Here is a 461,373-nt window from a genome sequence, read left to right on the forward strand (position 1 = left end):
CTGGTCGCATCCACGCGTCGGGCGAATTCCAATTGCGAGCCTGTCATTGTGCCAGCGATTTCGGCCATGATCTTGAACCTTGCTGTGTGCCGCTGTGACAACTAACGCGCCGGCGCGCCGATGGTTGACTGTGTGCGGACTTTGTTCCCGTGCCGTCCGCTCTGTACACAAGCCTTGCGGTCATGCAAGGGCGTCGCGAGGCGCCCGGTTCGAGCCTCGTTATCGTGCGGAAAAACAAACGCAACTAATTGATTGGAATGATATATTTCAAATTGGTTAAAGATTGTCCAAGGCGAACGGGGACGCGCTACGATGCGCCCTCTGTGGCTTGGTTCACCCTCTCTTCCACAGACTTATCCACAGTTGCTGTGGATAAGCAAAAAAGCTCAACAGGGGCGGCGACTTGCCGCCTAAAGTTGAGGCTTGGATCACGTTCTTCGCGCAACTGATGATTGCACAGCAAAAGCCTCGTTCTTACCCGCACCGGAAGCCGGCGTGCCCACCATTCTGCAGGTAGCGATTCCAGTGCCGCTGGCCCAGGGCTTCGACTACCTGCCGCCGGCAGGAGTCGAGGCGAGTACGGTCGCGGTCGGCACGCGTCTGGCGGTGCCGTTCGCCGGCAAGACCCGGGTCGGCGTCGTCATCGGCCACGCACGAGATTCGACCGTCGACGCACACAAGCTCAAGCCCGCGTTGCGCGTGCTCGACGCCACGCCGCTGATGTCGACCGAGCTGTCGGCAACGCTGGCGTGGGCGGCGCGCTACTACCAGCACCCCCTCGGCGAGGTATTCGAGACGGCACTGCCGGTCGGCTTGCGTACACCGAAGCCGCTGCCGTCGATCGCGTCGGGCGAGCGCGCCCTCGCGCGCACTGATGCGCAGCCGGCAAGTGTTCCACGCGCCGGTTCGCGTGCGGCAGCGCTGTTCGAACTGCTCGGCGTCGGGCCGCGCAGCTATGCGCAGCTCGATGAGCAACTGCCCGGCTGGCGCAGTGCCGCGACCGCCCTGCGCAAGCGTGGCCTGGTCGCGACGACACAGCTCGTGCTGCGCACCTTGCCGCGCGCACAAATCGCGGGGCCGCGATTGACCGAGGAGCAAGATGTTGCCGTCGCCGCGGTTGCCGCGCGTTTCGGCAACTTCGCCCCGACCCTGCTCGAAGGCATCACCGGCAGCGGCAAGACCGAGGTCTATCTCGCGCTGATCGAGCAGGTCGTAGCTCGCGGCGGGCAGGTGCTGGTGCTCGTGCCCGAGATCGGCCTGACCCCGCAGACGTTGCGCCGTTTCCGCGAACGCACCCAGGCGCGCATCGAAGTAATGCATTCGGGCCTCGCCGACGGCGAGCGCACGCGCGCCTGGCTGGCATGCGCTCGCGGCGAGGCCGATGTCGTGATCGGCACGCGCTCGGCCGTGTTCGCGCCGTTAACTCGCGCGGGACTAATCATTGTTGATGAGGAACACGACGCCTCGTACAAGCAGCAGGAAGGCTGGCGCTACTCGGCGCGCGACCTGGCGCTGGTGCGCGCGCGCGCACTCGAGGTGCCCGTCGTGCTCGGCACGGCGACGCCGTCGCTGGAAACGCTGGCCAACGTCGAAGCCGGACGCTATGCGAAATTGCATCTGGCGGCACGCCCGGGAGTCGCGCGGCTGCCGCAGTTCCGCCTCGTCGATCTGCGCGGCAAGCCGCTGCGCCATGGCCTTGCGGATGAGACGATCGCCGCGCTGCGTGCCTGCCTGCAGCGCGGCGAGCAGGCGCTCGTGTTCCGCAACCGTCGCGGCTACGCGCCCGTGTTGACCTGTCGCCAATGCGGCTGGCACGCCGCCTGCGCACGCTGCGACAAGGCTTTGACTTGGCATCGCGGCGCGGCGCGGCTGCGCTGCCACCACTGCGGCGCCGAGCAGCGCGTGCCGTCCACTTGTCCACAATGCGGCAATTTACACTTGGCGCCGCAAGGGTTGGGCACCGAACGCCTCGAAGAAGCGCTCGCGGAAATTTTTCCCGGCACGCCGCTGGTCCGCGTCGACCGCGAGACGACACGGCGCAAGAACGCGCTCGACGAATTGCTGGCCACGCTTGCGCCCGACCGTGCTGCGCTGATCGTCGGCACGCAGATGCTGGCGAAAGGCCACGACCTGCCCAACCTCACGCTGGTCGTCATCGTCAGCGTCGACGAAGGACTGTTCAGCGTCGACTTCCGCGCCGAGGAGCGTCTGGCGCAGCTCGTTGTCCAGGTTGCCGGCCGCGCGGGACGCGCGCGCAAGCCGGGGCAGGTCTGGCTGCAGACGCATCATCCGGATCATCCGCTGCTGCGCACCCTGCTCGGTCACGGTTATGCCACGGCAGCGCAGAGCCTGCTGCGCGAGCGGCGCGAGGCCGATCTGCCGCCGTACGCGCACCTCGCGCTGCTGCGTGCCGATGCGCCGCAGCAGGCCCAGGTCGACGAGTTCCTGCATGCGGCGCTCGCGCTGGCGGCACACCCCGAGGGCGTCAGCCTGCTCGGTCCGATGCCCGCGCCGATGCCGCGTCGTGCGGGGTTGCAGCGCGGCCAGTTGCTGTTGAGCGCCGACGCGCGCGCGCGCCTGCATGCCTTTCTGCCCGAGTGGATCGCCGGCGTACGCGCGCTGCGCGAAGCGCGTCGCGTACGCTGGTCGCTCGACGTCGATCCACTCGATTTGTACTGATATCGCGACGCTTTCTCGCATCCCGGCAAGCGACTACGATGCACGCATGGCAACTCATCGCATCGTCATCGTCGGCGGCGGTTTCGCCGGACTCTGGGCCACGCGTGCGCTGCGCTCGGCACCGGTCAGCATCCTGCTGATCGACCGCGCCAACCACCATCTGTTCCAGCCGCTGCTCTACCAGGTCGCCACCGCGGGCCTGTCCTCGCCCGACATCGCCGCGCCGCTGCGCCATATCCTGCGCGAGCAGAAGAACGTCGAGGTGCGTCTGGCGACGGTCGAACGCGTCGAGCCGGACGCGCGACGCGTGTGCCTCGACGATGGCGGCGTGGTCGAGTACGACACGTTGCTGTTGGCCAGCGGGGCGGCGCATGCCTACTTCGGCCACGACGACTGGGCGCCGTTCGCACCGGGCCTGAAGACGCTCGACGACGCGCTGCTGCTGCGCCGGCGTCTGCTGCTTGCGTTCGAGCACGCCGAGACGGAAACCGATCCGGCCAGACGCGAGGCGTGGTTGAGCTTCGCCATCGTCGGCGGCGGCCCGACCGGCGTAGAACTCGCCGGCACGCTCGCCGAAATCGCCCGGCACACGTTGAAACACGAGTTCCGCCACATCGACCCGGCCTCGGCGCGCGTGCGTCTGATCGAAGCCGGGCCGCGCATCCTGTCGAGCTTTCCCGAATCGCTTTCGGCGAAGGCGCGGAAGCAGCTTGAACGCCTCGGCGTCGAAGTCCTCACCGGCGCGCCGGTCGAGGCGATCGATGCGCAAGGTTATCGCTCGGGCGGCACCTTCGTGCCCGCACGCACCGTGGTCTGGGCGGCGGGCGTCGCGGCCTCGCCGCTGGCGCGCTCGCTCGGCGTCGAACTCGATCGCGCCGGACGCGTGCCCGTGCTGCCCGATCTGACCGTGCCGGGGCATCCGGAGATTTTCGTCGCCGGCGATCTCGCCACCGTCATTCAGGACGGCAAGCCCGTACCCGGCGTCGCGCCAGGAGCGAAGCAGATGGGCAGTTACGTCGCGCGGGTGATACGCGACCGCGTGGCTGGGCGCTCGCCGCCGCCGCGGTTCCGCTATCGCGACTACGGCAACCTCGCCACGATCGGACGCATGGCCGCGATTGTCGATGTGCACGGCGTGAAACTGTCCGGCGTGCTCGCCTGGTGGTTCTGGCTCGCGGCGCACGTGTTCTTCCTGATCGGTTTTCGCAACCGCCTGTCGGTGTTGATCAACTGGGCGGTGGCGTATTGGAGCTACCAGCGTGCCGCACGCATCATCATCGGCCACAAAGCGCCGGCCGACGGCAGGGACGAGATTGAAGCGGGCTGAGCCGCCGAACACGCGGGAGCGGAAAAACAAACGGCCCGGTTGCCCGGGCCGTTGCTCGATCGGAATTGCGTAATTCTCACGCTGCGAATAGCGTCCGCATCTTCTTCATCGCATTGACCTCGATCTGGCGGATGCGCTCGGCCGAAACCTTGTACTCGTCGGCCAGTTCCTGCAGCGTCGCCTTGTTGCCGTCCTTGAGCCAGCGGCGCTGGATGATGTCACGCGAGCGCGCGTCGAGCTTGGCCATGCCGTTCTTGAGTATGCCGAGATCGGACTCTTCCTGGCTCTCGCTCTCGAGCGACTGGTATGGATCGGCGTTGTCGTCGATGAGATAGGCGACCGGTGCGGGCTTGGCGTCCTCGTCTGCATCGGTGGGTGCGTCGAAAGCCATGTCGTGGCCGGACAGGCGCGCTTCCATTTCGAGCACGTCGGCGGTCGTTACGCCCAGATCCTTGGCTACGGCCTGCACTTCGGCATTGTTCATCCAGCCCAGGCGCTTCTTCGACTTGCGCAGATTGAAGAACAGCTTGCGCTGCGCCTTGGTCGTGGCGACTTTGACGATGCGCCAGTTGCGCAAAATGAACTCGTGCATCTCGGCGCGGATCCAGTGCACGGCGAACGAGACGAGGCGTACGCCCATGTCGGGGTCGAAGCGCTTGACCGCCTTCATCAGGCCGATATTGCCTTCCTGGATCAGGTCGCCGATCTGCAGGCCATAACCGGAATAGCCACGGGCCACATGGACGACGAAGCGCAGGTGCGCCATGACGAGCTGCTTGGCGGCATCGAGATCGTCATTCGCGCGAAAATTCTTGGCGAGGGTTTGTTCTTCCTCGACCGTCAGCACCGGAAAGCGGTGCACGGCGGTGATATAGGAATCCAGACTGCCGAGCGCGTTCGGAATCGGCAGATTGTTCGCAACCAGGGCTGTAGCGGTGGACATGGGCTCTCCTCAGGCGGTGCAGTTTAGCACTCGGGTTAAGAGAGTGCTAAAGCGCGTAAAAAGTTCCGTGACCGAACAGTAACATCCTTTTGTTGGACCGCATAGTACACGAATGGGGCCGGTTCAGCGTTAAAGATCCTTCATTTGAGATAACCACTGATGGAACAATGCGTTGCATCGGATGCACGGCCACAGCTGCCCGCGCGCTGCGTGGGCAGCGAGGCAGCTGAGTCCCATCTGCGGCTTCGCCGCCGCCAATTTAGTGCTGGCCGAGCACGCCGTCGCGGCGGCGTGGAATGCGCGACGGATTGGCGTCCTGCAGTTCGGACGGCAGCAATGAATCGGGCCAGCTCTGGAACGCGATCGGCGCGAGCCAACGGCGAATCGAGGTCGCGCCGACCGATGTGTGCAGCGGATTAGTGGTTGAAGGCCAAGGGCCGCCGTGCTGCATGCCCCACGCGACCGCGACGCCCGTCGGCCAGGCGTTGTAGACCACGCGGCCGGCGATGCGGCGCAGTGCGTCGGCGGCGCGCGCCGCGATGGGCGCGTCGCTGGCGGCGGCTTGCACGCTCGCAGTCAGCGAACCGGGCAGGCGCGGCAGCAGGTCGAGCACGCGTTCTACGTCGTCATAGGCGACCACGAGCCCGGCCGGGCCGAAACATTCCTCGGTGTACTTTTCCACGTCGGCCGCGAACTTGGCGAAGTCGACGCGGAACAGCTGTGGCGTTGCGCCGAACGCCGTGTCCGCGGCGGCTGCACCCTCGGCGACGCGTTCGGCGGATGCGGCGAGGGTGCTCGTGCCGGCGACATATGCATCGCGCATGCGTGCCGTGAGCATCGCGCCGCCAGTGGATTGGTCGACCGCGGCGGCCAGCGCGGCGACGAGCGGCGCGGGCGCGAAGGTCAGCCCGGGGTTGGTGCAGAACTGGCCGACGCCGAGTGTCAGCGACTGCGCGTAGCCCTGTGCGATCTCGGCGCCGCGTTCGGCTGCAGCGCCCGGCAGGATCACGGTCGGATTGATGCTGCCGAGTTCGCCATAGAACGGAATCGGTTCGGGCCGCGCACTCGCCAGGTCGAAGAGCGCGCGCCCGCCGTGCGTCGAGCCGGTGAAGCCGCCGGCTTTGATCGCCGGATTCTGGATCAGCTGCACGCCCGCATCGGTGCCGAAGACGAGCGCGAAAATGCCGTCGGGAGCACCCGCGTCCGCCAGCGCCTGGGCAACGACACGCGCGGTCGCCAGCGAGGTCTGCGGATGCGCCTGGTGAGCCTTGACCACGACGCTGCAGCCTGCGGCGAGTGCCGATGCGGTGTCGCCGCCGGCGACCGAAAACGCGAAGGGAAAGTTGCTCGCCGCGAACACGGCGACAGGGCCAAGCGGCTGCAGCATGCGGCGCAATTCCGGCCGCGGCGGCACGATGCTCGCGTCGGCGCTGTCGAGCGTCGCTTCGACATAGCTGCCCTCACGCAGCACGCCGGCGAACAGGCGCAGCTGGTTCGACGTGCGCTTGATCTCGCCATTGAGTCGCGGCAGGCCAAGCGCGGTTTCGCTGTCGGCAATTGCGGCGAGTTCGCCGGTTGCGGCATCGAGCGCCGCGGCGACCTTGTCCAGCGCGAGCGCACGTGCTTCGCGCGAAGTCACGGACCAGACCGCGAACGCCGCCTGCGCGCGAGTGCAAAGCGCTGCAACTTCGGCAGCGGTCGTCTTGGGAATCGGCTCGCCGACAGCCGCGCCCGTACGCGGATTGAACCCTTGAATACTCATTTCGACTGCCCTTTGGATTGCTCTTTGACTGCGGTGTTCCAACCCTCGCTGCACCAAGCCCCGCCGACATAGCGCATGAGCGGGCTGGCGGGGTCGGGCTCGCCTTGCTCGGCCAGCAGCTCGGCGGCGAACCGTTCGGAATCATCCTGCGGCTCGTAGCCGAGCGCGCGCGCCTCGTCGAGCGAGACCCAATGCCGGGTGTTGTTCGACGCGCCCCAAACCACGCGGTAGCCAGGCGCCGGCGCGGCGAGGCAAGCCTCGATCAATCGCGCGCCGTCGCCGGGAGACAGCCAGGTGCGCAACATGCGCGCATCCTTGGGCTTCTCGAAACACGAGCCGATGCGGATCGCGATGACATCGAGCCCGTAGCGATCTGCGTACAGGCTGCCGAGCGCCTCCATCGCGACTTTGCTCACGCCGTAGTTCGTGTCCGGACGCGGGAAGGCCCCGGCGCTGACTTCGCCGTGCTGCGTGCTGGTATAGCCGATGGCGTGATTCGAACTCGCCAGAATGACGCGCTTCACGCCGGCGCGCCGCGCCGCTTCGAGGGTGACGTAGGTGCCGTGAATGTTGACGTCGAGAATCGGCGCCCATTCGTGTTCGATCGACAACCCGCCGAGATGCACGATCGCATCGACATTGGTGCACGCGGCCTGCATCGCCGCCATGTCAGTGATCGAAGCGCGGACGATCTCCGCGCCATCGTTGTTTGCGGGAACGTCCGCGATATCCAACAGGCGCAGAATGCGCCCTGCGCGCGCCAGGTGTGGTCGCAGCAGAGTGGCCATGCCGCCGGCCGCGCCGGTGATCAGAATACGTTGCATAGAGGTCGGTGGTCTCAGAATTCGATTTTGTGGTCCTGTGGCACGGGTATGCCGGCCCAGGCTTTCTTCGCGGTCCAGTCGGTTGCCGGGGCGGTCCAAAAGGCGTGCGTTGCCGGCAGTCCCAGCGCCAGGAACGACAGCGTCGCCATGTACAGGCTGCCGGTAGAGGTGTAGATGTTTGCGATGTCGGGCTGATGGTTGGCAAAGCCCAATTGCAACCAGCCGTTCGCATCGAACACGCCTGCGCTCGAGTACATCCTGTTGTGCACGGTGCCGAGGGCACTGCGCACCTGCGCGGGCGCGATGCCTTCGGGAAGATCGTCGGCCAGCGCCAACTGCGCCAGCGCCTGGAAGGCCGCCGTGCGGTAGGTGATCGAACGCCCGATCGGTGGGTAGGTGCCCTCGGGCGAAATCATCCGCTCGAGGATCGCGCCGAAGCGGCGCATGCGCTTGCGCGCGAGCTCGTAGCGTGCGCTCATGGCTTCGTCCTTGCCCTGCGCGCTGTGCACGCGCAGCAGGTCGACGAGCATCGGGTGGATCACGTACGAGTTGTAGTAGTCGAACGCGAACTCCGGCCCGTCCTTGTACCAGCCGTCGCCGGCGTACCAGTCCTCGATCTTGTGGAGGGCGTAGTCGACGCGCATCGGGTCCCACGCCTCGCCGATCGAGCGCAGGAACGTCTCGCTCATCGCCGCGAACAGCAGCCAGTTGTTGTACGCCGTCTTGCGGTCGCGCAGCGACTGGAACGCGGCAATCACACCGCGCTTGGTTTTCGCATCGAGTGGTTCCCACAACGCCTTTGGCGCGCGCAGGAATGCGTGTGCGAGATAGGCCGCATCGACGATGGGCTGCTGGCCTGCGCTGAAATTGAGGCGATCCGGGCTCTTCGGATCGACGGCATGCGTCAGCCCGCGCAAGGCATCTTCGCGAAGATCATGCCGCAGCCGCCCTTCGCTCGATGTGTCGTCGGGCAGGCTGAGCCATGGCGCGACGCCGGACAGGGTGCGACCCGCGGCCTCGACGTAGGTCGCGTCCGGGTGCAGGTCGTAGCCCGGGCCGCGCTCGAACGGCATGTTCCGGCGCAGCGTGCCGTTGGCCAGATTCGACAACACGGGTCGGGCGATGCGATGCAACCAGCTTACCCATTCGCCGCGCTCGTCCGTTGCGAGTGGCGACGCAGACTTTTCTGCGCTGGCGTCATTTGCCTGCAGCGCCAGAGCGCCGCCGGCAGCGGATAGGGTCACGAGAAAATCGCGTCGTTCCACGAGTCAGCCTAGGTTGGAGTGAGGCAGGGAATCGCTGATTGCGCGCGCGGCTTCGAAAAGACCCTGGATCACTTCCTTCTCGTGCTTCTTGTCCAGACGCGCCAGCGGTACGGAACAGCTGATCGCATCCACCGCCGGTGAGCGATAGGGCAGGGCGACAGCGAAACAGCACAGGCCAGGAGTGTTTTCCTCGCGCTCGAAGGCGTAGCCGAGCGCGCGGAATTCGTCGAGTTGTTTGTGCAGCGCGCGGCGGTCGTGCACGGTGTTGGGGGTCAGCTGCACGAGCTTCGCCGGCAGCAGCGCATCGACGTCGGCATCGGTACGCGTCGCCAGCAGCGACTTGCCTAGCGAGGTGGCGTGCGCGGGCACGCGCCGGCCGACACGCGAAATCACACGCAGATGATGCTGCGATTCGCGGCTGGCGAGGTAGACGACATCGCTGCCGTCGAGGCGCGCCAGGTGCACCGTCTCGTTGATTTGACCGCGCAACTCGGTGATCACCGGCGCCGCGGCCTGCACGACGCGGTCGTGATCCAGATACGAGGTGCCCACGAGAAGCGCGCGCACGCCAATGCCGTACGTGCCCAGGCGTGCGTCGCTGTGCAGCCAGCCACGCGCGACCAGCGTCTGCAGCAGCATGTACAGGCTCGACTTGGGCACGCCCATCGCCTGTTGAAGTTCGGTCAAGGTCATGGCGTGCGGACTGTTCGCCAATGCCTCGAGCAATACGATCGTGCGATCCGCGGATTTCACCGCGCTCGCGGACGCCTTCGCTGCGCTCTCTTTCGGTGCGGAGGTGCGGACTGGAGTGCTGGGTTTGTTCTTCATACGTGGCCCGTTTTTCGATTCGGATTCGCTGGCCGATTGAGCCCACCCGCCGTGCATTCTCGCGGGCGCGTGGCGCGCTTGCCGTTGTTCTCAAATTTCCACGGACAGGACTTTAATTCACATATATGATCGCCGCAACACTTGACAGAACAATTTCTCGTAGTGTTATATATCCATGAAGTTAGTTCGCATATATGAACCACGGGAGGAAATCATGACTTTGATCGCTACTACTGGCCGGGCTCCGTTGCGCCTGGCTTTGGCCGCCGCCGTAGTTGCCGCCCTTTACGGCGCACCCTCGGCTTTTGCCTCCACATCGGATTTCGTCGACAACGCCACCGCCGCGCCGAGCGCGGCAGCAGACAGCCCGACCGAGCAGCAACCGGCGAAGCTGGAAGCGATGGTGGTTACCGCGAACAAGCGCATCGAGAAGCTCGAAAACGTGCCGATGTCGATTTCGGTGATGACCGATGCGCAACTGCAGCGCAACAATGTGCGCGAGCTGGCCGACGTGATCAACCTGGTCCCGTCACTGACGATGTCTTACAGCACGACGCCGGACAACTTCGGTATCAACATGCGCGGCATCGGCACCGCGTCGATCGGCATCGCGGTGGAATCCGATGTCGCGGTAATCATCGACGACATTCCCTACGGCGCGCAGTACCAGGCATTCACCGACCTCGCCGACGTCAGCCGTATCGAAGTCCTGAAAGGCCCGCAGAGCACGCTGTTCGGCAAGAGCGCGGTCGCCGGCGCGATCAACATCACGACCAAGCCGACCGGCGGCCCGGCCGGAGGCAGCGCCAGCCTGCTCTACACGAGCGATCGCGAATGGCGCGTACGCGCCTCGGTCGACGCGTCCTCGGACAAATTTGCGTTCCGTATCGCAGCTAGCGATACGCGCTTCCCGGGCAATGTGGAGAATCTCACCAATGGCCAGCAGGTCAACGGCACCGGCGGCAAGACCCTGCTCGGCAAGTTCACCTGGCATGCGCTCGACAATCTCGATTTCGAATTCTCGCCGCACTACAACAAGGAAAACGACAGCTGCTGCGTTGCGGTGACCACGTCCATCAAGCCGTTGCAGGGCGCATTGTTGAACAACATTGCGCAGTTGCCGCTGAGCACGCTCTACGCGGGGATTCCAATCGGGACGGACAACCACAAGATTCGCAACGATTTCCCGACGAGCCTGGAGTCCACCGATAAGGGCGGCGGCTTGCGCGGCATCTACACGTTTGCGAACGGCGCCACGCTGACGGGCATTTCTTCGTTCGACAAATACTTCGCCCGCGACTATCGCGACCAGGATTTCGTCGACGCGCCAACGTTGCTCTATTACCCGCTGGCCAACGGCCAACCGGCGGGCGTCGACGACGGTTATATCCAATACGGCATCCATCGCGTCGTGACCCATACCGACGAATTGCGCCTGACCTCGCCGGACGACAGCACGGTCAAGTATGTCGCCGGCCTCTGGTACGGCAAGAACAGCATCGATCGCAACATCATTCGCGGCTACCCTGGCGTGGCGCTGACCGCGCCGGTGCAATATCTCGCCTCGACCTACAACCAGAACTATGCCGTGTTCGGCCAGGCGAGCTGGGAATTCCAGCCGAGCTGGACCGTGCTTGGCGGCCTGCGCCTCAACCGCGAGGTCATCGGCTACAGCTATCTGCGCGGCTTGCCGCCCGCGTCCACCAGTCGGCCGGACCCGGGCGTGGATTTTCATCCGACGATCGGTTTCTCGCGCGACGGCGATGCCGACAATGCCGTCACCGGCCGCGTGAGCTTGCAGCATCAGTTCAACGAAGACTTGATGGCGTATGCGACGTACTCGACCGGCTACAAAGGGCAGGCCTACGATCTGACCAGCGGTCTGTCAGCCGTCGTTGCTGCGCAGTTTCCGGTCAAGCCGGAAACTTCCAGGTCGTACGAGTTCGGCGTCAAGGACAATTTCTTCGATGGCCGCGCCACGCTCAATGTCGCGCTGTTCAACTCGCGCTTCAGCGATTACCAGCAGAGCTCCGGCGTGGTCATTCCGGGCACGGCGACGTTCGTCACGACGCTGTTCAGCGTACCGTACGTGCAGACGCGCGGCGTGGAAGCGGATCTGTCGATCCTTCCGGCCGAGCACCTGCTGCTCAACGCGGCGATCGCCTATACCGATGCCACCATCGGCCCGTTCGTCAACGGCCCGTGCTACGGCGTGCCGAACAAGACGACGAATTCGGGCTTCAACGATTCGTGCGTGGTGAAGAACCCGGCCTTCGGTGGCGCGAACACGCAGGACCTCACCGGCGCGACGATGCCGAACGCACCGAAGATCCGCCTCAACGTCGGTGGCCAATACGACATCCCGCTGCCGGATCGCCCGTTCGACGCCTTCGTCACCGCGAACACGCGCTATCAGTCGGCGCTGAACCTGAGCCTGTCCCAGGATCCGGGAGCGCACGTGCCGGGCTTCAGCATCACCAATCTCGGCTTCGGCGTGCGCGACCATTCCGGCAAGATCAAGCTGACTGCGTTCGTCGACAACGTGTTCAACAAGCACTATTCGCTCGCCAACGTAGGTGTCACCGGGACGTATTCATCGAAGGCGCCGAATCCGGTCGTCCCGGTGGTGGCGTCGACCTGGACGCCCGCGCGCGATGCGTTCCGCTACTACGGCCTGCGTCTCGACTGGGACTTCCATTGAGAAACCGTCGCGGATCATGGAGTCGCTTGCAGGCGGTCGAGGAATCGATCGATCCCACGACGACGATTCGATCAACTTTCCATTGCGGCATTACGACATGAAAAAAAATTCCCCTTCGAATCTCTCCGGCGTGCTGTTCTTCCCGATCACGCCCTTTGCAGCCAACGGTGATGTGAACGACGCCGCGCTGGCCGAGCATGTCCAGCGCGGCGTCGCCCAGGGACCGGGTGCGGTGTTCGCCGCCTGCGGCACCGGCGAGTTCAACGCACTCGAGGTCGGCGAGTTCGAGACGGTGGTGCGCGTCGCGGTTGAGGCGACTGCCGGTCGCGTGCCGGTGTTCGCCGGTTGCGGCGGTTCGCTGCCGCAGGCTAAGCAATTTGCGGCGGCGGCAAAGCGCGCCGGCGCGCAGGGGTTGCTGTTGCTGCCCCCGTATCTCGTCAGCTGCCCGCCCGAGGGCGTAGCAAACTACGTCGAGCAATTGGCCGCGTCGACCTCGCTGCCGCTGATCGTCTATCAGCGCAACAACGCCGTATTTACTCCCCCGACAGCGACGCGCGTGGCGCGACTGCCGAACGTGATCGGTTTCAAGGATGGCCTCGGCAACCTCGACGCAATGCAGCGCATCGTGCTCGCGGTGCGCAGCGGGATCGGCAACAAGCCGTTCCAATTCTTCAACGGTATGCCGACTGCCGAAATGGTGCAGCCGGCCTATCGCGCGATCGGCGTGCCGCTGTATTCCTCGGCCGTGTTCTGCTTCGCGCCGGAGATTGCACTGGGCTTCTATGGCGCGCTGGAACGCAACGACACGGCGCGCGTTGAGGCGTTGTTGCAGAATTTCTATGCGCCGCTCGTGGAGTTGCGCAACGAAGTACCCGGTTACGCCGTGTCGCTGGTCAAAGCCGCGGTGAGATTGAACGGTATCGCGGCGGGACCGGTGCGTGCACCGTTGGTCGAACCGACGCCGAAGCATCTCGAGCAGCTCGAGCGGATCATCGCCGCGGGGCGTGCGCTTGCCGGTCCGAAGTCGGCGGCGGCCTGAAGAAGTAGGCGGGTATTCATCGGCTCGAGGAATGTCGATGTTGCCCATCCGGTTCGATCGTCCGCACAACTTGCACCGTTAGCCAAACATGGCCCAGCTCGCGATCGCGCATATGTACGTGTGGGACCTGATCGGCGATCCCGATGCCGCGCCGCGCGTGCGCGATCTCGGCATCGGCGCGGTCGCGCTCGCGGTGGCATATCACTCGGTGCGTGCGGCGACACCATTGCATCCACAGCACCGCGTCGTCGATGCCGCGCATGCGGCGTTGTACTTGCCGGTGCGCAAGGAGACCTGGCGCAATCGCGCGTTGCAACCGACAGCCCCGGCCTGGCTTTCGACGCGAAACTCTTTTGGCCTTGCTGCGCGCGAATTGCAAAATGTCGGGTTGCCGGTTTACGCCTGGGCTGCACTGACGCACTCCAGCCGGCTCGGTCACATGGCGCCGCACCTCACGGTGCGCAACGCAATGGGTGACCGCTACGCCTACGCGCTCTGTCCGGCGCACGCCGAGGTCGTCAACTATTGCGTGACCCTGGTGCGCGAGATCGTACAGCTGGCGCAACCGCAGGGTTTGGTCCTCGAGGCGGTGGGTCCATTCGGCTTCGAGCACGGTGGTCATCACGAAAAAACCGCAGGCGCCGACTACAACGATGCGCAAAAGCAGCTTTTGTCGTTGTGCTTTTGCGTCGCTTGCGAGACGCGCTACGCCTGCGCCGGCATTGATGCCGAGAATCTGCGTTCGGCCGTGCGAGCGGGCGTCGACGCCGCTGCCGTGTCGATCGAAGCCGCGCTCGGCGAGAAGCTCGCCGATCAACTGGCGAAGGTGCGTGGTGCGATTGCGCGCGAACTGCGCCAGCGGGTGATCGATGCGGCGCGCGCGTTGTCACCGTCCCTGGATATCGCGCTGCACGCGAGTGCGGACCGCTGGTCGACCGGGCCTTTCGCCTCAGTTGCTGGAGGCGTGGATGCGGACGCCAGCACGCTGGTCGCGAATTGTTGGCCGGAATCGTACCTAGCGTTGGCGAACATCGCCGGCTTGAACCAATGGCGTCAGGAGCGCAGGCTAGCCGCGTACGTGCTCGCGTTGCCGCCGAAGGCGTGCGACGCGCAGGCATTGCGCGCCGAACTCGACGCCTACGCCGCGGCTGGCGTCGACGAGTTTCATTTCCATCACGCCGGGCTCGCCTCGCGCGCGCGGCTCGATGCGATCGGCGCCGCATTGCAGAGGGGAAGAACGTAATGTCGCTGGCCTCGTCGCAAACCGCCATTGTTGTCGCACGTGTCGGCCGCTATCGCTGGGCGATCTGTGCACTGCTGCTCGCGGCCACCACGATCAACTACATGGACCGGCAGCTGATCGGCATCCTCAAGCCGCTGTTGCAGGGCGAGCTCGGCTGGAGCGAAACCGATTACGGCCACATCGTATTGGCATTCCAGGCCGCCTATGCGATCGGGCTGCTGCTCACCGGAGGCATCGTCGACCGGATCGGCACGCATCGCGGGTTTTCGATCGCGATCGCGCTGTGGAGTCTCGCGGCGATGGCGCACGCGTTGACGCGCAGCCTGTCCGGGTTCATCACCGCGCGGTTTGCGCTCGGTCTGGGCGAGTCGGCCCATTTTCCGGTGGCGATCAAAACCGTGGCCGAGTGGTTTCCGAAAAGTGAGCGCGCGCTCGCCACCGGCATATTCAATGCCGGCGCCACGCTCGGCGCATTGGTGACGCCGCTGCTCGTGCCGCTGGTCGTCGCCGCGTTCGGCTGGCAAGCCGCGTTCGTCGTCGTCGGTGCGCTCGGATTTGTCTGGCTGGCGTTTTGGCTCGCCTTGCATGCGTCGCCGTGGCAGAGTCGACATGTCACGCGTGCGGAACTCGACTACATCGCCAACGAGCCCGAAACGGCGAGCCCGGGCGCACGCGTGCGCTGGCGCGACCTGCTGCGCTACCGCGAAACCTGGGCGTTCGCGATCGCCAAATTCCTGACCGATCCGATCTGGTGGCTGTATCTGTTCTGGCTGCCGGATTTCTTTGCGCGCAGTTTCAAGATCGACTTGAAAGGCCTCAGTGTGCCGACCGCAGCGGTGTATCTCGCCGCAGGCACGGGCAGCATCGTCGGCGGCGCGATTTCCTCCTGGCTGATACGGCGCGGCATGCCGGCGAACCGCGCGCGCAAGATCGCCATGCTGGCGTGCGCGCTGGCGGTGACGCCGGTCTGGTTCGCGCCGAGCGTCGCGAATATCTGGACCGCGGTGGCGATGATCGGCCTGGCCGCCGCCGCCCATCAGGGCTGGTCGGCCAACCTGTTCACCACGGTGTCCGACCGATTCCCGCAGCGCATGGTCAGTTCGGTGTGCGGCTTGGGCGGCATGTTCGGTGCGGTGGGCGGCATGCTCATCGCCTGGATCACGGCGAATCTTTTGCAGTGGAGCGGCAGCTATGTGCCGGTGTTCGCTTTGGCTGGCGGCGCTTATCTCGTTGCGTTGGCGCTGTTCCATGTGCTCGCGCCGACGCGGTCAGCAACGGTGGCAGCGGCGATCTGAAATGCACAACGAAGAAGCAAAGCGGGTTTCCAGCTGAATTCGTGAGTCGAGGAACACACATGAAATTGATTGTTTCGATCTGCTGGCTTTCATTCGCGCTGCTGTTGCCGTACCGCGTGGCGGACGCGCGCTTGAGTGCGAATGAAGTACGCGCGGTGATGCAGCGCTCCGCCGATTGGCAGCTCGCCAATCCGCTGCCGATCGAGACGACCGACTGGCAGATCGCGCCGTTGTACGACGGCTTGTTGCGCATGGGCTTCGCCACGGGCGATGCGCGCTATGTTGCTGCCGTGCTGCGCTTCGGCGGCCAGTCGGGTTGGTCGCCGGGCTGGGACACGTATCACGCTGACGACTGGGCGGTCGGGCATGCCTGGCTGGATCTCTACGCGCTCGATCATGTGCATGCCGAGCGCTTGGATACGCTGCGTTCGCGCCTCGACAAGGCAGTGAACCACCCTATCGATGAAGTGCTCGATCGGCGCGCGAAGCCGAAGACCGCCGGAGTCAATGTCACTGATCGCTGGACCTGGTGCGATGCGCTGTACATGGCACCGCCGACGCTGGTGCGCTTGTACCGCGCGACCGGCGATAAAAAGTATCTCGACTACCTCGATCGCGAATACCGCCAGACCTACGATCAGCTCTATGACCGCGAGGCGAAGCTGTTCTATCGCGATGGAAATTACATCGGCCGCAAGACACCGCATGGCAAGAAGACGTTCTGGAGTCGCGGCAACGGCTGGGTTTACGGCGGGCTTGCATTGCTGCTCGAGCAACTGCCGCAGGAGCATCCGACACGCGCGTTCTACGAGCAGTTGTTCCGCGAGATGACGACCGCGGTGATCGCCGCGCAGCAGGCCGACGGCCTCTGGCGTCCGAGCCTCGCCGATCCGGATCAGGTGACCGTCGGCGAAACCAGCGGCAGCGCGTTCTTCGTGTTCGGCCTCGCCTGGGGCGTCAATCACGGCCTGCTCGATCGCGCGCAGTACTGGCCGGCGGTCGAACGCGGCTGGCACGGGCTGACGACGCGGATCAAACCGGACGGCTACGTCGGCTACGTGCAGCGTGTCGGCGAGGCGCCGGAAAGTCTCGATGCGAATTCGCGCCAACTTTACGGCACCGGCGCGGTACTGCTCGCCGGCAGCGAGATTCTGCGCGCGCTCGGCGTCGCCAGCAAAACCGCACCCGAGAAAATTCTTGCCGTGGCGCAAGCGCAGATCGACGTCGACCGCACACCGCGCGCCTACGCACGTCTCGTGCCCGAGCGCGCGGACGATCTCGCCTGGGAAAACGATCGCGTTGCGTTCCGCATCTACGGTCCCGAATCACGCCCCGGTCCGGAGGACAGCGGCATCGACGTCTGGTTCAAGCGCGTCGCCTGGCCGGTGGTCGATCACTGGTACCGCGAGGATCACCTGCACCACGTGAGCTACCACGAGGATCACGGCGAGGGCTACGACGGCTACCACGTCGGCGACACGCGCGGCGACGGTGGCCTCGGTCTGTGGCGCGATGGCAAGCTCGTCACCTCGGACACCTACGTGCGCGCCGCGGTGCTCTGGACACGTCCGGAGGTGGCCGAGTTCACCGCCGACTACGAGTACCCACCGGTGGCCGGGCGCAAGAACATCCACGAAACGCGCACGATCCGGCTACGCCTCGGCGAACAACTGAACGAAATCAGCTCGCGCTTCACCATCGACGGCGTGCCGCTCGCCGGGCTGGATCTCGCGGTCGGACTCAACACACAGCATGCCGGCGCAGAGATGGCGTTTCAGCCCGACGCCGGCTGGATGAGCGTGTGGGAAACGGTCGACGGCAATGGCCTCGGCACGGCAGCGTTGTTCGCTGCCGGCACGGTGCGCGAGATGAAGCGCATGCCGCACGACAGCGGCCACGAGCACGCCATCGCGCTCGTGCGCACTGATCAAGACGGAACCATCCGCTATCGCGCCGGCTTCGGCTGGACCGGCGCGGGAAAGATCGCAAACAAGGAAGCCTGGGCGAAGTACATAGAGACGCATTCAAAGAATTCGCCGGAAAAGACCCACTGAGGCGTCCGGTGCCATCTGCTCATTTCATTCGGGAGGATGAACATGACGAGGTTGTTGCGTTGTTTGGCTTGTTTGGTGCTGTCGTTGCAGTGTGCGTGCGCGAGTGCGGACAACTACGATCAAATCCGTACGAATTGGAACGGCATCCTGGTCGGTGCTGCGAACGACATGAACGATCCCGACATCGCCGCGTCGGTGAATTACAACGCCGCGCAGGCGAGCGGCTATCTCTCTTCGATGAATCTGCAGGCGGGCCGCACCTATCTCTGGAGTGATCTTGCGGATTTCACGCATTCCGCGACCGTCACCGGCAACTACGCGCGATTGAAGATTCTCGCGTCGGCGTGGGCCCAGCCGGGTGGCTCGCTGCAAGGCGACGCATCGTTGCTGCAGGCGGTCGTCGGCGGGCTCGATTGGATGTACGCCAATCATTACAACGCAAGCACGGCCGAATTCGACAACTGGTGGGACTGGCAGATCGGCGCGCCGCAGGCGCTCGGCAAAGCCGCTCTGCTGATCTACCCGCAGCTGACGGCAACGCAGATCGCCAACTACACCGGTGCGATGAACCACTTCGTGCCCGATCCGACGCAGTCGCTCAAGCCTGGCTTGAGCATGACCGGCGCGAATCTCGCCGACCAGGACCAGGTCGTGCTGCTCAGCGGCGTCCTTGCCAAGGACGCCGCCAAGGTCGCGCTCGCGCGCGACGATCTCAGCGGCGTGTTCCCCTACGTCACCAGCAGCGACGGTTTTTACGTCGACGGATCGTTCATCCAGCACGGCAATGTCGCCTACACCGGCAGCTACGGCGCGGTCTTGCTTGGCGACGTCGCCTTGATGTTGAACTTGTTCAACAACTCAGCGTGGCCGGTGACCGATCCGAATCAAAACAACGTGTGGAGCTGGGTGTCGCAGTCGTACGCGCCGCTGCTCTACAACGGGGCGATGATGGACATGGTGATGGGGCGCGGGATCTCGCGTTGCACGAGCTGGGACCACGCCAACGGTCGCGGCGTGATCGTGTCGCTGTTGCGCCTTTCCTACGGTGCGCCGGCGGCGCAGCAGTCCTACATCCAAAGCCTGGTCAAGGGTCAGGTGACGCGCGATGCGAGCTTCGGCAATTACACCAATTCCTGCTCGGGAATCACCGTCAACTACAACAGCTACTATGCCGGCGGCCTGCCGCCCTACGACATCGCGAATTTGAAGTCGCTCGTCGCGAACAACACGGTCCCGGCTGCGGCGCCGCAGACCGCGAGCTACAACTTTGCCTCGATGCAGCGCGTCGTGCATCTGCGCCCGGGGTTCGCCGTCGGCTTGAGCCTGTTCTCGCCGAAGATCACCGCCTACGAGAGCGGCAACGGAGAAAACCTCAAACCTTGGTACACCGGTACCGGTATGACCTACCTCTACAACGCCGACCAGACCCAGTACGACGACGACTACTGGCCCACCGTCAATCCGTTGCGGCTAGCGGGCACGACGACGGATGGTGCGACGGCAACGCTCAAGACCTGGACGCTCCTGGCGAATCCGGACAACTGGGTCGGCGCATCGGTGTTGAACGGCATCTACACCAGTGCTGGCATGCAGTTCTCGATGTCGAACGACACCGGCAGTTCGCTTGCCGGAAAGAAATCGTGGTTCCTGTTCGACAACAAGATGGTTGCGCTCGGGACTGGCATCAGCAGCACCAGCACCGGCGCGGTCGAGACGATCGTCGACAACCGTCGCATCGACGCCGCTGGCGACAATGCGCTCATCGTCAACGGCACCGCACAACCGACCTCGCTCGGCACCGCGTCGACGCTGGCCAATGTGAGCTGGGCCTGGCTCGACGGCAACGCCGCGGGTTCCGGCGTCGGTTATTACTTTCCGACGCCGGTCAGTGTCAACGCCTTGCGCGAGAACCGCATCGGCACCTGGAACGCGATCAATACCGGCGGCCAGACGACACCGCAGTCGACGAACAACTTCCTCAGCTTGGCCCTTGCGCATGGCACGCAACCGAGCGGCGCCAGCTATGCCTATGTGGTATTGCCCAATCAGACGTCGAGCTCGATGGCCAGTTACGCGGCCAGTCCGGACATCGTGGTGCTCGCCAACACGACATCGGCGCAGGCCGTGATCGACAAGAGCATCAACGTGGTCGGCGCCAACTTCTGGGGCAACAGCTCGACCACCGTCAACGACGCGAACGGGTTTGCCTATCTCACCAGCGCACAGCAGGCCTCGGTCACAACGCAGCAGAACGGTACCGAGCTCGACGTGGCGGTGGCCGACCCGACCCAGGCCAATACCGGCTCGATCGCGATCACGATCAATCGCACGGCGAGCAGCGTGATGTCGTCCGATCCGCAGGTCAGCGTGACCCAGCTGAGTCCGACTATCCAGTTCAGCGTCAACGTCAACGGCTCGGTCGGCAAGAGTTATTCGGTCAAATTCAATCTGAATCCGACCAATTCGCTCACGCTTGACACAGTCGCTGATGCCTATGTCCGCGACGGCACCTACGCGAACACGAATTACGGCAGCACGATCGACATGCCGATCAAGAACGACGCGGTCGGGTATGCGCGCAAGGCATTTCTGCGCTTCAGTGTCGCCGGCGTCGGTCTGCCCATCACCGCAGCACGAGTGGTCCTGACACCCTCCAGCGAAGGCCAGTCCGGCTTCACCAATCAGGCCTTCCTTGTCGCCAACGACACCTGGGGCGAGAGCGCGATCACCTGGAATACCGCACCGGCGATCAGCACCACGCTGCTCGGCAGCTGGAGCGTGCCGGCAATCGGCACGCCGATTTCTTTCGATGTCACGGCTCAGGCGCAGAGCGCGCTCGCGAGCGACAAGTTTTTGTCGATCGCGATCAGTTCGCCGACCAATGTCGGCAGCAACGGCTGGGTGAACTACGCCTCGAAGGAAAATACCAACGCCACTTATCGACCTGTCCTGGTCGTGACCACGAGCAACTGATCCGCGTCCAGAAAAACCGAATCAATTTGCGCGAGTTTGTTCTGCGCCCTCCAACCCTTTCGCACCCCTGTCGAAAGGGTTTTTTTTTGCCCGACAACATTCCGACGGAACAATGAATTGCTTGGCGTGCGGCATCTTCCGCGGCCGCTGGTGAAGTCGACCTAGGGCGCCGCCGGCGAGCCCATGCCGCGCTCGACAAAGAGCAGGCTGGCCAACGACAAATGCGCATCGGGTAAAAAAATCGCCGATTTCGAGCCAGAAATTTGTTTTGCATATACAATCTACATTCATATATGACATAACCGCCGTTTCGGACCTCCGTTACCCGCCTACCGCAGTGCTGTGATGTCGCTTTTCGAAACCGCTGAAACCATGTCTCTAGGTTCGCTCGGATTCGGCGCCGCGCCGATCGGCAATCTGTACGCCGAGGTCAGCGACGACGACGCGCACGTGGCGCTGGCGCAGGCTTGGCGTCGCGGCATCCGCTACTTCGATACCGCGCCTTTCTACGGCCACGGCCTTTCCGAACGCCGCCTCGGCGATGCGTTCGCGGCGTGGCCTCGCGCCGAGTTTGCGGTCTCGACCAAGGTCGGCCGCTTGATCGAATCCGATACGGCGAGCGGCGCGCCAATCACCGACGGTTTCGCCGTGTCCGGAAGCCGCGCCGTGTTCGACTACAGCCGTGCCGGCGTGCGCCGTTCGTTCGAGGCGAGTCTGCGACGGTTGCGCGTCGACCGCGTCGACATTCTTCTGCTGCATGACATCGGCCGGCTGACCCACGGCGAGCGGCATGCGTCGATGCTCGCACAGGCGCTCGACGAGGCGTTGCCGGAGATGGCGCGGCTGCGCGATGAGAAACTGGTCGGCGCGATCGGCATCGGCGTCAACGAGCAGGAGGTTGGCCTCGAGATCCTGCCGCGCTTCGAACTCGACTGCATCATGCTCGCCGGCCGCTACACGTTGCTCGAGCAGCACGCCTCGCGCGAGTTGATGGGTGAGGCGCAGCGTCGCAGCGTCGACATCCTCGTCGCCGGCCCCTACAACTCCGGCCTGCTCGGCGACTCGCGCGGTCCCGGGGCGACCTACAACTACGCCTCGGTCGACGCGACGACCCTGGCACGCGCGCAGGAAATCTACGCGATCTGCGCCGAGCTCGGCGTGGACGTCGGTGCGGCGGCGCTGCAGTTCCCGCTCGCTCATCCGGCCGTGGCCACCGTGGTCGCGGGGCTGCGCTCGGTGGCGGAGATCGACAGCGCCGCGGCACGCCGCGACACGGCAATTCCGCCGACGCTCTGGCGTCGACTGCAGGAAGCCGGCCTGCTTGCACGCGACGCGGTGCTGCCGTCATGAAGCTCGTCGACGCGCACCAGCATTTCTGGCGCCTGTCGCGCGGCGATTACGCCTGGCTGACGCCCGAGCTGCGTGCGCTGTACCGCGACTTCGAGCCCGGCGATCTCGCACCGCTGCTTGCCGAGAACAATGTGGCCGCGACGGTGCTCGTACAAGCGGCAGCGACGGAGGAGGAGACACATTTTCTCGTCGAACTCGCGCGCAAGCATTCCTTCATCAAGGGCGTCGTCGGCTGGACCGACTTCGCCGCGCCGGATGCTACCCAGCGGATCGCTGCGCTCGCTGCGGCGAGTGGCGGCGTGCTCAAGGGCCTGCGTCCGATGATCCAGGACATTTCCGATCCGGACTGGGTGCAGCGCCCGGAGCTCGACGCCGCGTTCGCGGCCATGATCGCCCACGATCTCGCGTTCGACGCGCTGGTGAAGCCCGCGCACATTCCTGCGCTGCTCGCGCGCCTCGCACGCCATCCGCTATTGCGTACGGTGATCGATCACGCTGCCAAGCCCGACATCGCGCACGGCGGTTTCGATGCGTGGGCACCGTCGTTGGAACGTCTCGCGCGTGAAACCGGGGCGTATTGCAAGTTGTCGGGCCTGCTCACCGAAGCACGGTCCGGCGCGACGCTGGATGACCTCGCGCCTTACATCGAGCACGTCCTCGCCTGTTTCGGGCCGGAGCGCGTGCTCTGGGGCAGCGATTGGCCGGTGCTCGATCTTGCTTCGGATTATCCCGGCTGGCTCGACATGGCCCGCCGTTTGGTCAGCCGCTATGCGCCCGGCTTCGAAGCGAAGGTGTTCGGCGAGACGGCGGCGCAGCTCTATCGATTGGAATGAGGTGTGAGATGGGCGAAAGACTGAAAGGGAAGCATTGTCTGATCACCGCGGCCGGCGCGGGCATCGGCCGCGCGAGCGCGCTTGCCTGCGCGCGCGAGGGTGCGAGCGTAGTCGCGACCGACATCGACAAGGCAGCGCTCGATGCGCTTGCCAGTGAACACGCGGCGATCCGCCCAGCCGTGCTCGACGTGACCGATCCGGCGCAGATCACCGCGCTCGTCGCGGCGAACCCCGATATCGACGTGCTGTTCAACTGCGCGGGCTACGTGGCTGCGGGCAGTATTCTCGACTGCGACGATGCGGCGTGGAGACGTTCGTTCGCGATCAACGTCGATGCGATGTTTCACACCTGCAAGGCCGTGCTGCCGGGCATGCTCGAACGCGGCCGTGGCAGCATCATCAACATGGCGTCGGTCGCCTCCAGCATCAAAGGCGTGCCGAACCGCTTCGCCTACGGCGCGACCAAGGCGGCGGTGATCGGATTGACCAAGGCCATTGCCGCCGACTACGTCGCGCGCGGCGTGCGCTGCAACGCGATCTGTCCCGGCACGGTGAAGACGCCGTCGCTCGCGCAGCGCGTGAAGGCGATGGGCGGCGACGAGCAGCAGGTCTGGAAAAGCTTCACCGATCGACAGCCGATGGGCCGGCTCGGCGAGGCGGACGAGATCGCCGCGCTCGTCGTCTACCTCGCCTCGGAGGAATCCTCGTTCACCACGGGCGCCACGCACGTCATCGACGGCGGCTGGGCCACTTAAGTTGTAAGGAGAAACACGATGAAATTATTTCGATACGGCGAGCCCGGACGCGAGAAGCCCGGTGTGCTCGATGCGCAGGGAACGCTGCGCGATCTGTCCGGGGTCGTCGACGATATCGCCGGCGACGTGTTGACGAATGCCGGGCTCGCTAAGCTGCGCGCGCTCGATGCGACGACGTTGCCGGTCGTCGCCGGCAGTCCGCGCTACGGCGCCGCCGTCGGCCGCGTCGGCAAGATGATCTGCGTCGGCCTCAACTACTCCGACCACGCCGCCGAGACGAATGCGAAGGTGCCGGAGCTGCCGATCATCTTCATGAAGGCGACGACGGCGATCGTCGGCGCGAACGACGAAGTGATGATTCCGCGCGATTCGGTCAAGACCGATTGGGAAGTCGAACTTGGCGTCGTCATCGGCGATATCGCGCGCGACGTAACGCGCGAGCAGGCGCTCGATCATGTCGCCGGCTATCTCGTCGTCAACGACATCTCCGAGCGCGAGTTCCAGCTAGAACACAGCGGGCAGTGGGTGAAGGGCAAGAGCTGCGACACGTTCGGCCCGATCGGGCCGTACCTCGTCACGCGCGACGAAGTCCCCGACCCACAGAACCTCTCGATGTGGCTCGAGGTTAACGGCCACCGCTTCCAGAACGGCAGCACGCGCACGATGGTGTTCGACGTGGCGTACCTCGTCAGCCACATCAGCCGCTATATGACCCTGATGCCGGGCGATGTGATCTCGACCGGCACGCCGCCCGGCGTCGGCCTCGGCCAGAAGCCGCCGGTGTATCTCAAACCCGGCGACGTGATGGAGCTGGAGATCGAAGGCCTTGGCAAGCAACGTCAGCGCGTGATCGCGCATCGCCGATGAACCGCGAGACGACCGCGCCGTTGCAGCGCGACACCACACAAGGGAGTAAGCACGTGGCCAAAATCGTTGCCCTGGACGCGCTCGACGTGCGCTTTCCGACGTCGCGCCAGCTCGATGGATCGGACGCGATGAATCCCGATCCCGACTATTCCGCCGCGTACGTCGTGCTGCGCACGGACGCGGCCGACGGTCTCGCCGGCCACGGCCTCGTCTTCACGATCGGTCGTGGCAACGACGTGCAGACGGCGGCGATTCACGCGCTTTCGCATCTTGTTATCGGCCGCGACGTCGACGACATCATCAGCGATCTCGGTGCGTTTGCGCGCAGCCTCACGGCCGACTCGCAATTGCGCTGGCTCGGCCCGGAGAAGGGCGTGATCCACATGGCGATCGGCGGCGTGATCAACGCGGCGTGGGACCTGGCCGCGCGCCGCGCCGGCAAACCGCTGTGGCGTTTCATCGCCGACATGTCGCCGGAGCAGATCGTCGCGCAGATCGATTTCCGCTATCTCACCGATGCGCTGACGCCGGACGAGGCGCTCGATATTCTCAAGCGCGCCGAAAGCGACAAAGCGGCGCGCATCGCCGAGCTGATCGAGAAGGGCTATCCCGCGTACACGACCTCGCCGGGCTGGCTCGGATACAGCGACGACAAGCTGGTGCGTCTGGCGAAAGAGGCCGTCGCCGACGGCTTCCGCACGATCAAGCTCAAGGTCGGCGCAAACGTCGAGGACGACGTACGCCGCTGCCGCCTCGCGCGCGATGCAGTCGGTAACGAGGTCGGGATTGCGATCGACGCGAACCAGCGTTGGGACGTCGGTCCCGCGATCGATTGGCTGCGCCATCTCGTCGAGTTCGACATCGCCTGGATCGAGGAGCCGACGAGCCCGGATGACGTGCTCGGCCACGCCGCGATCCGCCGCGGCGTCGCGCCGATGCCGGTGTCGACCGGCGAGCACACGCACAACCGCGTGATGTTCAAGCAGTTGTTCCAGGCGCAGGCGGTGGATCTCGTGCAGATCGACGCGGCGCGCGTCGGCGGCGTCAACGAGAACCTGGCGATCCTGCTGCTCGCTGCGAAGTTTGGCGTGCGCGTATTCCCGCATGCGGGCGGCGTCGGCCTGTGCGAACTCGTGCAGCATCTGGCGATGGCCGACTTCGTCGCAATCACCGGCAAGATGGAGGATCGCGCGATTGAGTTCGTCGATCATCTGCACGAACACTTCCTCGATCCGGTGCGCATCCGCGCCGGGCGCTATCTCGCGCCGTCCGCGCCGGGCATGTCGGCCGAGATGAAAGAGGCATCGATCCAAGAGCACCTGTTTCCGAGCGGCGCCGTGTGGGCGCAGTAAATCCGCACTGCTGTCGTTTTTTCCGTCACGAGTGACGACCTGAGGGAGAGTCGAGGCATGAAGATAAAAACCAAACTCGTACATCGCGCCGTTCTGATGTCGCTGATCGCAGCGGCCGCCGCAGCGCAAGCGCAAACTGCAAAACCAACCGTACCGGCGGCGCCGGTTCAAGCCGCCGAAACGCCGGCGCAGCGCGACGCGCGCATGGCGTGGTGGCGCGAGGCGCGCTTCGGCATGTTCATCCACTGGGGCCTGTACGCGGTGCCAGGCGGTGAATGGAACGGCCGCAAGGATCTGGCAGAGTGGTTCATGGACGAGACCGGAATTGCGCGTGCGGACTACGAAAAATTCGCCGCGCAGTTCAATCCGACGAAATACGATCCCGACGAATGGGTGCGCATCGCCAAGGACGCGGGCATGAAGTACATCGTGATCACCTCCAAGCATCACGAAGGCTTCGCGATGTGGGACACGAAAGGCACCGACTACAACATCGCCAAGCGCACTCCGTACGGCAAGGGCGTGCTCAAACCGCTGGCCGAGGCCGCGCGCCGCGCAGGTCTGCATTTCGGCACGTACTACTCGATCATGGACTGGCACGATCCGTCGCAGTCGCCGTCGCAGCCCGGCAAGCATTACAACCCGACGAAGATGGACCCAGCAAAAAAGCGCGCCTACATCGAGGAGATGAAGACGGAGCTCGCTGAACTGGTCCGCGAGACGCACACCGAAGTGCTCTGGTTCGACGGCGAGTGGATGGACTGGTGGACGAACGAGGACGGCCGCGAGCTGTACACGTTCCTGCGCAAGCTCGATCCGAACTTGATTATCAACAACCGCGTGGGCAATTCGCGTGCGGGCAGTCTTGCGGGCATGGATAAGGGTGAGGGCGTTGGTGACTTCGGCACGCCCGAGCAGAACATTCCGGCGCGCGGCTTCGGTCCCGGCGTGTACTGGGAAACCTGCATGACCTTGAACGATCACTGGGGCTACAACAAGTACGACGATCATTGGAAATCGACCGAGGTCGTGGTGCGCAACCTGGTCGACATCGCCAGCAAGGGCGGCAACTACCTGCTCAATGTGGGGCCGGAAGCGAGCGGCGTGATTCCGGCGCCCGCAGTGGCACGCCTGCGCGACATCGGCGGCTGGCTCAAGGTCAACGGCGAGTCGATCTACGGCACCGGGCCGACGCCGTTCGCCGGCGACCACGGCGGTTATTCGACGAGCGAAAAGAATGACGACGGCAAGCCGAAGTGGATTCCAAAGTGGGATTGGCGTGCGACGAGCAAGAAAGGAAAAGTCTACGTGCACCTGTTCGAGTGGCCGGACAAGACGTTCCACGTCGATGCGGGCGACGTCCAGGCGAAATCGGCTTATCTGCTCGCCGATGCGAAGCATGCGCCGCTGAAGTTCACGCAGAACGGCAAGACGCTCGATGTGCAGTTGCCGGAAAAGGCGCTTGATCCGATCGATACGGTGCTGGTGATTGAGACGAAAGATTAGGCGATAACGGTTATTTTTAAGTCCGTTCGCCCTGAGCGTAGCGCCGAAGGCGCGGAGTCGAAGGGGTGGAAGCGTTTCGACTTCGCTCGCTACGCGAGCTACGCTCAACGCGAACGGTTGCCGTGAGCGCCTTCGCTGCGCGGGCTGGATCGGCTATTTACGATCCGGCCTCGCCGCCAGCGTCGCCCGCAGCGAAAAGATCGGCTGCATCGCCACCCACTTCTCACCGGGCTTCGCAAACGGCAGCGCCTGCTGGAACTTCCACATCAGCGTTTCCCACTCCTGCACGCGTGGGTTGGCAGCGTCGCTCGCCGCCTTGTGTTCCGCGGAGTAATCATCGCCAACGTCGAGCATGAGCACGAGTCGATTGCCCGCGCGGAAGATTTCCAAGTCGCGCACGCCGGCATCGCGCAGCGAATCGACGATCTCCGGCCAGATGTTCTCGGGCCGATGCCAATGCTCGTACTCGGCGATCAGGCTGGGATCGTCCTTGAGGTCGAGCGCATAGTAGAGTCGCATGCCATCACTCCGTCGCCGGTTTGCCCGCGCGCAGAGCGTAGCCGAGGATCACCGCGAAGCACACCGTGGGCACGATGATCGAACGATGGATGCCGAAGGCGTCGGACACCGCGCCCATCATCGCGGTCAGCACCGCGCCGCCGACGATCGCCATGACCAGGAATGAGGAGGCGAGCTTGCGATCGTCGTCGCCGAGGCCGCTCAAACCGAGGCTGAAGATCGTCGGGAACATCACCGACATGAAGAAGCTCGCGGCGACGAGCGCGTACACGCCGAGCTGGCCGGGGAAGACGATCGCGTAGAAGGTCAGGCCGATATTGATCGCGGCGAACAGCGCGAGCAGGCGCACTGGGGTCAGGAACAGCATCGCCAGCGTGCCGCCGAAGCGGCCGATCATGAACGCGAACAGCGAGGCCATCAGATACGTCGCCGCGCTTTTTTCCGGCGTGCCCGGAACCGTGCCCTGGATGTAGCGGATCAGATAACTCCAGATGCCGACCTGCGCGCCAACGTAGAAGAACTGCGCGACCACGGCGAGAACGAAATTGCCGTTGTGGAACAACTTGCCGATGTGCGAGACGCCGCCGACGTGGTCCGACTCCTGCACCGCGGTTGCCGGAAAGCGCGTCATCGCGATCAGCACCGCCCAGACGACGACGATGAGGCCGATCACCAGATACGGCGTCTGCACTGCGGCGGATTCCGCGACGTAATACGCCTGGCGCGCGCTGTCGCTCATCGCCGCAAGTTCGGCCGGCGTGTGCTCGATGCCGGAGAAAATGAACTGCTGGCCGACGAACACGCCGGTGATCGAGCCGAGCGGATTGAACGACTGGGCGAGATTGAGCCGACGCGTCGCGCTGTCGGCCGGGCCGAGCACGGTGACGAGCGGATTGGCCGAGGTTTCGAGAAAGGCGAGGCCGCTCGCGATCACGAACAGCGCGGCGAGGAACAGGCCGTAGGTGTGCAGCGCCGCGGCGGGGTAGAACAGGAAAGCACCGGCGGCATACAGCACCAGTCCGATCAGCAGCGCACCCTTGTAGCCGAAGCGGCGCATGCAGATGCCGGCCGGAATCGCGAGCAGGAAGTAGCCGAGATAAAACGCGCTCTGCACGAGGCCGGCCTGAAAATCGGACAGCTCGAACGCCTTCTTGAACTGCTTGATCAGGATGTCGTTGAGATTGTTCGCCATGCCCCAGAGGAAGAACAGGCTGACGATCAGCGCAAAGGCGACGAAAGCCGTGCGCGCGACGTGCCCCCTTGGCGTCACCGCGCCGTTGCTCGCGTAGTGCATCGATATCCTCCCGGTGTGCGTGGAATTGTGTTCTGCTGTCGCACAGATAGAATCATTTGAAGTCTAGCAGCGATTTTCCTGCGGTTGCAAATATAAAACATAGTTTCTAGAATTTAACAGAGCGTCGCGACATGTCGCGAGCCGGTGGCACAAGGAATTCGCAGTGACGAAAACGACCAAATACCGCGCCCCGGCGCTGGACAAGGGCCTCGATATCCTCGAACTGCTTGCGCGCACGCCCGGCTCGCTCAACCTGACCGAAATCGCGCTGGGCATCGGCTACTCCAAGAGCGAAATCTTCCGCATGCTGCAGGTGCTCGAAGCGCGCGGCTATCTCGTGCGCGAGGGCAACGACGGCGCCTATGCGCTGACCAATCGCCTGTTCCTGCTCGGCATGGAGCGGCCGCCGATCAAGGGGCTCACCGAGGCGTCGCTGCCGGTGATGCATCGCCTCGCCGAACAGATCAAGCAGCCTTGTCATCTGGTCGTTGCCTCGCAGGACCAGATCGTCGTCATCGCGCGCGTCGACGCGCCGAGCGATATCGGCTTCGTCGTGCGCGTGGGCCATCGCCGACCGCTTGCGCATGCGACTTCCGGCGCGGTGTTGTTTGCATTTCAAGGTGAGGAAACGCAGCAGCGTTGGCTGGCGCTGATGGAAGCCGGCGAAGAGCGCTTCAAGCGTAAGCCGTTTCTCGCCACGGTGGAACAAATCCGCGAGCAGGGCTACGCGGCTCTGCCTAGCGAGGCGGTCGATGCGGTGACCGACCTTTCCGCGCCGATCCTGCAGGACGGGCATGCGGTCGGCACGCTGACCATTCCGTTTGTCGAGCGCCATCCAGTGACGGTGTCGGTCAAGCAGGCAATCCAGCATCTGCGTGACGCGGCGAAAGACATTTCAGCCGCCTTGCTGCACTGACAACGCATTCTCGTTGCATATCCGCCGCCGCTCGTCGGCGGATGACGCGGCCCGAACCGCAAATCCCGCCGCTCATCGGTGCGGCCCTTCCGCTTGCGCGCCGATGCAGCGAGATTGCCTTCCGTCCAATTTGGAAGGCAAGCCATGAACGTATCCGTCGAAGACGCGGGCGCCCTCGGGCATTCTCACGCCGGGGCATTCTCGCCGGCGCATGCGCCGCGCACGAGCGCGGAACCTTACGCGCGGTTCGGCGCCACGGCGTTGCGCGCCGCCGCGGTATTCTGGTTTATCGTCACCGCCGCCGGTCAGCTGATCTTTGCGACCTACATCGCCGGCTTCTACGGTCGCGCGACGTTGGCGGGACGCCCCGCGCTTTGGAACAAAGTGATGCCACACGGCTACGTCGCCGGCGACACCTTCTTCAATCTCGTCCTCGGGGTGCACTTGGCCTTTGCCTTCGTGATCACCGTGGGCGGCTTGATGCAATTGACCCCGGCGATTCGGCGCCGCGTGCCGGCCCTGCATCGCTGGACCGGCCGCGCCTACCTCATCGCCGCGGCGCTCATGGCCACGGGTGGGCTCATGATGATCTGGGTGCGTGGCGGTGCGCCCGGCGACGTCACGGCAAACGTCATCATCAGCTTCAACGCACTGCTGATTCTCACCTGCGCCGCGCTCGCATGGCGGCGTGCGCGTGTGCGCAGGTTCGATCTGCACCGACGCTGGGCATTGCGTCTTTTTCTCGCCGTCAGCGGCGTCTGGTTCTTTCGCATCGGCCTGATGTTCTGGATCGTCGTCAATCGCGGGCCCGTGGGATTCGATCCCGATTCGTTCACGGGGCCGGCGCTGATCGTCCTCGGCTTGTTGGCATACTTTCTTCCACAGGGCGTGGCCGGGCTCTATTTCCGCGCGCAGCAAAGTCGCAGCAAGAGTGCGAAATTCGCTATGGCCAGTGGGTTGACCGTGCTCAGCTTGGTGATGGCTGTAGGCGTTGCCGCGGCGGCGGCGATCATGTGGCTGCCTCGCCTTTGAGACCAGATCATGAACGAACACAATTCCATTTTCTCACCGCAGATCTATGCCCGTATCGGCGGCGTGCTCTATCTCATCATCATCGTCGCCGGCGGGTTAGGCGAGATGTTCGTACGCAACGGACTGGTCGTTCCCGGCGACGCCGCGGCAACAGCGCATGGCCTTTTGGCTGCGTCCTCGCTTTGGCGCATTGGCATCGCGGGCGACCTGCTTCAGCATGCCTGCGACGTGGGGTTGGGGCTGGTGCTCTACGTCCTTCTGCGGCCGGTCAACCGGAATATCGCTCTGCTCGCCTTGCTGTTCGATGTCGTCGCCGTATCGGTGTTCGTTGCGAACAAGTTGAATCTGATGCTGCCGCTGTTTCTGCTCGACGACGCGAAGTACCTTGGCGCGTTCACGCCCGAACAGCTGCAAGCCCTGGCCTACGTCGCGATCCGCGCGCATGAACATGGCTTCGGCATCGGCCTGATCTTCTTCGGCTGCGAGTGCATCGTGCTCGGCTGGCTGATTTTCCATAGCGGGTATCTGCCGAAATTTCTCGGCGTGCTGATGCCGATCGCGGGTGTGTGCTACCTGATCAACAGCTTCGCCCTGATTCTCGCGCCGAATCTTGCGGGTGCGCTTTTCCCCGCGATCCTGCTTCCGTCGTTCATCGGCGAGCTGTCGTTGTGTTTGTGGCTGTTGCTCAAGGGCGTCGACGTGGCGAAGTGGAACGAGCGTTCGCGAGCGACGCAAGTCGGCAGCGGCTGAAAGCGGAACTGGACTATGCTAGTCCCATGTCCGCGACGATGACTCCCAAGCCGCACGGCCTCGCCCTGATGCTGGGCTGGCGGCGCCTGCTGCTCGCCTTTGGCGTTGCCGTCGTCCTCTGGCGTTTGCTGGTTGTTGGCTGTCCGCCGGCGTCCGCATTGGGCGTCCATGTTCTCGTGATCGGTCTGGGCGCGGTGTTTGCTTTTGGACTGTTCGAGCAATGGCCGCGGCGCCTACCGGCGTGGCTTGCGCGCTGGGTACTGCAGGTATTCGGCGTGGCCGTGGCGATACCGCTGACGGCCGTCGCCGCGTTTTCCTGGCTGCCGAACGTGGAAGGGCTGCCATTCTGGGAAGTCGAGCACTTGCGCGGCTGCTTCACGGCGATGAATGTTGCCGGCCTTCTCGTCGGCCCGTGGATCGCGCTCGGCGCCTTGGTCCGGCAGAAAGAAGCTTTCGCGCACGATCAGGCGCTCGCCTTCGACCTCGAACGCAGCGAACTCGAACGCCAGGCGCTCGATGCGCGGCTGCACTTGCTGCAGGCGCAGGTCGCGCCGCATTTCCTGTTCAACACCTTGGCGAACGTGCAAGCTCTCGTCGATGCGGGGTCGCCGCAGGCGCCGACCGTCCTGCGCGCGCTGATCGCCTACCTGCGCGCCGCGGTGCCGCGCCTGCATGAAGCTTCGACGACGCTGGGTCAAGAACTCGATCTCGTACGTGCCTATCTCGAACTGATGCACATGCGCATGCCCGATCGCTTGAATTACACGCTGCACATCGACGATGGCGCACGTGCGCTGACCTGTCCGCCGATCACTTTGCTGACTCTGGTGGAAAATGCCGTGCGCCACGGCATCGACCCGGCCGAAGAAGGCGGCCACATCGACATCGAAGTGCGCCGGCACGGCGAGCGCTGCCTCGTGCGCGTCAGCGACGGCGGTGTGGGCTTGCGTGCGACGACCGGCGGACTCGGCACAGGCCTGTCGACGCTGCGCGAAAGATTGCGTCTGGTCTTCGGCGATCGCGCCAGCCTGTGCGTGAGCGAACGGCAACCGCACGGCGTCTGCTCCGAACTCGATCTGCCCGCGCAGATGGCGGGCGCATGAGCGCAGGCGCATCCGCGCTGATCGCCGACGACGAGCCGTTGCTGCGCGCCGCGCTTGCTCATCAGCTCGCCCGGGTCTGGCCCGAGCTCGCGATCGTCGCGCAGGCGCGCAACGGGCGCGAAGCCGTCGATTTGTTCGAGGCGAAGCGTCCCGACATTTGTTTCCTCGACGTGCAGATGCCGGGTTTGTCCGGCGTCGAAGCCGCGAGCGTGATCGGTCGCCGCGCGCATCTGGTCTTCGTCACCGCCTACGATCAGTATGCGGTTCACGCATTCACCCACGGCGCGCTCGACTATCTGGTGAAGCCGGTCGAACCGGAGCGCCTTGCGGAAACGGTCGACCGGCTCAAACAGCGTCTCGCCACCGCGCGACCGGCGACGAACACCGAAGACTTGCTGCGTGAACTGGCCACGCAATTGCAGCGCAACGGTGCGCCCGCGCCGCTGCGCTGGCTGCGCGCGCAGACCGGCCAGACCTTGCGCCTGATCGCCGTCGACGATGTCGACTATCTGCGTTCCGACACCAAATACACGCGCGTTGCCTGGCGCAGCGAAGCAGGCCACGCGTCGGAGGCCTTGGTGGGCGCAACCTTGAAGGAGCTGATCGCGCAGCTCGATCCCGCGCAGTTCGTGCAAGTGCATCGTTCGGTCGTCGTCAATCTGCGGGCGATCAGCCACGTCGTGCGCAGCGACAACGACACGGCCGACATCCATATGAAGAACCGCGATGAAGTGCTGCCGGTCAGCCGCAGCTATCTGCATCTGTTCCGGCAGATGTGATATCGAACGTTCAGTCGAGCACGATCTCGCTCGCCGGTGGCAGGCGCCAATCGATTTCGGTCTGCCCGTGCTCGCGCAGGTACGCGTTCGTGCGCGAGAAGTGCTTGCAGCCGAAGAAGCCGCGGTAAGCCGACAACGGCGAAGGATGCGGCGCCTTGAGCACTAAGTGGCGGCGCGTGTCGATCAGCCTGCCCTTGGCCTGCGCCGGGCTGCCCCAGAGCAGGAAGACGAGGCCTTCGCGGTCGCGGTTGAGATGATCGACGACCGCATCGGTGAAACCTTCCCAGCCCTTGCCCTGATGTGCGCCGGCGCGCGCGCGTTCGACGGTCAGCACGGCATTGAGCAGCAGCACGCCCTGGCGCGCCCAGGGCAGCAGGCAGCCGTGATTGGGGCGCGGGATATTCAGGTCGGTTTCGATTTCGGCGAAGATGTTCTGCAGCGACGGCGGCACGTCCACACCGGGTAGCACCGAGAAGCACAGGCCATGCGCCTGGCTCGGCCCGTGGTACGGGTCTTGGCCAAGGATCACGACCTTCACCTGGTCGAACGGCGTCGTGTTCAACGCGGCGAAGATGCGTTTCGGCGGCGGGTAGATCACCTTGCCGCTGCGCAGTTCGCTGCGCAGGAATTCGCTCAGCGCTTGCATCTCGGGGCGCTGCAGATAGTCGCCGACGCGCGCTTTCCATGACGGCTCGAGTTGGATTCTGTCTTCGCTCATTGCGGATGTCCGAACGACAATTGCCGCGTGGTCGCGATCCATGCGCCGAGCCAGCCGAGCACGATGCTGGCACCGAGCAAGGCGAGGGCCTGCACGATCGACAGGCCGTGGATCGCGAAGCGTCCGCCATAACTCGACGTCAATTGGCCCAGCGGCGCCGACAATGCGATCTCGACAACGCCGATCAGGATCAGCGCGCAGAGCCCTGCGAGGGCGCCGTACCAAAGCCCGGTGTACAGGAACGGCCGGCGTACGAAGGCGCGGTCGGCACCGAGCAGCTGCATCACCGAAATTTCCTCGGCGCGTCCGGCGATATCGTTGCGCACGGTGTTGCCGACCACGAGCAATGCCGCGAGCCCGAGCAGGACCGCGAGCACGCCGGCGAGACGCGCGGTGAAGGCGAGAATCGCATCGAGACGCTGGCGCCAGAGCGCGTCGTACTGCACTTGGTCGACATGCTTGTCGCGCGCGAGTTCGTCGACGATCGGCGGCGCGCCGCGGGTGGGCGCCGTCGCGATCTTCGGTGTCACGATCAGCACGGTCGGCAACGGATTGCTCTGCAGCACCTTGAGCGCATCGGCGAATCCCGACTGGCTGCGGAATTCGGCGAGTCCTTCCTCGGGCGTCTTGATGACCACATCGGCGACGTCGGCGCGCTGGCGCAGCGTCTCGGCCAGCGACTTCGCGGCGGCGGAATCGACCTCGGGCTTCAAGAACACGCCGATTCCACGCGCATCGTCGAGATGGCCGCCGAGCGCGCGTGCGTTGTCGAGCAGAAGCCAAAGCAGGAACGGCAGGCACAGCGCGAGACTCATGACGAGCAAGGTCAAAGCGGTCGCGCCGGGGCGAGCGGTGAGACGCTGCAGGCTCGTCCGGAAACTGCGTGAATGATGTTCGCGCCACGCGCCCACGCGTGGCCGCTCGTGCGCGGTCGCGCGCGGTGCGGGCGGTGCCGTGACGGGCTTTTCCGCCTTGATCTGTGCAGGAGCCACGCGACGGTTCACGCCGGTACCTCGGCTTTCGCCGTTGCGGGACGGAAGTCGTCGATGAGTTTCCCGTGATCAAGCACGAGCACGCGCTTACCCATGCGCTTGATCAGATTCAGATCGTGGCTGGCGACGAGCACGGCCGTGCCGACCTGTTCGAATTCGGCGAACAGCTTCATGATCTCGGCCGACAGCATCGGATCGAGGTTGCCGGTCGGCTCGTCGGCGATCAGCACGGGCGGCTTACCGACGATCGCGCGCGCGATGCCGACGCGCTGTTGTTCGCCGGTCGACAGCGTCACCGGTGCCGAGGCCTCGCGCGCGAGCAGACCGACCTTGTCGAGCGCGGCGCGCACGCGCTTGCCGATTTCCTCGCGCGTGCAGCCTGCGATCTCGAGCGGCAGGGCGACGTTGTCGAACACGCTGCGGTCCATTAGCAGGCGATGATCCTGGAACACCATGCCGACGCCGCGGCGCACGCGCGGCACGTGGCGCGCCTTGGTCTTGGCGAAGTTCTGGCCGTTGACCGTGATCTGCCCGCGCGTCGGCCGGTCCATCAGTGCGACGAGGCGCAGAAGCGTGCTCTTGCCCGCGCCCGAGTGGCCGGCGACGAAGGCCATCTCGCCGGCGGCCAGCTCGAAGGAAAGATCGGTCAGCGCTTCCTGTCCGGAGGCATACTTTTTGCTGACTTGCTCGAAACGAATCACGCTGGACTACCGCGCGAGCTGGCTGTGGCGCATGCCGTAGCCAAAGTAGACGACAAGGCCGATGCTGACCCAGATCACGAATACGAGCCAGGTGATCGCGGCGAGCTCGGACAAGAGCCAGATCGAAAACAGGATGCCTACCACCGGCACCAACGGCACGAGCGGTGTGCGGAACGAACGCGGCAATTCCGGTTTGCGCACGCGCAGCACGATGACCGAGGCGCAGATCACGATGAAGGCCGAGAGCACGCCGATGTTGACGAGTTTGGCGACTTCGTCGAGCGGAAACAGGCCGGCGACGAGCGCGGTGAACACGCCGAGAGCTATGGTCGGGCGGTGCGGCGTGCCGTAGGTCGGATGCACGTGCGCAAACCAGCGCGGCAGCAGACCGTCGCGCGCCAGCGCATACCAGATGCGCGCGGCGCCGAGCATGAACGCGAACAGCACGCTGATCAGGCCGAACACGGCCGAGACCGAGATCGTCGCAGCGACCCAGTTCAGGCCGAGGCTCTTGAACGCATCGGCTACGGGTGCCTCGGTGTTGAGTTTCGGATACGCGACGATGCCAGTCAGCACGAGCGACACGGCGAGGTACATCGCCATCGACACGCCGAGCGAGAGCAGCACCGCGCGCGGCAGGTCGCGCTGCGGATTCTTCGATTCCTCGGCCGCCGTGGTCAGCGTGTCGTAGCCGAACACGGCGAAGAACACGACTGCGGCGGCGGTGGCGATGCCATGCCAGCCGAAGTGGCCGACGCCGTCGGCGCCGACCACGCGCTCGGGCACGAACGGATGCCAGTTTGCCGGATTGATGTAAAACACGCCGATGCCGATCACGAGCGCGACCGCGGCGACCTTGATCGCGACGATGACCGTGTTGAAGCGCGCGCCCCACTCGGTACGGAACACGAGCAGCGCGGCGACGCCGAGCGTGACCAGTGCAGCGATCACGTTGAACACGCGGCCCTCGCCGGTGCCGAGCGCGCCCTGTGCCCATAGCGGCAGCACGATGCCGACGCTGGCGAGTGCGGATTGCACGTAGCCCGACCAGCCGATCGCGACGACGGCGACGATCAATGCATATTCGAGCAACAGATCCCAGCCGATCAGCCACGCGGGCAATTCGCCGAGTACGGCATAGCCGTAGGTGTAGGCGCTGCCGGTCACCGGAATCATGCCGGCGAACTCGGCGTAGCACAGCGCGGCCGCGGCGCTGGCGATGCCGGCGATGACGAACGCGAGCGCGACAGCCGGCCCGGCGTTGAGCGCGGCCTGCTGTCCCGCGAGCACGAATACGCCGACGCCGATGATGCCGCCTATGCCGATTGCAGTGAGCTGCCATAGGCCGAGCACGCGACGGAAGTCGCCGCGCTTGCCGGCCTCGGCCTGCAGCGCTTCGACGGACTTGTGCCGCGTGATCGTATCGAACAGGCTCATTGATCCTCCCCGGAATGTTGGCGTGTGCCGATTGCGGTGCGATCACCGAATCGGCGGCATGAGGGCGAATGATAGCCGGCGCTGCGATCCGTTGCGTATCCCGATCAGTCGGCGAGATCGATCGCCGTGGGCGGTAGGCCCGAGGTGTGGCGTTCGTGCATGATGGTATAGGCACGTTCGAGTGCGCGCGCAGTGGATTTGCTGTCGAACAGCGCGGCGTGGTCGCGGCGGGCCAACAGCGTTGCCCGTAGCCGCGCGAGTTGATCCGGTGCACGGATCAGGGCGTCGAGTTTCGCTGCGTATGCGTCTTCGCTGCGCGTCACGAGCTCGGGCAAGTCCACCGCGTGCAGCAGGCTGGCGCCGACGCGGCCGGCAAAAGAGTCGGCGACAAGAGTGACCATCGGCACGCCCATCCACAGTGCGTCTGAACCGGTCGTGTGGGAATTGCAAGGCAGCGTGTCGAGCGCGATGTCGGCGAGCGCGAGGCGGGCGAGATGCTCTGCCTGCGGGACGCGCGGCGCGAATACGAGCCGGTCTGGATCGACGCCGGCTTCGGTCGCATGGCGACGCAGGTTCTGTGTGAACCACGGATTTTCATCGAGCAGCCAGAGCAGCAGGCGCGGATGCGAATGCATCAAGCGCATCCAGATCGCCCAGATCGCCGGCGTGATTTTCCACGACTGGTTGAATGAGCAGGCGACGATGGCCGATTCGGGAAGCCCGAGTTGTGCGCGATCGACGGCTGTACCGACGGCGCGCCGGCGGTCGTTGGCCTGATAACAGCCCGGCAGGCGCACGACGGCTTCGCTGAATTCGTCCTCACTGCCGGGCGGAATGGTGTGGCGATCGCCGACGATATAGTCCGCGTAGTCGCCCACCGTGCCAGGATAGCCGAGATAGTTGACGATGATGGGCGCGGGACGCAGCGCAGTGAGGCCGATGCAAGCCCCTTTGGTATGGCCGTTCAAATCGATCAGCACGTCGACCTGCGTTTCGAGCAGGCGCTTAGCGACTTCTTGTGGCGGAAGATCCGTGACCTCGATGAAATGCTCGCAGGCGGCGGCAACGCGACGTCCCAGCGCCGAGCCGTCGGGCGGATTCAGGGCGAAACCGAACATCTCGAAGCGTTCGCGGTCGTGGTGTTCGAGCGTTTCGACGAGCAGTCGGCTCGTGGCGTGATCGCGAAAATCAGACGACACGTAGGCGATGCGCAGTCGCCCCGGCTTGCGTGGCGGAAACGCACGCTGGCGCACCTCCGCCACATGCAGCGCCGATTGGGTGCGCACGAACTGCGCGGCCACCTGGCGCAGCGCCTTTGCGGACAGATCGAGGCTGCTCAGCGCTGTGGCATAGTCGCCGACATTGCCGCGAGTCAGGCGGTCGATCAATTCGGCATGCGGCGCTTCCCAGCGCGACCAGTCCGCCATGCACTGCAGCGAAAACACCAGGCTGCCGAGTGCCCAATTCGATTGCGGCTGCAGTGCCCAAGCCCGTGCATATGCTTGCGCCGCCGCGTCGAGATTCTTGTCGCGTTCGTGAATCAGTGCGCTGCCGAACCATGCGTCGTAATTGCGCGGATCGCGATCGAGCGCCTGTCGGTAAAGGGCGATGGCGGCGGCGTCATCGCCGTCCTGGGTCAGGGCGGTTGCACGCCAGGCAAGCATCTGTGCTGTGTCGGCGATCGCGCCAGATACCGTCTCGAAGACCTCGAGCGCTGCCTTGCCGTTTCCGGTGTGCAACAGGCATTGACCTAACCCGATCAGCGCAGCTTCGGATCGAGGCTGCAGACGCACGGCCGTTTCGAAGTGGGGCTGTGCATCGCGGAAAAGCCGATCCTGTAGCAGCAAGCTGCCAAGGTTGAGATGGGCTTCGGCGAAATCGGAATTGCAGGCCAGTGCGAATTCATAGCAACGGCGCGCGACGAGAGCCTGACCGAGGCGCGTGAAATCCAGGCCAAGGTGGTAGGCCTCGGCGGCCAATGCTGCATGTGCGGGCAGTTGCGAGAGCAGGTTCCACGCTTCCTGCGGCAGATTGCGCAAGCGCAGGCTCGAAACAAGTCGCGCGCTGGTCTCCGCTGTGGTTCTGCGTGCGGCCTCGCCGATCAGATGGAGCGTGTCGGCTTGCGCAGCGGTTTGGCCGGCGCTGCGCACGATATCCAGCCGCAGGAAAAGCAGCTTGTCCCGGTCCACCGGCAGATCACGCAGAGCTTGGTCGATGGCTGCGAGAGCCTGTGCCAATTGACCAGACTGCATTTGCCTGCGAACTTGGGCAAGTACGGAGGCGAACGAAGTGGCACTGTTCATGCCGTTACGTCGATGAGCTTGCCGGCAGCGCGCGTGCCTGCAGCGACACTTGCTTCTTGCCGCCGCCGAGCCATTGCGTGCCGACTTCGCGGAAGCCGTAACGCGCGTGGAATTTCGCCGACGCGGGATTGGGCGGGTCGAGATCGAATTCGCAAGTCAGCGTTTCCACGCCCGTAGTCTTCGCGAAGGCGAGCAGATCGTCATAGAGCATTGCCGCGAGTCCGTGGCCTTGTCGATCCGCGGCGACGACGATGCGATCGATGTAGAGGAATTGCGGATAGCGTTGCGCGAACCAGCGATAGTTCGGGCTGTCGTAATCGGCGCCTTCGCGCAGCACGAGCAGGAATGCAGCGGCCGCGCCATCGATCTCGACTACGCGATGATAGGCGGCCTGCGCATGCAGGCGGAGCAACTGCGCTTCATCGAGCGGGCTGAGAAAGTGCACCGACTCGGCGTTGAGGCCGAGGATCGCGCGGAAGTCGCGCGTGGCGGCGTCGCGGATCATGCTGCGGCCGTCGTCGCCCACTGCCGCAGAATCAGGAACGCTTGAACAACCGCACGACGCGATGGAAGAACCCGGGCTTCTTCGCCGGCTTGGCCTCGGTGACCACTGCGGCCGAAGCGGGGGTAGTGGCGATCGTTGCGGGCTTGCCCTTGTGCGCGACACTGGCCTCGGCGCCGGCGACGCTCGCAGCATCGACGCGCTCGCCGCGACCGCGGCCACGTCCGCCGCGCCGGCGCCGGCGGCCCGCTTCGGTGCCATCGACCCGGGTCGTGGCGGCTGCCGGATTCGTCGCTGCACCCGCCTGCGCGGCGGCGACGACGGGTTGAGCTTCGCGGCGCGGCTCACGACGCTGGCTGTCGCGACGCGGACCGCTGCCGCTGCCTCCGCTGCGCGACCGCGGTCCACGCGCGCGCGACGGCGGTGGGCCCTTCACCGGCACGCTGCCGTCGTCTTCGTCTTCCACGCTGCCGGCGGGCAGGTCGGGACGATGCCGCGGCGGCGGCAGCACGAGCAGGGCCGGATCGATCGCCGCAGTCGGGATCTTCTGGCCGATGTAGGTTTCGATGTCGGGCAGGCTTTGCGCGTACATGTCGCAGGCGAAGCTGATCGCATCGCCCTCCGCTCCAAGACGAGCCGTGCGACCGATGCGGTGCACGTAATCTTCGGCGTCCTGCGGCAGATCGTAGTTGTAGACGTGACTGACGCCCTCGATGTGCAGCCCGCGCGCGGCGACGTCGGTAGCAATAAGGATTTCGATCTCACCGCGCTGGAACTTGCCGAGCAGGCTCTGGCGCTTCTTCTGTGGCACGTCGCCCGAGAGCATGCCGACGACGAAACCCTGCCGCTCCAGCCGCCGCGCGACTTTTTCCGCGGCCACCTTCATGTTGACGAAGATCATGCTGCGCTTGGCTTCGGACTTCGACAGCAGGCCGATCAGCAGCGGAATCTTCTCCTCGCTGGCCGGGAAGTAGATGATCTGGCGCACGCGATCGGCGGTGACGTTCTCGGTCTCGACCGTGAGTTGCTCGGCCTCGTTCATGTTTTCGTAGGCGAGTTCGAGCACACGGTGGCTCAACGTCGCCGAGAACAGCAGGCACTGGCGCAGTTCGCGCTCGGGCAAACGGCGCATGAGGAAGCGCACGTCCTTGATGAAGCCGAGGTCGAACATGCGGTCGGCCTCGTCGAGCACGAACACCTCGACCGCCTTGAACGAGAACACGTGCTGCTTGAAGTAGTCGATCAGGCGGCCCGGCGTGGCAATGATGATGTCGACGCCGGCGCGCAGGATGTCGCGCTGCTTGTCGTAGTCGACGCCGCCGTAGATCAGCGCGGACTTGAGGCCCGTGGCGCGGCCGATGTGCTGGAAATCCTTCTCGATCTGGATCGCGAGTTCGCGCGTCGGCGCGACGATGACGGCGCGCGGATCGGTCGGCCCGCGCTCGGGCAGGGCCGGCTTGGTCAGCAGGCGCTGCATCGTGGCGACGAGGAAGGCCGCGGTCTTGCCGGTGCCGGTCTGCGCCTGACCGGCGATGTCGCGGCCTTGCAGCGCATGCGGCAGGGTCAGCGCCTGGATCGGCGTGCAGCGGGTGAAGCCCGCGGCGTGCAGGCCGGCAATCACGCTCGGATGCAGGTCGAAGGTGTCGAAGAAGGTATCGGTTAAGGTTTGGGCAGCCATGGGTTCGATTCGGAAGTCACGCGGAATATCGCGCGAGCGGCTGCGCCTGATGCTTGAAATCCCGCGGAATCGTCCCCAATTCCTGCGAACCTCGTGCTTTGCTTGGTGCCGCTTGAAATGCGCTCGCGCTTCGGCTGAAATGGGGGCGAGCCCTCGAGATTTCATCCGCCGCAGCGATCGCGTAGCGAGCAATTGTAGCGCAAGCCAGGCCCTCGCGCCGCATCAGCGCGTCTTTTCCAGTTTTCCGCCGGAGCCACACCGTGAGCAATCAAGCCATCTCCCATGTCAATGACGACCAGTTCGACGCCGAAGTGCTGAAGTCTTCCGAGCCCGTGCTCGTCGATTTCTGGGCCGAGTGGTGCGGCCCATGCAAGATGATCGCGCCGATTCTCGACGAACTCGCCGGCAGCTACGCCGGCAAGCTCAAGATCAAGAAGATCAACATCGATCACAACCAGAAGACCCCACGCAACTACAACGTGCGCGGCATCCCGACCTTGATGATCTTCAAGGACGGCAAGGTCCAGGCTACGCAGATCGGAGCGGTCGGCAAGAAGCAGCTCGAGCAGTTGATCGACAAAGCCATCGAGCAGCCGGTCGGCAAGGCCGTGTAAGCCGGCGGGACCGTCGATCGACAGCCGGGGAGGCGGCGATCATGGGCGCGGTATTGTTTTTGCTCGTTGCGGGTGGTGTGTTGGCGGCGATCGCGATCGCTCACGCCAGCACGCGACGAGGCGTTTCCAAGTCCGGCGGCGCCTCGCGCGATGCGGATTCCGACGGCGGATACGCGGGCGACAGCGGCTCGTCGACCTGGTTTTCGGGCGGTGACACAGGCAGCGACAGCGGCAGTTGCGATGCCGGCAGCGGTTCCGATTGCGGTGGCGGCGATTCCGGCGGTGGCGGTGACTGAACTCACACATCCGCTGGACGCCCGCATTGCCAAGTGCTAAGGTATATTTTAACGAAGGGCTCAAAAGCCCTGCTCAGGTTTGATCCATCCCACGACTGAATCGCCTGGCCGCCTGAAGCGGCAGCGACGTCGAGCCCTAGAGAAAACCCCCGAGCATCGAGTCGCGCCGTTCTCGACTTCGATCGCGCGTGCCGCAGGGCGGCATGCGCGGCGGAAATGGCGCCCATTTTCATCCATCCCAACGGCACCGAAGAAGGTTTGCCCGTGTCCGAAACCAACGATACCCCCGGCGAAAGCCGCAATCCCCCATCCGAAGGCAACGTCGCACCCGCCGCGAACGCCACACCTGCTGCGCAGGCAACTGGCAACGAAGGCGAGGCGTCGAAGCAGCAGCAAGGCGGCCGTGACGACCGCCGCGGCCGCGGCCGCAATCGTCACCGCAACCAGCAGCGCGGCAACGGCAACAATCCCAACCGCGGCGGTGGTGGCAATAACGACGCCGACGAGGAATTCGTCGAGATCCAGGGCCCGAAGACGGGCGTCACGATCGACCTCAACGAATTGAAGCGCAAGCCTGCGCACCTGCTGCTGAAGATGGCCGAGGAACTCGGCGTCCAGGAAGGCGCTGCGCGAGCGCGCAAGCAGGACATCGTCTTCCTGATTCTCAAGTCGCATGCGCGCGCCGGTGGCAGCATCTATTCCGAGGGCGTGCTCGAAATCCTCCAGGACGGCTTCGGTTTCCTGCGCACGCCGGACGAGAGCTACCTTGCCGGCCCCGACGACATCTACATTTCGCCCTCGCAGATCCGCCGCTTCAACCTGCGCACCGGCGACCACCTCGCCGGCACCGCGCGCCCGCCCAAGGAAGGCGAGCGTTACTTCGCCCTGCTCAAGGTCGACACGATCAACGGCGAGCCGCCCGAGGCGTCGAAGAACAAGGTATTGTTCGAGAACCTTACCCCGCTGTTCCCGCGCAAGATGTATCACCTCGAGCGCGGCAACGGTTCGAGTGAGGACATCACCGGGCGCATTCTCGATCTCGTTTCGCCGATCGGCCGCGGCCAGCGCGGCATGATCGTCAGCCAGCCCAAGGCCGGCAAGACGATGATGCTGCAGAACGTCGCCCAAGCGATCGTGCACAACTACCCCGACGTGCATCTGATCATCCTGCTGATCGACGAGCGTCCCGAGGAAGTCACCGAGATGCAGCGCGGCGTGCGCGCCGAGGTCGTCTCCTCGACGTTCGACGAGCCTGCGATGCGCCACGTGCAGGTTGCGGAAATGGTGATCGAGCGCGCCAAGCGCCTGGTCGAGCACAAGAAAGACGTGGTCATCCTGCTCGACTCGATCACGCGCCTCGCACGTGCCTACAACACCGTCGTGCCGTCGAGCGGCAAGGTGCTCACCGGCGGCGTCGATGCGAACGCATTGCAGCGCCCGAAGCGCTTCTTCGGTGCCGCGCGCAACGTGGAAGAGGGCGGCTCACTGACGATCGTCGCAACCGCGCTGGTCGAGACCGGCTCGAAGATGGACGAGGTGATCTACGAAGAGTTCAAGGGCACCGGCAACATGGAAGTGCACCTCGACCGCCGCATCAGCGAGAAGCGCGTCTATCCGTCGATCAACATCAATCGCTCCGGCACGCGCCGCGAGGACCTGCTGATCGAGCCCGACGTGCTGCAGAAGATCTGGATCCTGCGCAAGCTGCTGCATCCGATGGACGAGCTTGCCGCGATGGAGTTCATGCTCGACAAGATGAAGAACACCAAGTCGAACGACGAGTTCTTCAATTCGATGAAACGCTGAAAAGCGGTTTTCGTCTCAAAAAAAGCCGGCACCGCCGGCTTTTTTTGTGCCTGGGACCGGTACCGATACCATCGGCGCTTGGATAAATTTCGCAGATTTTAGAAAGTCTTAACAAAGATAGATGCATGTTTCGCCGGCGGCGCGGCGTCTGTTGCACCGCAAGTTGCATCAAATGGTTTCATTTGTTACCAGTTGCCGCGGGGACAATCTAATTCCTTCTGTCTGATGCGACAGGCTCTCTCCAGCCGGTTCGGCGCGGGCCTTCGTGCGTACACGTTCCCCGAGTTTGCAGTTCCCCTTTTTTCAATTTCCCATCTGGAGACAGCCGCATGCGTATCGCAAAATCCGCGTTACTCTCACTCTGCATCTCGGGCCTGTTCGCATTTACGGTCGCTCATGCGAACGGCCCGATCGACGCCAATGGCAACGGTGATCTGAAACCGTCGGGCAAGGGTTGGGGTGAAGGCCAGGCGTTCTCGAAACCGGACAACAATGCCAAACCCGGCGGCGGCGGTACGAGCAATGGCATCAACTACCACGGCGGCCCGGTGATTCTCGGCACGACCCACGTCTACTACATCTGGTACGGCAACTCGGGCTGGCCGACCAGCTCGGCCAACTCGATCCTGTCCAACCTGGCGCAGAACATCGGCGGTTCGCCGTACTTCAACATCAACACAACCTACTACGACAGCACCAACACGCACGTGACGAATGCGGTCAGCTACAACGGCTCGACGACGCATGCGGAGACGTACGGCACCTCGCTCAGCGATAACCAGATCGAGCAGATCGTCAGCGACACCAATCCGACCGACAGCAACGCCGTGTACTTCGTGCTTACCGGTCCCGACGTGACCGCATCCTCGGGTTTCTGCACGAGCTACTGCGGTTGGCACACGCACGCAACGATCGGCGGTCGCGACATCAAATACGCGTTCGTCGGCGATGCGGCCTCGCAATGCCCGTCGAGCTGCACGGCGCAGAGCACCAGCCCGAACGGCGACATCGGTGCGGACGGCATGGCCAGCGTGATCTCGCACGAACTCGAGGAGGCGGTGAGCGATCCGGACCTCAATGCCTGGTACGACCGCCGCGGTCAGGAAAATGCCGACAAGTGCGCATGGACCTTCGGCACCGAATACACCGTGTCGAATGGTTCCAAGGCCAACATGCGGCTCGGCTCGCTGGACTATCTGATCCAGCGCAACTGGGTCAACGCCGGCGGCGGGTATTGCGCGCTGAACTATTGATCCGCGCTCGGTTTCGAGTGTAAAAACAACGGTGCGGTCCAACTGGGCCGCACCGTTTTTCGTTGAGCAGGACCATGCGCATGAAAATTTTCCCGATCGCCGTCTGCACGTTGCTCGTGGCTGCGTCCTCTGCGACGAGCGCGCAGGCGCCGGGTCGGGTGATGACGATGACCCGCACCGCGAAGCAATTCGGCGATCTCGAAATCCGCATTGACGATGCTGCGCGCAAACACGATCAGGCAGCGTTGGAAAAACTCCTCGCGCCGCGATTCGAGCAGCGCGACGCGGCCGCGCCGGGCCAACCGCTGCCGCGCGCGGACTTCATCCGACACCTGCTCGCGCAATCGCGCGGTGACGGTTTCGCGATGGGCGATATCGCCGTGCATGAATTCGGCACGACCGCCGTCGTGAGCTATGCAGCGACGCAGTTCGTCGTCGACGTGTGGGTGAAAAGCGGCGACGACTACCAGCTCGCGGTGCGCTACATCGGCGGCCCGGCAGCGGCCACGAAAGGGGTGAATCCCAAATTGTGATGGTCCGCTCCGCCGCCGTATTGTTGTGGGTCCTGACCGGGCTGGCCAGCGCGCAAGCTCCGCCGCCCGCAGGCGCAACAGCGCCGACGCTCGCCACCGTGCTCGTCACCGGCGAGCAGCCCGGTCCGGGTTTGTGGAAAGTGACGCGGCGCGACAGTGATCATGTGTTGTGGATCCTCGGCACGCAGGCGCCGCTGCCGAAGACGATCAGCTGGCGAGCGAGCGAGGTGGAAAAGATCATCGCCTCCTCGCAGGAAGTGCTGACCGACGCGCAGGCGGACCTCAAGATCGGCCTCTTCCGCACCGTCTTCTTGCTCCCCGCTGCGCTCGGCGCGAAGAAGAATGCCGACGGCAAGACGCTCAAGGACATCCTGCCTGCCGATCTGTACGCGCGCTGGCTGCCGTTGAAACAGCGCTATCTCGGCAAGGACGACGGCGTTGAACGCCTGCGCCCGATCCTCGCCGCGAACGAGCTGTACGGCAAGGCGATCGGCAAGTCGGGCATGACCAACAAGAATGCGCTGTGGCCGGTTATCGAGAAGATCGCGAAGAAATACAGGGTGCCGATCAAGGAAATCGACGTTGCGATTCCCGTCGACAACGCGCGCCAGGCGATCGACGACTTCAAGAGCACGGCCGGTCAGCTCGATATCGACTGTCTGGCGACGACGATCGCGCGACTCGAAACGGACCTCGATGCGATGCGCGCACGTGCCAACGCCTGGGCGGTCGGTGATCTGGAAAAGCTGAAAAGTCTTCCGTACCCGGATCAGCGCGCGGTCTGCCTCAACGCCCTCACTGCGAATGCGAATCTGCGCGAGAGGCTCGACGCAGCGAGGCAACGCATCCGCGGCGAGTGGCTCGACGCCGCCGAAGCCGCGCTGTGGAGCAACGCGAGCACGTTCGCGGTGCTGCCGGTTGCCGAATTGGTCAGTCCCGACGGCCGCCTCGCGATGATGCGAGGAAAAGGTTACGTGATCGAAGAACCGCAGTGATTCGTGGTTCGGCCGCGGTCTAGGCGAGTTGCTGCCCCGGCACCGTCGCTTCCAGCAACCATGCGACGACGGCACGCAGCGCATCGCGATGGCTCAGGCCAGCGGCGAGTGCATCGTCGTAGGCCTGCAACTGCGCATGCGCGCTGGTGCCGCGCGCGAGGATCGTGCGCAGCGCGCGCAGCGATCCGTGTGGATCGAGCCTGCGCGCATCGGGCTCGACCAGCGTCAACGCTTCCTCGACAAGCTGAGCCACCGGCACGGTGCGTTCGCGCGCCTCGTCGATGAACTCCGCCTCGATGCCGTAGCGCTCGGCGCGCCAGCGGTTCTCCTCGATCAGGCGGCGCGTCGCCGAGCTGCGCTGCGCGCCGAGCTCGGGCAGGCGCAGGTGCGCGCTGACCAGGCAGCGGAACAGCGTCGCCAGCGCGATCGTGTCCGCCGCGCGCGTGCAGCTGTCGGCGATGCGCAACTCGAGCGTCGGATGCTTCGGCGACGGCCGGATCGTCCACCACAGCTCGCCGCCATCGCGGATGCTGCCGGCACGTTTCAGGATCGCGATGAAGCGCCGGTAGTCGGCTTCGTCGGCGAAAAAATCCGGCGTGCCGGTGCGCGGCCACTCGGTGTAGGCCGACTGGCGATAGGAAAACATGCCGGTGCGGCGCAGGCTCCAGAACGGCGATGCGGTCGACAAGGCGAGGAACAGCGGCAGCCATGGCAGCATGCGGTTCATCAGCTGCACGCGATCGATCTCATCATCCACGCCGACATGGACATGCAGGCCGCAGAAGAACCCGCGCAGGCCGACGATCTGGTACTCGTCGGCGAAACGCCGGTAGCGCGGCTTGTCGGTCTGCGCCTGCTGCTGCCAGCGCGCGATCGGATGCGAGCCCGAGGCGATGATGCCGAGGTGCATCGCCTGCGCGATTTCGGCGATCTGGCGGCGTAACGTGATGACCGTGTCGAGCGCGTGCGCGGCGTCCTCGAAGATCGGCGAGACGAGTTCGACCTGGGCCTGCTGCAGTTCGAACGCGACCGCTTCGCCGAGCCGGCGCTGGCAGGCCTTGACGAATGTCTTTGGCACGCGTCCCGGCGAGCGGCCGCTACGCAGGTCGACGAGGAAGAATTCCTCCTCCACGCCGAACGTCGGCGCGTCGACGCGCGCCGTCGTTTTCTTCACACTCACGTGCGCAACGCCCTCAATGCAAGATCGGGACGTGCGGCGCGCGCAACTGCGGCGAACGGGCCGGGCGGCTCGCACAGGCGCAGCAGCGCTTCGTCGAGTGCTTCGAGACGGGTAACGATTTCACCATGGCCTTCGGCGAGCGCATTGCGGACGGCTTCGAGCAAGATTGGATCGGCCTCGATGCGTTGGGCCTGATCTGCATGTCGATGCTGCCGAAGCCACGCGAGGAATGCGTAGAGGTCGATGCGCGTCTGACCTTCGCGCAGGAACAGAAAATCGGCGAGCAGGCCGAACAAGCTGACCAGGAAGCCGGCCGGTCGCGCCTCTGCCTCGGCAGGGCTGGACGTGGGTTGCTGTGGCATTTTCCGTCTCCTTTGATCCGCTTGCCGGCGGGGTTTTGAACGGCGTCGAAGTGTGGCTAGCCCGATTCTGGCAAGCGCGCCGTGAAGAAAACGAAAAAAGCGTGATGGAATTGTGTGCCTTGTGCTAACGCGCCTCGCTTCCCGCAACCTTGCGCCAGCGTTTTCCGTGCGCGGATTCGAATTCCGTCGGCGAAAGCGGAATCACCGATTCGCCATTGCGCAGGCGCCATTCCGAGCCGAGCGGCAGCGCGGTCGCGTTGCCGTGGTCGTCGACGCTGACCGGCTGCGTGTGGACGAGGATCGTGCGCAGGCCGTGCTCGTCCTCGACTTCGAAGGCTTGCGTCTCGATATGCGTCTTCGCACTCATCGCAAATCTCCCGCGGCAAAACCAAGCGCCGGCCCTAGCCCGGCGCGATACGAAATCCGAGTGTCGCGCCGACCGCGCGCTGCCAGTCGGCGTAGAGCCGCTCGCGTTCGGTCTCGCCAAGCTCGGCGTCGAAGCTGTGGCCGATTGCCCAATGTCGTGCGATTTCATCGCGACTCTGCCAGAAGCCCGTCGCAAGGCCGGCGAGATAGGCGGCGCCGAGCGCGGTCGTCTCGAGTTGGCGCGGCCGCTGTACCGGCACGCCGAGCATGTCCGCCTGGAATTGGGCGAGGAAGTCGTTCGCTATCGCGCCGCCGTCGACGCGCAGGGTGGACAGTTTCAGGCCTGCGTCGGCCTGCATCGCGGCGAGCACGTCGCGGGTCTGGTAAGCCATCGACTCAAGCGCGGCGCGCACGAGATGCTCCTTGCGCGTGCCGCGCGTGAGGCCGAACAGCGCGCCGCGCACGTCGCTGCGCCAGTACGGCGCGCCGAGGCCGACGAAGGCCGGCACGAGATAGACGCCCTCGTTCGATTTCGCGCGTCGCGCGTAGGCTTCGGAATCCGGTGCGGCATCGATCAGGCGCAGGCCGTCGCGCAGCCACTGGATCACCGAGCCGGCGACGAAGATCGAGCCTTCGAGCGCGTATTCGGTCTTGCCGGCGATGTTCCATGCGATCGTCGTCAACAGGCCGTTGTTCGACGCCACCGGCTTCGTGCCGGTGTTCATCAGCATGAAGCAGCCGGTGCCGTAGGTGTTCTTGGCCATGCCCGCCTCGAAGCAGGCCTGGCCGAACAGCGCGGCCTGCTGGTCGCCGGCGACGCCCGCGATCGGGATCGAGCGGCCGCGCGCGAAATGCGTGGTATGGCCGTAGATCTCGCTCGATGCGCGCACCTCGGGCAGCATCGCGCGCGGCACGCCGAACAGCGCGAGCAGGTCGTCGTCCCAGCGCTGCTCGTGAATGTTGTACAGAAGTGTGCGCGAGGCATTGCTCGCATCGGTGACGTGCGCCTTGCCGTCGGTCAGGTTCCAGATCAGCCAGGTGTCGATCGTGCCGAACAGCAACTCGCCGCGCTTGGCCCGTTCGCGCGCGGGATCCACGCGATCGAGAATCCACTTGACCTTGGTCGCGGAGAAATACGCGTCGATCAGGAGGCCGGTGCGCGCACGTACGACTGCGTCGTGACCGGCGGCGATCAGTTCGTCGCAGATCGCGCGCGTCTGCCGTGACTGCCAGACGATCGCGTCGTGCACCGGCTTGCCGCTCGCGCGCTCCCAGACCACGGTGGTCTCGCGCTGGTTGGTGATGCCGATCGCGGCGATGTCGATCGCCTCGCCGAGCTTGCTCGCGGTCGCAATCGCCTCGGCGACCGTCGCTTCGACGCTGGCGAGGATCTCGGCCGGATCGTGCTCGACCCAGCCCGGCTGCGGAAACTTCTGCGCGAACTCGCGTTGCGCGCTCGCGGCGATGTCGCCGGCGTGGTCGAACAGCAGCGCGCGCGAACTCGTTGTGCCCTGGTCGATCGCGAGTACGTACTGGCTCATGCCTTTCTCCATTTCTGCATTTTTATACTTTTCATGCGTAGAATGCGTGCCAGAATCCTGCCGCCAGCAGCATGCCGACAACCGGCGCGAGCACAGGCACCCAGGCATAGGCCCAGTCCGAATCGGCCTTGCCCGGGATCGGTAGCAGCGCGTGCGCGATGCGCGGGCCGAGATCGCGCGCGGGATTGATCGCGTAGCCGGTCGGACCACCGAGCGAGAGGCCGATCGCGACGACGAGGCCGGCGACCGCGAACGGTGCCAAGCCTTCGGTCATCTTGTTCGCGCCGATGATGAGCACGCCGAACATGAGCACGAAGCTGCCGATCACTTCGCACAGGATCGCGGCCGGGAAGTTGCGGATCGCCGGCGCCGTGCAGAACACTGCGCGCTTGGCGAGCGGATCGAGGTCGCCGTTCCAATGTGGGAGATAAGCGAGGTACGCCAGGGTCGAGCCGAGCGCCGCGCCCGAGACCTGCGCGGCGACGTAGCCCGGTACCTGCGCCCACGGGAACTTGCCGAGTGCGGCGAGTGCGATCGTCAGCGCGGAGTTCATGTGCGCGCCGCTGCCACTCGGCGCTGCTGCGTAGATGCCGAACAGAACGGCCAGGCCCCACGCGACCGCGATGACCAGCCAGCCGCCGTGCTGCGATTTCGATTGCGGCAACAGTACGCCGGCGACCACGCCGCTGCCGAGCAGCATCAGCGTCGCTGTGCCGAGAAACTCGCCGAGATATGGACTCATTGTGGACTTCCCTCAAGATATTTTTCCAATCGTTGCTGCTCTTTTACATCGAAACGCAGACCGAGCTTGCTGCGTCGCCACAAAACATCGTCGGCGCTGCAGGCCCATTCTTCGCGCACGAGATAGTCGGCTTCGGCCTGATGGAGGTCGGCGCCGAAACGTTCGCCGAGGTCCGCGAGCGTGTTCGCCGCACCGACCACGCGCTCGACGCGCGTGCCGTAGGCGCGCACATAGCGCTGCGCGAGGTCAGCGGGCAGCCACGGATAGCGGCGCATCGTTGCGAGCAGAAAACGATCGAACGCTTCTTCGCTCGAGTGCTGTGTGTCGGCGAACTCGCCGCCGGGCAGGTGCACGCGTTCGTCCGCGGTCCATGCACCATGCGTGTTGCCGAGCGCAGGCGCGAGGCGGTCGAGTGCATCTTCGGCAAGGCGACGATGCGTGGTTATCTTGCCGCCGAAGACGTTGAGCAACGGCGCGCCGGCGCCACCGTCAAAATCGAGCAAGTAGTCGCGCGTCACTTCCGATGCAGTAACGCCCTCTTCTTCGAGTAGTGGGCGCACGCCGCTATAACTCCAGACCACGTCGGCCGGTGCGATTGCATGAGCGAAATAGCGGTTCGCCGCGGCGCAGAGATAGGCGATCTCGTCCGCATCGATGCGCACCGCTTCGGGCGTGCCAGTGAATTCGATGTCGGTCGTGCCGATCAGCGTGTAGCCGCGCTCGAACGGGATTGCGAACACGATGCGCCGGTCGGCCTGCTGGAACGTATAGGCGTAGTGGTGCTCGTAAAGACGTGGTACGACGATATGGCTGCCCTTGACCAGGCGCAGTGAATGCGCGTGCGGCACGTGGGCGACCTTGTCGAGGAAGCTCGTGGCCCATGGCCCGGCGGCGTTGACCAGTGCGCGAGCCTCAATATGGCGCGAGGCGCTGTCGTTTTGGCGTAATTGTGCCCGCCATCCCTGTTCGCCGCGTTGCGCGCGCACGCAGCGCGTGCGTGTGAGAATTTCTGCGCCGCGCGCCTGTGCGTCGAGCGCGTTGAGCACGACCAGGCGCGCGTCGTCGCACCATGCATCCGAGTAGATGAAGCCGGTTTCGAACTGGGCCTTGAGTGGTTTGCCGGCGACGTGCTCGCGCAGGTCCGCGCGACGCGAGCGCAGCAGCGTGTGCGCACGGCGCCGACCGAGATGGTCGTAGAGCAAGAGGCCCGCGCGGATCATCCACTCGGGGCGCAGATGCGGCTCGTGCGGCAGCACGAAGCGCAGCGGGCGCACGATGTGCGGCGCTGAGTTCAACACCACGTCGCGCTCGGCCAGCGCTTTGGCGACAAGCGAAAATTCGTACTGCTCGAGATAGCGCAGGCCGCCGTGGATCAGCTTGCTGCTCGCGCTCGAGGTGTGCGCGGCGAGGTCGTCCTGCTCGACGAGCAACACCGACAGGCCGCGCCCGGCCGCATCGCGCGCGATCGCCGCGCCGTTGATGCCGCCGCCGACCACGAGCAGATCGAACCGGTTTTCAGCCTGTGCCTGCACGCCGGCATCTTCGCAGATTCGGATGAACGCGAGAACCGTGTGTATCGAGGAAACAGCGAGCAGGCCGCGCAGCCGCGCGGGAAAGAAATCAGCGCTTTGCGCGCGGATGGAATACCAGTGGATGGACGTCGTCTCTGACCGCCGTGGTCGCGGGCGCGCAGGTACCACAGCTCGAACAGCCGCCGCCACTGCCGCAGCCGGCGCCGCTGGCGACTTGGTGCGGGGTCAGTTTCGCGCCGAGCGTGCGCAACGCGCTAATCGACGATGCGGCGAGCCAGCGGGCGAGTTGCGCCTGCGCGGCGCGATAGCTGCGCGGGAACAGGCGTCGTGCGGCGAACCACAGGCTCCAGGCGAGGATCAACGCGATCGCGAAGGATTGGAAGATCGCGTAGCTCATGCGCCGAGGGCCTTCGCGATTTGATACGTCGCAAGCGAAGCAAGATAAGCAAGGCCGAACAGGTAGCCGGCGAGCACGAGGACATTGCGCATCGATCCGGTCTCGCGCTTGACCGTGGCGAGCGTGGAGATGCACATCGGCGCGAACACGTACCAGGCGAGCAGCGACAGCGCGGTCGCGAGCGACCATTGCGCGGCGACGACGGCTTGCAATCCATCTTCGTTGCCGGCGAGCGCGTAGACCGTCGCCAGCGAGGACACCGCGACTTCGCGCGCGGCGAGCCCGGGCACGAGCGCGATGCAGATCTGCCAGTTGAAACCAAGCGGCGCGAATACGGTATGCAGCCCGCGCCCGATCATGCCGGCAAGGCTGTAGTGGATCGCGGGCTCGCTCGCCCCTGCGGGCGGCGCGGGAAAGCTCGACAGGAACCAGAGCAGCACGGTCAGCGCGAGGATGATGCCGCCGACGCGCTTGACGAAAATCATGCCGCGCTCGTACAAGCCGATCGCGATGTCGCGCGGATGGGGCATGCGGTACGAGGGCAATTCCATCATCAGCGCGTGCTCGCTCTTGTCGCGGCGCAGGCGCTTGATCACCCAGGCGACGAGCAGTGCGCTGACGATGCCGCCGATGTAGAGCGTGAACAGCACGATACCTTGCAGGTTGAACACGCCGAGCACCGTGCGCTGCGGAATGAATGCGGCAATGAGCAGCGCGTACACCGGCAGGCGCGCGGAGCAGGTCATCAGCGGCGCGATCAGGATCGTGGTCAAACGATCGCGCGGATCGGGAATGCTGCGCGTGGCCATGATGCCCGGAATCGCGCAGGCGAAGCTCGACAGCAGCGGGATGAACGAGCGGCCGGTGAGGCCCGCCGACAGCATCATGCGGTCGAGCAGGAACGCCGCGCGCGGCAGATAGCCCGACTCTTCGAGGCAAAGGATGAAAAGAAACAGGATCAAAATCTGCGGCAGGAATGCGAGCACCGTGCCGAGGCCGGCGAACACGCCGTCGGTGAGCAGGCTGCGCAACGCGCCGTCGGGCAGTGCGTTGCCGATCCACGCGCCTGCGGCCTGCATGCCCTCGTCGATGCCGTCGTGCAGCGGCGTCGCCCACGAGAACACGGCCTGGAAGATCAGGAACATCACGATGGCGAGGATCGCGAGACCCAGCACCGGATGCAGCACGACGCGGTCGATCGCATCGTCGATCGCGGCGGTGCGTCGCGGCACGCTGACCGTGGCGGCGAGGATCGAGCGCACTTCGGCGTGCAGGTCGGCAGACGGCGTGGCCGGTTGCGGATACGGATGGGTCGGCGGCGCGTCGTCGATCTGCGCGATCAGTGCATTCGCGCCGCCATGCTTGACCGCGATCGTTTCGACGACCGGCATGCCGAGCTTCTGCGCCAGTGCCGCCGTGTCGATGCGGATACCGCGCCGCCGCGCCGCATCCATCATATTGAGCGCGAGCAGCATCGGCCGGCCGAGCCGCGCGATTTCGAGCACGAAGCGCAGGTGCAGACGCAGGTTGGTCGCATCGGCGACGCAGACGATCAGGTCGGGCGCGGCCTCTTGCGCGTGTTGGCCGGTGACGACGTCGCGTGTGATCGCCTCGTCCGGGCTGGTCGCGGCGAGCGAGTACGCGCCCGGCAGGTCGAGCACGCGCACGCTGCGTCCGCTCGGCGCGGTGTAGTGGCCTTCCTTGCGTTCGATCGTCACGCCGGCGTAGTTGGCGACTTTCTGCCGCGTGCCGGTGAGCAGGTTGAACAGCGCGGTCTTGCCGCAGTTCGGGTTGCCGACCAACGCAACGTGTAAATGAGTATGGTCGCGGGACGCGTCCATACGCAGCGGCGCGGCGACGGCGTTCATGGCGCTGCCTCGGTCGTGATCGTCACACGCGCGGCTTCCGCGCGGCGCAGCGCGAAGCGCGTGTAGCCGATCTGCACGAGCAGCGGATCGGCACCGAGCGGACCGCGCGCAACCAGGCGCACGGGCTCGCCGGCGACGAAGCCGAGATCGCGCAGACGCTGCGCGATGCGGTCATCCGTCACGCTGTCCTTCACCTCGATTACCGTGGCCGATGCGCCCATCGCCAGTTCCGAAAGCAGCACGCTAAGCCTGCATCTAAATAAGAATGGTTCGCATTATACTCAAGAGTGCGGGAAAGCGCATGGGCAGCCCCGTTGCCGGCGAATTCAGCTAAGCGTCGTTCCCGATCTGGTCAAGTGGCAAGCGCAGTGCGCGGATGCGGCGGCGCCGAGGGGCGAACCCAAGCATCTCGTCGGCCGAAACCGTATGCGCGCGCACGCCGGCTCGAAATCGAGCACCGGATCGATGATCGCAGCATGGCCGTCATCCTCGTCGAAGACGACATGCGTGAACGTAGGCGTCCCCTTGTCGTAAAAACTTTCGACAAGCGAGAGGTCGGGCTCATGCAGGCGGGTCACGCTGGGCGCGACCCGCCGGCCAGTCAGTTGACCGCGTCCCTACTGCCCACCGTGCCGTGCGGCAGCACCTGCGCGGCGAGCTTGGTATCGGCGCGCAGCAGCTCGACTTCGTCGGCGACGATGTGCGAGGCCTCGTTGAGGACCACGTCCTTGAGCGCCTTGCGCCGCTTTTCCTCGTCGAGATCGGACTTGAGGCTGCGCTCGTCGGCCTGCAGGCCGTCGTCCTGGTTCGGGTTGTCACCGGACTTGGCCACTTTCGCGGCGCTCGCCGTGCCGGCTTTCGCGGCAGGATTCTCCGCATCCGGGTCCGCCGCTTTGCGATCGGCGGCGACATCAACGTTCTTACGCGGAACGTTGTTCGCGCCAGTCTTGGCATCAGACGTCTTCGCCGAAGCGGTATCCTTGCCCGTGGTCGCCGACGCTGCATCGGCGAACTGCTCGGGATGACGTTCGCGACGCTTGGCTTCCTGCTCGTCGCGCTCCTTGCGCCGCACCGCTTCGTTGAGCGAGATGGTCTTGTCTTCGCGCAGCTTGCGCGCGTCGGTCACGTCGGCCTGGTAGGCGATCCATTCCTTCTCCGCCGCGGCGCGGCGGTCGTGGCGCGCGCTCAGCATGGGCGCGAGCGATTTCAGGTCTCCGGTCGGCTTGTAGTCGGCCGCGGAAATCGAAGTCCACGGCAGCGCATTGTCGTAGGACTGTTCGCCGTTCTGAGCGAAATCGCCGGTGACCGGGAACTGGATGTCGGGCGTCACGCCGCGCAGCTGCGTGGAGCCGCCGTTGACGCGGAAAAACTGCTGGATCGTCATTTTGAGCTCGCCGTAGGTCGGCTTCTCGTTGCCATACATCTGGTCGAGGTCGAGCAGGTTCTGCACCGTGCCCTTGCCGAACGTCGGCTCGCCGAGGATCAGGCCGCGCCCGTAGTCCTGGATCGCGGCGGCGAAGATTTCCGAAGCCGAGGCCGAGTTGCGGTTGACGAGCACGGCGAACGGGCCGCTCCAGGCCATGCCGCCGCTGCGATCCTCGTGCTCGTCGATGCGGCCGTTGGCGCTGCGCACCTGCACGACCGGCCCCTTGTCGATGAACAGACCGGTGAGCGTCGTCGCCTCGTCGAGCGAACCGCCGCCGTTGTTGCGCAGGTCGATCAGCACGCCTTCGACATTCTGTTTCTTCAGGTCGGCGAGCAGCTTGGCCACGTCGCGCGTGGCGCTCTTGTAGTTCGCGTCGCCGCGGCGATGTGCCTCGAAGTCCTGATAGAAGGTCGGCAACGTGATCACGCCGATCTTGTGGGTGACGTCGCCGTCCTTGGTCTCGATGATCGAACTCTTTGCCGCCTGCTCCTCGACCGCGACCTTCTTGCGCACGAGCGCGATGGTCACATGTTTGCCGTCGGGGCCTGAGTCGGCGGGCAGGATCTCCAGGCGCACGGTCGTGTCCTTGGTGCCGCGGATCTTTTCCACGACATCGTCGAGGCGCCAGCCGATCACGTCGGCAATAGCCCCATGTTCGCCCTGGCCTACGCCGACGATGCGATCGCCGACCTTGATCTTGCCCGACAACGAGGCCGGTCCGCCCGGCACGATTTCACGGATTGCGGTGTAGTCGTCCTCGCGCTGCAGCACCGCGCCGATGCCCTCGAGCGAGAGCCGCATCGCAATCTCGAAATTCTCCGCCTGGCGCGGGCTCAGATAGTTGGTGTGCGGCTCGATCGTCATCGCGTAGGCGTTGAGGAAAATCGAGAAGGCGTCCTCGCCGGTGAGCTGGCGGACGCGGTCGAGATAGTTCGCGTAGCGCTTGTCCAGCGTCTCGCGGATCTTCGCCTCGTCCTTGCCGGCGAGCTTCAAGCGCAGCCAGTCGTTCTTGACGCGCTTGCGCCAGAGGTCGTTGACCTCCGCGTCGGTCTTCGCCCATGGCGCCTTCTCGCGCTGGTACTGATAGCTTTCGTCCTTGCTGAAATCGAAACCTTTCTTCAGTTCAGCGCGCGCGTAAGCCGTGCGCTCGCTGATGCGCTCGATATAGAGATTGAAGATCGCGAACGGGACCGACAAATCCTTGTTGAGAATCGCGTCGCCGAGCGTGTCGCGCGCGGGGGTGAAGCGGTCGACGTCGGCCTGGGTGAAGAACAGGCGGTCAGCGTCGAGCGAATCGAGGTAGCGGTCGAAAACCTGCTGCGACATCTTGGTGTCGAACGCTTCCGGCTTGTAGTGCATGCGCGTGAGGATCTTCATCGCCATCTGCGCCGCGTCGGCCTGATCCACGCTCGGCTTGAGCGCGATCGCCGTGGCGGTATCGCCAGACGGTTTGGCGAAGACCAACGTCGTCGCCAGGGCCACTGCCAGCAGCGTCGGAACGATCCACAAGCGCTTGTCACGAACCATCATTTGCTTTCTCCGAATTCAGTAGTCACCTGCTCGACGAATCCAGCCGCATGCGCCATCTGGTCGGCGTGATACGACGAGCGCACCAGCGGGCCCGAGGCGACATGGGTGAAGCCGAGCTTGTGTCCGTACTCAGCCAGCGCGTCGAACTCGGCCGGCGTCCAGTAGCGCAGCACGGGATGATGATGCGGCGTCGGCTGCAGATACTGGCCGATCGTCACCATATCGACATCGTGCGCGCGCAGATCGTTCAACGCGCCATGCACCTGCGCCTCGGTTTCGCCGAGGCCGAGCATGATGCCCGACTTGGTCGGCACGTCCGCATGCTGCGCCTTGAAGCGTTGCAACAACGTTAACGACCAGTCGTAATCGGCACCCGGGCGCACGTTCGGATACAGCTCGCGCACCGTCTCAAGGTTGTGGTTGAACACGTCGGGCGGCGCCTCGGCGAATACTTCGAGCGCGCGCTCCATGCGGCCCTTGCCGCGGAAATCGGGGGTGAGGATTTCGAGCTTGGTCGAAGGATTGAGCGCACGGATTTCGCGGATGCAGTCGGCGAAGTGGCTCGCGCCGCCGTCGCGCAGGTCGTCGCGATCGACCGAGGTGACAACGACGTAGCGCAGGCCCATGTCGCGGATCGTTTCGGCGAGATGGCGCGGCTCCTCGGCGTCGGGCGGCTTCGGCCGGCCGTGGGCAACGTCGCAGAACGAGCAGCGTCGCGTGCAGACTTCGCCGAGGATCATGAACGTGGCCGTGCCCTTGCCAAAACATTCATGAATGTTCGGGCAGGACGCTTCCTCGCACACGGTGACGAGGCGGTTCGCGCGCAGCTTGGACTTGAGCTTGGCCACGGCGTTGCCGGGTGGAATACGCACGCGGATCCAGTCGGGTTTGCGCAGCATCGGCGCGCCGCGGTCGAAGCCGGCGCGATTGCGTGCGGTCTTGTCCTCGCCGAGCAGTTTCTCGCCGGTGCGAACCGGGGTTGGATTGGCCACAACCGCGCCGTCCACCAGGGCGATGGGAATGGTCTTGAGAATCGTATTTTCCGGGGAATTCATACGTGCACGCTAACATTCGCCAAGGGTTGCGCGCCAGTTCCGATCGTCACGGGCGGCGGTGCCATTTGAACGGTCAAACCCAGCTGCCGCGCCAGTTGCGCGACGAGTTCGGTCTCGACTTCGGCCAGACTCGAAGGGCCGCCGAGGTCCATCAGCTGGGTCACGGCCAGTCCCTGATAGCCGCAGGGGTTGATGCGGTGGAACGGCTCGAGGTCCATGTTCACGTTGAACGCGAGGCCGTGGAACGTGCAGCCGCGGCGCACGCGCAGGCCGAGCGCGGCGATCTTGGCGCCGGCGACGTAGACGCCCGGGGCGCCCTCCTTGCGCACGGCTTCGACATTCCAGTTCGCCAGCGTGTCGATGATCGCCTGCTCGATGCGGCAGACCAGCTCGCGGATGCCGAGCTTGAGCCGGCGCAGGTCGATCAGCGGATAGGCGACGATCTGGCCCGGGCCGTGGTAGGTGACCTGGCCGCCGCGGTCGACCGGTACGACCGGAATCTCGCCCGGCAGCAGCACGTGCTCCCACTTGCCGGCCTGGCCGAGCGTGAACACCGGCGGATGCTCGACCAGCCAGAGCTCGTCGGGCGTTTCCGCGTCGCGCGCGTCGGTGAAAGCCTGCATTGCGCGCCAGATCGGCTCGTAAGGCGAGAGACCCGGGAAACGGCGCGTGATCAGTGGCCGGGATTGCGCAACGGGAACGGGAGATTCGCAAACCACTGACACGATGACACCTTCAACTGGCAGGAACTGCGGAAATGGGGCCGCGCTGCGGACTATCAATCGACCGGACCGCGCGATTCGTCCGTTGCGGATGCGGACCGGACCGGAAATTTACAGCGTCCATTTCACCGCCGGATCCGCGCGCAGCGCCGCGTGCGCAGTTTCGTACATCTCGCGCGAAGGGCAGGTGAAGGTGACGCTGACCGAGACGAAGTTGCCGTTGCTCGACGGCCGCACACGCTCGGAGCCGGCGACCACGTTCAGGTCGAGGCCCGCGATGACCGCGGGCACGCGCTGCTCGAGGCCGGCATTGGCGTGGCCGACCGCAGTGATCTCGAACGCGCCCGGAAACTGAAAGCCCTGTCCGGGGTTTTCAGCGTGGATCTTGTCGAGCTCGTGCTGGTCGAACTTCTTCATCACTTCACCGGCTGGGGATTGCCCACGGCGGCCGTGCCGACCGGCGCGGTTTCGGTCGTCGGCGCGCTCTTGAAGAACAGCAGGATGCTATCGACGAAGCGGCGCCACCAGCCGCCCTCGGGCTGCTCGTCGAGCACGACTAGCGGGCGCTCGACCAGGACCTTGTCGTCGAGCTTCACGCGCAGCGTGCCGACCTGCTGGCCCTTGGTGTAAGGCGCAATCAGGCGGCTCGGCATGTCCATGCTCGCCTTCATGTCGGCGTAGCGGCCGCGCGGCAAGGTGATCAGCAGATCGTCGGCGAGGCCGAGGGCGGCGCTCGCATTCGCGCCGCGCCACAGCGCCGGCGTCGTCAACGCCTTGTTCGCGTCGAACAGCTTGTGCGTCTCGAAGAAGCGGAAGCCGTAGTTGAGCACACTCTGGTTCGCGTCCGCGCGTTCCTTCTCGCTGCCCGTGCCCATGACGACCGCGATCAGGCGCTGCTCGCCGCGCTTGGCCGAGGTGGCGAGGCAAAAGCCCGCTTCCTTGGTGTGGCCGGTCTTGATCCCGTCGACCGTCGAATCGCGCCACAGCAGCGAATTGCGGTTGTGCTGGGTGATCCCGTTCCACTCGAATTCCTTGATCGCGTAGATCTTGTATTCCTCGGGATAGTTGTGGATCAGCGCGCGCGACAGTAGCGCGATGTCGTGCGCGGTCGTGTACTCGTCCGGCGATGGCAGGCCGGTCGGATTGACGTAATGCGTGCCGCTCATGCCGAGCTGCTGCGCATACTGGTTCATCAGCGCGGCGAAGGTCTGCTCGGAACCGGCGACGTGCTCGGCCAGCGCGATCGCCGCGTCGTTGCCCGACTGGATGATCATGCCGTACATCAAATCCTTGAGCGCCACCTTCGAATTGAGCTTGAGGAAGCTGGTCGAACCGTCGGTGCTCGCGCCGCCGCCGCGCCAGGCGTTCTCGCTGATGTAGACCTCGTCCTCCAGCTTGATCTTGCCGGCGGCGAGCTGCGCCGCGACGACGTAGGACGTCATCACCTTGGTGATCGAGGCGGGTTCGACGCGAGTGTCGATGTTGTCGCCGGCCAGCACCTGGCCGCTGGTGTAATCCATCAGCACCCAGCTCTTTGCGTTGAGCTGCGGCTGCGGCGGCACCGGCACGTTGAGCGTGTTCGCGCCCGGCATCGGCGTCGCCGGCTGCACCGGCAGCGAGGCGCCCGCGGCATCGTCGCCGGACTTCTGCTGCTCGGCGTTTTTCTGCTCCTGCTGTTCTTGTTTCTTCTGCTGCGCCTGCTGATGGCGATGCTTGACCGCGCCGGCCTCCGGCGCGACCGCGATCAGCGACGCGGAAACAAAAATACACAATGCAGCTTTTTGTACGAATTGCAGATTCTTCATCTCTGGGAGCATTCCATTCTGGTTCGTCCTGCGCGCGCAGGCGCGAGCGGGGTGAGGAGCGATACCGGCTTACGATTCGCGAATTTTACACGTCCCGGCTGAATGCGACGACCTTCGCTGCTCAATCGTCGATCGCCACGCGCGGCTCGCCAAGGCCGAGCGCACGCACCTTCGGCGCCAGCGCATCGGCCTCGTCCGCGTCGCGCAGCGGGCCGATGCGCACGCGCCGCACCGAGCGGCCGTTCGAACTGCCCTCGACCACGCGCACCGCACCGAGCTGCGCGCTGCGCAGCGTCGATGCGGCGCGCTCGGCGTTGGCCTGATCCGAGTACGCGCCGACCTGCAGATATAGAGCAGGTTTATGGATTTTTTCGGGCGCCGGCGCGGCCGCAACCGTACGCTCTTCTAGGCGCGGCGGCGGCATGCTGGCTGCCGCCGCCGGGGAGGCGATGCCCGGCGTGGACCGCACCGGACTGCGCACCGCGGCGTCGCGCTCGGGATGCTCCGGATCGATCGCGCGCACCTCGACCAGGCCCGTGCCCTTCTGCCAGATGCCGAGCTTGATCGCGGCGACGTAGGACAGGTCGATGACGCGGTTCTCGGCGAACGGCCCGCGATCGTTGACGCGCACGATCACGCTCGCCCCGTTCTCGAGATTGGTCACGCGTGCGTAGCTCGGCAGCGGCAGCGTCTTGTGCGCGGCGCTGTAGGCGTACATGTCGTATTTCTCGAAGTTCGAGGTCGCGTAGCCGTGGAATTTGTTGCCGTACCACGAGGCAATGCCGCGCTCGACGTAGCCCGATGCATTCGGCAGCACGCTATAGGTCTTGCCGAGCACCTCGTACGGCGATTTGTTGCCGTAGGCCGAGCGCGGCTCGGACTTCGGCACCGGTTCGGGAATCCTGCTGACGTCGGGCAGCGTGCCGCCGGGACCGGAATCGCCGTCCTGGGCGTAGCGGCGCGATTGCGGGCGCGAGGTGTCGTCGACGCGCGATGTCGGCGACGATGACGAAGGTCGAACCGTCTTGTGTCCGCCGCACCCGGCGATCAGCAACAAGGCGGCCGCAGCTCCCGCGCGCAGCAGGCTGGCGGCCGCGCCCGCCTTCATTTCGGCGCGGACTGACCGCCAACTTGCGCCGCGATTTCCGCGCTGAGCTGGTACACGGCGAGGCTGTACAGCGGGCTGCGGTTGTAGCGTGAGATCGCGTAAAAGTTCTGCAGCGTGATCCAGACCTCGGGGCCGTCTTCGCCTTCGAGCTTGACCAGCGTGGCGAGGGTGTCGCCGCTCGCGTCGAGTTTCGTCGCCGGCAGGTAACCCCATTCGGCGAGCTGCTGCAGCGGGTACGCCGGCTTGAGGTTTTCCGGCGTCACCGCGCGCGCATTCGCGCTGACCTTGGCACGCACCGCGACTGGACCGCCCGCCTGCCAGCCATTGCCGACGAAATAGTTGGCGATGCTGGCGACGATGTCCGGCAGCGAATTCCACAAGTCGATCTTGCCGTCGCCGTCCTCGTCACGCGCGAACTTCGCGATCGACGACGGCATGAATTGGCCCATGCCCATCGCGCCGGCGTACGAGCCCATCAGGCTCTCGATCGGATACGGGAAATTCGCGCCGTGCAACAGGAACAGCTGGCGCAGTTCGCCGCGGAAGAAATCTGCGCGCGGCGGGTAGTAGAAGCCGAGCGTGCTCAGCGCGTCGAGCACGTGATAGCGCGTCGGCGTGCGCCCGTAGTTCGTCTCCACGCCGATGATCGCAACCAGGATAGGGGCGGGTACGCCGAACTCCTTCTCGACACGATCGAACAGCGCCTTGTTCGCGCGGTAGAACGCAACACCGCCGTCGATGCGGGCCTGGGTGAGGAAGATCGGCCGATATTCGCGCCAGGTCTTCGATTCGGCCGGGCGCGAGATCGCATCGATGATCGTTTGCTGGTAGCGCGCCTTCGCCAGCGTCGCGAGCACGTCGGCCGCAGAAAGATCGGTGTCACGCGCGAGGTCGTCGGCGAACTGCTTTTGTGCCGCGGCCACCTGCGCCGGCGTCGGCGGGTCGTAGGCGCGCGCCAGTGCGGCGAACGAAGCGAACAGCAGGCAGGCGCACCAACACAAAACGCGGAAAGTCATCGATCGAACAGGCGGCGGGAACGGGTGCGGCGAGGGTAGCATGCCGCGCCGACAACGTCGCCCCGAAAGCGAATCGTCGTTAAGCGAAAACGCGCTGACGCAGCCACTTCGTCGCGATCCATTTCTCGCCCGCCGTGACCGGTGCACCGGCGTGCAAGGTTTTGGTCAGCGGATCCGGCCGCGGATAGCTGAAGAACACCGCGTTGCCCTGCTGCGGCAGCACCGACAAGCCGACGTCGGGGAACGTCGTCGCGCCGCCGTGCTGCGGCGTGTTGAGATACATGATCAGGCTGGCGACGCGTTGGCCGCCGCGGCGCGTCAGCGCAGGCGTGCCGGGATCGGCCGGGTCGAAGTAGTCGTAGTGCGGCTCGTATTCGGCGCCGGGTTGGTAGTTGAGCACCTGCAGACCCTCGCCGTTTTCCGCGGGCCAGTTCAACAGCTTCGCGATGCGATCCTCGATGCGCATATGCAGCTCGCTCTCTGCGCGCTGGAAGAACATGCCGCGGCTCGTGCGCGCAATGTCGACCTGGTATTCACCGGTCTGCCGGTTGACCGTTTCCGAGCGCGCCAGGCGCGGCTTCGCCGCTTCGATCAGCGCGGCGCATTCTTCGGCGCTGAGCAGGCCGCCGAACACGACGACGCGTGGCGACTTCAGTTCGACCAGCACCTTCACTTCGCGGTCGCCCGCGTCGAGCGACAGCGGCATCTTCGTGATATCGGGTTCGGGCACGCCTTCAGCCGGGCGGTCGTTCGCCTCGATCGCGACGCGCGCACGCGCATTCTCGGCGACGACGACGGCGAGCGCATCGCTCGCCGCCTTGCGCTGCCAGCCGGCCGCCATCAGTTCCGCGATCACCTGCTCGCTGCCGGCGCCGGCGAGCGTGCGGTTGAGGATCCATTGCTTGGCTTCGGCGGTGACGATCGTTCTGCTCATGTCGTTAGCGTAGGTGCCGTGGCGTCTCAATTCAAATCAAGGGCGCCCTCAATGCGCCGGTCGGCGGTGGTTATGGATCGACATCAGCATGCCGAATCCGGCAAGGAGCGCTACGACCGAAGTGCCGCCGTAGCTGATCAGCGGCATCGGCACGCCGACCACGGGCAGGATGCCGGCGACCATGCCGCCGTTGACCATGACGTAAACGAAGAACGACATGCTGATCGAGCCGGCGAGCAGGCGCGAATACGTGTCGCGCGCGGTCGCCGCGATCATCAGGCCGCGACCGACGATGAAGATATAGATCAGAATGACCGCGACGACGCCGATCAGGCCCCATTCCTCGGAGAACACCGCGAAGGCGAAATCGGTCGTGTGCTCAGGCAGGAATTCGAGCGCCGACTGCGTGCCGTGCTGCCAGCCCTTGCCCCAGAGGCCGCCCGAGCCGACCGCGATCTCGCTCTGCATGATGTGCCAGCCGTCGCCGAGACGATCCGCGGCCGGATCGAGGAACGTGAACAGGCGCTTCTTCTGGTAGTCGTGCATGAAGTGCCAGGCGAAGGGCGATGCCGCCGCTGCTGTCGCGAGCACGAGGCCGATGCGCCACCAGGCCATGCCGGCGAGGAAGATCGCGAACATGCCGCCAGCGACGACGAGCAGCGCGGTGCCGAGGTCGGGCTGCTTGGCGATCAGCCAGGCCGGTACGGCGATCAGTGCGCCGACGATCGCGAGCGAGGAAAACTTCGGCGGCAGCTCGCCGCGGCTCAGCACCCATGCGGCCATCATCGGCATCGTCAGCTTCGACAGCTCGGACGGCTGGAAGCGGAAGACTTTCAGATCGAGCCAGCGGTGCGCGCCGCGGCCTTCGCCGAGCACGGCGACGACGAGCAGCAGGAACACACTGCCCGCGTACAGCCACGGCGTCCATTTGCGCAGGCTCTGCGGCGAGACACGCGCGAGCAGCACCATGAGCATCGCGCCGAGCACGAAGCGCGCACCCTGGTTGAGCGCGACCTTCGTATCCGGGCCGCCTGCGCTGTAGAGGTTAACCAGGCCGATGCCGGCGAGCAGCACCAATGCCAGCGCGAGCGGCCAGTCGAGCGCCGGGGCGCGCAGCCAGCGCCGCGCAAGCAGGCGCAGGCGTGGGCCGAGCTGCTCGAAGGCGAGCATCATTGTGTGGCCTCCGCGACACGCGGCGCGGGCGCATCGTCGTCGTACTTGAGCCAGGCATCGAGGATCTTGCGCGCGATCGGCGCGGCGTCGGAGGCACCGCTGTGGCCGGCCTCAAGCGCGACGACGACGGCGATGCGCGGATCCTCGGTCGGGGTGAAGCACTCGAACAGCACCTGATGGCGATCGGCCGAGGAGGTCGCGATCGAGGTCCAGGTCTCGTCGAAGCGCGAAAAACGCTCGGCGGTGCCGGTCTTGCCGGCGATCGCGTAGGGAAACTCCTTGCCGAGCCCGCTCACCGTGCTCGGCGGCGGCCCGTTCACCGCGAGCCACATGCCTTCCTCGATCGCCTTCCACGTGCCCGCGTGCGTGCCCACGTTCGGGCCCGGCATCGGCAGCGGCACCGGCTGCACCGGTGCGCCGATGCCGGCCTGGGTCGCGCGCAGCACATGTGGCGGTCGGTTCGCGCCCTTCGCGGCAACGACGGTGAGTGCATGCGCGAGCTGGATCGGCGTGACCACCCAGAAGCCCTGGCCGAAGCCGACGTTGACCGTGTAGCCCGCATACCAGGGCTGGTTGCGCGTCGCACGCAGCCATTCGGCAGAGGGCAGCACGCCCGCGGCTTCGCCGGCGACATCGATGCCGGTCTTCGCGCCGAAGCCGAACTTGCCGAGAAAACCGCTGAAGCGGTCGATGCCCATCTCGTAGGCGAGCGAGTAGAAATACGTGTTGACCGACCAGGCCAGCGCGAGCTTGAGATCGACGCGACCGGCAGGGAAGTCGTCGCGGTAACCGCGTGCCTGGCCCGGAATGTGATATTCGCCGGTCGAGACCACCGTATCGGAGGGCGTGCGCACGCCCAGTTCCAGCCCGGCCGCCGCGGCATAGGGCTTGATCGTCGAGCCGGGAATGAAGCCGCCGGCGATCGCGCGGTTGAGCAGCGGCTTGCGCGGGTCCTGCATCAGCTGCGCGTAGTCGGCCTGGGCGATGCCGTTGACGAACAGGTTGCCGTCGAAGTCGGGCTCGCTGACCAAGGCGAGCACTTCACCGTTGCGCGGATCGATCGCGACCGCTGCGCCGAGACGCGCACCGAGCGCTTCCTCGGTGGCGCGCTGCAGGCGCGCATCGATCGACAGATACAGGTTCTTGCCCGGCGTCGGCGATACGTAGTCGAGCTTCCTGCGCACGCGGCCGTCGGCGCCGACCTCGACCGTTTCGCTGCCCGGCGCGCCGTGCAACTCGTCCTCATACCAGCGCTCGACGCCGGTCTTGCCGATGTGCGTGGCACCGGCGTAGAGGTTCGGATCGAGCTTGACCAGCTCGTTCAGGTCGATGCGGCCGACGTAGCCGATCGCATGCGCAAACAGCGGCCCGAGCGGATAGGCGCGGGTCAGGTACGGCACCACTTCGACGCCGGGAAAGCGCCAGCGGTTGACCGAGAAGCGCGCGATCTCGTCTTCGCTGAGCTTGAGCCGCAGCGGCACGCTCTCGAACGCCTTCTTCTTTGCGCGTGCGTTGCGGAAGTGCTCGACGTCGTCGGTGCTGATCGCGACCACGTCGCCGAGTTCGGCGAGCAGATGCTCCATGCCCTTGCGTCCGCCCTCGACCGCCTCGGGCACGATCTCGAGCCGGAACGCGGCGACGTTGTCGGCGAGCAGCACGCCGTTGCGGTCATAGATGAGACCTCGGCTCGGCGCCACACTGCGTACCGAGATGCGCTGCTTGTCCGAGGTCTCGCTGAACTCGGTGCCGCGATAGACCTGCAGGAACACGTAGCGCGACACCAGCGTGCCGAGACAAATCACGATGAGCAGGAAGCCGATGACGGCCCGCGCACGAAACATGTCTGCCTCGACGCGGGCGTTGCGGACCTGCATGCGCGAGCCCGGCAAGTTCATCTCAAGCATCACCCGCGCGCAGGCGCGCACGCAAATCGTCGAACAGAAGAAACAGCCAAGGCCATGCGAGCATGCCGGCCACCGGTGCCAGCCAGAAGTCGGGCGGCGGCGGCGGATCGCCGGCGATCGCGTGCACCATCAGGTAAACGACGCGATCGTTGAGCAGTAACGCGAACACGGCGAGGGTCTGTTGCCACATCGGGAAGAAGCGCAGGCGCGAGCGGAAGCGCAGCACGATGAAGCACAGGATGCACAAGCGCAGCGCCTGTTCGCCGAGCACCTCGCCGCCGAGCACGTCGGCGACGAGGCCGAGCACGAAGCACAGGCCGAGCGGTACACGTTCTGGGACTTCGATCATCCAATAGATCAGGACGAGGGCGAGCCAGTACGGCTTGAACGCCAGCAGCACGGCCGGCAGCGGCGCGAGCTGGAACACGAAGGTCGCGGCGATGCCGCCCCAGAACAGCCAGTTGAGGCCGCGAATGCGCATTACGGCTCCCCCTGATTCGTCGGGTCTGGCTGTGTCGCCGGTGGCGACGTCGGTTGCGCCGGCGGCGCGGGCTCGTCGCTGCCCTTGAGCGACACCGGCGGGCCGACGTTCTCGGCGGGTGCGGGCGGACCCACCGGATTGGCGAGCTCGTGCAGCACGAGCACCTCGGCACTGCGGTCGAGCGCGGCATCGGGTGTGGCCTTGGCGGCGGCGAACATGCCCGTCGCGTCGTTGCCGACCGAGCGGATCACGCCGACCGGAAAATCCGCGGGGAAGCGTCCGCCCAACCCCGAGGTAAGCAGTTTGTCTCCGGGCTTCACGTCGGCGCTGGTCGGGATGTTCGGCAACTCCAGCGTGTCGAGCGTGCCGTTGCCGCGCGCGATCGTGCGCATGCCGGTGCGTTCGATGCGTACCGGCACCGCGTGCGACTTGTCCGAGATCAGCAGCACCGTGCAACTGTGCGGACGTACCTCAACGATCTGGCCGACGAGACCGCGCGCGTCGATCACGGGCTGGCCGACCTTTGCGCCGTTGTCGCTGCCGAGATCGAGCATGATCGTTTGCCGCTTGTACGGGCCGAAGTCGACGTCGATCACGCGCGCGAGCTGTACGGACAGGCCGAGCGTCTTCTGCACCGAGAGCAACTCCTGCAGGCGCTGGTTCTGCTCCTGCACGGCTTCGACGCGACGCAGGCGCGTCTGTGCGAGCAGCAACTGGCGGCTCAGCTCGGCGTTCTGTTCGCTCAATGCGTGCCGGTCGGCGAGGGCGACGCGCGCATCGCGCGCGAGTTCCGACGGCGCAGCGGCCAGGCGCCAGATCGGTTCGGCGACGATGCTGGCAGCGGCACGCAAGTGCTCGAGCCAGTCGCCGCGTCGGTCGGCGATCATCAGCGCAATTGCGATGACGAGATAGACGACCAGACGCAGCGTGCTCGATGCGCCTTCGCCGAACAGCGGTGCCGTGTTGTTGGCGGGGATGGCCATTTTTCGGAGCGGGATTCGAAGATCGGGAATCGGAAAAAGCGCGTTGCCCCTGTTCTCAACTACCCCCGATCGTCAACTTCGGCTTCCCGGCCCTTCACTCCGACGCGAAGAAATCGCCGCCGTGCTGGTCGACGAGTTCGAGCGCGCGCCCGCCGCCACGCGCAACGCAGGTCAGCGGATCGTCGGCGACGTGCACGTGCAGACCGGTTTCCTCGGAGATCAGGCGATCGAGGTCCTTGAGCAGGGCGCCGCCGCCGGTCAGCACGATGCCGCGTTCGGCGACATCGGAGCACAATTCGGGCGGGGTCTGTTCGAGCGCGACGCGCACCGCGGCGACGATGCCGTAGAGCGGCTCGTGCAGCGCCTCGAGCACTTCGTTCGAATTGATCCGGATCATGCGCGGCACGCCTTCGGCGAGGTTGCGGCCGGAAATTTCGATCTCGCGAGCCTCATCCTGCTTGTACGCGCAGCCGATCTCGACCTTGATGCGCTCGGCGGTCGATTCGCCGATCAGGGTGCCGTGATTGCGGCGCACATAGTTGATGATCGCCTCGTCGAAACGGTCGCCGCCGATGCGCACCGACTGCGAATAGACGATGCCGTTAAGCGAGATCACCGCGACTTCGGAAGTGCCGCCGCCGATGTCGAGCACCATCGATCCGCGCGCCTCGTGCACCGGGATGCCGGCACCGATCGCCGCGGCCATCGGTTCCTCGATGAGATACACGTCGCGCGCGCCAGCCGATTCGGCCGACTCCTTGATCGCGCGGCGTTCGACCTGGGTCGAGCCGCAAGGCACGCAGACGAGCACGCGCGGGCTCGGGCGGAACATGCGCGCGCGGTGCACCTTCTTGATGAACTGCTTGAGCATCTCCTCGGTCATCGTGAAGTCGGCGATGACGCCGTCCTTCATCGGCCGGATCGTGACGATGTTGCCCGGCGTGCGCCCGAGCATGCGCTTGGCGTCAGCGCCGACCGCAGCGACCGAGCGCGGGCCACCGGGACCGCGGTCCTGGCGGATCGCGACGACCGACGGCTCGTTCAGCACGATGCCCTGGCCGCGCACATAAATCAGTGTGTTCGCCGTGCCGAGATCGATCGACAGATCGTTGGAGAAAAGTCCGCGTAAACCCTTGAACATTCTTGTTTTCGCTCGTGCTGCTGTTGCGTCGCGTCTTGCGTGAAAAGAAAAGCGCGCCAGTGTAGTAAGCGCCTCCGGGCGAAGCAAGGAAAAATGCTGTTAAATTGCGGGCAATGTCGACGTAGTCGACGTCATCACTCCGGCTTAGCAGTCCGAGTCCGGCAGCTCGCCTTCGGGAACCTCTCGAAACCTACTGCACTTGATAATTTGCGCGCCGGCGGTGCTCGGAATCCTCATGTACTCGACTGTACACTCCGGTTCCTGCGCTCCGGCGACGCGGAAATTCTCTTCGCTCGCTACGGTTTCGAGAGGTTCCCTCCTATCTTTTTGCATCGATGATCACGAAAAGTATTTCCTTCCACCATCCCGTCGCATTCTGGCTCGGCTGCGCGCTGATCGCCGCCGGCGTGTTCTCGCACGGGCCGATGCTGGCGATGGGCGCGCATATGCACTACCACTTGGCCGGCATGCCGATGGACACGACGATGCTCGTCGGCATGGCGCTGATTCCGCTCGGCCTCGGCCTGTCGATCTATGGCCTGATGCCGCGCCTCGCGCAGATGCGCGAAACGCTGCAATCCGCACGCGATCATGTCGGCTTCCACATCGCCGACCGCGTGCCGCTCAATCGCGAGCACTGGACCCTCGTGGCCGTGCTCGTCGTCGCCCTCGTGATCGACGTGATGAAGCCAGCCACGCTCGGCTTCGTCATCCCGGGCATGACCGCCGAATACGAAATCAGCAAGCAGACCGCGGCGAAACTCGCCTTGTGGGCATTGATCGGCACCACGGTCGGCTCGGTCGTCTGGGGGCGCCTCGGCGACCTGTTCGGCCGCCGCGCCGCGATCCTGTTGTCGGCGATCATGTTCATGGCCACGGCGATCTGCGGCGCGATGCCCTCGTTCCAGTGGAACCTCGCGATGTGTTTCCTCATGGGCGCCTCGGCCGGCGGCTTGCTGCCGATCGCGTTCACGCTGATGGCCGAAGCGATCCCGGCCGCGCACCGCGGCTGGCTGCTCGTCGCGCTCGGCGGCGTCGGAACTTCGGCGGGCTATCTCGCCGCGGCCGGCGCGGCCACGCTACTCGAACCGGTGTTCAGCTGGCGCTCGCTGTGGTTGCTCAACTTGCCGACCGGCGCGATCATTCTGCTGCTCAATCGCTGGATTCCCGAATCGCCGCGCTTTCTCGCCAGCCAGGGGCTCGAGAACGAAGCGCGCGCCGTGCTGCTCAAGTTCTCCGGCGCGCACACGCCCGCCGAGGCGCGTGCCGCGATCGAGTTGGACGCCGACGCCACGCCCGGCGCACCGGAAATCGATGCGCCGATCGACAGCGGCGGCCTGCGCGCACTGCTGCGTGGCCGCTTGGCTGGCATCAGTTGGGGTTTGGTCGTCTGCGGCCTTGGCTGGGGCCTGGCCAATTTCGGCTTCATCCTCTGGCTGCCGACCAACCTGGTCAAGCTCGGCATCGAGGCAAAGGCGACGAGCGCGCTGCTCGCCGGCTCAGCCGTACTCGCACTGCCGGGCATCGGTCTCGTCGTCTGGCTCTACCACCGCTGGAGCGCGATCAAGACGCTGGTGTTGTTCATCTCGCTGTCGGCGCTCGCGCTGCTGATGTTTTGCCTGCTCGCCACGTTCGAAGTGCGCTCGGCGGCCGCGGTCACGGCGGCGACCGTGGCGCTGCTGATCAGCACGAGCGGCGTGATCGCGATGCTGATTCCCTACGCCGCGGAAATCTATCCCGTGCAGTATCGCGGCACCGGCGCGGGCCTGATCGCGGCGAGCTCGAAATTTGGCGGCATCCTCGGCGCCGGCCTCGGCGTCGCCGGATTCTTCGAGCATTTCATGCTCTCGGCCGTGTTGATCGCGGTACCGCTGGGATTTTCGGGTGCGATGCTGCTGCGGCGGGGCATCGAGACGCGCGGGCACCGGCTCGAGGACATCCAGGCCCGACTCGCGCGGCCGGCGGCCGGGGTATCACCGCCGGCCTGAAAATCCGCGGCGCCGAAGGCGCTAGCTGATATGTTATCGTCGCAGTTCTACCTCGGGTTTTCCGCATGTCCATCGACGCAGCCACCGTGCGCCATATCGCCCGCCTTGCCCGGCTCGCCGTCGGCGAGAACGAACTCGCGCCGATCGCCGGCGAGCTGAGTCGCGTGCTCGACCTCGCCGACCAGCTCGGCGCGGCGCAGATCGACGGCGTGGAGCCGCTCGCGCATCCGCACGAGCAGACCCTGGCCTGGCGGCCCGACGCGGTGACCGAACCCGACCGCGCCGACGCGTTTCTCGCGCTCGCGCCCGATGCGCGCGGCGGCCTCTATCTGGTCCCCAAAGTTCTCGAATAAGCGTGAGCCGTCTTAAAAACTACTGCGCTCGGCATTTGGCGCGCGGTCGGTGCTCGGACTGCGTAGGCAGGATGCCACAGCGAACATTCGCGCAGCGAATGGCCCGAAGGGCGAGCCGCAGATGCGGCGAGTCATGCTCATGTACTGCCATGTACACTCCGCTTCCTGCGCGCCGCCCACGCGCCAACTACCTTCGCTCGCTACGTTTTTAAGATGGCTCAAATTTTTGGAATCATGCAACTCGCGCAGGCACTGCGTGAGCGGAAAACGTCGGCAACCGAATTGACCCGGCAGGCGCTCGCCGCGGCGAAAAATCGCGTCGACCTGAATGCATTGATCACGCTCGACGAAACCGGCGCGCTCGCCGCCGCCGAACGCGCGGATACCGCGCTGACGAAGAATCCCGCGTCCGCGCTGGCCGGCATTCCGTTCGCGCACAAGGACATCTTCTGCACGAACGGCCTGCGCACGACCTGCGCCTCGCGCATGCTCGACAACTTCGTGCCGCCGTATAACGCCACCGTCGTCGACAAGCTTGCCGCTGCGCAGGCCGTGGCGATCGGCAAGGCGAACATGGACGAATTCGCGATGGGCTCGTCGAACGAGAATTCGTTCTACGGTCCGGTGAAGAACCCGTGGGACACCGCGCGCGTGCCGGGCGGCTCGTCGGGCGGCTCCGCTGCGCTCGTCGCCGCCGGCATCGTGCCGTTCGCGACCGGCACCGACACCGGCGGATCAATTCGCCAGCCGGCCGCGTTCTGCGGCATTACCGGTCTGAAACCGACTTACGGCCGCGTCTCGCGCTTCGGCATGATCGCATTCGCGTCCAGCCTAGACACCGCGAGCGTGCTCGCGCGCAGTGCCGAAGACTGCGCGCAGGTGCTCGCCGCGATGGCCGGTCACGACGGCCGTGACGCGACGAGTGCCGATCGCGCGGTGGACGATTACCTCGCTGCATTGGCGAAGCCGCTGCAAGGTCTACGCATCGGCGTCGCGCGCGAATACTTCGGCGCCGGCATCGATGCGGGCGTCGCCGCGGCCGTGCAGGCCGCGCTCAAGCAATACGAAAAGCTCGGCGCCACGCTCGTCGACGTGTCGCTGCCGAATGCCGCGCTCGCGATTCCTGCCTACTACGTGATCGCGCCGGCCGAAGCATCGAGCAATCTCGCGCGCTACGACGGCGTGCGCTACGGTTACGCGGCGAAAGAACCGAAGTCGCTCGAAGATCTGTACACGCGCACGCGCGCCGAAGGTTTCGGCGCGGAAGTGAAGCGCCGCATTCTCGTCGGCACTTATGCGCTGTCGGCCGGCTATTACGATGCCTACTACCTGCGCGCGCAGCGCGTGCGCCGTTTGATCGCGAATGATTTCGCCGAAGCGTTCAAGACAGTCGACCTGATCGCCGGGCCGACCACGCCGACCGTTGCGTTCAAGCTCGGCGAAAAGAATTCCGACCCGCTCGCGATGTATGCCGAAGACGTCAACACCGTCGCGGTCAACCTCGCCGGACTGCCGGCGATCTCGCTGCCCGCGGGTTTCAGCGAGAAGCTGCCCGTCGGCCTGCAGTTGATCGCGCCCGCGTTCGAGGAAGCGCGTCTGCTCAATGCCGCGCACCAGTTCCAGCTTGCCAGCGACTGGCATGCGCACAAGCCGGAGGGCGTGGCATGAGCGCCTACGGAAACTGGCAGCCGGTTATCGGCCTCGAAATCCACGCGCAGTTGTCGACGCAGTCGAAGCTGTTCTCGGGCGCGTCGACCGCGTACGGCGCGGAGCCGAACACGCATACCGGTCTCGTCGATATCGCGTTGCCCGGCACGCTGCCGGTGCCGAACCGCGCCGCGCTCGACAAGGCGATCCGCTTCGGCCTCGCGATCGACGCACGCATCGCGTCGCACAGCGTGTTCGCGCGCAAGAATTATTTCTATCCCGACCTGCCCAAGGGCTACCAGATCAGCCAGTACGAGCTACCGGTGGTCGCCGAGGGCAAGCTCGCCGTGCGTCTCGATGACGGCCGCACTATCGAGGTGGCGATCGAGCGCGCGCATCTCGAAGAAGACGCGGGCAAGTCGCTGCACGAGGAATTCCACGGCGCGACCGGCATCGATTTGAATCGCGCCGGCACGCCGCTGCTCGAAATCGTCTCCAAGCCCGTGCTGTACTCGGCCGCGGAAGCTGTCGCTTACATGCGCACCGTGCACACGCTTGTGCGCTGGCTCGGCGTCTGCGATGGCAATATGCAGGAAGGCTCGTTCCGCTGCGATGCGAATGTGTCGGTGCGCCCAGTCAGTTCGGAAAAACTCGGCACGCGCACCGAGATCAAGAACGTCAACAGCTTCCGCTTCGTCGAAAAGGCGATCGAATACGAAATCGAACGCCAGATCCGCGCGCTGGAAAACGGCGAGCGCATTGTGCAGGAAACGCGCCTCTACGATCCCGCACGCCACCAGACGCGGCCGATGCGCGGCAAGGAAGACGCGAACGACTATCGCTATTTTCCCGATCCCGACCTGCCGCCGCTCGCGGTGACGGCCGACGATATCGCCGCGGTGAAGGCGACGATGCCCGAGTTGCCCGAGGCGCGGCGCAAGCGCTATGTCGATGCGCTCGGCCTGCCCGAGATCGATGCGGCGCAGCTCTGCGCCGATCGCGCAACCGCGGATTATTTCGAAGCCGTGCTCGCCACGCTGCCCGGTGAGGCCAAGCTCGCCGCAGAAACCCTAAACACCCAAGGCGCGTTGCATCCAGATGCGAAATTGGCAGCGAATTGGACCCTCGGCGAAGTCTCCGCCGCGCTCAACGAAGCGGCTCTGTCGATCGAACAGTCGCGCGTCTCCGCGCCCGCGCTGGCGCAGTTGCTCGCACGACTGCGCGAGGGCGTCATCTCCGGCAAGATTGCCAAGGACGTGTTCGCGGCGATGTGGGGCGGCGAAGGTGATGCCGATGCGGTGATCGAGAAACGCGGTCTCAAGCAGATCTCCGACTCGGGCGCGCTCGCCGCCGCGATCAATGCGGTGCTCGCCGAATATCCGACCCAGCTCGCCGACTTCCGCGGCGGCAACGAGAAGCTGCTGCAGTTCTTCGTCGGCCAGGTGATGAAGCGCACGCGCGGTCAGGCCAATCCGCAGCAGCTCAACGCGCTGCTGCGGGAAAAACTAAAATAAACCGTTTCCCGCAGCCTGCGGGAAGACAACAGAAACGAATTCGATTTTTCGGGAGTTGCTACATGTCTGCATTGATCTGCGGTTCGCTCGCCTACGACACGATCATGGTGTTCCAGGACCAGTTCCGGAACCACATCCTGCCCGACAAGGTGCATATCCTGAACGTGTCGTTCCTCGTGCCGCGCATGCGCCGCGAGTTCGGCGGCTGTGCGGGCAACATCGCCTACAACCTGAAGCTGCTCGGCGACGATCCGATTCCATTCGGCGCGGTCGGCCAGGACTTCGGCCCGTACCGCGAGCATCTGCAGCGCTGCGGCATCCGCCTCGACCACGTGCTCGTCTACGACGAGCTGTTCACGCCGCAATGCTTCATCACCACGGACATGGACAACAATCAGATCACCGCCTTCCATCCGGGCGCGATGCTCAACTCGCACGAGCATCACGTGAAGGACGTCGAGGGTGTGAGCTTCGGCATCGTCGCTCCGGACAGCCGCGACGGCATGCTGCAGCATGCGCGCGAATTCGCCGAGAAGGGCACGCCCTTCATCTTCGATCCGGGCCAGGCCATGCCGCTGTTCAACGGCGAGGAATTCCGCACGATGATCGAGCAGGCCGACTACGCGATCGTCAACGATTACGAGTCGGAGCTGCTGCAAGCGCGTACCGGCTGGAGCGCCGACGACATCGCCGCGCGCGTGAAGGCCTACATCGTGACCCAGGGTCCGAAGGGCTCGATCGTGCACGAGGGCAAGAAACAGCACGTGATCCCGCCGGGCCACGAGCGCCGCATCGTCGATCCGACCGGCTGTGGCGATGCCTACCGCGCCGGCCTGATCTTCGGCCTCACGCGCGGCATGGATTGGCCGACCACGGGCCGCATCGCTTCCTTGATGGGCACGCTCAAGATCGAGCATCCCGGCACGCAGAACCAGCGCTTCACCTACGCCGAGTTCGCCGATCAGTTCAAGCAGCAGTTCGGCTATTCGCTGGACTGAATCGCTTCAGAGGTGCGAGTCGAAGTCAGCGGCATCTTTGGCGCTCTGTCGATGCGCGAAGCGCGTCGACAGAGGTGAAAAGTACGACTAGCGCTGCCTGCCAGGCTCCCGCAACGCCTTCTCCACCGCCGCGCGCGTCATCGGGTGATAGCCCGGCTTGGCTTCGGCGTAGATCTTCTCGGCCAGGTCTTTGCCCTTCGGCGTTTTTGCCAGTTCGCCGTAGAGCGGCACGACGAGGATGCGGCGGCCGATGCGCAGCATGTGTTCGCGCATCGCCGGATACGCGGCCTCATAGCCGCTGCCGATCGCCAGGCGGTACCAGCGGAACGCGATCTCGGCGTTGTGCGTGCCGGTCAGGTGATAAGCGTTGTCGAGCGCGTTTATTTGCTCGGCAGACAGCTTCGGCGGCAGCTGGTCGAGGAAGTACTGCCATTCCTGCGTCGACCAGGTCTGCGCATTCAGATCCTTCGCGCTGCGCTTGCCGACAACGAACTCGCTGCGCTCAATGTTTTGCACGGTAAAGCGGGCCGAGCTCGGCAGCGGCGCGTCGGCCGGAATGCCCGGCTGGTGCAGCCACGCGTTGACTTCGTCCATGTTCAACTTGCCCGGATGCTTGTCGAGCAGGTTCGCCTTCAGATAGGCGACGAACTGATCCGTCGTGATGCTCTGGAAGGCGAAGTGGTCGAAGTAGCCGCGCAGGAACGCATCGAACGTGTCGCGGCCGAACTTGCCTTCGAGGTATTGCAGGAACCACGAGCCCTTCGTGTACGGTACGTCGCTGAGCGAATCGTCCGCGTCCTTGCCGGTCAGATCGGGCACGAGCAACTGCTCGGCCGGCTTGGCTGTGGCGAATTCCTTTTTCAGCTCGTTCGCGGCGACGAGGAATTCCTCGTCGGCCTGCTGTTTCCCGTAGACTGCTTCGACGATGCGACCCTGCACGTAGGTCGTGAAACCCTCGTTGAGCCAGACGTGCTTCCACGCGGCATTGGTGACGAGATTGCCCGACCACGAATGCGCGAGCTCGTGCGCGATCACGCTGACCAGCGACTTGTCGCCGGCAATGATCGTCGGCGTGGCGAACGTCAGGCGCGGATTCTCCATGCCACCGAACGGAAACGACGGCGGCAGCACGAGGATGTCGTAGCGATCCCAGCGATAGGGGCCGTAGAGCTTCTCGGTCGTGACGATCATCTTCTCGATATCGTCGAATTCTTTCGCCGCCGCGGTCACGGTTTCAGGTTCGGCATACACCGCGCTGCGCGGACCGATTTCCTTGACCGCGATATCGCCGATCGCGAGCGCGAGCAGGTACGAGGGAATCTTCTGCGGCATCGCGAAGCGGAAATCACCGTCGAGCGGGTGCTTCGCGTCGTTGTTCGCGCTCATCACTGCGCGCAAATCTTTCGGCGTGGTGATGTGCGCGGTGTAGGAGAAGCGCACCTGCGGCGTGTCTTGCAGCGGAATCCAGCTGCGCCCGGCGATCGACTCGGACTGCGAGTAAACGAACGGATGCTTCTTGCCCGCCGTCTGGCCAGGATCGAGCCATTGCAGGCCGGCCGCGTCCGGGCTGGTCGAGTAGGCGATGTAGACGCGCTTCGCCTGCCGCGGCATCTTGATGCGCAGCGCCGAGCCGAGTATCGGGTCGGGCTTGTCGACCTGGAATTCAAGCGGCGGGTACTTCGGCTGGCCGCTCATGTCCTCGACGCGTTCGATCTTGAGACCGCTGGTGTCGAGCACGAGTTCGCGTGCGGCGGGATCGAGCCATTCCAGGTCGAGCACCGCGCTGCCGGACAGCACGTGCTTGTCGAACGAGACCGTGAGGTCCACGTCGAGCGCGGTCACGCGCACCTTGTCGGGTTGCGCGTAGGAATGCGGGTCGCGGCTTTCGGTCGATGCGTTGGCGTGCGCGGTAGTCATGATGGCGAGGCCCAGGATGCCGGCGACGGCGGTGCGAGCAAACGTGTTCATCGGTATTCCTATTTTGACAGCGCGCTGTCGTAGAACTTGACGAGATCGGATTTCATCTGCTTGAGCGCATCGAGGTTGAGATAGACCATGTGCCCCGACGGGTAATAGCTGAAGCTCAGGTTCTTGCGCAGGCTCGGGTCGATGTCGAGATGGGCGAGATCGTATTCGGTGGCGAAGAATGGCGTGGCCAGATCGTACCAGCCGTTCGCCGACAGCACCTTGAGATGCGGATTGGTGCGCATCGCCTCGGACAGATCGCCGACCATCGCCGGCAGCTGCACCTTGCGCGTCGAGCCGGAGATCGCATGCCGCCAGTCCCACTCGCCGATCGCCGCACCGGCGTTCATGCGATACGGCACGTCGCTCGGATACTTCAATTCGCGCGTCAGATAGTCGTTGATCGCGGAGAAGAACGCGCCGCTGATCGCCGTGCTCGACGGATCGAACTCGGGCGATTCGCCCGCGGCGTCGGCGTCGATGCCTTCGAAGCGGCCGTCGAAGCGGCCGAGCGTGCGGCGCTGGTCGCGCAGCAGTTCCTTGCGGAAGCGCGGCTGGCTGACGCGCAGGTTGGCGTCCTTCAGGTACTGCGGCGACAGGCCGATGTAGCGGCTGAGTTTTTGCGCGATCGCGTCGCGCTCGGCTGGGCTCAGGTCCTGGCCCTTGGCCAACGCCACCGAATATTCGCCGCGCGCGAAACCGCGCACCTCGTCGACGAACGGCTCCAGCGACGCGGGCTTGTTCGGAACCTTGTTGTGGTACCAGGCGATCGCCGCGAACGTCGGCAGCAGGTTGACGTAATCGTTGTCGAGGCCGGGCATGCGCGAGGCGTAATTCAGGATCGACGACAGCAGCACGACGCCGTTGAGCGCCACGCCGTGGCTTTCGAGATAGCGCGCAAGGCCGGCCGAACGCGGCGTGCCGTAGGACTCGCCAAACAGGAACTTCGGCGAGTTCCAGCGTTGGTTCACGGTGATGTAGCGGACGATGAAGCGGCCGAACGCGTCGATGTCCTGGTCGGTGCCCCAGAAGCGCTTGTTCGGATTGTCGTCCTTGTCCTTCTCGGCAGGCTTGCCGTCCTTGTCCTTGGGCAGGCCGTGCGAATAGCCGGTGCCGATCGCGTCGACGAAGACGAGATCGCTCTTGTCGAGCAGACTGTCGGCATTGCCGGTGACCTGATACGGCGCCGGCGCGGTCGCCTCGGGACTCGACGTGGCCACGCGCACCGGACCGAACGAGCCCATGTGCAGCCACAGACTCGCCGAGCCGGGACCGCCGTTGTAGAAGAAGGTTACCGGGCGCTTTTCGGAATCCTTGCCGTCGCCGACAGTGTAGGCGACGTAGAACACGCTCGCGTCGGGTGCGTCCTTGTCGTCGCGGATCGTCAGCGTGCCCGCGGTCGCCTTGTAGGCGTAGTTGCGGCCGTTGATCGATACGCTGTGGCTCGTGACGACCGATTTCTCTTCGGCGGCTTTGGCTTTTTCTTTATCCTTCGCCGCCGCAGATTTCGCCTCCGGCTTCTCCGCCTCGTCGTGCTCGACGGCCATGGCCATGCCGCTGGTGACCAACAGGATGGACAGGGCACAACTCAGGCTTCTGCGCATGGCGACTCCTCGGGCGAAAGTCCGCCATTTTGCCGCAGCGGAAAACCGCCGCACCGTGCCGAAAGCCCTGGGCGAACGGATCGAGGTGTTAAATCTTGTAACCGCGATGGATCGCGACGATGCCGCCGGTGAGGTTGCGCACGTCGACGCGCGCGAAGCCGGCGGTTTCCATCATCGCCTTGAGCGTGGCCTGGTCGGGATGCTTGCGGATCGATTCGGCGAGGTACTGATAACTTTCCGCATCGCCGGCGATCAGCGAGCCGAGGCGCGGCAGCACCTGGAACGAATGGAAATCGTAGAGTTTCTTCAGCAGCGGATCGCGCACCGCGGAGAATTCGAGGATCAACGCGCGCCCGCCGACGCGCAGCACACGCTGCATCTCGCGCAGCGCGGCGTCCTTGTCGGTGACGTTGCGCAGGCCGAACGCGATCGTCACCGCATCGAAGCTCGCGTCGGGAAACGGCAGTGCCTGCGCATTCACCTGGGCGTACGCCAAGCCGCGCACGCGGCCTTCGTTCAACAGCCGATCGCGGCCCTCGCGCAGCATCGCCGCGTTGATGTCGCCGAGCACGACGCGGCCACTCGCGCCGACCATCGGCAACAGCAGCGCGGCGATATCGCCCGTGCCGCCGGCGAGATCGAGCACCGCATCGCCCGCGCGCACGCCGCTCGTCGCCGCGAACCAGCGCTTCCACAGACGGTGGACGCCGAACGACATCGCATCGTTCATCAGGTCGTACTTGGACGCGACCGAAGTAAACACCTTGCCGACGAGCTTTTCCTTCTCGGCCACGGGCACGTCGCGGTAGCCGAAATGGGTGGTGTCGGCCGGGTTCGGATTCGTTTCGCTCATGCGCCTATCTTAACCCACCGCGTTCAACGCAAGGCCTGCGCGAGCGCCTTCTGCACTTCGGTCGCGATGTCGTCCTGGATCATCAGCAGATCGTCCACGGGGCGGTCGTAGGTTTCGGACCAGAGCACATAGCCGTCGTCGGCGCGCATCAGCCGTGCGGCCACGCGTAGGGTCGATGCCGACTTGCGCACGCTGCCATCGAGCACGTAAACGACGCCGAGCTGCCGGCCGACGTCGGCCACCGCAAGCTGCTTGCCTTTGAGGTAGAACGACGCGGTCGGCGCCGGTACGCGCAGGCCGGGAATCTTGCTGAGTTTGCCGATCAATTCCTCGGTGATGCCGTCGGCGAACTCTTCCTGGACCATGCCCTCGGTGAGATCGAGAAACGGCAGCACGCCGATCGACGGCGGTGCAGCGTGCGCGGCCACGGCCTCGCCCGCGGGATGGCGGTTCGCGAACAGCCAGGCCATGCCGAGGATCGCGATCAGCGCGATGACTGTGGCGAGTGCAATCCAGCGCCTCGTCGGTTTGGCTGGACCGGGCGCGGCAGCCGCGGATGCCTGCGGCGCCGTTTCGGCAGGTTCGGCAGCGTCGTCCGTCCACGGTCCGACTGCCGCGATCATGCGATAGCCGAGGCGCGGCACGGTCGCAATGTAGGCCGGCCGCTTTGGATCATCGCCGAGCTGGCGGCGCAACGAAGTGACGGCCTGATAGACCGAATCGGGCGTGACGATCACGCCGGCCCAGACCCGGTCGAGCAGTTCGTCGATGCTGACCACTTCGCCGGCGCGCGCGGCGAGGTGCAACAGCAAGCGCAGCGTGCGCGCATCGAGACGCACGGGCTCGCCGCCCGAGCGCGAGATCTCGCCGGCAAGGGCGTCCACACGCCAGGCGCCGATGCGCAGCGGAAATTTCGCCGATTCGTTCATGTCGCCGGATCGAAATGCGGGCGTGAAGTATAGCGGGGCCGCGCTCGTGCCTTGAGCGGGCGCGACGACTGCTTCTTTCAGAGAATTTCAGGACGTTTCAGGCGCGGCTCAGGACTTGCGCGGCGCGATCCCGGCACAGTCGGCGCGCGTTTCGTTCATCCACAGTCGACATTGCCAGCCCCAAAAAGGAGTCCCCATGCTGCACCGTTCCATTCTCGCCGCCGCGCTCGGGCTCGTCTCGCTGTCCGCGCAGGCGACGACCTACACGTTCGAGCCGAACTACACCCAGGGCATCGCGCGCTGGGTCCATCTCGGCTTCGCCAACCCGACCCTGCAGTTCGGCCAGGGCGAAGGTTCGCTCGAGTTCGATCCGGCCGATCCGGCCAAGGCGCGGGTCACGGTCACGATCCCGCTCGACAAATTCACCACGAGCGTGCCCGATCTCGACGAGCACCTGCGTTCGGCCGATTTCTTCGAGACGGCGAAGTACCCGACCGCCACATTCAAGAGCAATCGCGTCGAAAAGGGCGCGATGGCCGACCAATACAAAGTCAGCGGCGAACTCGAGCTGCATGGCCTGCGCAAACCCGTCGTGCTCGACGTGCGCCTGAACAGGATCGGTGTGAATCCGCGCAACAACTTGGCGACGATCGGCTTCGACGCGATGACCACGCTGAAGCGCTCGGACTTCGGCCTCGGCCGTTTCGTGCCGCAGGTCAGCGATGAGATCCGCATCGAGATCACGGCTGAGGCGGCGGAAGCGAAGAGCTACGCCGAATCGCTGAAAAAGCTGGCCGAAGAAGAAGCGGCGGAAAAGGCCAAGGCGGCGGCGAAAAAGAACTGAGTCGGTCGAACCGGCGATCGGCCGCCACGCTTTCGTGGCGGCTGATCGTCTAGTGCGCGCGGTGTCGTCCGGCCAAATGGCGGATCAGTGTGCGAACAGCGCCCAGAAGAAGATGGCCGCGCCGACGAGACCGAGTGCGGCCGATCCGATCCACGCCAGCCGCTTGCGCGTCAGCGCGGCGACGGCGCCGAGCGCGATCGCGACCTGCAGCATCGCCACCGAGTAGGCGAAATAGTGGTGCTGATGGATCAGGTGATCGGCTTCCTTGCCCTTTTCGTCGCGCTCGTGCTCGAACTCCTCGGCCTTCTTCTTGGCTTCCTGCTGTTCGTCCTTGTAGCGCTGGATATTCTTTTCGGTCTCGGGCGAAACCGGCTTGTCCGCGCTCGTGAGCACGCCTCGCTGGGCCTCGAGCACGACGGCCTTGATGCCTTTGGCCTGGTAGTACGCCCATTGATCGGAGGCTTGCGCTTGCAACTGCGTCGCCTCGGTCTTGAGCGCGAGTGCCTCATTGACCGTGCTGCCGGCGAGCAGAGATGCCACCGCCGCGACAGCGGCGAACAGCGCCGTGGTCAATGCGATCGTGCGCAGCAGTGAGCCTTCTTCCTTCTCGATTTCCTCGTGAATGGCTTCCTGCAGCTTATCGGTGTCGATTTCGATTTCTTCGGGCATGACGAGTTCTCTTCAAGTGATGAGCTTGGCCGGTTCAACCCCGATTTTTCGACTGCATCCCCTCTGTTAGTCTAGCGCAAGCCCCGTCTTCTCCGCGGTTTTCGCCATGACCGGACCATTGCCAGCTCCGCCTTCCGTTTGGTCGCGCCGCCGCTTCGGGCGCTGGGCGCTCGGCCTGATCGCGGGAGCCGCTGCGCCGTGGGCGCGGATGCGCGCAGGCGAGACCGAAGACTACGAAGTCGTCGTGCTGCGCGATCAAATGGTGCGCATGCGCGACGGCGTCCGTCTCGCGACCGACGTCTATCTGCCGGCGCGCAACGGCAAACCGGTCGCGCAGCGCTTTGCGGTCATCCTCGAGCGCACGCCGTATGGCAAGACGCTCGCCAGCCGCTCCGAACGCACGCCGGATAACCCACAGCCGAAATCGCGTGCCGAGGTTGCGGAATTCTTCGTGCGCCGCGGCTATGCCGTGATCTATCAGGACTGCCGCGGGCGCTACGGCTCCGAGGGCACCTTCGTCAAATATCTCGCCGACGGCAACGACGGCTATGACACCTGCGCGTGGATACTCAAGCAAGCGTGGTCGAACGGCCGCATCGGCACGATGGGCTTGTCGTACGCGGCGCACACACAAGGTGCGCTCGGCAGTGCCGGCGCACCCGGGGTGAAGGCGATGTTCCTCGACTCGGGCGGCTTCGCCAATGCTTATCAAGGCGGCATCCGCCAGGGTGGCGCGTTCGAGCTCAAGCAGGCGACCTGGGCGTTCTCCGAAGCGGCCGAGAGTCCGCAGATTCGATCGGATCCGAAGAAACTCGAAGCCTACAAGGCGATCGACATCAAGCGCTGGTTCGCGCGCCTGCCGTGGCATCGCGGTGATTCTCCGCTCGCGCTCGCGCCCGACTACGAAAACTACTTGTTCGAGCAATGGCAGCACGGCAACTTCGACGCCTACTGGAAGCAGCTCGGCATCTACGCCGAGGGCTTCTACGACCGGTACTGCGATGCGGCGATGGTGCATATGTCGTCGTGGTTCGACCCGTATCCGCGCACGGCGACGCAGAACTATCTCGGGCTGAAAAAACACAAGCGCGGACCGGTGCGCCTGATTCTCGGTCCGTGGACGCATGGCGACCGTCAACTGACCTATGCGGGCGATGTCGACTTCGGCGCCGAGGCGACGGTCGATGGTCATCTCGCGCCGGATTTCCTCACCCTGCGTCTGCGCTGGTTCGACCGCTGGCTCAAGGGCAGCGCCAATGGCGTCGACGCGGAAGCGCCCGTGCGCCCGTTCGTCATGGGCGGCGGCAGCGGGCGCAAGAATGCGGAAGGGCGCATGCAGCACGGCGGCCGCTGGCGCAACGAGCGCGACTGGCCGCTGCCGGGCATGCGCCTTGTGCCGCATTATTTTCACCCCGACGGCGCGCTGACGCAGGCGCCGCCACAAGCCGATGCCGCGCATCGCGAGTATCGCTACGATCCGAAGCACCCGGTGCCGACGATCGGCGGCACGGTGACTTCGGGCAAGCCGGTCATGGTCGGCGGCGCGTTCGACCAGCGCGAGGCAGCGCAATTCTTCGGTTCGACCGAGCCGTATCGCGCGCTTGCCGAGCGCGAGGACGTGCTCGTGTTCCAGACCGAGCCGCTGCACGAGGACCTTGAAGTCACGGGGCCTTTGCTCTTCGAGCTATGGGTTTCGTCGGACGCGCCGGATACGGATTTCACCGCCAAGCTCATCGACGTCTATCCGCCGAACGAGGACTATCCGCACGGCTACGCGATGAATCTCACCGACGGCATCCTGCGCATGCGCTACCGCGACTCCTGGGAAAAGCCGGCAATGATGAAAAGTGGAGAAATATACAAAATCCGCATCGAGGCCTTCCCGACTTCGAATCTGTTCCAGCGCGGGCATCGTCTGCGCGTCGATATATCGAGCAGCAATTTCCCGCACTTCGACGCGAATCCGAACTCCGGGGAAGCCGAGGGTTTTGCCGAACATCCGCGCGTGGCGACGAACCGCCTGCATCTCGACCGCACGCGGCCATCGCACGTGCTGCTGCCGGTCATCCCGGCACGGCGCTGATCAGAGCTGCGGCGCGCGCGACTTGCCCGCGGCGGCAAGCTCGTCGAGATAGGCCTGCCATTTCGCGGCCTGGTGCTTGCCGAGGTCGTAGAGCACGCTCCAGGAATAGATGCCGGTGTCGTGGCCGTCGTCGAAACGCAGGAGCACGCCGTACTGGCCGACCGGCGCGATTTCGGCGATGCCCACGTTCTGCTTGCCGTACTGAAGCACGCGCTGGCTCGGGCCGTGGCCTTGCACTTCCGCACTGGGCGAATGCACGCGCAGGTATTCGCAGGGCAGGCGGAATGTCTCGCCCGTGTCGAAGGCGACTTCGAGCACGCGCGAGGCGCGATGCAGGGTGATATCGGTCGGCTGTGGCGCGGCCCCGGTCATGGCGCTGCCGCCCGGTGCCGGTCGCTTACTGGAATCTTCCACCGCTGATGCGGCCATCGCCGCCGACTTCGGCGAAGTAGCGACTGTTGTTGTAGCGCATCTCCATCGTCGTCGGCATGTTCGGCAAGATCAGCAGCACGTCGGGATAGGCGGCATGGAATTCGTCCGCGGTCGGTCGGCGCGCGATGAACGCATCGAACGCGGCCATGTCGGTGACGAATCCGCGCACCGGCACCGGTGCGGCTTGCGATTTGGATGAAGAGGCAGACATGCCAGGCTGTCCGGAATGAGCGCAACCGGCGAGCGCCGCGACTGCGGCACAGAAGAAGAGCCAACGGGTCGGCCGTTTCACGCTGCGCTCAGGACGCGGGCAGCGCTTCAGGCGGCAGCGGAATCGGCGGCACGCCGGCGATGCGCGCGAGCAGCAGCATGTATGCCGTGCCGAACGCGATCGAACCGATCGCCGGGAACTCGTACGCGCCCGTGTCGGGATACCAGTTGGCGTTCGGATCGACCTCCTGCAGCAGCAGTGCGTCGGGCTCGGCGCCGGTGAGGCGGCCGACATAGCTGATTTCGCCGGTCTCGTCGTCGAGCATGTTGAGCGAGATCAGCGGCGTCACCGACGATGCCGACTGCGCGATCGTCTGCCAGTCGGCAAGATCGATCTCGGGCAGCGCCGGCAATGCTTCCTCATTGAGCTTGAGTGCGCGCTCGACGAACTCGCGACCGGGATCTTCCTCGACATGGCTCACATCGGACAGTGCGATCGCGAGGAAACCGTCGAAGCGCATCGCGTCGGAGACTTCCGCGATCAGCGCGAACTCGGTCGACATGCCGATCACGTAGCCGTGGGTCCAGCCCGCGGAAATCTTCTCGCGCATCACGCGCACGGGCACGCGCCCGTCGAGCGCCTCGCGCAACTGCGCGCGCGCGCCACGGCCGCGGAACTGGACGACGTTGTTTCCGCCTTCGCGGTGGTGGTTGATGATTGCCATTTCTATGCTTTTACCAATTCTTGCTTTCCCGGAAAACGGGAAGACGAGCAGAGTTACAGAATGTATCTGCTCAAATCCTGATCCTGCACCAGCGCCGCGAGGTGTTCGTCGACGTACTTCGCGTCGACGACGAACGTCTGCCCGCCGCGATCCGGAGCCTCATAGGATATCGTATCGAGCAGCCGCTCCAAAACCGTGTGCAGCCGGCGGGCACCGATGTTCTCGGTGCGTTCATTGACCTGGAAGGCGATCTCGGCGAGGCGGCGTACGCCATCGTCGCTGAATTCGAGTTTGACGTTCTCGGTCGCCAGCAGTGCGCTGTACTGCTTGGTCAGCGCGCTGTGCGGCTCGCGCAGGATGCGCTCGAAGTCGTTCGCCGACAACGCCGAAAGCTCGACGCGGATCGGGAAACGGCCCTGCAGCTCGGGAATCAGGTCCGAGGGCTTGGCCAGCGAGAACGCGCCCGAGGCGATGAACAGGATGTGGTCGGTCTTGATCAGGCCGTGCTTGGTCGACACGGTCGAGCCCTCGACCAGCGGCAGCAGATCGCGCTGCACGCCTTCGCGGCTCACGCCGGCGCCGCCCCAGTCGCCGCGCTGCGCGACCTTGTCGATCTCGTCGATGAAGACGATGCCGTTCTGTTCGGCCGATTCGAGCGCCTGCTGCTTGATCTCCTCATCGTTGACGAGCTGCGAAGCTTCTTCCTCGATCAGCAGCGGGCGCGCGGCCTTGATCGCAAGCTTGCGCTTCTGCGTCTTGTTGCCGGACATCTGCGAGAACATGCCCTTGAGCTGGTTGGTCATCTCTTCCATGCCCGGCGGCGCCATGATTTCGACGCCGACGTTGACCGCCGTTTCGATCTCGATTTCGCGCTCTTCGAGCGCGCCTTCGCGCAGTTGCTTGCGCAGCTTCTGCCGCGTGTCGGTGTCGAGCGACTCCGGCGGCGGCTGATCCCAGCTCGACGCGCGGCGCGGGATCAGCGCATCGAGGATGCGCTCTTCCGCGCGTTCCTCGGCCTGCGACCTAACCTGGTTCTTCGCCGCCTCGCGCGCCATCTTCACCGCCGCGTCGGCGAGATCGCGCACGATCTGCTCGACGTCCTTGCCGACGTAGCCGACTTCGGTGAACTTGGTCGCTTCGACCTTGATGAAAGGTGCGTTGGCCAGCGCCGCGAGCCGACGCGCGATTTCGGTCTTGCCGACGCCGGTCGGGCCGATCATCAGGATGTTTTTCGGCGTCACTTCGTTGCGCAGCGCCGGATCGAGCTGCATGCGCCGCCAACGGTTGCGCAGCGCGATTGCCACGGCGCGTTTGGCCGCGTTCTGGCCGATGATGAAACGGTCGAGTTCGGTGACGATTTCGCGGGGAGTGAGTTCGGACATGGTCGCTGGTGGTATGTGAATGGAGGGAAGGCTTCACCTCTCCGCGGGGAGAAGCTGGCGCGTAGCACGACGGGTGAGGAAAAGGCGTTTCATGCTCGAAAGGCATTGCCGATCGGCCAAGCTCTTCCCTCATCCGGCGCTTGAGTTATCGCCGTTTCTCCCGGTGGCGAAGGGCATCAAAGCTCTTCGATCGTGATGTTGTGATTCGTATAGATACAGATATCGCCCGCGATGCCGAGCGCCTTCTCGACGATCTCGCGCGCGGGCAGGTCGCTGTGCTGCAGCAGCGCACGCGCCGCCGCCTGTGCAAAGGGCCCGCCCGAGCCGATCGCGATCAGGCCGTGTTCGGGTTCGAGCACGTCGCCGTTGCCGGAGATCAGCAATGACACTTCCTTGTCGGCCACGGCCAGCATCGCCTCGAGCCGACCCAGGCGGCGATCGGTGCGCCAGTCCTTGGCCAGTTCGACCGCGGCGCGGGTGAGGTTGTTGCCGTGCTTGTCGAGCTTCTGCTCGAACAACTCGAACAGGGTGAACGCATCGGCCGTCGCGCCGGCGAACCCGGCGATCACCTCGCCCTTGGCGCCGAGCCGGCGTATCTTGCGTGCATTGGCCTTGACCACGGTCGCGCCGAGCGTGACCTGGCCGTCGCCGCCGATGACGACCTTGCCGTCGCGGCGTACACAGACGATCGTTGTGGCGTGAAAACTGTCCTGCATGGCGCACCCGTATGTCGATGGGCTTTCGATTATGGGGTCGGGGGTGGGGATTCCAAGTATGCGCTGCGTCTGCGGGAACGGTTTTGGGTCCCCGACAACACCTCGGTTGTACTAAGATGGTTGTGGGCCGTCCGCGGTCAGGCTCCGCGGCGAATGAACGAGGAGAATGTCATGTCTGAAATGACTAGACGCCAGTTCCTGAAAATCACCGGCACCACGCTGGTGGGTTCGAGTCTGGCGCTCATGGGCTTTTCCCCCGGTGTGGCGCTTGCGGAGGTGCGTGAGTACAAACTCACGCGCGCGACCGAGACGCGCAACACCTGCCCTTATTGTTCCGTCGCCTGCGGCATCCTGATGTACAGCCTCGGCGATCGCGCGAAGAACGCGCAATCGAACATCTTTCACATCGAGGGCGATCCGGATCATCCGGTCAATCGCGGCACGCTCTGTCCGAAAGGCGCGGGCCTCGTCGATTTCATCCACAGCGAGAGCCGACTCAAGGTTCCCGAGTATCGTGCGCCGGGCTCGGACAAGTGGCAGCGCATCTCGTGGAACGACGCGCTCGATCGCATCGCCAAGCTGATGAAGGCCGATCGCGATGCGAACTTCGTGGCGAAGAATGCAGACGGCTTGACCGTCAACCGCTGGCTGACGACCGGCATGCTCGCCGCGTCGGCATCGAGCAACGAAGTCGGTTATCTGACCCACAAGGTGGCACGCTCCTTAGGCTTACTGGCGTTCGACAACCAAGCACGTGTCTGACACGGCCCGACGGTGGCAGGTCTTGCCCCGACGTTTGGCCGAGGTGCGATGACGAATCACTGGGTCGACATTAAAAATGCCGATCTGGTTCTCATCATGGGTGGCAACGCCGCCGAAGCGCATCCGTGCGGCTTCAAATGGGTCACCGAAGCGAAGGCGCACAACAAGGCGAAGCTCATCGTCGTCGATCCGCGCTTCACGCGCTCGGCTTCGGTCGCCGACGTCTATGCGCCGATCCGCACCGGCACCGACATTGTCTTCCTCGGCGGGTTGATCAACTACCTCCTGACCAACGACAAGATCCAGCGCGAGTACGTGGTCAACTACACCGACCTGTCCTTCATCGTGAAGGACGAGTTCGCGTTCACCGACGGCATCTACTCCGGCTACAACGTCGACAAGCGCAGCTACGACAAATCGAGCTGGGACTACGCGCGCGGCGACGACGGCTACGTCAAGACCGATCCGACGCTGGCCGATCCGCGCTGCGTCTACAACCTGCTCAAGCAGCACTACACGCGCTACACGCCGGAGATGGTCGAGCGCGTTTGCGGCACGCCGAAGGACAAGGTGCTGCAGATCTGGGACATGATCGCCTCGACCGCCACGCCGGATCGCGCGATGACGATCATGTACGCGCTCGGTTGGACGCAGCACTCGATCGGCTCGCAGATGATCCGCACCGGTGCGATGGTGCAGCTGCTGCTCGGCAACATCGGCATCTCCGGCGGCGGCATGAACGCGCTGCGCGGGCATTCGAACATCCAGGGCCTGACCGACCTCGGCCTGATGTCGAACCTGCTGACCGGCTACATGACGCTGCCGGGCGAGAAGGAGCAGGATTTCGAGGCCTACATCGGTTTGCGAGCACAGAAACCGCTGCGACCGAACCAGCTCAGCTACTGGCAGAACTACCGCAAGTTTTTCGTCAGCTTCATGAAATCGTGGTGGGGCGATGCGGCGACGGCGGAGAACAACTGGGCGTTCGATTATCTGCCCAAGCTCGACAAGCAGTACGACATGCTGCAGGCCTACGAGCTCATGAACCAGGGCAAGATGAACGGCTATATCTGCCAGGGCTTCAATCCGCTCGCGGCGGCGCCGAACAAGGCCAAGCTCAGTGCGAGCTTTTCCAAACTGAAGTACCTCGTCATCATGGACCCGCTCGCGACCGAGACGAGCGAATTTTGGAAGAACTACGGCCCGCTCAACGACGTCGACTCGTCGAAGATCCAGACCGAAGTGTTCCGTCTGCCGACGACTTGCTTCGCCGAGGAGAACGGCTCGCTGACCAATTCCTCGCGTTGGCTGCAGTGGCACTGGAAGGGTGCCGAACCGCCCGGCGAGGCGCGCAGCGATCTCGAGATCATGGCGGGGCTGTTCCTGCGCATGCGCGATATGTACCGCAAGGACGGCGGCGCGTTCGCCGATCCGATCGTCAATCTGACCTGGAAATACGCGCAGCCGCACAGCCCGGACCCCGAGGAACTCGCACGCGAATATTCCGGCAATGCGCTGAAGGACCTGGCCGATCCGAAGGACGCGACCAAGATCACGCGCAAGGCCGGCGAGCAGCTCGCCGGTTTCGCCGAACTGCGCGACGACGGCAGTACCGCGAGCGGCTGCTGGATTTTCTGCGGCGCCTGGGGCCCGACCGGCAATCTGATGGCGCGGCGCGACAATGCCGACCCGACTGGCATCGGCCAAACGATCAACTGGGCCTGGGCATGGCCGGCGAACCGGCGCGTGCTCTACAACCGCGCGTCCTGCGATCCGCACGGCAAGCCGTTCAATCCGAAGCGCAAACTGATCGCGTGGAACGGTGCGGCGTGGGCCGGCGCCGACATACCCGACTTCAAGGTCGACGAGAATCCGGAGAACGGCATGGGGCCGTTCATCATGAATCCGGAAGGCGTCGCGCGCTTTTTCGCCCGCGCCAACATGGCCGAGGGGCCGTTCCCCGAGCACTACGAGCCATTCGAGTCGCCGCTGGCGACGAATCCGTTGAATCCCAATCAGCCGCAGGCGATGAACAATCCGGCGGCGCGTGTGTTCGCACAGGATCGCGAGGCGTTCGGCAAGGCCGACAAATTCCCGCACGTGGCGACGACGTATCGCCTGACCGAGCATTTCCACTACTGGACCAAGCACGTGCGCCTCAACGCGATCGTGCAGCCGGAGCAGTTCGTCGAGATCGGCGCAGCGTTGGCCGACGAACTCGGCATCGGCAACGGCAGCCGCGTGCGCGTCAGCTCGAATCGTGGCCACATCGAGGCGGTCGCGATGGTGACCAAGCGCATCAAGCCGCTGACGATCGAAGGCAAGACCGTGCACACGGTCGGCGTGCCGATCCATTGGGGCTTCCTTGGCGTGGCCAAGCCGGGTTATCTCGCGAACACGCTGACGCCGTTCGTTGGCGATGCGAACACGAACACGCCCGAGTTCAAGTCGTTCCTAGTCAAAGTCGAGAAGGTTTGAACATGTTCTCAAAGCTACTGCGCTCGATAATTTGCGCGCCGGCGGTGCTCGGAATCCTCACATACTCGTGTGTATGCTCCGGTTCCTGCGCTCCGGCGACGCGCAAATTCTCTTCGCTCGCTACGCTTTGAGGATATGTTCTAAGGAGAACCACGATGGCACTGCAATCGCTGGACATCATCCGCCGCTCGGCAACGACCCTGCCCGAACCGCAGGCGCGCGGCGCGCACGCGGGCCAGGTCGCCAAGCTGATCGACGTGTCCAAATGCATCGGCTGCAAAGCCTGCCAGGTCGCGTGCATGGAATGGAACGACCTGCGCGACGAGATCGGCACCTGCACCGGACATTACGACAATCCGCACGACTTGAGTGATCAGTCGTGGACGCTGATGCGCTTCGCCGAGTACGAAAATCCGAAAGGCGATCTCGAATGGCTGATCCGCAAGGACGGCTGCATGCATTGCGCCGACCCCGGCTGCCTCAAGGCCTGCCCGTCGCCGGGTGCGATCGTGCAGTACGCGAACGGCATCGTCGATTTTCACGAAGAGAATTGCATTGGCTGCGGCTACTGCGTCACCGGCTGCCCGTTCAACGTTCCGCGCATTTCGAAGAAGGATCACAAGGCGTACAAGTGCACGCTGTGCTCGGACCGCGTCTCGGTCGGCCTCGAACCGGCCTGCGTGAAGACCTGCCCGACCGGCGCGATCACGTTCGGCAGCAAGGAAGACATGCAGCAGCATGCCGCCGAGCGCATCGAAGATCTGAAGTCGCGCGGTTTCGACCAGGCCGGCCTGTACGATCCCGCCGGCGTCGGCGGCACCCACGTGATGTACGTGCTGCAGCATGCGGACCAGCCGCAGTTGTATAGCGGCCTGCCCGAGAATCCGAAGATCAGCGCGATGGTCGGCTTGTGGAAAGGCATCAGCAAGCCGCTCGGTCTGCTCGCGATCATCGCGACCGCGGCGGCCGGATTCTTCCACTACATCGGCATCGGTCCTAACGAGACCGACGAGCAGGACGAAGAAGCCGCGCGGCGCGAGCTGGAGAAGACGCCATGAGCACCGAACGCAAACGCGATGAAATTGTTCGCTACGAGCCGGCAACGCGGATCAATCATTGGATCGTCGCGATCAGTTTCGTCCTCCTCGCGCTGTCCGGATTGGCATTGTTTCATCCGGCGCTGTTCTGGCTGACGAACCTGTTCGGTGGCGGCCCGTGGACACGCATCCTGCATCCGTTCATCGGCCTCGTCATGGTCATCGCGTTCGTGTTCCTCGGCGCGAAGCTGTGGCACGAGAACGTCATGCAGCCGCGCGATTGGCAATGGCTGCGGCAGATCAAGGACGTGGTCAACAATCGCGAGGACGCACTTCCCGAGGTCGGCAAGTACAACGCCGGACAGAAGTTGCTGTTCTATGCGATTGTGCTTTGTCTCATCGGGCTGCTGCTGTCGGGTATCGTGATCTGGCGAGCCTATTTTGCCGTCTATTTTTCGGTCGAAGTGATCCGCTTCGCCTCGCTGCTGCATGCGTTCTGTGCGTTCGTGCTGATCTGCGCCATCATCGTTCACATCTACGCGGCGATCTGGGTCAAGGGGTCGGTGAAAGCGATGACGCGCGGCACGGTCAGTTACGGCTGGGCGTGGAAGCACCATCGTCTGTGGTTCCGCGAAGCGACGCGCGCGCAGCGCAAGTAACCGCCCGCGCGCGTCGCCCGTGATCGTCCGCAAGCAGCCCACCTTCCGCGACATCTTGTTTGCGCTGCGCGGCTCGATCCTGCCGCACATCGCGCCACGCATGCTCGCCGTGGCGGTGATCAGCATCGTTGCGGTCGTTGCCGCGGACGAATGGCCCGGCATCTTCAGTCGGATCAGCGCAATCCCATTCACGCTGATCGGCATCGCTTTGTCGGTGTTCATGAGCTTCCGCAGCAACGCCTGCTACGCGCGCTGGTGGGAAGGGCGCATGCTCTGGGGCGAGATGATCATCGCTGCGCGCTCGCTCGCACGCGAAATCGCGATCCTGCCCGAGTCGGATCGACAATTCCTGCTGCGCGGTGTGTGCGCTTTCGCCAATGGCCTTGGTGCGCGCCTGCGCGGCAACGACGTGGCCGCGGCGATCGCGCCGTGGTGCGACATCGGCAGCGATGCGCAAGGTCCCAATCCCACCGATGCCGTGCTCGGCCGCGTCGGCCGGCGCTGCCTGGAAATGATGCGCGACGGACGCATCGACGCGATCCACTATTCCGTGCTCGATCGTCAGCTCGACCGCCTCGCTCACGTGCAGGGCGGCTGCGAACGCATCCTGCTGACGCCGGTGCCGTTCTCGTATTCGCTGCTGCTGTTGCGCACCGCATCCGTGTTCTGCGTCACCCTGCCGTTCGCGCTGGCCGGGTCGCTCGGCTTCTGGACTCTGCTGCCCGTGTTGATCGTCGCCTACACCTTCTTCGGCCTCGACGCGCTCAGTCACCAGCTCGAAGACCCGTTCGGCCTCGCGCCGAATGCGCTGCCGCTCGCTGCGATGCAGCGCACGATCGAACGCGAGCTGCTCGCGCAGCTCGGCGAGGCGGAATTGCCGCCGCCGCTGCAGCCCGTGCTCGACGTGCTGAGTTGAAGGCGCGCGGGCGCGCTGGGGTCCTTACAGCCGGCACTCGATCGGCAGGATTTCCGGTCCGAGATCGGTGCGGTCCGCGCCAGCGTAGGTCAGTCCGTCGACCGGACGAGCGATGCCGCATAGCCACGATATCGGCACCTGTGCTGCGCCGGCGACCATGCCGGGACGCAAACTCAGCCATTTGCCGGCGATGACCTGGTTCGAGCGATTGCCAAAGCGCACGTGAATGGCGCCGTGATCGACCTCGACCTCGCTGATGAAATTGCCGATGATCTGCTTCGCCGCAGGCAGCCCGGCTTCGGCGTTGTCGAGCGGCAGGCGATGGGTCTTGGTGTGGAACGTCTGCACCGCATCGCGCGCGAACGCGACAAAAGCAACGGTCTCCTGCACCTGCGTTCGAATGACGCGATCCTGATAGCTTGGCAGCGACATTGCGGCGAGGATGCCGATGACCGCGACCACGATCATCAGCTCGATCAGCGTGAAGCCGGAATTTTTCGGGCGCATCGGAACTCCGCGACGTTTTTGTCTGATCTGTGCCATCTTCATCCCACCACCGAAGCCAATCCGAACACCGGCAGGTACATCGCGACCACGACAGCTCCCACGATGAGGCCCATCACCACGCGTGCCAGCAGCGGCGCAAACTGGGATTGATGCTCCGGCAGGGCCTCTGCGGTACGCCAGCGCGCGCGCAGCGCTGCCAAAGCGTCCGCGCGCTCGGGTAGCGCGACTACGGCGTGGAATTCGCTGTCGAATCCCCGCGCCTGAGCGAGTGACGCCGTCAACTCCTGGCCTGTATTGGCAAAGCGGAGCACCTCTGCGCATTCACGCGAAAGTAGTCCTCCGCTAAACCAGGTCCGCGCCGCTTCGACCGCCGCGCGTTGCGATGCCGCGTCGGCCGCGGCGAATCCGAGCCAGCCGGAAATACGGTCGGAGTTGCGCTCGCGCAGCACAGGACCGAGCAGAGGCAGGGACAGCAGCAGGCGATCGATCGGTCGAAGCAAGGGCCCGAGAAGTACGGGCAGGATGCGCCAGGTCAATACGGCGAGCAGTACGAAGATGGCTAGGTAGAGGAACGGCCCCGTTGGCCCTATCAGCGCAAGTACGACGCGCGTGAATGCCGGCAGCGGCGCGCCGGCCGCGGCGAACACTGCCTTGAACTGCGGCAAGACGAAAATGCCGTGTATGGCCAGAACCAGCACGAGCAACAGCACCTCGACGCCGATCGTGGACAGCGACATGCGGCCTTGCCTGCGCGAAATCTTGAGACGGGCGAGCAAGCGCAGCGCCGCGTCGCCGTGCCCCTGCGTTTCGCATGCGCCGACATAGTCGACGACACCCGCAAGGGGACTCGGACCGGCTGCAGGACCAACGAGACTGTCGATCGCGGACGTGAACGGCAGCGCCGGGTCCGCCCTCGACTGCGCCGGAAGCACCGCCTCGGCGACCAGGATGCGCACGGCGCCGGCCGGGGCGATCGACTCATCGCGCAAGGCCAGAAGACGCCGCGCTACTTCCGCGATACGGTGACGATTGGTGAATGCATTGGCCATCGACACTCCTCGCCCTGGATGCGGAATTGCAACGCTACTTGCGGCAAACGCCTGGCACGAATTTGGCCTCGACCGGATTCTCGGCGAGATCGCCGACGACGCGATACCCCGGCGGTGCCTTGGGATCGTACTCACCGCAGGACCAGAGAATCGACGCGGCCGGAGTTCCGGCATTCACCCAGGGCCGTAGCGTAAGCGTGCGCTCACGCGCGCCGGCGGCGAGGTCGTGGCCGAGTTCCAGCGTCGCGACGAGGACGCCACCGGCAACGTCGAGGCGGCGCAGATACTTGCCGCGCAGAGCCTCGGGCGCGCGCAATCCAGCCTCGCGATTGTCGGCCGGCATACGCCCCCAGCGTGCGTGGAATTCGTTCACGGCGACTTTTGCATCGCCGAGGAAGATCAGTGCTTCGGCCGCTTCCGCGCGCAGTTCGTAGTCGCTGTACGCGGGCATCGCGATCGCAGCGAGGATGCTGATGATCGTCACCACGATGAGCAATTCGACGAACGTGTATCCCGCGCCCAACGTGCGCAAGCCACCCGTGCGCGACCACCGACTGACAGAGCGTGTCATCCTCAAAGCCCCCCGATCCTCGTCGCGGCCGCAAGCTATCTGCGGCTACCGATTGCCGCAGCCTATCGGTCTTGCGCCACTCAGGCTAACCGGATTCCGGTCGTGGGTGAAGTCCCGTCCATCCTTGCCGCACTGGAAATTGCACCGCGTTGCGACGACGATAGCAATATGACGCAACGAATCCTCGAACCGGGTCAGATCGAACAGCTCGCGGCGCATGCAATCCCGCGCATCCGTCTGCCCGATCGCGCGCAGCTGTTCGCGCGGCGCGCCGCGCGCCTGCGCGCGCTCGCGGAGACGTCGCCGATCGGCGATTACCTGCAATTGTGTGCCGTCGTCGCCGAGGCGCAGCATGCGGCGCTCGCCGATTTTCCCGCGATGCTGCCAAGCGCGACGCAGATCGAAACCGTGCAAGCGCATCGCATGCCGCCGATTCCCGCGGCGGACGGCGCGCGCGCGAAGCCGTGGCGCGATGCTTTCGCCACGATCTGCGCCGCGGTCGCGCAGGCACCGCGCCTGCCCGCAGCCGCGACACAGCTCGCCGCGCGCCTGCGCAATGCCGGTCGCGATGAGCTCGAAGTACTGGCCGATTTGGTGCTCGGTGCGCGCGGAGGCGAGGTCGATGCGGCGGCGGCGCCATTCGTCATGGCTGCGCTGCAGGTCAACTGGGTGGCGCTGTCGAGCCGCTTCGTGGCCGACCAGGTGCGATCGCTCGACGTGCCGGGCTTGTGCCCGCTGTGCGGCAGCCTGCCGGTAGCGAGCCTCGTCGCAGCGCACGCGCCATATGCAGGCCATCGCTACCTGCATTGCACTCTGTGTGCCTGCGAATGGCACATGGTGCGCGTGCAGTGCAGCCAGTGCAGCGCGTCCGGCAAGGACATTGCCTACCGCTCGCTCAAGGCTATCGCCGCTAACGACACGGCCGCCGATGTCTCCGCCGTGCGCGCGGAAACCTGCGAGCACTGCCACAGTTACCGCAAGATTTTCTATCAGGAAAAGGATCCCGCGGTCGAGCCGGTCGCCGACGATCTCGCGAGCATCGCGCTCGATCTGCTGCTCGCCGAGGAAGGCTATGCGCGCGCGAGCGGCAATCCATTGTTGTGGCAACCGGCGGATTGAAGCGCATGGATGCCGAGGCCGCCAGCGCGCGCGAGCTGCCTTCGCTCGACCGCCTGCTCAACGCAGCAGCCGTTGCGCCGCTAATTGAACGCCACGGCCGCAGCCGTGTGCTTGCCACGTTGCGCGATGAGCTCGATCGATTGCGCGCGCGCGCGCTTGCCGGTGAACTCGCGCGCGAGGAACTCGATGCGGATGCGATCGCGCGCGTGGTCGACAAGCAGTTGACCGAAGCCGCACAGCCGCGCTTGCGCGCACTGTTCAACCTGACCGGCACGGTGCTGCATACCAATCTCGGCCGCGCCTTGTTGCCCGACGCGGCGGTGCGTGCGATCGCGCGCGCGGCAGCCGCGCCGGTCAATCTCGAATTCGATCTCGACACGGGCGGCCGCGGCGATCGCGATGACCTTGTCGAAGCGCTGATCTGCGAGCTGAGCGGCGCCGAGGCGGCGACCGTGGTCAACAACAACGCCGCGGCCGTACTGTTGCTGCTCAACACACTCGCGAACCGGCGCGAGGTGGTCGTCTCGCGCGGCGAGCTCGTCGAGATCGGCGGCGCGTTCCGCATCCCCGACGTGATGCGCGGCGCCGGCGCGAAGCTCGTCGAAGTCGGCACGACCAATCGCACGCATGCGCGCGACTACGGCGAAGCGATCGGCGCGCGCACGGCGTTGCTGATGAAGGTGCACGCGAGCAACTATGCGATCAGCGGCTTCACCGCGAGCGTCGATACCGCCGAGCTTGCGCAGATCGCGCATGCACGCGATTTGCCGCTTGCGGTCGATCTCGGCAGCGGCAGCCTGGTCGATTTCGCTACGTTCGGATTGCCGCGCGAACCGGTCGTGCGCGATGTGCTCGCGGCAGGCGCCGATCTCGTCGCCTTCAGCGGCGACAAGCTGCTCGGCGGTCCGCAGGCCGGCATCCTCGCCGGTCGCGCCGACCTGATCGCGAAGCTCAAGAAGAATCCGCTCAAGCGCGCGCTGCGTGCCGGCAAGCTTACGCTGGCCGCGCTCGAAGCCGTGCTCGGCTTGTATCGCGCGCCCGAATTCCTCGCTTCGAGGTTGCCCACGCTGCGCCTGTTGAACCGTCCTGTCGTGGAAATCGAAGAGCAGGCACAGCGCTTGCTGTCGATCGTGCAGCCAGCCCTGGCCGAACGCTATGACGTTGCGGTCGCTGCAATGTGCAGCCAGATAGGCAGCGGTGCGCTGCCGGTCGAACAACTCGCGAGCTGCGGTCTCTCGATCCGCGCGCGCAAGGGTCGCGGCAGTCTCGATCGCCTCGATGCCGCGCTGCGTCGTCTGCCGCGGCCGGTGCTTGGCCGCATCGCCGACAAGACGCTGTGGCTCGACCTGCGTTGTCTCGAAAGCGCCGACGAGGCGGAGTTCGCCGCGCAATTGAATTTGCTCTCGGCATGATCGTCGGCACTGCGGGCCATATCGACCACGGCAAGACTACGCTGGTGCGTGCGTTGACCGGCGTCGATACCGATCGCTTGAAAGAGGAGAAAGCGCGAGGCATTTCGATCGAGCTTGGCTATGCCTACGTGCCGGTCGAAGGTGCGGCGGGCGAGGGCGACGACATGCTCGGCTTCGTCGACGTACCGGGCCACGAGCGCTTCGTGCATACGATGGTTGCCGGCGCCGGCGGCATCGATTTCGTCCTGCTCGTCGTCGCCGCAGACGATGGCGTGATGCCGCAGACGCGCGAACACGTGGCGATCCTCGATTTGCTCGGCGTTACCAGCGGCGTCGTGGCGCTGAGCAAGATCGATCGCGTTGGGCGGACACGCGTGCGCGAGGTCGAGGCACAGGTCGCCGCTCTGCTCGCATCGACCGGCTTGCGCGGCGCGCCGATATTCGCGCTCAACGCCAGCGCGCCTGGCGATGCCGGCGTCGCCGCACTGGGCGCGCATCTGCATGCCGTCGCGGCAGACGCCGCACGGCGCAGCGAGGAAGGATTGTTCCGCCTCGCCATCGATCGCGTATTCACGCTCGCCGGCCATGGCACCGTCGTCACCGGTACCGTGCATGCGGGCCGCGTGCAGGTCGGCGATACGTTGACCGTGATGCCCACGGATATCGCGGCGCGTGTGCGCGGAATCCACGCGCAGAACCGCACAAGTACGGAAGGGCGCGCCGGCCAGCGTTGCGCAATCAATCTCGCCGGCATCGACAAGTCCGACATCGCGCGTGGCGATTGGCTGGCCGATGCGCGTGCATTCGAGCCGACGACGCATATCGATGTGCGCATGCGCCTGCTGGCGGGCTCTACGGCGTTGCGCAATGGCGCGCCGGTGCACGTCCATCTGGGTACCGCGCATCGTGTCGCCCGCGTGGTCCTGCTCGGTGGCGAGTGGGCGACGACGGCTGAGTCGGCGCATGCGCAACTGGTCTTCAATGTGCCGGTCTGCGCGACCCCGGGCGATCAGCTGATCCTGCGCGACGCACAGGCCGCGCACACGCTCGGCGGCGGCGTTGTGCTCGACCCCAACGCGCCCGAACGCAGGCGACGCAGTCCGAAGCGACTCGCCTGGTTGACCGCGATCGAGCACATGCTTGCTGGCGAAGGGGTGACGCCGCTGCTGGCCGAGGCCACTTACGGTATCGCGCCGACCGAGTTGGTGCGCCTGTGCGGACGTGCGCAGGAGCAAATTGTACTGCCGCATTCGGCAACACGGATCGAGACCGCGCATGGCGCGCACATTTTTCTCGCCGCGCATTGGCAGGTGCTACGCGCGCGTGCGCTGGCCGCACTGCAAACCATCCATGCGGAACAGCCCGACGAACCCGGTATCGCCGCGTGGCGCTGGCGTCGTCACGTTGCGCCGACGCTGGATGAGGCGGTTTGGCATGCGCTGATCGATGCGCTCGTCGCCGAACGCGCCGTGGCGCGCAGCGGGCCGTGGTTGCATCTGCCGCAGCATCGCGCCGAAATCAGCGATGCCGAAACGCGGCTGCTGCAACGACTCAAGCCGCTGATCGTTGCCGGTCGCTTCGATCCGCCGTGGGTGCGCGATCTTGCGGGCACGCTCGGTGCCGACGAGGAAGCGGTGCGCAAGACATTGCGCAAGGCCGCCGCGCGCGGCGACGTGTATCAGGTCGTGCGCGACCTGTTTTATGCCAACGAGTGCGTGGCCGAGCTTGCGGCGATTCTGCGCGAGCTTGCGCAGCGCGACGGCAAGGTCGAGGCGGCGCAGTATCGCGATGCAGTCGGCCTCGGCCGCAAGCGCACGGTGCAGCTCTTGGAGTTCTTCGACCGCATTGGCTACACTGGCCGCGTGCGCGATGCGCATGTCTTGCGCGGCGATGGCGTTTGGCGCATCGACGGTTGAAAGAGTTTGCGGAACGGCGTGGAAGGCATTCGCATCCGGGGATGCGGCCGGGCTTCAAACCCGGTAGGGGGCGTCGATCGCTCCTTGGTAGGTTCGACTCCTGCTACCTTCCGCCACTTTCTTTGTCCGCTCATCGATGATCGCGAAAATCAAGAAGCAGCCGTCAATAGCCGCACTTCTCAATCAAAATTCAGCTTTATTGCAGTTCCTTTTCCCATCGTGAGAGCGGTTGCAGCATGAGCACGATCGACGCCTCCGTTCCGCGTCTCACGTCGCTCTCCCACGGCGGCGGCTGCGGCTGCAAGATCGCGCCCGGAGTGCTCTCCGAGCTGCTGCATGACATGCCCGCCGCGGGACCCTTCGCCGATCTTCTCGTCGGTCGCGACACCTCCGACGATGCCGCGGTGTATCGCATCAACGACGCACAGGCGATCGTCGCCACCACCGATTTCTTCATGCCGATCGTCGATGATCCGTTCGACTTCGGCCGCATCGCCGCGACCAACGCGCTGTCGGACATCTACGCAATGGGCGCACGCCCGCTGTTCGCGCTCGCCATCGTCGGCATGCCGATCAACGTGCTGCCGCGCGCAGTGATCCGCGAGATCCTGCGCGGCGGCGAGGCGATCTGCGCCGAAGCCGGGATCCCGATTGCCGGTGGCCACAGCATCGATTCGGTCGAGCCGATCTACGGCCTCGCCGCGACCGGCATCGTCGATCCGCGCGAGGTCAAACGCAACGGCGGCGCGCGCGACGGCGATGTGCTCGTGCTCGGCAAGCCGCTTGGCGTCGGCATCTACTCCGCGGCATTCAAGAAGGGCTTGCTCGACGCGGCCGGCTATCGCGAGCTGATCGCGACGACGACGCAGCTCAACCGGCCCGGCAGCGAACTCGCGCGGCTCGACGGCGTGCACGCGCTGACCGACGTGACCGGGTTCGGCCTGCTCGGCCACCTGCTCGAAATCTGCCGCGCCAGCGGTTTGCGCGCGCGCGTGGACGCGGCGAAAATTCCGCGCCTCGCGCAAGCTGCGAAGTTTGCCGAAGCCGGAATCGTCACCGGCGCGTCGGCGCGCAATTGGCAATCGTATGCGGGTGAGGTCGAGCTGTCGCCGGCTGCCGCGCCTTGCCAATCACTGCTGAGCGACCCGCAGACCAGCGGCGGCCTGTTGGTCGCCTGCTCTGCCGACATTGCCGCCCGGGTCGTCGAGCTGTTTGTCTCGGCGGGTTTTGTCGGCGCCACGATCATCGGCACGATGACATCGGGCAATCCCCGCATCGAGGTCAGCTAGGCGCTTCGCACCGCCGGCTGCGGGCGAAGCTTCGGGCCGGATCCCGGCCCGTTTTGGCGCAGCGCGGGTGGCGAAAACTGCGAACCCCAGGGTCACCGAGATATTGAAGCGAACGGGGCAAGATCTGGTGCCTGCGAGCGCCCATGCCCGCCCTCGGGCTTCGCGACCATGACTTTTGGTAGTCTTTCGCGACGATTTGATACGATATAACATCTCGTGTTTATCTCTTCGGCAACCACGCTCGCATGAATAGAAAGGGTGCCGATGCACATTCGGAGAGCGGAGGACCCGGAGACGAGCGCGCAGGACAATTTGACCTCGTTGGCGGTTCGTCGCTATTCCTTGCGCTGCGTGCGGTTCTCGCTTTGGCATGTTTGCTGAGCGCCGGTTGTGCGGTCGGCCCCGACTTCAAGAAGCCCGCTGCGCCGGACGCCGGCGACTACGCTTCTCATCCGCTCGCCACGACCGTTGCCACCGAGGGCGTTTTCGGCGGTGAAGCGCAGCGCTTCGTCAAAGGCAGCGACATCGCCGGCGACTGGTGGACGCTGTTCCATTCCAAGCCGCTCAATGATCTGATCGAGCAATCGCTTGCGAACAACGCCGACCTCAAGGCCGCCCAAGCCGCGTTGTTGGTGGCGCGGGAAAACGCGTTGGCCGGGCGCGGCGCTTTCTATCCCGCCGTTTCCGCCAGTTTTTCGGCGAGCCGCGAGAAGGATGCCTCGGGGTCGCTCGCACCCGTGCCCAGCAACAACGCCTCGCTGTACAACCTGTTCACGCCGCAGCTCAGCATTTCGTACGCGCCCGATCTGTTCGGACTGAATCGGAGGACGCTCGAGTCGTTGCAGGCGCAGGAGCAAGCCGTGCGCTTTCAGACGATTGCAGCGCAGATCACCCTGAGCACGAATGTGGTCGCCGCCGTCGTCCAGGAGGCGTCGCTGCAGGCGCAGGTCGACGCCACGCGCGAGCTGATCGGCATCAACACGCACATGGTCGAAATCCTGCGCTACCAGTTGGCCAAGGGTTATGCCGCGCGGCTCGATCTGGCCGCGCAGGAAGCGCAGCTCGCCCAGGTGCAGGCGTCGCTGCCGCCGCTGCTCAAGCAGTTGATCCAGCAACAACATCTCGTGGCCGTTCTCGCCGGGCGTTTTCCGAATCAGGCGCCGGCGGAGAAATTCGAGCTCGGGAGTTTGCAACTGCCGCAGGAATTGCCCGTCAGCCTTCCTTCGGAGCTCGTCGCACAGCGTCCCGACGTGCTCCAGGCCGAGGCCAACATGCACGCCGCGAGCGCGCAGATCGGAGTCGCCACGGCGAACCGATTGCCGAATATCTCCTTGACCGCGAATGTTGGCAGCACGGCGCTGGCGATGAGCCAGGTGTTCAAGTCGGGTACCGGGTTCTGGAATCTGGCCACGGCGATAACCGCGCCCGTTTTTCAAGGCGGAACTCTGCTGCACCAGGAGCGCGCCGCGAAAGCGGCCTATGTCGAAGCGGCCGAACAGTATCGCAGCACGGTGCTGACCGCGTTTCAGAATGTGGCCGATACCTTGACCGCCCTTGAGCAGGATGCCGAGGGGTTGAAGACCGCGGCCGCTGCCGCAGACGCCGCCAAGGTCACGCTGGATTTGTCCCAGCGGCAATGGCAGAGCGGCTACGCCGCTTATCTTTCGCTGCTCGGCGCCGAACAGGCGTACCAGCAGGCGCGGATCGGCCTGGTGCAGGCGCAGGCCAATCGCTACGCCGATACCGCCGCGCTGTTTCAGGCGCTCGGCGGCGGTTGGTGGAAGCGTGCGGATTTGACCCAGGGCGAATGAGCCAGAGCGAATAACCAGAGCGAACAAGCCAGGACAAAGATGAGAAACAGCGTGCTCTGCATGACTCTCCCCTCGGGATTTCGGATCGCGTTTCCACGCGAGCTCGCAATTGCCGCGTTGGCGATGGCGATGGTGCTTGTCGCGAGCTGCTCGCCGACGGCTAACCAAACTGCCGCGGCGCCGGCCGCTGCCGCGCGCAACGCGACGCTGACGCCGGCGCAGCTGAAAAACATCCGGCTTTACACGGTCGAGACATCCAAATACCACAAGATGACCGAAGCGACCGGTGCGGTCGACTTCGACAACGACCAGGCCACGAGCGTACTGGCGCCGTTCTCGGGCCCGGTATCGCGACTCGTCGTTTCCCTCGGCGATCACGTCAAGAAAGGCGACGCCTTGGGTATCGTCGATTCGCCCGACTTCGCCACGGCCATCAGTACGTACAGCAAGGCGCTCGCCACGGCGGCAACCAATCGCAAGCTCGCGGATATCGACAAGGATCTGCTCCAGCACAACGGCATTTCGCAGCGCGAAGAGGCGCAGGCGCAAACCGACGCGGTCAGCGCCGAGGCGGACCGTGACGCCGCGCTCAAGGCGCTGGTCTCGCTCAACGTTGATCCGCGCGTCATCAGGGATGTTCAACAAGGCAAATCGACCTCGCGCATCGAAAGCGTGATTCGATCGCCGATCAACGGCACAGTAGTGGAAAAGCTGATCACTCCCGGCCAACTTCTGCAGGCGGGCACGACGCCTTGTTTTACCGTGGCCGACCTTTCGCGCGTCTGGGTCACGGCGCAAATTTTCGGCGCAGGCCTCGCCTCGGTCAGCCTAGGCGACACCGCCGAAGTGATCACCGGCACCGACGACAAGAATCTTTCCGGGACTGTGGACAACATCGCCGCCCTGGTCGACCCGACGACCCGCGCGGTCGGCGTGCGCGTGGTCGTCGACAATCCGGGCGGCGTTCTGAAAAAGCAGATGTACGTGCGCGTGCGCATCCGCGCGCATGAAGAAAGCAGCGGAACGCTCGTGCCGGTCTCGGCCATCCTGCGTGACGACGAAAATCTGCCGTTCGTGTACCTCGCCCAGGCCGACGGCAGCTTCGCGCGACAACACGTGACGCTGGGTTACCGTTCGCAGGACCAGTACGACATCGCCGAAGGCCTCAAAGTCGGTGACAGGATCGTGGTCGACGGTGGCGTCTTCGTTCAGTTCATGCAAGACCAATGAGCGAACCCGTGCCGTCGAGCCCGCCTCCGTCGCAGTCGCGAACGGTTTCGATCATGAACAAGATCGTCACCGCCTCGCTGGGGCAGCCGCTGCTCGTCATTCTGATCACGCTGTTGTTCGTCGGCGCCGGCGTGCGCTCGCTCAGCCGCCTGCCGGTGGATGCCTATCCCGATCTTTCGCCGCCCAATGTCGAGATCATCACTCAGTGGCCTGGCCACGCCGCCGAGGAGGTGGAACGGCTGATCACGATACCGGTCGAGCTCGGCATGAACGGCACGCCGCAAACCGTCAACGTCCGCTCGATCTCGCTGTACGGTTTGTCCGACGTCATCCTCACGTTTCGCGACGGCACGGACAACGATTACGCCCGCCAACAGGTGTTCAATCGTCTGCCGAACGTCAGTCTGCCGGACGGAGTGACTGCTACGCTGTCCCCGCAGTCTGCGCCGTCGGGATTGATCTATCGCTACGTCCTGCAAAGCTCCGACCGCCCGCCGATGGAGCTCAAGACGCTCGAAGCGTGGACGGTCGAGCCGCAATACCGATCCGTCCCCGGCGTAGCCGACGATTCCGGATTCGGCGGCGGCACGATGCAATACCAGGTGCTGCTCGATCCGGCCAAGATCGCCGGCGTAGGCTTGTCGGCGGTACAGGTGGAGGCAGCGCTGACCGCCAACAACGGCAACGCCGGCGGCGGATTTTATTCGCAGGGCGGCCAGTTCTACTACGTGCGCGGCATGGGCCGCATGGTCACGCCGGAGGACATCGGCAACGTCGTGCTGGCGGTGAACAACGGCACGCCGGTTCTGGTCAAGGATGTCGGTCGCGTGGTCATCGATATCGCTCCGCGCCTGGGCGAGTTCGGCTACGAAAAGCAGGATGACGCGGTCGAGGGCGTGGTCCTGTTGCGCACGGGCGAAAAGACCCAGGACGTGCTCAAGCGCGTGCAGGCCAAGACCAAGGAACTCAACGAGGAAATCCTGCCCAAGGACGTGAAGGTCGTGCCGTTCTACGACCGCACCGATCTGATCGAACTGACGACCAGCGTCGTCGAAGACAATCTGCTGCGCGGCATGCTGCTCGTCGTCGTGGTCCTGATCTTTTTCCTCTACGATTTTCGTGCGGGACTGATCGTCGCCATCACCATACCGCTGGCGTTGTTGTTCGCATTCATCTGCCTTGACGCGCAGCACGCCTCGGCCAACCTGCTATCGATCGGTGCGGTCGATTTCGGCATCCTCGTGGATGGCGCCGTGGTCATGGTGGAAAACATCTTCCGCCAGATCGCGGAACGAAAAGGAACCGAGTTCAATATCAAGGAAATCATTCGCGACGCGGCGGCCGAGGTGGACCGCCCGCTGTTCTATTCCGTCGCGGTGATCGTGGTCAGCTTCCTGCCGATCTACGTGCTGTCGGGGCCGTCGGGCACACTGTTCAGGCCGATGGCCGATACCATGGTTTTCGCCCTGGTCGGCTCGCTGATCATTACCCTCGCGTTGCTGCCGGTGCTATGCGCCTGGTTCATGCGCAAAGGCGTGCGCGAGCGCCGCAACGCCGCATTCGAAGCGGTCAAATCCGTGTACGTGAAAGGTCTCGACTTTTGTCTCGCGCGGCCGTGGGCGACGACGTTCGCTTCGGCCCTCGTGCTCGCCGCTTCGCTGCTGCTCGTGCCGCATATCGGTGCGGAGTTCATGCCGCAGCTCGACGAAGGCGCATTGTGGGTCCGCGCGACGATGCCCTACACGATATCGTTCGACGAGTCGGCGAAGGTGACGCCGAAAATTCGCGAGATCTTGCGCAGCTTTCCCGAAGTCACCACGGTGGCCTCCGAACTGGGCCGCCCCGACGACGGCACCGACGCGACCGGATTCTTCAACGTCGAATTTTTCGTCGCGCTCAAACCGTATTCGCAATGGACCGGCGCCTATCGCACCAAGGCCAAGCTGATCGAAGCGATCAATGAAAAGCTGCAGGCCTTTCCGGGCATCATTTTCAATTTCACTCAGCCTGCCGAAGACGCGGTGGACGAAGCGGAAACGGGTTTGAAGAGCGCGCTGGCCGTGAAGGTTTTCGGCGCGAACCTCGATGTGCTCGAACAGAAGGGCAAGGCGATCAAGAAGGTGCTGGAGAACGTGCGCGGAATCACGCACGTGACCCTGGTCCGCGAACTCGGCCAGCCGAGCCTGACCATCAACATCGATCGCGCCAAGATTGCCCGCTACGGTTTGAACGTCGCCGACATCAACGGCCTGATCCAGACCGCGATCGGCGGCGACGTGGCCACGCAAGTCGTGCAAGGTGAAAAACAGTTCGACCTCGTCGTGCGCCTCGAGCACGATTACCGCGACAACCCGGACGAAATCGGCAACATCCTCGTGGCGACGCCCGGAGGACAACAAATCCCGCTCAAGGAGTTTGCCGACATCAAGGTCGTGTCGGGTGCCTCGTTCATTTATCGCCAGAACAATTCACGCTACATCGGCGTGCAATTCTCGGTGGAAGGACGCGACCTGGCCGGTGCGGTCGAAGATGCGATCGAGCAAGTCAACAAGAAGGTGCCTCTGCCGCGCAGCTACCGTTTGGACTGGGGTGGCGAATACACGGAATACACTGCCTCGCGCGCGCAGCTCAGCGTCATTCTGCCGCTCACGGTATTCCTGATCTTCTTCCTGCTGTTCACCCTCTACGGCAACTTCAAATTCCCGTTCATCACGGTGCTCGGCGTGCTGCTGTCGGCGCCGGTCGGCGGCCTCGTCGCGCTGTGGATCACCGGCACGCCGTTCTCGGTATCCTCCGGCGTCGGTTTCCTCGCGCTATTCGGCGTCTCGGTGCAGACGGCGGTCGTCTACATCTCGTACGTCAACGAACTACGCGGCAACGGCGTCTCGCTCGCCGAGGCGATTCGCGAAGGCGCGATCCTGCGTCTGCGTCCGATCATGATGACGGCACTGGTGGCGGCGCTCGGGCTATTGCCGGCGGCGCTCGCCACCGGCGTCGGCACGGACACGCAGATGCCGTTTGCCCTGGTCATCGTCAGCGGCCTCTTCACCCGACTCCTGATTAGTATCTATCTGATGCCGGTGCTGTACGCGCTGGTGGCGCGCAAGGATGATCGACTGGAGGTGTGAGTCTTGCGCGAGAACATCCGCTTGTTTTTCAGTATCGATATCTTCGCCCGCGGGTCGGCCTCATTTTTCGTTCGCTACAGCGGGCGCCACATTGAACGCCCCGGCGGCCCCGGGAAACTCGACCGGACTCTCGTAGCCATCTTTGGAAACGGACGAGACGCCGAAGAACCAGTCATCGATATTCACATCTTTCAACAGCAGTGAAGTCGCATCGCCGACAAGCTTGCTGTTGCTCCAGAAGGGCGCGGTGGTATCGCGCCACGACACGCGATAGCTCGCGGCATTGGGCACGGCGCTCCAGCTTACGGTTGTGTCCATCGATACCGCGCCTTCGATCTTGACCTGCGCGGGCGGAGCGGGGGCCATCGCCAGCGCCGCCATCGTGATCGCGTTGAGGCGCACGACTTGCGCCAGATATGCGAAATCGACTGCATCGAGCACGTCGCCGTAGTGCACCCCGTTTTCGATGCGTACGTCTTCGTGCTCGCGCGTGTAATTCTCGATCGCCTCGGTAAAGCGCACCGCGGGATAACCCGCCGCCAGCATCGGCACCTGGTCGCCGCCGCGGCTGTAGCGATCGGTGCGGTAGACCATGCGTACGCTGAAGGCTTTGAGATAGGTATCCGCGAGGCCGCTGATGAAGCGTGCGAGATTGCGTGAAGGACTGTCGACTTCGCCGCCGTTGTAGCGTCGGCGAGTTGCCTCCTCCGGCGTTTCGGTCGAGCGCGTGCCTTCGGAAAACACACGGACATGTGTCGCGTCCTTGATGCCGTTCGTTCCCAAGGTGTTGCCGACGATGTCGTTGTTCAGTGCCGCTTCGACGCGCCAGTGATGGTCACGCGCGTATTGCGCCAGCAGTTTTCCGCCGTAGAGGCCTTGCTCTTCGCCCGAGAGCACGGCGTAGACCAGGGTGGCGTCGAACTTGTGCTTGGACAAGACGCGTGCCGCCTCGAGGACCGCGGCGGTGCCGGAACCGTCGTCGTCGGCGCCCGGCGCATCGCTTTTCGCATCCATGACGTCGCGTACGCGTGAATCGATGTGGCCGGAAATGACGATGACGCGTTCCGGCTCGCCGGTGCCACGCTGGATCGCAAGCACGTCCACGATCGCGGCCGGCTTCGGGATGCGCTCGCCGGTCGCGCTCTGCTCCGGGGTCTCGATCTGCAGGCAGCCGTGACATTGGCGTCCGATCTCTTCAAAGCGGCTCTTCGCCCAGCGCCGCGCGGCACCGATGCCGCGCTTGTTCGATTGAGTGTCGGACAAGGTGTGCCGCGTTCCGAAGCCGACCAGTTTGCTGATCGTGGCGCGCAACTCGTCTGCCCGCACGTCATCGCCGATCGACGTCAGCAGAGGCATTGCCGCGGCCGGTGGCGCTGGAGCCTGCGCGCCGCTGCACAACGGTACCGCAGCCAGTGCGAGAACCAACAGCGTGGAAATGCGCATGGACAATCTCCTCGTGGGCTGCTGCAGCCGGGCACGATCGAGACTAATGGCAGCGTCTAAGAAAGGTCAATTGGAAAGAACTTGTTGAAACAGTGGTCTACAAATTGCGCATCTCGTAACTAGAGACGCTTTTTTGTACCTATTTGTCCGTCGCTTCTTTCGCATCCGTCGCGAGCAAGGCCTGCATCGTTTCCCGAATGGCGCGCAGGCGCCACTGATCGCCCACATGATGAAACGTTGCGGTGTAGACCAAGAGATCGCGGCCAATGATGAAGCTGGCATCGACTAGCGCCACGTCCCGACCCTCCGAATAGCGCGGCGCTTTGTTGCCCTGCCACCCTGAAAAGCCGATCGCCTGTGCTGCCTTCTTGCCCGCCTCGGCCAAGTCAGCATCTGCAACTGGCTTTGCGCCGCCGTCGATGTAAGCGATGGCGCGGTCTACCGTCTTCTTTCGGTCAGGATTCCTCTCCGCGACTTCCTGCAAAATTGAACGGCTGCGAACCGATGTATCGCGCCGGCGTCAACCCACAGATCGTCGTAGTCGCCACGGGCCGCGCGCTTGAGTAACTCCCACTGGCTTTCCGTCGTAGGTTCAATCAGGCCGGTGACTAGCGAGTAGATCCATCGATTCTCGTACCGGCTCTGCGGGGCGGGTGGCGTAGGAAGGATACGCGCCATGTCTTCCTGCAGCGCGAGCGTCGCGACAAGCTCGCTCGCTTCCTTCTTGGCGTGCTCATCTGTCGCGAGAGACAGGAGTGCATCATGAATCTGGCTGGTTTTCGACAGGAGCAGTTCGTCAAGGTCCTTCGCTATCTTGTCGTCATCTCTCTCCCCCAGAATCACGTCGCGCAACGCGAGGCGCTGAGTCTCGCCTTTGAGCGAGATAACGCGCTCCAGGTCCTTTCACCATAGGGACTACTGGACGCGGGTGAGCGTTCCGAGCCGTGACGTGCGCTGATAGTACTCGTCGGTCAGCGTGGCCTTCGGCCCGGAGAAGTTGAAGCTGATCGCCGACACCGTCGTCTGGGACGCATCTTCGGTTCCCTGCCATAACTTGAATACGTCGCCATCCCAATGTGTCAGCGTCCAGGTCATACCGCCGTCGGCTGGCCCCATATGCAACTGCAGTGCGCCGTTCACCACGGTGACCAGGGCGTCGCCGAAGTAGTCGTTGTGATAGGTGCCGGCATAATTCGCCAGCGGCTGTGCAGGCTTGGCGTTGGAGGGCGGTGCGGCGGCGGCTACCGACGAGGATGCGAACGCGTCCTTGATCGCACTTCGGAATGCTGTCTGGTAGAAGTCCCATGCGTCGGTCCGCACCTCGCCGAACTGGGCGAGTTCAAGAAAGTCGCTCGTCACGGTCTCGGGCAAGCCCAACGGAAATCCGTTGGTCAGCACGACGATGCCGAGATCCAGGGCAGGGACAATCTCGAAGTTCGTGCTGGCTCCTTGACCGAGTGCGCCATTGTGCGAGGCGAGCTTCATTCCATTGCTCGCCTGCCCGGTATTGAATCCGTATCCGTAGAGCGCGTTGTTGCTTGCGATCGTCGCTTCTTTCCCGAGCGGCAGGATGTTGTGCGCAGACATGATGTCGCGCAATACAACCGGGTCGATGAGCTGTGTGCCGTCCGGCGCCTTACCTCCGGCGAGGAGCATGAGCATCCACTTCGCCATATCGTTCGCACTGGACGAGACGCCTCCGCCGGCCGCCGCGCGATCGCCATTGTACTGTTGCGGCGTGACACGCCATGTTCCATCGAGATTGTCGTCGATCGGAGAGTGGCCGACCGCATGATTCGGATAGGCGATATACGTTGTGAAATCGGAGGTGGTGCGCGTCATGCCGAGAGGCTGGTAGAGCGCGGCGTCGGAGAGTTGCGCCCACGGGGTGCCCACCTTCTGGGCAACCGCTTCTGCGGCAGCCATGATCCCGTAGTTGGTATAGGCATACGACGCGCGGAACGGTTCCAGTGAGAGGTATCGGAGCTGTTGAAGGATTGTCTTTCGGTCGTAGCCCAGCCCTTCCAAGTCATCCCCGGCATGGTCGGGCAAACCGGAGCGGTGCGAGTACATGTCGCCGATGGATACGTTCTGCGAAACCCAATCGGAACTGCCTGCGCTGGAGGAGGTGCCCAAGGCAAACCACGGCAGCGAACCCGCGATCGATGTATACCAAGCAACTTTTTTCGCACTTACTTGCGTGGAGATGACCGTGGCGCCGATGGGCTTGGAGATCGAAGCCAATTGGAAAACGGTATCCGCGTCGACTCTGGCACCTGTGTCCATGTTCGCAACGCCGAAGCCCTGGCTGTAGATGACCTTGCCGCCGTGCACCACCGCGATCGCGAGGCCGGGGACGTGGGATTGTTGCAAGTAATTGTTGATACGGCCCTGGATTTGCGAGACCGCATATCCCAGGTACGGAACACCCGACGTCGGGCGAGCGCATGAGGGCTGTATCGAAGTTGCATCGGAGGCCGAAGTACTTGGCATCGGCGATGGACACTGTGCCAGAGTCGTTCCGCATGCCGACGAAAGGACCAATACCAGAGCGTATCGACAAATCGCCATGCCTGTTCCCTGTGAATGATCGAGCAGTCGAGAGGTATCTCCCCGATTCTTAGGTTAGCAAGCGCAAGACGCGTACGGCTATACGTCACGTTGGCAGAAACGTGATCCGATTTTGCGCAGCACTGCGCGATTGCCGATCAAATCGCGAAACCGTTGCCAATTTTCGGAGGAATTCGAACGGGATTCCGATGGTATGACCACACCGGTTGGCGAATTCAAGAATTGAATGGCGCGCCCGGAGGGATTCGAACCCCCGACCCTCAGCTTCGGAAGCTGATGCTCTATCCAGCTGAGCTACGGGCGCGAAGCGCATAGTTTGGCATGAATCCCGACTTTGCGGAGCATTCCATCGGCTGCGGCTGGCACCGATTTCGAGTGGTGCGGCGGTGTTCCCGTATCATTGGCGCATTGACCGACTGCTGTATGCGAAGAACCCATGGACATTTTCAAGATCTTCCACATCGAGGCCGCGCACCGTCTGACTGGCGTGCCGCCGACGCACAAGTGCGCGCGTCTGCATGGGCATTCGTTCCGCATCGAGGTGCATGTGTCCGGCGACATCGATCCGATGACCGGCTGGGTGATGGACTTCGCCGACGTCAAGGTTGCCTTCGCGCCGATCTTCGAGCGTCTCGACCATCACTACTTGAACGAAATTGAGGGACTCGACAACCCGACCAGCGAGCGCCTCGCCGCATGGATCTGGACGGCGCTCAAGCCGCGCCTGCCGCAGCTGAGCCGCATCGTCGTGCACGAGACCTGCACCGCCGGCTGCGCCTACGCGGGGCCTTGAATATTTTCGTGACGCGCCGCGCAAAACGAGCGTTCGATCGCTGTTCTGTCAGGCGAATGAAACCTTTATAGGACAAGCTCTGCAGTCGAAAACAGTGGGGCGGAATCGCACTTGTTGCAATGCACCAAATTTGGTGCTATGGTGCTTGCCACTAACCCAACCATCTTTCGAGGCAATGATCATGTCCGAGTATTTCAACACCCAGGCTCTCGCCCTTTCCAAGTCTTTCGCCGATGCGGCGTTCAAGGCGCACACGCTGGCCGTGGAAGGTCTGGAGCGCGTCACCAACCTCAACCTCAAGGCGCTGGAAAGCAATGTCGCCGCCACGGTCGACTTCCTCTCCGAAGCCGCTGAAGTGCGTGATTTCGACAGCCTGAAGACGATCTTCCCGAAGGGCGTCAACCTGGTCAAGGATTCGGCCGAGAAGTTCTACGCGAACGGCCAGGAAGTGTTCGGCGTCACGGTCAAGACCGGTGAAGCGCTGAGCCAGATCGCCAAGGGCAGCCTCGAAGTCGCCAACGACAGCTTCAAGAAGCAGGTGAGCGCGGCGCAGGCCGATTTCACCAAGCAGGTCAGCGGCGCGGCGAAGAAGGCCACGCGCTAATCGAATTCCCGCAGGTCACTGCGGAAATCGCGCTGCGGCAATCCTCCCTCCCCTTTTGTATTCCGCAGCGTTTGTTCAGCCGGATGGCCCAGCCATCCGGCTTTTTTATTGCCCGAGTTTGGCAATTCCGCGGCCATGCTCGATGCGAGGGCAGGGCATGTGCTCGACCGCGAGCGGTGAAGTCATTGGCGTCACAGCAGTGCGACACAATGTCGCAAGATGGTGCAAATAGCGGCTGCGCCCCTGTACCAAAGCCCTATCTGTCTTGCGGCTGCAAATAGCCGGCGGGTATAATCTTGCTGCTTTGCGATAGACGATGCTTCCTCAGGTCCCGGGGGCGCCGTCGCAGCCCTTCCGGCATCGCAACCTTGAAGCCGAATCCCATGCGGAACTCCATTGCTCATGGCCGACGCAATGCCGTCCGGATCGTGCTCTTCCAACTCGGCGTCGCCGGATTGGTCGGCTTGGGGTTTTGCGCGCAGGGTTGGCGGTCGGGGATGGCGACCTGGTATGGCGGCGGAGTGATCGCGATCGGCAACGCGTTGTTCGCATGGCGTTTGTACGCCGACGGCATCGCGCCGATTCGGCGCATCGCGCGAGCAGTGTACGCCGCGGAAGTGATGAAGTGGGTCTGGCTGGTACTCGCGCTCTATCTTGGGCTGGCCGTATTCGGATTGGCGCCTTTGCCGCTGATCATTGGCGTCCTCGCGGCGCAGGTGGCATTTTGGGCAGCGGTCGGAATTTTCCGCTGAAGAATTCAACAGCAAGTTTGATCGGGTAGTCCCTTTCCATGTTGCAAGCGCAAGCCGCCGAACACGAATCCTCGTCAGGAAGCATGACCGAGTACATCGTGCATCACCTGCATCATCTGCGCTGGCCGCGCGAGGATGGGTTCTGGACGCTGAACATCGACACGCTGTTCTTCACCTTCGTGCTGTCGGCGCTGTTCTGCCTGCTGTTCATCGGCACCGCGCGCCGCGCCAAGGTCGAGAATCCGGGCAAGCTGCAGAGCTTCATCGAAATGGTCGTCGTCTTCGTCGACGGCCTGGTCAAGGAAACCTTCCACGGTACGAGCAAGCTCATCGCGCCGCTCGCGGTCACGATCTTCGGCCTCGTCTTCCTGTTCAACTTCCTCGACATGTTGCCGGTCGACATGCTGCCGGCCGCGGGCCATGCCGCGGGCTTGAAGTATCTGCGCATCGTGCCGACGGCCGATCTCAGCACCACGCTGGGCATGGCGCTGTGCGTGTTCCTGCTGATCCAGTATTTCGGCCTCAAGCACAAGGGTCCGAAGGTGTTCTTCGGCGAGATGGTCAGCGCGCCGTTCCATGCGCATGGCCTCGGCGCGAAGATCGCGCTCGCGCCGGCCAACCTGCTGCTGCGCCTGATCGAAGAAGCCGTGCGTCCCGTGTCGCTCTCGCTGCGACTGTTCGGCAACATGTACGCGGGCGAGCTGATCTTCATCCTGATCGCGGTGATGACGCTCGATGCGACGCTCTCGCACTTCTCGACCTACCTGCTCGGCTTCGGCCAGTTCATCGCCGGCTTCCTCTGGACCGCTTTCCATATTCTGGTTATCACCCTGCAGGCATTCATCTTCATGATGCTGTCGGTCGTGTACCTGAGCATGGCCGCCGAACGGCACTGATTTCTGTACTTTTGCACTTCTCTACTTTTTGACTTTTGATTTAGGAGACCACCATGGAAAATGCAGCACACGTAATGAGCTTCACGCTGATCGCCGCCAGCCTTCTGATCGGCCTCGGCGCTCTCGGTACCGCGATCGGCTTCGCGCTGCTCGGCGGCAAGTTCCTCGAAGGTTCCTCGCGCCAGCCGGAACTGACCCCGATGCTGCAGACCAAGATGTTCATCGTCGCCGGTCTGCTCGACGCGGTGCCGATGATCGGCGTTGCGATCGCGCTGCTGCTGATCTTCGCCAACCCGTTCCTCGGCAGCTTCAGCGTCCTGAAGTAATCAGGCCGTCACAGGAATTCGGCTGGCGCTCTGCGTCGGCTCGATGGAGTCAGCGATGATCCCCAATATCACATTCGTCATCCAGGGTCTGGCGTTCTTCGCCGTGGTCTGGCTGGTCATGAAATTCGGTTGGCCGCATATCATGGCGGCGATCGAGGAGCGCCAGCAGAAGATCGCCGAAGGTCTCGCCGCGGCCGATCGCGCCAAGGCGGAGCTCAAGGACGCCGACGCGCGCGTGGCCGACGAGATCAAGAAAGCTCGTGCCCAGGCGGCGGAAATCGTCGACAAGGCGCATCAGCAGGCCAACCAGATCGTCGACAAGGCCAAGGCTGATGCGCTGCTCGAAGCGGCGCGGGTCAAGGCCACGGCGCAGACCGAGATCGACGGCATGGTCGGCAAGGCGCGCGAAGCGCTGCGCGGCCAGGTCGCTTCGCTCGCCGTGCAGGGCGCTTCGAAGATCATCGGCAAGGAGATCAATGCCGATGCGCACAAGGCCTTGCTCGATCAGCTGGTAGCCGAGATCTGAGCGCATGAGCGAAACCTTGACCTTGGCACGTCCCTACGCGCGTGCGGCGTTCGAAGCCGCGCGTGACGGGAACGCACTGGCGGCGTGGTCGGCGAACCTCGGTTTCGCCGGGCAGGCCGTGGCCGATGCGCGCATCGGTGCGCTGATCGGCAATCCGCGCTTGTCCAACGACGAACTCGTCGGCTTGCTGTTGCCGCCGGGCGAAGCCGCGAGCGGCACGTTCGCGAATTTCCTGTCGTTGCTCGCGGACAACCGCCGCCTCGCCCTGCTGCCCGAAATCGCCGCGCTGTTCGAGGAATTGAAGCGCGAGTCCGAGCGCGTGCTCAAGGTGACGTTGCGCTCCGCGGCGGAGATTCCGGCGCCGCAGGCCGACGCGATCAAAGCCGCGCTGGCCAAGCGTTTCGGCCGCAGCATCGAACTCGACCAGCATATCGATCCAGCCGTGATCGGCGGTGCCGTGATCGATGCGGGCGATGTCGTGATCGACGGCTCGGTGCGCGGACGCCTGGCGCGTCTGGAACAGACCTTGGTGAATTGACGACCCGGCGGCGTCCGCGCCGCCGGTGCGTCAGAAGTCACAGGTGAAAAGTCGCAGGAGCAGCCGCGCAAGCGATGCTCGATCCAACCGACTTTTGACCTTTGACTTTTGACATTAACCAGAAGCGACGTTGCGTTCACCGCGCACGCGCGCAGAGGACTTGAGAAATGGCCACCACGCTTAACCCTTCAGAAATCAGCGAACTGATCAAGAACCGCATCGAGCAGGTCAAGCTCGCCGCGGAAGCGCGCAACGAAGGCACCATCGTCTCGGTGTCCGACGGCATCGTGCGCATCCACGGCCTGGCCGACGTGATGTCGGGCGAAATGATCGAGCTGCCGGGCAACGGCACGGCGCTGGCGCTGAACCTCGAGCGCGATTCGGTCGGCGCGGTCGTGCTCGGCGAATACGAGCACCTGCGCGAAGGCGACACGGTCAAGACCACGGGCCGCATTCTCGAAGTGCCGGTCGGTCCGGAACTGCTCGGCCGCGTCGTCAACGCGCTCGGTCAACCGATCGACGGCAAGGGTCCGATCAACACCAAGCTTTCCTCGCCGGTGGAAAAGGTCGCGCCGGGCGTGATCGCGCGCAAGTCGGTGTCGCAGCCGGTGCAGACCGGCTACAAGTCGGTCGACTCGATGATTCCGATCGGCCGCGGTCAGCGCGAGCTGATCATCGGCGACCGCCAGACCGGCAAGACCGCGCTCGCGGTCGACGCGATCATCAATCAGAAGGGCACGGGCATCAAGTGCGTCTACGTCGCGATCGGCCAGAAGCAGTCGTCGATCGCCAACGTCGTGCGCAAGCTCGAAGAATTCGGCGCGATGGACCACACCATCATCGTCGCTGCCTCGGCTTCCGACTCGGCCGCGATGCAGTATCTCGCGCCGTACTCGGGCTGCTCGATGGGCGAGTACTTCCGCGACAACGGCCAGGACGCGCTGATCATTTACGACGATCTGACCAAGCAGGCCTGGGCGTATCGCCAGATTTCGCTGCTGCTGAAGCGTCCGCCGGGCCGCGAAGCGTATCCGGGCGACGTGTTCTATCTACACAGCCGCCTGCTCGAGCGCGCCGCGCGCGTCAACGAGGAATACGTGGAAAAGTATACAAATGGCGCGGTCAAGGGCCAGACCGGCTCGCTGACCGCGCTGCCGGTCATCGAAACGCAGGCCGGCGACGTGTCCGCGTTCGTGCCGACCAACGTGATCTCGATCACCGACGGCCAGATCTTCCTCGAGACCGACCTGTTCAACGCCGGCATCCGCCCGGCCGTGAACGCCGGTATCTCGGTGTCGCGCGTCGGCGGCGCCGCGCAGACCAAGATCATCAAGAAGCTGTCGGGCGGCGTGAAGCTCGCGCTCGCGCAGTACCGCGAACTCGCCGCGTTCTCGCAGTTCGCTTCAGACCTCGACGCGGCCACGCGCGCCCAGCTCGAGCGCGGCCAGCGCGTCACCGAACTGATGAAGCAGAAGCAGTACGCGCCGCTCTCGGTCGGCCAGCTCGCGCTTTCGCTGTATGCGGCCGAGAAGGGTTATCTCGACGACCTGCCGATCGCGCAGATCCTGCCGTTCGAAGCCGGCCTGCACGCGCACTTCGCCGCGAACTACGCCGACTGGATGAAGGCCGCGAACGACAAGGCCGACTGGAACGATGCGATCGAAGCGACGTTGAAGAAAGGCATCGAAGAGTTCAAGAAGACGGGTTCCTGGTAATCCGCAGGCTGGGCTGCCAAGCCCGGCTTTTTCTGATGAGTTTGCACGCTGGGCTTTGCGGCCCAGCCTACAAAGAAGAGACGATATGGCTGGTGCACGCGAAATCCGAACCAAGATCAAGAGCGTACAGAACACCCGCAAGGTGACGCGCGCGCTGGAAATGGTCTCGGCTTCGAAAATCCGCAAGGCGCAGGACCTGATGAAGGCCTCGCGTCCGTACGCGCGCGCGATGCGCCAGATGATCGGTCACATCGCCAAGGCGAACAGCGAGTACAAGCATCCCTTCCTCGTCGAGCGCAGCGACATCAAGCGCGTCGGTTACATCGTCGTGTCGACCGATCGCGGTCTCTGCGGCGGTCTCAATTCGAACCTGTTCCGCAAGCTGCTCGGCGAGATCCGCCAGTGGCAGGAGAAGGGCGTCGAGATCGACGTCGTCGCGATCGGCACGAAGGCGAATGCGTTCTTCAAGCGGCTCAAGGTTAATCTCGTCGGCAGCGTCGCTCATCTCGGCGAGCGTCCGCACATCGAGCAGTTGATCGGCGTGATCAAGGTCATGCTCGACGCATATTCCGACAAGCGCATCGACCAGCTCACGTTGGCCTACAACGACTTCGTCAACACGATGACGCAGAAGCCGACGCTCGATCAGCTGCTGCCGCTGCCGCCGTCGGCGCAGCTCGAGACGGCGCACGACTGGGACTACATCTACGAGCCGAACGCCGAAACCGTGCTCGACCACGTGCTCACGCGCTACATCGAGTCGCTGGTCTATCAGGCGACGCTGGAAAACCTCGCGAGCGAACACGCCGCGCGCATGGTCGCGATGAAGTCGGCCGGCGACAACGCGAAAAAGGCGATCGATTCGCTGACACTGATCTACAACAAGGTGCGCCAGGCGGCGATCACGCAGGAAATCAGCGAGATCGTCAGCGGCGCTGCGGCGGTATAAGTCGCGCTGATACAAATTTTAGATATATCCGGAGCACTCCAATGAGTCAGGGCAAAGTAGTACAAATCATCGGCGCCGTGGTCGACGTCGAATTCCCGCGCGATGCCGTGCCTAAGGTGTACGACGCGCTCAAGATCGACGGCATGGCGATCACGCTCGAGGTGCAGCAGCAACTTGGCGACGGCGTCGTGCGCACGATCGCGCTCGGCTCCACCGACGGTTTGAAGCGCGGCCTCGTCGCGACGAACACCGGCGCCGGCATCAAGGTGCCGGTCGGCAACGCCACGCTCGGCCGCATCATGGACGTGCTCGGCAATCCGATCGACGAAGTCGGTCCGATCGACGCCAAAGACCACTGGACCATCCACCGCCCGGCGCCGAGCTACGACGACCAGGCCGCGGCCAACGAGCTGCTCGAAACCGGCATCAAGGTCATCGACCTCGTCGCCCCGTTCGCCAAGGGCGGCAAGGTCGGCCTGTTCGGCGGCGCGGGCGTCGGCAAGACGGTCAACATGCTCGAGCTGATCAACAACATCGCGACCCAGCACTCGGGTCTGTCCGTGTTCGCCGGCGTCGGCGAGCGCACGCGCGAGGGCAACGACTTCTATCACGAGATGATCGAAGCGGGCGTGGTCAATCTGAAGGACCTGCCCGAGTCGAAGGTGGCGATGGTCTACGGTCAGATGAACGAGCCGCCCGGCAACCGCCTGCGCGTCGCGCTGACCGGCCTGACCATGGCCGAATACTTCCGCGACGAGAAGGACGCTTCCGGCAAGGGCCGCGACGTGCTGTTCTTCGTCGACAACATCTATCGCTACACGCTGGCCGGCACTGAAGTGTCCGCGCTGCTCGGCCGTATGCCGTCCGCGGTGGGCTACCAGCCGACGCTGGCCGACGAAATGGGCCGCCTGCAGGAGCGCATCACCTCGACCAAGACCGGATCGATCACCTCGATCCAGGCCGTGTACGTGCCGGCGGACGACTACACCGATCCGTCGCCGGCAACGACATTTGCGCACTTGGATTCGACCGTCGCTTTGTCGCGTGATATCGCATCTCTTGGTATTTACCCCGCGGTTGATCCTCTTGCTTCTACCAGCCGCCAGCTCGATCCGAACGTGATCGGCGTGGAGCACTACGAGACCGCGCGCCGCGTGCAGGGCACGCTGCAGCGCTACAAGGAACTCAAGGACATCATCGCGATTCTCGGCATGGACGAGCTCAGCGAAGAAGACAAGGCCACCGTCGGCCGCGCGCGCAAGATCGAGCGCTTCTTCTCGCAGCCGTTCCACGTCGCCGAAGTGTTCACCGGCGCACCGGGCAAGTACGTCTCGCTCAAGGAAACGATCCGCGGCTTCAAGATGATCTGCGACGGCGAGTGCGACAGCCTGCCGGAACAGGCGTTCTACATGGTCGGCGGCATCGACGAGGCCTTCGAGAAGGCCAAGAAGATGACCGAGAAGAAGGCGGCCTGATCCGGCCGGAGCAATCGATATGGCAACCACCATCCGCTGCGACATCGTCAGTGCCGAGGCCGAGATCTTCCACGGCAATGCGACCATGGTCGTCGCCACGGGCGAAGAGGGCGAGCTCGGCATCGCACCGCGCCACGCGCCGCTGATCACCCGGCTCAAGCCCGGTCAGGTGCGCGTGATTGCAGAGAACGGCGAAGAGCAGTTCTTCTACGTCTCCGGCGGCATCCTCGAGGTGCAGCCGCAGGTCGTCACCGTGCTGACCGACACCGCCGTACGCGCCAAGGATCTCGACGAGGCCGCCGCGCGCAAGGCCAAGGACGAAGCCGAGCGCGCGCTCGCCAACCGCACCGATGCGGTCGAGATCGCGCAGGCCCAGGCCGAACTCGCGCAAGCGCTCGCGCAGCTCGCTGCGATCGAACGCCTGCGGCGCCAGCTCAAGCACTGAGCGGTTTTCAATCGCAGAACGCCGGCCTAGCGCCGGCGTTTTGCTTTTCACCTACCTGATTCGCGCGGCCATGACTTTCGGCCTGTTGCATCGGTCGCCCGATTCTTCTACAAATGTAGTACTACGTTTGTAGAAGAAGACAATGCGCGAACCAGACCCGGATCAGGACGTCGCTCTGAGCGATCTGCAGATTGCCGTCGTGCGCGTGCTCTGGCTGCGCGGCGAAACCAGCGTCGCCGACGTCGCCAAGGTGCTCGCCGATGAGCGCGGGCTCAAGCACACGACCGTGGCGACTCTGCTGACGCGCCTGGAAAGGCGCGGTGTCGTCGCCCAGCGCCGCGAAGGACGCCAGCTCATGTATCGCGCCCTGGTGAGCGAATCGCAGGTGCGCCGTTCGATGGTCGGCGGCCTGATCGGCATCCTTTTCGGCGGCGACTCGCGCGAACTCGTCGCCCATCTGCTGCGCGAATCGGAAATCGAACCCGGCGATATCGAGCGCCTGCGCAAACGCTTGAAGAAAGGGCAGACACCATGAACTTCGCACCCGTTTCCGGTTGGCTGCTCTCGATCGCGCTGCACGGCGGCCTGCTCCTCGTCGCGGCCTGGCTGGTCGATCGCACGCTGCGCATGGCGCCCGCGACGCGAGAGTTGATGTGGCGCTGTGCGCTGTTCGGCGGCGTACTCACTGCGAGCCTGCAGGCGCTGATGCCTACGGCGCCGCAGACATGGCATCTGGCGCTGCCCGCTTCGGCGGCAACGTCGGCATTGCCCAACCCGGCGCAAACGCAAGCGCCTGTCCTCGTGTCGACTCGCGGCGCCTCGCTCGCGGATGCGGCGACTCCGGCAAACGAAACCGCGAACGCCGCGTCATCGGTCACGGTGGCCATTGCGCAACATCCGGCGATGCCGCGGACATCGGCCATCGCGATGTTGCAGCCATCGCTGCCGCTCGCCATTTTGATCTTCTGGTTGAGCGGCGCGCTGCTGGCTTTCGCACGCCTGTGCCTGCGGTTCACGAATTTGCGCCGCGCGCTGGCTCGCGCCAAGCCGGCGCTGCCGCCGGCCGATCCCGATCTTGCCGCGCTCGCGCATCGCGCCGGTGTGCGCATGCCGGCGTTGTACACCTTGCCCGACGTCGCCAGTCCGTTTGCGTTCGGCCGTCGCATCGTCGTGCCGGAATGGGCGGCGACCGCGCTCGATCCGCGCCAACTGCAGGCGATGCTGGCCCACGAACTCGCCCACGTCGCGCGCCGCGACCCGCAATGGCGGCTCGTGATCGAATGCTGGCGGGCCGGCTTCTGGTTCCTGCCGTTCGCGGGCGTCGCGCAGCGCCGGCTCGATGAACTCGCCGAACTGGCCTGCGATGCGTTCGCCGCGCGCCAGACCGGCGACGCCCACGCGGTGGCGGAATGCCTGGCCGCCTGCGCCGAGCGCCATTTCGACAACCGTGCCTACGCGCTGATGCCGGCCATGGCCGCGCGCGGCTCCAGCCTGATCCAACGCATCGACCGTCTTCTCGAAGGAACCGCCATGTCCACGCCCCAACCCGGATTTCTGCTGCGTGCCGCGACCGCAGCCGTACTGATCGCCTGCGCGTTCGGCCTGCCGAGCGTCGGCTTTCTCGGCCCCGTCGCCCGCGCGCAGACGCCGCCGGCACCGCCCGCGCCACCGAGCGTGCCCAAGTCGAGCCAGGCAAACAGCAGCATCAGCATCTCAAGTCACGACGGCAACGCCTCGATGCGCGTGATCATCGACGACGATAGCCGCGGCTTGTCGCTCGATGCGAAGGGCAAGATCGAATTCAGCGCCGACGAAACCGATATTGCGAGCCTCGGCGCCGGCGGCACTGCGACGCTGGAAGAAAAGCGCGACGGCATGACGCGCCGCCTCGAACTGGTCGAGCGCGCTGGCAAGCTCGAGCGCCGCTACTTCGTCGATCGCCGCGAGCAAGCGTTCGACGCAGCCGGGCATGCCTGGCTCGCCGCGCTGCTGCCGAACCTGATTCGCGAGAGCGGCCTCGCCGCCGAGACGCGCGTCGCGCGGATCTACGCCAACGGCGGCGCTTCGGCCGTACTGGCCGAGATCGACCAGATCCACAGCGATTACGTGCGCGGCTTGTACCTCGGCCTGCTCGTCGATAAGGGCCCGTTGTCGGCGGCCGACCTCGATCATTGCATGCGTCTCGCCGGGGCGATCGGCGGCGACTACGAAAAGCAACAGACGTTGTCGAAAATCTTCGCCAAGCAGAAGCTCGACGCGCCGCAACAGTCGGCGTTCCTGCAACAGGCGTTGAACATTCACGGCGCCTACGAACTCGCCGAGCTGCTGACCGGCATCCTGCCGCGCCTCGACGACAACGCCGAAGTGCGCGCGAACTGGCTGGCCGCGACCGCGCATATCAACGGCGACTACGAGCGCGCGCGCACCTTGCAAGCCGTGCTCGAACGCCGCGATCTGAACGACGGCGAGTTGGCCGCTCTGCTGCAGGCGAGCGGCGACGTGCACGGCGACTACGAGCACGGCCAGGTGCTCGTCGCGATCGCCAAGCATGCGCGCAATGTCGATGCGATCGCGCCGGCCTACGCACAGTCGGCCGCGAAAATCGGCTCCGACTACGAGCGTGCCCAGTCGCTGCTCGCCTTGATCGAGACCGGCAAGCTCGGCAACGCAGGCGTCAACGCGGTGCTCGATGCCACGGCCAAAGTCGGCGGCGACTACGAACGCAGCCAGGTGCTCATCGCGCTGGCCCGGTCGATGCCTGACGATGCCACGCTTGTGGCGCACTATCGCGAAGTCGCTTCGCATCTCGCCGACTACGAGCGCGGCCAGGTCGAGAATGCGCTGCGGCGCTGAGCGGACGACGCGGAAGTTTATTCGGAGCCTGCATCAGCCTTCGCGCAGCACCGCGATCGGCGGCGTGCGCGCGATGCGTCGCGTCGCCAGCCAGCCGGCGATCGCGACGAGTGCGGCCGCGGCAAACACGACCGCAAGCAACGAAGCGAACGGCGGCGTGTAGCTTTCAAAGCGGAACACGCGCGTTGCCAGCGCATAGCCGATCGCCGCGGAGCCGATCGCCGCGATGCTGCCGGCGACGAGCCCAAGCGCGGCGAACTCGCCGAGCACCGCCGCGCTGAGCTGCGCCGAGTGGGCACCGAGCGTGCGCAGCAGCGCCGATTCGAAACGTCGCTCGTCCGCGGTCGCGGCGAGCGCGGCGAGCAGCACGAGCAGGCCCGCAGCGAGGCTGAAGCCGAGCACCGAGATCACCGCGCGGCTGACGCGGCCGATGATTTCGCGCACGCGATCGAGGATCTGGTTCAAGTCGATCAGCGAGACGTTGGCGAAATCGCGCGACAGCGAGGCGAGCGATACATCGCGCGGCAGATGGAAACTCGCGATCGTGCTGTGCGCAAGTTCGCTGCCGGTGCGCGCGTCGAGCATGAGGAAGAAATTCGCGCGGAACGAATCCCAGCGCACGCCGCGGATCGAGGCGATCGTCGCGACGATCTCGCGTTCGCCGACGCGCAAGGTCAAGCTGTCGCCGAGCTTCAGATGGAACATGTCGATCCACATCTTGTCGACCGACACCTGCGCGCCCGTATCGTCGGTCGCGTTCGCCGCGAACCAGCGGCCTTGCAGCAGCTTGTTCGATGGCGGCAGGTCCTGGCTCCATGACATGCGCGTTTCGCCGTTGATCCAGCTCGCCGCGCGGCGGTCGTTGTAGTCCTCCGCCTTCGGCGTCTTGCCGTTGATCGCGACGAGCTTGCCGACCGCGAGCGGCAGCATGTTGATGTTGGTCGCGCCGAGCGCGGCGATCCGGTCCTGCATCGGCGTGCGTTGTTCGTCCTGCAGGTTGATCAGGAAATAGTTCGGCGTGTCGGCCGGCAGTTCCGCACGCCAGCTCGCGAGCAGCGACGGTCCGACCACGGCGAGCACGGCGAAGGCGGTGAGGCTCAGCGCCAGCGCGCCGGCCTGGAGCAAGGTCAACGCGCGCCGGCGCGCGAGATTGGCGAGACCGAAACGCAACGCGCCGGGAAGCAGCTTGCCGCCGCCGCTCACGAGTCGCAGCAGGAGCAAGCCGAGCACGAAGCTTGCTGCGGCGACGCCGGCGAAGCCGAGCGACAGGGTCAGCGCGAGCTGCGTGTCGCCCGCGCCGACCGCGATGAGCCCGGCAGCGACGACGACGGGGAGCAGATACAGCGCATCGAAGCGCCCGGCGCGACGCGCATCGTCGCGGCGAAACACGCGCATCGGTTCGACGTCGCGCAGGCGCAGCAGCGGCGGCAGGGCGAAACCGAACAGCACCGCGACGCCGACCGCGAACGCGGCGAGCGAAGGCTGCCACGGAATCGCCGGACGCGCGCCCGGCAGCAGATCACCGGCGAAGGCGAACACGAGCTGCTGCAAGCCGAGGCCGACCACGACGCCGAGCAGACAGGCCGGCAGCGCGAGCAGGCCGAGTTCGAGCAGCAGCGCGCCGAGAATCTCCGCGCGGCTTGCGCCGAGACAGCGCAGCAGCGCGACTTCCTCGCGCTTGCGCCGCGCAAACCGCTGCGCCGCGAGTGCGATCGCGATGCCGGAAAGCAGCGCCGCGAGCAATGCTGCCAGGCGCAGGAAATTACCGCCGCGCTCGAACGCGCTGGACAGATTCTGCTGCGCTTCGGCGATCGTCACGATCTCGGCACCGTCCGGCAGTTGCGGTTTGATCGCGCGCGCGTAGTCAGCCACCGCCGCCTCGTCGCCGGCGACGAGCAGGCGATGACGTGCGCGACTGCCCGCGCCGAGCAGGCCGATCGCCTCCGCGTCGGCGAGCGACATCATCACACGCGGCGCGAGGCGCAACAGGTTGCCGCTGTCGGGCGAACGCGTGATCTCGCCGGCAACGACGAGATCGCGTCCGCCGACCTGGATCTTGGCGCCGATCTTCAGCGCCAGCGCGGAAAGCACGGCCGGCTCGACGTAGACTGAGCCCGGCGGCGGCGCGTGCACTTCGCGTTCGGCGCCGGCCGCATCGCGCACGGCGAGCACGCCGCGCAGCGGGAACGCATCGTCGCTCGCGCGCACGTCGGCGAGCCGGCTCGCTTCGCCGGCGAACACCACGCTCGGAAAATCGGCGAGGCGGCTCGTCTTCAACTCGCGCTGCGTCGCTTCGTCGACCAGTTTCTGCGGCAGCGTGCGGCTCGCGCCGATCGACAGATCGCCGCCGATCAATTCGGCCGCCGAGGCGAGCAGGGCATGCTCGACGCGGCTCGCGAGCGTCGCCACGCCGGTCAGCGCGGCGACCGCGAGCACGAGCGCCAATGCCAGTGTCGCCAGTTCGGCGTGGCGAAATTCCCGGCGCAGGCTACGCGCGGCGAAGGTCAGCGGCTTCATGCGGCAGCGGCGTCGACGATGCGCCCGCCGTCCAGCGCCAGCCTGCGCGCGCAACGCTCGGCGAGCACCGTGTCGTGAGTGACGAGCACGAGCGTCGTGCCGTGTTCGCGATTGAGCGCGAACAGCAGATCGCCGATTGCCGTGCCCGTGCGCCGATCGAGATTGCCGGTCGGTTCGTCGGCAAACAGGATTTCCGGCGCGTGCACGAACGCGCGCGCGAGCGCGACGCGTTGCTGCTCGCCGCCGGACAACTGCGCCGGATAATGATGCTTGCGCGCGGCCAGGCCGACGCGTGCGAGCGCCTCGCCCGCGCGCGTGCGCGCGTCGGTGCTGCCTTCGAGTTCGAGCGGCAGCATCACGTTCTCCTCGGCGTTGAGTGCGGGCAGCAGGTGAAAATTCTGGAACACGAAACCGACGCGGCGGCGGCGCAGGCGCGCGCGTGCTTCCTCGTCGAGCGTGTCGAGCCGTTCGCCGGCGAGCATGATTTCGCCCGAGCTCGGGCGATCGAGCCCGGCAAGCAGGCCGAGCAGCGTAGTCTTGCCCGAACCCGAGGCGCCGACGATGGCGAGACTGTCGCCACGCGCGAGCGTGAAGCCGACATCGTCGAGAATCGTCAGCCGGCCGTCGGGTCCGTCGACGCTTTTGCTAACCTTGTCCGCCCGGATCACGATCTCGTCGTTCTTCGTCATGTTCATGCTCAAATCGTTTCTCGTCGTTCTTCTGTCGATCGCCGGTGCCGCTTCGGCACAGGCGGCGCCGTCCACGCCGACGGGGCCCATCCTCGTGCTCGGCGACTCCTTGTCGTCCGCACATCGCATCGCACCCGAAGCGGGGTGGGTACATCTGCTCGAACAACGCCTGCGCGAGCAGGGCGTACCGCGCCAGGTCGTCAACGCGAGCATCAGCGGCGAAACCACCTCCGGCGGCCTCGCTCGACTGCCCAAGCTGCTCGCCGAGCACAAACCCGCGCTCGTCATCGTCGAGCTCGGCGCCAACGACGGGTTGCGTGGCCTGCCGATTGCCGAAATCCGCACCAACCTGAAGAGCATCCTGACTGCCGCGCGCGCCGCGGGAGCGCGATCTGCGTTACTCGGCATCGAGTTGCCGATCAACTATGGACCGCAGTACCGCGACGGTCTGCGGGAAATCTATCGGGGCCTCGCCGCCGAATTCAATGTGCCACTGGTCCCGTTCCTGCTCGACGGCGTCGCCGAGAAACCCGAATGGATGCAGGACGACGGCCTGCATCCGAAGGCCGAAGGCGAGCCGCGCGTGCTCGACAACGTCTGGGCGGTGCTCGTGCCGGAGTTGAAGCCGCAACACTGAAAGAGTTTGCGTCGCGTAAACGCGGACCCGCAGGATGACCGCCATGAATGGCGGGCACAAAAAACCCGCCTCGCGGCGGGTTGTTTGTTGCCTGTGACCAAGGCAGGGTATCCCGGATCGACGCACAGCCTTGTGCTGTCCGGAATGGCCGCATTGCTGCGGTTATTTGATCTTCGCTTCCTTGTAAGCGACGTGCTTGCGCACGACCGGATCGTATTTCTTGATTTCCATCTTGTCCGGCGTGGTCTTCTTGTTCTTGTCGGTCGTGTAGAAGTGACCGGTGCCCGCGGAGGACACGAGACGGATCTTGTCGCGCTTGGATGCCATTGCGTGTTCTCCTTAAATCTTTTCGCCGCGGCCGCGCAGTTCGGCGAGCACGGTTTCAATGCCGTTCTTGTCGATCGTACGCAGGGCATTGGTGGAAACGCGCAGTTTCACCCAACGGTTTTCGCTCGGCACCCAGAAACGGCGCTCGTGCAGGTTCGGCAGCCAGCGGCGCCGGGTCTTGTTGTTGGCATGCGACACATTGTTGCCGGATTGTGCGCGCTTGCCGGTGACTTGGCATACTTTAGCCACAGCTTACTCCTCGATATCGGAACGGCTGCCCTTAGCCAGAGCAGAGACGGCCCGGCTGATGCAGCTGGCCGGAAGTCGCCGCGCAAGGCGCAGCGAGCCGACTATTAAAGCAGAATCCCGCTACCCACACAAGTTCGTCGTAGCCTCGAGCAGGCGACCCCGGCCGGTCCGCCATACCCTTCGGTCGACATCTCGGGTCGAAACGGGGACTTGCGCGCCGCGTTACGGTTCCGCTAAAATTCGCGGTTCCTCGCTTCACGCGTCAATATCGAGCCCGCAGGGCACAGGTTTCCCATGAAAACTTCCACTGTCAGCGCCAAAGCTGAAACGGTCAAGCGCGACTGGTATCTCGTCGATGCCAGCAACAAGACGCTCGGCCGCCTCGCGACCGAACTGGCCGTGCGCCTGCGCGGCAAGCACAAGCCGGTCTACACCCCGCACTGCGATACTGGCGACTACATCGTCGTGATCAACGCCGAGAAGATTGCGGTCACCGGCAAGAAGCTCGACGACAAGACCTATCACCACGTCACCGGCTACATCGGCAACATCAAGTCGATCGCGCTGAAGGACCTGCTCGCCAAGCACCCCGAGCGCGTGCTCGAGATCGCGGTCAAGGGCATGCTGCCGAAGAACCCGCTGGGCCGTGCGATGTATCGCAAGCTCAAGGTCTACAAGGGCGCCGAGCATCCGCATACCGCCCAGCAGCCGCAAGTTCTGGAAATCAAGGCCTAATAAAATGACCATCCAACAGACCTACGGCACCGGCCGCCGCAAATCCTCCGCCGCTCGCGTGTTCCTGCGCGCCGGCAATGGCGCCATCGTCGTCAACGGCAAGCCGCTCGACGTATTCTTCGGCCGCGAGACCTCGCGCATGATCGTGCGCCAGCCGCTCGAGCTGACCCAGTCCACCGACAAGTTCGACGTGCTCGTCACGGTCGAAGGCGGCGGCAACACCGGCCAGGCCGGCGCCATCCGCCTCGGCATCGCCCGCGCGCTCGTCGAACACGACGAAACGCTCAAGGGCCCGCTGCGCAAGGCCGGTTTCATGACCCGCGACGCGCGCGAAGTCGAGCGCAAGAAGGTCGGCCTGCACAAAGCCCGCCGCGCCACGCAGTTCTCCAAGCGCTAAGCGTTACCCGAGCCGTCGTCTCGCGACGCCGGCTCGTGCTCCCAAATCCGGATCGTCGCCAAGTCAGATAGACGATCCGGCCGGAATTGGGGGATCGTCTAATGGTAGGACTGCAGACTCTGACTCTGCCTATCTAGGTTCGAATCCTAGTCCCCCAGCCAAAAAAGCGAATGGCCCCCTCGTGGGGCCATTCGTTTTTTTGTTTCGGGAGTAGGTTCGAGCCCCCGGGTTCGACAAAATCGGCAGGATTGCCGATTTTGAACGGCGTAGCGAAGCGGAGCCGGGCCCGAAGGGCCGAGCGCCATGGATGGCGCGAGTAATCCTAGTCCCCCAGTCAAAACAAAAAGCCCGCCATGGCTAAGCACCCGCCCCCAACACAGCCGCAGCCCGCTCAAGCCCACCAAAGATGCTTTCGGCGACACGCGGCGAAAGATCCTGCGGCAGATCCGCCTGCACTTCAGCGATAGCTGCCGGCGTGCGCGCCAGGATGTCTTCGATGATCGGCTCAGCGGTCGGCGCGTAGCCGACCTTCTGTGCGGTACTGTCGAAGTGCCGGCGCTGGATGGTTTGCATTGTGTAGTGTTTGTTCTTGCCAAGCAGCGCCATCGCCAGCTTGATTTCGCGTGACGACCATTGATGGGGGCCGTCGCCGAGCACCGGATAGGCCGACATCACGTCGTACAGGCGGGTCAACCGGAAGCGACCGCGCGGCAGGATATGGATGCTGAAGTTCTTGGCGTGCCCATCCGGCGCGCGCAAGAGCCAGAACAGGATCTGCGCGGTCATTAGCGTCTTCATGTCGGCGTCTGCATTCACCGACTGTCGCAACGTGGTGAACAAGGCAACAAGCCCCGGCCCTCCCTCGCTTTCGTATTTTTGGAATGGCGAGCAGCCTTCCACTTGGCAAAAGTCCTCCTGCGGCAGCCGCATGAGCCACCGGCCGTCGGGTGCGACGCGCCGATCGAAGCGCTCGACGACAAGCACGCGTTGCTTGCCAAAGGTTGCGATACGAGCATCGGCAACTTCCAGCCCGTAGGCCTTGAGCAGCCGCAGGCATAGCCACTCGTTGTCGACCGAGGTAGTGAAGTCGGCTTGTCGACCGCCCATCAGCCCGAGCGGAAGCTTAAAGATGTGGCTCGTAGGCGTCGCGCCGCGTGGCACCTGCCATTGCCCGTCCCACCACAGAAAGGCGGTCTTCTCTTGAGCGCCGGCGAGGGAGATGCGGAAGTCTGCGTCGGGATCACTGCCGGCGCCGAACGCGCGCGGAGTCACTGTCTCGATCAGGTGCCGCTCGATGGCCTCCTCGGAAAGAGGTATGCCTTCGATGCGGTCGAAACCCTGAGGGGTCTCGTCCTCGCCCAGAATCTGTACTGCGCCTACGCAGTCGCGGCCGATGGCTTTCAGCAGGTCGAAGGGATCGGTTGATCCGGTGTGGAAACGCTGGGCAACACGCCGACGGATGGCGTCGCTGTCGGGCAGGAGGTTGTCGAAATAGTTGGCGACCTTCTTGCCTTTGAGCGGCAGGTTGTCGAGGTTGAAGGGCAGCGACAGCGACAGCGGACGACCGATCGCAGCGGCAACCCAATTCGCGTCGTAATGGAGCTCCATTTCTCCGCGTGCGGGGATCGTCCAGCGGCCCACACGCTCACCGTTGGTCCAGAGCGAGAGGTTGCGGCTGTGCGAGCGACGGCCCATGTCACCAGTCCGTCTGCGTGCTTGGTGGGACCTTGGCGCCACGCGCGCCGATGGCCAATTCCAAGCCGAGCAAGGAACACCAAGCCAATAGTTGCTCTACGCTTAGGTCATCGGGATTCTGTTCCAGGTGGGACACCCGTGACTGACTCAAGCCGAGTCGGTCGGCCAAGGCCGACTGGGACATGCTTCGAGACTTACGTGCGGCTCGCAGAATCGACCCCAGCTGCGAGGCGGTGAGCAGGATGTGGGCCGGCGGCGACATGGCAAAATACCTGAAATACGAATAAAAGACTTTTATTCCTAAATCAGGTATTTGTCAAATATTTGAATAGCAGATTAGTCTGCCCAAACGTTGGCGCTGTGTACACAAAAAATCCTGGCTCGTTTTCGTCACGAATTTTCGCGGCGTAAAGAGTGGGGCGGCGCAAAGTTACAACGAGACAAAGCCCTTTCAATTCAGTTCGTTACCAGCCAACTGAGATTTCTGGTCCCCCGAGCCAAAACAAGAGACCCAACGTAGCCGCGGCCGATGCCGGCGGGCGGTCGGATACGAAAAAACGCTATCCTTCTACCATGGGGGCACATAGACATAGCGGCAGCTTTGGGGATCAGGGATGACCCAGACCCCCGAACAACGCGCCCGCGAACAGATCGACGCGCAGCTCGCCGCGTGCGGCTGGTTCGTGCAGAGTGCTGACGCAGTCGACTTCACCGCCGGTCGCGGCATCGCAATTCGCGAGGCGCGCCTCAAGACCGGCCCCTGCGACTACCTGCTGCTCGTCGATCGCAAACCCGTCGGCGTGATCGAAGCAAAGAAGCAGGGCACAACATTGTCAGGCGTCGCAGAGCAATCCGCTGTCTATGCCGCCAATATACCGACGTATCTCGCCGCCGGTGTCGACTGCCCGCTGCCGTTTGCCTACGAATCCACTGGTGTCGAGACGTTCTTTCGCGATCAGCGAGACCCCGAACCGCGCTCCCGTCCGATCTTCGCATTCCATCGACCGGAAACCCTCGCCGATTGGGCCTCCGAACCCGACACACTCCGCACGCGTTTGAAGGCAATGCCAACAACGCACCCGCTCGTGACGAGCGGCATGCGCGACTGCCAGATCGAAGCCATCAAAGGCTTAGAACAATCCCTCGCCGAGAACCGCCCGCGCGCCCTGATCCACATGGCCACCGGCGCTGGCAAGACCTTCACCGCCTGCGCGTTCGCCTATCGCCTGATCAAGTACGCCAAAGCGCGCCGCATCCTTTTCCTCGTCGATCGTTCGAATCTCGGCGAGCAAGCCACCGGCGAGTTCCATAGCTACCGCACACCGGACACCGATCGCAAGTTCACTGACCTCTACAACGTCCAGCACCTGAAGTCGCAACATATCGACGACGTCTGCAAGGTCACGATCTGCACGATCCAGCGCCTCTACTCGATCCTGCGCGGTGAAGACCTCGCCGAAGGCGCGGACGATCTGTCCGGCGCGGAACTCGCCGCCGCACTCGGCACCACGCGCACGAAAGACGTCGCCTACAACCCCGCCGTGCCGATCGAAAAATTCGATTTCATCATCACCGACGAGTGCCACCGCTCGATCTACAACCTCTGGCGGCAGGTGCTCGAATACTTCGACGGCTTTCTCATCGGCCTCACCGCCACGCCGGCGCTGCAGACGATCGCGTACTTCCACCAGAACCGCGTTGCCGAATACAACCACGAGCGCGCCGTCGCCGATGGCGTCAATGTCGGCTACGACGTCTATCGCATCAAGACGAAGGTCACAGAAGCGGGCGGCAAGGTCGAAAAAGGTCTGATGATCGACCACCGCAGCAAGGCATCCCGACGCAAGCGTCAGGATGCCCTAGCCGACGATCTTGACTACACGCCCGCCGACCTCGACCGCTCCGTCGTCGTACCAGACCAGATCTGCACGATTCTCAACGCCTATCGCGACGTAGTGCAGACCGAACTCTTCCCGGGCCGCGCGCTCGTGCCCAAGACGCTGATCTTCGCCAAGGACGATTCGCACGCCGAAGACATCGTCCACATCTGCCGCGAGGTGTTCGGCAAGGGCAACGACTTCTGCAAGAAGATCACCTACCAGGCCAAGCATCCCGTCACCGGCAAGCCGGCCGATACCGAGCAACTGATCCGCGAATTCTGCCTGTCGCCGACGCTGCGCATCGCCGTCACCGTCGACATGATCGCCACCGGCACCGACGTCAAGCCGCTCGAAGTGCTGATCTTCCTGCGCGATGTGCGCAGCCGCGTCTACTTCGAGCAGATGAAAGGCCGTGGCACGCGCGTGCTCACGCCGACCGATCTGCAAGCGGTGTCGGGTGAAGACGCGCGCGCCAAGACCCACTTCGTCATCGTCGACGCCGTCGGCGTCTGCGAGAGCGACAAGACTGAATCGCGCCCGCTCGATCGCGAGCCGAGCCTGCCGCTCAAGACGCTGCTGCAGCGCGTGATCTTTCCCGGCGGCCGCGATGAAGACACGCTCACCACACTGGCCGCGCGCCTCGCCCGGCTTGATCGCGAACTCGAACCCACGCAGCGTCAGCAGATCGCCGCTGCGTCCGGCGGCCACACGCCCGCCACGCTCTCCGGCGCGCTGCTGCGCGCGTACGATCCCGACGCGATCGCCGAACGCGCCACCGGCACGCCCAGCGCCGATCCGGAAAGCGTCACGCCGCAGCAATTCGAAGCCACGCGCCAGCAACTGATCATCGACGCCTGCGCACCGTTCGACAAACCCGCGCTACGCCAGACGCTCGAAACTCTGAAGAAGGAAACCGAGCAGGCGCTCGACATCTACACGCCCGACGAAGTGCTGAGCCAGGGCTTCGACGAAGCCGCGAAGACGAAGGCCGCCGGCCTCGTCCAGGAATTCCGCGACTACCTCGCGCAACACCAGACGCAGATCGACGCCTTGCAAATCCTTTACAGTCGCCCGTTCAAGCAACGCCTCACCGAATCGATGCTCAAGGAACTGGAAGGCAAACTGCGCGACAAGCACGCCGCGTGGACCGAAGATCGCATCTGGGACGCCTTCGCCGTCACCACGCCCGCCAAGGTCAAGGGCCGCACGCAGGCGGGACGCTTTGCCGATCTCGTGTCGTTGGTGCGATTCGCGCTGGAGCAGCAGCCCGTGCTTGCGCCGTTTGCGGACTCAGTGGCGGAGCGCTTCAATCAATGGCTCAAGGCGAAGGCAGATGCTGGCACGTCATTTAGCGCCGAGCAGCTCGCCTGGCTTGAGCTGATCCGCGATCACATCGCGACGAGCCTGAGCATCGAGGCGGAGGATTTTGATTACTCGCCGTTTAGTCAGCGCGGTGGGTTGGGAAAGGTACACCAACTGTTCGGGGAACAACTGCCGAAGTTGCTGGATGAACTCAATGAGGCGCTTGCCGCATGAGTGCGAAAGCGAATGTCGCGGTGGCGAATGCTCACCAAGTGCGCGAGCGCAATGGCAAGTACGAAGTAGGTCTGTCGCAGACGAAACGCGAAGCTGCGTCCAAGCGCGAGTGGGTGAAAGTCAGAATCGGCGATGTCCTCGAATTGATCAATGGACGCGCGTTCAAACCAACCGAATGGGCGAAGAGCGGCACACCGATCGTCCGAATCCAAAACCTGAACAATCCGCACGCGCCATTCAACTACTTCGAAGGTGATCTGCCATCGAAGTTTCTACTCGGCGAAGGCGACCTACTTTTTGCATGGTCCGGTACGCCTGGCACATCATTCGGAGCGCACATCTGGCGCGGCGACAAAGCTTGGCTCAATCAGCACATTTACAAGGTGCTCTTCGATTTGACGCAGTTCGACAAGAAGTTTCTACAACTCGCGATCAATCAGAATTTGGCCGAGTACATTCGAGCAGCGCATGGCGGAGCGGGATTGGCGCACATTACGAAGGGGAGATTCGAAGAGTCATTTCTACCTCAACCTTCGCTTCTCGAACAAAAGGAAATTGTCGCGGAGATCGAGAAGCAATTCACGCGACTCGACGCGGGAGTGGCGGCGTTGCGGCGCGTGCAGGCCAACCTCAAACGCTACCGTGCCGCCGTCCTCAAAGCCGCCTGCGAAGGCCGGCTCGTGCCCACCGAAGCCGAACTCGCCAAAACCGAAAATCGGAAATCGAAATTTGAAACCGACGAAGCACTGCTCGCCCGCATTCTCACCGAGCGCCGCAAGAATTGGCAGGGGCGTGGCAAATATAAGGAGCCCACCGCGTCGGACAGCACCAATCTAGCCCTGATTCCGAAGGGGTGGGTCGTGGCCAGCGTTGACCAACTTTGCAGTCACATCACAAGTGGCTCGCGTGACTGGTCACAGTTCTATAACAAAGGCACAGGCACTTTCATTCTTGCGCAGAACGTTCGACCGATGCGTCTCGACTTAAGCGCGCGGCAATCCGTCGATGCTCCGAAAGGGGATGCGGAAACCGAACGAACGCGAATTCGGAAAGACGACATTTTGATCACGATCGTCGGTGCAAAAACTGGTGACGTGTGTCGGGTTCCAAGTGCTTTGGAAGATCACTTCGTTTGCCAGAGCGTCGCGTTACTACGCCCAGTTCTTTCTGGCTTTGCAAAGTTTGCCGAAATTTATTTGGCATCACAAGAAAACGGACAAGCGCAGTGGAAGCGCTACATTTATGGTCAAGGCCGCCCGCACCTGAGTTTTGAACAATTGCGGATGACGACAATTCCTCTGCCATCTCTTGCCGAACAAACCCGCATCGTTGCCGAAGTCGAGCGCCGCCTGAGCGTGATCGAAGAACTCGAAGCCACCGTATCCGCCAACCTGCAGCGCGCCACGCGCCTGCGCCAGTCGATTCTGCAGAAGGCGTTCAGCGGCGAGCTGTCGACCCGCCAATAGTGGCGGGCGGACCGCCAATCCGCCGTCCGCGGCGGCACTCTATCGCAGTTTATTTACATGCAAACAAGACTATCCAGGCATCGTATATTTGCGTAAAGATGAACTTTGTGGTGGCGCTTGGTTTGATTTAATGCTTATATGCCACCTATGGATAGCCGTGAAAGCATGAAAATAAACCATCTGCTCCAGGCCTGGCCTCGGGGCACGGTGGCTTTGCATGCCTTTTTTGCCCTGCACGGCGTGTCGCGCAAGCTCGCCGAGCAATATCGCAAGAGTGGCTGGATCGATCCGGTCGGCGTGGGCGCGTTCGTGCGGCGCGGCGACAAGGTTGGCTGGCAAGGTGCGCTGTACGCTGTGCAGCAGCACATCGGCAAAGCCATCCATCCGGGCGGGCGCACCGCGCTGGAACTGTCCGGCCTCGCGCATTATTTGCCGCTGGCGCCGCGACGCCGCGTGGATTTGTACGGACCTCCGGGCGAACGCTTACCGCGTTGGTTGTTGCAGCACGATTGGGCGGCGGCGTTGCGTTACTTCGGCACCTCGCTGTTTGTCGCTGACGCCGTCGCCCTCGGCATGACCACGAAAGCGTTCGGCGAATTTTCTCTGACGCTCTCCTCGCCGGAACGCGCCATGCTGGAAATGCTGGAGGGCGTGCCCGGTGACATCGCTTTCGCGGAAGCGCGGCAATTGATGGAAGGCTTGCCGACGCTGCGGCCGACGTTGCTGCAGCCATTGCTGGAAGCGTGCACGTCGGTGAAGGTGAAGCGGCTCTGCCTGTATCTGGCCGACGCGACGCAGATGCCGTGGCGCGATGCGCTCGACGACGCGCGCATCGATCTGGGTTCGGGCAAGCGCCAGGTGGTTGCGGGCGGGCAGTTGAACGCGCGCTATGGCATCACGGTGCCGCGCGAGGCGGATCGATGAAGGACACGCCCTATTTCGAACAGGCGCGCTTGCTGCTGCGCTACCTGCCCGCGCTGTCTTCCGTGGACTGCTTTGCGTTGAAGGGCGGCACGGCGATCAATCTGTTCGTGCGCGATCTGCCGCGCTTGTCGGTCGACATCGATCTGGCGTTTCTGCCGCTGACGCCGCGCGACGACGCGTTGGCCGAGGCCACCGATGCGCTCGTGAAGATTGCGGCGCACGCGCAACGACTGGTGCCCGGGCTGAAAGTGGTGGACGCCGGCAACGCCGACAGACCGAAGCAGCTTGCGCTAACCGAACAGGCGCGGATCAAGATCGAACCCAATCCGGTGCTGCGTGGCACTGTGTTTCCGGTCGAGACGCGCAGGCTCATGCCGGCGGCCGAAGACCTGTTCGAATTGTCGGTATCGGTTCCCGTGGTTTCGTTCGCCGATCTCTATGCCGGCAAGTTCTGCGCGGCGCTGGACCGCCAGCATCCGCGCGACTGGTTCGACATCGCGCTATTGCTCGACAATGAAGGCATCGACGAACCGTTGCGGCAGGCATTCGTCGTCTATCTAGCCAGTCATCATCGGCCGATGGCGGAACTGCTAGCGCCGCGCGCAAAATCGTTGCGCGCGACGTTCGACACGGAGTTCGCCGGAATGCCGCGCGAGCCGATTGCCGTCGAGATTCTGGAAGGCGTGCAGGCTGCATTTCCCGGCCAGCTGCTGTCGAACCTGAGCGCGAACGAGCGGCGATTTCTGCTCTCGATCAAGCGCGGCGATCCGGATTGGTCGCTGTTGCCGATTCCGCACCTCTCCGAATTGCCCGCGCTGCGTTGGAAGCTGGCCAACATCGAAAGAATGAAGCAATCTGCGGCCCGGCATCGGCAGGCCGTGGACAAGCTTCGAACCATCCTGGAAATCTGAGAATGAACAGCGCCACCCTGGTCCAAAAACTCTGGAACTACTGCAACATCCTGCGTGATGACGGGCTGTCGTATGGCGACTACGTCGAGCAGCTGACGTTTCTGCTGTTTCTGAAAATGGCGGACGAGCAGGAAAAGCCGCCGTTCAACAAACCATCGCTGATTCCGAAGGGTTTCGGTTGGAGCGCTTTGTTGAAACTCGACGGCGACGATCTCGAAATCCACTACCGCCACACGTTGGAGGAACTCGGCAGGCGCTCAGGCATGCTCGGCGTCATCTTCCGCAAGGCGCAGAACAAGATTCAGGACCCGGCAAAGTTGCGCCGGCTCATCGTTGACCTGATCGACAAGGAGCAGTGGTCCAGCCTCGGCGCTGACGTGAAGGGCGACGCCTACGAAGGCTTGCTGCAAAAGAACGCCGAGGACGTGAAGGGCGGCGCAGGCCAGTACTTCACGCCGCGTCCGCTGATCGCCGCGATCGTCGATGTGATCGCGCCGCAGCCGGGAAAGACGATCTGCGATCCCGCCTGCGGCACGGGCGGATTCCTGCTCGCCGCATATTCGTATCTGTCGGACCCGAAGCATTTCCAGCTCGACCGCGCGCAGAAGAAGAAGCTCAAGAGTGGCACGTTCTTCGGCATCGAGCTGGTCGACAGCGTCACGCGCCTGTGCGCGATGAACCTGCTGCTGCACGGCGTCGGTTCGGAGTCGGACGAGGACTTGCCCGTCGTCACCAAGGACGCGCTTGCCGGCAAGCACGGCGAATACGACATCGTCCTGGCTAATCCTCCGTTCGGCAAGAAGAGCAGCGTCACGATCGTCAACGATGCAGGCGAGACGTCCAAGGAATCGCTGGTCATCAACCGCGACGATTTCTGGGCGAGCACGAGCAACAAACAGCTCAACTTCCTCCAGCACATCTTCACGATCCTCAAGCAGCACGGCCGCGCCGCCGTGGTGCTGCCGGACAACGTGCTGTTCGAAGGCGGCGCCGGCGAAACCATCCGCCGCGAACTGCTCAAGCAGGCCGACGTACACACCCTGCTGCGCCTGCCCACCGGCATCTTCTACGCGCAAGGCGTGAAGGCGAACGTGCTGTTTTTCGACCGCAAGCCCGCGCAGGAAAAGCCGTGGACACAGAAGCTGTGGATCTACGACCTGCGCACGAACCTGCACTTCACGCTGAAGGAAAACACCCTCAAACGGAGCGACCTCGACGACTTCGTCGCCTGCTACCACCACAAGAACCGCAACGATCGCAAAGAGAGCGAGCGCTTCAAGTCCTTCACCTACGAAGAACTGACCAAGCGCGACAAACTGAACCTCGACATCTTCTGGTTGAAAGATGAAGCGCTAGAAGAGTCCTCAAACTTGCCGGCCCCTGAAGTCATTGCCGCGGATATTGCCGCTGATCTCGAAGCAGCGCTCGAGCAGTTTGCGCAGATCGCCGAAGACATGAGCATCGTGGGCAATCAATGAGCGGCGGCTCGGGCTGTCCCAGGATTGACGGGAACAACGGCCGGCGCTGCAATGGCGAGGCCGGAATGAGATGCTGCCCGCGGTCATAAACTCACGCCCGAAATGAAAAACACCCTCTCCCTGATCTTCGACCGCTACACCCTCGCACTGATCTCCACCGTGCTCCTCGCCACGCTGCTGCCATGTCGCGGGCAGGCCGCCGAGGTGTTCGAAGTCGTCACCAACATCGCGATCGCGCTGCTGTTCTTCCTGCACGGCGCCAAGCTCTCGCGCGAGGCGGTGATCGCCGGCCTGACCAACTGGCGCCTGCATCTGCTCGTGCTCGCGTGCACCTTCGTGCTGTTTCCGTTGCTCGGCGTGCTGACCCAGTCGCTGGCCGCGGGCATTGTCGGCACGCAGCTCGCGCTTGGCATCCTGTTTCTGTGCACATTGCCGTCGACCGTGCAGTCCTCGATCGCGTTCACCTCGATCGCGCACGGCAACGTGCCCGCGGCGGTCTGCGCCGCGTCGGCGTCGAGCCTGCTCGGCATCTTCATCACGCCGCTGCTCGTCGGCGTGCTGATGCATACGAACGCGGGCGGTGCCGGACCGGCACCGCTCGGCGCGATCGAAAGCATCGTGCTGCAGTTGTTCGTGCCGTTCGTCGCCGGGCAGATCTTGCGGCCGTGGATCGGCGGCTTCATCGACCGGCACAAGAAGGTGATCGGCCTCGTCGATCGCGGCTCGATTCTGCTCGTGGTCTACACCGCGTTCAGTGCCGCTGTTGTCGCGGGGTTGTGGCAGCAGGTGTCGCTGCGCACGCTCGCGCTGCTGCTCGTGCTCTGCTGCGTGCTGCTCGCGGTCGCGTTGGTCGTGACCTCGCAGCTCGGCAAGCGCCTCGGCTTTTCGCGCGAGGATCGCATCACGATCCTGTTCTGCGGATCGAAGAAAAGCCTCGCCAGCGGTGTGCCGATGGCCAACGTGCTGTTCGCGGGCAGTGCGGTCGGCGCGATCGTGTTGCCGCTGATGCTGTTCCATCAGGTGCAGTTGATGGTCTGCGCGGTGCTCGCGCAGCGCTATGCGCGCCAGGCCGCGGCGGCCGCCGTAACCGACGGCTTACGCTGAACGCAACGCGGCTCGACGATAATATATTTATGCGCCTTCGATGGAGTTTCCCGAAATGAATCCCGTCTTTCCACCTCCCGCCGTGGTGGCGGTCCCGGTTGCCGGCACCGACCTCGTGTTTCCGGTCCATCGCATCTACTGCGTCGGCCGCAACTACGCCGCGCATGCGCGCGAGATGGGCGCCGATCCCACGCGCGAGCCGCCGTTCTTCTTCTGCAAGCCGGCCGATGCGATCGTCAACGTCGCTCCGGGCACGATCGGTGCGTTCCCGTATCCGAGCGAGACGAAGAACTGCCATTACGAGATGGAACTCGTCGCTGCGATCGGCAAGGGCGGCCGCGATATTGCGGCGGAACAGGCGCTCGATCACGTCTACGGCTACGCGCTCGGCCTCGACATGACGCGCCGCGACCTGCAGACGCGCATGAAAGAAACCGGCAAGCCCTGGGACATCGGCAAGGGCTTCGACCACGCGGCACCGATCGGGCCTATCCATCGCGCTGCGGACGTCGGCCATCTTGCGCGCGGCGCGATCTGGCTCGAACTCAACGGCACGCCGAAACAGAAGGGCGATCTCTCCGATCTGATCTGGTCGGTGGCCGACACGGTCGCCTACCTGTCGAAGTTTTTCGAACTCGTGCCGGGCGATCTGATCTACACCGGTACGCCCGAGGGTGTCGGCGCGGTGGTCAAGGGCGATCGCATGCGCGGCGGTATCGACGGGCTGGGCGAATTCACCGTCGACGTGGTTTGAGGGCAGGTTCTAGGCAAAGTCATGAAACTCTACAGCTACTTCCGCAGCTCGGCCGCGTATCGCGCGCGCATCGCGCTCAACTTGAAGGGCCTGCCCTACGAGTATCTGCCGGTGCATCTGGTGCGCGACGGCGGCGAGCAGCACGCGCCGGCGTATCGCAGCGTCGCGCCCGAGGGCCTCGTGCCGGTGCTCGTCGACGGCGACACGACCGTGCACCAGTCACTCGCGATCATCGAATACCTCGACGAAACCCATCCGCAGCCGCCGCTGCTGCCGGCCGGCGCGGCCGCTCGCGCGGCGGTGCGCGCGATCGCGCTCGACATCGCCTGCGACATCCACCCGCTATGCAATACGCGCGTGCTCAAATACCTCGGCGCGCACTGCGGTTTGGACAAGCACGGCAGCGAGGACTGGATCCGGCATTGGATCAGCACCGGTTTCGCCGCGCTCGAAACCCGACTCGCACACGACCCGGCGCGCGGCGCGTTCTGCCACGGCGATGCGCCGACGCTGGCCGACATCATGCTCGTGCCGCAGGTATTCAACGCGCGCCGCTTCGGCATCGACATGGGCCGGTTCCCGACGATCGCCGCAATCGATGCGCGCTGCGCCGAACTGGCCGCGTTCGCCGACGCCGCGCCGGCGAAACAGCCCGACGCGGAGTAAGCCGCGGACTTGGTAGTGTTTCTCCTTGAGACCTTTTCCGTTCGTGGTGAGGTATCGAACCACGAGCGGCAATCCACCATGGCCGTTCACCCTTCGATACCTCAGGGCGAACGGGATCTGTTTTCAGGCTGAGGCGCCGCCGCCGACTTTTGGTACTGGACTTCGCGCCGCGATCCGCCCAAAGTGCGCGCTCCCTCGATTCCGGAGCCGCCATGTCGCGCATCGCCCTCAAACCCCTGCTGCTCGCCGTTGCCGTTGCCTGTGGCGCGTCCGCGTCCGTGCACGCCGCCGACGATGCGGCCACGCGCGTCAAGGCGCTCAACGCGCTGCTCGCCGAGCAGTGGGAGTACACGCTCAAGCACCAGCCCGAGTTCGCCACGATGCTCGGCGACTATCGCTACAACGATCGTTGGAGCGATGCGTCGCCGGCCGCCGCGCAACAGCAGAAGAAGGACAACGAGGCGTTCCTCGCGCGCTTCAAGACCATCGACACGAGCGGCTTCGACGAGCAGGACCGGCTCAACCAGCAACTCATGCTGCGCCAGCTCGGCGACAACATCCGCATGGTCGAACTCAAACTCAACGAAATGCCGCTCGACCAGTTCAACGGCGTGCATCTGATGCTGCCGCAGTTCGTCTCGATGGTGCCGTTCGAGACGAGCAAGCAGTACGAGGAGTATCTGGCGCGCCTGAACGCGTTGCCGGCGCTGTTCGAGCAGATCACCGAGACGCTGAAGCAGGGCGAGCGCGACAAGATGCTGCCGCCGCGTTTCCTGCTCGAGAAAGTCGTCACCCAGATGCGCGACATCGCCAAGCCCGCCGGCGAGGACAGCGTGTTCGGCCATCCGGTCGCGAAATTCCCCGACGGCGTCGCCGCGGCCGACCGCAAGCGCCTGCACGATGCGATCCTCAAGGCGGTCGACGAGAAGGTGCGCCCGGCCTACACCAAGCTCGCCGACTTCGTCGAGAAGGACTACGCGCCGAAGGGTCGCACCGAGCCGGGCATGTGGGCGCTGCCGAACGGCGATGCGCTGTACAAGTTCTCGGTCGAGCAGCAGACGACGACGAACAAGTCGCCGCAGGAAATCCACGATCTCGGCCTCGCCGAGGTCAAGCGCATCGAGGGCGAGCAGCTCAAGATCGCGCAGAAGCAGGGCTACAAGGACCTGAAGACCTTCCGCGAGGCGATGAACAAGGATCCGAAGACGCACGCGACTTCGCGCCAGCAGATTGTGGATTTGTATAAAAAGTACATCGCGCAGATGGAGCCGAAGCTGCCGCAGTTGTTCGGCCTGCTGCCGAAGAGCGCGGTCGAGGTGGTGCCGACGCAGGAGTATCGCGAGAAGGAAGCCGCGGCTGCGGAGTACAACCAGGGCACGCCCGACGGCAAGCGCCCCGGCCGCGTCTACGTCAACACCGGCGATTTCCAGAACCGCTCGCTGCTCAACATCGAGACCACGGCCTATCACGAAGGTGTGCCCGGGCATCACATGCAGATCGCGATCGCGCAGACCCTGCCAGGGCTGCCGCCGTTTCGCCAGCAGGCCGGCTACAACGCCTACGTCGAAGGCTGGGCGCTGTACGCCGAGCGCCTCGGTGAGGAAGTCGGTTTCTACCAGGACCCGCTGAGCTACTTCGGTCACCTCTCCGACGAGCTGCTGCGCGCGAACCGTCTCGTGCTCGACACCGGCGTGCATTACAAGCATTGGACGCGCCAGCAGATGGTCGACTGGTTCCATGCGCACTCCTCCGACGACGAGCCCGACGTGCAGGCCGAGACCGACCGCTACATCGTCATGCCGGGCCAGGCGCTGTCGTACAAGCTCGGCCAGCTCAAGATCCTCGAGCTGCGCGCGAAGGCGAAGAAGGAACTCGGCGACAAGTTCGACATCCGCGCGTTCCACGACGAGGTCCTCGACGGCGGCGCGCTGCCGCTCGACGTGCTCGAAGCGCGCGTCGACGGTTGGATTGCGAGAGCGAAAGCATCCTCCGCGAAGAAATCCTGAAAACCTGCCCAAAAACCTACTGCGCTCGGTATTTCGCGCGCCGGCGGTGCTCGGAATCCTCATGTACTGACATGTACACTCCGGTTCCTGCGCTCCGGCGGCGCGCAAACTCCCTTCGCTCGCTACGGTTTTAGGGCAGGTTCCGGGCGGACAGAACGCTGTCCGCCCGCTGTCCGTCCGTGCTGACGGACAGCGGGCGCGGCTTGCGTCGCGGTGAGAAATTCAATTGCAGCAATGGTTTGAAAGAAAAGTAATCGTTGGCACAAGGCTTGCTTCGCTAGGGTCGTAGCGACTCTTATCGAATCCGACCCTTGCCATGATCCGCGACACCTCCGCTCAAGACCGCCGCATCGAAATCGCGCAACCGCGCGTCAACAAACGTTGGATCATCATCGGCGCGACGAGTGCGGCCGTGCTCGTCGCCCTGGTCTGGCTCGTGCCTTCGGTCGCGCGCCTGATCTCCGCCGGCACCTCGGTGTCGGTCGCGAGCTTGCGCTTCGGCGAGATCAAGCGCGGCACGCTGGTGCGCGACGTGTCCGCGCAGGGCAAGGTCGTCGCCGCGCAGGCGCCGACGCTGTATGCGACCGCGCCGGGCACGATCACGCTGCTCACCCATGCCGGCGACAAGGTCGAGAAGGACCAGATCCTCGCCGAAGTCGACAGCCCCGAGCTGAACAACAAGCTGCAGCAGGAACAGGCGACGCTGGCGAGCCTCGACATCGACGTCGGCCGCGCTGGCATCGACGCCAAGCAGAAAGAACTGCTCGCGAAGAAGACGATAGAGCAGGCGCAGATCGATCGCCAGACTGCGGCGCGCGAGGTCGAACGCAAATCGCTCGCGTTCGACAAGGGCGCGATGGCCGAGGTCGAAGTGCTGCGTTCGAAGGACGCGTTGGCCAAAGCCGAACTCGACGTCACCCATGCGCAGGCCGATGCGCGCCTGCAGAACGAAACCGCGGCGTTCGAGCTGAGGACCAAGCGCCTCGCGCTGGAGCGGCAGAAGCTGCTCGTCGCTGATCTCGCGCGCCAGGTCGACCTGCTCAAGGTGCGCTCGCCGGTCGCCGGCCAGGTCGGCCAGCTGCTCGTGCAGCAGAAGGCGAACGTGCCGATCAACACTGGCCTGGTCACCGTGATCGACCTGACCTCGCTCGAAGTCGAGCTGCAGGTGCCCGAAGTGTTCGCCCACGATCTGACCATCGGCATGCCGGCCGAGATCGCCGAAGGCGCGCAGAAGTACAAGGGCGAGCTGTCCGCGGTATCGCCCGAGGTAGTCAACAACCAGGTCGTGGCGCGCGTGCGTTTCGCCGCCGACAAACCCGCCGGCCTGCGCCAGAGCCAGCAGCTGACCACGCGCATTCTCATCGACGAGCGCCCGAACGTGCTCATGGTCGAGCGCGGCTCGTTCGTCGACACGGGCGCGGGTCGCGTCGCCTATCTGGTCCACGACGGCATCGCCGAGCGCAAGGCCATCCAGGTCGGCGCGACCAGCCTCAACGCGGTCGAAATCGTCTCCGGCGTCAAGGAAGGCGACCGCATCGTGATCTCCGGCACCGACTCGTTCAACGGCGCCGAGAAAGTGGTCTTGAACTGAATCCCGCGAATCGAATCAGCCAGCAGGAATGAACCCATGCTAAAGATGCAGCATCTTTCAAAAGTATACCGGACCCATATGGTCGAGACCCACGCGCTGCGCGACTTCTCGATCCACGTGCGCGACGGCGAGTTCGTTGCGGTGACCGGGCCGTCGGGCTCGGGCAAGACGACCTTCCTCAACATCGCCGGCCTGCTCGAGGAGTTCACCTCGGGCGAGTTCTGGCTCGACGGCGTCGACGTGCGCGGCCTCGGCGACGATGCGCGCTCGAAGCTGCGCAACGAGAAGATCGGTTTCATCTTCCAGGGCTTCAACCTGATCCCCGATCTCAACCTGTTCGACAACGTCGACGTGCCGCTGCGCTACCGCGGCTTCAACGCGGCCGAGCGCAAGAAGCGCATCGAGGAATCGCTGTCGCGCGTCGGCCTGTCCTCGCGCATGAAGCACTATCCGTCGGAGCTGTCCGGCGGCCAGCAGCAGCGCGTCGCGATCGCGCGTGCGCTGGCCGGTTCGCCGCGCCTGCTCATGGCCGACGAGCCGACCGGCAACCTCGACTCGCTCATGGCCCGCGGCGTGATGGAGCTGCTCGAGGAGATCAACCGCCAGGGCACGACGATCATCATGGTCACCCACGATCCCGAGCTCGCCGCGCGCGCGCAGCGCAACGTGCACGTGATGGACGGCCAGGTCACCGATTTCGATGCCGAGCCTTCGCTGCGCGTGAAGACGCGCGACGCGGACGTGGAAACGGCGGCGGCCTGATTCTTCTTTCCTGCCCTTTTCGATGAGGGCAGGGCAAAGCAAAGGAACGACGATGTTCTCGTACTATCTCCAACTCGGCTTGCGCAGCCTGAGGCGCAACCCCATCCTGACCGCGCTGATGGTGCTCGGTATCGCGCTCGGCATCGCCGCGAGCATGACCACGCTGACCGTGCTGCATCTGATGGGCAGCGATCCGATTCCGTGGAAGAGCAGCAAGCTGCTGCACGTGCAGCTCGACAACTGGGACATCAACCAGCCCTACGGCGACGACGGCTCGCCGCCCGATCAGGTCAGCTATCGCGATGCGACGGCGCTGATGCAGGCGGGCAAGGCGGACAAGCAGACTGCGATCTTCAAGCTCGCCCTGCCGATCCAGCCGGAAAATCCCGAGGTCAAGCCGTTTCTCACGGTCGGGCGCGTCGCCTACGGCGATTTCTTCTCGATGTTCGAGCCGCGGTTCAAGTACGGCCAGGGCTGGGGCAAGGCCGAGGACGATGCGCATGCGCGCGTCGTCGTGCTCTCGCGCGAGACCAACGAGAAACTGTTCGGCGGCGCCGATTCGACCGGCAAGACCGTGCGCATCGACGGCAACGACTACCGAGTCAGCGGCGTACTCGACGACTGGACCCTGCGGGTCAAGTACTACGACCTGACCAATGGTTCGCTCGACGATACCGAAGCGTTCTTCATCCCGTTCACCACCGGCATCGACCTCAAGCAGCGTTCGAGCGGCAACAACAGCTGCTTCAAGGAATCCGGTCCGGGCTGGGATGCGTATCTCGCCTCCGAATGCGTGTGGATGCAGGTCTGGGTGCAGCTCGATTCGCCTGCGCGCAAGGCGGAATACAAATCGTTTCTCGACAGCTATGTCAACGAACAGAAGAAACTCGGCCGGTTTGCGCGGCCGCTCGACAATCGCCTGCTCGACGTCAACCAGTGGATGGCCGATCAGAAAGTGGTTTCGGGTGACGTGAAGGTGCAGGCCGGACTCGGTTTTGCGTTCCTGCTCGTCTGCCTCGTCAACACGATCGGCCTGCTGCTGGCGAAATTCACGCGCAAGGCCGGTGAAGTTGGCCTGCGCCGCGCGCTCGGTGCGAGTCGGCGCCAGGTGTTCGCGCAGTTCCTTGTCGAATCCGGCGTGGTCGGCCTGTCCGGCGGGTTCATCGGTCTGCTGTTGACCGGACTCGGCCTGTACGCCGTACGCGCGTTGTATACCGACTACAAGACGGTGGCGCATCTCGACTGGTCGATGGTGGCGACGACGATCCTGCTCGCGATCACTGCGGCGGTTCTCGCCGGACTGTATCCGACCTGGCGCGCGTGCCAGGTGGCGCCGGCAGCGCAATTGAAGACGCAGTAACTGGCGATGAATTGGGCATCCTGCCGCAATCATCGCACGCACGAGCGCGGCACAGCCGCGCTACGTGCTCCCGCTCGCAAGAGCCTCGCGGTTGGCGCATCCATGCGCCAAGCATCGATTTCTGAGAGGTCACACACATGGAATTCCGTCCCATTCTCTCCGCGCTGATGCGCAGCAAGGTCGCGATGATCCTGATCGGCCTGCAGGTGGCGTTGACGCTCGCGATCATGTGCAACGCGCTGTTCATCATCAATCAGCGCCTCGAACGCATGCATCGGCCGAGCGGGATGAACGAAACCGATACGTTCATCGTCGGCAGCTACGGCTTCGGCAGTGGCTTCAACGTGCAGACGACCGTCGATGCGGACCTCGCCATGCTGCGCAACCTGCCCGGCGTCGTCGATGTGGCGATGACCAACGGCATGGTGCCGATGGGCCAAAGCGGCTGGGGCAGCGGCGTCGGCCTGCAGCCGAACCAGAAGCAGGCCACCGCGCGCACGGCCTACTACATGGTCGACGACCACGCGATCAACGCCTACGGGCTCAAACTCGTCGCCGGGCGCAACTTCAAGCCCGAAGAAATCAGTTTCATGACGATGAACAACCGCAAGACTTCGCCGGTTGCAATCATCACCCAGGCGCTCGCGCTAAAACTCTTTCCGGACGGTAACGCGATCGGCAAGCAAATCTACGACGAGAACGAGCCGTTCACGATCATCGGTGTCGTCGACGCCCTAGAGAAGCCCTGGGTCGATGCGGAGGACGTCGAATACTCGGTCATGTGGCCGACGCACCTGGCCTATGGCAACGGCTCGACTTATCTGATTCGCGCCGAACCCGGCCGTCGCGACGAGGTCATGAAAGTAGTCGAAGCCAAGCTCGGCGAATCCAACCAGAGCCGCATCGTGCGCAGCATGCGCAGCATTGAGAAGGTGCGCGCGCAGGCCTATGCGAACGATCGCGCGATGGCGATCATTCTCGGCAGCGTGATCGCCGCGCTGCTGACGATCACCGCACTCGGCATCGTCGGCATGGCGAGCTTCTGGGTCGCGCAGCGGACCAAGCAGATCGGCACGCGCCGCGCGCTCGGTGCGACGCGCGGTTCGATCCTGCGCTATTTCCAGACCGAGAATTTCGTCATCACGACCTGCGGCTTGCTCCTCGGCGGCCTGCTCACCTACGCGTTGAGCCTGTGGCTGCTGACCCATGTCGACGGCGCGAAATTGCTGCCGTGGTACTACGTGCCGATCGGCTTCGCCTGCCTGTGGCTGCTCGGCCAGCTTGCCGTGCTCGGCCCGGCGACGCGCGCCTCGCGCGTGCCGCCCGCAGTGGCGACGCGCAGCGTCTGATCAGCGTTGCCTCCGCCGTCGCCGGGCATCCGCGCGACGGCGTCTTTCGGGCGCGTGGCCGGAATGCCGCGCGTCATTTTGTTTGCCACGGACAGCCGCGTAATACGTTTGTCATTCGATGCCCGCATCGTGCATGGCATTTCCGCGGCGCCCATGGTGCGCATCGATGCATATCGCCGATATCAGCCTGTTCTTCGCGCCGCATTCGGGCGGGGTGAAGCGCTACCTGCTGGCCAAACACGGCCATCTGGCAGGGCGTACGGGCGTGCGCCACAGCCTGCTCGTGCCCGGTGCGACAAGCGCCGAGATCGAGCCCGGCATCTTCACCCGCGGCGACTGGAACATTGCGTGCGCGGGCGGTTACCGCGTGCCGCTGCGCCCGGCGCGTTGGCGCAGCGCCCTCGCCGCGTTGCGCCCCGACGTGATCGAAGTCGGCGATCCCTACCATCTTGCTTGGGCGGCGCTCGCTGCGGCGAAGGATTGCGGCGCGATGACGGTCGCGTTTGCGCACTCGGATCTGCCGCGCATGATCGCGAGCCGCTTCGGCCGCCTCGCCGGACGCGCGGCCGACGCCTACCTGCGCCGGCTGTATTCGCGCTTCGATCTGATCCAGGCGCCGAGCCGGCTGATCGCGCAACGCCTGCGCGACAGCGGCATCGCACGCATCGTCGTGCAGCCGCTCGGCGTGGATACCCATGTGTTCCATCCGGCGCGGCGCGATGCGCGGTTGCGCGAAGAACTCGGTCTCGCCGCCGACGTGCGCCTGTCGATCTTCGCCGGACGCATGGCGCGCGAGAAGGACGTACCGTTGTTGCTGCGCACGTTCGCGCGGCTCGGGCGCGGCTACCACCTGATCCTGGTCGGCGGCGAACGCCGCGAGGCACTTTCGACGAACGTGACGATGCTGCCGTACGAGCAGGATCCGCTGCGTCTCGCGCGCCTGATCGCAAGCGCCGACGCACTCGTGCACGCGGGCACGCAGGAGACGTTCGGCCTGATTGCGGTCGAGGCGATGGCCTGCGGCCTGCCCGTGGTCGGCGTGCGCGCGGGCGCGCTGCCCGAACTGATCGACGATTCGGTCGGCGCGCTCGCCGAGGCGGGCGATGCCCGCGCGCTCGGCGCCGCGATCGAAAAAGTCCACGCGGGTGACACGGCTGCGATGGGCCGACGCGCACGCTTGCGCGTCGAACGCCGCTACTCCTGGCCCAGCGTGTTCGACCTGCAGCTCGACCGCTACGCGCGCCTGCTGCGCACGCGTTCGCACGCGTTCGTCGCCGCGGCCGAAGCGGCCGATTCCGTCGAAACGCCGAGCCGGCCGTGAGCGCGCGACTCTGCATCGCCGTGCACGACGTCGCACCGGCAACCTGGCCGCAATGCGCGCGCCTGTTCGATCTCGTCGACGCGCTCGGCGCGCCGCCGCTGACCCTGCTCGTCGTGCCCGACTGGCATGCGCAGGGCCGCATCGATGCCGCACCGCAATTCCGCCGCGCCATCGATGCGCGTATCGCGCGCGGCGACGAAGTCGCACTGCACGGCTATTTTCACCGCGACGACGCGCCCGCACCGCACTCGCCCGCCGCCTGGCTGCGTCGGCGCGTGCTGACTGCAGGCGAAGGCGAATTCGCCGCACTCGATGCCGACACCGCCGAATCGCGCCTGCACGCCGGACTCGATCTGCTGCGTCGACAGGGCTGGGCGGTCGACGGCTTCGTGCCGCCGGCCTGGCTTGCGAGCGCGGCGACACGGCGCGCACTGCAGCGTACTGATCTGCGTTGGACCTCGACCCACACGGCGCTGGTCGCACTCGACCGCGGCAGCGAGGAACGTATCGCCGCGCCGTGCCTGACCGCCTCGCCGCGCTCGCGCTGGCGCCGCGCCGCGAGCCGTGTATTTCTGCATGCGGGCCTGCGCCTGACCGCACGCGCGCCGCTCGTGCGTGTCGGCCTGCATCCGGCCGATGCCGATCATGACGAGCTGCTCGCATGCTGGCGCGAAGTGCTGACCGCGCTGCTGGCTGTGCGTCGCGCCGCGACGAAGTCGCAAGCCATCTCTGCACTCGTCCCTGAGCGCCGAAATCGAAAAGCCGCTGTCCCTGGCGGCATCTCTCAATGATGCGCCGCGCCGGCACGCTGCTGATCTTCGTCGCGCTCGTCGTCGCGCTCGTTGTGCCGGTCTGGCTCGGCGGCCGGCGTGCCGTGTTCACGAGTTTCGACCTGCCCGTGCACGCATACCTGTACCTGCTCGCGCTCGTGCTGTTCGGCTGGGCGATGCGCGCGGTCAAACAATGGCTGCTGATCGAACGTCTCGGCCTCGCCGTGGGCGCGTGGCGCAATCTCGCGATCTCGCTCGCGATCGATTTCGCCTTCCTCGCCACGCCCGGCGGTGTCGGCGGCTACGCGGCCGGCATCTACTACGTGCGCGCCATCGGCGGCTCGTACGCGCAGGCGGCGGCGATCTCGGCGGCCGACCAGGTACTCGACCTCATGTTCTTCGCGATCGCGATGCCGGTTGCGGCCTTGTGCCTGTCGCAGAGTACCCAGCTGTCGCCGTTGCTCGCCCACGGTGCCGCGTTCGGCGGCATTGGCGCGCTGGCCTTGCTTGTCGTGCTCGTACTCGCGCGGCGCCCGCTCGGCGCATGGTTTTTCGGCAGGCATGGGCCGATCGAGCGTATCGGCTTCCTGCGCCGACGTCGCGATGCACTGCGCGGCTTCGTCAACAACGTGCTCGCGCAGACGCAGATCCTGATGCAAGGGCCGCCCGCGTATTTCGCGCTTGCCTTCGCCACGACCGCGATGCAGTGGCTTGCGCGCTACGGCGTGCTCTGGCTCATCCTCGCACTGCTCGACGCGCAGGTGCCGTTCTCGCTCGCACTGCTGTTGCAAGGCGTCGTGCTGCACGTCGCGCAATGGACCGGAGTGCCGGCCGGTGGCGGCGGCGCGGACCTCGGTCTCGCCGTGACGCTCGCGCCGTTCGCATCGACCGCCGCGATTGCCAGTGCGCTGCTGCTGTGGCGCATCGCGACGTTGTACCTGAGCCTGATCGCCGGCATGATCTCGATCGCCGCGCTGCGCTGGCGCAGGCATTCTGCGCAGCCATTTTTAACGCGGATCGGAGCGGATGAACACGGATAAGAGCCGATCAAGCCGGTGAGAAATTTTTCAACGCTCTATCTGCTCTTATCCGTTTTTATCGGCTTTTATCCGCGTTAAAAAGCTCTTTTCACGATGTCGGAAGATCGATCACGATCGGCGGCACCGTGCGCGAGCGGCGCAGGTTGCCAAGCATGAAACCGCCGCGCAGCAGGCGTCCGGCGATCATGCGCGTGATCCGGCTGACGTCGCGGAACGGCTTGAAATGGCTGGCACGGCGTTCCTCTTCGTAGCTCGCCTTGATCGGCACCGAGACGGTGCGGATACCTCGCGTTGCGCACTCGATCAATATTTCACTCTCGAAGACGAAGCCGTCGTGCGGCAGCGCGAGCGCGGTCTCGATCGCGGCGCGCGGGTAGTAGCGCTGACCGCTTTGCGAATCGACGATGCGCTGGCCGCAGGCCCAGGACACCCAGAAATCGGCTTGCGCGTTGCCGAAGCGGTTCTTGTCCGGCTGCGCGTCCTTGCCGAGCAGGCGCGCGCCGATGACGATATGGTTTGGATACTCCTTGGCCGCGGCGAGCAGGCGCGGCAGGTCGGCCGCGTCGTGCTGGCCGTCGCCATCCATCGTCAGCACGCCGTCGGCGCCGAGCTTGAGCGCAAGTTCGAAGCCGTCGCGCAGCGCCATCGCCTTGCCCTGCGGCGCGGCATGGCGAATGCGTTCGAGCGGCAGGTCGGCGACGACCTCGGAGGTGCGGTCGCTGGAACCGTCGTCGACGAGAATCACCTTGGCGCAATAGCGCAGCGCGGCCGTGAGCACGGCGCGGATCGCGCGCTCCTCGTTCAACGCGGGGATCACGACGACGCCGGTCGCTGCCGCTTCCGCGCTCTGCGCTGCCTGAGTTTGCTCCCCGGTCAAAACGAAATCTCCAGATGCAATGCCGATGCCGGCAAGTCTTTGTCGGCATGCAGGGCGAAGTCAAACCCCTTGGTCTCCCCCTGCGCCAGCGCGACCAGCAACGGCAGACTTGCGGCTGCCGGATTGCGCGCCTGCAGAGCGTGCAGCGACGGCGGCAGCGGCGCAAGTTCTGCCGCAGCATGGGCCTGCAGATCCAGGCGCAGCCGCGCGATCTGCTGCGCCGTGGCGGGCGCGAGCACGAAGGCGACGGCGAATGGCGCATCGCAGTCGATGAGGGCAGCGAGCGGGCCCGTCGCCGCGATGTCGAATGCGACGTAGAGCACCGGCTTCGCTTCGCTCGCGGCGATCGTGGCCGCTTCAAGCAGGCCGGCGGCGAACGTGGCGGAACCCGCGCTCAACGCGGTCGACGAGGCCATGCAGGCGCTCGCGATCGTCCAGTATCCGGCCGGCGCGTTGTGCACGGAATTGTGGAACTTGGTCGGCGACAGTTCGAGCGGCGTGTGCGCGAGCACGGCGCAAAGATAATCGTTGATCGCCAGGTCGCCGTAGGCCGAAGCGAATACGTTCTGCAGGTCGCGCGGCGCGCGTCCGGCCATCGCGCAGGCCTGTTCGGCCGCGGCGAGCGCGAGCAACACCGAATCCGGCGCGCGGCGGCGCTCGTTCGGCGTCAGCGATGCCGGCGCAGGCCGCTCGAACGGTTGCGCGGTGTGCGCGCTTCCGCTGCGCAGCAGCTCGCGCGCTGCCGCCCAGTCGGGCATGCCCGACGCGCAAACGCCGATGCCTTCGATCGCCAGTTCCAGCGCCGCGCTCATGCCGTGTCCGCCCGCGCGAAGGCCAGGCAACAATTGTTGCCGCCGAAACCGAACGAATTCGACAGCGCGATGCGCAAATTTGCTTCGCTGTTGTCGATGCGGATCTGCGGGCCGCAGGCCGGGTCGAGCTCGCGCGTGTTCAGCGTGCCCGGTGCGAAGCCGCGCTCGAGCGCGATCAGCGTGATCGCCGCTTCGAGGATGCCGGCCGCACCGAGCGTGTGTCCGCTCCAGCCCTTGGTCGAGCTCGCGCGCGTCGACGCCGGGAAGCGGCGCGCGATCAGCGCGGCCTCGACCTCGTCGTTCTGCCTGCTCGCCGTGCCGTGCAGGTTGATGTAGTCGACTTGGGCCGCAGAGATGCCTGCGCGTGCGAGCGCGTCGTCGAGCGCGCGTTCGGCGCCGAGTCCCTGCGGATGCGGCGCGGACATGTGGTGCGCGTCGCTGGATTCACCGTAACCGATCAGCAACGGTGTGTCTTTTTCCACTTTTCCACTTTGCGGCATGCGCTCGAGAATGGCGAAGCCGGCGGCTTCGCCGAGCGAAAGGCCGCGGCGGTTCGCGTCGAACGGCCGGCATTCCTCATTGGAGACGAGTTCGAGCGAATTGAAGCCGAACAGCACGCTGTCGCAGAGCGTGTCGACGCCGCCGACGATCGCCGCATCGGCGAGGCCGAGGCGCAGCAGGCGTTCGGCGCTGGCGAACACCTTCGCGCTCGACGAGCAGGCCGTTGCGATCGTCAGGTTCGGCCCGGCGAGGCCGAGCGCGTGCGCGACGAACAGGCCGAGCGCGTGCGGCTGGTGCACCTGCGGGCGGCTTTGCGCGCTGGAGAGGCGTCCCTGCGCATCGAGTTCGCGATAGGCGCGCTCGGTTTCGCCGATGCTCGACGTCGACGTGCCGAGCACGAGCGCGACGCGCGCGGCACCGTGGCGTTCGCGCAGCGCATGCGCGCGTTCGAGAAAGCCGTCCTGGGTGAGGCCCAGCCAGGCGAGACGATGGTTGCGCGAGTCGAATGACGCGAGCGCATCGGGCAGGGAAAGCTGCTCGAGCCCGGCGACGCGGCCGATCCGGCAGTCGAGCGGCTGGGTCGAAAATGAATTCGCGATCAATCCGCCGGCGCGCGTTTCGAGCGCGCGCGCAATCGCCTGCGACCCGCGTCCGGCGGCGCAGGTAGCGGTACAGGCGGTGATGGCAAGCGGCGCAATGCGGGCTGGCAAGAAGAAGCGTCGAAGCGAAATACGATGGCGAAGTATAGGTTTGCGCAGCAACACCCCGCAACGTGGCGACGGCCATCATGCTCGATGATGCGTACCGATACGCGCGCGCGGCGCAGTATCATTCACGCTCCCTCCGCATCGAAAAGCTGCATTCCCGTGGATTCCCTGGCCGTTGTCGAAACCTATCTGCGCGATCTGCAGGATCGCATCTGCACCGCGCTCGAACGCGTCGACGGCGGCGCACGGTTCGTTGCCGACGAGTGGATGCGCAGCGAGGGCGGCGGTGGGCGCTCGCGCGTGCTCAAGGACGGCGCCGTGTTCGAACAGGGCGGGGTCAACTTCTCGCGCGTGGAAGGCAAGACCTTGCCGCCGTCCGCCACGGCGCATCGGCCCGAACTCGCCGGGCGCGCATGGTCGGCGCTCGGTGTCTCGCTCGTGCTGCATCCGCGCAACCCGTATGTGCCGACCACGCACATGAACGTGCGTTATTTCGAGGCACGCGCGCAGGACGCCGAACCGGTGTGGTGGTTCGGCGGCGGCTTCGACCTGACACCTTACTATCCGTTCGATGAGGATGTCGTGCACTGGCACCGCGTCGCACGCGACCTGTGCGCGCCGTTCGGGACGGACGTCTACGCGCGCTACAAGAAATGGTGCGACGACTACTTTTTCCTCAAGCATCGCAACGAGACGCGCGGCGTCGGCGGCTTGTTTTTTGATGATCTGAATCAAGGCGGCTTCGCGCGTTGCTTCGATTTCATGCGCGCGGTCGGCAACGGTTTCCTCGATGCCTACCTGCCGATCGTGGAAAAAAGAAAAGGTACATCTTTCGGCGAACGCGAGCGCGAGTTCCAGTTGTACCGGCGCGGGCGTTACGTCGAGTTCAACCTCGTTTACGACCGCGGCACGCTGTTCGGCCTGCAATCTGGCGGGCGCACCGAGTCGATCCTGATGTCGCTGCCGCCGCGCGTGCGCTTCGAGTACGCCTACGCGCCGCCTGCCGGTTCGACCGAGGCGCGACTGGCCGAGTATCTCGTGCCGCGCGAATGGGTTTAGAGCCTATCCTCAAAGCGCAGTAGCTTTGAGGGCAGGATCGGTCAGCGCGACAGGAATTTCAGCACGAAATTCGCCAGTTTCCCGTAGGGCGGTCTTAGCACTTTCATGCTGCTGAAGCGTGCCTGGTAGAGCACGGGTTTCTGCTTGCTGAAGGTGAGGAAGCCTTCGTGGCCATGATAGTGGCCCATGCCGGACGGGCCGACACCGCCGAACGGCAGCTTCGATTGCGCGATGTGCAGCACCGTGTCGTTGACGGTGACCCCGCCGGCGATCGTGCGCTCGAGCACGCGCTCGGTGCGTGCGCGGTCGTGGTCGAAATGGTAGAGCGCGAGCGGGCGCGGACGCGCATTGACGAAATCGATCGCGGCATCGACCGAATCGACGCTGACGATCGGCAGGATCGGGCCGAAGATCTCGTCCTGCATCAGCGCGAGATGCGCGGGCGGATCGATCACGAGCGTCGGCGCGAGGACGCGGTTGGCGGCATCGCCCTGGGCGAGTTCGACCACGTTCGCGCCGGCCGCGCGTGCCTCGTCGAGATAGCCGGCAAGGCGCTTGAATTGTCCTTCGTTGACGATGCTCGTGTAAGCGGCGTTGGTCGCGAGGTCCGGATAGCGCTGTGCGACGACACGCTGCATTTCGGCAACGAACGGCGCGACGCTTTCCTTCGGCATCAACACGTAGTCGGGCGCGATGCAGGTCTGGCCCGCATTGAGTAGCTTGCCCGCCGCGATGCGATCGACCGCGGTCGCGATCGAATAACCGGGCGCGAGGATCGCCGGCGACTTGCCGCCGAGTTCCAGCGTCACCGGCGTCAGGTTCTGCGCGGCGGCGAGCATGACCTTGCGCCCGACTGCGGTCGAGCCGGTGAAGAAAAGATGATCGAACGGCAGCGCGGCGAACGCGGCGGCAACGTCGGCGCCGCCGAGTACGGTCGTGACGCGATCGGTCGGGAAGACTTCTTCGAGCAGCGCCTTCAACTCTTCCGACGTGCGCGGCGTGTGCTCGGACGGCTTGAGCATCACGTGGTTGCCCGCGGCGATCGCGGCCGACAGCGGCAGCAGGGCGAGGTTGACCGGGTAGTTCCACGGCGAAATCACGCCGACCACGCCGAGTGGCTGGTAGCGCACTTCGGTATGCGCGGGCCAGAACAGCCAGTCGGCCAAGTCACGCTTGCTGCGCATCCAACCGTGCAGGTGGGCGCGGATGTGATCGATGTCGGCGAGCACCGTGAACGCATCGCCGAGGATGCAGTCCGCGCGCGCGCGCCGGCCGAAGTCGGCGTTCATCGCCGAGATCAACGCTTCCTGGCGTGTTTTGAACGAGCTGCGCAGGCGCTTCAGATCGTCCATGCGCTGCTGATACGTCGGCACGTTCGCGCGCTGCGCGGCGCGCAGGCGCTCGAGTGTGGCGGCGAGGTCGCTCGTGGTGACGGGCATGTCCATGGTCGATCCTGCGATTCGGTAGCGTATGGCGGCAGTTTAGCGCCCTCCGCGTGCGGCGACATGGGAGCGACGACGTGCGGGCGGGGGCAAAGCGGCCACGGTGCTACGATGCGCGCCCGGTACCTGGCACGTGAGAAGGAATCCCATGCACCTGCGCCCCTATCGCGGCCGCCTGCCGCGCCTCGGCGAAAACGCCTACGTCGACCCGGCCGCTGTGGTCGTCGGCGATGTCGAAATCGGCGCCGATACGTCGATCTGGCCCTTCGTTGCCGCACGCGGCGACGTCAATTTCATTCGCATCGGTGCGCGCAGCAACATCCAGGACAACTGCGTGCTGCACGTAACCCATGACGGTCCGTACACGCCGGGCGGCGCGCCGCTGATCATCGGCGAGGATGTCACCGTCGGCCATGGCGCGATCCTGCATGCGTGCACGATCGAGAACGCCTGCCTGATCGGCATGCACGCGACCGTGCTCGACAACGTGCACGTGCACAAGCACGCAATGATCGGCGCCGGCGCGGTGGTCTCTCCGGGCAAGATCGTCGGCGAAGGCGAGCTCTGGCTCGGCAATCCCGCGCGCTGCGTGCGCACGCTGACCGACAAGCAGATCGAGCAGTTGTACTACTCGGCCAAGCACTATGTGCGCTTGAAAGACGAATACCTTGAGGCAGAGCGGAATCGGTAGGCGCGGTGAGCTACGACTATTTCTTCTTCGCCAAGCCCGGCGACGGCAAAGTGCTTGCGATCGACGCCATCGGTCCGGACCTCCCATCGATCGGCTCGTTGGAGTTCGTGCGCGGTGAAATCAGCCGCGCGTTTCCCGCCGTACGCTGGGAGCCGCCGCATGGCGAGATACGCGCATGGTTTGGGCTGCAAGGGCCGCCTGAATTTCTGCTGCTGCCCGAAGACGGGGGGAAACTCTCTTGCTTCAAGGCCGCGTTTATCGAGCGCGAGGAAGTCCTTGCGCTCGCTGCGAGCATGAATCTCGTCGCCTTCGACCCGCAGCGTGGGGAAATACTCGGGGCCTAAATCAAGCGATCGTCAGGCTTTCCAGCCGCGCCAACGTCGCCATCGCCTCGGCCGCGTTTGCGCCGCACATCGCCGGTTCGGGTCTGAGATTACCGCAGACCGCAGGTCGCTCCGGTTTGCCGAATATCAAGCAGCGGTTGCGCTCATCCAATTGAATGCAGCGTATGCCGGCCGGTTTGCCGTTTGGCATGCCGGGGATCGGCGAGGAAATGGACGGCGCGATGCAGCAGGCACCGCAGCCGGCGCGACATTCCATGATCAATCCGTCGCCAGCAGCGGCAATTCCGCGCGCAACGCGTCGTGCACCGGATCGGTATCCGGCCGCATGCCGTGCCAGATCGCGAATGATTCGGCGGCCTGTTCGACGAGCATGCCGAGGCCGTCCAGCGCCTTGCCTGCGCCCGCAGCGCGAGCCCAGGCGACGAAGCCAAACGCGGCCGCGCCGTACGACAGGTCGTAGCACAGCGCGCGCGGCGCGACGAGGGCGAACGGCAGCTGCAGCGTTTCGCGGGCGACGCCGGCCGAGGTGGCGTTGACGATGAGGTCGAAGCTGCCGAGGTCGGCGAGGTCGTTCCAGTAGCGCGTGTGTACGCGCGACGGATCGCGGATCGAATCGGCGAGCGCATCGGCGCGCTCGGCGTTGCGGTTGACGATAACTAGTTCGCCGATGCCCGCGTCGAGCAGCGCATGCGCGGCCGCACGCGCGGCGCCGCCGGCACCGAGCAGCAGGCTGCGGCGTTCGCGTAAATCGAGGCTGTGGCGCCCGGTGAGATCGCGGATCAGACCGGGTCCGTCGGTGTTATCGCCGTGCCAGGAGCCGTCGACGCGCGTCAGCGTGTTGACCGCGCCGGCGCGGCTGGCGAAATCGGAGGTCTGCGCGCAGAGGCCGAACGCGTCCTGCTTCAACGGCAGGGTGATGTTCGCGCCGCGACCGCCGGCGTCGGCGAAGCGTGCAAGCGTCGCGGCGAACGCGTCCGCCGGCGCATCGATCGCGGCGTAGTCGAGCGTGATGCCAGTCTGCTTGCCGAACGTGGCGTGGATGCGCGGCGACAGCGAATGCGAAATCGGATGGCCGAACACGGCGTAGTCGGGCGAAGTCACGGCTGACTCCGTTCTTTGAGGTAGCGCGCGGCGTCGAGCGCGAAATAGGTCAGGATCGCATCGGCCCCGGCGCGCTTGATCGAGGTCAACGATTCGAGCACGACGGCTTTCTCATTGAGCCAACCGTTTTGCGCGGCGGCCTTGAGCATCGCGTACTCGCCGCTCACCTGATAAACGAACGTTGGCGCGCCGAAGCGTTGCTTCACGCGCTGGACGATGTCGAGATACGGCATGCCGGGTTTGATCATGACCGCGTCAGCGCCCTCGGCGAGGTCGAGCTCGATCTCGCGCAAGGCCTCGTCGCTGTTGCCGACGTCCATCTGATAGGTGTGCTTGTCGCCCTTGCCGAGATTGCCTGCCGAACCGACCGCGTCGCGGAACGGGCCGTAGAAGCCCGAGGCGTATTTGGCCGAGTAGGCGAGGATGCGGGTGTTCACATAGCCGGCTTTTTCCAGTGCGGCGCGCATTGCACCGACGCGGCCATCCATCATGTCGGACGGCGCGACGATGTCGAACCCGGCTGCGGCCTGGGCCAGGGTCATCTTGACGAGCGCTTCGATGGTCACGTCGTTGAGGATGTAGCCGCGCTCGTCGATCACGCCGTCCTGGCCGTGCGTCGTGTACGGATCGAGCGCGACGTCGCCGATCAGACCGAGTTCGGGGAACTTCGCCTTGAGCGCGCGCGCGGCGCGCTGGAACACGTTGTCGGGATTCCAGGCCTCGCGCCCGTCCTCGGTTTTGACCGACGCGGGCGGCGAAGGGAACAGGGCCAGCGCCGGAATGCCGGCGGCGACGCATTCGCCGGCGAGCTTTTCGAGCTGGTCGATCGACACGCGGTCGACACCGGGCATCGACGCAATCGGCTCGCGTTTGTCCTCGCCGTCGATGACGAAGGCAACCATGATCAGGTCGCTGGGCAGCAGGGTCGTCTCGCGCATCAGCGCACGCGAGAACGCATCGCGGCGCATGCGGCGCAGGCGGGTAGCGGGGTAGGGCATGGTTGGTCGTTACCTCGAAAGAGAGCGCACACGATAATCCAAGCGGCGACGCGGTGAAATCGGGCAGGCGGTCGCAGTACGTCGGAAAATCGAGCGGTAATATTCAGCGGTGATTCCGAGATGCCTCGGCATACTCCACAAACGTTCGGAGATTCATCGTTGTACCGGACGTTTCCAGAGTCGTCCTTACTAGCTTCACATAACCTCTTGGAAGAGGGAACAAAAATGCTAGCCCCGATCGTAGTGATGGCGTTGTTGTGCGCCACTGTCCTGTTGTTCGTTGCGTCAATCAAGCGCATCCCCGAAGGCCAGGCCTATACTCTGCGCCGCGTCGACGGGCATATGCGTACGGTAGGCGCCGGCACCCACCTGGTCCTGCCGCTGATCGAGCGCGTCGCGCACAAGATCCGCCTGTTCGGCAATGTCGTCGAAGTCGGCGAAATCGCGACCCCGGACCAAGGTGCGCTGCACGGCAAGATCTACTACCAGGTGCTCGACGCCGCGCGCGCCGACGCGATCATCGACGAGGTCGGCGTGCGCCTGCGCGAACGCCTGCCCGAGTTGGTCGCCGCGGCCCCGGAGCGTGACGCCGCCGCGCGTAACCTGCACCTGAAGACCGAGCTGAACCGCAGTCTGCGCGAGCGCGGCCTGCTGGTGACGCGCGTACAACTGGTCTGACGGAGCGGATTTTCGCTCCGCCTTGGCCCCAGGAGCGACCGCTCCAGGTCGCCTGCGCGGTGGAATTTGCCGCGCGCTGCCGCGATACTTGCCGGCCCCGCGCGGCCGTTCCGCGCCAGACCCGCCCGCATGCCCGCTGCTCCTCCCGCCATTGATCGCCCCTCGCTGCAGGCCCGTCTGCGTGCCGGTGCGGACGAACTTGGCCTTGCGCTGACGCCCGCGCAGAACGAGCGCCTGATCGACTATCTCGATCTGCTCGTGTGCTGGAACGCGGTCTACAACCTGACCGCGGTGCGCGATCCGGCGGAAATGGTCACGCGCCATCTGCTCGACTCGTTGGCGATCGCGCCGCTGGTGCGCGGTGCAACCTTGGTCGACCTCGGCACTGGCGCTGGATTGCCCGGCATTCCGCTGGCGATCCTGGCACCTGAGCGCAAGGTCACGCTGGCCGACAGCAACGGCAAGAAAACCCGTTTCCTGCGCGAGGCTGTGCGTGTGCTCGGCCTCGCCAACGCGCGCGTCGAGCAGGCACGCGTCGAGGATCTGCAGGGACAATACGACTGCATCACTGCACGCGCGTTCGCCGCGCTCGGCGATATCCTGACCTGGGGTGGCCATCTGCTCGCGCCTGATGGGGTGTGCGTGGCGATGAAGGGCGTAATCGACGAGGAGGAACTGCGCGGTCTACCGTCGGGCTTCCGCATCGAGGAAATCGTGGCGCTGGCCGTGCCGGGCTTGGGCGCGGCGCGACATGCCGTCATAATTAGGCGTTATCGCTGACGGCTACGCCGTAGCGATAACTGTCGGCGTTCGAGCGGCGGGGCCGCTCAACGCCGATGAGCCGAGTATGTGTCGGACAGAAATCCGATCTCACTACCGGCAATGTATCCTTTGGGGTTGGTCGATGACTCGCATCATTGCGGTAGTGAATCAGAAGGGCGGCGTGGGCAAGACCACGACCGCGGTCAATCTCGCGGCGGCGCTGGCCGAGGCGAAACGCCGCGTGCTGCTCGTCGATCTCGATCCGCAGGGCAACGCGACGATGGCCTCGGGCATCGACAAGCGCACAGCCAAGCCAACCGGCTGCGAAGTGCTGCTCGACGAGGCGCCGATCGAGACGGCGATTGTGCCGACGCCGGCCAATTTCGATCTGCTGCCCGGCAGTCGCGACCTGACCGCGGCCGAGATCAAGCTCATGGACATGCTCGCGCGCGAGTCGCGGCTGAAGGAGCAGCTGGCCAAGCTCGGCCAGCGCTACCACACGATCCTGATCGACTGCCCGCCGTCGCTGCACCTGTTGACGGTCAATGCGCTGACCGCGGCGGACGGCGTGCTGATCCCGGTGCAGTGCGAGTACTTCGCGCTCGAGGGCCTGACCAGCCTGCTCGACACGGTCAAGGCGGTACGTACGCGCTTAAATCCACATCTTGAGATCGACGGCATCCTGCGCACCATGTACGACGTGCGCAACAACCTCGGCAACGACGTCTCCGCCCAGTTGGCCAAACATTTCGGCGACAAACTGCTGCGTTCGGTGATTCCGCGCAATATCCGCCTGGCCGAAGCGCCGAGCCACGGTCAGCCGATCAACCTTTACGATCGCGAATCGCGCGGTGCGATCGCCTATTTCGGTCTTGCCGGTGAACTTTTGCGGCGCGATCGTGCGGCGGCGACCACGGGATCGACGCAGTCCGTGGCGGCTCCAGCGCCGGTCTCGAGTCCGCCCGCTGCCGCCGTTGGGGAAAAATCCGATGCCGCGCCGGCCGCCGAAGCGCCACCGCCGTCCATCGCCTCGCTGCTCGTGCGCTAAACTAGCGCACACAGGATTTCCAGAGACACCACATGGCAGCTGCAAAGCGGCGCGGCTTGGGCTCGCGCGATCTCGACGTATTGCTCGGCGGCGGTGATGTTGCCGCGGAGACCGCCGCAGCGGGCGACGATCTGCGCAACCTGCCGGTCGGGCGCATCGCGCCGGGCAAATACCAGCCGCGGCGCGTGTTCGATCAGGAAAAGCTCGCCGAGCTCGCCGCCTCGATCAAGGCGCAGGGCGTGATCCAGCCGATCGTCGTACGTCCGGTCGGCGCGGATCGCTACGAGATCATCGCCGGCGAGCGCCGTTGGCGCGCCTCGCAGCTCGCCGGGCTGGCCGAGATTCCGGCCATCGTGCGCGAGGTCGCCGATCCGGCGGTCGCGGCGATGACCCTGATCGAGAACATCCAGCGCGAGGACTTGTCCGCGCTCGAAGAGGCGCACGCGCTGCGCCGCCTGATCGACGAATTCAAGCACACGCACGAGCAGGTCGCCGAGGCGATCGGTCGTTCGCGCTCCGCCGTGTCGAACCTGCTGCGCCTGCTCGACCTGCCCGAGGAGATCAAGCGCCTGCTCAAGGAAGGCCAGATCGAGGCAGGCCACGCCAAGGCCTTGTTGACGCTGCAGCCGGCGCTCGCGCTTGGCCTGGCGCGACGCGCGGCCGAACACGGCTGGTCGGTACGCGAGCTCGAGGCCGCCGCGCGCAAAGCGCAGGCCGAGCCGCAGGGCAAGGCGAAGAAAGCGGCCGCGCGCGACGCCGACATCGTCGCGCTCGAGCGTGAGCTGTCCGAGAAACTCGCAGCTAGCGTCGCGATCCAGCATGGCAACAACGGACGCGGCAAGCTCGTGATCGGCTATCACAGCCTCGACGAGCTCGAAGGAATCCTCGAAAAAATCCGTCGCTGAGTCTTTGAACCCAAACTAACGAAAGTTTCGCGCAGACAACCCGGTCATGTCCCCTGTGAGCAGCAAGCAGCGACAGTTCGACGCGCTCGTACGCGGGTATTCGGGCGACCTGTTTCGTTACGCGTACTGGCTCTGCGGCGAGGAGGCGCTGGCGCAGGATCTCGTACAGGAGTCGTTCCTGCGTGCGTGGCGATCGCTCGACAGTTTGCGCGAGACCGCGGCGGCCAAGGCATGGCTGATCACGATCCTGCGCCGCGAGCACGCGCGTCTGTACGAGCGCAAGACGCCGCAGTTTGTGGACGTGGACGAAGTCGAGGTGGCCGACATGCGCGAGGCATTGACGCCGGAAGGCTCGGGCGAGGATGCGTTGATCCGCGCGGCGATGCTGAAGCTCGACGTGAAATATCGCGAGCCGCTGCTCATGCAGGTGCTCGGCGGGTTCTCCTGCGAGGAGATCGCGCGCGAGTTGAACATTTCCAGTGCCGCGGTGATGACCCAGTTGTTCCGCGCGCGGCAGAAGTTGAAGGCGATGCTCGGCGGCGAGCCGATCGAGGCACAGGTTTATGAATTGCGTTGAATTCCGGCGACAACTCGCGATCGATCCGCAGATGACTTCTGCGGACTTCGTGCAGCATCGCGCGGAATGCCCGCGTTGCGCCGAGGCGCATGCGCGGGCGCTGGCGTTCGAGGGCGATCTTGCGCGCGCGCTGAATGTCGCCGCGCCCGCGCAGCTCGCCGAGGCGATCCTGCTCGCGCAGACTACGGCGGAGCGGCGCCGGCGCGTGAATCTGCGCCGCGCTTCGATGTTCGCGGTGGCTGCCGCGCTCGTGCTTGGGATCGGCGTCGTCGGCATGCGCGCCGAGGCCAAGCCGCTGTCGGTGCAGGCGGTCGAGCATCTGGAGTCGGAGCAGGAAGTGCTCGCGCTGACCGCGCCGATCGCCGCGGCCGAGGTTGCCGCCACGTTTGCCAAGCGCGGCGTCGTCTTGAAGCAAGTCCCCGACGGCATCAGCTTCGTCGCACCCTGCCCGGTCGGAGCCAGCAAACACCGTTCCGTGCATCTGGTTATGCCGACGACAGATGGTCCGTTGACTGTGATCTATGTGGCCGACCAGAAAGTGAGTGCGGCCGCGGACTTCGAGCGCGACGGGCTGCGCGGCCGCAGCCTGCCGCTCGGCAACGGCACCCTGATCCTGCTGGCGAAAAGCCCGGCGGAGTTCGATCGCGTCGAGGCGCTTTGGCGCGCTGCCATCAGCGGCTAAGCCATTGGCGACAAGCGGCGCCGCGGCAGGCGATAATGACCGCATCAACTTCCGGATCGAAGCGATGCCCGACTTATCCGTCGTCGTGCCCGTGCACAACGAGCGCGACAATATCGTCCCGCTGCTGACCGAAATCGCCGCCGCACTACGCGGCAAGGTCGATTTCGAGATCGTCTATGTCGACGACCTGAGCCGTGACGACACCCTGGCCGTGCTGACTGCGGCCAAGGCGCAGTTCCCCGAACTGCGCGTGCTGCGCCACGTCGCCCAGAGCGGGCAGAGTACGGCTCTGCGTACCGGCATCAAGGCCGCGCGCGGTACCTGGATCGCCACGCTCGACGGCGACGGCCAGAACGATCCGGCCGATATCCCCAAGCTCATCGCGATGCGCGACGAGTCGGCGAAAGAGATCAAGCTGTTCGCCGGCTGGCGCGTCAACCGCCAGGACTCGGGCAGCAAGCGCTGGGCCTCGCGCTGGGCCAATCGAATCCGTTCGAACCTGCTCAAGGATGAAACGCCGGACACCGGCTGCGGGATCAAACTGTTCGAACGCGCCGCGTTCCTCGACTTGCCGTACTTCGACCACATGCATCGCTACCTGCCCGCGCTGATGCAGCGCGCCGGCTGGCAGGTGAAGAGCGTGCCGGTGAATCATCGCGCGCGCGGTGCGGGCGTGTCGAAATACAACAATCTCAACCGCGCTCTGGTCGGCATCTCCGACCTGCGCGGCGTGGCTTGGCTGATCCGCCGCTCCAAACGCACGGCGGTGGAAGAGCTCTGATCGCCCGGTGATTAGCGGCGGAATTAGCGCTGCTGCAGGATTGGTACGCGCAATGGCCGCGACCCTGTGTTCGCTTGCCCGTCGCCGCAGGCTGTGGAAGAATCGGGCGCAAGCGCCATATTCTGCGGTTGCTATCGGTTTCTCCGCAGTACAGCGGCGGTGATTTTGGAGCAGAAAGCGTGATCGATCCGGATGGCTACCGTCCGAATGTAGGCATCATCCTGTTGCGCGACGACGGCAGGGTGTTTTGGGCGCGCCGTGCGTTCAAGGACGGCTGGCAATTCCCGCAGGGCGGCATGCGCAGCGACGAAACCCCGCTCGAGGCGATGTATCGCGAACTGCATGAGGAGACCGGCCTGCGCCCGCATCACGTGCAGGTGCTCGGCGCGACGCCCGGCTGGCTGCGCTACCGCTTGCCGCCGCGCATGGTTCGGCGCAACCAGAAACCGACGTGCATCGGCCAGAAGCAGGTTTGGTTCCTGCTGCGTTTCGTCGGCGACGAGTCCGCGGTGCGCCTGGACGCCACCGACGAACCCGAGTTCGACCAGTGGCGCTGGGTGGATTTCTGGTATCCCGCGAGCCATGTCGTCTCGTTCAAGCGTGAGGTATACCAGCGCGCGCTGCGCCATCTCGCACCGATCGCGACGAATTACAGCCATGTCGGTCTGAGCGATGCGCTCGCGGTGGCCGAACAGATGACCGAGTCCGCCTTCGCCGCGGCCGAGCAGATGGCCGAGAATGCACGAGCGGTGGCCGAAAGCATGGCTGATCTGGCCGAGCGTCTCGGCAAGACGGCTTTGGCCAAGGCGGGATAGCGAAGAGCGCAGAGTCGCGCACTATTCAGGAACGAAAGGCGCTTCGAGCGCCTTTCGGCGTTTTCAGGCGCCGCATTTGCCGACGGGTTGCGTCTCAGAGAGAAGGTAGTTGACAATCATTCTCATTTGCAATTGAATATGGCCGTCGCATCACCATATTCGCGTCCATGTACGTCTGCATCTGCAATGCCGTCACCGAGAAGATGATCCGCCAGGCCGCCGCCGAGGGTGTGCGCAGCCTGGGCGAACTCACGCGTCGCACCGGTTGCTCGGGCGATTGCGGCAGTTGCGCTGATCTTGCCGAGCAAGTGCTGCGCGATGCGCATCGCCGCACCCGCACGGCATTCGGCCTCCCGCTCATCGCGCAGGCTGCCTAGCCGCGCCGCTTCGATCGCCGTGCGGCGCAGCCGCATCGTTCCGGTCCCTCCCGCAAATGCTCACGATTCGCGTTTCTTCGCGCGTCGTTGGCGCGCGCTATAGTCATTTTTGAAGAACGTACGGAGTTACCCAATGAAAGGCGACAAGCAGGTCATCGCTCACCTCAACAAGGCGCTGTTCAACGAACTGACCGCGATCAACCAGTATTTCCTGCATGCGCGCATGTACAAGAACTGGGGCTACAAGGAGTTGGCCGAGCACGAGTACAAGGAATCGATCGACGAGATGAAGCATGCGGACAAACTCATCGAGCGCATCCTGTTCCTTGAAGGCCTGCCTAACCTGCAGGCGTTGGGCAAGCTGTTGATCGGCGAGGGTCCGATCGAAGCGCTCAAATGCGATCTCAAGCTCGAGCAGATTGCGCATCCGGACCTCAAGGCCGCGATCGCGCACTGCGAGAAGGTAGGCGATTACGTCAGCCGCGAGCTGTTCGAAGAAATCCTCGAATCCGAGGAAGAGCACATCGACTGGCTCGAGACGCAGCTTGGTCTGGTCAAGCAGATTGGTGAAACCGGATATCTGCAGCAGAAGCTCGGTTCTTGAGCCCGGGCGATACGCGAAAGAGCGGAAGATAAGTGGAATGCCGGCCGAGCCGGCATGGCCTATGTGGGCTTCAGCACCACGAGCAGCACGATCGCGATCAAGAACAGCGCCGGTACCTCGTTGAACACGCGCAGCCAGCGTGAGGAGCGCGTGTTGCGGTCTTCGCCGAACTGTTTCACCAGATGCGCCAGGTAGGCGTGGTAGGCGACGAGGCCGAGCACGAGTGCCAGCTTGGCGTGCAGCCAGCCCTGGTGCAGGTAGCTGGGCACGAGGATCAGCGTCCAGATGCCGAAGGTCAGCGCGAGCGCGCCGCCGATGTGCGTGATTCCGAGCAGCCGTCGCTGCATGACTTGCAACTGCGCACGCACCGCCGCGTTGTCGGATTCGGCGTGGTAGATGAACAGGCGCGGCAGGTAGAACAGGCCGGCGAACCAGGTCACGACGAAGACGATGTGCAGGGCCTTGATCCAGAGCATCGGGCGCGAGCGAGTGTGAACCGGCAAGCAGTATAGCCGCGGAGAATGGATGCGGGGCTGCGTTTTTCGCTAAGCTTCCCGGCTCGTACTGCACGGCATGCGCATGGCCCACGTTCCGCCGCCTCCCGCCTTGGTCATTCGCCCGCACCAGGAGCGCTCGCGCTGGCGCGAATGGACGACGATCGGCTTGTTTTGGTTCGCCTCGATCCTCGTCGCCGTCGCGCTCACCTGGGCGCTGCGCGAGAACGTGCCGGCGGATGGCGTGGCCCAGCTCAGGCGCGCGCTCGAACAGAATGCGACCCTGCAGCAGCGCGTCGCCGTACTCGAGCGCGCGCAGCAGGTGGGAAATGCGGCGAATGCCGACCTGCAGCGCCAGATCGGCGAACGCCAGGCGGAGATCGCCGGGCTGCGCGCCGACCTTGCCTTCTACAGCAGCCTGACCCGCGCCGACGCCAAACGCGAAGGCTTCAGCGTGCAGGCGCTGAGTCTGGTCGCGGCGCGCGACAATTCGCGCCTGTTCAATTTTTCCGTCACCCTGACCCAGAATCTCAAGCCGGGCCAGATCGCAAGCGGACAGGTCAGACTCAGCGTCAGCGGCACGCGCGCTGACAAACTCGTGACGATCGACTGGACCGATCTCGCCGCCAACGCCGATGCGAAGGGAATCGGATTTTCTTTCAAGTATTTTCAACAAATAAAAGGTACTCTTCTGCTGCCGGAGGGCTTCGTGCCGAATGGCGTGCGTGTCGAGGCCGATGCCGGTTCCGAGTTCGGCAAGAGTTCGCGCGATTTCACATGGGGGGAAATACTGACCACGTCGGGAGGGACGCATGCTGGGGAATCGAAATAAGTCCAATCAGGCCGTACCGCCGGCCGAGACCACCTCGCTAATCGCGAATGGCACTCAGGTTCGCGGCGATGTCACCTTCAACGGCCGCCTGCACGTCGACGGCAGCGTCGAAGGCGCATTGCATGGCGAAGGCGACAACGCCGTGCTGACGCTGTCGAACAGCGCGCGCATCAAGGGCCAGATCACCGCACCGCATGTGGTCATCAATGGCGAGGTCGACGGCGACGTCACCGCGACGCAGCGCCTCGAACTTGCCGCCGGCGCGCGCGTCGAGGGCAACGTCTACTACAAGGTCATGGAAATGTCGGCCGGCGCGCAGATCAACGGCAAGATCGTGCACCGTGCCGAAACGCCGAAGCAGCTGGCTGCGCCGGAAGAAGTGGACGAGTTCGAGTTGTCCGGCGCCGCGCATACTTGATTTCGCGCGGATCGGCACGATCTACCAACGTATGGATACTACGCCCAGCTACCAGACTGCCCTCGAGCAGCCGCTAATCTTTACCGATGCGGCTGCGCACAAGGTGCGCGAGCTGATCGCCGAGGAGAACAATCCCGAGCTCAAGCTGCGCGTGTACATTTCCGGCGGCGGCTGCTCGGGCTTCCAGTACGGCTTCACCTTCGACGAGGCGCGCGCCGAGGACGACCTCGCGCTGGAAAAGGAAGGCGTCACCCTCGTCGTCGATCCCTTGAGCTTGCAGTATTTGATGGGCGCGGAAATCGACTACAGCGAAAGCCTGCAGGGCGCACAGTTCGTGATCCGCAATCCGAATGCGAAGACGACCTGCGGCTGCGGTTCGTCGTTCAGCATCTGATCGGCTGTTGCCGTCCGAAAAAAGCACCCGCCCGAGGGTGCTTTTTTTTCGATCAGATACGCGCGCTAAAATAACTCCATGAGCAGCTCTCTCTCGCGCAGCCGCGCCAATACGTTCTCTTCCCTCGACATCGAACGCGACGCGGACTGGCGCAGCGATACCGCGACGATCAACGACCGTTTGCGCGGCGCGGCCGCGCGGTTCCTGCTCCTGCGCGACGACGGCAGTGCGCTCGTCGCCTCCGGCCGCGAACGTCTGGCGGAATTGAGTCGCGACGATTTTGTCCGCGACGGCGGCGCGGAGGCGACGACGATCTACCTCGGCAAGGTGCAAGATCGCGACTGGTTCGCCTGGCGCCAAGGCGATGCCGCGGCCGCAGCGATCGCCGCGCGGCTCGGCGGCGACTTCATCGACCTGCGCAGTGCCGGCATGGCGCTCGAAGCCGTCGACGCCGGTCTGTTTGCCTATGCGCGTGCAATCGTCAACTGGCAGGAGCGCACGCGCTACTGCAGCGTCTGCGGCTCGCCCGTGCGTCTGGAAAGCGCCGGCCATCGCGCCGTGTGCACGAACCCGCAATGCGCCGCCGAGCATTTCCCGCGCACCGATCCGGCGATGATCGTCATCGTGGCGCATGGCGATGCCTGTCTGCTCGGCCGCCAGGCAAGCTGGCCGAAGGGGCGCTACTCCACGCTGGCCGGATTCGTCGAGCCGGGCGAGACGCTCGAAGCTGCCGTGCAGCGCGAGGTGTACGAGGAAGCCGGCGTGCGCGTCGTCGACTGCGATTACCACTCCTCGCAGGCGTGGCCGTTTCCGTCGTCGATCATGCTTGGCTTCACCGCGCGCGCGGACGACCCGGCGATCAAGCTCGGTCCCGAGCTCGAGGATGCGCGCTGGTTCAGCGCGCGGCAGCTCGTTGATGGGCTCGCTTCGGGTGAACTGCTGATGCCTTCGCCGCTGTCGGTGTCTTACCGTCTCGTCGAGCATTGGCTGCGCGAAACCGCGGGCATCGAACTCGACGCGTTGACGCGCGGCGATCCGCTGCGCCGGGCCGCGCGCGGCTGACTGCCGCTGCTACAATCGGCGGCGCCCACGTGCGGTGGGTGCAAGGAGTTTCCATGGCCATCGTGTTCGTCGCGATCGTATTCGTTCTGCTGCTCACGCATTTCGCGCCCGACCTGAAACGCCTGCGCAACTTTTCCTGGCTGCGCGGCTGGCAGGACCAGGGCGCGGCGCAGTCCAGCGCGGAACTCGGCCTGCTCATCACGCTCGGACTTCCCGCGCTGCTCTGCCTTGCCGTGCAGTTGGTGCTGCGCGGCAACGTCTTCGGCCTGCCGAGTCTCGTCTTCGGCATCGTCGTGCTGTTCTACTGCATGGGTCCGCGCGATCTCGAACAGGACGTCGAGGCGGTCGACAAGGCGCCCGATTCCGATCGCCGCAGCGAAGCGGCGCAGGCGCTCAAGCCCGAGGAGATGAGCGAGCCGCTGCCGTTCCGCGCCGAGCCGTTGGTCGAGGCCGCGTTTACCTCGGGCCTGCGCCGCGTGTTCGGCGTGGTGCTCTGGTTCGCCTTGCTCGGACCGGTTGGCGCCTTGCTCTATCGCCTCGCCCACCTGCTCGCGTACACGCCCGCACATGCGCAGGCGTTGCCCGCCGCGCAGCAGTCGTTCGCGCAAAAATTCGCACGCTTGCTTGACTGGCTGCCCGCCCACCTGATTGCGCTCGCGCTCGCAATCGCGTCCGATTTCGACGCCGTGCTCAAGACCTGGCGCGGCTACCACGCCGCGCATCCGCAAGGCTACTGGAGCTTCGAGTCTGGTTTCCTCGGCGCGATCGCGCGCGCGAGCGTCGATGCCGATGTCGAAGCCGGTGATGGCCACGCGGTAGACACGACCGATGCGCTGGTCGAGCTCGACGATGCGATGACCCTGATCCGCCGCGTGCTGATCGTCTGGCTCGCGGTGATCGCGGTGATCGTGATTTCCGGAGCGGTCGGGTAAACCCGATCAGGCCAGATCGCCGCGCAGCGCGCGCACTTTGGCTTCGAGCAGCACAGCGGTCGCGTCGGCCGCCGGCACGGCCGGACCGGCGACGAGTTCGATGCGCGCGCGGAAACGACGCGGCAGGCGCGCACGGTTGAGCCAGGAATCCTTGCGGCTGAAGATGCTGCCCCAGAGTCCGCGCAGTGCCAGCGGCACCACGGGCACGGGTCGCGTCGCGAGAATCCTCTCGACACCGGAACGGAACGGCGCGATCTCGCCGTCACGCGTGATGCCGCCTTCGGGGAAGATGCAGACGAGATGGCCGGCGGCGAGTTCCTTGTCGACTTCCTCGAACGCGCGTTGCAGCAGTTCCGGGTTTTCCTTCGCACCCGCGATCGGTATCGCCTTCATCGCCCTGAACAGCGGTTTCAGTGGCGTGTTGAAGATCTTGTAGTACATGACGAAACGCACCGGCCGGCGGATGCAGCCGAGCACGATCTGCGAATCCATGAAGCTGACGTGGTTGCAGACGAGCACGGCCGGGCCTTGCTCGGGAATGTTGTCGAGGCCTTGCGTGCGGATGCGGTAGAGCAGGCTGATCAGAATCCAGTCGACGAAGCGCAGCAGGAATTCCGGCACCAGCGTGTAGATGTAGATCGCGACGACGGCGTTGAGCAGCGCGGCGACGAGAAACAGCTGCGGAATGCTGAAGTGCAGCGCGTTGAGCAGCGCGAGCGACAGCGCCGTCGCCGCGACCATGAACAGCGCGTTGATGATGTTGTTGCCGGCGATGATGCGCGAGAGATGGTGGCGTTCGGCGCGGCTCTGCACGAGCGCGAACAGCGGCACGATGTAGAAGCCGGCGAACACGCCGATCAAGGTCAGATCGAGCGCGATGTGCCAGCCGCCCGCGGAATGCAGGAATTCGAGCGGCCCCAGCCCTTGCACGGGCGCCGGCTGCGCACGCGCGAAATACAGATCGACGCCGAACAGGGTGATGCCGATCGAACCGAACGGCACCAGGCCGATCTCGACTTTGTGCCCGGACAGGCGCTCGCACAGCAGCGAGCCGATGCCGGTGCCGATCGAGAACAGCGCGAGGGTGAAGGTGAACACCGCATCGTTGCCGCCGAGATAGATCTTCGTGTAACTCGGCAGCTGCGCGGTGACGACGATGCCGAAGAACCAGAACCAGGAAATGCCGAGCACCGAGTTGAACACGGTGCGATCCTGTGCGGTGAAGCGCATCGCGCGCCAGGTCTCGGAAAAGATGTTCCAGTTGAATTTCAGTTCCGGCGCGGTCGCCGGCGCCGGCGGAATCGCCCGCGACACGAGATAGCCGGTGACGGCGACGCAGAGCACGGCGATCGAGGCGAACAGTGGGCCGTCCGCGCCGCCAGCGGACATCAGCGCGCCGCCGGCCATCATGCCGAACAGGATCGCGAGCTGGGTTGCCGTCTCGACCAGCGCGTTGCCGCCGACGAGTTCGTTGTCGCGCAGCGCCTGCGGCAGGATCGCGTACTTGATCGGCCCGAACAGGGTCGAATGCGCACCCATGAGGAACAGCACGAACAGCAGTAGCCACGGGCTCTTGGTGACGAAGCCCCAGGTCGCGATCGCCATCGCGGCGATCTCGAAGACCTTGACGAAGCGGATGATGCGCGTCTTTTCGAGCTTCTCCGCGAGCTGACCCGCCGAAGCCGAGAACAGGAAGAACGGCAGGATGAACAGCGCCGGCGCGACGTTATTGTAGAAGGACACCTGCTCGTCGGGCAGGTTCATGGCGAAGCCGATCAAAAGGATCGTCGCCACGCGGAACACGTTGTCGTTGAACGCACCGAGCGCCTGGGTCAGGAAGAACGGCAGGAAGCGCCGCTCGCGCAACAGGCGGAACTGACTGTGATCGGACATCGCTACCCTCTGTGTGCTTCGAGCTTCGCGCATGTTGTCTGAAAACGACGCATGGCGCCGCGTTGCGTGCCGACGTATTACGCCGCGAGCTGTCGCGCATCGCGCAGCGCCACGGCCGTCGTTCACCCCGTAGCCAGAGTAACAAACCTCGCGGCTGATAAACTACGCTGCTTGGCACGACCTGGTTTCCGGACACAATCATGCGCAAATCGCTACAGCTTTCCGTTTTTTTCCTGCTCGCTTTCGCCGCGATCGCGGTCCATGCCGACGGGACGCTGCAGCCCGTGCCGACGCCCGACACGTCGAAGATGACTGCCGACGCGGCGAAGAAGCTAGTCGCCGACCGTGCCACGATCGACAAGGCGAAAGCCGATCTCGTCGGTCCGCCGCTCGCCCAAGCCTACGCCGATCTCGGCGCGCTGTACGCGCGCAACGGGTTCGACGAAGCCGCGGCGGTCGCGTTCTACGATGCCACCCAGGTCAGTCCGAACGACGGTCGTTGGTTCTACCTGCGCGGCGTGATCGCACGCAAACTCAAGCGCAACGAAGATGCGCGCGCCAACTTCCAGGCCGCGTTCGAGCGTGACAAGATCTATTTGCCGATCCGCTATCGTCTCGCCGACACGCTCGTCGATCTCGGCGACACCGCCGGTGCGCGCAAGCTGCTTGAAGACGCGGCGCGCGAACATGCCGACGTGCCGGTTGTGTTTGCGATGCTCGGCCAGCTCGCGCTCAAGCAGAAGCGCTACGCCGACGCGGTCGACGCGATCAACAAGGCGCTCAAGCTCGATCCGCAGGCGACCGGCCTGTACGCCTATCTCGCCGACGCCTATGCCGGACAAAACAACGCCAAGGCTGCCGATGAGGCGCGCGCGAAGGCTGGGCGCGGCACGGCGGCGCTGGATGATCCGCTCGTTGCGGGCATGCTCGCCGCGCCGCAGGAAATCGGCAGCACGCTTGCCGACGCCCGCAGCCTGGTACAGCAGGGCAACCTTCAGGCGGCACGCGACACGCTCGCCGTGGTCCTGCAGAAGACCCCGGACGACGTCGAGGCGCTCGCATTCGGCGCGCGTGTCGAGGCGACGCTTGGCAACCAGGCGGTTGCGCAGACCTATGTCGACCAGGCGCTCAAGGCGAAGTCCGACAGCGCGACCGCGCGCGTCGCCAGCGGCATCGTCGCCGAGTATGCCGGCGACGATGCGAAAGCCTACGACGAGTACAAGCGGGCGCAGAAAGCCGATCGCAAGCTGCCCGATTCCTGGCTGCTGCTCGGCAATGCTGAGATGCGCCGCACGCGCTACGCGCAGGCCGCCGAACAGTATCGCGGCCTGATCGCACTGCAGCCCGACAGTGCCACGGCGTACGCACACCTGGTCGCCGCGCTCACGGCACAGGGCAAATGCGATGGCGCATTGCAGGCGGTCAACGCCGTGCTCGCGCGGCGCAAGGACGACGGCGACCTGCTGCAGATCTTCGTGCGCGTCGCCAGCACCTGTGCGGACGCCGACGCGATAACTCGCGATATCGCGCTCGAGTACGGCCAGGCGCTCTACAAGAAGCGTCCGGATGCGACGAACGCCGCCGCGCTCGCGCTCGCGCTGGCCGCGCATGGCAAGTTCAAGGAAGCGCAGGAATACCAGGCGCAGGCGATCTTCGAGGCGACGCGTGCGCGCAATGTCGAGGCGGCCGCGTTGCTTCGCTCGACGATGCAGCAATTCGTCAAGCAACAGGTGCCGGATCGTCCGTGGCCTGCCGGCCATCCGTACTTCAAGGCGCCGCTGTTGGCCGCGCCGCCGCCGGCTGCCGCAGCACCACCGGCAAAGCCCGGCAACTAGCCGCCGGCGTCATGCCCGGCTGAGCTGAGAGCATGACGCCTAGCCTTTGTCGGAGCGATCAATCCGCGCGCTGCAGTGCGCGGTGGGCGATATCGCGTCGATGGAAGCCGCCGTCGAAGCGGATATGCTCGATCGCAGCGTAGGCGTGCTGCCGCGCCGCGCGCAGATCCGCGCCGAGCGCGCACACCGTCAACACGCGTCCGCCTGCGCTGACGACATCGGCGCCTTGCATTTTCGTGCCCGCATGGAACACCTTCACGTCGGCGCCGAAATCGCCATCGTGGCCGACGATCGCGTCACCGGTGCGCACCGTGCCCGGATAGCCGTGCGCGGCGAGGACGACGCCGATCGCTGGGCGCGCATCCCACTGTGTGCGCTGTGTGTCGAGCTTGCCGTCCAGCGCCGCTTCAATCAGTTCGACCAGATCGGATTGCAGGCGCAGCATGATCGGCTGCGTCTCCGGGTCGCCGAAGCGCACGTTGAATTCGATCACCTTCGGCGCGCCGTGCTTGTCGATCATAAGGCCGGCATAGAGGAAACCGGTGAACGGTGCGCCGTCGGCGGCCATGCCGGCCAGCGTCGGGGCTATCATCTCGCGCAGCACGCGCGCTTCGACTTCGGGCGTCACCACGGGCGCCGGCGAGTACGCGCCCATGCCTCCCGTGTTCGGTCCCGTGTCGCCGTCGCCGACGCGCTTGTGGTCCTGGCTGGTCGCCATCGGTAACGCGTGCCTGCCGTCGGCGATGACGATGTAGCTTGCTTCCTCGCCGTCGAGGAACTCCTCGATGACGACGCGCGCGCCGGCGGCGCCCAGTGTGTTTGCGCCGAGCATGTCCGCAAGCGCGTGCTCGGCTTCGGCCTGCGTCATTGCGACAACCACGCCCTTGCCCGCGGCGAGGCCGTCGGCCTTGATCACGATCGGTGCGCCTTTCGCACGCACGTGGGCGAGCGCGGGCGCGAGTTCGCTGAACACGGCGTAGTGCGCGGTCGGGATGCCGTGACGGGCAAGGAAGTCCTTGGCGAAGGCTTTGGAGCCTTCGAGCTGAGCGGCCTTGGCGTTCGGGCCGAAACAGCGCAGACCGGCCGCCTGGAAGCGGTCGACGAGACCGGCGACCAGCGGCGCCTCGGGGCCGACCACGGTCAATGCGACATTTTCCGCTTGGGCAAGATGCAGCAGCGCGTCGATGTCGGTCGCCGCGATCCGTGCGTTGCGCACGCCGGCCTCGATCGCCGTGCCGGCGTTGCCGGGCGCGACGATGACTTCGCTGACGCGCGGCGACTGCTTCAACTTCCACGCCAGTGCGTGTTCGCGACCGCCGCTGCCGATGACCAGAATCTTCATGCCGTGATTCCTGCTGAGATGAGCCCCCTGAGTCAGGGGGCGATTCGCGCCAAAGGCGCGAATGGGGGTGTGGAAGAGGGGGCCGAGGCCCGAAGTTTGCCATGCAAACTTTGGGTTGATGCCGCGCAGCGGCATCAATGCCGGAAGTGGCGCATGCCGGTGAATACCATCGCCATGCCGTGCTCATCGGCTGCGGCGATCACTTCCGCATCGCGCATCGAGCCGCCGGGCTGGATCACCGCGGCGATGCCCGCCGCCGCGGCGGCGTCGATACCGTCGCGGAACGGGAAGAACGCATCGCTGGCCATCACCGAGCCGCGTACTTCGAGCTTCTCGTCGGCAGCCTTGATGCCGGCGATTTTTGCGCTGTACACGCGGCTCATCTGGCCGGCGCCGATGCCTATGGTCTGGCGATCCTTGGCGTAGACGATCGCGTTGGATTTGACGAACTTGGCCACCTTCCAGGCGAAGATCAGATCGTCGATCTGCTGCGGCGTCGGCGCGACTTTTGTCACCACCTTCAGGTTCTCCGCCTTGACCATGCCGATGTCGGCGGTCTGGATCAGCAGGCCCGAGCCGACGCGTTTGGAGTTGTTGCCGGGGTGCGCGGTGACGAGATCCGTGCCGGGTGGCACCGGGATTTCGAGTACGCGCACATTGCCTTTCTTTGCGAACGCCTTCAGCGCGTCGTCGGCGTACGCGGGTGCGAGCACCACTTCGACGAACTGGCGCGAGACGATCGCCTGTGCGGTAGCACCGTCCACTTCGCGGTTGAACGCGATGATGCCGCCGAAGGCCGAGGTCGGATCGGTCTGGTAGGCGAGGTCGTAGGCTTTGCCGATGCCGTCGAGGCTCACGGCCACGCCGCAGGGATTGGCGTGCTTGACGATGACGCAGGCCGGCTTGACGAAGCTGCGCACGCAGTCCCACGCGGCGTCGGCGTCGGCGATGTTGTTGAACGAGAGTTCCTTGCCCTGTAGTTGCTTGAACGTGGCCAGCGTGCCTGCCGTGGGATGCAGGTCGCGGTAGAACGCTGCCTGCTGGTGCGGATTCTCGCCGTAGCGCAGGTCCATCAGTTTGACGAAGCGGCCGTTGGCTTGCGCGGGGAAGGTCTCGTGGCCGGAGATGGTCTCGTGTGCATCGTCGAGCTTGAGCGCGGAGAGGTAGTCGCTGATCGCGCCGTCGTAATTGGACACGTTGTTGAACGCCGCGACCGAGAGCTTGAAGCGTGTGGCGCGCGAAAGACCGCCATGCTGTTCGATTTCCGCGAGTGCCGTCGCATACTGATCTGGCGAGGTGAGCACGCCGACGTCGTTCCAGTTCTTCGCCGCGGAACGCAGCATCGCCGGGCCGCCGATGTCGATGTTCTCGATCGCATCTTCCAGCGTGCAGTCCGGTTTGGCGACGGTGGCTTCGAACGGATAGAGATTCAGCACCAGCAGGTCGATGGGCTGGATGCCAAGTTCGGCCATTACCGCATTGTCAGTGCCGCGCCGGCCGAGCAGGCCGCCGTGCACCTTCGGGTGCAGGGTCTTCACGCGGCCATCCATGATTTCGGGGAACCCGGTGAGCTCGCTGACGTCCTTCACCGCAATGCCCGCATCGCGCAGCGCTTTCGCCGTGCCGCCGGTGGAAAGCAGCTCGACCTTGCATGCGGCGAGCGCGCGCGCGAGTTCGATCAGGCCAGTCTTGTCGGAGACGCTGAGCAGCGCGCGCCGGATGGGTACGTGAGAGTTTGTCACGGGCGGTGAGGAGCAGGGGAGGGGCGCAGATTATAGTGCGTGGGGCTGCGCTGCGCGCTTCGCGCGGTGCGCCGCCTCGCCGGTGTTATTTCCCTGCGCTCGCTCTTGAACCGGCGAAGCGCGCAGTGTGCGACCTTTCGTTACAGCCCGTGTGCCGCCAGCTTTTTGCGCAGGGTTGCGCGATTGATACCGAGCGCGGCGGCGGCCTTGCTCTGGTTGCCGCCGGCCCAGTCCATGACTTCACGCAGCAGCGGGCATTCGACCTCGTCGAGGACCAGCGTGTACAGGTCGCTGGCCTCGCCATCCATGTCGTGCAGATAGCGGCGCACCGCGCGCGCGACACACTCGCGCAGGGCAGGCTGCAGCGCGGACTCGGTCGCTTCGCTCAGGCGCAGGTTAGGGGCAGCATTCATCGTGCGATACCTTTTTTGCTTTCGGTTCTTCCCTGATACGGCAATCCCGGGTCGGCTTCACGAGTCGAGCGAAGCCGAAGAATTTGCAACGCGGGTCGGGTAGTCTATCGCTGTAACGTCCCTGGGTTAAGTATTTTTTGCACGGCGTCGGCAATTCGCGGCATAAGCAAGACGCGTCGATGCCTTAAAGCACGGCTTACGGCTGGCCGCCTTCCGACGACGGTGTTCGCCAGGCGCGGCATGATTCAGAGAAATTTGAACTCGTACGCCACCGCGTTCTTGCCCGGATCGGCAACCTCGAACACGAGCGCAGTCGACCCATGCGCGGCGAGACCCGAATTCAGCGTGCGCGCGTCGCCGAGATATTCGGCCGGCTTGAAGCGGCGCATCGCGATGCGCTGTTCATCGAGGTCGGTCAACGTGATCTCGACGGTGGGGAACGCCTGCGCCACCTCTGCGTCATTGCGCAGCGTCGCCGAAATGATCAGCGCGTTCGGCACTGAGGGGTGCGGGCGCACGTCACGCGAGAGCAGGGTGAGGTTATCCGCGTCGCGCGCGAGTGGCAGCGAGCAATGCAGCGCGGTGCAGCCGCGTTCGAGCCAGGCGCGCGCGGTCGGGTTTTGCAGCAACTCGCGGCGTTCGGCCCAGGCAAGCTGGGCGAGCAACAGCGGGAAGAGCAGGGCGATGCCGCCTTTCCATACCCAGCCGGACGAGGCGCGTGCCGCGCGATGCGCGCGTGCGAACTCCGGGGTCGGCGCCGCGGTTGGGGCGGCGGGGCGGGCGGCGCTCTTCGCCGCAGCCACGGGCCGCATGATCGGCAGCGTCAGCTCGGGGACCGTCGCGCCGGATTCATGCTGCGCGAGATGCTGCACGCCGACCGGCAGGTCCGCGGTCAACGTGCGCAGCGCGTCGAACACCGCGGTGCAGTGTTTGCAGACGACGCTGCCGCGCGCCTGGGCCAAGGCCTCGGGCGCGATCATGTAGATCGTCAGGCAGTCGGGGCATTGCGTGTACATGGCGGAATTGTAAGAAGTGCGGAGGTTGGAGGTGCAGAGTGCGAAATTTCCACACTCCGGCGATCAGTCTGCGGCCTTCTTCCTGCCGGTGATGCGCACCCAATCTTCGCGCGTTGCAACGGCGAGGTCTTCGAACCACTGCGCATAACGCGCGAGCAGTTCCGTCTCCTGTCCGCGCAGGATGCCGGACAGGGCGAGCAGTCCCTGCGGCTTGACGCTGGCCGCGAGTTGCGCAGCGAGATCGGCCAGGGGGCCGGCGAGGATGTTGGCGATCAGGATGTCCGTGCGTTGCGAGGGGAAATCCTCCGGCAGATACACCTCGAGTCCGGCCGCGACCTCGTTGCGCTCGGCGTTGGTGCGGCTCGCCTCGATTGCCTGGGCATCGTTGTCGACGCCGACCGCGCGCGCGGCGCCGAGCTTGAGCGCGGCCACGGCGAGCACGCCTGAGCCGCAACCGAAATCGATCACGCTCTTGCCGCTCACGTCGGTCGCGTCCAGCCATTCCAGGCACAACGCCGTGGTCGGATGCGTGCCGGTGCCGAAGGCGAGGCCGGGATCGAGATGGACTATCACCTTGTCGGCATCGTCCGCGCCGGGTTCGGTCGTGCTCGGATAAATCCACAGGCGTTCGCCGAAGCGCATCGGCTGATAGGTGTCTATCCAGGCACGCGTCCAGTCCTGGTCCGCCACCTCGCGAAACGCAATGCGGTCCGGCGCGAGTTCGGGCACGAGCTCGTGCAGCGCGTGGACGAGCCCGCTGCGGTCGACATCGCTCGCGAACAGTGCGTTGAGCACAATCTCGTTCCACAGCGGCAGCTCGCCGACGCCGGGCTCGAAAATCGCGCGCTCGTCGGGCGTATCCGCGTCGGCGTCGCGCAGCGTGATCGAGAGAGCGCCGAGATCCTCGAGCGCGAGTTCGACGCGTTCCTGCTGCTTCGCGTGCAGGGTCAGGGAGAGTTCGAGCCAGGCCATCGGCGTATCCTCAACCGCGCCCGATGCCTTTCTCGCGCTGTTCCGCGATGCGTTTTTCGAGATAGTGGATATTCTGGCCGCCGGCTTGGAAGCCGCCGTCGGCCATGATGCGTTGCTGCAGCGGGATGTTGGTCTTCACGCCGTCGATGACCAATTCGCCGAGCGCGATACGCATGCGCGCGATCGCGGTTTCGCGGTCGCGGCCGTGCACGATCAGCTTGCCGATCATCGAGTCGTAATTCGGCGGGATCTTGTAGCCGTCATAGATGTGCGTATCCATGCGCACGCCGGGGCCGCCGGCGGCGAGGAAGCGCTTGACCATGCCGGGTGATGGCATGAACGTGTCGGGATCCTCGGCGTTGATGCGGCATTCGATCGAGTGACCGGTGATCTTGATGTCTTCCTGCTTGATCGAAAGCTTTTCGCCGCCCGCGATCAGCAACTGCTCGCGCACGAGATCGACACCGGTGATCATCTCCGTCACCGGATGCTCAACCTGGATGCGCGTGTTCATTTCGATGAAGTAGAAGCGGCCGTTTTCGTAGAGAAACTCGAACGTACCTGCGCCGCGATAGCCGATGCGGATGCAGGCCTCGACGCAGACGCGGCCGATATCGGCACGCTGTTGCGGCGTGATGCCCGGCGCCGGCGCTTCCTCGACGACCTTCTGGTGGCGGCGCTGCATCGAACAGTCGCGCTCGCCGAGGTGAATCGCGTTGCCCTGGCCGTCGGCGAGTACCTGGATTTCCACGTGGCGCGGATTCTCCAGGAACTTCTCCATGTAGACCTGATCGTTGTTGAACGCGGCCTTGGCCTCGGACTTCGTGGTCAGGATCGCGTTGTTGAGATGCGCCTCAGTGTGCACCACGCGCATGCCGCGGCCACCGCCGCCGCCCGCGGCCTTGATGATGACCGGATAGCCGATTTCGCGCGCGATCTTCGCATTCGTCGCCGCATCATCACCGAGCGGGCCGCCGGAACCGGGCACGCAGGGCACGCCTGCGGCCTTCATCGCCTTGATCGCTTCGACCTTGTCGCCCATCAGGCGGATTACCGGCGCCGTCGGGCCGATAAAGATGAAGCCGGATTGCTCGACGCGTTCGGCGAAGTCGGCGTTCTCGGACAGGAAGCCGTAACCGGGATGGATCGCCTGCGCGTCGGTCACTTCGGCCGCAGCAATAATGGCCGGCGTCGACAGATAGCTCTCTGCAGCGGGTGCGGGGCCAATGCAGACCGACTCGTCAGCCATGCCGACGTGCTTCAAATTGCGGTCGACCGTGGAATGCACGGCCACGGTCTTGATGCCGAGCGTGGCGCAGGCACGCAGGATGCGCAGCGCGATTTCGCCGCGGTTGGCGATGACGACTTTATCGAGCATGGGCGCGCCGACTCAGCCGATCACGAACAGCGGTTCGTCGAACTCGACCGGCTGGCCGCTCGACGCAAGCACGGCGAGCACCGTGCCGGCCGCGTCGGCCTCGATCTGATTGAACATCTTCATCGCCTCGATGATCGCGAGCGTGTCACCGACCTTGACCGTCTGGCCGACCTTAACGAAGGCCGGCGCCTCGGGATTCGGCGAGGCGTAGAACGTGCCGACCATCGGCGAGCGCAGGACATGGCCTGGCGGCAGTTCCTTGCCGCCGGCGGCAGGCGCCGGGGCCGACGCACTCGCCGCGGGCGCGGATGCCGGTGCAGCCGCGGCAGCGGGAACCTGGACGTGCGTCATCGGCGCGGCTGGCCCCATGGCGGATCCTTTCGGCACGCGCGAGAGGCGCACCGATTCCTCGCCTTCCTTGATTTCGAGTTCGGCGAGGTTGGATTCCTCGAGGATGTCGATCAGTTTTTTTATTTTGCGGAGATCCATTGATAAACCTTTCTTTTGGTTCCGATTATCTTTGCTTGGGCTTTTCGTCGATGCAGGATTGGTCAAGACGCTGCACTGCTGCTTCCAGCGCCAATCCATAGCCGATCGGCCCGAGACCGCAAATCACGCCGACGGCGAGATCGCTCAGATAGCTGTGCCGGCGAAACGCCTCGCGCGCATGTACGTTCGAAAGATGCACTTCGATGAACGGAATCGCCACGGCGGCGAACGCGTCGCGCAGGGCGATGCTGGTATGGGTGAACGCACCCGGATTGATCAGGATGAACGCCGTGCCGTCCGTGCGCGCTTGCTGCACGCGCCCGACCAGCTCGTGTTCGGCATTCGACTGCAGACATTCCAGCGCGTGACCTGCGACGTTGGCACGTGCCGCCAGGTCGGCGTTGATCTCGTCCAGCGTCGCGCGCCCATAGATCTCCGGCTCGCGCGTGCCGAGCAGGTTCAGGTTGGGGCCGTGCAGGACGAGTATTTTCGCCACGAATGGAAAAGTCCGACGGGCCGGCGGCCCGGTCAAGGCGCGGAAGTCTGCGCCGTCGATGCCGACTTGTCCAGTGCGATACGTACAAATTCGGCGAAGATGGCCGATGTTGATCCGCTGTTTGAATACTTGGCAGGCTGCGGGTTGTTGCGGCTCCGTCCCGCCTGACTAGAGATGCGGTTGCAGCCAGTCGCCGAGGCTTTCTTCGCTGAAATAGCCCGCGCGCTGGGCGAGCAGCCTGCCGTCGCGACCGATCAACACACTATACGGCAGCACGCTGCGGGTGTCGCCATAACGCAGCGAGGCGTCTTCGTCGTCGCCGGCGAGCAGGATCGGGTAGCGGATTGGATAGTCCTTGAGGAAGTCGCGCACGGCATCGGCATCGTCGACGGCGACGCCGACCACGAGCAGGCCCTTGTCGGCGAATTTTTCGTGGGTCGCGTCGAGCAGCGGCATCTCTTCGCGGCACGGACCGCACCAAGTCGCCCAGAAGTTCAGCAGCACGAGTTTGCCGTCGAATTCGGACAGTCGCCGCGATTTGCCTTCGACATCGGACAGCTCGAGATCGGCGCGCTGATCGCCGACCTTGAGCACGGTCATGCCCGGCGGCACGGGGCGATCGGCGTAGTCGTTCATGTGCGTCGAAGCGAACAAGCCGAGCAAGGCGCCGAGGATGGCCACGGCGACGATTACGAGATGGGAACGTTGCAGCATTACGGCGCCGACTTGCCCTCGATTGCCGACTCGACTATGCCCTGGGTCAGCACGGTCGGCAAGGCGTGACCTTCCTCGCCCTTGCGAAACACGACATAGAGCGGCACGCCGACCGAATGGAATTTCTCGAGGAAGGATTCGATATCGGGATCGGGATTGGTCCAGTCCGCAACCATGAACACGGTATCGGTGCGTTTGAGCAGGGCGCGGAACGCATCGGTGTGCAGCACGGCGCGCTCGTTGACCTTGCAGGTCGTGCACCAGTCTGCACCGACATCGACGAAGACCGCCTTGCCGGCCTTGCGCAACTCGGCGAGCTTGGCCGGGCTGAAGGCGACTTGGCCGGCCACGTCAGCGGCCGCGACCGTGCTGCGTTCAAGACGCGCAATCGCGTACAGCGGCGGCAGTGCGAGCAGCAGTGCGACGAGCGCTAGCGCGCGCCACGGACCGCTGCCATAGCGGCTGCGTTCGAACCACCACAGCGCCAAGCCGAGCACGATCACGCCGACAAGCACGAGGCCGATCGCATCGACGCCGCGCTGGTTGCCGAGCACCCAGATCAGCCATGCCGCAGTGAGATACATCGGAAACGCCAGCAACTGCTTGAGTGTTTCCATCCAGGCACCGGGCCTGGGCAGGAGGCGGCCGATCGCGGGCACGAAACCGATCAGCAGGAACGGCAGCGCCAGACCGAGGCCGAGCGCGATGAACACGAGGAACGCGGTCAGCGTCGAACTCGCGAAGGCGAAGGCGAGCGCCGAACCCATAAATGGCGCCGTACAGGGGCTTGCCACCACGACCGCAAGCACGCCGGTGAAGAAATCGCCGGCCGGTCCCGAGCGCGAGGCGAGACCCTGTCCAGCATTGGTCAGACCGACACCGAACTGGACCACACCCGACAGCGACAGGCCGATCGCGACGATCACGTAGACGAGCACGGCGACGATCAGCGGCTGCTGCAACTGGTAGCCCCAGCCGTAGGCCATGCCGGCTTTGCGCAACGCGATCACGGCGAGGCCGACCGCGGCGAACGAGAGCATCACGCCGGCGGTGTACCAGAGCACGTGCTTGCGCGCGTGCCGCGGCGACTCGCCGCCTTCGAGGATCGAGATCGCCTTGAGCGAAAGCACAGGCAGCACGCAAGGCATCAGGTTGAGGATCAGGCCGCCGAGCAGCGCGGCAAACAGCGCTGCGAACAGCGAACCGCCGCTTGCCGCAGGCCGTGCCTGCGGCGAAATGTCGGCGACCGAGGTCGCGATCCCGTCGCCGCTGGCAGCGCCGGCCATCGTCACCTGGATGCTGCGCGTGGTCGGCGGGTAGCAGACGCTGCCTTCGAGGCAGCCCTGGAACGTCGAGGTGAAGTGCAGCGGCTGGCCCGCAGCGAGGCTCGACACGCCGATCGGCACGTCGACCTGGTCGAAATACACGGTCGTCTTGCCGAAGCTTGCATCCTCGTGCAACTTGCCTTCGGGCCAGCGTGGCGCGCCGAGTGTCGCGTTGTCCGCGCGGAACGAGGTCTTGTCGCGATACAGGTAGTAGCCTTTCGGCATCGTGAAGCGCACGAGCACTTCGCCAGACCCCGACGCGATGGCCTCGAAGACGAAGGCCTTGTCGACCGGCAGCGGCTCGCCCGTATCAAGCGCGCTGCCGGAGGCGCCGCTGCCGAGCAGGTTGGTCGCGCCTGCGGCGGGCAACGCGGTTCCGCTCGCCGTGGGCAGATCGAGCGCGAGTTTCACCGTATGCGGCGGATAGCAGATCTTCGGCTCGACTTCGTGGCAGCCCTGGTAACGCACCGCAAGCGTGACCTGCGCGGCGTCGGCCGGGGCGGTCAGTTTTTGCGTCGAGGAAAAATTCTGGTGGTAGACCTCGACGTCGCCGAGAAACTCGTCGTGCTTCTTCTCGCCCGCTGGCAATTCGTGTGCGCCGAGCGCGACGCCCGCGTCGTTCGTCGTCACCTTGATGCGGTCGCGGTAGAGGTAGTAGTGCTCGGCGAGCTTCCAATCGAGCTGCAGCGTGCCGCGATCGAGCGCCTTCGCATTGACCGTGAAGGCCTGTTCGACCGGCAACAACTCGTCGGCCTCCGCGGCGCGGAGGCCGGGCGAAGCGAACAGGCAGGCGAGGATGAGCAGGAGAATGCCGTGGCGCAGAAATTTCATCCGGAAATGATCTCAGAGTTCGAATCGAGAGGCAGTGAAGACCGGCAGCAACCGGTCGCGCTTTCAGCGCGTGCCGAGTCGTGTGATCGTGGATAGTTCATTTTACCTGACCACTGTGCAGTGGCGGTTCCGCCATCGTGGATGCGGTTTGCGGGGCGCGTGGTTCATGTCGCTCTGCATTTGCGATGTTCTCTAGGCGACATAGCGCCGCTGCCGCACCCACTTCGTCGCGATCCATTTCTCGCCTTTGAGCACCGGCAGGCCGCCGTGCAGGGTTTGCGGGTCGACCTGGTCCAGACTGTTGCAGTATTCGAAGTAGACCGCGGCGCCCTTCTTTGGCCCGATGCGCAGCCCGAGTTTGGGGAACACGGTCGCGCCGCCGTCTTCGACGTCGTTGAGATAGATGATGAGGCTCGCCACGCGCTGGCCACCCTGGGCGATATGCGCGCGGCTGCCTGCGTCTTCGGGTGGGAAGTAGTCATAGTGCGGTGCGTATTCGTCACCAGTCCGGTAGTGCAGGATCTGCAGACCTTCGCCGTTCTCGATCGGCGCGTTCATCAATGCGGCGATGCGGCGGTCCAGACGCGCGATGAAGGCGTCGGCGTTGAGCTCAAAGTACGTGCCCTCGCTCGTGCGCCCGGTAGTCACTTCGGCGCTGCCGCGCTCGCGGTCGACGATGGTCGAGCGCACGAGTTTGTGTGCCGACATGCGCACGAGTTCATCGCATTCGTCGGCGTCGAGCAGATTGTCGACGAAAGCGATCGTCGGCCGGTCAATGCGCAGCACGACGCGCACATCGCGTTCCTGCGCATGAATGACATTGCCTGCGGGCAGGCGCGGCGTTTCGTAGACGTAGGTGCCGTTCGCGGCCGCTGCGGCGGCTACGCTCTGGTCGGCCATGCCGAATACCGCGTTACGCGCCGCGCCGGCATCGAAACCCGCGCGCAGCATGTCCGCGACGAGCATTTCCAGGTCGCAGCCGCGCTCCAGATTGTGTGCGATCCAGTTGCGCCACTCCTCGGGCACCTGCATGTGCGCGTTCATACGGGTCTCGTCCATCGCATGGCAAAAAACAAGTTTAGCCGGCAAGGCGGCGCCGGCGGGGGCATTGGAAAAGCACATACGCCAGAGAATTGTTGCGACGCGACGTGCGTACGTGAAAAATTTGTAATCCAATACCCCCACACGAAGCCCTAGGGCTTGTGGGGGAGGGTGGCCCGTCGCGAGCAATCGCGGCGGGCTTTTTATTTGCACTGGGCATCCTGCCCTTCGCCGCTACGCGATCGGCTGCGCCGTTCGCGCCGCTCCTGCGGCGCAGTGCGCCAACCTTGCGTGTACGCCGCGCTTTGTCGAACATGCACGCCCCGTTTGTGCAACGCTTAGGCCGTGTCCATCGCGCCCTCACCTTCCACGCCTTTCACCCGCGAATTTGTGGCCGACCGCTACGCACGCCTGCTCGCTCGCTGCCGCGAGGCGAACGTGGTGCTGCACGACGACGCCGGCGTGGACGAGCGCGTGCGCCGCGTTTTGCTCGCGAGCGATTTCGCCTGGGAGAGCTTTCAGCGCGATCCCGAGTTGTTGAATGCGAGCGGCCTCATGTTGATGGCCAACCCGCATCACGCCGATACGCGTCCGCTCGTGCTCGATCCGACGCTGGACGAGGCCGAGGCAATGCGCGCGTTGCGCCGCTACCGACGCCGCGAGGCAGTGCGCCTGATCTGGCGCGACATCAATGGCCTCGACGGCGTCGAGCAGACGCTCGCGGGTTCGACCGCGCTGGCCGAGTCCTGCCTCGTCGCAGCGCATGATTTCGGCGAACGCGCGCTGATCCGCCGCCACGGCGTTCCACGCAACGTGCACGCCGTCGCCCAGCGCCTCGTCGTGATCGGCATGGGCAAGCTCGGTGGCGCGGATTTGAATTTTTCTTCCGACATCGACCTGATCCTTGCCTTCGACGAGAACGGCGAAACCGATGGCGCGCGCCCATTAGCGAACGAAACCTTCTTCGCCCGGCTCGGCCAAATGCTGGTCAAACTGCTCGCCGAGATCACGGTCGACGGTTACGTCTACCGCGTCGACCTGCGCCTGCGCCCGTTCGGCAGCGCCGGCCGCGTTGCGTTGTCGTTCGCAGCGATGGAGCAGTACTACCAGCGCGAGGGCCGCGACTGGGAGCGCTACGCCTGGATCAAGGCGCGTCCGGTCGCCGGCGATTTGCGCACCGGCAAGCAGTTGATCGAAACATTGCGCCCGTTCGTCTATCGCCGCTATCTCGATTACACCGCCTTCGCCGGCCTACGCGAGATGAAGACGCTGATCGACGCCGAAGTCGCGCGCAAAGATCTGGAAGACAATCTCAAGCTCGGCGCGGGCGGCATCCGCGAGATTGAGTTCATCGTGCAGCTGCTGCAGCTGATCCGCGGCGGACGCGAACCGGCGTTGCGCGAACGCGGCCTGCTGCCTTCGCTTGCGGCTTGCGAACAGCTTGGTGTGATCGCGGCCGATCGCGCCAAGCGCCTGCGCGCGGCCTACCTGCTGCTGCGCCGGGTCGAGAACCGCGTGCAGATGTTTCGCGACGAGCAGACCCACGCATTGCCGAACGAGCTCGAGGCACGTGCGCGCATCACGCAGGCATTGGGCTATGCGAATGTCGAGGCGCTGATGGTGGAACTCTCGCGAGCGCGCGCCGATGTCGCCGCGATCTTCGCCGAGGTGATGGCGCCGCTGCAGGCCGACGCGCGGCCCGCCGCCGCGGAGGCGACGATTTATGTGCAGCGCGTCGCCGAGGGCAGTGCCGACGCGGCGGCGCTGCAGGCGCTCGGATATCGCGATGCGGCGACGCTGCATGCCAAGGTCGCCACACTGCTGCATGCTGCGCAGACGATGTCGGCGCGCGGCCACGCACGCCTCAACGCGCTGTTGCCGACGCTGATCGAGGAGGCCGCACACAGCGTCGGTCCCGATGTCTGCCTGGATCGATTGCTGCGCCTGCTGCACGGCGTGATCCGCCGCTCGGCCTATCTCGCCCTGCTCGAGGAACAGGCCGGCGCACGCCGGCGCCTGGTCGCTTTGTTCGCCGACAGCGCGCTGCTCGCCGAGAGGGTGATCGCGCACCCATTGCTGCTCGATGACCTGCTCGACGCGCGCATGGAAACGCAGGCGCCGAGCCACGAGGAACTCGTCGCGGCTTCGCGTCGGCATCTCGCCAATGTGCCGCCCGGCGACACCGAGACGCGCCTGGTTGTCCTGCAGGAGCAGAAGAACAGCGCCGCGTTTCGCGTCGGTCTGGCTTATCGCGGCGGTCATCTCGGCGCCGCCGCGACCGCGCGCGGATTGTCGAGCACGGCCGACTTCGTCGTCGCCGAATTGCTCGACATGGCGATGCACGAAATGCAGCGCCAGCATGGGCGACTCGGCGACGATGCGGGTCTCGCCGTAATCGGCTACGGCAGCCTCGGCGGCGAGGAGCTCGGCTTCGGCTCCGATCTCGATCTCGTGTTCGTCTACGACGAGAAGTACGCACAGGCCGAGAGCGACGGCGCGCGCCCGCTCGACGGCGCGCGTTACTACGCACGCATCGCCCAGCGCGTCGTCGCCTGGCTCAGCCTGCAGACGCACGCGGGCCGGCTGTACGAGGTCGATGTGCGCCTGCGCCCTGACGGCGGCAAGGGTCTGCTCGTGACGAGCATGAAATCGTTCGCCGACTACCAGCGCGAGCGCGCCTGGGTCTGGGAACAGCAGGCACTCGTGCGCGCGCGGCCGATCGCGGGCGACGCGAACACACTCGCGCGCTTCACCGGCGTGCGCGCGGCCACGCTCGCGCAGGCGCGCGACGCGCACGACGTGGTTGAACAAGTCGTCGGCATGCGCCAGCGCTGGCGCGTCGAGCGCGATCGCTCTACCTCCGAGTTGCTCGATCTCAAGCAGGGCCAGGGCGCACTGCTCGACATCGAATTCCTGTTGCAGGCGCTCGTGCTGATCCACGCGCAAGAACACGCGGCGCTGCTGCGCAGCGGCAACACAGCGTCGCTGATCGCGCTCACACGTCAAGCGGGACTGTTCGACCGCGTGCAGGCGCGTGCGCTCGCCGATGCGCATGCGGTCCTGCTCGCGCGTGGGCTGACCTGCACGCTCGATGCGCGCCCGCGTCTGGTCGAGCGCGACGCGGAACTGCTGTGCCACACGCAAGCGGTAACGGCGATCGCGACGGCGTTCGACCTGAAATTCGCTTAGCTTCTCGCGGTGCGAGAAGGAAAGAATCAGCGCTCGAACGCGACAGCCACATCGGGCCGCGTCGCCTCGATGTGATGCCAGACCTTGCTCGCGACCATCGCCATTTCACGCATCGGCGGCGGTTGCTGTCTGCCTGCGGCATCCGCGTGGATGTCGTGCAGCCAGCCCTGGTCGACGAGTTCGGCATGGAATGCCGCGAGCTTGGCCGGCGCGCCTGCCGGCAGCGAGGTGAATACCGGCGCGCCGGTCGCGCAGGCTTCGCTGAGCATGTTGACCGAGTCGGGCGTGACGACGATACGGTCGGCGACGGCGAGATAGCCCGGGTATGGATTGACCCCATCGGCTTCGCCGTCCCAGAAGCAGGTGGTGCCGTTCTTGAATGCGCCGCGCAGGCGTTCACGCCATTCCGGCGGCGTGCGTCGCGAGGTCGTGATCAGCAGCGAACCGGCGTCGCGTTCGCGCCAGCGCTCGAGCTGCGCGAGCAGCGCGTCGAACCAGCGTTCGTCCATGTTCAGTCCGTGCCGGAGTCCGCCGACGAGCAGGGCCGTGCGTGGCCGTGGCAGCTGCTGCAATGTGGAAAATTCCACTCTCGCCTCGGCGAGCCAGGCAGCGTCGATCGGATTGAGTGAACCCATCGTCTGGATGACGTTGTCGCCTTCGAGGCCGTCGTGGCGCGGCGCGACGACAAGATCGAAATGCTTGCGGTCGACGCGCGGATCGAGGATCTGCACTGCGAACGTGGCGCCGCCGCTGGCCTCGCGCAGCGCGCGCGTGATCACTGCGGCCTGGCGACCGCAGCCGATAGCGAGCGCGGGCCAGGGCGAGGACAGCATCTTCCACTGCCAATGTAGGATGGACAGGCCGGCGCCATGTGTGAATCCCGGTCCGAACCAGCGCCACGGCGCGCGCAGTGCGATGCGCAACACGCGCGGCGACACCCGCATCGCCAGCGCGAGCGACAACGCCTGCCGCTCGTTGCCCGCCGCACCATCGGTGACGACAACAACGCCGGCGGCGCTTCCTGGGCGATGGGGAAGTTCCTGCTTCACCGGTCGATTGTACGGTTGATATGCCTCACTGTCCTATCCGCGAGCGCAATCCGGGGATTGTGCGTCGATATACTGCGCCCATCTCGTCATCGAGCCGCGGTGGATTGAACCATCGGGCGCGGATTCACACCAAAATTTTCTGCAGCTGCGTCATCGACCCCACCCCTGAGGATTTGCACATATGAAACGTCTTGCCCTGTCTGTCTTGTTGCCGGCGGTCCTGTTGTTCGCCAGCATTCCCGCCTTTGCCGCCGATGGCGCGAAAGCTTCTGCCGTCACTCCCGCGGCCGCGGCGAAGTACGACATCGACCCCTCCCACAGCAATGTCACTTTCGGTTGGAATCACTTCGGCTTTTCCAATCCGACCGCACGCTTGAAGACGATCGAAGGCAGCGTGCTGCTCGACAAGGCCGACCTGACCAAGTCGTCGGTCTCGGTCACGCTGCCGCTCGATGGCCTCGATACCGGCGTGGCCAAGCTCGACGAGCACCTCAAGAGTGCGGATTTCTTCGACGCAGCCAAGTATCCGACGATCACGTTCAAGAGCAGCAAGGTCGAGAAGGCCGGCGAGAACGGCCTCAAGATCACCGGCGACCTGACCGTGCACGGCGTGACCAAGCCGGTGACGCTCAACGCCAAGGTCAACAAGATCGGCCTGTTCGAGATGGGACCGTTCAAGGCGCAGGCGGCCGGCTTCGACGCCGAGACCGTGATCAAGCGCTCCGACTTCGGCGTGAACAAGTACGTGCCGAACGTCAGCGACGACATCGCCGTCCGCATCACGCTCGATGCGAAGCAGGCCCAGGCGAAATAAGCAGGTTCGGAAATCGCGGTGCCATGCGCTGCGCTTGTTGCGCCCGGGAAGGGCGTCAGCGTTCAGAGGAAAACGGCGGGTGAGGAGGCAGTCTTCTCACCTGCTGCGCGTCGCGCAGCGGCAACTCGTCAAACGGTGCGATATCAGCCTTTCTTCACGCCCTGCGACTTGAGCGCTTCGAGGCCGGCAAGATCGAAGCCGCCCAGCGCCGTCTTGATCGCGTCGACATTCGGCACATGCGAACCCTTCACCATGACGACGAAGCGGTCGCCGAGGATGATGGTGTACTCGCCGTCGCCGGAATTATTCCACTCCTCGTGCACGAGCCGCCCGTTCTGGTGGTAGGTCTTCTCGAAGCCGTGGTCGCTCTGCTCCTCCTTTTCCAGCGCGCCGAATCCGGCTAGCGCCATGAGCCCCGTGGCGCCGCCGGCATCGGTGACGGTGAGCTCGTAGCTCGGGCCGTCACCGGTGTTGTTGCCGTAGCGCGCCTCGGCGATCGACACCTGCATGCCGATCGGCGCCTGCTTCTGCACCGAGAAACTCGTGCGCGGCAGGCCGGCAAGAGTCTCCGGCACGAACGGCTTGAGCGCGTCGGGCGCGAGCGCTTCGACCGCGCCGCCGCCGAGCACTGCGCCGAGCATCTGCCCGGCGGCATCCGCTTGCGCCTTGGCATCGCCCGATTTCTGTGCGGCCTCGAGCTTCTTGCTCGCGACCTCCGCGCGCTGGCCCATCGCGGCGAGTGCGCCGAGCGTGCTGTTCTGGTCGGGCGTGTAGGTCGACGAACTGTTGAGGCTGCCGCTCATCGCACTGCCCATCGCGCCGCTCAAGCCGGTGACGCTGGCCAGCACCATGCCGAGGATCAGCGACAGCACGAAACCGATGATGATGGTCGCGGCCGCGTAGCCGCCGGCCTTTTCCTGCGCGCACTTCATCGTGCTCGGTAGGCCGATGTAAAGCAGATAGATGCCGTAGATCGCCGCGGCGAGCGCCGCCAGCGAACCGAGCAGGCCGACGAGGCCGAGAACGCTCGCGACCCAGCCCGCGGTGTTCGCATAGGCGATCGACTTGAGCGCCTGCACCTGGTTCTTCTCGCCGCCGAACGTCGGCGCCAACGCGTCGACGATGAGCATCATCAGATAGCACACGCCGAGCGCGACAACATAGGTCACCACCATCTGGGTGATGCCCATGCCGATACCGACGCGGTAGGTGCCGCCGACGATCGGAATCGAAATGCCGATGATGCTGAGTTTGAGCAGCTGGACCACCGCGGGAATCGCGGCAAGGATCATGATGTAGTTCGTGAACAGGCTCTGCACCGTCTCCTGTTCGGAGGCGATCACCGGCCATTCGGTTTTCGGCGTCAACAGGATGTTCTTGACCCGCGCGATCAGTTTGTTGAAATCCATTGCGGTATTCCCCGTCGGTAGTGGCAACTGGAGCATCATACCCATACTTCGGGTCACGGAAATGCGGCCCTGCACAATCGTGGATCGAGAACTGCTGCGCACTTCTGCGCTGCCGGCGCGAACCTTGCTAAAATCCATTCCTTCGCCGCCCCGCGGCTGTCCGTACGGAAATGCAATATGACCGCCGCTGCCGCTGTCTCGCCGAACCCCGCCGCGGCGAAGACGATTCCCGCCAACGCCGAGAATCGCTACGAGGTCACCGCCGCCGACCTGCCGCTGTCCTGCCCGATGCCGGGCATGTCGCTGTGGAACTCGCATCCTAAGGTTTATCTGCCGGTCGAGGCCACGGGTAGTGCGAAATGCCCTTACTGTGGCGCGGTCTTCACGCTCAAGTCCTGATTCCGCGTTTTCGCGCGCCGCAATGCCCGCGCGTTCCCTCACCGTCGTGCAACTGCTGCCTACCCTCAATGCGGGCGGCGTCGAGCGCTCGACGCTCGAGATCGGCGCCGCGCTCGCCGCGGCCGGACATCGTTCGATCGCGATCTCAGCCGGCGGACGCCTGGTCGACAAACTCGTCGCCGAGGGCAGCGAACATGTCGCAATCGATATCGGACGCAAATCGCTGACGACGCTGCGCCATGTTTGGGCGCTGCGGCGCTTGTTCTCCGAGATCAAGCCCGACATCGTGCACGCGCGCTCGCGTCTGCCGGCATGGATCGGTTGGCACGCGCTGCGCGGCATGCCCCAGGCCACGCGACCGCACTTCGTCACGACGGTACATGGGCTCAACTCGCCCGGACGTTACAGCGCGATTCTCACGCGCGGCGAGCGCGTGATCAGCGTGTCGAATACGTTGCGCGATTACTTGATGCAGCACTATCCCGGGCTCGATCCCGCGCGCGTCGCGGTGATTCCGCGTGGAATCGATCCGCTTGAATTCCCACGCGACTATCGCGCCAGCGAGGATTGGCGCTCACGTTTCTTTGCCGAATTTCCGCAGCTCGCCGGCGGCAAGCTGCTGGTCTTGTCCGGCCGCGGCACGCGCCTCAAGGGTCATCGCGATGCGGTTGAGCTGCTCGCCGCGCTGCGCGCACGCGATGTCGATGCGCGCTTGCTGTTGCTCGGTGCGCGCGAGACGGGGCGCGAGGCATACATCGGTGAAATTGAAGCGCTCGCGAAACAACGCGGCGTGCTCGACCGTCTCGCGATCACGCCGCCGCGTAGCGACGTACGTGAGGCGTATTCGGTTTCCGACCTCGTCCTGCAATTGTCGACGCAGCCCGAGTCGTTCGGACGCACCGTGGTCGAGGCGTTGTCGCTCGGCCGGCCCGTGCTCGGCTACGCCCACGGCGGCGTCGGCGAATTGCTCACCGAGCTGTACCCGCAAGGCGGCGTGATGCTCGGCGACGCAAAGGCTTTGCTCGAATGCGCCAGCAACTTGCTGCGCGCCGCACCACCGGTCGCGCCGCTGGAAAAATACCGGCTCGCCGATATGCAGGCCGCGACGTTGGCGTTGTACGCCGAGGTCGTCCATGCTTCTTCTGCCCCGATGGCTTCATCATCGACGGAAAAGGCTTCAAACATGTTGCGCTGATCAGATGAATAGAACGCTTTTTCAGGTTTGGCCTGCGGTGCTCCTCATTGCCATCCTTGTGCTGCTGGCGCCGGGCATCGGTTACGCCAATGCTGCGCTAGGGCTGTGCGTTATCGCGGGCGTGGTGCTTGCGTGGCGCGAACGCAGGGGGCTGCGCACCCACGCTGGTGTCCACCTCGCGGTTGCGCTGTTTCTTTGCTACTGGCTGGCAGCGCTGATATCGGCGTTCGACTCGGTTGCGCCGGGTAAGTCATGGAGCACGGTCGGCGGTCTTCTGCGCTTCCTGCCATTCGCGCTGTTTGCCTGTCTTGGCTTGCGCGAGGCGCGCATCTGGCCACGCGTCACGTTCGCGATCGGCGCAGTCGTCGCGCTGTGGTTGTTCGACGCCTGGGTGCAGGCGTTCACCGGCTACGGCATCGCCGGCGCATCGGACAAGGATCGGCTTTCGGGCATCTTCGGCGCGAACAATCTCAAGCTTGGTCCTGTGCTCGCGGTGCTGTCGCCGTTCGTGCTTGCCGCGGCGCGCGAACGTTTCGGTCGTATCGGGCTGGTTGCTGCATTCGTGTTTGCCCTCGTGCCGATTCTGCTCGCCGGCGAACGCGCCGGCTGGCTCATGTACGCGCTGGTCGCACTTGCCTTTCTCTGGCGCGAGGCGGGCGCGCCGTTGCGCTTCGTCGGATGGAGCGCCGGCGCAGTCGCGCTCGCGGCTGTGCCCGTACTCGTCGCCTTGCACGCCTCGCCCGCGTTCGATGCGCGCGTCGAGCGCTCGTTGCGCGCGCTGCAAGGCACCGAAGCTTCGGTCGATTACGCCAGTTCCGGCCGCACGCGCATCTGGCCGACCGCGTGGCGCATGTTCGAGGCGCACCCGATCAACGGGATCGGGGTGCATGCGTTTCGGTACGCCTACGCGCAGTACGCCGGGGCGGGCGACGCGTTCGCGAATGCCGATCCCGACGAAGGCGCGCTGCACGCACATCAGATCGTGCTTGAAATCCTCAGCGAAGCAGGTGCGATCGGACTTGCATTCTGGATTTTCGGTTTTGCGATTGCGTGGAGCGCCTGGTGGCGCGCGGATGCCGCTGCGCGCGAACGCGCATTCGCGCCCGCACTCGCGCTTGCGGCGATGACGTTCCCGCTCAACACGCATCTCGAGTTTTATGCGGCGTGGTGGGGGTTGGTGTTCTGGTGGCTGCTGGCGCTGTATTGCGCTGCGCTGAGCGCGCGCGAGTCGCGCTCGTAGCAGGTGCTCGAGTTATTGCTCTACTCTTGATTCGGCAGATATTCTCGCGTGCTCTCAGCGAGAATGATCGGATAAAGCCTAGCGCGGGCTATTAACGCGCAGACGACGAATGCCGCGCGTGAGTGCACACCCGTCGTTAGGCCGAAATCGCCAACCGCTCGCTGCGATAGATGCGCGCGGTGACGAAGTACGCCGCCAGCGCCGCCAGAGTCGTGCAGACGAAGCAGAGCACGAGTGCGTCGGAATTCACGACTTCGCCGCGCAGGAAGCGCGTCAGCGCGATCTGCTGGCCCATCAGCGGCACGGCGTACATCCACGGCAGCGGCTTGAACGGCAGGACCGTCAGCAGCATGGTCGGTATCGCCGGCACGAAGGTGAGCAGGCCGAGCCAGGTCTGGGCTTCGCGATAGCTCTTGGCGAACGCGGCGACCATGGTCTGCAGTCCCGCGAGCAGCGCGGCGAGCGGCAGCATCACGAACAGCCCGCGCGCGAGGAAGCCGAGGCCGATGTGCAGGTCCATGCCGAGCTTGTCGGTCGGCAGGAAACGGCTCGCGATCGAGAAGGCGAGCATGGAGAGCAGCACGGTCGTCATCGAAAACGCGGTCGTCGTCGCGAGCTTGCCGGCGAGGATCTGTCCGCGCGGCACCGGATTGGCAAGCAACGGTTCCAGCGACTGGCGCTCGCGCTCGCCCGCGGTCGTGTCGATCGCCAGCGCCATACCGCCGATCAAGGCGCCCAGGATGAAGAAGTAGGGCAGGATGCCGAACATCTGCCCCGATCGGCTCTGCGGCGTGGACTGGTCGCGCTCGGCGACGACGACCGGTTTCATCACAGACGGCGACAGACCGCGCGCGAGCAGGCGCAAGGCGCCGGTGCGCTGGCCGTAGCCTTCGAGCGCGCCCTGCAGCCGGCGCACCGCGCTTTGCGCATCGCGCTGCGATTCGTCGAAGACCAGTTCGACCTGCGCGGCTTCGCCCTTGTTCCAGCTTTCCGCATAGCGCGGCGGAATGCGCAGCACGACGTCGGCATCCTGCTCGCGCACCGCGCGTTCGGCGTCGGCCGGCCCGGGCTGGATCTCGATGCGTTGCTGCCTGAGCGCCTCGATCAGGTTCGGCGCGTGCTCGGCGCCGATCACCGGAAGTTTCAACGGCGCTTCAGCCTTTTCCAGTTCGCGCGAGACCATCGTGTTGATCAGCATGACGAAGATCAGCGGGCCCATGAGCGGACCCGTGATCAGCGTATTGATCACGGTGCGCTTGTCGCGCAGGTTTTCGCGGACTTCCTTGAGGAAAACGATCAGGGCGGATTTCATGTTCACCTCGCGAACAGCAGGTAACAGGCGACGAAGATGGCGAGGATGATCTGCAGATCGTCTTCGCGGCGATGGCGGCATGCGCGGCGTGCGAATTTCCCGATGGCAGTGTTCATGCGATCTCCGTATCAATCAAAGTGAGAACGATCATGCGGCGAGTCCCTCGTCGGTGCCGATCAGTTTGACGAAGGCGTCTTCGAGATTCGCTTCGCCGGTCTGCGCGCGCAGCGCGTCGGGCGACTCGTCGGCGACGACGCGGCCATGCGCGATCACGACGATACGGTCGCAGAGCGCGGCGACCTCTTGCATGATGTGCGAAGAGAACAGCACGCAGCGTCCTTCGTTTTTCAGCTGTTTCAAGAACGCGCGCATCGCGCGCGTCGCCATTACGTCGAGGCCGTTGGTCGGCTCGTCGAGTATCACGTTCTTCGGATCGTGCACGAGCGCGCGCGCGATCGCGGTCTTGACGCGCTGGCCCTGGGAAAAGCCTTCGGTGCGGCGGTCGGCGATGTCGTCCATTTCTAGCGCACGGATCGCCGCGTCGCTGCGCATGCGGATCGTCGCGTCGTCGAGACCGTGCAACTGGCCGAAGTAGGCGATGTTCTCGCGCGCGGTCAGACGCTTGTACAGGCCGCGCGCGTCAGGCAGCACGCCGAGGCTTCTTCTCACCGCGAGCGGATCGGCCGCGGCGTCGATGCCGTCGACGAGCACCTGGCCCGAGTTGGGCTGCATCAGCGTGTACAGGCAGCGCAGCGTCGTCGTCTTGCCCGCGCCGTTGGGGCCGAGCAGGCCGGTGATCTCGCCGTCGCGTGCAGTGAAACTCACGCCGTCGACGGCGACGACTTTCTTCGTGCCCGAACCGAATGTTTTGTGCAGATCCTTGACTTCGATCATGGTGCGGCTCCGTTGAAATCGATCAGTGCGGGCATCGGTCCAAGCGCGTCGGCGCATTTCACGTCGAGTGTTTTCGGATTGAGTTTCTCGACGAACTCGCCGACGAGTTTCGGAATGCAGCCGCGGCCGATCACGTTGTGGCCCTGGCCCTTGGCGACGATGAGCTTCGCATTCGACAAACCCTTGATGGCCTGTTCGCCATAGCGCGGCGGTGTAACCGGATCGAGCTCGCCCTCGAGCACGAGGATCGGTTTGGCGGACTTGAGCTGCGCGTGGAAATCCGCCGGCATGGCGCCATGCGGCCAGACGGCACACATCGCCGCAATTGCGTCGGTCAGGCTCGTGCCGAGCAGCGTGTGCGCGTCGTTCGGATCGGGCTTGATCAGGTCGGCATCCTCGCTGCAAACGACAGAGGCCTGCATGCCGCCGTTCATCGCACCGGACATGTCGTCGTGCAGCATCTGCGCCTGCCCGGCCAGCGGCGTGTAGTTGCCCTTCAGGCCCTCGGCGATCGACAGCGGCAGCAGCGCCGCGGTCTCGGGCGAATAGGCGAACATGCGCACGAGAGTGGCGAGACGGTTCGCGGTCAGACGCAGATCGGTCGCCTTGAACGTGATCGGATCGCGCAACGAATAGTCGCGTGGCTGTGCGCGCAAAGCATCGCGCAGCTTGCCGAGACTCGCGTAAGAATCGCCGAAGGCGGCGGTGCAGGCCGCATTCTTGCTACACAGGGCGAATTGCGCCTGCAGGGCGTCCTCGAGATTACGCGCAAAATCCTGGGCGAAGATCAGCTCGTTCGGCGCCACCGAATCGAGTACGACACTGCGTACGCCGTCGGGGTAGCGCATCAGATACTGCTGGGCCATGCGCGTACCGTAGGACACGCCGACGAGGTCGAATTGCGGCGCGCCGAGGGCGACGCGCAGGTCTTCGAGGTCGCGCGCCGCGGCCGTGGTCGTGTAGTAGCGCGGGTCCGCCTTCTTTTCGACTTCGGCCAGGCACTTCGCGGTCGCTTCGCGCAGCTTGGCAACGTCGATGCCGCTGTCGGTTTCGCCGATCTGCGCGCGGTTCTTTTCGTCCTCACGGGTCGCCTCGCAATCGAGCGGATGCGATTTGCCGGTGCCGCGCTGGTCGAGCAGCAGGATGTGATGGTGCTTGCGCAGCGGGGCGAGAGCGCCTGCGATCTGCGGCCAGGTCTCGACCGCCGCCTGGCCAGGCCCGCCGGCAAGGAAGACGACGATGTCGCTGTCGGCGCGTTCTGCCTCGCTCTTGATCAGGGCGAGGTTGAGGTCGATCTTGCGACTTGCCGCATCGTCGTGCGGGTTGTCGTCGCGCCGTTCCGGTACCGAGAACGGCGCGCAGAATGCGGCGGTCGTCGCGCCGGATTTTTTCTGCGGCAACTCGCAGGCCTTGAACGCGAGCGTGCCGAGGGTGAACTCGCGTGCATTCGCGGGAATCGCCACGCTGCCGGCGCTGCGCGCCGAGGCGTCGTCGCCGTTCGCCTGCGGCGCGGCGAAGTGTTTCCATGCCAGCACGCCGGCTGCGACCAGCAGCAGCGCGAGCCGGAACAGGTTTCTCTTGCCCATGTTTCAATCCTTGCCCGGTTGGAAAATCGACTCGATCGTCATGCGGAACAGCTTGGCGATGCGGAACGCGAGCGGCAGGCTCGGATCGTACTTGCCGGTCTCGATCGCGTTGACCGTCTGCCGCGACACGTCGAGTTTTTCGGCAAGGTCGCCCTGCGACCAGCCGCGCTCGCCGCGCAGTTCGCGTACCTTGTTGTTCATTCGGCGCTTGCGCCGCCCCGTGGCCTGAGCCAGCGACGCAGGCCAAAGACAACGGCGGCGCCCAGAGACGCGCTAGCGATGCCGCACAGCATGCCGAAAGCGAAATCGTCGGTCGGATGGAAGTACGACCATACGGCGACGGCGCCGAATATCAATGCGACGACGAACAGCCGGACATGTGCCGGCATGCCGTCGGCTTCGTCGCAGAGACTGCCCCCGTAATGCCGCGTCGCCCACCAGTGCGCGAGACCGTAGGTGAACATCAGTATGGGAAAAACCCAAAGCAGAAGCGTTGCGGCGGTCTCGTACGGCATGACTTTGGTCACCGCGAGAAAGCCGCCGATCAGGCCGAATATGCCAACCACCGCGCTCGCGACGCCGAGGCCGATCAGATGCGTACGTTGTTCGAGTTCGTCGCTCAGCCAGATGCGCCGACCGAGCAGCCAGATGACGTAAAGCATCGGCAAGGTCGGCAGCAGCGACGAAACCAGGCGCGACCACGGCGCCGCCGCACTGCGCGCGTGGGGAAGCAGCATGAGCACGAGCGCGACGTAGACCACCATTGCGACCAGAACAAGGCGATCGTATTGGGCCTTGGAAAGACGCGTCATCGAAAATCCCTCGCGCAGCAACCGACTAGGTATGTCAAGCAAGCTTTACATACGGATGTTGCGCCGGCGTCGACGAATTGTCAAGTAAGCTTTACATTGATGGATGCGTCGCCGTGACTGCCTGAGCCGCGGCGCGAGCACGATCAGCGCGAGGAAACGTACTTCTCGCGGCGGATGTGCGGAATCGGCAGGCCCGCTTCCTTGAGCAGGTTGAAGCTCTGGTCGACCATGTCCGGGTTGCCGCAGAGATAGGCGATATCGCGCGCGGCGTCGGGTTTGATCTCTTCGAGCGCGACCTGCACGCGGCCGTTGCGGTCGTGGGGGCGTGGAGCCGCGCGAGGCGTGCGCGAGAAGCAGGCGTAGAAGCGGAATTGCGGGTTCTCGCGCGCGAATGCCTCGAATTCGTCGCCGTAGAGCAACTCGGCCTCGTTGCGCGCGCCGTAGATCAGCGCGACTTCGATGTCGCGCTTCGCGAACAGCGCCTTCAGTTGCGGCAGCATCGCGCGGTACGGCGTCACGCCGGTGCCGGTGGCGACGAGCACGTAGCGTCCGTTCGCATCGTTGTCCATGAGGCAGAAGCGCCCATACGGGCCGCTGGCCTCGATCGTGCCGCCCTGTTCGAGGCCGCCGAGCAGCGCGGTCGCCGCGCCGCCGTCGACGTAGGACACGGCCATCTCGACGCGATCCACCGCCGAGCCGTCACCCGCGCCTATCGTCGCCACCGAATAGCTGCGCTTGGTCGGCTTGCCGTCCGCATAGTGGAAATGTACCTGCACGAACTGGCCGGGCAGGAAGGCGAACGGCGCGCCGTCGGCGCGTTCGAAGGCGAGATGGCGCACGCTCGGGGCGAGCATGCGGCTGTCGGCGAGACGCAGGGAAAAGTGTTCAGCCACTTGAAAAAAACCGGATTCGCAAAGGGTTATGGACTATCTGAAAAATTCCGTCTGGGAATTTTTCAGATGCGCCGAGTCCGGCGCAAGAAGCTCCGAATGAATTCGGAGTTTCCAAAGGCCGCTATACTACGCGCTTAGCCTCGTCAAAGCAGCCATGAGCAACGCTCCAGCATCCGTTCCGGCGCTCGAAGTCGCCGGCCTGCGCAAGACCTACGCCACCGGCGTCGAAGCCCTCAAGGGGATTTCCCTCACCGTCCAGGCCGGCGATTTCTACGCCCTGTTGGGGCCGAACGGCGCGGGCAAATCCACCTTGATCGGCATCATTTCCTCGCTCGTCAATCCCAGTTCGGGCGACGTGCGCGTGTTCGGCCACTCGGTGCGCACGGATCGCGGTCAGGCGATGCAAATGATCGGCCTCGTGCCGCAGGAGATCAATTTCAACCTGTTCGAGACGCCGCTCGACATCTGCATCAACCAAGCAGGTTTCTACGGCATCGAACGTGGCGTGGCGCGTGAGCGCGCGGAGAGATACCTCAAGGAACTCGCGCTCTGGGACAAATCGCGAGCGGTGACGCGTACGCTGTCGGGCGGCATGAAGCGACGCCTGATGATTGCGCGCGCGATGATGAACGAGCCCAGGCTGCTGATTCTCGACGAGCCGACTGCGGGTGTCGACATCGAGATCCGCCGTTCGATGTGGAAGTTCATCGAGAGCATCAACGCGGCGGGCACGACGGTGATCCTGACCACGCACTATCTCGAGGAAGCCGAGCAGCTCTGCCGCAACATCACGATCATCGACCACGGCCGCGTGATCGAGAACACCTCGATGAGGAAGCTGCTCGCCAAGCTCGATGTCGAGACCTTCGTGTTCGACGTGGCCGATGCGAACGGCGAGCTGCCGCAGCTCAGCGACGTGCGCCTCGCGCGCGTCGATGATCACACGATCGAGGCAGAGATGTCGCGCGCGCACGATCTCAACTCGTTGTTTGCGGCTTTGTCCGCGCGAGGCATCACGGTGAGATCGATGCGCAACAAGGCCAACCGCCTCGAGGAACTGTTCGTGCGCCTGGTCGATGCCGGCAAGGCCGCAGCATGAGCGAGAAAAGCGAGAACATGACTGGCCATAAAGTGGGTAAAGAAAAATGTTTTTTTTCAATTTGCGCCGTTTGCGCACAGGGTGAAGCTGCATGAACGCGCAAGGCAACCTCGTCGCGCTCGGCACGATCGCCCGCCGCGAAATCGTGCGCATCCTGCGCATCTGGGCGCAGACGCTGCTGCCGCCGGCGGTGACGATGACGCTGTACTTCATCATCTTCGGCAACCTCATCGGCAGTCGCATCGGCACCATCGCCACGGACAATAGCGGTGCCGGCATATCCTACGTCGAGTACATCGCGCCGGGCCTGATCATGATGGCGGTGATACAGAATGCCTACGGCAACATCACCAGTTCGTTCTTCGGCGCCAAGTTCCAGCGCTTCGTCGAGGAAATGCTGGTCTCGCCGATGCCGAGCTGGACGATCCTCGCCGGCTATGTCGCCGGCGCGGTGCTGCGCGGTTTCATGGTCGGCCTGATCGTGCTCGCGATCAGCCTGTTCTTCACCAAGATCCACCTGTACCACCCGATCATCACGCTGACCACGTTCCTGCTCGCCGCGGTGATCTTCGCCCTGCTCGGTTTCGTCAACGCGATCTACGCGCGCAAGTTCGACGACATTGCGATCATCCCGACTTTCGTGCTGACCCCGCTTACGTATCTCGGCGGCGTGTTCTACAACGTCGCCCAGCTGCCGTCGCCGTGGAAAGAGATCTCGCATCTCAACCCGATCCTGTACATGGTCAACGCGTTCCGCTACGGCCTGCTCGGCGTCAGCGACATCGACCTGACCTGGGCCTACCTGATCATGCTCGCGTTCGTCGTCGTGCTCGCGACGTACTGCCTGAGCCTGTTGAGCCGCGGAGTCGGCCTGCGTTCGTAGAACCTGTCCTCAAGGCTACTGCGCTCATCCTCACATACTGTTCGTATGCTCCGGTTCTTGCGCTCCGGCGACACGCAAATTCTCTGCGCTCGCTACGCTTTGAGGACAGGTTCGTCGTCCTCGGCGTCATGCCCGTGAAGTAATCGCCCACGGCGATTACCGCATTTCTGAGTGAACGGCGACGTTTCGTCGCCCGAACTTCAGGAGATGCGTCAATGAACACCTCGACCGTGGCCCTTGCTGTTGCGTTCGTCGCCGCGAACGCCAGCGCAGCCGATCCACGCACCGATATCGCACTCGATCCCGTGACGGTCAGCGGAGCGCGTGTCGTCGTCGACTGCTCCCACGTGCGCTTGCCCAGTCATCAGGCGGTCGCCGATCTGATCGACTCGAACAACATCAGCCTGATCCAGTCCGAACGCGAGCGTGCGCTGCATATCGCGCAACGCGCGTGCCTGCGTGGTGCGGCCTTCGTCGCATTCGTGCGTGACGAAGACTCAGCGCCACCCGCGCTGGCTCAGGTCCAGCCGTAAGACCGGCAGTTGCTTCGCATTTGCAAGGAGAACACGTCATGTCGACCCCGACCTTGTCCGCATTCAAATCCGCCGCCGCGCTGCTGGCGATGGCGGCATGCGCTGCCTGCGCTCCACAAGTGCATGAGCGTCCCGCCAGCGCCGATGTGTTTGTGCCGTGCTGGGGCGATGCGCCGCCGCGCATGCGCCACGTCGACTGGGCCTTGAGCCAGAGCGGTCTCGTGCTCAACCGCGCCGCCCGGGAACGGTTGCTGCATTCCGCGCAGCGCATTTGCGCCGCGGGCGCCGGTCACGCCGAATTCGTCCTGCAACCGGGCACGAATGCCAGCGCGGATGTCGCATCGGCGGCGTCGCTCGATCGGCCGGTCCTTCCAACGAGATGATGCTGCCGCGCCGCGGCGCCTGCGAAATGCAGGCGGACATTCGGTCATCGGCTCATCGCTGCCGCGATCGAGCGGAAACGGCTCAATCGCACTTCGCGCCGTCGCCGTCCGGCCGGCACTGCGGCGGAAAGCCGCGCGCGCGCCAGTAGTCGAGAATGTGCGCGGTGCGCAGGAACTCCTGGAACTCCGGGATGCGCCGCATATGCGCATACTCGGGTTGCCAGAGCGAGAGGAAATAGCTCGGAAAGCCTTCGCGCAGCATGCTTTCGATGCGCGCGAATGCGGCATGTGCATCGAAGCCGGGCTGCTGCCAGCGCAGGAAATTGTAGCGGCCGGTCTCGCGTTCGGATGCCTCGATCAACGGCAGTACTTCAGGCCAGCGCGCGGGATCGCCGCGCGTGCGCGAGACTGCGAGGTAGGTCTCGCGATATCCGTGTTCCTCGGGAATGCGCGCGGCGATCGTTTCGGCCGCGGCGTAGTCGCCGCGCCAGAACGCGTTGTACCAAGCGGCATAGACGCCGATCTGCGGCATCGCCGCGTCGAGTTTGAACGCCGTGTCGAAGACGCGCTTGGCTTCGTCATGCTGGCCCAGTGTGTCGTACAGCCGCGCCAGGATCATCTGTGTCGGCGGCACGAGCGGATCGGTGCGCGCGGCCGCCTCGGCCTCGCGCTGCGCTTCGGCGAGGTAGCCGAGGCTGCCGAGCCGATAGGCGTAGGTGCTGCGCAGCCTGACGTCGGCCGGCGCGAGCGCGACGGCCTGCTTCGCTTCGGTGAGGCAGGTGTTCCAGTCCATGCGCCTGCAGGCGAGCATGCCGCGTGCCTCGTGCGCGTCGGCGTTGCCGGGATCGAGCTCGAGCGCGCGCTGCGCATAGCGATCGGCTTCCTCGATCGCGCCGGGAAGCGGCGCCTGGGTGCGCTGATCGCGCCAGCCCGCGAGCACGCGCGCGAGATAGCCCAACGCTATCGGCTTGTCCGGTGCGCGCGCGATCAGTTCGCGCAGGCGGGCGAGGGCGGTTTCCTGGCGCGGCCGGTTCAGCGCGGCGTTGAGCGTCACTTCGGGCGATTCCAGCATGGCACGCAGTTCCACGTACTCGCGGTACTGGGTCAGGTCGAACTTGTCTTCGCGCGGCGTCGCGGACAGGCCCAGGCGCGCTGCAAGCGCGGTGCTGACCGCCTGGGCAATCTCGCGCTGGATGGCGAACACGTCGGCGAGCTTGCGTTCGTAGTCCTGCGCCCACAGCGTGCGGCCCGACGGTGTCTCGATCAGGCGCAGGTCGATGCGCAGTGCGTCGCCCGACTCGCGCAAGCTGCCTTCGAGCGCATGCGTGGTGCCCGCGCGCTGGGCGAGCTGCTGCGGATCGAGATGTTGTTCCAGCGCGAGCCGCGCCGACGTGCTCGAAATCACCTGCAGTCCCTCGGCGTGCGCGAGCCGCGTGATCAGCTCTTCGGACAAGCCGTCGGCCAGGACCGCCTCGTCGTGGCCGCCGCCGACCGCGCGCAGTGGCAGCACGATCAGCGTCGGAATGGTGGCGGGGCGGAGCGGCGCGGCCGGCTCGGCGCCGCGACGCATGAGCCATGCGGCGAGGCCGACGGCCAACATGAGCGCGGCCAGCGCAGCGACGACGTATCGCGATGAAGGGCGCTGTGTGCTTGGCACAGGAGCGGACGACACGCTGACCTCGCGGTCACTTGCGATCGGTGACGGCAGCGGCGGTGCCTGCGACGTCGATGAAACTCCGCCAAACGTCTGGCGCAGATCGAGAGCCGGCGGCTCGGCGTCGGCGCCTTGTTCCAGTTCGGTCACTTGCTTCCGCGGTGCAGCCTGCACATCCGCATCGAAGCGGTAGCCGACGCCGTGCAGCGTATGGATGTACTGCTGGCGCTCGGCGCTTTCGCCGAGCGCCTGGCGCAGCAAGGTGACGACGCGGTTGAGCACGCCCGGGGTGACGTGGCGATGGCCCCAGACGGCATCGAGAATCTCGTCGCGGGTGAAGGCCCGGCCCGGCTGGCGCGCGAACAGCAGCAGCACGTCGAACGCCTTCGGCTCCAGCCGCATCTCGCGCCCGGACACGACCAATCGGCGCCCAACCGTATCGATCTCGACTGTGTCGAACCCGATCCAGCGTTCCATTCGCACCTCGTCCTGCATCGCCGGCTCGTCAGTCGTGCCCAGGGATATTGAAGAATAATCAGTGGGAAACAACCGGTTATTGCAATTCTTGCGGTGCCCTAAGCATTCCCAAGCTTTCCCGCGCCGCGCTCAAGGGTTTCCCAATCGCGCCCTCAAGCTTGGGTCAAGGCGTTTCGCGATGCTGTCTCCAACCGGCGCATCCCGCACCGGATTCCATCGGAGAGCACCATGAACATTCTACGCACAACTCTTATCGCCGCGTTGAACTTTGCCGTTGCGCAGTCCGTATCCGCTGCGGGCGTCGAGCCTGAACAGACCGCGCTATCCGCCATCGCCGTGCGTGCCGGCGCGGCGCTCGTCGTCGACTGCCGTCACGAAAAGCTGCCGGCTCGCAGCGCCGTTGGCGCCGTGCTCGAGACGAACAATGCGAGCGCGATTGAACGCGGCCGCGAAGTCGTCGAGCACTACGCCCATCGCGAGTGCCTGCGTGGTGCGGATTTCGTCGCCTTCGTGCGCGACGGCTCGACCGCACCGGCCTCGCTGGCGCTAGCCGGCATGCAGCCCTGAGCAACTTAACGGCAGCGGCGCGCGAGCTCGCCGCTGCGGTATGTCGATCGCGCTGCAGTGGAACTCGAATGCTGTGGACTCGCGCAGGCGATCGCTGCGCAGCCGCGTCCGCGACGAGGGATGCATCGGCTTGCGCGGCTGAATCGCCCCCGGCATGCTTGCGCCGTTGCCAAGAGGGCAACGCTAACCTCGGGGGAAACATGATGTTGCGTGCGCTGGCCCTGTTTGCGGCCTGTCTTTTCGTTGGTCAATCCGCCGTCGCTGACGACGCTGCTCCGGCGGGGCAGAAGACCGTCCAGCAATTCGTCGATTCGCTGCATTTCCAGACCGGCACGGTCAAGGTCGCGCGCGCGAACGCGTCGCTGAAACTCGATGACAGCTTCCGCTATCTCGATGCGCGCGACGCACAGCGCGTGCTCGAGCAGCTCTGGGGCAATCCCCCCGACGCCGACGTGCTCGGCATGCTCGTGCCGACCGCGGCACCGCTGACCGAGGAAAAGGGCTCGTGGGCGGTCGTCGTCACCTATTCGAACGACGGCTACGTCTCCGACGCCGAGGCGGGCAAGATCGACTACACGAAGATGCTCCACGACATGCAGGAGGCGACGCACGAGGCGAATGCCGGGCGCAAACAGCACGGCTATCCCGCGGTCGACCTGGTCGGCTGGGCCGAGCCGCCGCACTACGATGCGGCGTCGAACAAGCTCTACTGGGCCAAGGATCTCGCCTTCGGCGACGGCAAGGAACACACGCTCAATTACGATATCCGCGTGCTCGGCCGCGGCGGTTATCTGAGCCTCAATGCGGTCGCCGGCATGAGCCAGCTCGACACGGTCAAGGCGGAAATGCCGAAAGTACTGGCGATGACCGAATTCGATCCCGGCCAGCGTTACGCCGACTTCAATTCCTCGACCGACAAGATCGCCGCCTACGGCATCGGTGCGCTCGTCGCCGGCACGCTTGCGGCCAAGGCCGGCCTGTTCGCCAAACTGTTCGCCATGCTGCTCGCATTCAAGAAGGTCATCATCGGCGGCGCGATCGCGCTGTTCGCGGCGGCCGGACGGCTGTTCGGGCGCAAGTCCAAGTCCGACTAGAACCTGTCTCAAAACTGCTGCGCTCGACCCGATCCCATCTAAGATCGGGCGCGCCGGCGGTGCTCGGAATGCGAAGGCAGGATGCCGAAGCGAACAGCGAAGCTGGCCCGCAGGGCATGCCGCAGGAGCGGCATGTAATCCTCATGTACTGAAAGTACACTCCGGTTCCTGCGCTCCGGCGACACGCGAACTGTCTTCGCTCGCTACGTTTTGAGATAGGTTCTAACCCAGCAGGGCGAAGAATTTGCGCGCCGTCGCCGTCGCATTCGCGGCGGTGACAGCGACGTCCTCGCTGCGGTCGCGCGCGACTTCCGCGCAGATGTGGGCGAGGTACATCGGCTCGTTGCGCCGATGCGAAGGCATCGGCTTGACCGTGCGCGGCAGCAGGTAAGGCGCATCGGTTTCGAGCATGAGTCGATCGGCGGGGATGCTTTTCACGAGCTCGCGCAGGTGCGCACCGCGGCGCTCGTCGCAGATCCAGCCGGTGATGCCGATGTGGAAATCGCGGTCGAGATAGTCGAACAGTTCGTTCTTTTCGCCGGTGAAGCAGTGCACGACGGCCGCGCCGATGCGGCCGCGCACGTTGTCCATGCAGGCGAGGAAATCCAGATGCGCGTCGCGCTGGTGCAGGAACAGCGGCTTGCCGCACTCCATCGCCAATTGCAGTTGCCGCTCGAACGCGAACAGCTGCGCCTCGCGCGGGGAGAAGTTGCGATGGAAGTCGAGTCCGGTTTCGCCGACGGCGACGACCTCGGGTTTGGCCTGGTATTCGCGCAGCAGCGTTTCGGTTTCCGAATCGAAGTCGCTTGCGTGGTGCGGGTGCACGCCCGCAGTCGCATATAGCAAGTGCGGATGCGCGAGCGCGAGCGCGAGCGCATCGCGCGTGCCCTGCACGCTCGCGCCGGTGACGACGAGCTGGTCGATGCCGTGCGCCTGCGCGCGCGCGAGCACGGCGTCGAAATCGTGGCGGAAGGATTCGTGGGTGAGGTTGGCGCCGATGTCAACTAGCTGCATGGGGATGCGTTGTGGAGAACGTTTTCGTTGCGAATTCGGCCGGCATTATCGCAGGGCGCCTGCAAGCCGCGAAGGTGTTCACGAGAGGTTAACCGCCGCGCGCCGAAGTTGTGCCTACAATCCCAGCCGTTCACACCCTGCAGGAGAGAGTCATGTCGGTCCCTTCGAAACGTATCGTTGCCGGCACTCTGTTGCTTGCAAGCGCGCTGGCGTTGCCGGCGATCGCCGCCGATCGCGGCCCGGTTCTAGCCGGTGCCCCGCGCGCCGATTTCAGCAGCGTGCAGGCTCATCGCGCCGTGCTCGCCGCGCCGCGTGCGACGGCCACATCGGCCACGGTCTCCGCGGCGGCGGTAACGCCGAACGAGCTCACGGCGAGCAGCTATCGCGCCTATCCTGCCAGCTGTTTCTCGGACACGTTGCCCAGTGTCGCGAATTCCATCCAGCCGCTGCCGGTGTCGCCGAGCGGGACGCTGTACAGCCGCACCGTGACTTTGTATGAAAAGAACGGCACTCAGGACAGTTCGGAAGACGTGACGGTCACGATCTTCCGCGTCGCCTGCAGCAGCAGCGGCGACACGCTCAGCTACAACCCGGACGGCGGTTACGTCGGCGCGACCCTGATGCGCATCCAGCGCCAGGCGCAATACGAAGGCGACAGCCAGCTGTATCCGCAGTTTCCGGACATCCGCATCGCCCAAGGCAGCATCGCGTTCGACAACGCGAACTTCACCGACTACGTGCGCGTCGCGACCGAGCCGAATACGGTGCTCGCCGACACCTCGATCGGTTCGGCGATCGTCAACAGTACGACCTACGTGCTCGAAAACTATGCCAGTCCCTCGCTTGGCTTCTTCTATTTCAACAACGCCTTCACGATCCGCTTCGACAACGGTTACCAGAACGGCCGCGTGACGATCAGCGTTCCCGACTACGCTCCTACGGCGCAGACCTATCCCGCGGCGTACGCGCCGATGGCGATCAATGGCTACCTAAGCGGAGCCTGGTACGACCCCTCTGCCGGCAGCCGCGAAGGCCTGGTGACCCAGGTGCTGGACAATGGCGATGGTGCGACGCGCACGCTGTTCGCGACCTGGTATACCTACGACCAGCTCGGCCTGCCGTTCTGGCTCGTCGCCCAAGGCAGTTTCCCGATCGGGTCCACGCAGCTGACAAACGTGCAGGTGCTTTACGCGACCGGCAGCAGCTTTGCCGCACAGCCGCCACCGCCGTCACCTGCGGTCAAGGCGAATGTCTGGGGTACGATCAACGTGTCGTTCACGGATTGCCAGACGATCAAATTCAGCTACAACGGCAGTGCCGGCACCGTATCGGGCGGCCCACAGGGCAACGGCCAGAGAACCTGGAAGAGGCTGGGCGTCATCAACAGTCTCGCTTGCCAGTAGTAGTCAGTCTCGCGACTTGGCGATGCCGCTCCGCACCGGGGCGGCATCCGGGAGCGGAGGCATGAGATTTCGATTCGCACTCGCTTGCCTCGGCCTGTCCGCATTCGCGGCAGGCGCGCACGCGGCGAGTCCGGCGCGCGCTTATCCGCCGAGCTGCTTCGCCGACGGCTTGTCGCTCGGCCAGGCGGTGAATGCCCCCAAGGCGATGAGCCTGCCGCTGACCCTGCACGGCGATTTCAACGCCTGCTTCGTCAATCCCGCGGCGCCGAGTTACGCGGTCGCGCAGCAGGAGTGCAACTACGCCGAGGCCGTGGGCGTTACGATCGCGCGCGTGCCGTGCAGCGGCGGCAAGTCGGCGGTCCTGTTCGGACTCACGCGCGCCGCAGGCAGATCGGGTAACACCGATTTCTATCCAACTTTCCCGGGCGTCTGGGTAGAGCAGGGCACGCACATCGACTGGGTACGCCTCGCGCGCGATCCGAACACGACCGCGACGCAAGTCTTCGTCAATTCGCCGGTCTACGAGGACAGCGTCTACGTGCTCGAGAATCCGATCGGTGCCGCGGCGTTCGACTACAACCACGCATTCACGCTGACCGTCGACAACAACACCGGCCGCGCAGTGCAGTTCGACCTCGGCGACTACAATCCGGCGGACTTTCCGGGCGCGGTGCCGCTGCCAATCTCCGGCTACCAGACCGGCGCCTGGTACGATCCTGCGCACGGCGGCGAGGGCATGCTCGTCGAAATCCTCGACGACGGCAACGGCACGACACGGACATTGTTCGCCACCTGGTTCACCTTCGATGCGCTCGGTGCGCCGTACTGGCTCGCTGCGCAGGCCAGCTTTCCGATCGGCGCGACGCACATCGAAAACGTTGCCGTGCAGACCGCGAGCGGCGGCGGTTTTGCCGGCAACTTCAGCGCGGTGACGCGCGCGCCGTGGGGCACGATGAGCTTTGCATTCCCCGACTGCGGCACGATGACGTTCAGTTACGCCGCGTCGGCTTTCCTGCCCGCGAATTCGCCGGCCGGCAGCGGCACGCGCACGTGGCAGCGGCTCGGCAGCATCGCCAATCTGGGCTGCCAATAGCTAGGGAGCCTCTGATTAACTGCTGCGGTTAATCCGAGCTTCCCTGCGCGGCAAGTGCCTCGATCTTCGCCAGCCACCGGTTCTTCGCGGCCGTGTCCAGGAACGAGGCTTCGATCGAATTGCGCGCGAGCTGGGCGACGTCGGGTTTCGACAGATTGAGGCCACGCTGCACGGCGAGGTAGTTGTCGAGCACGTAGCCGCCGAAATACGACGGGTCGTCCGAGTTGACCATCACCTTGAGGCCGCGGTCGAGCAGGCGCTTGAGGTTGTGGTCCTCGATGCGTTTGTAGACGCACAGTTTCACGTTCGACAGCGGGCAGACGGTCAGCGGTATCTGCTCGCGCACGAGCCGCTCGACCAACGCTTCGTCTTCCTCGCAGCGCACGCCGTGATCGATGCGCGACACCTTGAGCAGATCGAGCGCTTCGAGGATGTACTCGGGCGGGCCTTCCTCGCCCGCATGCGCGACCGTGCGCAGGCCTTCCCTGCGCGCGCGCGCGAAGACTGCGGTGAATTTCGAAGGCGGATGACCGCGCTCGGACGAATCGAGGCCAACCGCGGCGAAGTGTCGCTTGTACGGCAGCAATTCCTCGAGCGTGCGCATCGCATCGTCGGCACTGAGGTGGCGCAGGAAATTGGGAATCATGCGCCAGCTGATGCCGAATTCACGCTCGCCATCGCGCAGCGCGCGGTGGATGCCGGCGAACACGGTGGCGAAGGCGATGCCACGTGCGGTGTGCGTTTGCGGGTCGAAGAAGATTTCCGTGTGCACCACGCCGTCGGCATGCGCGCGGCGCAGGTAGGCCATCGTCAGCGCGTGGAAATCGTCCTCGTCGCGCAGCACGTCGGCGCCTGCGTAATAGAGGTCGAGGAAAGATTGCAGGTCGCTGAAATCGTAGGCCGCGCGCAGCGCCTCGACGCTGGGATACTTCGGCGTGACGCCGTGCTTGCGCGCCAACTCGAAGGTCAGTTCGGGTTCGAGCGTGCCTTCGATGTGCAGGTGCAGCTCGGCTTTGGGCAGTTTGCGAATGAATTCCGCCGTCGCATCGTTGCTCATGGTCGTTCGTTCCCCAGGAAGTGCTTGCAACGACTTTAATTGTTTTGTACACATGCAGACAACGCAGCGGACAGAAGATCCGGCGGACAGGCCGCCGGCGAGAACATCATGGGCAGACTCACCACACATGTGCTCGACACGGCGCAGGGCATTCCGGCACGCGGAATGCGCGTGGAACTGCATGCGGCCGATTCCGGCGAAGAGCTGGCGAGCCTCGCCACCAACGCCGACGGGCGCGCGAATGCGCCACTGCTCGAAGGCGCCGCGCTGCACCCCGGTCGCTACACGCTGGCCTTCCACGTTGCCGACTATTTCCGCGCGCAGGGCGTTGCGCTGTCGGATCCGCCGTTCCTCGACATCGTGCGCATCGACTTCGGCATAGCGAACGCCGACCAGCACTACCACGTGCCGCTGCTCGTTTCGCCGTGGAGCTACTCCACCTATCGCGGCAGTTAGCATGAGCGAGCCAGGGGTCAACGCCATCCGTTTCGTGCTCGACGGCGAGATCGTCGAAGTAGCCGATGCCGCGCCGACCACGACCGTACTCGAATGGTTGCGCGAACACCGACAACGCACCGGCACGAAGGAAGGTTGCGCCGAAGGCGACTGTGGCGCGTGCACGGTCGTGCTCGGCGAGTTGACTGGTTCCGGCGGCGACGCGGGCATGCGCTACCGCGCGGTCAATTCCTGCATTCGCTTTCTGCCGACGATCGACGGTAAGGAGCTCGTTACGGTCGAAAGTCTTGCCGACGGCGACAAGCTGCATCCGGTACAGCAGGCGATGGTCGACCAGCACGCCTCGCAATGCGGCTTCTGCACGCCAGGCTTCGTCATGAGCCTGTTTGCGCTGTATCAGCAACAGGAACGTGTGAATCGTGAGCAAGTCGTCGAGACGCTGGCGGGCAATCTCTGCCGTTGCACGGGCTACCGGCCGATCATCGATGCCGGTTGTGCGATGCGCGAATATGCTGAGCCTACGCGCTGGTCGCGTGCGGATGCGCAGGCGCGTCGACGCATCGATGCGGTCGGTGCGCTGCGCCGCGTATCGCCGCTCATACGGCCTGGATTCTGGGCGCCGATGTTGCTCGACGAGCTTGCCGCAATGGTCGAAGCTGCGCCGGATTCACTGCTGCTCGCCGGCGGCACCGATATCGGACTGTGGGTGACCAAGCATCTGCGCGAGTTACCGCAGATCATCTACATCGGTGAGGTCGTCGAACTGCAGCGCATCGAGAACCGCGGCGGCGCTTTGCGCATCGGCGCCGCCGTGCCGTTGACCGATGCATGGAGTGCGATCGTCGCGCACGTGCCTGCGCTGACCGAATTGGCACAGCGCTTCGCCTCGCCGCCGGTGCGCAACTCGGGCACGCTGGTCGGCAACATCGCCAACGGCTCGCCGATCGGCGACGCGATGCCGGCGCTGATCGCGCTCGGCGCGATGATCGAACTGCGCCGCGGTGAAGCGACGCGCACGCTCGCGCTCGAAGACTTCTATCTCGGCTACATGAAGAAGGACCTCGCGCGCGGCGAGTTCGTCGTCGCGGTCAACGTGCCGGTGCCGAATACGGCGACGCGCGTGGCGAGCTACAAGCTGTCCAAACGCATCGATCAGGACATCTCGGCGGTATGCGCAGCGTTTGCGATCGACGTAGCGGATGAGCATGTCGTTGCCGCGCGCATCGCCTATGGTGGCATGGCGGCGATTCCCGCGCGCGCAAAGCAAGCCGAAGCTGCATTGGTCGGCAAGGCGTTCGCCGAAGCCGCGTTCGCCGAGGCGGCGAACGCCCTGGCCGACGATTTCAAGCCGCTGAGCGACATGCGCGCGAGTGCTGTCTATCGCCTGCAAGGCGCGCAGAACTTGCTGCGCCGTTTCTTTCTCGAACACGCGACAAAGCAGGTCCTGCGCACGGATGCCACCGAGGTGTCGGCATGAATGACCTGTCGGCCAAAGTCGACGTCGGTGCGCCGATCGGCGAGTCGGTTCGCCACGAAAGCGCGCACCTGCACGTGTCCGGCCGCGCGGTCTACGCCGACGACATGGAACTGCCGCCGTCGGCACTGCATGCCGCATTCGGCATCAGCCGCGTCGCGCACGGCCGCGTCAAATCGATGGACTTGTCGGATGTGCTGGCGACGCCCGGTGTTGTCGCCGTCGCGACCGCGAGCGACGTGCCCGGCGAGAACAACTACGGCGGCATCGTCCACGACGATCCGATCTTCGCCGAAGGACTCGTGCAATACGCCGGCCAGCCATTGTTCGCGGTTGCGGCGACGTCGATGACGATCGCGCGCAAGGCCGCGCTCAAGGCGAAGATCGAATACGAGAAACTGCCCGCGATCTTGTCCATCCGCGACGCGATCGACGCGGGAAGTTACGTGACCCCGAGCCAGATCGTCGCGCGCGGCCGCGCGCGTGAGGAACTGGCGAAAGCGCCGCATCGCCTGCAAGGCACGATGACGGTCGGCGGCCAGGATCATTTCTACCTCGAAGGTCAGATCGCGGTGGCGATTCCCGGCGAGGACGGCACGCTGCACGTGCATTCTTCGACCCAGCATCCGACCGAGGTGCAAAACGTGATTGCGCACGCGATGGCGCTGCCTGCGCATGCGATCGTCGTGCAATGCCGGCGCATGGGCGGCGGCTTCGGCGGCAAGGAATCACAGCCCGCGCTGATCGCCGCGGCAGCCTGCGTGCTCGCGCGCAAGGCCGGGCGTGCGGTCAAGCTGCGCCTCGAACGTGACGCCGACATGCTGATCACCGGCAAGCGCCACGGTTTCATCGCCGACTACGACATCGGCTTCGACGATATGGGCCGCATCACCGCGCTCGCGGTGATGCTCGCCTCGAACTGCGGCTACTCGGCCGATCTGTCCGGACCGGTCAACGATCGCGCGATCTGCCATGTCGACAACGCCTACTACATCGAGAACATCGAGATCCTCTCGCATCGCTGCAAGACGCATACGGTGTCGAACACCGCGTTCCGCGGTTTCGGTGGCCCGCAGGGCATGCTCGCGATCGAGCAGGCGATCGACGATATCGCGCGCACGCTGCAACTCGATCCGCTCGAAGTGCGCCGGCGCAACTACTACGGCGAATCGCCGCGCGATGTGACGCCGTATGGGCAGTACGTCGAGGACAACATCCTCGGACGTCTCACCGACGGGCTGGAAAAGACCAGCCGCTATCGCGAACGACGCGCCGAAATCGCGCAATGGAATGCGGCGAACGCGATCGTCAAGCGCGGCATCGCGTTCACCCCGGTCAAGTTCGGCATCTCGTTCAACGCGACCGTGTTCAATCAGGCCGGCGCGTTAGTGCACATCTATACCGACGGCAGCGTACTCCTCAATCACGGTGGCACCGAGATGGGGCAGGGGCTGTATACCAAGGTTGCGCAGGTCGTCGCGCACGAGTTCGGTTTGCCGCTTTCGGCTGTGCGCACATCCGCGACCGATACAAGCAAGGTACCGAATACCTCGGCGACCGCGGCGTCGAGCGGCGCCGACCTCAACGGTAAGGCGGCACAGACCGCGTGCCGGACGCTGCGCACGCGTCTGATCGAGCACGCATGCAAGACGCACGGCGTCGAACCGCATGAAGTGAAATTCACTAAAGGCCTTGTGCAGATCGGCAACGAACAAAAGACGTTCGCGCAGCTGGTGCAGTCGGCGTATCAGGCGCGCATTTCCCTGTCGGCAACCGGTTTCTACGCGACGCCGAAAATCCATTGGGACCGCAGCCGCCTCAACGGCAGGCCGTTCTTCTATTTCGCCTACGGCGTGGCCGTATCCGAAGTCGCGGTCGACACCCTGACCGGAGAGACGCAGCTGACGCGCGTCGATGTCCTTCACGACGTCGGCAAGTCGTTGAACCCTGCGATCGACCGCGGCCAGATCGAAGGCGGTTTCCTGCAAGGCGTCGGTTGGCTGACGAACGAAGAACTTTGGTGGAGCGCGAACGGCGAGCTGAAGACGCATGCGCCGTCCACATACAAGATTCCATCCGTACGCGATTGGCCGCTGCATGCCGATGTGCGCATCCTCGAACATGCGCCGAATCCCGAAGACACGATCCATCGCTCCAAAGCGGTCGGCGAGCCGCCGCTGATGCTCGCGATCTCGACCCTGCACGCGATCCGTGATGCAGTCGCCGCGTGTGGTACGGCGGGCGCGATTCCCGACCTTGTCGCGCCGGCAACACCTGAATCGGTGCTGCGCGCGATCGATTCCCTGCGGAGCACAGCTGATTGAGCGCGTATCTTTTCGACTGGGCCAGCCTGCTCGGCCGCTGGCTGCACCTGATCACCGGCATCGCCTGGATCGGCGCCTCGTTCTATTTCGTCTGGCTCGACAATTCGCTGCTGCCGCCGAAGCGCAAGGAACTGATCGACGCCGGCGTCGGCGGCGAGGTCTGGGCCGTGCACGGTGGCGGTTTCTACAATGCGCAAAAGTACAAAACCGCGCCGGCTGATCTGCCCGAGTCGCTGCACTGGTTCTACTGGGAGGCGTACACGACTTGGTTGTCGGGTTTCTTCCTGCTGTGCCTGCTCTACTTCGGCCAGGCCGAGATCTACCTGATCGATGCGCAGGTGATGGCGTTGTCGAAGCCGGCCGCGATCGGCATCGCGCTCGCATTCCTCGCCGGCGGCTGGCTGATTTACGATGCACTGTGCCGGCTCTTCTTCCAGCGCAGCGAACGAACATTGGGGTTGCTCGTCGCGGTGATGTTGAGCATCGCCGCATGGGCGTTGTGCCATCTCTACAGCGGTCGCGGCGCCTACATCCTGTTCGGCGCCGTGATCGGCACGATCATGGTCGCCAACGTATTCTTCGTCATCATCCCGGGCCAGCGTGAGATGGTGCGTGCAAAGGCCGAGGGGCGGTCGTTCGATCCCGTCTACGGCCTGCGCGGCAAGCAGCGCTCGGTGCACAACACGTACTTCACGCTGCCGGTGTTGTTCGTGATGATCAGCAACCACTACGCGCTGACCTACGGCGCGAAGTGGAACTGGCTCGTGCTGATCGCGATGAGCGTTGCCGGCGCCGCGATCCGCGCCTGGTTCGTCATGCGCCACAAGGCGCACGAGCGCGGCGGCAAGACCTCGCCCGTACCGCTCGTGATCGGTTTGATCGTGCTCGCAGGCGTGATCGCCGCGCTCGCTCCGCGCACGAGTACGTCCACGCAAGGCGCGCGCAATTCCGCAGCCGCTGCGCAGCGCTTCGGCGAAGTACAGGGCATCATCAACCAGCGCTGCGTGACCTGCCACGCGCCGCATCCGACGTTCGCTGGATTTCCCGCGCCGCCGAAAGGCGTGATGCTCGATACGCCCGAACATATCCTCGCCAACACCGTCGCGATGCAGACCCAGCTCGCCACGCGCGTGATGCCGATCGGCAATCTCACCCAGATGACCGACGCCGAGCGCGAGACAGTATTGGCCTGGCTGCGCGACGGCGCACCAAAGTAAATTGCTTCGACTGCAAAAGCGCAATACAGTCGCGACGCGGCGCCTAGCCGCACGGATCGTTCATTGTCTTCTGAGGGCGAGGTCGCGATGGTCGCTTTGGATTTCCTGCGCGATGAGCTAGTTGAATTTCTGGGAGTGGGAGGGCTGCTCGAACTGATCCGTTCGGGCGACTATGCAGCGCTTGCGACTTGGAAAGGACTTACGTCAGCACTCGCGCCGCTGGTGCCGCTGCTGTTGCTGATCGAGGTGGCGACGGCGATGTTCAAGCGCCGCTTCATCGAGGAAGCCTACGGGCTGACCTTTTTGATCTATCTCGCCAATCGCGCGATCGGTCACCTGATCTCGATTGCTGCCGTGGGCTTCTGCATCGGATTGCTGCAGCCGCTGGCGCCGTTCCGCGTCGGATTCACCTGGTACGGATGGATCTACGGCTACCTCGTCTGGGAATTCTCCCATTTCGTCTATCATTTTTTTGCGCACAAGGTGCGACTGCTCTGGTGTCTGCACTCCACGCATCACGCGCCACGTTCGATGAACCTGATGGTGAGCAACGCGCATTTCTTCCTCGAAGCACCGTATGCCGACGTCGTGCGCACCAGCATCTGCATGCTCGCCGGACTCGACCCGCTGCTGCTGTTCGCGATCATGTTCATCGACGGCATCTGGGGTGCGTTCATTCACGTCGGCGAGGGCCTTTTCCGGCGCGGGCGCGTGCGCGCATTGGAGCTGCTCGTGCTCGCCCCCTTACACCATCGCGTGCATCATGCGCGCAACCCGCTCTACATGGACACCAACTTCTGCAACCTGCTCAATGTCTGGGACCGGTTGTTCGGCACCTATCAGAATGCGCGCGCTGACATCGCGATCGAATACGGCATCACCCGCCCGATGAACCCGAATAGCTTCGTGGATGTGTATTTCGGCGAGTTCGCCGCTCTTTGGCGCGATTTCTGCGCGGCTCCCGGCTTGCGCAACAAACTGCTCTACCTGGTCATGCCGCCGGGTTGGAGCCACGACGGCAAGCACAAGACCGCAGCGGCCGCCCGCCGCGAGTACCTGCAGAACACTGCCGAGGCATGAGCGCTCAGCGCACTTCGAGTTCGAATATGCGCGTGGCCGGATCGCCGTCCTGCGCAGGCACGCGGACGACGAGCTTGACGTAACGCGCGTCGACGGGCGCGATCGGGTGATGGCTGACGTCGGCCGTGTTGTCGACCACCTCGACGATGCGTCGCCAATGCGAGCCGTCGAGCGAAACGAGAATTTCAAATGCGCGCGTGTTCCAGGTGCGCGACTCGCCGCCGGCGCCCGCATGCCGAATCGTGAACTCGCGAATTTGCCGCACCTGGCCGAGATCGACTTGCAGCCAGGCCGGTCGCGTGAGCGAGCAGAATTTGTCGAGAATGCTGGAAAGAGTGCCATCCACCGCATTGCTAGCCGGTTCGCTGGCCTTGCAGACAGGCGAGCCCGTTGCCGGCCGATGCAGCGCGAAATCGATACCGGGTTCGGCGTGAACGGCACCAGCCGCCAAAGAAAGAGCCATGCACGCGGCAGGCATCAACGAGAACCGCGCGAGCTTCGAACTGGATGGCTTGGGCATCGTGCTTTCCGGATTGGTCGTCGTCCGAGCTTGCCCGAAATGCCGGGCGGATGCAGCAGGCCGGAATCGACGTTTTTTGCCTAGCCGCGCTCTAAGCAGCGTGTTAAGACTTCGAGTTGGATTCCGGCCCGATTTCTTTCAGCCACCGCCGCATCGCCTCGATGTCGAAGCGATCGATGTACGCGGGGATATTGCGCCACACCGCGTGGTAGCCGAAACCACCGTCGAACATCTCGGCGCGCGCCTCGGCCTTGCCCCAGCCTTCCACGACCATGCGGTATGCCGCGCAAACCACACCCGTGCGGTCGGCCCCGTGCCAGCAGTGGACCAGCACCGGGCCGTGCCGTTGCGATTCGACCATCGTTGCGAGTGCGCGCGCGACCTCGGCGTCGTCGATGTCCCAGGTATTGATGCGGAAGCGCACGAGCGCGATGCCGCTGTCGGCGAAGCGGCGCTCGTCGCCGTTGAACGCACGCAAGGAGACGACGGTGCGGATGCCGAGTTGCGCGAGCGCGGACACGTTGCGGCTGCGCGGCTGCGCGCTGCGGTAAAGCGTGTCGCTCAGGCGATGCAGATTCTCGACGCCGAGGCGCGGCAACGGCTGCGCCCAGCGTGCAAGCCGGGACGCAACCGCTGCTGATCCGGATTCGGATTCAGAAGCGATACGCCACCGCCTTCATCAGGGTGCTGGCATGGCGCATCAGCGTGGGAATCGGCGGCGGCAGGTCGATACCGCCGGCCTCGCGCGCATGTCGGCCGTGGCGCGCCTCGTCCTCCTTCATCTGCGCGACGACAGCGCGGCTTGCGGCGTCGCCTGCGGGAAGTTTTTCCAGATGCTCGCCGAGGTGCGCTTCGACCTGGCGCTCGGTCTCGACGACGAAGCCCAGGCTGACCTTGTCGCTGACCAGCGCCGCGACCGCGCCGAGCGCGAAGCTGCCCGCGTACCAGAGCGGATTGAACAGGCTCGGTCGGCTGTGCAGCGCATCGAGCCGTTCGGCGCACCAGGCGAGATGATCGGTTTCCTCAGCCGCCGCTTCGAGCAATTGCGCGCGTGTGTCCGCATGGCGTGCAACCGCAGCCTGGCCGGAGTAGAGCGCCTGCGCGCAGACTTCGCCGGTGTGATTCACGCGCATCAGCCCAGCCGCGTGGCGGCGCTCGTCATCGTTCAACGCAGCTTCGACCACGCCGACGGCGGGCGAGGGGCGCGAAGCCTGCTCGACGCTGCCGAGCGCGGTGCCCACGGCGCGTTCGATTTCGATCAGGATGCGGTCGGGCAGGGAGAGTCGACGACTGAACATGCGGCCATTTTCGACGCTGCGGGCGGGCAGCGCAATCGACCGCCGCGCCGGGGATTTGCTATGATTCACTTGACAGACGAGGCGCGAATCCCAACAATCACGCCCCCTTCGCGCAATGCGAAGGCGATTTTCTTCCGACGGCGATGTAGCTCAGCTGGTTAGAGCACAGCACTCATAATGCTGGGGTCGGTGGTTCGAGCCCACCCATCGCCACCAAACTCGCGCGAAGAATCAACAACTTCGCTTTGAAAAGGTCGCCTTTTGGCGGCCTTTGTTTTTATACCAGCCGCTTCGGCTCGATCTCATTCGGGCGATCGCGTATCGAGTCAAGGCTCGATGGCCAGTGCGAATCACCCGATCTTCATCAGAGCCATTCCCAAAGGAACCAGGCCGTAACGGTCGTTCCTGGCTCCAGGTATCGAGTCGGATGGAGATTGAAGGCATCTGCCGGCCCGCTCTGCGGCTCTATGCACGTGGCGTAGGCGGGCTCGTCGTAGACCACCCAATGATCGCAGTTGGAACTCAGGCGCAAACGTTGCGAGGAACGCTCCAGGATTACCGGCTCGCTGTTGAGGAAGCAGTCGTCCCAGGGCGGGGGCGGCGGCTCGGCCAATGGGCACGTCGCGATGCCTTCTGCGTCGCGTGGATAGACGCGACTGGGTCTGAATTCGATTCGATCCGGCTTGCGCAGCCAGGGGTGCCAACCAATCACGGCCGGCATGCGCTTCTCGCCGGCAGTCACCTGCAGCTGCATTCGCAGCGAGTGCTCCGCAACGGTGATGCGCTGGCGCGCGCTGCCACCGAAAGGCCAGCGCTCGTCGTCGGGCAGTGCAAGGGAAAGTTCGACATGCGCGGGCGAATGCGCATCGACCTGCCACGGCATCGCAAAGCCGACGCCGTGAATCGCATGTCCGCCAAAATTCGGGGGCAGTTGGTGAAGCCGCCCGGCGAATTCAAAGCGACCGTGTCGAATGCGTCCGGCCCAGGGCAGCATGGGATAACTACCCCAACCAATCATCGCCGCATGTTCGCGGCTGTATCCCACCAGCCACTCCTGGCCGTGGTACTCGATCTGCGCGATGCGCCCGCCGGCCTCGGGCGCGACGGCCACGACTAGTGCTTTGCTGGCAATCTTGAGAAGATTCCCAGGCGCCAGTTCCGCCAGCGCGTCAGTATTGTAGGGGCGGCTCATAAATCGTTATCCATAGATGGGCGGTACGACATGCCACGCATGCGAAGGCTAGGAACAAAACCTTGAAGAAGCCGGCCGGTAAATCGACGCGTCGCAAGAGCGAAGCGGTCACGATCGACGTGGTAGCCGCACGCGCCAAGGTGTCGTCGATGACCGTGTCGCGCGTCATCAACGGTCAAAGCGCAGTGCGTGAAGCGACGCGCGAGCGCGTACTGCGCGCGGTTCGCGAGCTGGGTTACATCCCCAATCTCGCGGCGAGTTCGTTGGCGGCGGCGCGCGGCACGAGCATCGCCCTGATCTATACCAACCCGAGTTCGGCATATCTGCGCGAACTCCTGGTCGGTGCATTGCACGGCACTTCGCGCACTGCGGCACAGCTCGTCGTTTACACCTGGGACGGGTTCGACGCGGAGGCCCAGCGCAAGGCGGCACGTGCGCTGGCGACGAATGTTGCCGGCGCGATCCTGCCGCCGCCGCTGTGCGAATCCAAGTCGGTGCTCGCCGAGCTGGCCGACGCGGGCTTGCCGGTCGTCGCGATTGCCTCGAGTCGCGAAAAACACGACATCTCCCAAGTACGCATAGACGACTTCAGCGCGAGCAAGGAGATGACGGAACATCTGATCGCCGCCGGGCACACGCACATCGGTTACATCAAAGGCCATCCGAACCAGAGTTCCAGCCTGTGCCGTTTCAAGGGCTTCCGCGCTGCGCTGCTCGAAGCCGGCATCGCCTTCGATCCAGCACTCGCGCAGCAGGGCTACTTCACCTATCGCTCGGGACTCAATGCAGCCGAGAAACTGCTCGCACTGCGTTCGCCGCCGACCGCGATCTTCGCGAGCAATGACGACATGGCCGCGGCGGTCGTCTCCGTCGCCCACCGTCGCGGCCTCGACGTGCCGTGCGATCTCTCCGTCGTCGGCTTCGACGACACATCCGCGGCGACGATGGTGTGGCCCGAGCTGACGACGATTCGCCAGCCGGTTGCGGCGATGGCCGACTGCGCCGTCGACATTCTGTTGCGCAGCATCCGGCGCAAGGAGCAGGGCAGCAGCGTGCTGGTCGATCAGGTCGTTGCGCATCAGCTGATCAAGCGTGACTCGGTCGCATCGCCGCAGCGGCGGAATACGCGTCGGACCTAGGTCGCTAGCCTTCCATTTGCTCGAGTTCCCTGCCGCGGGTCTCATGCACCTTGCGCAGGACGAAGAACACGGAAATCGCTGCAGCCACGGTATAGATGCCGTAAGCGCCGGCGAGACCGATGCTGGCGAGCAGAACCGGAAAGGTGACCGTGATAGCGAAGTTCGAAGTCCATTGTGCGGCACCCGCTACGGCGAGACCGGAGCCGCGAATCTGGTTCGGGAACATCTCGCCGAGCATGACCCACATCACCGGCCCCCACGACAGATTGAAGAAGATGACGTAGACGTTCGCGGCGACGAGGGCGAGCACGCCCATCGATCCCGACAGCGCCAGCTTGCCGGTTGCATCAAGCCCGGCGCTGGCGAAAGCGAGCGTGACCAGGGCGAGTGTCACCGCCATGCCGAGCGAACCGATCCAGAGCAGCGGCTTGCGGCCGATGCGGTCGATCAGGAATACGGTGACGAGACAGGCGCCGATGCTCAGCGCGCCCGACATGACGTTGATCAGCAGTGCATCGCTCTCAGAGAAACCGACGGCTTGCCAGAGCACGGCACCGTAGTAGAAGACGACGTTGATGCCGACCAGTTGCTGGAACGTGGCGAGGCCGATGCCGACCCAGACGATCGGACGGATCTTGCCGGTTTCCTTGTTGATCAGGTCGGACAGGCGCGGACGGTGATGATCCGCCGAGAGCGAGGCATCGATCTCAACGAGTTTGGTTTTCGCCTGCACTGAACCGTATAAGCGCGCCAGCACCGCAAGCGCGTCGGCAGTGCGTTTCTTCACGACGAGGAAGCGCGGGCTTTCCGGAATCGGCAGCAGTAAGAGCAGGAACAGCAGCGACGGGATCGCCTGCATCCAGAACATCCAGCGCCATGCAGCCTGGCCGAGCCACAACGCGCCGGTTGAGCCGCCGGCCGCCTTGGCCAGCAGATAATTGCTGAGGAACGCACAGAACAGGCCGCTGATGATCGCGATCTGTTGCACCGTCGCGAGCCGGCCGCGATAGCGCGCCGAAGCGACTTCGGCGATATACGCCGGCGACATCACGCTCGCCGCGCCGACGGCGAAGCCGCCGACGATGCGTGCGGCGACGAAGAACGCGGAAGTCGTCGCCGAACCCGCGCCGAGCGCGGAAAGCAGGAACAGCACCGCGGAAATGATCAGCACGCTGCGCCGCCCCCAGCGGTCGGCGAGGCGCCCGGCAAAGAAGGCGCCGAAGGCGCAGCCCAACAGCATCGAGGCGACCTCGAAGCCGATCTCGGTCGAGGTCGAGTTGAAGGCCTGCTTGAGGCCGTCGATCGTGCCATTGATGACGCCGCTGTCGAACCCGAACAGGAAGCCGCCGATCGTGGCGACGCAGCTGATCAGGATGATGAGGCGTGTGTTTTCTGTATTGCCTGCGGTTGCGGTGTGGTCGAACGGGATGCTGTTCATGACGTGTATCCGTCGTTGTTTTCGTGGACCCTCGCATCCGTGCTCGGCACGGATGCCCCTCTCACGCACTTTTTTGTTTCAATCTCGTCCGTCGCGGGATGCTTGGCATCCGATCAACGAAGAAGATATTGGTTGAGCAGATTCTCGTAACGCTCCTGCCGGCCGCTGATCTTCGCCGGCTCGCCACTCGACGACGCGAGCGCGTGCAGGTCGGCAAACTTCAGTTTGCCGTTTTCGAAATCCTTGCCGGCGCCGCTGTCGAAGCTCGCATAGCGCTGCTGGCGCCAGGTCTCCCAAGGCGATCGGGTCAGCAGCGCATGGGCGACCTCGAGGCCGCGCGCGAACGCATCCATGCCGCCGATATGGGCGAGAAACAGGTCTTCCGCATCGGTCGATTCGCGGCGCACCTTCGCATCGAAGTTGAGCCCGCCCGGTGCGAGACCACCTTGGCGCAGCACGACCAGCATCGCGCCGACCGTGTCGTAGAGATCGGTCGGGAACTGGTCGGTGTCCCAGCCGTTTTGTGCATTGCCGCGGTTGGCATCGATGCTGCCGAGCAGGCCGTGGTCGGAGGCCACCTGCAGATCGTGCTCGAAGGTGTGTCCGGACAGCGTGGCGTGGTTGGCTTCGATGTTGAGCTTGAAATCCCTGTCGAGGCCATGCTTGAGCAGGAAGCCGGCCACCGTCGCCGAGTCGAAATCGTACTGGTGCTTCATCGGCTCCATCGGCTTGGGTTCGATCAGGTACACGCCGTTGAAGCCGATGCTGCGGCCGTAGTCGCGCGCCATCGTCAGGAACCGGGCCATATGATCGAGCTCGCGCTTCATGTTCGTGTTGTGCAGCGAGGCGTAACCTTCGCGGCCGCCCCAGAACACGTAGTTCTCGCCGCCGAGTTCGACCGTCGCGTCGAGCGCGTTCTTGACTTGAGCGGCGGCGCGCGCGACCACGGCGAAGTCCGGATTGGTCGCCGCGCCGTTCATGTAGCGCGGGTGCGAGAACAGGTTCGCCGTGCCCCAGAGCAGCTTCACTCCGCTGGCTTTCTGCCGATCCTTGGCCAGCGCAACCATGTGCTTGAGATTTTTTTCGTAAGTGGCGACGTCGTCGGCATCCGGCGCCATATCGATGTCGTGGAAGCAGTAGTACGGCACGCCGAGCTTGGTGAAGAACTCGAAGGCCGCATCGATCTTCGCCTCGGCGCGCGCGAGCGGCGAATCGTTGGCGGCCAGCGGTGCGTCCCAGGGATAGTGGCGCGTGCCGGGGCCGAATGGATCGTGGCCGGCGTTGCAGAACGAATGCCAGTAACACACCGCGAAGCGCAGGTGCTCGGCCATGGTCTTGTCGCCGATCTTCTTGTTCGCGTCGTAGTGCTTGAACGCGAGCGGGTTGTCGGAACCCAGGCCCTCGTACGGGATGCGGCCGATGCCGGGGAAGTATTCGCGTTTGCCGATGAAAGGAGTGCTCATGGAGATTACCGTTTGCCGTTTGAAGTCATTTGATGCATGCGCGCGAGGCGCGCGGAAGTCATTCGATTTATTCGCGCGAGGCGCGCGAATGGAACTGCTGTGCCGATTCGAGGTGACGCAGGAATTGCTGATAGGGAGCGCGATATGCCGCCGCGCTGGTTGCCTGCGGTCTTGTCGAAAGTGCGGGTGCACAGCGCACGTGTTCGCGCGCGAGCGTCGCAATGTCGGCCGCGCCGCCCTCGGTGTGGTCGAGCGCCCATAGCGCCTGCAGCGCGGCGCCGAAGGCCGCGCCTTCGCTCTGCTCGGGTACGTCGAGGGGCAGTTCGAAGACATCGGCGATCATCTGCCTCCAGACGCCACTCTGGCTGCCGCCGCCGGTCAAGCGGATCGTGTCGAAGCGCATGCCGGCCGCCTGCAGTGATTCCAAACCGTTGCGCAACGCGTAGGTCGCGCCTTCCATCGCCGCGCGATAAGCGTTGGCGCGCGTGAAGTTGTCGAAGTTCATGCCGTGCAGCGCGGCGCGCGCCTGCGGCAAATTCGGCGTGCGCTCGCCGTTGAAGAAAGGCAGCATCGCGAGGCCGTCGGCGCCAGGGCTCGTGTCCGCCAACAGCGCATCGCCGTCCTGCGTGGCGAAGCCGAACGCGCGCGCGACGGTTTCGGTGGCGACCGTGCAGTTCATCGTGCAGATCAGCGGCAACCAGCCGCCGGTAGAAGAACAGAACGCGGCCCAGCCGGCGCCGTCGTCGACGAGCGCGCGATCGGCATGGGCGAACAGCGTGCCCGAGGTGCCGAGACTCATGCTCAGCACGCCCGGCGCGACGTTGCCCGTACCGATCGCCGCCATCATGTTGTCGCCACCACCGGCGCTGACACGCACGTTGTGTGGCAGACCGAGTTCCTCGGCGATCACGGCTGCGATGGGGAAGCTCGCATCGGCGTCGACCAGCGGCGGAAGCAGCGCGGCGAGATCGCGCTGCGCGTCGGTCGCGGCGAGCAGCGGCGCGGACCAGTTGCGCGTGCGCACATCGAGCCAGCCGGTACCGGATGCGTCGCCGTGTTCCATCCAGCGTTCTCCGGTCAACCAGAAATTCACATAGTCGTGCGGCAGCAGGATCGTCGCCAGGCGCGAATAGGCTTCGGGCCGATGTTTGCGCGTCCACGGCAGCTTGGAGGCGGTGTAGCCGGCCAGAATGGGATTGCCCGCGAGTTCGATGCAGCGGCGATCGCCGCCGACCGCCGCCATGATCTCCTCGCACTCTGCCTGCGTGCTCGTGTCGCACCACAGTTTGGCTGGTGCGAGTACGCGGCCGGCCTCATCCACCGGGACGAATCCGTGTTGCTGTCCCGACACGCCGACCGCGACGATGCGCCCACGTTGCGCGGGTTCGAGCTTGGCGAAGCAGGCGCGGATCGCATCGATCCACCATTCGGCGCGCTGCTCGCGGCTGCCGTCGTCATGCGCGATCAATTGCAGGGCTTGGCCGTGTGCGGCGACGACCTTGCATGCGGCGGGATCGTAAGCGATCAGCTTGACGCTTTGCGTGCCGACATCGATTCCAACGACGAGGCTCATGCCGATCCAATTAATGTTAGCGTTAACATAATAGCAACAAAAAAAAGTCGCGCGGAAGGCGGAGTAGATACGTAGACGGTTGTTGCAGGCTCCTTACCCTGCGAACTCTACCACCACCGCCGCTATTGCGCTCCGAGCACGCCATCCCATCGGCGCGGAATTTGGTGCGGGTTGCCTTCCTGCAACTCCGGCGGCAGCAACGCATCGGGCCAGCTCTGGAACGTCACCGGTGCCAGCCAGCGGCGGATTGCGGTTGCGCCCACCGAGGTATGCAATGGATTCGTCGTGGCCGGCCAGGGGCCGCCATGCTGCATGCCCCAGGCGACCGCGACGCCGGTCGGCCAGCCGTTGTAGATCACCCGGCCGGCGATGCGGCGCAGTGCGTCCGCTGCTTTCGCGGCGGCGGCCTGGTCGGACGCGGCGGCGTGCACGCCCGCGGTCAGCGAGCCGGGCAGGCGGCCGAGAAGGGCGAGGACGCGATCGACGTCGTCGTAGGTCACGATCAGCCCGGCCGGGCCGAAACATTCCTCAGTATACTTTTCCATATCCTGCGCAAACGTCGAGATGTCGACCGCGAACAACTGCGGCTGGACCCCGTAGGCATTTTCGTTGGCCAGGCCATTGGCGATGTGCGCGGCGTGCGCGGCCAGACTCTGCGTTCCGGAAACGTAGGCGTCGCGTATGCGCGCGGTCAGCATCGCCCCGCCCGCGGTTTTGGCGACGGCATCGGCGAGTTCCATGGCCAATGTTTTTGGCACGAAGGTCAGACCGGGATTCGTGCAGAACTGGCCGACACCGAGGGTGAGGGACTGCGCATAACCTTGCGCAATCTCCGCGCCCCGATCGGCCGCGGCTCCCGGCAGGATCACGGTCGGATTGATGCTGCCCAATTCGCCGTAGAACGGAATCGGCTCCGCTCGCGCCTGCGCCAGGTCGAACAATACCCGGCCGCCCTGGGTGGAGCCGGTGAATCCTGCGGCCTTGATCGCCGGATGCTGCACCAGGCTCGACCCCGCGGCGGTGCCGTAAACGATGTCGAACACGCCGGCCGGTGCGCCGGCGTCTGCAAGCGCGCGTGCCACCACCTGCGCGGTCGCGCGCGCGAGGCCGGGTTGCGCGGAATGCGCTTTGACGATCACGGAACAACCGGCGGCCAGCGCCGATGCGGTATCCCCACCCGCGGTCGAAAAGGCGAACGGAAAATTGCTCGCCGAGAACACCGCGACCGGACCGAGCGGTTGCAGCATACGCCGCAGCTCCGGCCGCGGCGGCACGATGCCCGGATCGGCGGAATCCAGCGTCGCTTCGACATAGCTGCCTTCGCGCAGCACGGACACGAACAGGCGCAGCTGGTTCGACGTGCGCTTGATCTCGCCGCTCAGGCGCGGCTGTCCGAGCGCGGTTTCGGCATCGGCAATTTCCACGAGTTCGTCGGTCGAGGCATCGAGCGCCGCCGCGATCTTTTCCAATACCACCGCGCGTTCTTCGCGCGAAGTGCGCGACCAGACTGCAAACGCCGCCTGTGCGCGCGTACAGATTGCATCGACCTCAGCGGCGCTCGTTTCCGCAATCGGTTCGCCAACGGGTTGGCCATTGCGTGGATTGATGCCTTGAACACTCACTTCGCCTGCTCCTTCAATTTGTTCTTGCGTTGGCGTGTTATTGCGCCGATGAAAAACGTTGATTCGGCGGCTGCGAATCAAGCCGGCTCGCCGTGCTTGCGCCACATCGCTTCGATCTGTTCCAGCGACTTGCCCTTGGTCTCGGGCACGAATTTCATCACGCCGATGAGCACGAGGCAGAAGAAGCCGTACAAGTAGAACGGGAACGCGTGGCGGAAGTGCTCTACGAGCCAGGGGTTCTCATCCATCATCGGGAAGGTCTGCGTTACTGCAAAGTCCGCGAGCCAGAGTGCACAGGTCGCGATGCCGAGCGCGCGGCCGCGCACGGCGGTCGGATAGATTTCCGCGAGGATGACCCAGACGACTGGACCGACCGACAGACCGAAGCAGGCGATGTAGACGAGGATCGGGGCGAGCATCCAGTTGCCGACCTGCGCGGGGCTGGCGGAGAACTGCGCGATGAGCCCCATGGCAATCAGCGCAGCGAACATGCCGGCGGAACCGAGCAGCATGAGCGGCTTGCGACCCCACCGGTCCACCGTGGCGATGGCGACGACGGTGAACAGCATGCACGAGCCATTGATGATGATCTGGGTGAGCAGTCCCGCGTCCACGCCGGTGGATTGGCTCATGCCCTTGAAGATGGTCGCGCCGAAGTACATGAACACATTGATACCGGTGACTTGCTGAAGCACGGCGAGCGCGATGCCGAGGAACAGCGGCAGCGCAAGCGAGCGCGAAAAGAGTTCGCTCCAGGTGCCTTTCTCCCGCGCGAGCGATTCACGGATCCCGGCGGCTTCGGCACGGGCGAAGTCCTCGCCGGCGGCTTTCGCAAGAATCGCATGGGCTCGGTCGTCCTTGTTGCGCTCGATGAGCCAGCGCGGGCTTTCCGGTAGGAACGGAATCAGCGCCGCGAAGACCGCCGAGGGCGCGATGCCAGTGGCGAACATCCAGCGCCAGCCGGTCTCGATGAGCCAGCGCTGCCCGCCGTCGAGGTCGCCGGCGTGGCTTTTCGCGATGAAGTAATTGACGAACGCGGTCAGCGCGATGCCGCTGGCGATGGCGATCTGGTTCACCGCGACCATGCGCCCGCGGATCGCGCCGGGCACGATCTCCGCGATGTACATGGGTGTCGAGATGGACGCGATGCCGATGCCGATACCGCCCAAGATGCGGAAGAGGTTGAAGACCGTGACGCTCTGCGGAAGCGCGGTGCCGATCGCGGAGAGGAGAAACATGATCGCGGCGAGCATCATTGCGAGGCGTCGTCCGAAGCGATCGGAAATCGGCCCGACCGCGAGCACGCCGCCGGCACAGCCGAGCAACACGCAGGCACTCACCCATCCTTTCAGTTCAGGCGTAAGCGAGAACTTTGCGGTGAGCGGCTCGATCGCGCCGGAAATCACACCGGTGTCGTAGCCGAACAGCAGGCCGCCGAGCGTCGCGACCAGGCACACGGGCAGCAGATAGCCCATGTTGATTTTCTCTCGCGATGAATCTCCGAGGGTGGGTGCGACGGCGGATGCGCTGGACATGTGGAAACCGAGTGAATGAGGGGAGTGGCGTTGCGGTGCGGCGGATACCCTTGTTACGTCTTGCGCAGGAAACGGATGAACTCGCCCACGCCGTATTCCCAACGCGGGATCTTGTCAGTGTGGTTGACCCAATTGACGAGGCGGCCGAGGTGCGGCGTGGCGATCTCGACGCGGTCGCCGAGCTTGTGGGTGAAGCCTTCGCCGGGTTTGTCACGATCGGCGGTCGGCGCGAACATGGTGCCGAGGAAAAGCAGAAAGCCGTCGGGGTACTGATGGTTGTCCGAGCAGACCTGGGCGACAAGCGTTGCGGGCGAGCGGCTGATCTCGGCCATCTTGTTGCGGCCGCTCACCTGGTATCCGTCAGGCCCTTCGAGCGTGAGCTCGACCTCGCATTGCTCGGCGTCCTCGAGCGAGAAGGTCTCGTCGAAAAGGCGGATGAAGGCGCCGAGCGCGCACGAGCCGTTCTGGTCTTTGGCCTCGCCAAGGAGCAGCGCGCTGCGGCCCTCGTAGTCGCGCAGGTTGACGTCGTTGCCGATCGTGGCGCCGACGATTTTTCCAGCGGGTGACACGGCGAGCACGACCTCGGGTTCGGGATTGTTCCAAGTCGATTCGGGCAGCACGCCGATCTGCATGCCGTGAGTGACCGCGGAGGACGGCTGCGCCTTGGTGAACACTTCGGCATCCGGGCCGATACCGACCTCGAGGTATTGCGACCACACACCCTCGGCGATGAGGCGCTTCTTCAGCTCGACCGTGGCTGGCGAGCCGGGCTTGGTCTTCGAAAGGTCGTCGCCGAGCGAGTCGTGGATGAGTTTGCGGATCTGCAGGGCCTTGGCCTTGTCGCCCTTGGCCTTTTCCTCGACGACGCGCTCGAGCAGGCTGCGCACGAAGGTGACGCCGCAGGCCTTGATCGGCTGGATGTCGTTCGGCGCCATGAGTACCACGCGCGTCTCGTCCGCGAGGCGCGCGGCGCGGCGAGTGAACAGGCTGTCGTTCAGCACCGTCTGCAGCGCACCGAGCGAGGCACCGCTCGCGCCGGCTTCGCGCACGACCTTCACCGGCTCGGGTGCGGAGAGCACATCGGAAATCGTCTGGAAGCGTGCGGAGGCGTCGATGACCAGGCCGTCGCGCAGCGTGACGATGCGCGGACCGGCGACGCCGTTTTTGGCGAGCGCGGCGGGCACCCAGGCGCGGCCGATCCACGTGCCGGTCCTGCCGCTTCCGGGCACGATTTCGTCGGCGGAGAATTCATGGCCAGTAACGGTTGAAAGAGAGGTGATGCTCATCGAGGAATTGCCGTGTCGTGCGCGCGTGGGATCAAACGGCGGCCTGGCCGCCCTTGAAGGAAAAGCCGCCATCGCAGCGCAGGTCCTGCGCGGTGATGTTGGCGGAGAGGTCGGAGGCGAGGAACACGAAGACGTTCGCCACCTCGTCGATCGAGGCGACCTTGCCGCGCGGGTGATTCGCATCGAACGAGGCACGCAGCGCGACGGGGTCCTCGCCGCAGTCGGCGATGTAGCGCGTGAGCATTGGCGAATCCACCGTGCCGGGCGAGACGGAGTTCACGCGGATATTCAACGGCGCGAGCTCCATCGCCTGGCCGCGCGCGAGGCCGATCAGCGCGGAATTGCAGGCACCGTACACCGCGTGTTTCGCGAAGCCGACATTGCCGGTGACGCTCGCCATGTGAATGATCGAGCCGCCGCCGGCGCGGCGCATCTGCGCGATGCAGTGCTTCGACATGAACACGGCGGATTTGAATTTCGCGCCGACGCACTCGTCGAACTGTTCGACGCTCATGTCCTCGACGTCCACTACCGGCATGACGGCGGCGTTGTTGACGAGCACCGAGACGGGGCCGAGTTTTTGCTCCGTCTCGGCGCAGAACTTGGCGATTTCGCTTTCATCGCAGATGTCGAAGGCGCCCCAGTGGCCCTTGCGGCCGAGCGCCTCGACAAGACGCGCGGTCTCGCGGACATTCTCGACGCGGCGCGCACAGACGGCGACATCGGCGCCCTCGCGCGCGAAGGCGAGCGCGATGCCGCGGCCGATGCCGTCGCCGGCGCCGGTGACGAGGGCGATTTTTCCGTTGAGCAGACTCATGCGTGTATCCGTGTTGGCTACCAGTCGAGCACGGCGCCGTCTTTCGCACGGATGGTCAGCGAGTGCATGACCTCCTGCTTGAACGGATGCTTGGCAGCGGCTTTTTCGTCCACCTCGATGCCGAGGCCTGGCGTCTCGCAGGGCAGCCAGTAGCCGTTCTTGGTCTGCAGGTCGCTCTTGACCACATCCCAGCGCCACGGCACATCGGTGAGCATGTCTTCCTGGATGAGGAAGTTCGGCGTGGAGAGGGCGAAGTGCAGCGCGGCCGCGTTGGCGACGGGGCCGAGCGGGTTGTGCGGGGCGACGCCCATTTGATACATCTCGGCCATCGCGGCGATTTTCTTCGCCTCGAGCAGACCGCCGCAGTGGCAGAGGTCGGGCTGGATGACATGGCAGGCGCGCTGTTCGAACACTTCGCGGAACTGATGGCGGCTGACGAGGCGCTCGCCGGTGGCGATCGGCACGCGCGTGGACTGGCGCACCTCGAGCAGCGCGGGGACATTCTCCGGCGGCACGGGTTCCTCGCAGAAGTACGGATGGAACTCCTCGATGGCGTTGATGTACTGGATCGCCATTGCCGGGTAGGTGCGGCCGTGGAAGTCCACCATGATGTCGATGTTGTCGCCCATCGCCTCGCGCAGCGTGCCGAACATGTGCGCGAAACGCTTCACGGTGGCCGGGCCTTCGAGCGGCTCGGAATAGGGCACGAACACGACCTTGATCGCGGTGTAGCCGTTGGCCACGCACTGCTGTGCGAGCTCGATGAGCGGCTCGACCTCGAAGGTTTCGTAGACGGCTTTCATGTTGCCGCCGCCGAGGTGCGTGTACATGCGCACCTTGTCGCGCACCTTGCCGCCGAGCAGGCGGTAGACGGGCACGCCGAGGTCCTTGCCGGCGATGTCCCACAGCGCCTGCTCGATGGAGGAGATCGCGCTCATGCCGATCACGCCCATGCGCCAGAAGCTCTGGCGGTACATCTTCTGGTAGATGTGCTCGATGTTGCGCGGGTCTTCGCCGAGCACCATCTGCTTCATGTCCTCGATCGTGCCGACCAGCGAGCGGGTCTTCCACTCGAGCGAGGCTTCGCCCCAGCCGAACAGGCCGGGCACATCCGTTTCGACTTTGGTGAACACCCAGTTGCGCATCTCGGCGTTCACGACCACGGTTTTGACGTCGGTGATTTTCATTTTTGAACGAAGTGCAGGGTAGGCTGATATTCGAGAAGCATTTGAAGGATAATTGATATATCAAATATCGAAAGTAATATTTTGGATGCAAAGAGCAAAACTTTCAAGTGCTTCCAAACGAAGCGCCAGCACAATTTCGACGAAAAGCGGAGTTGCGGCCTGCCGGCGCCAACAAGCCAAACAGGCGCACTGATCTAAGGCGGTGATCTTCTGCCTTAGATCTATGACAGCCGGTGCACGGTGCTTAGTGCGCTACAGATCACCGCCTTGCCGACCTCGTTCATGCGCATGGACGAGATCGGCGGTGCGTTGACCTAGTTGAACTGGAACCAATCGATATTGGCGACGTAGGTATTCGCCGATGCGACCGCGACGATATACAAGTTGTGCACTCCGCTTACTCCGGATACTGCACACGTTTGATTCGTAAAGGTCGTCCAGTTTCCCGTGCTTGTTGTCGTCAGCGTTCCGATCAAGGTTCCGGTCGGGCTGTCCAGCCTCAATTGCAGCTGATTGCCGGCATAGGTTGGCCACACCGACATGTTCGCGGTGAACTGCGTGTTGCCCGTTCCGAAGTCGACATTGTTGTAGGCCATCCATGAGCCATTCACGATGTATGCGACTACCGCTCCGGTGCCTCCGCTTGCGACCTGCACGCTGTTGTACGAATTGAAGCTCTCGGCCTGGAAGACGTTGGTGCTTGGTGCCCCATTGTCGAATGTAAAGTAATCAAAATTGGCTATGTACGCACCCGCCGGCGCCGATCCGACGATATAAAGGGTATGTACTCCGCTTGCTCCGGTTATCGGGCACCGCTGATTCGTGAAGGTCGACCAGCTGCCTGTGCTTGTCGTTGTCAGCGTTCCGATCAATGTCCCCGTGGGGCTGTCCAATCTCAACTGGAGCTGGTTTCCGGCATATTGCGGATGCACCGACATATTCGCGACGAACTCGGTGTTGCCTGTTCCGAAATCGACGTTGTTATAGACCATCTGCGAGCCGTTCTGGATATAGGCGACGATCTGTCCGGAACCACCGCTTACGGTCTGTACACTGGTCTGCGAGTCATAACTTTCTGCCTCGATCTTGCTCGTGCTCAGGCGATTATTCGAAAAAGTGAACGAATCGATATTGGCGACGTAGGCGCTCGCCGGTGCGGAGCCGACGATGTACAGGGTGTGTACGCCCTTGACCCCAGAGACGGCACAGATTTGATTCGTGAAAGTCGACCAACTGCCCGTACTCGTCGTCGTCAGTGTTCCGATCAACGTCCCCGTTGGGCTGTCCAATCTCAGCTGGAGCTGATTGCCGGCGTATTGCGGATGCACCGACATATTGGCGATGAACTCGCTGTTGCCGTTTCCGAAATCGATGCCGGTGTAGGCCATCCACGAGCCGTTCTGGATATTCCCGACGATCGTTCCGGTGCCTCCGCTGAAGTTCTGTACGCTGTTCTGCGAGCTGTAGCTTTCGGCCTGAATCGTGTTCGTGCTCGGCGTCGGCGTCGGCCCGATATAAAACCAACTCAAATCAAACAAACCCTGACTATCCAGCAGCCTGATCGTCTGCGTTCCAGCGCTCAACGTCACCGTGTCGGTCACCGTCGCCCAGGTGTCCCAACCGCCGGTGGCCGGAAGCGAGGTCGTCTTCTGGGTGACTCCATTAACCTGCAGTTGCACCTGGCCGCTGTAGCCCGAGGCAATGCCAACCCGGTACTGCAGCGTATAAGTCCCGGCTTGGGTCACATTGACGGCGTAATCGAGCCGGGAACCGAGGGCGTCCCAACCGATATATGACGTACCTTCGCTGGACGTCAGCGATGCCCCGATGCCCCACATAGTGTTGTAGTTGATCGCAGCGATCGTTCCCGGCAGTTGCTGTACCAGCGGCTGCACCGTAAGCGAGGGCGGCGGCGGCGCCGATGCTCCACCGTAAATGTAAAACTGGTCGAAGTAGCTGTCCGCGTTGGAGCTTGGGGAGCCCAGCGCCACGTAGTTGAAGGACAGTCCGGTACCGCTGATGGTTTTGACCAGGGTGTTGTCGACATACAATTTCACCGAGGTGGAATCGGTATAGTCGAACCTCAAGTTGTGCCAACCCGTTGCTCTGCGAAGACTGGTAGCGGTGGATGTTCCGCCAACGTTGACGACATAGTAGCCACCGCTGACGCCTGCGTTCACGCCCATCGAAACGATTCCGGCAGCCGTACCATTGTCTACTCGCGCAGAAGTGGCCCCCGTCGCCGTTAACCCATGCCCGGTATCGTAGGTCACAAGCTGAGGCGTATCTCTGTCAAAGAAATCCACGGAGACGACTTTGTTGAGGTTGTTCGGGAAACTGCGATACAGGATGGCCTTCGCCGTTCCTGCGCCACTTAGATCCAGCGCCGCGGTGCCATGGAACGGGCTTTCCGACATGTATTCCTTGCTGATCGTCGGCAGCATTCCGCTGTAGGACCACTTGGTCAGATCCAGGCCGCTTTCGAAGTCGTCCGAGAAATAAATGTTCGACGGCGGCGTAACCGTCGTATTGGTGATCGCACCTGCGTATGCCGCCGGGAATGTCGAAGCGTTTACGCCGATGTTTGCATAATCCATATTCGAATCGACAAATCCGTCAAGTCCATCTGCCGGACTCACGAAATTGAACGTCGTGTTGCTGCTGCTAACACCGAGCCCCTCGACATTATATTGGGCCGCGTTCACCGTCTTGATATTGGAGTACTGAGCACCACCCGGCCCCAAATCATTGTTGATATTGTTCGGTGTAATACCGGTCATCGTGGGAATGGCGGCCGATTTTTCCACGATGATCTGATCAAGATAGTTGGGTAATGGGGTCCCCGACGAATAAAGGAATCCGCAGAATATGCCGCCGTCATCGCCGCCATCCTGCTGGAGATTGTGCAGATAGATATGCGAGAAATGGTTGCCGTGGGTGTATTCGTCGCGCGAATTGCTATAACCCGACCTGTTCCAGCCCGGAACATCGGAACCCATCAAGCTGATCCCGCGCCGTGGCGAGTTGTACGCATCGATATGCGACACGGTATTGGCAGTCGCACCGGTGACGCCGATGGGATACGCGTACAGATTGAACTGCCCCACGTCGTGAATGACGAGGTTATCGACAAGGTTGTTGTTGGTGAAGCTGACTGCCTGCGACGTTCCGTCGACCCCGGGGAAACCGCCCTCGATATCGACGCCGACGTGACCCGTATATTCGATTAGCGAATTGCTGATGGTGTTGTAACTGGCGCCAAGTCCCAGCTCAACGCCAATCATGCCCGCGTTTTTTATATGGGAATTGGTGACCGTAATGTATTGAGCGTAAGTGATATTTACCACGCCCGATTGAAACTGCGGACGATCGCTCGAGCCGGCATATATCGGGTTGGTCGAATTGGTGGCGTAACTGGGGAGTGGGTAACCCGTTCCCTCTCCAGGGTAGGCGAGCCATGGCCAACCACTGCAGTAATAATCCGGGTAGCTCGTGTCGCCAAACTGGAGCCCGTCGAAGACGATATTGTGAACGGGCGTGATGACGGTGCTGTCACCGGTACCGGTTCTTTGACCCGCAAGCGTGATGACCTGCTGCGTGGTCGGAACGATAATATTCTGCAGCGCTAAATTTGTTTCGTTCGCCTTGGGATAATAGTAAAGATCGTAGGTGACCCGATTGAAGTAGAACTCTCCGGGCGTGTCCAAATACGCCAGATTGCCTTGCAAGTAGTATCTGGAACCGCCGCCAATCCAATAAAGCGGAGCAAAATCTCCCACATTGTTCGGATTGAATGTCAGCGTCCTTGATGTCGTGTTGATGCTCGTCACCGGCAGCGTATCGCTGTCCCAGGAACGGCCAGCACCGATGTCGTTCGTTACGATCTGTACGCTGAGATCTCCTCTCGTCTGTGCATTCGCCAGCTGGCTCGCGAAGACGTTCGACGCGTCCGCAGAGTTATAGACCATGCTGATGTAGGTGCCGGAACTCGAACCCATCGGGTTGTCGAAAAGCGTCGACGGATAGCCAGGGTATTTGTTCGAATTCAGCGTCCTTGCCTGAGTCGCCCTCGCATCGTTGACGTAAAGGGTATTGACGCCGAACACGCCGTTCGCATTGAGCGGCAACGGGCCGGAAGTTGCCGGGAGTCCGGCGGGAAATGTCGCGTTTAGTTGAGCCAGCAAATTGGTCTTGTACACGGTGCCGACGAGGGTTTGCTGCATATCCGAATCCGGATTTGCCGCGTTGGTCGATGCCTGTACCAGCGACCAGGTGGAGTTGACCTGCACGCCACCCACGAATACAGCGCTGCCGATCGCGCCGGAATTTTTATAGTAAATGTTATAGCCGTTCGTACCAGAATCGGCCACGCTGAAGCTGATCGTGCTGGGCACATAATAAGTGCCTGGGGCGATATACACGTAAATATCGCCCGTCATGCTGCCGTTGTTGGCCCTGACGATGTCGCGGGCTTTCGCGAGCGTGGCAAACGGAAGCGCTTGCGTACCCGGGTTGCTGTCGCTACCGCTCGGAGATATGTAAAAAGTCGCTTGTACGGTCGCCTGCGCCGCGGTCGAAAAGCCCGTTGCGGCCAGTGCCAGCAACATCATCGCGTTCAAGATCGGAGATGGTCTTTTTAGCCCATCGCATTTCGTAGTCACAATCATCCCTCCCAGGACTATTCATGTGTTTTAGGGGTGCGCCTTCAGCAAGGTGGAACCTTGCCCCTGAAAGCAACTCGCCTCCATGATTGCGTCGTGTTATTGCGGCCTGCGCTGCTTGCGCGCCGTAGTTATGTTTTGGCCGCGCCGAAGATAGCGCCGAGAAGCGCAATGTTGACAAAAAAGTCAAATATGTTGACATTAGGTGATGCCACAGCAACAGACAGTCGCTCGATCATCGCGCCAGCTCGCCACGTCGCTGTTCAAGGCGCTGGACATTCTTTCCGCGGTCGCACTGAACCCGCGCGGCGTGACCATGGCTGAACTGACTCGGGCGTTATCCCTGCCTCGCACGACGATCTTGCGCATACTCCAATCGTTGGAGGTCTATGGCCTCATCGAGCACGAGAACCATGCATTTCGCGTGACTCCTCGGTTCCACGCCTGGACATCGGCCGACCCATTCGCTGAGCTGCGCCAACGCATGCGTCCGCGTCTGGAGCGACTGTCCCGCGAATTCCGGGAATTGATCGTCCTCGGCGTCGCCGAAGGCAACCGACTGCGCCACGTGGACTACGTCGAATGGGAGCATCAGGTGGTCGTGCGGCCTGGGCTGGCGCAGCGCTATCCGCTGCATCGATCCGCGATGGGCAAGCTGCTCCTGAGTCAGCGACCGGACCTCTGCGTACGACTAGCCAGTGACGGACGGCTGAGCAAGGAAATCGCGCAAGCTCACGAAACGGGGCACGCATGGAATCGCGAGGAAACCGAGCGCGGCATCATCGCCGTGGCCGCGTGGGCGGAACCGGTCTCGCCGCTCTCGTCGATGATTTCGGTCAGCTGGCCAACGTCCCGCTTCAGTGAGCGCAAAGCCGCGCAGGCGTTGCGTGCGATCGTGGCTGGGGCGACTGGACAACGGTATTGATCTGTTGGGAAAGGCCTGGGCAAATCCCTCCTGGATTTGTCAGCCCGCGTCGAACCGGTACATGCCCGGACTCGACTATGCCGAATAAAAAGGTTCTACACGCTCATTTTTCCGACGTGCTTGAAGAGGCCAAATGGCCTTTTGCCGCGAAGTACCAGATGTACAGATAACAGGGCACCATCAACGCGGCGAACACGACTTGGAAATCGAACGTCTGTCGCAGCACCGCAAAAAGTTGCGGAATCAGTGCGCCACCGACGATGCCCATGATCAAAAGGGCTGCCCCACGTTCGATAAGCCGCCCGAGGCCATGCACGGCGAGGGGGAAAATGGCCGGCCACATCATGGCATTGGCAAAGCCCAGCGCGGCTACGAAACCCACCGACAGATATCCTTTGGTGAGGAATGCGCCGAGCGTGAGCAGTACTCCGAGAATCGCCGACCCGGCCAGGTATCGGTCCTGCGATACGAAGCGCGGGATGGCCACAAATCCGGTGACATAGCCGAGCAACATGCAGCCGAGCGTCAGCGAGGTAAAAAATTTCGCCTCGTCGAGCGGAATGTTGAAGCTGCGGCCGTAGGTGCCGATCGCGTCGCCGGCCATCACCTCGGCGCCGACGTAGACGAAGATCGCCAGCGCGCCAAGCCATACATGCGGGTATTGCCAGAGCGTTTTCTCTTGCGCGCCGGATGCAGCGCTTGAGCCATTGTGCTCGGCGCGCACATCGGGCAACGGCGAGAGCAGAATGCCGACACCGAGCAACGCAAGCATGCCGGCCATCGCCAGATACGGCAGATGGATGCTCGCGGCGAACGTGTCGAGCAGTTGCTCCTTGCCCGCGGCATCGGCGGCAGCGACTTTGGTGGCAATATCACCCATGCCGTGCAACACCAGCGTGCCGAGCAGGATCGGCGCTGCGATGCCGGCGATCTTGTTGCAGATGCCCATGATCGCGATGCGTTGCGCCGCGCTCTCGATCGGCCCCAGGATGCTGATGTAGGGATTGGCTGCGGTCTGCAGCACCGCAAGTCCCGCGCCGATCACGAACAGGCCGGCGAGTGCGCCCGGATACCAGCGCCGCGTGCAGAATTCGCCGAACAGAATCGCGCCGCCCGCCATGATCCACAACGCCGTCGCCATGCCTCGCTTCATCCCGGTGCGATCGAGCAGCCACGACGCCGGCAGCGCCCAGCAGAAATACGAAAGATAAAAGACGAAGGTCACGAGAAATGCGTTCACCAGATTGAGGTCGAACGCGAGCTGCACGAACGAAATCAGCGGGCCGTTGATCCAGGTGAACCAGCCCATGATGAAAAACAGTCCGCCGATGATGGCGATCGAGGTGCTCGGATTTTGCTGAATACCGCCCGCCTTCATTTCCGTTCCTTATTTTCCGAAGCCGTTTGCACTAAACCGCTGCCCGCAAGCCTCTGCGTACTGGCGCAACACGTAGGTCACGCCCGCGCGCAGAATGTCGCTGGCCGAGTTGGCCAGGTGTCCTGCGCGGATGTCGTCGTACTGCCGCGGCAGGAACTGGCTGAGCAGGGCGAGCGGCAGTGCGCCGGTCGGCGAAGCCGCATCGAGGTTGCGCATGAGTGTGTCGCAGGCCTCGTGGATGCGCGGATGTGCCCAGTAGTAGCGCACGCGATCGCTGAGGCTGTATTGCAGGTCGAATGTCAGGCGGCTCGCGTCGGTGTAGTACTTGTTCCAGTACTTGGGCTCGGCACGCATGACCTCGAGCACGACCTGGCGCAGACCGGAACGCTTTGCGGCTGGCAGCATTTCGTCCTCGATGAACGACAGCGCCCACAATGTTTCGCGCAGCGCGTAGGTCACGCCGGGGCCGACCTTGAGGATAGCGAAGTGGCCGCGCACGAGGGCGGCGAGTGCTTCTGCCGTTTGATAGTCGGTGGAGTGCGCTTCGTAGACCAGTCCGGGGAAAGGTTCGATCGCGGCGCTGAGCGCGCGTGCCTTGTCCGGTTGGAAGTCGACCACGTCATGGTGATCGAATTCGACGCCGGGTTGGACGACGAGACCGATCACGCGCTGCCAGGCGTTTGCGAGACCGTGCTCGGCGAAGGCTTTGCGATGCGCTTCGACCGTCGCCGCCATCGCTTCGGGACGCGTAGCCTGCAGTTCGTCTAGTTCTTCTTTCGCCCCGCCCGGCACGGGCACTTCGGTCCCGACGATATAGACCGGCGCTTCACCGCCGCTGCGTTGCCACGCGCGCTCGGCGACGGCGGCGAGACGCGCGGCGCGCATGGCGACCTCGGCGTCGGCCAGCACCGCAGGATCGTCCGCGCAGGCCATCGAGCAATCGAGATGGATCTTGCGGAAGCCGGCGGCCACGTAGTCGTCGATCAGCGTATCGGACTTCGCCATCGCCGCTGCGGCGGGTTCGTCCTGCCATGCGTTCGGGCCGAGATGATCGCCGCCGAGCAGCACCTGCTCGCGCGCGAGACCCACACGGTCCGCCTTGGCCATGACGAAGGCGTGGAAGTCGGTAGGACGCATGCCGGTGTAGCCGCCGAACTGATTGACCTGGTTCGAGGTGGCCTCGATAAGCACGGGCCGGCCATTGTCGCGCGCGTGGATCAACGCGGCGTCGAGCACGACCGGATGCGCCGAACAGATTGAAGGAATGCCGACCGGCTGTCCGGAACGATGTTGGGCGACGAGGTCGAGCAGAGCTTTCATGTTGGTTGCATCGGTCCTGGGTTTGTCTATGGCGCGTCGATCAGCGCGAGGGCTTCATCGGCCGTGCCTTGCATCGCGGTGCCACCGACCCCGCGCGTGGACAAGGCGCCGCAGGCATTGCCCCAGCGCAGGCAGTCGAGTGCGGGCAGGTCACGCAGCCAGGCGTGGAGGAAGCCGGCGTTGAACGAATCGCCTGCGCCGGTCGTGTCGACGGCCTGTGTCGAATAGCCCGGTGCCGACAGCGGTTTGCCGTGATCGAGCGTGATTGCGCCGCGGCTGCCGGTCTTGATGACCAGGCGTGTGCTGCCGTTGTCGAGCGCACGCAGTGCGTCCTCGGGCGTATCGGTGCCGGTGATCGCACTGGCCTCGCTCTGGTTCGGCAGGAATACATCGACGTGCCGCAGCACCTCGATCAGCTCGCGTCCCCAGCGCTGTTCGGGATCGGAGCCCGGATCGAGCGAGGTCGTCAATCCGGCCGCGCGAGCACGCGCGAACAGTTCGCCGAGTTGCGGACGCAATTTGGTCTGCAAGTAATAGGAGGAGACGTGCAGATGCTGCGCGCCCGCGAGCGCGGCATCGCTCACATCGTCTGCCGCGAGTTCGGCGATCGCACCGGGCCAGGTGAGCAGCGCGCGGTCGACGTTCGAGGACATCGCCACAGTGACGCCCGTGCGCAAGCCGTCATCGGGAACCACGCCCGCGGTGTCAACGCCGCGCTCGTGCAGTGCATCGATGCAAAATCGGCCGAAAGCGTCGTTGCCGCAGCAGCCGACGAAGCGCATCGGATCGCCAAGCCGGGCCAGGCCCATGGCGAGGATCATCGACGAGGAACCGGGGCACGGCAGGTAGGTTTGCGCCAGCGTCTCGCGGCCGAACTGCGGTAACACGGGCACGCCGGTGAAGATCAGGTCGACGTTGATCTCGCCGGCAATGACGATGTGTTTCATCGCGTTTGGCCGGCCGCATGGATGGCGAATTCCTCGACTACGCGCGTGAGCACACCGGCCGAGGGCGCATCGGGCTTCTGGCCCAGATGCAGACAGCGGAAGAAGGCGAGCAACTGGCCGACGACGACGTCGATCATATGATGTTGGGTCTCGCCGAGCGCATTGAGGCCCGGCAGATCGATGGCCAGATCGCCCGCACCGACGACGCCGGCCGGAATCCCCTCGCCGACGATGACGCGGGCGAGGCCGAGCTGCTTGCGCTCGAGTTCACGCAGCAGATCGTATTCGTAGTCGCGCACGCTTGCCTGCGCGGACAGGAGCGCGACGACGAGGCTCGGGCGGTTCAGCGCCGACATCGGACCGTGACGCAGGCCGAGAAACGTTTCCGCCATCGTCGCCACCGCGCCGCCCGACATCTCGAGCATCTTCAGTGCCGATTCGCGCGCGGCGCCCAGGCCGGGGCCGCTGGCGAGATAGACGGCGTTGGAAAAATTCTTGCGCGCGATTATCGCGAGCGCATCGGCGTAATCGTCGAACAGTTGCTGGGCGATATCGGCGGCCCGCGCGGACTGCGCCTTGTAGGCATCGACTTGTGCGAGCGCGCCGCCGGCGAGCAGCATGTTGGTGAAGCTGCTGGTCATCACCAGACTGCGATCATTGGTGCGCGCATCGAGCAGCAGCACGCGCACGCGCGGCTCGTCGCGATAACGCGTCGCCAGGCGACCGTTCGCGTTGCAGGTAATCACCAGATGCGTGCAGGCCGGCGCAGAGGCGAGAGTCGAATCGACCACGGCGGCGCTTTCCGGGCTGTCGCCCGAGCGCGCGATCGATATGATCAGGCCGCGACCCGGCGCGAGCGTGCCGCGCAGATCGGTCAAGAGATCGCCGGCCGGGATGGCGCGGCAGGGAATGCGCAGGGCGGCCTGCAGCACCGCAGCGAGGCATTCGCCGACGTGCACTGAACTGCCCGAGCCGGTCAGTACGATGTGCTCTGGGCGTACGCTCAGGGCTTGCGCGAGTACGGCAGCAACGGTCGGACCGGCGAGCAATTCGGCCGTGCCGTACCAGGTCTGCGGCTGCTGCAGGATTTCGCGCAGGGTATCCGCGTAGCCGGCCTGCGACTGCTGCTCCGCATTGCCGGCAAGCAAGCGGCCGAGTTCAGCCGAGGGTGACAAATGGGATATGAGGGCTGGCATCAAAGATCAGCTTTAGAGATGAGCGATTGATATATCAACACAGTTTGATAATATATTAGATACAAAAACAGGAAGCTTCAAGTGCTTTTGCCTAAGCTGACGTGCGATGAAGAGGTCGACTTTCGGGCGAAAGAAAATTGGTGGAGGCTGAACCCGAAGGAATATGACATAAAATGAAAGTGTAGTATGCTGAATTGTACAGTAAATGAAAGTAAATGAAATATTCAAGTACTTTTCAAATTAACCTCCTCGCCGACGCCGCGGCGAGCCGCAGGCAGATCAGCGCGGACGGGCGCAAGCTTTCATTACGCCGCCCTGCACTCGAGGCCGGCGCGCGATCCGATCGATCGAAGCAATGATAAGCGGCGGCATTTTTTTCGGCGTGAAACGCCCAGGACAACCAGAATGAACACCTCGACCCAACGCAAACCACCGATGGCGTCGCCGACGCAGGCCCGATGCTTCTGCTGCACGCCGCCGCTGTCGATCGTGCGTGGCAGTGCCGGCAAGAACCCGCTGCAGACCGCACGCGATGCGAGCAAGGTCGATCTGCGCCTGACCGACTTCCAGCCGCGCAGCATGTTGCGCGTGCGCGAGACGCGCATCGAGCGTCCGCGCTTTCCGGTCATCGACGTGCACACGCATTTGAGCTGGATGAGTCAGACGCGCAACGGCGTGTCCGTCGGCGAGGAGATGACCTGGTTCGCTTCGCCCGAGGAATTGCTGCCGATCATGGAGCGCAAGGGTATACGCGCGATGGTCAACCTGACCGGCGGCGTCGGCAAGGGACTGGAAGCGACGATCGATCGCTTCGACCGTGCGGCGCCGGGGCGCTTCCTGACGATGACCGAGCCGTCGTTCGAACATGTCGCCGAAGCCGACTACCCGCAGCGCCAGGCCGATGCGTTGGCGCAGGCCAAGCGCGCCGGCGCCTGCGGCCTCAAGCTGCTCAAGACGCTGGGGCTGTATCTGCGCGAGCACCTCGACGCAGGCGCGCGGCTGAGGATCGATGACCACCGCTTCGATTCGATGTGGGCGACTTGCGCAGATCTGAGCCTGCCGGTGTTCATCCACAGCGCCGATCCGGCGGCATTCTTCCTGCCGACCGACGCGCACAACGAGCGCTACGAGGAACTGGCCAATCATCCGGACTGGTCGTTCTACGGTGCGGAATTTCCAAGCTACGACGAATTGATCGCCGCGCGCGACCGCGTCATTGCGCGGCATCCGCAGACGACTTTCGTCTTGATGCATGTCGGTTCGCAGGCCGAGGACCTTGCGGCGATTTCCGCTTGTCTCGACCGCCACCCGAACGTGCACGTCGACATCAGCGCGCGCGTCGGCGAGCTCGGGCGTCAGCCGCGTGCGAGCCGGCAGTTCTTCGAGCGTTATCAGGACCGCATTCTGTTCGGCACCGACGCGGTGCCGCCGCCCTGGGGCGACGAGGTGCCGCAGCAGTTGCTCGGCGACGAGCTCTACGAAATCTACTACCGCTTCCTGGAGACGGAAGACGAGTATTTCGATTACGCGCCTGCCGACGTTCCGCCGCAGGGACGTTGGTCGATCTACGGCGTCGGCCTGCCCGAGACAATCCTGCGCAAGGTCTATCACGACAACGCTGCTCGATTGCTCGGCTTGGCAACATGATTCGATCGCGTGCGGCGCTCCCCCTATTTTTTGGGGAAAGACAAATTTGGAGCAGGTTATGAATCGCATCAAAAACATCGTCATTGTCGGCGGTGGCAGCGCCGGCTGGATGGCCGCATCAGCATTGGTCAAGGTGCTCGGCACCGAGAATTACTCGATCCGCCTGATCGAGTCGGAAGAGATCGGCATCGTCGGAGTGGGCGAGTCGACCCTGCCGCATCTGCGATTGTTCAACAACATGCTGGGCATCAACGAGATCGAGTTCGTCAAGGAGACGCAGGCGACGTTCAAGCTCGGCATCCAGTTCGTCGACTGGCTGCGCGAAGGACAGCACTACGTACATGCGTTCAGCCCGACCGGGCGCGACTATGGCCGGCTGCCGTTTCATCAATGCTGGCTCAAGGCGTGGCGGATGGGACGCGCCTCGCCAATCGGCGATTACTCGCTTACCGCGCTCGCAGCAGAGCGCGGCAAATTCATGCCGTCGCCGAACGACGTGCCGGCATCGTCGCCGCTGTCGAATATTGCGTATTCCTACCAATTCGACGCCGGACTCTACGCGCAATGGCTGCGCCGCTACGCTGAAGCGCGCGGTGTCAAGCGCACCGAGGGCAAGATCAGGCAGACCGTGCTGCGCGAGCCGGACGGTTTCGTCGACGCGGTCGTGATGGAGAATGGCGAGCGCATCGACGGCGATTTGTTCATCGACTGCTCCGGCTTCCGCGGCCTCTTGATCGAGCAGGCGCTGCACACCGGCTATGAGGATTGGTCGCACTGGCTGCCGTGCAATCGCGCGCTGGCGGTGCCGAGCGAAAGCTTCGGCCAGCCGACGCCCTACACGCGCGTCACTGCGCGTCCGGCGGGTTGGCAATGGCGCATTCCGTTGCAGCATCGCGTCGGCAACGGCTACGTCTATTCGAGCAATCACATCAGCGATGACGAAGCCGCGGCCTACCTGCTCTCGCATCTCGACGGCAAGCCGCTGGCTGATCCACGCCCGCTGCGCTTCACCAGTGGGCGGCGCAAGAAATTCTGGAACAAGAATGTCGTCGCGCTCGGGCTGGCAAGCGGCTTTATCGAACCGCTCGAATCGACCAGCATCTTCCTCGTGCAATCGGGTATCGCGCGCCTGCTCGATCTGTTTCCCGAAGCCGACTTCAACCAGGTCCTGATCGACCGCTACAACGCGCAATCGGTGTTCGAGTGGGAGCGCATCCGCGACTTCCTGATCCTGCATTACAACGCGACCGAGCGCGCGGATACGCCGTTCTGGGATTACTGCCGCACGATGTCCATCCCCGATTCGCTACGCGGCTACATCGAGCTGTTCCGCAACAGCGGGCGCTACTTCCGTGATGCCGATGAAATGTTTACGGTCACAAGTTGGGTGCAAGTGATGATCGGACAGGGCATCTTGCCGCAGAGCTACCACCCGGTCGTCGATCAGCTGCCGGAAGCGGAGCTGGACGAATTTCTTGGCGACGTAAAGAACGTCGTCGCGACCTGCGTTGAGGCGATGCCAATGCACCAGGTCTTCATCGATAACTATTGCAAGGCACCGCCGCTCGGACTGAGTTGAAGGCCACAACACAGGCGCCTGGGGCGCCGATCTGCTGACCTCGCGCTGCGCTCAGCGGCGCACGTCGAAACGGCGTTCCCGACAGAACGCCGTGACATCCGCCGCGCCGAGTGGGAAGAAATCGCCGGGAATCGAATGCTTCAGGCAACCGGCCGCGAGGCCGAAGGCCAGCGCATCGGCATCACTCATGCCGCTGAAAAGGCCGTGCAGGACGCCGGCGGCAAACGCGTCTCCAGTGCCGATGCGGTCGACGATCTGCGCGATCGTCAGCGCCGGCGTGAATACGCAGCCCGAACGCGTGTGCATTGTCGCGGACAGTTCGTGATGGTCGACGCTGTGCTGTACGCGTTGCGTGGCCATGATGCGCGTGAGTTGCGGAAACGCGCTGAACGCCGCATCGGCCGAGACGCGGCCGATGTTCTCAGCCGATTCGCGCGAAAAATCGCGGCCGAGCACGAGAGCGATATCGCGATCGTCGGCGAATAGCATATCGGCGCAGGCAAACAGTTTGTGCAGGATCAGGCTGGGCTCGACATCTCTCGCGCGCCAGAGGGTCGAACGAAAATTGCCGTCGAACACGACCGTAAGACCTCGTTCTCTCGCTCGACGCGCCGCGTCGAGCGCTGCCTGTGCAGCCTGCGCGCTGACTGCTGGCGTGATCCCGGACAGATGCAGGACGTCCGCGCCTTCGAGCAATTCGTTCCAGCGATATTGTTCGGGCGCAGAGAGCGCAAATGCCGAATGCGCGCGATCGTAAAGCACGCGACTTGCGCGGTTGCCTGAACCGGTCTCGAGAAAGTACAGCCCCATGCGCCCATCTGCCGCGAACACACCGGTGACGTCCACGCCGCGACGTCGCAGTTCACCCAGGGCCGCGGCACCGATCGCATTGTCCGGCACCACGCTGACCATCGCGGCATGGTGGCCGAATCCCGCCAGCGCGACGGCGACATTCGCTTCGGCGCCGCCAAAGGTCGTGTGCAGATGCGGAGATTGCAGCAACAGCTCGCGTCCGGGTGCGGACAGGCGCAGCAGCAGTTCTCCGAAACACGCGAACGAATAAGGCTTCTTGTTCATAGCAATCTCCTGCCGTAGGGCCCCGGTTTTCCGAAAGCGCGCACCTGCCATTGTCCGCTGTTTACGATTTGTTTCAAATCTGTTGACATCACTAAACTCTGCTGATATTTTACATGCAAGATTAGAGATTTCGATACCATCGGCTATCAAACCACTATCATCTGGGAGGGGAACGAAGACATGACCATCACTCTGAAGCGCGTCGTTCTGGCGACGGCAATTGCAACCGCACTGCTGCCGATCATGGCAGGTGCACAAAATGCGGCGGCGCCCTCGGGCACGGCCGGTCAGCCGGCCGCCACTGCGGGCGAGTCGGATGCGGCTTCCAAGAAGAAAGCCGATCAGACCCAGGAAATGGGAACGGTCGTCGTGACCGGCATCCGCGAGTCGCTCCAGGCAGGGCTCGACGTGAAGCGCAACGCTGAGTCTTTCGTGGACGCGATCAGCGCCGAAGACGTGGGCAAGCTGCCCGACGCCAACATCGCCGAAGTGCTGCAGCGCGTGCCGGGCGTGACGATCCAGAGAACGCGCGGCGAAGGCGACTTCGTCTCGATCCGCGGCCTGAGTCCCAACTTCGTGCGTGGTGAAGTCGATGGCCGCACCGTGGTCAGCGGCACCGTAACCAGCGAACCGATTCGCAACGGCGGCCAGGGCGAAAGCACTGGTCGCGCGACCAACTTCGACGTGCTGCCGGCGGAAATCGTGGAGCGCGTCGAGGTGTACAAGTCGCCGACCGCGGCGATGATCGAGGGCGGCATCGGCGGCGTGGTCAACATTGTGACCCGCGATCCGATCGATCTCGGCAATCACATCTTCGGTTCGGCGAACGCCACGTATCGCGAGAACAACAAGGCTACGGACCCGAGCTTCTCCGTTCTCGGCAGCTGGAGAAACGACGCTAAGGATTTCGGTATCCTGGGCAGCCTCACGTATTCGAAGCGCTCGATCCGCGAAGACGGCATGGACACCTACGGCTGGAGCTTGCCGAGCAACTGGGCAGCCCTGCCGGACGTCTCAGGCGGCGCGGGGCAACCGGTCCTGACCGGCCAGAGCTATCCGTGGGCCATGATGGCGCGCCAGCAGCTCGAGTCGCGCGAACGTACGACCGCTCAAGTCAAGGCCGATTGGAAGTTCGCCGACGACAGCTTGTTGACGGCGAACGCGCTGTATTCGAAGCGCAAGAGCGACGACCGGTCTTTTTACGCCACGTTCGGCACTTCGGCCACTTATCAGTTCGTCGATCCGCCGGCAGCGGTGGTGCCACCGGGCAAGCCGGGGATCAGTTCTTGGGGAGACTGCCAGCAGAGCTTGGCCGCAGGCCAGACTCACTGTACCGTGCCGGGCCTCACCGCCAGCAATGGGAACATCACCACGTCGCCGGTTACCTCGACCACGACCGATGTGTTCGAAGACAAGCAACAACGTGATTCGTTGACTCAATTGGGCTTGAACTACAAGAAAGACCTTGGCAGCCTGCACCTCAACGCCGATCTCGCTTATGCGCGCGGCAACGGATCGCTAGGCGGAGGCTTTACCAGCGTCAATACCGCCTACGTCTGGCCCTATACCAGTTATTACGACGGCACGACGTTCCAGATCAAGCCGAACGCCAGCGTACCCTCCGATGGGGCCAGTTATTTCGCGCGCGGTGCGAGCATAGGATTGCAACAAAACAATCAATCCGAGACGGCGTTTGCTCTCGGCGGCAAGCTCGATCTCGATAATGTGCCGCTCTCCCGCGAGCTCGAATTCGGCGTGCGTTTTGCCGAACGCGATGTTGACAAAAATAACTACGGTGATACGGGTGGCCATGGCGCTTTCCCCATCCTCACCGGCGCGAGCGGAATTCATCCGGACGGCAATTTCGGCAACGGCCAGTTCGCCTTCCCGCTCGATCAGCTCTTCTTCATGAATACCGATCAGTTGCTGGACGCGTTGAAGAAGATCGATCCGAACACGCCGGGATACTCGATGAAATTCGATCCCAATTCCTCATACAGCGTGGCTGAGAAGACCGACGCGTTCTATATCCAGGACAACTTGGAGACCGAGATTGCCGGCATGCCACTCAAGGGCAATGTCGGATTCCGCGGCGTACGCACGAACGAATCGGCGACCGGGTACTTCCGGCCGTTCACCATCGTCTATGACGAACAGCATCTCGGCCATCTCCAGTACACGTCGACCAGCGTCACCTCGAAGGACTACAAGAGCAGCTATTTCAATCTGCTGCCGGTGCTCAACCTCGAGCTCGACATCCGCGATGACCTGCTGGCACGCTTTGCGGCTGGCAAGAGTGTGACGCGGCCGGACTTCGCGACCCAGTTGGCGCCGTCGCTCAACATCATCAACTTTGGCGACAACGACTCTTCCCACAATGGAACCAACAACCGCATCGCCGCCGGTGGCAATCCGGGTTTGAAAGCCTACGAGGCCACCAACTACGATCTCGGTCTGGAGTGGTATCTGGCTCCGTCCAGCGCGCTGTGGGCGGCGGTGTATTACAAGGACATCGGCAACTTCATTGCAGGTTCCAATGCAGACAACGTCGAGCGGTTCGGCTACGTCTGGGGCCACTTCACTACCCCCGAAAACCAGGGCGGTGCCAAGGTCCATGGTTTGGAACTCGGTTATCAACAGGTCTTCGAGAACGGCTTCGGCTTCCTCGTAAACGGTACGCTCGCGGGCAGCTCGGCGAAATACACCAACGGCACGCTCGCGGGCAAGACAATCGAGTTCGACGGCGTTTCCAGGAAGAGCTTCAATACCGCAGTGTTCTACGAGAAGGACGGTTTCAGTGCGCGCGTGGCCTACACCTACCGTGGTCGTTATGTTCTGATCGGCCAGGACATCTTCGGCATGACGGAATACAACGACCACTACGGACAGGTCGACGCCTCGGTTTCCTACGCTATCGATCCGCATTGGACTGTCGTCGCCGATGTGGTCAATCTTGGCAATTCGAACAACCGGCTCTACGCCAACCAGCCGCAAGATGCACTGGCGTACCAGATTGTCGGTCGCCGACTCGAGTTCGGGGTGCGCGCCAAGTTCTGATAGGTCCCTAGCTGTCAGTGTGGGCACGTCTCGTTTTCATCAGACCTCCAACGGGGAGGTCGACGGAAAATGAGCGTGCCCACAGCTGTTTTTGAACCGCGCCACCTTCGATGGTGGCAACATGCTCGAGAATTGCATCGGATTTTCGTGACCGGCGGCCGCGCCGGTCGACACGATCGATGGCACCCGGTTGAGAAGCCGCAACCACAAACGACACAGAGCCGCAGATGACCTCGATAGCCTCCCTCTTTCCTGATCGCAGAACCTTGGTGGTCGGCTTCGGCATCACGCTCGGCAACACGGCGCAAAGCGCCATTCCGTGGATCTCCGGCAGCCTGGTTGAATCGGCGCATCTGGACATCCAGCAGGCCAGTTGGATGATCACCGCCGAAGTCTTCACGATGGGCATCGTGATGTTGGGCGCGTCCGCCTTCGTGCATAGACTGCCGAAAAAGGCGGTGCTGATCTTCGCCACCTTGTTGGCCATCGCGGCGCAAATCGCGTCCATTTACGTGACCCAGCTCGGCGCGCTCGCCCTGGTCCGGGCGGTGTCCGGCGCGGCGTTCGGTCTTGTCTATTCGCTGGCTTCGGCGATCGGCGCAGGTGCGGAGGCGCCGCAGCGAACCTATGGCGCCGCAGGAACCATCGCCTTGCTCCTCGGCGTGCTCATCAATCCGATGCTCGGTTACGGCATGCAGACCTATGGTGCCGCGGGTGTGTTCAGCGGCATCGTCATCCTGGCCGTGGTCCTGGCCGTGCCGCTATTCCTGATTTCCTTCAAATCGTTCGAGAGTTCACCCACGGCCCTAAACACAATCATCGCGGATCAGCACAAGCCCAAGGATCGTCTCGACATGCCTTCCGCCGCAGGCGTGGTCCTGACCATGGCCCTGATGTCGGCAGCGGTGAGCGGACTCTACGTTTTTCTCGAGCGCATCGCGCATTCCGTTGGCCTCGAAGGCACGGCTTTGGGCGCCGGGATGTCGGTGGTTTCGCTGATCGGCGCGTCGGGCGGCGTGATTGCGATTTTTGTTTCCAAGCGGGTCGGCAATGTCCTGCCGTTGTTGATCGGCCTGCCGCTGGTCGGCGTCATCATCCTCGGCATCGCGACGGCCAAGAACCAACCTCAATTCTGGAGCGTGTTCAGCGCGCTCACAGTGATGTTCTGGTTCCTCTATCCGTTCATTTTCGGACTGGCGGCGCGGGTGGACCCGAAAGGTCGCGTCGCCTCGGCCACCGGCAGCGGCAAGATTCTGCTCGCTTCGGGCGGGACGGCCTTGGCGGGTTTCCTCGGCGCGAACTACGGAATGCAGAGCTACGGCTATGCGGCGATAGTTATCTGCCTCTTGTCCGCCGTGATGGCGGCCTGGGTTGTCGCGCGCTTAAAAGGACCGAGTCGCCTGACTGCGTTGCCATCTGAAGCTGCCTGACGGCAATTGGACGCAGGCGATATACCGGCGGATACGTTCAGAAGAGCAGGCCGAGCCTGCGTGCCGTTCGCACCGCCTGCGTTCGCGAGTTGACCTTAAGCTTGCCGTAGATATGCCGGATATGGGTATCGACCGTCCATTGCGATATGTTCAATACCTCGGCGATTTCACGGTTGCTCATGCCCTCTGCAACGCGGGTCAGGATGGCCAGTTCTCGCTTCGACAAGAGGCCGCCAGGCAGCTCCTCTGCAATGTCCGGTTTGGACGCAGCCCTGTTTGGGGTTGAGCCATTCGCCAAACCGAGAATATGCCGCGTTATGAAAGGATCGATCGGCGCGCCGCCGTTTGCTACGGTCTTGAGTAGCACTGCAATTTCCAGATCGTCGCGCTCTTTCAGCAGATAGCCATTTGCGCCTGCGCGGATCGCGTCGAGAACCATTTCTTCAACATTCCAGGCCGAAACCACAAGTATCGGCAGCGATTTGTTGATGGAGCGGAGCCAGGCAATCAGTTCAACGTCGTCGCGGTCGGGCATTCTGAGATCAGCGAGCACCATCTCGAGGCTATGTCTTCCAGCCACATCTTTGGCCTGGGCAACGTCACTGACGCAGACGATCTCGTCGTCCGCATACCCCAGCGTCATAAGGATGCGAAACAGACGCGCTCGCGCAGACGGTTCGTCCTGGACTATGAGCACGACTTCTGGCATGGCCCATTCACTTGGTGAATTCTTGAGATATTACATTATCAAACAAGAAATATCACTAGTTCGCGTGATGTTCAGGAATGTGAAAACGCATTAGCGTGCCTTTGCTCTATTGCTATGCGCGGCACGGTCTCGAGAGAAGTAGGAGATGGTTGCGGGGCGACACCCAGGGCCGCAACGGAGATCAGTCCGCCCCGGCATCGTCGATCGGGTAGTCATGGTGCAGAAAGCGCCTAAAAAAATTTCGAAAAAAACTCGCAGCTCACAAGGAGTCTTTGCCCACATCCAATTTGGGGTGAACTTGGTGATGAAAAATACGCACCGTAGATGCCCCCTCTATTTTTAAAACACTTAGATACACGGGAGGGATAACTATGACAGCACAAAATAATGAGCCCAAAAGGCCATCCGTAATTTCGCGCATTGTGATGCTTCTAGCCATCGCACCGAGCATTCCGGCTCTAGTCCATGCGACTGTTCAGGCGAATTTTTATGTATCGCCAAGCGGCAGCGATTCGAATCCGGGCACGCAAACGCAGCCATTCGCAACGATTGCGCGAGCGCGCGATGTCGTCAGATCCAACAATATCGGCATGACTGGCGATATCGTCGTCAACATCGCCTACGGCAACTACTACGTCGGCAGCACGATTGAATTCACCGAAACCGATTCGGGGTCTAACGGATACAACGTCATCTACCGAGCGACGGATGGCGTGGACACGGCGAAGTTCATCGGCGGAACCAAGATAACGTCCGCATGGAATCTCGTGGTACGCACAGGCGCCGACGCCGATCTGCCCGCCGCGGCCGAAGGCAGTGTTTACAAAACGTATGTTGGAACAGGGGTCAATTTCAATACGTTGTATGTAAACGATAAACGCGCCGTCATGGCGCGAACCAAGAATTTAAGCCAAATCCCTGGGTTCCCGTCGACAAATACAGGTTACATGACGGCCGTAGGTGGAAGCATCTCATCGCTTTCTTACAATCTTGTCGGCACCCAGTACACCAAGAACAACGCCGTAGACAATTCTTCGAGCACCGAGTGGGCGTCAAACAGCGAAAACAATCCGTGGATCCAGCTCAACTGGAGCAGCAGCCAGACGATCAACCAGATCACGCTCAACGATCGCGTGAACACGAGCGACTGGATTCAGGGCGGGATATTGACGTTCAGCGACGGCAGTTCGATCGCCGTCACCGGGATCCCGAACAACGGCGCCGACAAGACCGTGACGTTCTCGAACAAGACCGTCAGCTGGGTGCGGTTTCAGGCAACCGGCAGCACCGGCTGCAACGGCCTGTCGGAGTTCAAGGTATGGAACACGTCCAGCGCCAATATTGCGCCCAATTCGACGGTAACCGTCTCGTCCGAGTACGGCAAGAATCTGGATGCCGCCGCCGAGCAAGGCCTCGTCAATGCGCAGACGCGCGGTGATCTGGATGTGCAGGTGTATGTATGGGATTGGGATGTAAGGGACTGGATGACCGATACGATCCCCATCGCTAGCATCAATACCTCCACTGGCACGATCAATTTCAAGACCGTGGCCGGACATCCGGAAGCCTATCGACCGCATTACGCCATTGGCCAGAACGCCAGGTTTGTCTTGCAAGGCAATCTGGCCTTCCTCGATCAACCGGGCGAATACTACTTCAACAAGACCACCGGATATCTGTACTACTACCCGGTGGCGGGCTCGGGCAGCATCAGCAGTCAGGACATCGTGATCCCCACTGTCGACAAAGTCATCGAGGTGATGGGATCGTCCCGCGCGACCCCGGCCACGAACATCACGTTCGACGGACTGCAAATCAAGGACACGAATTTCCCTGACTATTACAGCTATGCGTGGAACCGCGGGGATCTCGACGGCATCGGTTCTTACCCGCCGGAAGCATTGGTCACCGGCGTGAAGCAGCCGTCGTACTGCGAACAAACCGAACGGCCGGCATTCCAGAACGGTGTCCTACAGTTGACGAATACGAGCCACATCACGGTGACGAACGTGCACGTCAAGAATGCCGGCATGATGGGCATCAACCTTTATCTCGCCAACCAATACGACACGATCAGCAACACCCTCGTGGAAGGCGTAGGCAACATCGGCATCGAACTGGAAGGGGGCTATCCGGGCCTGGGCGGAGACGCTGCGGGCAATGGCTACAACAGCTACAACACGGTCACCAACACGATCGTTCATGACGTGGGCCAGTTGGTCGGTTCTGCGAGCGGCATGACCATCATAAACTCGGGCTACAACACGTTCTCCAACCTCGAGGTCTTCAATTCTTCGAGGCGAGGGATCTTCCTTTCGGGCGGCTACAACCGCGAGCCCAGCTATCACGCCCCACCGGCCTCGCCGGCCGGCGACGCCGATTTCAATCCGGCAACCGACTTGTATGCGCACGACAATCACTTCAACGGCATCTATCTGCACAATGCGCAACAGGATGGCGGCGATGACGGTGCGTTTTTCGGCTGCTTCCTCTACGGCGCGCTGCCCAACTTCATCAACCAGATGCTGGTCGACGGCGTCGGCGCGAATCCGAGCATGAAGGACATCGCGCCGAATGGTGTGAATTTCGACATGGGCGACTACTCCAACTTCGAAGTGAAGAATTTCAAGTCGGTGAATCCGCAGCACTACAACTTCGAGGGCGGCGCCAAATTCGTCAACGCGAACATCGATTTCACTTCTACTGTTTATCCCTTCGACGACTCGTTGATCGATTATGCGAATATCGGCGTCAACGCGAGCTATCCGAGCGCGTACCTGCCAGCGCGGATCACCTTCCAGGAGCCGAGCAATATCTACTTCAAGGATGCGTTCGAGAGCGGCCTCGATCAGTCGAAATGGATGTATCGCGGCAATCAACCGCTTATCTCGACGGAATGGATGTCGGAGGGCGTGTTCAACGGCAAGTCATCGTTGAAGCTCGACAGCGACGCCGCTGCTTCGGGCTCCAAGCCGGTGCTGTACCGCGATTTTGGCACCTCGTTGAACAAGATCGTCTCGATGAGGTTGTTCGATCGGCAGAACCTGAAGCCGGTGAACTACAGCGGCATCGGCAAGACGATTTCGACGAACGTCAAATCGATCGCCAGAGCAGACGATGGCATCAATGTGCTCGGTCTTGGCATGGATACGGCGTTCAGCAACGAGAGCTATGTCGTCCTGGTGGGATCGTCGGAAGTTTTGACGACCGTGCCGCGCACGTATGGATGGCACGAGCTGAAGTGGGATTACACGAGTGGCACCGACGTGAAGATGTACATCGACGGTACGCTGGTGCAGACGCTGGCGACGCAAACCAGTTTCAGCCGCGTCGAACTTGGTTCTGACGATGGTCTCGGCGTGAGCTACTACGATCAGGTTTACATCTATGGTGGCACCGTCACGCCGCCGCCGCCGCCGCTCACAGTGCCGCCGACGAATTTGGCCACGAGTGCAACGGTGACCGCCTCGAGCGTATACAGCAGCCAATACGCAGCAGCCAACGTCATCGACGGTATCGTCGGCCTGCAAGGCACCGGGGAATGGGCGTCCAACAGCGAAGCGAATCCCTGGATTCAGTTGAGCTGGTCGAGCAGCCACATCGTCAACAAGATCGTGCTTTACGATCGTCCCGACAGCAGCGACTGGTCGCAGGGTGGCACCTTGACCTTCAGCGATGGCAGTTCGGTCACGGTGACGGGCATACCGAACAACGGTACGGTCAAAGTGATCACGTTCGCGGACAAAAGCATCACCTGGGTGAAATTCCAGGTGACGGGCAGCAGCGGTTGCAACGGGCTCGCCGAATTCCAGGTCTACGACTGGAATCTGGCAAAGACGGCCAATATCACGGCATCGAGCCAATTCAGCAGCCAATATGCCGCGACAAACGTGGCCGACGGGATCATCGGTCAATGGGGCACCGGCGAGTGGGCGTCCAATAGCGAGGCGAATCCCTGGATCCAGATGAGCTGGACCAGCAGTGTCAAGACCAACAAGATCGTCTTCTATGATCGCCTGAACACCACCGACTGGTCCCAAGGCGGCACGTTGACCTTCAGCGACGGCAGCTCCGTCACGGTGACGGGCATACCGAACAACGGCGCGGCTTTGGAAGTCTATTTCCCGGAAAAGACCGTGACCTGGGTGAAATTCCAGGTGACGAACAGCAGTGGCACCAATGGACTGTCTGAGATGCAGGTGCTCGACGTGGCGCAAGTGAATCTCGCGCCAGGCGCCACCGCATCGGCATCGAGCCAATACAACTCGAACTACTCTGCGGCCAAGATGACGGACGGCATCATCGGCCAGCTGGGAACGGGCGAATGGGCGCCAGCCAATACCGATACCAGCCCATGGGGTCGACTCGACTGGTCCGCGAGCCAATCGATCAGCCAGATCGTGCTCTACGATCGCAACAACACCACCGACCAAGTGCTGGGTGGAACATTGACCTTCAGCGATGGCAGTTCGATCACCGTTGCGGCTCTGAACAATGATGGCACCGCGAATACATTTACGTTCGCAACGAAGAACGTGACTTGGGTTAAGTTCCAAATCACTTCTTACTCGGGTTTGCCGGGGTTGTCCGAGTTCCAAGTGTATTGATCGAGCGGAAGGGCAGGCGATGGGTTCATCGCCTGCCCATTTTTTTTTGCCGATCCAGCGATGAATCCTCCCCACATCGAACTTCAGCGGCTACTTGCAGCCGCCCAAAGCGTATGCGCCGTCGAAACGGGCGACGTTCTACGCGGCTACAACGGTCACGACCAACGGGTGACGGATCGCAAACGAATCTACTAGTCCTATATCAACGCCAATTTGATCGCATAGAACAAAGACAAAAATCCATTCGAAACATCACGAGGGAGGTCTTCCAGTGACAGTAAAGATCAGAAGAACCATCACCCGAGCGCTGGCGCTTTGCGCAGCGGTCGCGGCATCGATGACCATGGCCGTCACACCGGCGCACGCGTCAGTGCAGGTTACGTTCTACGTCGACGGCGTCAACGGCAACGACAGCAACCCGGGCACTTCCAACGCGCCGTTCAGAACCATCGACATGGCGCGACAGCAGGTAGCGACCGTCAATGCGAACATGACCGGCGACATCGACGTCAACATCGCACCGGGCGACTACTACTTGTCCAGCACGCTGACGTTCGGGCCGGCCGACTCCGGCACGAACGGCTACAACATCGTCTACCAGAGCGGCGACGGCGTGCCGGGCAGCGTGCGCATCATCGGCGGCAGCCTCGTCACTGGATGGCAGACGACCACCAGTGCGGACCTTGCCAATGATCTGCCATCGGCGTCGGTCGGCCACGTGTTCAAGACGCAGCTGCCGGCGGGCACGAACTTCAACACGCTATATGTAAATGACAATCGGGCGGTCATGGCCCGGTCGAAGAACTACACCTACGACCCGCGCTTCCCTGCCAGTTCGAACCAGTTCCTGCGCACCACCGGCGGCGATACGTACAGCATCACCTACGGATCCGATCTCGACGCCAACAGTATCCAGGGCCTGGTCAACGCACAGTCGCGCGGCCAGCTCGACGCGCAGTTCGTCATCTGGAGCGGCTATGCCACCGGGGGTTCGGACTGGTACCAGGAGACCTTGCCGATCGGCAACGTCGACACCTCGGGCAAGCGCCTGACCGTGGTCAAGGACGCGCAGCACCCGGAAGTCAACCGTACGCATTGGACGTTCAGCAGCGACTACCGATACTTCGTGCAGGGCAATCTGTCCTTCCTCGATGCGCCGGGCGAGTACTACCTCAACAAGACCACCGGCTGGCTCTACTACTACCCGAACGCGTCCGAGATTAATCCGGGAACCGGCGCGATCAACGTGTCGGTGGTCCGGCCGACCATGCAGAAGGCGATCTATTTCAAGGGCGCCGACAAGGCCAGCCTCTCCGCGGTGCCGAACCCCACTCAGCAGGTGCACAACATCGTGCTGAACGGCTAGACCATCAAGGACACCGAGTTCGCAAACAACTACGTGTACGCGTGGAACGCCTATGACGGCTACGGCATGCAGTTCTTTCCGCCCGAAGCGACCGGCAGCACCAACCCGTCGTACTGCGAGGATACCGACCGGATCGAATATCACGTCGGCGCGATCACGCTGACCGACACCAACCACATCACGATCCAGAACTCGCGCGTGACCAACGCCGGGATGAACGCTATCGAGGTGTTCCGCGACAACGACTCGCTGACCGTCACCAACAGCAAGCTCGACCACCTCGGCATGGGCGGCATCGACTCGGACGGCGGCTACCCTGGCATCGGCAAGTACAACGGCAACCATACGATCAGCAACGTGCTGATCGACGACATCGGCCGGCTTGCCGGCGCACAGCCGGGAATCTCGCTGGCCAGCACCGGCCACTCCACGCTGTCGCACCTCGAGATCTTCAACTCGCCGCGCCGCGGCATCCTGCTCAACGCCGGCTACCTGCGCAACCAGACCTACGACGGTGCGTACAACCCGATGACCGATATGTACACGATCGGCAACCATTTCTCCGACGTTTATGTGCACGACGCCCAGCAGGACGGCGGTGAGGACAGCGCGGTGTTCGGCTGGGTGCTGATGAACAAGGATCTGGTCTACCAGTACACGAGTCCGCACAGCTACGATCCGGGATCGGCGCACTACAACTACTTCGACCAGTTCATCATCGACAACATCGGCGCCAGCCCGTCGATGCACGACAAGAACACGGTCATGTGTGTGGACTTCGCGATCAGCGCGTCCGGCCTGCAGTTCAGCAACATCAAGTGCACCAACCCGCAGAGCTACACGATGGACGCGTACCTCGGTTGGCAGAGCTTCACCAACGCCAACTGGAATCTGAATAACGGCACACCGGACAACGGCGGCGTCAACAATTTCAACGACTCGTTGATCGACTACGCGAACATCGGTCTGACGTCGGCGTTCCCGACGCAGTTTGCGATCACCCATGCCGCTCCGACTCCGCCTGCCAACATCTACTTCTCGGAGGACTTCGAGGGGGCGAGCATCGATACGACGAACAAGTGGATCGCCGAGAAGGGGACGCCGGTTCAGTCGACTGTATACATGGCGGAAGGTCCGTTCTTCGGCAAAAAGTCGCTGCGCATCGACACGACGGCGAATCCGAACGGGCAGATGCTGACGCGCACGTTCACCAGCAATCTGAACAAGATCGTCACGATGAAGTTCATGGACAGGAGAATCGATCTTGCCTATTCGGACATGGACGCCAAGCACCTGCCGAACTCGTGGGGCCGCGTCGATGACGGCGTGACCCAGCAGGCGCTGGGTACCGACGGTCGTGTCTCCACGGACTACTTCCTGGTCAAGAGCGGCTCGACTACGACGGTGACGACGGTGCCGCGCGGTTTCGGCTGGCACGAATTCAAGTGGGACTACACCTCCGGCTCGAACGTGGTCATGTCCATCGATGGAACTGTGGTCGCGACCCAGCCGATGGCGTCGTTCCACTATATGAGTCTCGGCGATCCGGACGGCTCTGGTGCGATCGACTACTTCGACGACATTTATGTCTACGGCGGTACCGCCGCGCCGCCGCCGGGCAACCAGGTCCAGCCGGTCGCGATCAACGGCACGCTCACCGCGGACAACACCTCGGCCCTCGGCGGCGGCGCGCAGGTGATCAATGATCCTGCGGATGGCAGCCACGCCGTCGGCTGGTTCTCGAATGGTTCCTACATGGACTACTTCGCCAACGTGGCGAAGGACGGCGTGTACCAGGTGACCTACCGCATCGCGGACATTTCGCCGTACAACGGCGCCGTGCAGTTCATCGTCGATGGCGTGGCACAGAAGACAACCACCTTCGCGCCCACCGGCGGCTGGTACAACTGGTCCAACGTCAACGACCAGGTCACGCTGACCGCCGGCCTGCACACGATCCGGCTGCTGGTCACGCAGAATGGGTGGAACTTCAAGTCGGCCCAACTGAGCTATCTCGCGCACGCGGTGCCAAGCAAGATCAAGGCGATCGACTATGACGCCGAGTCGGGCGCGATCCAGACGGTTTCCAGTTCGGAGGGACCGGCAGTCGGCTACCTCAGCGCGAACAACACCATGGACTACAACGTCATTGTTACCGCGACGGACACCTACACGCTGAACTACCGGGTGGCGGTCAACAACTCCGGGGCGAGCGCCCAGTTCCTCGTTGACGGTGTGGCGCAGACAACGACTTCGTTGCCGGTATCCGGCGGCTGGGACAGCTGGGAGACGGTCTCCGCCACCCCTGTGTCGCTGACCGCGGGCTCACACACCATCAGGATTAAGGTGGTCGCCAACGGCTGGAACTTCGGCTCGTTCACGCTGACATCCACGAGACAGTCGTTGCCCGGTCAGATCGATGGACCCAGCTACGTCGCGGCCAGTTCGGGAGTGCAGGTCATCTCCGTGACGGATAGCGGCACCACGCAGGGCGTCGGCTGGTTCTCGAACGGTTCCACCATGGACTATAGCGTCAACGTAGCCACCGCGGGCAGCTATACCGTGAGCTATCGCGTTGCGGTCAACTCCGGCTACACCGGCTTGGTTGCGTTCCAGGTGGATGGCTCGACGGTCAAGAGCACGTCCCTGCCGAGCACCGGCGGCTGGCAGAACTGGACTACGGTGACCGACACGCTCACCCTGCCCGCGGGCCAGCACACGGTCCGTTTGCTGGTATCGAACAATGGTTGGAACCTGCACTGGTTCTCGCTGCAGTAGCAAGTTCGGAGCGCAAGGACAGACAGGCATGACGTCGATGTAATGCGAGGGCCGCGCCGTGTGCGCGGCCCTTTGAACTTCATGTCTTACCTGAGGTGCTTGAGGGCAAGCATTTCCAATACCCGTAAGTCTGCTTCTGGACGAAAGAGGTCATACCTTATTTGCCGGTGATCAGCGTCGGTCATGTGATCGGTATGGATCGGTCCGGCTGATCAATTTGATCGGTGCGCGCAAGCCCAGAACGTCGCCTGTGATTCCCGCCGTCAAGAAGTGCCATACATTGAGGAAACTGAATTGAATGACGAAACAGAATGCACCCCACGCGCTGGCGGGTTCCTTTGGTGCTTATCGGTGATATTTCTAATTTCGGCACAATCCTTTCGGTGTGATTCGAGATGACGCTTCGCCTCCTCGCTTTCTTCAGCGCCATGGCGATGGCAATCGGCCTCTCCGGCGAAGCCAGAGCCGCAGCGCCTTTGCAGAACGTTGTGCGTCTCACTGCGCCCATCGATTCCTGGGACGAGGCGATCCCCTTGGGCAACGGACTGACCGGCGGCCTCCTTTGGGGCTCCGGTTCCACGCTGCGCCTGTCGCTAGATCGAGGTGATCTGTGGGACGAACGGCCGGCAAAGGCCTACGACCCGAAGCAGTTCAACTATGCGACGATCCTCAAGCTGAAAGCGGAGAGTAACTACGCCGAGATCAACAGGATTCTCGATGCGCCCTGGCTTGAGCCGTTCCCGACCAAACTCCCGGTCGGCCGCATCGAGTTCGACCTTGATCCGGCGATCAAGCTCTCTGCGTTCTCGCTCAATCTTGCCGCTGCCGAGGCCCGCGCCGACTCCGCTACCGGCGTTGCCGCGACGGCGTTCTTTCACGCCAACCGTCCGGTCGCGATGCTCCGGTTTCCCGAGGGTGTTAAAGACATTCGGCTCATGTCCACCGGCGATGTCTCGCGCGCGAGTGCCGGTGTCGCAGAGGAATCCTCTTCGGGTGGCGGCACCGCCAGGCTCGGCTACCCGGAAGCGCTCAAGGGTAGGGACGCAGACGCGCGCTGGTATGTCCAGCAAGCCGCGGACAAACTCAAATACTGCGTGTACGTGCAGAGGAAGGACACGTCCGATGGGGCAGTCTTTGCGGTGGCCATCACCAGCACGCAAGATGGTGCCGACCCGCTCGCCATCGCGCGGCAGCGCGCCAAGGTGGCACTCGCCGAAGGCTATGACAACGGACTCAAATCGCACCAACGCAGCTGGCAGAATTTCTGGTCGCGGTCGCGCGTAACCATCCCCGACGCCGATATCCAGCGTCAATACGACATCGCGCAATACTTCTATGGCGCAGCATCGCGGCGCGGCGCGCCGCCGATGCCGCTGCAGGGCGTATGGACCGCAGACAACGGCCAGCTCCCGCCATGGAAGGGCGATTACCACAACGATCTGAATACGCAGATGACCTACATCGCGTACCAGACCGCGGGGCATTTCGATGAGGGCGCCGCCTATCTTGATTTCCTCTGGAAGCTGCGACCGAAATTCCGCAAGTTCGCACACGATTTTTTTGGCACCGATGGCGCAAACCCACCCGGGGTCATGACCCTCGCAGGCAACCCGCTCGGCGGCTGGGGCCAGTACTCGACGTCGCCGACGATGGGCGCCTGGAGCGCGCATCTGTTTTACCTGCATTGGCGCTACACCGGCGATGCCAGGTTCCTCGCCGAACGCGCCTATCCGTGGAGCAAGGACATCGGCATCTCCCTCAGGCAACTGCTCAAGCCCGATGCGTCCGGCCGGCTCGTGCTGCCGCTCTCGACCTCACCGGAAATTTTCGACGACAGCCCCAAGTCCTGGCTCACGCCGAACAGCAACTTCGACCTGATGACTCTGCGCATGCTTTTTCTCGCCTTACGCGAGATGGCGGCGGCGCAGAACCTCACGGCGGAGGCCGCCGACTGGGCGGCGCTCGCCGCCAGACTCGGCGACTACCACGCAGCAGATGACGGGCGTCTGCTGCTCGACGCGGTGACTGCATTGCCGTCGTCGCACCGGCATCTGTCGAATCTGATCGGACTGTATCCGTTCAACCTGATCACGGTCGAAGGCTCGGATGAGGATCGTCGCCGCATCAAGGCTTCGCTCGCCGAGTGGGACAAACTCGGCACCCGCGCCTGGGTCGGCTACAGCTTCACTTGGATGTCCTGCTTGCGCGCGCGCATTGGCGATGCCGAAGACGCGCTGAAGTATCTGAAAATCTTTGTCGAGGCTTTCATTTCGCGCAACGGATTCCATCTCAACGGCGACCAGACGAAACGAGGCTATGCCGAGTCCCACTACCGACCGTTCACGCTCGAGGGAAACTTCCTTGCCGCGCAGGCGGTGCACGAGATGCTGCTGCAAAGCTGGAGCCCCACGCCCGGTGTGCGCGACACGAGCGTGATCCGCATCTTCCCGGCCACGCCATCTGAGTGGGCTGACGCCTCGTTCGAGGATCTGCGCGCGGAGGGCGGCGTCTCGGTCTCCGCGGTGCGCGCGGGTGGCAAGACGGTATCCTTCCGACTGACCGCGCATCACGACGGCATCGTCCGCATCCGCGACAATTTCAACGGACGTGCGCCGCTGTGGTCCATGGACGGTGTGCGCAAGGTCGGCGCCAACTACGAGTTCGACGCCAAAGCCGGGCAGACGCTCGCGGCGTCGTTCGAAAAATAACACCCACGAATCGAATTACTTGGTCGCGTGTGCAGCGCAGCGAAGGTGCCGTGCAGGTCAGGCTCGCGAGCCGGGCTTTTACTTGTGCACGCGCACCAGCAACACGTCGTGGGTCTGAAGCGTGAGCGGTCGACGAGCATCGAGTGTCACTGTCTTGCCGGTCCACAGATCCTTGCCGGTCTGCGGGCCCTGCAATCCGAACGCGGCCGGGTCGAGATAGAGCGGCCGTTCGGCGGTGCGCTCCTCGCCCAGATTGAAGACCGCCACCGCCAGGTCGCCGTTTGCCAGGTGCCTGGTCCATACCTCGATCGCGCCGTCGACATGGACGCGCTGACCCTGCTGTCCCAGTGGGTCCTGGTCAATGGCGATGACGTCGCGGTTGGTAAGCACGGTGCGCACGTCGGCCGTCATGTGGGCGATGTCGTTGCCTGCCAGCAGCGGTGCGGCCATGATCGCCCATAGGCTGAAATGCGCGCGGTTCTCCGGCGCGGAAAGAGCGATCTTGTCGATGGTGACGCCGACCTCGAGGATGTCCGGATCGTTCCAGTGGCCCGGTCCGGCGTAGCGGGCGAGCCCCGCCTGCACGCTCGCGTTGTAGTAGATGTCGTTCCAGTATAGGCCGCGCAGACCCACATCCGGCCCGGTACGCCAAAGGTTGCCGCCAACGGCCTCGGATGCACCCCATTCCCACACTGCGCCCATGCCGTATTGGCATAGCGAGTAAACCATCGGTCGACCGCTGGCGTCGATCGCGCGCCGCATCTTCACGTAGGCATCGATCATCAGGCGTGTCTGCGCGGCAGCATCGTTGGGATGGCGCTTCTTCATCGAGTCGTCGATGAAGCTACACAGGTCGTACTTGACGAGGTCGACCCCCCAAGTGGCATAGGTCTTGGCATCCTGCTCCTCGTGCCCGAGTGAACCAGGGTAGCCCGCGCAGGTCTTGCCGCCCGGCGAGGTATAGATGCCCAGCTTCAGTCCCTTGGCGTGGACGTAGTCGGCCAGCGCCTTCATGTCATGAAAGCGCTCGTTCGGTTGCAGTATGCCGCTGGCGTCGCGCTTGCCCTGCCAGCCGTCATCCATATTCAGATAGATGTAGCCAGCGTCGCGCATGCCGCTTGCGACCATCGTGTCGGCGGCGTCGCGGATGTTCTGCTCGGTCACCTTGGCGCCAAACTGGTACCAGCCGTTCCAGCCCATCGGCGGCGTCGCCGCCAGCGTCGAGGGTGCGGCGGCGTGTGCATAGGCGGCAAGCAGTACCGATGTCGCAACGAACACGTAAAGGCAGTGAATTCTGTCTTTTGCCGTCATGCGAGTTTCCTTCACCTAATATCTTCTGCCACAACTGGCTGAAAGCTCGCCGTTGGTTTATCCGGGCGCCTTGATTCCTGAGCACATTGCGTCAGTGTCAATTTGACAGATCATCCGAATGCATACAATATCAGATACACATTCTGATCTTTTAATTTATATTATATGACAATTTCACGACGCGAAATGATTGGCGGGGCGGCAGGAGCGCTGGGCGGCTTGGCGTTGAGCAGTGCTGCACGCGCGACGGACGCGGCGAAAGATGCGCCCGCGGCGCAGTTTCCGGCGCAGGTGGCCACGGATAGAGGCCCGAGCACCGAAAGGAGAACGGTCGGCGCCTACGATATGCGCGAGGATCTGAAGCCGCGGCGCCTGACGATGGCGATGTGGGACACGATTCATCTGCTGCGCCATGGGCCCGGCGGCTCCATGGCCGATTACGATCGCGTGCTCGACGAGACCGTCGAGCGCGGCTACAACACGGTGCGCCTCGATGCGATGCCGCAGTGGATCGACCTGCGCAAGCCGCAGCGGGTGCTGGAGTTTGCCGACCCGAAATTGCCCTATATGCCCTGGGGGTGGAATACGGCCGTGAAGGGTCCGGTCGGTCAATGGGAAATCGACTTCATCGAGAAACTGCATCGACGCCCGTCGCTGCACTATACGCTGAGCGCCTGGTGGTTCATGCCGGACGGCCCGACTTTTCATGGCGTGCCGCCGGTGTTGCGCAGACCCGCGAACATGATGGAAGGCGCCGAAATGTGGGCGCCGCAACTGGCGGAATGGAAACGACGCTTCGGATTCGATCGTCTCCTCTATATCGACATCGCCAATGAGACGCCCCACTTCTTCCCGGACCTGCTTGACCGGATGAAGAAGGCGACCGGTGCAGGATACGAGGACCTGCCGAAGTTTTCGCCGGCGCAAATCGCCTTCCTGGCCGATGAAATCAACAAGCCGCTGGCGTTTTTGCGGCGCGAATTTCCCGAGCTGAGATTCACGACGTCGATCCACGACGATTTGCGCTGGCTCGACGTGCCGTTGGAACTGGATTGCGTGGACGCGCACTTCTTTGCCGACGCCGATCCGCGCTGGACCGAGCGCACGCGTTTCAACGATCTGATCAAGGACGGATTGTTCAAGACCGACAAATGGTTCGCCGAGCTCTCGGATCGCGCGGTGAAGACCGCGGCGGCGATCGCGCCGATGCTGCACGCGCGGCAGCGCTTCAAGATGGAAGAGTTCGCCAACTGGAGTACTCGCCGCGGCGCACCGTTGACCTGCACCGAGGGCTGGGCGTCGTGGTACTACACCGACCATCCGAAACTGGACTGGGGCTGGCTGCTGGAATGGGCCAAGTGGTCGTGCGACGACGCGATCGCTTGCGGTTTCTGGGGCTGGACCACGCACAACTATGCGCAGCCGCACTTCGAGAACTGGAAAGACGTGAAGTGGCATCGGACACTGAACGAACGGTTCTTGGGCAGCTGAAGGCCAAGCCATGAAACTCGGCTTTGGCCTCTACCGACACATGCTTGACGAGGCGCACTACGACTTTGCGCGTCAGTGCGGCGCCACGCACCTCGTCGTTCACCTCGTCGACTACTTCAACCAGAGCGAGCAAAAGACCAGCGACCAGCCGATCGGCGGGCTCAACGGCTGGGGCGTCGCTGGCGATCCGGACAAGATCTGGGAAGTTGCTGATCTCCAGCGTCTGAAGGCGCAAATCGAAGCCAAGGGTCTGGTCTGGTATGCGATCGAGAACTTCGATCCCGCGCACTGGCACGACATCCTGCTCGATGGGCCCAAGCGCGCGAAACAGATCGAGCAGGTGAAGCAGATGATCCGCAATGTCGGCGAGGCCGGCATCGCGATGATCGGCTACAACTTCTCGCTCGCCGGCGTGGCCGGCCGCGTGACCGGACGCGCGCGCGGCGGCGCCGAATGCGTGATCATGGATGGCATCGAGGAGGGCAGCACCGCGCCGATCCGCCAAGGCATGGTGTGGAACATGTGGCACGACCAGCCCGGCGAGGGCTTCCTGCCGGAAATCTCCAGCGAAGAACTCTGGCGCCGTCTTGAGCGCTTCCTCGAGGAAGTCGTGCCCGTCGCCGAGCAGGCCGGCGTGCGCCTCGCCGCGCACCCGGACGATCCGCCGCTCGAACGCGTGCGCGGCCAGCCGCGTCTCGTCAACCAGCCGTATCTCTACGACCGCCTGCTGGCCGCCAAGCCGAGCTATCACAACAGCATCGAGATGTGCCTCGGCACCATCCAGGAGATGACCGAGGGCGATGCGTATGAGGCTGCCAAGAAGTATTCGCGATTCGGCGACAAGGGCCTGAACATGGCGCCCTATATCCATCTGCGCAATGTCGTCGGCAAGGTTCCGCATTACCGCGAGACCTTCATCGACGAAGGCGACATCGACGTGCTGCGCGTGATGCGCGTCCTCAAGGAAAACAATTACGACGGTGTCATCATCCCGGACCATGCGCCGCAGATGGCTTGCGAAGCGCCCTGGTACGCGGGCATGGCTTTCGCCATGGGCTACCTCAGAGCCGCGATGCAGGCGGCGTGATGCTTCCGACCCGTCTCTTCATCGGTTCCGTCAACGCGCCTAACCCATTTTTCCGCGCCGAAGGCGAGGGCGTCAGCGTTTGCGAACTCGACGAGGCGACAGGCACGTTCGCGCGCGTCAGCGCGCATCCTCACGTCGAAAATGCGATGTGGATGATGCGGACCGGCGACACGTTCCTTGTCGCCAGCGAGCGCCACACCGGCGGCGGTGAAATCCGCGTGTTCGATGCCGCGTTCCAACGCATCGGCGATCCGCGCCAAACGCCCGGCAGCGCGATCTGCCACCTGGCGCTGTCGCCCGGCGGCGAGACAGTCTATGCCGTGAGCTACCTCGGCGGCGTCACCGCCCACGTTCTCGGCGCAGACGGTTCCATTGCGGCGGCGCACCGCGAGATCACCTATGCATGTTCCGGCCCCAATCGCGAACGGCAGGAGGCCTCGCATCCGCACCAGGCGGTCGTGGCGCCGGACGGCGGACATCTGTTTGTCTGCGATCTCGGTTGCGACAAGGTTTGGGTGCATTCTCTCGACGGCGGCACGCTCGGTCCCACCGCTGCGATCGACGCGCCCGCCGGTTCCGGCCCGCGCCACCTCGTGTTCCATCCGACGCTGCCGCGCTTCTACCTGCTCAGCGAACTCGACGGTGCCGTGCGCGTGTACGAGGGTCAAGGCGCCGATTGGAAACTCGTTGCTTCGCACACTGCACCTCCGCCGAATTTTTCCGGCACGCCCGGCGGTGCGGCTATTCGATTGCATCCTTCGGGTAGAACTCTCGCCGTCTCCGTGCGCGGCAGCGATACCCTCGCCGTGTTCGACATCGACGCGCGCGGCGACCTCGCTTCGGCTGCGAATTTTTCCAGCGGCGGAAAAACCCCGCGCGACTTCGACTTCACGCCCTCCGGCCGATGGCTCGTCGCACTCAACCAGGATTCCGACAACGCCGTCGCCTTTCGGTTCGACGCGGATACGGGTCTGCCCACTGGGCAGGCCGCCGCGCCCTTCGTCATCGGCTGTCCGGTTTGCGTCATTTTTTGAAACAAAGCCTCCGACATTTCCCATGAGCAAGAAAACCGAAAAGCCCTTCGTCATTCCGCAGCCCTCGGCCAAGGAGCGCGAGCTGTTCGCCCTGGTCAAGAACGAGCTCTACACGCCCGTCGTCGGCGATGTGCTCGATGCACTCGGCTACTACCACCAGTTCCTGCCGCAGCCGATCCAGCCGGCGCTGACCGAGATGAAGCTGGTCGGTCGCGCGATGCCGGTCGTGATGATCGATGTGCACGGCCCGCAGAAAAAACCCTTCGGCCTGCTCACCGAGGCACTCGACCAGCTCGATCCCGGCGAAATCTACCTCTGCTCCGGCGGCGACATGCGCTGTGCCTACTGGGGCGAACTGCTCACCGCCACCGCGCGCACGCGCGGTGCCGCCGGTGCGGTCGTCAACGGCTTCCATCGCGACACGCCGAAGATGCTCGAACAGAACTGGCCGGTCTTCAGCCGCGGCCGTTTCGCGCAGGATTCCTCGGTGCGCACGCAGGTGACCGATTTTCGTTGTGCCATCGAGATCGGCGGCGTCTGGATCGAACCTGGTGACCTCGTGTTCGGTGACCTCGACGGTGTCGTCGTCGTGCCGAAAAAGGTCCAGGGCGAAGTCATCGAAAAGTCGCTCGAAAAGGCGCGCAAGGAGAACGTCGTGCGCAAGGCCATCGAAGCCGGCATGAGTTCCACCGCCGCGCTCAAGAAGTACAAGGTGCTTTAAGTAACAACTTCCCTCTTTCTCACGCAATGGCATCGAATCCACGAAGCAGCTGTCCTCCAACGCACCGCTTTGGCCTTTGCGTGAGTTTTTTCTTCAATCGACTGCGCTCATCTCATGTCCATCGATCTTTCCGACAAAACCATCCTGCTGACGGGCGGTCTCGGCGCCATCGCCGAGTTCATCCTGAAGGCCCTCGACAAGGCCGGTGCGACGCTGGTCATTACCGACCGCATAGCGGAGGCCGAGGCGCGAAAGATGTTGGCGCAATGGGGCGTGCGCGCAGATTACTTCGAGCTCGATGTCACCGACCCGGTCGCCGTGACGCGGGTGACGGACGCGGCGTTCGCCAAACACCCCGGCATCAATGTCGCCTTGGGGCATGCGGGTGGCACCGGCGTGTTTCCGTTCGAGACCTGCACGCAGGAGAATTTCGACGCCATCGTGAAGTTCAACTTCACGGCACAGACCTACCTCGCGCGCGCCGTGCTCGCGCAGTGGCGCGAGCGCGAATGCGCCGGACACCTGATCTTCACTTCCTCGTTCGTCTCTCAGATCCCGATGGAAGGTATTAGCGCCTATGTCGCATCAAAGGCTGCGCTCGAGATGTTCGCTAGAAACCTCGCGCTCGAATACGCGAAGCACCAGATCCGCGTGAACTGCGTGAGCCCCGGCAATGTTGCGGCGGGCAGTTCCAAGCTCATCTACGACAACGACCCTGTATACCGAGCCTGGGTGGACCGCGTCTCGCCGCTCGGCAAACGCAACTCACCCGAGTCGATCGCCAACGCGTTCCTCTATCTCTGTTCGCATCTCGCCGACGAGGTGGACGGATTTACGCTGCGCGTGGACGCCGGCGCCGGCCTGCCGAAACTTGGATGAGCCGAACCGCCGTTAGACTGTTCCACGGACAAAGCCGCATTCTGATTTGAAATCTTGTTGGTGGATGAATATCCCTGTGAGAAAAAATTCGGCAAAGCAAACGGATCGCGAACGGGATCTTGGTGTTGAATTCAAGAAGCATCCCGTGGTGGCCGCCCTGGTGCTTGCGCTACTGCTGGCAACGAAAGCTGTTTACGCACAATCAGAGGCCATCCCCTCTTTGGCAGAGTTGGGAGGCCAATGGCAGAGCGCGCCGAGTCTTCGTTCTCTGCCGGCGTTGAACAACACGCGCGGTGCGGCGCAGGTGGCCTCCGACCTCGTGTCGATCGAGAACGTTAGTTTCCCGCCGATCACGATGGCCGGCGAAACTGGTGGCATGTCCATCAATGGCCGTCGGCCCGCGCTCCAGGAAACGCGCTGGTTTCCTTATCAGGTTTTGCGCAGAGGGGCAGCCGAAGGCATTGCCATCGAGAGCTCTACGCGCATGCCTTACTCCGAAAATGGGTTTCTGTTTCACCTGGTTTTCTCGAATCAAGGACCCTCGGTTCAGACCTTCGAACTGAAAATCAATTTGTCGGCAAGCACATCGCTGCATCGCAACTGGGGTTGGGAAGTCCCACGCGACGGCAATCGATTTGCGGCGGCGGTGTCCGAGGGCGGCAGCGGCCTGGTGCTGCGCGATGTGAGCGGCGGACTGGCCAACTGCTTCTTCTTTGCGCGCAAGCCGGACAAGCTTTTCGCTCAAGATGGCTCCGGGACGGCGATTTGGCGGATCATGCTGAAGCCGCGGTCCTCGATGAGCATCGATTACGCGCTCGCTCTGGGTGCGAAGGAAGCTGATGTCCGCGCTCTCGCAGGGAAGTGGGTCCGCAGATTTTCATCGGCTTTTGAGCAGGTCGAGCACGACTGGCAGGAGCGGTTTGAGGCGATGTTCACGCCGAACAACCGCTATTTCTCAGGTCATCTGCCGCGCCTGGTCACCCGTGACGAAAAGCTGCGCCGGGTTTATTACGTGAGCGTGGCTTCGCTTTTGGCCACGTATCGCACAAGCTTTCCGCTTGCTCCGCGCGTCTACGTCAGCAACGCTCCCCATTACAACAACATCATGGTGTACTTCTGGGATACACGCGAATGGGCAACTGTGCTGGCGTTGCTCGATCCCGCCATGCTCAAGGAATATCTTCGTCAGTGGCTGACCAAGGATATTCATCGTGGTTACGCCGAAGAATTCCTCACCGGTTCTCTGCAAGGCCCTTGGTATAGCGCGAACGATTTCTCCGTCTTTCTGCAGATCGATACCTATCTGAACGTGACCGGAGACCACGCCTTCCTCGCGGAGAAGATAAACGGCAAAACCGTCCTCGAGCACATGGACGCACTCGCGACTTATTGGAAAACCCTGGTCAGGCCCGGACGCACACTCGCGGACTATGGCGAAGCTCCGAATTTGCTCGAGTGCGTTCCGACCTATATCCACGAGGTGCCCTCGTTCAACGCGGCGAACGTCTGGATGATGCGGCGCCTTGCTGCCATCTATGCCGCCGAAGGAAATTCCGGGCGCGCCGAGGAGCTGCGCAGCGAGGCCAAGACTTTGCTCGCTGCAGTGTTGAATCTCTACGAACCCGGACAAGGCGTCTTTGATTCCCTGCATCGCGATGGCACGCGAGTACAGATGCGCCATGTCTTTGATTACACAACCGTCGGATTGACCATCACTAGCGATCTTTCCGAACAAACACGCCGCGAAATGACCGGCTTTGTCGAGCGGGAACTCTTGACCGACCATTGGATGCGCGCGCAATCGTTGACGGATCCGGCGGCTGCCAATTCCGATCGCCCCGATCATGGTCCGATGGGCGCCTTCTCCGCGTGGCCTGCCGAAACGATCGCCGTGATGAGCGAGTTCGGACAGTACGGCAAGGCGCTCGACTTTCTGCATCGATGCGCGGAGGTGACTTCGGAAGGGCCGTTTTCTCAATCCCGCGAGTTGCTCGGCAAGACCTCGGATGCGCCGACAAGGATCGCCAGCCGAGGAGATCAGGATTACTACGTCAGCTCGGGCGCCTCGTTTGCGGAAACGATCATTCGCGAGTTCTTTGGATACCAGCCCGACTGGGTGACACATACAACAGTGGCAAACCGCGAGCCACGGGGATTCGAGGGGCAACTGCTTAACGTCTCTCAAGTGGGACGCAAGCTGACTATCAATAGCACTCCTCGGGGCCTCAACGTGGAAGAGCGCTAGTTCTATGGCGAGCGATCGATGTCGACCCGACCCAATTCGCCCTCTACGCGCTTTTTTGGCTATCATTGTGGTAACGCTAACATTAATTGGCTCGACGCGAGCCACGGAAATTGGCCGCACCGTTTTTACCGTCGTCGATGAGTAGGTATTCGTCGATTTGCAAACACCGTTGCCACTGAGAGAAGCACATGCACGAGCCATCACGCAGACAATTTCTCATCCGTTCGGCCGCGCTCGGGGCGGCATTCGCCACTGCGGGGATGTCACGTCAGCTGATGGCCAATCCACTGGGCAAGCCGATCGGCATTCAACTTTGGACGGTCAACGATGCCCTTCAGCGCGATCCCGCGGCTACGTTGAACAAGCTCGCCAAGATCGGCTTCAAGGAGGTGGAGCCCGCAGTCTTTGCTGGCCTTGCACCGCAGCAGTTCCGCCGCCTGCTCGACGATGCAGGACTGCGCTGCCCAAGCACCCACGTGCAGTTCGACTTGGACCATCTCGACAAGGCGTTCGAGGATGCACACGTGCTGGGTGCCAGCTATGTCGTCGCGGGTTCGCTGATGGGGCTGGTCGTCGATGCGACAAAGACCAAACTCGAATGGCAACTGGGGATGAGCGCGGACGAGGCGAAGCGCACGGCGGAGGTCGCCAATCGCATCGGCGAAGCGGCGAAGCGCGCGGGCCTGCAGTTCGCGCTGCACAACCACGATCGTGAGTTCGTCGACTTAGGTAACGGTGAGGCCGGCTACGACATCGTCTTGCGTGAGACTGATGCGACGCTCGTGCAATTCGAAATCGATTGCGGCTGGATGATGTTCGCCGGGCGCAACCCGGTCGACTATTTCAAGAAGTATCCAGGCCGCATTCCGCTCATCCACGTCAAGGACTTCCAGCCGAAGCAGAACAAGGATGCCAAGCCGATGGCCGAGAAGATGCGCGGCGCAGAACTGGGCCGCGGTGTGGTCGACTACAAGCCGATCTTCGCTGCGGCGAAGGCCGCGGGGGTCAAGCACTATTTCAGCGAGCAGGAAGGACCGTTCTCGCGCATGAGTTCGCTCGAAGCCGCGCGGGTCAATTACGACTATCTGCATTCGCTCAACTAGGGGATCCGAGATGGATAAGAACACCTATGACGCGATCGTCGTCGGCACCGGCATAACCGGGGGCTGGGCGGCAAAAGAATTGACGGAGAAGGGGCTGAAAACCCTGGTTCTCGATCGCGGACGCATGGTGCGCCATGGCGAGTATCCGACCACTACGGCGGATCCTTGGCAGTTGCCTCACGGCAACCGCTCGACGACGCAGGATATCGAACGCCAGCCCAAGCAGGCGCGCACCTACGCGATCTCGCAGGAATCCAAACACTGGTTCGTCGACGATATCGACAATCCGTACGAAGAGGATTATCGCTTCGACTGGATTCGCGGCTACCACGTCGGTGGCCGTTCGATCATGTGGGGCCGGCAGAGCTATCGCTGGAGCGAGATGGATTTCGAGGGCAACGCGAAAGACGGCGTTGCCGTGGATTGGCCGATCCGCTACGCCGACATCGCGCCGTGGTACGACTATGTCGAGACCTTCATCGGGGTCAGCGGCCAAAACGAGGGGCTGGCGCAATTGCCCGATGGCAAGTTCCTGCCGCCGATGGAGCTCAACTGCGTCGAGCGCGAGTTCCAAGGCAAGCTCAAGAACAAGTTCGGCCGCGCGATGACGATCGGACGCGTGGCGCACATGACCGCTCCGCTCACTCACGACCAAAGCCCGCAGCGCAGCACCTGCCGTTACCGCAACCAGTGCATTCGCGGCTGTCCGTTCGGCGCCTACTTCAGCAGCAATTCGAGCACGCTGCCGTCGGCGCAGAAGACCGGCAACATGACCCTCGTGCCGAACGCGATCGTTTACGAACTGATCTACGATGCGAGAAAGGGCAGGGCCACTGGCGTGCGCGTGCTCGATGCGGAAACCGGTGTGCAGACGGATTACTTCGCGAAAGTGATTTTCCTGTGCGCATCGACGTTCGGCTCGACCCAGATCATGTTGAACTCGCTCTCGAGCCGGTTCCCGAACGGTTTCGGCAACGACAGCGGCGAGCTCGGCTGCAACATCATGGACCATTATCTCGGCTCCGGTGCGAGCGCCATGGTCGAGGGCTTCGACGATCACTACTATTTTGGGCGCCGTCCCAACGGGTTCTACATCCCGCGCTTTCGCAACGTCGGCAAAGACAAGCGCGACTACCTGCGCGGCTTCGGCTATCAGGGCGGCGCTTCGCGCGCCGGCTGGGACGAACTGCAGAACGCCTCGCAACTCGGCGAGGAATTGAAGAAGAAGGCGCAGGCGCCGGGGCCTTGGGTGATCGGCATGACCGGCTTCGGCGAAATCCTTCCGCATCACGACAATCGGGTCACGCTCGACCGCACCAAGAAGGACAAGTTCGGCCTGCCGATACTTCGGTTCGACGCGCGCCTGCGTGACAACGAACTGCGCATGCGCAAGGACATCGTCAACGATGCCGCCGAGATGCTCGAAGCGGCGGGATACCGCGATGTGCGCATCTTCGACCATGACTACGGCATTGGCCAAGGCATCCACGAGATGGGCACCGCGCGCATGGGGCGCGACCCGAAGACGTCGGTGCTCAACGCCTGGAACCAGGTGCATGCGTGCAAGAACGTCTACGTCACCGACGGCTCGTGCATGACCTCATCCGCCTGCCAAAACCCTTCGTTGACCTACATGGCGCTGACCGCGCGTGCGGCCAACCACGCTGTCGAAGAACTCAAGCGCAACAATATCTGAGGACGAACCATGGATCGTCGCGAAGCAATACAGCGGGTGGCATTGTTGATGGGCGGTGCGATTTCCGCACCGGCCATGTTCGGCGCGCTCAGGGGTTATGCCGAGGAACCGAGTGCGGATTGGAAGCCATCCGTGCTCAGCAAAGGCGAACTGGCTTTGGTTTCCCGCGTCGCCGACATCATGATTCCGCGCACCGACACGCCGGGGGCGCTCGACGTCGGTGTCCCCGCCTTCATCGATACGATGCTGGAAGACGTCTATTCGAAGGAGGCTCAGGAGTTCTACCGGAGCGGGCTACGCGACTTCGATGCCGCGGCGAGGAAGGCGCATGGCAACTCGTTCCTCAAGCTGGATGCCCGGCAGCAGAAGGCGCTGGTGCAGAAGTTTCAGGATGCCGCGATCGCCGATGAACGCGCGGCAAGCGCCGAGCAGCAGAAGAAGCTCGTGCAGGAAGTTCGTGGCGCCGCGATGCTTGCGCAGCGCACCAAGCCGACAGTGTGGGCGCATCCGCGTCCTTTCATCCTGACGACGAAAGAGCTGACCTTGCTCGGCTTCTTCACCTCGCGCCTCGGCGCGACGCAAGTGCTGCAATACGTGGCGATCCCGGGTGCGTATCACGGTTGCCTGCCAGTGAACCAGGCGGGCAACGGCAAGCGATGGGCAACTAATTAATCCTTCGTCGCTGCGTTCGTGCCTTGAACGAATTGCCAGGCACTATCCGTCGAGCAACATTTTGACGTGTGCCAATGAGGCAGGCTGTGCTGCGAGCGCGGCGCGGCAGTCTTGTCGCAGTTGTTCGCGTTGCAATTCATCCAGGTATTCGAGCGGTGATTTGCCATCGACGCGCGCGAGAGCCAATGCGGGCAGCAGGGTTGCCGCGCGGGCTTCGAGATCGTCGCGCGATTCCCAATCGACTTGTCGCAGGTAACATTCCGCCAGCCGGTCGAAACTCGCCCCCAATGCCTCCTTGGCTCCGCGGACCACGCGACGTTTGATCAAAAGGTGATTGAGGCAGAAGGCCAGATCGAACGCCGGGTCGCCGAACCATGCGCATTCCGCGTCGAGAAGCACGGGACCGTCTGGCCCGAGCAGAATGTTTTTCGGACTCACGTCGCCGTGGACCAATGCCAAACGAGTTGTGGCGGTTCGTTTGGCCAGAGCGGTCAACACATCCGCGAAATCGACGTGCTTCTTTGCGATCGTCAGCAGGTAAGGATCAATCCTCAGCTGATGAAACAGATCATCAGTCGCGAATCGGTCAGCCAGTGTCGCATCACGTGCCGACGCCGCATGAATGCCGCCGAGCAGCTCGCCTACGGCGGCTGCGGCTGCGACATCGACGCGCCCGGCTAGCAACTCGCTCTTCCAGAGCGGGTAACGTTCCGGCGGCAACCAGGCCATCGCGAAGAGGCCGCGCGCCGTATCGTGAGCAATGGGCCGAGGGACATGGCCCGGTGCGATCGCATCGACCACTTGCAAATAGTCCCATTCGTACGCATTGCGGCCGACGGGGACGAGCCATTCCGATTCCACTTTGAGCTGGGGCAAGGCGCGCTTGACGCAGAAAGCCCTATCTTTCGTCTCGATTCGCCAGATATCCGAAGACACACCGCCGGCGAGCGGCAACCATCGCGTTTCGCCGGCATTTTGAATCAAGCCGGTCTCGACGACGAACGCCTCCAGCTCGCGGTCAGGAGCGTTCACAGCGGCGCGATCATGGAAGCGCCCGACCAGGCAAGACCTTCCTCTTCGAGTCGAAGGAGTTGGTTGTATTTCGCCAGGCGCTCGGAGCTGCGGACCGAACCGATCTTGATCTGACCACCGGCCACGCCGACGGCGAAGTCGGCGAGGAAGGCGTCCTCCGTTTCTCCCGAGCGGGCGGAAATGACCGTGGCATATCTTGCGCGCCGAGCCGTGTCGATCGCCGCGAGCGCACCGGAGAAAAGGCCGTTTTGATTGACCTTGATGAGCACGGCGTTGGCGATCCCTTCTTCGATGGCGCGGTTGATCCGCGATGGCTGCGTTGCGAACAAGTCGTCGCCGACCAACTGTCTCGAGTCGAGCGCCTGAGTCATCGCGGGCCAGTGGTCCCAGTCATCCTCGCCCAATCCGTCTTCGATCGACACGATCGGATAGGCCTGCACCCACTGGCGTTGAAGCTCGATCATCTCCTTGGCGTTGTAAGTCTGTCCCAAGCGATCAAATCGATATTGCCCTGAGTTGTCCTGCAGCGACGACGCGGCGACATCGAGCGCAATCGCGACTTGTTCGCCAGCGGCCAGACCGGCGCGTTCGAACGCCGCCACCATCAGATCGAGCGCTTGTTCCGATCGTGCGAAACCCGGAGAAAGCCCGCCCTCGTCGGCGAGCAGCGTAGTGAGGCCTTGCTCGGCGCACAGCTCGGCAGCCGCACTTCTTACCCGACAGATCCAAGCCAGCGCCTCGGAGTAGGAGCGAGCGCCCACCGGAATCATCAGGAAATCCTGTACGTCCATGCCTCGTCCGGCGTGCAGACCGCCGGACAAGATGTTGACCATCGGCAGCGGCAGGGTCGGCGTCGTGCCGGCCAGTTCGGCGATCCTGCGGTAAAGGGGTAGCCCTGACACCGTTGCTGCGGCGCGCACGGCAGCGAGGCTGACGGCGAGCGTGGCGTTCGCGCCGAGACGGGCCAGATTCGGCGTTCCGTCGGCGTCGCGAAGCTTCTCGTCGAGGCCCGCTTGGTCGAGCACATCGTGGCCGTCGAGTAGACGGGCAATTTCGCCTGTGACATTGGATACAGCGCGCGATACACCAAGGCCATTCCAAGCCTCGCCGCCATCACGCAGTTCCACCGCTTCGGCCTTGCCTTTGGACGCGCCGGAAGGGACGGAGGCACGTGCAGTCTGGCCACCGGCAAGGGTGATTTCCGCTTCGACCGTCGGGCGGCTTCGAGAATCAAGAATCTGACGGGCGTGGATACGGCGAATTCGACTTGCGCTCACGAATGGTCCTGCTGGTATTGATGTGCGTTGGCCCGGCCCTGCGGGTCAGGGATGATCTTTCAAGTTGAACAGTTCACTCATTGCCACCCAATCCTCGGATGGCGATTGCGGAGCAATCGAGCCGAATGCGATCGGTTTCTGGTAGACACTCATTTTGTCCACCCACGCCTTCATGCAGGCGTTGTCTCCGGCCTTGGCGAAATCAGCCGCGCTAATCTCGTCACTCAAGTCCAGGATCATGAACAGGCGATTGCCTGCGCGATATATCTGCAAATCCTCCACGCCGTGATCGCAGAAGAACGCGACGATTTCCGCCGGTGTTTTTCCGGGGCGATGCCACTCTTCATAGGCTTCAATCGCCTGCTGGTGATCAACGAGATCCAGCGCGAAGCAATGTCGGTGCGTCACGATGCTTCCCTCAAAGCCCCATGGCGCGATGCATTGCCGAATTCAGATGCGCCAACATTTCCGACGTGGCCAGTTCAACGTTGCGGTCGCGACACGCCTCAAGAATCTTGACGTGTTCTTTGAGCGTCCGGTTGATCAACGGCGTTGTTTCGCGACGATCCATAAGGATCAGCGAGGTGTAGTTCTGCAGACGCTTGGTGGTCGATTCGATAAGCGGATTGGCGAGACTCCCTATCAGGCCGCCGTGCAACCGGTGTTCGAGCTCATGCAGCCTCGGTAGCGGGTCGAAGCCGTTCCCCTCCATTTCTTCGATGAATTCATGGTGGTCGGCCAGCAGCACCTCGATCTCCTCGATCGACGTCCTCTCGGCGTAACGGTGGACCGCCTCGCACTCGATGATCATGCGGAACTGATAGGTGCTCCGGATCAGGTCCATGTCGGCTTTGATGAACTCGATGCCGGCTCGCGGATGAATCTTCACCAAGCCTTCGACTTCGAGCACACGCAGAGCATCGCGCAGGGGCTGGATGGGCACGCCCAGAAGCTCGACGAGCTCACCCTGTGACATATACGCCCCGGCGGCGATGCGCCGTTGAAACAGGCCATCCATGATGAGTTGGCAGGCGGTTTTGCTCAGGCGGGTCGCGCTTCCAGGGGCAGGTTGCCCTTTTTTGGGTGCGGAGACGGAACGCCGTGCTTGCTTAGTTACTTTTTTTATCATATCTATTATCATATCTGATATTTCACATTGTCGCTAGATGGGTCGCCTTATGCCAATCGCTGGCCTCAGAACCATCCGTTTCCAGAGAGCCCCCTAGCATGGAAATCACTTTCGCCGGTGACCGAAATACCACTCACACGGGCGGCACGAGCCGCATGCTTGTTGCGGGAGCATTTGTTGCGGCACTGGGATCGTTGCTGTTCGGTTTCGATACCGCTGTCATCTCAGGCACAACGGAATCGCTGCGGCAGGTTTTCGCGCTTACGGACAATCTGCTTGGATTGACAGTTTCCAGTGCCCTGATCGGCACCCTGTTCGGCGCATTTCTGGTGGGCCGTCCTGCGGATTGGTGGGGGCGCAAGCCGGTACTGGCGGGGCTGGCGTTTGTCTTCGTCGTGGCGTCGTTGGGCTGCGCGATGGCGTGGAATTGGTACGCGCTGCTGGCATTCCGCTGGCTCGGTGGGGTGGCCGTCGGCGGAGCGTCTGTGGTTTCCCCGCTGTACATCACCGAGATCGCTCCACCGAAGCGCCGTGGTGTGCTGGTCGCCATCAGCCAGCTCAACATCGTGCTTGGCATCCTGCTTGCCTATCTTTCCAATTACTTCGTGGCTTGGGCGTTGGGCGCGGACGCGACAAATGATTGGCGCTGGATGTTTGGGGTGATGGCAATTCCGTCAGTCGTGTTTCTCTGTACCGTGCTGGCTCTCCCCGAGAGCCCGCGCTGGCTCGTGCGGCAGCGCCGCATGGACGATGCGGAAAAGGCGCTGACACGGTTCGGACATGAGGACCCTGGCGCAGAGGTGCGCGAGATCGCCGAGTCCATGCATGCGGATATCGAGGGTCATCACGCAAGCCTCTTTCAACGCAAGTATCTCAGGCCATTGCTGTTCGCCTTTGCGATTGCGGCATTCAATCAACTGGACGGTATCAATGCGGTGATTTACTACACCGCGGATATTTTCCGCATGGCCGGAGCATCCAAGACAAGCGCACTGTCGCAATCTGTCATTCTGGGCTTCACCAATCTCGTGCTGACGCTCGTCGCGATGGCCGTGATCGATCGGATTGGCCGCAGGGCATTGTTGCTAGCGGGATCGGTCACCTTTGTTTTCTCGCACCTGCTGGCGGCGTGGGTGTTTTACTCGCATGCACATGGTTGGATTGTGATCTTGGCAATGATGGGCGTGGTCGGCTCCCACTCTTACTCGCAGGGCGCGGTGGTGTGGGTTTACATCAATGAAATTCTGCCGAACGCGATTCGTGCATCTGGCTCTGCGGTGGTCTGCTTCAGCCTGTGGGTAATTTGCGCTGCGGTGAGTTGGATGTTCCCGGTCCTCGTGGGCATATCCGCTTTCGCGCCATTCCTCTTCTTTGGCGCGATGATGGTGGCGCAATTCGTTTTTGTCTGGATTGCGTTGCCGGAAACCAAGGGGGTTTCCCTCGAGGAATTGCAGCGGCGCTTGGGCATCCAGGAATGACTTGGGCAATTCCACATTCGTCTTCGTAGGGCATTTTCTGGCTATTGCATTTGTTCGACGCGTCGTCGAAGTTGGGCAAAGGGCAAAGTCCTTAGGGGACGAAAGCTAAGAGTTTCGGAAATTCGATCTGGATGACCAGCGATGGATGGTGATACTAGGAGTGCGCGCGCAGCGCGATTGCCGAGCCGTCGGGACAGATTGGCAAGAGGCGAACTTGTCGACGTATCCCCTTTCGCGCGTGCCGCCGGTTTCCGCGTTCCGGTGGCGCTGACCCGCGATGCGTGGGCCGCCGGCATCGACATTAGCGGCGATCGGTCGCCGGTGGAACGCAGCGGTCAAGCCGTGAGGCAGCGTGCCGTTGAAATGCTCAGCCACGCCCTACAAGCGGTGCGTAGAGCCAGCGACAGCGATGCTGTGCAATTCAACCTATACAGACCGACCAGCAATTGCGAAGGGAAAGCAATTGGTCGGCTGGCAATCAGAGATCATTTTCTGGTTCGTTGCGAACCCGGCGACCTTGGTGAACCAGTGGTCACCATTTCCCTTGCGAACTCTCTCGAGTCAGAAGCAGCGACCGAACTCAAGCCGCAGCAGCTGTAGCCACGTGCAGCAGCTAGTCAAACTAGCTATGAGGAGAGCGATGATGGTGGCGAAGCTGGGCTGTCTTTACGAGATATCGCGATCTGCGAGATAGCCGCCATCCTTCTTGCCGCTGGTCAGCATGCGGCGGGGGTGGGCAGCAACGGCAAGGTATCGATCTACTGTGGCGCAAGCCGCCACCGACATCGTCGTCGACGTGCACGGCTGGTTACCGATTGGGTTGTAGGCTCGGGCGCGTGCCGCATTGCTGGCATAAGCCGGACAAAAAACTCACACCAACACCATGCGCACACCGCTGTCCATCAGCGCCTGTACGTATTCCGCATTTGCAATTTTTTCTGTTATCGCAACGTTCAATGCAGTAATGGGAGCAATGACGGACAGGCTGCGTTGGCCGAATTTGCTCGCATCGAACACACCGACGACCTTGCGCGAGACGCGGATCATCAGTGCGTTGAGCGAGGCTTCCTGTGGATCATGCGTGGTCACACCGATCCCAGGGATGATGCCGTCCACGCCGAGGAACAAGCGATCGGCCGAGAGCTGAGAAAGCGTGTGCTCGGCGCCGGGGCCGGCGAGCGAATGCGAGCTGGAGCGCAGCAGGCCACCAAGCATCATCACGCGGATCGATGGGACCGCGCTGAGCTCGAGCGCGATCTGCAGCCCGTTGGTGACGACGGTCAGTTCATTCCATTTGCGCTGGCGCAGCGCGCGGGCGATTTCGATCGTGGTCGAACCGGAGTCCAGGATGATCGTTTCGCCGTCCTCGACCAGCTTGGCCGCGGCATGGCCGATGCGCCGCTTCTGAGCATTGCGATGTGCTTCCTTGAAGCTCGGTGGCGCGTCGGCTGTGCCTGGCGGCATCGGTACTGCACCGCCATGCGAGCGCATGATCGCCGCATTGCGCGTGAGTGCCTCGAGGTCGGAACGTATCGTCACCGGCGAGATATGGAAGCGAGCCGCAAGTTCCTCGACCGTTGCACGACCTTGCCGCTGGACCAGTTCGACGATGAGTCGGCGGCGTTCTTCGACGAGCAGGCGGGGCGAGGGTGAGGTCATGCAGTGTCGTGATCTTGCGCAGGTTCGCTTCAGTTCTCTCAAAGTCCCATGGCGCGATGCATTGCCGAATTCAGATGCACCATCATTTCGGACGCGGCCAGTTCGACGTTGCGATCGCGGCAGGCCTCGAGAATGTTGACGTGCTCTTTGAGCGTACGGCTGATCAACGGCGCCGTTTCGCTACGATCCATGAGGATCAGCGACGTGTAGTTCTGCAGGCGCTTGGTGGTCGATTCAATGAGCGGATTGCCCAGGCTGCCGATCAGGCCGCCATGCAAACGCGACTCGAGCTTATGCAGCTTGGGTAGCGGGTCTTGACCGTTCCTCTCCATCTCTTCGATGAACTCATGGTGGTCGGCGAGCAATGCTTCGATCTCTTCGATCGGCGCCCTCTCGGCGTAGCGCCGGACCGCCTCGCACTCGATGATCATGCGGAACTGATAGGTGCTGCGGATCAGGTCCATGTCGGCCTTGATGAACTCGATGCCGGCGCGCGGGTGGATCTTCACTATCCCCTCGACCTCGAGGACGCGCAGAGCGTCGCGCAAAGGTTGGATCGGCACGCCCAAAAGCTCGACGAGCTCGTTCTGAGACATGTAGGCCCCGGCGGCGATGCGCCGGTGGAACAGGCCGTCCATGATGAGTTGATAGGCAGTTTTGCTCAGGCGTGTCGCGCCTTTCGCGGCAGGTTTCCCTTTTTTGGGTGCCGAGACGGAACGCCGGGCTTGCTTAGTTGCTTTTTTTATCATATCTATTATCCTATCTGATATTTCACAATGTCGCTAGATGGATCGCCTTATGCAAATTGTCGACTTCAGAATCACCCGCTTTCAGTTTGACAGGGATCGCCTGATAGGCGACAGCCAAATTTCGTCCAATGAGGTTCACGCCGCAAGCCTCGAATTGGTGGGAAATGACGGTAGCGTTGGGTTGGGCTTCGTGAATTCGGTCATGGCCAGCCTACCGGACGAGAACGAAATCGCCCGCGTGTTCGCGCTCGAGGCCTGGCCTGAGTTGGAGGGACAGATCCCGGCGGTCTTGGCTCACCGTCAACTCATGCGCCGCGGCGGCAATCGCCGAAAAATGAGCCTGCCCTTCGAGGATGCCATACAACAGGCCATCTGGGATATCTACGCGAAATCAATAAAACTGCCCCTGTGGAAACTGCTGGGCGGTGTCAAAGAAAAGGTGCGCGCTTATGCCAGCGGCCTGGATTTTCACCTTTCGGACCACGACTTTTGTCAGATCTTCGCCAGAGCGGCGAAAGATGGGCATACGGCGTTCAAGATCAAAGTGGGTCATCCCGATGTCCAGCGCGATGTACACCGGCTTGATCTGCTGAAAAGCACGGTCGGGCCGGAGGCGATCGTCATGGTCGACGCCAACGAGGCCTGGACGCCCAAGCAGACTCTGCGAGCGCTCGATCTATTCCGCAAGGCCGGACATAACATTTTTTGGGTCGAGGACCCCATTCCGCGGGACGACATGGCCGGGTTGCGCCTGCTCCGCGGCGGGAGCGGCACCACTTATCTGAATACCGGCGAATATCTCGACGTTACCGGGAAGCGTTCGCTGATCGATGCGGGCGCCGCCGACATCATCAACGTTGGCGGCCAGATCACCGATGTCATGCGATTGGGTTGGTATGCCGCAGAAAAGAATGTCGAACTCGCGCTCGGCAACAGCTTCCTTGAAGTCGGTGTGAACCTCGCCGTCGCACTGCCGGAAGTGAATTGGCTGGAGTACAGCTATCAGAACCTTGATCACCTGGTGAACAAGACCTTCGACATCCGCGACGGCTACATCTTCCCCTCGAACGAAGCCGGGCACGGTCTGACGCTGAGCGAAGAAGCGCGAAAAAACTGGCGGCGTCCTTCTCCCGTTGGCGCCGAGAGTGGTGAGGCAGATGTTCGTGTTGGCTTGGCAAAGGTGGGTGCACGATGAAACTTCTACGCTACGGCGAATCGGGCCGGGAAAAGCCGGGCATGCTCGATGCACAGGGTCGTATCCGCGACCTCTCCTCCATCGTCGACGACATCGCCCTCGATGCGCTCTCGGCTCAAGGCTTGGCGCGCCTGCGCGCGATCGATCCGGCAAGCTTGCCGCTGGTCGAGGAAACAGTTCGTTACGGCGCCTGTGTCGCACGCGTCGGCAAGTTCATCTGCATCGGTCTCAACTATGCGGATCACGCTGCCGAGACGGGTGCCGCGATCCCGGAAGAACCGATCATCTTCCTCAAGGCGACCTCCGCGATATGCGGCCCCAACGACAAGGTGCTGAAGCCGCGCGGCTCGACCAAGCTCGACTGGGAAGTGGAACTCGGCATCGTCATCGGCGAACACACATCGTATGTCACGAAAGATCGGGCGCTGGACCACATCGCCGGATATTGCGTCATCAACGACGTGTCCGAGCGCAACTTCCAGATCGAGCGCGGCGGTCAATGGGACAAGGGCAAGGGCTGCGACACTTTTGGTCCGATCGGGCCCTGGCTCGTGACCCGCGACGAAGCCGGCGACGTCGGCGATCTGAAAATGTGGCTCGACGTCAACGGCCGGCGCTACCAGAACGGCTCGACCAAGACGATGATCTTCAAGCCCGCGTTCCTGGTCCACTACGTGTCCCAGTTCATGAGCCTGCAGCCCGGCGATGTGATCTCCACCGGTACACCGCCTGGCGTTGGCTTGGGGCAAAAGCCGCCGGTGTACCTCAATGCCGGCGATGTGATGGAACTCGGCATCGAAGGCCTGGGCGCCCAGCGACAGGTGGTCGGCCAGGCCTGAGCGATGATCATCTCGGGGCCGAGCGACTATCGCGAAGCGGCGCGCCGAAAGCTGCCGCCGTTTCTGTTCGACTATATCGACGGCGGCGCCGGCGACGAGGCGACATTGCGTGCCAACCAGGACGGCCTTGCTTCAGTGAACCTGAAACAACGCGTTCTGCGCGATGTCGCTAGCCTTTCGCTGGGGACGGAACTCTTCGGCGAGCGCTTGGCCATGCCCGTGATCCTGGGCCCGGTGGGCCTGAGCGGAATGTATGCGCGCCGCGGAGAAGTGCAGGCCGCGCGAGCGGCAAGGGCGGCCGGAATTCCGTACACGTTGTCGACCGTGTCGGTGTGCAGCCTCGAGGAGGTCATCGCCGCCAACGGCGCACCGATTTGGTTCCAACTCTATGTGCTCAAGGATCGAGGCTTCATGAGGGACGCGCTGCGGCACGCAGAGGCTCTCGGTGTGACCAAGCTCGTGTTCACCGTCGACATGCCCGCACCTGGTCCGCGCTATCGCGACGCGCGTTCGGGCATGAGCGGACGTTTTGCCGGGGCACGTCGCTTGTGGCAAGCCGTTCGTCATCCATCCTGGGCCGTCGATGTGGGGTTGTTGGGACGGCCGCACGATCTCGGCAACATCTCGCGCTATCGTGCGAAGCCGGCGGGATTGAACGACTACATCGGCTGGCTCGGCGCGAACTTCGATCCATCGATTTCCTGGGCCGACGTCGAATGGATTCGCGACGTCTGGAAAGGCAAGATCATCATCAAGGGCATATTGGACGCGAACGATGCGCGCGATGCGCAGCGCTTCGGTGCCGACGGCATCGTCGTATCGAATCATGGCGGTCGCCAACTCGAAGGCGCTTCGTCGACCGCACGAGCGCTGCCGGCCATTGCCGATGCGGTCGGTGACCGTCTGACTGTGCTGGCCGATTCGGGAGTCCGGTCAGGAACAGACGTGCTGCGCATGCTGGCTCTCGGCGCCAAAGGCGTACTCCTGGGCCGCGCTTATGCCTATGCACTGGCCAGCGCCGGCCAAGCCGGTGTCGCTCGCCTGCTGGGCATGATCGAAAAGGAAATGCGGGTTGCAATGACGCTTACCGGCACGGCTTCGATAGATCGTGTCGACCGAACCGTTCTGGCCTGAATTGCAGCGTCCTATGAGCCTGGCCGTCGACGCCCATCAGCATTTCTGGTCGCTCGCCCGAGGAGACTATCCTTGGCTCACGCCAGACCTCGGCTTGCTTTATCGCGACTACCTTCCCGCGGATTTGGAGATGCCGTTGAAGGCATCGGGCATCGGACGAACGATCCTGGTTCAAGCCGCGCCGACCGAGGCTGAAACCGCCTTCCTGCTGCAACTTGCCAATCAATACCCGTTCGTCGCCGGTGTCGTCGGCTGGACCGACCTCGCCGCGCCGGATGCGGCGAAGACCATCGAGCGGGCCGCGATGAACCCGAAGCTCGTCGGCTTTCGCCCGATGCTGCAGGAGATGGATGACGCCGCCTGGATCTTGAGCGCCAATTTGCGACCGGCGCTGCGCGCGATGGCCAAAGCGGGCCTGTGCTTCGATGCACTGATCAGGCCGCAGCAGATAAAGGTCATCGAGACACTGTTGTTGCACCATCATCCGGATCTCAAGCTGGTCGTCGACCATGCAGCCAATCCGCCGATCGGAGAGGACCTGACTTCGTGGGCCACCGACATTCGTCGACTTGCGGCCAATACGCGAGCCTACTGCAAGTGGTCGGGGCTGCTGACGATCGCACCCGGACGCGTCAATCGCGGGCATTTGCACCGCGTGTTCGATGTGCTCATCGAGGCGTTCGGACCCGAGCGGCTCATGTGGGGAAGCGACTGGCCCGTTCTCAATCTCGCCAGCTCGTACGACGACTGGCTGTTTGAATCCACCATATTGTTCGCCGGGCTCACGGTGGCACAACAGATTCGCATCACATCGCAGACAGCGGCGGATTTTTATCTGGCATCACGCTCCGACGTCGGTAAAACACGCGCGGGCGTCGCGAGCCAATTTACCCAAGCAATGCTCCACTCTTCCTACTAAGACGAGGATCGGCACGTGAACGACAACATCAATTTCGACAGGCGCAAGTTGCTGGGAAGTGCGCTGATCGCCGCCGCCGCGCAAGCGCTGCCGGCGGGCAGTTCGGCGGCCGAGCCTCGCAGCCATGCCGAGGACAAGGCGCCAGGCGCAAAGCGCTCGGTCATGGGATTGGTCAAGCCCAAGATGGACAAGATTCGCTTCGGCATCATCGGAGTCGGCGAGCGCGGCGGCTCGTTGACCAAAACCCTCCTGCCGGTCGAGGGAGCCGAAATCACGGCCATATGCGATATCTACGCGCCCGCGCTCGAGACGTCCGTGGCCGTGGTCGAAAAAGCCACGGGCAAACGCCCGGCAGCGATCAGCGGCGGCGTCGAAGCCTTCAAGGGACTCATCGATCGACACGACGTCGATGCGGTGATCATCGCGACGCCGTGGGAATGGCATGCGCGCATGGCGCTCTACTCGATCGCGGCCGGCAAGGAAACCTTTGTCGAGGTGCCTGCGGCGACGACGATCGAAGATTGCTGGGCGCTGGTGGAAGCCGCCGAAGCCAAGCAAGTGAACTGCATGATGATGGAGAACTGCTGCTACGGCCGCAGTGAGCTGATGGTCCTGAACATGGTCCGCGCCGGCGTGTTCGGCGAATTGACCCACGGCGAAGGCGCGTACATCCACAATCTGCGCTACAAGCTGAAAGACTTCATCGGCGAAGGCACGTGGCGAGCGGAGTGGTACACCAAGCGCCGCGCCAACTCGTACCCGACGCACGGCCTCGGCCCCATCGCACAGTACATGAACATCAATCGCGGCGACCGCTTCGACTTCCTCGTGTCGACGAGCTCACCGGCCCGCAGCTGGGGCGCCTATGCGGAGCGGGAATTTCCGGCGGACAGCCCGAGGAGAAAGCAGCACTTCGTGATGGCGGATATGAACACCTCCATCATTCAAACGGTGCAGGGCCGAAGCATCATGGTGCAGCACGACGTCAGCACGCCGCGTCCCTACAGCCGACACAATCTGATCCAGGGCGTCAAAGGCACCTTCGCCGGATATCCCGATCGCATCGCGATCGACAAGGGCGGCAATGAGTTCGAAGAGTGGACCACCGATCTTACCGAGTACAAGAACAAGTACGACAGCGTGCTGTGGAAGAACCTCGAGAAGGAGATGCGCGCATCGCCCGACGCGCATGGCGGCATGGACTTCGTCATGCTGTGGCGGATTGTCTATTGCCTGCGCAACGGACTTCCCCTGGATCAGAACGTGTACGACGGCGCAGCGTGGTCGGCACCGTTCGACCTCAGCGAGCAATCGGTTCGCGATCGCAGCCGGCCGAAGGATTTTCCTGATTTCACGCGCGGGCAGTGGAAATCGGCGCCGCCGCTGACCATCGAAACATGAGACAGGTCCGGCGCGGAGCCCTCGCCGGCCGCTTCATGGCATGAATATGCGAACAACGATGGTCCTCGGCCAGCCGTCCTGGCACATCGCCTCGTCCGAGGTTGAGGTGTGTATCACCGAGCTCGGCGGGCATGTCGCGCCCGTGACGTTCGATCGCGAAGGCGGCCGATTCGCGCCGATGGCGGTGGCACCGTGGGCACAGGAGCCGATCGATCCCGCGTTGCCCGCGTGCATGCGCTCCTTGCGCGGCGATTTCTTCTGCCTGCCCTTCGGCGGCAATGCCACGTCGTTCAATGACGAACAGCATCCCCCGCACGGCGAAACCGCGAACGCTCACTGGACGTTCGAAGACCTCGTGCAAAACGGCGATCGCACGACCTTGCATCTGAGCATGCAAACGCAAGTGCGGCGGGGCCGCGTCGACAAACACATCTCGCTCGTGGACGGCCACAACGCGGTGTATTCGCGCCACACCATCTCCGGCATGTCCGGGCCGATGAGCCTGGGCCACCACGCGATGTTGAAGTGTCCCGAGTCCGGCGGCGGGCTGATCTCGGTCAGTCCGTTTCGGCTCGGTCAAGTCTATCCGGAACCGGTGGAGCGACCCGAGAACCGCGGCTATTCGTGCCTGCTGCCGGGTGCCCAGTTCCGTTCGCTCGCCGAAGTGCGCACCGTGTTCGGCGGCAACGCCGACCTGAGCCGCTATCCCGCGCGGCGCGGCTACGAAGATGTCGTCATGCTCGTCGCCGAGCCCGATCTTGCGCTGGCGTGGAGCGCGGTCTCGTTTCCCGCGCAAGGATATGTCTGGTTCGCGCTGAAGGACCCACACGTCCTGCGCCAGACCCTGCTCTGGTTCTCCAACGGCGGTCGCCACTTTGCGCCGTGGGATGGACGCCACGTCGACACTTTGGGCGTCGAGGAAGTGACCTCGTACTTTTTCTTGGGTCTGGCCGAATCGGTGCGTCCCAATGCACTGTCCCACGCGGGCTATCCGACCTCGCTGACGCTCGATCCGAACCAGCCGCTCGAGGTCAACTACATCATGGCCGCGGCGCGGATTCCCGACACCTTCGGCCGCGTGGCCGACATCGTCCCCGCGCCCGAGGGCGTGGTCCTGCACTCCGAGTCCGGCCAGCACGTTCACGCCAAGGTGGATCTCGCGTTTCTGCAGAGTGCGAACGCATGACCGCCATCGTCCATCACCACATTTATTCTGAGAGAGGCTCGACCTATGTTTGATCTTCGAGGCAAGGTGGCGCTGGTCACCGGCGCCGGTTCCGGCATCGGCGCGGCGATCGCTCGCGCATTTGCAACACAAGGCGCGACGGTCTACATCGGCGATCGCGACGCGGCCGCTGCGCGAACCGTCGTGGAAGAGATCCGCGCGACCGGCGGTGTAGCGGTGGTGTGCACGCTGGATGTCGCCAACGCCGATTCCTGCCGCGCGGCAGCCGACGCCATCTTCGCCACCCACCCGCAAGGACTCGACGTCCTCGTGAACAACGCGGGCATCGGCCACGTCGGCACGATCCTGCAGACCGAGGAGGCCGACATGGATCGGCTCTACGCGGTGAACGTGAAGGGCGTGTTCTTCCTGTCGAAGATCTTCCTGCCGAAGATGATGGAGCGCCGATCGGGCTCGATCATCAATCTCGCCTCGATCGGCGGCATCGTTGGGGTGAAGGATCGGCTCGCCTACTGCACGACCAAATTCGCCGTCGTCGGCATCACCAAGACCATGGCGCTCGATCACGCCGAGTCGCAGGTGCGGATCAACTGCATCTGCCCGGGCCGCGTGGAGACACCGTTCGTGCAGGCGCGAATCAAGGAGTACCCGGATCCGGCCAAGGCCTACAAGGAAATGAGCGCGACGCAGGCGTTGGGCCGCATGGGCTCGCCCGAAGAGATCGCTGCGGCTGCCGTCTATCTCGCCAGCGACGAATCCGCCTTCGTGACCGGATCGGCGCTGATCATCGACGGCGGCCTGAGCGCCGGCAAATAAGAGAACGACATGACTGCGGAATTTTCCAACAAAGGCGTCGTCGTTACCGGTGCGGCCAAAGGCGTCGGCGCGGCGGTGGCCGAGGCGTTCTGCCGCGAAGGTGCGCGCGTCGCTCTGATCGATGTCGATGTCGCCGCGGGCAGCGAACTGGCGCGGACTCTCGGTCCGCGCGCACACTTTTTCCAGGCGGACGTCTCAAGCGCAGCGCAAGTGGATCAGGCGCTGCAGCAAGCGGATCAGACGCTCGGCGGGTTTCACATCCTCGTCAACAACGCCGGCATCCAGACCTACGGCACGGTGACGGAAACCAGCGAAGAGGTCTGGGATCGCACGCTCGGCGTGAACCTCAAGAGCGCGTTTCTGTGCGCGAAGGCGGCGTTGCCGGTCATCCAGCGCGAAGGCGGCGGCGTCGTCATCAACATGGCCAGCGTGCAGAGTTTCCTGAGTCAGCACAACGTGGCCGCCTACACCACGAGCAAGACCGCACTGCTCGGACTGACGCGCAGCATTGCGGTCGACTACGCGCCCAAGGTGCGCTGCGTCGCGGTCTGTCCCGGCACGATCGACACGCCGATGCTGCACTGGGCGATCCAGCAATCGCCCGATCCTCAGGAGGTGCTCGAGGAGTGCAAGCAGATGCATCCGCTCGGCAGGATCGCCACTCCGCAGGAAATCGCGGAACTGGTGCTGTTCCTGTCGTCGGACAGGGCAGGGTTCATCACCGGACAGTACTACCGCATCGACGGTGGTCTCGGTATCAGCGTGGCAGGGAGTAAGAGAGCATGAAGATTACGAACATCAAAGCAACCACGGTCACCGTCCCGCTCGAGGCGCCGCTGCGCCACTCGGTCGGCTCGCACTGGGGCCGTTTCGTTCGCACCATCGTCGAAGTCGAGACCGACGAAGGCATCATCGGCCTCGGTGAGATGGGTGGCGGCGGCGAGTCCACCGAAGCGGCGATCAACGGCCTGAATGCGTATCTGATCGGGCACGACCCGCTGCAGCTCGAACAGCTGTACTGGAAGATCTGCAACCCGACCGCCTCGCTCTACAACAACCGCGCGCAGATGCACGCGGCGATCGAGTTCGCCTGCATCGACATCATCGGCAAGAAGCTCGGCATCCGTGCCTGCGATCTGCTCGGTGGCGCGCTGCGTGAAGAGGTGGCGTTCGCTTCCTATCTATTCTTCCGCGACTTCGACAAGAAGACCGGCAAGGGCGGGGAAGAGACGGCCGAGCAGATGGTCGCGCACGCCAAGGCGCTGAAGGCCGAGCACGGATTTACTGCACACAAATTGAAGGCCGGGGTGTTCACGCCGGATCACGAGCTCGAAGTGTTCCGCGCCGTCGCGAACACGTTTCCGAAGGATGGCGTGCGCATCGATCCGAACGGTGGCTGGAGTGTCGAGCAGGCGATCCGCTTCGGCAAGGCCATCGAGGATTTGAACAACGACTACTACGAAGATCCCGCCTGGGGTCTGGAGGGCATGCGCCGCGTGCGCGAGTTCGTGCGCATCCCGACCGCGACCAACCAGGTCGTGGTCAACTTCGAGCAGCTCACGCAGAACGTGCGTGCGACCGCGGCCGACGTGGTGTTGCTCGACACGACGTTCTGGGGTGGCTTGCGCCAGGCGTGGCTCGGCGGCGTGATCTGCCAGAAGTTCAACATCGGCGTCGCCGTGCACAGCTCGGGCGAACTCGGCATCCAACTCGCGACGATGCTGCACCTCGGCGCCGCGCTACCGAACCAGGTCTTCGCCGGCGATGCGCATTACCACCATCTGACCGACGACATCATCAAAGGCGGCAAGATGAAATACCGCGGCGGCAAGATCGCCGTGCCGCAGGGGCCGGGTCTGGGCGTGGAGCTCGACCGCGACAAGCTCGCCCAATACGCCGAACTGTACAAAGAACTGGGCGGCTATGCCTACGACCGCGATCCGGCGCGGCCTGGCTGGTACGCCGTGCTGCCCGAGCAGCGTCATGCCGCTCTGCGAAAAGGATGATGCTTGGGCATGGCCGGTGGAGTTCCAAACATGAATAGCGTTCTGCAGTGCAATGATGTGGTCGGCGAGAGCGTCGTCTGGTGCGAGCGTCGGCAGACGCTGTTTTGGGTCGATATCGTCGGACGACGGCTTCATCGTTTTCATCCCGCGAGCGGGACACACGTGGTCCGTGCCACCGCCGAGATGCCCACTTCGATCGGCCTGCGCGAGGATGACGGTGCGGTCATCGGCTTCCGTCATGAAGTTGCGCTGTGGGATTTCGAAGATCGCTTCGAAACGCTCGCGCTCGTGGAAGCGGACCGACCCGATAATCGGCTCAACGAAGGTTGTGTCGCCCCCGACGGAAGTTTCTGGGTCGGCACGATGCAGAACAATGTGGATTCTCACGGCGGGCCGCTGCCGATGTCCGGGCGTCGCGGCGCGATCTACCGCATCGACGGCGCGGGTTCGGTACGTGCGCTGACGGGGCCCGAGTTCGGCATCACGAACACGTTCGTCTGGTCGAACAACCAATTCGTCACCGCCGATACCCTCGAGAACGCGCTCTACGCTTACGCCTGGGACGGCGCGAGCAGCGTGACGGGTCGGCGCAGTTTCACGCCGGCGTATGCGAAGGGTCTCCCCGACGGCTCCTGCCTCGATTCCGAAGGCTTCGTTTGGAACTGCCGCGTTGCCGGCGGCGGCTGCGTGGTTCGTTTCGCACCGGACGGACGTGTGGATCGCGAAGTCAAGGTGGGTTGCGACTCCCCGACCAGTTGCACCTTTGGCGGTGAAGACTTTTCGACGTTGTTTGTCACCTCATCGAGATTCGGCATGCAAGCGGGTCAATTCGACGAGAGCTTGGAAGGCAGCTTGTTCGCCCTTGACGTCGGAGTGCGCGGACGCCCGGCCAACCGATTCCGCCTCGCAAAGCGCTGAGGCGGCCCGCCGCTACCTGCACGCCAATATCGAACTACGGAAATCTTTGATGCCATCTGTATCGCACGACTGCGCCGCACTGCTGAAAACGATTGGACCGATCGCGTTTGGCGGCGCCAATCTCGGCAATCTGTATCGACCGATTTCCGACGAGCATGCCGAGCGCACTCTCGCCGCCGCACTCGAAAGCGGGATTGGCTATGTAGACACCGCGCCCTTCTATGGCTTCGGCCTTTCCGAGAAACGGATCGGGCGAATCCTGGCAAAATATGACCCGGATGCCCGCATCGTGCTATCGAGCAAAGTTGGCCGCCTGCTCGAGCCCGATGCGGATGCCGACCTCGACGCGGTGCGCTCCGGTTTCGTCTCCCCGGAACCGTTCCGGCCCGTATACGACTACAGCTACGACGCGGTGATGCGATCGTGGGAAGAGAGCCGTCGCCGGCTGGGGCGCGAGCGCATCGACATCCTGTTCGTCCATGATCTTGGCGAGCGCACTCATGGCGCGGATCACCCGCATCATTTCCGCACCTTCATGGAGGGCGGTTATCGCGCCTTGCGCGAGCTGCGCGATAGCGGCGAAATTTCCGCTTTCGGGCTCGGGGTCAACGAAGCGGAAGTCTGCGTCGAGGCGCTCGCGCACGGCGATTTCGACGTGATGCTGCTTGCCGGCCGTTACACGCTGATCGAGCAGGCGCCGCTCGACACGCTGTTTCCTCTTTGCATCGAACGCGACGTGCGGCTGGTGATCGGTGGTCCCTACAACAGTGGCATTCTCGCGACCGGTTCGGCCAAGGCCAGCCGCTACGACTACGGTGCCGCGCCTGCGGCGGTGGTGGAAAAAGTGGCCGCGATCGAGCGCATCTGCGCGGCTCACGACGTCCCGCTTGCGGCTGCGGCACTGCAATTTCCGCTTGGCCACCCCCAGGTTGCCGCAGTACTCCCCGGGCTTGCCAACGAAGCGCAGACACTTGCCTCGCTGCGCCTCGTCACGACGCCGATCCCCGCCGATTTTTGGGCCGAACTCAAGCATACCGGCCTTCTGCGCGCGGATGCACCAACGCCGCCGAGCGTGGTCGAAGCTCACGCGGCATCTGTCTGATCGAACCGATTCCTCAGGAGTAAGCATTTCATGAGCCAGCCAGATTCCGTGTCGCGCCGTCAGTTCTTGTGTGAGGCCGTTTGCGCCGGTCTTCTTGTGGCGACCGGCATTCATGCCAATGTCGCGAGCGCATCGGTTGACACCGCGGCATCGGCAGAGATTCACGTCAACGCGGCGAATGGCGACGACTCCGCGCCAGGCTCTGTCACGCAGCCACTGAAGACGATTTCTGCCGCGGCCGCCAAAGCCATGCCCGGCGACACCATCGTCGTCCACGCCGGCGTGTACCGCGAGTGGGTGAGACCGCCGCGCGGAGGCACGTCCGACAGCAAACGCATCACCTACCGCGCAGCGCCAGGCGAGAAGGTCGTCATCACGGGTTCCGATTCCTTCACCCATTGGGAGAAGGTCTCCGGCGACACGTGGAAGCTTGTTATCCCCAACGCCTATTTCGGCGCGTTCAATCCTTACGTCGAAAAAGTAGGCGGAGATTGGTTTGACGGCCAAGGACGCGACCACCGGCGCGGCATGGTCTACGTGCATGGCGAATGGCTCCCGGAGGCCCTGGATCTCGACGCGATGACGAAGGTGGCAGATGGAAGGCCGGCCTGGTTCGCGCTCGTGGATCAGGGCAAGCAGGGTAGGGAGCACGGGAGCACGACCATTTATGCACGCTTCCCCGCGGCCACCGATCCGAATTCCGGTGCCGTCGAAGTCTGCGTGCGCCCCACCGTGTTCACGCCGGAAAAAATCGGCATCGACTACATCACCCTATCCGGTTTCGAACTGCGCAACGCCGCAACGAACTGGGCCGCACCGACCATGGGCCAGCGCGGTCTCGTCAGCGCCTACTGGAACAAGGGCTGGATCATCGAGAACAACGAGATCTGCTATTCGCGCTGCTCCGGCGTCGCGCTCGGCAAGTACTCCGACGAGTTCGACGGCAAGCGCGGCACCACGGACGGCTACTACCTCACGATCAACGACGCACTCAAGACCGGCGGTTGGACGAAGGAGAAAATCGGCTCGCATATCGTGCGCAACAACCGCATCCATCACTGCGGTCAGACCGGCGTCGTCGGCAGCCTCGGCTGCGCCTTCAGCCAGGTGGTCGGCAACGAGATCAGCGATTGCAACACGCAAGACATCTGGGACGGCGCGGAGATGGCCGGTATCAAGTTCCACGGTGCGATCGATGTCGTCATTGCCGACAACCACATCCATCACATCGGCAACGCGGGCGGCATCTGGCTCGACTGGATGGCGCAGGGTACGCGCATCACCGGCAATCTTTTCCATGACAACAGCCGCGACCTCTTTACCGAAGTGGATCACGGCCCCTTTCTCGTCGCCAACAACCTGTTTCTTTCGCCTCGCGCTTACCTGGCGAACTCCCAGGGTGCGGCTTTCGCGCACAACCTCGTCACCGGCAGTCTGCAGATACTTCCCGACGAGCGCCGCACGCCGTACATGAAGCCACACGCCACCGATCAGATCGCCTTGCACGACAATCCCGTCGGAGACGTCCGCTGGATCAACAATATTCTTGCCAAGGGTGTCGAACTCTTCGGTTACAACGCGGCCGGCAAGGGCTGGGAATGTCACATGACCGGCAATGTCTTCGCGAAGGGCGCATGGGGATCGCGTTTCGACAAGGACGCCCTGAATGCGCCCGTCTTCGATATCGGCACGAAACTCGTGCAAAAAGCCGACGGCTGGTACCTCACCCTCGCCACAGACGCAAAATGGAAGCAGGCCGTGAAGCGTCCCCTCGTGACCACCGCCCTGCTCGGCAAAGCGAAAATTCCGCAGCAGGAATACACGCTCGCCGACGGCTCGCCGATGATGATCGATACCGACTACCTGGGCGCCAAGCGCGACACATCGAATCCGTTTCCAGGCCCCTTCGAAAGCCATCTGAACGGTGAGGTCAAGGTCTGGCCGAAAGCTGGTCACACTGGCAGTTGAAAATCCGAGATGGGTTGCACAATGAACCCGCGCTTTGCGCGGGTTTTTGTTTATGCGTTCGCACCTCGTGCGCGACCTGCGCTCAGGCGGCAACGCGGCCCAGGTTCAGTTCGCTCGCACGGTCGAATACGTGCAACTTTTCCGGGTCGAGTCCGAGCTCGACCGATGCGCCGGCGCGCAGGCGCAAATGGCCGGCGATGCGCGCGACGACGCGATCTTCCGCGCCGATGGCGAGGGTGAGGATAGTCTCCGCGCCGAGCGGCTCGACGACTTCGGCAGTGCCGTGCAGGCGGCCGTGCGTGGCAGGGGTGTCTTTATCGACGAGGCGCAGCGTCTCGGGACGCAGGCCGAGCCAGACGTCCTGGTGTTCGCAGAGCTTCCATCGTTCGCGCTGCGCCGGCGCCAATGCCAGCGCAAATCCCCGGCCGTTGAAGGCGCCCGCTTCCCAGCGCGCGGGAAGAAAGCTCATCGCCGGCGAGCCGATGAAGCCGCCGACGAATTTGTTGAGCGGGAATTCGTAGAGCTCGATCGGCGCGGCAATCTGCTGGATTTCGCCGTCCTTCATCACGACGATGCGGTCGCCCATCGTCATCGCCTCGACCTGATCGTGGGTGACGTAGATCGTGGTCACGCCGAGGCGGTCGTGCAGCCGGCCGATCGAGGCACGCATCTCGACACGCAGCTTGGCGTCGAGATTCGACAGCGGCTCGTCCATGAGGAACAGCTTGGGCTCGCGCACGATCGCGCGGCCGAGCGCGACGCGCTGGCGCTCGCCGCCCGACAGCGCGGCGGGCTTGCGCTCGAGCAGGGGCTCGAGCTGCAGCATGCGCGCGGCTTCGAGCACGCGTCGGTCGATCTCGGCTTTGCCACGGCCGGCGAGCTTGAGCGCGAAAGCCATGTTCTCGCGCACGCTCATGTGCGGGTACAGCGCGTAGTTCTGGAACACCATCGCGATGTCGCGCTGTTTCGGCGCGAGGTCGTTGACCACCTTGCCGTCGATTTCGAGCGTGCCGCCGGAAATTTCCTCGAGGCCGGCGATCATGCGCAGCGTCGTCGACTTGCCGCAGCCGGAGGGGCCGACGAAGACGACGAACTCGCCGTCGCGAACATCGAGACTGAAGTCCTTCACCGCGACGCGGCCGTCGGCGTAGAGCTTGCGAAGGTTGCGCAGGACGATGGAGGCCATGGCGGGGTGGGCGGCTCGGAGGCGAAATGCAGCAGGGAGGAATGTACAAGAGCGCGCCTGCAAAAACCTACTGCGCTCGAATCCACGGGCGCCGGTTCAAGGGTGCGGCGGCTTTGTCTGCGTTTCGATCCATGCCAGATACGGCGCATGCGCGGCGGCGATGTCGATAGCGACGACTTCGGGCAATTCGTAGGGGTGCAGGGCGAGGATGCGCTCGCGCAACGCATCGAAACGTTCGCGCGTGGTCTTGATGATGAGCAGCTGCTCTTCCTCGCGGTGGAGAAGGCCTTGCCAGCGGTAGGTCGAGATCAGTCCCGGGAGGCGGTTGATGCAGGCGGCGAGGCGTTCTTCGACGAGCACGGTCGCGATGCGCTGGCCGGTTTGCGCGTCGGGGCAGGTGCATAACGCTATGATCGCGGTCATGTCGGATGAGGAAGCAACCATGGTCGTGTACGTATCCTGCCGCGAAAAAATCCTGCGTCAACCCGTTGTCCCGCTCAGCATCGCACAAGTGCTCGTGGCACTGGCTTGTTTTTGCGCCGCGCAGCTTGCCTTTGCGGCTGGCGCGTCGCCGGAAATCAACATCGCGACCTACAACCTGCGCCTCAATACCGCGTCCGACGGCGCAAATGCTTGGCCGCATCGTGTCGACGCGGTCAGGGCGCTGATCCGCTACCACGAGTTCGACATCGTCGGCACGCAGGAAGGGCTGCCCGAGCAGATCACGGATCTCGACGCGATGCCGGGCTTCGCTCACGTCGGCATCGGCCGCGACGACGGCAAGGACGCCGGCGAGCATTCGGCAATCTACTACCGCACGGCGCGTTTCGAGGTCGAGAAGCATGGTGACTACTGGCTAAGCGAAACACCGGATCGCCCCTCCAAAGGCTGGGACGCGAAGTGCTGCAACCGCATCGCGAGCTGGGCGAAATTTCACGATCGCGTCAACGGCAGGCGCTTCTTCGTCTTCAACGTGCACTTCGACCACCAGGGCGAAGTCGCGCGGCGCGAGTCGGCCAAGCTGATGCTGCGCAAGATGCGCGAGATCGCGGGCAACGCCACGATGATCTGCATTGGGGACTTCAATTCGACGCCCGAGACCGAGCAGATCCAGACGATGAAGACGGCATTGCGTGACGCGCGCGAAGTCAGCGCCGAGCCGGCGTACGGCCCGCAGGGCACGTTCGAGGATTTCAAGCTCGACTCGAAGCTGCCCGAGCGCATCGACTACATCTTCGTCGGCCGCGGCGTCGAGGTGCTCAAGTATGCGACGCTGACCGACAGCGTTGAGGCGCGGTTCCCATCGGACCACCTTCCGGTCGTGGCAAGGGTTCGCTTGCCGTAAAGCCTCGGCTGCGGTCAGGTTTTCAACAACTCGCCCGCGCCGAGCGCGAGCAATTCTTCCGCGACCTTGCGGCCTAGCGCCTCGGGCTCGGCGTCGAAGGGGGTCGCGCCCGAAGCGCGGATCAGCCGTCCGTTCGCGGCGTCGCCGACGAGGCCGTGCAACTGCAGGCCGTATTCGGTTTCCACGCACCAGGCGGCGATCGGCACTTCGCAGTTGCCCTGCAGGTGCCGCGTCATCGCGCGTTCGGCGCCGGTGCAGCGCGCGGTCGCGGCATCGTGCAACGGTGCGATCAGCTCTGCGGTGCGCGCGTCGCCGGCGCGCAATTCCACGGCGATCGCGCCTTGCGCCGCGGCAGGCAGCCATTCCGGCGCGGCGAGCCGGCTTTTGATGCGCGCGCCAAGGCCGAGCCGTTCGAGACCGGCGCAGGCAAGTACGATCGCGTCGTAGTCGCCGGCGTCGAGCTTGGCCAGGCGCGTGTTGACGTTGCCGCGCAAGTCGAGCAATTCGAGATCCGGGCGCAGCGCGCGCAGTTGCGCCTGGCGGCGCAGCGAGGACGTGCCGACGCGTGCTCCGCGCGGCAGTTCGTCGATACGGGAGAAGTTCGCGCTGACGAAGCCGTCGGCGGCATCGGCGCGTTCGAGCACGGCGCCGACTTCGAATCCGGCATCGAGCTCCATCGGCATGTCCTTGTACGAGTGCACGGCGATGTCGGCGCGGCGCTCGGCAAGCGCGACTTCGAGTTCCTTGAGGAACAGGCCCTTGCCGCCGATCTGCGCGAGCGGGCGATCGAGGATGCGGTCGCCGCGCGTCGTCATCGGCAGCAGTTCGACGCTCAGCTCGGGATGCGCGACGCGCAGGCGCGCGGCAACGTGTTCGGCCTGCCACAGGGCGAGCGCACTCTGGCGCGTGGCGATTCTGAGGATGTTCATCGGGGCATTTTATCGGCAGGCGTTGCGGCGGTCTCGTCCGCGAATGGTCTTAGCCGCCCTTGGGAACCTCTGATTAACCGTAGCGAGCGAAGAGAATTTGTGCGTCGCCGGAGCGCAGGAACCGGAGTGTACAGTTGAGTACATGAGGATTACATGCCGCTCCTGCGGCATGCCCTGCGGGCCAGCTCCGCTGTTCGCTTTGGCATCCCTGCCTTCGCAGTCCGGGCACCGACGGCGCGCAACATCGAGCGCAGTAAGTTAAACAGAAGTTCCCTTGACGAACTTGCGCAATGCGGGCAGGTTGCGCCGGCTCACCTCGAGCTGTTCGTTGCTGTCGGCCAGGCGCACGAAAATGCGTTCGTCGCTCGTGCGCGAAAGACCGGCGATGCGGTTCTTGGCGACGAGGCAGTTGCGGTGGATGCGTACGAAGCGCTGCTCGAACTCGGCTTCGAGCGTCTTCAGCGATTCTTCGATCAGCACCTCGCCACGCGCATGGTGCACACGAACGTACTTGTCGTCGGCGATCAGGTAGTCGATGTCCGCGACCGCCACCATGACCAGATTTCCGCGCATGCGCGCGCACAGGTGCGTGCGCTGCGCGGACGCGGCGGAATGCAGCTTCGCCAGGGTCTGGCCGCTGTAGCGCTGCGCGCGCGCGAGCGCAGCCTGCAGGCGCTCGAGGCGGATCGGCTTGACCAGGTAGTCCACCGCATTCGCCTCGAACGCGGCGAGCGCATGTTTGTCGTAGGCGGTACAGAAGATCACTGCGGGCGCGGGATCGAGCGTGGCGAGGTGGTGTGCGGCTTCGAGGCCGTTCATCAGCGGCATGCTGATGTCGAGCAGCACAAGGTCGGGGGCAAGCTGCGCGGAAAGCTCGACCGCTGTGCGCCCGTCGCCGGTCTCGCCGAGCACCTCGATGCCGTCGAGTTCGGCGAGCAGGCTCGCCATGCGCGCGCGCGCGGGAGGTTCGTCGTCGACAATCAGGACCTTCATCGTTGGCGAGAGCGTGGCGTCACCGTCATGGAGCGCCCATTCTAGCCCGTATTTCCGCAGCGTTCCGGCTGCGGAAAAAAACCGGGATTGCCCGATCCGATCCGGCGTCGGGTTTACTGCTTCGGCTTTTCCTTCTTGCCCCCGACCAACTTTGTCGCTTCCGCCACGCACTGTTTCAACTTTTGCTTGCCGGACAGGCCGACCATGTTGTCGCAGCAACGCTGGATTTCCGCATCGGTGCGCGCCTTGTAGGCATCGCCCGTGCAAAGCGCTGCTGCCTTGTTGGGATCGCTCATGCCATCGGCGTGTGTCGGCGAGGACATCGTCAGCGACGCGCTGGCGGCAGCGAAAACGAATGCGCAGGTGCGCAGGTTCGGAACGTGCATGAGGGGCTCCTTCGAAAGGTGGATTCAGATCCGCGGACGGACGTCGTTTGTCGTGGCCGGCAGCGGCCCGACAAACTCTGTAGCGGAAAAAGCGCGCAATCGGCTCACGCCGGGCGCGGCGACTCCGTGATTGGCAGTTCGGGCAGCCACAAGGCGACTTCGAAATCCTCGTCGCCCTCGTTCACTCTGAGCGCACCGCGCCGGCCAAAGTGGTATTCGATCCGGCTGCGCGTGTTGGCGAGTGCCATGCCGTTTCGCGATGGTGCACGCGCGCCTTCAGCCGGGCGTGGGTTGGCGATCGTGATCGCGACGCCGTCGCCCTGTCGTCGCGCGCGCAGACTCACCGTGCCGCCGCCGGGCAACGGCTGGATGCCGTGGTGGATCGCGTTCTCGACCAGCGGCTGCAGCAGCAGTGCCGGCACGGGCAGGTCTCCCGGAAGATCGGCGGCGAGATCGAACTGCACGTGCAGGCGTTCGCGCAGGCGCAGTTGTTCGATGGCGAGATAGCGCTGCGCGAGTTCGAGCTCCGCGGCGAGCGTAGACGGCTTGCCGTCGGCACCTAGCGCGGCGCGGAACAGGTCGGAAAGGTCCTCGACCGCGCGTTCGGCCGCGACCGGTTCGGTGCGGATCAGGCTCGCGATCGTGTTCATGCTGTTGAACAGAAAATGCGGGCGGATGCGCGCTTGCAGCGCGTCGAGTCGCGTGCGCGCCTCGGCCTGCACGCGCGCGCGCCACTGCTCGATCACGTAGAAATAGCGCAGCAGCGCCGCGCCGATCAGTGCGCACAGGGCGACGTTGCGCAACAGGAAGCGCCATTGATATTGCGCCGGCAAGGTCAGCTTCAAATTGAGCAACTGGTCGAGCACGAAGGCGAGCGCACTGCCGGTGAGCGTGATCGCGAGCATCAGCAGGTAAGCGACGAGCACGCCGTGCAGGCGCGGCAGGCGCTGCAGCCACGCGCGCGCCTTGCACAGCACGACCACGCACAGCATCGCGATCCATTGTACGAACACGGTCACGGTGCCGAGTCGCGACAGCAGCGGCTGCGACTCGTCGCTCGGCGCGATCAGGATCACGAGCACGGTCAGCTCGGCAATGATCATAACCGCGACGATGACCGGCAGGCTGCAGAAATCCGGCAGCCACGAAGAATCGGGCGTCGACGTCGGCTTCGGTTGCGTGCTCACGCGGGCTTCGCGGCTGTCAGCTCAGGCGTGCGCCGAGCCAGCGGCGCAGGTCGGCGATTTCCTCGGCGCAGACCTGGTGCGCCATCGGATAACTATGCCATTCGACCGCATAACCGAGGCGTTGCAGCGCATCGCGGCTCATCTCGCCGAGGCGCAGCGGCACGATCGGATCGACCGTGCCGTGGCCCATGAAAATGGGAATCGCGCGATTCGCCGGCACGATTTCCACGTCGGTCTTCTCGGCCATCGGCAGGTAGGTCGACAGCGCCATGATACCGCCGAGCTTTTGCGCGTGACGCAGGCCGCCGGCGAGCGCGATCGCGCCGCCCTGCGAGAAGCCGGCGAGGATGATGTTTTCGCCGACTATCCCGCGCGCGACTTCGCGCGCGATCAACTCGTCGAGTTGCGCGATCGATGCACGCATGCCGGCCTCGTCCTGCTTCTGCGCAATCTCCATGCCGGTGATGTCGTACCACGCGCGCATCGGCATGCCGCCATTGACCGTCACCGGCCGCACCGGCGCATGTGGAAACACGAAGCGCAGTGCGGGCCATGCGCGGTCGACGAGTTCGGGCACGATCGGCTCGAAATCGTGCCCGTCGGCGCCGAGGCCGTGCAGCCAGATCACCGCGTGTTTCGGATCGGCGGCGGTTTCGATTTCAACGGTTGGTAGGGGCATGCACGACGAGGCCGGAATGAGGAATTGAGTGGGGAGCTTACCTAGAACCTTCGTCCCCGCAAAACTCGGCAGCGAAGACCGGGCGCAGAAACGGAGTTTTGCAGGCGGTGGCTGTCCAGGTTCCGCTGGTGCCGGCATGACCGTGGCAGGCAGCGGGTGACACCTTTCACTTGTGCAGGTATCCGCGTCCGCTATTCTGCGCCCCTCGCACAACCGGACTTCCCGCATGCTTCGTCGCCTGTTCGTCTTCTTCGCCGCCGTGCTGTTCTTCGTCTCTGCGCTCGCCCATGCGCGCGGCGTGAACGGTGTCGGCGTGGCGGCCGTGCGCATCCCCGATCCGGTCAACGGTGGCCAGACCGACGGCTTCGTGTTCTATCCCGCGAAGCAGCCGACGCGCGGCACGACGGAAATGGGACCTTACGATGTCGCCGCAACGGTGGATGCCGCGGCGATTCCCGGAGCGAAGCCGCTGGTGGTGATTTCGCACGGCAACGGCGGCAGCGCGCTCGGCCATCACGACTTGGCGACGTATCTCGCGGCGCGCGGGTTCATCGTTGCCACGCTCAATCATCCCAAAGACTATTTTCGTGATACGAGCGGCGTAGGCCATATCGAAGTACTGGCCGGTCGCGCGATCCAGGTAAAGGCCGTGATCACGATGCTGCTCGCCGATCCGCGCTGGAAGGCCTTGATCGATCCCGGCCGAATCGGTGTGGGCGGTTTCTCCGCCGGAGGCTACACAAGCCTGCTCGTCGCCGGGGCGAAGCCGAAGTTCGATCGCTTCATCGGCTTTTGCGAACGTTATCCCCAAGACGCCGACGTCTGCGGCCATGCCGACGAGTTCAAGGCCGCCGCCGCGAACGAGGGGCTGACCTTGCAGCAGGTGTTCGACGGTATGCAAGGCCAGTTCGGCCGCTATGGCGACACGGCCGACCCGCGCGTAAAGGCGGCATTCGCGATGGCACCGCTCAGCCTGATCTTCGACGAAACCGGCTTCGAGCGCGTGCGCATTCCGGTCTTTCTTTATTACGGCGAGAATGACCAGGTGCTGCCGCCGGAGGCAAACGCAAAGCATATCCGGCCGCTGATCAAGACCCTGGTCGGCGTGAAGGAAATTCCGAATGCCGACCACTGGGTGTTTCTGCCGCCGTGCTCGCCGGCGTTGGCCAAGGATATCGAGCGCATGTGTCACGATCCGGCAGGCGTCGACCGCGCCGCGGCGCATGTGCAGATCAATGCGGATGCGTTCGCGTTCTTCCGCAAAACCTTGGGCGTGCATTGACGCTTTTTTCGGCGCGCGAGAGGTTTGACGGTCTCGGGACGATTGGTTTGAGGTCGGGCTACATCGCTATCTGTCTTTGAGGAGACATGACTTTCGGCCGCTTGCTTGGATGCAGGCCTCGGCTATGCTGCGCGCTTTGCGCGCAACCGGGATTCACGCATGCCACGCCGTCTGCTCAGCCTCCTTACCGCTTCGCTCGTCTTCGCCTCCGCAGCGGCGCAGGCCGATACCGCATCCACGGCGTCCGCAGCACTGACCCTGGAAACGATCATGGCCGACCCGGCCTGGATCGGCGCCGCGCCGCAGCAGCCGTACTGGTCTGCCGACGGCAAGGCGGTCTACTACTCGGCCCGGCGCGGGACCACAGCGATAGTCGACCTGCATCGCATCGACCTCGCCGCAGGCAAAGATCAAGTCGTCGATGGCGCCGCGATGGCGACGAGCGACGGCAGCGATGCGGTTTACGACCTCGCCGGTACGCGCGCGGCGTTCGCGCGCAACGGCGACATCTTCGTGCGCGACCTGCGCAATGGCGCGCTGAGCCAGGTCACGCGCACGCCGGAGCGGGAATCCGCGCCGCAGTTCTCCGCCGATGGGCGCATGTTGAGCTTCCGTTCTGGCAACGACTGGTTCGTGCACGATCTCGCCAGTCACGTGACCGCACCGGCCGCCGTGCTCAAGGCCGAGAAGGATCCCGAGGCCAAACCGGCCGACGACGACCTGCGCGATTTCCAGCTGCGCACGTTCTCGACGTTGTCGAAGCTCAAGGCCGACAAGGACGCACGCCGCGAACATGCGGAGGAAATGCGCCGCGCCGATTCGACGCGTGCGAGCGCGCCGTTCTTCCTCGGCGACGAGGTGAAGCTGCTCGACACGGAGCTTTCGCCCGACGGGCGCTGGCTGCTCGTGGTGACGATGGCGAAGAAACACGACGAGGGCCGCCGCGGCGAGTTGACCCGCTATGTCACGGAATCCGGCTACGAGGAGCCGGAGAAGGAGCGCATACGCGTCGGTCGCAATGCGCCGGCACCGCAGTCGCTGCAGTTGCTCGACCTCGTCGCGCACAAGGCGTATCCGCTCGCCCTCGACGAGCTGCCCGGCATCCATGACGATCCGCTCAAGAGCGTGCGCGAGGAGAACACCAAGGCTGCAAGCAAGGCCGGCGCCGCGGAGAAAACCGATGCGCAAAAGAAGGAAAAGGCGGCGGACAAACCGAAGCAGCGCGGCGTGCGCATCGTCTCCAACGCCGATGACGGCGGTGGCGGCGGCATCGTCTGGAGCCGTGACGGCCAAGCGCTTGCGATCCAGTTGCGCGCGATCGACAACAAGGACCGCTGGATCGCGACGGTCGACCTCGCCGCGCACAAGCTCGTGCCGCAGCATCGCCTGACCGACCCGGCCTGGATCAACTGGAATTTCAACGAATTCGGATTCCTGCGCGACGAGCGCACGCTGTGGTACGAGTCGGAGGAGGCCGGTTATGCGCATTTGTATACCAAAGCGGCGGGCGCCAAGGCTGCGGCGCTGACGAGCGGAAAATTCGAGGTCTCGCATCCGCAACTGTCGACCGACGGGAAATGGTTCTACCTGCGCGCGAATGCCGAAGCACCCTACGCCTATGATGTCTACCGTGTGCCAGCGGCCGGCGGCAAACTCGAGCGCGTAACCCAGTACAAGGGCATGCAGGATTTCGCCCTGAGTCATGACGACAGGCAATTGCTCGTCACCCATTCGTCGAGCTACGTGCCGGCGCAACTCGCGATCGCCAATGCCGACGGCGCTGGCACTCCGCGAGAACTCGGTGACACGCGCAGTGCGGCGTTCGCCGGCATGACCTGGCTTGCGCCGGAGATCGTCGAAGTGCCGTCAACGCACTTCAAGGGCGTCATTCATGCGAAGTTATACAAGCCTGCGAATGCGGACAAGTCCGCGAAGCGTCCCGCGGTGGTCTTCGTCCATGGCGCCGGCTACCTGCAGAACGTGCACCTGCAGTATCCGGCATATTTCCGCGAGCAGATGTTCCACAACCTGCTCGTGCAGAAGGGCTATGTCGTCATCGACATGGACTACCGCGGTTCGGAAGGCTACGGTCGCGACTGGCGCACGGCGATCTACCGGCAGATGGGCCACCCGGAACTCGAAGACCTGCTCGACGGCAAGAAGTATCTCGTCGACCACGCCAATGTCGATCCGAAACGCGTCGGCATCTACGGCGGTTCGTACGGCGGCTTCATGACCCTGATGGCGCTGTTCCGCGCGCCGGGCGAGTTCGCCGCGGGCGCCGCGCTGCGTCCCGTCACCGACTGGATGCAGTACAACCATGAGTACACCTCGAACATCCTCAACACGCCGCAGGACGATCCGATCGCCTACAAACGTTCGTCGCCGATCGAATTCGCCGACGGCCTGCGCGATCCGCTGCTGATCTGCCATGGCGTGATCGACGACAACGTGTTGTTCGAGGACTCGATGCGCCTGTACCAACGCCTGATCGAGCTGCACAAGGACGGTTTCACGATCTCTCCCTATGCACTCGATCGTCACGGCTTCACCAATGCCGATTCATGGCTGGACGAGTACAAGCGTATCTACCGGCTTTTCGAGCAGAATATCGGCCAGAAAAACTGAGGGGCGCGTCGAGATGAGCGATCTGCCGCGTTGCCCGAAATGCAATTCCGAATACACCTACGTCGACGGTGAGCTGTATGTCTGCCCCGAATGCGCGCACGAGTGGCCGCAGCAGGCCGTGGCGGAAGCCGTCGAGGAAGCGCGCGTCGTGCGCGATGCGGTCGGCAACGTCCTCGCCGACGGCGACACGGTGACCGTGATCAAGGATCTCAAGGTCAAAGGCTCTTCGTCGGTGGTCAAGGTCGGCACCAAGGTGAAGAACATCCGTCTCGTCGACGGCGATCACGACATCGACTGCAGAGTCGAGGGCATCGGTCAGATGGGCTTGAAATCGGAGTTCGTGAAGAAAGCCTAGAACCTATCTCAAAACTACTGCGCTCGACATTTCGCGTGCCGGCGGTGCTCGGACTGCGGAGGCAGGAGGCCGAAGCGAACAGCGAAGCTGGCCCGCAGGGCATGTCGCAGGAGCGGCATGTAATCCTCATTTACTATTTGTAAACTCCGGTTCCTGCGCTCCGGCGACGCACGAACTGTCATCGCTCGCTACGTTTTGAGATAGGTTCTAACCGTTGCCCGGGACGACATCGCCACCAATTGCGATTGAACGGTCGTAGTCCCACAATCGATGCATGACGACAGGGCGGCGTGCGTTGGGGTTTTGGTCGGCGACTGCACTTGTCGTCGGCAACATGATCGGCTCGGGCGTGTTCCTGCTGCCCGCTTCGCTGGCGCCCTACGGGCAGGCCAGTCTCTACGGTTGGGCCCTGTCGGCGTCGGGTGCATTGCTGCTTGCCGGCGTGTTTGCCTATCTCTCGCGGCGCCACCCTGTTGCCGGTGGTCCGTATGCCTACGCGCGCATCGCGTTCGGCGATTTGACCGGCTTCATCATGGCCTGGAGCTACTGGATCTCGGTCTGGTGCGCGGTCGCTGCGATCGCGGTCGCGTTCGCCGGCAGCGTCGCGGCGATCTTCCCCGCGCTTGCCACACCCGCAAATGAAGCGGCGTGTGCGCTGATCGTGTTGTGGCTCGGCACGGCGTTCAACATCGCCGGCGTGCGCACGGCGGGCATCGCCCAGCTCGTCATCACGATCCTGAAACTGCTGCCGCTGTTCGTCATCATCGCGGTTGGCGCAAGCAAGCTCGATGCGCAGTCGTTCACGCCGTTCAATCCGAGCGGACAAGGCTGGCTGTCGGTGACGACGGTGACCGCGGCGCTCGCGCTGTGGGCCCTGCAGGGCATGGAGTGCGCGACGATTCCGGCCGAGCATGTCGATGATGCCGAGAAGACCATTCCGCGTGCGACCCTGCTCGGCGTCGCGCTCGCCGCGGCGGTGACGATCGCGGCTTGCACCGTAGTGCTCGGCCTCGTGCCATTGGATCGGCTGGCCACGTCGACCGCGCCGTTCGCCGACGCGGCGTCGCGCTTGTGGGGGCAGGGCGCAGGTACGGCGATGGCGGTGGCGATGGCCGTGTCCTGTCTCGGCGCACTCAACGGCTGGATCCTCGTTCAAGGCCAGGTGCCGTATGCGGCGGCCTGCGACGGATTGTTCCCGGCGTATTTCGCCCGCGTCGATGCGAACGGTACGCCGCGTATCGGCCTCGTCGTCGGCAGCGTGCTGGCGACCTTGCTCGTGCTCGCGAACTTCGCGGGTTCGCTGGTCGCGGTGTTCACCGCGTCGATCCTGCTCGCGACGGCCGCGGCATTGTTGCCGTACGCGTTCAGCGCGGCGGCGATGCTTCGCCTCGAGTCGCGCCTGGATCGCCCGTCTGGATGGCGCCTCGGCGTCGCCGCGCTGGCGTTCGTCTACGGGCTATGGGCGCTGGTCGGCACCGGGGCCGAGGCCTTGATCTGGGGTGCGGGGTTGCTGCTCGCGGGCATGCCGTTCCACTTTCTGCCCCGCCGTTGAGGGCACTTCGAAAAACCGTATCGCGCAACATCGAGCGCAGTAGGTTCTTCGGGGTACCTTGATAGTTTACGCCGAGGCTGGCGTGTTCAAAAGACTATCGCCGGCAAAGCATCTGCGTCAGGATACGCGCCTTCCCGCGCCCACGGCCAACTCATGTCTTCGACGATGCAGAAGCCGAATCACGCCCTGACCCAAGGTGCGATCGGCAAGACGCTGTTCCTTTTTACTCTGCCGATCCTCGCCGGCAACGTGTTGCAGTCGCTCAACGGTTCGGTCAATGCGATCTGGATCGGCCACGGCCTCGGCGAAGCCGCGCTCGCGGCCGCGTCGAACGCGAACACGATCCTGTTCTTCCTGATCGGTGCGGTATTCGGCGTCGGTATGGCGGCGACGATCCTCGTCGGCCAAAGCATCGGCGCGAACAACCTCGATCAAGCCAAGCGCGCGATCGGCACGAGCCTCGTGTTTTTCATTGTTCTGTCGGTCGTCATCGCCGCGATCGGGCTCGCTCTGGCCGAACCGCTGATGGCATGGATGCACATGCCGGCGGACGCCAAGCCGCTCGCGGTCGCCTATTTGCGCGTCATCTTTCTCGCGATCCCGTTCATCTACGTCATGGCCTTCGTCAGCATGAGCCTGCGCGGCGCGGGCGATGCGCGCACGCCGTTCGTGTTCCTCGTCGTCAACGTCGTGCTCGACATCGCGCTCAATCCGCTGCTCATCTTCGGCTGGGGGCCGGTGCCGCGCATGGGCATCGCCGGTTCGGCGACGGCGACGTTGATCGCGACCGTGCTTACGCTCATGGGCTTGGTCACCTACCTGTATCGCAGCAAGCACTTTCTGCGTATCAAGCGCGAAGAACTGCACTATCTGCGCATCGACCCGGTGATTCTGAAATCGCTCGTCGCCAAAGGCGTGCCGATGGGCTTGCAGATGATCGTGATGTCGACCTCGATGATCGCGATGATCTCGTTGGTCAACAGCTTCGGTGCGCACACGACGGCCGCCTACGGCGCCTGTTTCCAGTTGTGGAATTACATACAAATGCCTTCGCTCGCCGTCGGCATGGCGGCATCGAGCATGGCCGCGCAGAACGTCGGCGCCGGCCTGTGGGACCGCGTCGACAGGGTCGCGCTGACCGGACTTGGCTTCAACGTCCTGCTTACCGGTTGCCTCGTGTCGGTCGTCTATCTGTTCAACCACGGGGCGCTCGGCCTGTTCCTGCCGGCCGACGGTGGGTCGATCGAGATTGCCCAGCACATCAACCGCATCGTGATCTGGTCGTTCATCCTGTTCGGCATCTCGTTCGTGTTCGCTGGCGTCGTGCGCTCGACCGGCGCGGTGATTCCGCCGCTGCTCATCCTCCTCATCGCGCTCTGGATCGTGCGCATCCCGTTTGCCTATGGCTTCGTCGGCGCGTGGGGCGCGGACGCGATCTGGTGGAGCTTTCCGCTCGGCTCGCTGGTTTCCGCAGCGTTGTCGGCGCTGTACTACCGTTATGGCGGCTGGCGCAAGGCGCGCATGCTCGTGCCCGCGGCCGCGGTCAGTGTTGGCAGCGTGGACAGTAGAACGTCGAGCGCTGACCCAGCGTGACCGCACGGATCGTCGCGCCGCAGACCTTGCACGGTTCGCCCGCGCGGCCATAGACGAACAGCTCCTGCTCGAAATAGCCCGGCGTGCCGTCGGGCGAGATGAAATCGCGCAGTGTTGTCCCTCCGCGCGTGATCGCGTAGTCGAGGATGCGCTTCACTTCGTCGGCGAGGCGTTCGTAACGCGCGAGCGACACCGAGCCCGCCGCGCGGTTCGGGTGGATACCGGCAGCGAACAGCGCCTCGGCCGCGTAGATGTTGCCGACGCCGACGACGATCTTCTGGTCCATCAGGAAGATCTTCACCGCAGCCGCGCGACCGCGCGATTTCCTCCACAAATACGCGCCGTCGAAGTCCTCGGCCAGCGGTTCGGGGCCGAGACCGGCAAGCAACTCGTGTGTCGTGCCTGGCGCCTGCCAGAGCTGCGAGCCGAAGCGGCGCGGATCGGTGTAGCGCAGGATGCGCCCCGAATCGAGGCGCCAATCGACATGGTCGTGCGCGCCGGGCGCGACATCGCCCGCGAGTACGCGCAGCGAGCCCGACATGCCCAGATGCAGCAGCGCGCTACCGGCCTGGGTATGCACGAGCAGGTATTTCGCGCGCCTTTCGACCGCCTCGACGCGCTGGCCCGGCAGCCTGTCGCGCAGCGCCTTCGGGATCGGCCAGCGCAACCGTAGTTGGCGCACGACCACCTGGTCGATGCGCCGTCCGATCAGGTGCGGCGCGATGCCGCGGCGCGTGGTTTCAACTTCGGGTAATTCGGGCATGGCTTATTGTCCCATTCAGCTAGAGCGCGACCAAGGGGCCGAACGGGCGTATGAACCGCACCAGTTTCACTGGCGCGGGTTCCGCGGCTGACGTATGATGGCTTGCTATACCCGGGGTAGGGCTTAACGAGACGCATATGTTTGATACTGTTCTGGATTTTCTCAACGGCGGTCTGCTGCAAGCGGGCTGGCTGTTCAAGGTGATCTATTTCCTCATCGTCACTCAGCTGACGATCTTCGCGGTGACCTTGTACCTGCATCGCAGCGCCTGCCACCGCGGCGTCGATTTCCATCCGATCGTGGCGCATATGCTGCGCTTCTGGTCGTGGGTGTCGACCGGCATGGTCACGCGCGAATGGGTCGCGGTGCATCGCAAGCACCACGCCAAGTGCGAGACCGAGGAAGATCCGCATAGCCCGAAGTTCTTCGGCATCAACACGGTGCTGTGGCAGGGCGTCGATCTCTACCGCGTCGCTTCGGTCAATCAGGATACGCTGGAGAAGTACGGCAAGGGCTGCCCGGACGACTGGATCGAGCGCCATCTCTACTCTGCCCACCCGTACTGGGGACCGACGCTGACCTTCGTCGTCAACATCCTGCTGTTCGGGATCTGGGGCGTCGCGATCTCGGCGCTGCAGATGGTCTGGATTCCGTTCTGGGCCGCGGGCGTGGTCAACGGTGTCGGTCATTGGTGGGGCTATCGCAACTTCGAGACCGCGGACATGGCGACCAACCTGTCGCCGTGGGGCCTGTGGATCGGCGGCGAAGAATTGCACAACAACCATCACGCTTTCCCGAGCTCGGCGAAGTTCGCCCTGCGCAAGTTCGAGGTCGACATCGGCTGGGGCATCATCTGCGCGTTGCGCGCGGTCGGCCTCGCCAAGGTGCTGCGCGTCGCACCGACGCTCGACGTGCGTCCGAACATGCAGCTGCCGGACGCGGAGACGATCAAGGCGCTGGTCTCGCACAAGTTCGAAGTGATGAGCGACTACTTCCGCGGCGTGATCGTGCCGACCCTGCGCGAGGACGCCGCCCAAGCCGGCGCCAACCTCAAGGCGGTGCCGCGCGCGCTGCGCCGCGCGCTCGGCAATGGCGGACGCTGGCTCGACGAGCACTCGCGGCAGAAGATGCAGGCGCTGGTCGAGAACCGTCCGACCCTGCGCACCGTTTGCGACTTCCGTGCACGCCTGGCTACCGTACTCGAGCGCAACAGTGGTGGCGCCGAAGCGATGAAGGCGGCACTGATCGAATGGTGTCGCGAGGCGGAAGCCTCGGGCATCGCCGCCCTCGCGGCCTTTGCCGCGCGCCTGCGCGGCTACGCGCTCGCGCCGGTGCGCGCGTAGCGGACTGCGCATCGCGCAGTCCTGAAGCAAGTAAAAGCCGCGGCTTTCGGCGCCGCGGCTTTTTCGTCCTCAAGCTAGAGCTTCCACTCGTCCTGCGGACGAGCGGGTGACTTTTCTTGACTTCGGGCATCCTGCCCTCCGCCGCTTTGCGGCCAGCTCCGCTGTTCGCGCCGCTCCTGCGGCGCAGTGCTCGTGCAAAGAAAAGTCACCAAAAGAAACACGCCCCAGAACATTGCGCCCGGCGCGCATCCTGCGCACCGGGTCCGCGTCAGTGGCCGGGTTCCGCTAATTGCACGTCCCTGTGCAATAGCGGAATGCGCGCGCTCCACGCGCGCACCCCTACGGGGCCTGATCGTCCGCTGCCGCCGCAATGTGATGGGGACCCGGAAGAGCCAAGAGCAGCGCGCATCCTGCGCGCCAGGCTCTGGCACTTGATCTGGTTTTTGATCTTCGGGCCCCCGTTTGCCGCGGCGAGGGCAGGACGGAAATGTCCATGAGGATCGCGCGCACGATGCGCGCGAGTTCGTTGCTTGGACAGGGACGTTCAATCAACGAACCCCGGCCTGTCCTCGCGCACTGCCGCAGGCAGCGCGGCATCCGGGGCGCATTCTCTTTGGTTATCTTTCTCTTGTGCGAGCAAGAGAAAGTAACCCGCGCGCCGGACGCGCGCGGAAAGCGAACGGATGCGACGACAAAAATCAAAGGCCAGAGCAAGACGGCCAAGCTTTGGTTACCGAAAGCGCCGCGTTCGCAAACTGCGCAGCGGGATGCCGAAACTCACATCCGCGCGACGAATCAAGGACGAACAGAAAAACAACTTCACAAATTCTGATAGTTCGGCCCCGATCCACCCTCCGGCGTCACCCAGGTGATGATCTGATACGGATCCTTGATGTCGCAGGTCTTGCAGTGCACGCAGTTGGCGGCATTGATCTGCAGGCGCTTGCCGGCTTGCGTCGATTCGTCGGCGACGATTTCGTAAACACCGGCGGGACAGAAGCGCGTACAGGGGTTCTGGTATTCGCTCGCGCATTTGGTCACGCAGACGTCGGTGTCGGCGACATGCAGGTGCACGGGTTGGTCCTCGTCGTGTTCGGTCGCGGCGAAGTAGACCGAGGCGAGCCGGTCGCGCGGGGCGAGCGTGCGCTCGATGTAGCCGAGGCGCTTCTGGTCTTCGGCGACAGTCTCACTGGGCGCGACTTTTTTTAGCGACGACCAGTCGGCGTGATTCTTCAAGGTCCATGGCGACAGGCCCAGCGTGAGCGTTTCCCAACCCGCGTTGGCGAGGCCGAGCCACAGCCCCTTGTTGAAACCGGGGCGGATATTGCGCACCTTCTTCAACTCGCTCATCACGGCCGAGCCGCGCAGCTTTGCGTCCCAGCCGGTCGGCGAATTCGCCGCGACGACGTGCTCGGCGGCGAGCATGCCCGAGCGGATCGCCTGGTGCGTGCCTTTGATCTTCGGCACGTTGAGCAGGCCGGCGGAATCGCCGATCAGCATCGCGCCGGGCATCTCGACCTTCGGCAGCGACTGGTAGCCGCCTTCGACGATCGCGCGCGCGCCGGCCGAGACGAGGCTGCCGCCGTCGAGCAGCGGCTTGATGTGCGGATGGTTCTTGAGTTGCTGGAACGCCTCGAACGGCGATAGGAGCGCATCGGAATAGTCGAGGCCAGTGACGAAGCCGATCGCGATGCGGTCGTTGTCGAGGTGATAGAGAAAACTGCCGCCATAGGTCGCGTTGTCCATCGGCCAGCCGACCGTGTGCATGACCTTGCCCGGCGTCGTGCGCCCCGCGGGCACCTGCCAGAGTTCCTTGATGCCGATGCCGTAGGTCTGCGGATCGCTGTCGGCATCGAGCTGGTACTTGGCGATCAATTGTTTCGACAGATGGCCGCGGCAGCCTTCGGCGAGAATCGTGATTGGCGCAAGGATGTCGATGCCTTGCGTGTAGCCCGGCTTGTGCTTTCCGTCCTTGGCCACGCCCATGTCGCCGATGCGCACGCCGCACACGGCGCCCCCGTCGCCGAACAGCGGTTCGCTCGCGGCGAAACCTGGATAGATTTCGACGCCGAGTGCCTCTGCCTGCGGCGCGAGCCAGGCGCACAGCGCACCGAGCGAGACGATGAAGTTGCCGTGATTGTGCATCTGCGGTGGCGTGATCGGTGATTTGATCGCGCGCGCCTGATCGGGCAGAAACCAGAATTCGTCCTCGGTCACCGGCACGCAGATCGGCGGTGGATTCTTGCCCCACTCGGGTAGCAGCTCGTTGAGCGGCTGCGGCTCGATCACGGCGCCGGAAAGGATCTGCGCGCCGATCGTCGACGCCTTCTCGATCACGCAGACGCGGATGTCGGGCTTGAGCTGCTTGAGCCGGATCGCGAACGCGAGGCCGGCGGGTCCGGCGCCGACGGTGACGACGTCGTATTCCATCACATCGCGGGGAGTGGGCTCGCTCATGCTGGCAGGCTCATTGTTGGTTGCAAAACCGGGCATCCTGCCACGGCTTGCAAGAAAACGGTCGAGGCGAAGCCGCGCCACGTTTTCCGCGACCAGCGCTTCTGTGCTCGTCGCGTCGGCACGTCCCTGTGCCGATGTGGCAGCCTCTCGTCGGAGAATGCGTTATTCAGGTGCGATTGTGCGGTTTTGCCGCGTGCGCAGCAAATATTCGCCGTTTCGTTCCTGTTCGGTTTCGCTTCGCGAAATGCACGCTCTGATAACAAAAATTTGGTAATAATGCAGGGAAAGGAACCTCTGATTGACCGTAGCGAGCGAAGAGAATTTGCGCGTCGTCGGAGCGGAGGAACGGGAGTGTACGTAGAAGTACATGAGGATTCCGAGCACCGCCGGCCCGCAATTATCGAGCGCAGCAGGTCAATCAAAGGTTCCAAAGGGGAGAACTGAATGAATGTCGAATTGAGTCCAGTCGCCACCGAATCGCTCGCGCCGCTGCCGCCGCCCGATGCGAAGCGGCTGCGCGGCGCGGAGCTGTGCCAGATCCTGCATTGGCTTGCCAGTGGGCGCATCAGCGCGCAGGCGCTCACGCAGACCTACCTCGACGCAATCGCAGCGCAGAATGCCAAATTGAATGCCTACGTCGCGCTCAATTCGCGCGCGCTCGACGAAGCGCGCGCCGGCGACGTGCGCCGCGCGAGCGGCAAGATCGGTCGCCTCGACGGCGTGCCGGTCGCGATCAAGGACAACTTCGACGTGGCTGGTTTGCCGACCGGTTGCGGCCTGCCGGGCGCGCATGCGCCGGCGACGGCAGACGCCCATGCGGTGGCGCGCCTGCGCGGTGCGGGTGCGGTGATCCTCGGCAAGACCCAGGTGCCCGAGGCTGCTCTCGCCGCGACCAGCAACAATCCGCACACCGGCGCCGCGCACAACCCGTTCCGCCACGGCTATCAGGCCGGCGGTTCCTCCGGCGGATGCGCGGCGGCCGTAGCTGCGGGACTTGCCGCGGTCGCGATCGGTTCGGACAGCCTCGGTTCGATCCGCATCCCGGCGAGCTATTGCGGCCTGTACGCGCTCAAGCCGACGAGCGGGGAAATATCCGTGCGCGGCATGGTTCCGGCCGCGCGTCGTCTCGATTCGGTTGGTTTGATGGCGCGCAGCGTGCACGACCTCGGCGTGCTGCTGCACGTGCTCGGCGGCCATGACCCGGGCGATCCGCGCTCGCGCCGTCGGCGCGTGGAACTTGCGCTGCCCGACTGGGAGCCTGGCAAGCTGCGCGTCGGCCTGCTCGGCGATCTCGGTGCGTTCGGCATCGAGCCGGGCGTCAAGTATGCGTTCGAGCGTGCGCTGATGGCGCTGACCCACGAGCTCGAAAATCGCCGTGACGTCGGCTTTGGCGATTTCCCGCTGGCGCGCGCACGTCGCGCGGCGTTCTTCATGATCGAGGCCGAAATGCTGGTGACGCATGCGCGGGCGTTCGCCGACACCGCGCATCCGGTATCGCCTGAGATGCGCAAGTGGCTCGACTACGCGCGCGGAAAATCCGCCGCCGATTACGTCGCCGCCGATCGCCTGCTCGATGACGCCGTCGTCGCCATGCGCAAGATGTTCGCCGAGGTCGACGTGCTGGTCACGCCGACCACGCCGCAGACCGCGTTCCCGCTCGAGGCGCCGTTGCCCGACAATTCCGGCGACTTCACCTGCATCGCGAACCTCGCCGGCTTGCCCGCGGTCACGATCCCGATGGGCATGACGCTCGACGGCCTGCCCGCCGGCATGCAGTTCATCGGCCCGCCCGGTTCCGATCTGCGTCTGCTCGAACTCGCCGAGGTTTGTGCGGCCGCGCTTGACGCGGCTCCGGCTTACCCAGTTGGCGGATGAGTCCATCGGGCAAAGTTTTCGATTGCTCGCACGCAGCGTCAGCCCATATCCGATGACGATGCCGCAAAGCGAGCCGCGTGCTTTGCGCCTGGTGCCGCTGGCCATAGGGCTTGCACTGTTGATTGCGGCCGCACGCGTCGCCGCCACACTCTACGCGATGCCTGAAGCCCCGTACTACGACCAATGGGCGGGCATGGATGGCATAGCTGTGCCGCGCGCAATGCAGGTTTTCGATCCTGGCTATCTGCTTCAGCCGCACAACGAGCATCTGTTGACCTGGACGAAGCTGCTCGATTGGTTGCAACTGGTCGCCGCCGACAATCAGTACGACTCACGTCCGGTCGGCGTGCTGCTGGCCGTGTTGTCTGCCATCGTCGCGGGCGTACTGCTTGCGAGTGGAGCCGGCCAATTGAACAAAGGGCGTAATGCATGGCTCTGTGCCGGTGTGGCGCTTGCCGCGATTCCCTATAGTTGGGAAAGTCTGAGCGCGACCTGGAACAACGCGTTCACCTTTCTCATCGCCGGCAGTGTAGCCACGCTATGGCTCGCCGCGTGCGGTAGCCGCAGGCAGGCAGTGTGGACAACGGTTGCGGCGATGCTGTCCGCATTGGCGATGGGCACCGGTTGCCTCGCGCCGTTGCTCGGCATCGGTATCGTCGGGTATCGCGCGGTGCGCAGGGATCTGCCGACCGCGGATGCCTTCGCGCTCGCGGTGCCGCAGGCCGCCGCCGTCATGGTGGCGTTGCTGCTACTCGTCGGCAAAACCCGTTCCGACTATGCACGACTGTTCGATGTTGCGCTTATTGCCGTCCAAGTCACGTTGTTGACTGCGGCTTTCGCTCCCACCGCCTCGATGTTGGTGCAGATAGTTGGCGGAAAGAGCGACGACAGGGCGCAACGGCGCGTCGATCTGTTCGTCGTCGCACTCGCCACATGGGGCTATCTGCACGTGTTGTCGATGATCGTATTGCGCAGCGAATTCCGCCTCTGGCTGCCGATCAGCCGCTACATGGACGTCATCGCGGTCGCGATCATGGCGAACCTCGCTTGCCTGCTGCGCCTCGACGGCACCGGCCCTAGCCGGTTGTTGTCGCGATTCGCCGTTCCCGCGGTCGCGCTGTTCGCAGTGGCGATCGTGCTTGCCGCTCCACTTCCGCTGCATTATCTCCAATGGCGTGCGGAACGGATGGCGCGCGGCGAAGCGCTGCTGGTTGCCACGGTGAGGGAGAACGACACTACGGCAATCGCGCGCGCCGATGCATCGATATTGCCGTTCCCCGACCGCGTCTATCTCGAACGGCATCTCGCGGACGAGAACGTTCGTAGCATTCTCGGCGACCGCACAGGCAATCGAGTCCAACCTGCGTCGTTCGTGCGCGGCAGCCGCACCATCGAGCGAATGCTTGCCGACCACAGCCTCGTGCTGTCTCTAGTCACTTTGGTGATTGCATCGATGCTGCTCGTGTTTGCGTGCAGGCGACGCGAGGAAGTCGGCACGTGAATTGGCGGCTGTACGAACTGCCCGGCGCCGACGTGCGCCTGACGCGATTTTGCGATGCAACGGAAGCCGCGCGCTGGTTCACGCGACTGCACGAAGAAATTCCCTGGGAACGCCATCGCCTGCGCATCTTCGGTCGCGAAATCGACTCGCCGAGGTTGTCTTGCTGGATCGGCGATGCCGAGGCGGTCTACACCTATTCGGGCACGCGTTTCGTGCCGCACGCCTGGACGCCGGCGTTGGCCGAACTGCGCGACGCGCTGCTTGTCCATGCTGGAGAACGCTGCAACAGCGTGCTCGCCAACCTTTACCGCGACGGTCGCGATTCGATGGGCTGGCATAGCGATGCCGAGCCCGAACTCGGTGTCGAGCCGGTGATCCTGTCTTTGAGTTTCGGCGGCGTGCGCCGCTTCCGCCTGCGCCATCGCCGTGACCCCCGCCTGCGCCTCGAGCTCGACTTGCCCGCGGGCAGCCTGTTGCGCATGGCCGGGAGCACGCAGCAGTTCTATCGCCACGATTTGCCGAAAACCGCGCGCCCGGTCGCCGCGCGGATCAATCTGACGTTCCGCACCATTCACGACATGCTTGGCGACCGCGCGGCTCACGCCTGAGGATCGCCGAACCAGGCGATGGATTCTTCAAAACGCTGCCGCTAAAGTGCCGGGCACCGCTTTCGATGGCGAATCCCGGCTTCATCGTTGCCGGCTCTTCGCAATCCGAAGCACGCCCATTCTTGCCAAAGGTCGACGCCATGATGCAGAGACAATCCTTTCTCGCTTCCCAGCAGAGCCTGTTGCTCCTGCTTGCACGCGTGCTGTTGGTGGCCCTGTTCCTCAAGTCCGGCCTGCCCAAGCTGCTCAATTTCTCCGGCACGATGGCCTACATGGGATCGGTCGGTGCGCCCCTGCCGGCCGTGGCGGCGGCGATTGCGGTATTCATGGAAGTGCCGGTCGCGATCGCGTTGCTCGTCGGTTTCCGTACGCGACCGCTCGCGCTGCTGCTGGCGATCTACACGATCGGCACCGGCCTGATCGGGCATGCATTTTGGACGATGACCGGCGCGGAGCAGGCGAACAACATGATCCATTTCTACAAGAACATCGCAATCGCCGGCGGCTTCCTTGCGCTGTGCGCAGCGGGCGCAGGACGCTTCTCGCTCGATCGCGACTGACCGTTGCGCAACCCCGTCGGGCACCGCATGGCGCAGCGGTGCCGGCGGTACGCGCTGCCGCGGCGGCGATCGCGGCTACAATGCGCGCCGTATGTCATCCGCCCCGATCTTGAACGAACCTGCCGGCGCGGCGCAGCACGCGATCGTGACGAGCGCGCGCGCGCCGCTGCACGCGCGCATCGCCTTCGTCGTCGAGACCGCGCGGCGCCTGCATCAGTACGGCACCGCGGCACCGCGCCTGGAAAGCGCGGTGGACAAGCTCGCCGAGCGACTGGGCCTGTGCGCGCAAGTCTGGTCGAGCCCGACCGCGATCATCATTTCGTTCACCGACCTCGGCGACAGCAGTCGCGTCGCCGAGACGACTCAGGTCATCCGCCTCTCGCCAGGCGACATCGACCTGCGTCACCTCGTCGAAGTCAACGAGATTGCCGACAAGGTCATCGCGGGCGAACTCGACATCGGCGAGGGCTCGCACCTGCTGCAGACGTTGAGCGACCGCATCGGCCGCCGCACCCGTGCGCGCGAAGTTCTATGCTTCGGCCTCGTCTCGGCGACGCTGGCCGTGCTGATGCGCGGTGCCTGGGCCGACGTCGCTGCGGCCGGCTGCATCGGCCTCATCGTCGGCACGCTTGCCGACATCGCGGCGCGCAGCCAGCGGATGCGCCTCGCGCTCGAAGCGCTGAGTGCGCTCATAGCCACCGTGCTCGCCACCCAGATCAGCCTCTACATCACGCCGTTGACGCTCAAGGTCACGGTGCTCGCCAGCCTGATCGTGCTGTTCCCCGGCATGATGCTGACCACTGCGGTGCGCGAATTGTCCACACGCCATCTCGTGTCGGGTGTCGCGCGCTTCGCCGACGCGGTGCAGACGCTGATCAAGCTCGCCTTCGGCACGCTGGTCGCGAACGAGTTGTGCAAGCTGCTCGGCCTCGTTCCTCCGGTCGCGACCCCGGCGCCGGTGCCGGATTGGAGCGTCTGGGCCGCATTGCCCTTCGGCAGTTACGGGTTTGCCGTGCTGTTCCGCGCGGCGTGGCGGGACTTTCCGCTGGTCATGGGTGCGGCCGCGTTCGGCTACGCGATCACGTATTTCGGCAGCCGCCAGTTCGGCGCGGAATTCGGCGTGTTTCTCGCCGGCGCGACGATGGGTGCGCTTAGCAATCTCTACGCGCGCGCCACCAATCGGCCCGGCGCGCTCGTGCGCGAGCCGGGCATCATCCTGCTCGTGCCGGGCAGCCTCGGCTTCCTGACCGTGTCGGCGATCGTCGGCCGCGACGTGTTCCTCGGCATCCACACGGCGGCGTCGCTGTTCGCGATTCTTGTCTCGCTTGTTGCAGGCCTGCTGTTCGGCGATCTGATCGCTGCGCCCCGCCGCGCCCTTTAAGCGAAAAAGCCGGCTCACGGCCGGCTTTTTCTGTTGCCATCGCAGCGAAATCAGACCAGCAGGTCTTTTTCCTTCTTGCCCGCGGCGAGCGCGGCGTTGAACCAGCGCGGTCGTTTGCCGCGGCCTGACCAGGTTTGCGCGTGATCAGCCGGATTGCGGTACTTCGCCTTGGCCGCGCTGCGCGCCTTACGACCCGCGCCGCGGCCATCGAACAGTTCTTCGAGAGTGACGCCTTCGGCCTTGAGGAGGGCGAGAACCTTCTCGCGCACCCTGATAATTTTTTCCTTCGCCAATTCGTGCTTGCGCGATTCGGCGCGGTGGATCAATTCGTTCAGCTGATGCTGATTCAAGCCCTTGAGATTGATTGCCATTCATATTCCCCTTGCAGACAGCGGCGGCGGCCCCGTGAGAACGGTCTCATGAAAGTCGACAACGTTCAACCGTGAATCCGGGATTTAAATTCCTTCTTGAAGTCGCGAATGTCACGACTCGTCGGCTGCGATTCCAGCGCTTCGTGGCCGAAGAGGCCGGGCTTCATCCGCGCACGAGCGCGATCACTTCTTCGCGTGTGAGCTGGCGGCTTTCGCTGTCGCGGCGGCCACGATATTCGAACGTCCCCGCGGTGAGACCGCGCTCGGACACGACGATGCGATGTGGGATGCCGATCAGCTCGATGTCGGCGAACATCGCGCCGGGGCGCAGGCCGCGGTCGTCGAGCACGGTATCGATGCCGGCCGCATTCAGCTCGTCGTAGAGCGCGGTCGCGGCCTCGTTGACCTTGGCGTCGTTCTTCGGATTGATCATACAGACGGCGACGCGCCACGGTGCCATCGGCTCGGGCCAGATGATGCCGGCCTCGTCGTGGTTCTGCTCGATCGCCGCGGCGACGATGCGCGACACGCCGATGCCGTAGCAACCCATCTGCATCGGCCGGTTCTTGCCGTCGGCGTCGAGCACGTTCGCGTTCATCGCCTCGGAATATTTCGTACCGAGCGCGAACACGTGGCCGACTTCGATGCCCCGCGCGATCTTCAGCGTACCTTTTCCATCGGGCGATGCATCGCCTTCGACGACCTTGCGGATATCGGCGACGATGTCTGGCTCGGCCAAGTCGCGGCCCCAGTTGACGCCGGCGACGTGGAAATCGACCTTGTTCGCGCCGACGACGAAATCGGCCATCGCCGCGACTTCGCGATCGGCGACGACGTGGACCTTGCTGCGATCGGCCCCGACCGGACCGAGATAACCGGGCTTGGCGCCGAGCGCGTCGAGGATTTCCTGCTCGTTGGCGAGGCGGTATTCGGCGAGCCCGGCGATCTTCTGCAGCTTGACCTCATTGACCTCGTGGTCGCCGCGTACCAGCGCCAACACAAAACCTTGCTCGCCGATCACGCAAACCGATTTCACCGTGCGCTTGATGTCGATACCGAGCAGCGCGGCGACGTCCGCGCAGGTCGACTTGCCCGGCGTTGGCACTTCGTGCATTGCCTCGCCTGCGCTCGCGCGCGGCGCGGGGGCCAGCGAGGAGGCGAGTTCGACATTGGCCGCGTACTCGGACGTGTCGGAAAACACGAGCGCGTCCTCGCCCGAATCGGCAAGCACCTGGAACTCGTGGCTGCGGCTACCGCCGATCGCGCCCGTGTCGGCGGCGACCGCGCGGAAGGCGAGGCCGAGGCGGGTGAAGATGCGCGCGTAGGTCGCGTACATATTGTCGTACTCGCGGCCGAGGCCTTCCTCGTCGAGGTGGAACGAGTAGGCGTCCTTCATCAGGAACTCGCGCGCGCGCATCACGCCGAAGCGCGGGCGGATCTCGTCGCGGAACTTGGTATTGATCTGGTAGAAATTGACCGGCAGCTGCTTGTAGCTCTTCAGCTCGCCGCGGGCGAAGTCGGTGACGACTTCCTCGGCGGTCGGCGCATAGCAGTACTCGGCTTCCTTGCGGTCCTTGATCTTGAGCAGTTGCGGGCCGAACTTCTGCCAGCGGCCGGTTTCATCCCAAAGCTCGCGCGGCTGCACGGTCGGCATGATGACTTCGAGTGCGCCGGCGCGATTCATTTCCTCGCGCACGATGTTCTCGACCTTCTTCAGTACCTTGAGGCCCAGCGGTGACCAGGTGTAGAGGCCGGCGGCGTGCTTGCGCAGCATGCCCGCGCGCAGCATCAGCCGGTGGCTGGCAATCTCCGCATCAGAGGGCACTTCCTTGACGGTGGCGAGATGGAATTGGGACAGGCGCATGGGATTCGCGGAGCTCGACAGGGCCCGCGATTGTAGCTGCACTGCACAAAGCGGCCAAACCGTAGCGAATTGTCCTAGGTGGCGGTTGAACCTTGAGGACATGCGCTGCGAAGAATGATCATCCGTGCCGATGATCAGGAATCAGACGTTGTCTAGATGGCCGTTACCATTGCGTTCGCGGTGGTTTCAGTATGGACTTGTGCTTCCTGCGCCCCTTCTTATCCATCAGGCACGAACTTGTGCCAAGACGACGATTGGGCGAGTGCATAGCGGAACTGAGTCTCAAAACTCTTTGCCTCAGGAAGTAGCCGAAAGCAACCAGATTTTGGATACAATAACGACCGTTTAAGCAAGGGGAACGGTCATGAATAGCAAGCGCTTCGTCCGTAGTCTGTTATTGCTTTTGCTCCAGTTCGTATTTGCCAGCGCACTCCACGCGCAAGCCACACGTACCTGGGTTTCCGGGGTCGGCGACGACGCCAACCCGTGCAGCCGTACCGCGCCTTGCAAGACGTGGGCTGGCGCAATTTCGAAAACAGCGCCTGGGGGCGAAATTGATGCCCTCGATCCGGGTGGCTTCGGCGCGCTGACGATCACCAAATCGATCTCTATCGTCGGCAAGGGTGGAACGTCTTCGACACTCGTCGCGGGAACAAACGGCTTCGTCGTCGCCGCGCAATCGGGCGATGTGGTCATGATCCGAGATGTGGAATTCGATGGCCTTCTCGGCAACGGAAACGCCAACGCAGGGTTGAACGGAATCCGGTTCATCAGCGGGGGTGCGCTTTATATCGACAATTGCCGGATATTCGGCTTTTCCCAGCAAGGCATCGACATCAACCCGAGCAATAACGCAAGTGTGAACATTTCGCGCACGGCGATCAGCAATATCGGTCCGCAAATTGTTGGCTCCGGGGCGATCTGGATTCATCCCACCAACGGCGCCACGGCAAATGTGACCATCACCGATACTGTCATGGAGTACAGCGGACGCGGACTTCGCGCCGAAGACAATTCCCGCGTTGTAGTGCACAACAGCGTCGCGAGCAACAACGTCAACCGTGGCTTTATCGCATTTTCCAATTCCGCCGCAGTGACGCTTTCCATCGAAGGAGGAAGTGTCTCGTCAAATGCAACCGGCGGCATTTATTCGCACGGGAGCCAATCGACAGTGCGCTTGTCCAACGTGCAAGTCACAAACAATCAGGTAGGGCTGTTCGCCGATGGCAGCGGGAATATCGTTTCCTTCGGCAACAATCGCGTGAGCGGCAATACGTCTGGCGATGGAGCCCCGACCGGCTCGGTCAATCAGATCTAGACGCAGTGGCTGCGCCAAAGCACAACAATCACTGGGAATTTCGACAGTAGATCGCGACGTTTTGCTGTACCGCAACTGTCCGCTCGGCACGCGCTGTCGCGTCGAGCGGCTTGCCGCTGGCCGCATCTGCGAGCTCGGATTTGCCTTGCAGTAGTTCCAACGTCGAGCGTGCCTTGTCGCAGTTCTGCTTGCGGTTCTCCTGCGCGTCGATGGCCTCCCGGGCCGGCAGGTTCGGATCGACCGGAGCTGAACCGGTCGGTGGCACTTGCGTAGCGGGTTCGGTGTTTTCCGCGCCCGCGACGCGCATGCGCCTCGCGTTGGTCTGACCTCGCGGTGGGGTGTCGGAATAGTGGATAACGCCGTTTGCATCCGTCCAGCGATATAGCTCGGTGGCTTCGGCTTGCGCGAACAGCGTGGCGAGCGCGAGCGGAAGCCATCTGATGCAACGTGATGGAACGGCGTTGGCACGGGGCATGAAAGGGCTCCGGAACAGCTGATTCGCTTTAGATTATAAGGCCTGTTGACCTTACCTCGCGAGAGCTTGCGGTACACTTCGTTCATCGCCTAGAACCGGCAGGATCAGCGTGGATTCCGTTTCCGACCCCAAGCCTAAACCGCATCGCGGGATCTACTTGCTGCCTAACCTGTTCACCACGGGTGCGCTGTTCTCGGGCTTCTATGCCGTGCTTGCTGCGTTCGCCGGCAATTATGTCGATGCCGCGATCGCGGTGTTCGTCGCCGGCATCCTCGATTCGCTCGACGGTCGCGTCGCGCGCCTGACCAACACGCAAAGCGAATTCGGCGTGCAGTACGACTCGCTGTCGGACATGTGCAGCTTCGGCATCGCGCCCGCGGTCGTCATGTACTGCTGGTCGCTGTCGACGCTGAAGACGTACGGCCCGTTCTGGGGCAAGCTCGGTTTCGGCGCGGCCTTCGTTTACGCCGCCTGTGCGGCGCTACGTCTGGCCCGCTTCAACACCCAGGTCGGCGTGGCCGACAAGCGCTATTTCCAGGGACTGGCGAGTCCGGCTGCCGCGGGCCTGCTGATGTCGTCGCTGTGGGCGGCGAACGAATACGGCATCAACGGCACGATGGCGCAGTTCGTCGCGCCGTTCCTCACCGTATTGGCGGGCGGCCTCATGGTCAGCCGCGTGCGCTACTGGAGCTTCAAATCGGGGCCGAAATCGGACAAGGTGCCGTTCGCGATCATCCCGATCGCAGTGCTCGTCCTCGTCGCGCTCTATGTCGACACCGCGCTCGTGCTGTTCGTGATCGCCGGGCTGTACGTGCTTTCCGGCCCGCTGCTGACCTTGTGGGGCATGCGCGAAGCGCGCGGCCGCCGCGATGTGCGCAGCGACGATGCCAAGCCCGGCGCGGAGCCGCCGCCGTGAGAACCTGTCCTCCAAGCTACTGCGCTCGGCATTTCGCTTGGGTACGGTGCTCTGACTGCGCAGGCAGGATGCCGAAGCGAACATTCGCGCAGCGAATGGCCCGAAGGGCGAACCGCGGACGCGGTGAGTCATCCTCATGTACTCGACTGTACACTCCGGTTCCTGCGCTCCGTGCGCACGCCCGATTCTGGATCGGATCGGGCCTTCGCTCGCTACGCTTGGAGAACAGGTTCTGAACGCAATGCGCCCCGTTGCCGCCGACTCGCGCGATTCCGCGCGCGCAAGCGGACGGCGCGCTCTCAGCTTTCTCGCCGACCTGTCGCAGTCGCTCGCCGTCTCGCTCGATCTGAAGACGACGCTGGGTCCCGCGCTGACGCGCACGATGGATTTCATGCACGCCGAAGGCGCTTCGCTGTTCCTGCTCGATCCGGCGACGAAGCTGCTCGAATGCAAAGTCTGCGCGGGCCCGGTCGACATCGTCGGCCTCAAGCTTGAGGTCGGCCAGGGCGTGGTCGGGCGCGCCGTCGCCGAGAACGCGCCGCAACGCAGCGACGATGCGCGCCGCGACGCGCGCGTCAACACCCGCGTCGACGCCGAAACCGGCTTCGTCACGCGTGCAATCCTGTGCGTGCCGCTCGCCACCGCGCAGGGTCCGATCGGCGCGCTCGAGATCATCAACCGCCGCGACGGCGGCGCATTCGACGCCGACGATGCGGAAATCCTGCGCCTCGTTGCTGCACCGATGGCGCTCGCGATCAACAATGCGCGCCTCGCGCTCGAAGTTGCCGAGCAGCAGCGCATTCGCCGCGAGATGGGACTGGCGCGCTCGATCCAGAAGTCGCTGCTGCCGAAACGCCGACGCGGGAAATTCCCGCTGATCGGCGTCAACCTGCCCGCGCACGAGATCTCGGGCGACTTTTACGATTATTTCGATCTGGCCGATGGCCGCCTCGCATTTTTCGTCGGCGACATTTCCGGCAAGGGCCTCGACGCGGCATTCCTGATGGTACGCGTCGCCAGCCTGCTGCGCTGGAACGGCAAGGCCGCACCCGCGCCGGCGGCGTGGCTGCGCGAAGTCAACACGGAGTTGTGCGAAACGCTGCAGAACGGTCGCTTCGTCTGCGCCGTCGTCGGCATATATGACCGGCGCACGCACCAGGTCGTCATCGCCAACGCCGGCTTCCCGCCGGGTCTGCTCGACCACGGCGGCCGCTTCGAGGAACTGCCCGCCGACGGGCCTCCGCTCGGCATCATCAAGGAGGCCGAGTACGGCGAGCGCACGCTCGACCTCGGCGGCGCGGCGCTGTATCTGTTCTCCGACGGCGCCACCGACGTGCGCGAAGGCGCACGCGCGCGCCTCGGCGCCGACGGCCTGTGCGAGCTGATCCGCCGCTACGCAGCGCTCGCGCCCGAGCCGCGCCTGCGCGCGCTGATTAGCGAACTGAAGCGGCGTCGCCTCGTCGACGACACCACGTTGTTGCTGCTACAGGAACCACGCGGCAGTGAGGTGCGCGAACTGCTTGCGCTGCGCTTCCCGGCCGATCCGCGCGAGATGCGTCGCGTGCGCGCCGAATTGCGCACCGCGCTTGATGCCGAGGACGTGGCACCCGAGTTGCGCGACCGCCTCGTCCTCGTCGTCGACGAGGCATGCACGAACGTCATGCGCCACGCCTACTGCGGCGGCGAAACCGGAACGATCGCACTGCGCGTCACGCGTGAGCGCGATATGCTCGGCTTCGAACTGCGCGACGAGGCGCCTTGCGTCGATCCGGCGCGGATCAAGCCGCGCGACCTGTCCGAGTGCCGCGCCGGCGGCCTCGGCGTCGCTTTCATCGACGCGACGATGGATTTCTGGCATATCGAAGGCCTGCCGGGCGGCCGTGGCAACCGCTTGGTCATGCGCAAGCGGATCGCAGCGCAGGTACAAAACGATCGGGAGAGCGATTGAGTGAACGGCAACGAATGCATCAGCGAAACCCTGGGCGACTACGTGCTCGTGCGATTGAGCGGCGAGGTCGACCTGTCCTGGTCGCAGCAGGTGCGGCGCGCCATCCTCGACGCGCTCGGCGATACCGGCAAGGTCGGCGTCGAGCTATCCCAGGTCAGCTACATCGATTCGTCCGGCATCGCCGCGCTGGTCGAAGGCTTCCAGAACGCGCGCAGCCGCAACCAGAAATTCGGCCTTGTCGGCGTGAGCGGCGCGGTCATGGCCGTGCTCCAGCTCGCGCGCCTCGACCGCGTGTTCCCGATCTTCGCCGACCTCGACGCGGCACGGTCGGCCTGAGCATGGATGCGATCACGCGCCCGCTCGAATCGCTTGGCCGCGCGACGCTGAAATCGCTCGCCGGTACCGGCCATGCGGCGATGCTGCTGGTCGAAAGCATCGGCTTCGCGCTGACCGGCTGGCGCCGCGGTCAGCCGGTGCGCGTGCCTTCGGTGTTCGAGCAGATGCGCCAGATCGGCGTCGACGCGCTGCCGATCACCGCGCTGCTCGCGCTGGTCATCGGCATCATGCTCGGTATCCAGTTCGTTGCCGCGTTGAGCGAGTTCGGCGCGCAGTCGCAGGTCGTCATCGCCGTGGCCAAGTCGGTGACGCGCGAGTTCGGTGCGCTGATCACCGCGATCCTTGTTGCCGGCCGCTCGGGCTCGGCGCTGGCCGCGCGCATCGGCTCGATGAATGTCTCGCAGGAAGTCGACGCGCTCGCGGTGATCGGCATCGACCCGGTGCGCTATCTCGCCGCGCCGGCATTGTTCGCGATGCTGCTCATGCTGCCCGCGCTGACCATCTTTGCCGACGCGATCGCGATCTTCGGCGCCGCGGTCTATTCGGCGCCCGCGCTCAACGTCACACCGGGTGCATACATTTCGCAGACGCTCGCGCTGCTGACGCCGGGCGACATCGGCCAGGGTCTGGCCAAATCGGTGGTCTTCGCGATCCTGATCTCATTGATCGGCATCAGCACCGGGTTTTCCGTGAGCGGCGGTGCGGAGGGCGTCGGCCGCGCGACCACGCGCTCGGTCGTACTGTCGATCTGCTACATCATCGTCGCCGACATGATCTTTTCGTTCTTCCTGAATCGCTGAGCAGCAGGCAACGGAGCAATCGCGTGGTTTCGTCGCTGCCTCTGATCGAAGTGGAAAAACTCGAAGCCTGGTACGGGCGTCGGCGCATCCTCAAAAACGTCGACTTCAACGTGCATGCGGGCGAAATCCGCGTGATCATGGGTGGGTCGGGCTCGGGTAAAAGTACACTTTTGCGCCACTTGCTCGGCCTGCATCGGCCGCGCAGCGGCACGATCAAATTGCTCGGTGTCGATATCGGCCATGCGGACGAGGCGCAGATGCTCGGCGTGCGCCGGCAGATCGGCGTGTCGTTCCAGGGCGGTGCCTTGCTGACCTCACTCAGCGTCGGCGACAACGTCGCGCTGCCGTTGCGCGAGATGACGCGGCTCGACGAAAACACGATCCGCATCATGAGTCGACTCAAGCTCGAAGTGGTCAATCTCGGCGGCTTTCAGGAGCTGATGCCGGCGCAGCTTTCCGGCGGCATGATCAAGCGTGCCGCGCTTGCGCGAGCGATCGTGATGGATCCGAAACTGCTGTTCTTCGACGAGCCTTCGGCCGGTCTCGATCCGGTTGTCTCGGCCGAGCTCGACGAGTTGATCCTGCGCCTGCGCGATGCGCTGCGCATGACCATCGTCGTCGTCACCCACGAACTGGAAAGCGCATTCAAGATCGCCGATACGATCACCGTGCTCGACCAGGGCGAAATCCTGATGACCGACACGGTGGACAAGGTGCGTCACGCGAACAACGAGCGTATCCAGGACCTGCTCAACCGACGTCCGCGCGAGACCCCAGTCGATGCCGACGCCTATCTGCGCCGCCTTACCGAAGAGCACGCCGCGCCCGTTTAGGGTTGTTTTGTGACGCATTCGACGAAATGCACTTGGGTATTGTGTGATGCTTCACAGATTAACAACAACAGGGCGATAGGCCCGGGGAGAAGAGCCGCGTGCGCTTCGGTATCGTCGTAGATTCCGCCTGCGATCTGCCGGCGGAGTTTTTCGCCGAGCACGACGTCGGCATTCTTCCCATCAGCATCCGCATCGGCAACGAATCGCTCGTCGACGATCGCGATCCCGCCCTGACCGCGCGTTATCTCGCCGAGAATCTAGGCGCACGCGGTGCCGCCGCGGAAACCGAGCCGTATACGGTCGAGCAGATCCGCGACGTGTTCCTTGAACGCCTCGTGCTCGACTACGACTGCGTGTTCTGCCTGACGATCACCTCCACGCGCAGCCCGATCTTCGAGCACGCGCGCAAGGCCAGCTTCGCCATCCTCAACAGCTACCAGGCGGTGCGCAGGGCAGCCGGCGTCGACGGGCCGTTCCTGATGCGTGTGATCGACAGCCAGACGCTGTTCGCCGGCCAGGGCGTCGGCGTCTATGAGGCGACGCGCCTGATCGCCGCGAACTCAAGCATCGGCGCGATGCGCGAACGCCTCGAATTCATCGCTCAGAACAGCTATGGCTACATGCTGCCGCGCGACCTGTACTACCTCAGGGCGAGGGCGCAGAAGAAGGGCGACCGCAGCGTCGGTCTGTTCAGCGTGGCGCTCGGCAGTGCCCTCGACATCAAGCCCATCCTGCGTGGTTGGCGCGGTGAGACCGGCCCGGTCGGCAAGGTGCGCGGTTTCGACGCGGGCGCGAAGATACTGTTCGCCTACGCGCAGGAGCGCGTGCGCGCGGGCCTGCTCGTACCCGTGTTGTGCGTCAGTTATGGCGGCGATCTCGCCGAACTCGCCGCGCTGCCGGGCTATCCGGCACTCAAGGAAACCTGCGCCGAGCACGGCGTCGAAGTGCTCGAGAGCCCGATGAGCGTGACCGGCATGGTCAACGTCGGCGTCGGTGCGGTGACACTTGGGTTCGCAGCGCTGGAGCATGAAGCGAAGTTCTGAGGACCGGTTCTGAGCGCACTTCCGCGGCCGGCAGCCGTGTATCATTTCGGCACGCGGCGCCGGTGCCGCGACGGCTTCGGAGCGCGCGGGTGAAACGCGACAACATCAACTACGTGCTGGTCGGCGCCGTTGTCGCGGCAGCCGTCGCGCTGCTGCTCGTCGCGCTCGCCGCGATCACCGGACGCGGCGGCGCCAGTTCGGACTACGTCGCACGCTACCGCAACGTCACCGGCCTGCGCGACGGTGCGCCGGTGTTCTACGAAGGCTTCCGCATCGGCCAGGTGGCGGCGATCGACCCCGAACGCGCGCCGCACGAGGGCAAGATCGAGACGCGCTACAAGGTCACGTTCGCGGTACGCCGCGATTGGCCGATCCCGAAGGATTCGGTCGCGCGTCTGACCTCGACCGGCCTGCTCGCCGACGTCGCGATTGGCATCAGCGAGGGCGCGAGCGCAGACATGGCCAAGCCGGGCGGCGAACTGGCCGGGCTCGAGAACGCCGACCTGTTCTCGTCGATGAATGCACTGGCCGTGCAGCTCAGCGACCTCACGCGCAACCAGGTGTCGCCGCTGGTGAAGACGCTGACCACGCATGTCGATTCGATCGCCAGCAAACTTGACGAGAGCACGCCGGAAATCGTTGAGCAGTCGCGCCAGCTGCTGCAGCGGCTCAATTCGGCGTCGGCGTCGGTCGACGACCTGCTCAAGCCGCAGAACCGCGCGGCGATCGGCGCGATCCTCGGCAACGTGCAGACGTTGTCGCACGATCTGCGCGCGACCCAGGCCAAGCTCGACGGCGCGATCAGCCAGATCGACGAGGTGATCCGCGAGAACCGCCCCGGCGTGCGCGATTCGGTCGACGACCTGCGCGGCATCCTCGCCTCGCTGTCCGAGCGCATCGACTCGATCACCCAAAACCTTGCGGTCGCCGCGCGCAACTTCAACGAGTTCTCGCGCGAGGTGCGCATGAGCCCGAACCGCCTGTTGATCGCGCCGAAGCGCGACAAGATCGAGGAGGAGCCGAAATGACTCGCCTGCGATTCGCCACGGTGACCATGGCTGCGCTGCTGCTGGTCGCGTGCTCGCCGCCGACCGTACCGGACGTGACCTACTATCGCTTGCCGCCTGCGGCGCCGCCGCAGCGCCTGCAACAGCCGCTGTCGATACTGCCGATCGAGGTCGGTACGTTCCGTTCCGAAGGCGTCTACGCCGAGCAGTCCGTGCTCTACGCGGCCACGCCTGATGCGGGCGCGCTGCGTGCCTACCACTATCAGCTCTGGACCGATCCGCCTGCGCGCGGCCTGCAGGAGCGCCTGACCAACCGCCTGCGCGAAGCCGGTGTTTCGACGCTCGTCACCGACCGTCTGCCCGCGAGCGTGCAGGCGCTGCGCATCAAAGGCCGCATCCTGCATTACGAGCGCGTGCAGCAGGCGCAAGGTATCGTCGTACAGGTCGCGTTCGAGATGCGCGTCGAGCAGGATTCCGGCGAGCCGCTGCTCGAGCAGAACTACGAGGTCCAGGAGACCGCGGCGAACGAGTCGATGTCCGCGACCATGACTGCTTTCGGCGCCGCGGTCGACGCGGCATTCGCGAAGTTCCAGTCCGATCTCGTCGCGCTGGCGGGGGGCAAGTCGTGATCGACGCGACGCGCCTGCGCTTGCTCGAGGCGATGGGCGTCGACGTCTACGCGCTGCGCACTCGCGCGCCTTCGCCCGCGGCTGTCGGCACGCACGAGGCGAACATCGTGCCGGCGCGTAACTCATTGCGGTTGACCATCGTTTGTGCGCACGGCGTCCGTGCCGATGCGCGTCTGGCGCGATTGTTCAAGCATCTGCCGCAAGCATTCGGCATTTCCTCTGCGGCGATCGACTGGATCGAGGCCGATGCGAACGACGAACTGGTTGACTTTGCCGATGCGCAGGTCTATCTCGTTCTCGGCGCGGCGATGGCGCGCGCGCTCGGTGCACAATTGTCCACAATGCAACAAAATACAGCGACCATTGCGGTAACTGCCGATCCCGCCCGGCTTCCCGGCATCGCCGCAGACAAGCGCGCGCTGTGGCAGGCGCTGAAACCCCTAGCGCGTCGGTTGCGCGAAACGGCAGGTTAACCGATGGTCGCGATCCTCGCCGAACCGCGATCGCAGATGCGCGTCATGCGTATCGACGACGTCGAGGCCGTCGCCGCGATCGAGACCGTCGCCTACGAATTTCCGTGGACACCCGGCATCTTCCGTGACTGCCTGCGCGCTGGCTACGAATGCTGGGTGCTGGAGCAGAGCGGCGAGATCATCGGCTACGGCATCCTTTCGGTTGCCGCGGGCGAGGCGCATCTGCTCAACGCCTGCGTCGCTCCGGTGCAGCAGGGGCATGGCCACGGGCGGCATCTGGTCAAGCGCATGATCGAGCTTGCGCGCTGGCATCGCGTGCAGCGCATTTTCCTCGAGGTGCGCCCGTCGAACCGCGCCGCGGTCGCGCTGTATCCAACGCTCGGTTTCAACGAGATCGCGATGCGGCCGAACTACTATCCGGCGAAGAATGGGCGCGAGGATGCGATAGTGATGGCGATGGAGTTGTTGCCGCCGGAGGATTGACGGTTGCTCGTCATTCCCAATTTTGCTTTGCCCTCGTTTTTTATCTATGTTTTTTGACGCAAGAGCTTCCACTCGTCCTGCGGACGAGCGGGTGACTTTCTCTTGCTCGCCCAAGAGAAAGTCACCAAAGAGAATGCGCCCCAGAGCATTGCGCCCCTTGGGCATCCTGCCCAAGGGGTCCGCGTCAGCAGTCGGGTTCGGCTGACAGCACATCCGTGTGCTGGCAGCCGAATCGGCGCGATCCGTCGCGCCGCCCCCTGAGGGGCGTTTCCGACCGCTGCCGCCGCAATGCAATGGGGACCCGGAAGAGCCGAAGCAGCGCGCTCCTGCGCGCAGAAGCAAGGCAAGCGAAAAGCAAAGGCGTCGCGCGCCTTGTTTTTGATCTGGTTGGTGATCTTCGGGTCCCCGTTTGCCGCGGCGAGGGCAGGACGGAAATGTCCGTAGGATCGCGCGCACGACGCGCGCGAGTTCGTTGCTTGGACAGGGAAGTTCAATCAACGAACCCCGGCTTGTCCTCGCGCACTGCCGCAGGCAGCGCGGCATCCGGGGTGCATTTCTTTTGGTTACTTTTCTTTGTGCAAGCAAAGAAAAGTAACCCGCGCGCCGGACGCGCGCGGAAAGGCGAATGGACGCGGCCAATGAGGATTAAAAACAACAAAGACTGGGTTCAAGCTTGTGCTGGAATGGCAAGCGAGAAGCAAAAGCGCGCGAAGCGCGCAACGTCACTGGAGAGTGAAATCCACCCGCGTCGTCTTGCCCTGGTCGTCGATGCCCTTGGGCGTCAGTTGCGGCGCGAGCGTCCACAGCCGGCGGTCTTCGACTTTGCCATGGAGGAAGCCGACGACATGGCCGGCGCGGCGTTCGGCGAGATGCAGCATCGAGCCGTCGTCGATCGTCACGTTCGCTTCGAGCAGGCGGCGCATTTCCTCGGGCGGCTGCGACTTGGTCAGCCAGACCAGCGTCTTTTCCTTCGGGAACTTCGCGTGCTTGTACGCGGCTTCGAGATATTTGTCGGTGTCGGCGGGCGACAGCGGCGCGGAGGCGGCCTCGTCGCCGTGGTCGTGTGCGTATTCGCTGCGGATCAGTTCGTCGACGGTGACACGGCGCAATCCCTCGATGTCCAAAGCCGGATCGGTGCGGCCGATGATGCCGAGACTGAGGTGCGGCTTCTCGCCGAGGATCTTCGCGATCTGTGCGAGCTTGGCTTCGGCGGCCGCATCGAGCCGATCGGCGCCAGGCGCGAATTCGACGTAGCCGAGATCTTCGCCGGGACCGTCGCCGCCCTTGAATGCCGAGGCGAGCAGACGGAACGGCGCGGTCGCGGCCTTAGCGATCATGCCCGCGAACGCGCGCCAGACCATGCCACCGAGCGAGAACTGCGGATCGTCGAGCGAGCCGGATACCGGCACGTTGACGTCGATCACGCCGTTCGAATCCTTGAGCAGGGCGACGGCGAGCTTGACCGGCAGGTGGCTCACGCCGGGGTCCTTGTTCTCGTCGCCGAAGGTGAGCTGGTCGATGTAGAGATGGTTGTCGGCCTTGAGCTTGCCCTGGTCGAGCAGGTAGCTGACGTCGGCATTGAGGCGGCCCTTGATGATCGGATAGCCGGTGTATTTGACCGAATACGCGGACAGGTGGGTCAGTTCGACGCCGTCGGCCTTGCCTTTGATCTCGACGTAGGCAACCGGCGCAAGCGGGTCGATCTTGCCGTCGATATCGACCTGCGCGTTATCGTCGAGCAGGCCGCGCAGGGTGACCGGCGCGGGCGTGCCGCCCGCTGTGCCGAATGCGCCGATCTTGCCGGACAGCTGGGTGATGTCGGCGGTGTAGTTCGGCTTGACGAAATTGTCGGTGTAATTGAGATGGCCGCGCGACAGCGTGATCTGTCCGACCTGGATAGCCGCGGCAGGTTTCGCCGCTTCGGGCTTGGGCGCGGGGGTTGCGGCTTGCGCCGCGGGTGCCGGATTCGACGGACCTTCGACGCGCGTGACCGACACCGGCGTCGCCGCGTTCGCGCCGGCGATGTCGCTGAGATTGAGCTTGCCGTTCGCGTTCATGATGACGCGCGCGTAGAAATCGGACAACGCGATGTCGCCGAGCTTGAGCTGCATCGGCGCGGCGCCGTTCTGCACGTAGTCGATCGCGCCGATATTGAGTGAGCGGCAACTGGCGAAGTCGTCGCCGGTCAGCTTGTCGAGCACGCGCAGGCGGCCGAGCGTCACGCGGCCGCGGTACGCGGTCTTGGCCGGGCTGGTCGCGGCATAGCGCAGTTCGCCGTCGCTGGTCAGCAGCGCCGACGACACACGCACGTTGAGCGGCACTTCGGCATACGCGGTCAGACCGGCGACATCGAGTTCACGCGTCTTCAACTTGAGATCGACATCGAGCGGAGTGGGTTTGACGTTGCCGTTGACTTCGAAACCGCCCTGGCCGATCGCGCCGCTCAACGCGAGCTTGAGCGTTTGCTTCATGTCTTCGCTCAAGCCGGTGACGTCGCCCTTGATCGCTTCGACCGCGATCCGCGTCGGCTTCGCCGTGGTGCGGTCCTCGATCGTCGCCGCGGCGTCGTCGAAGGCGAGGCGCGCGACGCTCCATTTCCACGGTTGCACCGGTTTGGCGGACTTCGCCGCAGCGGCGGTTTTCGTCGCGGGCTCGTTGCCGATCAGGCTGGCGAGATCGATCCTGCCGTCGCGTTCGCGTCGCGCGTTGACGCGCAATCCGTGCATGACGACGTCGCCCTGGTGCGCTTCGCCGGCGCCGAGGTCGAACTTCACCAGCGCGGCGTCGAGCGCCTTCCACGCGATCGCCGGCTCCTTGGCGTCGCGCACGACGATCGCGACATCGCGCAGCGTCGATTTCGCCGGTTCGACATGCAGGTTGAACAGACCTTTCCAGTCGGCGACAAAACTGCCTTCGGTGTCGAGGACACCGCTGCGGATCGTCGCGCCACTGCCGGCGGGCAGCGCGAACGGTTGCAGCGGCGCGAGGCCGACGCTCGATGCGTTCAACGTGCCGGCGTAGCGGCTCGCGGCGAGGTCGAGCTTGCCACGCGTGGCGAGGTCGCCGCCGTTGTGCTTTGCCTTGACCTCGACGGCCGCGATCGTGCCCTTGGTCGTATCGATGCCGGTCACCGAACCGGCGAGGCTGTCGATGGTCACGGTCGCATCCGCCAGTGTCTCGTCGACATAGTCAAAGCGGCCGGCGACGAGGCCGAGATGCGCGATGGCGAATTCGCTGTCCGGGATCTTGTCGCCCGCCGGTTTCGGCTTCGCGTAGAGCGCGTCGAAATTGCTGCGCCCGCCCGTCCGGGCAACATAGCGCAGTTTGGCGTGATCGAGATTGACGTTGTCGAAACGGTAGCGCGAAATCAGCGGCTCGACGTCGGCGAATGAGGCGATCACGCGGCTCGCCTCGGCGATCGGCGTCTTCGTCTTGTCGGTCATCGCGAAATCGTCGAGCACGATCGCGCCGTCGAGACGCAGCTGTGCCGCTTTGTCCTGGACGAAATGCGCGCGCACGCTGCCGGAAACGAAGCCCTTCGGAATCGCCACCGGCAACTCGGCGGCCACGTAGGCGAGGTACTGCGGCAGGTCGAGGCGATCGAGGGTGAGGTCGATCGTCGATTCGAGACTGTCCTTGAATGGTTTGGTCTGGCCCTCGATGCGCAGCGGCCGGCCGTCGATGCGTGCCGCGAGCAGGGGTTGCACGAACACGTCGACGTCACTCGGCAGGTTGGCGAGAAACGGGATGCCGACCTCGATGTCCTCGACGCGGTGGCTCGCGTTCGTCGGCTTGTCGTCGAAGCGGATTTCGCCGTGGTGGATGCTGATGTTCGACAGCGAGAAGCGCGCGGGCTGCGCAGGCGTTCCACCTTGTTTTGCCGGCGGGCCGGAAAAATGCTCGATCAGATCGGAGAAATTGAAGCGCCCATCTGCCATGCGCGTTAGCGCGATGCGCGGATGCTCGACCTTGATCTCGTCGAGCACGGGCGCCCAGCGCAGCAGCGAGGTCCAGGCGCCGTTGAGCACGACGCGGTCGATGTCGACGAACGGCGCCTTGCCGTCGCCATCCGCGATATGCACCTGGTCCGCGCCGAGCTTGAGCGTGAACGGATTGAATTGCAGCGCAGCCACCGATACCGGCCGGCCGAGCAGCTTGCCCGCGTTCGCATCGACCCAGCGCTGCAGCAGCGCGGGCACGAGGAAGAAGCCGAGCAGCGCATAGATGATCAGCACGATTGCCGCGATCAAGGCGAGCTTGCGCGCGCGCTGCGAATGGCGCAGCGCGAGGACGCGATCGCGCACATCCAGCGCGCGGGTTTTCAACGAGGCTGTCGATGCGGTCATGGCCTTGAGCGTCCTTTCATCGAAACCGATGGACCGAATCTTCCCACAAGTCCCGTTGCGCGAGACACTGTTCACGTGCGGTCGTAGGGGCTCGATTCATCGAGTCCGATTGGCGCTTCGAAATTGCTGCAGGGAGGGATGACGCATTCCGGATTGAAGTCCGATTTAGCTACTCGCTGGCTTTTCGTCCTTCAACCATCGAGCCAGCCACGCCTGCACTTCACCGTACCAGAACTTCGAGTTCTCGGCGTTGAGCACCCAATGGTTCTCGTCCGGGAACACGATGAGCTTGCTCTCGACGCGCTGGCGCTGCAGTGCGGACCAGTATTCGAGCGCGTTGTTGATCGGCACGCGGAAATCGTGCTCGCCGACCGAGACCAGTGCCGGTGTCTTGAACTTCGCCGCGTAGCGAATCGGATTTTGCTCGCGCCACACCGCGCCTTGCTCCCAGACCGGGCCGCCGTTGCCGATTTCGCGGCCGTAGATCGTGTCGGAGGTTCCCCACTGCGCTTCGAGGTTGACCAGGCCGGCGTGGCTGACGAGGCAGCGGTAGCGCGTCGTCGTCGCCTGCATCCAGTTCGACAGGTGACCGCCGTAGCTCGCGCCCGCGGCGCACTGGCGGCTCGCGTCGATGAAAGTATACTTCTTGATCGCCTCATCGGCGGCGGCATTGATGTCGTCGCCCGGACCTTTCAGCGGATCGCCCTGAATCGCCTGCGAGAACGCTTCGCCGTAGCCGGTCGAGCCGACGTAGTTGGTCAGCAGCACGACGTAGCCGGGCGCGGCGAGCAGGTGGTAGTTCCAGCGCAGCACCCACTGGTCGCGCCATTGTGAGAACGGGCCGCCGTGCATGACCACGAGCAGCGGATATTTCTTCGCTGGGTCGAAATGCGGCGGCTTCACGAGCATCGAGTCGATGCGCTGGCCGCGTGCGTTGGTGAAGGCGAAGTGCTCGACCGGGCCGAGGTCCAGCTTGGCCGCGCGCTCGGCGCTGAAATTGGTGAGCTTCTGCATCTTGCCCGAGGTGTCGAGGCGCACGATCTCCGGCGGCTCGCTCGCGGACTCGTACTGCGCGAGCAGCACGGGCGACTTCGGCCCACCGCTCAGGTTTGCCCAGGTGCCGTGCGCGGGCGCGCCGACGAGCTTGGCTTCCTTGTCGCCGGTCGCGGCGCGATAGAGTTTTTCCTGGCCGGCATCTTCGGCAGTCAGGTACACCGTGCGGCTGTCGGGCGCCGGCGCAAAGCTGCCGACCGAAAGATGATTCGGCAACTCGATGCGCGCGCGGGCTTTCGCGCTCGGCCAATCGATCACGGCGAGGCGCGAGGCGTTGTATACCGCACCCGTCTGCGGCGTCACCGCCGCGTAGAGCGTGCGGCCGTCGGTGCTGAAGCGTGGCTTGCCATAGCTGTCGCCCGCGTCGAGCGAGTCGGCACCGGTGAGGCGCTGCGGTTCGCCGCCGTCGACGGAAACCTGGAACAAGTCGGCGTTGGTGAACTGCCAGGCGGCGCGATCGCGATTGCGGCTGGCGACGAAGACGATGCTGCGGCCGTCGGGCGCCCAGGTCGAACCCGCGTTCTCGTCGGGCGCGGAATAGCCGGGCAGTTTCGCGAGCGCGCTGCCGACGAGGAGATCGCGCGCATCGTTCGCGCCAATCGTCTGCACGAACACGTGCGGGCGCGTGTCCTCGATCCACTTGTCGAAGTTGCGGATCGGAAAGCCGGTGTAGACGTGCGCCTTGTACTTGCGCTCTTCGTGTTCCTTGGCGATGCGCTCGTTGTCCTTGTCGTTCTTCGCTTCGGTGTAGACGTGGCTGGTGAACAACAGACGCTTGCCCTCGGGTGAGAACTCGGGCTCGGTGGCGCCGGTCGACAATGTCGTCGCCTTGATCGCTTCGCCACCCTGGGCCAGGTCGAGAATCCAGACCTGCGCAACCTTGTCGTCGCCACGCTTGGCTGCGAAGGCGATGCGTTTCGAGTCAGGGCTCCAGGCGATGCCGTTCTCCGCGGTCTTGCTCGCGGTGAGGCGCCGCGCAGGCGTGCTGCCGTCGGTGGCGACTAACCACAGGTGGGTCGCGCTCTCGTCCTTCTTGTAGCTCGGCTCGGTGACGTTGAACGCCGCATATTTTCCGTCGGGACTCGTGACCGGTGCGCCAACGCGAGGCATCAGCCAGAGGTCTTCGTGGGTGATGACCTTCTTTTCTTCGGCGTACGCTGAAGCCGTTGCCGCAAGCAGGAAGAAAAGAATGTGGCGGATTTTCATCGTATCTCCCCAACGCATTTTTCATCATTCCGGCGTCTGCCGGAATGACGTCTTTCACCTTGGCTTTACTGCTCAGATTTGTTTGAGCTTTTCGAACTGTTCCCGCAAGCCGGCCAATGTCGCGGAAAAGTCGGCAACACGTTGCCTTTCCTGCTCGATCACGGCCGGCGGCGTCTTCTCGCCGAAGTTGGCGAGCTTCGCGCTCGACTTCGCGAGTTCGCCGTCGAGGCGTTTGATCTCCTTTTCCAGTCGCGCCTTCTCCGCCGAGAGATCGATCAGACCGGCGAGTGGAATCAGCAATTTCATCTCGCCGACGATCGCCGCGGCGGAAGCGGGCTCGGCTTCGCCTGCGCTGAGCCAGCGTTGCGATTCGGCCTTGGCGAGAAACGCGATCTGTGCGGCGAACTTGTCCGTACGCGTGTGATCGCTGGCGCTGCCGTTTGCGTAGAGCAGCGGAATCGCCTTGCCCGGCGCGATGTTCATCTCGCTGCGGATGCGGCGGATCTGGGCCAGCACCGCGCGCAACCATTCGATGTCGGCGCTTGCGGTCGCATCGTCGGCGGGGAAATCCTCGGCGCGCGGATAGCTGCGCTGGGTGATGCTGGTTTCCTTCAAGCCGAGCAACGGCGCGACCGACTGGTAGATTTCTTCGGTGATGAACGGCGTGATCGGATGCAGCGCACGCAGCGCGGCTTCGAGCACGGTCAGCAACGTGTGTCGCGTCGATTCCGCTGCGGCCTTGTCGTCGCCGTTGAGCGCCGGTTTCGCCAACTCGACGAACCAGTCGCAGTATTCGTTCCAGACGAATTCGTACAGTGCCTGTGCGACCAGATCGAAACGGTAGAGTTTCATCTGCGCTTCGACATCCGCGAGCGTCGCGCGCAGGCGCGCGAGGATCCACTGCTCGGCTTCGGTCTGCGGCCGCGCGGGTGCGACTGGCGGTGCCTCGATATTCATCAGCACGAAGCGCGCCGCATTCCACAGCTTGTTGCAGAATGCCTTGTAGCCCTCGGCGCGCTTGAGATCGAAGTTGATCGTGCGGCCGTAAGTTGCCAGCGCGGCGAAGGTGAAACGTAGCGCATCGGTGCCGACCGCGGCGATGCCGTCGGGATAATCCTTGCGGATACGCTTCTCGACCTTCTCGCGCACCTGCGGGATAAGCAGCGAAGCGGTCGATTTCTTCACCAGCGAGTCGAGGTCGATGCCATCGATCAGATCGAGCGGATCGATCGTGTTGCCCTTCGACTTCGACATCTTCTGGCCTTCGGCGTCGCGCACGATGGCGTTGATGTAGACCTCGCGGAACGGCACTTTGCCGGTGAAATACTGCGTCGCCATGACCATGCGCGCGACCCAGAAGAAGATGATGTCGAAACCGGTGACGAGCACCGCGCTCGGCAGGAACGCTTGATCCTGCGGCCAGTTCGCGACGATCTCGCCGCGCTCGTTCTTCACCGGCGCCTCGCTCGGCCAGCCCATCGTCGAGAACGGCCATAGCGCGGAGGAGAACCACGTATCGAGCACGTCCTCGTCCTGCTTCAGCGCGCCAACCGGTTTCGTGCTCGCGTGCGCGAGCGCGTCGGCCTCGTCCTCGCCGACGAAGATATTGCCGGCTTCGTCGTACCAGGCCGGAATCTGATGCCCCCACCAGAGCTGGCGGCTGACGCACCAATCCTGGATGTTTTCCAGCCATTGGTTGTAGGTCGTCGCCCAGTTTTCCGGCACGAATTTGATCTCGCCGTCGCGCACCGCGGCGAGCGCGGGTTCGGTGATCGCTTTGCGGCCGCCCGGGCCGGGTTTGCCGTCGACGCGCGTCTCGCTCGTGAGATCGAGGAACCACTGATCGGTCAGCATCGGCTCGATCACCGCGTCGGTGCGCTGGCTGATCGGCACCTGCAGCTTGTGCTTCTTTGTCTCGACGAGCAGGCCTTCGGCTTCGAGATCGGCGAGCACGGCCTTGCGCGCGGCGAAGCGATCGAGGCCGCGATATTTTTCCGGCGCGTTGTCGTTGATCTTCGCATCAAGCGTCAGGATCGTGATCGGTGTGAGTTTGTGGCGCGCACCGATCTGCCAGTCGTTGAAGTCGTGTGCCGGAGTGATCTTGACGCCGCCGGTGCCGAATTCGCGGTCGACGTAGTCGTCGGCGATCACCGGAATCTCTCGTCCGGTCAGCGGTAGCTTCAACGTCTTGCCGATCAGCGCCTGGTAACGCTCATCTTCCGGATGCACCGCGACGGCGACGTCACCGAGCATCGTCTCCGGGCGCGTCGTCGCGACGACGATGCCTTCGCCACCGTCGCTCGCGGGATAGCGGATCAGCCAGAGCGAGCCTTCCTTTTCTTGGTTGTCGACCTCGAGGTCGGACACGGCAGTCATCAGCACCGGGTCCCAGTTCACCAGACGGCGACCGCGATAGAGCAAGCCGTCGCGGTACCACTGCACGAACACGCGGCGCACGGCGGCGGACAAGCCAGGATCCATCGTGAAACGTTCGCGCGACCAATCGACCGACGCGCCCAGGCGGCGCATCTGGTTGGTGATCGTCGAACCGGATTCCTGCTTCCACTCCCATACGCGCTCGACGAACTTCGCGCGACCGAGATCGTGGCGCGACTTGCCGGCGGCGGCGAGCTGGTTCTCGACGATCTTCTGCGTCGCGATGCCGGCGTGGTCGGTGCCGCCCTGCCACAGCGCGCGGAAACCGCGCATGCGGTGGTAGCGCGTGAGCGCGTCCATGATCGTCTGCTGGAACGCGTGGCCCATGTGCAGCGTGCCGGTGACGTTCGGCGGCGGCAGCAGGATGCAATACGGGGTGCCGTCACCGCGTGGCTGGAAGTCGCCCGCGGCTTCCCACGCGGCGTACCACTTGTCCTCGATCTGGGCGGGTTCGTAGCTCTTTTCCATACGGGCGTCGGTAAATCCTCCGTCGGCCGCAAGCGGCGGGCGGAAAACAGAAGGGGAAGAAAGGAGCGGCAATTGTAACGATGTGAGGCGGTTCGCCCAAGTCGTACCGCGGCGAGAATTATCCGCCGCTTGGCTCTTCGCCGATCACGCTCGGCGTGCCGACGTAGAGCAGGACAACCTTGGATTTGCTTTCGTTGCGTGAGGAATGCGGCGACTGCGAATTGAAATGCATGCTGTCACCGGGGCCGAGCACGGTCTCGATCTCGCCGACGCGCGCGTGGATACGGCCCTTGAGCACCATGACGAATTCCTCGCCGTCGCGCTGATCGGTCGGGAAGGCATGGCCGGGCGGGATTTCCATGAGGATCGCGTCCATCATGCGATGGATCAGGCTCGACGAAAGATCGTAGAACGTGACCGGCGAATTGATGCGGATGCGCGGGCGTTCCTTGGCGCGGCAGACGATGTTGCGCTCGGTCGGGCTTTCGAGGAAGTACTGCAGATCGACCTTGAGCGCCTTGGCCAGCGCCATCAGCGACATGATCGACGGCACCGTCTGATTGCGCTCGGCCTGGGAGAGGAACGGCGCCGACAGGCCGGCGCGCGCGCCGAGCTCGCTCAGGGTCAGGCCGAGCTGCTTGCGCCGGTGCTGGATGCGCGCGCCCATGCCGATGTGCAGCTTGCCGAGGCGCGGTTTGGTTTTTCGCTTGGCGACCGTGCTCATGCGTTTGCTCCCTTGTTTTCTTTTCCCCTCTTCCCGTGCAGAAGGGCCTCCCCGTGATGCTTCAGCGTCCGCCTGCAGGCCGGACCGGCACTTCGATGTTGCAGACGTCGATATGTCCGGCCGCTACCGCATACCACTCTTCGCGATGGTTGCGGCGCGATTCGATGTAGGCGTCGAACGTAGGCGTGTCGGTGCGCAGCACTTCGAGCGCCACGCGTTCCTTCTCCGGCACGTCGGCGGCGACGCGGATGCTCTTGATCGGCGTGCGCTGCTCGGGTTTTTCGTACAGGCTGTAAGGCCCGGTGCCGCGCGGCAGCGTCGACAGTAGCTCGACGCCCTTGACGACGCGGCCGACGACGGTGACGTTGCGGTCGAGCTGGCGCGGCGGCGTGCCGATGACGACGTAAAGTTCCGCGCCGCCGCCCGAGTCGGGCGCGTTGTCGCGACCGACGCCGACCGAGCCGTAGCAGTGGGTCAGCCACATGCGCTGCGCTTGCGGATCGCGTGCCGAGGCGAAGCCGTCGGAGAATCCGGTCGCCGGCGCGTAGCCGTCCGCGTCGGGTAGGCGCGTGAACGGCGCCTTCGCGTCGAGGGCGACGGTGAACTCGGGGGCGAGGTGGCGCTTGGCCGTCTTGATCGGCTTGCGCGTGGCTTCGTTCTCGTAGTCGGGGTCGTTCATCTGCACGACGTAGTTGTCCTGCGCGCGCACGATGAAGAGCCCGTCGTAGTACTGCTCGCGCGCCAACGCTCGGATGTTGGCGATGTGGTTCGGCGCGAACGCCGGGGCGAGTTCAATGACGACCCGGCCGTTGGGCAAGTCGAGGTAGAGCGTGTTCTGCGGATCGAGCGCGCGCCAGTCGCCGGGCTTGGCCGCGGCGAGCACAGCGGCGGTGGTCGGGGCGGAGGCGGGTTTCGCTGCGGTCACAGGTGGCTTGGCGGGGAGAGATGCGGCGAGCATCGTAGCCAAGCCGAGTGCGCAAAGCGATGCGATGCGCGCGGAGGAGCGTGTCGGACGGCTTCGATGCGGTTGGGTCATCGTCATATCCTCGATGGGTTTGCAGCAACCGTCCATTCATTCCCGAACGCGCGGGAATGAATGGACGCCGGATCACGGTGCTCAGAACCAGTAACGGAACGACGCACCGATCGTGCGCGGCTGCACGCGGTAGGCGCCGTCAGGGTAGAACGGCGTCGCCGACACCTGGCGGATCACGCCGTCGCTGTTGCCGAGGTTCTGCACGAATACCGAAGCTTCCATCGAACTCCACTGCACGCCGGCGCGCACGTTGAGCGTGTCGTAGGCGTCCATCACGCGGTAGAGCGAATTGGCCGGATCGAACTGGGTGGTGCGCTTGCCGACGTAATTCCAGCCGCCCCAGACAAAACCGTGCATGTCGGCACCGAGCGGGAACGTGTACTCGGCGTTCGCATTGAGCGAGACCTTCGGCACGAACGGAGCGAATTCACCCTTGAGCGCCGGCAATTCGGGCGTGTCCGCATCGATCGTGGAATGCGTGTAGGAACCGCCCGCCGTGACCTTCAGGTTCTGGATCGGGCGCCAGGCGATTTCCAGCTCTGCGCCCTTGCTGGTCAGGCCGGCCGCATTCTCGACGTAGTTGACGCCACAATTAAGGCCGCGGCGCACCTGCACGTTGTTCCATTTGATCAGGTACAGGCTGCCGTTGATGGTGAGGTGGTTGTCGAGCAGGCTCGCCTTGTCGCCGATCTCGTAGTTCCAAAGGCTGTCCGAGCCATAGTCGGTCGACGGATGCAGATTGTTCGCCTCCAGCTCGGCACCGCACAGGTTGAGCGGAATGACCTGGTTGATGCCGCCATAGCGGAAGCCCTTCGCCGCCTGCGCATAGACCTGGTTGCTCTCGTCGATGTCGTAGGCGACGTTGACCTTCGGATTGACGCCGTTCTCCTTCGAATGCTGCATGCCGTTCGACGTGGCGCCACCGTTGAAGAAGCCGGACTGGTATTGCCAGTGGCGTTCCTTCCAGTCGAAGGCGCGCAGGCCGCCGGTCAGGGAGAAATTGCCGACTTTGTACGTGCCTTCGCCGAACAGCGCGGCTTCCTCGATGTGCACGTTCTGGATGCCCCAGAACGGATAGTCCGGCGGCGCGCCGAAGTCGGCGCTCGGGAAGCCCGTGTAAGCATCCCAGCCCGGATCGGGAAAGGCGTTGGTGTAGCCGCGATTGCGCCGGTGATAGTAGGCGCCGGCAAGCCACTTGAGCACGCCATCGTCGTTCGAGACCGCGCGCACTTCCTGGGTGAAGTCGTTGAGATGCGTTTGGTCGGCCAGTGATGCCGTCGGACCGTTTGCCGAAAGGCCGAGCGCGGGATACGTCGAGGTGTAGATCTTGTCGAGGTTCCAGCGGTTGAGCATGTTCATCTGGAAATACGACGTCGACGAAACGATACTGCCCCAGCCGAGGGCCTGGGTCAGGGTGAGGTTCGACAGCGTGTAGTCCTCGTTCGAATTCTCCGGCGACTTGTACGAGCGCGTGTAGCTGCCGGTCTCGTCGAGGCCGCGGCCATGATCGCTCTGGTCGTGGGCCCAGATCGACAGGTCGACGGTGAGGCTGTCGGTCGGCAGTACGCGCAGCGCGACGCGCCCACCGGCGGCGTCGGCGCGGTTGATGTTGTTCTCGCCCGTGGTCGTGTTCTTGATAAAGCCGCCGTTGCGGTCGTCGTACATCGACACGCGCAGGCCGGCCACGTCCTTGACCAGCGGCACGTTGATCACGCCGCGCAGGTCGTAGCTCGTGCCGCCGTGATCGATGTCGGCGACCGAGGTTTCCACGCTGCCTTCGACCGTGTCGAGCAGCGGCTTGCGCGTGACGAGGCGGATCGCGCCGGCCATCGAGCCCGCGCCGTACAGCGTGCCCTGCGGACCGCGCAGCACTTCGACGCGCTCGAGGTCGAACAGGCCGAACTCGGGATTGAAGCCGTTGATCGCGACCGGTGCATCGTCAACATAGAGGCCGACGGTCTCCTGCGTCTGCGGATCGTCTTCCGAGGAATTGCCCGCGTTGACGCCGCGCATGATGATCTGCGAGCGGCCCGAGCCGGTCTTGAAGATGCCCAGGCTCGGCACGCTCGAGATCAGGTCGGTGAAGTTCTGCGAGCCGGCATTGGTCATGTCCTTGCCGTCGATCGCCGAGATGCTCATCGCCACCTTCTGCAGCGACTCGGAGCGCTTGTTCGCGGTGACTGTCACCGTTTCGAGCGAAGCGGACGTATCCGCATTCGCATCGGTCGGCTTGCCCTGTGGGTCGGCGGTAGCCGTCGTCGCATCGCTGGCCTCGGATGCATGGGCGCTGGCGAAAGTCAGCGCGGCAAGGGCACAGAAGACGGCGTGTGCAATTTTGTTGCGCGTCGGATGCGGCGCGCGAGATCGGACGGCGGAAGAAGCGCTGGAGCGTGTGTTCATTGGATGTTCCCCGGGGAGTGGAGTGGGCGGATGGCGGCATCCTGCCGGTGCTGCGGGTCTAAGGGCAGATCGGGCGATCGACCGCCGTGGCGTGTCGACACGACCTAGCGAAATCGCTGGCCGCGCGGGCTGGAACCGTCGGTCATCGAAATTCGATATGTCAAAAAAATTTGACGAATTGATAACGTTTTGACGGATGCATGTCAAGCGCAGCCGGCCTCCGCTCGCGCTGCGAGATGCGGAATTTCGCTGCGCAGCCGGCGAGGCCGCGGTTACATGTCGTGCTTGTTGACCTCGAAGCCGGCGGCCTTGTAGGTCTTCCAGCGCTCGCGCGAGCCGAGGCGTTGCGCCTCGTCGGCGGGGATGACTTCGAGCACACGCTCGAACAGGCCCGGCGCGCATTCGTCGCGCAAGTTGATCACGAGAGCGCGGTCCGGCGTCTCGGTGCCCGGCGCAACGATCAGCACCGGCGTGATCGCGTCGTCGTCGTCGCCGGCAATCTGGTGCGGGATGAACGCCTGCTCGTCGAACTCCCAAAGCTTCTCGTCGAGTGCGTCGGCCTGGTCGGCCGAACGCGCGAGGATTAGCGCCGGCTGCCCGGATTCGAACGCGCGCTTGGCCAGTTCGCAGACGAGCAACAGCGGATCGTCGAGAAAGCGCGGCTTGGCGATCAGGTAGAAGTCGGCGCGGGGCATTCGCAGGCAGGATTATTGAGCGCGGTCGAGCAGATACTGCACGAGCAGCGGCACCGGCCGGCCCGTCGCCGAGCCCTTGCGGCCTTCGTCCCAGGCGCTGCCGGCGATGTCGAGATGCGCCCAGCGGAAGCCTTCGGTGAAGCGCGCGAGGAAGCAGCCCGCGGTGATCGCGCCGGCGTACTTGCCGCCGATGTTGGCGATGTCGGCATAGCCGGTCTCGAGCTGGCTCTGGTAGTCGTCCCATAGCGGCAGGCGCCAGGCGCGGTCGAGCGTGGCCTGGCCTGCGGCGAGCAGTTCGTCGGCGAGCGAATCGTCCTGGGTCATCAGGCCGCTCGCGTGCTTGCCGAGCGCGACGACGCAGGCGCCGGTCAGCGTGGCCACATCGATGATCGTCTGCGGGTTGTACTTCTGCACGTAGGTCAGTGCATCGCACAGGATCAGGCGGCCTTCGGCGTCGGTGTTGAGCACCTCGACGGTCTGGCCTGACATCGTCGTGACCACGTCGCTCGGCCGCTGCGCGTTGCTGCCGGGCATGTTCTCCACCGCCGGCACGACGCAGACAAGGTTGAGCTTGAGCCTGAGCTCGACCGCGGTCAGGAACGCGCCGAGCACGCCGGCCGCGCCGCACATGTCGAACTTCATCTCCTCCATGCCGGCGCTCGGCTTGATCGAGATGCCGCCCGTGTCGAAGGTGACGCCCTTGCCGACCAGCGCGTAGGGTTTTTCATCGGCGCCGCCGCCTTTCCACTCGAGCACGATCAGGCGCGGCTTGTTCGCCGAACCTTGTGCCACGCCGAGCAGGGCGCCCATGCCGAGCTTGTACATCGCCTCCTCTTCAAGCACCTCACAGATCACGCCGGGGTGATCCTTGGCCAGCTGGTGCGCCTCGCCGGCAAGATAGGCCGGCGTGCAGATGTTCGGCGGCAGGTTGCCGAGTTCGCGCGCGAAGCGCACGCCCTTGGCGATGGCGGTCGCCTGTTCGAGCACGCTGGCGTCGCTTCCCGCCGGCGCGGCGAAGGCGAGCGCGTGCAATTCCGGCCGCGAAGATTTCTCGCGCGGCTTGAACGTCGTTGTGTATTTGTACGCCTGTGCGTCGCTGGCGAGCGCGGCGGTGCGCAGCTTCCAAGCGAGGTCCTTGCCGGGCACGTCGAGTTCGGCGAGGTAGGAGACGGCACTGTCGATCGGCAGACCCTTGAGCGCACGTGTGGTGTCGACATTGGCCTTCGCATAGCGCGCGGCATCGAATTTCTTCGCGTCGCCGAGACCGACGACAAGTACACGCGCGGCCTTGACGCCGACGAGACCGAACAGGGGTTGCGTCGTACCGGGCTTGCCCGACAGGTCGTTCGATTCGAGCAGACGCGTGATCGCGCCACCTGCGGCCGCGTCGATTCGCTGTGCGGCGGTGGAAAGCATGCGCTCGTCGAACACGCCGACGACGACGCAGGGGGTTTCCACGATCTCGGCGTTGCGCGATTCGAGGCTGAATTGAAGAGTCATTTCGTTACCGTATCGATTTGGAAAAAGAAAGCTTGCGCCGGCCGCAAGAGGTGCGGAATTGCGGGCGGAGAAGGGAAGACCTTCCCACTCGGCTACAATTAAGGCTGGGTAAACGCGTTTGCGTGTGCAATCGCGACGCCTCGAGCGCAAAACAAGAGAACAAGTTTACCGCAAATGCGATTTCCCACCCTGCGCATCATCGACCGCTATCTCGCGCGCGAGCTGCTGGTCAGTTTCATCGCCGCGACTGCCATCCTGCTGCTTGTCAGCATCGGCGGCACGGTGGCCGACCTGCTCGGTAAGATCGCGCGCGGGCGCATTCCGGCCGAGCTGCTGTTCTCGCTGATCGGCCTGCGCACGGTCGATGCGCTGACCCTGCTCGCGCCGCTGGCCGTGTTCATCGGCGTGCAACTCGCCTACGGGCGCCTGTACCGCGAGAGCGAGATGGCTGTGTTCGCCGCCTCGGGCCTGCCGGTCACCGGCCTGTTGCGCCCGCTCGCACTGCTCGCCGTGCCGCTGGCGCTGGCCATGGCATTGATTTCGTTCTGGCTCGCGCCGGCCGCGGTGCGCCTGTCGCAGAATCTGATCCTGCAGGCGAACCGTTCGCTGATCATCGCCGGGCTCGAGCCGGGCAAGTTCGTGGAGCTGCCGAACGGCGACGGCATGATGTACGTCGAAGCGATGAGCGCGGACGGCATCCAGTTCAAGAAGATGTTCGTCGCCAGCGAGCGCGCGGTGGGTATCGACAAGAATACTCCGGACGCTGCAGCCAAGGCCGCGACCGCGCCCTTGCGCATCAACGTGATCACCGCGGCCGACGGCGAGCTGTATCACGACGTCAACGGTGCCGAACGCTATCTCGGCCTCAACAACGGCTTCCGCGTCGAAGGCATCATCGGCGAGGACAACTATCGCTTGCTGCGCTATGTGCGCAACGACGTCAAACTCACTGATTCCGAGCCCGACGCCACCACCGATGCGGTCAAGCGCGCCGCGCCGACCACCGACTTGCTGCGCAGCGTGGATCTCGTGCAGCGCACCGAACTGCATTGGCGCCTAGCCGCGCCCATTTCGACTCTTGTGCTGATGCTCCTCGCCCTGCCGCTGTCTAAATCGAGCCCGCGACAGCCGCGTTACGCGGGTCTGATCATCGCGTTCCTGACTTGGGCGATCTACTACGCGCTCATGAACATCGCGCGCAACCAGCTCGTCAGCGGCAAAATGAGCCTCGCGCTTGGTATGTGGTGGATTCACATTCCCGTGTTGCTGATCGCGCTATATCTGCTCTGGCGCAGCCAGCAATTGCCGAAGCCGAAACCAGCGAAAACGCAGCTCGCCTCGGGGACAGTGTGATGACGGCGACATGGACATCTCGCATCGGCCTCGACCGCTTGCGTTTCAAGAAAGTTGACAAGGTCGTCGCGCTGTCGGTGATCGGCGCGGTGCTGCTCGCCTGGCTCGTCGTCGTCGCGCTCGATGCAATGATGGCCTTCGTCAACGAGATCAATGACGTCGGTGTAGGTGACTACACGCTGGCGAAAGCGGTTGCCTACATCCTGCTGACGATTCCTCGGCGCATGTACCAATACTTCGCTTACGGCGGTCTGATCGGCGGCCTGATGGGCATGGGCGCGCTTGCCGCCAGCGGCGAGTTGACTGCGTTGCGCGCCGCGGGAATGTCGAAGCTGCGCATATGTGCATCGGTCGTGCTCGCGCTGACCATCCTGACTGTGTTCGTCGCGCTGATGGGCGAAGCGGTCGCGCCACGCGCGCAGCAGAAGGCCGAAGCGATGGCGCTGACGGCGAAGAACCGCGACGTAACGATCGGCAAAGGCGGGACGTTGTGGGCGCGCGATGGCACAACCGTTATCAACGCCAAGCATGCGCGTACGCATGCGAAGAAGGGTGCGGCTCCGGTAATCGAATTATTCGACGTACGCGTGTTCGAATTCACGCCGATCGGTCAACTGACCGCGCTGTCGATCGCGAAGTCGGCGACGCACGAAAATGGCGAATGGACGTTGCACAATGTACGCCGTAGCGAATTTGAGGGTCGCTCAGCGACGAGCACAACCGAAGAAACCAAACAATGGAAATCGCAGCTTGACCCTGATGTACTCGCCGTTTCGGCGATTCACCCAGAGTACTTGTCGATGGCTGATCTTTCGCGCAACATCGATTACAACCGTCGCAATCAGCAGGATGCCACGACGTTCGAGCTCGCCTATTGGGGCCGCGTTTTCTATCCGCTCAACGTGCTTGTGCTCGCCTTCTGCGCGGTGCCGTTCGCATTCGGCCAGCTGCGCACCGGCGGGCTCGGCAAGCGCCTGTTCATGGGCATGGTACTTGCGATCAGCTACTACTTTTTCCAGCAGTCCGTAGTCAGAATGGGCGCGGTATACAATTTCAATCTCGCGGTCGTGAATGCGCTGCCCTCGCTGTTTCTCGTGGTGGCGGCATTCGTGTATTTCCGCAGGAACGCGTAGGGGCGTGACTTTCGCGCCCCGCGCGAAAGTATTCGAATTCGCCACGCGCTACACGCTCTTCTCCACGCGCACGAGCAGCGTGCCGGCCGCGATGTCATGCCAGGCGCGCCGCTCGCGATCGATCAGGCACCAGAAAAACCCGAGGCCGAGCGCGCCAAGCGACACGAGCGCGACGGCGAAGCGCAGCAGCGCGCGGCGCAAGTCGATGGCGCCGCCGTCGATGCCGACCACGCGCAGTCGCCAGGGTTTCATGCCGACGGTCTGGCCGCCGCGCAACCAAGACACGACGAAATAGGCAGCGGCGACCGCAAGCACGAGTACCTGTACGAGCAGCTTGTGGCTGAGGCGATGGACGTCGAGCGCGCCGCCGGTGAGCAGGATCGCCGCGATGGTGGCGAAAAACCACAGCGCAAGCAGCGGAAACAGGTCATAGGTCGCAGCGATCAGACGCCAGCCGAAGTGAGCGGGGGCGGCGGTCGTGCGCTGGGAGGTCGAGTTCATCAAGGGCTTGGCGGTTCGTCCTCGGCGCGCGGTCCGCGCAAGCAAAGCTCGTCGCGTGACTTACGAACGGAACGGGTTCAAGAAAAACAGCTGCGGCTTGTGTTGAAATGACGTCGATGGCTCCAACACGAAGACGAAGTCTACCCGATGCAGCGATGAGGAAATCCGCAAGACAGTCCGCAACCGCCGCATTGCGCGTCAGCGATCAGATCGATGCCGGCGAGCATGCGCTTATCGAAGACTTCCTCGAGCGTGCCTGGTCCGAATCCGGCCTCGCCGAAAATTCGCTCGCCAGTTATCGGCGCGATCTCGAGGGACTGGCACGCTGGGTGGCACGTGCGGGTACCGGCATATTGCGCTGTACGCGCGAGCAATTGCACCGCTACCTCGCCGAACGCGGCGAAGGCGGTTATTCCTCGCGCAGCAATGCGCGCCTGCTTTCGACCCTGCGCCATTTCTACCGCATGCAGCAGCGCCTCGGCGCGATCGAGGTCGACCCGACGCTATTGTTCGATACGCCCAAGCTGGCCAAGCCGCTGCCGAAGGCGCTGAGCGAGGCGCAGGTCGAGGCCTTGATCCGTGCGCCGGATATCGCCACGCCGCTCGGCCTGCGCGATCGCGCGATGTTCGAATTGCTCTACGCGACCGGGCTGCGCGTCTCCGAGCTCGTCAACATTGCTCTCGACCAGATCAACCTGCGCCAGGGCGTGCTGCGCGTGACCGGCAAAGGCGGCAAGGATCGCCTGGTGCCGATCGGCGAGGAGGCACTGGATTGGCTCGAAAGCTATTACGCTGATGCGCGGCCGGCACTCCTGGCCGGCAAGGTCGTCGATGCCGTCTTTGTCACCCGGCGCAAGGAGGCGATGACGCGGCAAATGTTCTGGACGATGGTGAAACAGCACGCCGCCAGCGCCGGCATCGACGCCAAGCGCATCTCGCCGCATGTACTGCGCCATTGCTTCGCCACCCACCTGCTCAACCACGGAGCCGACCTGCGTGCGTTGCAGATGCTGCTCGGCCACAGTTCGTTGTCGACCACGCAGATCTATACGCTGGTCGCGCGCGAAGGCCTCAAGCGCCTGCACAGCCAGCATCACCCGCGGGGGTGATGCCGAGCGCAAGCTGCGCCTACCTATGCGTTCAAATTGCAACCGTGCATGAGCAGAAGCTACCCCGAAAAGCCCGCCGACACCGGCCAATCGTGCGATAATCGCAAGAAATACCGTGGGACTCCGGTCATCAGGCCGTAGGCTCCGGTTGTCGGCCGGGCTGGATCTTTTTCGTCTATGTGTATGTCGTAATCGCTTCGTCGCGCACGTTCTATCCCCTTCGAGAATCGTCATGCTTAAACACTTGCTTGCCGCCGCCAGTCTCGCCCTTGTGGCTGTGGCTACCCATGCCCAGAGTGCCCCCTCGTTCACCGATGTCAGCTCCGCTGCCTCGGCCCCGTCGTTCACACCGACGGCGCCGGAGGAAAAAACCATATACGACGCGCTTAGCAAGCTGGCGCCCAACGTGAAGATTCAGGCGATGGCCAAGGCCGAGTTGCCCGGCTTCTACGAAGTCGTCGTCAGCGGAGGCCAAGTGGTCTATGCAAGCGCCGACGGCAAATACCTGATTCAGGGTGACGTCATCGACGTGGCGCAGAAGGCCAGCTTGCCCGGCCGTGCCCAGTCATCGCTGCGCCTTGCGTCGCTGAAGACGTTGCCGCAGAGCAAGCGCATAGTGTTTGCCCCGGCGAATCCGAAGCACACGGTGACCGTATTCACCGACGTCGATTGCCCGTACTGCCGTCAGTTCCACAAGCAGATCGCGGCCTACAATCAGGTCGGCATCGCGGTCGAGTACGTGTTGTTCCCGCTGGCGATCCATCCCGGCGCCGACAAGAAGGCCGAGGCGGTGTGGTGCGCACAGGATCGCAATGCTGCCTACACTGCAGCGATGAATGGGCAGGATCCGGGCAAGAAGACCTGCGCCAATCCGGTCGCCGAGACGACTGCGCTGGCGTTGAAGATCGGCATCAGCGGCACGCCGACCATTCTCAACGAAAGCGGCGTGCAGGTGAACGGCGGTGTCGTCCAGGATCCAGCGAAGTTCCTCGCCGAGCTCGATCGACTGGCGGCGCAGAACGCGAAGGGCGCTGTCGCGTCGAAGTAAGCGACCGGATGCCGTTGTTCCTCTGTCGTCCCTGAAGTCCAAGCCCCGGCAATCTCACCGCCGGGGCGACGCGCGTCCTGCGCGTCGGCTAGAATACGCGCCCCTTCCGCAAGTAGCCGATGCTCGCCATGTTGGTTTTTGATGGACAGCCGGCCCTCTCGGCGTTTCGCCTCGAGCGTCTCAACCGTGAACTGAACCGTACCCTGTCCGACTGTCGTGTCGGCGCAGCGCGCTACGTCTACTTCGTCGATTCCGATCCGGGAGCCGCGGTCGACCGCGACGCGCTTTGCCGCGTGCTTCGCGCGGAGAACGGCGAAGCCAAGCCGGCGACGCTGTGGGTCGTGCCCAGGCTCGGCACCTTGTCGCCGTGGTCGACCAAGGCGACGGAGATTCTGCGCGGCTGCGGCATGGCCGTGCGCCGTGTCGAGCGCGGCATCGCGTTCACGATCGCCAATCCGCCGATGTCCGGATCGACCCAATGGCAGAAATTGGCGCAGGCGTTGCACGACCCGATGACGCAATCAGTGCTGGCCACGCTCGACGATGCGCAGGCGCTGTTCCGCGCCGGTGCCGTCGCACCGCTGGAACGCATCGCGCTCGACGGCGATCCCGCCTCGGCGCTGGCCGAGGCGAATGCGCGCCTTGGCCTTGCCCTCGCGCCCGATGAGATCGAATACCTGATCGCGCGCTACGCCGAACTCGGTCGCGATCCGACCGATGTCGAACTGATGATGTTCGCACAGGCGAATTCCGAGCATTGCCGGCACAAGGTGTTCAACGCGAGCTGGACGATCGACGGCAAGCCGCAGGACCGCTCGCTGTTCGCGATGATCAAGAACACGCACAACGTCGCGCCCGCGCACACCCTGTCGGCGTACAAGGACAACGCGGCGGTGATCGAGGGCAGTTCCGCGGCGCGCTTCTTCCCGCACGAAGACGGCCGCTTCGTCGCGACGAACGAACCCGTGCCGTTTGCGATCAAGGTCGAGACACACAACCACCCGACCGCGATCGCGCCGTATCCGGGTGCGGCGACTGGCGCCGGCGGCGAGATCCGCGACGAAGGCGCAACCGGTCGCGGCGCCAAGCCCAAGGCCGGCCTCGTCGGCTACACCACCTCGTACCTGCGCATTCCCGACTGGCCGCGGCCGTGGGAGAAGGAACGCCCGCTGCCGCCGCGCATGGCGACGGCGTTCGAGATCATGCGCGATGCGCCGATCGGTGCCGCGGCGTTCAACAACGAATTCGGCCGGCCGTGTCTTGGTGGCTATTTCCGCACGTTCGAGCAGGAAACCGCCGATCCGAACTATCGGCGCGGCTACGACAAGCCGATCATGATCGCCGGTGGCCTCGCCAACATGCGTCTTGCGCATGTGGAAAAGGGCATTCTGCAGCCGGGCGACGCGATCGTCGTGCTCGGCGGCCCGGCCATGCTGATCGGCCTCGGCGGCGGTGCCGCATCCTCGCTCGCCGGAGGCGATTCTTCCGAGGCGCTCGACTTCGCCTCGGTGCAGCGCGACAACGCCGAGATGGAACGGCGTTGCCAGGAAGTGATTGACCGCTGCTGGGCGCTTGGCGCCGACAATCCGATCGTCAGCGTGCATGATGTCGGCGCGGGTGGCTTGTCGAATGCGATTCCGGAAATCCTCAACGATTCGCATGTCGGCGGACGCATCGAGCTACGCAAGGTGCCCTCGGCCGATCCTTCGCTGTCGCCGATGCAAATCTGGTGCAACGAATCGCAGGAGCGCTACGTGCTCGGCTTGCACGCCGGCGATGTCGAGCGCTTCACCGCGTTGTGCGAGCGCGAGCGTTGCCCGTTCGCAGTCGTTGGCGAAGTCACCGCCGAGCGCCTGCTGCTGCTCGACGATGCGGCGAATCCGCAGGCACCGCCGATCGACCTGCCGATGGACGTGCTGTTCGGCAAGGCGCCGAAGATGCAGCGCGACACGAAGCGCAAGGCGGTGCGCCTGGACATCGTGCCCGACCTCGATGGCATTGCGCTTTCGGATGCGCTGCAGCGTGTGCTGCGCGCACCGGCGGTCGGCTCGAAGTCGTTCCTCGTCACGATCGGCGACCGCACGGTCGGAGGCCTCTGCGCACGCGATCCGATGGTCGGTCCGTGGCAGGTGCCGGTCGCGGACTGCGCGGTCACGCTGGCCGATTTCGACGGCTATGCAGGCGAAGCGATGGCGATGGGCGAACGCGTGCCGGTCGCGATGTTGTCGGCGCCGGCTTCGGCGCGGCTCGCGGTCGGCGAGGCGATCACCAATCTCGCCGCGGCGCCGATTGCCGACATCGGCGAAATCCGCCTGTCGGCGAACTGGATGGCCGCGGTCGCCGTGCCTGGCGAGGACGCGGCGCTGTTCGACGCGGTGCAGGCGGTCGGCATGGAGCTGTGCCCGGCGCTCGGGATTTCGATTCCGGTGGGCAAGGATTCGCTGTCGATGGCGACGGTATGGCAGCTCGACGGGCGCAAGCAGAAGACGGTGTCGCCGGTATCGCTCAACGTGACTGCGTTCGCGCGCGTCACCGACGTGCGCCAGGCGCTGACTCCGCAACTGCGCACGGATGCGGGCGAGACCGAGCTGTGGCTTATCGACCTCGGCGCACGCAAGAACCGCCTCGGCGGTTCGATGCTCGCTCAGGTCTACAATCGCGGCGGCGGCCTGCCGGCCGATGTCGACGATCCACAGCGGTTGAAGAATTTCTTCGCGGCAATCCAGCAGGCGAACGCGCAAGGCCTGTTGCTCGCGTACCACGATCGCGCCGACGGCGGCGTGCTCGTCACCCTGATCGAGATGGCACTGGCGGGACACTGCGGCCTCGACGTCGAGATGAACGGCTGGGGCGAGGCGATTCTCGCTTCGCTGTTTTCCGAGGAGCTGGGTGCGGTCGTGCAGATCCGCGCGAGCGACCGCGACGCATTCCTCGCCCTGCTCGCCGAGCACGAACTCGATAGGCTCGCGAACTTCTGCGGCAATCCGCGCAAGCGCAAGCGCGTGAAACTCTGGCTTGGCGGCGAGGCGCTCGCCCGCTGGCCGTGGGAAGATCTGATGCGCGCTTGGTCGGAAACCAGCTACCAGATAGCCGCGCGCCGCGACAATCCTCAATGCGCACGCGACGAGGACGGTCTGCGCAGCGACGACGGCAGCCCCGGCATCACCCCGAAGCTCACGTTCAATCCGGCCGACGACATCGCCGCGCCGTACATTCACACCGATGCGCGACCGAAGATCGCGATCTTGCGCGAACAGGGTGTCAATGGTCAGGTCGAGATGGCGGCGGCGTTCACACGCGCCGGCTTCGATGCCTACGACGTGCACATGAGCGATCTGCAAAGCGGCCGCCACAAGCTCAGGGATTTCCGCGGCGTGGCCGCGTGCGGTGGCTTTTCCTACGGTGACGTGCTCGGCGCTGGTCGCGGTTGGGCGACGTCGATCCTGTTCAACGCGCAGTTGCGCGACCAGTTCGCCGCGTTCTTCGCAGACACGACCAAGTTCGCGCTCGGCGTGTGCAATGGTTGCCAGATGCTCGCCGCACTGAAGGAGATCATTCCCGGCGCCGAAGGCTGGCCGAGCTTCGAGCGCAATGCGTCCGAGCAGTACGAGGCGCGCTTGGTTACGCTCGAAGTCGTCGAGTCGTCGTCACTGTTCTTCAAGGGCATGGCCGGCTCGCGCATCCCGGTCGCGGTCGCGCATGGCGAGGGCCGCGCCGAGTTCGTCAAAGGCGGCGACCTGCGGCGCACCGCGGTGTGCCTGCGCTATGCCGACCATTACGGCCGCGCGACCGATGCGTACCCGCTCAATCCGAACGGTTCGCCGGGCGGCCTCGCCGGCATCACCGCGGCGGACGGCCGCGTCACCGCGCTGATGCCGCATCCGGAGCGCGTTTTCCGCAGCGTGCAGATGTCGTGGGCGCCGCGTGAATGGGGCGAGGATTCGCCGTGGATGCGCATGTTCCGCAACGCGCGCGTGTGGGTCTGCTGAGCGTGCCCTTGCGAATCCGGCGATGACGATTTCCCCGCTCCGGCGCTTCATGCTCGCGGCCGTGCTCTGGCTGCCGTTCGCGTTCTTTCTTTGGTTCGCGTTCCGCGCCCCGTTCGCGTGGCCGGTGATCCAGATCGCCAAGCTCGCCTTGCTGCACGTCTGGCCGGGTTTATACCTCGACGTGATCGTCGGTGCCGACGAGATCAACCAGGCAACCGGGCAGCTGATCGCGCACCACTCCGACTGGATGCAGGTCAATAGCAACGTCATCTACAACGCGGTCAAGGATGGCGCACCGAAGTACGCGTTCTTCGACTTCGCGCTCAACCCGATGATCTACGGCTACAGCGTGCCGTTGTTTGCCGGCCTGGTCATGGCGACGCCGCTGGAGAAATGGCAGCGTTTTGCGCAGATCGGCGTGGGCCTCGTCGCGCTCTGGCTGGTTCAGGCTTTCGGCGTCGTCGCGGAAACGTTCAAGGTGCTCGGTTTGCAATTGGCCGAGGGCACGGCGAAGATGCACGAGCTGGGCTATTCGCTGGAGGTGGTCGCGCTGGCTTATCAGTTCGGCTATCTGATACTGCCGCCGCTCGTGCCGGCGGCACTGTGGATCCTGCTGAACCGGCCGTTCATCGAAGAGCTGACCCGGCCGCCGGCCGCTGCAGCTGTTGAACCTAATCACGAGACCGCGGTCGAAACGCGGCAGCAGGGGAAATAACGATCATGTCCGCCGTACAACCATTGCCAACTCCTCCGCACGAGGGGCACGACGAAACACTGGACGAGCGCATTTGTGCGTATCTCGTCGCGCGCGGCCGCCTGAAGGAGAACGATCTTCTCCGCGCGAAACGGCTGCTGGAAGAAAACGGCGAGGGCAATCTCGTTCCGCTGCTCACGCGTCTGGGCCTCGTCTCCGAACGCGAAATGGGCGATGCCTTGGCCGAGGTGATGGGCCTGCAGTTGGTGACCGCGAAGGAGTTTCCCGACACCCCGCCGCAGAACGTGGCCATGTCGATCCGCTTCCTCAAGCAGCACCACATCGTGCCGATCGGCGAAACCGAGGACAAAGTCATTTGGGTCGTCGCCGACCCGGCCGAGGAGTATCCGATCCAGGCGGCGCAACTCGCGACCGGCAAAAGCGCCGAGATCAAGGTCGGCTTCCGCTCCGAGATCGACGACCTGATCGAGCGTTACTATGGCTCGGGTCGCTCGGCGATGGGTTCGATCGTCGAGAGTCTGTCCGAGGATGCGACGCGCAGCGAGGATGACATCGAGCACCTGCGCGATCTCGCTTCCGAAGCGCCGGTCATCCGTCTGGTCAACCTGATCATCCAGCGCGCGGTGGAACAGCGCGCGTCCGACGTGCACATCGAGCCGTTCGAGAGCCGCCTGAAAGTGCGCTACCGCATCGACGGCGTGCTGCTCGAGGCCGAGTCGCCGCCGGCGGCATCGACTGCGGCGGTCATTTCGCGCATCAAGATCATGGCGAAATTGAACATCGCCGAGCGCCGCCTGCCGCAGGACGGACGCATTCCGCTGCGCGTGCAGGGCAAGGAACTCGACCTGCGCGTCTCGACCGTGCCGACCAGCTTCGGCGAGTCGGTGGTCATGCGTATCCTCGACCGCGAATCGGTCGTGTTCGATTTCCACAAGCTCGGCTTCACCGATCAGTTTCTGTCCAAGTTCCTCAAGGTGCTCGAACTGCCGCACGGCATCCTGCTTGTCACCGGCCCGACCGGTTCGGGCAAGACGACGACGCTGTACACGGCCTTGTCCAAGCTCAACACGCCCGACGTCAAGATCATCACGGTCGAAGATCCGGTCGAATACCAGATCGAAGGCATCAACCAGATCCAGGCCAAGCCGCAGATCGGTCTCGACTTCAGCCACGCGCTGCGCTCGATCGTGCGCCAGGACCCGGACATCATCATGATCGGCGAAATGCGTGATCTGGAGACCGCGAAGATCGCGATCCAGTCCGCACTGACGGGTCACCTGGTGCTGTCCACGCTGCACACGAACAATGCCTCCGGCGCGGTCACGCGCATGCTCGACATGGGCGTCGAGGATTACCTGCTCACGTCCACCGTCAACGGCGTGCTCGCCCAGCGCCTCGTGCGCCGGCTCGATATCGAGCATGCGCACAAGTACGAAGCGATGCCCGAGGTGATCGAGGAGTTCGGCCTGCGCCGCTTCCAGCCTGAAGGAAAAGTGGAGTTGTACAAACCGATGCCGTCGCCGTTGTCCGCGACCGGTTACCACGGCCGCACGACGATCATGGAGTTCCTCGTCATGAGCGAGCCGCTGCGCCGTCTGGTCATGCAGCACGCCGACATGAACAAGCTCGAGGAGCTGGCACGCAGCGAAGGCATGCGCACGATGTACGAGGACGGCCTGGTCAAGTCGCTGCAAGGGCAGACGACGATCGAGGAAGTGTTGCGCGTGACTTCGGAAAGCTGATGGCACTGTTTCGCTACAAGGCGGTCACTGCCGATGGCGAGATCGTCGAAGGCCAGTACGACGTCGCTTCGAACGACGAAGTGATCGCAAAGATCCAGGACGCGGGCAACATCCCGCTCGAGGTATCCGCGGCGGACGGCACGGGTGGTGGCGGCGGACTTGCCGGCTTGTTCAAGCGCGAGGCGATGAACCAGACGCAGGTGCTGCAGTTCACCCAGCAGCTTGCGACTCTGCTCGGCGCCGGCCAGCCGCTCGACCGCGCATTGCAGATTCTTCTGGAACTACCGGAAAGCGAAAAGGCCAGGCGTATCGTCGAGCGCATCCGCGATCACGTGCGCAGCGGCGCGCCACTGTCCGAGGCGCTCGAAGCCGAGCCCGGGGTGTTCTCGCGCCTGTACGTCAACATGGTGCGCGCAGGCGAGGTCGGCGGTTCGCTCGATTCCACGCTGACCCGCCTCGCCGACTATCTCGAACGCGCCAAGTCGCTCAAGGAAAGCGTGGTCAATGCGCTGATCTATCCGGTGATCCTCGTGGTCATGGTGTTCGCCGCGCTGTTCGTGCTGCTCACCGTCGTCGTGCCTCAGTTCCTGCCGATGTTCAAGGACATGAATGTCGAGTTGCCGCTGATCACCAAGATCACCCTATTCGTCGGCACGCTGCTGCAGGACTGGTGGTGGCTGATGTTGATCGCGGGCGTCTTCGGCGTGGTGACGATCCGCAGGCACCTGGCCGATCCGGAGAAAAAGCTCGCCTGGGACGCGCGCGTGCTCGGCATGCGCGTGGTCGGGCCGCTGTTTGCCAAGCTCGAAACCGCGCGGCTCGCGCGCACGTTGGGAACTTTGCTCAAGAACGGTGTTCCATTGCTTACCGCGCTGTCGATCGCGCGCAACGTGCTCGGCAATTCGGCTTTGGCCGAGTCGGTGGACAAGGCGGCGGAAGACGTGAAGACCGGCGGTGGCTTGGCCCATGCGCTTGCACAGAGCAAGCGGTTTCCGAAGCTGGCGACGCAGATGATCTCGGTCGGTGAAGAGTCCGGCGAGATCGACACCATGTTGATGAAGACCGCCGACACTTTCGACCTGGAGACGAGGAATGCGATCGATCGCATGCTCGCCGCTCTGGTGCCCGCATTGACCCTGGTAATGACGGCACTGGTCGCCGTAATTATGATGGCGATCCTGCTGCCCATTTTGAATCTGGCCAGTTCCATTCAATGAGTATGACAATGATGACGTCCATGTCTTTGCGAACGCGCCGCGATCTTCCGGCAAACCTGACCCGCAGCGCGGGTTTCACCTTGATCGAAATCATCGCGGTGCTGGTGTTGATCGGCATCATCATGAGCGTCGTGGTAACGAAGATCGGCGACACCGTCAATTCGGGCAAGGTCAAGGCCGGCATTGCGCAGATGCGTCAGCTTGCAAACAGCGTCGAGCGCTATTCGCTCGACAACGGCAATCCGCCCACAAGCCTCAACGATCTCGTCTCGCGTCCGAGCAGCGCGGTCAATTGGAACGGTCCGTATGCGACCGAAGCCCAGTTGAAGGATCCGTTCAACCATCAATTCCAGTACAAGATGCCGGGCAGCGACGGGCGCGACTACGACCTCGTTTTCCTGGGCAAGGATGGCCAGCCCGGAGGCGACGGCCTGAACAAGGACGTCGGCAACTGGCAGTAACCGGCTTCCGCCGGCCCGCGCAGTAGTGCTCTGACATGACTAGCGTGCGCTCATCGCGGGGCTTCAGCCTGATCGAAATCGTCGCGGTGATCTTCCTGATCGCGCTTGCGGTGGGCGCGGTGTCGATCTCGTTCTCGAAGAGCATGAGCGGGGCGAAGGTGCAGGCAGCGACCCGCGACATGATCGCCGCGTTGCGCTACACCCGCGGACAAGCCATCGTCAAAGGCAAGGAATCCACGTTCGATCTCGACATCGCCAACAACAGCTACCAGGCGCCCGGCAGGTCGATGGTGCAGCTGCCCAAGAACATGCGCTTGGCCTTGTATACCGCCGATCAGGAGATCATCAGCGAGACCACCGGGCGCATCCGCTTCTTTCCCGACGGCGCCTCGACCGGCGGTCATATCTCCGTGCTCATGGAGCGCGTGGAGTGGCGGATCAACGTCGACTGGTTGACCGGTGCGGTGACGCGCGAGGAGCTGCATCAATGAACATGCGATCGCGAAACGCCATGCCGCGTGGCCAGGGCGGATTCACCCTGATCGAGCTGATTTCGGCGTTCGTCATTTTCGCACTCGGCTTCAGCATCCTGATGAAGACATTGACCGATGCGATCCACACCACGCGACAAGCGCAGGAGGCGACCCAGGCTGCGCTATACGCGCAATCGCTGCTCGACATCCAAGGCATCGGCGAGCCGCTCAAGGAAGGCGGCAGCAGCGGCGATTTCGACGATACCTATCATTGGCAGCTCAGCGTCCAGCGCTACCAGTTGCAGGCTACGCCTGGCTCGACGCTGGCGCCGGCAGCGATTGCGCCCGGCCAGCCCGAGCTGTTCCAGCTCGAGCTCGTGGTGAGTTGGGGCAATCAGTACCTGCAGCATCACGCGCGCTTCGTCACGCTGCGCTCGATGGCGCCGCCGCGCAACGGCAATCAACCGTCGAGTGGCTTGCCGCCAGGGTTCGGCTAGGCATGCACACGTTCCCACGCCAACAGGGGTTCAGCCTGCTCGAAGTGATGCTGGCCGTGCTGCTGCTCGCGCTGCTGCTGGCGGGCGCCTACAACGGCATCACCGCATCGGTGCGCAGCATGCACTCGGGCGAGGCGGCGATCGAGCGAATCGACAAATTGCGTACGGTGCAGGAGTTCCTGCGTCACCAGATCTCGCGCATCCTGCCGTTTCCTTATGCACGTTCGAAGGACGGCTTGAAGGTGGAAGTTTTCCGCGGCGACGGCAAGTTCATGCGCTTCGTCGCGCCGATGCCGGGCTACCTTTCGCGCGGCGGCGCATATGTGCAAACCCTGGAGCTCGCTCCGGGCAAGGACGGCATGCAGCTGGTGTTCACGAGCACGCTGCTCAACGGCTTCGATATGGACAAGAACAAGGTCGCCGAGGAATCGACCGTGGTCCTGCTCGACCATATCCAGGAGGGCAGTTTCAGTTACCGCGGCCTGAACCAGCAGGGTGAGTTGATGAACTGGAGTCAGGGTTGGAAGGATTCCAGCACGACGCCGTTGATGGTCGCTCTCGACCTGCGCCTCGCCGCCGGTAACCGAATCGAGTGGCCGCGCATGACGATACCGCTGATGATGGATGTCGGCGCGCGGCGTTCGGGTCCGGCGGGTTGACGCCATGAACCGAACGCAAGCGCATTCTTCCTTAACCGCGAACGGCAGGCGTCGGCCGCACATGAGCGCATCGCCCGGCCACGGCGGGGCTTTCCGTGCGCGCGGTGTGGCGCTGATCCTGGTGATGTGGGTGATCGCGCTCATCGGCGTGCTGCTCGGCAGCTTTGCTCTCATGGCACGTACCGAAAATCTCGAATCGCGGCACATGTTCGACACGACCTCGGCGCGTTACGACGCGATCGCGGGCGTCGAGCTGGCATTGGCCCAGCTGCGCAATCCGGACCCGATGCAGCGCTGGGTTGCAGACGGGCGGCCATACGAGTTCCCCTATGAAGGTGCGACGGTAAAGGTGGAGATCACCAACGAGTCGGGCAAGATCGATCTCAACGTGGTCGACAGCGCCACCCTCATGGCCTTGTTCCAGTCGATCGGTCTCGACCTCGGCGCGGCGGAGGCGCTGTCCGATGCGATCCAGGATTGGCGCGATGCCGACCAGCAGGTGCGTCCGCACGGCGCCGAGGCGCCGCAGTACGCCGCCGCAGGACTCGACTACGGGCCCACCAACCTGCCGTTCCAGACCGTGGCCGAGGTACAGCAGGTGCTCGGCATGAATTACGAGATCTACAAGAAGATCGAGCCGGCGATCACGGTGTATTCGGGGACACGCACGCCGAACGCGGCGTTCGCTCCCTACGAGGCACTGATGGCGATCCCGGGCATGACCCAGCCGCTCGCCCAGCAGATCATCGCTGCGCGTCAGGCGACGCCGCCGGGAACCACGGGAGCGATCGAGGGTCTGACCTTGCCGGGAGGCGTGCCGATCATGGCCAGCGGCGGCGGCCTCACGTATAGTATTAAGTCCAAGGCCACCCTCCCGAACGGCGTCAGCATTACCTTCGACGCCACCATACGCGCGGGTGGGGTGAGCACGTCGGGGCGGCCCTATACCGTGTTGCGTTGGCGCGACGGCGAGGCGTCGTAGCGCAGGAGCGGGCGCTGCAGTCTGGCTGGGTGGAGCCGCGGGCCCGTTCGTTACCTTTCGTTACGTTTTGAGAACTTATCCTTTCCGGCGCAGTCTTTAAGCCGCGCCATATTGCGAACCAAACAGATTCACTCAACCGTTTGTTGCCCCGATAGATTTTGCCCATGAGTTTGACCACCACCATTGACACCCAGCTCATGCGCCTGCGCCTGCGCTACGCGAACAGCGGGTTGCCGAAGTTTTTCTCGTGGTGGGCCCGCCAGCTGACCGATCTCTTGCCCGTGCACTGGCGCGAGCTGTTCGCGGAAGGCGCACAGGAACTGCTTGTCGACGCAAGCCCCAGCGAGTTCGGGATATGGCGTCAATCCAAGGGGCGCAGCACCGAGTATGGACGCATCCCGCGCGACCAGGCCGCGGAAGATCAGCGCAATGAATTCTCGCGGCTGCGCGACCGCATCGACGATCCGGGACTGCGCGTGTTCTACTGCATCCCGCTGCGGCGCACATTGCGGCGCGAGCTGACCCTGCCTGCGGCGGCTGAAGACAAGCTGCGCCAGGTGCTTACCTTCGAGATGGATCGGCAGACCCCGTTCAAGGCCGACCAGGTCTACTTTGATTATCGGGTCGTGCAGCGCGATGCCGTGGCCAAGAACCTCAAGATCGAGTTGCACGTCGTGCCGCGCGCGCAGCTCGACGGCGAGTTGGCGACGCTGAGCGCGATCGGCGTTGCGCTCGACGGTGTCGATTGCTGGAGCGCCGCAGCGGGTAGCACTCGTGCCGGGCTCAACCTTTTGTCCGCGGAGCGGCGCGTCAAGCGCGTCAATCAGCGCCTTCGTCTCAACCTTGCGCTCGGTGCGGTGGCATTGGTCCTGTTTGTCGTCGCCGGCATGTTATTCCTCAACAATCGCCAGATCGCCCTTGATGCGATGAACGCCGAAGTCGACAAAGCCAAGGCCGAAGCCAAGCAGACTGCGACACTGAATAAGCGGCTCAAGGACAACACGGCTTCGATCAGCTACCTGTATCGGCTCAAGCGCGACTCGACGCCGATGACGGCAATGCTGACGGACCTGACCAAGCGTCTGCCCGACGACACCTTCCTCGAGCGCTTGACGGTTGACGAGAAAGGCAAGGTCGAAGTGCAGGGGCAGAGCGGCAACGCGAACAAGTTGATCGAGGGGCTGCAGAAATCGGAAGTGCTCGATAACGCGACCTTCATCGGCACGGTGCAGCCGGACGCGCGCACGAAGAAGGACCGCTTCACGATGAATTTCCAGTTGCGCAAGCAACCTGAGCCGGAATCGACCGACAAGGACAGGAAGGCGCACGAGAAGAGCGGCGCGAAGCCTGCGGAGGACGCTGATGCGCCTGCTGCCTGAATCCATGCGCGGCCAACGGTTTCTTGCCGTGGTTCTGCTGGTCATCGCGTTGCTGCTCGGCTATCTGCTGTTCGTGCATTGGTGGCTGGTGTCGCCTTACCTGACGATGCGCGATGAGTACTATGATCTGCGCGACCAGCAGTACCATTTCGCCGAGCTGATCCAGAGCAGGCCGCTGATCGAGCAACAACTCAAGGACGTTGCCGGCCTGGAGCAGGAGAACCAGGCGTTTCTCAACGATGCCGACGCGGCGAGCGCGTTCTCGGATCTTTCCGAGCGGCTCAAGCGCGCGGTCGAGCAGAACCTCGATCCGAATGCGCGCTGCACGGTCAACGGCATTTCCCCGTCCACCAACCGCGCCCAGGAGGTGTATCTGCGCGTGTCGGCGAACGTCAACATGAACTGCCAGGCGGAAATGTTTGCGCGGGTGCTGTATACGCTCGAGTCGAGCAACCCCTATCTGTTCGTCGACCGGCTCGTGATATATCGGCAGCAGCAGATGTTCATGCCCGGCGGCAAGCCGGCACCACCTGGTGCGACCTCGGTCAATGCCCAGTTCGTGCTTTCCGGCTTCCTGCGCCAGTCCGGCGGCGCAAAGGGGGCCAATTGAACCTGCGTGCCTCGCGTGGCCTGACCCTGACCCTGGCCGGCATCGCCGCGCTGATGTTGCTGCTGGTCGTGCTGTTCTGGGCGGGCATCGGGCGCGGCTACAGCTGGTGGACGTTGGATCCGCTCGATCCCGCTACGGGTAAGAAGAAACTGGCCAATGCCCAGTACAGGCTCGGCGCCTGGGACAATTTTGCCGACGTGAACGCGCGTCCTTTGTTCAACGAGGACCGCAGGCCGACTCCGCCGATGCCCCCCGACGTGCCAGGTGATGCAAAGCCGATCCCCAAGCTCGAGGTGGTCCTCGCCGGCGTCATCATTACCTCGAAGGCCCGTCTCGCGATGGTCAAGGAGAAGGGCAAGGAAAAATCGATGACGGTGAAGGAGGGAGGCGCGCTGCCGGGCGAATTGGCTGCCTGGAGCCTCGCCGAGCTCAAGCCGCGCAGCGCGGTGTTCAAGAATTCCGCCGGCGAGAGCGCAACGGTGGAACTCATCCCGGTCGCGAGCAGTCAGAAACCCACGCCGCCGCCACCACCGCGTACGCCCAATCCGCCGGTACCGGGCGCGCCCCAGCCCCAACCCGGGCAGGCGCCGCCAACACTGCCCGGACCGGTGGCGCCGGCCTCTCCCGATGCGGCGGCAGCGGATCTGCAGCAGCGCATCGATGCGCGTCGCCAGCAGATACGCGAGCAGCAACAGCAACAACCGCAGCAACCGCAGGCGCCACAGACCGAGCCAGCGCAGCCTGCGCAGCAGCAATAATCCAAATTCAAAGGTATAACGCAATGGCAATGAAACCCCTATTTTTCAGCTTGTGCATTACGCTGGCGCTTTTGCAGATCGGTTGCGGCCGATCCAAGCCGGCGTCGTCCAAGGTGGCGACGGTAGAGGCCCCGACCCAAGAAGACGCGCCGCCTCCGCCGCCGGATGCGTTGCCGCCCAAGCCTGCGGCGGCCCCTTTGCCGCCGCAGCCGGCCGTGTCCCGCCCAACAGGGTCTATTCCATTTGCTCTACTGCCGCGCGGCAAGGATCCCGCTGGTGATGCTGAACATCAGAAATTCCTTGAGGCCAGCGCAAAGCAGGCGGACGCGGTCAAACGCGAGCTGGAGCAAAGGGCGGCGCAGTTGCAGAATCAGCCTGAAAGCAAAAGCGATCAATGAAGCGGGTTTCCGTTGTAAGGAGTGCTAAGTGAACTTACCTCTTCGTCCCGTCCTTGGGATCCTGTTCGCGGCGCCCGTATTGTTAGTCGGCTGCGCCAATCTGCCCGGCATCAAACAGGACGCGGTAACCACGGAATTGAGCACGGAAAAACCCGTGCCGCCGCCGCCGCCGTATCATGTGCCGGACGAGTCCAAGCCGATTACGATCAGGCAGGGCGCCGGCAGCAAGCCGCGCACCGACGCCACGTTGACGCCGGGCACCGGGCAGTTGATCAACTACGAAGCAGCCGCGGCACCGGTCTCCAAGGCCACATCCGCCGGCTCGGGTGAGATCACCTTCAACTTCGAAAACCTGCCGATCCAGGCGGTGGTGCAGAACATCCTGGGCGGGCTGCTCAACGAGAATTACACGGTTTCGCCGACGGTCACCGGCAACGTCACCTTCTCGAGCTCCAAGCCGGTGGCGATCGACCAGGCGATGCCGATCCTCGAGATGCTGCTGGCGTGGACGAATAACGCTCTCGTGCGCAAGCAGGGCCGCTACGAGGTCGTCCCGGTCAAGGATGCGATTGCCGGCAGCCTGAGCCCTGGTTTGTACTCGATCAAGGCTGTGCCCGGCTATCAGGTGCGCGTATTCCCGCTCAAGTACATCTCGCCGAGCGAGATGCAGAAGCTGCTCAAACCCTACGCCAAACCCGATGCGATCGTTTCCGCAGACAACTCGCGCGCGATGATCGTGCTCGCTGGCACCGCGTTCGAGCTGCAGAGCTACGAGCACACGATCAATGTGTTCGATGTCGATTGGCTCAAGGGCATGTCGGTCGGCGTCGTTGGCCTGCGCAATATGGAGGTCGCCAAGCTCATGCCCGAGCTCGACAAGATGTTCGGCGACAAGGCAGAGACGCCGCTCGCCGGCATGTTCCGCTTCATCCCGATGGAGGCGACCAATTCGATCGTCGTCATCACTCCGCAACCCGACTATCTCAAGCGCGCGCAGGAGTGGATCTACCGCCTCGATATCGGCGTCGGCGAGAACGGCACGCAGCTTTACGTCTACGACGTGAAGAACGTCAAGTCCGTGGAGTTGTCCGACCACTTGAACGCAATCTTCACCGGCAAGAGCAGCGGCTCGACGAGCAAGAGCAACTCAGGCAACACTGCGCCCGGGCTGCGCGGCAGCTCGATCGGCGGCGGTTTGTCGAGCGGCATCGGCAGCGGCGCGATGAGCATCAACAACCAGCAGCGCTCGACGACGCCGAATCTCTCGACGACCGGAACCGGCACGGGCCTCGCGGGCGGCAACAAGGACACCGACATCCGCATCACCGCGATCGAGGAGAACAACCAATTGCTCGTGATGGCGACGCCGGGCGAATACGATTCGATCCTTGCTGCGATCCATCGCCTCGACGTGCCACCGCTGCAGGTGCAGATCGAAGCCAAGGTGCTCGAGGTCACGCTCGGCGGCGACCTCAACTACGGCGTGCAATGGTGGCTGTCCGGATTGAAGAACAAGCAAGGACTGGCCAGCTATACCGGTTCGGACTTCGGTACCAAGGGTAGTGGCTTGGGCAACTTCGCCGGAAACCCGAATGATCGCCACCAATTGCAATTGGGCGGCGGCGGCAGTGCCCAGGCAACGAATGGTCCAGGAATTTTCTATTCGTTCTTGAACAAGGATTTCCAGGTCGCCATCAACGCGTTGCAGCAGGACACGACGACTAAAACGCTATCCGCCCCATCAATGGTCGTGCTGAACAATCAGCAAGCAAGCATCACCGTAGGCACCCAGGTGCCGATCGTGACGACTTCGCTGTATGGCTTGGGCACCACGAGCGGCACCTCCAGCCTCAGCGGCATAGGGACGAACACGGGTATCGGTTCGACTTCCTATGTCAGCACCGGCTCGACTCTTCAAATTACCCCGCGCGTGAATCCGGGCGGTCTGGTCTATATGGACGTCGCTCAGGAACTCACCGTACCGGGATCGACCACGGCTACCCAGCCGAATCCCGCGATCTCGCAGCGCACGTTGCAAACGCAGATCGCCGTGCAAAGCGGACAGACCGTGCTGCTTGGGGGCTTGATCGGCGAGAACAATTCCAAAGGCAATACGGGAGTGCCTCTGCTCAGCAGCATTCCGTGGGTTGGGAATCTGTTCAAGAGCACGACCAATCATCGTGACCGCACCGAAATCATCGTGTTGATCACTCCCACGGTGATCTACAACGCCGAAGATGCGAAAGCCGTCACCCAGGAATACCAGGACAAGTTCGAATCGCTGGCACCGCTGCGCGCCAAGAAGAAGATGGAAAAAGAAACGGGCGAAGTGCCGGGCGACGCGAAAGGCGCCGTCGTCACTCCCGTGCCTTCCGCAGCGCCTGCACCTCTCGAAAAATCCAAGCAGTGAGTATGGACATGACCAGAATCAAGACTCTTGTTCTCGCCGGCGTTATCGGCATGTCGTTGCTGCTGGCCGCGGGCTGCAGCAGCAAGGATCCGGCGGAACTCGTTCGGCAGAGGGCGGTCGAGCGCTGGGATCTGCTTGCCGGCAAGCACGCGGTGAAAGCCTACGACTATCTCAGTCCAGGCTATCGCTCCACGCATACACTGGAGCAGTACGTAGCTTTCGTCGCTACCGCACGCATAAGCTGGAAATCCGCAAAGGTCGATTCGGTGCAGTGCGAGACTGATGTATGCACTGCAAAGCTCGTCGTCGTGGCGATTGTTCCCGGGGCCGTCATGCAGCGGCCTAGCGACATGGAATATCCGTCCCCCATCGTCGAGAAATGGGTGCGCAGCGAAGGGCAGTGGTATTTCCTGCCGGAATCGAAAATCGAGCCAAAAGACATAGCTGGGCAAGCGGCGGCGGCACCTGCTCCTGCCGCGGACGCCCCCGCGAACGCCGCTCCTCCTGCTGCAGCCGATGACAGCGCCAAAAATAGTCACAATTAGCGAATCGGGATCCTGTTTTCGGCCCCAAATTTCCTTGTTTTTTCAGGGTTTTATCGTAGTGCGAGAGTGCAGGCATGTAGGCCTTATCGATCGCCAGAAAGGTCGGTGCGGGGAACCTCGGAAATAGTTTTCTCGGGGAGTTGCGCGGGCGATTCGGATATCGTAGACTTGAAGTGCTGTTGCTTGGACTCGTCGGGACTTCTTGCCTAAAAGCAGGAGTACGAATGGGCGGGCCAGCAAAAACATAAGCCCTGTGACCGAAAGGAGTTTAGTAATGAAAAGAACCAGTCTTACGACTGCCGTCATCGCCGGTATCGCCGGTGTGGCTGGCATTTCCAACATGGCCAGCGCCGTCTATCTGAACAATGACGGTCTCGGTCAGGTCCTCATCTACCCGTATTACACCGTCAACGGCGGCAACAACACGCTGCTGACCGTGGTCAATACGACCAATCAAGGCAAGGCCGTCAAGGTCCGCTTCCTTGAAGCCTACGACAGCCGCGAAGTCCTCGACTTCAACCTGTACCTCTCGCCGCAGGACGTCTGGACGGCAGCCGTTGTGCCGGTTGGCGGCGGTGCGGGCGTGTTCACCAACGACAACAGCTGCACGGTGCCGGCGCTCCCGACGAGCCTGGCCACGGCTCAGCCGTTCCTGACCTATGCCTACGACGGCACGGGTGATACGGCGGCCGACGGCGGCCCGACCGGTGTTTCGCGTACGCTCGAAGGTTATGTCGAGCTGATCGAAATGGGTACGGTGACCAATGCGTCGCAGGATACCCTGAAGTCGATCACCCACTCGGCTGGTGTTCCGCTCGACTGCACTCAGGTTGCGGACGCGTGGAACGGCGGTTATTGGGACATCACCGCTGGCGGCGATGTGACGATCGATTTGTCTGCGACCTCCGGTGGCCTGTTCGGCTCCGGCGCGATCATCAACGTCAACCAGGGCACGATTGCCGGCTATAACGCCGATGCGATCGATCAGTTCTACTCGGATACGTTCTCGCACCACACCGCTCCGGGTTCGCTGTCGCCGAACATCTCCAGCGCCACCTCGCACGTGAGCTATGTGTTTGCGCCGAGCCCGACCACGACCTCGCCGACGCTGATCACCACGAGCTACACCTCGGGTGTCGACGCCGTGAGCTCGCTGTTCATGGCCGACAAGATCTTCAACGAGTACTGGACCGCTGGCGGTACCGCGGCCAACTCCGAGTGGGTCATCACGTTCCCGACCAAGCGCTTCTACGTCGATTCCGCCAGCGCCGCTGCCGGCCATCTGCAGCCGTTCGACAAGCTGTTCTCGAAGGGCGTTTCGTGCGCGCCGATCGGCATTGGCATCTATGACCGCGAAGAGCGCACCACGTCGGGCACGATCGGCTTCTCGCCGGCCAAGAGCCAGCAGGGTGCCGCGCTGTGCTACGAGGCACAGGTGGTCACGTTCAACCAGCCGGGTATTGGCACGGCGGCCAGCGCAGTGCTGGGTTCCAACCTGACGGCGAACATTGCTCCGCCGGCCGGTGCGAACAACGGTTGGGCCGTGATCGATCTGTACGGCAAGAGCGCAGCGAACCACGTCCTGCCGGCGGCCTACACCGACGGTACTGTCGGTGCCGCCAACGTGTTCCGCGGCCTGCCGGTCACGGGCTTCTGGGTTGCCAACCTGGTCAACGGCAACGTCGGTGGCGTGCTGTCGAACTATTCGGCGCTGTTCCGTCACAAGCTGCATCGCACCTGCGCCCAGGCCTCGGGTTCGGCCTGCTCGTAATACAGAGCGGATCGGTAGATGTAGAGTTTCAAGCAAAGGGGAGCACTTTGTGCTCCCCTTTGTGCTTTTTGGGGGTCGTAAAAAAATGAAGGATTGGCGGTGCCGTGCAGAACCGCGGTCCTGATACGTTGTCGATATCCAGCCTTGCAGAAATCGGAGTACATAACATGCTGAACAAACTGTTCTTGGCCAGCGCAGCAATGCTGCTGGTCTCCTCGGCGTTCGCCCAAACCCCTGCCACCACAACCACGACTTACAGCACCCCGCCGACCATCGTCGCGGGAGGTTGCAACATCACCGGCGCCACCGTCTTCCATTACGATCCGTCCACGAATACCATTACCCTCGACAATGCTACGGACAGCTGCAGCACCAGCCCCCCCGGCAACCAGACAGCCAGCGTGTCCGTTTCCATCAGTCCGACGAGCTATACGCTTGGCTCAAGTGCGGCCCCGCCGGTCGTCAGCGTGACCTACAATACCCCGGCGGCCGCGGTGACCTGTACGCTCAATCCGACCAACGGATTCTCGGTCACCTCGGCCGGCACCATCACCGGAACCGGTACGTTCGCGCTCAGTGCGCCTACAACGCAAGGAACTTTCACCTTCACGCCGACGTGTACGACCAATACGAGCGGCTACAACCCCGCGGTCTCGGTGTCGGGATCCACGTCGCTGACGGTCAACCCCGCCCCGGTTAACACCAGTGGTTGTGATGCCACTCAGATGAGTTCGTCGCTGAACGGAATCACGCTTAAGCGCCAATGCAGCGGCCAGGTCAATATCATGCCGAGCACTATTGCCTACAACAATGCGCTGACCGATCTCGGCACGGTGTTGGGCAACTCGTCGTTCCCGGCCTACAAGTACGCCGGCTACTCGCCAACGTTCACGATCCAGTCGGGTTATTACGTCGCGTTGGCATTCAAGCCCACGACGACCGGCGCGTTCCAGCTCGTGGCCAATACCAGCTATGGCGACGGCGGCATGATCTCGCTGAGCACGGTGCCCGGAGCGCTCACCCGAGGCAGCACCGGCGCGATCTGCGTGCAGGGCGCCAATGCGTCGAACAGCTTGTACGTCAGTACTACGTCGTCGACCTGTCAGGTGACGGCGGGCACGACCTACTACATCAATTTCGCCGATACGAACATCAACGGCGATGCGCTCTGCTACAACGGCTCGGCCGGCAGCTGCAACACCTCGCAGGTGTCGTACACGCTGTACAGGTAAGGCGTTCTGTAAAGCCCCCGCGACAATGCGGGGGCTTTTCGAAGCGGCAAGCTGGATTGTTCAATCAATTTCAAAGGCCGGATAATTCCGGCCTTTGCTTTTAGGCAGAAGGGAAGACATGACGCTAAAGAAAATTTTCGGCACGATTCTGGCGCTGGCCGGCATCGCGGGTACGGCATTCGCGGGCGACGATGTGGAGCTGGTCAAGCAAGGCGGCACCGCGGTGACGTTGGCGGACGTCGATGGTTTCCTGCAGCAGATGCCCGAGAATCAGCGAGAAACCTATCTCAGCAGCCCCGATCGTGTGCAGCAGATGCTGATCGGCATCCTGCGCGACAAGCAATTGGCGAACCAGGCCATTGCGATGAAGCTCGACCAGGATCCGCACGCGCAGGCCGAAATCGCTTTCGCTCGCGACCGGATTTTGTCGCGCAGACGGATGAATGCCTACGAGGCCTCGCTTCAGATCCCTTCGATGGAAACCGCGGCAAAGGAACAATACCTGGCGCATAAGGCCGACTACGTCGTTCCCGAAGTCGTCGACGTGCAGCACGTGCTGATTTCCGAACAAGGCCGCAACGACGCGGACGCAAAAGCGCTGGCGGAAAAAGTTCGCGCGGAAGCGGTGGCCGATCCCGCGGCCTTCGACCAGCTGGTGAAGAAATATTCGGAGGATCCTTCGAAGGCAAGCAATCTTGGGCAGATTCGCGATGCGACGTCGTCTAAACTGGTGGGCGAGTTCAGCGCCGCTGCGAAAAAGCTGACGAAAGTCGATGAGATTTCGCCGGTGGTCAAGACCGCATACGGCTACCACGTGCTCAAGTTGATTCAGCGCACACCAGCGAAACCGCAGGAGTTCGGTGCGGTCAAGGATCAGTTGATCGCCAAGCTCAAGCAGAACTATGTCGCCGAACAACGCAAGGCGTTTCTTGCCAAACTGGACAACGGGGCGTCGAGCGTCAATCCACAAGGCATGGAGGCCATGCGCGAACGCTACAAGCTCGGAGAACAGCCTGACATCGGCGCTGCAACCAAGGCGGCGGAGAAAGGTTCTAAGTAACCTTTCAGCAGGCGCATCATTTCGATGAGCGAAATCCTGCGTCCGCTCTCGATCGTCCCCATGTAAAAGCAACTGGCTTTGGCTCGAAGATTCGAGCCAAAGCTGACGGCATTGCAAAAGAAAGCAGAAGCAGGCCATGGGAATCCCAAGAACGCCTCGCCACAGCGTTCGCATACAATTCAGACGGTAGTTCGATGGCATGACACTCGATGAGCTCCAACCGCGTAGAGTGGGGAAATTGCGGGCCATCTCGCTCCACTTCATTCGCCGCGAGTTGCACAACCGTTATCTGGGCAGCATCAGCGGTGGCGTGTGGGCATTGCTGCAACCGCTGATCCAGCTGGTCATCTATGGTTTCGTCTGGACCTACGTATTCAACATGCGCTTGCCGGGAGCGGGCGCCACACCGGTGGCGATCGTGCCGTTTCTCGCGCTCGGCGTGTGGCCATGGAACGCCTTCAGCGAAGCCGTGCTGCGTTCGGCCACGGTGATCCAGGACAATGCGGGACTGATCGGCAAAGTCGCCTTCCCGCGGGGCGCGCTCGTCTTCGCGGCGAGCAGCGCGAGCTTTCTCCTGCACGGCGTCGGTTTCATCGTCGTCGTGATAGCGAGCGAATTGCTCGGCGTGCCTTTGCAGCTCGTGCATCTGCCGTTGGCCCTGCTCGCGTTCACGCTGTTGTTTGTGCTGGCGCTCGGCTTTGGCTATCTATTCGCCGCAGTGCAGGTGTTTGTGCGTGATACCTCGCAGGTGCTCGCACAACTGCTGCCGTTGATGATGTTCACCGCGCCCGTGCTGTATTCGCGCGATTATCTGCCCGAGCGATTCCGCGCCTGGCTCGGCTGGAATCCTTTCACGTTCTACCCCGAGTATCTGCGTGCCGAACTGCTCGGCATCGGCACGGTCGGCATCGGCGCGCAGCTGGCTGCGCTCGTGCTGGCGTTCGCAGTCCTCGCACTAGGCTACGCGGTGTTCCGCCGACTGGATGCGCGCTTCGAGGATTTCCTGTGAACACGGTGCGGAACGAGGCCACGGTCGCGACAGGCGGCGCAGACCTGCTCGCCGTGGCGCGCGATCTCGGCAAATCCTATCCAAAGGTGTTCCGCCGCCGCGATCGCCTGCGCGCGCTGGGCAAATTGCTCGTCGGCATCGACGACCTCGACTCGGTGCCCGTGTTGCGCGGAGTCAATCTCGACGTCCTGCGCGGCGAGTCGCTCGGCCTGATCGGCGAGAACGGCGCCGGCAAGTCGACGCTGCTCAAGCTGCTCACTGGCGTGCTGACGCCGACGACGGGCAGTGTCGAGGTGCGCGGCCGGGTCGGCGCGCTGCTCGAACTCGGCGCCGGTTTCCATCCTGAATATACCGGTCGCGACAATGTCGCGATGTCGGCGGCGCTGTATGGCCTCGCTGCCGATGAGCTGCGCGAGAAACTGCCGCAGATCATCGAATTCGCCGACATCGGCCGCTACGTCGACGAACCGGTGAAGCACTATTCCTCGGGCATGGTCGTGCGCCTCGGTTTCGCGATCGTCGCCGCACTCAGGCCGGACCTGCTTATCACCGACGAAGTACTCGCCGTCGGCGACGAGTCGTTCCAGAAGAAATGCGTGCGCTGGATGGAGGATTATCTCGCCCATGGCGGCACGCTGATTCTCGTCTCGCACAGCATGTACCACATCCAGAAGCTGTGCCGGCACGCGCTGTGGCTGCGCCAGGGCGAAGTGGCGGCCGCCGGCGACGTGTTCGAGGTGACCCAGGCCTACCTCGCCTACCACGAACGCAAGTCGGTGGCCGCGCCGGATCGCGGCATCATCGCCGCGCAGGGCGTCGAATTCCACCTGCTTGGCCTGGCCGCCAACGATCTGGAGCAGGAAACGCCGGTGTTCCTCAACCAGGGCGACACGTTGCGCCTGACCGCGCGCGTGCGCTCGCGTGACGGGCGTCCACCGACTGTGGCGTTCGGCATCGCACGCGTGGACGGCACGGCCGTGTACGGCGTCAGCAGCGAGATGGACGGCATCGCACCGCAGCGTCTCGATGCGCACACTTGGGTCGCCGAAATCGTGTTCGACGATCTTACCCTGCTGCCGGGAGCCTACACGGTCAAGGCGCATCCGATGGATACCGAGGGCGTGCGCCTGTTCGACACGATCGAGCGCGGTATCGTCGTGCGCGGCAGTACGCGCGAATTTGGCCTGGTCCGGCTGCATCACCGCTGGAACGATGCGCCCGCACAAGTCATGGCGCAAAATGGCGCCGATTCAGCTTCTTCGAGTTCGTCATGACGACTTCGCCCTCTGCGCCGGCCTTGGAATTTACCGGCGAGCGCTTCACCCCCGAGTGCGTGCGCGAGATCTGGTACGAGCACTGGGCACGCTACGCCTTTGCTCTTGATTTCGCGCGCGACAAGCGCGTGCTCGACGCAGCCTGTGGCGAGGGTTTCGGCAGCGCCTTGCTTGCGCGTAGCGCGCGCTCGGTAATCGGCCTGGACGTGTCCGCGCAGGCGGTCGCACACGCGCAGGCGCGCTATGGCGGCGCCGCGAACCTGCGCTATGTCCAGGGCGACTGCACGCAGCTCGATCTGCCTGCCGCAAGCGTCGACCTCATCGTTTCGATCGAGACCCTTGAGCACGTCGCGGCTCAAGAGGCGATGGTTGCCGGCTTCGCGCGCGTCCTCGGTGAGGACGGCATTTTCATCGTCTCCTCACCTGACAAGCGCACCTACAGCGACGTCACCGGTTTCCGCAACGAATTTCACGTACGCGAGCTGTATCGCGACGAATTGCTGGCTCTGCTCAAGTCGCATTTTCCCGAAGTACGCCTGTACGGACAGAAGCTGCTGTTCCAGTCCGCGATCTGGGCGCTGGACGATGGCGAATCGCCGACTTGCAAAATCGCCGCGAAGACCGCCGAAGCGGCCGCCGACGGCTCGACTTTGGTAAAATCCGGCCTGCAATACGACCCGCTGTATTTCATCGCGGTGTGCTCGCGCCGGCCGCTGGGCGAGTTGCCGCGGCTGGCGTTGTTTGGCGACCGGGCCGAATCGGTGTACACGCACTACAACCATGAAGTGCGCAAGAACATCGCCGCCGGCGGACGCATAGCCGAACTCGAAGCGCAGGTCGAAATGCTGCGCGCCGAGGTCGAGCGCTTGCAGACTGCGGCGAAATCGTAAACTCGCTTGCGCGGCGATTGCGCCGCAGGCATCTCCTTTCTTTCAGGCAATCTCTTGAGCTACCAATTCAACTACACCCTGCCGCCGCTGAATGCCGCGGCGCCGAAGGCCGATCCGAACGCGCCGACCTATGCGTCCGAGGACGGCATGGTCGCCTCACTGTCGAGCCAGGAATGCATTTTCCAGATCCGGCGTACGGGCGAGCCGCACGTCATGACCTTCCAGGTCCTGCAGGCGATGGACCAGTGCCGCGAGTTCCGCACGCTCGACGAGCATGTCGCCCGCATTCAGTCGACCCAACCCGCACTCGCCAGCAAGCGCGACGACGTGAAGCGCGTGCTAGAAAGTCTCGTCCAGCGCAAGTTGCTCATCTCCGATGCCAGCTTCGTCGAGCGCCTCGGCACGTCGTCCGCGATCGCGCAGGCGCCGATGCGCGCCGTATTCATCCGCGCCTGCGACCGCCCGCAGCAACTCGCCCACCTGTTGACCTCGCTTGCCGAGTACGAGCGCCGCTTCCGCGCCGGCCGCCGCTACGTGCTGCTCGACGATTCGGTACTGCAGGCGAGCATCAATGAGCAGCGCGATCTGCTGCGTGAATTCGCGCGCACGACCGGCTGCAAGGTGCACTACATCGGCCACGCCGAACGCACCAAGATCGTCGACAAGCTGGCGCGCGAATTCCCGCAGGCGAAGGCGACGATCCAGAACCTGCTCGTGCGCGATAAGAGCGCAGGTACGCAGCGCTTCGGCGGCGGCCGCGGCTGGAACATGGCCTTGCTGCTTTCGGCCGGCTCGCGCTTCGCGCTGCTCGACGACGACCTGCGCCTGAATCTCAAGCGACCGCCGTTCGCGCGCGTCGGACTCGACCCGAACCCGTCGCCGCCGATGGAAGCGGCATTCCTGGCCAATATGGAGGAAGCGTTCGGCTACGGCGAGGACGTCGATCAGGATCCGTTCGCGCTGCATCTCGATGCCTGCGGGCAGATGCTCGGCGCGCTGACGCGTACGGCGTATCCGCTGTCGCGCCAGGCGTTGCGCGGAATGAACCTGTCGCGGCTGGAAATCCTGTCCGCGCCGTCGCGCGTCGTCGCCACCCAGCTCGGCACCTACGGCAGCGCTCGCACCGAGAACGGCTTGTGGCTGTATCGGCTCGAGGGCCGCAGTCGCGAGGAACTGTGGCGCGAGCGTGCAAGCTACCTGCGCAACACCGAGGCGCAACACATCTGGTTCGGCGTCGCCCAAGCGTTGCCGAAGGAAATCACCGGGTTTACCCCGTTCACATTCGACAACAGCCTGTTGCTGCCGTGCACGAATCCGGTCGGTCGCGGCGAGGACAGCCTGTGGAGTGCGCTGACCCGCTACGCGCATCCCGACGCGGTCGTGCTCGAACTGCCCGAAGCGATCGCGCATGTGCAGGAAAGCCAGCGCAACCGCTCCGAGATCACGCGTAGCGCATTTGCTCCGCGCGTCAACCTGTTCCTGCGCGACTATATCCAGCGGCAATTCGGCCTGTACAAGGCAGCCGATCCCGCGCAGCGGCTTTCGTTCTTTGCCGACGTGCTACGCGATCTTGCCGGCGCGAGCGAGGCCGAGCGCGTGTCGAATCTGCGCGAATACCTGAGCTACGCGCGTGCCGATCTGATCGATCGCCTGCAGCACCAGATCGAAGCGGCGACCGAGGCGCCGATCTACTGGCAGGCCGATGCGCGCGCGATCGTGGAAAGCAACGCCAAGGCGCTTCTTGCGAAGGTTCCGCCGCGGCTGGGCGACTGGCCCGAAGACATCGACGATGCCGGTTGCGCCAAGGCGCTCGTCGGCGAGCTCGACGGCATGGCCGATGCGCTCGAGCATTGGCCGGCGCTGTGGCGTCACGCAGCAGAGCAGGGCGAGAAGCTGCTCGGCGCGCTGTAGCCGTTGCGCACGTGAGCGATTCCCGCGAGCGATCGTCCGCCGAGCAGGGTTTCACCAGCGTCGTCATCGTCACTGCCGACAGTGGCGCCGGAGTCGGCGACAACATCGAGCGCGTGCTGCGCAGCACGGCACCGGTCGAGATCATCGTCGTTGACAACGACTCGCGTGACGGCAGCATCGAGCAGCTCGCGCTGCGCTTCGCGCAGAACGCGTCCGTGCGCATCCTGCGCAACAAGGAAAACCTGGGCTTCGGTACCGCCTGCAACCGCGGCGCGACGATCGCGCGCGGCGAAACGTTGCTGCTGCTCAACCCGGATTGCCTGGTCGAAAGCGACACGATCGCGCGACTGCGCGCCGTGCTCCGCGCGGATCCGCGCATCGGCCTGCTCGGCGTGCTGCAGGCCGGCATCGACGGGAGCATCGATCCAGCTTCGCGTCGTCGCGACCCGCTGCTGCGGCGCGCATTGATGAGCGCGTCGGGGCTGGCGCATTTCGCCCCGCGCTGGCCGGTGTTCGCCGGTGTGGACATGCCGGCGGCTGCGAACGAGCCGGCGGTCGAGCCGGTCGATGCGGTGTCCGGCGCGCTGATGCTGCTGCCTCGCAAGGCGTTCGATCGGATCGGCGGATTCGACGAAGGCTATTTCCTCCATTGCGAAGATCTCGATCTCTGCCGCCGAGTACGCGACGCGGGTTGGCATGTCGCCTGCGCGAACGAGGTGCGCGTGGTTCACGGCAAGGGCGGTTCGAGCCGGCATCGCCCGGTGTTCGTGGCTTGGCACAAGCGCCGCGGCATGTGGCGCTGGTTCAGCAAATTCGATCCCGCCGCGCGCAATCCCGCGCTGCGCGTTTTCGTCCGTTGCGCGATCTGGGCCGCGTTCGCGGCGAGCGTGCCGCTATTGCTTCTGCGCCGTTGCCGCGTCACGCACACGATGTAGCAGAGCCAGGTTCTCGCGCAAGCCCGCATGTTCGGGCAACTGGCGCAAGGCCTGGGTCAACAGCGTCTCGGCGCGGTCGAAATTGCCTGAGTGGAGGTTCGCCAAACCGGCGAGATTGAGTGCGTTGATATCACTCGGTTGCGCCGCGAGCGCGCGTTCGAGGTAGTCGAGCGCACGTTGTGAATCTTTCTCGCGCAGGTATTGCTGGCCAACGAAGATCAGCGTCTCCGGCTGGTCGAGCAGCGGCTGGAAGAATGCGACCCATTTGCGATGCAGTTTGGCGTGGAAATGCGCGCGCTGCACCTCGTCGGTGTTGCTGCCGTGACCGACGCCGGACTCGCCGATGAATGCATTCCAGATGCACGTCGTCGCATCGACGAACTGGAAGTCGCAGCGCGTGGCGCAGTTGATGAAGAAGTCGTGGTCCTCGTAGACCGGGAATTCGGGATCGAAACGCACGCCTTCGTCGACCAGGCTGCGATGGAACAGCGTCGCGGCCGGATGCGAACGGTTCTGGTAGTACAACTGCACCGGGAAGCTCGCGAATCCGACGCGGCCAAGCGGTTTTCCGCCTGCGTCGACCACGCGCGCGCGCGAGTAGACGACACGCGCCCCGCGCGCGCGCGGCGCGGCCAACAGCGTCGCGACGTGCTGCGGCAGCAGTTCGTCGTCGTCGTCGAGAAAATTGAGCCACTCGCCGCGGGCAGCTTCGAGTGCCGCGTTGGCCGCCTCGGGCCGCGGCAACAGGCGGTCGGGTTGCGGACGGACCAGTCGCAGCGAACGACCTTTCCAGGTTTCCGGTAACGCACGGTGGCGGCCTCCGCATGCGGCGACGACGACGATCTCAAGGTTCGGCCAGGTCTGCGCCGCCGCCGAATCGAGCGCACGCGCGAGCGTCGGGCGATCCATGCTGCGGATCAGGATCGAAACCAGCGGCGTGTCGTGTTGCGGAACCAGCGTCGGATTGGCATCGCGCGCCGCCGGTTCCGTACCCACCGACATTTCATCCAAGGCTCGTATCGCCAGCGGATGACCGGGCTGCAGATGAAGAGCCTGATCGAAGCATGCGCGCGCGGCGGTGGCGTCGCCGCCCAGAAAATACTGGCGGGCAGTGAACAGAACGGCGTCCACGTCGCTCAGCCAGTGGCGCAAGGCTGCATCCCACTTGCGTCGGATCTTGCGCAGGCTTTGCGTGCGCTGCGGCGCATCGTCGTTCGCGCCGAAGCCGCAGCCCGAATCACCTGCCTGCGCGTGCCATAGGCAAGTTGCCGCGTCGACATAACGGAATTCGCTGCGCGTCGCGCAGTTGATCTGGAAATCATGATCCTCATGCACGGCGAAGTCGGGATCGAAGCGCACGCCTTCGTCGACCAGGCTGCGCTGGAACAGCAGCGCGCAGGTCGTCGCGCGGCTGTGGAAATACAGCTGCACATGATTGCCCGCGTGGCTGACGTGGCCAAGCGTGCGGCCGGTTGCATCGACGACGCGCGTGCGCGAGAACACGACGCGCTCATCTTCGTTGCGCGGCGCGGCGAGCAGCGTGGCAAGGTGTTGCGGCAGCAGCTCGTCGTCGTCGTCGAGAAAGTTGAGCCATTCGCCACGAGCCGAGACCAGGCACAGATTCGCCGCATCGGCCCGCGCCAGCCTGTCGCCAGACTCGGCAAACACCAAGCGCAATGGCCGGCCGTTCCAGGTTTCCGGCAACGCACGATGCGTGCGGCCGCAGGCCGCGATAACGACGATCTCGAGATTGGGCCAGGTCTGCGCTGCGGCCGAGTCGAGCGCGCGCGCCAGCGTAGGCCGATCCATGCTGCGGATCAGGATCGAGACCAGGGGCAGGGCGGGGATAGGTTCGTTCATCTGAGGAGGGCGGCTAACGACGCCCGTTGCACGACCGTCGCGTTCAAGGGCGGGCGTGAAGGTGCCGGTTGATTTCTTCACGCATCGTGAGGGATGCCTTGCGCGCCGCGGCGGCGAAATCCTCGCCGCTGCCGGCGTAGAGGATCGCGCGCGACGAACTGATGATCAGCCCGTCGCCGCTGCGCGTGCTGCCATTGCGCACCACCGCTTCGGCGTCGCCGCCCTGCGCGCCGACGCCCGGCACGAGAATCGGCATGTCGCCAACGAGCGCACGCACCTGCGCGAGCTGCTCGGGCCAGGTCGCGCCGACGACGAGGGCGCAGTTGCCGTTCGCGTTCCAGTCGCGCGCGATATTCATTGCGACGTGCTGATACAGCGGCAGTTCGCTGCCGTCCGCGCCACGCACGATGAGCTCCTGCAGGTCCGCCGCGCCGGGATTGGAGGTGTGGCAGAGCAGGATCACGCCCTTGTCGGCGCGGTCGAGAAACGGCTGCACCGAGTCGCGGCCGAGATAGGGATTCAGCGTGACCGCATCGGCGCCATAGCGCTCGAACGCTTCGTTCGCGTAGTGCTGCGCGGTCGAGCCGATGTCGCCGCGCTTGGCGTCGAGGATCACCGGCACGCCGGGATGTTTCTCGTGGATGTGCGCGATCAGCCGTTCCAGCGCATCCTCCGCACGCCGCGCGGCGAAATGTGCAATCTGCGGCTTGTAACAGCAGACGAGATCGGCCGTCGCATCGACGATCGCAGTACAGAATTCGTAGATCGCGTCGGGCCGCCCGCGCAGGTGCGCGGGGAACTTCGATGGTTCCGGATCGAGGCCGACGCAGACCAGCGAATTGTTGATTCGCCACGCTTGTTTCAGGGCCTCGATGAAATTCATGCGGTTCGCACCTCAAACCAGCTTGCGGTACTTGATCCGGTGCGGCTTCGCCGCTTCCTCGCCGAGGCGACGCTTCTTGTCTTCCTCGTATTCCTTGTAGTTGCCGGCAAAAAACTCGACGTGCGAGTCGCCCTCGAAGGCGAGGATATGCGTGGCGATGCGGTCGAGGAACCAGCGATCGTGCGAGATCACGAAGGCGTTGCCGGGGAATTCCAGCAGCGCATCTTCGAGCGCGCGCAGGGTTTCGATGTCGAGGTCGTTCGACGGTTCGTCGAGCAGCAGCACGTTGCCGCCCTGCAGAAGCGTTTTCGCCAGGTGCAGGCGGCCGCGTTCGCCGCCCGAGAGCGAGCCGACAATCTTCTGCTGGTCCGGACCCTTGAAGTTGAAGCGGCCGATGTAGGCGCGCGACTGGATCTCGATGCCGTTGATATTGAGGATGTCGGAGCCGCCCGAGACTTCCTGGAAGACGTTGTGCTTGCCGTCGAGCTTGTCGCGGCTCTGGTCGACGTAAGCGATCTTCACCGTCTGGCCTTCGATGATCTCGCCCTTGTCGGGCTTTTCCTGGCCGGTGATCATCTTGAACAGCGTCGATTTACCGGCACCGTTCGGGCCGATGATGCCGACGATCGCACCAGGCGGCACCTTGAAACTGAGGTCGTCGATCAGCATGCGGTCGCCGAAGGACTTGGACACGCCCTTGAACTCGATCACGTTGTCACCGAGGCGTTCGCCCGGCGGGATGAAGATTTCGTTGGTCTCGTTGCGCTTCTGGTAGTCGACCGATTGCAATTCGTCGATGCGCGACAGGCGCGCCTTGCCCTTCGAGCGGCCGCCCTTGGCGTTCTGCCGTGCCCATTCCAGTTCCTTCTGGATCGCCTTCTGCCGCGCCTTCTCGCTGGATGCTTCCTGCTTCAAGCGCTCGTCCTTCTGCTCCAGCCACGAGGTGTAGTTGCCCTTCCACGGAATGCCGCGGCCGCGGTCGAGTTCGAGAATCCACTCGGCTGCGTTGTCGAGGAAGTAACGATCGTGGGTGACCGCGACGACGGTACCGGGGAATTTGGCAAGGAATTGCTCCAGCCACTCGACCGATTCCGCGTCGAGATGGTTGGTCGGCTCGTCGAGCAGCAGCATGTCGGGTTTCGACAGCAGCAGGCGGCACAGCGCGACGCGGCGCTTCTCGCCGCCCGATAGGGTTTTGATCTGCGCGTCCCACGCCGGCAGGCGCAGGGCGTCGGCGGCGACTTCGAGCGTGCGCTCGAGCGTGTGGCCGTCGCCGGCGGCGAGGATCGCCTCGAGGCGCTGCTGCTCGGCGGCAAGTTTGTCGAAATCTGCGCCTTCCTCGGCATAGGCCGCGTAGACCTCATCGAGCCGCTTCTGCGCATCGGTGAGGTCGCTGACGCCTTCCTCGACCGATTCGCGCACGGTTTTCTCGGGATCGAGCTGCGGCTCCTGGGCGAGATAGCCGATCTTGATGCCCGGCTGCGGCCGCGCCTCGCCGTTGTACTCAGTATCGACGCCGGCCATGATGCGCAGCACGGTCGATTTGCCCGCGCCGTTGAGGCCGAGCAGGCCGATCTTGGCGCCCGGGAAGAACGAAAGCGAAATGTCCTTGATGATCTCGCGCTTCGGCGGCACGACCTTGGACACACCGATCATGGTGTAGATGTATTGCATTGATTGCTCCGTGGGAGGCGCCGTACCCAAACACGAGTTGACGCGCCTGCAAGAAAAATGCTGGCAGCCGCGACGGCCTTGGGACAGGCGCGTCGAACGAGTGCCGCACCAATTATCGCCGATGGCCGCCGCCGCCGCCACGTTTTGCCGTGCCGAAGGCGGCAATAACCCGTAAAATAGCCGGCCCTTGCCCCGGAGATGCGGTCCGATGTTTGCAGCGAACCTGAAGATCGAAGGCTACGACCCCGAACTGGCTGCCGCGATTGCGGCGGAAAAGCAGCGCCAGGAGGATCACGTCGAGCTGATCGCATCGGAAAACTACGCCAGCCCGCGCGTGCTCGAGGCGCAGGGTTCGGTGCTGACCAACAAGTACGCCGAGGGTTATCCGGGCAAGCGCTACTACGGCGGCTGCGAGTTCGTCGACATCGCCGAGCGCCTCGCGATCGAGCGCGTCAAGCAGCTGTTCGGTGCCGACTATGCCAACGTGCAGCCGCATTCGGGCTCGCAGGCGAACCAGGCCGTGTATTTGGCCCTGCTCAATCCGGGTGACCGCATTCTCGGCATGTCGCTCGCGCATGGCGGCCATCTCACTCACGGCGCCAAGGTCAATGCGTCGGGCAAGCTGTTCGACGCCGCGCAGTACGGCGTGAACGAGCGCGGCCTGATCGACTACGACGAGGTCGAGAAGCTCGCACTCGAGCACAAGCCGAAGATGGTCGTGGCCGGATTCAGCGCCTACTCGCAGGTCGTCGACTGGGCGCGCTTCCGTGCGATCGCGGACAAGGTCGGCGCCTACCTGTTTGTCGACATGGCCCACGTTGCCGGCCTCATCGCCGCGGGCGTGTACCCGAATCCGCTGCCGCACGCGCATGTCGTCACTTCGACGACGCACAAGACCCTGCGCGGCCCGCGCGGAGGCATCATCGTCGCCAGGGGTGCGGGCGAGGAGATCGAGAAGAAGCTGCAATCGATCGTGTTCCCCGGCATCCAGGGCGGCCCGCTCATGCACGTGATCGCGGCCAAGGCGGTCGCGTTCAAGGAAGCGCTCGAGCCGGAGTTCAAGGCCTATCAGCAGCAGGTCGTGAAGAACGCGCAGGCAATGGCCAAGGCGATCATCGCGCGCGGCTACAAGATCGTCTCGGGCGGCACCGAAAATCACCTCATGCTCGTCGACATGATCGGCAAGGGCGTCACCGGCAAGGACGCCGAAGCCGCGCTCGGCAAGGCGCACATCACGGTCAACAAGAACGCCGTGCCGAACGATCCGCAGAAGCCGTTCGTCACCTCGGGCCTGCGCATCGGCACGCCGGCGGTGACCACGCGCGGCTACAAGGAACCCGAATGCGTCGCCCTTGCCAACTGGATCTGCGACGTGCTCGACGCGCCGAGCGACGAACGCGTGATCGCCGGCGTGCGCGGCAACGTCGAGATGCAGTGCAAGGCGTTTCCGGTCTACGGTTGAGCAGGGCCTAGATGCACTGCCCGTTCTGTCAATACAACGACACTCGCGTGATCGATTCGCGCGAGACCGACGACGGCGCGACGATTCGCCGCCGCCGCGAGTGCCCGCAGTGTGGCGAACGCTTCAATACGTTCGAGACCGCCGAGCTGAAATTGCCGACGGTGGTGAAGAGCGGCAATCGTCGCGAAAGTTTCGACGAGCGCAAGCTGCGCACGAGCTTCGAGCGCGCGCTGCAGAAGCGCCCCGTCGCGACGCACGACGTCGACTCGGCGATCCGCGAGATCGTCAACGACCTGCGCCGCACTAGCGAGCGTGAGATTTCCTCGCGCCATATCGGCGAACTGGTGATGCGCGAACTGAAGAAGCTTGACCAGGTCGCCTATGTGCGTTTCGCCTCGGTCTATCGCAGCTTCGAGGACGTGCAGGCGTTCCGCGAGGAAATCGAGAAGCTCGAACGCGACCTGCCGGCGATCGAGGGCCTGCAACTGCCGCTGCTTGGCGACGTGGTCGTGCCGATCGAGAAGAACAAGAAGCGCTGATGTCCGCTGCGGGTGCCGCCTTCTCCGCCGTCGACCACGCGCATATGGCGCGTGCGCTGCGGCTGGCCGAGCGTGGCCTGTACACGACGCAGCCGAACCCGCGCGTGGGTTGCGTGATCGCCCAGGGCGAGGAGATCCGCGGCCAAGGCTGGCACGAACGCGCGGGCGAAGCGCATGCCGAAGTCTTCGCGCTGCGCGACGCAGGTGCGCGTGCGCGCGGAGCGACGGCCTATGTCACGCTCGAACCCTGCGGTCTGCACGGACGCACGCCGCCGTGCGCGGATGCGCTGATCGCGGCCGGGGTCGCGCGCGTCGTGATCGCAAGCGAAGACGCGTTCCAGCGCGAAGGCGGTGCCATCGAGCGCATGCGCGCGGCTGGCATCATCGTGGAGCCGGGCCTGATGCGCGAGGCCGCGCGCGAACTCAACCGCGGCTTCTTCGCGCGCATCGAGCGCGGCCGGCCTTGGGTGCGCATCAAGCTGGCGATGAGTCTCGACGGCCGCACCGCGCTCGCCAACGGCGAGTCGAAATGGATCACGGGCGAACCCGCGCGCGAGGATGTGCAGCGTTGGCGCGCACGCAGCTCGGCAATCCTGACCGGCAGTGGCACCGTGCGCGCCGACGATCCGCGCCTGACGGTGCGCCTGGCGTCGCCGCACACGGCGCCGCTGCGCGTCGTGCTCGACCGCGAGCTGCGCACGCCGCGCGGCTCGCATTTGCTCGACGGTAGTGCGCCGACACTGATTTTTCATGCGCCAGACGCGAGGCCGGCGCACGACGGCTTCGCTCGGGTCGAACTGGCCGCGATTGCGGTTCGCGACGGACGCCTCGACTTGTCACAGGTGTTGCACGAACTTGGTCGACGCGGCGTCAACGAGTTGCAGGTCGAAGCCGGGCCGACGCTGTGCGGCGCCTTGCTGCAAGATGGATCCGTGGACGAATTACTTTTGTACGTCGCGCCGGTCGTGCTCGGCGACAAGGCGCGGCCGCTGCTCGCCTTGTCCGAACTGAATGACATGGCGCAGGCAAAGCGTTTTCGCGTCACCGATCGGCGCCAGATCGGTGACGACTCACGGATTTTGTATCGGGAATAGCTCATGTTCAGCGGCATCGTTCAATCGGTTGGAAAAATCGCGGCGATGGAACCACGTGGCGGCGATGTGCGCCTCGTGGTCGACGCAGACGGCCTCGGCGTCGACGGCATCGCGCTCGGCGACAGCATCGCCGTAGCCGGCGTCTGCCTGACCGTGGTCGCGATCGACGCGACGCGGCTCGCGTTCGACGTATCGAATGAAACCCTGGCGTGCACGAGTCTTGGCTCGCTGGTTGTGGGTTCCGGCGTGAACCTGGAGAAGGCACTGCGCCTGGCCGACCGTCTCGACGGCCATCTTGTTTCGGGCCATGTCGACGGCGTCGGCCGCGTGCTCGCGATCGAGCCTGACGCGCGCTCGCAGCGTTGGACGTTCGAAGTGCCGGCGGAACTGGCGAAGTACATCGCCGGCAAGGGCTCGGTCTGTATCGACGGTACGAGTCTGACCGTTAACCAGACCGACGGCGCGCGTTTCGGCGTGAACCTGATTCCGCATACGATCGCGGTGACGACGTTCAAGGACCGGCGCGTCGGTGATGCGATCAATGTCGAAATCGACCTGATCGCGCGTTACGTCGAGCGATTGCTGCGCGGCTGATATGCGCTGGCTACGCCAACCAGTTGGCGCGTTGATTGCGGAACTCGTGATCCTTGCGCTGCCGCTCAACGCGGCGTATCGCTTCGCGATGCAGGTCGTCTATCGCCTCGACGCGCTCTGGGGCGCGCTGTTCGCGCTCGTTGCGGCGGTGATTGCCTGCAACGCGTACAACCTTTACGCGCGTTTCGTCGCACGGCGCGCAGCAGACGAACTCGCACCGCGGCACGCAGACGGGGCGTTGTACGGGCTCGCGCTCGGCGCGCTGCTGATCGGCATTGTCGTGGCTGCACTCGCGCTCGCGAGCGTTGCCAAGTTCGATGCGGGTGGCGCGTTCGCGCGTGCCGGCCTGCCCGGCGTGGCGATCCTCGCCGGCACGTTCGAGGAGCTCGTCGCGCGCGGTGTCGTGCTGCGCAATCTGGAAAACGTGTTCGGTAGCTTTGCCGCGATCGCCTTGTCCGCGCTGCTGTTTGCTTCATTGCATATCGGCAATCCGGGCGCGACGCCGCTGTCGATTGCCGCGCTCGGCATCGAAGGCGGGGTGATGCTCGGTGCGGTCTATGTCGCCACGCGTTCGCTGTGGTGGACGGCCGGTATCCATGTGGCATGGAACTTCACCCAGACCGGTCTGTTCGGCATTGCCGATTCGGGGCATTCGGGGCAGGGCCTGCTGCGCACCGAACTCGTCGGTCCGGACTGGCTGACCGGCGGCGCGTTCGGCATTGAGGCGTCGCTCGTCAGCGTCGTGCTTTGCGTTATCGTGGCGGCGTTGTTCTTGATTTACGCGCATCGGCGCGGGCACTTCGTGCCGCCATTCTGGAAACGAACTCATGCAATTTGACCCCATTGAAGACATCGTCGCCGACATCCGCGCCGGGCGCATGGTCATTATCGCCGACGACGAGGACCGCGAGAACGAAGGCGATCTGATCATGGCCGCGCAGGCGGTCACCGAGGAATCGATTGCCTTCATCGTGCGCCATTCGAGCGGCATCATCTGCCAGCCGATGCTGCGCGCGCGGCTCGAGGAATTGCAGTTGCCGCAGATGGTGACCGACAACAGCGAGAGCCATCGCACTGCGTTCACGATCTCGGTCGACTACCGCCACGGCACGACCACGGGCATCTCCGCGGCCGACCGCGCGCGCACGATCCGCGCGCTGGCCGATCCGACATCGCAGGCGTCGGATTTTGCGCGTCCCGGCCACATCTTCCCGCTGCGCTACAGCGAGGGCGGCGTGCTCACGCGCGCCGGCCACACCGAAGCGACGATCGACCTCGTGCGTCTGGCCGGCCTGCCGATGCTGTCGGGCATCCTCGTCGAGATCGTCAACGACGACGGCACGATGAAGCGCGGTGCGCAGCTGATCGCGTTTGCGCGCGAACACGGGCTCAAGGTCGGCACGATCGCCGACCTGATCCGCCACCGCCTGCAGACCGAGAAAACCGTCGCGCGCGCGTTCGAGCGCGAAGTGCAAACCGAATTCGGCGCATTTCGTCTGGTCGGCTATCGCGATGCCCTTTCGAGCCTGCCGCACTTTGCCCTCGTGCGCGGCAAGGTCGACGACGGTGCGCCCGTGCTCGCGCGCGTGCATGTGCGCGATACGCTGAGCGACGTGTTGCACCTTGCCGACACGCCGGCGGGCTTCTCCCTCAGCGCGGCATTGCGGCGCGTGGGTGAGGCAGGCCGCGGTGTCGTCGTCGTGCTTGCCGATGCAAAGGAGGCGGCGGGCGCGCTCGAACGCCTCGAAGCCGGCACGCGCCGCGAAACCGAGACCGGCCACGACGGCCGCCAGCACGGCCTGGGTGCGCAGATTCTCGCCGACCTCGGTGTGCGCCGCCTGACCGTGCTCGGCACCAAGCGGCGCTTCCACGGCCTCGATGGCTTCGGCCTCGAGATTGCCGGCTACGAGGAACCGGCGTAACCCAACGCGCCGATCGGTCCGCGGGCACGCCCTTCCGGTAAACTATGCGTTGCGGAATCCTCCGCGCCTGCCTGCGTTTCCCGATGCCGAACTATTCCGGCGAATTGCGCCCCCACGTGGCGGCGCGATTCGCGATCATCGCCAGCCGCTGGAATCCCGGCATCGTCGACGTGCTTGTCGACGGTGCACAGCGCGCGCTGCGCGAGCACGGCGTCGCCGACGCGGCGGTCGATCTCGTGCGCGTGCCTGGCGCGTGGGAGATTCCGGTCGTGGCGACTCGGCTCGCGCATGCGGGCCGGCACGCGGCGATTCTCGCGCTTGGCTGCGTCGTGCGCGGCGACACGCGTCACTACGAGCACGTCGCCGACGGCTGCGCACAAGGCCTCATGCGTGTCGCGCTCGATCACGGCGTGCCCGTACTCAACGGCGTGCTTGCGGTCGAGCGTCATGCCGACGCGCAGGCGCGCGCCGGTGGCGCGCACGGCAACAAGGGCGAGGAAGTGGCACTCGCTGCAATGGAAATGGTGGACCTATGCGAAAAACTGAACGTTGCGATCAAGACGGCGATCGAGGGCGGACGCGATGAATAAGCCCCGCGCCGACGGCGTCGACCTCAACGCGCGTTCGCGCGCGCGTCGGCGCGCGCTGCAGGCCATCTATGCCTGGCAGCTGAGCGGCAATTCGATGGCGAAAGTGATCGACGAATTCCGCCACGAGCAGGACATGGAAGTCGCCGATCTCGAATACTTCGAGGACCTGCTGCGCGGCGTCGATGCGCACTGCGCCGAGCTCGACGCGGCGCTGGCACCATTCCTCGACCGCAGCGTCGCCCAGGTCGATCCGATCGAGCGCGCCGCGCTGCGCCTCGCCGCGTACGAGCTGCGCCATCGCATCGACGTGCCGTACCGCGTCGTCATCAACGAGGCGATCGAGGTGACCAAGCGCTTTGGCGCCGACCACGGTCACACCTACATCAATGGCGTGCTCGACAAGTTCGCCGCGCAGGCGAGGCAGGCGGAGTACGCCGCAGGCGCGCGCGGTTGACGTGGCAGAATTCGCGCTGATCGACCTGATCCGCGCGCGCTGCGCGGTCGCGCGCGAGGATGTGCGCCTCGGTATCGGCGACGATGCGGCGTTGCTTGCGGTACCGGCAGGGCAGATGCTCGCGGTCAGCACCGACACGCTCGTGTCGGGTGTGCATTTCCCGAAGGATACGGCGCCGTTCGATATCGGTTGGAAGTCGCTCGCGGTCAACCTGAGCGATCTCGCCGCGATGGGCGCGACGCCGGCATGGGCGACGCTGGCGCTGACCTTGCCCGACGCCGATGCCGCGTGGACAGCGGCGTTCGTCGATGGCTTTGCCGCGCTCGCGCGCGAATTCGATCTCGCCCTCGTCGGCGGCGACACGACGCAGGGGCCGCTTTCCATCACCGTGACCGTGCACGGCTTCGTGCCGGAATCGCTGGCGCTACGCCGCAGTGGCGCGAAAGTCGGCGACGCGGTGTTCGTCACCGGCACGCTCGGCGATGCGGCGGCGGGCCTGGCGCTCCTGCAAGGTCCGGGTGTTGCCGGGAAAGCGCAGGAACATCTGCTCGCGAGGCTGAACCGGCCCACGCCGCGCGTCGCGCAAGGCTTGCTGTTGCGCGCTCGCGCGCATGCCTGCATCGACGTGTCGGACGGTCTCGTCGCCGATCTCGGGCATATCTGCCACGCCAGCGCGGTCGGTGCCGAAATCGATCTGACGCTGCTGCCGGCATCGCCGGCGCTGCTGGGCCTCGTCGCCGCGGAAGCGCGAGTGTCGCTGCAACTCGCTGGCGGCGACGACTACGAGTTGTGCTTCAGCGCCGCTCCGGCGATCGCAATCGAACTGCTCAACGACCTTGCGCGCAGCGGTTGCGCGGCGACGCGCATCGGCCGCATCGTCGCTGAGCCAGGCGTGCGCGTGCGCGCTGTGGACGGTAGCCTCGTGGCGTCGCCGCGTCCGGGCTGGGAGCATTTTTCGCCATGAGGCTCGACCCAAGCCAACGCGCCGCACTGCTGCGCGATCCGGCCAGGTGGATCGCCTGCGGCTTCGGCACGGGGCTGAGCCCGGTCGCGCCCGGCACCGCGGGTTCGCTGGCCGCGCTGCTGCCCTGGTTGGCGCTGCGCGAACTGCCGTGGCCGTTGTACTTCGCCGTCGTCGCGTTCGCATTCGCGCTCGGCGTGTGGGCGTGTGCGCGCGTCGTCGACAGGTTGCATGTCGACGACCCGGGTTTCGTCGTCTGGGACGAATTCGTCGGCCAATGGATCGCACTGATGCCGCTGCTGTGGATGCCGTCTGCGTGGTGGCTGCTTGCGGCGGGATTCGCCTTGTTCCGGCTTTTCGACATTGCCAAACCCTGGCCGGTGTCGTGGGCGGACCGCAACATCAAAGGCGGGTTCGGCGTAATGCTCGACGACGTTCTCGCCGGCGTCTATGCCGCGCTCGCGCTGGCAGCCTTAACGAGACTTGTGGGATAGTTCGGTGCACCTTTGCCCTCGTTGCTGATCGCGAAAATCATGAGCGCTCACCACCTCCCGACTGTTTCTTCAGAGCACCTCCCATGACCGAAGAAGAAATCCGCAAGCGCGCGTTCGCAATGCCGATCGACAACCCGGCCTATCCGCCGGGGCCGTATCTGTTCGTCGACCGCGAGTACCTGATCATCACCTATCGCACCGATCCCGATGCGCTTGCGAAGATCATCCCGGCGCCGCTCGAGATGACCGAGCCGGTGGTGAAGTACGAATTCATCCGCATGCCGGATTCGACCGGCTTCGGCGACTACACCGAGTCGGGCCAGGTCATTCCGATCAAGTACAAGGGCGAGCCCGGCGGTTACGTGCGCATGATGTTCCTCGACGATCATCCGCCGACCGCGGGCGGGCGCGAGCTCTGGGGCTTCCCGAAAAAGATCGGCGAGCCGACGCTCAAGGTGCATCGCGATACGCTCGTCGGCGAGCTGCGCTATTCGGACATGCCCGTTGCGCGTGGCACGATGGGCTTCAAGTACGCGCCGATGGATCGCAACAAGGCGATCGCGAGCTTGGAGGCGCCGGCCTATCTGCTCAAAATCCTACCGCATGTCGACGGCACGCCGCGCATCTGCGAGCTGGTGCGTTATGCGATGCAGTGCAAGGAGTTCAAGGGCGCGTGGACCGGGCCCGGCGCGCTCGACCTGTTCGCGCATGCGCTCGCGCCGGTGGCGGATTTGCCGGTGCGCGAGGTCCTCTCCGCCGTGCACCTGAAAGCGGACCTGCTTCTGCCCTACGGCGAAGTCGTGCACGACTATCTTGCTTAGCTCGGCTGCCCGTCATTCCCGCGCACGCGGGGATGACGAGTGCGCACATACCGTCAGGCGTCGGTGTATTCGAACACCTTCACCACCTTGGCGACGCCGGTGACATTGCGCGCGACTTCGACGACGGCATCGGCCTCGTCGCGGCTGACCATGCCCATCAGGTAGACGACGCTGTCGACCGTGGTCACGTTGACCCGACTCGGGTCGAAATCATTGAGGCTGGTGATGTCGAGCAGCGCGGTCTTCACGCGTGCGGTCATCGTGTTGTCCGCGCGGCGGCGCCAGAAGCCGATCGGCTCGTCGGTGACTTCGATTTCGTTGACCACGCGTTTGACGCCGTCGAGATGCTCGACCTGCGCTTGCGCGCGCTGCTTGAGCTCCGCGCTGCGCAATTGGCCGCAGAGCAACAGGCTGCCGTTGTAGACGACCGTGTGGACGAAGTTGTCGTCGTTGACGAAAGCCTTGTCGCGGTTGATCGCATCGCTTGCGTTCAACGCGAGGCGGCGGTCGGCGAGCACGGTGCCGGCATCGCGGCGATCGTGCGCCACGCCGACTCCGGCGGCCACGCCCGCGCCGGCCACAGCGAGCAGGCAGCCTTGCAACGGTGTTGCCAGGGCGAGAAGAAGTATCAATTTATACAATGCGCGATTCATGGTGAAGGGGTCGGGGCGGTGGCGGTACGGTTGCGCCTGGGCGGTGACTCGGCGCTGAACGCGCGGTGTCCTCACACCGCCTCGAAGGCATTGCGCGTCCATTCGAAGACGGGTCGTTGCGGCGTGCCGGCACAGCCGATCACGTCGAAACGACAAGGCAGGTCGGCGAACCGTGCATGCGCCTGCAGGAACACCTGCGCGGTCTGCACGAGCTTGCGCTGCTTGGTCGCGCCGACCGAGGCGGTGCCGCCGCCGCGCGTTGCATCGTCGCGGTAGCGCACCTCGACGAAGATCAGGACATCTCCGTCGTGCGCGTTCCGATCGAGCATGACGAGGTCGATCTCGCCGTAGCGGCAATGGAAGTTGCGTGTGACGGGTTCGAGTCCGGCTTTGCGCAGATGCGCGAGCGCCGCGCTTTCCCAGAGTTCACCGATTGCGCGCGCGCTCATCGACGCCATGCGCCTAGGGCGTCGGTGCGCCGACCTGCAGGCTGCCGCTGACCGGTGTGGCGACGCCTTCGCTGAAGCGTGCCCAGGTCAGCAGGCGCTGGATGCGGCCGCTGCCGTCGTTGCCGAGCTGACCGGTCGCGCCGGGCAAATAGGCATCGTGGTGCTGGCTCATCCATTCGAGGTAGGGAACGAGAGCATAGGCATCCATGCCCATTGCGAACAGGCGCGCACCGGCGCCGCGCGCGGATTCGAGCGAATTGGCGATGTCGCCGTGGTGCGGCAACCCGACTACCGCATCAAACAACCAAGGCGCGTCGCAGAACTCGACGCCGTCGAGATCGCGATCCATGCCCGGATTGGTCAGGCCGCCGAACAGATGCGAGGTAGCGAACACGGGCAGGTTCACGTAGCCGGCGAGCTTGAGTTGCGGCACGAACAGACGCGCTTGTTGCGGTGTCATGCTGATGAACACACCGCTGTTGGCCGGGTTGGCCGCATCGTTGCCGCCGGCGGCGCTCGGCGTCGGCAATGTGGCGAGCGCATTTTTTATGTTCGCGGCGAAGTTCAATTCGCCGGCCTTCAGGCGTGATTCGCCGATCACGCTGCCCTGTCCGGCCTCGAACTGGGCATGGAATGCGGCCGCGGCACGCTCGGCCCAATCGCTGTCGGCAGCGATGATCGCGGCGTGGTTGAGGCCGCGATCGAGCATGTGCTGAGCGGCCTGCGCGCCTTCGGTGTCGGGATTGAGGCCGAATGCCGCGCTGCCCGGCGGCGGCGCCTCGCCGCGTTCGGGCAGGTTGAGCGCGAGCACCGGCGCCGTCAGCTGGCTTTGCGCGAACACGGCAGAAACCGCATCGCGGCGCAGCGGTCCGATCACGTGATCGGCGCCATCGGCGACTGCGTGCTGGTAGGCGCTGATCGCGTCGGCGGCGCTGTTGCCGGCATCGTACACGCGCAGTTCCGGACGCGACGTGTGCGTGTCGGAGAAATAGGCGGCGAACACGCCGTCGCGCACGGCCTGGGCAACGGCCTTGAGCTGACCGTCGATCGGCAACAGCAGCGCGATCACGCGCGCCGGACGATAGCCTTCGCCGTTCATCGCATTCGCGCCGCCCTGCGTGCCGACCGGCAATCCCGGCTGCGTGATCCCCTGCGCCAGCGCCTGTCCGGATCGGCGCAACGCAAGATCGATGTAGGCACGCAAGGCGTCGCCAGGCAGCAACGAGGCAGCCTGTTGCTTGAGCATCTCCGCATCGATGCTAGCCAGCGTATCGACGATCTGGTTTTCGTTGCGCTCGCGGTCCTTGCCCTGCAGCGCGGGATTGAGTGCGGCACGCGTGCGAGCGCTCGCGAATGGGTCGCCGGCAAGCGCCTGCGCGCGTGCGCGCAGCTCGAGCGTGCGCAGGCGAAGCGGGCGCGACAGCTTCGTCTCATCGAGCGTGAGCAGAGTCAGCGCACGCTGCGTGTCCTTCTTCGACAGCGCGAGTTCCGCTTCGAGCAGATCGAGTCGCGGCTGCTCGGCTTCGGGCAGGCGGCGCGCCTTGACCCCATCGAGCGCCCAGGCGACTGCGTTGAGATTGCCTTCCTCGTGAAACGCTTCGGCGGCGCGCAAACGATAGTGGTCGCGATATTCGCGGTCGCCTTCGGCAATATCCATGAAGGCCTGGCCGGCGCGGTCGAATTCGCCGTTCTTGAACCATTGTTCCGCTTCGCTCGCGGCCGGCCCATTGTCGCGATTGCCGGGCAGTTCGGCGCAGCCGCCGAGCAGCAGAGCGGCGGCAAGGACGGCAAGAAGGCAGCGCAGGGTGCGGCTCGTCGTATGCATGAAAGGTCGATCCCGAGTGTGCGCGCATGATAGCGGAAGCGCGGGGCGGCTAAACTAGCCGGCGATCCCATTACAGGCGCGCGGCATGAGCAGGCAGGACGACAAACCGCTGGCAGCGGGCGGCAAGCTGTTCGTCGTCGCGACGCCGATCGGCAATCTCGACGACCTGAGCCCGCGTGCGCGGGCGACGCTCGCTCAGGCCGACCTGATCGCGGCCGAAGACACGCGCCACAGCGCGGCGCTGCTGCGCCATCACGGCATCGCGACGCGTACGCTCGCCCTGCACGAACATAACGAACGCGAGGCGAGCGCCGATCTGGTGCGGCGCATGCAGGGTGGCGCGAACATCGCGCTGATCAGCGACGCAGGCACTCCACTGGTCAGCGATCCCGGTTATCGCCTCGTGCGCGCGGCGCGCGCGGCGGGGATCCCGGTGTCGCCGATTCCCGGCGCGTGCGCCGCGATCGCGGCGTTGTCGGCGGCGGGCCTGCCGTCGGATCGATTCGCATTCGAAGGATTTCTGCCGGCGAAGTCGGCTGCGCGCCGCGCCGCCTTGCAGGTGCTGCGCGCGGATCCGCGCACGCTGATCTTCTACGAGTCCAGCCATCGCATCGTCGAGTCGCTCGCCGACCTCGCTGCGGAATTTGGCGGTGAACGCGAAGCCGTGGTCGCGCGCGAGCTGACCAAGCAGTTCGAGACCGTGCTCGACGGCACGCTGGCCGGACTCGCGCAGCGAGTCGCCGGCGATGCCGACCAGCAGCGCGGCGAATTCGTCGTGCTGGTCAAGGGCGCCGGGGACGACGATGACGCGGCGAAACTGATCGAGGGTCTGCGTGTCTACAGGATCCTCAGCGCCGAGCTGCCGCCGAGCCGCGCGGCCAAGCTCGCCGCCGAGATCACCGGCGCGCCGCGCAAGGCGCTGTATTCGGCACAGGGGCCGCGGGAGGCGTGATGGATTCATTGAGGATCGTCCCGGTCGACGAGGCGAGATGGATGGATCTGCAGACGGTGTTCGGCAAGCGCGGTGGTGCGGCGGCCTGCCAATGCCAGCGTGCCATCTTGCCAATGCGCGAGTATTGGCACATGCCGCGTGACCTGCGCCGGGATTTTCTGCATGAGGAAATCGTCGGAGCCCGTCCGGCCGCGCCAGGCTTGCTCGCCTACCTGGGAGATGATCCGGTCGGCTGGTGCCGGCTTGGCCCGCGCTGCCAGTTCGCCCCGCTGCGCAACTCGCCCGTGCCTTGGGCGGAGCGGCGCGAGGACAAGGAGGATGCGAAGGTCTGGGCCGTCGTCTGTTTCGTCGTGCGCGCCGGTTATCGACGGCGCGGCATCAGCTACGCGCTGGCTGCGGCGGCCGTCGACTATGCGCGGCGGCACGACGCGGCGGCGATCGAGGGCTATCCGATGGCCACACGCGGCGAGGAGATCACCTGGGGCGAGCTGCATGTCGGTGCGGTCGGCGCGTTCAGGGCGGCCGGCTTCAACGAAGTCACGCATCCCTCGAAACGCCGCTATGCGATGCGCATCGATTTCGGAGACGCAGCTGCGAAGCCGATGTCGACGCCATCCGCGTGAACAGCGCGGCAAGACCAGCAAGGCATGATGTCGGTGTCAGCTCGTGCAGCCGGTTCGCTAGGACCAATCGGCGGCCGTTCAGGCGCACTGCGTACTACGGCCCGGATCACGAGTGTTTCACCCAAGGCGTTGTAGGATGCGTCTTCGTCCGTGGACCGTGAGTGGCTCCGCCTCGCAGATCGACACCCACATGTCCGAATTCACCGTCCAGACATTGCTGAAAACCCCGACGGTCACCGTGCGCGACGTGTACTGTCGCGGCAACTGCCGGCACAAGAGCGCGGAGGAATGCGCGAGCGGCACGCATCTGGTGTTTCCGTATCGCGGTGTCTACGTGCGCCATGTCGGCCGCGACGAGGCAGTGGCCGATGCGAGCCAGGTGCTGCTGTTCAATGCACAGGAAGGCTACAGCGTCAGCCATCCGGTCGAGGGCGGCGACGCGAGCCTCGTTGTCGCGGTCGATGAAAACCTGTTGCGCGAACTGGCCCCGCCGGCTCTGCTGCACGAGGGTGTGCCGTTGCGCTTTCGCCGCCAGCGCCTGCGCATCGATGCGCGCGCACAGGCGCTGGTTGCGCTGTTGCGACACAGCTTGCGTGCGGGAATCGCCGAGCCGCTCGAAGCCGAAGGCCTTGCGCTGACGCTCGCGCAGCGCGCCCTCGGACCGCGCACGACGCACGCGGCGGCGGCCAGCAGCGGGCGCCAGCGTCTGGTTGACCGCGCCAAGCTCGTGCTGACCAGCGATCTCGCGCGGCGCTGGACGCTGGCCGACATTGCGGGCGAAGTCGGCGTTTCGCCGGTCTATCTGACCCAGAGTTTCCAGCAGGTCGAGGGCCTGCCGCTGTACCGCTATCAGCTGCGTCTGCGCCTTGCGCGGGCGCTCGATTTGATCGCGCAGTACGAAGACCTGAGTGCGCTGAGCCTCGATCTGGGCTTCTCCAGCCACAGCCACTTCAGCGCCGCGTTCCAGCAGACCTACGGGCGTTCGCCGACCGAATTTCGCCAGGCCGCGTTGCACAAGTCGGCCTGAATCGAAATCGCTAAAGATTCTGACAGCGGGTCAATCCTCGCGGTGGCGTAATGCACCTGCCCGGACGTCGGGCGCCAACGAAGAGAGAATGTCATGACCACCAAGACTTGTGCGGCTTGCGACTGCGAGCTCGATGCCAACCCCATCAAAGTCAAGATCGGCGGCAAGACCGTCGAAGTGTGTTGCGATGAATGCGCACAGAAGCTCAAGGAAGCGCACGCATCGGCGCAGGAGCAGGGCTGACGCCATGAGCACGCAAACCTCCCCGACTCGGCGCAGCGTGCGCACGGCTTCCGGCACGATCGGCTATGTCGAACAGGGCAGCGGTCCCGTTGCTCTGTTCGTCCACGGCGTGCTGCTGAACGGCCATCTCTGGCGCCACCAGCTCGCCGGATTGTCCGACGTGCGCCGTTGCATTGCCGTCGACCTGCTTGCGCACGGCGATACCGAAATCCTGCCCGAGCAGGACGTGTCGGTGACCGCGAACGCGAACATGCTCGCGCAGTTCCTCGATGCGCTCGGCATTGCCCAGGTCGATCTCGTCGGCAACGACAGCGGCGGCGGCATCGCGCAGATTTTCGCCGCATTGCATCCGCAGCGCGTACGCAGCCTGACCCTGACCGACTGCGACACGCACGACAATTGGCCGCCCGAGGCGTTCAAGCCGTTTCTGGCGATGGCAGCCGATGGCGGCTTGCGTGGCACGCTCGAGGCGATGCTTGCGGACAAGGGCATCTTTCGTTCGCCCGAAGCGCTGGGTCCGGCTTACGAGCATCCCGAACGGCTGGGCGATGCGGACATCGAAACCTATCTGCGTCCGTTCCTGCGCAGCCCGCAGCGTCTGCGCGATCTCGAACGTTTCCTCGCCGCGTTCGACAACAAGCACACGCGCGCGATCGAAGGCCGGCTCAAGGCGTTCACCGCACCGACACTGATCGTCTGGGGCACGGATGACGTGTATTTCGATGCAGCTTGGTCGCGTTGGCTGGCTGAGACGATTCCCGGCACGCGCAAGCGCGTGGAATACGAAGGCGCGCGCATCTTTTTCCCCGAAGAGCGCTGGCAGGATTTCAATCGCGAGCTGCGTACGCATTGGCAGGCGGCGCTGCGCGAGGCCGCGTGAGGCGGATCGGTCCGGCAAACCCGGGCCGGATCGGCTAAAATCCGCAGCGGAGTCGGCCAGACAGTCGCGCGGCGCGCAAGCGTCTCGAGGAAAGTCCGGGCTCCACAGGGCAGGGTGCCAGGTAACACCTGGGCGGCGTGAGCCGACGACCAGTGCAACAGAGAATAGACCGCCGAACGGCCTCGTCACCCCTGTACCGCCGATTGACCGGACTTGACGTTGGGCGCGCAGCGCGCAACGGCCAAGTCCCGAATTCCAAGAAGGGTCGGCAGTACCAGGGTGGCGAGGTGCGTGGTAAGGGTGAAACGGTGCGGTAAGAGCGCACCGCGCGCGGGGACAACGTCGCGTGGCACGGTAAACTCCACCCGGAGCAAGACCGAATAGGGGAGCATGGCGCGGCCCGCGTCGCTCCCGGGTAGGTTGCTCGAGCTCATCGGCGACGGTGAGCCTAGAGGAATGACTGTCCAACGACAAAACCCGGCTTATCGGCCGACTCCCTTTATTTGTGCGTTCATCCGTGAACGCGAATGTCGAAAAAGCGGCCATTCGTGGCCGCCCTTTTCAATGAAGCAACCAGTCGTCGCTGATCGCGATGCGGACACCCTCGGTCGCACTTGTTTGTGAAATGAAGACGGGAGCCGTGTCCGGTCCCGGCGACTGTCCGCCTGCGCGTGTTCGGGAACTAACCGGCGCGCAGCGGCATCCAATGGCCGCCGTCGATCCGCTTCGCAGGCGACAGTGCGCGCGTTTCGGCTAGTTCCATCATAGAAAGCCGCCATCGCACCGATCTGGTCGGCGCGATGGCGGCGGGCGCGGTCAGCCGTAGCCAGTCAGCAGCAGGAAAGAGCATGAACCTTCATTTTGCATCCCGTCACCCCCGCCTGGTCCTTGGCCTCGGCTTGGGCGTGTGTGCGCTAGCCGCGACGGTTGCGCTGGTGTTCGCGGGGAAACGCAAGCCGGATGACGTATTCGTCCTGCGCCGCAATTTCGAAACCGTGCTCGTGCAGCAGGGTGATCTGGTCGTGCCGGTGCCGGCTTCCGGCATTTTCGTCGAAAAGGAGAAAAAGCTGCTCGCTTCGCCGACCTCGGGCACGGTGGAGGAAATTCCTTTCGCCCCCGGGGCGATGGTGAAGAAGGGCGATGTCGTCTTTCGCCTCAGCAACAGCCGCCTCGCCGAGCAGGCGCAGGCATCGCGCGTCGCCCTGGAGAAGGCGAATCTCGATCTCAAGGAAGCCGTGCTCAGCGAAAAGATCGAGGCGATGGCGCAATCGAGTCGGCAGAAGGAGCTCGAACGCGGACTCGCGATCGAGGTGCGCGAGCGCGATGCGCTGCGTCCGCTGATGGAGCGCGGCATCATCTCGAAACTCGACATGGCGCGCGCCGATGCGAAAGTCGGCGGCCTGCGCTCGCAGATCGCCGAGCAGGCGGACCGGGTCGCGCTCGCCCAGGATCTCGGCGCTTCGCGCATCGCAATCAAGGAGGAGGCGCTCAAGCAGGCCAAGGACGGTCTCGCGCTGGCGCAGCAGAAACTCGAGGAGCTCAAGGTCCGAAGTTCGGTCGATGGCCCGATCCAGGACGTGTTCGTCGAGCTCGGCCAGGCGGTGTCGCCGGGGGAGAAGCTCGCACTCGTGTCGAGCAGCAACGACCTGATCGCGGCGCTCAAGATTCCGCAGGCCAAGGCGGCGTCGATCGCGCACGGCAACAAGGCGACGCTTTACGTGCAGGGCAAGGTGGTGCGCGGCACGGTCGTACGCATCGATCCCAAGGTGCGCGATGACTCGGTCCTGGTCGATGTCGCGCCGAACGAACCGCTGCCGTTCGGTGTGCGTGCGGCCGAGTCGCTGGCCGGCGACATCGAGGGCGCCCCGACCAGCGAGGCGGTCTACGTCGAGCGCGCCGACGACATCCAGCCGTTCAAGGAGCGCGACATCTACCTGCTCAGCGGCAACGAGTTGCACCGCCAGCGCATTCAGTTCGGCGCGCTATCCGGCAAGTACGTCGAGATTCGCTCTGGCGCGCGGCCGGGTGACCGCTTCGCAATCGGGCTGGATCAGGCGCTGTACGCCAAGGCCGCGCTGACCGTGGCCGACTGATCGCGGCGGCGGCCCCCGGGCCGTGCTCGCGTCGCGTTTCTGGATACTTCTATACTTGTATTCTTTTGCAATTGTATATTCCGCGCAAACTGACGCGGATGGCGGTCGTGCTTGGGCGCAATGCCGGCACCAAATCCGCTGCGAGGGAGCTTTGGCCCTTGGGGAAAACTTGCGTGAATTCAATCACCTTTTGTCGCTTCCTCAGAAAGCGCACGAAATAGTCACAAATTCCTGCGCTTCTCCTTGATCTGCAAAGCAATTTTTCCTTGACAGCCCTGTATGCCGTCGATATTGTGGCGGTCAGTGGGATTTTGTGGTTTTTAGTGGGAATTGCGGATCATGTTCCAGGGCGAAACCGCGGTCACGTTGGACGACAAGGGTCGATTGGCGCTTCCTACCGCCTATCGCGACCTGATCGCGTCCGCGTGCGCGAATCGCCTCGTGTTCACCTACAACCCGTTCGAGCATGGCTGCCTGTGGTTGTTCCCGCAAGCCGAGTGGGAAAAGGTGCGCGATCAGGTCAACGCGTTGTCGAGCGTCAAGCGCGTGCACCGCGACCTGCAGCTGAAACTCGTAGGCGCGGCCGCGCAGATCGAGCTCGACGGGTCCGCGCGCGTCCTGGTTCCAGCGAGTCAGCGCATGGCCGCCGGGATCGAAAAGCGCGCGATTTTGCTCGGCATGAACGCGAAGTTCGAGCTGTGGAGTGAGCAGGCGCACCTGAACAAGATCCGCCAGACGATTGGCGAGGGCGATCTCTCCGACGAGATGCTGGATTTGAAGCTGTGAGGGAAGCTCTGCGCGCATGCAGAGCTTCCGCGAGGCAGGACGCCTCGCTCGCGGGCCAAGCGCGCATGCGCTTGATCCGTCGCAGGCGAGTTCGAACTTGTTTTGAACTCGCCGCGGGCTGCCAACCCGTGGACGGGGTTGTGCAGACCATTTTGAGAGGATCAACCGCATGCGCCCGAACGACGATGAGTGAAGAAGGCGCAGCGGCGGGACCGGCCCATCTGCCGGTGATGTTGAACGAAGCGGTGCAGGGATTGCGTGTGCGCGAGAACGGAACGTACCTGGATGGAACCTTCGGCCGCGGCGGTCATGCGCGCGCCGTCCTGGCCCGGCTTGGGCCGACGGGGAAGTTGCTGTTGATGGATCGCGACCCGACTGCGGTGGCGCATGCGCGTGCAGAGTTCGGCAAGGACGCGCGCGTGGCTATTCGTCACGGCAACTTCGCCGATCTCGCCGACTGGGAGGCGACGCTCCACGGCCTGGACGGCGTGCTGCTCGATCTGGGCGTGTCCTCGCCGCAGCTCGACGAGGCCGCGCGCGGGTTCAGCTTCCGCGCCGACGCACCGCTCGACATGCGCATGGACACGAGTTCGGGAATCAGCGCGGCGCAGTTTCTCGCGAGCGCAGACGAGAGGAAGATTGCGGACGTGTTGTGGCAGTACGGCGAAGAACGCATGAGCCGGCGCATCGCGCGCGCGATCGTCGCGCGCCGCGCCGAGGCGCCGATCGCACGCACGCTCGAACTTGCCGAACTGATCGAACGCACGCTCGGTCGGCGCGAGGCGAACAAGCATCCGGCCACGCGCACGTTCCAGGCGTTGCGCATCCATGTCAACGGCGAGCTCGACGCGGTCGATCGCGGCTTGCGCGCTGCGACCGACCGCCTGAAGTCGGGCGGCCGCCTCGTCGTGATCAGTTTCCATTCGCTCGAAGACCGTGCGGTGAAGCATTTCCTGCGCGACGAGTCTCAATTGCCGCCGACGCGCCGCGGTCTGCCGCCCCCCGTGGCGGCGACGCTGCGTCTGAAGACGATCGGCGGCGCGCAACTGCCGGGCGACGAGGAAATCGCAGCGAATCCGCGCGCCCGCAGCGCGGTGCTGCGCGTGGCGGAGAAACTCTGATGGCTACGTTCATGGGGGTCGCGCGCGGAATTGGTTACGCCATCATTCTCGTCCTGCTTGCGGGCGTGATCGGTTGCGCGTTCGGCGTGGTCTACACGCGGCAGGAGAGCCGCCGCATGTTCACCGAATACAACGAGTTGACCAAGGAGCGCGATCGCCTCAATTACGAGTTCGGCCGGCTCGAACTCGAGCGCGCGACGAAGGCGGAAATCAACGGCATCGAGAAGGTCGCGCGCGAGAGCTTCGGCATGATTTCGCCGAGTTCGGCGAATACCGTGGTGATCAAGCGATGACCAAGCGCGAACTGTTCCAGTTCGATCTGCCGGGGCTGCGCGCGCAGCGCGACGCGCAGGCCGCGGCGAAAAACCAGCCGGCGCGCGGTGCCAGGCGCTGGTTCGATTTTGCCGCGGGTGATGCGGCGAAAGTGAAGCCGCGCCAAGCTGCGGTCAACCTCAAGCGTCGTCTTACCGTCGTGCTGATGATCCTCGCGCTCGCGGCGACGGCGCTGATCGTGCGCGCGATCGACCTGCAATGGGTAAGCAAAGATTTCTACCTCGACCAGGGCGACCAGCGTTACGTGCGCGATCTCAAGATCGATGCGCCGCGCGGCACGATCTTCGACCGCAACGGCAATCCGCTCGCGGTGTCGACGCCGGTCGCATCGATCTGGGCCGATCCGTCGACGCTCAAAGACCACATGGACCGCGTGCCGGAACTCGCCAAGGCACTCGGCCTCGATGCGAACGCGCTCGCGCAGAAGATCATGCAGCGTGCGGACAAGCAGTTCGTCTATCTCGTGCGCCATCTCAACCCCGATGCGGCCGAGGCGATCCTCAAGCTCGGCATTCCGGGCGTGGACAAGCAGCCGGAGTTCCGCCGTTTCTATCCGAACGGCGAGGTGACCGCGCACATCCTCGGCAAGACCGACGTCGACGACCGCGGTTCGGAAGGACTCGAGCTCGCATTCAACGAATATCTCGCCGGCAAGCCCGGCAGCAAGAGCGTGATCCGCGACCTGCACGGGCGCGCGGTCGAAAGTTATGACGTCGATCTCGATATTGCGCCACAGCCTGGCCGCGACCTGACCCTGTCGATCGACAAGAACATCCAGTACCTCGCCTATCGCGAGCTGATGGCCGCGATCAAGGACCACAAGGCGGCCTACGGTTCGATCGTCGTGATGGACGTGAACAACGGCGAGATCCTCGCCATGGTCAACCAGCCTTCGTTCAATCCGAATTCGCAGAACCCGAACATTCCGGCGAAGGATTTGCTCGACCATATGCGCAACCGTGCGGCGACCGATGTGGTCGAGCCGGGTTCGGTGGCGAAGGCGGTCACGATTTCCGCCGCGCTCGAAAGCGGCAAGTGGAAACCCGACTCGAAGGTCGATACCAATCCCGGCACCTGGCAGCACTACGACCACGTCGTCCACGACCACCGCAACGTCGGCCTGCTGACCGTGACCGGCGTGATCACGCATTCCTCCAACGTCGGCGCGGCGAAGATCGGCTCGACCCTGTCGCGCGATCAGATGTGGGACATGTTCCATCGCTTCGGCTTCGGCGAAACGACTGGTTCGGGCTTCACTGGCGAATCGCCCGGCAATCTGCGCATCGCCAAACTCTGGGGGCCGGTTGAGCAGGACACGATTTCCTACGGCTACGGATTTTCGGTGACCCCGCTGCAGCTCGCGCGCGCCTACGCGGCGATCGCCGCTGGTGGCGTCCTGCACACGCCGACTTTCGTCAAGGGCGGTGGCGACGAGGGCAAGCGCATCATCGACAAGAAGATCGCCGACGAAGTCCTGGCGATGCTGCGCACCGTCATCGCGCCGGACTCGACCGCGCCGAAAGCCGCGGTGCCGAACTATTTCGCCGCCGGTAAGACCGGCACTTCGCACATCGCGCACAACGGCGGCTACCGCAACGTCTACAACTCGGTATTTGTGGGCTTCGTTCCGGCGACGAATCCGAAGCTCGTTGCCGCGATCGTCATTTCCGGCGCGACCGGCACCGACATCGTGCAGTACATGGGCGGCACTGTCGCTGCGCCGGCGTTCAGCGGCGTGATGCAGGGCGCGCTGCGCGTGCTCGACATTCCGCCGGACAACGTCAAGAACTGGTACACCGGCGGCCCGGGCCCCGATCCGCTCGCGTTGCCGAAGCTGCCGCCGGAGCCGGCGGCAGATCCAAACGTCGTCGGCGAAGCGGAGACGGCCGATCCATGAACCCGACTGCGCGCCCGCTCTCGGAGTTGCTCGCCGGCATCGCGCCGGCGGACGCGCTTGGCGCCTGCGGCGACATCGTCGTGCGCGGGCTCACGCTTGACTCGCGCCGCGTGCGCGAGGGCGATGCGTTCTTCGCGCTCGCCGGTACGACGGCGCACGGCATCACGTTCGCGCCGAAAGCGGTCGCGAACGGCGCGGTCGTTGTGCTGGCCGAGAAGGCGAAGAACGCGCCCGCGATCGCCGCGGTCGAGCAGGCCGCAGGCGCACCCGAGATCTGGATCGACGACCTGCACGACCAGGTCGGCGAAATCGCCGCGCGTTTCTTCGCGCGCCCGTCCGAATCGCTGCGCGTGATCGGCGTCACCGGTACGAACGGCAAGACCTCGATCGTACAGTTGCTCGCGGCCGCGCTCGACGGCCTCGGCGCGCGCGCGGCGACGATCGGCACGCTTGGCGCGGGTCTGGTCGGCGCGATCCGGGAAGGCGAGCGCACCACGCCCGATGCGATTAGCGTGCAGGCGCTGCTCGCAGAATTCCGCGACGCGGGTGCGAGCCACGTCGCCATGGAAGTTTCCTCGCATGCGGTCTCACAGGGCCGGGTGAACGCGGTGACGTTCGACGTCGCCGCGTTCACCAATCTGACACGCGACCATCTCGACTACCACGGCACGATGGACGCCTACGGCGCGGCCAAGGCGCGGTTGTTCGCCTGGCCGAATCTTCGTACCGCGGTGATTAACATCGATGACGCGTTCGGACGCAAGCTTGCTGCCGATCTGCCGGCTCATGTGCAGAGCTTGCGCTACGGCGTCGATAACGCGAATGCCGAGATCGTTGCGACCACCGTGCGCACGAGTGGCGATGGCCTGCATTTCCACCTGAGCACGCCGTGGGGCGATGGCGATATCGCGACCAAGCTGCTCGGCCGTTTCAACGTCGCCAATCTGCTCGCCGTCGCCGGCTGCCTTGGTGCGCTTGGCTACGGCTTCGCGCAAATCCGCGCCGCACTGACCAACGCGCGGCCGGTGATCGGGCGCATGAACCGTCTCGGCGGCGGCACCGCACCGCTCGTCGTCGTCGACTACGCGCACACGCCCGACGCGCTCGAACAGGCGCTGGCGAACCTGCGCGCGCATTGCGACGGCCGGCTGATCTGCGTGTTCGGCGCTGGCGGCGAGCGCGACCAGGGCAAGCGCCCGCAGATGGCGGCGATCGCCGAGCGCCTGGCCGACCGAGTGATCGTCACCGACGACAATCCACGCAACGAGGACGGTGAGGCGATCGTCGCCCAGATCATCGCGGGCTTCGCCGATCGCGACGCGATCGTCGTACAGCGCGACCGCGCGCGCGCAATCGCGCTCGCACTGCGCGAGGCCAAGCCGGGCGACATCGTGCTGATCGCCGGCAAGGGCCACGAGCCGTACCAGGAAATTGGCGGCATCAAGCATCCGTTCGACGACCTCGCCGTCGCGCGCCGCGCGCTGGAGGCACGGGCATGATCCTGCGTCTGTCCGAAGTCGCGCTGTGGACGCACGGCGCGCTGAGCGGTAAGGACCTCATGGTCCGCGGCGTCGCCACCGACACGCGCCAGGCCATGCCGGGCGCGCTGTTCGTCGCGCTCAAGGGCGACAACTTCGACGGCCACGATTTTGTCGAGAAAGCGAAAGAGGCCGGCGCGGTTGCGCTGCTCGTCGCAAGACCCGTCGCGAGCGAGCTGCCGCAGGTCGTCGTCGCCGACACGCTGCTTGCGCTCGGCGACCTCGCCAGCCACGCGCGCGCGCAGCAGCGTGCACGCGTCGTCGGCATCACCGGTTCGAACGGCAAGACCACGGTGAAAACGTTGGTCGCCTCGATCCTGTCGCTGCACGGCAAGACCCATGTCAACGCGGGCAACTACAACAATGAGATCGGCCTGCCGCTGTCGCTGCTGGCGATGCCGGACGACACACAATATGCCGTGCTCGAGATGGGCGCGGGCAAGCCGGGCGACATCGACTACCTTGCTGCCATTGCGCGGCCCGAAATCGGCCTCGTCAATAACATCGGCCCGGCGCATCTTGAGCGCATGGGCTCGCTCGAAGGCGTGGCCGAGACCAAGGGTGCGCTGTACGCCTCGCTGCCGGCGCACGGCGTGGCCGTGATCAACGCCGATGAGACATTTGCGACATTGTTTACAAGTATAAATCGGGCCGGACGCACGATTCGCTACGGTCTCGATCAACCTGCTGACGTCGGAGCGGAGATTCGCAAGCTCGGTGCCGAGTCGCGCTTCACGCTGCGCACGCCGGTCGGCGACGCCGAGGTCGCGTTGCCGCTGGCCGGCCGCCACAATGTTGCCAATGCGCTCGCCGCGGCGTCTATCGCGCTCGCGCTCGATGTGCCGCTGGCGACGATCAAGCAGGGGTTGGAAACCGCTCCCGCGGTCAAGGGTCGCCTTGCGCGTCATGCGATGCCGGGTGGCTGGACCCTGATCGACGACAGTTACAACGCGAATCCGGCCTCGACCGCCGCGGCGATCGCGACGCTGGTGCAGGAACCCGCGGAAGCCTGGCTCGTGCTCGGCGACATGCGCGAGCTCGGCGCGCAGGCGCGCGAGCTGCACGCGCAGATCGGCGCGTTGGCCAAGAAGAGCGGCATCGCCTGGCTGTACACGGTCGGCGAGCTGTCGCGCGCCGCGGCTGCGGCGTTCGGCGAAGGTGCGCAACATTTCCCCGATCAGGAATCGCTGACGCAGGCGCTCACGGCCGATGTGCACGCGGGCGTCAACGTGCTGGTCAAGGGTTCGCGCGGCTCGGCGATGGATCGCATCGTACGCGCACTGCTCGAGGCAACGGGCAGCAACGGCAACGGAGGTGCGCGTCATGCTGCTTGAACTCGCCGAATATTTCCGCGGCAGCTTCAACGCGCTGCACCTGTTCCAGTACCTGACCTTTCGCGCGATCATGGCGACGCTGACCGCGCTGGCCTTTTCGCTGTTGGTCGGCCCGGCGGTGATCCGCAAGCTCGCCGAGATCAAGGCCGGCCAGGTCATCCGCAGCGACGGCCCGCAGTCGCATCTATCGAAGGCCGGCACGCCGACGATGGGGGGCGCGCTGATCCTGCTCGCGGTCGCGCTCTCCACCCTGCTGTGGATGGACCTCGCCAACCGTTACGTTTGGATCGTGCTCGGCGTGACGATTGCGTTCGGCGCGATCGGTTTCTACGACGACTACAAGAAGATCGTGCTCAAGAACAGCGCCGGCCTCGCCGCGCGCTGGAAATATTTCTGGCAGTCGGTGTTCGCACTGCTCGTCGCGGTCGCGCTGTACCGCACCGCGCAGACGCCGGCCGAGACCTCGCTCTACGTGCCGCTGTTCAAGCAGGTCGTGGTTCCGCTCGGTGTTTTCTTCGTCGCGATCGCCTACTTCATGATCGCCGGCTTTTCCAACGCGGTGAACCTGACCGACGGCCTCGACGGCCTCGCGATCATGCCCAGCGTACTCGTCGTCACCGCGCTCGGTGCGTTCGCCTATCTCGCCGGCAACAAGGTGTTCTCCGAATACCTCGGCATACCGTCGATTCCGGGCGCGGGTGAATTGACGATTTATTGCGGCGCGCTCGCCGGCGCCGGCCTCGGCTTCCTCTGGTTCAACGCCTATCCGGCGCAGGTGTTCATGGGCGATGTCGGCGCGCTCGCGATCGGCGCGGCGCTCGGTACGCTCGCGGTAATCGTGCGCCAGGAGATCGTGCTGCTCGTCATGGGGGGGGTGTTCGTGATGGAGACTGCTTCGGTGATGCTGCAGGTCGCGAGCTTCAAGCTCACCGGCAAGCGCATCTTCCGTATGGCGCCGATCCACCATCACTTCGAGCTCAAGGGCTGGCCCGAGTCGCGCGTGATCGTGCGCTTCTGGATTATCAGCGTCGTGCTCGTGCTGATCGGCCTGGCCACATTGAAGGTGCGCTGATGAGCCAAGCCAAGCGCATCGACGAGACCCTCGGCAAGTACGACATCGGCCTGATCGTGCTCACGGGTGCGCTCGCCGCGTTCGGCCTTGTTATGGTCGCGTCGAGTTCGATCGCGATCAGCCCCGGCGGCCCGTTCTATTACGCGATCCGCCACGCCGTCTTCCTTGCACTTGGGTTCGGCATCGCCTTTGTCGTCATGCGTACCGAACTGGAATGGTTCGAGCGCAACGCATTTTTGCTGCTGTTGTTCGCCGTGCTGCTGCTGTTGCTCGTGTTTGTGCCTGGACTCGGCGTGCGCATCAACGGTGCGCGCCGCTGGATCCGACTCGGCATCTCGAACTTCCAGTCGGTGGAGGCGGTGAAGCTGTTCTTCATCGTCTACCTGGCCAGCTATCTCGTGCGCCACCAGGAAGCCGTTCAAACCAAGCTGTTCGGCGTGATCAAGCCGATCGGCGTCGCCGGCGTGCTCGTCGTGCTGCTGCTCGCACAGCCCGACTTCGGCTCGTCAGCGCTGATCATCGCCGTCACCGTCGGCATGATCTGGCTCGGCGGCGCGCGCATGCGCAATCTCGTCTATCTGTCGATCCCGCTGCTGCCGGTGATTGCCTGGGTGGCGACGACCTCGGACTACCGCGTCAAACGCCTGACCTCGTTCCTCAATCCTTGGGCAGATCCGTTCAAGGACGGTTTCCAGCTGACCCAGGCCTTGATCGCGATCGGTCGCGGCGAGTGGCTCGGCGTCGGCCTCGGCGGTTCGGTGCAGAAGCTGCACTACCTGCCCGAAGCGAACACCGATTTCATCCTTGCCGTGATCGGCGAGGAATTCGGCTTCGTCGGCATCGTGCTCGTGCTCAGCCTGTTCGCCCTGCTCGTCGGCCGTGCGTTGATGATCGGCATGAAGGCGATCGAGCTGCGCCAGCGCTTTGCCGGCTACTGCGCGTTCGGTATCGCGCTGTGCATCGGCCTGCAGGCGCTGGTCTCGGTCGGCGTCAACATGGGCGTCTTACCAACCAAGGGTCTGACGCTGCCGCTCATCAGCTCGGGCGGTTCGAGCGTGATGATGACCTGCGTGATGATCGGCTTCCTGCTGCGCATCAGCTACGAAGTCAGCCGCGCCGAGCGCGTCCGCGATGCGAACCTGACCGAGCCGCGTGACCTGATCGGTGGCATGCCGTCGGGAGCGACCGCATGAGCGCCGCGCCCGTGCTGATCATGGCCGGCGGTACCGGCGGCCACATCTTTCCTGGCATCGCCGTGGCCAAGGAATTGATGGCGCGCGCGGTGCCCGTGCTCTGGCTCGGCAGCGAGGGCGGCCTCGAAACGAAGCTCGTGCCGCAGGCCGGTATCGAACTCAAGACAATCGCAATTTCCGGCGTGCGCGGTAAAGGCATCGCCAGCCTGCTCGCTGCGCCGTTGAAGATTTTTCGCGCTGTGCTCGCGGCGTGGAAGTTGATCGGCGCCATGCGCCCGCGCAGCGTGCTGTCGATGGGTGGCTACGTTGCCGGCCCCGGCGGCATCGCCGCCTGGCTGCGCGGCGTGCCGCTGGTCGTGCACGAACAGAACAGCATTGCCGGCACGACCAATCGCATCCTCGCCAAGTTCGCCAAGCGCCGCCTGTGCGGGTTCGAAGGCGCGCTGTCGCGCAGCGAATGGATCGGCAATCCGGTGCGTGCCGAGATCGCGGCGCTGCCGCCGCCGGCCGAGCGTTTTGCCGGTCGCATGTCGTCGAACCTTCTCGTGCTTGGCGGCAGCCAGGGCGCGCGCGCGTTGAACAGAATGTTGCCTGCAGCGCTGGCGACGGTGCCCGAATCCGCGCGCCCGACGGTACGTCATCAGTGCGGCGCAAAGTTCGTCGACGAGGCGCGCGCCGCGTATGCGCAGGCCGGCATCGAGGCGAGGGTCGAGCCGTTCATCGACGACATGGCGGCTGCATATGCGTGGGCCGACTTCGTCGTCTGCCGCGCCGGTGCGCTGACGATCGCCGAGTTGTGCGCGGCAGGCGTTGGTTCCTTGCTCGTGCCGTTCCCATTTGCGGTGGACGATCATCAGACGAGCAACGCAGCATCCATGGTCGATCGCGGCGCGGCGATGCTGACGCCCGAGGCGAAGGTCGATGCCAAGCTTCTGGGCGACCTGATCCTGGCGCAGAACGATCGCAAAGCGCTGCTGAAAATGGCCGAAGCCGCGCGTGCACTGGCGAAGCCGCAAGCCGCGGCAAACATCGCCGACATCTGCCTGCAGGTGGCCGCATGACGCCGCAGATCGCCCACGCCACTTCGGACTGGATTCGCGAATCCTCGCGCCGCGTGCATTTTGTCGGTATCGGCGGTGCGGGTATGAGCGGCATTGCCGAGGTGCTGCACAATCTCGGCTACAAGGTCACCGGTTCGGACAAGGCCGACTCCGCAGTGACGCGGCATCTGTCCGCGCTCGGCATCAAGATTTACAAGACGCACAAGGCGGGCAACGTCGACAAGGCCGATGCGGTCGTCGTCTCGACCGCGATCAAGGCCGACAATCCCGAAGTGCTCGCCGCGCGCGAGCGGCGCTTGCCGGTGATGCCGCGTGCCGAGATGCTCGGCGAATTGATGCGCTTCCGCCGCGGTATCGCCGTCGCCGGCACGCACGGCAAGACGACGACGACCAGCCTCGTCGCCTCGGTGCTCGCCGAAGGCGGGCTCGATCCGACCTTCGTCATCGGCGGCCAATTGCTCGCCGCGGCGACGCACGCGCGTCTCGGCACGGGCGATTATCTCGTCGCCGAGGCCGATGAAAGCGATGGCTCGTTCCTGATGCTCAACCCCGTGATCGCGATCGTCACCAACATCGACGCCGATCACCTCGAGAACTACGGCGGCGATTTCGCCCAGGTGAAGAAGGCGTTCGACGACTTCCTGCATCGCCTGCCGTTCTACGGCGTCGCCGTGCTTTGCATCGATGACGCCGAAGTTGCCGAGCTGGCGCGCACGACGACGCGGCGCATGCTGACCTACGGCACGCACAAGAGCGCCGATGTGCGTGCGAGTCGCATCACCCAGGACGGCGGACGCATGCGTTTCGATCTGCATCTGCCCGAGCAGAAGAAGCCGCTGGCGGTCACGCTCAACCTGCCAGGCTTGCACAACGTGAAGAACGCGCTCGCCGCGGCCGCGGTCGGTTGGCAGCTTGGCGTCGATGCGAAAGCGATCGCGACCGCGCTGGAGAATTTCCAGGGCGTCGGCCGGCGCTTCCAGATGCGCGGCGAGATCGCACTCAACGGTACTGGAAAAAATCGGGGCAGCGCGCTGCTGGTCGACGACTACGGCCATCATCCGCGCGAACTCGCCGCGGTGTTCGCGGCCGCACGCGGCGGCTGGCCTCAGCGCCGCCTCGTCGTCGCGTTCCAGCCGCATCGCTACACGCGTACGCGCGACCTGCTCGACGACTTCGCCAACGTGCTCAGCGAAGCCGATGTGCTCGTGCTGACCGAGGTCTATCCGGCCGGCGAGGCGCCGATCGCGAATGCCGACGGGCGCTCGCTCGCGCGCGCGGTGCGTGCGCGCAACAAGGTCGTGCCGGTACTCGTCGAGCATCCACGCGATCTGAAAACCATGCTGCCGGGGCTGCTGCGCGACGGTGATCTCGTCCTCGTCATGGGTGCGGGCGACATCGGCGCCGCGGTCGGCGAACTGGCTGCGCTGGCTCCGGCCGGGGCGAAGAAATCCAAAAGTGGAAAAGTAAAGTAATGCGCATCACGGACGCCAAACAATTCGGTCGCGTTGCCGTTGTCATGGGCGGCGACAGCGCCGAGCGCGAGGTTTCACTGAATTCGGGCCGCAACGTGCTCGACGCGCTCAAGGCGCGTGGGGTCGATGCGCAGGCGATCGACGGCATCCCGGCGCTGCTCGACGCGTTGCGCGCCGGCCATTTTGCGCGCGTGTTCAACATCCTGCACGGCGGCGGCGGCGAGAACGGCGAGCTGCAGGGCGCGCTGCAGTCGCTGCGCGTACCGTTCACCGGCTCGGGCGTGCTCGGTTCGGCTTTGTCGATGGACAAGACGCGGACCAAGCAGGTGTGGCTGTCGCTCAGCCTGCCGACACCGCGCTACAAGGCGCTGCCACGCGGCGCGGATGTGCACGCGGCCGCGCGCGAGGTCGGTTTTCCGCTGATCGTGAAGCCGGCTTGCGAGGGTTCGAGCGTCGGCGTGACGCGCGTGTTCGCCGAAGCCGACCTTGATGCCGCGGTGGAACTTGCCGCGCGCTATCACGGCGACCTGCTGATGGAAACGCTGATCGAGGGCGGCGGCGAATACACCGTCGGCATTCTCGGCCATGAGGCGTTGCCGACGATCCATATCGTGCCGAAAGGCGCCTACTACGACTACAACGCCAAGTACATCGCCGAGGACACGCAATACATTTGCCCCGGCCTCGATGGTGCGGCCGAAGCCGAAATGCGCGCGCTCGCGCTGGCGGCATTCGACGCCGCGGGCTGTTCCGGTTGGGGTCGCGTCGACGTCATGCGCGATGCGGAAGGCCGCAACTGGCTGCTCGAGGTCAACACAGCGCCCGGCATGACCAGTCACTCGCTCGTGCCCAAGGCCGCGCGTGCGGTCGGCATCGAGTTCGAAGAACTGTGCTGGCGCATTCTCGAAACGAGCTTCGATGGCGACGTGGGGCGGCACACATGAACCGCAGCGTCCTCAAACTCTTCGCCTGGGTGATCGCGTTGACCTTGATCGGCCTGCCGATCGTCGGGGTGCTCAATGGCTGGTTCGCGCAGGAGCGCTGGCCGATCCGCAACCTGCAGGTTGAGGCCGAGTTCAACCACGTCGGTGCGGAACAGATCCGCGCGGCCGCGAAGAACTATCTCGGCACCGGTTTTTTCGCAATCAAGCTCGACGACGTGCGCGCGGCGGTTGCGGCGCTGCCGTGGGTCGAACGCGTCGAGGTGCGCAAGCGCTGGCCAGACACGTTGGAAATGCGCGTGCTCGAGCAGCAGCCGTTCGCGCGTTGGGGCGACAAGCAATTGATCGGTCGCAACGGATCGCTGTTCTCCGCGCCGGGCACCGAGACGATCCAGGGCTTGCCGCAGCTTTCCGGCCCCGATTCTGCGCTCGCCGATGTAATCGATTTCTACCAGAAGACGTTGACCACGCTCAGCGGCAGCGGTCTTGCGTTGGCCGGCGTTTCGTTGTCCGCCCGCGGCAGCTGGGCGATCAATCTCGTCGACGGCTCGGAGATCCTGCTCGGCCAGCGCGACATCGACGACCACCTGCAACGCTTCCTCGACGTGTTCCCGCGCCTGGCCGCCGGCCGCGCCACGAATACGTTCGCGCGCGCCGACCTGCGCTACGCCAATGGCTTTGCGATCCGTTGGCTCGCAGCCGTGCCTGCGTCGGGCCCGATTCCCAATCCTGACAAACCCGCCGCGCCGCCCAAGCCGGCGGCGCAGAGACCCACATGAAGCACAAAGCCGAAAAATCCCTGATCGTCGGACTCGATGTCGGCACCTCGAAGGTCGTAGCGATCGTCGGCGAATATGCGCCGGGCGAACCGGTCGAAATCATCGGCATCGGCTCGCACACCTCGCACGGATTGAAGCGCGGCGTCGTCGTCGACATCGAATCGACCGTGCAGTCGATCCAGCGCGCGGTCGAAGAGGCCGAACTGATGGCAGGCTGCGAGATCCGTTCGGTCTACGCGGGCATCAGCGGCAGCCATATCCTCGGCCGCAACTCGCACGGTACGGCACCGATCCGCGAGCGCGAGGTGACCCAGGGCGATATCGACCACGTGCTCGACGCGGCCTGCGCGGTAGCGATCCCGGCGGACCAGCGCGTTCTTTATAAGGAGCCGCAGGAATTTGTCATCGATGGCCAGGAAGATATCCGTCATCCGATCGGCATGAGCGGCGTTCGCCTCGAGGCGAACGTGCACATCGTCACCGGCGCGGTCAGCGCGGCGCAGAACATCACCAAATGCGTGAACCGCTGCGGCCTGCAGGTCGACGACCTGATTCCGGGCGCGATCGCGTCGAGCAAGGCCATCCTCGTGCAGGACGAACGCGAGCTCGGCGTCTGTCTCGTCGACATCGGCGCGGGCACCACGGATATCTCAATCTTCACCCAGGGCGCGATCCGCCACACCGCGAGCCTGCCGATCGGCGGCGACCAGGTGACCAACGACATCGCCCAGGGCTTCCGCACGCCGACCGCGCATGCCGAGGAGATCAAGGTCAAGTACGCCTGCGCGCTGGCCCAACTCGCGCACGCCGAGGAGACGATCCAGGTACCGAGCGTCGGCGATCGCCCGCCGCGTCGTCTCGCCCGGCAGACATTGGCCGAGTGGGTGCAGCCGCGTTACGAGGAGCTGTTCGGCATGGTCCAGGCTGAGCTGCGCCGCTCGGGCTACGAGTCGCTGGTCGCGGCCGGCATCGTGTTGACCGGCGGCGGTTCGAAGATGGAAGGCGTCATCGAACTGGCCGAGGAAGTGTTCCACCTGCCCGTGCGCGTGGGTCTGCCGCAGCACGTGACTGGGCTGGCTGACGTGGTCAGCAACCCGATCCACGCGACCGGCGTCGGCCTGCTGCTCTACGGCAGCCGGCAAGACGGCATGACCCGCACGACCGGAAGTTCGGTGGCCGGCAACGTCGGCAACTTCTGGGGCAAGGTCAAGCATTGGGTGAAGGGAGAGTTTTGAGCAACACCATTCCCAACCAGCCCTTCCTTTCAAGGGAGAGCTGAAGAGAAAAGCGGTACGCAGGAGCGTGCTGCGGATCCGAAACGGATCCACCCCACGGCGGCACATGTGCCTGTCCGTCGCGGGGCCGGAGTGGCGCGGAGCGCCGCAGCCGGTGATCGATAACTACATCAAGCAACACACAACTAGCGGAGGTAAGGGAAATGTTTGAACTGGTCGAAAAACTCGCACCCAATGCAGTAATCAAGGTCATCGGCGTCGGTGGCGGCGGCGGCAACGCGGTCAGCCACATGGTGTCGTCCAATATCGATGGCGTGGACTTCGTCTGCGCTAACACCGATTCGCAGGCGCTGAAGAAAACCGGTGCCAAGCTGACCTTGCAGCTCGGCGGCAACGTGACCAAGGGCCTCGGCGCAGGCGCGAATCCGGAAGTCGGCCGCCAGGCCGCGCTGGAAGATCGCGAGCGCATCGTCGAGCTGCTGCAGGGCGCCGACATGGTGTTCATCACGGCCGGCATGGGCGGTGGCACCGGTACCGGCGCGGCGCCGGTCGTGGCGCAGCTGGCCAAGGAACTCGGCATCCTCACCGTGGCGGTGGTGACCAAGCCGTTCCCGTTCGAAGGCCGTCGCCGCATGCAGGTGGCGATGAAGGGCATCGAGGACCTCTCCCAGTACGTCGACTCGCTGATCACGGTGCCGAACGAGAAGCTGCTGAGCGTGCTCGGCCACGACGTGACGATGGTTTCGGCGCTCAAGTCGGCCGACGACGTGCTGCTCGGTGCGGTGCAGGGCATTTCCGACCTGATCACGCGTCCGGGCCTGATCAACGTCGACTTTGCCGACGTGCGCACGGTCATGTCCGAAATGGGTTTTGCGATGATGGGCACGGGCATCGCCCGCGGGGACGACCGGGCCGTGGCTGCGGCCGAGGCGGCGATCAACAATCCGCTGCTCGAGGACGTCAACCTGTCCGGCGCCTGCGGCATCCTGGTCAACGTCACCGCGGGTCCGAACCTGACCATGCGCGAGTTCGACGAGATCGGCCAGGTCGTCCACCAGTTCGCTTCCGAGGATGCGACCGTGGTCATCGGCACGGCGATCGATCCGGAGATGCAGGACAACGTCCGCGTCACCGTCGTCGCCACCGGCCTCAACCGCAATGCGGCACGCCAGCATGCGCGTCGGGAAGAGCCGATGGTCGCCACGCGTCCGCACCTGGTCAAACGCACAGGCACCGACAACATGCCGGTGTACGACGACTATATCCAGCCGGTGCGCACGTCGCCGGCGCGATCGGTGGCGGCAGCGGCGGAGGCGGCGCCGATGGCGGAGGCTCAAGTAGACTATCTGGATATCCCGGCGTTCTTGCGCCGTCAGGCAGACTGAGGAGGCGATCGGAGACCTCTCACAAGAGTTCTTCGCTGACCTTCTTGACTTGCCCAGGAGCGCAAACGCGATGCGCTATTTCGCATCGCGTAGGCGCGTAACCTCTCGACCTCCGCGGGTCCCGGACTTCGTTACGCGACGGCACAGTCGCGTAACGAATCCTTAACGGGTTTTTGCGAGCGTCGGTTGAAGCGGATCGACGCTGGTACTATCTCTGAGAAGATGTGCCCGCACATGTTGCATTCACGCAACATGCGTAGGTTTTTTACATCGCTTTACTTTGCGCGGCGGTATCGGTGTGTTAGGATTCTTGCCGTTTTTGTCCGCTCCTGCCCCAGGGGTCATAAGAAAAATGATCAAACAACGTACGCTCAAAAATGTCATCCGGGCGACGGGTGTTGGTCTGCATACGGGCGAAAAGGTTTATATGACGCTGCGTCCTGCGGCTGTCGACACCGGCATCGTATTTCGCCGCGTGGACCTTGCGCAGCCGATGGAGATCCGCTCCCGCAGCGAGAACATCGGCGACACGCGCCTCTCCAGCACACTCGTCAAAGACGGCGTGCGCATCGCGACCATCGAACACCTGCTTTCCGCTTTTGCCGGTCTCGGCATCGACAACGCCTATGTCGATCTGTCCGCGCCCGAAGTGCCGATCATGGACGGCAGTGCCGGTCCGTTCGTATTCCTGCTGCAGTCAGCGGGCATCGAAGAACAGGCCGCCGCCAAGCGGTTCGTCCGCATCAAGAAGCCCGTCGTCGTGCGCGAAGGCGACAAATGGGCGCGCTTCGAGCCGTTTGACGGCTTCAAGGTCGGCTTCTCGATCGATTTCGACCACCCGATTTTCACCCGCCGCACGTCCAAGGCCGAGATCGATTTCTCGACGACCTCGTTCGTCAAGGAAGTCTCCCGCGCGCGCACGTTCGGCTTCATGCGCGACATCGAAATGCTGCGCGAGAAAAACCTCGCCCTCGGCGGTTCGATGGACAACGCGATCGTGCTCGACGATTACCGCGTGCTCAACGAAGACGGTCTGCGTTACGAGGACGAATTCGTCAAGCACAAGATCCTCGACGCGATCGGCGATCTTTATCTGCTCGGTCACAGCCTGATCGGCGCGTTCTACGGCCACAAGTCGGGCCATGAGTTGAACAACAAACTGCTGCGCGCGTTGATGGCTGACGCCAAGGCCTGGGAAGAAGTCAGCTTCCCGGATCAGTCCAAGGCGCCGATTTCGTACGCACACCCGGCACAGGCAGTATAAGTTTTCACTAGAGCAGTCGCTGTCCCGCAGCGACTGCTTTTTGTTTTGCGGGACGAATTATTCGGCAAGGGATGCCAGTTTGAGGTAAGCCGCCCGGAGTTCCGGGTCGGCCAGGGACCGAGCCACCAGCCGCAGATGTTCGGCGCTGGCTTTGGAAAGAGGTTTGGGTTTTGCCGATTCCCGGGGAACGGGGGGCAGGGCCGCCACTTTCACCGCGAATTTCTCGATGGGAAGGCCCGAGGTGGTACGGGCATGGGCAAGTATCGCGTTCTGATGAAGACGCAGCTTGGCCGCCCAGGTCGAGGAGCTCGCTAGAAAGACGATCCGCCCGGATTGCACGGTCGCCAAACGGCATTGGCGACGCAGCGCATCCGGCAGCGGTTGGCGCAGTTGACGATCGAGCGCATCCAGGGCGCGCGCCCGCGCAAGCAGGGCGGCGACGGGAGCGGATTCGCCAATGGATTTGGCGGAGAGCGGGGCCTTGTTGCGGGCCGGCGATCGATCGGATGGCTGCATGGCGTAAACGAAGCGCGGCGGGCTTGCCCGACGTTGCCCCTAAAGAATTCATTGCGAAACGATGAACATCATAATCGTCGCAAGCTCCAACGCAATGCCGACCACACTTGATCTGAAGTGTTGGCGGATGCGCAGCAAGATCATCGGCGCGATTGCGGCCTGTGCTCTGTTCTGCGTCGGCATCGGCGTCGTTGCAGCCAGCGCCTTCTCCAACAGCCGCGATCGCGCGCTGCATGACGTCGCCGCGATGCGTGACGCGATCAGTCGTCAGCAGGGCGATCTCAGCCAGCTTGAAACGGCCTCGCGCCGCGACATGGACGCGCTAGCGCTGCAGCTTGGCTCGCTGCAGGCCCAGGCCACACGGCTCAATGCGCTCGGCGAACGACTCACGGAAATCGGCAAGCTCGGCGACGGCGAATTCGACTTCGCCAAGCCGCCGGCTCTCGGCGGCGCCGAGGACCCGGTCGCGGCGTCGCACACGCTCGACTTCGACCTCGCCGGCAATATCGATGCCCTGCGCGACCAGTTCACCTTCCAGGAAACCGAGCTGACCGTGCTCGAGAACCTGTTGCTCGACCGCAAGGCGCGCAACGCGCTCGTGCCGAGCGGCTACCCGGTGTCGACCAGCTACATCGGTTCGCCGTTCGGCTCGCGCGTTGATCCGATCAATGGCCAGATGGAAACGCACCTCGGCCTGGATTTCGATGCCGAGATCGGCAGCGACATCAAGGCGGTCGCGGCCGGTGTCGTCGCGTTCGCCGGTGACAAGTCGGGTTATGGCCACGTCGTCGAAATCGATCACGGCAACGGCTACATGACGCGCTACGCGCACAATTCGGTCAATCTCGTTAAGGTCGGCGAACGCGTGAAATTCGGCCAGGCCATCGCCAAGGTCGGTTCGACCGGGCGTTCGACCGGCCCCCACTGCCATTTCGAAGTCTGGCTTGACGGCAAGGTGGTCAATCCGTACGCGTACGTGAAGGGCAAGATCAAACCCGTGTAAATCCGCTCTTCCCGGTGTGGCGCGTCGGGCTTGAAACAAGCGTCCGACGCCCAAATCCCCTATAATGAGCGCAAGCCGCCGTAGTCTAGGCGGTTTTGTTTTTGCGCTTGTCCAAAGGCGCAAAAGCCGGGACGGTCGTCTGCGGCCGCACTTCTCAAAAAAAGCTCCCATAGCCAAACATCGAATCCATGTTCAACCGCATCCTCACCGGCATTTTCGGCAGCCGCAACGAACGTCTGATCAAACAGATGCAGAAGTCGGTCGCCAGGATCAACGCGCTCGAGCCGTCCATGCAGGCGCTGTCCGACGAGGAATTGCGCGCGCGCACCGACGCGCTCAAGGCGCGCCTCGCCGCCGGCGAGACCGTGGACGACATCCTGCCCGACGCGTTTGCCACCGTGCGCGAAGCCTCCAAGCGCGTGCTCGGCATGCGCCATTACGATGTGCAGCTGATCGGCGGCATGGTGCTCAACTCCGGCCGCATCGCCGAGATGCGTACGGGCGAGGGCAAGACCCTGGTCGCGACCCTGCCCGTGTACCTCAACGCGCTCGAAGGCAAGGGCGTGCATGTCGTCACCGTCAACGACTACCTTGCGCGCCGCGACGCGGCATGGATGGGCAAGGTCTACAACTTCCTCGGCCTCAGCGTCGGCGTCGTCTATCCGGGCATGGATCATGCCGACAAGCACGCCGCCTACGCCGCCGATATCACCTACGGCACGAACAACGAATACGGCTTCGACTACCTGCGCGACAACATGGCGCTGTCGAAGGAACAGCGCTACCAGCGCGGCCTGCACTACGCGATCGTCGACGAAGTCGACTCGATCCTGATCGACGAGGCACGCACGCCGCTGATCATCTCCGGTCCCTCGGACGATTCGCCGCAGCTCTACGCACGCATCAACCGCATCGTGCCGAAGCTGACCCGGCAGGAAACCGAGGACGGCACCGGCGACTACTTCGTCGACGAGAAGCAGAAGCAGGTGCACTTGTCTGAAGAGGGCATGGAGCACGCCGACGAAGTGCTACGTGCCGAAGGCATCATCGGCGCGGATGAGTCGGTGTACGACTCCAAGCATCTCGCCGTCGTCCACCATCTGAATGCCGCGCTGCGCGCGAACACGCTGTATCGCCGCGACCAGGAATACATCGTACGCGACGGCGAGGTCATCATCGTCGACGAGTTCACCGGCCGCACGCTCGCGGGCCGGCGCTGGTCGGACGGACTGCATCAGGCGGTCGAGGCGAAGGAAGGTGTGCCGATCCAGCGCGAGAACCAGACGCTCGCTTCGATCACGTTCCAGAACTACTTCCGCATGTACAAGAAGCTGTCCGGCATGACCGGCACGGCCGACACGGAAGCTTACGAATTCCAGCAGATCTACGGCCTCGAAGTCGTCGTCATCCCGACGCACAAGCCGATGGTGCGCAAGGACAACCAGGACATCGTGTTCCTCAAGCAGCCGTTCAAATTCGAAGCGGTGATCGAGGACATCAAGGAATGCCACGCGAAGGGCCAGCCCGTGCTCGTCGGCACCACGTCGATCGAGACCTCCGAGCTGCTGTCGAACGAGCTGCGCAAACAGAAGCCACCGATCCCGCACGAGGTCCTCAACGCCAAGCAGCACGAGCGCGAGGCGCAGATCGTCGCCCAGGCCGGCCGCCCCGGCGCGGTGACGATCGCGACGAACATGGCTGGCCGCGGTACCGACATCGTGCTCGGCGGCTCGCTTGAATCCGAGCTGCAGGCGTTGCCCGAAGATGCGACCGATGCCGATCGCGAAAAACTCAAGGCCGACTGGAAACAGCGCCACGAGCAGGTGCTCGCCGCCGGCGGCCTGCACATCATCGGCACCGAGCGCCACGAGTCGCGCCGCATCGACAACCAGCTGAGAGGCCGTTCCGGTCGCCAGGGCGATCCGGGCTCGAGCCGTTTTTACCTCTCGCTCGAAGACTCGCTCATGCGCATCTTCGCGCCCGACTGGGTCACGCGCTGGATGCAGCTGTTCGGCATGAAGGAGCACGAGGCGCTCGAGGACAAGATGATCACGCGCGTGATCGAGAAGTCGCAGCGCAAGGTCGAAGCGCACAACTTCGACATCCGCAAGAACCTGCTCGAGTTCGACGACACCTCGAACGACCAGCGCAAGGTCGTCTACCAGCAGCGCAACGAGCTGCTCGACGCGAACGACGTCAGCGAGAACATCATCAACATCCGCTACGACGTGATGAGCGATCTCGTGCGCCGCTACATCCCGGCGGACAGCGTCGACGAGCAGTGGGATCTGGCGGGGCTCGACCGCGCGCTGCAGTCGGAATTCGGCATGCAGCTTGAGGTCAAGCACTGGGCCGAAAGCCAGCACGATCTCAGCGCGGACGGCATTCGCGACCACGTGATCGACGAAGTCGACCGCTACTTCCGCGAGAAGGACGCGCAATACGGCTCGGAAATCATGCGCGCGGCCGAGAAGTTCTTCCTGCTGCAGGTGCTCGACCAGCACTGGAAGGAGCACCTCGCGAGCATGGACTACCTGCGCCAGGGCATCTACCTGCGCGGCTATGCACAGAAGCAGCCGAAACAGGAGTTCAAGAGCGAGGGCTTCACCCTGTTCCAGGCCATGCTCGAACGCGTCAAGGTCGAAGTGATCCAGCGCCTGGCCATGCTGCGCATTCGCAGCGAGGAAGAGGTCGCTGCGCTCGAGGAGCAGCAGCGCCGCGAGCAGGAGCGTCGCGCGCTCGAATTCCAGCACGCCGATGCGGCGCCGCTGGCTGGCGAAGCCACGGCCCAGGCGGACAACGTGCCGCCGCCGCCGCTGCAGCAGGGTCAGATCGTGCGCGACGCCCCGAAAGTCGGCCGCAACGATCCGTGCCCGTGTGGCTCGGGCAAGAAATACAAGCAATGCCACGGGCGCTTGGCCTGAGCGTCGTCGCGCGTTAGCGGAAACGCCAATGCGCGATCGCATCCATGTCGTCGCCGGCATCCTGAGCGACAACGAAGGCCGCGTGCTGCTCGCGCGTCGGCCTTCCGGCAAGCACTCTGCCGGACTGTGGGAATTCCCCGGCGGCAAGCTCGAACCCGGTGAGACCGCACATGCGGCGCTGCGCCGCGAACTGCGCGAGGAAATCGGCGTCGACATCGGCGCCATCGAGCCGTTGATCGGCGTGCCTTGGGACTTCGGCGACAAATCCATTTTCCTCGACGTCTACCGCGTGCTCGATTTCTCGGGTGCGCCGCACGGGCACGAGGGGCAGGCGCTCGCCTGGCATCGAGTCGATGAGCTCGCCGGCATCGCCATGCCGCAGCCCGATCGTCCGGTTGCGACCGCACTGCGCCTGCCCTCCCACTATGCGATTACCCCAGAACCGGACGATGAGGTTGCGGCTCTTCTCGATCGCATCGACCATGCGCTTGCCGGCGGCGTGCGTTTGCTGCAATTGCGTGCGAAAACGATGTCGGCAGAGCGAATCGCTTCGCTGGCCCGCGTCGTCCAGGCCCGCGTTCGGGCAGCAGGTGCGATGCTGCTGCTTAACGGGCATGCCGGCCTCGCCGCAAAGCTCGACCTCGACGGCGTGCATCTGCCGACGGTCGAACTGATGCAGCAGATGTCTCGCCCTTTGCCGCGCGATCGGTGGGTGGCAGCGTCCTGCCACGATGAGCGCGAGCTGGAGCATGCTGCCGCGATCGGCGTGGATTTCGTCGTACTCGGCCCGGTGCTGCCCACGCGCAGCCATCCCGCTGCAGCACCGCTCGGCTGGCGACGCTTCGGCGAGCTTTGCGCGGCGACGCCGCTGCCGGTGTACGCTCTCGGCGGCCTGACCGCGGCCGACACCTCGATGGCGCATGCGCATGGTGCGCAAGGCGTCGCCGGCATCTCAGGTTTTTTCGCGGACCGCTAGCGCCGTGTACAGTCGGTGCAGCCGCGCCACGATCTGCGGCAAGTCATCCAGGTTGCCGCTGTTGTCGATCACGTCGTCGGCAAGCGCGAGACGTTGCGCCCGCGTCGCCTGGGCGGCCAGGGCGCGCTGCGCGAACTCCGCGGTCATGCCGTCTCGTTGCATGAGTCGGGCAAGTTGCACAGCCCGCGGTACATCGACCACGAGAACGCGGTCCACCCAAGCATAGGCCTGCGCCGATTCGGCATACAGCGGAATCGCCAGCAGGCAGTACGGCGCGCTGCACGCGGCGGCGCGCGAGCGCAGTTCGCTGCGCACGCGCGGATGCAGGATCGCCTCAAGACGCCGCCGCGCGGCCTCGTCGGCGAAGATGCGCTCGCGTAGGCGGCGACGGTCGAGTTCGCCTGCCGGGGTGAACGCTTCGGGGCCGAATGCGGCGGCGATTTCCGCGAGCGCGGGTTGGCCGGACCCGACTAGATCTCGTGCGACAACATCGGCGTCGAAGACCGCACCGCCAAGTCGCTCAAACTGCTGCTGCACTGCGCTCTTGCCGACGGCGATGCCGCCGGTTAGCACGATAACCGGTGCGCGTGCGGGCCTCATTGGGGGGTTGCCGGCAGCCCGGCGTGCGTATCCGACGCTGGTATAGTCCTAGCAGGCAGAGTTACGGTTTGGCAGTCCTCGTCGAACTGCGCCTTGTCGAAATCAGCTGTCCAGAAACGTGTGACAAGGCGCGGCCGATAGCGCCACTCCCAACTGAAAAGACTTCGCGATTCGTCATGCCCGGGGAAGTCGATCCCGACCATGTCGATCAGGGATTCGAAGGTGTCTGCGCTCAGCGTATGCCCGTTCGCGTTCGTAGCGAGGGCGTCCACACGCTCAGGATGCGCCGCGACATAAGCATCCGAATACCAGAACAGGGCGGGTATCTCATACTCATCGCGTGTTCCGAAACCATGTCCTGCCTTGTTCGGGCAGGTTGAACTCGGCATCCGTTCGCCATGATCGGAGACGAACCACAATGCGCTTACCGCTGCGCTGTCTTGCAGAACGCCGATTATTCTAGCTAAAACATGATCCGTATAGAGAATGGTATTGTCATAGCTATTGACGAATTCCTGAACGTTGTCGAGCACTACCTTGTAATGACCAGGAGAAAGCGATGAAACATCGCTATGCGCATCGGTCATCGTGGGAGTAAAGCGATGGAAATCAGCGGGATAACGATAGTCGTAGAAAGTATGGCTGCCCATCATGTGCAATACGATGAATATGTCCCCACTGGACTGCTTGATGGTGATTTCTAGCGGTTCGAGCATAACTTCGTCGACGCTGCCTGGCGAAGTCCAGGATGCCTGATTGAGATATTGCCGATCGCTGGCTTCGTTTGCGTAAACCGCCGTTTGCGAATCGAAAGCACCAAGCGGCAATTGATTGGAAATCCAGTAAGTGTGGAAGCCGGCTTCCCTTGTCACCTGCACGATCGACGGCTCCGACCATAGCGTGGCATTGTCGTCGATCGGCTTGCGCGTCAGCAATTGCGGGATGGCATCTCGGGAAACAACCCAAGAAGAAAGCATGTCAGGAATTTTTATCAGGTTCTTGATTCGACTCAACTCCGGGTTGGTCGACCGTTCGTAACCGAATATCTGCCAATGATTGCGTGCGCTACTCTCGCCGATGACGAGCACGTATATCTGGCGAGCGCTGACTGTCGCATCGCGACGAGTGTGAAAACTAAAATTCTTCAGACGCTCAACGTTTTGCTGCACGGCCAGCGATTGTCGACGATATTCGATGAGCCTAGGTATGACGCCAAATGGATAGCCGAGCGTGATCGAATGGATGAACAGTCGGGGCGTATTCGCGCGCATCTGCGCTAGGATATCGGGTCTGACAGTGAACCATGCTGCGAGCATCAGGATTGGTGGAGCGGCAATAGCAAGAGCAAGAGTCAATTTTCTGGAACGATGCTGCCATCTGAAAGCATTGCGCAGCGCAAGCCGTATCGTCGCGATTGTGAATGCCGTGACCGTAGCCAAGGCAATGCAAATCGGGATCAGGGTGTCAGCAAGATATTCGCGTATTTCGCGCGGATTGGTTGCGGACACCGTGGCCAATATTTCGGCTGTGCTGGGTGTTTGATACCGCCAGATATAGAACGCTTCGAGTGGAGCGAGCAGCGCAAATGGCGCCAGCAGCAGACATGCGAGCCAAAGCCTGTTGCCGAATATTGCACAGAATAGGAGCAGTAGGGCGCACGGGAAAACAATCGCGCTGATCCAGCCTGGGCTGAAGCGATTGCGTTCAAGCCAGACAAGGCCGGGTAAAAGCTGCAGTGCCAAATAGAGTGCAAAGCATCCCCATCCAACTACGCGCGAAGAGAGTCTGGATCGGGGTTCACTCATGGTGTGACTTTGAGAGAAGATGTGCGCTCTGGTGACTATGGCCGTTCAGCCAATTCCCTGGCATCGTCTTGCTGCCCTTGCTATATACCGAACCATGTCCGACAGAGCGCTGAAATCTGGGCGCCGAGCACGAACTGCACCCAGCCCGCAGCTGCGAGGAACGGGCCGAACGGAATCGGCGTGGCGCGGTCGCGGCCCTGTACCGCGAGTAGCGTGCCGCCGACCACCGCGCCGATCAGCGAGGACAGTAGCACGATCGGCAGCAGCGCCCACGGTCCCATCCAGGCGCCGAGGGCACCGAGCAGCTTGAAGTCGCCATAGCCCATGCCTTCCTTGCCGGTCAGCAATTTGAATCCCCAGTACACTGACCAGAGCGAAAGGTAGCCGATCGCAGCGCCCAGGATCGCGGACGACGTGTCGACGAAAAACGGAGCGAGCGCAATCAGCAAGCCGAACCAAAGCAGCGACAGGGTAATTTGGTCGGGCAGCAACTGAGTGCGCACATCGATGCCGGCAAGCGCGATGAGGGCCCAGGTGAACAACAGTCCCGCGGCCGCCTGCCAGCCCACGCCGAGCTTCCACACAATCAGAGCTGAGCAAACGGCGGTCAACAACTCGACCAGCGGATATTGCACAGAAATCTTCGTGCCGCAGTGCTTGCAGCGTCCGCGCAGCGCCAGCCAGCTCACAACCGGAATGTTCTCCAGCGCGCCGAGCGCATGCTTGCATTGCGGGCAGTGTGAGGCCTGCCAGACGAGCCCGGGCGGCGCGGGTTCGACTTCGCCGCCGAGCTCGAGCATCTCGCGGCTCTGTTCGCGCCACTGGTGCATCAGCCGCGCTGGCAAGCGCAGGATCACGACATTGAGAAAGCTGCCTACGAGCAGGCCGAGCAAGCCAGCCAGCGCCACGGCTACGCCGGGTATCGCCAGGAATTCCTGCATGCGCGAATCGGGTCAGCCGACCACGTTGCCGAGCTGGAAGATCGGCAGATACATCGCGATCACCATGCCACCGACGATGATACCGATGATGATCATGATAAACGGTTCGAGCAGGCTCGACAGAGCGTCGACCGCGTTGTTGACCTCCTGCTCGTAGAATTCGGCGATCTTGAACAACATCGTGTCGAGCGCACCGGCCTCTTCGCCGATGCCGACCATCTGCACAACCATGTTCGGGAACAGTTCGGTCTGACGCATCGCAAATTGCAACTGATGACCTACCGCGACATCGCCGCGGATCTTCTTTACCGCCTCGTTGTAGATCGGGCTGCCAGTCGCGGTCGATACCGAATCGAGCGCCTCGACCAGTGGCACGCCGGCTTTGAAGGTCACGCCGAGGGTACGTGCAAAGCGTGCGATCGCCGATTGGGTCAGGATCTGCCCGACCACGGGAATCTTGAGCGAGGCGCGTGCGATGAAATGTGCGAACCTCGGAGAGCGCTTGTACAAGAAGACAATACCGACGATCGCGCCGACCATGATCGCGGTCATGATTAGCCAATGGTGAGTGACGAAGCGCGACAGGTTCACATACATAAGCGTGAACGCCGGCAGTTTGGCGCCGAAATTGGCGAACACCGATTCGAATTGCGGAATGACGAAGATCAACAGAATCATTGTAACGATGAAGGCGACTACAAGTACTGCCGCCGGATAGAACAAGGCCTTCTTGACCTTGCCCTTGATTGTTTCGATGTTTTCCTTGTAGCTCGCCACGGTGTCGAGCACGGTATCCAGCACGCCCGCGGTTTCGCCGGCCTTGACCAAATTCGTATACAACTCATCGAACTGGACCGGGTACTTGCGCATCGATTCTGCCAGCGAGGCACCTCCCTCGATATTGGTCTTGATATCAAGCAGCATGTTCTTCATGCGCGGGTTGGCTTGGCCGTTAGCCAAGATATCCAGGCCCTGCACCATAGGCACGCCAGCCGCCATCATCACCGCGATTTGGCGGCTGAACACCGCGATTTCACGTGGCTTGATGGTGCGCCCCGAGGCACCGAACAGTGGCTTGGGCTTGGGCTTGATCGTCGTTGCGTTGATGCCCTGACGCCGCAGCTCGGCCTTGAGCAGCGCTGCGGACTTTGCAACCTGCTCGCCCTTGAGCTTCTTACCGCGCCCGTCGGTGCCCCACCATACGAACGTCAGACTTTGGTTGACCTGGGCGCGTGTCCGGCCAATATCGGCGGCGCTAGGTTTACTGCGGGTGGTCGTCGCGACTGTGGCCATGGGCGGTGCTCAACCTGCGGATTGGGTTAAGAGTACATTAACAATAGCGCAAAAAATGCGCGCAAGTGCAGAAAATGCCAACAGAATATTACGGCAGGGCCTAATTTATGAGCGGGGTGGGATTCAGTCTGTGCCGGATTCGAACGAACACGCTGTCTTCTTCGAGCCTCAATTTCCGCGGGACTCTGGCGAGAACGACAGTGAAGGCGCTCAATCTTTCGTGACGCGGTTGATTTCGGCCAAACTGGTAACACGCTGCTTGACCTTGAGCAAGGCCGAGGTGCGTAAGTCGCGCACGCCCGAGGCCTTGGCCGCAGCGGCGATATCGAGCATGTTGCCGCCCTTGAGGATGATCTTGGTGATCGCCTCGTTGATAGGCATCACTTGATAGATGCCCGTACGCCCCTTGTAGCCTTCGTTGCAGACGGGGCAACCGACGCCGTCGAACAGTTGCAGGCCGGTGAGATCCTCCTGCGTGAAACCCTCAGCGAGAAGCGTTTCCGGCGGCAGGATCAACGGTTTCTTGCATTCGTGCAGGCGCCTGGCAAGGCGCTGAGCGACGACGAGGGACAGCGCCGAGGTGATATTGTACGGTGCAATGCCCATGTTCATCAGGCGCGCGACCGATTGTGGTGCATCGTTTGTGTGCAGGGTGGATAGCACCATGTGGCCGGTCTGCGCCGCCTTGATCGCGATCTCCGCCGTTTCGACGTCGCGGATTTCGCCAACCATGATCACGTCTGGGTCCTGGCGCATAAAGGCGCGCAGCGCGACTGCGAAGGTCATGCCGCGCTTCACGTTCTGCTGAACCTGGTTGACGCCTTGCAAGCGAATTTCGACCGGGTCCTCCACGGTCGAAATGTTGCGCTCCTCGATATTGAGGATATTGAGCGCGGTGTAAAGAGAAACGGTCTTGCCCGATCCGGTTGGCCCGGTCACGATGACCATGCCGTAAGGCTTACGGATCGCGTCGACGAACAGATCCCTCTGGTCGTCCTCGTAGCCCAGCTTGTCGATGCCCAATCGTGCGATAGAGGCATCCAGGATGCGCAGCACAACTTTCTCGCCGAACAGCGTCGGGCAGGTGCTGACGCGGAAGTCCACCGCCTTGGTCTTGGACAGGTTCAGCTTGATGCGGCCGTCCTGTGGCACGCGCCGTTCTGAGATATCGAGGCCGGACATCACCTTGAGGCGAGCGGCCATACGCGTCGCCATGCGCGGTGGCGGCGAGGTCACCGCACGCAGGATGCCGTCCATGCGGAAGCGCACGCGATAGGTGTTTTCGAACGGCTCGAAATGGATGTCCGAGGCGCCGCGGCGGATGGCGTCGACCAGCACCTTGTTGACGAATTTCACGACGGGTGCGTCGCTGTTGTCACGCGCGTCGATGCCGGTTTCCGTGTCCTCCTCGCCGTCGCCGACGACCATCTTCTCCAAGCCGCCTGCTGCATCGTCGAGGGCGGCGAAGCCGGCCGTGCCCATGCTGTAGACCTGGTCGATCAGGCGCGAAAGCTGCTCCGAGTCGATCAGCACCGCGTCGACGGCCGATTTGGTGTGAAACTTCACGTCGTCGAGCGCGCGCGTATTGGTCGGATCGGCCACTGCGACGAATATGCGCGGGCCACGCCGGTAGATAGGCAGCACCTGATGCTTGTTGGCGAGATCCTCGTTGATCAGGTTTTGCGGGACCTGGTTCAGGTCGATGGCTTCCGCGTCGAGCAGCGGCACGCCGAATTCCTCGGACATGGCCACGGCGAGCTGGGCGCTGCTGACGAGGCTGCGCTCGAGCAGCAGACTCGCGACCGGAATCTTCTGCTTCATCGACGCGTCGCTGGCGCGCCGCGCGTCGTTCTCCGAGAGCAAGCCCTGCATGACCAAGCGCTTGGCAACGCCGCTCAAGCCGGCCAGCGAAGGGCCGGTAGCGGTTGCGGGTGCGCTCATCGTGGTGGTCATGCCTATCCCCATGAAATGCTGTGCCAAGTATAGCGCTTTGGCTGCCAAACCGGAGCCGCGCAAGGTGGCGGGACTATAGTGTTCCGTGCGTCGTTACGCAGAATAGGGAATCTGCCATGTCCTCTCGGGCTTGATCGCAGGGTTTCCGCTACTATCGACGCCAGATCGCCTTTTGGGGAGTGCTTATTTTGCTCAGCATCATCTTGCCCGCGAAAAACGAATCAGCCGCTCTGGCCGATTTGCTCCCGCGACTTCGTGCCGCGCAACCGCAGGCGGAGATCATCGTCGTCAACGACGGTTCGACGGACGATACCGTGCAGGTGTGTGTCGCCCATGGCGTCAAGCTTCTCTCTCAGCCCTATTCTATGGGCAACGGCGCTGCAATCAAACGTGGTACGCGCGAGGCATCAGGCGAGAAGCTGGTATTTATGGACGCTGATGGTCAGCACGATCCAACGGATGTCGCGCGCCTTTTGGCGAAGCTTGACGAAGGCTACGATATGGTCGTCGGCGCACGCGACTGGTCTGGGCAGGCGGGAGTCGGTCGTGGCGTTGCCAATACCATCTACAACTGGCTCGCCAGCCGCATGACAGGCTTCAAGGTTGTTGATCTCACCTCCGGTTTTCGTGCAGTTCGCAAAGGGAAATTCAGCGAATTTCTGCACCTGCTGCCGAACGGTTTTTCCTATCCAACGACGAGCACAATGGCGTTTTTTAGAAGTGCCTATGCAGTGACCTACATCTCCATCTCGGCCGCGCAGCGCATCGGCAAAAGCCATATCAGGCCCCTACGAGATGGCATACGCTTCCTGCTCATTATCTTCAAGATCGCCACGCTGTACTCGCCCCTCAAATTGTTCGCTCCTGCCAGCGTTGCTTTTTTTCTGCTCGGCTTCGGCCACTATATGTATACCTATTTTAGTGCCCATCGTCTCACCAACATGAGCGTTTTGCTTTTCTCGGCATCGGTGATCGTGTTTTTGATCGGGTTAATCTCTGAGCAGATTACTTCGCTGACCTATCGGCGAAATGACTGACACGCGCAAGTTACGCATTCTGCTTGTCACCCGTAACATGCCGCCCCTCGTTGGTGGCATGGAACGGTTGAATTGGCATATGGCCGACGAGTTGTCGAGACATGCCGAGGTACATGTAATAGCGCCGCAGGGCTCTGCGGCAACGGCTCCGCCGGACGTGCGCGTGATCGAATTACCGTTGCGCCCACTATGGAAATTTTTTTTGTACGCACAATGGTACGCTTGGCGTGAGGCGCGTCGTTGGCGGCCAGACTTGCTGCTTGCCGGCAGCGGGTTGACTGCTTTGCCAGTGTGGCTAACCGCGCGTTTGGCACGTACGCGTGCCGCCGCCTATGTGCACGGGCTTGACCTCGCGGTTCCGCATCCCATCTATCGAAAGCTCTGGTTGCCGGCATTGCGACGCATGGATTGTGTGATCGCGAATAGTCTTGCAACCGGATTGCTTGCTGAGAGAGTTGGTGTAGAGCGAACACGCATCGGCATCGTGCATCCGGGTGTCGAAGTCCCAAAATCGTTGCCGGATGTGCATGTAGTCGCACGTTTTCGTACCGAGCACGGTCTGCGCGATCATCCAGTACTGCTCTCAGTGGGGCGGCTTAGCACGCGCAAGGGTTTGCGCGAATTCGTGACGAATGCGTTACCACGTGTTGCCGCTGTATATCCTAACGTCATCCTGCTGATTGTCGGTGATGCGCCGGTCGACGCGTTGTACGCCGAAGCACAATCGCTGGACAGCATCCTGGCGGCGGCAGAACGAGTGGGAGTGGCCGGCAACGTGCGCTTTCTTGGAACGATCACCGATTATTACCAGCTCGGAATTGTTTATCGTGCTGCAGATGTGCATGTGTTCCCGGTGCGCGATATCCTCGGTGATCCCGAGGGCTTCGGCATGGTCGCCGTCGAAGCGGCTGCGCACGGACTACCTACTGTCGCATTCGCGACTGGTGGGGTGATCGATGCCGTGGCGGAAGGGGTATCCGGGCAACTTGTCGAATCCGGCAATTATTTAGAGTTGGCGAATGCCATTATTGAAACGGTGGCCAACGGCGACAGCATGACTGAGTCCTGCAAGTTGTTCGCAGGCAGATTCGCGTGGCCTTGTTTTGGGGCGTCGATCAGGGAAATGCTGGCTAAGGCGCGGGACTGATCAGCGATCGGCGTCCGCGCTTCCGCGGACAAATGCCAGTGCTCCAAGTACTTTGACGATTGCCTTGGCAACTGGGTATGGCATCCAAGGTCGATCAAGCATCAATTCGACTACTTTCGCGCAACTGAGCAGCTGGCCAAACACCACTTCGAAAGGACGCAGCCAACGATGCAATCGGGAGTCGATTGCCGCGTATCCTAACGCCCTGTAGGCAGTGGGGTGATCGCACGAAAAAAGGGCCGCAGACGAACCTCCCGATTGTTGCATTTTGGCCAATACGTCCGGCAGTGTGAGTTGGTCCAGATGCCGCACAACGGCATCAGTGGACCAGCCGATGTCCCCGAGGCGGGACAGGCGGATGAGCAAATCGCGATCTTCAAATCCGTACTCCCGGTAACGAGCGTCGAACCCCCCCAACTGCATGAATGCCTGCCTGCGCACGGCGAAGTTTTGTGTACTGCCGGAATAGACCACGCCACGCGCGTGTTGCCGTTCCCTGCGTAGGGAGGCAGCCTCCTGATAGCGCGTCCAGAAACCGCTGCCGATGCCGGTAACGCGCCCACAGGATGCGATGCAGCCGCTGTTCATTCGCCGCAAATGTGTAACCAGGAAATCGTCGCCGATGGGGCGGCAATCGCAGTCGATGAAGACGAGATATTCTCCTTGCGCGCTCTCGGCGCCGGCGTTGCGAGCGGCGGCGCGCCCTGTGTTGTGTATCAGCGCGATGACACGAAAAATTTTATTTTCGTGTTGTTTCAGCAGGTCGGGAGTGCTATCACCGGAGCCATCATCGACAATGATGATTTCAAGTGGGCAATTGTCCGGCAATCGCTGATGCAGCAGTGCTTCCGCAAGCTCCAAGCCGTTTGCGGCGTCACGATAGACAGGAATCACCACGCTGATCATGGCCTGACTCGACCAGGCCGACGTTCTGCCAGTTGTCTGAACAGTTCGAGGTAGCGCGTAGCCACAATCCGGATGTCGAATTGCTGCAGTACCAGTGTGCGGCAACGTGCACCCATTTCGGCAAGCGTGTCCGGAGTAGCGGAAATCGCCGCTCCGAGTGCACGTGCGAGAGCTGGCGCATCACCCGGCTCGACGATCCAACCCATGTCGGCCTGGATATATCTGTCGAGTCCACCACAGCGAGTAGCGATCACGGCAAGTCCACGCTCCATCGCTTCCAGCCCCGCGTTGGACAAGCCCTCGTAGCGCGACGGCAGCAGGAACACAAGAGCATGATCGAGCTCATTGAGCACCGAGGGGTGGTCGAGTTCACCCAGCCAGACAATCGCATCCGAGACTTGGAGTTGGGTTGCAAGTGAAAAGAGCACATCGCGTTCCGGGCCATCGCCCGCGATGCGTACGACGCATGGTGTCGGGTGTTTATCGATGTGCGACAGGGCTTCGAGCAGGACGTCGTAACCCTTTTGTTTGGCTACACGCCCTACTGCGATGAATCGATTGTTCCGCTGGTCTCCGGATAGAGGTGCGGTGCGGACCGCCACGCCGTTAGGTATGAAAGTGAAATTGCGCCCCGAGAAACCGACATTGCGAAGTTCGTCCGCCATGGCAGGCGCGATCAAATTTATGGCGCCGCATTGCCTATCGAGCAGGCGTACGAGCAAGTTCTGAAATGGAACGGTCAGCAGAAAATTCGCATCGCCCCGACCGCCGGTGTTGGCGGGCGTCGAAACCAGAATTGCACGCAGAAGCCCGAGGCGTTTGAGTACGGCCGCCGTTGCGGCAGCCTCGCCGAGGAAGCGTGTATATATCACATCGAATCGCCACCGGTCGCGCAGCAACAAGATGCTCAGCGAAACAAAATAGCTCACTGCACGCATCCAGCGGCCGAGCCACTGAATCGTATGGATCCGGCGCACAGGAACGCAATGCCGGCCGATCTGCACTGCGTCAGCACCCATGCGGCGCCCGAAGCAGGCTACATCGTGACCAGCATCTAGCCAGGCTTCGATCAGGTTCGCGGCCTGCTTTTCCGCGCCGCCGGTGACGAACTGCGGGAGATCGGAGAGTACCAAAATGCGCACTAGCACCTCGCCCTGAAACGCTCGCGCCAGTCTGCGAGCATCAGAACATTCCAGATCACATACCCAGCGTTAGCGTCTCGTCGGCAGTGTGCGTTCCATATCGCGCGTACCGCGACCGAATCGAGCATCGGCAGCTCACGTAACGAATCCTGAGATAACCGGGATTCGGCCCACTCACGCAACGGCCCGCGCAGCCAAGCATCCATTGGCGGTGCAAAGCCTTGTTTGGGTCGCTCGAACAGCGCGCGTGGCACATATTGTTCCAGCACACGGCGCAACAAAAGTTTGCCGTGACCGTGGTGGATCAGCAGCGTCGGTGCCAACTGCCAGGAAAGTTCGACAATCCGATGATCGAGCAGCGGTACCCTAGTCTCGAGGCCATACGCCATCGACGCCCGGTCAACTTTGTGCAGAATGTCGTCGACCAAATAGTCATTCTGATCGCCATACATCAAGCGACGCAGTGGTTCGTGTATTTTCGACGGTGGCTGATCGTAGTGTATTGCTGCGGCGGAAGGCCCACGTAGCAGCCGGGAATTGCCGGCGCCGCCGATGAACGACAAACGCATTGCGTCGAGATCGACCGTAGAAAGGCGTTCAGAGAGCCGTGACAGGCGAAATGACCACGAACCGATCGCGTGACCGCTTCGCGATAACGGCGAGAGCAGTTTGGCCGAAAGCCTAAATAGTGCGGCCAAGCTTCGGTGCAGCTTCGGCGACAAGTGTCCGAGGAAGCGTTGCAGCTCGAGGATTGCAAAATAACGCTGGTATCCAGCGAATAGCTCATCACCGCCGTCGCCTGTCAGGGCCACCGTTACATGCTTGCGTGTCAATTCCGAAACCAGCAACGTCGGCAGCTGTGAGTGATCGGCGAATGGCTCATCGAACGTCTCCGCCAAATTTGGTATCAGTTTCAGCGCCGCTGCTGCATCCACATACAACTCGGTGTGGTCTGTGCCCAGGTGTCGCGCGACGGCGAGAGCAAACGGAGCTTCGTCGTAGCCTGGTTCATTGAAGCCGATGCTGAAGCTGCGCACCGGGCGTGCACTTTGCGCCTGCATCAAAGCGGTCACCAAGCTGGAATCGATACCGCCGGAAAGAAATACGCCCAGAGGAACGTCCGCGACCATGCGCAGTGCCACCGCTTCGCGCAGTAGCGGCTCAAGCAGTTTCGCAGCACCATCGGCATCGGTCAGTAGCTCTTCCTGGCCGGCGCTCGCCGCTTCCGCGAGCGACCAGTAATGGTTGGTTTTCGGTTCGAGCCATGCCCAATCGCGAGATTGTTGCATCTCCTCAAGCGTCAATTGAAGCAAGGTGCCCGGCGGCAACCTAAAGATACCCTCGACTGCCGATTCGGGGCCTTGCACGTAACCTGTACGCAGAAAGGAAGCAATCATCGGCCCGTTCATCCGCGGCGACCAACCCGGCACCCGATCCAGCGCTTTCATCTCTGAGGCGAATGCGAAGCGGCCTGCTATCCAGCCGAAATAGAGAGGTTTCTCGCCCATCCGGTCGCGCGCAAGGGTCAACGTGCGGGCATCTCTATCCCATAGAGCCAACGCGAACATGCCGTTGCAACGTTTGATTGCCCCATTTACTCCCCAGGCTTCGAATGCGGCCAACAGTACTTCGGTATCAGAACGCCCTCGCCACGTTGGCGTCCCGGATTTTTCAAGCTCCGATCGCAGTGCGATGAAGTTATAGATCTCGCCGTTGTAGATCAACACGAAACGTCCACTGGCGGATATCATCGGCTGATGGCCGGCCGAGCTCAGGTCGATGATAGACAGGCGACGATGGCCGAGTGCGATGCCGCTGTCTCGGTCGCCCCATGTCCCGAAGTCATCGGGTCCTCGATGCTTGAGGCGATCGAGCATTCGCGACAACACCTGCAGCGAGGCATCGGAATGATCAAGCAGGCCAGCAATTCCGCACATCAGCTTGTCGCTGTCCGAGCCGCAGGTTTTTCGCAATAAGCCTCGACACCGTTCCCGCCAGTGCTGACGATGATATTCGTTGCGCCAAGTGTCTGCAGGGTGCTTTGGACGGATGAGGGTGTGCGACGATGCTTGTATACGTCGGTCATTGCATCGTGTGTATCGAGCAGCATCCATTCGTAGTACATGTCACGGTCTCGCAGGCCGAAGTGCGGATAGTAGTTGACTATAGGGTTGAGTCTGGCGACTAAGGTTTGAAATATGCGGGACTTGCGGAATCTCCAGATAAGCGGGAACCAGAAGTCGAATACTCGCTTGACCGCGGCAAACTGACGGTCTTTCGGTAGTCTGAGGAAGTAGTGGCGGTAGGCATTGCCTCCCACACCGACAGGCGGTGGTAGAAAGTTCCTCAGCTTCCAACGGTAATGATCGATGATGAGTGCGCCGCCTGGCTTCAGCATCCGCCAGAGAGATCGAATGCTCTCTTCCGGATTGGGGGTGTGTTGTATGACTCCAAGGCACACAACGAAGTCGTAGCTTTCGTGTGGGAAAGGCGGTTTCCGAATGTCTGCCTGAGCAAGCGTGAGATGGACAGATGTGCCGTTATTGACCGCATTGGCTTCGACAGCATTAGAGTAATCAAACGAATCAACAACTGCGCCGTACTTTAGTAATATTTCAGTAAATCTCCCGGCTCCGGACCCAGCCTCAAGAACGCGTTTGCCTGAAATCTGCGTAAGGCGGCCACGCATGCATCTCGCCAGCCGGTTTTCTGACAGGGGCAGGCCGGTGTGCGAGTCAAGTTGCGTTTTTGGAAATCGGTTCCATTGCTCGCCGAACGCATTCGCGTAGTTCTCCCTCGGAACGAACCTGGGAATGCCATTAACAATGCAAAACTTCCTTCCGTCCAGGGTAATCAACTCGTCGTCCACCAGTACAAGTGACGCACCAGAATCGGGGCATCGGTAGTTGGCTGGCTCAATGTTCACAGTCGGAAGTCGTGACACGTGTCGAACGTTGTGGGAGGAGTGAAGGAGCTGAGGCACGATCGGAAAGACCGGCAATTACCCAAAGTGTCAGATAGGGTTCGAAGTTTGAGGAAAAAGCACTGACAGGTATTTTTCTGCAACCCGATCGATATCGAATTGACGCAGGTAATCGCCCGCATCCGGAAACTGCACTTTTCCTGTAAGTATCTGCTCGATTGCAGCGGCGAGCGCTTGATCATCACCGACCGGCACAAGTGTGCCATATTTGCCGTCTGCCAGTACTTCGCGCACCCCGCCGGGGCAGTCTGTGGCGATGATGGGACAGCCGCAGGCAAGGGCTTCAAGTAAAACGATACCGAATCCTTCATAGCGGGCGGTGTGCACGAAAGCGGAGGCTTCGAGCATATAGCGTTGAGGGTCGGGGATGAATCCAATAAAAGTTACATCATCTTCAATGTCGAGTTCCTTCGTTTGGAACTGCAGCGCTTGGAGTAGCGAGCCTTCACCGAGAACCACGAGTCTCGCATCGAGATGTTTGCGGGCGTTGGCAAAGGCGCGCAGCAGTGTGGCATGATCTTTTTGTGGTTCGAGTCGCCCACACGCGAGTACCAAGGGTTTGATCTTTGCTCGTATACGTTCCGAAGGCGATACGAAAAAGGGTAAGGGGTTATGAACAACATGCACGCGCGATGGCGCAACCAATCTATTTTTTAGCAGGCTTTGACGCACGCCATTGGAAATTGCAATTACCTCGTCCGCTCTGCGATAGAGTAGTCCAGCAGCCAATCTGTTTGCTGTAGTCTGCCATCGCTTGCTCGACTGCATGTCGAATTCCGTGAGACTGGCCTCGCAGGTCACTACTCGAGTGTCAGTCAAGGCTAGCATCGCCGCGAGCAATGCACAGATATTGGCGGTGAAAACCGTTGCGAGGAGTGCATCCGGGCGCTCGCAGCGTAGATAGCGTGCCAAGGCGAACACTGCCCTAAGGGTCTTGTGCTTGTGAAGCTTAATCAAACGCACGCCGGGTGGTACGCAATCGAGTAACTGTCCCTTGTCGATCGCTATAACAAGATCGCAACGCAGGCCGCGGGAGACGAATCGATCGGCCAATGCCAACATCACTCGTTCGGCTCCGCCGCCGTCGAGTGACGGCAGAAAAATGGCGATATGTTCGCTCATTCTGCAGCCTTGGCAGCGTACAGGACGATGTCGCAGTAACACTCTGGCAGGCGCTCCAAAGGTTCGTATTTATATGGTTCGCTACAGTAGCTCCAAAAACGATAGCCGAGTTCACTGAGCACTTGAGCGAGATCGGCTACTGAATGGCCGTACCGCCCCAACGCTATGGGATTGATTTCCATAATCAAGGTGGGCTTGCAGAGATTGAAAAATCTGCGACCACCTCGCAAAGCGGCAATCTCGGCACCCTCGATATCCATTTTGACGACAGCCCTGCATTCTGCAACTGTCGTGCCCAGAAGTTCATCCAGCATAGCAACGGGAGTCGTCAATGCGGCGGCCATATTCGCAGAATTGGCTGGTAACAAATGAGCTTCGCCTAGATTTTCGTCAGGCACTACCATTTTCATGGTCGTAGCGTTGTCTGCAACGGCGACCTGCAAAACCCTCCATTTTCCTTGCCGCGTCTCTTGCAAGGTACGCTCAATACACTCGGCCAATTTCGGCTGTGGTTCGATTGCAATGATCTCGGCAGCAGCGTGCAATCGACGGCTGGCAATCGCAGTAAAGGCTCCTTGGTTGGCGCCGACATCGATGAACAAGTCCGCATTAACAGACAACGTTTCAATCAGTGACGAGAGGGTGGATCCTTGGCTCAGTTCTTGGATCGCATACAAAGCCCCAGGATCTTCGAGATCGAGCCAAGCTGGATGTCCTCGGATTATAAGTCGTGCAACTCCACCTCGATTCCAAAATTGCAAAAATTTGTAAACGCCATGACCAAAAATTATAGTTTTGGTGCCGACGTATCGATTGTATAGACGCACGTAGTGACAAAAGAGCCGCATGCCTAAATTGAACTGGTCAACAATGGCTTGTTCGGAAGTCCAGGCTAGAACTCGCTCGGTGTAAATCCAATTGCCGGTCCCGCGGTATTCAACCAATCGGCGTAGAAACTTTTTAAGGGCGCTAATTCTATTGGCCGAGGGGCGGAGAAAACGTTTCAACATGATGCATGTAGTCCCCAATGAAATGACCCAAAGATCGCCGCATGCCACAGCAATGATCGCCCCGTAGGCACCCCATTGCGGAATGAGCAGCACTAGTAGCAGAAACGAAATGCATACTCCGCCGATCTCGATTAAGTTGCGGCTTTTCTGCAAGTCCCCTGTGGTCAGCAGGGCAGTTACAAATTGGCGCAGGCAACTGGTGATGACGATCGGGCACATCCAATGCAACAGAGGTTGCACATGTGCAAAACCTTTCCCGAATAACCACGGCGCGAGAGGTGCAAGCAACCAGAGTAGGGATGCTGCGACAAGCGCATAAACAAACACGGCGGTCAGCATGACGCTAATCAAGCGGTCGGTTCGCACGTCGGCGATTCGAAATAGCCGCGGCGCGGCAGCAAGGACCAGGCCATTCACCGGCAGGGTCGCCGCCATCACAATACGGTATGCAGCGGCATAGGGTCCCGTCGCCGCGTCGCCGGCTAGGCGCAAAAGAATCGTCTTGTCCAGCTCATTACCTGCAGTAAGCGCCACACTACTGACGGCATAGGGCAGCCCTTCTCGGAGCGTGTCGCTAATCGAGGACGAGGACTTCAAATCACCGCGGCGCGGCCACGCCACATACAGGGTGATTCCGGTAATGACGATGATCCAGGCCACATAAAGCTGCGCGAACGAGGAAACATCGTGTAAGCCGAACCATAGAGCGAAAACCGCAGCTGCCAATCGTGAGACAGGCGCAAGTGTGCCGATCGTGCTCGACAAAAATATCCGCTCTTCGGCCATATAGCGATAGACCAGCGGCTGCAACGCCGGGGCGATCAGTACTTCGGCTGCAGCGAGACAAGCTAGCGCACCTAATGGCACGATTGCCCCGAGCAGGACAACCGAAAATGGCCACACCAAGGCGAACAACAAGAGTCCACTCAGCAAGTAGGCGCGTTCGGTGGCTGCGAGCCTGCCACACAGTTCGCCGCCGCGTACGCCATGCCGGACGAAGGCTACTCCACTGCCCAAACCGGTGAATTGTCCGCAGGTCATGAACAGCGCGACCGATCCTGCGAGTGAGCCGTAGCCTTCCGCGCCTAGTATTCGAGTCAGGACCATCAAGTTCAGCGCCTGCAGGGCAACCCGCACCAAATTCCACGTGCTCGCGTGCGCGGTATTGCGCGCTATCCGCCCAGGGCGCCAGCGAGCGAGACTAGCTAGAAACCGTTTTGGCAGCACGGTGGGCCGGAGACGCGGGCCGTTGCGAGGAGCTTTATTGTGCACGCGAGATTGGCATAATGAAACCCCGCCAAGGTGCGATCATCAATTGCCGACGGCAATGCACGAGGGTTGATGACTGCAGGATGGCGTTTCTAGCCGGCTGGCTGGTGGTCACGATAGGCATTGCGTTCTTTCATGCTTGAGACACTTGCCCTATGGTTTGCCGTGAAGCCTGACTTCGATTACGTTCTTGGAGAGGGGCTGCACTCCGGTGCAATAGAAGATATCCGCCGGAAGTGATTCGATCCTGCGCCTCCATGCCCAGAAAAGGCTTCGCGAGGTGTTTTGAGACAGGCGCGCTTTCGATGCGAACGCAACTGCATTCATTGAATCCGGATGCATGGGCAAGTGTGCGATGCGTGGCAAACGGCTCGCGGTTCAATAGATATGCCCGGCGCCCCATGAACAGGCGCCACAGCCAGTCCGGACAAGCCCAGTGTCCATCCCACGCTCGAAACAAAGAGTGCGATCGAAAGTCGATATGATGCGAAGCATAGCCGCCCGGTCGCAGCCAGCGGAACATAGCCGCATAAGCCTCGGGCAGATTCGCGACATGCTCCATCACTGCGTTCGTCAGAATGAAATCCACGGACCCAGCGTCGGCATCGGCCACGTATTCCCAAGGAGCCCGATAATCAATGATCGAGGGATCCCTGTGTTTGCCACTGACCAAAGTTCTCAGCCATGCTAGCCGATCATCAGCAAGAGCTTTGCGCATTCGCTCTCTGCTCAGAATCTCGTGCGGAAAGGTATGGTCGGGCAAATCTGGAACGATTTCCGGAAACTGTCTGCGATCCGGGATGGGCGCTTCACGGCGGAACAGTTCGACTAGGCCATCGAAGACCCGAAGGTTCGCGGCGGCGTTAGCATGTGCCACAGTATCGAGCGCAATGCAACGAGTTGCGCCGCTGAGGAGCGCGGCAAGCCCGACGCCAATTGAATCGCCTGGTCCAAGTTCGGCCACCGTGTTCGGAAACCGGTTCATACCGGCGCCTCGTGCTAGTACGAGATGGCGTAGCCAGATGCAATAACAGTACTCCGCCGAGATCGTGCCACCGGTACCCTTGTACAGGGACTGCGGGATGGCGGGAACGAAACTGAGGAGGCCATACGCCAATTGTCTGAAGTTCAAGGTGTGTTCCGGCGATGCGAGGGGTATTCGAACGTATTGGCGCCGACGCGTTTCAATTCCTCGAACAGTCCGTCGCGATCTACGCGATCTAAGTAACGTGCAGAGTCAGCATTTATGGTGACGCGCTTATTTTCGATACATCGTTGGCCAAGTCTCGCAGCGCCCGGTCGTATAACCCTGCTTTGTTTAGCTGCTTTGCCAAGTCCAAATGCTTCTGCGCCTCCTGCACGTTGCCCAAGGCGAGAGCCAACTGTGTCACGTCCATTTGAAACAACGGATTGGTAGGGTCCTCCGCCGTCGCGGCTAGTGCAAGGCTCACCGCGGATTGAGCGTCGTGCAGGCGCTGAAATTGATAGTGCGCGAAATTACTCAGGATGGCCGCGCGTATCGAGTGTGTGAACACTGGATTATCGAGTGCGGAATAGACGAGCTTCTCCATTTGTGTGATATCAATGCGTAGCGAACCGTCGGTCGCGGCTTTAAGTACAGTGAGGAAAGGGTTGATGTCCGCTCGCAGCTCGTTCTTTATCCGTCGTGCGAGATCGTCGATAGCGCTGGGTGGCAGTTCCTTGCCATCGCGCCCCATGATCATGAGGGCGCTTGAAGCGCTATAGATATCAGCGCTATCCATGGCTTTTACTCTCTCAAAATAGGGCAATGCTTCGTCTTCCGACTTGCTGCGCTCGCCGGCCGCGGTTCCAGTGAAGATGATTTCCTGGCCCATGACATATAGGGCGCGGCTAGATTGTGGATGGTGATCCAGCTCGCTCTTGGCAAGCTGCATTTCGCTGCTCCAGTCGTAGGCCCGGGCTGCGGTAATGCCGAGCGGCACGAGCAGCATAGCCACGCACATGCATGCAATCAGGCGCGATGGCAGCGATGCGACCTTTGGGCCAATCCAGCAAGCCAGTCCAAGCAGGAAACCCGCCATTGGCAGGTAGTTGCGATGATCGAATACCAGTTCCAGAGGGAGTATGGTCGACTCCATCGAGTGTCCAGCGAGGAACCACAGAATGGCGAATGAAAAGGCGGGTGCGCGGCGGCGGTAAATCAGTGCAGATACGACCAAGACTACCCAGAATACAATGCAGTACAGTGTGGATGGCGGTTGCAACAGCCCACTCGATTTGACGAAATCGTCATGAAAAATGCCCATCCATGCTGGCAGCGGTATGAAGGTCCAAGCGATGTAGTCTGTAAGGATGCGTGCCTCCGACATCAGCCGCTCGGTCAGAGTGAAATCTCGTCCAGTGTACCCGGCCAGTAGCCATTGCGGATGGGTTGCCAAGTACGCGGAGAACAGCACGAGTGGCAGCGCCAGCGTCAGTACGAAAAAGACGCTGATGGCAAGGCGCTGCACGTGCTGCGGGGCTGCAAACCGGAAACAGACGAATTCCACGACGAATGCGTAGGCGAAGAGCAGCGCACCGTTTTCTTTACTCAGGATGGCGAGAGGGAGCGCAAGGATCAGTCCTCCCAGCGCTAGAACAAGGCCACGCTCACTGCGTGCTATTCGCAGGCGTCCTTCCACGTAGGCAAACAGCCCCAGCAGGCAAAACAGCGCGCTCAGCAGATTCATACGCTGCACGACGTACAACACGTTGCTCACATGCAGCGGATGCGCGAGCCAAATCGCTGTCGCAATCAGTGCCATTGCATCCGAACGGCTATTTCTCTCGGCTGTCGGATTTACAAGCCGTGGGCTGATCCTCTGCGCAATCAGGAAAAACAGTATGCCATTGAGAAGGTGCAGGAGCAGATTGACGGCTTTGAATGCGAACGGGCTAAGACCGAACAAGGCATTATCGAGCCCAAACGACAGCATGCTGATTGGCCGGCGCAAGATGCCGGAACTCGACGAGAAGGCAAGCGTCAGCCAGTGCTGCAGCGAGTTTCCTGAATTACGCAGTGCTGGGTTGTTGACGATTGCGGGAAAATCGTCGAGCACGAATCCGCCCACCAGGCCGCGGGCGTAGGCGAGAAGGCAAAGCAAGAGCACGCCGGCAAGCAGTTTTTTCGGTGAGACGAGGTATTGCATTGATAAGAAAGATAATGGGCAAAAAGAAGCCCCGCGAACAGGGCGGGGCTTCTAAGCGTTAGGCTTGCAGTGCCGTTAGCGGCAGAAACCAGGGAGGTACTTCTTCGGCGTGGTAGTGGCGGAACTGTTGCACGTCCATTCGATCGGCTTGTCGACTGCGGATGCAGCTGGCGTCAATTCGAAAGTCGTGCCGGCGGCAGTGGCCAGTTCCGGCTTGTTGGCAATTGCGATGTCAATCTTGCCACTTGTCACGGTCAATCCGGCATTGTAGGTGCTGGTTGCCGCGCTGCAGCCTGCGGCGCCGATTGTGGCCGGCAGTGAACCCTTGGTCTGATAATACTCGGCTACCGAGTTCTTGCAGGCGTCAGCGGCTACGATGACTTCCGACACTTTTGCGCGGATCGTATAGTCCGAATACGCCGGCAGCGCGATGGCGGCCAGGATGGCGATGATCGCGATGACGATCATCAGTTCGATCAGGGTGAAGCCTTTCTGCATCTTTTTCATGGGAGTTCCTCGTTGTTCATGGATCATGGGCTCGCATTCGATCGGGCTCGGTAAGGCCGCCCTAACCCTTGGCCCCCGGCCAAGTTCGATCGAATGCGCGGGATATGTTCAGCAAGCGTTGTGCCAAGCGACCGATGTCACGATCCAACTTTTCGGAATAACAAGCAGTTAGCGATTTCTTTGGATAGCGCGTCCGAAATCGCCAATACCGTCAATGAATCTCGAAAATGTGACGAATCTCACGATGTGACGCGATGCGTCACAAACTGCCGTGTAGCGGCGGGCTGTTCGTGTCACATGCATTTTTACGCGAAACCGAAACGCGATTCTCGACACGGTATCCAAGCGGTCTGCGATGGCGGACAAAAGCGCTTCCTTTACTAAGGACGCAGCAAAGTGAATGCGTGGCGCAGGTGGAATGAATGCCGGCCGCCATATCTTTCACCATGGATTGATCGAGACGGCATCGAGCGGCAGCTTACTCGTCGTAGACAGGATCATCGTATACGAGCTAGTGCGGCCGATTAGCGGCAGATATACGAGTTGGCCGATCGAAGACTGGCTGCCTGCGAGGTAGTGATCGATGACAGCCTTGTTGGCTGACGATTTTGCGGCCAATTCGGCGAGCGGTTTGGCCTTGGTTTGCATCGCCTCGGCGACCTCGGCATAAGGCACGTAATATTTAGGGAATTTTTCCAGGTCCTTGCCGGCAATGCTGGAAAAGGCCAGATCATTTTTTTCCTTGATGTCGGTAGGCAGTATGGCACCGGCCAAGCGCGGACCGGTCCAAGAACGCGTCGAGAATTCCGGTTGCTTGGCTTGGGCCAGGTCGGCATCTTCAAGATCGTTGGCGTAGACGGGGATGAAACGATCGAGGGCGGCAACGATAAACACCGGCCGCGCCTGTGCAATCACCGATAGCCCATAGAGGAATGCCACAGCCTGCAGTACAGCAATACAGGCGAGATCGAAGCTTAGCCCTTTCTTTCCAGCCTTGTAGACCACGAACGTCAGCAGCGGGCCGATGACGATATCCACGCCCATGATTAGCAGCATGAGGTTGCTGCCACCGGCGACCTGGAAGTACGGATGCGGATACCAGACGAAATAGATCAAACAACCAACTAGGGTTGCGATGACCAGGCTGATGCCGAGATGGATGCCGGAGACTTGGAAACGGTTCATTGGTGCATGCTGGCGTGGCCGAATTCCGCGCAGGATAACTGTATCGCGGATAGCCGAAAACAGGCCGCAGGTCTGCATATGCGGCGCGTGGGCGCGACAGCAGGCGCGACGATCCGACATGAATCGACGTGCGCATGAACCCAGCGGCGGCACGGTTGCCACTCTCTGCGCCACCGCGGTGACACGCGCAAGCGCCTCCGCGACATCCCGTCGCGCTGGGCTTGGCCGGCCGTGACGAGGTAAACTTTACTTCGGAAATCGGGGCGGGCGCAGCTTGCCCCGCACGGTTTCTCTTTCCCTCCCGAGGAGTTTCGCCCATGTCTGTGAAAGTCGCCATCAATGGCTATGGCCGCATCGGCCGCAATGTGCTGCGCGCGCTGTACGAGGCGGGCCGCACCAACGAGATCGAAGTCGTCGCGGTGAACGACCTGGGCGATGCGGAAACCAACGCGCACCTGACCCAGTACGACACGGCGCACGGGCGCTTCTCGCATGAGGTCAAGGTCGAGGGCGGCGATATCGTCATCGGCAAGGACAAGATCAAGGTCTGCGCTGAGCGCGATCCGTCCAAACTGCCGTGGAAGGATCTCGGCGTCGACGTGGTGCTCGAGTGCACCGGCCTGTTCACCTCGAAGGCCAAGGCGTCGGCGCACATCGCCGCGGGCGCGAAGAAGGTGATCATCTCGGCGCCGGGCGAGAAGGACGTGGACGGCACCTTCGTCTATGGCGTCAACCACGACAAGATCACGGCCAAGGACCAGGTCATCTCGAACGCCTCGTGCACGACGAACTGCCTCGCGCCGCTGGCCTGGGCGATCAACCAGAAGATCGGCATCGTCCACGGCCTGATGACGACGATCCACTCCTACACGAACGACCAGGTGCTGACCGACGTGTTCCACAAGGACCTGCGTCGCGCGCGTTCGGCGACGATGAGCCAGATTCCGACCAAGACCGGCGCCGCGGCCGCGGTCGGCCTCGTACTGCCGGAATTGAACGGCAAGCTCGACGGCTTCGCGATGCGCGTGCCGACGATCAACGTTTCCGTCGTCGACCTCGTTTTTGTCGCCAAGCGCGCGACGAGCAAGGAGGAAATCGACGCGGTCGTCAAGGAAGCGAGCGAAGGTCGCTTGAAGGGCATCCTTGGCATCAACAGGAAGCCGCTCGTTTCGGTCGACTTCAACCACAACCCGCTGTCGTCGATCTACGACGAGACGCAGACGCGCGTGATCGACGGCACGCTGGTCAAGGTGCTGTCGTGGTACGACAACGAGTGGGGTTTCTCGAACCGCATGCTCGACATGACGCTGGCGCTGGCCAACGCCAAATAACCGCGCAATGCCTCCCTTCTTCGGGTGGGAGAAGGGAAGCGCTTCGATTCTGCGGCGCGTGGCGATTCACGAATCTGAATCGCCGTCGCTGCATGCCTTCTTCGGGCTCGACATGACGCTGGCGCTGGCCAACGCCAAATAACCGCGCAATGCCTCCCTTCTTCGGGTGGGAGAAGGGAAGCGCTTCGATTCTGCGGCGCGTGGCGATTCACGAATCTGAATCGCCGTCGCTGCATGCCTTCTTCGGGTCGCAGCCTGCTGCTAGGCTCGGACCACCCTCGAAGAAGGAGTTTCCCATGCGCATCATTACCAAGATGGCCCTGCTCACGGGAGCGGCACTGCTCTGGTCCGGCGCGGCGAGCGCGCGCGAGATCACCTGCGAGATGAATTTCGACCTGTCCGGCTGGTCGGCCTTCTACAAGACCGCGTCCGGCCACGGCCTGATCAGCTGCAGCAACGGTGCGAAGATGAAGGTCGATATCCGCACCAAGGGCGGCGGCATCACCTTCGGCAAGTCGGAAATCAAAAACGGCTACGGCAAGTTCACTCACCTGTACGATATCGAGGACGTGCTCGGCAGTTACGCGACGGCCGGCGCGCATGCCGGCGCAGTCGACTCGGCCGAGGCGCAGGCGATGACCAAAGGACCCGTCTCGCTCGCCATTTCCGGCAAGGGCAAGGGCTGGGATCTGGGCTTCGCCTTCGGCAAATTCACGATCCTGCGGCCCGGTGCAAATCCGGATGCGGACGAGGACGAAAAAGAGGATGCTCCCCAGCCGCAAGAAGCCGTGACGCATCCGTTGGGGAACAACCCCTAGCGCACGGGTTCAGCGCGCATCTTTTTCCGACTGAATCGTCTCCAGCAGCGCGATCTGTAGGCGCGAGTGCAGCTTGACCAGCGTGCGCCAGAGCAGGGCGAGGACGAGCGCACTGCCGACGAGGACGGCGACGAGCAGTTCGGCCGGCGGCAGAATCGATGACGACAGCGCGCTGACGAGCAGCAGCATGGCTGCCGTCGTCACCAGCGGCAATACTTCAGCGACGATGCGTCGCGCGGCCTGGCTGCGTCGGCCGCTGCCGCGCACGCTGACCTCGGCGAGCATCATCGCCAGCGCCTTGAGCTTGCGATAGGCGGCGATCAGGAACGGCAGCGAGACGAGCAGGGCCGCGCCCCAGATCAGCGCGTGCTCGATCGCGCGGTTCGCGATCCACGCGGACAGGTCGAGCGCGCGCGACGAAGCGAGATAGGCGCCGCCGCCGAAGATCGCAGCGACAAGGCAGAAATTGACGAAGGCCTGCAACAGGATGCGCCGCACCATCGCGGCGATCACGGCGCGGTCGCCGTCGAAGCGCAGGCCCTGCAGCCATTCGGTATACATGTGCAGAATGCGGCGAAAGCCGCCCGGCGTCGCCTGCACGAGCCGGTGGGCTAGCGGGTCGGCCCAACGGATCAGGTACGGCGTCAGCAGCGTGGTCAGCGCCGATACGGCGACCGCGACCGGATAGAGAAAGCCGCTAGTCACCTTCAAGGTCGCACCGAGCGTAGCGATGATGAACGAGAACTCGCCGATCTGCGCGAGGCTCATGCCGATGCGCATCGAGTCGCGCCCGCTCTGGCCCGCGGCGAATGCGCCGAACGTGCGCGCGAGGGTCTTGCCGAGCACGATCGCGAGCGTGATCACCGCGATCGGCCAGGCGTAGTCGACGAGCACATGCGGATCGAGCAGCAGTCCGATGGTGACGAAGAACACTGCCGAGAACATGTCGCGGATCGGCTCGATCAGGTGTTCGATGCGGCGCAGCGACTTGGCTTCGGCGATGATCACGCCGATCGTGAACGCGCCGAGCGCGACCGAGTAGCCGAGCTTGATCACGACGAGGCAGAAGCCGAACAGCAGGCCGAGCACGCTGACCAGCAGCATCTCGTTGCGGTTGATGCGCGCGATGAAATCGAGCAGGCGCGGCACGGTGAGGATGCCGACGACGAGCGAGGCGACGAGGAACACGGTCAGCTTGCCGAACGTGGACAGCACTTCGCCGGCCTCGACGCTGCCGGTCTTGGCGACGCTCGACAGCAGCGCGACCATGCAGATTGCGAGCACATCCTCGATGATGAGGATGCCGAACACGGTCTGCGCAAACTTCTCGCGGCGCAGGCCGAGTTCGTCGAGCGCTTTGATCGTGATCGTGGTCGAGGAGATCGACAGCATCGTGCCGAGGAACAACGCGTCCATGTTGCGCCAGCCGAAGGCAAGGCCGATCTCGTAGCCAAGCCAGATCATCGTAACGATGCCGACGAGCGCGGCGATCAGCGCGGTCGCGCCGACCTGGCGCAGACGCTTGAGCGAGAATTCGAGGCCGAGCGAGAACAGCAGGAAGACCACGCCGAGCTCGCCGAGCGTGCGCGTGGATTCCTCGTCGGTGATCAGCGCGTACGGAGGCGTGTGCGGGCCGATCAGCACGCCGGCGGCGATGTAGCCGAGCACGACCGGCTGGCGCAGCAAATGGAAGACGACCGTCACTACGCCGGCAGTCAGCATGATGATGGCGAGATCGTGGATGAAGGCGACAGTATGCATGCGCTCTCGCGTTCGACTTGCCTCATCTTCGCGGATCGCGCGGCATTGGGCAATGCGCGGCAGGCTCACATCCTCAAACACGAGGACAACGAAATGATGCGGTCGTTCCAGGTGCTGCCGGCCTCGGCCTGACGGCGCTTCCCCGGATTCCGCTCACGTCCCGGGTGATTTCATCCCGAGGAGCATGATTGGCTTGAGTTTGGCCCAGGCGAGTACGCCGAAATAGAACGTGCCGAAGGCGAGCACTGTCCACGGCTTCTCTACCCACAGGCCGCTGCCGGGCAGGTGCATGTCCGCGATCACCTGCGGCGTGATGCCGAACTTGGGAAACGGCAGGAACACTGTGGCGAATGCGCCGGCGAGGTAGGCCATGCCCGAGACGATCCAGTTGCCGAGCATGCGCTGCATTTTCGCCTCCATCTGCGCACGCGAGGTGAACAACTGCAGGAAACGGCTGACGAACAGCCAGAGGAAGGCCCAGATCGGCCAGGCGCTGCCGAATGCCAACGAGAATCCGAGCACGAACATCAGGTAGAAGGCCGTCAGTCCGGCGAGGGACAGCGCGCGCTTGATGCGCGACACGTCTTGCATGCCGAAGACCACCGCGGTGAACGCGCCCGAGTGCATGACGATGAACTCGATCAGCATCAGCAGCATCAGATCGCGCACGCGGGCATAGCCGATCAGACCCGGCGCTATCCAGGCGCAGAGAAAAGTGGCGGCGGTGATCAGGTCGGGCAGCGCGTTGAACGCGCGCACCAACGGACCCTCGTAGTCTTGATCCTGCATGACGCCCCCTGCGACCCGTGGGATATTCATTGGCACAAATTGTGCCAATGGCGCCGCCTTGAGCGCGCAGCGGGTAAAATGTCTCTCCCTTCTTTCCACGAACCTGGGCAGGAACCGCGCATGGCCATACTTCGCATGACTTCACTCGACCTCAAGGGCAAGCGCGTGTTGATCCGCGAGGATTTGAACGTGCCGCTCAAGGACGGCAAGATCGCCGCGAGCCAGCGCCTCGAAGCCGCGCTGCCGACGATCAAGCTCGCTCGGGATGCGGGCGCGCGCGTGATGGTCATGTCGCATCTTGGGCGACCCAAGGAAGGACATTTCAACGAGAACGAATCGCTTGCGCCGGTCGCGGCGTGGCTCGGCCAAGCGCTCGGCCAACCGGTGCGCCTGCTGCGCGACTACTTGAACGGCGAAACGGTCGACGTCGCGCCGGGCGAGGTTGTGCTGCTCGAAAACTGCCGCTTCAACGTCGGCGAGGAAAAGGACGACGCGACGCTGGCCGAGCGCTATGCGATGCTCTGCGAGATCTTCGTCATGGACGCGTTCGGCACCGCGCATCGCGCGCAGGCCTCCACGCACGGCGTCATCCGCCGCGCCCATGTCGCCTGCGGCGGCCCGCTGCTGATGGCCGAACTCGACGCGCTCGGCAAGGCGCTCGAGCATCCGAAGCGCCCGCTGCTCGCGATCGTCGCCGGCTCGAAGGTCTCGACCAAGCTTGAACTGCTGCAAAGCCTGATTGCGAAAGTGGACCAGCTAATCGTCGGCGGCGGCATCGCCAACACATTCATTGCGGCGGCCGGGCATTCCGTCGGCAAGTCGCTGTACGAGGCCGACCTGATCCCGATCGCGCAGAAAATCATCGCCGACGCGAAGGCGCGTGGCGCCGACGTACCGATTCCCGAGGACGTTGTCGTCGCGCCCGAGTTCAAGGCCGACGCGCCGGCGACAGTGAAGAAGGTTGCCGAAGTCGCGCCCGGGGACATGATTCTCGACATCGGTCCGGCGACTGCGTTGCGCTACGCCGAACTGATCGAAAAGGCCGGCAGCGTGGTCTGGAACGGCCCGGTCGGTGTGTTCGAGTTCGACGCGTTCGGCAAGGGCACCGAGACGATCGCGCATGCGATCTTCCGCTCGAACGCATTCTCGATCGCCGGCGGCGGCGACACGCTCGCCGCGGTCGAGAAGTACGACGTGGCCGACGGCATTTCCTATATCTCGACCGGCGGCGGCGCCTTCCTCGAATTCCTCGAGGGCAAGGAACTGCCGGCCGTGGCCGCTTTGAAAGCGCGCGCGTGAAACCTCTGACTAAACTACTACGCTCGGCAGCTCACGCACCGGCGGTGCTCGGAATCCTCATTTACGACCAGTAAACTCCGGTTCCTGCGCTCCGGCGACGCGCGACCTGCCTTCGCTCGCTACGTTTATTCAGAGGTTCCATTGTTCAGCGGAGAAACCAAGCTCGTCCTGTTCGACCTCGACGGCACGCTGATCGATTCGGAAGTCGGCATCGTTGCTTCGATCGAATACGCGCTGACCGAACTCGGTGCGCCGCTTCCGCCGCGCGAGGAATTGCGCAAATGGATCGGGCCGCCGCTGCGCGCGACGTTTCCGTTCGCGCTCGGCGACGATACGGAAACCATCGAGCGCGCGGTCGCGCTGTATCGCGAGCGCTTCACCGAGATCGGCTGGCGTGAATATGTTGTGTACGCGGGCATCGCCGAGACGATCGATACGCTGGCGCGCAGCGGTGTCAAACTTGCCGTGGTCACTTCCAAGGTGGATCTTTATGCCGGCAAGATCGTCGCCAGCCTGCCGTTCGGCGCGCATTTCGCGAGCGTCTACGCGGCTGCTGCGGGCAGCGCGCACAGCGAGAAGGCGACATTGATTGCGCGTGCGCTCGGCGACTTCGGCGTCGACGCGCGCGACACGGTCATGGTGGGCGATCGTCATTTCGACATCGACGGCGCACTCGCCAACCGCGTGCATGCGCTCGGGGTGACCTGGGGTTTCGGCGGCCGGGAGGAACTCGCGGCGGCAGGCGCGCACGCGATCGCCGAATCGCCGCGGGAACTCGCCTCGTTGCTGTCGGGTTGCGCACGCGCGAGAGCGGTTTCGCGCTGAGTGCAAGAATCCCGTAACGCAGGATTTGCGATGATGTCGGCCGAACCTGCAACGAGATCTCGTCGTGACTTCAACCCCGCCCATCGTCATCGGCTGGCGCGAATGGCTGGCTTTGCCTGAACTGGGCATTCCAGCGATCAAGGCCAAGATCGATACCGGCGCGCGCACCTCCTCGCTGCACGTCGATACGCTGGTCGTGGATGAGCGCGATAGTGTGACTTGGCTGCATTTCAGTGTTTCCGCGACCGGGCGCAGGCATGCTCTGCCGGTGCGATGCTCGGCACCAGCGATCGCGCGCCGCACGGTGACCGACTCGGGCGGTCATGCGACCCTGCGCTGGTTCATCCGCACGCGCATCGAACTCGGCGGAGCCTGCTTCGAGACGGAAATCAACCTGACCGACCGCCGCAACATGCTGTTTCCGATGCTGCTCGGCCGTAGCGGGCTCGGTGACCGCTTTGCCGTCGATCCGGCGGCCTCCTACTGCTGCGGTCGGCTGAAATCGAGGAAAATGGGAAACGCTGCCTGATCCAATGCCTGCCTGCGCGTCCGCAGTGATCGCCCTTGAGTAGATCGGAAACCCAATGAAAATCGCGATCCTTTCGCGTAACGCCAAGCTTTATTCGACGGTCAGCCTGATCAAGGCAGCGCGCAAGCGCGGCCATCGCGTGCGCGTGCTCGATCCGCTGCGCTGCTACATGCGCATCGAGCCGGGCAAGTTCCTCATGCGCTACAAGAGCCGCCCGCTCAACGGCATCGACGCGGTGATCCCGCGCATCGGCAATTCGATCACTTTCTATGGCACCGCGGTGCTGCGCCAGTTCGAGATGATGGGCGTGTATACCCCGAATTCTTCCGACGCTGTGCTGCGCGCGCGTGACAAGCTGCGCTCCATGCAACTGCTCGCGCGCGAGAACATCGGCTTGCCCGCGACCGTGTTCGGCGACAACCCCGACGACACCGCCGACCTGCTCGCCCTGCTCGGCGATGCCCCGCACGTGATCAAGCTCAACGAGGGCGCGCAAGGGCAGGGCGTGCTGCTCGCCGAGAAGCGCAGCGCCTCCCAGGGCATGATCGAGGCGTTCCGCGGTCTCTATGCGAACTTCCTCGTGCAGGAATACA

402 protein-coding genes, 4 tRNA genes, 1 other RNA gene and 1 pseudogene (2 of these 408 cut by a window edge) are annotated in these 461,373 nt (G+C 63.8%); 244 read left to right on the forward strand and 164 right to left on the reverse strand.

The features are described from left to right. Window positions 1–68, reverse strand: partial view of an RNA polymerase sigma factor gene (locus F455_RS0106060; RefSeq protein ID WP_245539943.1) — the 5' portion only. It extends 535 nt beyond the left edge of the window; the window shows 68 of its 603 coding nt (coding positions 1–68); it begins with the start codon at window positions 66–68; the stop codon falls past the left edge of the window. Window positions 69–495: 427 nt separating this feature from the next. On the opposite strand from F455_RS0106060, the gene F455_RS0106065 reads away from it, so the two are divergent. Together F455_RS0106065 and F455_RS19960 are read left to right on the forward strand one after the other, a co-directional pair. Continuing rightward, window positions 496–2,679 carry a primosomal protein N' gene (locus F455_RS0106065; RefSeq protein ID WP_026293123.1) on the forward strand — a complete coding sequence of 728 codons (2,184 nt, stop codon included), beginning with the start codon at window positions 496–498 and terminating at the stop codon, window positions 2,677–2,679. 46 nt (window positions 2,680–2,725) lie between these two features. Then, on the forward strand, window positions 2,726–4,006 hold the full coding sequence (locus F455_RS19960; RefSeq protein ID WP_018972386.1) for an NAD(P)/FAD-dependent oxidoreductase: 1,281 nt from the start codon (window positions 2,726–2,728) through the stop codon (window positions 4,004–4,006). A 76-nt stretch (window positions 4,007–4,082) separates the two neighbouring features. Here F455_RS19960 and rpoH read toward each other — a convergent pair whose 3' ends face one another. From rpoH to F455_RS0106095, 5 genes are all read right to left on the reverse strand, one after another. Next, window positions 4,083–4,949 (reverse strand): RNA polymerase sigma factor RpoH, encoded by an 867-nt coding sequence (gene rpoH / locus F455_RS0106075; RefSeq protein WP_018972387.1) that lies wholly within the window; start codon window positions 4,947–4,949, stop codon window positions 4,083–4,085. Between the two features lie 259 nt (window positions 4,950–5,208). Next, the gene (locus F455_RS0106080) at window positions 5,209–6,711 is read right to left on the reverse strand and encodes an aldehyde dehydrogenase (NADP(+)) (protein ID WP_018972388.1); all 1,503 of its coding nucleotides are present in this window, start codon (window positions 6,709–6,711) and stop codon (window positions 5,209–5,211) included. Then, window positions 6,708–7,634 carry an NAD-dependent epimerase/dehydratase family protein gene (locus F455_RS0106085; RefSeq protein WP_245539944.1) on the reverse strand — a complete coding sequence of 309 codons (927 nt, stop codon included), beginning with the start codon at window positions 7,632–7,634 and terminating at the stop codon, window positions 6,708–6,710. Before F455_RS0106085 ends, F455_RS0106080 begins: the two co-directional genes overlap by 4 nt. Further along, window positions 7,550–8,800 (reverse strand): DUF2264 domain-containing protein, encoded by a 1,251-nt coding sequence (locus F455_RS0106090; protein WP_018972390.1) that lies wholly within the window; start codon window positions 8,798–8,800, stop codon window positions 7,550–7,552. Before F455_RS0106090 ends, F455_RS0106085 begins: the two co-directional genes overlap by 85 nt. A 3-nt stretch (window positions 8,801–8,803) precedes the next feature. Beyond that, complete coding sequence (locus F455_RS0106095; protein WP_083918800.1) at window positions 8,804–9,628, reverse strand: IclR family transcriptional regulator; 825 nt, start codon at window positions 9,626–9,628, stop codon at window positions 8,804–8,806. Window positions 9,629–9,842: 214 nt separating this feature from the next. Between F455_RS0106095 and F455_RS0106105 the strand changes: the two genes are divergently transcribed. From F455_RS0106105 to F455_RS0106160, 12 genes are all read left to right on the forward strand, one after another. Further along, window positions 9,843–12,329 carry a TonB-dependent receptor gene (locus tag F455_RS0106105; protein ID WP_026293124.1) on the forward strand — a complete coding sequence of 829 codons (2,487 nt, stop codon included), beginning with the start codon at window positions 9,843–9,845 and terminating at the stop codon, window positions 12,327–12,329. Window positions 12,330–12,426: 97 nt separating this feature from the next. Continuing rightward, the gene (locus F455_RS0106110) at window positions 12,427–13,368 is read left to right on the forward strand and encodes a 5-dehydro-4-deoxyglucarate dehydratase (RefSeq protein WP_026293125.1); all 942 of its coding nucleotides are present in this window, start codon (window positions 12,427–12,429) and stop codon (window positions 13,366–13,368) included. Window positions 13,369–13,456: 88 nt separating this feature from the next. Further along, window positions 13,457–14,611, forward strand: coding sequence for a hypothetical protein (locus F455_RS23335; protein WP_018972395.1), 1,155 nt, complete (start codon window positions 13,457–13,459; stop codon window positions 14,609–14,611). Continuing rightward, entirely contained in the window at window positions 14,611–15,906 is a 1,296-nt protein-coding gene (locus F455_RS19965) for an MFS transporter (RefSeq protein WP_018972396.1), read from the forward strand. The genes F455_RS23335 and F455_RS19965 overlap by 1 nt, the downstream gene beginning before the upstream one ends. Before the next feature lie 59 nt (window positions 15,907–15,965). Continuing rightward, entirely contained in the window at window positions 15,966–17,960 is a 1,995-nt protein-coding gene (locus tag F455_RS21900; protein WP_018972397.1) for a glycoside hydrolase family 88 protein, read from the forward strand. A 42-nt stretch (window positions 17,961–18,002) separates the two neighbouring features. Beyond that, the gene (locus F455_RS19975; protein WP_169337298.1) at window positions 18,003–20,933 is read left to right on the forward strand and encodes a polysaccharide lyase family 8 super-sandwich domain-containing protein; all 2,931 of its coding nucleotides are present in this window, start codon (window positions 18,003–18,005) and stop codon (window positions 20,931–20,933) included. Window positions 20,934–21,278: 345 nt separating this feature from the next. Next, complete coding sequence (locus F455_RS0106135; RefSeq protein ID WP_018972399.1) at window positions 21,279–22,283, forward strand: aldo/keto reductase; 1,005 nt, start codon at window positions 21,279–21,281, stop codon at window positions 22,281–22,283. Next, window positions 22,280–23,116, forward strand: coding sequence for an amidohydrolase family protein (locus F455_RS0106140; RefSeq protein ID WP_018972400.1), 837 nt, complete (start codon window positions 22,280–22,282; stop codon window positions 23,114–23,116). Before F455_RS0106135 ends, F455_RS0106140 begins: the two co-directional genes overlap by 4 nt. Before the next feature lie 8 nt (window positions 23,117–23,124). Then, on the forward strand, window positions 23,125–23,871 hold the full coding sequence (locus tag F455_RS0106145) for an SDR family oxidoreductase (protein WP_018972401.1): 747 nt from the start codon (window positions 23,125–23,127) through the stop codon (window positions 23,869–23,871). Window positions 23,872–23,889: 18 nt separating this feature from the next. Continuing rightward, a complete protein-coding gene (locus F455_RS0106150; RefSeq protein WP_018972402.1) occupies window positions 23,890–24,738 on the forward strand; it encodes a fumarylacetoacetate hydrolase family protein in 849 nt (282 codons plus the stop codon). Window positions 24,739–24,791: 53 nt separating this feature from the next. Next, on the forward strand, window positions 24,792–26,090 hold the full coding sequence (locus F455_RS0106155) for an L-fuconate dehydratase (RefSeq protein WP_026293126.1): 1,299 nt from the start codon (window positions 24,792–24,794) through the stop codon (window positions 26,088–26,090). A 57-nt stretch (window positions 26,091–26,147) separates the two neighbouring features. Beyond that, window positions 26,148–27,596, forward strand: a complete 1,449-nt coding sequence (locus F455_RS0106160; RefSeq protein WP_018972404.1) for an alpha-L-fucosidase — start codon at window positions 26,148–26,150, stop codon at window positions 27,594–27,596. 153 nt (window positions 27,597–27,749) lie between these two features. Here the strand turns inward: F455_RS0106160 and F455_RS0106165 are convergent, their stop codons facing one another. Further along, window positions 27,750–28,115: an L-rhamnose mutarotase gene (locus F455_RS0106165; RefSeq protein WP_018972405.1), complete on the reverse strand. Its 366-nt coding sequence runs from the start codon at window positions 28,113–28,115 to the stop codon at window positions 27,750–27,752. 4 nt (window positions 28,116–28,119) lie between these two features. Next, complete coding sequence (fucP, locus tag F455_RS0106170; protein WP_018972406.1) at window positions 28,120–29,409, reverse strand: L-fucose:H+ symporter permease; 1,290 nt, start codon at window positions 29,407–29,409, stop codon at window positions 28,120–28,122. A gap of 163 nt (window positions 29,410–29,572) precedes the next feature. Between fucP and F455_RS0106175 the strand changes: the two genes are divergently transcribed. The 5 genes from F455_RS0106175 (at window position 29,573) to F455_RS0106195 (ending at window position 33,989) form a co-directional block, all read left to right on the forward strand. Beyond that, window positions 29,573–30,325 (forward strand): IclR family transcriptional regulator, encoded by a 753-nt coding sequence (locus F455_RS0106175; protein WP_018972407.1) that lies wholly within the window; start codon window positions 29,573–29,575, stop codon window positions 30,323–30,325. 144 nt (window positions 30,326–30,469) lie between these two features. Then, complete coding sequence (locus tag F455_RS0106180; RefSeq protein WP_018972408.1) at window positions 30,470–31,357, forward strand: DUF2306 domain-containing protein; 888 nt, start codon at window positions 30,470–30,472, stop codon at window positions 31,355–31,357. A gap of 9 nt (window positions 31,358–31,366) precedes the next feature. Beyond that, a complete protein-coding gene (locus F455_RS0106185; RefSeq protein WP_018972409.1) occupies window positions 31,367–32,107 on the forward strand; it encodes a DUF4386 domain-containing protein in 741 nt (246 codons plus the stop codon). A gap of 26 nt (window positions 32,108–32,133) precedes the next feature. Next, window positions 32,134–33,210 carry a sensor histidine kinase gene (locus tag F455_RS0106190; RefSeq protein WP_018972410.1) on the forward strand — a complete coding sequence of 359 codons (1,077 nt, stop codon included), beginning with the start codon at window positions 32,134–32,136 and terminating at the stop codon, window positions 33,208–33,210. Next, window positions 33,207–33,989, forward strand: a complete 783-nt coding sequence (locus F455_RS0106195; protein WP_018972411.1) for a LytR/AlgR family response regulator transcription factor — start codon at window positions 33,207–33,209, stop codon at window positions 33,987–33,989. The genes F455_RS0106190 and F455_RS0106195 overlap by 4 nt, the downstream gene beginning before the upstream one ends. A 10-nt stretch (window positions 33,990–33,999) precedes the next feature. On the opposite strand, the gene ung is transcribed toward F455_RS0106195, so the two are convergent. The 7 genes from ung to F455_RS0106230 form a co-directional block, all read right to left on the reverse strand. Next, a complete protein-coding gene (ung, locus tag F455_RS0106200) occupies window positions 34,000–34,707 on the reverse strand; it encodes a uracil-DNA glycosylase (protein WP_018972412.1) in 708 nt (235 codons plus the stop codon). Then, complete coding sequence (ftsX, locus tag F455_RS0106205; RefSeq protein WP_051084164.1) at window positions 34,704–35,618, reverse strand: permease-like cell division protein FtsX; 915 nt, start codon at window positions 35,616–35,618, stop codon at window positions 34,704–34,706. The genes ung and ftsX overlap by 4 nt, the downstream gene beginning before the upstream one ends. A gap of 89 nt (window positions 35,619–35,707) precedes the next feature. Beyond that, a complete protein-coding gene (gene ftsE / locus F455_RS23340; protein ID WP_018972414.1) occupies window positions 35,708–36,400 on the reverse strand; it encodes a cell division ATP-binding protein FtsE in 693 nt (230 codons plus the stop codon). Window positions 36,401–36,406: 6 nt separating this feature from the next. Continuing rightward, entirely contained in the window at window positions 36,407–37,837 is a 1,431-nt protein-coding gene (locus F455_RS0106215) for an amino acid permease (protein WP_018972415.1), read from the reverse strand. Between the two features lie 104 nt (window positions 37,838–37,941). Continuing rightward, the gene (locus F455_RS21905; protein ID WP_083918803.1) at window positions 37,942–40,140 is read right to left on the reverse strand and encodes an O-linked N-acetylglucosamine transferase, SPINDLY family protein; all 2,199 of its coding nucleotides are present in this window, start codon (window positions 40,138–40,140) and stop codon (window positions 37,942–37,944) included. Between the two features lie 4 nt (window positions 40,141–40,144). Next, window positions 40,145–40,645, reverse strand: coding sequence for a GNAT family N-acetyltransferase (locus F455_RS0106225; protein ID WP_026293129.1), 501 nt, complete (start codon window positions 40,643–40,645; stop codon window positions 40,145–40,147). A gap of 31 nt (window positions 40,646–40,676) precedes the next feature. Next, the gene (locus F455_RS0106230; protein ID WP_018972418.1) at window positions 40,677–42,320 is read right to left on the reverse strand and encodes a DEAD/DEAH box helicase; all 1,644 of its coding nucleotides are present in this window, start codon (window positions 42,318–42,320) and stop codon (window positions 40,677–40,679) included. A gap of 260 nt (window positions 42,321–42,580) precedes the next feature. Here F455_RS0106230 and trxA point away from each other — a divergent pair, with 260 nt between their 5' ends. The 6 genes from trxA to F455_RS0106260 all read left to right on the forward strand — a co-directional run bounded on the left by trxA (window position 42,581) and on the right by F455_RS0106260 (window position 47,817). Next, the gene (gene trxA, locus F455_RS0106235; RefSeq protein ID WP_018972419.1) at window positions 42,581–42,934 is read left to right on the forward strand and encodes a thioredoxin TrxA; all 354 of its coding nucleotides are present in this window, start codon (window positions 42,581–42,583) and stop codon (window positions 42,932–42,934) included. A 41-nt stretch (window positions 42,935–42,975) separates the two neighbouring features. Beyond that, window positions 42,976–43,230, forward strand: coding sequence for a hypothetical protein (locus F455_RS0106240; protein WP_018972420.1), 255 nt, complete (start codon window positions 42,976–42,978; stop codon window positions 43,228–43,230). A gap of 216 nt (window positions 43,231–43,446) precedes the next feature. Next, a complete protein-coding gene (gene rho / locus F455_RS19985) occupies window positions 43,447–45,036 on the forward strand; it encodes a transcription termination factor Rho (RefSeq protein WP_018972421.1) in 1,590 nt (529 codons plus the stop codon). 329 nt (window positions 45,037–45,365) lie between these two features. After that, complete coding sequence (locus F455_RS0106250) at window positions 45,366–46,289, forward strand: hypothetical protein (protein ID WP_018972422.1); 924 nt, start codon at window positions 45,366–45,368, stop codon at window positions 46,287–46,289. Between the two features lie 80 nt (window positions 46,290–46,369). Beyond that, window positions 46,370–46,822: a nuclear transport factor 2 family protein gene (locus F455_RS0106255; protein WP_157578486.1), complete on the forward strand. Its 453-nt coding sequence runs from the start codon at window positions 46,370–46,372 to the stop codon at window positions 46,820–46,822. Next, window positions 46,822–47,817: a TraB/GumN family protein gene (locus tag F455_RS0106260; protein ID WP_018972424.1), complete on the forward strand. Its 996-nt coding sequence runs from the start codon at window positions 46,822–46,824 to the stop codon at window positions 47,815–47,817. The genes F455_RS0106255 and F455_RS0106260 overlap by 1 nt, the downstream gene beginning before the upstream one ends. Window positions 47,818–47,836: 19 nt before the next feature. Here F455_RS0106260 and F455_RS0106265 read toward each other — a convergent pair whose 3' ends face one another. The 22 genes from F455_RS0106265 to F455_RS0106370 all read right to left on the reverse strand — a co-directional run bounded on the left by F455_RS0106265 (window position 47,837) and on the right by F455_RS0106370 (window position 71,083). Continuing rightward, window positions 47,837–48,997 carry a carboxylate-amine ligase gene (locus F455_RS0106265; protein WP_018972425.1) on the reverse strand — a complete coding sequence of 387 codons (1,161 nt, stop codon included), beginning with the start codon at window positions 48,995–48,997 and terminating at the stop codon, window positions 47,837–47,839. Further along, the gene (locus tag F455_RS0106270; protein WP_018972426.1) at window positions 48,994–49,359 is read right to left on the reverse strand and encodes a hypothetical protein; all 366 of its coding nucleotides are present in this window, start codon (window positions 49,357–49,359) and stop codon (window positions 48,994–48,996) included. The genes F455_RS0106265 and F455_RS0106270 overlap by 4 nt, the downstream gene beginning before the upstream one ends. Before the next feature lie 124 nt (window positions 49,360–49,483). Then, window positions 49,484–49,726, reverse strand: a complete 243-nt coding sequence (locus tag F455_RS0106275) for a hypothetical protein (protein WP_018972427.1) — start codon at window positions 49,724–49,726, stop codon at window positions 49,484–49,486. Between the two features lie 34 nt (window positions 49,727–49,760). Continuing rightward, a complete protein-coding gene (gene glpK / locus F455_RS0106280; RefSeq protein WP_425413737.1) occupies window positions 49,761–51,266 on the reverse strand; it encodes a glycerol kinase GlpK in 1,506 nt (501 codons plus the stop codon). A gap of 31 nt (window positions 51,267–51,297) precedes the next feature. After that, entirely contained in the window at window positions 51,298–52,008 is a 711-nt protein-coding gene (locus F455_RS0106285) for an MIP/aquaporin family protein (protein ID WP_018972429.1), read from the reverse strand. Continuing rightward, entirely contained in the window at window positions 52,005–53,540 is a 1,536-nt protein-coding gene (glpD, locus tag F455_RS0106290; RefSeq protein ID WP_018972430.1) for a glycerol-3-phosphate dehydrogenase, read from the reverse strand. The genes F455_RS0106285 and glpD overlap by 4 nt, the downstream gene beginning before the upstream one ends. Before the next feature lie 88 nt (window positions 53,541–53,628). Next, a complete protein-coding gene (locus tag F455_RS19990) occupies window positions 53,629–53,937 on the reverse strand; it encodes a DUF6587 family protein (protein WP_018972431.1) in 309 nt (102 codons plus the stop codon). After that, on the reverse strand, window positions 53,934–55,805 hold the full coding sequence (gene feoB / locus F455_RS0106300) for a ferrous iron transporter B (protein ID WP_018972432.1): 1,872 nt from the start codon (window positions 55,803–55,805) through the stop codon (window positions 53,934–53,936). The genes F455_RS19990 and feoB overlap by 4 nt, the downstream gene beginning before the upstream one ends. Beyond that, entirely contained in the window at window positions 55,802–56,047 is a 246-nt protein-coding gene (locus F455_RS0106305) for a FeoA family protein (RefSeq protein ID WP_026293132.1), read from the reverse strand. The genes feoB and F455_RS0106305 overlap by 4 nt, the downstream gene beginning before the upstream one ends. Window positions 56,048–56,406: 359 nt before the next feature. Then, entirely contained in the window at window positions 56,407–58,758 is a 2,352-nt protein-coding gene (locus F455_RS0106310; protein WP_018972434.1) for a carboxy terminal-processing peptidase, read from the reverse strand. Beyond that, the gene (gene lipA, locus F455_RS0106315) at window positions 58,758–59,816 is read right to left on the reverse strand and encodes a lipoyl synthase (RefSeq protein WP_018972435.1); all 1,059 of its coding nucleotides are present in this window, start codon (window positions 59,814–59,816) and stop codon (window positions 58,758–58,760) included. Before lipA ends, F455_RS0106310 begins: the two co-directional genes overlap by 1 nt. Beyond that, window positions 59,813–60,493, reverse strand: a complete 681-nt coding sequence (gene lipB / locus F455_RS0106320; protein WP_051084165.1) for a lipoyl(octanoyl) transferase LipB — start codon at window positions 60,491–60,493, stop codon at window positions 59,813–59,815. The genes lipA and lipB overlap by 4 nt, the downstream gene beginning before the upstream one ends. 156 nt (window positions 60,494–60,649) lie before the next feature. Then, the gene (locus tag F455_RS0106325) at window positions 60,650–60,955 is read right to left on the reverse strand and encodes a YbeD family protein (protein ID WP_018972437.1); all 306 of its coding nucleotides are present in this window, start codon (window positions 60,953–60,955) and stop codon (window positions 60,650–60,652) included. After that, a complete protein-coding gene (locus F455_RS19995; RefSeq protein WP_018972438.1) occupies window positions 60,955–62,343 on the reverse strand; it encodes a D-alanyl-D-alanine carboxypeptidase family protein in 1,389 nt (462 codons plus the stop codon). The genes F455_RS0106325 and F455_RS19995 overlap by 1 nt, the downstream gene beginning before the upstream one ends. 121 nt (window positions 62,344–62,464) lie before the next feature. Then, on the reverse strand, window positions 62,465–63,451 hold the full coding sequence (locus F455_RS0106335; RefSeq protein ID WP_018972439.1) for a septal ring lytic transglycosylase RlpA family protein: 987 nt from the start codon (window positions 63,449–63,451) through the stop codon (window positions 62,465–62,467). Continuing rightward, window positions 63,448–64,467 (reverse strand): lytic murein transglycosylase B, encoded by a 1,020-nt coding sequence (gene mltB, locus F455_RS0106340; protein WP_018972440.1) that lies wholly within the window; start codon window positions 64,465–64,467, stop codon window positions 63,448–63,450. The genes F455_RS0106335 and mltB overlap by 4 nt, the downstream gene beginning before the upstream one ends. Window positions 64,468–64,546: 79 nt before the next feature. Further along, window positions 64,547–65,401, reverse strand: a complete 855-nt coding sequence (locus tag F455_RS0106345) for a 2OG-Fe(II) oxygenase (protein WP_018972441.1) — start codon at window positions 65,399–65,401, stop codon at window positions 64,547–64,549. 48 nt (window positions 65,402–65,449) lie between these two features. After that, window positions 65,450–66,571 (reverse strand): rod shape-determining protein RodA, encoded by a 1,122-nt coding sequence (gene rodA / locus F455_RS0106350; RefSeq protein WP_018972442.1) that lies wholly within the window; start codon window positions 66,569–66,571, stop codon window positions 65,450–65,452. After that, window positions 66,571–68,415, reverse strand: coding sequence for a penicillin-binding protein 2 (gene mrdA / locus F455_RS0106355; RefSeq protein WP_169337300.1), 1,845 nt, complete (start codon window positions 68,413–68,415; stop codon window positions 66,571–66,573). Before mrdA ends, rodA begins: the two co-directional genes overlap by 1 nt. Before the next feature lie 55 nt (window positions 68,416–68,470). Next, entirely contained in the window at window positions 68,471–68,959 is a 489-nt protein-coding gene (mreD, locus tag F455_RS0106360) for a rod shape-determining protein MreD (RefSeq protein ID WP_018972444.1), read from the reverse strand. After that, window positions 68,959–69,942, reverse strand: coding sequence for a rod shape-determining protein MreC (mreC, locus tag F455_RS0106365; RefSeq protein ID WP_018972445.1), 984 nt, complete (start codon window positions 69,940–69,942; stop codon window positions 68,959–68,961). Before mreC ends, mreD begins: the two co-directional genes overlap by 1 nt. A 94-nt stretch (window positions 69,943–70,036) precedes the next feature. After that, the gene (locus F455_RS0106370) at window positions 70,037–71,083 is read right to left on the reverse strand and encodes a rod shape-determining protein (RefSeq protein WP_018972446.1); all 1,047 of its coding nucleotides are present in this window, start codon (window positions 71,081–71,083) and stop codon (window positions 70,037–70,039) included. 335 nt (window positions 71,084–71,418) lie between these two features. Here F455_RS0106370 and F455_RS0106380 point away from each other — a divergent pair, with 335 nt between their 5' ends. From F455_RS0106380 to F455_RS0106400, 5 genes are all read left to right on the forward strand, one after another. Then, window positions 71,419–73,071 carry an MFS transporter gene (locus F455_RS0106380; RefSeq protein ID WP_018972448.1) on the forward strand — a complete coding sequence of 551 codons (1,653 nt, stop codon included), beginning with the start codon at window positions 71,419–71,421 and terminating at the stop codon, window positions 73,069–73,071. A 65-nt stretch (window positions 73,072–73,136) separates the two neighbouring features. Then, window positions 73,137–73,424 (forward strand): Asp-tRNA(Asn)/Glu-tRNA(Gln) amidotransferase subunit GatC, encoded by a 288-nt coding sequence (gene gatC, locus F455_RS0106385; protein WP_018972449.1) that lies wholly within the window; start codon window positions 73,137–73,139, stop codon window positions 73,422–73,424. Window positions 73,425–73,637: 213 nt separating this feature from the next. Further along, window positions 73,638–75,092, forward strand: coding sequence for an Asp-tRNA(Asn)/Glu-tRNA(Gln) amidotransferase subunit GatA (gatA, locus tag F455_RS0106390; protein WP_026293135.1), 1,455 nt, complete (start codon window positions 73,638–73,640; stop codon window positions 75,090–75,092). Further along, window positions 75,089–76,585, forward strand: a complete 1,497-nt coding sequence (gene gatB / locus F455_RS0106395; protein ID WP_018972451.1) for an Asp-tRNA(Asn)/Glu-tRNA(Gln) amidotransferase subunit GatB — start codon at window positions 75,089–75,091, stop codon at window positions 76,583–76,585. Before gatA ends, gatB begins: the two co-directional genes overlap by 4 nt. Window positions 76,586–76,647: 62 nt before the next feature. Beyond that, on the forward strand, window positions 76,648–77,583 hold the full coding sequence (locus tag F455_RS0106400; RefSeq protein WP_018972452.1) for a carbohydrate kinase family protein: 936 nt from the start codon (window positions 76,648–76,650) through the stop codon (window positions 77,581–77,583). 87 nt (window positions 77,584–77,670) lie between these two features. Here the strand turns inward: F455_RS0106400 and F455_RS0106405 are convergent, their stop codons facing one another. From F455_RS0106405 to F455_RS0106420, 4 genes are all read right to left on the reverse strand, one after another. Then, window positions 77,671–79,551, reverse strand: a complete 1,881-nt coding sequence (locus F455_RS0106405) for a M1 family metallopeptidase (protein ID WP_018972453.1) — start codon at window positions 79,549–79,551, stop codon at window positions 77,671–77,673. An 8-nt stretch (window positions 79,552–79,559) separates the two neighbouring features. Next, the gene (locus F455_RS0106410; protein WP_020684057.1) at window positions 79,560–81,152 is read right to left on the reverse strand and encodes a S10 family peptidase; all 1,593 of its coding nucleotides are present in this window, start codon (window positions 81,150–81,152) and stop codon (window positions 79,560–79,562) included. 88 nt (window positions 81,153–81,240) lie between these two features. Continuing rightward, entirely contained in the window at window positions 81,241–82,005 is a 765-nt protein-coding gene (gene ubiE / locus F455_RS0106415) for a bifunctional demethylmenaquinone methyltransferase/2-methoxy-6-polyprenyl-1,4-benzoquinol methylase UbiE (RefSeq protein ID WP_018972455.1), read from the reverse strand. Between the two features lie 23 nt (window positions 82,006–82,028). Beyond that, window positions 82,029–82,934 (reverse strand): winged helix-turn-helix domain-containing protein, encoded by a 906-nt coding sequence (locus F455_RS0106420; protein ID WP_018972456.1) that lies wholly within the window; start codon window positions 82,932–82,934, stop codon window positions 82,029–82,031. Between the two features lie 196 nt (window positions 82,935–83,130). Between F455_RS0106420 and F455_RS20000 the strand changes: the two genes are divergently transcribed. Then, window positions 83,131–83,778: a YceI family protein gene (locus tag F455_RS20000; protein WP_018972457.1), complete on the forward strand. Its 648-nt coding sequence runs from the start codon at window positions 83,131–83,133 to the stop codon at window positions 83,776–83,778. 84 nt (window positions 83,779–83,862) lie between these two features. Here the strand turns inward: F455_RS20000 and F455_RS0106430 are convergent, their stop codons facing one another. Continuing rightward, window positions 83,863–84,447: a DUF4337 domain-containing protein gene (locus F455_RS0106430; protein WP_018972458.1), complete on the reverse strand. Its 585-nt coding sequence runs from the start codon at window positions 84,445–84,447 to the stop codon at window positions 83,863–83,865. A gap of 106 nt (window positions 84,448–84,553) precedes the next feature. Between F455_RS0106430 and F455_RS0106435 the strand changes: the two genes are divergently transcribed. Continuing rightward, a complete protein-coding gene (locus F455_RS0106435) occupies window positions 84,554–86,530 on the forward strand; it encodes a CocE/NonD family hydrolase (protein WP_018972459.1) in 1,977 nt (658 codons plus the stop codon). Here F455_RS0106435 and F455_RS0106440 read toward each other — a convergent pair whose 3' ends face one another. From F455_RS0106440 to hslV, 5 genes are all read right to left on the reverse strand, one after another. Then, the gene (locus tag F455_RS0106440; protein WP_018972460.1) at window positions 86,531–86,902 is read right to left on the reverse strand and encodes a gamma-butyrobetaine hydroxylase family protein; all 372 of its coding nucleotides are present in this window, start codon (window positions 86,900–86,902) and stop codon (window positions 86,531–86,533) included. It lies immediately after the preceding gene. Between the two features lie 25 nt (window positions 86,903–86,927). Beyond that, window positions 86,928–87,173: a hypothetical protein gene (locus F455_RS0106445; protein WP_018972461.1), complete on the reverse strand. Its 246-nt coding sequence runs from the start codon at window positions 87,171–87,173 to the stop codon at window positions 86,928–86,930. An 88-nt stretch (window positions 87,174–87,261) separates the two neighbouring features. Next, window positions 87,262–87,897 (reverse strand): hypothetical protein, encoded by a 636-nt coding sequence (locus tag F455_RS0106450; RefSeq protein ID WP_018972462.1) that lies wholly within the window; start codon window positions 87,895–87,897, stop codon window positions 87,262–87,264. Window positions 87,898–87,950: 53 nt separating this feature from the next. Beyond that, the gene (gene hslU, locus F455_RS0106455; RefSeq protein WP_018972463.1) at window positions 87,951–89,279 is read right to left on the reverse strand and encodes an ATP-dependent protease ATPase subunit HslU; all 1,329 of its coding nucleotides are present in this window, start codon (window positions 89,277–89,279) and stop codon (window positions 87,951–87,953) included. 176 nt (window positions 89,280–89,455) lie between these two features. After that, window positions 89,456–89,995, reverse strand: a complete 540-nt coding sequence (gene hslV / locus F455_RS0106460) for an ATP-dependent protease subunit HslV (RefSeq protein ID WP_018972464.1) — start codon at window positions 89,993–89,995, stop codon at window positions 89,456–89,458. Window positions 89,996–90,166: 171 nt separating this feature from the next. Here hslV and fdnG point away from each other — a divergent pair, with 171 nt between their 5' ends. The 4 genes from fdnG to F455_RS0106485 all read left to right on the forward strand — a co-directional run bounded on the left by fdnG (window position 90,167) and on the right by F455_RS0106485 (window position 95,847). After that, on the forward strand, window positions 90,167–93,235 hold the full coding sequence (gene fdnG, locus F455_RS0106470; protein WP_157578490.1) for a formate dehydrogenase-N subunit alpha: 3,069 nt from the start codon (window positions 90,167–90,169) through the stop codon (window positions 93,233–93,235). Between the two features lie 155 nt (window positions 93,236–93,390). After that, the gene (gene fdxH, locus F455_RS0106475) at window positions 93,391–94,293 is read left to right on the forward strand and encodes a formate dehydrogenase subunit beta (RefSeq protein ID WP_018972467.1); all 903 of its coding nucleotides are present in this window, start codon (window positions 93,391–93,393) and stop codon (window positions 94,291–94,293) included. Continuing rightward, window positions 94,290–94,931 (forward strand): formate dehydrogenase subunit gamma, encoded by a 642-nt coding sequence (locus F455_RS0106480; protein ID WP_018972468.1) that lies wholly within the window; start codon window positions 94,290–94,292, stop codon window positions 94,929–94,931. The genes fdxH and F455_RS0106480 overlap by 4 nt, the downstream gene beginning before the upstream one ends. 19 nt (window positions 94,932–94,950) lie before the next feature. After that, window positions 94,951–95,847 carry a bestrophin family protein gene (locus F455_RS0106485; protein ID WP_018972469.1) on the forward strand — a complete coding sequence of 299 codons (897 nt, stop codon included), beginning with the start codon at window positions 94,951–94,953 and terminating at the stop codon, window positions 95,845–95,847. 24 nt (window positions 95,848–95,871) lie between these two features. Here F455_RS0106485 and F455_RS23190 read toward each other — a convergent pair whose 3' ends face one another. From F455_RS23190 to F455_RS23535, 3 genes are read right to left on the reverse strand one after another with little or no spacing between them, the layout of a single operon-like run. After that, on the reverse strand, window positions 95,872–96,354 hold the full coding sequence (locus tag F455_RS23190) for a pilin (protein WP_026293138.1): 483 nt from the start codon (window positions 96,352–96,354) through the stop codon (window positions 95,872–95,874). Window positions 96,355–96,392: 38 nt separating this feature from the next. Beyond that, window positions 96,393–97,403 carry a type II secretion system F family protein gene (locus tag F455_RS23195; RefSeq protein WP_018972471.1) on the reverse strand — a complete coding sequence of 337 codons (1,011 nt, stop codon included), beginning with the start codon at window positions 97,401–97,403 and terminating at the stop codon, window positions 96,393–96,395. A 34-nt stretch (window positions 97,404–97,437) separates the two neighbouring features. Continuing rightward, on the reverse strand, window positions 97,438–97,974 hold the full coding sequence (locus F455_RS23535) for a pilin (RefSeq protein WP_018972472.1): 537 nt from the start codon (window positions 97,972–97,974) through the stop codon (window positions 97,438–97,440). A 168-nt stretch (window positions 97,975–98,142) separates the two neighbouring features. On the opposite strand from F455_RS23535, the gene fdhE reads away from it, so the two are divergent. From fdhE to F455_RS0106540, 8 genes are all read left to right on the forward strand, one after another. Beyond that, window positions 98,143–99,093, forward strand: coding sequence for a formate dehydrogenase accessory protein FdhE (fdhE, locus tag F455_RS0106505; RefSeq protein ID WP_018972473.1), 951 nt, complete (start codon window positions 98,143–98,145; stop codon window positions 99,091–99,093). A gap of 5 nt (window positions 99,094–99,098) precedes the next feature. Next, complete coding sequence (gene selA, locus F455_RS0106510) at window positions 99,099–100,505, forward strand: L-seryl-tRNA(Sec) selenium transferase (protein ID WP_018972474.1); 1,407 nt, start codon at window positions 99,099–99,101, stop codon at window positions 100,503–100,505. After that, on the forward strand, window positions 100,502–102,421 hold the full coding sequence (selB, locus tag F455_RS0106515) for a selenocysteine-specific translation elongation factor (RefSeq protein ID WP_018972475.1): 1,920 nt from the start codon (window positions 100,502–100,504) through the stop codon (window positions 102,419–102,421). The genes selA and selB overlap by 4 nt, the downstream gene beginning before the upstream one ends. A 20-nt stretch (window positions 102,422–102,441) precedes the next feature. Then, a tRNA-Sec gene (locus tag F455_RS0106520) sits at window positions 102,442–102,537 on the forward strand. 120 nt (window positions 102,538–102,657) lie between these two features. Beyond that, on the forward strand, window positions 102,658–103,710 hold the full coding sequence (selD, locus tag F455_RS0106525) for a selenide, water dikinase SelD (protein ID WP_018972476.1): 1,053 nt from the start codon (window positions 102,658–102,660) through the stop codon (window positions 103,708–103,710). A 365-nt stretch (window positions 103,711–104,075) separates the two neighbouring features. Continuing rightward, a complete protein-coding gene (locus tag F455_RS0106530; RefSeq protein ID WP_245539946.1) occupies window positions 104,076–105,521 on the forward strand; it encodes an efflux transporter outer membrane subunit in 1,446 nt (481 codons plus the stop codon). Window positions 105,522–105,581: 60 nt separating this feature from the next. After that, complete coding sequence (locus F455_RS0106535; RefSeq protein WP_157578494.1) at window positions 105,582–106,751, forward strand: efflux RND transporter periplasmic adaptor subunit; 1,170 nt, start codon at window positions 105,582–105,584, stop codon at window positions 106,749–106,751. Between the two features lie 53 nt (window positions 106,752–106,804). Next, window positions 106,805–109,879, forward strand: coding sequence for an efflux RND transporter permease subunit (locus F455_RS0106540; protein ID WP_157578496.1), 3,075 nt, complete (start codon window positions 106,805–106,807; stop codon window positions 109,877–109,879). Between the two features lie 60 nt (window positions 109,880–109,939). On the opposite strand, the gene F455_RS0106545 is transcribed toward F455_RS0106540, so the two are convergent. The 5 genes from F455_RS0106545 to F455_RS0106565 form a co-directional block, all read right to left on the reverse strand. After that, on the reverse strand, window positions 109,940–111,322 hold the full coding sequence (locus tag F455_RS0106545) for a M20/M25/M40 family metallo-hydrolase (protein ID WP_018972480.1): 1,383 nt from the start codon (window positions 111,320–111,322) through the stop codon (window positions 109,940–109,942). Between the two features lie 139 nt (window positions 111,323–111,461). Continuing rightward, window positions 111,462–111,707 (reverse strand): hypothetical protein, encoded by a 246-nt coding sequence (locus tag F455_RS0106550; protein WP_018972481.1) that lies wholly within the window; start codon window positions 111,705–111,707, stop codon window positions 111,462–111,464. A gap of 53 nt (window positions 111,708–111,760) precedes the next feature. Then, on the reverse strand, window positions 111,761–112,174 hold the full coding sequence (locus F455_RS0106555; RefSeq protein ID WP_018972482.1) for a hypothetical protein: 414 nt from the start codon (window positions 112,172–112,174) through the stop codon (window positions 111,761–111,763). A 63-nt stretch (window positions 112,175–112,237) separates the two neighbouring features. Further along, the gene (locus tag F455_RS0106560) at window positions 112,238–113,893 is read right to left on the reverse strand and encodes a serine hydrolase (protein ID WP_026293139.1); all 1,656 of its coding nucleotides are present in this window, start codon (window positions 113,891–113,893) and stop codon (window positions 112,238–112,240) included. Window positions 113,894–114,120: 227 nt separating this feature from the next. Continuing rightward, a tRNA-Arg gene (locus tag F455_RS0106565) sits at window positions 114,121–114,197 on the reverse strand. 132 nt (window positions 114,198–114,329) lie between these two features. Here F455_RS0106565 and queD point away from each other — a divergent pair. Together queD and F455_RS20010 are read left to right on the forward strand one after the other, a co-directional pair. Then, window positions 114,330–114,686 carry a 6-carboxytetrahydropterin synthase QueD gene (queD, locus tag F455_RS0106570; RefSeq protein WP_018972484.1) on the forward strand — a complete coding sequence of 119 codons (357 nt, stop codon included), beginning with the start codon at window positions 114,330–114,332 and terminating at the stop codon, window positions 114,684–114,686. A gap of 181 nt (window positions 114,687–114,867) precedes the next feature. Then, entirely contained in the window at window positions 114,868–115,290 is a 423-nt protein-coding gene (locus tag F455_RS20010; RefSeq protein WP_169337301.1) for a phasin family protein, read from the forward strand. Here the strand turns inward: F455_RS20010 and F455_RS22895 are convergent. Then, entirely contained in the window at window positions 115,287–115,427 is a 141-nt protein-coding gene (locus F455_RS22895; RefSeq protein ID WP_157578500.1) for a hypothetical protein, read from the reverse strand. The two genes, F455_RS20010 and F455_RS22895, sit on opposite strands and share 4 nt — an antisense overlap. 246 nt (window positions 115,428–115,673) lie before the next feature. Between F455_RS22895 and F455_RS0106585 the strand changes: the two genes are divergently transcribed. The 11 genes from F455_RS0106585 to F455_RS0106635 all read left to right on the forward strand — a co-directional run bounded on the left by F455_RS0106585 (window position 115,674) and on the right by F455_RS0106635 (window position 125,765). Further along, window positions 115,674–116,042, forward strand: coding sequence for an ATP synthase subunit I (locus tag F455_RS0106585; RefSeq protein ID WP_083918811.1), 369 nt, complete (start codon window positions 115,674–115,676; stop codon window positions 116,040–116,042). 83 nt (window positions 116,043–116,125) lie between these two features. Next, window positions 116,126–116,938 carry a F0F1 ATP synthase subunit A gene (gene atpB / locus F455_RS0106590; protein WP_026293140.1) on the forward strand — a complete coding sequence of 271 codons (813 nt, stop codon included), beginning with the start codon at window positions 116,126–116,128 and terminating at the stop codon, window positions 116,936–116,938. A gap of 53 nt (window positions 116,939–116,991) precedes the next feature. Next, the gene (gene atpE / locus F455_RS0106595; RefSeq protein ID WP_026293141.1) at window positions 116,992–117,264 is read left to right on the forward strand and encodes a F0F1 ATP synthase subunit C; all 273 of its coding nucleotides are present in this window, start codon (window positions 116,992–116,994) and stop codon (window positions 117,262–117,264) included. Between the two features lie 55 nt (window positions 117,265–117,319). Further along, window positions 117,320–117,790 carry a F0F1 ATP synthase subunit B gene (locus tag F455_RS0106600; RefSeq protein WP_026293142.1) on the forward strand — a complete coding sequence of 157 codons (471 nt, stop codon included), beginning with the start codon at window positions 117,320–117,322 and terminating at the stop codon, window positions 117,788–117,790. Window positions 117,791–117,794: 4 nt separating this feature from the next. Then, window positions 117,795–118,328 carry a F0F1 ATP synthase subunit delta gene (locus F455_RS0106605; protein WP_018972491.1) on the forward strand — a complete coding sequence of 178 codons (534 nt, stop codon included), beginning with the start codon at window positions 117,795–117,797 and terminating at the stop codon, window positions 118,326–118,328. A gap of 167 nt (window positions 118,329–118,495) precedes the next feature. Beyond that, the gene (atpA, locus tag F455_RS0106610; RefSeq protein WP_018972492.1) at window positions 118,496–120,043 is read left to right on the forward strand and encodes a F0F1 ATP synthase subunit alpha; all 1,548 of its coding nucleotides are present in this window, start codon (window positions 118,496–118,498) and stop codon (window positions 120,041–120,043) included. 85 nt (window positions 120,044–120,128) lie between these two features. Next, a complete protein-coding gene (atpG, locus tag F455_RS0106615) occupies window positions 120,129–120,992 on the forward strand; it encodes a F0F1 ATP synthase subunit gamma (RefSeq protein ID WP_018972493.1) in 864 nt (287 codons plus the stop codon). 41 nt (window positions 120,993–121,033) lie between these two features. Next, window positions 121,034–122,467, forward strand: coding sequence for a F0F1 ATP synthase subunit beta (gene atpD, locus F455_RS0106620; protein WP_018972494.1), 1,434 nt, complete (start codon window positions 121,034–121,036; stop codon window positions 122,465–122,467). A gap of 19 nt (window positions 122,468–122,486) precedes the next feature. Then, on the forward strand, window positions 122,487–122,912 hold the full coding sequence (locus F455_RS0106625; protein ID WP_018972495.1) for a F0F1 ATP synthase subunit epsilon: 426 nt from the start codon (window positions 122,487–122,489) through the stop codon (window positions 122,910–122,912). A gap of 142 nt (window positions 122,913–123,054) precedes the next feature. Next, complete coding sequence (locus F455_RS0106630; protein ID WP_018972496.1) at window positions 123,055–123,447, forward strand: BlaI/MecI/CopY family transcriptional regulator; 393 nt, start codon at window positions 123,055–123,057, stop codon at window positions 123,445–123,447. Continuing rightward, complete coding sequence (locus F455_RS0106635; RefSeq protein WP_026293143.1) at window positions 123,444–125,765, forward strand: M56 family metallopeptidase; 2,322 nt, start codon at window positions 123,444–123,446, stop codon at window positions 125,763–125,765. Before F455_RS0106630 ends, F455_RS0106635 begins: the two co-directional genes overlap by 4 nt. A gap of 33 nt (window positions 125,766–125,798) precedes the next feature. Here F455_RS0106635 and F455_RS0106640 read toward each other — a convergent pair whose 3' ends face one another. Both F455_RS0106640 and F455_RS0106645 read right to left on the reverse strand, forming a co-directional pair. After that, window positions 125,799–128,282, reverse strand: a complete 2,484-nt coding sequence (locus F455_RS0106640; RefSeq protein WP_018972497.1) for an ABC transporter permease — start codon at window positions 128,280–128,282, stop codon at window positions 125,799–125,801. Beyond that, the gene (locus F455_RS0106645; RefSeq protein WP_018972498.1) at window positions 128,279–128,977 is read right to left on the reverse strand and encodes an ABC transporter ATP-binding protein; all 699 of its coding nucleotides are present in this window, start codon (window positions 128,975–128,977) and stop codon (window positions 128,279–128,281) included. Before F455_RS0106645 ends, F455_RS0106640 begins: the two co-directional genes overlap by 4 nt. Between F455_RS0106645 and F455_RS0106650 the strand changes: the two genes are divergently transcribed. Further along, the gene (locus F455_RS0106650; protein WP_018972499.1) at window positions 128,970–129,608 is read left to right on the forward strand and encodes an arylesterase; all 639 of its coding nucleotides are present in this window, start codon (window positions 128,970–128,972) and stop codon (window positions 129,606–129,608) included. The two genes, F455_RS0106645 and F455_RS0106650, sit on opposite strands and share 8 nt — an antisense overlap. Window positions 129,609–129,770: 162 nt before the next feature. On the opposite strand, the gene rpmG is transcribed toward F455_RS0106650, so the two are convergent. Both rpmG and rpmB read right to left on the reverse strand, forming a co-directional pair. Further along, window positions 129,771–129,935 carry a 50S ribosomal protein L33 gene (gene rpmG / locus F455_RS0106655; RefSeq protein ID WP_018972500.1) on the reverse strand — a complete coding sequence of 55 codons (165 nt, stop codon included), beginning with the start codon at window positions 129,933–129,935 and terminating at the stop codon, window positions 129,771–129,773. Window positions 129,936–129,947: 12 nt separating this feature from the next. Continuing rightward, window positions 129,948–130,184 (reverse strand): 50S ribosomal protein L28, encoded by a 237-nt coding sequence (gene rpmB / locus F455_RS0106660; protein ID WP_018972501.1) that lies wholly within the window; start codon window positions 130,182–130,184, stop codon window positions 129,948–129,950. 294 nt (window positions 130,185–130,478) lie between these two features. Between rpmB and rplM the strand changes: the two genes are divergently transcribed. The 3 genes from rplM to F455_RS0106675 all read left to right on the forward strand — a co-directional run bounded on the left by rplM (window position 130,479) and on the right by F455_RS0106675 (window position 131,477). Continuing rightward, the gene (rplM, locus tag F455_RS0106665) at window positions 130,479–130,919 is read left to right on the forward strand and encodes a 50S ribosomal protein L13 (protein ID WP_018972502.1); all 441 of its coding nucleotides are present in this window, start codon (window positions 130,479–130,481) and stop codon (window positions 130,917–130,919) included. A 4-nt stretch (window positions 130,920–130,923) separates the two neighbouring features. Next, window positions 130,924–131,316: a 30S ribosomal protein S9 gene (gene rpsI, locus F455_RS0106670; protein WP_018972503.1), complete on the forward strand. Its 393-nt coding sequence runs from the start codon at window positions 130,924–130,926 to the stop codon at window positions 131,314–131,316. An 87-nt stretch (window positions 131,317–131,403) separates the two neighbouring features. Continuing rightward, window positions 131,404–131,477 (forward strand) — tRNA-Gln (locus F455_RS0106675). Between the two features lie 196 nt (window positions 131,478–131,673). Here the strand turns inward: F455_RS0106675 and F455_RS0106680 are convergent. Together F455_RS0106680 and F455_RS0106685 are read right to left on the reverse strand one after the other, a co-directional pair. Continuing rightward, a complete protein-coding gene (locus F455_RS0106680) occupies window positions 131,674–133,011 on the reverse strand; it encodes a type II toxin-antitoxin system HipA family toxin (RefSeq protein ID WP_026293145.1) in 1,338 nt (445 codons plus the stop codon). 1 nt (window position 133,012) lies between these two features. Beyond that, window positions 133,013–133,273, reverse strand: coding sequence for a helix-turn-helix domain-containing protein (locus F455_RS0106685; protein WP_018972505.1), 261 nt, complete (start codon window positions 133,271–133,273; stop codon window positions 133,013–133,015). A gap of 352 nt (window positions 133,274–133,625) precedes the next feature. On the opposite strand from F455_RS0106685, the gene F455_RS0106690 reads away from it, so the two are divergent. The 16 genes from F455_RS0106690 to F455_RS0106765 all read left to right on the forward strand — a co-directional run bounded on the left by F455_RS0106690 (window position 133,626) and on the right by F455_RS0106765 (window position 153,929). Continuing rightward, a complete protein-coding gene (locus tag F455_RS0106690) occupies window positions 133,626–136,427 on the forward strand; it encodes a type I restriction endonuclease subunit R (RefSeq protein WP_018972506.1) in 2,802 nt (933 codons plus the stop codon). After that, window positions 136,424–137,893 (forward strand): restriction endonuclease subunit S, encoded by a 1,470-nt coding sequence (locus F455_RS21910; RefSeq protein WP_018972507.1) that lies wholly within the window; start codon window positions 136,424–136,426, stop codon window positions 137,891–137,893. Before F455_RS0106690 ends, F455_RS21910 begins: the two co-directional genes overlap by 4 nt. A 147-nt stretch (window positions 137,894–138,040) precedes the next feature. Beyond that, the gene (locus F455_RS0106700) at window positions 138,041–138,817 is read left to right on the forward strand and encodes a type IV toxin-antitoxin system AbiEi family antitoxin (protein WP_026293146.1); all 777 of its coding nucleotides are present in this window, start codon (window positions 138,041–138,043) and stop codon (window positions 138,815–138,817) included. Further along, a complete protein-coding gene (locus tag F455_RS0106705; RefSeq protein WP_018972509.1) occupies window positions 138,814–139,728 on the forward strand; it encodes a nucleotidyl transferase AbiEii/AbiGii toxin family protein in 915 nt (304 codons plus the stop codon). Before F455_RS0106700 ends, F455_RS0106705 begins: the two co-directional genes overlap by 4 nt. 2 nt (window positions 139,729–139,730) lie before the next feature. After that, window positions 139,731–141,206: a class I SAM-dependent DNA methyltransferase gene (locus F455_RS0106710; protein WP_018972510.1), complete on the forward strand. Its 1,476-nt coding sequence runs from the start codon at window positions 139,731–139,733 to the stop codon at window positions 141,204–141,206. A 102-nt stretch (window positions 141,207–141,308) separates the two neighbouring features. Continuing rightward, window positions 141,309–142,310: a bile acid:sodium symporter family protein gene (locus F455_RS0106715; protein WP_018972511.1), complete on the forward strand. Its 1,002-nt coding sequence runs from the start codon at window positions 141,309–141,311 to the stop codon at window positions 142,308–142,310. Window positions 142,311–142,365: 55 nt separating this feature from the next. Next, a complete protein-coding gene (locus F455_RS0106720) occupies window positions 142,366–143,064 on the forward strand; it encodes a fumarylacetoacetate hydrolase family protein (protein ID WP_026293147.1) in 699 nt (232 codons plus the stop codon). A gap of 21 nt (window positions 143,065–143,085) precedes the next feature. Further along, complete coding sequence (gene maiA, locus F455_RS0106725) at window positions 143,086–143,730, forward strand: maleylacetoacetate isomerase (protein WP_018972513.1); 645 nt, start codon at window positions 143,086–143,088, stop codon at window positions 143,728–143,730. A gap of 212 nt (window positions 143,731–143,942) precedes the next feature. Beyond that, on the forward strand, window positions 143,943–145,736 hold the full coding sequence (locus F455_RS0106730; protein WP_018972514.1) for a DUF885 domain-containing protein: 1,794 nt from the start codon (window positions 143,943–143,945) through the stop codon (window positions 145,734–145,736). 316 nt (window positions 145,737–146,052) lie between these two features. Continuing rightward, window positions 146,053–147,327 (forward strand): efflux RND transporter periplasmic adaptor subunit, encoded by a 1,275-nt coding sequence (locus tag F455_RS0106735; RefSeq protein WP_018972515.1) that lies wholly within the window; start codon window positions 146,053–146,055, stop codon window positions 147,325–147,327. Window positions 147,328–147,363: 36 nt separating this feature from the next. After that, entirely contained in the window at window positions 147,364–148,089 is a 726-nt protein-coding gene (locus tag F455_RS0106740) for an ABC transporter ATP-binding protein (RefSeq protein WP_026293148.1), read from the forward strand. Window positions 148,090–148,141: 52 nt separating this feature from the next. Beyond that, a complete protein-coding gene (locus F455_RS0106745; protein WP_018972517.1) occupies window positions 148,142–149,449 on the forward strand; it encodes an ABC transporter permease in 1,308 nt (435 codons plus the stop codon). 137 nt (window positions 149,450–149,586) lie between these two features. Then, a complete protein-coding gene (locus tag F455_RS0106750) occupies window positions 149,587–150,798 on the forward strand; it encodes an ABC transporter permease (protein WP_018972518.1) in 1,212 nt (403 codons plus the stop codon). Window positions 150,799–150,964: 166 nt separating this feature from the next. Next, window positions 150,965–152,119, forward strand: coding sequence for an N-acetylglucosaminyl phosphatidylglycerol synthase (gene gpgS / locus F455_RS0106755; RefSeq protein WP_018972519.1), 1,155 nt, complete (start codon window positions 150,965–150,967; stop codon window positions 152,117–152,119). Further along, window positions 152,116–152,910: an N-acetylglucosaminyl phosphatidylglycerol deacetylase gene (gene gpgD, locus F455_RS0106760; RefSeq protein WP_018972520.1), complete on the forward strand. Its 795-nt coding sequence runs from the start codon at window positions 152,116–152,118 to the stop codon at window positions 152,908–152,910. The genes gpgS and gpgD overlap by 4 nt, the downstream gene beginning before the upstream one ends. After that, entirely contained in the window at window positions 152,907–153,929 is a 1,023-nt protein-coding gene (locus F455_RS0106765; RefSeq protein WP_018972521.1) for a lysylphosphatidylglycerol synthase transmembrane domain-containing protein, read from the forward strand. The genes gpgD and F455_RS0106765 overlap by 4 nt, the downstream gene beginning before the upstream one ends. A gap of 88 nt (window positions 153,930–154,017) precedes the next feature. On the opposite strand, the gene F455_RS0106770 is transcribed toward F455_RS0106765, so the two are convergent. From F455_RS0106770 to F455_RS0106780, 3 genes are read right to left on the reverse strand one after another with little or no spacing between them, the layout of a single operon-like run. Next, window positions 154,018–154,806, reverse strand: a complete 789-nt coding sequence (locus tag F455_RS0106770; protein ID WP_018972522.1) for a glycosyltransferase family 2 protein — start codon at window positions 154,804–154,806, stop codon at window positions 154,018–154,020. Beyond that, window positions 154,803–155,618, reverse strand: a complete 816-nt coding sequence (locus F455_RS0106775) for a beta-ketoacyl synthase chain length factor (RefSeq protein WP_018972523.1) — start codon at window positions 155,616–155,618, stop codon at window positions 154,803–154,805. The genes F455_RS0106770 and F455_RS0106775 overlap by 4 nt, the downstream gene beginning before the upstream one ends. Next, a complete protein-coding gene (locus tag F455_RS0106780) occupies window positions 155,615–156,829 on the reverse strand; it encodes a beta-ketoacyl-[acyl-carrier-protein] synthase family protein (protein WP_018972524.1) in 1,215 nt (404 codons plus the stop codon). The genes F455_RS0106775 and F455_RS0106780 overlap by 4 nt, the downstream gene beginning before the upstream one ends. Before the next feature lie 156 nt (window positions 156,830–156,985). On the opposite strand from F455_RS0106780, the gene hemF reads away from it, so the two are divergent. After that, window positions 156,986–157,885 carry an oxygen-dependent coproporphyrinogen oxidase gene (gene hemF / locus F455_RS0106785; protein ID WP_018972525.1) on the forward strand — a complete coding sequence of 300 codons (900 nt, stop codon included), beginning with the start codon at window positions 156,986–156,988 and terminating at the stop codon, window positions 157,883–157,885. Window positions 157,886–157,926: 41 nt separating this feature from the next. Here the strand turns inward: hemF and F455_RS0106790 are convergent, their stop codons facing one another. Further along, window positions 157,927–159,330, reverse strand: a complete 1,404-nt coding sequence (locus F455_RS0106790; RefSeq protein ID WP_018972526.1) for a coniferyl aldehyde dehydrogenase — start codon at window positions 159,328–159,330, stop codon at window positions 157,927–157,929. A gap of 145 nt (window positions 159,331–159,475) precedes the next feature. On the opposite strand from F455_RS0106790, the gene F455_RS0106795 reads away from it, so the two are divergent. Together F455_RS0106795 and F455_RS0106800 are read left to right on the forward strand one after the other, a co-directional pair. After that, on the forward strand, window positions 159,476–160,018 hold the full coding sequence (locus F455_RS0106795) for a gamma carbonic anhydrase family protein (protein ID WP_018972527.1): 543 nt from the start codon (window positions 159,476–159,478) through the stop codon (window positions 160,016–160,018). Between the two features lie 5 nt (window positions 160,019–160,023). Continuing rightward, window positions 160,024–160,362: a hypothetical protein gene (locus tag F455_RS0106800; RefSeq protein ID WP_018972528.1), complete on the forward strand. Its 339-nt coding sequence runs from the start codon at window positions 160,024–160,026 to the stop codon at window positions 160,360–160,362. Window position 160,363: 1 nt separating this feature from the next. Here the strand turns inward: F455_RS0106800 and F455_RS0106805 are convergent, their stop codons facing one another. From F455_RS0106805 to hemB, 3 genes are read right to left on the reverse strand one after another with little or no spacing between them, the layout of a single operon-like run. Beyond that, window positions 160,364–160,618, reverse strand: coding sequence for a YkgJ family cysteine cluster protein (locus F455_RS0106805; protein ID WP_018972529.1), 255 nt, complete (start codon window positions 160,616–160,618; stop codon window positions 160,364–160,366). A 2-nt stretch (window positions 160,619–160,620) separates the two neighbouring features. Beyond that, window positions 160,621–161,463: a shikimate dehydrogenase gene (gene aroE / locus F455_RS0106810; protein ID WP_018972530.1), complete on the reverse strand. Its 843-nt coding sequence runs from the start codon at window positions 161,461–161,463 to the stop codon at window positions 160,621–160,623. Continuing rightward, window positions 161,460–162,461, reverse strand: coding sequence for a porphobilinogen synthase (gene hemB / locus F455_RS0106815; protein ID WP_026293150.1), 1,002 nt, complete (start codon window positions 162,459–162,461; stop codon window positions 161,460–161,462). The genes aroE and hemB overlap by 4 nt, the downstream gene beginning before the upstream one ends. 225 nt (window positions 162,462–162,686) lie before the next feature. On the opposite strand from hemB, the gene F455_RS0106820 reads away from it, so the two are divergent. The 10 genes and pseudogenes from F455_RS0106820 (at window position 162,687) to bfr (ending at window position 169,690) form a co-directional block, all read left to right on the forward strand. Beyond that, window positions 162,687–163,139: an SPFH domain-containing protein gene (locus F455_RS0106820; protein WP_026293151.1), complete on the forward strand. Its 453-nt coding sequence runs from the start codon at window positions 162,687–162,689 to the stop codon at window positions 163,137–163,139. 129 nt (window positions 163,140–163,268) lie between these two features. Continuing rightward, window positions 163,269–163,919: a 16S rRNA (guanine(527)-N(7))-methyltransferase RsmG gene (rsmG, locus tag F455_RS0106825; protein ID WP_018972533.1), complete on the forward strand. Its 651-nt coding sequence runs from the start codon at window positions 163,269–163,271 to the stop codon at window positions 163,917–163,919. Window positions 163,920–164,043: 124 nt separating this feature from the next. Beyond that, window positions 164,044–164,949, forward strand: coding sequence for a ParA family protein (locus F455_RS0106830; RefSeq protein WP_018972534.1), 906 nt, complete (start codon window positions 164,044–164,046; stop codon window positions 164,947–164,949). A 32-nt stretch (window positions 164,950–164,981) separates the two neighbouring features. Beyond that, window positions 164,982–165,854: a ParB/RepB/Spo0J family partition protein gene (locus F455_RS0106835; RefSeq protein WP_018972535.1), complete on the forward strand. Its 873-nt coding sequence runs from the start codon at window positions 164,982–164,984 to the stop codon at window positions 165,852–165,854. A gap of 34 nt (window positions 165,855–165,888) precedes the next feature. After that, window positions 165,889–166,431: pseudogene (locus F455_RS20020) on the forward strand (sigma-70 family RNA polymerase sigma factor); the annotation flags it as partial. Beyond that, a complete protein-coding gene (locus tag F455_RS0106845) occupies window positions 166,418–167,113 on the forward strand; it encodes a DUF3379 family protein (RefSeq protein ID WP_083918813.1) in 696 nt (231 codons plus the stop codon). The pseudogene F455_RS20020 and the gene F455_RS0106845, both read left to right, overlap by 14 nt. Before the next feature lie 64 nt (window positions 167,114–167,177). Further along, on the forward strand, window positions 167,178–167,894 hold the full coding sequence (locus F455_RS0106850; protein ID WP_033409436.1) for a glycosyltransferase family 2 protein: 717 nt from the start codon (window positions 167,178–167,180) through the stop codon (window positions 167,892–167,894). Window positions 167,895–168,073: 179 nt separating this feature from the next. Next, window positions 168,074–168,709, forward strand: a complete 636-nt coding sequence (locus F455_RS0106855) for an RNA pyrophosphohydrolase (protein ID WP_018972539.1) — start codon at window positions 168,074–168,076, stop codon at window positions 168,707–168,709. Window positions 168,710–168,876: 167 nt separating this feature from the next. Next, entirely contained in the window at window positions 168,877–169,086 is a 210-nt protein-coding gene (locus F455_RS0106860; protein ID WP_018972540.1) for a (2Fe-2S)-binding protein, read from the forward strand. A 133-nt stretch (window positions 169,087–169,219) separates the two neighbouring features. Further along, window positions 169,220–169,690 (forward strand): bacterioferritin, encoded by a 471-nt coding sequence (gene bfr / locus F455_RS0106865; RefSeq protein ID WP_018972541.1) that lies wholly within the window; start codon window positions 169,220–169,222, stop codon window positions 169,688–169,690. Between the two features lie 59 nt (window positions 169,691–169,749). Here bfr and F455_RS0106870 read toward each other — a convergent pair whose 3' ends face one another. After that, on the reverse strand, window positions 169,750–170,193 hold the full coding sequence (locus F455_RS0106870) for a CopD family protein (protein WP_245539948.1): 444 nt from the start codon (window positions 170,191–170,193) through the stop codon (window positions 169,750–169,752). 76 nt (window positions 170,194–170,269) lie between these two features. On the opposite strand from F455_RS0106870, the gene F455_RS20025 reads away from it, so the two are divergent. From F455_RS20025 to ampE, 5 genes are all read left to right on the forward strand, one after another. Then, window positions 170,270–171,016 carry a DUF6776 family protein gene (locus tag F455_RS20025; protein ID WP_157578504.1) on the forward strand — a complete coding sequence of 249 codons (747 nt, stop codon included), beginning with the start codon at window positions 170,270–170,272 and terminating at the stop codon, window positions 171,014–171,016. Beyond that, window positions 170,997–171,434, forward strand: coding sequence for a bactofilin family protein (locus F455_RS0106880; RefSeq protein ID WP_018972544.1), 438 nt, complete (start codon window positions 170,997–170,999; stop codon window positions 171,432–171,434). The genes F455_RS20025 and F455_RS0106880 overlap by 20 nt, the downstream gene beginning before the upstream one ends. Window positions 171,435–171,465: 31 nt before the next feature. Beyond that, a complete protein-coding gene (erpA, locus tag F455_RS0106885; protein ID WP_018972545.1) occupies window positions 171,466–171,828 on the forward strand; it encodes an iron-sulfur cluster insertion protein ErpA in 363 nt (120 codons plus the stop codon). Between the two features lie 78 nt (window positions 171,829–171,906). After that, window positions 171,907–172,890: an NAD(+) diphosphatase gene (nudC, locus tag F455_RS20030; RefSeq protein ID WP_018972546.1), complete on the forward strand. Its 984-nt coding sequence runs from the start codon at window positions 171,907–171,909 to the stop codon at window positions 172,888–172,890. A gap of 53 nt (window positions 172,891–172,943) precedes the next feature. Beyond that, window positions 172,944–173,822: a regulatory signaling modulator protein AmpE gene (gene ampE / locus F455_RS0106895; protein ID WP_018972547.1), complete on the forward strand. Its 879-nt coding sequence runs from the start codon at window positions 172,944–172,946 to the stop codon at window positions 173,820–173,822. Between the two features lie 6 nt (window positions 173,823–173,828). Here the strand turns inward: ampE and F455_RS0106900 are convergent, their stop codons facing one another. Next, entirely contained in the window at window positions 173,829–175,715 is a 1,887-nt protein-coding gene (locus F455_RS0106900; RefSeq protein WP_018972548.1) for an MFS transporter, read from the reverse strand. Between the two features lie 200 nt (window positions 175,716–175,915). On the opposite strand from F455_RS0106900, the gene F455_RS0106905 reads away from it, so the two are divergent. Continuing rightward, window positions 175,916–177,550, forward strand: a complete 1,635-nt coding sequence (locus F455_RS0106905) for a tetratricopeptide repeat protein (RefSeq protein WP_018972549.1) — start codon at window positions 175,916–175,918, stop codon at window positions 177,548–177,550. A 58-nt stretch (window positions 177,551–177,608) separates the two neighbouring features. Here the strand turns inward: F455_RS0106905 and purD are convergent, their stop codons facing one another. From purD to F455_RS0106960, 11 genes are all read right to left on the reverse strand, one after another. Beyond that, window positions 177,609–178,892 carry a phosphoribosylamine--glycine ligase gene (gene purD, locus F455_RS0106910; RefSeq protein WP_018972550.1) on the reverse strand — a complete coding sequence of 428 codons (1,284 nt, stop codon included), beginning with the start codon at window positions 178,890–178,892 and terminating at the stop codon, window positions 177,609–177,611. A gap of 134 nt (window positions 178,893–179,026) precedes the next feature. Next, entirely contained in the window at window positions 179,027–180,634 is a 1,608-nt protein-coding gene (gene purH, locus F455_RS0106915) for a bifunctional phosphoribosylaminoimidazolecarboxamide formyltransferase/IMP cyclohydrolase (protein WP_018972551.1), read from the reverse strand. 140 nt (window positions 180,635–180,774) lie between these two features. Next, window positions 180,775–181,047: a helix-turn-helix domain-containing protein gene (locus F455_RS0106920; protein WP_018972552.1), complete on the reverse strand. Its 273-nt coding sequence runs from the start codon at window positions 181,045–181,047 to the stop codon at window positions 180,775–180,777. A gap of 245 nt (window positions 181,048–181,292) precedes the next feature. Beyond that, window positions 181,293–182,063, reverse strand: a complete 771-nt coding sequence (locus F455_RS0106925) for a zinc-ribbon and DUF3426 domain-containing protein (protein ID WP_018972553.1) — start codon at window positions 182,061–182,063, stop codon at window positions 181,293–181,295. Between the two features lie 63 nt (window positions 182,064–182,126). Next, complete coding sequence (gene prmA, locus F455_RS0106930) at window positions 182,127–183,035, reverse strand: 50S ribosomal protein L11 methyltransferase (RefSeq protein WP_018972554.1); 909 nt, start codon at window positions 183,033–183,035, stop codon at window positions 182,127–182,129. 10 nt (window positions 183,036–183,045) lie between these two features. Then, on the reverse strand, window positions 183,046–184,413 hold the full coding sequence (gene accC, locus F455_RS0106935; protein ID WP_018972555.1) for an acetyl-CoA carboxylase biotin carboxylase subunit: 1,368 nt from the start codon (window positions 184,411–184,413) through the stop codon (window positions 183,046–183,048). A gap of 12 nt (window positions 184,414–184,425) precedes the next feature. Continuing rightward, the gene (gene accB / locus F455_RS0106940) at window positions 184,426–184,902 is read right to left on the reverse strand and encodes an acetyl-CoA carboxylase biotin carboxyl carrier protein (RefSeq protein ID WP_018972556.1); all 477 of its coding nucleotides are present in this window, start codon (window positions 184,900–184,902) and stop codon (window positions 184,426–184,428) included. Between the two features lie 25 nt (window positions 184,903–184,927). Further along, window positions 184,928–185,398 (reverse strand): type II 3-dehydroquinate dehydratase, encoded by a 471-nt coding sequence (aroQ, locus tag F455_RS0106945; protein WP_018972557.1) that lies wholly within the window; start codon window positions 185,396–185,398, stop codon window positions 184,928–184,930. Window positions 185,399–185,566: 168 nt separating this feature from the next. Beyond that, entirely contained in the window at window positions 185,567–186,112 is a 546-nt protein-coding gene (locus F455_RS0106950; protein ID WP_018972558.1) for a TlpA family protein disulfide reductase, read from the reverse strand. Then, complete coding sequence (locus tag F455_RS0106955; protein WP_018972559.1) at window positions 186,112–188,268, reverse strand: protein-disulfide reductase DsbD family protein; 2,157 nt, start codon at window positions 188,266–188,268, stop codon at window positions 186,112–186,114. The genes F455_RS0106950 and F455_RS0106955 overlap by 1 nt, the downstream gene beginning before the upstream one ends. Window positions 188,269–188,460: 192 nt before the next feature. After that, complete coding sequence (locus tag F455_RS0106960; protein WP_018972560.1) at window positions 188,461–189,312, reverse strand: 2OG-Fe(II) oxygenase; 852 nt, start codon at window positions 189,310–189,312, stop codon at window positions 188,461–188,463. Between the two features lie 342 nt (window positions 189,313–189,654). Here F455_RS0106960 and glnE point away from each other — a divergent pair, with 342 nt between their 5' ends. Then, window positions 189,655–192,498, forward strand: coding sequence for a bifunctional [glutamate--ammonia ligase]-adenylyl-L-tyrosine phosphorylase/[glutamate--ammonia-ligase] adenylyltransferase (glnE, locus tag F455_RS0106965; protein WP_026293154.1), 2,844 nt, complete (start codon window positions 189,655–189,657; stop codon window positions 192,496–192,498). 26 nt (window positions 192,499–192,524) lie between these two features. On the opposite strand, the gene F455_RS20035 is transcribed toward glnE, so the two are convergent. Continuing rightward, entirely contained in the window at window positions 192,525–193,547 is a 1,023-nt protein-coding gene (locus F455_RS20035; RefSeq protein WP_018972562.1) for a mitochondrial fission ELM1 family protein, read from the reverse strand. A gap of 181 nt (window positions 193,548–193,728) precedes the next feature. On the opposite strand from F455_RS20035, the gene F455_RS0106975 reads away from it, so the two are divergent. Next, window positions 193,729–194,361, forward strand: coding sequence for a YceI family protein (locus tag F455_RS0106975; RefSeq protein ID WP_018972563.1), 633 nt, complete (start codon window positions 193,729–193,731; stop codon window positions 194,359–194,361). Window positions 194,362–194,504: 143 nt separating this feature from the next. Here the strand turns inward: F455_RS0106975 and F455_RS0106980 are convergent, their stop codons facing one another. Beyond that, window positions 194,505–195,770: a Yip1 family protein gene (locus F455_RS0106980; RefSeq protein WP_018972564.1), complete on the reverse strand. Its 1,266-nt coding sequence runs from the start codon at window positions 195,768–195,770 to the stop codon at window positions 194,505–194,507. Between the two features lie 177 nt (window positions 195,771–195,947). Here F455_RS0106980 and F455_RS0106985 point away from each other — a divergent pair, with 177 nt between their 5' ends. Genes F455_RS0106985 through F455_RS0106995 form a run of 3 tightly spaced genes read left to right on the forward strand, consistent with a single transcriptional unit; the run spans window position 195,948 to window position 198,604 of the window. Further along, window positions 195,948–196,169: a zinc-finger domain-containing protein gene (locus F455_RS0106985; RefSeq protein ID WP_018972565.1), complete on the forward strand. Its 222-nt coding sequence runs from the start codon at window positions 195,948–195,950 to the stop codon at window positions 196,167–196,169. A gap of 22 nt (window positions 196,170–196,191) precedes the next feature. Further along, window positions 196,192–197,364, forward strand: a complete 1,173-nt coding sequence (locus tag F455_RS20040; protein WP_018972566.1) for a glycosyltransferase — start codon at window positions 196,192–196,194, stop codon at window positions 197,362–197,364. 37 nt (window positions 197,365–197,401) lie between these two features. Beyond that, window positions 197,402–198,604, forward strand: coding sequence for an O-antigen ligase family protein (locus tag F455_RS0106995; RefSeq protein ID WP_018972567.1), 1,203 nt, complete (start codon window positions 197,402–197,404; stop codon window positions 198,602–198,604). Window positions 198,605–198,740: 136 nt separating this feature from the next. Here the strand turns inward: F455_RS0106995 and F455_RS0107000 are convergent, their stop codons facing one another. From F455_RS0107000 to F455_RS0107030, 6 genes are all read right to left on the reverse strand, one after another. Continuing rightward, on the reverse strand, window positions 198,741–199,916 hold the full coding sequence (locus F455_RS0107000) for an ABC transporter permease (protein ID WP_033408935.1): 1,176 nt from the start codon (window positions 199,914–199,916) through the stop codon (window positions 198,741–198,743). Between the two features lie 147 nt (window positions 199,917–200,063). Beyond that, window positions 200,064–200,810, reverse strand: a complete 747-nt coding sequence (locus tag F455_RS0107010; RefSeq protein WP_018972570.1) for an ABC transporter ATP-binding protein — start codon at window positions 200,808–200,810, stop codon at window positions 200,064–200,066. After that, window positions 200,807–202,396, reverse strand: a complete 1,590-nt coding sequence (locus tag F455_RS0107015; protein ID WP_018972571.1) for an alpha/beta hydrolase — start codon at window positions 202,394–202,396, stop codon at window positions 200,807–200,809. The genes F455_RS0107010 and F455_RS0107015 overlap by 4 nt, the downstream gene beginning before the upstream one ends. Window positions 202,397–202,399: 3 nt before the next feature. Further along, window positions 202,400–202,597 (reverse strand): helix-turn-helix transcriptional regulator, encoded by a 198-nt coding sequence (locus F455_RS0107020; RefSeq protein ID WP_018972572.1) that lies wholly within the window; start codon window positions 202,595–202,597, stop codon window positions 202,400–202,402. Continuing rightward, entirely contained in the window at window positions 202,594–203,208 is a 615-nt protein-coding gene (locus F455_RS0107025; RefSeq protein ID WP_026293155.1) for a hypothetical protein, read from the reverse strand. Before F455_RS0107025 ends, F455_RS0107020 begins: the two co-directional genes overlap by 4 nt. Before the next feature lie 143 nt (window positions 203,209–203,351). After that, window positions 203,352–204,101: an FAD-binding oxidoreductase gene (locus F455_RS0107030; RefSeq protein ID WP_018972574.1), complete on the reverse strand. Its 750-nt coding sequence runs from the start codon at window positions 204,099–204,101 to the stop codon at window positions 203,352–203,354. A gap of 154 nt (window positions 204,102–204,255) precedes the next feature. On the opposite strand from F455_RS0107030, the gene F455_RS0107035 reads away from it, so the two are divergent. The 4 genes from F455_RS0107035 to F455_RS0107050 all read left to right on the forward strand — a co-directional run bounded on the left by F455_RS0107035 (window position 204,256) and on the right by F455_RS0107050 (window position 206,999). After that, window positions 204,256–205,200, forward strand: coding sequence for an ABC transporter ATP-binding protein (locus F455_RS0107035; protein WP_018972575.1), 945 nt, complete (start codon window positions 204,256–204,258; stop codon window positions 205,198–205,200). Window positions 205,201–205,291: 91 nt separating this feature from the next. Then, complete coding sequence (locus F455_RS0107040) at window positions 205,292–206,083, forward strand: ABC transporter permease (protein WP_018972576.1); 792 nt, start codon at window positions 205,292–205,294, stop codon at window positions 206,081–206,083. A gap of 215 nt (window positions 206,084–206,298) precedes the next feature. Beyond that, a complete protein-coding gene (locus tag F455_RS0107045; protein ID WP_018972577.1) occupies window positions 206,299–206,616 on the forward strand; it encodes a hypothetical protein in 318 nt (105 codons plus the stop codon). A gap of 38 nt (window positions 206,617–206,654) precedes the next feature. Next, window positions 206,655–206,999, forward strand: coding sequence for a hypothetical protein (locus F455_RS0107050; protein WP_018972578.1), 345 nt, complete (start codon window positions 206,655–206,657; stop codon window positions 206,997–206,999). Window positions 207,000–207,081: 82 nt separating this feature from the next. Here F455_RS0107050 and F455_RS0107055 read toward each other — a convergent pair whose 3' ends face one another. Next, window positions 207,082–209,130, reverse strand: coding sequence for a winged helix-turn-helix domain-containing protein (locus F455_RS0107055; protein WP_169337302.1), 2,049 nt, complete (start codon window positions 209,128–209,130; stop codon window positions 207,082–207,084). A gap of 228 nt (window positions 209,131–209,358) precedes the next feature. Between F455_RS0107055 and F455_RS0107060 the strand changes: the two genes are divergently transcribed. Together F455_RS0107060 and F455_RS0107070 are read left to right on the forward strand one after the other, a co-directional pair. Further along, window positions 209,359–209,697 carry a hypothetical protein gene (locus tag F455_RS0107060; protein ID WP_157578508.1) on the forward strand — a complete coding sequence of 113 codons (339 nt, stop codon included), beginning with the start codon at window positions 209,359–209,361 and terminating at the stop codon, window positions 209,695–209,697. 200 nt (window positions 209,698–209,897) lie between these two features. Continuing rightward, window positions 209,898–210,791 (forward strand): DUF2167 domain-containing protein, encoded by an 894-nt coding sequence (locus F455_RS0107070; RefSeq protein ID WP_018972581.1) that lies wholly within the window; start codon window positions 209,898–209,900, stop codon window positions 210,789–210,791. A 222-nt stretch (window positions 210,792–211,013) separates the two neighbouring features. On the opposite strand, the gene F455_RS0107075 is transcribed toward F455_RS0107070, so the two are convergent. Further along, window positions 211,014–211,805: a TatD family hydrolase gene (locus tag F455_RS0107075; RefSeq protein ID WP_018972582.1), complete on the reverse strand. Its 792-nt coding sequence runs from the start codon at window positions 211,803–211,805 to the stop codon at window positions 211,014–211,016. Window positions 211,806–211,957: 152 nt separating this feature from the next. On the opposite strand from F455_RS0107075, the gene F455_RS0107080 reads away from it, so the two are divergent. Further along, window positions 211,958–213,208, forward strand: coding sequence for a hypothetical protein (locus tag F455_RS0107080; protein WP_018972583.1), 1,251 nt, complete (start codon window positions 211,958–211,960; stop codon window positions 213,206–213,208). A 61-nt stretch (window positions 213,209–213,269) separates the two neighbouring features. After that, window positions 213,270–214,301, forward strand: coding sequence for a hypothetical protein (locus F455_RS0107085; RefSeq protein WP_018972584.1), 1,032 nt, complete (start codon window positions 213,270–213,272; stop codon window positions 214,299–214,301). 28 nt (window positions 214,302–214,329) lie between these two features. Here F455_RS0107085 and F455_RS0107090 read toward each other — a convergent pair whose 3' ends face one another. Beyond that, the gene (locus tag F455_RS0107090) at window positions 214,330–215,358 is read right to left on the reverse strand and encodes an adenosine deaminase (protein WP_018972585.1); all 1,029 of its coding nucleotides are present in this window, start codon (window positions 215,356–215,358) and stop codon (window positions 214,330–214,332) included. Window positions 215,359–215,466: 108 nt separating this feature from the next. Here F455_RS0107090 and uraH point away from each other — a divergent pair, with 108 nt between their 5' ends. From uraH to F455_RS0107115, 5 genes are all read left to right on the forward strand, one after another. Continuing rightward, window positions 215,467–215,814: a hydroxyisourate hydrolase gene (gene uraH, locus F455_RS0107095; RefSeq protein WP_018972586.1), complete on the forward strand. Its 348-nt coding sequence runs from the start codon at window positions 215,467–215,469 to the stop codon at window positions 215,812–215,814. 1 nt (window position 215,815) lies between these two features. Then, window positions 215,816–217,291 carry a xanthine dehydrogenase small subunit gene (gene xdhA / locus F455_RS0107100; protein WP_018972587.1) on the forward strand — a complete coding sequence of 492 codons (1,476 nt, stop codon included), beginning with the start codon at window positions 215,816–215,818 and terminating at the stop codon, window positions 217,289–217,291. Further along, complete coding sequence (gene xdhB / locus F455_RS0107105) at window positions 217,288–219,612, forward strand: xanthine dehydrogenase molybdopterin binding subunit (RefSeq protein WP_018972588.1); 2,325 nt, start codon at window positions 217,288–217,290, stop codon at window positions 219,610–219,612. The genes xdhA and xdhB overlap by 4 nt, the downstream gene beginning before the upstream one ends. Beyond that, complete coding sequence (locus F455_RS0107110; RefSeq protein WP_018972589.1) at window positions 219,609–220,829, forward strand: urate hydroxylase PuuD; 1,221 nt, start codon at window positions 219,609–219,611, stop codon at window positions 220,827–220,829. The genes xdhB and F455_RS0107110 overlap by 4 nt, the downstream gene beginning before the upstream one ends. A gap of 87 nt (window positions 220,830–220,916) precedes the next feature. Continuing rightward, window positions 220,917–221,909: a sterol desaturase family protein gene (locus F455_RS0107115; protein WP_018972590.1), complete on the forward strand. Its 993-nt coding sequence runs from the start codon at window positions 220,917–220,919 to the stop codon at window positions 221,907–221,909. A 4-nt stretch (window positions 221,910–221,913) separates the two neighbouring features. Here the strand turns inward: F455_RS0107115 and F455_RS0107120 are convergent, their stop codons facing one another. The 3 genes from F455_RS0107120 to coq7 all read right to left on the reverse strand — a co-directional run bounded on the left by F455_RS0107120 (window position 221,914) and on the right by coq7 (window position 223,727). Further along, window positions 221,914–222,429, reverse strand: coding sequence for a discoidin domain-containing protein (locus tag F455_RS0107120; protein ID WP_083918814.1), 516 nt, complete (start codon window positions 222,427–222,429; stop codon window positions 221,914–221,916). A gap of 103 nt (window positions 222,430–222,532) precedes the next feature. Further along, complete coding sequence (locus F455_RS0107125; RefSeq protein WP_018972592.1) at window positions 222,533–223,027, reverse strand: phosphatase domain-containing protein; 495 nt, start codon at window positions 223,025–223,027, stop codon at window positions 222,533–222,535. A 55-nt stretch (window positions 223,028–223,082) separates the two neighbouring features. Then, window positions 223,083–223,727, reverse strand: coding sequence for a 2-polyprenyl-3-methyl-6-methoxy-1,4-benzoquinone monooxygenase (gene coq7, locus F455_RS0107130; RefSeq protein ID WP_018972593.1), 645 nt, complete (start codon window positions 223,725–223,727; stop codon window positions 223,083–223,085). 139 nt (window positions 223,728–223,866) lie between these two features. Between coq7 and F455_RS0107135 the strand changes: the two genes are divergently transcribed. Further along, window positions 223,867–223,943: transfer RNA gene (locus F455_RS0107135), tRNA-Met, on the forward strand. A 148-nt stretch (window positions 223,944–224,091) separates the two neighbouring features. Here F455_RS0107135 and F455_RS0107140 read toward each other — a convergent pair. Further along, complete coding sequence (locus F455_RS0107140) at window positions 224,092–224,919, reverse strand: aldose 1-epimerase (protein WP_018972594.1); 828 nt, start codon at window positions 224,917–224,919, stop codon at window positions 224,092–224,094. 62 nt (window positions 224,920–224,981) lie between these two features. Between F455_RS0107140 and F455_RS0107145 the strand changes: the two genes are divergently transcribed. Beyond that, window positions 224,982–226,058, forward strand: coding sequence for a LacI family DNA-binding transcriptional regulator (locus F455_RS0107145; protein WP_018972595.1), 1,077 nt, complete (start codon window positions 224,982–224,984; stop codon window positions 226,056–226,058). Between the two features lie 4 nt (window positions 226,059–226,062). Here the strand turns inward: F455_RS0107145 and F455_RS0107150 are convergent, their stop codons facing one another. The 9 genes from F455_RS0107150 to F455_RS0107195 form a co-directional block, all read right to left on the reverse strand. Further along, window positions 226,063–227,496 (reverse strand): sugar porter family MFS transporter, encoded by a 1,434-nt coding sequence (locus tag F455_RS0107150; protein WP_018972596.1) that lies wholly within the window; start codon window positions 227,494–227,496, stop codon window positions 226,063–226,065. Between the two features lie 113 nt (window positions 227,497–227,609). Beyond that, on the reverse strand, window positions 227,610–228,959 hold the full coding sequence (gene xylA / locus F455_RS0107155; protein ID WP_018972597.1) for a xylose isomerase: 1,350 nt from the start codon (window positions 228,957–228,959) through the stop codon (window positions 227,610–227,612). Window positions 228,960–229,026: 67 nt separating this feature from the next. Continuing rightward, window positions 229,027–230,532 (reverse strand): xylulokinase, encoded by a 1,506-nt coding sequence (gene xylB, locus F455_RS0107160; RefSeq protein ID WP_018972598.1) that lies wholly within the window; start codon window positions 230,530–230,532, stop codon window positions 229,027–229,029. Window positions 230,533–230,654: 122 nt separating this feature from the next. Beyond that, complete coding sequence (locus F455_RS0107165) at window positions 230,655–232,154, reverse strand: aldehyde dehydrogenase (NADP(+)) (RefSeq protein WP_018972599.1); 1,500 nt, start codon at window positions 232,152–232,154, stop codon at window positions 230,655–230,657. A gap of 77 nt (window positions 232,155–232,231) precedes the next feature. Next, the gene (locus F455_RS0107170; protein WP_018972600.1) at window positions 232,232–233,629 is read right to left on the reverse strand and encodes a sugar porter family MFS transporter; all 1,398 of its coding nucleotides are present in this window, start codon (window positions 233,627–233,629) and stop codon (window positions 232,232–232,234) included. Window positions 233,630–233,742: 113 nt separating this feature from the next. After that, the gene (locus F455_RS0107175) at window positions 233,743–234,975 is read right to left on the reverse strand and encodes a fumarylacetoacetate hydrolase family protein (protein WP_018972601.1); all 1,233 of its coding nucleotides are present in this window, start codon (window positions 234,973–234,975) and stop codon (window positions 233,743–233,745) included. A gap of 31 nt (window positions 234,976–235,006) precedes the next feature. After that, window positions 235,007–235,792, reverse strand: coding sequence for an SDR family NAD(P)-dependent oxidoreductase (locus F455_RS0107180; RefSeq protein WP_018972602.1), 786 nt, complete (start codon window positions 235,790–235,792; stop codon window positions 235,007–235,009). A gap of 17 nt (window positions 235,793–235,809) precedes the next feature. Next, the gene (gene dgoD, locus F455_RS0107185; RefSeq protein WP_018972603.1) at window positions 235,810–236,979 is read right to left on the reverse strand and encodes a galactonate dehydratase; all 1,170 of its coding nucleotides are present in this window, start codon (window positions 236,977–236,979) and stop codon (window positions 235,810–235,812) included. A gap of 314 nt (window positions 236,980–237,293) precedes the next feature. Continuing rightward, window positions 237,294–241,589 (reverse strand): carbohydrate-binding protein, encoded by a 4,296-nt coding sequence (locus F455_RS0107195; protein ID WP_245539978.1) that lies wholly within the window; start codon window positions 241,587–241,589, stop codon window positions 237,294–237,296. 259 nt (window positions 241,590–241,848) lie between these two features. Between F455_RS0107195 and F455_RS0107200 the strand changes: the two genes are divergently transcribed. Then, entirely contained in the window at window positions 241,849–242,565 is a 717-nt protein-coding gene (locus F455_RS0107200) for an IclR family transcriptional regulator (RefSeq protein ID WP_018972606.1), read from the forward strand. 103 nt (window positions 242,566–242,668) lie between these two features. On the opposite strand, the gene F455_RS0107205 is transcribed toward F455_RS0107200, so the two are convergent. From F455_RS0107205 to F455_RS0107220, 4 genes are read right to left on the reverse strand one after another with little or no spacing between them, the layout of a single operon-like run. Beyond that, a complete protein-coding gene (locus F455_RS0107205; protein WP_018972607.1) occupies window positions 242,669–243,943 on the reverse strand; it encodes a sugar MFS transporter in 1,275 nt (424 codons plus the stop codon). 9 nt (window positions 243,944–243,952) lie between these two features. Beyond that, complete coding sequence (locus F455_RS0107210) at window positions 243,953–245,263, reverse strand: D-tagatose-bisphosphate aldolase, class II, non-catalytic subunit (protein ID WP_018972608.1); 1,311 nt, start codon at window positions 245,261–245,263, stop codon at window positions 243,953–243,955. A 26-nt stretch (window positions 245,264–245,289) separates the two neighbouring features. After that, the gene (locus F455_RS0107215) at window positions 245,290–246,210 is read right to left on the reverse strand and encodes a carbohydrate kinase family protein (protein ID WP_018972609.1); all 921 of its coding nucleotides are present in this window, start codon (window positions 246,208–246,210) and stop codon (window positions 245,290–245,292) included. Then, entirely contained in the window at window positions 246,207–247,406 is a 1,200-nt protein-coding gene (locus tag F455_RS0107220) for an SIS domain-containing protein (protein WP_083918817.1), read from the reverse strand. The genes F455_RS0107215 and F455_RS0107220 overlap by 4 nt, the downstream gene beginning before the upstream one ends. A 405-nt stretch (window positions 247,407–247,811) precedes the next feature. On the opposite strand from F455_RS0107220, the gene F455_RS0107225 reads away from it, so the two are divergent. Next, window positions 247,812–249,053 (forward strand): amidohydrolase family protein, encoded by a 1,242-nt coding sequence (locus F455_RS0107225; protein WP_018972611.1) that lies wholly within the window; start codon window positions 247,812–247,814, stop codon window positions 249,051–249,053. 58 nt (window positions 249,054–249,111) lie between these two features. Further along, on the forward strand, window positions 249,112–250,632 hold the full coding sequence (locus F455_RS0107230; protein ID WP_018972612.1) for a tryptophan halogenase family protein: 1,521 nt from the start codon (window positions 249,112–249,114) through the stop codon (window positions 250,630–250,632). 51 nt (window positions 250,633–250,683) lie between these two features. Here the strand turns inward: F455_RS0107230 and F455_RS0107235 are convergent, their stop codons facing one another. Next, entirely contained in the window at window positions 250,684–251,709 is a 1,026-nt protein-coding gene (locus tag F455_RS0107235) for a sugar kinase (RefSeq protein WP_018972613.1), read from the reverse strand. Window positions 251,710–251,889: 180 nt separating this feature from the next. Between F455_RS0107235 and F455_RS0107240 the strand changes: the two genes are divergently transcribed. After that, window positions 251,890–254,766 carry a TonB-dependent receptor gene (locus F455_RS0107240; RefSeq protein WP_018972614.1) on the forward strand — a complete coding sequence of 959 codons (2,877 nt, stop codon included), beginning with the start codon at window positions 251,890–251,892 and terminating at the stop codon, window positions 254,764–254,766. A gap of 227 nt (window positions 254,767–254,993) precedes the next feature. After that, window positions 254,994–256,196, forward strand: coding sequence for an MFS transporter (locus tag F455_RS0107245; protein WP_083918818.1), 1,203 nt, complete (start codon window positions 254,994–254,996; stop codon window positions 256,194–256,196). A gap of 37 nt (window positions 256,197–256,233) precedes the next feature. On the opposite strand, the gene F455_RS0107250 is transcribed toward F455_RS0107245, so the two are convergent. Beyond that, window positions 256,234–256,905, reverse strand: a complete 672-nt coding sequence (locus tag F455_RS0107250; protein WP_018972616.1) for a LuxR C-terminal-related transcriptional regulator — start codon at window positions 256,903–256,905, stop codon at window positions 256,234–256,236. 425 nt (window positions 256,906–257,330) lie between these two features. Between F455_RS0107250 and F455_RS0107255 the strand changes: the two genes are divergently transcribed. The 4 genes from F455_RS0107255 (at window position 257,331) to F455_RS0107275 (ending at window position 268,364) form a co-directional block, all read left to right on the forward strand. Further along, window positions 257,331–261,512, forward strand: a complete 4,182-nt coding sequence (locus F455_RS0107255; protein ID WP_018972617.1) for a DUF7402 domain-containing protein — start codon at window positions 257,331–257,333, stop codon at window positions 261,510–261,512. A 337-nt stretch (window positions 261,513–261,849) separates the two neighbouring features. Next, the gene (locus tag F455_RS0107260; RefSeq protein ID WP_157578512.1) at window positions 261,850–262,878 is read left to right on the forward strand and encodes a DUF1565 domain-containing protein; all 1,029 of its coding nucleotides are present in this window, start codon (window positions 261,850–261,852) and stop codon (window positions 262,876–262,878) included. A gap of 33 nt (window positions 262,879–262,911) precedes the next feature. Then, the gene (locus F455_RS0107265; protein WP_018972619.1) at window positions 262,912–265,656 is read left to right on the forward strand and encodes a carbohydrate-binding protein; all 2,745 of its coding nucleotides are present in this window, start codon (window positions 262,912–262,914) and stop codon (window positions 265,654–265,656) included. 395 nt (window positions 265,657–266,051) lie between these two features. After that, window positions 266,052–268,364, forward strand: a complete 2,313-nt coding sequence (locus tag F455_RS0107275; RefSeq protein WP_018972621.1) for a glycosyl hydrolase family 95 catalytic domain-containing protein — start codon at window positions 266,052–266,054, stop codon at window positions 268,362–268,364. A 78-nt stretch (window positions 268,365–268,442) separates the two neighbouring features. Here the strand turns inward: F455_RS0107275 and F455_RS0107280 are convergent, their stop codons facing one another. Further along, entirely contained in the window at window positions 268,443–269,675 is a 1,233-nt protein-coding gene (locus F455_RS0107280) for a glycoside hydrolase family 27 protein (protein ID WP_051084131.1), read from the reverse strand. Between the two features lie 219 nt (window positions 269,676–269,894). Here F455_RS0107280 and F455_RS0107285 point away from each other — a divergent pair, with 219 nt between their 5' ends. The 9 genes from F455_RS0107285 (at window position 269,895) to F455_RS0107325 (ending at window position 280,603) form a co-directional block, all read left to right on the forward strand. Then, window positions 269,895–271,166: a cellulase-like family protein gene (locus F455_RS0107285; RefSeq protein ID WP_018972623.1), complete on the forward strand. Its 1,272-nt coding sequence runs from the start codon at window positions 269,895–269,897 to the stop codon at window positions 271,164–271,166. Between the two features lie 10 nt (window positions 271,167–271,176). After that, complete coding sequence (locus tag F455_RS0107290; RefSeq protein ID WP_026293159.1) at window positions 271,177–272,253, forward strand: mannonate dehydratase; 1,077 nt, start codon at window positions 271,177–271,179, stop codon at window positions 272,251–272,253. Next, window positions 272,253–273,287, forward strand: a complete 1,035-nt coding sequence (locus F455_RS0107295; protein ID WP_018972625.1) for a lactonase family protein — start codon at window positions 272,253–272,255, stop codon at window positions 273,285–273,287. Before F455_RS0107290 ends, F455_RS0107295 begins: the two co-directional genes overlap by 1 nt. A 22-nt stretch (window positions 273,288–273,309) precedes the next feature. Then, entirely contained in the window at window positions 273,310–274,008 is a 699-nt protein-coding gene (locus F455_RS0107300; RefSeq protein ID WP_018972626.1) for an RraA family protein, read from the forward strand. A 114-nt stretch (window positions 274,009–274,122) separates the two neighbouring features. Continuing rightward, complete coding sequence (locus tag F455_RS20045) at window positions 274,123–274,887, forward strand: SDR family NAD(P)-dependent oxidoreductase (protein ID WP_018972627.1); 765 nt, start codon at window positions 274,123–274,125, stop codon at window positions 274,885–274,887. Window positions 274,888–274,963: 76 nt separating this feature from the next. Next, entirely contained in the window at window positions 274,964–277,132 is a 2,169-nt protein-coding gene (locus tag F455_RS0107310; protein WP_157578514.1) for a hypothetical protein, read from the forward strand. A gap of 275 nt (window positions 277,133–277,407) precedes the next feature. Further along, the gene (locus F455_RS0107315; RefSeq protein WP_018972629.1) at window positions 277,408–278,235 is read left to right on the forward strand and encodes a sugar phosphate isomerase/epimerase family protein; all 828 of its coding nucleotides are present in this window, start codon (window positions 277,408–277,410) and stop codon (window positions 278,233–278,235) included. A gap of 10 nt (window positions 278,236–278,245) precedes the next feature. Continuing rightward, window positions 278,246–279,931, forward strand: a complete 1,686-nt coding sequence (locus F455_RS0107320; RefSeq protein ID WP_018972630.1) for a GMC oxidoreductase — start codon at window positions 278,246–278,248, stop codon at window positions 279,929–279,931. 75 nt (window positions 279,932–280,006) lie between these two features. Continuing rightward, a complete protein-coding gene (locus F455_RS0107325) occupies window positions 280,007–280,603 on the forward strand; it encodes a gluconate 2-dehydrogenase subunit 3 family protein (RefSeq protein ID WP_245539950.1) in 597 nt (198 codons plus the stop codon). Window positions 280,604–280,645: 42 nt separating this feature from the next. Here F455_RS0107325 and F455_RS0107330 read toward each other — a convergent pair whose 3' ends face one another. Genes F455_RS0107330 through F455_RS0107345 form a run of 4 tightly spaced genes read right to left on the reverse strand, consistent with a single transcriptional unit; the run spans window position 280,646 to window position 284,041 of the window. Then, the gene (locus F455_RS0107330; protein WP_018972632.1) at window positions 280,646–281,635 is read right to left on the reverse strand and encodes a phosphotransferase family protein; all 990 of its coding nucleotides are present in this window, start codon (window positions 281,633–281,635) and stop codon (window positions 280,646–280,648) included. Continuing rightward, a complete protein-coding gene (eno, locus tag F455_RS0107335; RefSeq protein WP_026293163.1) occupies window positions 281,632–282,912 on the reverse strand; it encodes a phosphopyruvate hydratase in 1,281 nt (426 codons plus the stop codon). The genes F455_RS0107330 and eno overlap by 4 nt, the downstream gene beginning before the upstream one ends. Window positions 282,913–282,957: 45 nt before the next feature. Beyond that, window positions 282,958–283,320, reverse strand: a complete 363-nt coding sequence (locus tag F455_RS0107340; protein ID WP_018972634.1) for an L-rhamnose mutarotase — start codon at window positions 283,318–283,320, stop codon at window positions 282,958–282,960. Between the two features lie 10 nt (window positions 283,321–283,330). Beyond that, the gene (locus tag F455_RS0107345; RefSeq protein WP_033409459.1) at window positions 283,331–284,041 is read right to left on the reverse strand and encodes a GntR family transcriptional regulator; all 711 of its coding nucleotides are present in this window, start codon (window positions 284,039–284,041) and stop codon (window positions 283,331–283,333) included. A gap of 98 nt (window positions 284,042–284,139) precedes the next feature. Between F455_RS0107345 and F455_RS0107350 the strand changes: the two genes are divergently transcribed. Both F455_RS0107350 and F455_RS20050 read left to right on the forward strand, forming a co-directional pair. Next, window positions 284,140–285,519 (forward strand): sugar porter family MFS transporter, encoded by a 1,380-nt coding sequence (locus tag F455_RS0107350; protein WP_018972636.1) that lies wholly within the window; start codon window positions 284,140–284,142, stop codon window positions 285,517–285,519. 141 nt (window positions 285,520–285,660) lie between these two features. Then, a complete protein-coding gene (locus F455_RS20050) occupies window positions 285,661–286,119 on the forward strand; it encodes a DUF6573 family protein (protein ID WP_018972637.1) in 459 nt (152 codons plus the stop codon). A 270-nt stretch (window positions 286,120–286,389) separates the two neighbouring features. Here F455_RS20050 and F455_RS0107360 read toward each other — a convergent pair whose 3' ends face one another. Further along, window positions 286,390–287,178: a DeoR/GlpR family DNA-binding transcription regulator gene (locus F455_RS0107360; protein ID WP_018972638.1), complete on the reverse strand. Its 789-nt coding sequence runs from the start codon at window positions 287,176–287,178 to the stop codon at window positions 286,390–286,392. A 38-nt stretch (window positions 287,179–287,216) separates the two neighbouring features. Then, window positions 287,217–287,927: a GntR family transcriptional regulator gene (locus F455_RS0107365; RefSeq protein WP_033408940.1), complete on the reverse strand. Its 711-nt coding sequence runs from the start codon at window positions 287,925–287,927 to the stop codon at window positions 287,217–287,219. A gap of 49 nt (window positions 287,928–287,976) precedes the next feature. Here F455_RS0107365 and F455_RS0107370 point away from each other — a divergent pair, with 49 nt between their 5' ends. Genes F455_RS0107370 through F455_RS0107425 form a run of 12 tightly spaced genes read left to right on the forward strand, consistent with a single transcriptional unit; the run spans window position 287,977 to window position 301,411 of the window. Continuing rightward, window positions 287,977–289,122, forward strand: coding sequence for a mandelate racemase/muconate lactonizing enzyme family protein (locus F455_RS0107370; RefSeq protein ID WP_051084167.1), 1,146 nt, complete (start codon window positions 287,977–287,979; stop codon window positions 289,120–289,122). Beyond that, window positions 289,119–289,961, forward strand: coding sequence for a fumarylacetoacetate hydrolase family protein (locus F455_RS0107375; protein ID WP_026293167.1), 843 nt, complete (start codon window positions 289,119–289,121; stop codon window positions 289,959–289,961). The genes F455_RS0107370 and F455_RS0107375 overlap by 4 nt, the downstream gene beginning before the upstream one ends. Before the next feature lie 3 nt (window positions 289,962–289,964). Then, window positions 289,965–291,095: an FMN-dependent L-lactate dehydrogenase LldD gene (lldD, locus tag F455_RS0107380; protein ID WP_018972642.1), complete on the forward strand. Its 1,131-nt coding sequence runs from the start codon at window positions 289,965–289,967 to the stop codon at window positions 291,093–291,095. A 13-nt stretch (window positions 291,096–291,108) separates the two neighbouring features. After that, the gene (locus F455_RS20055) at window positions 291,109–292,014 is read left to right on the forward strand and encodes an amidohydrolase family protein (protein WP_018972643.1); all 906 of its coding nucleotides are present in this window, start codon (window positions 291,109–291,111) and stop codon (window positions 292,012–292,014) included. A 15-nt stretch (window positions 292,015–292,029) separates the two neighbouring features. Further along, window positions 292,030–293,415, forward strand: a complete 1,386-nt coding sequence (locus tag F455_RS0107390; protein WP_018972644.1) for a Gfo/Idh/MocA family protein — start codon at window positions 292,030–292,032, stop codon at window positions 293,413–293,415. A 40-nt stretch (window positions 293,416–293,455) separates the two neighbouring features. Further along, window positions 293,456–294,601, forward strand: coding sequence for a hypothetical protein (locus F455_RS0107395; RefSeq protein WP_157578516.1), 1,146 nt, complete (start codon window positions 293,456–293,458; stop codon window positions 294,599–294,601). Window positions 294,602–294,646: 45 nt separating this feature from the next. After that, window positions 294,647–295,417 (forward strand): SDR family NAD(P)-dependent oxidoreductase, encoded by a 771-nt coding sequence (locus F455_RS0107400; RefSeq protein ID WP_018972646.1) that lies wholly within the window; start codon window positions 294,647–294,649, stop codon window positions 295,415–295,417. Between the two features lie 9 nt (window positions 295,418–295,426). Next, window positions 295,427–296,203 carry an SDR family NAD(P)-dependent oxidoreductase gene (locus F455_RS0107405; protein ID WP_018972647.1) on the forward strand — a complete coding sequence of 259 codons (777 nt, stop codon included), beginning with the start codon at window positions 295,427–295,429 and terminating at the stop codon, window positions 296,201–296,203. Beyond that, a complete protein-coding gene (locus F455_RS0107410; RefSeq protein ID WP_018972648.1) occupies window positions 296,200–297,423 on the forward strand; it encodes an enolase C-terminal domain-like protein in 1,224 nt (407 codons plus the stop codon). The genes F455_RS0107405 and F455_RS0107410 overlap by 4 nt, the downstream gene beginning before the upstream one ends. A gap of 30 nt (window positions 297,424–297,453) precedes the next feature. After that, complete coding sequence (locus F455_RS23425) at window positions 297,454–298,341, forward strand: SMP-30/gluconolactonase/LRE family protein (RefSeq protein ID WP_026293168.1); 888 nt, start codon at window positions 297,454–297,456, stop codon at window positions 298,339–298,341. A gap of 49 nt (window positions 298,342–298,390) precedes the next feature. Continuing rightward, on the forward strand, window positions 298,391–299,443 hold the full coding sequence (locus F455_RS0107420) for an aldo/keto reductase (RefSeq protein ID WP_018972650.1): 1,053 nt from the start codon (window positions 298,391–298,393) through the stop codon (window positions 299,441–299,443). A gap of 30 nt (window positions 299,444–299,473) precedes the next feature. Next, on the forward strand, window positions 299,474–301,411 hold the full coding sequence (locus F455_RS0107425; protein WP_020684059.1) for a right-handed parallel beta-helix repeat-containing protein: 1,938 nt from the start codon (window positions 299,474–299,476) through the stop codon (window positions 301,409–301,411). Between the two features lie 82 nt (window positions 301,412–301,493). Here F455_RS0107425 and F455_RS0107430 read toward each other — a convergent pair whose 3' ends face one another. Both F455_RS0107430 and cutA read right to left on the reverse strand, forming a co-directional pair. Then, window positions 301,494–302,597, reverse strand: a complete 1,104-nt coding sequence (locus F455_RS0107430) for an ABC transporter ATP-binding protein (protein WP_018972652.1) — start codon at window positions 302,595–302,597, stop codon at window positions 301,494–301,496. A 96-nt stretch (window positions 302,598–302,693) separates the two neighbouring features. After that, window positions 302,694–303,020 (reverse strand): divalent-cation tolerance protein CutA, encoded by a 327-nt coding sequence (gene cutA / locus F455_RS0107435; RefSeq protein WP_018972653.1) that lies wholly within the window; start codon window positions 303,018–303,020, stop codon window positions 302,694–302,696. Between the two features lie 19 nt (window positions 303,021–303,039). Here cutA and F455_RS0107440 point away from each other — a divergent pair, with 19 nt between their 5' ends. After that, window positions 303,040–303,942, forward strand: a complete 903-nt coding sequence (locus F455_RS0107440) for an endonuclease/exonuclease/phosphatase family protein (RefSeq protein ID WP_157578518.1) — start codon at window positions 303,040–303,042, stop codon at window positions 303,940–303,942. 14 nt (window positions 303,943–303,956) lie between these two features. Here the strand turns inward: F455_RS0107440 and hemC are convergent, their stop codons facing one another. The 5 genes from hemC to F455_RS0107465 all read right to left on the reverse strand — a co-directional run bounded on the left by hemC (window position 303,957) and on the right by F455_RS0107465 (window position 308,116). Then, complete coding sequence (hemC, locus tag F455_RS0107445) at window positions 303,957–304,871, reverse strand: hydroxymethylbilane synthase (protein WP_018972655.1); 915 nt, start codon at window positions 304,869–304,871, stop codon at window positions 303,957–303,959. 258 nt (window positions 304,872–305,129) lie between these two features. Beyond that, window positions 305,130–305,864 (reverse strand): LytR/AlgR family response regulator transcription factor, encoded by a 735-nt coding sequence (locus F455_RS0107450; RefSeq protein WP_018972656.1) that lies wholly within the window; start codon window positions 305,862–305,864, stop codon window positions 305,130–305,132. A gap of 113 nt (window positions 305,865–305,977) precedes the next feature. Then, on the reverse strand, window positions 305,978–306,250 hold the full coding sequence (locus tag F455_RS0107455; protein WP_018972657.1) for a hypothetical protein: 273 nt from the start codon (window positions 306,248–306,250) through the stop codon (window positions 305,978–305,980). Window positions 306,251–306,354: 104 nt separating this feature from the next. Next, window positions 306,355–307,437 (reverse strand): sensor histidine kinase, encoded by a 1,083-nt coding sequence (locus F455_RS20060; RefSeq protein ID WP_018972658.1) that lies wholly within the window; start codon window positions 307,435–307,437, stop codon window positions 306,355–306,357. 16 nt (window positions 307,438–307,453) lie between these two features. After that, a complete protein-coding gene (locus F455_RS0107465; RefSeq protein ID WP_018972659.1) occupies window positions 307,454–308,116 on the reverse strand; it encodes an alpha/beta hydrolase in 663 nt (220 codons plus the stop codon). 226 nt (window positions 308,117–308,342) lie between these two features. Between F455_RS0107465 and F455_RS0107470 the strand changes: the two genes are divergently transcribed. The 5 genes from F455_RS0107470 (at window position 308,343) to F455_RS0107495 (ending at window position 315,526) form a co-directional block, all read left to right on the forward strand. Continuing rightward, complete coding sequence (locus tag F455_RS0107470; RefSeq protein ID WP_018972660.1) at window positions 308,343–309,398, forward strand: alpha/beta hydrolase family protein; 1,056 nt, start codon at window positions 308,343–308,345, stop codon at window positions 309,396–309,398. 159 nt (window positions 309,399–309,557) lie between these two features. Further along, complete coding sequence (locus tag F455_RS0107475; protein ID WP_026293172.1) at window positions 309,558–312,026, forward strand: alpha/beta hydrolase family protein; 2,469 nt, start codon at window positions 309,558–309,560, stop codon at window positions 312,024–312,026. A gap of 13 nt (window positions 312,027–312,039) precedes the next feature. Beyond that, a complete protein-coding gene (locus tag F455_RS0107480; RefSeq protein WP_018972662.1) occupies window positions 312,040–312,381 on the forward strand; it encodes a zinc ribbon domain-containing protein YjdM in 342 nt (113 codons plus the stop codon). Window positions 312,382–312,655: 274 nt separating this feature from the next. Next, a complete protein-coding gene (locus F455_RS20065) occupies window positions 312,656–313,933 on the forward strand; it encodes an amino acid permease (RefSeq protein ID WP_033408942.1) in 1,278 nt (425 codons plus the stop codon). Window positions 313,934–314,086: 153 nt separating this feature from the next. After that, window positions 314,087–315,526 (forward strand): MATE family efflux transporter, encoded by a 1,440-nt coding sequence (locus tag F455_RS0107495; protein WP_018972665.1) that lies wholly within the window; start codon window positions 314,087–314,089, stop codon window positions 315,524–315,526. Here the strand turns inward: F455_RS0107495 and mutM are convergent. Next, window positions 315,477–316,289: a bifunctional DNA-formamidopyrimidine glycosylase/DNA-(apurinic or apyrimidinic site) lyase gene (gene mutM, locus F455_RS0107500; protein WP_018972666.1), complete on the reverse strand. Its 813-nt coding sequence runs from the start codon at window positions 316,287–316,289 to the stop codon at window positions 315,477–315,479. The two genes, F455_RS0107495 and mutM, sit on opposite strands and share 50 nt — an antisense overlap. A 137-nt stretch (window positions 316,290–316,426) precedes the next feature. Here mutM and F455_RS0107505 point away from each other — a divergent pair, with 137 nt between their 5' ends. Both F455_RS0107505 and F455_RS22900 read left to right on the forward strand, forming a co-directional pair. After that, entirely contained in the window at window positions 316,427–317,632 is a 1,206-nt protein-coding gene (locus F455_RS0107505) for a DesA family fatty acid desaturase (protein WP_018972667.1), read from the forward strand. Between the two features lie 493 nt (window positions 317,633–318,125). Beyond that, the gene (locus tag F455_RS22900) at window positions 318,126–318,464 is read left to right on the forward strand and encodes a hypothetical protein (protein WP_157578520.1); all 339 of its coding nucleotides are present in this window, start codon (window positions 318,126–318,128) and stop codon (window positions 318,462–318,464) included. On the opposite strand, the gene F455_RS0107510 is transcribed toward F455_RS22900, so the two are convergent. Beyond that, window positions 318,452–320,089 (reverse strand): electron transfer flavoprotein-ubiquinone oxidoreductase, encoded by a 1,638-nt coding sequence (locus F455_RS0107510; RefSeq protein WP_026293173.1) that lies wholly within the window; start codon window positions 320,087–320,089, stop codon window positions 318,452–318,454. The two genes, F455_RS22900 and F455_RS0107510, sit on opposite strands and share 13 nt — an antisense overlap. A 444-nt stretch (window positions 320,090–320,533) precedes the next feature. Here F455_RS0107510 and F455_RS0107515 point away from each other — a divergent pair, with 444 nt between their 5' ends. The 5 genes from F455_RS0107515 (at window position 320,534) to F455_RS0107535 (ending at window position 326,014) form a co-directional block, all read left to right on the forward strand. After that, complete coding sequence (locus F455_RS0107515) at window positions 320,534–321,964, forward strand: amidase (RefSeq protein WP_018972669.1); 1,431 nt, start codon at window positions 320,534–320,536, stop codon at window positions 321,962–321,964. A 58-nt stretch (window positions 321,965–322,022) separates the two neighbouring features. Next, entirely contained in the window at window positions 322,023–323,465 is a 1,443-nt protein-coding gene (locus F455_RS0107520) for a TgpA N-terminal domain-containing protein (RefSeq protein WP_169337304.1), read from the forward strand. Continuing rightward, window positions 323,462–324,073 carry an alpha-ketoglutarate-dependent dioxygenase AlkB family protein gene (locus tag F455_RS0107525; protein WP_018972671.1) on the forward strand — a complete coding sequence of 204 codons (612 nt, stop codon included), beginning with the start codon at window positions 323,462–323,464 and terminating at the stop codon, window positions 324,071–324,073. Before F455_RS0107520 ends, F455_RS0107525 begins: the two co-directional genes overlap by 4 nt. Window positions 324,074–324,216: 143 nt before the next feature. Then, the gene (locus F455_RS0107530) at window positions 324,217–324,633 is read left to right on the forward strand and encodes a DoxX family protein (protein ID WP_211212289.1); all 417 of its coding nucleotides are present in this window, start codon (window positions 324,217–324,219) and stop codon (window positions 324,631–324,633) included. A gap of 109 nt (window positions 324,634–324,742) precedes the next feature. After that, a complete protein-coding gene (locus F455_RS0107535) occupies window positions 324,743–326,014 on the forward strand; it encodes a threonine/serine exporter family protein (RefSeq protein ID WP_245539951.1) in 1,272 nt (423 codons plus the stop codon). A 50-nt stretch (window positions 326,015–326,064) separates the two neighbouring features. Here the strand turns inward: F455_RS0107535 and F455_RS0107540 are convergent, their stop codons facing one another. Next, entirely contained in the window at window positions 326,065–326,385 is a 321-nt protein-coding gene (locus tag F455_RS0107540; protein ID WP_018972674.1) for an H-NS histone family protein, read from the reverse strand. Between the two features lie 163 nt (window positions 326,386–326,548). Then, entirely contained in the window at window positions 326,549–328,249 is a 1,701-nt protein-coding gene (locus F455_RS0107545) for a proline--tRNA ligase (protein ID WP_018972675.1), read from the reverse strand. A gap of 364 nt (window positions 328,250–328,613) precedes the next feature. Here F455_RS0107545 and F455_RS0107550 point away from each other — a divergent pair, with 364 nt between their 5' ends. Beyond that, window positions 328,614–329,567 carry a right-handed parallel beta-helix repeat-containing protein gene (locus F455_RS0107550; RefSeq protein ID WP_018972676.1) on the forward strand — a complete coding sequence of 318 codons (954 nt, stop codon included), beginning with the start codon at window positions 328,614–328,616 and terminating at the stop codon, window positions 329,565–329,567. Window positions 329,568–329,595: 28 nt separating this feature from the next. Here F455_RS0107550 and F455_RS23540 read toward each other — a convergent pair whose 3' ends face one another. Then, on the reverse strand, window positions 329,596–330,042 hold the full coding sequence (locus F455_RS23540; protein ID WP_018972677.1) for a DUF4124 domain-containing protein: 447 nt from the start codon (window positions 330,040–330,042) through the stop codon (window positions 329,596–329,598). 109 nt (window positions 330,043–330,151) lie between these two features. Between F455_RS23540 and pssA the strand changes: the two genes are divergently transcribed. The 10 genes from pssA to rimI all read left to right on the forward strand — a co-directional run bounded on the left by pssA (window position 330,152) and on the right by rimI (window position 338,510). Next, window positions 330,152–330,958 carry a CDP-diacylglycerol--serine O-phosphatidyltransferase gene (pssA, locus tag F455_RS20070; RefSeq protein WP_157578524.1) on the forward strand — a complete coding sequence of 269 codons (807 nt, stop codon included), beginning with the start codon at window positions 330,152–330,154 and terminating at the stop codon, window positions 330,956–330,958. A gap of 241 nt (window positions 330,959–331,199) precedes the next feature. Continuing rightward, on the forward strand, window positions 331,200–332,906 hold the full coding sequence (locus F455_RS20075) for an ATP-binding SpoIIE family protein phosphatase (protein ID WP_018972679.1): 1,707 nt from the start codon (window positions 331,200–331,202) through the stop codon (window positions 332,904–332,906). Then, window positions 332,907–333,242, forward strand: coding sequence for an STAS domain-containing protein (locus tag F455_RS0107570; RefSeq protein WP_018972680.1), 336 nt, complete (start codon window positions 332,907–332,909; stop codon window positions 333,240–333,242). A 2-nt stretch (window positions 333,243–333,244) separates the two neighbouring features. Beyond that, complete coding sequence (locus F455_RS0107575; protein ID WP_018972681.1) at window positions 333,245–334,042, forward strand: MlaE family ABC transporter permease; 798 nt, start codon at window positions 333,245–333,247, stop codon at window positions 334,040–334,042. A 23-nt stretch (window positions 334,043–334,065) separates the two neighbouring features. After that, entirely contained in the window at window positions 334,066–334,875 is an 810-nt protein-coding gene (locus tag F455_RS0107580) for an ABC transporter ATP-binding protein (RefSeq protein WP_018972682.1), read from the forward strand. Window positions 334,876–334,973: 98 nt separating this feature from the next. Then, window positions 334,974–335,918 (forward strand): DegV family protein, encoded by a 945-nt coding sequence (locus F455_RS0107585; protein WP_018972683.1) that lies wholly within the window; start codon window positions 334,974–334,976, stop codon window positions 335,916–335,918. Window positions 335,919–336,007: 89 nt separating this feature from the next. Next, window positions 336,008–336,946 carry an MlaD family protein gene (locus F455_RS0107590; protein WP_018972684.1) on the forward strand — a complete coding sequence of 313 codons (939 nt, stop codon included), beginning with the start codon at window positions 336,008–336,010 and terminating at the stop codon, window positions 336,944–336,946. Beyond that, window positions 336,943–337,554 (forward strand): ABC-type transport auxiliary lipoprotein family protein, encoded by a 612-nt coding sequence (locus F455_RS0107595; protein WP_083918824.1) that lies wholly within the window; start codon window positions 336,943–336,945, stop codon window positions 337,552–337,554. Before F455_RS0107590 ends, F455_RS0107595 begins: the two co-directional genes overlap by 4 nt. Beyond that, window positions 337,551–338,027, forward strand: a complete 477-nt coding sequence (locus F455_RS0107600; protein WP_018972686.1) for a DNA polymerase III subunit psi — start codon at window positions 337,551–337,553, stop codon at window positions 338,025–338,027. Before F455_RS0107595 ends, F455_RS0107600 begins: the two co-directional genes overlap by 4 nt. Before the next feature lie 3 nt (window positions 338,028–338,030). Then, entirely contained in the window at window positions 338,031–338,510 is a 480-nt protein-coding gene (rimI, locus tag F455_RS0107605) for a ribosomal protein S18-alanine N-acetyltransferase (RefSeq protein WP_018972687.1), read from the forward strand. Window positions 338,511–339,232: 722 nt separating this feature from the next. On the opposite strand, the gene F455_RS0107610 is transcribed toward rimI, so the two are convergent. The 8 genes from F455_RS0107610 to F455_RS0107645 form a co-directional block, all read right to left on the reverse strand. Next, window positions 339,233–342,856 carry a DUF748 domain-containing protein gene (locus F455_RS0107610; protein ID WP_018972688.1) on the reverse strand — a complete coding sequence of 1,208 codons (3,624 nt, stop codon included), beginning with the start codon at window positions 342,854–342,856 and terminating at the stop codon, window positions 339,233–339,235. A gap of 165 nt (window positions 342,857–343,021) precedes the next feature. Then, a complete protein-coding gene (locus tag F455_RS0107615; RefSeq protein WP_018972689.1) occupies window positions 343,022–345,115 on the reverse strand; it encodes a S9 family peptidase in 2,094 nt (697 codons plus the stop codon). A gap of 72 nt (window positions 345,116–345,187) precedes the next feature. Continuing rightward, the gene (locus F455_RS0107620) at window positions 345,188–348,019 is read right to left on the reverse strand and encodes a valine--tRNA ligase (RefSeq protein ID WP_018972690.1); all 2,832 of its coding nucleotides are present in this window, start codon (window positions 348,017–348,019) and stop codon (window positions 345,188–345,190) included. A 118-nt stretch (window positions 348,020–348,137) separates the two neighbouring features. Further along, window positions 348,138–348,743: a helix-turn-helix domain-containing protein gene (locus tag F455_RS0107625; RefSeq protein WP_018972691.1), complete on the reverse strand. Its 606-nt coding sequence runs from the start codon at window positions 348,741–348,743 to the stop codon at window positions 348,138–348,140. Window positions 348,744–348,804: 61 nt separating this feature from the next. After that, on the reverse strand, window positions 348,805–349,779 hold the full coding sequence (locus F455_RS0107630; RefSeq protein WP_051084168.1) for a peptidylprolyl isomerase: 975 nt from the start codon (window positions 349,777–349,779) through the stop codon (window positions 348,805–348,807). A gap of 81 nt (window positions 349,780–349,860) precedes the next feature. After that, on the reverse strand, window positions 349,861–352,179 hold the full coding sequence (locus tag F455_RS20080; protein ID WP_018972693.1) for a TonB-dependent receptor: 2,319 nt from the start codon (window positions 352,177–352,179) through the stop codon (window positions 349,861–349,863). Between the two features lie 272 nt (window positions 352,180–352,451). Further along, window positions 352,452–352,874 carry a DNA polymerase III subunit chi gene (locus F455_RS0107640; RefSeq protein WP_018972694.1) on the reverse strand — a complete coding sequence of 141 codons (423 nt, stop codon included), beginning with the start codon at window positions 352,872–352,874 and terminating at the stop codon, window positions 352,452–352,454. 12 nt (window positions 352,875–352,886) lie between these two features. Further along, entirely contained in the window at window positions 352,887–354,374 is a 1,488-nt protein-coding gene (locus F455_RS0107645; protein WP_018972695.1) for a leucyl aminopeptidase, read from the reverse strand. Between the two features lie 174 nt (window positions 354,375–354,548). On the opposite strand from F455_RS0107645, the gene lptF reads away from it, so the two are divergent. Beyond that, entirely contained in the window at window positions 354,549–355,727 is a 1,179-nt protein-coding gene (gene lptF / locus F455_RS0107650; RefSeq protein ID WP_018972696.1) for an LPS export ABC transporter permease LptF, read from the forward strand. Continuing rightward, window positions 355,727–356,860 (forward strand): LPS export ABC transporter permease LptG, encoded by a 1,134-nt coding sequence (lptG, locus tag F455_RS0107655; RefSeq protein ID WP_018972697.1) that lies wholly within the window; start codon window positions 355,727–355,729, stop codon window positions 356,858–356,860. Before lptF ends, lptG begins: the two co-directional genes overlap by 1 nt. A gap of 48 nt (window positions 356,861–356,908) precedes the next feature. Here the strand turns inward: lptG and F455_RS0107660 are convergent, their stop codons facing one another. Then, window positions 356,909–357,361: an RDD family protein gene (locus F455_RS0107660; RefSeq protein ID WP_018972698.1), complete on the reverse strand. Its 453-nt coding sequence runs from the start codon at window positions 357,359–357,361 to the stop codon at window positions 356,909–356,911. 155 nt (window positions 357,362–357,516) lie between these two features. Between F455_RS0107660 and xerD the strand changes: the two genes are divergently transcribed. The 25 genes from xerD to F455_RS0107785 all read left to right on the forward strand — a co-directional run bounded on the left by xerD (window position 357,517) and on the right by F455_RS0107785 (window position 386,435). After that, complete coding sequence (gene xerD / locus F455_RS0107665; protein WP_051084133.1) at window positions 357,517–358,470, forward strand: site-specific tyrosine recombinase XerD; 954 nt, start codon at window positions 357,517–357,519, stop codon at window positions 358,468–358,470. Between the two features lie 232 nt (window positions 358,471–358,702). Then, a complete protein-coding gene (locus tag F455_RS0107670) occupies window positions 358,703–359,518 on the forward strand; it encodes a DsbC family protein (protein ID WP_026293180.1) in 816 nt (271 codons plus the stop codon). A 128-nt stretch (window positions 359,519–359,646) separates the two neighbouring features. Continuing rightward, on the forward strand, window positions 359,647–363,507 hold the full coding sequence (purL, locus tag F455_RS0107675) for a phosphoribosylformylglycinamidine synthase (RefSeq protein ID WP_026293181.1): 3,861 nt from the start codon (window positions 359,647–359,649) through the stop codon (window positions 363,505–363,507). Between the two features lie 22 nt (window positions 363,508–363,529). Continuing rightward, the gene (locus F455_RS21915; protein WP_018972702.1) at window positions 363,530–364,222 is read left to right on the forward strand and encodes an exosortase H-associated membrane protein; all 693 of its coding nucleotides are present in this window, start codon (window positions 363,530–363,532) and stop codon (window positions 364,220–364,222) included. Between the two features lie 5 nt (window positions 364,223–364,227). Continuing rightward, window positions 364,228–365,964: a type II secretion system ATPase GspE gene (gene gspE, locus F455_RS0107685; protein ID WP_018972703.1), complete on the forward strand. Its 1,737-nt coding sequence runs from the start codon at window positions 364,228–364,230 to the stop codon at window positions 365,962–365,964. Then, entirely contained in the window at window positions 365,964–367,181 is a 1,218-nt protein-coding gene (gspF, locus tag F455_RS0107690; protein WP_018972704.1) for a type II secretion system inner membrane protein GspF, read from the forward strand. The genes gspE and gspF overlap by 1 nt, the downstream gene beginning before the upstream one ends. A gap of 20 nt (window positions 367,182–367,201) precedes the next feature. Beyond that, window positions 367,202–367,642: a type II secretion system major pseudopilin GspG gene (gene gspG / locus F455_RS0107695; protein ID WP_026293183.1), complete on the forward strand. Its 441-nt coding sequence runs from the start codon at window positions 367,202–367,204 to the stop codon at window positions 367,640–367,642. Window positions 367,643–367,677: 35 nt separating this feature from the next. Beyond that, window positions 367,678–368,133 (forward strand): GspH/FimT family pseudopilin, encoded by a 456-nt coding sequence (locus tag F455_RS0107700; RefSeq protein ID WP_018972706.1) that lies wholly within the window; start codon window positions 367,678–367,680, stop codon window positions 368,131–368,133. Further along, complete coding sequence (locus F455_RS20090) at window positions 368,130–368,612, forward strand: type IV pilus modification PilV family protein (RefSeq protein WP_083918825.1); 483 nt, start codon at window positions 368,130–368,132, stop codon at window positions 368,610–368,612. The genes F455_RS0107700 and F455_RS20090 overlap by 4 nt, the downstream gene beginning before the upstream one ends. A 2-nt stretch (window positions 368,613–368,614) precedes the next feature. Continuing rightward, on the forward strand, window positions 368,615–369,271 hold the full coding sequence (locus tag F455_RS20095) for a prepilin-type N-terminal cleavage/methylation domain-containing protein (RefSeq protein WP_018972708.1): 657 nt from the start codon (window positions 368,615–368,617) through the stop codon (window positions 369,269–369,271). A gap of 61 nt (window positions 369,272–369,332) precedes the next feature. Further along, window positions 369,333–370,253 carry a type II secretion system minor pseudopilin gene (locus F455_RS0107715; protein WP_018972709.1) on the forward strand — a complete coding sequence of 307 codons (921 nt, stop codon included), beginning with the start codon at window positions 369,333–369,335 and terminating at the stop codon, window positions 370,251–370,253. A 164-nt stretch (window positions 370,254–370,417) separates the two neighbouring features. Next, entirely contained in the window at window positions 370,418–371,632 is a 1,215-nt protein-coding gene (locus F455_RS20100; RefSeq protein WP_018972710.1) for a PilN domain-containing protein, read from the forward strand. Then, window positions 371,616–372,242 (forward strand): type II secretion system protein GspM, encoded by a 627-nt coding sequence (gspM, locus tag F455_RS0107725; protein ID WP_083918827.1) that lies wholly within the window; start codon window positions 371,616–371,618, stop codon window positions 372,240–372,242. Before F455_RS20100 ends, gspM begins: the two co-directional genes overlap by 17 nt. Further along, complete coding sequence (locus tag F455_RS0107730; RefSeq protein WP_018972712.1) at window positions 372,239–373,000, forward strand: hypothetical protein; 762 nt, start codon at window positions 372,239–372,241, stop codon at window positions 372,998–373,000. The genes gspM and F455_RS0107730 overlap by 4 nt, the downstream gene beginning before the upstream one ends. A 23-nt stretch (window positions 373,001–373,023) precedes the next feature. After that, window positions 373,024–373,398, forward strand: a complete 375-nt coding sequence (locus F455_RS22905; RefSeq protein WP_157578526.1) for a hypothetical protein — start codon at window positions 373,024–373,026, stop codon at window positions 373,396–373,398. 28 nt (window positions 373,399–373,426) lie between these two features. Next, window positions 373,427–375,808 carry a type II secretion system secretin GspD gene (gene gspD / locus F455_RS20105; protein ID WP_083918828.1) on the forward strand — a complete coding sequence of 794 codons (2,382 nt, stop codon included), beginning with the start codon at window positions 373,427–373,429 and terminating at the stop codon, window positions 375,806–375,808. A gap of 8 nt (window positions 375,809–375,816) precedes the next feature. After that, window positions 375,817–376,353: a hypothetical protein gene (locus F455_RS21920; protein ID WP_157578528.1), complete on the forward strand. Its 537-nt coding sequence runs from the start codon at window positions 375,817–375,819 to the stop codon at window positions 376,351–376,353. A 274-nt stretch (window positions 376,354–376,627) separates the two neighbouring features. Beyond that, window positions 376,628–378,124 (forward strand): hypothetical protein, encoded by a 1,497-nt coding sequence (locus F455_RS20115; protein ID WP_157578530.1) that lies wholly within the window; start codon window positions 376,628–376,630, stop codon window positions 378,122–378,124. Between the two features lie 167 nt (window positions 378,125–378,291). Continuing rightward, a complete protein-coding gene (locus F455_RS0107755) occupies window positions 378,292–379,356 on the forward strand; it encodes a hypothetical protein (protein WP_018972717.1) in 1,065 nt (354 codons plus the stop codon). Between the two features lie 118 nt (window positions 379,357–379,474). Further along, complete coding sequence (locus tag F455_RS0107760; protein WP_018972718.1) at window positions 379,475–380,416, forward strand: peptidylprolyl isomerase; 942 nt, start codon at window positions 379,475–379,477, stop codon at window positions 380,414–380,416. A gap of 274 nt (window positions 380,417–380,690) precedes the next feature. Beyond that, on the forward strand, window positions 380,691–381,425 hold the full coding sequence (locus F455_RS0107765) for an ABC transporter permease (RefSeq protein WP_018972719.1): 735 nt from the start codon (window positions 380,691–380,693) through the stop codon (window positions 381,423–381,425). After that, the gene (locus F455_RS0107770) at window positions 381,422–382,699 is read left to right on the forward strand and encodes an ABC transporter ATP-binding protein (protein ID WP_018972720.1); all 1,278 of its coding nucleotides are present in this window, start codon (window positions 381,422–381,424) and stop codon (window positions 382,697–382,699) included. Before F455_RS0107765 ends, F455_RS0107770 begins: the two co-directional genes overlap by 4 nt. Beyond that, window positions 382,696–383,589 carry a class I SAM-dependent methyltransferase gene (locus F455_RS21925; protein ID WP_018972721.1) on the forward strand — a complete coding sequence of 298 codons (894 nt, stop codon included), beginning with the start codon at window positions 382,696–382,698 and terminating at the stop codon, window positions 383,587–383,589. Before F455_RS0107770 ends, F455_RS21925 begins: the two co-directional genes overlap by 4 nt. Window positions 383,590–383,643: 54 nt before the next feature. Beyond that, a complete protein-coding gene (locus F455_RS0107780) occupies window positions 383,644–385,500 on the forward strand; it encodes a hypothetical protein (protein ID WP_157578532.1) in 1,857 nt (618 codons plus the stop codon). A gap of 11 nt (window positions 385,501–385,511) precedes the next feature. Beyond that, on the forward strand, window positions 385,512–386,435 hold the full coding sequence (locus F455_RS0107785; RefSeq protein WP_018972723.1) for a glycosyltransferase family 2 protein: 924 nt from the start codon (window positions 385,512–385,514) through the stop codon (window positions 386,433–386,435). Here F455_RS0107785 and F455_RS21930 read toward each other — a convergent pair. Genes F455_RS21930 through ettA form a run of 3 tightly spaced genes read right to left on the reverse strand, consistent with a single transcriptional unit; the run spans window position 386,394 to window position 390,852 of the window. Beyond that, window positions 386,394–388,295 (reverse strand): glycosyltransferase, encoded by a 1,902-nt coding sequence (locus F455_RS21930; protein ID WP_018972724.1) that lies wholly within the window; start codon window positions 388,293–388,295, stop codon window positions 386,394–386,396. The two genes, F455_RS0107785 and F455_RS21930, sit on opposite strands and share 42 nt — an antisense overlap. Before the next feature lie 43 nt (window positions 388,296–388,338). Beyond that, window positions 388,339–389,178: an orotidine-5'-phosphate decarboxylase gene (gene pyrF / locus F455_RS0107795; RefSeq protein WP_018972725.1), complete on the reverse strand. Its 840-nt coding sequence runs from the start codon at window positions 389,176–389,178 to the stop codon at window positions 388,339–388,341. 12 nt (window positions 389,179–389,190) lie between these two features. Beyond that, the gene (gene ettA / locus F455_RS0107800; RefSeq protein ID WP_018972726.1) at window positions 389,191–390,852 is read right to left on the reverse strand and encodes an energy-dependent translational throttle protein EttA; all 1,662 of its coding nucleotides are present in this window, start codon (window positions 390,850–390,852) and stop codon (window positions 389,191–389,193) included. 208 nt (window positions 390,853–391,060) lie between these two features. Between ettA and glyA the strand changes: the two genes are divergently transcribed. The 11 genes from glyA to F455_RS0107855 all read left to right on the forward strand — a co-directional run bounded on the left by glyA (window position 391,061) and on the right by F455_RS0107855 (window position 399,783). Beyond that, window positions 391,061–392,314, forward strand: coding sequence for a serine hydroxymethyltransferase (glyA, locus tag F455_RS0107805; protein ID WP_018972727.1), 1,254 nt, complete (start codon window positions 391,061–391,063; stop codon window positions 392,312–392,314). An 11-nt stretch (window positions 392,315–392,325) separates the two neighbouring features. After that, window positions 392,326–392,853 carry a transcriptional regulator NrdR gene (gene nrdR, locus F455_RS0107810; RefSeq protein ID WP_018972728.1) on the forward strand — a complete coding sequence of 176 codons (528 nt, stop codon included), beginning with the start codon at window positions 392,326–392,328 and terminating at the stop codon, window positions 392,851–392,853. Then, window positions 392,853–393,947: a bifunctional diaminohydroxyphosphoribosylaminopyrimidine deaminase/5-amino-6-(5-phosphoribosylamino)uracil reductase RibD gene (gene ribD / locus F455_RS0107815; protein ID WP_018972729.1), complete on the forward strand. Its 1,095-nt coding sequence runs from the start codon at window positions 392,853–392,855 to the stop codon at window positions 393,945–393,947. Before nrdR ends, ribD begins: the two co-directional genes overlap by 1 nt. 3 nt (window positions 393,948–393,950) lie before the next feature. Further along, window positions 393,951–394,541: a riboflavin synthase gene (locus tag F455_RS0107820; protein WP_018972730.1), complete on the forward strand. Its 591-nt coding sequence runs from the start codon at window positions 393,951–393,953 to the stop codon at window positions 394,539–394,541. Window positions 394,542–394,572: 31 nt separating this feature from the next. After that, window positions 394,573–395,379 carry a CPBP family intramembrane glutamic endopeptidase gene (locus F455_RS20130; protein WP_018972731.1) on the forward strand — a complete coding sequence of 269 codons (807 nt, stop codon included), beginning with the start codon at window positions 394,573–394,575 and terminating at the stop codon, window positions 395,377–395,379. Then, window positions 395,369–396,463, forward strand: a complete 1,095-nt coding sequence (gene ribB / locus F455_RS0107830) for a 3,4-dihydroxy-2-butanone-4-phosphate synthase (protein WP_018972732.1) — start codon at window positions 395,369–395,371, stop codon at window positions 396,461–396,463. Before F455_RS20130 ends, ribB begins: the two co-directional genes overlap by 11 nt. A gap of 83 nt (window positions 396,464–396,546) precedes the next feature. Beyond that, window positions 396,547–397,053, forward strand: coding sequence for a 6,7-dimethyl-8-ribityllumazine synthase (ribH, locus tag F455_RS0107835; protein WP_018972733.1), 507 nt, complete (start codon window positions 396,547–396,549; stop codon window positions 397,051–397,053). Further along, entirely contained in the window at window positions 397,046–397,507 is a 462-nt protein-coding gene (nusB, locus tag F455_RS0107840; protein WP_018972734.1) for a transcription antitermination factor NusB, read from the forward strand. The genes ribH and nusB overlap by 8 nt, the downstream gene beginning before the upstream one ends. A gap of 1 nt (window position 397,508) precedes the next feature. After that, window positions 397,509–398,471 (forward strand): thiamine-phosphate kinase, encoded by a 963-nt coding sequence (thiL, locus tag F455_RS0107845; protein WP_018972735.1) that lies wholly within the window; start codon window positions 397,509–397,511, stop codon window positions 398,469–398,471. Continuing rightward, window positions 398,468–398,962, forward strand: coding sequence for a phosphatidylglycerophosphatase A family protein (locus F455_RS0107850; RefSeq protein ID WP_018972736.1), 495 nt, complete (start codon window positions 398,468–398,470; stop codon window positions 398,960–398,962). Before thiL ends, F455_RS0107850 begins: the two co-directional genes overlap by 4 nt. A gap of 83 nt (window positions 398,963–399,045) precedes the next feature. Continuing rightward, window positions 399,046–399,783, forward strand: a complete 738-nt coding sequence (locus F455_RS0107855; protein ID WP_018972737.1) for an acetoacetate decarboxylase — start codon at window positions 399,046–399,048, stop codon at window positions 399,781–399,783. Window positions 399,784–399,836: 53 nt separating this feature from the next. Here the strand turns inward: F455_RS0107855 and F455_RS0107860 are convergent, their stop codons facing one another. From F455_RS0107860 to F455_RS20135, 3 genes are all read right to left on the reverse strand, one after another. Beyond that, the gene (locus F455_RS0107860; protein WP_026293185.1) at window positions 399,837–400,436 is read right to left on the reverse strand and encodes a BON domain-containing protein; all 600 of its coding nucleotides are present in this window, start codon (window positions 400,434–400,436) and stop codon (window positions 399,837–399,839) included. A 71-nt stretch (window positions 400,437–400,507) separates the two neighbouring features. After that, window positions 400,508–400,885, reverse strand: a complete 378-nt coding sequence (locus tag F455_RS0107865) for a YraN family protein (RefSeq protein WP_018972739.1) — start codon at window positions 400,883–400,885, stop codon at window positions 400,508–400,510. 13 nt (window positions 400,886–400,898) lie between these two features. Continuing rightward, on the reverse strand, window positions 400,899–402,710 hold the full coding sequence (locus F455_RS20135) for a penicillin-binding protein activator (RefSeq protein ID WP_018972740.1): 1,812 nt from the start codon (window positions 402,708–402,710) through the stop codon (window positions 400,899–400,901). Between the two features lie 85 nt (window positions 402,711–402,795). Here F455_RS20135 and rsmI point away from each other — a divergent pair, with 85 nt between their 5' ends. The 22 genes from rsmI to lpxC all read left to right on the forward strand — a co-directional run bounded on the left by rsmI (window position 402,796) and on the right by lpxC (window position 425,939). Further along, window positions 402,796–403,662, forward strand: coding sequence for a 16S rRNA (cytidine(1402)-2'-O)-methyltransferase (gene rsmI, locus F455_RS0107875; RefSeq protein WP_018972741.1), 867 nt, complete (start codon window positions 402,796–402,798; stop codon window positions 403,660–403,662). Beyond that, window positions 403,662–404,285, forward strand: coding sequence for a GNAT family N-acetyltransferase (locus tag F455_RS20140; protein WP_018972742.1), 624 nt, complete (start codon window positions 403,662–403,664; stop codon window positions 404,283–404,285). Before rsmI ends, F455_RS20140 begins: the two co-directional genes overlap by 1 nt. Before the next feature lie 136 nt (window positions 404,286–404,421). After that, window positions 404,422–405,312 (forward strand): helix-turn-helix transcriptional regulator, encoded by an 891-nt coding sequence (locus tag F455_RS0107885; RefSeq protein WP_018972743.1) that lies wholly within the window; start codon window positions 404,422–404,424, stop codon window positions 405,310–405,312. A 93-nt stretch (window positions 405,313–405,405) separates the two neighbouring features. Next, on the forward strand, window positions 405,406–405,555 hold the full coding sequence (locus F455_RS23200) for a TRASH domain-containing protein (RefSeq protein ID WP_018972744.1): 150 nt from the start codon (window positions 405,406–405,408) through the stop codon (window positions 405,553–405,555). A 4-nt stretch (window positions 405,556–405,559) separates the two neighbouring features. Then, a complete protein-coding gene (locus F455_RS0107895) occupies window positions 405,560–406,435 on the forward strand; it encodes an alpha/beta fold hydrolase (protein ID WP_018972745.1) in 876 nt (291 codons plus the stop codon). Between the two features lie 48 nt (window positions 406,436–406,483). After that, window positions 406,484–406,936: RNase P RNA component class A (gene rnpB, locus F455_RS22000), an RNA gene on the forward strand. A 347-nt stretch (window positions 406,937–407,283) separates the two neighbouring features. Further along, window positions 407,284–408,528 (forward strand): HlyD family secretion protein, encoded by a 1,245-nt coding sequence (locus tag F455_RS0107910; RefSeq protein ID WP_169337306.1) that lies wholly within the window; start codon window positions 407,284–407,286, stop codon window positions 408,526–408,528. A 339-nt stretch (window positions 408,529–408,867) separates the two neighbouring features. Beyond that, a complete protein-coding gene (gene mraZ, locus F455_RS0107915; protein WP_018972748.1) occupies window positions 408,868–409,314 on the forward strand; it encodes a division/cell wall cluster transcriptional repressor MraZ in 447 nt (148 codons plus the stop codon). Window positions 409,315–409,499: 185 nt separating this feature from the next. Next, window positions 409,500–410,435 (forward strand): 16S rRNA (cytosine(1402)-N(4))-methyltransferase RsmH, encoded by a 936-nt coding sequence (gene rsmH / locus F455_RS0107920; RefSeq protein WP_018972749.1) that lies wholly within the window; start codon window positions 409,500–409,502, stop codon window positions 410,433–410,435. Beyond that, window positions 410,435–410,728 (forward strand): cell division protein FtsL, encoded by a 294-nt coding sequence (ftsL, locus tag F455_RS0107925; RefSeq protein WP_018972750.1) that lies wholly within the window; start codon window positions 410,435–410,437, stop codon window positions 410,726–410,728. Before rsmH ends, ftsL begins: the two co-directional genes overlap by 1 nt. Then, complete coding sequence (locus F455_RS0107930) at window positions 410,725–412,665, forward strand: peptidoglycan D,D-transpeptidase FtsI family protein (RefSeq protein ID WP_018972751.1); 1,941 nt, start codon at window positions 410,725–410,727, stop codon at window positions 412,663–412,665. Before ftsL ends, F455_RS0107930 begins: the two co-directional genes overlap by 4 nt. Next, window positions 412,662–414,164, forward strand: a complete 1,503-nt coding sequence (locus tag F455_RS0107935; protein WP_018972752.1) for a UDP-N-acetylmuramoyl-L-alanyl-D-glutamate--2,6-diaminopimelate ligase — start codon at window positions 412,662–412,664, stop codon at window positions 414,162–414,164. The genes F455_RS0107930 and F455_RS0107935 overlap by 4 nt, the downstream gene beginning before the upstream one ends. Continuing rightward, window positions 414,164–415,537: a UDP-N-acetylmuramoyl-tripeptide--D-alanyl-D-alanine ligase gene (locus F455_RS0107940; protein WP_026293189.1), complete on the forward strand. Its 1,374-nt coding sequence runs from the start codon at window positions 414,164–414,166 to the stop codon at window positions 415,535–415,537. The genes F455_RS0107935 and F455_RS0107940 overlap by 1 nt, the downstream gene beginning before the upstream one ends. Beyond that, the gene (mraY, locus tag F455_RS0107945) at window positions 415,527–416,609 is read left to right on the forward strand and encodes a phospho-N-acetylmuramoyl-pentapeptide-transferase (RefSeq protein WP_018972754.1); all 1,083 of its coding nucleotides are present in this window, start codon (window positions 415,527–415,529) and stop codon (window positions 416,607–416,609) included. Before F455_RS0107940 ends, mraY begins: the two co-directional genes overlap by 11 nt. After that, window positions 416,609–417,802, forward strand: a complete 1,194-nt coding sequence (ftsW, locus tag F455_RS20145) for a putative lipid II flippase FtsW (RefSeq protein WP_018972755.1) — start codon at window positions 416,609–416,611, stop codon at window positions 417,800–417,802. Before mraY ends, ftsW begins: the two co-directional genes overlap by 1 nt. Further along, window positions 417,799–418,863 (forward strand): undecaprenyldiphospho-muramoylpentapeptide beta-N-acetylglucosaminyltransferase, encoded by a 1,065-nt coding sequence (murG, locus tag F455_RS0107955; protein WP_018972756.1) that lies wholly within the window; start codon window positions 417,799–417,801, stop codon window positions 418,861–418,863. The genes ftsW and murG overlap by 4 nt, the downstream gene beginning before the upstream one ends. Further along, the gene (gene murC, locus F455_RS0107960) at window positions 418,860–420,335 is read left to right on the forward strand and encodes a UDP-N-acetylmuramate--L-alanine ligase (protein WP_018972757.1); all 1,476 of its coding nucleotides are present in this window, start codon (window positions 418,860–418,862) and stop codon (window positions 420,333–420,335) included. The genes murG and murC overlap by 4 nt, the downstream gene beginning before the upstream one ends. Further along, window positions 420,335–421,279 carry a D-alanine--D-alanine ligase gene (locus tag F455_RS0107965; RefSeq protein WP_018972758.1) on the forward strand — a complete coding sequence of 315 codons (945 nt, stop codon included), beginning with the start codon at window positions 420,335–420,337 and terminating at the stop codon, window positions 421,277–421,279. Before murC ends, F455_RS0107965 begins: the two co-directional genes overlap by 1 nt. Next, window positions 421,276–422,055, forward strand: a complete 780-nt coding sequence (locus F455_RS0107970) for a cell division protein FtsQ/DivIB (protein ID WP_018972759.1) — start codon at window positions 421,276–421,278, stop codon at window positions 422,053–422,055. Before F455_RS0107965 ends, F455_RS0107970 begins: the two co-directional genes overlap by 4 nt. Next, entirely contained in the window at window positions 422,052–423,290 is a 1,239-nt protein-coding gene (gene ftsA / locus F455_RS0107975) for a cell division protein FtsA (protein WP_018972760.1), read from the forward strand. The genes F455_RS0107970 and ftsA overlap by 4 nt, the downstream gene beginning before the upstream one ends. 203 nt (window positions 423,291–423,493) lie before the next feature. Next, window positions 423,494–424,675 (forward strand): cell division protein FtsZ, encoded by a 1,182-nt coding sequence (gene ftsZ, locus F455_RS0107980; protein WP_018972761.1) that lies wholly within the window; start codon window positions 423,494–423,496, stop codon window positions 424,673–424,675. A gap of 352 nt (window positions 424,676–425,027) precedes the next feature. Then, entirely contained in the window at window positions 425,028–425,939 is a 912-nt protein-coding gene (gene lpxC / locus F455_RS0107985; protein ID WP_018972762.1) for a UDP-3-O-acyl-N-acetylglucosamine deacetylase, read from the forward strand. 57 nt (window positions 425,940–425,996) lie between these two features. On the opposite strand, the gene F455_RS0107990 is transcribed toward lpxC, so the two are convergent. Further along, a complete protein-coding gene (locus F455_RS0107990) occupies window positions 425,997–426,455 on the reverse strand; it encodes a DciA family protein (protein ID WP_018972763.1) in 459 nt (152 codons plus the stop codon). A 61-nt stretch (window positions 426,456–426,516) separates the two neighbouring features. Between F455_RS0107990 and F455_RS0107995 the strand changes: the two genes are divergently transcribed. From F455_RS0107995 to F455_RS0108005, 3 genes are all read left to right on the forward strand, one after another. Next, on the forward strand, window positions 426,517–427,458 hold the full coding sequence (locus F455_RS0107995) for a M23 family metallopeptidase (RefSeq protein ID WP_018972764.1): 942 nt from the start codon (window positions 426,517–426,519) through the stop codon (window positions 427,456–427,458). A 188-nt stretch (window positions 427,459–427,646) separates the two neighbouring features. Continuing rightward, window positions 427,647–430,382, forward strand: a complete 2,736-nt coding sequence (gene secA, locus F455_RS0108000; protein WP_018972765.1) for a preprotein translocase subunit SecA — start codon at window positions 427,647–427,649, stop codon at window positions 430,380–430,382. A 28-nt stretch (window positions 430,383–430,410) separates the two neighbouring features. Continuing rightward, entirely contained in the window at window positions 430,411–431,358 is a 948-nt protein-coding gene (locus F455_RS0108005; protein ID WP_018972766.1) for a Nudix family hydrolase, read from the forward strand. On the opposite strand, the gene coaE is transcribed toward F455_RS0108005, so the two are convergent. From coaE to pilB, 5 genes are all read right to left on the reverse strand, one after another. Then, window positions 431,335–431,958, reverse strand: coding sequence for a dephospho-CoA kinase (gene coaE, locus F455_RS0108010; RefSeq protein WP_018972767.1), 624 nt, complete (start codon window positions 431,956–431,958; stop codon window positions 431,335–431,337). The genes F455_RS0108005 and coaE overlap by 24 nt on opposite strands. Continuing rightward, complete coding sequence (locus F455_RS0108015) at window positions 431,955–433,700, reverse strand: phosphoethanolamine transferase (RefSeq protein WP_018972768.1); 1,746 nt, start codon at window positions 433,698–433,700, stop codon at window positions 431,955–431,957. The genes coaE and F455_RS0108015 overlap by 4 nt, the downstream gene beginning before the upstream one ends. Window positions 433,701–433,843: 143 nt before the next feature. Further along, on the reverse strand, window positions 433,844–434,704 hold the full coding sequence (locus tag F455_RS0108020; protein ID WP_018972769.1) for a prepilin peptidase: 861 nt from the start codon (window positions 434,702–434,704) through the stop codon (window positions 433,844–433,846). Window positions 434,705–434,716: 12 nt separating this feature from the next. Further along, a complete protein-coding gene (locus F455_RS0108025; protein WP_018972770.1) occupies window positions 434,717–435,997 on the reverse strand; it encodes a type II secretion system F family protein in 1,281 nt (426 codons plus the stop codon). Window positions 435,998–436,207: 210 nt separating this feature from the next. After that, window positions 436,208–437,938 carry a type IV-A pilus assembly ATPase PilB gene (gene pilB, locus F455_RS0108030; RefSeq protein WP_026293190.1) on the reverse strand — a complete coding sequence of 577 codons (1,731 nt, stop codon included), beginning with the start codon at window positions 437,936–437,938 and terminating at the stop codon, window positions 436,208–436,210. A 200-nt stretch (window positions 437,939–438,138) separates the two neighbouring features. Here pilB and F455_RS0108035 point away from each other — a divergent pair, with 200 nt between their 5' ends. Further along, window positions 438,139–438,987: a glycosyltransferase family 2 protein gene (locus tag F455_RS0108035; protein ID WP_018972772.1), complete on the forward strand. Its 849-nt coding sequence runs from the start codon at window positions 438,139–438,141 to the stop codon at window positions 438,985–438,987. Further along, window positions 438,980–440,134: a glycosyltransferase family 4 protein gene (locus F455_RS0108040; RefSeq protein ID WP_026293191.1), complete on the forward strand. Its 1,155-nt coding sequence runs from the start codon at window positions 438,980–438,982 to the stop codon at window positions 440,132–440,134. The genes F455_RS0108035 and F455_RS0108040 overlap by 8 nt, the downstream gene beginning before the upstream one ends. On the opposite strand, the gene F455_RS0108045 is transcribed toward F455_RS0108040, so the two are convergent. The 10 genes from F455_RS0108045 to tfpZ all read right to left on the reverse strand — a co-directional run bounded on the left by F455_RS0108045 (window position 440,135) and on the right by tfpZ (window position 453,428). Continuing rightward, window positions 440,135–441,040: a glycosyltransferase family 2 protein gene (locus F455_RS0108045; RefSeq protein ID WP_018972774.1), complete on the reverse strand. Its 906-nt coding sequence runs from the start codon at window positions 441,038–441,040 to the stop codon at window positions 440,135–440,137. After that, on the reverse strand, window positions 441,037–442,182 hold the full coding sequence (locus F455_RS21935; RefSeq protein WP_018972775.1) for a glycosyltransferase family 4 protein: 1,146 nt from the start codon (window positions 442,180–442,182) through the stop codon (window positions 441,037–441,039). Before F455_RS21935 ends, F455_RS0108045 begins: the two co-directional genes overlap by 4 nt. Then, window positions 442,182–444,155 carry an asparagine synthase (glutamine-hydrolyzing) gene (asnB, locus tag F455_RS0108055; protein ID WP_169337307.1) on the reverse strand — a complete coding sequence of 658 codons (1,974 nt, stop codon included), beginning with the start codon at window positions 444,153–444,155 and terminating at the stop codon, window positions 442,182–442,184. Before asnB ends, F455_RS21935 begins: the two co-directional genes overlap by 1 nt. Then, a complete protein-coding gene (locus F455_RS22425) occupies window positions 444,119–445,051 on the reverse strand; it encodes a class I SAM-dependent methyltransferase (protein WP_083918835.1) in 933 nt (310 codons plus the stop codon). Before F455_RS22425 ends, asnB begins: the two co-directional genes overlap by 37 nt. Before the next feature lie 144 nt (window positions 445,052–445,195). Next, window positions 445,196–446,287: a glycosyltransferase gene (locus F455_RS20155; RefSeq protein WP_018972778.1), complete on the reverse strand. Its 1,092-nt coding sequence runs from the start codon at window positions 446,285–446,287 to the stop codon at window positions 445,196–445,198. Further along, complete coding sequence (locus F455_RS0108070; protein WP_083918836.1) at window positions 446,284–448,569, reverse strand: FkbM family methyltransferase; 2,286 nt, start codon at window positions 448,567–448,569, stop codon at window positions 446,284–446,286. Before F455_RS0108070 ends, F455_RS20155 begins: the two co-directional genes overlap by 4 nt. Before the next feature lie 130 nt (window positions 448,570–448,699). Then, the gene (locus tag F455_RS22430; RefSeq protein WP_157578537.1) at window positions 448,700–449,551 is read right to left on the reverse strand and encodes a methyltransferase domain-containing protein; all 852 of its coding nucleotides are present in this window, start codon (window positions 449,549–449,551) and stop codon (window positions 448,700–448,702) included. A 259-nt stretch (window positions 449,552–449,810) separates the two neighbouring features. Continuing rightward, complete coding sequence (locus tag F455_RS0108080; protein WP_018972780.1) at window positions 449,811–451,736, reverse strand: hypothetical protein; 1,926 nt, start codon at window positions 451,734–451,736, stop codon at window positions 449,811–449,813. A 75-nt stretch (window positions 451,737–451,811) separates the two neighbouring features. Then, the gene (locus F455_RS0108085; protein WP_281167377.1) at window positions 451,812–452,270 is read right to left on the reverse strand and encodes a pilin; all 459 of its coding nucleotides are present in this window, start codon (window positions 452,268–452,270) and stop codon (window positions 451,812–451,814) included. 414 nt (window positions 452,271–452,684) lie between these two features. After that, complete coding sequence (tfpZ, locus tag F455_RS20160; protein ID WP_018972782.1) at window positions 452,685–453,428, reverse strand: TfpX/TfpZ family type IV pilin accessory protein; 744 nt, start codon at window positions 453,426–453,428, stop codon at window positions 452,685–452,687. A gap of 317 nt (window positions 453,429–453,745) precedes the next feature. Here tfpZ and gap point away from each other — a divergent pair, with 317 nt between their 5' ends. The 3 genes from gap to F455_RS20165 all read left to right on the forward strand — a co-directional run bounded on the left by gap (window position 453,746) and on the right by F455_RS20165 (window position 455,577). Further along, entirely contained in the window at window positions 453,746–454,759 is a 1,014-nt protein-coding gene (gene gap, locus F455_RS0108095) for a type I glyceraldehyde-3-phosphate dehydrogenase (RefSeq protein WP_018972783.1), read from the forward strand. 7 nt (window positions 454,760–454,766) lie between these two features. Beyond that, window positions 454,767–454,901 (forward strand): hypothetical protein, encoded by a 135-nt coding sequence (locus tag F455_RS23545; protein ID WP_281167378.1) that lies wholly within the window; start codon window positions 454,767–454,769, stop codon window positions 454,899–454,901. A gap of 154 nt (window positions 454,902–455,055) precedes the next feature. Further along, window positions 455,056–455,577, forward strand: coding sequence for a hypothetical protein (locus tag F455_RS20165; RefSeq protein WP_018972784.1), 522 nt, complete (start codon window positions 455,056–455,058; stop codon window positions 455,575–455,577). Window positions 455,578–455,586: 9 nt separating this feature from the next. Here F455_RS20165 and F455_RS0108110 read toward each other — a convergent pair whose 3' ends face one another. Together F455_RS0108110 and F455_RS0108120 are read right to left on the reverse strand one after the other, a co-directional pair. After that, window positions 455,587–457,338 (reverse strand): cation:proton antiporter, encoded by a 1,752-nt coding sequence (locus F455_RS0108110; RefSeq protein ID WP_018972785.1) that lies wholly within the window; start codon window positions 457,336–457,338, stop codon window positions 455,587–455,589. Window positions 457,339–457,491: 153 nt separating this feature from the next. Then, a complete protein-coding gene (locus F455_RS0108120; RefSeq protein WP_018972787.1) occupies window positions 457,492–458,127 on the reverse strand; it encodes a hypothetical protein in 636 nt (211 codons plus the stop codon). A gap of 120 nt (window positions 458,128–458,247) precedes the next feature. On the opposite strand from F455_RS0108120, the gene F455_RS0108125 reads away from it, so the two are divergent. From F455_RS0108125 to rimK, 4 genes are all read left to right on the forward strand, one after another. Further along, window positions 458,248–459,426 (forward strand): phosphoglycerate kinase, encoded by a 1,179-nt coding sequence (locus F455_RS0108125; protein ID WP_026293192.1) that lies wholly within the window; start codon window positions 458,248–458,250, stop codon window positions 459,424–459,426. A 141-nt stretch (window positions 459,427–459,567) separates the two neighbouring features. Further along, a complete protein-coding gene (locus tag F455_RS0108130; protein ID WP_018972789.1) occupies window positions 459,568–460,251 on the forward strand; it encodes an HAD hydrolase-like protein in 684 nt (227 codons plus the stop codon). A 64-nt stretch (window positions 460,252–460,315) separates the two neighbouring features. After that, window positions 460,316–460,780 carry an ATP-dependent zinc protease family protein gene (locus F455_RS0108135; RefSeq protein ID WP_018972790.1) on the forward strand — a complete coding sequence of 155 codons (465 nt, stop codon included), beginning with the start codon at window positions 460,316–460,318 and terminating at the stop codon, window positions 460,778–460,780. A 55-nt stretch (window positions 460,781–460,835) separates the two neighbouring features. Further along, window positions 460,836–461,373, forward strand: the 5' portion of a protein-coding gene (gene rimK / locus F455_RS0108140) for a 30S ribosomal protein S6--L-glutamate ligase (protein ID WP_018972791.1). The gene runs 359 nt beyond the window's last position; 538 of the gene's 897 nt are visible here — the first part of the coding sequence; the start codon lies at window positions 460,836–460,838; the stop codon falls past the right edge of the window.

This window comes from Rudaea cellulosilytica DSM 22992, from assembly GCF_000378125.1.
Classification (GTDB): domain Bacteria; phylum Pseudomonadota; class Gammaproteobacteria; order Xanthomonadales; family Rhodanobacteraceae; genus Rudaea; species Rudaea cellulosilytica.

What these genes read in the sequence shown, in the direction of transcription:
- ftsA (WP_018972760.1), top strand. Translation starts at nt 422,052, where the DNA reads ATGAAGCACAAAGCCGAAAAATCCCTGATCGTCGGACTCGATGTCGGC.
- F455_RS0106535 (WP_157578494.1), top strand. Translation starts at nt 105,582, where the DNA reads ATGACTCTCCCCTCGGGATTTCGGATCGCGTTTCCACGCGAGCTCGCA.
- gatA (WP_026293135.1), top strand. Translation starts at nt 73,638, where the DNA reads ATGGCTCAAATTTTTGGAATCATGCAACTCGCGCAGGCACTGCGTGAG.
- F455_RS0107120 (WP_083918814.1), bottom strand. Translation starts at nt 222,429, where the DNA reads ATGCCCAAGCCATCCAGTTCGAAGCTCGCGCGGTTCTCGTTGATGCCT.
- F455_RS0107700 (WP_018972706.1), top strand. Translation starts at nt 367,678, where the DNA reads ATGACTAGCGTGCGCTCATCGCGGGGCTTCAGCCTGATCGAAATCGTC.
- mreC (WP_018972445.1), bottom strand. Translation starts at nt 69,942, where the DNA reads ATGGCCATCCCCGCCAACAACACGGCACCGCTGTTCGGCGAAGGCGCA.
- mraY (WP_018972754.1), top strand. Translation starts at nt 415,527, where the DNA reads ATGCTGCTTGAACTCGCCGAATATTTCCGCGGCAGCTTCAACGCGCTG.
- F455_RS0106650 (WP_018972499.1), top strand. Translation starts at nt 128,970, where the DNA reads ATGTTCATGCTCAAATCGTTTCTCGTCGTTCTTCTGTCGATCGCCGGT.
- F455_RS0106230 (WP_018972418.1), bottom strand. Translation starts at nt 42,320, where the DNA reads ATGGCTGCCCAAACCTTAACCGATACCTTCTTCGACACCTTCGACCTG.
- F455_RS20155 (WP_018972778.1), bottom strand. Translation starts at nt 446,287, where the DNA reads ATGAGCGAACATATCGCCATTTTTCTGCCGTCACTCGACGGCGGCGGA.
- F455_RS0107075 (WP_018972582.1), bottom strand. Translation starts at nt 211,805, where the DNA reads ATGCAGCTAGTTGACATCGGCGCCAACCTCACCCACGAATCCTTCCGC.
- F455_RS0107215 (WP_018972609.1), bottom strand. Translation starts at nt 246,210, where the DNA reads ATGAAACACATCGTCATTGCCGGCGAGATCAACGTCGACCTGATCTTC.
- F455_RS20075 (WP_018972679.1), top strand. Translation starts at nt 331,200, where the DNA reads ATGCGCCCCGTTGCCGCCGACTCGCGCGATTCCGCGCGCGCAAGCGGA.
- F455_RS0107895 (WP_018972745.1), top strand. Translation starts at nt 405,560, where the DNA reads ATGAGCACGCAAACCTCCCCGACTCGGCGCAGCGTGCGCACGGCTTCC.
- F455_RS0106880 (WP_018972544.1), top strand. Translation starts at nt 170,997, where the DNA reads ATGCTGGGGAATCGAAATAAGTCCAATCAGGCCGTACCGCCGGCCGAG.
- gspG (WP_026293183.1), top strand. Translation starts at nt 367,202, where the DNA reads ATGTCTTTGCGAACGCGCCGCGATCTTCCGGCAAACCTGACCCGCAGC.
- F455_RS20135 (WP_018972740.1), bottom strand. Translation starts at nt 402,710, where the DNA reads ATGCATACGACGAGCCGCACCCTGCGCTGCCTTCTTGCCGTCCTTGCC.
- xdhB (WP_018972588.1), top strand. Translation starts at nt 217,288, where the DNA reads ATGAATGACCTGTCGGCCAAAGTCGACGTCGGTGCGCCGATCGGCGAG.
- F455_RS0107450 (WP_018972656.1), bottom strand. Translation starts at nt 305,864, where the DNA reads ATGAAGGTCCTGATTGTCGACGACGAACCTCCCGCGCGCGCGCGCATG.
- F455_RS0107495 (WP_018972665.1), top strand. Translation starts at nt 314,087, where the DNA reads ATGTCTTCGACGATGCAGAAGCCGAATCACGCCCTGACCCAAGGTGCG.
- F455_RS0107455 (WP_018972657.1), bottom strand. Translation starts at nt 306,250, where the DNA reads ATGCACGTTCCGAACCTGCGCACCTGCGCATTCGTTTTCGCTGCCGCC.
- F455_RS0106640 (WP_018972497.1), bottom strand. Translation starts at nt 128,282, where the DNA reads ATGAAGCCGCTGACCTTCGCCGCGCGTAGCCTGCGCCGGGAATTTCGC.
- lptF (WP_018972696.1), top strand. Translation starts at nt 354,549, where the DNA reads ATGCGATTTCCCACCCTGCGCATCATCGACCGCTATCTCGCGCGCGAG.
- F455_RS0107025 (WP_026293155.1), bottom strand. Translation starts at nt 203,208, where the DNA reads ATGACGCGTCTTTCCAAGGCCCAATACGATCGCCTTGTTCTGGTCGCA.
- F455_RS0106165 (WP_018972405.1), bottom strand. Translation starts at nt 28,115, where the DNA reads ATGCGACTCTACTATGCGCTCGACCTCAAGGACGATCCCAGCCTGATC.
- pilB (WP_026293190.1), bottom strand. Translation starts at nt 437,938, where the DNA reads ATGAGCGCACCCGCAACCGCTACCGGCCCTTCGCTGGCCGGCTTGAGC.
- F455_RS0107180 (WP_018972602.1), bottom strand. Translation starts at nt 235,792, where the DNA reads ATGAGTCTGCTCAACGGAAAAATCGCCCTCGTCACCGGCGCCGGCGAC.
- F455_RS0106630 (WP_018972496.1), top strand. Translation starts at nt 123,055, where the DNA reads ATGCGCGAACCAGACCCGGATCAGGACGTCGCTCTGAGCGATCTGCAG.
- F455_RS0106140 (WP_018972400.1), top strand. Translation starts at nt 22,280, where the DNA reads ATGAAGCTCGTCGACGCGCACCAGCATTTCTGGCGCCTGTCGCGCGGC.
- prmA (WP_018972554.1), bottom strand. Translation starts at nt 183,035, where the DNA reads ATGGCCTGGCTCGAACTCTCCCTGACCCTGCACGCGAAGCAGCAGGAA.
- F455_RS0107290 (WP_026293159.1), top strand. Translation starts at nt 271,177, where the DNA reads ATGAAACTCGGCTTTGGCCTCTACCGACACATGCTTGACGAGGCGCAC.
- F455_RS0106715 (WP_018972511.1), top strand. Translation starts at nt 141,309, where the DNA reads ATGAAAAACACCCTCTCCCTGATCTTCGACCGCTACACCCTCGCACTG.
- F455_RS0107060 (WP_157578508.1), top strand. Translation starts at nt 209,359, where the DNA reads ATGAACATTCTACGCACAACTCTTATCGCCGCGTTGAACTTTGCCGTT.
- F455_RS0107850 (WP_018972736.1), top strand. Translation starts at nt 398,468, where the DNA reads ATGAGGCTCGACCCAAGCCAACGCGCCGCACTGCTGCGCGATCCGGCC.
- F455_RS0107760 (WP_018972718.1), top strand. Translation starts at nt 379,475, where the DNA reads ATGACGCTAAAGAAAATTTTCGGCACGATTCTGGCGCTGGCCGGCATC.
- F455_RS0107170 (WP_018972600.1), bottom strand. Translation starts at nt 233,629, where the DNA reads ATGGGCTATCTGCTGCCCGTGTGCCTGGTCGCGACGCTCGGCGGCCTG.
- gspM (WP_083918827.1), top strand. Translation starts at nt 371,616, where the DNA reads ATGCGCCTGCTGCCTGAATCCATGCGCGGCCAACGGTTTCTTGCCGTG.
- F455_RS0107300 (WP_018972626.1), top strand. Translation starts at nt 273,310, where the DNA reads ATGAGCAAGAAAACCGAAAAGCCCTTCGTCATTCCGCAGCCCTCGGCC.
- F455_RS23425 (WP_026293168.1), top strand. Translation starts at nt 297,454, where the DNA reads ATGAATAGCGTTCTGCAGTGCAATGATGTGGTCGGCGAGAGCGTCGTC.
- F455_RS0106720 (WP_026293147.1), top strand. Translation starts at nt 142,366, where the DNA reads ATGAATCCCGTCTTTCCACCTCCCGCCGTGGTGGCGGTCCCGGTTGCC.
- ribH (WP_018972733.1), top strand. Translation starts at nt 396,547, where the DNA reads ATGCCGAACTATTCCGGCGAATTGCGCCCCCACGTGGCGGCGCGATTC.
- F455_RS0107235 (WP_018972613.1), bottom strand. Translation starts at nt 251,709, where the DNA reads ATGAACAAGAAGCCTTATTCGTTCGCGTGTTTCGGAGAACTGCTGCTG.
- F455_RS0107610 (WP_018972688.1), bottom strand. Translation starts at nt 342,856, where the DNA reads ATGACCGCATCGACAGCCTCGTTGAAAACCCGCGCGCTGGATGTGCGC.
- F455_RS0106480 (WP_018972468.1), top strand. Translation starts at nt 94,290, where the DNA reads ATGAGCACCGAACGCAAACGCGATGAAATTGTTCGCTACGAGCCGGCA.
- F455_RS20065 (WP_033408942.1), top strand. Translation starts at nt 312,656, where the DNA reads ATGACGACAGGGCGGCGTGCGTTGGGGTTTTGGTCGGCGACTGCACTT.
- ftsW (WP_018972755.1), top strand. Translation starts at nt 416,609, where the DNA reads ATGAGCCAAGCCAAGCGCATCGACGAGACCCTCGGCAAGTACGACATC.
- dgoD (WP_018972603.1), bottom strand. Translation starts at nt 236,979, where the DNA reads ATGAAAATCACCGACGTCAAAACCGTGGTCGTGAACGCCGAGATGCGC.
- F455_RS0107240 (WP_018972614.1), top strand. Translation starts at nt 251,890, where the DNA reads ATGACCATCACTCTGAAGCGCGTCGTTCTGGCGACGGCAATTGCAACC.
- F455_RS0107910 (WP_169337306.1), top strand. Translation starts at nt 407,284, where the DNA reads ATGAACCTTCATTTTGCATCCCGTCACCCCCGCCTGGTCCTTGGCCTC.
- F455_RS0108080 (WP_018972780.1), bottom strand. Translation starts at nt 451,736, where the DNA reads ATGCAATACCTCGTCTCACCGAAAAAACTGCTTGCCGGCGTGCTCTTG.
- F455_RS0106335 (WP_018972439.1), bottom strand. Translation starts at nt 63,451, where the DNA reads ATGAAGGCGGGCGCGGCCGCCAGCCTGCTGCGCGCGGGAGCTGCGGCC.
- secA (WP_018972765.1), top strand. Translation starts at nt 427,647, where the DNA reads ATGTTCAACCGCATCCTCACCGGCATTTTCGGCAGCCGCAACGAACGT.
- F455_RS21925 (WP_018972721.1), top strand. Translation starts at nt 382,696, where the DNA reads ATGACGACTTCGCCCTCTGCGCCGGCCTTGGAATTTACCGGCGAGCGC.
- F455_RS0106835 (WP_018972535.1), top strand. Translation starts at nt 164,982, where the DNA reads ATGGCAGCTGCAAAGCGGCGCGGCTTGGGCTCGCGCGATCTCGACGTA.
- F455_RS20050 (WP_018972637.1), top strand. Translation starts at nt 285,661, where the DNA reads ATGGATGGTGATACTAGGAGTGCGCGCGCAGCGCGATTGCCGAGCCGT.
- F455_RS0107505 (WP_018972667.1), top strand. Translation starts at nt 316,427, where the DNA reads ATGTTTGATACTGTTCTGGATTTTCTCAACGGCGGTCTGCTGCAAGCG.
- F455_RS21910 (WP_018972507.1), top strand. Translation starts at nt 136,424, where the DNA reads ATGAGTGCGAAAGCGAATGTCGCGGTGGCGAATGCTCACCAAGTGCGC.
- F455_RS0107375 (WP_026293167.1), top strand. Translation starts at nt 289,119, where the DNA reads ATGAAACTTCTACGCTACGGCGAATCGGGCCGGGAAAAGCCGGGCATG.
- F455_RS0107475 (WP_026293172.1), top strand. Translation starts at nt 309,558, where the DNA reads ATGCCACGCCGTCTGCTCAGCCTCCTTACCGCTTCGCTCGTCTTCGCC.
- hslV (WP_018972464.1), bottom strand. Translation starts at nt 89,995, where the DNA reads ATGCAGGACAGTTTTCACGCCACAACGATCGTCTGTGTACGCCGCGAC.
- F455_RS0107275 (WP_018972621.1), top strand. Translation starts at nt 266,052, where the DNA reads ATGACGCTTCGCCTCCTCGCTTTCTTCAGCGCCATGGCGATGGCAATC.
- F455_RS0106805 (WP_018972529.1), bottom strand. Translation starts at nt 160,618, where the DNA reads ATGGAATGTCGCGCCGGCTGCGGTGCCTGCTGCATCGCGCCGTCCATT.
- F455_RS0107085 (WP_018972584.1), top strand. Translation starts at nt 213,270, where the DNA reads ATGAGATTTCGATTCGCACTCGCTTGCCTCGGCCTGTCCGCATTCGCG.
- xerD (WP_051084133.1), top strand. Translation starts at nt 357,517, where the DNA reads ATGAGGAAATCCGCAAGACAGTCCGCAACCGCCGCATTGCGCGTCAGC.
- F455_RS0107210 (WP_018972608.1), bottom strand. Translation starts at nt 245,263, where the DNA reads ATGAAAGCTCTGCTCGACCTCGTCGCCCAACATCGTTCCGGACAGCCG.
- F455_RS0107090 (WP_018972585.1), bottom strand. Translation starts at nt 215,358, where the DNA reads ATGAGCAACGATGCGACGGCGGAATTCATTCGCAAACTGCCCAAAGCC.
- F455_RS0107420 (WP_018972650.1), top strand. Translation starts at nt 298,391, where the DNA reads ATGCCATCTGTATCGCACGACTGCGCCGCACTGCTGAAAACGATTGGA.
- F455_RS0106405 (WP_018972453.1), bottom strand. Translation starts at nt 79,551, where the DNA reads ATGAACACGTTTGCTCGCACCGCCGTCGCCGGCATCCTGGGCCTCGCC.
- F455_RS0107575 (WP_018972681.1), top strand. Translation starts at nt 333,245, where the DNA reads ATGGATGCGATCACGCGCCCGCTCGAATCGCTTGGCCGCGCGACGCTG.
- F455_RS22895 (WP_157578500.1), bottom strand. Translation starts at nt 115,427, where the DNA reads ATGGCCGCGGAATTGCCAAACTCGGGCAATAAAAAAGCCGGATGGCTG.
- F455_RS0108040 (WP_026293191.1), top strand. Translation starts at nt 438,980, where the DNA reads ATGACTGACACGCGCAAGTTACGCATTCTGCTTGTCACCCGTAACATG.
- F455_RS0106790 (WP_018972526.1), bottom strand. Translation starts at nt 159,330, where the DNA reads ATGGACATGCCCGTCACCACGAGCGACCTCGCCGCCACACTCGAGCGC.
- F455_RS0106225 (WP_026293129.1), bottom strand. Translation starts at nt 40,645, where the DNA reads ATGATCCGCGACGCCGCCACGCGCGACTTCCGCGCGATCCTCGGCCTC.
- F455_RS0108020 (WP_018972769.1), bottom strand. Translation starts at nt 434,704, where the DNA reads ATGCAGGAATTCCTGGCGATACCCGGCGTAGCCGTGGCGCTGGCTGGC.
- F455_RS0107660 (WP_018972698.1), bottom strand. Translation starts at nt 357,361, where the DNA reads ATGAACTCGACCTCCCAGCGCACGACCGCCGCCCCCGCTCACTTCGGC.
- F455_RS0107115 (WP_018972590.1), top strand. Translation starts at nt 220,917, where the DNA reads ATGGTCGCTTTGGATTTCCTGCGCGATGAGCTAGTTGAATTTCTGGGA.
- F455_RS0106310 (WP_018972434.1), bottom strand. Translation starts at nt 58,758, where the DNA reads ATGGTTCGTGACAAGCGCTTGTGGATCGTTCCGACGCTGCTGGCAGTG.
- F455_RS0107930 (WP_018972751.1), top strand. Translation starts at nt 410,725, where the DNA reads ATGACCAAGCGCGAACTGTTCCAGTTCGATCTGCCGGGGCTGCGCGCG.
- F455_RS23190 (WP_026293138.1), bottom strand. Translation starts at nt 96,354, where the DNA reads ATGCGCCCGAAAAATTCCGGCTTCACGCTGATCGAGCTGATGATCGTG.
- tfpZ (WP_018972782.1), bottom strand. Translation starts at nt 453,428, where the DNA reads ATGAACCGTTTCCAAGTCTCCGGCATCCATCTCGGCATCAGCCTGGTC.
- F455_RS0106325 (WP_018972437.1), bottom strand. Translation starts at nt 60,955, where the DNA reads ATGAAGAAGTTCGACCAGCACGAGCTCGACAAGATCCACGCTGAAAAC.
- rpmG (WP_018972500.1), bottom strand. Translation starts at nt 129,935, where the DNA reads ATGGCATCCAAGCGCGACAAGATCCGTCTCGTGTCCTCCGCGGGCACC.
- F455_RS0106450 (WP_018972462.1), bottom strand. Translation starts at nt 87,897, where the DNA reads ATGGCAATCATCAACCACCACCGCGAAGGCGGAAACAACGTCGTCCAG.
- F455_RS20040 (WP_018972566.1), top strand. Translation starts at nt 196,192, where the DNA reads ATGCCCGCGCGTTCCCTCACCGTCGTGCAACTGCTGCCTACCCTCAAT.
- fdhE (WP_018972473.1), top strand. Translation starts at nt 98,143, where the DNA reads ATGACGCAACGAATCCTCGAACCGGGTCAGATCGAACAGCTCGCGGCG.
- F455_RS0106730 (WP_018972514.1), top strand. Translation starts at nt 143,943, where the DNA reads ATGTCGCGCATCGCCCTCAAACCCCTGCTGCTCGCCGTTGCCGTTGCC.
- F455_RS0107325 (WP_245539950.1), top strand. Translation starts at nt 280,007, where the DNA reads ATGTTCGGCGCGCTCAGGGGTTATGCCGAGGAACCGAGTGCGGATTGG.
- F455_RS0106240 (WP_018972420.1), top strand. Translation starts at nt 42,976, where the DNA reads ATGGGCGCGGTATTGTTTTTGCTCGTTGCGGGTGGTGTGTTGGCGGCG.
- F455_RS0107020 (WP_018972572.1), bottom strand. Translation starts at nt 202,597, where the DNA reads ATGAACAACAAGGTACGCGAACTGCGCGGCGAGCGCGGCTGGTCGCAG.
- F455_RS0106145 (WP_018972401.1), top strand. Translation starts at nt 23,125, where the DNA reads ATGGGCGAAAGACTGAAAGGGAAGCATTGTCTGATCACCGCGGCCGGC.
- F455_RS0106975 (WP_018972563.1), top strand. Translation starts at nt 193,729, where the DNA reads ATGAAACGTCTTGCCCTGTCTGTCTTGTTGCCGGCGGTCCTGTTGTTC.
- F455_RS0108110 (WP_018972785.1), bottom strand. Translation starts at nt 457,338, where the DNA reads ATGCATACTGTCGCCTTCATCCACGATCTCGCCATCATCATGCTGACT.
- F455_RS0106080 (WP_018972388.1), bottom strand. Translation starts at nt 6,711, where the DNA reads ATGAGTATTCAAGGGTTCAATCCGCGTACGGGCGCGGCTGTCGGCGAG.
- F455_RS0107885 (WP_018972743.1), top strand. Translation starts at nt 404,422, where the DNA reads ATGCGTCTTCGTCCGTGGACCGTGAGTGGCTCCGCCTCGCAGATCGAC.
- uraH (WP_018972586.1), top strand. Translation starts at nt 215,467, where the DNA reads ATGGGCAGACTCACCACACATGTGCTCGACACGGCGCAGGGCATTCCG.
- F455_RS23535 (WP_018972472.1), bottom strand. Translation starts at nt 97,974, where the DNA reads ATGACACGCTCTGTCAGTCGGTGGTCGCGCACGGGTGGCTTGCGCACG.
- F455_RS0107070 (WP_018972581.1), top strand. Translation starts at nt 209,898, where the DNA reads ATGATGTTGCGTGCGCTGGCCCTGTTTGCGGCCTGTCTTTTCGTTGGT.
- nrdR (WP_018972728.1), top strand. Translation starts at nt 392,326, where the DNA reads ATGCACTGCCCGTTCTGTCAATACAACGACACTCGCGTGATCGATTCG.
- coq7 (WP_018972593.1), bottom strand. Translation starts at nt 223,727, where the DNA reads ATGTTCAGTCGTCGACTCTCCCTGCCCGACCGCATCCTGATCGAAATC.
- F455_RS0106270 (WP_018972426.1), bottom strand. Translation starts at nt 49,359, where the DNA reads ATGCCACAGCAACCCACGTCCAGCCCTGCCGAGGCAGAGGCGCGACCG.
- F455_RS0107195 (WP_245539978.1), bottom strand. Translation starts at nt 241,589, where the DNA reads ATGATGTTGCTGGCACTGGCCGCAACGGGCTTTTCGACCGCGGCGCAG.
- F455_RS0107055 (WP_169337302.1), bottom strand. Translation starts at nt 209,130, where the DNA reads ATGGAACGCTGGATCGGGTTCGACACAGTCGAGATCGATACGGTTGGG.
- F455_RS0106545 (WP_018972480.1), bottom strand. Translation starts at nt 111,322, where the DNA reads ATGCGCATTTCCACGCTGTTGGTTCTCGCACTGGCTGCGGTACCGTTG.
- F455_RS20140 (WP_018972742.1), top strand. Translation starts at nt 403,662, where the DNA reads ATGGATTCATTGAGGATCGTCCCGGTCGACGAGGCGAGATGGATGGAT.
- hslU (WP_018972463.1), bottom strand. Translation starts at nt 89,279, where the DNA reads ATGTCCGAACTCACTCCCCGCGAAATCGTCACCGAACTCGACCGTTTC.
- F455_RS0106765 (WP_018972521.1), top strand. Translation starts at nt 152,907, where the DNA reads ATGATGCGCCGCGCCGGCACGCTGCTGATCTTCGTCGCGCTCGTCGTC.
- F455_RS0106185 (WP_018972409.1), top strand. Translation starts at nt 31,367, where the DNA reads ATGAACGAACACAATTCCATTTTCTCACCGCAGATCTATGCCCGTATC.
- F455_RS0107040 (WP_018972576.1), top strand. Translation starts at nt 205,292, where the DNA reads ATGAACGCGCAAGGCAACCTCGTCGCGCTCGGCACGATCGCCCGCCGC.
- F455_RS0106625 (WP_018972495.1), top strand. Translation starts at nt 122,487, where the DNA reads ATGGCAACCACCATCCGCTGCGACATCGTCAGTGCCGAGGCCGAGATC.
- F455_RS0106445 (WP_018972461.1), bottom strand. Translation starts at nt 87,173, where the DNA reads ATGTCTGCCTCTTCATCCAAATCGCAAGCCGCACCGGTGCCGGTGCGC.
- F455_RS0108085 (WP_281167377.1), bottom strand. Translation starts at nt 452,270, where the DNA reads ATGATCCATGAACAACGAGGAACTCCCATGAAAAAGATGCAGAAAGGC.
- F455_RS0107035 (WP_018972575.1), top strand. Translation starts at nt 204,256, where the DNA reads ATGAGCAACGCTCCAGCATCCGTTCCGGCGCTCGAAGTCGCCGGCCTG.
- F455_RS0106600 (WP_026293142.1), top strand. Translation starts at nt 117,320, where the DNA reads ATGATCCCCAATATCACATTCGTCATCCAGGGTCTGGCGTTCTTCGCC.
- F455_RS0106180 (WP_018972408.1), top strand. Translation starts at nt 30,470, where the DNA reads ATGAACGTATCCGTCGAAGACGCGGGCGCCCTCGGGCATTCTCACGCC.
- glyA (WP_018972727.1), top strand. Translation starts at nt 391,061, where the DNA reads ATGTTTGCAGCGAACCTGAAGATCGAAGGCTACGACCCCGAACTGGCT.
- F455_RS23540 (WP_018972677.1), bottom strand. Translation starts at nt 330,042, where the DNA reads ATGCCCCGTGCCAACGCCGTTCCATCACGTTGCATCAGATGGCTTCCG.
- F455_RS0107000 (WP_033408935.1), bottom strand. Translation starts at nt 199,916, where the DNA reads ATGAAATCCGCCCTGATCGTTTTCCTCAAGGAAGTCCGCGAAAACCTG.
- nusB (WP_018972734.1), top strand. Translation starts at nt 397,046, where the DNA reads ATGAATAAGCCCCGCGCCGACGGCGTCGACCTCAACGCGCGTTCGCGC.
- atpE (WP_026293141.1), top strand. Translation starts at nt 116,992, where the DNA reads ATGGAAAATGCAGCACACGTAATGAGCTTCACGCTGATCGCCGCCAGC.
- F455_RS0107350 (WP_018972636.1), top strand. Translation starts at nt 284,140, where the DNA reads ATGGAAATCACTTTCGCCGGTGACCGAAATACCACTCACACGGGCGGC.
- F455_RS21915 (WP_018972702.1), top strand. Translation starts at nt 363,530, where the DNA reads ATGACGATTTCCCCGCTCCGGCGCTTCATGCTCGCGGCCGTGCTCTGG.
- F455_RS0106645 (WP_018972498.1), bottom strand. Translation starts at nt 128,977, where the DNA reads ATGAACATGACGAAGAACGACGAGATCGTGATCCGGGCGGACAAGGTT.
- F455_RS0106540 (WP_157578496.1), top strand. Translation starts at nt 106,805, where the DNA reads ATGAACAAGATCGTCACCGCCTCGCTGGGGCAGCCGCTGCTCGTCATT.
- cutA (WP_018972653.1), bottom strand. Translation starts at nt 303,020, where the DNA reads ATGACCGCGATCATAGCGTTATGCACCTGCCCCGACGCGCAAACCGGC.
- F455_RS0106195 (WP_018972411.1), top strand. Translation starts at nt 33,207, where the DNA reads ATGAGCGCAGGCGCATCCGCGCTGATCGCCGACGACGAGCCGTTGCTG.
- gap (WP_018972783.1), top strand. Translation starts at nt 453,746, where the DNA reads ATGTCTGTGAAAGTCGCCATCAATGGCTATGGCCGCATCGGCCGCAAT.
- F455_RS0106435 (WP_018972459.1), top strand. Translation starts at nt 84,554, where the DNA reads ATGACCGGACCATTGCCAGCTCCGCCTTCCGTTTGGTCGCGCCGCCGC.
- rpsI (WP_018972503.1), top strand. Translation starts at nt 130,924, where the DNA reads ATGACCATCCAACAGACCTACGGCACCGGCCGCCGCAAATCCTCCGCC.
- F455_RS0107280 (WP_051084131.1), bottom strand. Translation starts at nt 269,675, where the DNA reads ATGACGGCAAAAGACAGAATTCACTGCCTTTACGTGTTCGTTGCGACA.
- glpK (WP_425413737.1), bottom strand. Translation starts at nt 51,266, where the DNA reads ATGAGCCAGTACGTACTCGCGATCGACCAGGGCACAACGAGTTCGCGC.
- F455_RS0107430 (WP_018972652.1), bottom strand. Translation starts at nt 302,597, where the DNA reads ATGGCCTCCATCGTCCTGCGCAACCTTCGCAAGCTCTACGCCGACGGC.
- gpgS (WP_018972519.1), top strand. Translation starts at nt 150,965, where the DNA reads ATGCATATCGCCGATATCAGCCTGTTCTTCGCGCCGCATTCGGGCGGG.
- fdxH (WP_018972467.1), top strand. Translation starts at nt 93,391, where the DNA reads ATGGCACTGCAATCGCTGGACATCATCCGCCGCTCGGCAACGACCCTG.
- F455_RS0107360 (WP_018972638.1), bottom strand. Translation starts at nt 287,178, where the DNA reads ATGACCTCACCCTCGCCCCGCCTGCTCGTCGAAGAACGCCGCCGACTC.
- gspF (WP_018972704.1), top strand. Translation starts at nt 365,964, where the DNA reads ATGGCACTGTTTCGCTACAAGGCGGTCACTGCCGATGGCGAGATCGTC.
- F455_RS0107515 (WP_018972669.1), top strand. Translation starts at nt 320,534, where the DNA reads ATGAATGTCGAATTGAGTCCAGTCGCCACCGAATCGCTCGCGCCGCTG.
- F455_RS0107255 (WP_018972617.1), top strand. Translation starts at nt 257,331, where the DNA reads ATGCTTCTAGCCATCGCACCGAGCATTCCGGCTCTAGTCCATGCGACT.
- F455_RS0106400 (WP_018972452.1), top strand. Translation starts at nt 76,648, where the DNA reads ATGTCTGCATTGATCTGCGGTTCGCTCGCCTACGACACGATCATGGTG.
- coaE (WP_018972767.1), bottom strand. Translation starts at nt 431,958, where the DNA reads ATGAGGCCCGCACGCGCACCGGTTATCGTGCTAACCGGCGGCATCGCC.
- F455_RS21905 (WP_083918803.1), bottom strand. Translation starts at nt 40,140, where the DNA reads ATGAACAGTGCCACTTCGTTCGCCTCCGTACTTGCCCAAGTTCGCAGG.
- F455_RS0106900 (WP_018972548.1), bottom strand. Translation starts at nt 175,715, where the DNA reads ATGTCCGATCACAGTCAGTTCCGCCTGTTGCGCGAGCGGCGCTTCCTG.
- F455_RS0106985 (WP_018972565.1), top strand. Translation starts at nt 195,948, where the DNA reads ATGACCGCCGCTGCCGCTGTCTCGCCGAACCCCGCCGCGGCGAAGACG.
- F455_RS0106980 (WP_018972564.1), bottom strand. Translation starts at nt 195,770, where the DNA reads ATGGATTTCAACAAACTGATCGCGCGGGTCAAGAACATCCTGTTGACG.
- lldD (WP_018972642.1), top strand. Translation starts at nt 289,965, where the DNA reads ATGATCATCTCGGGGCCGAGCGACTATCGCGAAGCGGCGCGCCGAAAG.
- xylB (WP_018972598.1), bottom strand. Translation starts at nt 230,532, where the DNA reads ATGAGCCTCGTCGTTGGAATCGATGTCGGCACGCAAAGCGTCAAGCTG.
- F455_RS20090 (WP_083918825.1), top strand. Translation starts at nt 368,130, where the DNA reads ATGAACATGCGATCGCGAAACGCCATGCCGCGTGGCCAGGGCGGATTC.
- hemC (WP_018972655.1), bottom strand. Translation starts at nt 304,871, where the DNA reads ATGAACATCCTCAGAATCGCCACGCGCCAGAGTGCGCTCGCCCTGTGG.
- F455_RS0106960 (WP_018972560.1), bottom strand. Translation starts at nt 189,312, where the DNA reads ATGAACGCGCACATGCAGGTGCCCGAGGAGTGGCGCAACTGGATCGCA.
- F455_RS0106685 (WP_018972505.1), bottom strand. Translation starts at nt 133,273, where the DNA reads ATGTCGCCGCCGGCCCACATCCTGCTCACCGCCTCGCAGCTGGGGTCG.
- ettA (WP_018972726.1), bottom strand. Translation starts at nt 390,852, where the DNA reads ATGCAATACATCTACACCATGATCGGTGTGTCCAAGGTCGTGCCGCCG.
- selB (WP_018972475.1), top strand. Translation starts at nt 100,502, where the DNA reads ATGATCGTCGGCACTGCGGGCCATATCGACCACGGCAAGACTACGCTG.
- gspE (WP_018972703.1), top strand. Translation starts at nt 364,228, where the DNA reads ATGTCCGCCGTACAACCATTGCCAACTCCTCCGCACGAGGGGCACGAC.
- queD (WP_018972484.1), top strand. Translation starts at nt 114,330, where the DNA reads ATGGACATTTTCAAGATCTTCCACATCGAGGCCGCGCACCGTCTGACT.
- F455_RS0107315 (WP_018972629.1), top strand. Translation starts at nt 277,408, where the DNA reads ATGGCCAATCCACTGGGCAAGCCGATCGGCATTCAACTTTGGACGGTC.
- F455_RS0107010 (WP_018972570.1), bottom strand. Translation starts at nt 200,810, where the DNA reads ATGATCGAAGTCAAGGATCTGCACAAAACATTCGGTTCGGGCACGAAG.
- F455_RS0107530 (WP_211212289.1), top strand. Translation starts at nt 324,217, where the DNA reads ATGCAGAGACAATCCTTTCTCGCTTCCCAGCAGAGCCTGTTGCTCCTG.
- F455_RS0107225 (WP_018972611.1), top strand. Translation starts at nt 247,812, where the DNA reads ATGAACACCTCGACCCAACGCAAACCACCGATGGCGTCGCCGACGCAG.
- F455_RS0106700 (WP_026293146.1), top strand. Translation starts at nt 138,041, where the DNA reads ATGGATAGCCGTGAAAGCATGAAAATAAACCATCTGCTCCAGGCCTGG.
- F455_RS0107345 (WP_033409459.1), bottom strand. Translation starts at nt 284,041, where the DNA reads ATGATAAAAAAAGTAACTAAGCAAGCACGGCGTTCCGTCTCCGCACCC.
- atpA (WP_018972492.1), top strand. Translation starts at nt 118,496, where the DNA reads ATGGCCACCACGCTTAACCCTTCAGAAATCAGCGAACTGATCAAGAAC.
- F455_RS0106250 (WP_018972422.1), top strand. Translation starts at nt 45,366, where the DNA reads ATGCGTATCGCAAAATCCGCGTTACTCTCACTCTGCATCTCGGGCCTG.
- F455_RS0106950 (WP_018972558.1), bottom strand. Translation starts at nt 186,112, where the DNA reads ATGCTGCAACGTTCCCATCTCGTAATCGTCGCCGTGGCCATCCTCGGC.
- F455_RS20165 (WP_018972784.1), top strand. Translation starts at nt 455,056, where the DNA reads ATGCGCATCATTACCAAGATGGCCCTGCTCACGGGAGCGGCACTGCTC.
- murC (WP_018972757.1), top strand. Translation starts at nt 418,860, where the DNA reads ATGACGCCGCAGATCGCCCACGCCACTTCGGACTGGATTCGCGAATCC.
- F455_RS0107260 (WP_157578512.1), top strand. Translation starts at nt 261,850, where the DNA reads ATGACCATGGCCGTCACACCGGCGCACGCGTCAGTGCAGGTTACGTTC.
- atpG (WP_018972493.1), top strand. Translation starts at nt 120,129, where the DNA reads ATGGCTGGTGCACGCGAAATCCGAACCAAGATCAAGAGCGTACAGAAC.
- F455_RS0106110 (WP_026293125.1), top strand. Translation starts at nt 12,427, where the DNA reads ATGAAAAAAAATTCCCCTTCGAATCTCTCCGGCGTGCTGTTCTTCCCG.
- mltB (WP_018972440.1), bottom strand. Translation starts at nt 64,467, where the DNA reads ATGACTTTCCGCGTTTTGTGTTGGTGCGCCTGCCTGCTGTTCGCTTCG.
- ubiE (WP_018972455.1), bottom strand. Translation starts at nt 82,005, where the DNA reads ATGAGCGAAACGAATCCGAACCCGGCCGACACCACCCATTTCGGCTAC.
- ampE (WP_018972547.1), top strand. Translation starts at nt 172,944, where the DNA reads ATGGCCATCGTGTTCGTCGCGATCGTATTCGTTCTGCTGCTCACGCAT.
- F455_RS0107295 (WP_018972625.1), top strand. Translation starts at nt 272,253, where the DNA reads ATGCTTCCGACCCGTCTCTTCATCGGTTCCGTCAACGCGCCTAACCCA.
- F455_RS21920 (WP_157578528.1), top strand. Translation starts at nt 375,817, where the DNA reads ATGACCAGAATCAAGACTCTTGTTCTCGCCGGCGTTATCGGCATGTCG.
- F455_RS0106285 (WP_018972429.1), bottom strand. Translation starts at nt 52,008, where the DNA reads ATGAGTCCATATCTCGGCGAGTTTCTCGGCACAGCGACGCTGATGCTG.
- xylA (WP_018972597.1), bottom strand. Translation starts at nt 228,959, where the DNA reads ATGAGCACTCCTTTCATCGGCAAACGCGAATACTTCCCCGGCATCGGC.
- mraZ (WP_018972748.1), top strand. Translation starts at nt 408,868, where the DNA reads ATGTTCCAGGGCGAAACCGCGGTCACGTTGGACGACAAGGGTCGATTG.
- F455_RS0106705 (WP_018972509.1), top strand. Translation starts at nt 138,814, where the DNA reads ATGAAGGACACGCCCTATTTCGAACAGGCGCGCTTGCTGCTGCGCTAC.
- F455_RS0107965 (WP_018972758.1), top strand. Translation starts at nt 420,335, where the DNA reads ATGCGCATCACGGACGCCAAACAATTCGGTCGCGTTGCCGTTGTCATG.
- F455_RS0106795 (WP_018972527.1), top strand. Translation starts at nt 159,476, where the DNA reads ATGCACCTGCGCCCCTATCGCGGCCGCCTGCCGCGCCTCGGCGAAAAC.
- F455_RS0107045 (WP_018972577.1), top strand. Translation starts at nt 206,299, where the DNA reads ATGAACACCTCGACCGTGGCCCTTGCTGTTGCGTTCGTCGCCGCGAAC.
- F455_RS0108120 (WP_018972787.1), bottom strand. Translation starts at nt 458,127, where the DNA reads ATGCAGGATCAAGACTACGAGGGTCCGTTGGTGCGCGCGTTCAACGCG.
- accC (WP_018972555.1), bottom strand. Translation starts at nt 184,413, where the DNA reads ATGCTCGATAAAGTCGTCATCGCCAACCGCGGCGAAATCGCGCTGCGC.
- F455_RS0106160 (WP_018972404.1), top strand. Translation starts at nt 26,148, where the DNA reads ATGAAGATAAAAACCAAACTCGTACATCGCGCCGTTCTGATGTCGCTG.
- F455_RS0106860 (WP_018972540.1), top strand. Translation starts at nt 168,877, where the DNA reads ATGTACGTCTGCATCTGCAATGCCGTCACCGAGAAGATGATCCGCCAG.
- F455_RS23200 (WP_018972744.1), top strand. Translation starts at nt 405,406, where the DNA reads ATGACCACCAAGACTTGTGCGGCTTGCGACTGCGAGCTCGATGCCAAC.
- F455_RS0107970 (WP_018972759.1), top strand. Translation starts at nt 421,276, where the DNA reads ATGAACCGCAGCGTCCTCAAACTCTTCGCCTGGGTGATCGCGTTGACC.
- F455_RS0106095 (WP_083918800.1), bottom strand. Translation starts at nt 9,628, where the DNA reads ATGAAGAACAAACCCAGCACTCCAGTCCGCACCTCCGCACCGAAAGAG.
- F455_RS23545 (WP_281167378.1), top strand. Translation starts at nt 454,767, where the DNA reads ATGCCTCCCTTCTTCGGGTGGGAGAAGGGAAGCGCTTCGATTCTGCGG.
- F455_RS0106750 (WP_018972518.1), top strand. Translation starts at nt 149,587, where the DNA reads ATGGAATTCCGTCCCATTCTCTCCGCGCTGATGCGCAGCAAGGTCGCG.
- F455_RS0107050 (WP_018972578.1), top strand. Translation starts at nt 206,655, where the DNA reads ATGTCGACCCCGACCTTGTCCGCATTCAAATCCGCCGCCGCGCTGCTG.
- F455_RS0106905 (WP_018972549.1), top strand. Translation starts at nt 175,916, where the DNA reads ATGCGCAAATCGCTACAGCTTTCCGTTTTTTTCCTGCTCGCTTTCGCC.
- F455_RS0107545 (WP_018972675.1), bottom strand. Translation starts at nt 328,249, where the DNA reads ATGCGCCTGTCCCAATTCCATCTCGCCACCGTCAAGGAAGTGCCCTCT.
- F455_RS0107480 (WP_018972662.1), top strand. Translation starts at nt 312,040, where the DNA reads ATGAGCGATCTGCCGCGTTGCCCGAAATGCAATTCCGAATACACCTAC.
- F455_RS0106345 (WP_018972441.1), bottom strand. Translation starts at nt 65,401, where the DNA reads ATGAGCAGAACGATCGTCACCGCCGAAGCCAAGCAATGGATCCTCAAC.
- F455_RS0106215 (WP_018972415.1), bottom strand. Translation starts at nt 37,837, where the DNA reads ATGAGCCTGTTCGATACGATCACGCGGCACAAGTCCGTCGAAGCGCTG.
- F455_RS20025 (WP_157578504.1), top strand. Translation starts at nt 170,270, where the DNA reads ATGGCCCACGTTCCGCCGCCTCCCGCCTTGGTCATTCGCCCGCACCAG.
- F455_RS0107865 (WP_018972739.1), bottom strand. Translation starts at nt 400,885, where the DNA reads ATGAGCGCGCGCGCAATCGGTGAACTCTGGGAAAGCGCGGCGCTCGCG.
- F455_RS0106420 (WP_018972456.1), bottom strand. Translation starts at nt 82,934, where the DNA reads ATGAACGAATCGGCGAAATTTCCGCTGCGCATCGGCGCCTGGCGTGTG.
- lipA (WP_018972435.1), bottom strand. Translation starts at nt 59,816, where the DNA reads ATGAATTCCCCGGAAAATACGATTCTCAAGACCATTCCCATCGCCCTG.
- F455_RS0107670 (WP_026293180.1), top strand. Translation starts at nt 358,703, where the DNA reads ATGCTTAAACACTTGCTTGCCGCCGCCAGTCTCGCCCTTGTGGCTGTG.
- F455_RS0106380 (WP_018972448.1), top strand. Translation starts at nt 71,419, where the DNA reads ATGATCACGAAAAGTATTTCCTTCCACCATCCCGTCGCATTCTGGCTC.
- ftsZ (WP_018972761.1), top strand. Translation starts at nt 423,494, where the DNA reads ATGTTTGAACTGGTCGAAAAACTCGCACCCAATGCAGTAATCAAGGTC.
- F455_RS20010 (WP_169337301.1), top strand. Translation starts at nt 114,868, where the DNA reads ATGTCCGAGTATTTCAACACCCAGGCTCTCGCCCTTTCCAAGTCTTTC.
- purD (WP_018972550.1), bottom strand. Translation starts at nt 178,892, where the DNA reads ATGAAGATTCTGGTCATCGGCAGCGGCGGTCGCGAACACGCACTGGCG.
- F455_RS0106190 (WP_018972410.1), top strand. Translation starts at nt 32,134, where the DNA reads ATGTCCGCGACGATGACTCCCAAGCCGCACGGCCTCGCCCTGATGCTG.
- maiA (WP_018972513.1), top strand. Translation starts at nt 143,086, where the DNA reads ATGAAACTCTACAGCTACTTCCGCAGCTCGGCCGCGTATCGCGCGCGC.
- F455_RS0106710 (WP_018972510.1), top strand. Translation starts at nt 139,731, where the DNA reads ATGAACAGCGCCACCCTGGTCCAAAAACTCTGGAACTACTGCAACATC.
- F455_RS0107630 (WP_051084168.1), bottom strand. Translation starts at nt 349,779, where the DNA reads ATGACCCAACCGCATCGAAGCCGTCCGACACGCTCCTCCGCGCGCATC.
- F455_RS0107855 (WP_018972737.1), top strand. Translation starts at nt 399,046, where the DNA reads ATGACCGAAGAAGAAATCCGCAAGCGCGCGTTCGCAATGCCGATCGAC.
- F455_RS0106635 (WP_026293143.1), top strand. Translation starts at nt 123,444, where the DNA reads ATGAACTTCGCACCCGTTTCCGGTTGGCTGCTCTCGATCGCGCTGCAC.
- F455_RS20055 (WP_018972643.1), top strand. Translation starts at nt 291,109, where the DNA reads ATGAGCCTGGCCGTCGACGCCCATCAGCATTTCTGGTCGCTCGCCCGA.
- F455_RS0106845 (WP_083918813.1), top strand. Translation starts at nt 166,418, where the DNA reads ATGAATTGCGTTGAATTCCGGCGACAACTCGCGATCGATCCGCAGATG.
- rsmH (WP_018972749.1), top strand. Translation starts at nt 409,500, where the DNA reads ATGAGTGAAGAAGGCGCAGCGGCGGGACCGGCCCATCTGCCGGTGATG.
- F455_RS0107820 (WP_018972730.1), top strand. Translation starts at nt 393,951, where the DNA reads ATGTTCAGCGGCATCGTTCAATCGGTTGGAAAAATCGCGGCGATGGAA.
- F455_RS0106605 (WP_018972491.1), top strand. Translation starts at nt 117,795, where the DNA reads ATGAGCGAAACCTTGACCTTGGCACGTCCCTACGCGCGTGCGGCGTTC.
- F455_RS0106260 (WP_018972424.1), top strand. Translation starts at nt 46,822, where the DNA reads ATGGTCCGCTCCGCCGCCGTATTGTTGTGGGTCCTGACCGGGCTGGCC.
- F455_RS22430 (WP_157578537.1), bottom strand. Translation starts at nt 449,551, where the DNA reads ATGAACCGGTTTCCGAACACGGTGGCCGAACTTGGACCAGGCGATTCA.
- F455_RS0107540 (WP_018972674.1), bottom strand. Translation starts at nt 326,385, where the DNA reads ATGGCAATCAATCTCAAGGGCTTGAATCAGCATCAGCTGAACGAATTG.
- F455_RS21900 (WP_018972397.1), top strand. Translation starts at nt 15,966, where the DNA reads ATGAAATTGATTGTTTCGATCTGCTGGCTTTCATTCGCGCTGCTGTTG.
- F455_RS0107470 (WP_018972660.1), top strand. Translation starts at nt 308,343, where the DNA reads ATGCTTCGTCGCCTGTTCGTCTTCTTCGCCGCCGTGCTGTTCTTCGTC.
- F455_RS0106410 (WP_020684057.1), bottom strand. Translation starts at nt 81,152, where the DNA reads ATGCGCAGAAGCCTGAGTTGTGCCCTGTCCATCCTGTTGGTCACCAGC.
- xdhA (WP_018972587.1), top strand. Translation starts at nt 215,816, where the DNA reads ATGAGCGAGCCAGGGGTCAACGCCATCCGTTTCGTGCTCGACGGCGAG.
- F455_RS0106690 (WP_018972506.1), top strand. Translation starts at nt 133,626, where the DNA reads ATGACCCAGACCCCCGAACAACGCGCCCGCGAACAGATCGACGCGCAG.
- accB (WP_018972556.1), bottom strand. Translation starts at nt 184,902, where the DNA reads ATGGATCTCCGCAAAATAAAAAAACTGATCGACATCCTCGAGGAATCC.
- F455_RS0106740 (WP_026293148.1), top strand. Translation starts at nt 147,364, where the DNA reads ATGCTAAAGATGCAGCATCTTTCAAAAGTATACCGGACCCATATGGTC.
- F455_RS0107520 (WP_169337304.1), top strand. Translation starts at nt 322,023, where the DNA reads ATGCCGCAAAGCGAGCCGCGTGCTTTGCGCCTGGTGCCGCTGGCCATA.
- F455_RS0107200 (WP_018972606.1), top strand. Translation starts at nt 241,849, where the DNA reads ATGCCACAGCAACAGACAGTCGCTCGATCATCGCGCCAGCTCGCCACG.
- F455_RS0107755 (WP_018972717.1), top strand. Translation starts at nt 378,292, where the DNA reads ATGCTGAACAAACTGTTCTTGGCCAGCGCAGCAATGCTGCTGGTCTCC.
- F455_RS0106775 (WP_018972523.1), bottom strand. Translation starts at nt 155,618, where the DNA reads ATGAGCGCGGCGCTGGAACTGGCGATCGAAGGCATCGGCGTTTGCGCG.
- murG (WP_018972756.1), top strand. Translation starts at nt 417,799, where the DNA reads ATGAGCGCCGCGCCCGTGCTGATCATGGCCGGCGGTACCGGCGGCCAC.
- bfr (WP_018972541.1), top strand. Translation starts at nt 169,220, where the DNA reads ATGAAAGGCGACAAGCAGGTCATCGCTCACCTCAACAAGGCGCTGTTC.
- F455_RS0108025 (WP_018972770.1), bottom strand. Translation starts at nt 435,997, where the DNA reads ATGGCCACAGTCGCGACGACCACCCGCAGTAAACCTAGCGCCGCCGAT.
- ftsL (WP_018972750.1), top strand. Translation starts at nt 410,435, where the DNA reads ATGGCTACGTTCATGGGGGTCGCGCGCGGAATTGGTTACGCCATCATT.
- F455_RS0107510 (WP_026293173.1), bottom strand. Translation starts at nt 320,089, where the DNA reads ATGAGCGAGCCCACTCCCCGCGATGTGATGGAATACGACGTCGTCACC.
- F455_RS0107860 (WP_026293185.1), bottom strand. Translation starts at nt 400,436, where the DNA reads ATGAATCGCGCATTGTATAAATTGATACTTCTTCTCGCCCTGGCAACA.
- erpA (WP_018972545.1), top strand. Translation starts at nt 171,466, where the DNA reads ATGGATACTACGCCCAGCTACCAGACTGCCCTCGAGCAGCCGCTAATC.
- F455_RS0106925 (WP_018972553.1), bottom strand. Translation starts at nt 182,063, where the DNA reads ATGTACACGCAATGCCCCGACTGCCTGACGATCTACATGATCGCGCCC.
- hemB (WP_026293150.1), bottom strand. Translation starts at nt 162,461, where the DNA reads ATGCCCTACCCCGCTACCCGCCTGCGCCGCATGCGCCGCGATGCGTTC.
- F455_RS0107015 (WP_018972571.1), bottom strand. Translation starts at nt 202,396, where the DNA reads ATGGGCAAGAGAAACCTGTTCCGGCTCGCGCTGCTGCTGGTCGCAGCC.
- F455_RS0107220 (WP_083918817.1), bottom strand. Translation starts at nt 247,406, where the DNA reads ATGCCAGCCCTCATATCCCATTTGTCACCCTCGGCTGAACTCGGCCGC.
- atpB (WP_026293140.1), top strand. Translation starts at nt 116,126, where the DNA reads ATGACCGAGTACATCGTGCATCACCTGCATCATCTGCGCTGGCCGCGC.
- F455_RS0107440 (WP_157578518.1), top strand. Translation starts at nt 303,040, where the DNA reads ATGGTCGTGTACGTATCCTGCCGCGAAAAAATCCTGCGTCAACCCGTT.
- F455_RS0107995 (WP_018972764.1), top strand. Translation starts at nt 426,517, where the DNA reads ATGAACATCATAATCGTCGCAAGCTCCAACGCAATGCCGACCACACTT.
- F455_RS0107410 (WP_018972648.1), top strand. Translation starts at nt 296,200, where the DNA reads ATGAAGATTACGAACATCAAAGCAACCACGGTCACCGTCCCGCTCGAG.
- F455_RS19990 (WP_018972431.1), bottom strand. Translation starts at nt 53,937, where the DNA reads ATGAGCTACGCGATCTTCCAATCCTTCGCGATCGCGTTGATCCTCGCC.
- atpD (WP_018972494.1), top strand. Translation starts at nt 121,034, where the DNA reads ATGAGTCAGGGCAAAGTAGTACAAATCATCGGCGCCGTGGTCGACGTC.
- F455_RS0107990 (WP_018972763.1), bottom strand. Translation starts at nt 426,455, where the DNA reads ATGCAGCCATCCGATCGATCGCCGGCCCGCAACAAGGCCCCGCTCTCC.
- F455_RS0107405 (WP_018972647.1), top strand. Translation starts at nt 295,427, where the DNA reads ATGACTGCGGAATTTTCCAACAAAGGCGTCGTCGTTACCGGTGCGGCC.
- F455_RS0107230 (WP_018972612.1), top strand. Translation starts at nt 249,112, where the DNA reads ATGAATCGCATCAAAAACATCGTCATTGTCGGCGGTGGCAGCGCCGGC.
- F455_RS20100 (WP_018972710.1), top strand. Translation starts at nt 370,418, where the DNA reads ATGAGTTTGACCACCACCATTGACACCCAGCTCATGCGCCTGCGCCTG.
- F455_RS20095 (WP_018972708.1), top strand. Translation starts at nt 368,615, where the DNA reads ATGCACACGTTCCCACGCCAACAGGGGTTCAGCCTGCTCGAAGTGATG.
- F455_RS20000 (WP_018972457.1), top strand. Translation starts at nt 83,131, where the DNA reads ATGCTGCACCGTTCCATTCTCGCCGCCGCGCTCGGGCTCGTCTCGCTG.
- F455_RS0107615 (WP_018972689.1), bottom strand. Translation starts at nt 345,115, where the DNA reads ATGAAAATCCGCCACATTCTTTTCTTCCTGCTTGCGGCAACGGCTTCA.
- F455_RS0106745 (WP_018972517.1), top strand. Translation starts at nt 148,142, where the DNA reads ATGTTCTCGTACTATCTCCAACTCGGCTTGCGCAGCCTGAGGCGCAAC.
- F455_RS0107620 (WP_018972690.1), bottom strand. Translation starts at nt 348,019, where the DNA reads ATGGAAAAGAGCTACGAACCCGCCCAGATCGAGGACAAGTGGTACGCC.
- lptG (WP_018972697.1), top strand. Translation starts at nt 355,727, where the DNA reads ATGACGGCGACATGGACATCTCGCATCGGCCTCGACCGCTTGCGTTTC.
- F455_RS22900 (WP_157578520.1), top strand. Translation starts at nt 318,126, where the DNA reads ATGAGGATCGCGCGCACGATGCGCGCGAGTTCGTTGCTTGGACAGGGA.
- rsmI (WP_018972741.1), top strand. Translation starts at nt 402,796, where the DNA reads ATGAGCAGGCAGGACGACAAACCGCTGGCAGCGGGCGGCAAGCTGTTC.
- fucP (WP_018972406.1), bottom strand. Translation starts at nt 29,409, where the DNA reads ATGCACTACGCGAGCAACGGCGCGGTGACGCCAAGGGGGCACGTCGCG.
- F455_RS0107715 (WP_018972709.1), top strand. Translation starts at nt 369,333, where the DNA reads ATGAGCGCATCGCCCGGCCACGGCGGGGCTTTCCGTGCGCGCGGTGTG.
- gatB (WP_018972451.1), top strand. Translation starts at nt 75,089, where the DNA reads ATGAGCGCCTACGGAAACTGGCAGCCGGTTATCGGCCTCGAAATCCAC.
- F455_RS0107425 (WP_020684059.1), top strand. Translation starts at nt 299,474, where the DNA reads ATGAGCCAGCCAGATTCCGTGTCGCGCCGTCAGTTCTTGTGTGAGGCC.
- F455_RS0106255 (WP_157578486.1), top strand. Translation starts at nt 46,370, where the DNA reads ATGAAAATTTTCCCGATCGCCGTCTGCACGTTGCTCGTGGCTGCGTCC.
- F455_RS21930 (WP_018972724.1), bottom strand. Translation starts at nt 388,295, where the DNA reads ATGAACGAACCTATCCCCGCCCTGCCCCTGGTCTCGATCCTGATCCGC.
- ung (WP_018972412.1), bottom strand. Translation starts at nt 34,707, where the DNA reads ATGAGCGAAGACAGAATCCAACTCGAGCCGTCATGGAAAGCGCGCGTC.
- rho (WP_018972421.1), top strand. Translation starts at nt 43,447, where the DNA reads ATGGCGCCCATTTTCATCCATCCCAACGGCACCGAAGAAGGTTTGCCC.
- mreD (WP_018972444.1), bottom strand. Translation starts at nt 68,959, where the DNA reads ATGCGCATTCGCGGCCTCAACTGGCTGTTCTGGGGCGGCATCGCCGCG.
- F455_RS0106680 (WP_026293145.1), bottom strand. Translation starts at nt 133,011, where the DNA reads ATGGGCCGTCGCTCGCACAGCCGCAACCTCTCGCTCTGGACCAACGGT.
- F455_RS0106560 (WP_026293139.1), bottom strand. Translation starts at nt 113,893, where the DNA reads ATGGCGATTTGTCGATACGCTCTGGTATTGGTCCTTTCGTCGGCATGC.
- F455_RS0108005 (WP_018972766.1), top strand. Translation starts at nt 430,411, where the DNA reads ATGCGCGATCGCATCCATGTCGTCGCCGGCATCCTGAGCGACAACGAA.
- F455_RS0107205 (WP_018972607.1), bottom strand. Translation starts at nt 243,943, where the DNA reads ATGAAGGCGGGCGGTATTCAGCAAAATCCGAGCACCTCGATCGCCATC.
- rimI (WP_018972687.1), top strand. Translation starts at nt 338,031, where the DNA reads ATGGTCGCGATCCTCGCCGAACCGCGATCGCAGATGCGCGTCATGCGT.
- nudC (WP_018972546.1), top strand. Translation starts at nt 171,907, where the DNA reads ATGAGCAGCTCTCTCTCGCGCAGCCGCGCCAATACGTTCTCTTCCCTC.
- F455_RS0107625 (WP_018972691.1), bottom strand. Translation starts at nt 348,743, where the DNA reads ATGAGCACGGTCGCCAAGCGAAAAACCAAACCGCGCCTCGGCAAGCTG.
- F455_RS0107400 (WP_018972646.1), top strand. Translation starts at nt 294,647, where the DNA reads ATGTTTGATCTTCGAGGCAAGGTGGCGCTGGTCACCGGCGCCGGTTCC.
- ribD (WP_018972729.1), top strand. Translation starts at nt 392,853, where the DNA reads ATGTCCGCTGCGGGTGCCGCCTTCTCCGCCGTCGACCACGCGCATATG.
- F455_RS0107150 (WP_018972596.1), bottom strand. Translation starts at nt 227,496, where the DNA reads ATGAACAGCATCCCGTTCGACCACACCGCAACCGCAGGCAATACAGAA.
- mrdA (WP_169337300.1), bottom strand. Translation starts at nt 68,415, where the DNA reads ATGTTTCGTGCGCGGGCCGTCATCGGCTTCCTGCTCATCGTGATTTGT.
- F455_RS19965 (WP_018972396.1), top strand. Translation starts at nt 14,611, where the DNA reads ATGTCGCTGGCCTCGTCGCAAACCGCCATTGTTGTCGCACGTGTCGGC.
- rsmG (WP_018972533.1), top strand. Translation starts at nt 163,269, where the DNA reads ATGCCCGCTGCTCCTCCCGCCATTGATCGCCCCTCGCTGCAGGCCCGT.
- F455_RS19975 (WP_169337298.1), top strand. Translation starts at nt 18,003, where the DNA reads ATGACGAGGTTGTTGCGTTGTTTGGCTTGTTTGGTGCTGTCGTTGCAG.
- F455_RS0107140 (WP_018972594.1), bottom strand. Translation starts at nt 224,919, where the DNA reads ATGAGCCGCCCCTACAATACTGACGCGCTGGCGGAACTGGCGCCTGGG.
- F455_RS0107640 (WP_018972694.1), bottom strand. Translation starts at nt 352,874, where the DNA reads ATGCCCCGCGCCGACTTCTACCTGATCGCCAAGCCGCGCTTTCTCGAC.
- F455_RS0106735 (WP_018972515.1), top strand. Translation starts at nt 146,053, where the DNA reads ATGATCCGCGACACCTCCGCTCAAGACCGCCGCATCGAAATCGCGCAA.
- F455_RS0107245 (WP_083918818.1), top strand. Translation starts at nt 254,994, where the DNA reads ATGACCTCGATAGCCTCCCTCTTTCCTGATCGCAGAACCTTGGTGGTC.
- feoB (WP_018972432.1), bottom strand. Translation starts at nt 55,805, where the DNA reads ATGAACGCCGTCGCCGCGCCGCTGCGTATGGACGCGTCCCGCGACCAT.
- F455_RS20045 (WP_018972627.1), top strand. Translation starts at nt 274,123, where the DNA reads ATGTCCATCGATCTTTCCGACAAAACCATCCTGCTGACGGGCGGTCTC.
- F455_RS0106830 (WP_018972534.1), top strand. Translation starts at nt 164,044, where the DNA reads ATGACTCGCATCATTGCGGTAGTGAATCAGAAGGGCGGCGTGGGCAAG.
- F455_RS0107175 (WP_018972601.1), bottom strand. Translation starts at nt 234,975, where the DNA reads ATGAGCATCACCTCTCTTTCAACCGTTACTGGCCATGAATTCTCCGCC.
- F455_RS0107465 (WP_018972659.1), bottom strand. Translation starts at nt 308,116, where the DNA reads ATGCCCCTACCAACCGTTGAAATCGAAACCGCCGCCGATCCGAAACAC.
- ribB (WP_018972732.1), top strand. Translation starts at nt 395,369, where the DNA reads ATGCAATTTGACCCCATTGAAGACATCGTCGCCGACATCCGCGCCGGG.
- F455_RS0106275 (WP_018972427.1), bottom strand. Translation starts at nt 49,726, where the DNA reads ATGAGTGCGAAGACGCATATCGAGACGCAAGCCTTCGAAGTCGAGGAC.
- F455_RS0106370 (WP_018972446.1), bottom strand. Translation starts at nt 71,083, where the DNA reads ATGTTCAAGGGTTTACGCGGACTTTTCTCCAACGATCTGTCGATCGAT.
- F455_RS19995 (WP_018972438.1), bottom strand. Translation starts at nt 62,343, where the DNA reads ATGAAGAATCTGCAATTCGTACAAAAAGCTGCATTGTGTATTTTTGTT.
- F455_RS0107080 (WP_018972583.1), top strand. Translation starts at nt 211,958, where the DNA reads ATGTCGGTCCCTTCGAAACGTATCGTTGCCGGCACTCTGTTGCTTGCA.
- gatC (WP_018972449.1), top strand. Translation starts at nt 73,137, where the DNA reads ATGTCCATCGACGCAGCCACCGTGCGCCATATCGCCCGCCTTGCCCGG.
- F455_RS19960 (WP_018972386.1), top strand. Translation starts at nt 2,726, where the DNA reads ATGGCAACTCATCGCATCGTCATCGTCGGCGGCGGTTTCGCCGGACTC.
- F455_RS0107320 (WP_018972630.1), top strand. Translation starts at nt 278,246, where the DNA reads ATGGATAAGAACACCTATGACGCGATCGTCGTCGGCACCGGCATAACC.
- F455_RS0107365 (WP_033408940.1), bottom strand. Translation starts at nt 287,927, where the DNA reads ATGATAAAAAAAGCAACTAAGCAAGCCCGGCGTTCCGTCTCGGCACCC.
- F455_RS20115 (WP_157578530.1), top strand. Translation starts at nt 376,628, where the DNA reads ATGAAAAGAACCAGTCTTACGACTGCCGTCATCGCCGGTATCGCCGGT.
- F455_RS0107645 (WP_018972695.1), bottom strand. Translation starts at nt 354,374, where the DNA reads ATGACTCTTCAATTCAGCCTCGAATCGCGCAACGCCGAGATCGTGGAA.
- F455_RS0106430 (WP_018972458.1), bottom strand. Translation starts at nt 84,447, where the DNA reads ATGCCCGAAGAAATCGAAATCGACACCGATAAGCTGCAGGAAGCCATT.
- F455_RS0107550 (WP_018972676.1), top strand. Translation starts at nt 328,614, where the DNA reads ATGAATAGCAAGCGCTTCGTCCGTAGTCTGTTATTGCTTTTGCTCCAG.
- selA (WP_018972474.1), top strand. Translation starts at nt 99,099, where the DNA reads ATGGATGCCGAGGCCGCCAGCGCGCGCGAGCTGCCTTCGCTCGACCGC.
- F455_RS0106850 (WP_033409436.1), top strand. Translation starts at nt 167,178, where the DNA reads ATGCCCGACTTATCCGTCGTCGTGCCCGTGCACAACGAGCGCGACAAT.
- F455_RS22905 (WP_157578526.1), top strand. Translation starts at nt 373,024, where the DNA reads ATGGCAATGAAACCCCTATTTTTCAGCTTGTGCATTACGCTGGCGCTT.
- F455_RS0108045 (WP_018972774.1), bottom strand. Translation starts at nt 441,040, where the DNA reads ATGATCAGCGTGGTGATTCCTGTCTATCGTGACGCCGCAAACGGCTTG.
- rplM (WP_018972502.1), top strand. Translation starts at nt 130,479, where the DNA reads ATGAAAACTTCCACTGTCAGCGCCAAAGCTGAAACGGTCAAGCGCGAC.
- F455_RS20080 (WP_018972693.1), bottom strand. Translation starts at nt 352,179, where the DNA reads ATGAACACACGCTCCAGCGCTTCTTCCGCCGTCCGATCTCGCGCGCCG.
- mutM (WP_018972666.1), bottom strand. Translation starts at nt 316,289, where the DNA reads ATGCCCGAATTACCCGAAGTTGAAACCACGCGCCGCGGCATCGCGCCG.
- lpxC (WP_018972762.1), top strand. Translation starts at nt 425,028, where the DNA reads ATGATCAAACAACGTACGCTCAAAAATGTCATCCGGGCGACGGGTGTT.
- F455_RS0108125 (WP_026293192.1), top strand. Translation starts at nt 458,248, where the DNA reads ATGGCCATACTTCGCATGACTTCACTCGACCTCAAGGGCAAGCGCGTG.
- F455_RS0107370 (WP_051084167.1), top strand. Translation starts at nt 287,977, where the DNA reads ATGCAAATTGTCGACTTCAGAATCACCCGCTTTCAGTTTGACAGGGAT.
- F455_RS23335 (WP_018972395.1), top strand. Translation starts at nt 13,457, where the DNA reads ATGGCCCAGCTCGCGATCGCGCATATGTACGTGTGGGACCTGATCGGC.
- F455_RS0106955 (WP_018972559.1), bottom strand. Translation starts at nt 188,268, where the DNA reads ATGAAATTTCTGCGCCACGGCATTCTCCTGCTCATCCTCGCCTGCCTG.
- F455_RS0106105 (WP_026293124.1), top strand. Translation starts at nt 9,843, where the DNA reads ATGACTTTGATCGCTACTACTGGCCGGGCTCCGTTGCGCCTGGCTTTG.
- purL (WP_026293181.1), top strand. Translation starts at nt 359,647, where the DNA reads ATGTTGGTTTTTGATGGACAGCCGGCCCTCTCGGCGTTTCGCCTCGAG.
- pyrF (WP_018972725.1), bottom strand. Translation starts at nt 389,178, where the DNA reads ATGAATTTCATCGAGGCCCTGAAACAAGCGTGGCGAATCAACAATTCG.
- F455_RS0106585 (WP_083918811.1), top strand. Translation starts at nt 115,674, where the DNA reads ATGCGGAACTCCATTGCTCATGGCCGACGCAATGCCGTCCGGATCGTG.
- F455_RS0107250 (WP_018972616.1), bottom strand. Translation starts at nt 256,905, where the DNA reads ATGCCAGAAGTCGTGCTCATAGTCCAGGACGAACCGTCTGCGCGAGCG.
- F455_RS0106150 (WP_018972402.1), top strand. Translation starts at nt 23,890, where the DNA reads ATGAAATTATTTCGATACGGCGAGCCCGGACGCGAGAAGCCCGGTGTG.
- F455_RS0107595 (WP_083918824.1), top strand. Translation starts at nt 336,943, where the DNA reads ATGACTCGCCTGCGATTCGCCACGGTGACCATGGCTGCGCTGCTGCTG.
- rodA (WP_018972442.1), bottom strand. Translation starts at nt 66,571, where the DNA reads ATGCTCGCCTTCGAGCAGCTCGGCCCACGCCTGCGCCTGCTTGCGCGG.
- F455_RS0106440 (WP_018972460.1), bottom strand. Translation starts at nt 86,902, where the DNA reads ATGACCGGGGCCGCGCCACAGCCGACCGATATCACCCTGCATCGCGCC.
- F455_RS0107935 (WP_018972752.1), top strand. Translation starts at nt 412,662, where the DNA reads ATGAACCCGACTGCGCGCCCGCTCTCGGAGTTGCTCGCCGGCATCGCG.
- selD (WP_018972476.1), top strand. Translation starts at nt 102,658, where the DNA reads ATGAGCACGATCGACGCCTCCGTTCCGCGTCTCACGTCGCTCTCCCAC.
- F455_RS0107395 (WP_157578516.1), top strand. Translation starts at nt 293,456, where the DNA reads ATGAATATGCGAACAACGATGGTCCTCGGCCAGCCGTCCTGGCACATC.
- F455_RS0106135 (WP_018972399.1), top strand. Translation starts at nt 21,279, where the DNA reads ATGTCGCTTTTCGAAACCGCTGAAACCATGTCTCTAGGTTCGCTCGGA.
- F455_RS23195 (WP_018972471.1), bottom strand. Translation starts at nt 97,403, where the DNA reads ATGGCCAATGCATTCACCAATCGTCACCGTATCGCGGAAGTAGCGCGG.
- F455_RS0106820 (WP_026293151.1), top strand. Translation starts at nt 162,687, where the DNA reads ATGCTAGCCCCGATCGTAGTGATGGCGTTGTTGTGCGCCACTGTCCTG.
- F455_RS0106920 (WP_018972552.1), bottom strand. Translation starts at nt 181,047, where the DNA reads ATGAATGCTGCCCCTAACCTGCGCCTGAGCGAAGCGACCGAGTCCGCG.
- rpoH (WP_018972387.1), bottom strand. Translation starts at nt 4,949, where the DNA reads ATGTCCACCGCTACAGCCCTGGTTGCGAACAATCTGCCGATTCCGAAC.